General features: G+C 59.1%; 382 protein-coding genes, 11 tRNA genes, 2 rRNA genes, 1 other RNA gene, 4 pseudogenes and 2 riboswitches. Of the genes and pseudogenes, 266 read left to right on the top strand and 134 right to left on the bottom strand.

Annotated elements, in window-relative coordinates:
• Window positions 1–463 precede the first annotated feature (463 nt).
• Together ACFSYH_RS09555 and ACFSYH_RS09560 are read left to right on the top strand one after the other, a co-directional pair.
• On the top strand, window positions 464–928 hold the full coding sequence (locus tag ACFSYH_RS09555; RefSeq protein WP_377466714.1) for a hypothetical protein: 465 nt from the start codon (window positions 464–466) through the stop codon (window positions 926–928).
• Between the two features lie 40 nt (window positions 929–968).
• On the top strand, window positions 969–2285 hold the full coding sequence (locus ACFSYH_RS09560) for a cell division protein PerM (RefSeq protein WP_377466715.1): 1317 nt from the start codon (window positions 969–971) through the stop codon (window positions 2283–2285).
• Between the two features lie 119 nt (window positions 2286–2404).
• Here the strand turns inward: ACFSYH_RS09560 and ACFSYH_RS09565 are convergent, their stop codons facing one another.
• On the bottom strand, window positions 2405–2842 hold the full coding sequence (locus tag ACFSYH_RS09565) for a hypothetical protein (RefSeq protein WP_377466716.1): 438 nt from the start codon (window positions 2840–2842) through the stop codon (window positions 2405–2407).
• Window positions 2843–2980: 138 nt separating this feature from the next.
• Between ACFSYH_RS09565 and purN the strand changes: the two genes are divergently transcribed.
• Window positions 2981–3649 carry a phosphoribosylglycinamide formyltransferase gene (purN, locus tag ACFSYH_RS09570; RefSeq protein WP_377466717.1) on the top strand — a complete coding sequence of 223 codons (669 nt, stop codon included), beginning with the start codon at window positions 2981–2983 and terminating at the stop codon, window positions 3647–3649.
• Window positions 3650–3733: 84 nt separating this feature from the next.
• A riboswitch (ZMP/ZTP riboswitch) is annotated at window positions 3734–3823 on the top strand.
• Between the two features lie 37 nt (window positions 3824–3860).
• The gene (purH, locus tag ACFSYH_RS09575; RefSeq protein ID WP_377466718.1) at window positions 3861–5504 is read left to right on the top strand and encodes a bifunctional phosphoribosylaminoimidazolecarboxamide formyltransferase/IMP cyclohydrolase; all 1644 of its coding nucleotides are present in this window, start codon (window positions 3861–3863) and stop codon (window positions 5502–5504) included.
• Window positions 5505–5689: 185 nt separating this feature from the next.
• On the opposite strand, the gene ACFSYH_RS09580 is transcribed toward purH, so the two are convergent.
• A complete protein-coding gene (locus ACFSYH_RS09580) occupies window positions 5690–7318 on the bottom strand; it encodes an NAD(P)/FAD-dependent oxidoreductase (protein WP_377466719.1) in 1629 nt (542 codons plus the stop codon).
• A gap of 41 nt (window positions 7319–7359) precedes the next feature.
• On the opposite strand from ACFSYH_RS09580, the gene ACFSYH_RS09585 reads away from it, so the two are divergent.
• Together ACFSYH_RS09585 and ACFSYH_RS09590 are read left to right on the top strand one after the other, a co-directional pair.
• Window positions 7360–7725 carry a DUF3017 domain-containing protein gene (locus ACFSYH_RS09585; protein ID WP_377466720.1) on the top strand — a complete coding sequence of 122 codons (366 nt, stop codon included), beginning with the start codon at window positions 7360–7362 and terminating at the stop codon, window positions 7723–7725.
• Between the two features lie 188 nt (window positions 7726–7913).
• A complete protein-coding gene (locus ACFSYH_RS09590; protein WP_377466721.1) occupies window positions 7914–9134 on the top strand; it encodes an NADP-dependent isocitrate dehydrogenase in 1221 nt (406 codons plus the stop codon).
• A gap of 85 nt (window positions 9135–9219) precedes the next feature.
• On the opposite strand, the gene nirD is transcribed toward ACFSYH_RS09590, so the two are convergent.
• Complete coding sequence (gene nirD / locus ACFSYH_RS09595; protein WP_377466722.1) at window positions 9220–9588, bottom strand: nitrite reductase small subunit NirD; 369 nt, start codon at window positions 9586–9588, stop codon at window positions 9220–9222.
• A 343-nt stretch (window positions 9589–9931) separates the two neighbouring features.
• Between nirD and nirB the strand changes: the two genes are divergently transcribed.
• The 3 genes from nirB (at window position 9932) to ACFSYH_RS09610 (ending at window position 14581) form a co-directional block, all read left to right on the top strand.
• The gene (gene nirB, locus ACFSYH_RS09600; protein ID WP_377466724.1) at window positions 9932–12571 is read left to right on the top strand and encodes a nitrite reductase large subunit NirB; all 2640 of its coding nucleotides are present in this window, start codon (window positions 9932–9934) and stop codon (window positions 12569–12571) included.
• On the top strand, window positions 12555–13361 hold the full coding sequence (cobA, locus tag ACFSYH_RS09605) for a uroporphyrinogen-III C-methyltransferase (RefSeq protein WP_377466725.1): 807 nt from the start codon (window positions 12555–12557) through the stop codon (window positions 13359–13361). The genes nirB and cobA overlap by 17 nt, the downstream gene beginning before the upstream one ends.
• Before the next feature lie 92 nt (window positions 13362–13453).
• Window positions 13454–14581: a uroporphyrinogen-III synthase gene (locus ACFSYH_RS09610; RefSeq protein WP_377466726.1), complete on the top strand. Its 1128-nt coding sequence runs from the start codon at window positions 13454–13456 to the stop codon at window positions 14579–14581.
• 95 nt (window positions 14582–14676) lie between these two features.
• Here ACFSYH_RS09610 and ACFSYH_RS09615 read toward each other — a convergent pair whose 3' ends face one another.
• Window positions 14677–15399, bottom strand: coding sequence for a TetR/AcrR family transcriptional regulator (locus ACFSYH_RS09615; RefSeq protein ID WP_377466727.1), 723 nt, complete (start codon window positions 15397–15399; stop codon window positions 14677–14679).
• 148 nt (window positions 15400–15547) lie between these two features.
• Here ACFSYH_RS09615 and ACFSYH_RS09620 point away from each other — a divergent pair, with 148 nt between their 5' ends.
• The 3 genes from ACFSYH_RS09620 to ACFSYH_RS09630 all read left to right on the top strand — a co-directional run bounded on the left by ACFSYH_RS09620 (window position 15548) and on the right by ACFSYH_RS09630 (window position 20933).
• Complete coding sequence (locus ACFSYH_RS09620) at window positions 15548–18223, top strand: YhgE/Pip domain-containing protein (protein WP_377466728.1); 2676 nt, start codon at window positions 15548–15550, stop codon at window positions 18221–18223.
• A 308-nt stretch (window positions 18224–18531) separates the two neighbouring features.
• On the top strand, window positions 18532–19527 hold the full coding sequence (locus tag ACFSYH_RS09625) for a malate dehydrogenase (RefSeq protein WP_377466729.1): 996 nt from the start codon (window positions 18532–18534) through the stop codon (window positions 19525–19527).
• Between the two features lie 113 nt (window positions 19528–19640).
• Window positions 19641–20933, top strand: a complete 1293-nt coding sequence (locus tag ACFSYH_RS09630) for an MFS transporter (RefSeq protein ID WP_377466730.1) — start codon at window positions 19641–19643, stop codon at window positions 20931–20933.
• 73 nt (window positions 20934–21006) lie between these two features.
• Here ACFSYH_RS09630 and purU read toward each other — a convergent pair whose 3' ends face one another.
• Window positions 21007–21873, bottom strand: a complete 867-nt coding sequence (gene purU, locus ACFSYH_RS09635) for a formyltetrahydrofolate deformylase (protein ID WP_377466732.1) — start codon at window positions 21871–21873, stop codon at window positions 21007–21009.
• 63 nt (window positions 21874–21936) lie between these two features.
• Here purU and ACFSYH_RS09640 point away from each other — a divergent pair, with 63 nt between their 5' ends.
• Window positions 21937–22443: a GNAT family N-acetyltransferase gene (locus ACFSYH_RS09640; RefSeq protein ID WP_377466733.1), complete on the top strand. Its 507-nt coding sequence runs from the start codon at window positions 21937–21939 to the stop codon at window positions 22441–22443.
• 159 nt (window positions 22444–22602) lie between these two features.
• On the opposite strand, the pseudogene ACFSYH_RS09645 reads toward ACFSYH_RS09640, so the two are convergent.
• Both ACFSYH_RS09645 and ACFSYH_RS09650 read right to left on the bottom strand, forming a co-directional pair.
• Window positions 22603–23259: pseudogene (locus tag ACFSYH_RS09645) on the bottom strand (ATP-binding cassette domain-containing protein); the annotation flags it as partial.
• 125 nt (window positions 23260–23384) lie between these two features.
• Window positions 23385–24599, bottom strand: coding sequence for an ROK family transcriptional regulator (locus ACFSYH_RS09650; RefSeq protein WP_377466734.1), 1215 nt, complete (start codon window positions 24597–24599; stop codon window positions 23385–23387).
• A 320-nt stretch (window positions 24600–24919) separates the two neighbouring features.
• Window positions 24920–25092: riboswitch (ZMP/ZTP riboswitch) on the top strand.
• Window positions 25093–25189: 97 nt separating this feature from the next.
• On the opposite strand from ACFSYH_RS09650, the gene glyA reads away from it, so the two are divergent.
• From glyA to ACFSYH_RS09670, 4 genes are all read left to right on the top strand, one after another.
• A complete protein-coding gene (glyA, locus tag ACFSYH_RS09655) occupies window positions 25190–26479 on the top strand; it encodes a serine hydroxymethyltransferase (RefSeq protein WP_377466735.1) in 1290 nt (429 codons plus the stop codon).
• 119 nt (window positions 26480–26598) lie between these two features.
• A complete protein-coding gene (locus ACFSYH_RS09660) occupies window positions 26599–27480 on the top strand; it encodes a bifunctional methylenetetrahydrofolate dehydrogenase/methenyltetrahydrofolate cyclohydrolase (RefSeq protein WP_377466736.1) in 882 nt (293 codons plus the stop codon).
• 611 nt (window positions 27481–28091) lie between these two features.
• The gene (locus ACFSYH_RS09665) at window positions 28092–33083 is read left to right on the top strand and encodes an ExeM/NucH family extracellular endonuclease (RefSeq protein ID WP_377466737.1); all 4992 of its coding nucleotides are present in this window, start codon (window positions 28092–28094) and stop codon (window positions 33081–33083) included.
• A 140-nt stretch (window positions 33084–33223) separates the two neighbouring features.
• Window positions 33224–34039, top strand: coding sequence for an exodeoxyribonuclease III (locus ACFSYH_RS09670; RefSeq protein WP_377466738.1), 816 nt, complete (start codon window positions 33224–33226; stop codon window positions 34037–34039).
• Between the two features lie 148 nt (window positions 34040–34187).
• On the opposite strand, the gene ACFSYH_RS09675 is transcribed toward ACFSYH_RS09670, so the two are convergent.
• The 4 genes from ACFSYH_RS09675 to ACFSYH_RS09690 form a co-directional block, all read right to left on the bottom strand.
• On the bottom strand, window positions 34188–35390 hold the full coding sequence (locus ACFSYH_RS09675; protein WP_377466740.1) for a hypothetical protein: 1203 nt from the start codon (window positions 35388–35390) through the stop codon (window positions 34188–34190).
• 229 nt (window positions 35391–35619) lie between these two features.
• Window positions 35620–36765: an Mrp/NBP35 family ATP-binding protein gene (locus ACFSYH_RS09680; protein ID WP_377466742.1), complete on the bottom strand. Its 1146-nt coding sequence runs from the start codon at window positions 36763–36765 to the stop codon at window positions 35620–35622.
• Between the two features lie 105 nt (window positions 36766–36870).
• Window positions 36871–37386: a DUF1003 domain-containing protein gene (locus ACFSYH_RS09685; RefSeq protein WP_377466743.1), complete on the bottom strand. Its 516-nt coding sequence runs from the start codon at window positions 37384–37386 to the stop codon at window positions 36871–36873.
• A complete protein-coding gene (locus tag ACFSYH_RS09690) occupies window positions 37379–38713 on the bottom strand; it encodes a magnesium transporter MgtE N-terminal domain-containing protein (protein WP_377466744.1) in 1335 nt (444 codons plus the stop codon). Before ACFSYH_RS09690 ends, ACFSYH_RS09685 begins: the two co-directional genes overlap by 8 nt.
• Before the next feature lie 169 nt (window positions 38714–38882).
• On the opposite strand from ACFSYH_RS09690, the gene ACFSYH_RS09695 reads away from it, so the two are divergent.
• Complete coding sequence (locus tag ACFSYH_RS09695; protein ID WP_377466745.1) at window positions 38883–39818, top strand: general stress protein; 936 nt, start codon at window positions 38883–38885, stop codon at window positions 39816–39818.
• A 24-nt stretch (window positions 39819–39842) separates the two neighbouring features.
• Here ACFSYH_RS09695 and ACFSYH_RS09700 read toward each other — a convergent pair whose 3' ends face one another.
• On the bottom strand, window positions 39843–41111 hold the full coding sequence (locus ACFSYH_RS09700) for an MFS transporter (RefSeq protein ID WP_377466747.1): 1269 nt from the start codon (window positions 41109–41111) through the stop codon (window positions 39843–39845).
• Window positions 41112–41313: 202 nt separating this feature from the next.
• On the bottom strand, window positions 41314–42879 hold the full coding sequence (locus ACFSYH_RS09705) for an aminopeptidase P family protein (protein ID WP_377466748.1): 1566 nt from the start codon (window positions 42877–42879) through the stop codon (window positions 41314–41316).
• A gap of 192 nt (window positions 42880–43071) precedes the next feature.
• Between ACFSYH_RS09705 and ACFSYH_RS09710 the strand changes: the two genes are divergently transcribed.
• The 7 genes and pseudogenes from ACFSYH_RS09710 (at window position 43072) to ACFSYH_RS09740 (ending at window position 54012) form a co-directional block, all read left to right on the top strand.
• Complete coding sequence (locus tag ACFSYH_RS09710; RefSeq protein ID WP_377466749.1) at window positions 43072–43914, top strand: PHP domain-containing protein; 843 nt, start codon at window positions 43072–43074, stop codon at window positions 43912–43914.
• Window positions 43911–44540 carry a MarC family protein gene (locus tag ACFSYH_RS09715; RefSeq protein ID WP_377466750.1) on the top strand — a complete coding sequence of 210 codons (630 nt, stop codon included), beginning with the start codon at window positions 43911–43913 and terminating at the stop codon, window positions 44538–44540. The genes ACFSYH_RS09710 and ACFSYH_RS09715 overlap by 4 nt, the downstream gene beginning before the upstream one ends.
• Before the next feature lie 566 nt (window positions 44541–45106).
• Window positions 45107–45607, top strand: a complete 501-nt coding sequence (locus ACFSYH_RS09720) for a neocarzinostatin apoprotein domain-containing protein (RefSeq protein WP_377466752.1) — start codon at window positions 45107–45109, stop codon at window positions 45605–45607.
• A 170-nt stretch (window positions 45608–45777) separates the two neighbouring features.
• Window positions 45778–46329: pseudogene (locus tag ACFSYH_RS09725) on the top strand (HtaA domain-containing protein); the annotation flags it as partial.
• A gap of 1536 nt (window positions 46330–47865) precedes the next feature.
• Complete coding sequence (locus ACFSYH_RS09730; protein WP_377467181.1) at window positions 47866–51156, top strand: HtaA domain-containing protein; 3291 nt, start codon at window positions 47866–47868, stop codon at window positions 51154–51156.
• 391 nt (window positions 51157–51547) lie between these two features.
• On the top strand, window positions 51548–53194 hold the full coding sequence (locus ACFSYH_RS09735; protein ID WP_377466753.1) for a DEAD/DEAH box helicase: 1647 nt from the start codon (window positions 51548–51550) through the stop codon (window positions 53192–53194).
• A gap of 53 nt (window positions 53195–53247) precedes the next feature.
• Window positions 53248–54012, top strand: coding sequence for a ferritin-like fold-containing protein (locus tag ACFSYH_RS09740; RefSeq protein ID WP_377466754.1), 765 nt, complete (start codon window positions 53248–53250; stop codon window positions 54010–54012).
• A gap of 66 nt (window positions 54013–54078) precedes the next feature.
• Here ACFSYH_RS09740 and ACFSYH_RS09745 read toward each other — a convergent pair whose 3' ends face one another.
• Both ACFSYH_RS09745 and ACFSYH_RS09750 read right to left on the bottom strand, forming a co-directional pair.
• The gene (locus ACFSYH_RS09745; RefSeq protein ID WP_377466756.1) at window positions 54079–54303 is read right to left on the bottom strand and encodes a DUF3107 domain-containing protein; all 225 of its coding nucleotides are present in this window, start codon (window positions 54301–54303) and stop codon (window positions 54079–54081) included.
• Between the two features lie 115 nt (window positions 54304–54418).
• Entirely contained in the window at window positions 54419–55207 is a 789-nt protein-coding gene (locus ACFSYH_RS09750; RefSeq protein WP_377466758.1) for a TetR/AcrR family transcriptional regulator, read from the bottom strand.
• A 117-nt stretch (window positions 55208–55324) separates the two neighbouring features.
• Here ACFSYH_RS09750 and ACFSYH_RS09755 point away from each other — a divergent pair, with 117 nt between their 5' ends.
• Window positions 55325–58636, top strand: a complete 3312-nt coding sequence (locus ACFSYH_RS09755; protein ID WP_377466760.1) for an ATP-dependent helicase — start codon at window positions 55325–55327, stop codon at window positions 58634–58636.
• On the top strand, window positions 58633–61968 hold the full coding sequence (locus ACFSYH_RS09760) for a UvrD-helicase domain-containing protein (protein WP_377466762.1): 3336 nt from the start codon (window positions 58633–58635) through the stop codon (window positions 61966–61968). Before ACFSYH_RS09755 ends, ACFSYH_RS09760 begins: the two co-directional genes overlap by 4 nt.
• Here ACFSYH_RS09760 and ACFSYH_RS09765 read toward each other — a convergent pair.
• Window positions 61965–63317, bottom strand: a complete 1353-nt coding sequence (locus ACFSYH_RS09765) for a phosphotransferase (RefSeq protein ID WP_377466764.1) — start codon at window positions 63315–63317, stop codon at window positions 61965–61967. The genes ACFSYH_RS09760 and ACFSYH_RS09765 overlap by 4 nt on opposite strands.
• Before the next feature lie 168 nt (window positions 63318–63485).
• Here ACFSYH_RS09765 and nudC point away from each other — a divergent pair, with 168 nt between their 5' ends.
• The gene (gene nudC, locus ACFSYH_RS09770; RefSeq protein ID WP_377466766.1) at window positions 63486–64427 is read left to right on the top strand and encodes an NAD(+) diphosphatase; all 942 of its coding nucleotides are present in this window, start codon (window positions 63486–63488) and stop codon (window positions 64425–64427) included.
• A gap of 90 nt (window positions 64428–64517) precedes the next feature.
• Here nudC and ACFSYH_RS09775 read toward each other — a convergent pair whose 3' ends face one another.
• Window positions 64518–64799, bottom strand: a complete 282-nt coding sequence (locus ACFSYH_RS09775; protein ID WP_377466768.1) for a mycoredoxin — start codon at window positions 64797–64799, stop codon at window positions 64518–64520.
• A 291-nt stretch (window positions 64800–65090) separates the two neighbouring features.
• On the opposite strand from ACFSYH_RS09775, the gene ACFSYH_RS09780 reads away from it, so the two are divergent.
• The 3 genes from ACFSYH_RS09780 to ACFSYH_RS09790 all read left to right on the top strand — a co-directional run bounded on the left by ACFSYH_RS09780 (window position 65091) and on the right by ACFSYH_RS09790 (window position 68011).
• A complete protein-coding gene (locus tag ACFSYH_RS09780) occupies window positions 65091–67121 on the top strand; it encodes an ATP-dependent DNA helicase UvrD2 (protein ID WP_377466770.1) in 2031 nt (676 codons plus the stop codon).
• A 177-nt stretch (window positions 67122–67298) separates the two neighbouring features.
• On the top strand, window positions 67299–67451 hold the full coding sequence (locus ACFSYH_RS09785) for a hypothetical protein (protein ID WP_377466771.1): 153 nt from the start codon (window positions 67299–67301) through the stop codon (window positions 67449–67451).
• Window positions 67452–67690: 239 nt separating this feature from the next.
• Window positions 67691–68011, top strand: coding sequence for a WhiB family transcriptional regulator (locus tag ACFSYH_RS09790; protein ID WP_377466773.1), 321 nt, complete (start codon window positions 67691–67693; stop codon window positions 68009–68011).
• A 140-nt stretch (window positions 68012–68151) separates the two neighbouring features.
• Here the strand turns inward: ACFSYH_RS09790 and ACFSYH_RS09795 are convergent, their stop codons facing one another.
• Window positions 68152–69204: a hypothetical protein gene (locus ACFSYH_RS09795; protein ID WP_377466775.1), complete on the bottom strand. Its 1053-nt coding sequence runs from the start codon at window positions 69202–69204 to the stop codon at window positions 68152–68154.
• 80 nt (window positions 69205–69284) lie between these two features.
• Between ACFSYH_RS09795 and ACFSYH_RS09800 the strand changes: the two genes are divergently transcribed.
• Window positions 69285–69809: a M48 family metallopeptidase gene (locus ACFSYH_RS09800; RefSeq protein ID WP_377466777.1), complete on the top strand. Its 525-nt coding sequence runs from the start codon at window positions 69285–69287 to the stop codon at window positions 69807–69809.
• 143 nt (window positions 69810–69952) lie between these two features.
• On the opposite strand, the gene ACFSYH_RS09805 is transcribed toward ACFSYH_RS09800, so the two are convergent.
• The gene (locus ACFSYH_RS09805) at window positions 69953–71422 is read right to left on the bottom strand and encodes a zinc-dependent metalloprotease (RefSeq protein ID WP_377466779.1); all 1470 of its coding nucleotides are present in this window, start codon (window positions 71420–71422) and stop codon (window positions 69953–69955) included.
• A 163-nt stretch (window positions 71423–71585) separates the two neighbouring features.
• On the opposite strand from ACFSYH_RS09805, the gene ACFSYH_RS09810 reads away from it, so the two are divergent.
• Both ACFSYH_RS09810 and ACFSYH_RS09815 read left to right on the top strand, forming a co-directional pair.
• Window positions 71586–72569, top strand: coding sequence for a nucleoside-diphosphate sugar epimerase (locus tag ACFSYH_RS09810; protein WP_377466781.1), 984 nt, complete (start codon window positions 71586–71588; stop codon window positions 72567–72569).
• 265 nt (window positions 72570–72834) lie between these two features.
• Entirely contained in the window at window positions 72835–73983 is a 1149-nt protein-coding gene (locus ACFSYH_RS09815; protein WP_377466784.1) for a YlbL family protein, read from the top strand.
• A gap of 203 nt (window positions 73984–74186) precedes the next feature.
• On the opposite strand, the gene ACFSYH_RS09820 is transcribed toward ACFSYH_RS09815, so the two are convergent.
• Window positions 74187–74750: a PPA1309 family protein gene (locus tag ACFSYH_RS09820; protein WP_377466785.1), complete on the bottom strand. Its 564-nt coding sequence runs from the start codon at window positions 74748–74750 to the stop codon at window positions 74187–74189.
• Window positions 74751–74963: 213 nt separating this feature from the next.
• On the opposite strand from ACFSYH_RS09820, the gene ACFSYH_RS09825 reads away from it, so the two are divergent.
• From ACFSYH_RS09825 to ACFSYH_RS09840, 4 genes are all read left to right on the top strand, one after another.
• Entirely contained in the window at window positions 74964–78020 is a 3057-nt protein-coding gene (locus ACFSYH_RS09825; RefSeq protein ID WP_377466787.1) for a UPF0182 family membrane protein, read from the top strand.
• Between the two features lie 156 nt (window positions 78021–78176).
• Window positions 78177–78253, top strand: a tRNA-Met gene (locus tag ACFSYH_RS09830).
• 415 nt (window positions 78254–78668) lie between these two features.
• Window positions 78669–79679: an aldose 1-epimerase gene (locus ACFSYH_RS09835; protein ID WP_377466788.1), complete on the top strand. Its 1011-nt coding sequence runs from the start codon at window positions 78669–78671 to the stop codon at window positions 79677–79679.
• A 185-nt stretch (window positions 79680–79864) separates the two neighbouring features.
• A tRNA-Met gene (locus ACFSYH_RS09840) sits at window positions 79865–79941 on the top strand.
• Between the two features lie 362 nt (window positions 79942–80303).
• Here the strand turns inward: ACFSYH_RS09840 and ACFSYH_RS09845 are convergent.
• The 4 genes from ACFSYH_RS09845 to ACFSYH_RS09860 all read right to left on the bottom strand — a co-directional run bounded on the left by ACFSYH_RS09845 (window position 80304) and on the right by ACFSYH_RS09860 (window position 88801).
• A complete protein-coding gene (locus ACFSYH_RS09845) occupies window positions 80304–83042 on the bottom strand; it encodes a cellulose binding domain-containing protein (protein ID WP_377466789.1) in 2739 nt (912 codons plus the stop codon).
• Between the two features lie 534 nt (window positions 83043–83576).
• A complete protein-coding gene (locus tag ACFSYH_RS09850; RefSeq protein WP_377466790.1) occupies window positions 83577–85421 on the bottom strand; it encodes a cellulase family glycosylhydrolase in 1845 nt (614 codons plus the stop codon).
• A gap of 122 nt (window positions 85422–85543) precedes the next feature.
• A complete protein-coding gene (locus ACFSYH_RS09855) occupies window positions 85544–87385 on the bottom strand; it encodes a glycoside hydrolase family 6 protein (RefSeq protein ID WP_377466791.1) in 1842 nt (613 codons plus the stop codon).
• Between the two features lie 354 nt (window positions 87386–87739).
• Window positions 87740–88801, bottom strand: a complete 1062-nt coding sequence (locus ACFSYH_RS09860; protein ID WP_377466792.1) for a LacI family DNA-binding transcriptional regulator — start codon at window positions 88799–88801, stop codon at window positions 87740–87742.
• A gap of 86 nt (window positions 88802–88887) precedes the next feature.
• Here ACFSYH_RS09860 and ACFSYH_RS09865 point away from each other — a divergent pair, with 86 nt between their 5' ends.
• Window positions 88888–91131 (top strand): substrate-binding domain-containing protein, encoded by a 2244-nt coding sequence (locus ACFSYH_RS09865; protein ID WP_377466793.1) that lies wholly within the window; start codon window positions 88888–88890, stop codon window positions 91129–91131.
• Between the two features lie 477 nt (window positions 91132–91608).
• On the opposite strand, the gene ACFSYH_RS09870 is transcribed toward ACFSYH_RS09865, so the two are convergent.
• Entirely contained in the window at window positions 91609–91986 is a 378-nt protein-coding gene (locus ACFSYH_RS09870) for a universal stress protein (RefSeq protein WP_377466794.1), read from the bottom strand.
• 2 nt (window positions 91987–91988) lie between these two features.
• On the bottom strand, window positions 91989–93728 hold the full coding sequence (locus ACFSYH_RS09875; protein WP_377466795.1) for an alpha/beta hydrolase: 1740 nt from the start codon (window positions 93726–93728) through the stop codon (window positions 91989–91991).
• Between the two features lie 273 nt (window positions 93729–94001).
• On the opposite strand from ACFSYH_RS09875, the gene ACFSYH_RS09880 reads away from it, so the two are divergent.
• Window positions 94002–94484, top strand: coding sequence for a MarR family winged helix-turn-helix transcriptional regulator (locus ACFSYH_RS09880; RefSeq protein ID WP_377466796.1), 483 nt, complete (start codon window positions 94002–94004; stop codon window positions 94482–94484).
• Window positions 94485–94574: 90 nt separating this feature from the next.
• Here ACFSYH_RS09880 and ACFSYH_RS09885 read toward each other — a convergent pair whose 3' ends face one another.
• From ACFSYH_RS09885 to xseA, 5 genes are all read right to left on the bottom strand, one after another.
• The gene (locus ACFSYH_RS09885) at window positions 94575–95996 is read right to left on the bottom strand and encodes a class II fumarate hydratase (protein ID WP_377466797.1); all 1422 of its coding nucleotides are present in this window, start codon (window positions 95994–95996) and stop codon (window positions 94575–94577) included.
• Window positions 95997–96093: 97 nt separating this feature from the next.
• A complete protein-coding gene (locus ACFSYH_RS09890; protein ID WP_377466798.1) occupies window positions 96094–96723 on the bottom strand; it encodes a carbonic anhydrase in 630 nt (209 codons plus the stop codon).
• 65 nt (window positions 96724–96788) lie between these two features.
• On the bottom strand, window positions 96789–97712 hold the full coding sequence (locus ACFSYH_RS09895) for a carbohydrate kinase family protein (protein ID WP_377466799.1): 924 nt from the start codon (window positions 97710–97712) through the stop codon (window positions 96789–96791).
• Window positions 97709–97975, bottom strand: a complete 267-nt coding sequence (locus tag ACFSYH_RS09900; protein ID WP_377466800.1) for an exodeoxyribonuclease VII small subunit — start codon at window positions 97973–97975, stop codon at window positions 97709–97711. Before ACFSYH_RS09900 ends, ACFSYH_RS09895 begins: the two co-directional genes overlap by 4 nt.
• Before the next feature lie 55 nt (window positions 97976–98030).
• A complete protein-coding gene (gene xseA, locus ACFSYH_RS09905; RefSeq protein ID WP_377466801.1) occupies window positions 98031–99365 on the bottom strand; it encodes an exodeoxyribonuclease VII large subunit in 1335 nt (444 codons plus the stop codon).
• 297 nt (window positions 99366–99662) lie between these two features.
• Here xseA and ACFSYH_RS09910 point away from each other — a divergent pair, with 297 nt between their 5' ends.
• The gene (locus ACFSYH_RS09910) at window positions 99663–100754 is read left to right on the top strand and encodes a 4-hydroxy-3-methylbut-2-enyl diphosphate reductase (protein ID WP_377466802.1); all 1092 of its coding nucleotides are present in this window, start codon (window positions 99663–99665) and stop codon (window positions 100752–100754) included.
• A 456-nt stretch (window positions 100755–101210) separates the two neighbouring features.
• On the opposite strand, the gene rrf (ACFSYH_RS09915) is transcribed toward ACFSYH_RS09910, so the two are convergent.
• Window positions 101211–101327, bottom strand: a 5S ribosomal RNA gene (gene rrf, locus ACFSYH_RS09915).
• A 274-nt stretch (window positions 101328–101601) separates the two neighbouring features.
• Between rrf (ACFSYH_RS09915) and ychF the strand changes: the two genes are divergently transcribed.
• The 5 genes from ychF (at window position 101602) to ACFSYH_RS09940 (ending at window position 108117) form a co-directional block, all read left to right on the top strand.
• On the top strand, window positions 101602–102687 hold the full coding sequence (gene ychF, locus ACFSYH_RS09920; protein WP_377466803.1) for a redox-regulated ATPase YchF: 1086 nt from the start codon (window positions 101602–101604) through the stop codon (window positions 102685–102687).
• 870 nt (window positions 102688–103557) lie between these two features.
• Window positions 103558–105504 (top strand): hypothetical protein, encoded by a 1947-nt coding sequence (locus ACFSYH_RS09925; protein ID WP_377466804.1) that lies wholly within the window; start codon window positions 103558–103560, stop codon window positions 105502–105504.
• 378 nt (window positions 105505–105882) lie between these two features.
• On the top strand, window positions 105883–106038 hold the full coding sequence (locus tag ACFSYH_RS09930) for a hypothetical protein (protein WP_377466805.1): 156 nt from the start codon (window positions 105883–105885) through the stop codon (window positions 106036–106038).
• Window positions 106038–106661, top strand: coding sequence for a Fic family protein (locus ACFSYH_RS09935; protein WP_377466806.1), 624 nt, complete (start codon window positions 106038–106040; stop codon window positions 106659–106661). The genes ACFSYH_RS09930 and ACFSYH_RS09935 overlap by 1 nt, the downstream gene beginning before the upstream one ends.
• 595 nt (window positions 106662–107256) lie before the next feature.
• Entirely contained in the window at window positions 107257–108117 is an 861-nt protein-coding gene (locus ACFSYH_RS09940; protein WP_377466807.1) for a hypothetical protein, read from the top strand.
• Between the two features lie 221 nt (window positions 108118–108338).
• Here the strand turns inward: ACFSYH_RS09940 and ACFSYH_RS09945 are convergent, their stop codons facing one another.
• Together ACFSYH_RS09945 and ACFSYH_RS09950 are read right to left on the bottom strand one after the other, a co-directional pair.
• Complete coding sequence (locus ACFSYH_RS09945) at window positions 108339–109481, bottom strand: hypothetical protein (RefSeq protein WP_377466808.1); 1143 nt, start codon at window positions 109479–109481, stop codon at window positions 108339–108341.
• 365 nt (window positions 109482–109846) lie between these two features.
• A complete protein-coding gene (locus tag ACFSYH_RS09950) occupies window positions 109847–110323 on the bottom strand; it encodes a hypothetical protein (protein ID WP_377466809.1) in 477 nt (158 codons plus the stop codon).
• Window positions 110324–110627: 304 nt separating this feature from the next.
• Between ACFSYH_RS09950 and ACFSYH_RS09955 the strand changes: the two genes are divergently transcribed.
• The 18 genes from ACFSYH_RS09955 to ACFSYH_RS10040 all read left to right on the top strand — a co-directional run bounded on the left by ACFSYH_RS09955 (window position 110628) and on the right by ACFSYH_RS10040 (window position 126799).
• Window positions 110628–112136 (top strand): PhoH family protein, encoded by a 1509-nt coding sequence (locus ACFSYH_RS09955; RefSeq protein ID WP_377466810.1) that lies wholly within the window; start codon window positions 110628–110630, stop codon window positions 112134–112136.
• Between the two features lie 142 nt (window positions 112137–112278).
• Window positions 112279–112788, top strand: a complete 510-nt coding sequence (locus ACFSYH_RS09960) for a GNAT family N-acetyltransferase (protein ID WP_377467183.1) — start codon at window positions 112279–112281, stop codon at window positions 112786–112788.
• Between the two features lie 252 nt (window positions 112789–113040).
• Window positions 113041–113382, top strand: a complete 342-nt coding sequence (locus tag ACFSYH_RS09965) for an ArsR/SmtB family transcription factor (protein WP_377466811.1) — start codon at window positions 113041–113043, stop codon at window positions 113380–113382.
• 21 nt (window positions 113383–113403) lie between these two features.
• Window positions 113404–114396 (top strand): SRPBCC family protein, encoded by a 993-nt coding sequence (locus ACFSYH_RS09970; protein WP_377466812.1) that lies wholly within the window; start codon window positions 113404–113406, stop codon window positions 114394–114396.
• A gap of 41 nt (window positions 114397–114437) precedes the next feature.
• Window positions 114438–114866 carry an SRPBCC domain-containing protein gene (locus tag ACFSYH_RS09975; protein ID WP_377466813.1) on the top strand — a complete coding sequence of 143 codons (429 nt, stop codon included), beginning with the start codon at window positions 114438–114440 and terminating at the stop codon, window positions 114864–114866.
• Window positions 114867–115292: 426 nt separating this feature from the next.
• Window positions 115293–115520 (top strand): type II toxin-antitoxin system RelE/ParE family toxin, encoded by a 228-nt coding sequence (locus ACFSYH_RS09980; protein ID WP_377466814.1) that lies wholly within the window; start codon window positions 115293–115295, stop codon window positions 115518–115520.
• Window positions 115495–115815 (top strand): HigA family addiction module antitoxin, encoded by a 321-nt coding sequence (locus tag ACFSYH_RS09985; protein ID WP_377466815.1) that lies wholly within the window; start codon window positions 115495–115497, stop codon window positions 115813–115815. The genes ACFSYH_RS09980 and ACFSYH_RS09985 overlap by 26 nt, the downstream gene beginning before the upstream one ends.
• A gap of 44 nt (window positions 115816–115859) precedes the next feature.
• Window positions 115860–116291 carry a helix-turn-helix transcriptional regulator gene (locus tag ACFSYH_RS09990; RefSeq protein WP_377466816.1) on the top strand — a complete coding sequence of 144 codons (432 nt, stop codon included), beginning with the start codon at window positions 115860–115862 and terminating at the stop codon, window positions 116289–116291.
• Window positions 116292–116301: 10 nt separating this feature from the next.
• Window positions 116302–116715, top strand: a complete 414-nt coding sequence (locus ACFSYH_RS09995; protein WP_377466817.1) for a VOC family protein — start codon at window positions 116302–116304, stop codon at window positions 116713–116715.
• Complete coding sequence (locus tag ACFSYH_RS10000) at window positions 116712–117155, top strand: iron chaperone (protein ID WP_377466818.1); 444 nt, start codon at window positions 116712–116714, stop codon at window positions 117153–117155. The genes ACFSYH_RS09995 and ACFSYH_RS10000 overlap by 4 nt, the downstream gene beginning before the upstream one ends.
• Window positions 117156–117231: 76 nt before the next feature.
• Entirely contained in the window at window positions 117232–119058 is a 1827-nt protein-coding gene (locus tag ACFSYH_RS10005) for a lipase family protein (protein ID WP_377466819.1), read from the top strand.
• 17 nt (window positions 119059–119075) lie between these two features.
• Window positions 119076–119693, top strand: a complete 618-nt coding sequence (locus ACFSYH_RS10010) for a mismatch-specific DNA-glycosylase (protein ID WP_377466820.1) — start codon at window positions 119076–119078, stop codon at window positions 119691–119693.
• A gap of 174 nt (window positions 119694–119867) precedes the next feature.
• Window positions 119868–120677, top strand: a complete 810-nt coding sequence (locus ACFSYH_RS10015; protein ID WP_377466821.1) for an alpha/beta fold hydrolase — start codon at window positions 119868–119870, stop codon at window positions 120675–120677.
• Window positions 120670–121248, top strand: coding sequence for a TetR/AcrR family transcriptional regulator (locus ACFSYH_RS10020; protein ID WP_377466822.1), 579 nt, complete (start codon window positions 120670–120672; stop codon window positions 121246–121248). Before ACFSYH_RS10015 ends, ACFSYH_RS10020 begins: the two co-directional genes overlap by 8 nt.
• 89 nt (window positions 121249–121337) lie before the next feature.
• Complete coding sequence (locus tag ACFSYH_RS10025) at window positions 121338–121694, top strand: zinc ribbon domain-containing protein YjdM (RefSeq protein ID WP_377466823.1); 357 nt, start codon at window positions 121338–121340, stop codon at window positions 121692–121694.
• A 493-nt stretch (window positions 121695–122187) separates the two neighbouring features.
• Complete coding sequence (locus tag ACFSYH_RS10030) at window positions 122188–124026, top strand: ABC transporter family substrate-binding protein (protein WP_377466824.1); 1839 nt, start codon at window positions 122188–122190, stop codon at window positions 124024–124026.
• 176 nt (window positions 124027–124202) lie between these two features.
• Entirely contained in the window at window positions 124203–125738 is a 1536-nt protein-coding gene (locus ACFSYH_RS10035) for an ABC transporter permease (protein WP_377466825.1), read from the top strand.
• The gene (locus tag ACFSYH_RS10040; RefSeq protein WP_377466826.1) at window positions 125735–126799 is read left to right on the top strand and encodes an ABC transporter permease; all 1065 of its coding nucleotides are present in this window, start codon (window positions 125735–125737) and stop codon (window positions 126797–126799) included. Before ACFSYH_RS10035 ends, ACFSYH_RS10040 begins: the two co-directional genes overlap by 4 nt.
• Before the next feature lie 22 nt (window positions 126800–126821).
• Here the strand turns inward: ACFSYH_RS10040 and ACFSYH_RS10045 are convergent, their stop codons facing one another.
• Complete coding sequence (locus ACFSYH_RS10045; protein WP_377466827.1) at window positions 126822–127352, bottom strand: PH domain-containing protein; 531 nt, start codon at window positions 127350–127352, stop codon at window positions 126822–126824.
• An 84-nt stretch (window positions 127353–127436) separates the two neighbouring features.
• On the opposite strand from ACFSYH_RS10045, the gene ACFSYH_RS10050 reads away from it, so the two are divergent.
• From ACFSYH_RS10050 to ACFSYH_RS10085, 8 genes are all read left to right on the top strand, one after another.
• Entirely contained in the window at window positions 127437–129128 is a 1692-nt protein-coding gene (locus ACFSYH_RS10050; protein ID WP_377466828.1) for an ABC transporter ATP-binding protein, read from the top strand.
• Window positions 129129–129727: 599 nt separating this feature from the next.
• Window positions 129728–131638 carry a translational GTPase TypA gene (typA, locus tag ACFSYH_RS10055; protein ID WP_377467184.1) on the top strand — a complete coding sequence of 637 codons (1911 nt, stop codon included), beginning with the start codon at window positions 129728–129730 and terminating at the stop codon, window positions 131636–131638.
• A 221-nt stretch (window positions 131639–131859) separates the two neighbouring features.
• Entirely contained in the window at window positions 131860–132840 is a 981-nt protein-coding gene (locus tag ACFSYH_RS10060; RefSeq protein ID WP_377466829.1) for a PIG-L family deacetylase, read from the top strand.
• 78 nt (window positions 132841–132918) lie between these two features.
• Complete coding sequence (locus ACFSYH_RS10065; RefSeq protein WP_377466830.1) at window positions 132919–133278, top strand: DUF6113 family protein; 360 nt, start codon at window positions 132919–132921, stop codon at window positions 133276–133278.
• 207 nt (window positions 133279–133485) lie between these two features.
• Window positions 133486–136173: a VanW family protein gene (locus tag ACFSYH_RS10070; protein ID WP_377466831.1), complete on the top strand. Its 2688-nt coding sequence runs from the start codon at window positions 133486–133488 to the stop codon at window positions 136171–136173.
• A gap of 109 nt (window positions 136174–136282) precedes the next feature.
• Window positions 136283–137173: a hypothetical protein gene (locus ACFSYH_RS10075; protein WP_377466832.1), complete on the top strand. Its 891-nt coding sequence runs from the start codon at window positions 136283–136285 to the stop codon at window positions 137171–137173.
• 5 nt (window positions 137174–137178) lie between these two features.
• Complete coding sequence (locus ACFSYH_RS10080) at window positions 137179–138120, top strand: prephenate dehydratase (RefSeq protein ID WP_377466833.1); 942 nt, start codon at window positions 137179–137181, stop codon at window positions 138118–138120.
• 29 nt (window positions 138121–138149) lie between these two features.
• Window positions 138150–139145: a prephenate dehydrogenase gene (locus ACFSYH_RS10085; protein WP_377466834.1), complete on the top strand. Its 996-nt coding sequence runs from the start codon at window positions 138150–138152 to the stop codon at window positions 139143–139145.
• Window positions 139146–139217: 72 nt separating this feature from the next.
• Here ACFSYH_RS10085 and ACFSYH_RS10090 read toward each other — a convergent pair whose 3' ends face one another.
• On the bottom strand, window positions 139218–139487 hold the full coding sequence (locus tag ACFSYH_RS10090) for a putative acetyltransferase (protein WP_377466835.1): 270 nt from the start codon (window positions 139485–139487) through the stop codon (window positions 139218–139220).
• Between the two features lie 208 nt (window positions 139488–139695).
• On the opposite strand from ACFSYH_RS10090, the gene fdxA reads away from it, so the two are divergent.
• The 3 genes from fdxA (at window position 139696) to ACFSYH_RS10105 (ending at window position 142775) form a co-directional block, all read left to right on the top strand.
• Entirely contained in the window at window positions 139696–140013 is a 318-nt protein-coding gene (gene fdxA, locus ACFSYH_RS10095) for a ferredoxin (RefSeq protein WP_377466836.1), read from the top strand.
• Between the two features lie 2 nt (window positions 140014–140015).
• The gene (gene dapC, locus ACFSYH_RS10100) at window positions 140016–141233 is read left to right on the top strand and encodes a succinyldiaminopimelate transaminase (protein ID WP_377466837.1); all 1218 of its coding nucleotides are present in this window, start codon (window positions 140016–140018) and stop codon (window positions 141231–141233) included.
• Between the two features lie 246 nt (window positions 141234–141479).
• Window positions 141480–142775: a citrate synthase gene (locus ACFSYH_RS10105; protein ID WP_377466838.1), complete on the top strand. Its 1296-nt coding sequence runs from the start codon at window positions 141480–141482 to the stop codon at window positions 142773–142775.
• A gap of 235 nt (window positions 142776–143010) precedes the next feature.
• Here the strand turns inward: ACFSYH_RS10105 and dapD are convergent, their stop codons facing one another.
• Window positions 143011–143964, bottom strand: coding sequence for a 2,3,4,5-tetrahydropyridine-2,6-dicarboxylate N-succinyltransferase (gene dapD, locus ACFSYH_RS10110; RefSeq protein WP_377466839.1), 954 nt, complete (start codon window positions 143962–143964; stop codon window positions 143011–143013).
• Between the two features lie 193 nt (window positions 143965–144157).
• Between dapD and dapE the strand changes: the two genes are divergently transcribed.
• The 4 genes from dapE (at window position 144158) to ACFSYH_RS10130 (ending at window position 147963) form a co-directional block, all read left to right on the top strand.
• The gene (gene dapE / locus ACFSYH_RS10115) at window positions 144158–145279 is read left to right on the top strand and encodes a succinyl-diaminopimelate desuccinylase (RefSeq protein ID WP_377466840.1); all 1122 of its coding nucleotides are present in this window, start codon (window positions 144158–144160) and stop codon (window positions 145277–145279) included.
• 56 nt (window positions 145280–145335) lie between these two features.
• Window positions 145336–146127, top strand: coding sequence for an LOG family protein (locus ACFSYH_RS10120; RefSeq protein WP_377466841.1), 792 nt, complete (start codon window positions 145336–145338; stop codon window positions 146125–146127).
• A 96-nt stretch (window positions 146128–146223) separates the two neighbouring features.
• Window positions 146224–146391, top strand: coding sequence for a DUF3117 domain-containing protein (locus tag ACFSYH_RS10125; RefSeq protein WP_377466842.1), 168 nt, complete (start codon window positions 146224–146226; stop codon window positions 146389–146391).
• 3 nt (window positions 146392–146394) lie between these two features.
• On the top strand, window positions 146395–147963 hold the full coding sequence (locus ACFSYH_RS10130; RefSeq protein WP_377466843.1) for a leucyl aminopeptidase family protein: 1569 nt from the start codon (window positions 146395–146397) through the stop codon (window positions 147961–147963).
• A 56-nt stretch (window positions 147964–148019) separates the two neighbouring features.
• On the opposite strand, the gene ACFSYH_RS10135 is transcribed toward ACFSYH_RS10130, so the two are convergent.
• Complete coding sequence (locus tag ACFSYH_RS10135) at window positions 148020–148661, bottom strand: O-methyltransferase (protein WP_377466844.1); 642 nt, start codon at window positions 148659–148661, stop codon at window positions 148020–148022.
• Window positions 148662–148951: 290 nt separating this feature from the next.
• Here ACFSYH_RS10135 and sigE point away from each other — a divergent pair, with 290 nt between their 5' ends.
• The 7 genes from sigE to ACFSYH_RS10170 all read left to right on the top strand — a co-directional run bounded on the left by sigE (window position 148952) and on the right by ACFSYH_RS10170 (window position 155469).
• Window positions 148952–149626, top strand: coding sequence for an RNA polymerase sigma factor SigE (gene sigE / locus ACFSYH_RS10140; RefSeq protein WP_377466845.1), 675 nt, complete (start codon window positions 148952–148954; stop codon window positions 149624–149626).
• Window positions 149623–150573, top strand: a complete 951-nt coding sequence (locus tag ACFSYH_RS10145) for an anti-sigma factor family protein (RefSeq protein WP_377466846.1) — start codon at window positions 149623–149625, stop codon at window positions 150571–150573. The genes sigE and ACFSYH_RS10145 overlap by 4 nt, the downstream gene beginning before the upstream one ends.
• On the top strand, window positions 150566–152116 hold the full coding sequence (locus tag ACFSYH_RS10150) for a S1C family serine protease (protein ID WP_377466847.1): 1551 nt from the start codon (window positions 150566–150568) through the stop codon (window positions 152114–152116). The genes ACFSYH_RS10145 and ACFSYH_RS10150 overlap by 8 nt, the downstream gene beginning before the upstream one ends.
• 93 nt (window positions 152117–152209) lie before the next feature.
• Entirely contained in the window at window positions 152210–152626 is a 417-nt protein-coding gene (locus tag ACFSYH_RS10155; protein ID WP_377466848.1) for a Sec-independent protein translocase TatB, read from the top strand.
• A gap of 96 nt (window positions 152627–152722) precedes the next feature.
• Window positions 152723–153748, top strand: coding sequence for a tryptophan--tRNA ligase (gene trpS, locus ACFSYH_RS10160; RefSeq protein ID WP_377466849.1), 1026 nt, complete (start codon window positions 152723–152725; stop codon window positions 153746–153748).
• 3 nt (window positions 153749–153751) lie between these two features.
• On the top strand, window positions 153752–154321 hold the full coding sequence (locus ACFSYH_RS10165; protein WP_377466850.1) for a 2'-5' RNA ligase family protein: 570 nt from the start codon (window positions 153752–153754) through the stop codon (window positions 154319–154321).
• Between the two features lie 74 nt (window positions 154322–154395).
• Window positions 154396–155469: a YihY/virulence factor BrkB family protein gene (locus tag ACFSYH_RS10170; protein WP_377466851.1), complete on the top strand. Its 1074-nt coding sequence runs from the start codon at window positions 154396–154398 to the stop codon at window positions 155467–155469.
• Between the two features lie 317 nt (window positions 155470–155786).
• On the opposite strand, the gene ACFSYH_RS10175 is transcribed toward ACFSYH_RS10170, so the two are convergent.
• The 4 genes from ACFSYH_RS10175 to sdhC are packed head-to-tail and all read right to left on the bottom strand — an operon-like array spanning window position 155787 to window position 159269.
• On the bottom strand, window positions 155787–156551 hold the full coding sequence (locus ACFSYH_RS10175) for a succinate dehydrogenase iron-sulfur subunit (RefSeq protein ID WP_377466852.1): 765 nt from the start codon (window positions 156549–156551) through the stop codon (window positions 155787–155789).
• Complete coding sequence (gene sdhA / locus ACFSYH_RS10180; protein ID WP_377466853.1) at window positions 156551–158398, bottom strand: succinate dehydrogenase flavoprotein subunit; 1848 nt, start codon at window positions 158396–158398, stop codon at window positions 156551–156553. Before sdhA ends, ACFSYH_RS10175 begins: the two co-directional genes overlap by 1 nt.
• Before the next feature lie 35 nt (window positions 158399–158433).
• Window positions 158434–158886, bottom strand: coding sequence for a succinate dehydrogenase hydrophobic membrane anchor subunit (locus ACFSYH_RS10185; RefSeq protein WP_377466854.1), 453 nt, complete (start codon window positions 158884–158886; stop codon window positions 158434–158436).
• Window positions 158886–159269 carry a succinate dehydrogenase, cytochrome b556 subunit gene (sdhC, locus tag ACFSYH_RS10190; protein ID WP_377466855.1) on the bottom strand — a complete coding sequence of 128 codons (384 nt, stop codon included), beginning with the start codon at window positions 159267–159269 and terminating at the stop codon, window positions 158886–158888. Before sdhC ends, ACFSYH_RS10185 begins: the two co-directional genes overlap by 1 nt.
• Window positions 159270–159840: 571 nt before the next feature.
• On the opposite strand from sdhC, the gene ACFSYH_RS10195 reads away from it, so the two are divergent.
• From ACFSYH_RS10195 to ACFSYH_RS10260, 14 genes are all read left to right on the top strand, one after another.
• Window positions 159841–160965: a mannose-1-phosphate guanylyltransferase gene (locus tag ACFSYH_RS10195; RefSeq protein WP_377466856.1), complete on the top strand. Its 1125-nt coding sequence runs from the start codon at window positions 159841–159843 to the stop codon at window positions 160963–160965.
• Window positions 160966–161255: 290 nt separating this feature from the next.
• The gene (locus ACFSYH_RS10200; protein ID WP_377466857.1) at window positions 161256–162452 is read left to right on the top strand and encodes an amidohydrolase; all 1197 of its coding nucleotides are present in this window, start codon (window positions 161256–161258) and stop codon (window positions 162450–162452) included.
• 372 nt (window positions 162453–162824) lie between these two features.
• The gene (locus ACFSYH_RS10205; protein ID WP_377466858.1) at window positions 162825–163958 is read left to right on the top strand and encodes a BMP family lipoprotein; all 1134 of its coding nucleotides are present in this window, start codon (window positions 162825–162827) and stop codon (window positions 163956–163958) included.
• A gap of 185 nt (window positions 163959–164143) precedes the next feature.
• Window positions 164144–165727, top strand: a complete 1584-nt coding sequence (locus ACFSYH_RS10210) for an ABC transporter ATP-binding protein (protein ID WP_377466859.1) — start codon at window positions 164144–164146, stop codon at window positions 165725–165727.
• Entirely contained in the window at window positions 165724–166956 is a 1233-nt protein-coding gene (locus ACFSYH_RS10215) for an ABC transporter permease (RefSeq protein WP_377466860.1), read from the top strand. The genes ACFSYH_RS10210 and ACFSYH_RS10215 overlap by 4 nt, the downstream gene beginning before the upstream one ends.
• Entirely contained in the window at window positions 166953–168245 is a 1293-nt protein-coding gene (locus ACFSYH_RS10220) for an ABC transporter permease (protein WP_377466861.1), read from the top strand. The genes ACFSYH_RS10215 and ACFSYH_RS10220 overlap by 4 nt, the downstream gene beginning before the upstream one ends.
• A gap of 139 nt (window positions 168246–168384) precedes the next feature.
• Window positions 168385–168843 carry a cytidine deaminase gene (locus ACFSYH_RS10225; RefSeq protein ID WP_377466862.1) on the top strand — a complete coding sequence of 153 codons (459 nt, stop codon included), beginning with the start codon at window positions 168385–168387 and terminating at the stop codon, window positions 168841–168843.
• A complete protein-coding gene (locus ACFSYH_RS10230) occupies window positions 168844–170151 on the top strand; it encodes a thymidine phosphorylase (protein ID WP_377466863.1) in 1308 nt (435 codons plus the stop codon).
• Between the two features lie 78 nt (window positions 170152–170229).
• Window positions 170230–171144 carry a hypothetical protein gene (locus tag ACFSYH_RS10235; protein ID WP_377466864.1) on the top strand — a complete coding sequence of 305 codons (915 nt, stop codon included), beginning with the start codon at window positions 170230–170232 and terminating at the stop codon, window positions 171142–171144.
• 25 nt (window positions 171145–171169) lie between these two features.
• Window positions 171170–172291: an adenosine deaminase gene (locus tag ACFSYH_RS10240; protein WP_377466865.1), complete on the top strand. Its 1122-nt coding sequence runs from the start codon at window positions 171170–171172 to the stop codon at window positions 172289–172291.
• Between the two features lie 37 nt (window positions 172292–172328).
• Window positions 172329–173036: a deoxyribose-phosphate aldolase gene (gene deoC, locus ACFSYH_RS10245; RefSeq protein WP_377466866.1), complete on the top strand. Its 708-nt coding sequence runs from the start codon at window positions 172329–172331 to the stop codon at window positions 173034–173036.
• Window positions 173037–173262: 226 nt separating this feature from the next.
• On the top strand, window positions 173263–174135 hold the full coding sequence (locus ACFSYH_RS10250; protein ID WP_377466867.1) for a siderophore-interacting protein: 873 nt from the start codon (window positions 173263–173265) through the stop codon (window positions 174133–174135).
• Window positions 174136–174357: 222 nt separating this feature from the next.
• Window positions 174358–175398 (top strand): matrixin family metalloprotease, encoded by a 1041-nt coding sequence (locus tag ACFSYH_RS10255; RefSeq protein WP_377466868.1) that lies wholly within the window; start codon window positions 174358–174360, stop codon window positions 175396–175398.
• Between the two features lie 65 nt (window positions 175399–175463).
• On the top strand, window positions 175464–175784 hold the full coding sequence (locus tag ACFSYH_RS10260; protein ID WP_377466869.1) for a hypothetical protein: 321 nt from the start codon (window positions 175464–175466) through the stop codon (window positions 175782–175784).
• A 207-nt stretch (window positions 175785–175991) separates the two neighbouring features.
• On the opposite strand, the gene ACFSYH_RS10265 is transcribed toward ACFSYH_RS10260, so the two are convergent.
• Window positions 175992–177794, bottom strand: a complete 1803-nt coding sequence (locus tag ACFSYH_RS10265; protein ID WP_377466870.1) for a phospho-sugar mutase — start codon at window positions 177792–177794, stop codon at window positions 175992–175994.
• Between the two features lie 4 nt (window positions 177795–177798).
• Window positions 177799–178638, bottom strand: a complete 840-nt coding sequence (locus tag ACFSYH_RS10270; RefSeq protein WP_377466871.1) for a purine-nucleoside phosphorylase — start codon at window positions 178636–178638, stop codon at window positions 177799–177801.
• 149 nt (window positions 178639–178787) lie between these two features.
• Here ACFSYH_RS10270 and ACFSYH_RS10275 point away from each other — a divergent pair, with 149 nt between their 5' ends.
• A complete protein-coding gene (locus ACFSYH_RS10275; protein WP_377466872.1) occupies window positions 178788–180251 on the top strand; it encodes an NAD(P)H-quinone dehydrogenase in 1464 nt (487 codons plus the stop codon).
• Between the two features lie 265 nt (window positions 180252–180516).
• Here ACFSYH_RS10275 and ACFSYH_RS10280 read toward each other — a convergent pair whose 3' ends face one another.
• Window positions 180517–182958, bottom strand: a complete 2442-nt coding sequence (locus ACFSYH_RS10280; protein ID WP_377466873.1) for a fibronectin type III domain-containing protein — start codon at window positions 182956–182958, stop codon at window positions 180517–180519.
• A 230-nt stretch (window positions 182959–183188) separates the two neighbouring features.
• A complete protein-coding gene (locus ACFSYH_RS10285) occupies window positions 183189–183929 on the bottom strand; it encodes a CatB-related O-acetyltransferase (protein ID WP_377466874.1) in 741 nt (246 codons plus the stop codon).
• A 345-nt stretch (window positions 183930–184274) separates the two neighbouring features.
• Here ACFSYH_RS10285 and ACFSYH_RS10290 point away from each other — a divergent pair, with 345 nt between their 5' ends.
• Window positions 184275–186962, top strand: coding sequence for a glycosyltransferase family 4 protein (locus ACFSYH_RS10290; protein WP_377466875.1), 2688 nt, complete (start codon window positions 184275–184277; stop codon window positions 186960–186962).
• Between the two features lie 17 nt (window positions 186963–186979).
• On the opposite strand, the gene ACFSYH_RS10295 is transcribed toward ACFSYH_RS10290, so the two are convergent.
• Window positions 186980–188926: an endonuclease/exonuclease/phosphatase family protein gene (locus ACFSYH_RS10295; RefSeq protein WP_377466876.1), complete on the bottom strand. Its 1947-nt coding sequence runs from the start codon at window positions 188924–188926 to the stop codon at window positions 186980–186982.
• A gap of 67 nt (window positions 188927–188993) precedes the next feature.
• Window positions 188994–189521 carry an NUDIX domain-containing protein gene (locus tag ACFSYH_RS10300; RefSeq protein WP_377466877.1) on the bottom strand — a complete coding sequence of 176 codons (528 nt, stop codon included), beginning with the start codon at window positions 189519–189521 and terminating at the stop codon, window positions 188994–188996.
• A 142-nt stretch (window positions 189522–189663) separates the two neighbouring features.
• Between ACFSYH_RS10300 and ACFSYH_RS10305 the strand changes: the two genes are divergently transcribed.
• Window positions 189664–190707, top strand: a complete 1044-nt coding sequence (locus ACFSYH_RS10305; protein WP_377466878.1) for a glycosyltransferase family 2 protein — start codon at window positions 189664–189666, stop codon at window positions 190705–190707.
• Window positions 190708–191054: 347 nt separating this feature from the next.
• Here the strand turns inward: ACFSYH_RS10305 and ACFSYH_RS10310 are convergent, their stop codons facing one another.
• From ACFSYH_RS10310 to ACFSYH_RS10325, 4 genes are all read right to left on the bottom strand, one after another.
• Window positions 191055–192326, bottom strand: a complete 1272-nt coding sequence (locus ACFSYH_RS10310; protein ID WP_377466879.1) for a DUF6716 putative glycosyltransferase — start codon at window positions 192324–192326, stop codon at window positions 191055–191057.
• Window positions 192326–193414 (bottom strand): hypothetical protein, encoded by a 1089-nt coding sequence (locus ACFSYH_RS10315; protein ID WP_377466880.1) that lies wholly within the window; start codon window positions 193412–193414, stop codon window positions 192326–192328. The genes ACFSYH_RS10310 and ACFSYH_RS10315 overlap by 1 nt, the downstream gene beginning before the upstream one ends.
• An 81-nt stretch (window positions 193415–193495) precedes the next feature.
• A complete protein-coding gene (locus ACFSYH_RS10320) occupies window positions 193496–194374 on the bottom strand; it encodes an N-acetylneuraminate synthase family protein (protein WP_377466881.1) in 879 nt (292 codons plus the stop codon).
• 80 nt (window positions 194375–194454) lie between these two features.
• Window positions 194455–195747 (bottom strand): cytidylyltransferase domain-containing protein, encoded by a 1293-nt coding sequence (locus ACFSYH_RS10325; RefSeq protein ID WP_377466882.1) that lies wholly within the window; start codon window positions 195745–195747, stop codon window positions 194455–194457.
• Between the two features lie 359 nt (window positions 195748–196106).
• On the opposite strand from ACFSYH_RS10325, the gene ACFSYH_RS10330 reads away from it, so the two are divergent.
• Window positions 196107–196751: a MarR family winged helix-turn-helix transcriptional regulator gene (locus tag ACFSYH_RS10330; protein ID WP_377466883.1), complete on the top strand. Its 645-nt coding sequence runs from the start codon at window positions 196107–196109 to the stop codon at window positions 196749–196751.
• Between the two features lie 87 nt (window positions 196752–196838).
• Here the strand turns inward: ACFSYH_RS10330 and ACFSYH_RS10335 are convergent, their stop codons facing one another.
• Both ACFSYH_RS10335 and ACFSYH_RS10340 read right to left on the bottom strand, forming a co-directional pair.
• Window positions 196839–198623: an acetyl/propionyl/methylcrotonyl-CoA carboxylase subunit alpha gene (locus tag ACFSYH_RS10335; RefSeq protein ID WP_377466884.1), complete on the bottom strand. Its 1785-nt coding sequence runs from the start codon at window positions 198621–198623 to the stop codon at window positions 196839–196841.
• Between the two features lie 168 nt (window positions 198624–198791).
• Entirely contained in the window at window positions 198792–199439 is a 648-nt protein-coding gene (locus ACFSYH_RS10340) for a Maf family protein (RefSeq protein ID WP_377466885.1), read from the bottom strand.
• Between the two features lie 183 nt (window positions 199440–199622).
• Between ACFSYH_RS10340 and ACFSYH_RS10345 the strand changes: the two genes are divergently transcribed.
• Entirely contained in the window at window positions 199623–200120 is a 498-nt protein-coding gene (locus tag ACFSYH_RS10345) for a hypothetical protein (protein ID WP_377466886.1), read from the top strand.
• Window positions 200121–200214: 94 nt separating this feature from the next.
• Here ACFSYH_RS10345 and ACFSYH_RS10350 read toward each other — a convergent pair whose 3' ends face one another.
• Entirely contained in the window at window positions 200215–201915 is a 1701-nt protein-coding gene (locus ACFSYH_RS10350; protein WP_377466887.1) for a DUF885 domain-containing protein, read from the bottom strand.
• A gap of 310 nt (window positions 201916–202225) precedes the next feature.
• Between ACFSYH_RS10350 and ACFSYH_RS10355 the strand changes: the two genes are divergently transcribed.
• Window positions 202226–202912 (top strand): vitamin K epoxide reductase family protein, encoded by a 687-nt coding sequence (locus ACFSYH_RS10355; protein ID WP_377466888.1) that lies wholly within the window; start codon window positions 202226–202228, stop codon window positions 202910–202912.
• Window positions 202913–202943: 31 nt separating this feature from the next.
• Here ACFSYH_RS10355 and ACFSYH_RS10360 read toward each other — a convergent pair whose 3' ends face one another.
• Window positions 202944–203936, bottom strand: a complete 993-nt coding sequence (locus tag ACFSYH_RS10360) for an NAD-dependent epimerase/dehydratase family protein (RefSeq protein WP_377466889.1) — start codon at window positions 203934–203936, stop codon at window positions 202944–202946.
• Between the two features lie 346 nt (window positions 203937–204282).
• Between ACFSYH_RS10360 and ACFSYH_RS10365 the strand changes: the two genes are divergently transcribed.
• Window positions 204283–206016 carry an ABC transporter ATP-binding protein gene (locus ACFSYH_RS10365; RefSeq protein ID WP_377466890.1) on the top strand — a complete coding sequence of 578 codons (1734 nt, stop codon included), beginning with the start codon at window positions 204283–204285 and terminating at the stop codon, window positions 206014–206016.
• Window positions 206016–208046 carry an ABC transporter ATP-binding protein gene (locus ACFSYH_RS10370; protein WP_377466891.1) on the top strand — a complete coding sequence of 677 codons (2031 nt, stop codon included), beginning with the start codon at window positions 206016–206018 and terminating at the stop codon, window positions 208044–208046. The genes ACFSYH_RS10365 and ACFSYH_RS10370 overlap by 1 nt, the downstream gene beginning before the upstream one ends.
• Before the next feature lie 143 nt (window positions 208047–208189).
• Here ACFSYH_RS10370 and ACFSYH_RS10375 read toward each other — a convergent pair whose 3' ends face one another.
• The gene (locus tag ACFSYH_RS10375; RefSeq protein ID WP_377466892.1) at window positions 208190–208447 is read right to left on the bottom strand and encodes an acyl-CoA carboxylase epsilon subunit; all 258 of its coding nucleotides are present in this window, start codon (window positions 208445–208447) and stop codon (window positions 208190–208192) included.
• Window positions 208448–208495: 48 nt separating this feature from the next.
• A complete protein-coding gene (locus ACFSYH_RS10380) occupies window positions 208496–210073 on the bottom strand; it encodes an acyl-CoA carboxylase subunit beta (RefSeq protein WP_377466893.1) in 1578 nt (525 codons plus the stop codon).
• Between the two features lie 325 nt (window positions 210074–210398).
• On the opposite strand from ACFSYH_RS10380, the gene ACFSYH_RS10385 reads away from it, so the two are divergent.
• Window positions 210399–211283 carry a biotin--[acetyl-CoA-carboxylase] ligase gene (locus ACFSYH_RS10385; RefSeq protein ID WP_377466894.1) on the top strand — a complete coding sequence of 295 codons (885 nt, stop codon included), beginning with the start codon at window positions 210399–210401 and terminating at the stop codon, window positions 211281–211283.
• Window positions 211284–211287: 4 nt separating this feature from the next.
• Window positions 211288–212352 (top strand): adenylate/guanylate cyclase domain-containing protein, encoded by a 1065-nt coding sequence (locus ACFSYH_RS10390; protein ID WP_377466895.1) that lies wholly within the window; start codon window positions 211288–211290, stop codon window positions 212350–212352.
• Window positions 212353–212522: 170 nt separating this feature from the next.
• Here ACFSYH_RS10390 and ACFSYH_RS10395 read toward each other — a convergent pair whose 3' ends face one another.
• Together ACFSYH_RS10395 and def are read right to left on the bottom strand one after the other, a co-directional pair.
• The gene (locus ACFSYH_RS10395) at window positions 212523–213356 is read right to left on the bottom strand and encodes an SOS response-associated peptidase (RefSeq protein ID WP_377466896.1); all 834 of its coding nucleotides are present in this window, start codon (window positions 213354–213356) and stop codon (window positions 212523–212525) included.
• Between the two features lie 9 nt (window positions 213357–213365).
• Complete coding sequence (gene def / locus ACFSYH_RS10400) at window positions 213366–214001, bottom strand: peptide deformylase (RefSeq protein WP_377466897.1); 636 nt, start codon at window positions 213999–214001, stop codon at window positions 213366–213368.
• 334 nt (window positions 214002–214335) lie between these two features.
• Here def and ACFSYH_RS10405 point away from each other — a divergent pair, with 334 nt between their 5' ends.
• The 14 genes from ACFSYH_RS10405 (at window position 214336) to ssrA (ending at window position 225515) form a co-directional block, all read left to right on the top strand.
• Entirely contained in the window at window positions 214336–215574 is a 1239-nt protein-coding gene (locus ACFSYH_RS10405) for a CpaF family protein (RefSeq protein WP_377466898.1), read from the top strand.
• On the top strand, window positions 215562–216413 hold the full coding sequence (locus tag ACFSYH_RS10410; RefSeq protein ID WP_377466899.1) for a type II secretion system F family protein: 852 nt from the start codon (window positions 215562–215564) through the stop codon (window positions 216411–216413). The genes ACFSYH_RS10405 and ACFSYH_RS10410 overlap by 13 nt, the downstream gene beginning before the upstream one ends.
• On the top strand, window positions 216410–217345 hold the full coding sequence (locus ACFSYH_RS10415; protein ID WP_377466900.1) for a type II secretion system F family protein: 936 nt from the start codon (window positions 216410–216412) through the stop codon (window positions 217343–217345). The genes ACFSYH_RS10410 and ACFSYH_RS10415 overlap by 4 nt, the downstream gene beginning before the upstream one ends.
• Window positions 217346–217369: 24 nt before the next feature.
• Window positions 217370–217675, top strand: coding sequence for a hypothetical protein (locus ACFSYH_RS10420; RefSeq protein WP_377467200.1), 306 nt, complete (start codon window positions 217370–217372; stop codon window positions 217673–217675).
• A 54-nt stretch (window positions 217676–217729) separates the two neighbouring features.
• Window positions 217730–218101 carry a TadE/TadG family type IV pilus assembly protein gene (locus ACFSYH_RS10425; RefSeq protein ID WP_377466901.1) on the top strand — a complete coding sequence of 124 codons (372 nt, stop codon included), beginning with the start codon at window positions 217730–217732 and terminating at the stop codon, window positions 218099–218101.
• An 11-nt stretch (window positions 218102–218112) separates the two neighbouring features.
• On the top strand, window positions 218113–218562 hold the full coding sequence (locus ACFSYH_RS10430) for a hypothetical protein (RefSeq protein WP_377466902.1): 450 nt from the start codon (window positions 218113–218115) through the stop codon (window positions 218560–218562).
• Complete coding sequence (locus ACFSYH_RS10435; RefSeq protein ID WP_377466903.1) at window positions 218555–219046, top strand: pilus assembly protein TadG-related protein; 492 nt, start codon at window positions 218555–218557, stop codon at window positions 219044–219046. The genes ACFSYH_RS10430 and ACFSYH_RS10435 overlap by 8 nt, the downstream gene beginning before the upstream one ends.
• Before the next feature lie 37 nt (window positions 219047–219083).
• The gene (locus tag ACFSYH_RS10440; RefSeq protein WP_377466904.1) at window positions 219084–219356 is read left to right on the top strand and encodes a PLD nuclease N-terminal domain-containing protein; all 273 of its coding nucleotides are present in this window, start codon (window positions 219084–219086) and stop codon (window positions 219354–219356) included.
• Between the two features lie 132 nt (window positions 219357–219488).
• Window positions 219489–220598, top strand: a complete 1110-nt coding sequence (gene prfB / locus ACFSYH_RS10445) for a peptide chain release factor 2 (protein ID WP_377466905.1) — start codon at window positions 219489–219491, stop codon at window positions 220596–220598.
• Between the two features lie 508 nt (window positions 220599–221106).
• On the top strand, window positions 221107–221796 hold the full coding sequence (gene ftsE, locus ACFSYH_RS10450; protein WP_377466906.1) for a cell division ATP-binding protein FtsE: 690 nt from the start codon (window positions 221107–221109) through the stop codon (window positions 221794–221796).
• Window positions 221797–221805: 9 nt separating this feature from the next.
• Window positions 221806–222720 carry a permease-like cell division protein FtsX gene (gene ftsX, locus ACFSYH_RS10455; protein ID WP_377466907.1) on the top strand — a complete coding sequence of 305 codons (915 nt, stop codon included), beginning with the start codon at window positions 221806–221808 and terminating at the stop codon, window positions 222718–222720.
• Between the two features lie 2 nt (window positions 222721–222722).
• Window positions 222723–224210 carry a peptidoglycan DD-metalloendopeptidase family protein gene (locus tag ACFSYH_RS10460; RefSeq protein ID WP_377466908.1) on the top strand — a complete coding sequence of 496 codons (1488 nt, stop codon included), beginning with the start codon at window positions 222723–222725 and terminating at the stop codon, window positions 224208–224210.
• A gap of 157 nt (window positions 224211–224367) precedes the next feature.
• Window positions 224368–224901 (top strand): SsrA-binding protein SmpB, encoded by a 534-nt coding sequence (smpB, locus tag ACFSYH_RS10465; RefSeq protein WP_377466909.1) that lies wholly within the window; start codon window positions 224368–224370, stop codon window positions 224899–224901.
• Between the two features lie 240 nt (window positions 224902–225141).
• Window positions 225142–225515: a transfer-messenger RNA gene (ssrA, locus tag ACFSYH_RS10470) on the top strand.
• Between the two features lie 173 nt (window positions 225516–225688).
• Here ssrA and ACFSYH_RS10475 read toward each other — a convergent pair.
• Window positions 225689–226435 carry a site-specific integrase gene (locus ACFSYH_RS10475; protein ID WP_377466910.1) on the bottom strand — a complete coding sequence of 249 codons (747 nt, stop codon included), beginning with the start codon at window positions 226433–226435 and terminating at the stop codon, window positions 225689–225691.
• 138 nt (window positions 226436–226573) lie between these two features.
• On the opposite strand from ACFSYH_RS10475, the gene ACFSYH_RS10480 reads away from it, so the two are divergent.
• Together ACFSYH_RS10480 and ACFSYH_RS10485 are read left to right on the top strand one after the other, a co-directional pair.
• Window positions 226574–227881, top strand: a complete 1308-nt coding sequence (locus ACFSYH_RS10480) for an ISL3 family transposase (RefSeq protein WP_377466911.1) — start codon at window positions 226574–226576, stop codon at window positions 227879–227881.
• A gap of 597 nt (window positions 227882–228478) precedes the next feature.
• On the top strand, window positions 228479–229138 hold the full coding sequence (locus ACFSYH_RS10485) for a hypothetical protein (protein ID WP_377466912.1): 660 nt from the start codon (window positions 228479–228481) through the stop codon (window positions 229136–229138).
• 468 nt (window positions 229139–229606) lie between these two features.
• On the opposite strand, the gene ACFSYH_RS10490 is transcribed toward ACFSYH_RS10485, so the two are convergent.
• Window positions 229607–230011, bottom strand: a complete 405-nt coding sequence (locus tag ACFSYH_RS10490) for a hypothetical protein (protein WP_377466913.1) — start codon at window positions 230009–230011, stop codon at window positions 229607–229609.
• Between the two features lie 722 nt (window positions 230012–230733).
• Entirely contained in the window at window positions 230734–232104 is a 1371-nt protein-coding gene (locus tag ACFSYH_RS10495) for a hypothetical protein (protein ID WP_377466914.1), read from the bottom strand.
• A 715-nt stretch (window positions 232105–232819) separates the two neighbouring features.
• On the opposite strand from ACFSYH_RS10495, the gene ACFSYH_RS10500 reads away from it, so the two are divergent.
• From ACFSYH_RS10500 to ACFSYH_RS10510, 3 genes and pseudogenes are all read left to right on the top strand, one after another.
• Window positions 232820–233941 carry a hypothetical protein gene (locus ACFSYH_RS10500; RefSeq protein ID WP_377466915.1) on the top strand — a complete coding sequence of 374 codons (1122 nt, stop codon included), beginning with the start codon at window positions 232820–232822 and terminating at the stop codon, window positions 233939–233941.
• A gap of 88 nt (window positions 233942–234029) precedes the next feature.
• Window positions 234030–235282: pseudogene (locus tag ACFSYH_RS10505) on the top strand (ISL3 family transposase).
• Between the two features lie 249 nt (window positions 235283–235531).
• Window positions 235532–236395 carry a hypothetical protein gene (locus ACFSYH_RS10510; RefSeq protein WP_377466916.1) on the top strand — a complete coding sequence of 288 codons (864 nt, stop codon included), beginning with the start codon at window positions 235532–235534 and terminating at the stop codon, window positions 236393–236395.
• Window positions 236396–236508: 113 nt separating this feature from the next.
• Here ACFSYH_RS10510 and ACFSYH_RS10515 read toward each other — a convergent pair whose 3' ends face one another.
• From ACFSYH_RS10515 to ACFSYH_RS10530, 4 genes are all read right to left on the bottom strand, one after another.
• Window positions 236509–237057, bottom strand: coding sequence for a hypothetical protein (locus ACFSYH_RS10515; RefSeq protein WP_377466917.1), 549 nt, complete (start codon window positions 237055–237057; stop codon window positions 236509–236511).
• Between the two features lie 404 nt (window positions 237058–237461).
• On the bottom strand, window positions 237462–237674 hold the full coding sequence (locus ACFSYH_RS10520) for a hypothetical protein (RefSeq protein WP_377466918.1): 213 nt from the start codon (window positions 237672–237674) through the stop codon (window positions 237462–237464).
• Window positions 237675–238303: 629 nt separating this feature from the next.
• Window positions 238304–238957, bottom strand: a complete 654-nt coding sequence (locus ACFSYH_RS10525) for a hypothetical protein (protein ID WP_377466919.1) — start codon at window positions 238955–238957, stop codon at window positions 238304–238306.
• Window positions 238958–239010: 53 nt separating this feature from the next.
• Window positions 239011–240141: a hypothetical protein gene (locus ACFSYH_RS10530; RefSeq protein ID WP_377466920.1), complete on the bottom strand. Its 1131-nt coding sequence runs from the start codon at window positions 240139–240141 to the stop codon at window positions 239011–239013.
• A gap of 410 nt (window positions 240142–240551) precedes the next feature.
• On the opposite strand from ACFSYH_RS10530, the gene ACFSYH_RS10535 reads away from it, so the two are divergent.
• On the top strand, window positions 240552–241283 hold the full coding sequence (locus ACFSYH_RS10535) for a DUF2637 domain-containing protein (RefSeq protein WP_377466921.1): 732 nt from the start codon (window positions 240552–240554) through the stop codon (window positions 241281–241283).
• Between the two features lie 181 nt (window positions 241284–241464).
• On the opposite strand, the gene ACFSYH_RS10540 is transcribed toward ACFSYH_RS10535, so the two are convergent.
• The 4 genes from ACFSYH_RS10540 to ACFSYH_RS10555 all read right to left on the bottom strand — a co-directional run bounded on the left by ACFSYH_RS10540 (window position 241465) and on the right by ACFSYH_RS10555 (window position 245974).
• Window positions 241465–242031, bottom strand: coding sequence for a hypothetical protein (locus ACFSYH_RS10540; protein ID WP_377466922.1), 567 nt, complete (start codon window positions 242029–242031; stop codon window positions 241465–241467).
• Between the two features lie 14 nt (window positions 242032–242045).
• On the bottom strand, window positions 242046–243203 hold the full coding sequence (locus ACFSYH_RS10545) for a hypothetical protein (RefSeq protein ID WP_377466923.1): 1158 nt from the start codon (window positions 243201–243203) through the stop codon (window positions 242046–242048).
• 309 nt (window positions 243204–243512) lie between these two features.
• Complete coding sequence (locus ACFSYH_RS10550; RefSeq protein WP_377467185.1) at window positions 243513–244619, bottom strand: DNA methyltransferase; 1107 nt, start codon at window positions 244617–244619, stop codon at window positions 243513–243515.
• 575 nt (window positions 244620–245194) lie between these two features.
• Complete coding sequence (locus tag ACFSYH_RS10555) at window positions 245195–245974, bottom strand: L-threonylcarbamoyladenylate synthase (RefSeq protein ID WP_377466924.1); 780 nt, start codon at window positions 245972–245974, stop codon at window positions 245195–245197.
• 473 nt (window positions 245975–246447) lie between these two features.
• Between ACFSYH_RS10555 and mvk the strand changes: the two genes are divergently transcribed.
• The 6 genes from mvk (at window position 246448) to ACFSYH_RS10585 (ending at window position 252901) form a co-directional block, all read left to right on the top strand.
• Window positions 246448–247440, top strand: coding sequence for a mevalonate kinase (gene mvk, locus ACFSYH_RS10560; RefSeq protein WP_377466925.1), 993 nt, complete (start codon window positions 246448–246450; stop codon window positions 247438–247440).
• Window positions 247437–248423 carry a diphosphomevalonate decarboxylase gene (gene mvaD, locus ACFSYH_RS10565; protein ID WP_377466926.1) on the top strand — a complete coding sequence of 329 codons (987 nt, stop codon included), beginning with the start codon at window positions 247437–247439 and terminating at the stop codon, window positions 248421–248423. The genes mvk and mvaD overlap by 4 nt, the downstream gene beginning before the upstream one ends.
• Window positions 248420–249511 carry a phosphomevalonate kinase gene (locus ACFSYH_RS10570; RefSeq protein ID WP_377466927.1) on the top strand — a complete coding sequence of 364 codons (1092 nt, stop codon included), beginning with the start codon at window positions 248420–248422 and terminating at the stop codon, window positions 249509–249511. Before mvaD ends, ACFSYH_RS10570 begins: the two co-directional genes overlap by 4 nt.
• Entirely contained in the window at window positions 249501–250589 is a 1089-nt protein-coding gene (gene fni, locus ACFSYH_RS10575; protein ID WP_377466928.1) for a type 2 isopentenyl-diphosphate Delta-isomerase, read from the top strand. The genes ACFSYH_RS10570 and fni overlap by 11 nt, the downstream gene beginning before the upstream one ends.
• 84 nt (window positions 250590–250673) lie before the next feature.
• On the top strand, window positions 250674–251750 hold the full coding sequence (locus ACFSYH_RS10580) for a hydroxymethylglutaryl-CoA reductase (protein WP_377466929.1): 1077 nt from the start codon (window positions 250674–250676) through the stop codon (window positions 251748–251750).
• Window positions 251747–252901 (top strand): hydroxymethylglutaryl-CoA synthase, encoded by a 1155-nt coding sequence (locus ACFSYH_RS10585; RefSeq protein WP_377466930.1) that lies wholly within the window; start codon window positions 251747–251749, stop codon window positions 252899–252901. Before ACFSYH_RS10580 ends, ACFSYH_RS10585 begins: the two co-directional genes overlap by 4 nt.
• 173 nt (window positions 252902–253074) lie before the next feature.
• On the opposite strand, the gene ACFSYH_RS10590 is transcribed toward ACFSYH_RS10585, so the two are convergent.
• The 4 genes from ACFSYH_RS10590 to ACFSYH_RS10605 all read right to left on the bottom strand — a co-directional run bounded on the left by ACFSYH_RS10590 (window position 253075) and on the right by ACFSYH_RS10605 (window position 259089).
• Window positions 253075–254130: a zinc-dependent alcohol dehydrogenase family protein gene (locus tag ACFSYH_RS10590; protein ID WP_377466931.1), complete on the bottom strand. Its 1056-nt coding sequence runs from the start codon at window positions 254128–254130 to the stop codon at window positions 253075–253077.
• A gap of 211 nt (window positions 254131–254341) precedes the next feature.
• Complete coding sequence (locus tag ACFSYH_RS10595) at window positions 254342–254995, bottom strand: HAD-IA family hydrolase (RefSeq protein WP_377466932.1); 654 nt, start codon at window positions 254993–254995, stop codon at window positions 254342–254344.
• Between the two features lie 85 nt (window positions 254996–255080).
• Window positions 255081–256484 carry a copper resistance D family protein gene (locus ACFSYH_RS10600; protein WP_377466933.1) on the bottom strand — a complete coding sequence of 468 codons (1404 nt, stop codon included), beginning with the start codon at window positions 256482–256484 and terminating at the stop codon, window positions 255081–255083.
• A gap of 199 nt (window positions 256485–256683) precedes the next feature.
• A complete protein-coding gene (locus ACFSYH_RS10605) occupies window positions 256684–259089 on the bottom strand; it encodes an excinuclease ABC subunit UvrA (RefSeq protein WP_377466934.1) in 2406 nt (801 codons plus the stop codon).
• Window positions 259090–259357: 268 nt separating this feature from the next.
• Between ACFSYH_RS10605 and ACFSYH_RS10610 the strand changes: the two genes are divergently transcribed.
• Window positions 259358–259813, top strand: coding sequence for a hypothetical protein (locus ACFSYH_RS10610; protein WP_377466935.1), 456 nt, complete (start codon window positions 259358–259360; stop codon window positions 259811–259813).
• 169 nt (window positions 259814–259982) lie between these two features.
• Here the strand turns inward: ACFSYH_RS10610 and ACFSYH_RS10615 are convergent, their stop codons facing one another.
• The 3 genes from ACFSYH_RS10615 to ACFSYH_RS10625 form a co-directional block, all read right to left on the bottom strand.
• Window positions 259983–261299, bottom strand: coding sequence for an MFS transporter (locus ACFSYH_RS10615; RefSeq protein WP_377466936.1), 1317 nt, complete (start codon window positions 261297–261299; stop codon window positions 259983–259985).
• 252 nt (window positions 261300–261551) lie between these two features.
• Window positions 261552–263279 carry a threonine/serine exporter family protein gene (locus ACFSYH_RS10620; protein ID WP_377466937.1) on the bottom strand — a complete coding sequence of 576 codons (1728 nt, stop codon included), beginning with the start codon at window positions 263277–263279 and terminating at the stop codon, window positions 261552–261554.
• 46 nt (window positions 263280–263325) lie between these two features.
• Window positions 263326–263721: an RNA-binding S4 domain-containing protein gene (locus ACFSYH_RS10625; protein WP_377466938.1), complete on the bottom strand. Its 396-nt coding sequence runs from the start codon at window positions 263719–263721 to the stop codon at window positions 263326–263328.
• Window positions 263722–263879: 158 nt separating this feature from the next.
• Between ACFSYH_RS10625 and ACFSYH_RS10630 the strand changes: the two genes are divergently transcribed.
• Window positions 263880–264191: a DUF3039 domain-containing protein gene (locus ACFSYH_RS10630; RefSeq protein WP_377467186.1), complete on the top strand. Its 312-nt coding sequence runs from the start codon at window positions 263880–263882 to the stop codon at window positions 264189–264191.
• 71 nt (window positions 264192–264262) lie between these two features.
• Complete coding sequence (locus ACFSYH_RS10635; protein WP_377467187.1) at window positions 264263–266077, top strand: DEAD/DEAH box helicase; 1815 nt, start codon at window positions 264263–264265, stop codon at window positions 266075–266077.
• Between the two features lie 793 nt (window positions 266078–266870).
• Here the strand turns inward: ACFSYH_RS10635 and ACFSYH_RS10640 are convergent.
• Window positions 266871–268193, bottom strand: coding sequence for a nicotinate phosphoribosyltransferase (locus tag ACFSYH_RS10640; protein WP_377466939.1), 1323 nt, complete (start codon window positions 268191–268193; stop codon window positions 266871–266873).
• A 192-nt stretch (window positions 268194–268385) separates the two neighbouring features.
• Between ACFSYH_RS10640 and clpS the strand changes: the two genes are divergently transcribed.
• The 5 genes from clpS to rdgB all read left to right on the top strand — a co-directional run bounded on the left by clpS (window position 268386) and on the right by rdgB (window position 272001).
• Window positions 268386–268679, top strand: a complete 294-nt coding sequence (gene clpS, locus ACFSYH_RS10645) for an ATP-dependent Clp protease adapter ClpS (protein WP_377466940.1) — start codon at window positions 268386–268388, stop codon at window positions 268677–268679.
• The gene (locus ACFSYH_RS10650) at window positions 268679–269572 is read left to right on the top strand and encodes a DUF2017 family protein (RefSeq protein ID WP_377466941.1); all 894 of its coding nucleotides are present in this window, start codon (window positions 268679–268681) and stop codon (window positions 269570–269572) included. Before clpS ends, ACFSYH_RS10650 begins: the two co-directional genes overlap by 1 nt.
• Before the next feature lie 79 nt (window positions 269573–269651).
• Entirely contained in the window at window positions 269652–270458 is an 807-nt protein-coding gene (murI, locus tag ACFSYH_RS10655) for a glutamate racemase (RefSeq protein WP_377466942.1), read from the top strand.
• The gene (locus ACFSYH_RS10660) at window positions 270455–271258 is read left to right on the top strand and encodes an MBL fold metallo-hydrolase (RefSeq protein ID WP_377466943.1); all 804 of its coding nucleotides are present in this window, start codon (window positions 270455–270457) and stop codon (window positions 271256–271258) included. Before murI ends, ACFSYH_RS10660 begins: the two co-directional genes overlap by 4 nt.
• A 122-nt stretch (window positions 271259–271380) precedes the next feature.
• On the top strand, window positions 271381–272001 hold the full coding sequence (gene rdgB, locus ACFSYH_RS10665) for an RdgB/HAM1 family non-canonical purine NTP pyrophosphatase (RefSeq protein WP_377466944.1): 621 nt from the start codon (window positions 271381–271383) through the stop codon (window positions 271999–272001).
• On the opposite strand, the gene ACFSYH_RS10670 is transcribed toward rdgB, so the two are convergent.
• A complete protein-coding gene (locus tag ACFSYH_RS10670; RefSeq protein WP_377466945.1) occupies window positions 271990–272388 on the bottom strand; it encodes a DUF3054 domain-containing protein in 399 nt (132 codons plus the stop codon). The genes rdgB and ACFSYH_RS10670 overlap by 12 nt on opposite strands.
• A 56-nt stretch (window positions 272389–272444) precedes the next feature.
• On the opposite strand from ACFSYH_RS10670, the gene ACFSYH_RS10675 reads away from it, so the two are divergent.
• Window positions 272445–274079, top strand: coding sequence for an ABC-F family ATP-binding cassette domain-containing protein (locus tag ACFSYH_RS10675; protein ID WP_377466946.1), 1635 nt, complete (start codon window positions 272445–272447; stop codon window positions 274077–274079).
• A 45-nt stretch (window positions 274080–274124) separates the two neighbouring features.
• Here ACFSYH_RS10675 and ACFSYH_RS10680 read toward each other — a convergent pair whose 3' ends face one another.
• Window positions 274125–274694: an NUDIX hydrolase family protein gene (locus ACFSYH_RS10680; RefSeq protein WP_377466947.1), complete on the bottom strand. Its 570-nt coding sequence runs from the start codon at window positions 274692–274694 to the stop codon at window positions 274125–274127.
• Between the two features lie 275 nt (window positions 274695–274969).
• Here ACFSYH_RS10680 and trxA point away from each other — a divergent pair, with 275 nt between their 5' ends.
• The 3 genes from trxA (at window position 274970) to ACFSYH_RS10695 (ending at window position 278073) form a co-directional block, all read left to right on the top strand.
• Complete coding sequence (trxA, locus tag ACFSYH_RS10685; protein WP_377466948.1) at window positions 274970–275344, top strand: thioredoxin; 375 nt, start codon at window positions 274970–274972, stop codon at window positions 275342–275344.
• A 190-nt stretch (window positions 275345–275534) separates the two neighbouring features.
• Window positions 275535–277037 (top strand): MATE family efflux transporter, encoded by a 1503-nt coding sequence (locus tag ACFSYH_RS10690; RefSeq protein ID WP_377466949.1) that lies wholly within the window; start codon window positions 275535–275537, stop codon window positions 277035–277037.
• A gap of 10 nt (window positions 277038–277047) precedes the next feature.
• The gene (locus ACFSYH_RS10695) at window positions 277048–278073 is read left to right on the top strand and encodes a hypothetical protein (RefSeq protein WP_377466950.1); all 1026 of its coding nucleotides are present in this window, start codon (window positions 277048–277050) and stop codon (window positions 278071–278073) included.
• Window positions 278074–278336: 263 nt separating this feature from the next.
• On the opposite strand, the gene trmB is transcribed toward ACFSYH_RS10695, so the two are convergent.
• A complete protein-coding gene (trmB, locus tag ACFSYH_RS10700; protein ID WP_377466951.1) occupies window positions 278337–279188 on the bottom strand; it encodes a tRNA (guanosine(46)-N7)-methyltransferase TrmB in 852 nt (283 codons plus the stop codon).
• Window positions 279189–280114: 926 nt separating this feature from the next.
• Between trmB and ACFSYH_RS10705 the strand changes: the two genes are divergently transcribed.
• Entirely contained in the window at window positions 280115–281302 is a 1188-nt protein-coding gene (locus tag ACFSYH_RS10705) for an amidase domain-containing protein (protein WP_377466952.1), read from the top strand.
• A 169-nt stretch (window positions 281303–281471) separates the two neighbouring features.
• Window positions 281472–281783, top strand: coding sequence for a hypothetical protein (locus tag ACFSYH_RS10710; RefSeq protein WP_377466953.1), 312 nt, complete (start codon window positions 281472–281474; stop codon window positions 281781–281783).
• Window positions 281784–282381: 598 nt separating this feature from the next.
• On the opposite strand, the gene ACFSYH_RS10715 is transcribed toward ACFSYH_RS10710, so the two are convergent.
• The 4 genes from ACFSYH_RS10715 to bcp all read right to left on the bottom strand — a co-directional run bounded on the left by ACFSYH_RS10715 (window position 282382) and on the right by bcp (window position 284796).
• Window positions 282382–283128 carry a hypothetical protein gene (locus ACFSYH_RS10715; protein ID WP_377466954.1) on the bottom strand — a complete coding sequence of 249 codons (747 nt, stop codon included), beginning with the start codon at window positions 283126–283128 and terminating at the stop codon, window positions 282382–282384.
• A gap of 774 nt (window positions 283129–283902) precedes the next feature.
• On the bottom strand, window positions 283903–284127 hold the full coding sequence (locus tag ACFSYH_RS10720) for a hypothetical protein (RefSeq protein ID WP_377466955.1): 225 nt from the start codon (window positions 284125–284127) through the stop codon (window positions 283903–283905).
• 91 nt (window positions 284128–284218) lie between these two features.
• Window positions 284219–284303, bottom strand: a tRNA-Leu gene (locus tag ACFSYH_RS10725).
• A 25-nt stretch (window positions 284304–284328) separates the two neighbouring features.
• A complete protein-coding gene (gene bcp / locus ACFSYH_RS10730) occupies window positions 284329–284796 on the bottom strand; it encodes a thioredoxin-dependent thiol peroxidase (protein WP_377466956.1) in 468 nt (155 codons plus the stop codon).
• A gap of 678 nt (window positions 284797–285474) precedes the next feature.
• Here bcp and ACFSYH_RS10735 point away from each other — a divergent pair.
• The 5 genes from ACFSYH_RS10735 (at window position 285475) to ACFSYH_RS10755 (ending at window position 286540) form a co-directional block, all read left to right on the top strand.
• The gene (locus tag ACFSYH_RS10735; protein ID WP_377466957.1) at window positions 285475–285765 is read left to right on the top strand and encodes a hypothetical protein; all 291 of its coding nucleotides are present in this window, start codon (window positions 285475–285477) and stop codon (window positions 285763–285765) included.
• A gap of 123 nt (window positions 285766–285888) precedes the next feature.
• Window positions 285889–285960: transfer RNA gene (locus tag ACFSYH_RS10740), tRNA-Lys, on the top strand.
• A gap of 203 nt (window positions 285961–286163) precedes the next feature.
• Window positions 286164–286235, top strand: a tRNA-Lys gene (locus ACFSYH_RS10745).
• A 99-nt stretch (window positions 286236–286334) separates the two neighbouring features.
• Window positions 286335–286407: transfer RNA gene (locus tag ACFSYH_RS10750), tRNA-Lys, on the top strand.
• A gap of 61 nt (window positions 286408–286468) precedes the next feature.
• Window positions 286469–286540 (top strand) — tRNA-Lys (locus ACFSYH_RS10755).
• A 215-nt stretch (window positions 286541–286755) separates the two neighbouring features.
• Here ACFSYH_RS10755 and ACFSYH_RS10760 read toward each other — a convergent pair.
• Together ACFSYH_RS10760 and ACFSYH_RS10765 are read right to left on the bottom strand one after the other, a co-directional pair.
• The gene (locus ACFSYH_RS10760) at window positions 286756–287274 is read right to left on the bottom strand and encodes a Dps family protein (RefSeq protein ID WP_377466958.1); all 519 of its coding nucleotides are present in this window, start codon (window positions 287272–287274) and stop codon (window positions 286756–286758) included.
• A 227-nt stretch (window positions 287275–287501) separates the two neighbouring features.
• The gene (locus ACFSYH_RS10765; protein WP_377466959.1) at window positions 287502–288122 is read right to left on the bottom strand and encodes an L-threonylcarbamoyladenylate synthase; all 621 of its coding nucleotides are present in this window, start codon (window positions 288120–288122) and stop codon (window positions 287502–287504) included.
• An 85-nt stretch (window positions 288123–288207) separates the two neighbouring features.
• Between ACFSYH_RS10765 and ACFSYH_RS10770 the strand changes: the two genes are divergently transcribed.
• Entirely contained in the window at window positions 288208–289107 is a 900-nt protein-coding gene (locus tag ACFSYH_RS10770; RefSeq protein ID WP_377466960.1) for an ATP-grasp domain-containing protein, read from the top strand.
• A 244-nt stretch (window positions 289108–289351) separates the two neighbouring features.
• On the top strand, window positions 289352–289603 hold the full coding sequence (locus ACFSYH_RS10775; protein ID WP_377466961.1) for a hypothetical protein: 252 nt from the start codon (window positions 289352–289354) through the stop codon (window positions 289601–289603).
• Window positions 289604–289605: 2 nt separating this feature from the next.
• On the opposite strand, the gene ACFSYH_RS10780 is transcribed toward ACFSYH_RS10775, so the two are convergent.
• On the bottom strand, window positions 289606–290010 hold the full coding sequence (locus ACFSYH_RS10780; protein ID WP_377466962.1) for an ankyrin repeat domain-containing protein: 405 nt from the start codon (window positions 290008–290010) through the stop codon (window positions 289606–289608).
• A gap of 82 nt (window positions 290011–290092) precedes the next feature.
• Window positions 290093–290169: transfer RNA gene (locus tag ACFSYH_RS10785), tRNA-Arg, on the bottom strand.
• Between the two features lie 162 nt (window positions 290170–290331).
• Between ACFSYH_RS10785 and ACFSYH_RS10790 the strand changes: the two genes are divergently transcribed.
• Both ACFSYH_RS10790 and ACFSYH_RS10795 read left to right on the top strand, forming a co-directional pair.
• Window positions 290332–290691, top strand: a complete 360-nt coding sequence (locus ACFSYH_RS10790; RefSeq protein ID WP_377466963.1) for a hypothetical protein — start codon at window positions 290332–290334, stop codon at window positions 290689–290691.
• A gap of 191 nt (window positions 290692–290882) precedes the next feature.
• Window positions 290883–291443 (top strand): NINE protein, encoded by a 561-nt coding sequence (locus tag ACFSYH_RS10795; protein WP_377466964.1) that lies wholly within the window; start codon window positions 290883–290885, stop codon window positions 291441–291443.
• 118 nt (window positions 291444–291561) lie between these two features.
• Here the strand turns inward: ACFSYH_RS10795 and ACFSYH_RS10800 are convergent, their stop codons facing one another.
• Both ACFSYH_RS10800 and ACFSYH_RS10805 read right to left on the bottom strand, forming a co-directional pair.
• A complete protein-coding gene (locus ACFSYH_RS10800; protein ID WP_377466965.1) occupies window positions 291562–292485 on the bottom strand; it encodes a hypothetical protein in 924 nt (307 codons plus the stop codon).
• A 198-nt stretch (window positions 292486–292683) separates the two neighbouring features.
• Window positions 292684–293412 (bottom strand): GntR family transcriptional regulator, encoded by a 729-nt coding sequence (locus ACFSYH_RS10805; protein WP_377466966.1) that lies wholly within the window; start codon window positions 293410–293412, stop codon window positions 292684–292686.
• Between the two features lie 79 nt (window positions 293413–293491).
• Here ACFSYH_RS10805 and rnhA point away from each other — a divergent pair, with 79 nt between their 5' ends.
• From rnhA to ACFSYH_RS10835, 6 genes are all read left to right on the top strand, one after another.
• On the top strand, window positions 293492–293968 hold the full coding sequence (gene rnhA, locus ACFSYH_RS10810) for a ribonuclease HI (protein ID WP_377466967.1): 477 nt from the start codon (window positions 293492–293494) through the stop codon (window positions 293966–293968).
• Window positions 293969–294150: 182 nt separating this feature from the next.
• On the top strand, window positions 294151–294918 hold the full coding sequence (gene map / locus ACFSYH_RS10815; protein WP_377466968.1) for a type I methionyl aminopeptidase: 768 nt from the start codon (window positions 294151–294153) through the stop codon (window positions 294916–294918).
• Window positions 294918–295577 carry an oligoribonuclease gene (orn, locus tag ACFSYH_RS10820; protein ID WP_377466969.1) on the top strand — a complete coding sequence of 220 codons (660 nt, stop codon included), beginning with the start codon at window positions 294918–294920 and terminating at the stop codon, window positions 295575–295577. Before map ends, orn begins: the two co-directional genes overlap by 1 nt.
• A gap of 192 nt (window positions 295578–295769) precedes the next feature.
• Window positions 295770–295845 (top strand) — tRNA-His (locus ACFSYH_RS10825).
• A gap of 372 nt (window positions 295846–296217) precedes the next feature.
• The gene (locus tag ACFSYH_RS10830; protein WP_377466970.1) at window positions 296218–296727 is read left to right on the top strand and encodes a GyrI-like domain-containing protein; all 510 of its coding nucleotides are present in this window, start codon (window positions 296218–296220) and stop codon (window positions 296725–296727) included.
• A 145-nt stretch (window positions 296728–296872) separates the two neighbouring features.
• Window positions 296873–297394, top strand: a complete 522-nt coding sequence (locus tag ACFSYH_RS10835) for a hypothetical protein (protein WP_377466971.1) — start codon at window positions 296873–296875, stop codon at window positions 297392–297394.
• A 74-nt stretch (window positions 297395–297468) separates the two neighbouring features.
• On the opposite strand, the gene ACFSYH_RS14930 is transcribed toward ACFSYH_RS10835, so the two are convergent.
• Window positions 297469–297621, bottom strand: a complete 153-nt coding sequence (locus ACFSYH_RS14930; protein ID WP_449301330.1) for a CysS/YqeB C-terminal domain-containing protein — start codon at window positions 297619–297621, stop codon at window positions 297469–297471.
• Window positions 297622–297690: 69 nt separating this feature from the next.
• Window positions 297691–298158 (bottom strand): annotated as a pseudogene (locus tag ACFSYH_RS10845) (YqeB family protein); the annotation flags it as partial.
• A gap of 187 nt (window positions 298159–298345) precedes the next feature.
• Here ACFSYH_RS10845 and ACFSYH_RS10850 point away from each other — a divergent pair.
• The 9 genes from ACFSYH_RS10850 to ACFSYH_RS10890 all read left to right on the top strand — a co-directional run bounded on the left by ACFSYH_RS10850 (window position 298346) and on the right by ACFSYH_RS10890 (window position 309741).
• Complete coding sequence (locus ACFSYH_RS10850; protein WP_377466974.1) at window positions 298346–298750, top strand: DUF4282 domain-containing protein; 405 nt, start codon at window positions 298346–298348, stop codon at window positions 298748–298750.
• A gap of 356 nt (window positions 298751–299106) precedes the next feature.
• Window positions 299107–299262, top strand: coding sequence for a hypothetical protein (locus tag ACFSYH_RS10855; RefSeq protein ID WP_377466975.1), 156 nt, complete (start codon window positions 299107–299109; stop codon window positions 299260–299262).
• 38 nt (window positions 299263–299300) lie between these two features.
• Window positions 299301–300899: a GTPase gene (locus ACFSYH_RS10860; RefSeq protein ID WP_377466976.1), complete on the top strand. Its 1599-nt coding sequence runs from the start codon at window positions 299301–299303 to the stop codon at window positions 300897–300899.
• Between the two features lie 20 nt (window positions 300900–300919).
• A complete protein-coding gene (locus ACFSYH_RS10865) occupies window positions 300920–302425 on the top strand; it encodes a GTPase (RefSeq protein WP_377466977.1) in 1506 nt (501 codons plus the stop codon).
• A 172-nt stretch (window positions 302426–302597) separates the two neighbouring features.
• Window positions 302598–303164 (top strand): single-stranded DNA-binding protein, encoded by a 567-nt coding sequence (locus tag ACFSYH_RS10870; RefSeq protein WP_377466978.1) that lies wholly within the window; start codon window positions 302598–302600, stop codon window positions 303162–303164.
• 184 nt (window positions 303165–303348) lie between these two features.
• Entirely contained in the window at window positions 303349–305031 is a 1683-nt protein-coding gene (ettA, locus tag ACFSYH_RS10875; protein ID WP_377466979.1) for an energy-dependent translational throttle protein EttA, read from the top strand.
• Window positions 305032–305322: 291 nt separating this feature from the next.
• Window positions 305323–307431, top strand: a complete 2109-nt coding sequence (locus ACFSYH_RS10880) for a dynamin family protein (RefSeq protein WP_377466980.1) — start codon at window positions 305323–305325, stop codon at window positions 307429–307431.
• Entirely contained in the window at window positions 307428–309179 is a 1752-nt protein-coding gene (locus ACFSYH_RS10885; RefSeq protein WP_377466981.1) for a GTPase, read from the top strand. The genes ACFSYH_RS10880 and ACFSYH_RS10885 overlap by 4 nt, the downstream gene beginning before the upstream one ends.
• 10 nt (window positions 309180–309189) lie before the next feature.
• Window positions 309190–309741 (top strand): acyl-CoA thioesterase, encoded by a 552-nt coding sequence (locus ACFSYH_RS10890; RefSeq protein ID WP_377466982.1) that lies wholly within the window; start codon window positions 309190–309192, stop codon window positions 309739–309741.
• Window positions 309742–309889: 148 nt separating this feature from the next.
• Here the strand turns inward: ACFSYH_RS10890 and ACFSYH_RS10895 are convergent, their stop codons facing one another.
• The 3 genes from ACFSYH_RS10895 to ptsP form a co-directional block, all read right to left on the bottom strand.
• The gene (locus ACFSYH_RS10895) at window positions 309890–310798 is read right to left on the bottom strand and encodes an acyl-CoA thioesterase (RefSeq protein ID WP_377467188.1); all 909 of its coding nucleotides are present in this window, start codon (window positions 310796–310798) and stop codon (window positions 309890–309892) included.
• A gap of 130 nt (window positions 310799–310928) precedes the next feature.
• Window positions 310929–311285 (bottom strand): globin, encoded by a 357-nt coding sequence (locus tag ACFSYH_RS10900; protein WP_377467189.1) that lies wholly within the window; start codon window positions 311283–311285, stop codon window positions 310929–310931.
• Window positions 311286–311531: 246 nt separating this feature from the next.
• On the bottom strand, window positions 311532–313241 hold the full coding sequence (gene ptsP / locus ACFSYH_RS10905; RefSeq protein WP_377466983.1) for a phosphoenolpyruvate--protein phosphotransferase: 1710 nt from the start codon (window positions 313239–313241) through the stop codon (window positions 311532–311534).
• 310 nt (window positions 313242–313551) lie between these two features.
• On the opposite strand from ptsP, the gene ACFSYH_RS10910 reads away from it, so the two are divergent.
• Together ACFSYH_RS10910 and ACFSYH_RS10915 are read left to right on the top strand one after the other, a co-directional pair.
• A complete protein-coding gene (locus ACFSYH_RS10910) occupies window positions 313552–313782 on the top strand; it encodes a glucose PTS transporter subunit EIIB (protein ID WP_377466984.1) in 231 nt (76 codons plus the stop codon).
• Between the two features lie 4 nt (window positions 313783–313786).
• Window positions 313787–314263: a PTS sugar transporter subunit IIA gene (locus ACFSYH_RS10915; protein WP_377466985.1), complete on the top strand. Its 477-nt coding sequence runs from the start codon at window positions 313787–313789 to the stop codon at window positions 314261–314263.
• A 23-nt stretch (window positions 314264–314286) separates the two neighbouring features.
• Here ACFSYH_RS10915 and ACFSYH_RS10920 read toward each other — a convergent pair whose 3' ends face one another.
• Both ACFSYH_RS10920 and ACFSYH_RS10925 read right to left on the bottom strand, forming a co-directional pair.
• Window positions 314287–315225 carry a mechanosensitive ion channel family protein gene (locus ACFSYH_RS10920; RefSeq protein WP_377466986.1) on the bottom strand — a complete coding sequence of 313 codons (939 nt, stop codon included), beginning with the start codon at window positions 315223–315225 and terminating at the stop codon, window positions 314287–314289.
• A gap of 2 nt (window positions 315226–315227) precedes the next feature.
• On the bottom strand, window positions 315228–316250 hold the full coding sequence (locus ACFSYH_RS10925) for a toxin-antitoxin system YwqK family antitoxin (RefSeq protein WP_377466987.1): 1023 nt from the start codon (window positions 316248–316250) through the stop codon (window positions 315228–315230).
• A 53-nt stretch (window positions 316251–316303) separates the two neighbouring features.
• On the opposite strand from ACFSYH_RS10925, the gene ACFSYH_RS10930 reads away from it, so the two are divergent.
• A complete protein-coding gene (locus ACFSYH_RS10930) occupies window positions 316304–316762 on the top strand; it encodes a hypothetical protein (RefSeq protein WP_377466988.1) in 459 nt (152 codons plus the stop codon).
• Between the two features lie 241 nt (window positions 316763–317003).
• On the opposite strand, the gene pepN is transcribed toward ACFSYH_RS10930, so the two are convergent.
• Window positions 317004–319550 (bottom strand): aminopeptidase N, encoded by a 2547-nt coding sequence (gene pepN / locus ACFSYH_RS10935; RefSeq protein WP_377466989.1) that lies wholly within the window; start codon window positions 319548–319550, stop codon window positions 317004–317006.
• Between the two features lie 189 nt (window positions 319551–319739).
• On the opposite strand from pepN, the gene ACFSYH_RS10940 reads away from it, so the two are divergent.
• From ACFSYH_RS10940 to rrf (ACFSYH_RS10950), 3 genes are all read left to right on the top strand, one after another.
• Window positions 319740–320348 carry a mycothiol-dependent nitroreductase Rv2466c family protein gene (locus tag ACFSYH_RS10940; RefSeq protein ID WP_377466990.1) on the top strand — a complete coding sequence of 203 codons (609 nt, stop codon included), beginning with the start codon at window positions 319740–319742 and terminating at the stop codon, window positions 320346–320348.
• 89 nt (window positions 320349–320437) lie between these two features.
• The gene (locus tag ACFSYH_RS10945; RefSeq protein WP_377466991.1) at window positions 320438–321088 is read left to right on the top strand and encodes a hypothetical protein; all 651 of its coding nucleotides are present in this window, start codon (window positions 320438–320440) and stop codon (window positions 321086–321088) included.
• A gap of 280 nt (window positions 321089–321368) precedes the next feature.
• Window positions 321369–321485: ribosomal RNA gene (gene rrf / locus ACFSYH_RS10950) — 5S ribosomal RNA — on the top strand.
• A 383-nt stretch (window positions 321486–321868) separates the two neighbouring features.
• Here the strand turns inward: rrf (ACFSYH_RS10950) and ACFSYH_RS10955 are convergent.
• Window positions 321869–323866 carry a M13 family metallopeptidase gene (locus ACFSYH_RS10955; protein WP_377466992.1) on the bottom strand — a complete coding sequence of 666 codons (1998 nt, stop codon included), beginning with the start codon at window positions 323864–323866 and terminating at the stop codon, window positions 321869–321871.
• Window positions 323867–323975: 109 nt separating this feature from the next.
• Between ACFSYH_RS10955 and ACFSYH_RS10960 the strand changes: the two genes are divergently transcribed.
• Together ACFSYH_RS10960 and ACFSYH_RS10965 are read left to right on the top strand one after the other, a co-directional pair.
• Window positions 323976–324425: a ribose-5-phosphate isomerase gene (locus ACFSYH_RS10960; protein WP_377466993.1), complete on the top strand. Its 450-nt coding sequence runs from the start codon at window positions 323976–323978 to the stop codon at window positions 324423–324425.
• 38 nt (window positions 324426–324463) lie between these two features.
• Window positions 324464–325501: an Fpg/Nei family DNA glycosylase gene (locus ACFSYH_RS10965; protein WP_377466994.1), complete on the top strand. Its 1038-nt coding sequence runs from the start codon at window positions 324464–324466 to the stop codon at window positions 325499–325501.
• A 67-nt stretch (window positions 325502–325568) separates the two neighbouring features.
• Here ACFSYH_RS10965 and ACFSYH_RS10970 read toward each other — a convergent pair whose 3' ends face one another.
• The 7 genes from ACFSYH_RS10970 to ACFSYH_RS11000 form a co-directional block, all read right to left on the bottom strand.
• Window positions 325569–326870, bottom strand: a complete 1302-nt coding sequence (locus ACFSYH_RS10970; RefSeq protein ID WP_377466995.1) for a GNAT family N-acetyltransferase — start codon at window positions 326868–326870, stop codon at window positions 325569–325571.
• Window positions 326871–326935: 65 nt separating this feature from the next.
• Window positions 326936–328000, bottom strand: coding sequence for an LLM class F420-dependent oxidoreductase (locus ACFSYH_RS10975; RefSeq protein WP_377466996.1), 1065 nt, complete (start codon window positions 327998–328000; stop codon window positions 326936–326938).
• A 34-nt stretch (window positions 328001–328034) separates the two neighbouring features.
• Window positions 328035–329009 carry a hypothetical protein gene (locus tag ACFSYH_RS10980; RefSeq protein WP_377466997.1) on the bottom strand — a complete coding sequence of 325 codons (975 nt, stop codon included), beginning with the start codon at window positions 329007–329009 and terminating at the stop codon, window positions 328035–328037.
• A complete protein-coding gene (locus ACFSYH_RS10985; protein ID WP_377466998.1) occupies window positions 329006–329359 on the bottom strand; it encodes a GntR family transcriptional regulator in 354 nt (117 codons plus the stop codon). Before ACFSYH_RS10985 ends, ACFSYH_RS10980 begins: the two co-directional genes overlap by 4 nt.
• A gap of 140 nt (window positions 329360–329499) precedes the next feature.
• Window positions 329500–330057, bottom strand: coding sequence for a serine O-acetyltransferase (cysE, locus tag ACFSYH_RS10990; protein WP_377467190.1), 558 nt, complete (start codon window positions 330055–330057; stop codon window positions 329500–329502).
• A 192-nt stretch (window positions 330058–330249) separates the two neighbouring features.
• The gene (gene cysK / locus ACFSYH_RS10995; protein WP_377466999.1) at window positions 330250–331185 is read right to left on the bottom strand and encodes a cysteine synthase A; all 936 of its coding nucleotides are present in this window, start codon (window positions 331183–331185) and stop codon (window positions 330250–330252) included.
• 580 nt (window positions 331186–331765) lie between these two features.
• A tRNA-Pro gene (locus tag ACFSYH_RS11000) sits at window positions 331766–331842 on the bottom strand.
• 271 nt (window positions 331843–332113) lie between these two features.
• Here ACFSYH_RS11000 and ACFSYH_RS11005 point away from each other — a divergent pair.
• The 6 genes from ACFSYH_RS11005 to ACFSYH_RS11030 all read left to right on the top strand — a co-directional run bounded on the left by ACFSYH_RS11005 (window position 332114) and on the right by ACFSYH_RS11030 (window position 337622).
• A tRNA-Gly gene (locus ACFSYH_RS11005) sits at window positions 332114–332187 on the top strand.
• Between the two features lie 669 nt (window positions 332188–332856).
• Window positions 332857–334200, top strand: a complete 1344-nt coding sequence (gene tig, locus ACFSYH_RS11010; RefSeq protein WP_377467191.1) for a trigger factor — start codon at window positions 332857–332859, stop codon at window positions 334198–334200.
• 293 nt (window positions 334201–334493) lie between these two features.
• Window positions 334494–335117, top strand: a complete 624-nt coding sequence (locus tag ACFSYH_RS11015; protein ID WP_377467192.1) for an ATP-dependent Clp protease proteolytic subunit — start codon at window positions 334494–334496, stop codon at window positions 335115–335117.
• Between the two features lie 13 nt (window positions 335118–335130).
• A complete protein-coding gene (locus ACFSYH_RS11020) occupies window positions 335131–335829 on the top strand; it encodes an ATP-dependent Clp protease proteolytic subunit (protein WP_377467000.1) in 699 nt (232 codons plus the stop codon).
• 147 nt (window positions 335830–335976) lie between these two features.
• Window positions 335977–337260 carry an ATP-dependent Clp protease ATP-binding subunit ClpX gene (clpX, locus tag ACFSYH_RS11025; RefSeq protein ID WP_377467001.1) on the top strand — a complete coding sequence of 428 codons (1284 nt, stop codon included), beginning with the start codon at window positions 335977–335979 and terminating at the stop codon, window positions 337258–337260.
• A gap of 2 nt (window positions 337261–337262) precedes the next feature.
• A complete protein-coding gene (locus ACFSYH_RS11030; protein WP_377467002.1) occupies window positions 337263–337622 on the top strand; it encodes a chorismate mutase in 360 nt (119 codons plus the stop codon).
• 216 nt (window positions 337623–337838) lie between these two features.
• On the opposite strand, the gene ACFSYH_RS11035 is transcribed toward ACFSYH_RS11030, so the two are convergent.
• The 5 genes from ACFSYH_RS11035 to valS form a co-directional block, all read right to left on the bottom strand.
• Window positions 337839–338594: an amino acid ABC transporter ATP-binding protein gene (locus ACFSYH_RS11035; RefSeq protein ID WP_377467003.1), complete on the bottom strand. Its 756-nt coding sequence runs from the start codon at window positions 338592–338594 to the stop codon at window positions 337839–337841.
• Entirely contained in the window at window positions 338591–339433 is an 843-nt protein-coding gene (locus ACFSYH_RS11040) for an amino acid ABC transporter permease (protein WP_377467004.1), read from the bottom strand. The genes ACFSYH_RS11035 and ACFSYH_RS11040 overlap by 4 nt, the downstream gene beginning before the upstream one ends.
• The gene (locus ACFSYH_RS11045; protein ID WP_377467005.1) at window positions 339433–340239 is read right to left on the bottom strand and encodes a transporter substrate-binding domain-containing protein; all 807 of its coding nucleotides are present in this window, start codon (window positions 340237–340239) and stop codon (window positions 339433–339435) included. Before ACFSYH_RS11045 ends, ACFSYH_RS11040 begins: the two co-directional genes overlap by 1 nt.
• A gap of 455 nt (window positions 340240–340694) precedes the next feature.
• Window positions 340695–342509 carry an AMP-dependent synthetase/ligase gene (locus ACFSYH_RS11050; protein WP_377467006.1) on the bottom strand — a complete coding sequence of 605 codons (1815 nt, stop codon included), beginning with the start codon at window positions 342507–342509 and terminating at the stop codon, window positions 340695–340697.
• Window positions 342510–342593: 84 nt separating this feature from the next.
• Entirely contained in the window at window positions 342594–345299 is a 2706-nt protein-coding gene (gene valS / locus ACFSYH_RS11055; protein WP_377467007.1) for a valine--tRNA ligase, read from the bottom strand.
• A gap of 161 nt (window positions 345300–345460) precedes the next feature.
• Here valS and cofE point away from each other — a divergent pair, with 161 nt between their 5' ends.
• Both cofE and ACFSYH_RS11065 read left to right on the top strand, forming a co-directional pair.
• Window positions 345461–346219 (top strand): coenzyme F420-0:L-glutamate ligase, encoded by a 759-nt coding sequence (cofE, locus tag ACFSYH_RS11060; RefSeq protein WP_377467008.1) that lies wholly within the window; start codon window positions 345461–345463, stop codon window positions 346217–346219.
• A 130-nt stretch (window positions 346220–346349) separates the two neighbouring features.
• Window positions 346350–346922 carry a hypothetical protein gene (locus ACFSYH_RS11065; protein WP_377467009.1) on the top strand — a complete coding sequence of 191 codons (573 nt, stop codon included), beginning with the start codon at window positions 346350–346352 and terminating at the stop codon, window positions 346920–346922.
• A gap of 120 nt (window positions 346923–347042) precedes the next feature.
• Here ACFSYH_RS11065 and ACFSYH_RS11070 read toward each other — a convergent pair whose 3' ends face one another.
• The 7 genes from ACFSYH_RS11070 to ACFSYH_RS11100 all read right to left on the bottom strand — a co-directional run bounded on the left by ACFSYH_RS11070 (window position 347043) and on the right by ACFSYH_RS11100 (window position 355679).
• Window positions 347043–347894, bottom strand: a complete 852-nt coding sequence (locus tag ACFSYH_RS11070) for an ABC transporter ATP-binding protein (RefSeq protein WP_377467010.1) — start codon at window positions 347892–347894, stop codon at window positions 347043–347045.
• Complete coding sequence (locus ACFSYH_RS11075; protein WP_377467011.1) at window positions 347891–348913, bottom strand: putative F420-0 ABC transporter permease subunit; 1023 nt, start codon at window positions 348911–348913, stop codon at window positions 347891–347893. Before ACFSYH_RS11075 ends, ACFSYH_RS11070 begins: the two co-directional genes overlap by 4 nt.
• A complete protein-coding gene (locus ACFSYH_RS11080; protein WP_377467012.1) occupies window positions 348914–349987 on the bottom strand; it encodes a putative F420-0 ABC transporter substrate-binding protein in 1074 nt (357 codons plus the stop codon).
• Between the two features lie 412 nt (window positions 349988–350399).
• Entirely contained in the window at window positions 350400–351212 is an 813-nt protein-coding gene (gene proC, locus ACFSYH_RS11085; RefSeq protein WP_377467013.1) for a pyrroline-5-carboxylate reductase, read from the bottom strand.
• A 93-nt stretch (window positions 351213–351305) separates the two neighbouring features.
• Window positions 351306–354323, bottom strand: a complete 3018-nt coding sequence (locus ACFSYH_RS11090; RefSeq protein ID WP_377467014.1) for a DUF3427 domain-containing protein — start codon at window positions 354321–354323, stop codon at window positions 351306–351308.
• Window positions 354320–354712 carry a (deoxy)nucleoside triphosphate pyrophosphohydrolase gene (locus ACFSYH_RS11095; RefSeq protein WP_377467015.1) on the bottom strand — a complete coding sequence of 131 codons (393 nt, stop codon included), beginning with the start codon at window positions 354710–354712 and terminating at the stop codon, window positions 354320–354322. Before ACFSYH_RS11095 ends, ACFSYH_RS11090 begins: the two co-directional genes overlap by 4 nt.
• A 274-nt stretch (window positions 354713–354986) precedes the next feature.
• On the bottom strand, window positions 354987–355679 hold the full coding sequence (locus ACFSYH_RS11100) for a hypothetical protein (protein WP_377467016.1): 693 nt from the start codon (window positions 355677–355679) through the stop codon (window positions 354987–354989).
• Window positions 355680–356285: 606 nt separating this feature from the next.
• On the opposite strand from ACFSYH_RS11100, the gene ACFSYH_RS11105 reads away from it, so the two are divergent.
• From ACFSYH_RS11105 to dhaK, 4 genes are all read left to right on the top strand, one after another.
• Window positions 356286–356579, top strand: coding sequence for a hypothetical protein (locus ACFSYH_RS11105; RefSeq protein WP_377467017.1), 294 nt, complete (start codon window positions 356286–356288; stop codon window positions 356577–356579).
• 439 nt (window positions 356580–357018) lie between these two features.
• Complete coding sequence (gene ileS, locus ACFSYH_RS11110; protein ID WP_377467018.1) at window positions 357019–360285, top strand: isoleucine--tRNA ligase; 3267 nt, start codon at window positions 357019–357021, stop codon at window positions 360283–360285.
• Window positions 360282–361673, top strand: coding sequence for a bifunctional folylpolyglutamate synthase/dihydrofolate synthase (locus ACFSYH_RS11115; RefSeq protein ID WP_377467019.1), 1392 nt, complete (start codon window positions 360282–360284; stop codon window positions 361671–361673). Before ileS ends, ACFSYH_RS11115 begins: the two co-directional genes overlap by 4 nt.
• Before the next feature lie 209 nt (window positions 361674–361882).
• Window positions 361883–362878 (top strand): dihydroxyacetone kinase subunit DhaK, encoded by a 996-nt coding sequence (gene dhaK / locus ACFSYH_RS11120; protein WP_377467020.1) that lies wholly within the window; start codon window positions 361883–361885, stop codon window positions 362876–362878.
• 87 nt (window positions 362879–362965) lie between these two features.
• Here dhaK and ACFSYH_RS11125 read toward each other — a convergent pair whose 3' ends face one another.
• A complete protein-coding gene (locus ACFSYH_RS11125; RefSeq protein ID WP_377467021.1) occupies window positions 362966–363178 on the bottom strand; it encodes a helix-turn-helix domain-containing protein in 213 nt (70 codons plus the stop codon).
• 235 nt (window positions 363179–363413) lie between these two features.
• Here ACFSYH_RS11125 and dhaL point away from each other — a divergent pair, with 235 nt between their 5' ends.
• The 7 genes from dhaL (at window position 363414) to ftsY (ending at window position 371660) form a co-directional block, all read left to right on the top strand.
• Entirely contained in the window at window positions 363414–364046 is a 633-nt protein-coding gene (dhaL, locus tag ACFSYH_RS11130) for a dihydroxyacetone kinase subunit DhaL (protein ID WP_377467022.1), read from the top strand.
• A gap of 10 nt (window positions 364047–364056) precedes the next feature.
• A complete protein-coding gene (gene dhaM / locus ACFSYH_RS11135) occupies window positions 364057–364791 on the top strand; it encodes a dihydroxyacetone kinase phosphoryl donor subunit DhaM (protein WP_377467023.1) in 735 nt (244 codons plus the stop codon).
• An 87-nt stretch (window positions 364792–364878) separates the two neighbouring features.
• Window positions 364879–365325 carry a DUF4233 domain-containing protein gene (locus ACFSYH_RS11140; RefSeq protein WP_377467024.1) on the top strand — a complete coding sequence of 149 codons (447 nt, stop codon included), beginning with the start codon at window positions 364879–364881 and terminating at the stop codon, window positions 365323–365325.
• A 51-nt stretch (window positions 365326–365376) separates the two neighbouring features.
• Window positions 365377–365802 carry a nucleoside-diphosphate kinase gene (gene ndk, locus ACFSYH_RS11145; RefSeq protein ID WP_377467025.1) on the top strand — a complete coding sequence of 142 codons (426 nt, stop codon included), beginning with the start codon at window positions 365377–365379 and terminating at the stop codon, window positions 365800–365802.
• 247 nt (window positions 365803–366049) lie between these two features.
• A complete protein-coding gene (smc, locus tag ACFSYH_RS11150) occupies window positions 366050–369811 on the top strand; it encodes a chromosome segregation protein SMC (protein WP_377467027.1) in 3762 nt (1253 codons plus the stop codon).
• A 144-nt stretch (window positions 369812–369955) separates the two neighbouring features.
• Window positions 369956–370420: a hypothetical protein gene (locus ACFSYH_RS11155; protein ID WP_377467029.1), complete on the top strand. Its 465-nt coding sequence runs from the start codon at window positions 369956–369958 to the stop codon at window positions 370418–370420.
• A gap of 82 nt (window positions 370421–370502) precedes the next feature.
• Window positions 370503–371660, top strand: a complete 1158-nt coding sequence (gene ftsY / locus ACFSYH_RS11160) for a signal recognition particle-docking protein FtsY (RefSeq protein ID WP_377467031.1) — start codon at window positions 370503–370505, stop codon at window positions 371658–371660.
• A 63-nt stretch (window positions 371661–371723) separates the two neighbouring features.
• On the opposite strand, the gene ACFSYH_RS11165 is transcribed toward ftsY, so the two are convergent.
• On the bottom strand, window positions 371724–372215 hold the full coding sequence (locus ACFSYH_RS11165; protein WP_377467033.1) for a hypothetical protein: 492 nt from the start codon (window positions 372213–372215) through the stop codon (window positions 371724–371726).
• Window positions 372216–372800: 585 nt separating this feature from the next.
• Here ACFSYH_RS11165 and ACFSYH_RS11170 point away from each other — a divergent pair.
• From ACFSYH_RS11170 to ACFSYH_RS11255, 18 genes are all read left to right on the top strand, one after another.
• Window positions 372801–374108 (top strand): ammonium transporter, encoded by a 1308-nt coding sequence (locus tag ACFSYH_RS11170; RefSeq protein WP_377467034.1) that lies wholly within the window; start codon window positions 372801–372803, stop codon window positions 374106–374108.
• Window positions 374105–374443 (top strand): P-II family nitrogen regulator, encoded by a 339-nt coding sequence (locus tag ACFSYH_RS11175; protein WP_377467036.1) that lies wholly within the window; start codon window positions 374105–374107, stop codon window positions 374441–374443. Before ACFSYH_RS11170 ends, ACFSYH_RS11175 begins: the two co-directional genes overlap by 4 nt.
• A gap of 75 nt (window positions 374444–374518) precedes the next feature.
• Window positions 374519–376285 (top strand): [protein-PII] uridylyltransferase family protein, encoded by a 1767-nt coding sequence (locus ACFSYH_RS11180; protein WP_377467037.1) that lies wholly within the window; start codon window positions 374519–374521, stop codon window positions 376283–376285.
• Window positions 376286–376407: 122 nt separating this feature from the next.
• The gene (gene ffh / locus ACFSYH_RS11185; RefSeq protein ID WP_377467038.1) at window positions 376408–377991 is read left to right on the top strand and encodes a signal recognition particle protein; all 1584 of its coding nucleotides are present in this window, start codon (window positions 376408–376410) and stop codon (window positions 377989–377991) included.
• Window positions 377992–377996: 5 nt separating this feature from the next.
• On the top strand, window positions 377997–379085 hold the full coding sequence (locus ACFSYH_RS11190; RefSeq protein ID WP_377467039.1) for an amidohydrolase family protein: 1089 nt from the start codon (window positions 377997–377999) through the stop codon (window positions 379083–379085).
• A gap of 249 nt (window positions 379086–379334) precedes the next feature.
• A complete protein-coding gene (rpsP, locus tag ACFSYH_RS11195; RefSeq protein WP_377467040.1) occupies window positions 379335–379760 on the top strand; it encodes a 30S ribosomal protein S16 in 426 nt (141 codons plus the stop codon).
• Window positions 379760–380005, top strand: coding sequence for an RNA-binding protein (locus ACFSYH_RS11200; RefSeq protein ID WP_377467041.1), 246 nt, complete (start codon window positions 379760–379762; stop codon window positions 380003–380005). The genes rpsP and ACFSYH_RS11200 overlap by 1 nt, the downstream gene beginning before the upstream one ends.
• 213 nt (window positions 380006–380218) lie before the next feature.
• The gene (gene rimM, locus ACFSYH_RS11205) at window positions 380219–380800 is read left to right on the top strand and encodes a ribosome maturation factor RimM (protein ID WP_377467042.1); all 582 of its coding nucleotides are present in this window, start codon (window positions 380219–380221) and stop codon (window positions 380798–380800) included.
• Between the two features lie 3 nt (window positions 380801–380803).
• Window positions 380804–381733 carry a tRNA (guanosine(37)-N1)-methyltransferase TrmD gene (gene trmD, locus ACFSYH_RS11210; protein ID WP_377467043.1) on the top strand — a complete coding sequence of 310 codons (930 nt, stop codon included), beginning with the start codon at window positions 380804–380806 and terminating at the stop codon, window positions 381731–381733.
• Window positions 381734–381988: 255 nt separating this feature from the next.
• On the top strand, window positions 381989–382345 hold the full coding sequence (gene rplS / locus ACFSYH_RS11215; RefSeq protein ID WP_377467193.1) for a 50S ribosomal protein L19: 357 nt from the start codon (window positions 381989–381991) through the stop codon (window positions 382343–382345).
• Between the two features lie 319 nt (window positions 382346–382664).
• Entirely contained in the window at window positions 382665–383384 is a 720-nt protein-coding gene (gene lepB / locus ACFSYH_RS11220; protein ID WP_377467044.1) for a signal peptidase I, read from the top strand.
• Between the two features lie 88 nt (window positions 383385–383472).
• Window positions 383473–384327 carry a ribonuclease HII gene (locus ACFSYH_RS11225; RefSeq protein WP_377467045.1) on the top strand — a complete coding sequence of 285 codons (855 nt, stop codon included), beginning with the start codon at window positions 383473–383475 and terminating at the stop codon, window positions 384325–384327.
• Entirely contained in the window at window positions 384324–384623 is a 300-nt protein-coding gene (locus ACFSYH_RS11230; RefSeq protein ID WP_377467046.1) for a DUF2469 domain-containing protein, read from the top strand. Before ACFSYH_RS11225 ends, ACFSYH_RS11230 begins: the two co-directional genes overlap by 4 nt.
• Window positions 384624–384777: 154 nt before the next feature.
• On the top strand, window positions 384778–385194 hold the full coding sequence (locus tag ACFSYH_RS11235; protein WP_377467047.1) for a YraN family protein: 417 nt from the start codon (window positions 384778–384780) through the stop codon (window positions 385192–385194).
• On the top strand, window positions 385194–386735 hold the full coding sequence (locus ACFSYH_RS11240; protein ID WP_377467194.1) for a YifB family Mg chelatase-like AAA ATPase: 1542 nt from the start codon (window positions 385194–385196) through the stop codon (window positions 386733–386735). Before ACFSYH_RS11235 ends, ACFSYH_RS11240 begins: the two co-directional genes overlap by 1 nt.
• Window positions 386732–387907 carry a DNA-processing protein DprA gene (gene dprA / locus ACFSYH_RS11245; protein WP_377467048.1) on the top strand — a complete coding sequence of 392 codons (1176 nt, stop codon included), beginning with the start codon at window positions 386732–386734 and terminating at the stop codon, window positions 387905–387907. Before ACFSYH_RS11240 ends, dprA begins: the two co-directional genes overlap by 4 nt.
• Before the next feature lie 324 nt (window positions 387908–388231).
• On the top strand, window positions 388232–389113 hold the full coding sequence (locus ACFSYH_RS11250; RefSeq protein WP_377467049.1) for a tyrosine recombinase XerC: 882 nt from the start codon (window positions 388232–388234) through the stop codon (window positions 389111–389113).
• Window positions 389114–389165: 52 nt separating this feature from the next.
• Window positions 389166–390089, top strand: coding sequence for a FliA/WhiG family RNA polymerase sigma factor (locus ACFSYH_RS11255; protein ID WP_377467050.1), 924 nt, complete (start codon window positions 389166–389168; stop codon window positions 390087–390089).
• A 166-nt stretch (window positions 390090–390255) separates the two neighbouring features.
• Here ACFSYH_RS11255 and ACFSYH_RS11260 read toward each other — a convergent pair whose 3' ends face one another.
• Window positions 390256–390858 (bottom strand): M23 family metallopeptidase, encoded by a 603-nt coding sequence (locus ACFSYH_RS11260; RefSeq protein ID WP_377467051.1) that lies wholly within the window; start codon window positions 390856–390858, stop codon window positions 390256–390258.
• A gap of 379 nt (window positions 390859–391237) precedes the next feature.
• Between ACFSYH_RS11260 and rpsB the strand changes: the two genes are divergently transcribed.
• From rpsB to ACFSYH_RS11315, 11 genes are all read left to right on the top strand, one after another.
• A complete protein-coding gene (rpsB, locus tag ACFSYH_RS11265) occupies window positions 391238–392053 on the top strand; it encodes a 30S ribosomal protein S2 (protein ID WP_377467052.1) in 816 nt (271 codons plus the stop codon).
• A gap of 85 nt (window positions 392054–392138) precedes the next feature.
• On the top strand, window positions 392139–392984 hold the full coding sequence (tsf, locus tag ACFSYH_RS11270; protein WP_377467053.1) for a translation elongation factor Ts: 846 nt from the start codon (window positions 392139–392141) through the stop codon (window positions 392982–392984).
• Between the two features lie 199 nt (window positions 392985–393183).
• Window positions 393184–393948: a UMP kinase gene (gene pyrH, locus ACFSYH_RS11275; RefSeq protein WP_377467054.1), complete on the top strand. Its 765-nt coding sequence runs from the start codon at window positions 393184–393186 to the stop codon at window positions 393946–393948.
• A 63-nt stretch (window positions 393949–394011) separates the two neighbouring features.
• Window positions 394012–394566, top strand: coding sequence for a ribosome recycling factor (frr, locus tag ACFSYH_RS11280; protein WP_377467055.1), 555 nt, complete (start codon window positions 394012–394014; stop codon window positions 394564–394566).
• A complete protein-coding gene (locus ACFSYH_RS11285) occupies window positions 394566–395426 on the top strand; it encodes a phosphatidate cytidylyltransferase (protein ID WP_377467056.1) in 861 nt (286 codons plus the stop codon). Before frr ends, ACFSYH_RS11285 begins: the two co-directional genes overlap by 1 nt.
• Before the next feature lie 75 nt (window positions 395427–395501).
• On the top strand, window positions 395502–396047 hold the full coding sequence (locus tag ACFSYH_RS11290; protein ID WP_377467057.1) for a DivIVA domain-containing protein: 546 nt from the start codon (window positions 395502–395504) through the stop codon (window positions 396045–396047).
• Entirely contained in the window at window positions 396037–397212 is a 1176-nt protein-coding gene (gene dxr, locus ACFSYH_RS11295) for a 1-deoxy-D-xylulose-5-phosphate reductoisomerase (RefSeq protein ID WP_377467058.1), read from the top strand. The genes ACFSYH_RS11290 and dxr overlap by 11 nt, the downstream gene beginning before the upstream one ends.
• Before the next feature lie 81 nt (window positions 397213–397293).
• Window positions 397294–398610 (top strand): M50 family metallopeptidase, encoded by a 1317-nt coding sequence (locus ACFSYH_RS11300; protein WP_377467059.1) that lies wholly within the window; start codon window positions 397294–397296, stop codon window positions 398608–398610.
• 123 nt (window positions 398611–398733) lie between these two features.
• Window positions 398734–399861 carry a flavodoxin-dependent (E)-4-hydroxy-3-methylbut-2-enyl-diphosphate synthase gene (ispG, locus tag ACFSYH_RS11305; RefSeq protein ID WP_377467195.1) on the top strand — a complete coding sequence of 376 codons (1128 nt, stop codon included), beginning with the start codon at window positions 398734–398736 and terminating at the stop codon, window positions 399859–399861.
• A 5-nt stretch (window positions 399862–399866) separates the two neighbouring features.
• Window positions 399867–400772, top strand: coding sequence for a GNAT family N-acetyltransferase (locus ACFSYH_RS11310; protein ID WP_377467060.1), 906 nt, complete (start codon window positions 399867–399869; stop codon window positions 400770–400772).
• Between the two features lie 157 nt (window positions 400773–400929).
• Window positions 400930–402711 (top strand): proline--tRNA ligase, encoded by a 1782-nt coding sequence (locus ACFSYH_RS11315; protein WP_377467061.1) that lies wholly within the window; start codon window positions 400930–400932, stop codon window positions 402709–402711.
• A gap of 154 nt (window positions 402712–402865) precedes the next feature.
• On the opposite strand, the gene ACFSYH_RS11320 is transcribed toward ACFSYH_RS11315, so the two are convergent.
• A complete protein-coding gene (locus ACFSYH_RS11320; protein WP_377467062.1) occupies window positions 402866–403978 on the bottom strand; it encodes a DUF4439 domain-containing protein in 1113 nt (370 codons plus the stop codon).
• 173 nt (window positions 403979–404151) lie between these two features.
• On the opposite strand from ACFSYH_RS11320, the gene ACFSYH_RS11325 reads away from it, so the two are divergent.
• From ACFSYH_RS11325 to ACFSYH_RS11385, 13 genes are all read left to right on the top strand, one after another.
• On the top strand, window positions 404152–404679 hold the full coding sequence (locus ACFSYH_RS11325; RefSeq protein WP_377467063.1) for a ribosome maturation factor RimP: 528 nt from the start codon (window positions 404152–404154) through the stop codon (window positions 404677–404679).
• Window positions 404680–404682: 3 nt separating this feature from the next.
• Window positions 404683–405705 (top strand): transcription termination factor NusA, encoded by a 1023-nt coding sequence (gene nusA, locus ACFSYH_RS11330; RefSeq protein WP_377467064.1) that lies wholly within the window; start codon window positions 404683–404685, stop codon window positions 405703–405705.
• A gap of 152 nt (window positions 405706–405857) precedes the next feature.
• Window positions 405858–406217, top strand: a complete 360-nt coding sequence (locus tag ACFSYH_RS11335) for a YlxR family protein (protein WP_377467197.1) — start codon at window positions 405858–405860, stop codon at window positions 406215–406217.
• Window positions 406218–406367: 150 nt separating this feature from the next.
• Complete coding sequence (gene infB, locus ACFSYH_RS11340; RefSeq protein ID WP_377467065.1) at window positions 406368–409289, top strand: translation initiation factor IF-2; 2922 nt, start codon at window positions 406368–406370, stop codon at window positions 409287–409289.
• 159 nt (window positions 409290–409448) lie between these two features.
• A complete protein-coding gene (gene rbfA, locus ACFSYH_RS11345; RefSeq protein WP_377467066.1) occupies window positions 409449–409892 on the top strand; it encodes a 30S ribosome-binding factor RbfA in 444 nt (147 codons plus the stop codon).
• 3 nt (window positions 409893–409895) lie between these two features.
• Complete coding sequence (gene truB / locus ACFSYH_RS11350) at window positions 409896–410879, top strand: tRNA pseudouridine(55) synthase TruB (RefSeq protein ID WP_377467067.1); 984 nt, start codon at window positions 409896–409898, stop codon at window positions 410877–410879.
• Between the two features lie 42 nt (window positions 410880–410921).
• On the top strand, window positions 410922–411866 hold the full coding sequence (locus ACFSYH_RS11355) for a bifunctional riboflavin kinase/FAD synthetase (protein WP_377467068.1): 945 nt from the start codon (window positions 410922–410924) through the stop codon (window positions 411864–411866).
• 208 nt (window positions 411867–412074) lie between these two features.
• Window positions 412075–414729: an N-acetylmuramoyl-L-alanine amidase gene (locus ACFSYH_RS11360; protein WP_377467069.1), complete on the top strand. Its 2655-nt coding sequence runs from the start codon at window positions 412075–412077 to the stop codon at window positions 414727–414729.
• A gap of 125 nt (window positions 414730–414854) precedes the next feature.
• Window positions 414855–415124 (top strand): 30S ribosomal protein S15, encoded by a 270-nt coding sequence (rpsO, locus tag ACFSYH_RS11365; protein ID WP_377467070.1) that lies wholly within the window; start codon window positions 414855–414857, stop codon window positions 415122–415124.
• Window positions 415125–415341: 217 nt separating this feature from the next.
• Window positions 415342–417552, top strand: a complete 2211-nt coding sequence (locus ACFSYH_RS11370; RefSeq protein WP_377467072.1) for a polyribonucleotide nucleotidyltransferase — start codon at window positions 415342–415344, stop codon at window positions 417550–417552.
• Between the two features lie 8 nt (window positions 417553–417560).
• Entirely contained in the window at window positions 417561–418886 is a 1326-nt protein-coding gene (locus tag ACFSYH_RS11375; protein WP_377467073.1) for a M16 family metallopeptidase, read from the top strand.
• A gap of 120 nt (window positions 418887–419006) precedes the next feature.
• Entirely contained in the window at window positions 419007–419753 is a 747-nt protein-coding gene (dapB, locus tag ACFSYH_RS11380) for a 4-hydroxy-tetrahydrodipicolinate reductase (RefSeq protein ID WP_377467074.1), read from the top strand.
• A gap of 72 nt (window positions 419754–419825) precedes the next feature.
• Window positions 419826–420278, top strand: coding sequence for a hypothetical protein (locus ACFSYH_RS11385; protein WP_377467075.1), 453 nt, complete (start codon window positions 419826–419828; stop codon window positions 420276–420278).
• A 158-nt stretch (window positions 420279–420436) separates the two neighbouring features.
• On the opposite strand, the gene ACFSYH_RS11390 is transcribed toward ACFSYH_RS11385, so the two are convergent.
• Both ACFSYH_RS11390 and ACFSYH_RS11395 read right to left on the bottom strand, forming a co-directional pair.
• Window positions 420437–420955, bottom strand: a complete 519-nt coding sequence (locus ACFSYH_RS11390) for a GNAT family N-acetyltransferase (RefSeq protein ID WP_377467077.1) — start codon at window positions 420953–420955, stop codon at window positions 420437–420439.
• Window positions 420956–421053: 98 nt separating this feature from the next.
• Window positions 421054–422514 carry an NAD-dependent succinate-semialdehyde dehydrogenase gene (locus ACFSYH_RS11395; RefSeq protein WP_377467078.1) on the bottom strand — a complete coding sequence of 487 codons (1461 nt, stop codon included), beginning with the start codon at window positions 422512–422514 and terminating at the stop codon, window positions 421054–421056.
• A 103-nt stretch (window positions 422515–422617) separates the two neighbouring features.
• On the opposite strand from ACFSYH_RS11395, the gene ACFSYH_RS11400 reads away from it, so the two are divergent.
• The 8 genes from ACFSYH_RS11400 to ACFSYH_RS11435 all read left to right on the top strand — a co-directional run bounded on the left by ACFSYH_RS11400 (window position 422618) and on the right by ACFSYH_RS11435 (window position 431619).
• A complete protein-coding gene (locus tag ACFSYH_RS11400) occupies window positions 422618–423415 on the top strand; it encodes a thymidylate synthase (protein WP_377467079.1) in 798 nt (265 codons plus the stop codon).
• A complete protein-coding gene (locus tag ACFSYH_RS11405; RefSeq protein WP_377467080.1) occupies window positions 423412–423954 on the top strand; it encodes a dihydrofolate reductase in 543 nt (180 codons plus the stop codon). Before ACFSYH_RS11400 ends, ACFSYH_RS11405 begins: the two co-directional genes overlap by 4 nt.
• Before the next feature lie 53 nt (window positions 423955–424007).
• The gene (gene dapA / locus ACFSYH_RS11410; protein WP_377467081.1) at window positions 424008–424910 is read left to right on the top strand and encodes a 4-hydroxy-tetrahydrodipicolinate synthase; all 903 of its coding nucleotides are present in this window, start codon (window positions 424008–424010) and stop codon (window positions 424908–424910) included.
• Window positions 424911–424950: 40 nt separating this feature from the next.
• The gene (locus ACFSYH_RS11415; RefSeq protein WP_377467082.1) at window positions 424951–426636 is read left to right on the top strand and encodes a ribonuclease J; all 1686 of its coding nucleotides are present in this window, start codon (window positions 424951–424953) and stop codon (window positions 426634–426636) included.
• A 129-nt stretch (window positions 426637–426765) separates the two neighbouring features.
• Window positions 426766–429705 carry an FtsK/SpoIIIE family DNA translocase gene (locus ACFSYH_RS11420; RefSeq protein WP_377467083.1) on the top strand — a complete coding sequence of 980 codons (2940 nt, stop codon included), beginning with the start codon at window positions 426766–426768 and terminating at the stop codon, window positions 429703–429705.
• Between the two features lie 118 nt (window positions 429706–429823).
• Window positions 429824–430429: a CDP-diacylglycerol--glycerol-3-phosphate 3-phosphatidyltransferase gene (gene pgsA, locus ACFSYH_RS11425; protein WP_377467084.1), complete on the top strand. Its 606-nt coding sequence runs from the start codon at window positions 429824–429826 to the stop codon at window positions 430427–430429.
• 7 nt (window positions 430430–430436) lie between these two features.
• Complete coding sequence (locus ACFSYH_RS11430; protein WP_377467085.1) at window positions 430437–431039, top strand: CinA family protein; 603 nt, start codon at window positions 430437–430439, stop codon at window positions 431037–431039.
• Between the two features lie 277 nt (window positions 431040–431316).
• On the top strand, window positions 431317–431619 hold the full coding sequence (locus ACFSYH_RS11435) for a helix-turn-helix domain-containing protein (protein WP_377467086.1): 303 nt from the start codon (window positions 431317–431319) through the stop codon (window positions 431617–431619).
• A gap of 148 nt (window positions 431620–431767) precedes the next feature.
• On the opposite strand, the gene ACFSYH_RS11440 is transcribed toward ACFSYH_RS11435, so the two are convergent.
• Both ACFSYH_RS11440 and ACFSYH_RS11445 read right to left on the bottom strand, forming a co-directional pair.
• Window positions 431768–432718, bottom strand: coding sequence for a DNA-formamidopyrimidine glycosylase family protein (locus ACFSYH_RS11440; RefSeq protein ID WP_377467088.1), 951 nt, complete (start codon window positions 432716–432718; stop codon window positions 431768–431770).
• Entirely contained in the window at window positions 432711–437879 is a 5169-nt protein-coding gene (locus ACFSYH_RS11445) for a DEAD/DEAH box helicase (protein ID WP_449301329.1), read from the bottom strand. Before ACFSYH_RS11445 ends, ACFSYH_RS11440 begins: the two co-directional genes overlap by 8 nt.
• 159 nt (window positions 437880–438038) lie before the next feature.
• Here ACFSYH_RS11445 and ACFSYH_RS11450 point away from each other — a divergent pair, with 159 nt between their 5' ends.
• The 7 genes from ACFSYH_RS11450 to ACFSYH_RS11480 all read left to right on the top strand — a co-directional run bounded on the left by ACFSYH_RS11450 (window position 438039) and on the right by ACFSYH_RS11480 (window position 445959).
• Window positions 438039–438275: a DUF3046 domain-containing protein gene (locus ACFSYH_RS11450; RefSeq protein ID WP_377467090.1), complete on the top strand. Its 237-nt coding sequence runs from the start codon at window positions 438039–438041 to the stop codon at window positions 438273–438275.
• Window positions 438276–438546: 271 nt separating this feature from the next.
• Window positions 438547–439665: a recombinase RecA gene (gene recA / locus ACFSYH_RS11455; RefSeq protein ID WP_377467092.1), complete on the top strand. Its 1119-nt coding sequence runs from the start codon at window positions 438547–438549 to the stop codon at window positions 439663–439665.
• 9 nt (window positions 439666–439674) lie between these two features.
• Window positions 439675–440208: a regulatory protein RecX gene (locus ACFSYH_RS11460; protein ID WP_377467093.1), complete on the top strand. Its 534-nt coding sequence runs from the start codon at window positions 439675–439677 to the stop codon at window positions 440206–440208.
• A gap of 116 nt (window positions 440209–440324) precedes the next feature.
• On the top strand, window positions 440325–441758 hold the full coding sequence (locus ACFSYH_RS11465; RefSeq protein WP_377467094.1) for an Rnase Y domain-containing protein: 1434 nt from the start codon (window positions 440325–440327) through the stop codon (window positions 441756–441758).
• Between the two features lie 139 nt (window positions 441759–441897).
• Window positions 441898–443598: a tRNA (N6-isopentenyl adenosine(37)-C2)-methylthiotransferase MiaB gene (gene miaB, locus ACFSYH_RS11470; RefSeq protein WP_377467096.1), complete on the top strand. Its 1701-nt coding sequence runs from the start codon at window positions 441898–441900 to the stop codon at window positions 443596–443598.
• Between the two features lie 226 nt (window positions 443599–443824).
• On the top strand, window positions 443825–445303 hold the full coding sequence (locus ACFSYH_RS11475) for a hypothetical protein (RefSeq protein ID WP_377467097.1): 1479 nt from the start codon (window positions 443825–443827) through the stop codon (window positions 445301–445303).
• Entirely contained in the window at window positions 445303–445959 is a 657-nt protein-coding gene (locus tag ACFSYH_RS11480; RefSeq protein ID WP_377467098.1) for a hypothetical protein, read from the top strand. Before ACFSYH_RS11475 ends, ACFSYH_RS11480 begins: the two co-directional genes overlap by 1 nt.
• Here ACFSYH_RS11480 and ACFSYH_RS11485 read toward each other — a convergent pair whose 3' ends face one another.
• Together ACFSYH_RS11485 and ACFSYH_RS11490 are read right to left on the bottom strand one after the other, a co-directional pair.
• Window positions 445960–446643 carry a MerR family transcriptional regulator gene (locus tag ACFSYH_RS11485; RefSeq protein WP_377467099.1) on the bottom strand — a complete coding sequence of 228 codons (684 nt, stop codon included), beginning with the start codon at window positions 446641–446643 and terminating at the stop codon, window positions 445960–445962.
• A complete protein-coding gene (locus tag ACFSYH_RS11490) occupies window positions 446643–447854 on the bottom strand; it encodes an MFS transporter (RefSeq protein WP_377467100.1) in 1212 nt (403 codons plus the stop codon). The genes ACFSYH_RS11485 and ACFSYH_RS11490 overlap by 1 nt, the downstream gene beginning before the upstream one ends.
• Window positions 447855–448075: 221 nt before the next feature.
• Here ACFSYH_RS11490 and ACFSYH_RS11495 point away from each other — a divergent pair, with 221 nt between their 5' ends.
• Window positions 448076–448687 (top strand): Fic family protein, encoded by a 612-nt coding sequence (locus tag ACFSYH_RS11495; RefSeq protein ID WP_377467101.1) that lies wholly within the window; start codon window positions 448076–448078, stop codon window positions 448685–448687.
• A 166-nt stretch (window positions 448688–448853) separates the two neighbouring features.
• On the opposite strand, the gene ACFSYH_RS11500 is transcribed toward ACFSYH_RS11495, so the two are convergent.
• Together ACFSYH_RS11500 and ACFSYH_RS11505 are read right to left on the bottom strand one after the other, a co-directional pair.
• Complete coding sequence (locus tag ACFSYH_RS11500; RefSeq protein WP_377467102.1) at window positions 448854–449447, bottom strand: YbjN domain-containing protein; 594 nt, start codon at window positions 449445–449447, stop codon at window positions 448854–448856.
• The gene (locus tag ACFSYH_RS11505) at window positions 449444–449890 is read right to left on the bottom strand and encodes a type III secretion system chaperone family protein (RefSeq protein WP_377467103.1); all 447 of its coding nucleotides are present in this window, start codon (window positions 449888–449890) and stop codon (window positions 449444–449446) included. Before ACFSYH_RS11505 ends, ACFSYH_RS11500 begins: the two co-directional genes overlap by 4 nt.
• A gap of 161 nt (window positions 449891–450051) precedes the next feature.
• On the opposite strand from ACFSYH_RS11505, the gene miaA reads away from it, so the two are divergent.
• From miaA to ACFSYH_RS11520, 3 genes are read left to right on the top strand one after another with little or no spacing between them, the layout of a single operon-like run.
• Window positions 450052–451014 (top strand): tRNA (adenosine(37)-N6)-dimethylallyltransferase MiaA, encoded by a 963-nt coding sequence (gene miaA / locus ACFSYH_RS11510; protein ID WP_377467104.1) that lies wholly within the window; start codon window positions 450052–450054, stop codon window positions 451012–451014.
• Complete coding sequence (gene dapF / locus ACFSYH_RS11515) at window positions 451011–451958, top strand: diaminopimelate epimerase (protein ID WP_377467105.1); 948 nt, start codon at window positions 451011–451013, stop codon at window positions 451956–451958. Before miaA ends, dapF begins: the two co-directional genes overlap by 4 nt.
• 36 nt (window positions 451959–451994) lie before the next feature.
• Window positions 451995–452537: a hypothetical protein gene (locus tag ACFSYH_RS11520; protein ID WP_377467106.1), complete on the top strand. Its 543-nt coding sequence runs from the start codon at window positions 451995–451997 to the stop codon at window positions 452535–452537.
• Window positions 452538–452720: 183 nt separating this feature from the next.
• Here ACFSYH_RS11520 and ACFSYH_RS11525 read toward each other — a convergent pair whose 3' ends face one another.
• Window positions 452721–453341, bottom strand: coding sequence for a class I SAM-dependent methyltransferase (locus ACFSYH_RS11525; RefSeq protein WP_377467198.1), 621 nt, complete (start codon window positions 453339–453341; stop codon window positions 452721–452723).
• A 220-nt stretch (window positions 453342–453561) separates the two neighbouring features.
• Between ACFSYH_RS11525 and hflX the strand changes: the two genes are divergently transcribed.
• The 4 genes from hflX to ACFSYH_RS11545 all read left to right on the top strand — a co-directional run bounded on the left by hflX (window position 453562) and on the right by ACFSYH_RS11545 (window position 460264).
• Window positions 453562–455109, top strand: a complete 1548-nt coding sequence (hflX, locus tag ACFSYH_RS11530; protein WP_377467107.1) for a GTPase HflX — start codon at window positions 453562–453564, stop codon at window positions 455107–455109.
• A gap of 215 nt (window positions 455110–455324) precedes the next feature.
• Window positions 455325–457328, top strand: coding sequence for an ATP-dependent DNA helicase (locus ACFSYH_RS11535; protein WP_377467108.1), 2004 nt, complete (start codon window positions 455325–455327; stop codon window positions 457326–457328).
• Window positions 457329–457384: 56 nt separating this feature from the next.
• Window positions 457385–458386, top strand: a complete 1002-nt coding sequence (locus ACFSYH_RS11540) for an L-lactate dehydrogenase (RefSeq protein ID WP_377467109.1) — start codon at window positions 457385–457387, stop codon at window positions 458384–458386.
• A gap of 150 nt (window positions 458387–458536) precedes the next feature.
• On the top strand, window positions 458537–460264 hold the full coding sequence (locus tag ACFSYH_RS11545) for an acyltransferase (protein WP_377467110.1): 1728 nt from the start codon (window positions 458537–458539) through the stop codon (window positions 460262–460264).
• 209 nt (window positions 460265–460473) lie between these two features.
• Here ACFSYH_RS11545 and lexA read toward each other — a convergent pair whose 3' ends face one another.
• Window positions 460474–461175, bottom strand: a complete 702-nt coding sequence (gene lexA / locus ACFSYH_RS11550; protein ID WP_377467111.1) for a transcriptional repressor LexA — start codon at window positions 461173–461175, stop codon at window positions 460474–460476.
• Window positions 461176–461373: the final 198 nt, after the last annotated feature.

Here is a 461373-nt window from a genome sequence, read left to right on the forward strand (position 1 = left end):
TTTATATGGGGGCCTTCTTCTTTGTAGGCGGGGCTCTGCTTCCCTCTTTTTTCGTGTGAGGCTCTGAGGGCTTTTTTGTGTCCCGCATGCCAGGATGGTGGGGGCACCCGCGTGGACGTCAGGGGTGGCCTCGCGGGTTCGGGCTCGCGTGTGTGTGGTGTGGAACCACAACCCCGTGGCCTGTGCGTGGGGCACGTCTTTTTTGTGCGGTGTGGAGCGGGGTTATGGGTATCTTCGATACCACTCAGACAGCGTCCACTGGCCACGTGGGTATAAACACCTCATCAACACGTCCCCAGAAGTGGATTTGTTACAGGCATCAACGTATCGACATGCGTTTACATCGATTTCTCCTACCACGGGTTGATGTGACCCTGTATTTTTAGTCAGCGTAGTGCTACTTTATGCTGAAATATCGGGTTTTCCCTTCCTGATCCGCTTCGAGAGGAATACGGTGGAAACCATGAGCACAATACACGCAGTCGAATCGCGTCAGCAGTCGGTGGGGTCAACACGCTTCCGCACCCGTCTGACCGGACTCCTGTATCTTGCCGGAAGTTTGATATATCTTACGGTGTTTGCGGTCAAATTCGCCTCGCGCGAGCTTGAGGATCACGGCTTCTTGGAGGCTACCTCTCTTCTGCTCGTTTCGATCGCGGCTCTTGCACTGTTGCTCGTTCGTCTGTTCCAGGACCCTGCTGCGCCAAGCTCATCGCCTGGTTTCGTGGTATCTACTCGGCGTTCACGGATCCTGCTACGTACTTTGGCGGTCCTTCACGTCATTGCAGCGGCCATTTTCGCGAGTAGTGCACAGCCGCTGCTGAGCATTGCCATGCTGGTACTTGGTGTGCTGCTTGCGATTAACACCCTGCGCAGTCCACTGCCATATCTTTACAATCGTTTCTTTCGTGCAGAGGCTCGCCGGTGATATTCCAGTGTGCTGAGTGGTAGCACGAGACAATAGAGGGATGGAGTCGTCAAAGTATCAGCCTGCGGGTGCGGACAAGCGACGCGGTGAGAAGCGTGTCATCTTGGATCGTTCGTCGGTGCGTGAGGCGCTGACAACCCCAGACTCCATTGATGGTGGTAATCCACTGTTCTCGGGGCTGTTGGCTGGTTTTCAGGCAGTTGTCTTCGGCCTGCTCCTTGTCGTGGTTCCCGTTTTGACTACCGCAGTTATCTCGACAACGTTGGTGGACCAGGACTTTCATTTCGGTTCCACACTGATTGTGGGCTTGAAGTTGTGGATATTATCCTCAGGCGGCGATATCGCGCTTGACGGGCAACTGGTCTCCTTGGTTCCACTGGGTATCACAGTTCTTCTGTATCTCCTTGCCGTGGTTTCAGTGCGGCGCACCCTTCAGGCCACTCTGTCCGCTGCCGGTGTCTATGTCGCGACGTTTACTGCGTTGGTATCGCTTGTGACTGCGGTGCTGGGGGAGTCAGTACACGGGGTGTTGCGTGTCCTGGTGACAAGTATCGCGGTGGGGTTGCTGTCGGCTTACGCCGCGTTTAGGAAGCGACCGGATGCCAGTGGCGTGTTGGCGCAACTTCGGTTTGCCGTGGCGGCTCTACCTGGTTGGCTTCGTCCGGTTTTGGGCGGGGCTGCTGTGATGGTTGCGGCGGTGTTTGTGTTTGCAAGCTTTGTGGCACTCACGTGGCTGATGTTGGGGCGCGAGTCGATGGGCTCCATTCTGGCGCAGTGGTCGCTCGACGGGTTCAGCGGTGTCGCGTTGGGAATCACTCAGTTGGTGGTTCTACCGAACCTTGTTGTATGGGCCGCGTCGTGGCTGACTGGTGCGGGCTTTCAGATCGGGGTGGACACCGTGGTCTCTCCCCATGAGGTTGTTCTTGGCCCTCTCCCGAATCTGCCGCTGTTGGGTGCCCTCCCGCAGTCTGCCGCGCCGCAGTCGTTTCCGCTCTTGTTTGCGGCGTTGATCGTTGTCTGCGGTGTGTTGGGTGGTGTTTACCTGGCTCGCGTTGACGGGGAACTGCGCTGGTGGGCTTTCTTGATCACGCCGGGTGTCGCCTCGGTTGCGGCGGTTTTTGGTTTGGGGCTGCTCTTTTGGTTGGCCTCGGGACAGATCGGTGGAGGGCCTAACCTCGTCTTTGGCGTTGTTGGCGTGCGAGCAGTTCTCTTGAGTGCCGCTTGGCTGGTCACGGGGGCTTTGGTCGGATTCGTTCTGGCACGGCCAGAGCCGCGCAGGTTTGCCCGAGAGAAGCTCCGTTCCGGTGAATCGGAATATGCCGTGGCTTCTCAGAGTGACGACGAACCGGGTCCGTAGAGTTTTCGCGGACACTGCGTTCTGTGATCGTCTTGTATGCGGTTCCCAGGTCTATGGTCGATCCAGGTGAGTTCTTGTGCGATCGTAACTTTGATACCCAGTGGTCGGACCGACCTCTCTCACCGTGTGATCTGCGGGAGAAGGTCGGTCAGCGACTCACGGTAGTCATTGACGCATACGCTGCGCGCTTGGTGTGTCACTGCTTCGGACATGCATTGTTGGAGTTGCATGTCAGCGTTCCACCTTATGAACGTTGACGATAGTAGGAGCGCGATGATTAACGATGCTCCAGTGCCGATCCCAAGCGCCGCGAACTGCATGCCGTGTGCCTGCCTTGATTCCCAGTGCTTCACGATCGTGTGTCCACCGACTCCGATTGCCCACAGGGTCATGGCGAGCGCCGTCATGCGAACGGGTAGGGGCAGATAGGTGAGGACGAGTGCCGCACTGAGGAGCACCGCGAACTGGAAACATCCACGATTGATGGCGTCGGCTGGGGATTGTCGTGTGGGTGGAGTCGTTGGAGGCTGTGGAGAGGACGGTGGCGGCAGGGACATGCCTTATATTGTGCACCCTGGCTGCCTCTCGACTCGAATTGACCATTTGGTGGCTGGGATCGGTTGAGGTGATACGTCTATTGCTAGTGTTATCCGGTAAAACTTCGAGATATTGTTATTGCTTGCCAAGGAGTCCATGTGCCACGCACCCCATCAGGTCATGACGTGCCCACTACCGGAGGTAGTTTGTCGTCCGCACGGAAGGTCGTGGTGCTTGCGTCCGGCGGCGGGTCTAATCTTGCCGCACTGCTGGCTGCACACGACAAGGAATGGTTCGGTGGTCGGATCGTCGCGGTCATTACGGATAACCCTGCCGCGGGAGCGATCAATATCGCGCATGATGCGGGTATCGCCTGTGCTGTCGTGGACCCGAGAGATTCTGAGTCTCGTGCCGAGTGGGATCGTGCTCTCGCCGAAACGGTTGCTGTCTTTGGACCAGATCTTGTCGTGAGCGCAGGGTTCATGCGGATCTTGGGACCGCACTTCTTGAAGGCTTTTGGTGGGAGTACGATCAACACCCACCCCGCGCTGCTTCCCGCATTTCCGGGCGCTCACGGCGTTCGAGACGCGATGGCGCACGGAGTCAAGGTTACTGGCTGTACCGTGCATTTCGTCGATGAGGGTGTGGACACCGGACCTATCATCGCGCAGGCCGCGGTAGCGATCCAGGACGACGACACGCAGGAGACTCTGCACGAGCGCATCAAGGTTGAGGAGCGCCGGTTACTCGTGGAATGGGTGAGCAAACTGTTGCGCCGTGGTTACACGGTCGAGGGGCGCACGGTGAGGCTTGGCGAGGCAGGGTAGATAGCGCGTCAGTGGCCAAACCGAATGGGCCCGACCCAGATCACAGGCGGCGGCCTGTTGGATGTTGGATGCCACGGTTACTATAGAAGCGGTCGCAACTGGCGAGGGTGGAGCACCACCGGGGAGCGATCGACTATTGACCCCGTTGTAGCGCCGTCCGCCTGGGCGTAGGGAAGTAGCGGAGAGATGTCCGCTACCTGATTCTTTTCAGATGCTACGACAGGAGAACCACGTGTCTGCGACCACCACTCCACTTCCAGTACTGGCTGACGATTCGCGTCGCCCAATTCGCCGGGCGCTTATCTCGGTCTATGACAAGACTGGACTCGTTGAACTCGCTCAGACGCTGCACCAACATGGCGTGGAGATCGTGTCGACTGGTTCGACCGCTGCGACCATCAAAGCCTCGGGGATCCCGGTTACTCCGGTCGACTCGCTGACTGGTTTCCCTGAATGCCTTGAAGGCCGGGTCAAGACACTGCACCCTCGCGTACACGCGGGTATTCTCGCAGATACCCGCAAGGCAGATCATCTGGCGCAGTTGGCAGATCTTGAAATCGCGCCGTTCGAACTCGTGGTTGTGAACCTGTATCCGTTTACGGCAACCGTCGAATCGGGCGCGACTCCAGATGAGTGCGTCGAGCAGATCGACATCGGTGGCCCGTCCATGGTGCGTGCTGCCGCGAAGAACCACCCATCGGTTTCGATTGTCGTGGACCCTGCGCGTTACGCAGAGGTCGAGAAGGCACTCGCTTCGGGCGGTTTCACCTATGCGGAGCGTAAGGCTCTTGCCGCTCAAGCATTCATCCACACCGCTAACTATGATGTGGCGGTTGCATCGTGGATGGGTAGTGTCGTCGCTCCATCAGATGTTATTGACGGTGAGTCGACCGGCTTCCCCGCCTGGGCTGGCGCCACGTGGGAGCGCAAAAACGTGCTGCGATACGGCGAGAACCCACACCAGAGCGCCGCACTATATATGGACGGATATCAGCCGGACGGCATCGCCACCGCCGAGCAACTGCACGGCAAGGAGATGAGCTACAACAACTACGTGGATTCCGATGCGGCCTGGCGGGCGGCCTGGGATCATGAAGCACCGGCCGTCGCGATCATCAAACATGCCAACCCCTGCGGCATCGCTGTGGGCGACGACATCGCTCAGGCGCATGCTCGCGCTCACGCCTGCGATCCTGTGTCCGCGTTTGGTGGCGTCATCGCGGCAAACCGTACTCTTACCGGTGCGGCGGCACAGCAGATCAAGGACATTTTCACCGAGGTCGTCATCGCACCTGACTTTGAGCCGGAAGCCATTGAGATTCTGAGCCAGAAGAAGAACATCCGCCTACTCAAGTTGGATTCCCCGGCACGCGGGGCAGTTGAAACTCGAGCGATCACGGGTGGTCTGCTCATGCAGGCTGCTGACCGAATCGACGCCGAGGGTGACAGCCCGGAGAACTGGACCCTCGCAACCGGCGAGGCCGTAGACGCAAAGACCCTTGCAGATCTGAAGTTTGCGTGGAATGCCGTGCGCGCGGTGAAGTCGAATGCAATCCTCCTTGCCCGCGATGGTGCTTCAGTTGGTATCGGCATGGGCCAGGTCAACCGCGTTGACTCGTGCAAGCTCGCTGTTGAGCGTGCGAACGCGTTGGGCAACGGTGAACGTGCCCGCGAAGCGGTCGCGGCCTCCGATGCGTTCTTCCCGTTTGCTGATGGATTGCAGGTTCTGCTCGATGCGGGTGTGAAGGCAGTCGTTCAACCTGGCGGTTCGGTTCGCGATGAGGAAGTCATCGCGGCTGCACAGGCCGCTGGCGTCACCCTGTACCTGACGGGAACGCGTCACTTCGCCCACTGAGACACGGGGATCGCCGAGGAACAGCCTCGGTAGTTGAACACGACGGCGTGGAACAGACGAGCAGTTCGTCTGTCCCACGCCGTTTTGTGTCTCAGGAGCCGCGATTGAGGTGAACGATGATTTGGCCGGTCCCCGCAGTCAGTCCTGTATGCGGTGAGTGAACGGCGGAGAGACGGAGTTCTCCTCTAGAGATTCTTGAGCGGTAGAGACAGATCACTGGCGTTACCGGCTGCAATGCTGAACGGGCCGTTGGCGGTGAGTTTGCGTGCCTGGCTTGCGTCGCGTGGCGCATCGACGGTGAACACGGCCTCCACGAGCCACCGCTCCGCATGGCCGGCTACCGCGCCGGTGGTCTGCGCTGAGTCGGTTTCGGAAACACTCGGGGGAGCGTCGTCGGGCCGTACATACAACGCGGTCCACGACCCGTCCGGGTAATCGCGGAAAATGACCTCGTCGTGGTCAAGATCCGGTGTGCCGAACAGGTTCACATCATGCCCGAACTGAGTCGAGAAAACATGCGGCGCCGCAGGCCGGACGGATAGGTCGGAGCCCGTGAGCGCGGCGGCTATTCGCTCGGGATCGTTCAGTGCCACGGCCCAGTGACCTCCCGTGACGCGCCCGTGTACGGCATCTTCGCGGACAGCACAGTCGCCAACCGCATACAGGTGCATTGGCAGTGCATTGAGGTTCGTGGGCAGGGCGTTGGTCTCGAGATAAACCTGTCCACGAGGATCGGTGAGCACAGCGCCGTGTGCACTCGTCGCTATGTAGCCGGGGAGCCACGTGGTTGCGGGGCGCGCGCCGATGGCGCTCACCACCGCTCGCGCCCGTAGTTCGCGTTCGTCTCCGGTGCCATTGACGACGAGTACTCGACTTATCCCATTGGCGTCTGTATCAACCATGCGGACCTGGGAATCGGTGAGTAGCTCGCCGTGGTTTTCGTGGATCCACTCGGCTATGCGTTCGCCGATCTCAACGCCGAGATGACGTTCTAGAGGGGCAGAAGAGGCTTCGACCACACACACTGAGAGACCTTGGGCGCGAGCAACGGCTGCGAGTTCAACACCGATCCAACCTGCCCCAACAATCAGCAGATCATGAATGTCGCAGGATGCTGCGACAACAGGAGCATCGGGAAGGGATGCGATGCTGTGTTGGTCTAGTGGTCCGCGTGTGTTGGGATGTGAAGCAGGTGCGAGAGTGACCTGAGATGGGCTAGAAACGCGGGCTGTGAGAATCGACCGGAGCGTGCGGGCGTCGTCCCACGTGTGCAGGGTGAGGGCCTGTTCGAGGGAGGGAAGGACCACGGGAGCGGCGCCAAGGGCGAGTACTACGGCATCGACAAGATGCTCGGCAGCCTCGGGTTTCACATCGTTGGTTGACCGCGAATCGGTAGGGGTGCCAGCGTGCGTGAAACTACCGCCAGGCAGCGGCGCATCGCCGCGCTGAGAAGTTGGGGACTCGTCGGAAATTTCGATGTCGTCGCTGAAAGCGGCGGGCACGGACCCAACTCGCCACCCTGATGGCTGCGGAATCAGCTCCACCACACGACGGCCAAGTAGAACCTGGTCGGCTAGGGTGTGCAGATCCGCATCAATATCGGACGACAGGAAGACGGGGGAGTCGTTGTCGAACAGGTGCTTCGACAGTGGTGGGCGGTCATAGGGGGCATGCGATTCGGCACCGATGACGGTGATGTGTCCAGTGAATCCATGTCCTCGCAGCGCCTGTGCGGTGCGTAGACCTGCCAGACCTGCCCCGACGATGAGAACCGAACCTATCTGGGAAACCGGTAGAGTTGAAGCACTAGCCATGTACCAAACCTAACGGTTCAACCAGGTAGAAAGAGGCACCTGTGACCGAGCAGACTCCTGCGAGCACCCCAACTCATCAGGGTGAGGACACTGACATCACCCCTGCGGCGGTGTTGGCGACGAGGCGTGCCCTGCGAACCGGACTCATGTGGGTCATGGTCGGGGCAATCATCGCAGGCGTAGTCGTCACGATCATGACCGGCCCCAAGATCGGTGCGTTCTATTTTGCGCTTCTCATGATCATCGTGGGAACGCTACGTTGGGCACTACCCGGCCAGCCGTTTGGAATAGCGGCCCGGGAACAAAAGTGGAAGGACATCATCTTCTGCTATGCGGTATCCGCCGGACTCATCATCCTTGCCAGCACCTCCTACGCGCTACGGTGCACCGAAGGCTTTCTCTGCTGACTGACGCGTTCCACGAGGGAACAAAGTAGCGATGCGGAGTAGCCGTCGTGCGAAGCAGACGCCACCGGAGGACAAGCGGATGCCGTTCCACGGATATCGACACAGTGAAGAAAATATCTTGATGTCAAGAAATAAGTTAAGGTTGGTCTGAAACGTCAAAACCAATCCCTCACAAGGAGCGCACCTTCATGGGCAAGATCAAGGTTGTGAACCCGGTCGTTGAACTCGATGGCGACGAGATGACCCGTATCATCTGGCAGTTCATCAAGGACCGTCTCATTCACCCTTACCTCGACATCGATCTCAAGTACTACGACCTGTCGATCCAGAACCGCGATGCAACCGATGACCAGGTCACCGTTGACGCTGCGAACGCAATCAAGCAGTACAACGTTGGTGTCAAGTGCGCGACCATCACCCCAGACGAAGCACGTGTTGAGGAATTCGGCCTCAAGAAGATGTGGGTTTCGCCAAACGGAACCATCCGTAACATCCTCGGTGGTGTTGTCTTCCGCGAGCCAATCATCATCTCGAACATCCCACGCCTCGTCCCTGGCTGGAACAAGCCAATCATCATCGGCCGCCACGCACACGGTGACCAGTACAAGTCCACCAACTTCAAGGTTCCGGGCGCCGGTAAGATCACCATGACCTTCGAACCGGCAGATGGCTCCGAGCCACAGCAGTTCGAGGTTGTCACCATGCCGCAAGAGGGCGGCGTGGCCATGGGTATGTACAACTTCAACGAGTCCATCAAGGACTTCGCGCGTGCATCGTTCGCCTACGGTTTGCAGCGCAACTACCCGGTCTACCTGTCCACCAAGAACACGATCCTCAAGGCCTACGACGGCCAGTTCAAGGACCTGTTCCAGGAGGTGTTCGACAGCGAGTACAAGGAGCAGTTCGATGCCGCGGGTTTGACCTACGAGCACCGTCTCATCGATGACATGGTCGCCTCGGCCATGAAGTGGGAGGGCGGCTACGTCTGGGCCTGCAAGAACTACGACGGTGACGTCCAGTCCGACACCGTAGCTCAGGGCTTCGGTTCGCTTGGTCTGATGACCTCGGTGCTCATGACCCCAGATGGCAAGACCGTTGAGGCTGAAGCCGCACACGGAACCGTGACCCGTCACTACCGTCAGCACCAGCAGGGCAAGCCAACCTCCACCAACCCGATTGCCTCGATCTTCGCGTGGACCCGTGGACTCATGCACCGTGGAAAGCTCGACAACACCCCAGCGGTCGTCGAGTTCGCACAGACCCTCGAAGAGGTTGTCATCAACACCGTTGAGTCCGGCAAGATGACCAAGGACCTCGCACTGCTCATCTCGAAGGACCAGGCATTCCTGACCACCGAAGAGTTCCTCGCCGCAATCGACGAGAACCTCTCGGCACGTCTCGGAGCCTGATGACTCAGCGCTGACAACGCGACGTGTGAAGGGCCGCTCCCCAGATATCTGGGGAGCGGCCCTTCACACGTTTATTGAGGTGACCCTATACCAGTACGAGAACATGGTCGGCCACGATCGTTACTGGATAGACCTGCAGCGCTGGGGTGTCACCGGAGACACATTCCCCGGTGTCCAGCCGGAATACTTCCTTGTGCAGCGGGCACGCGATCGTGAGGACCTGAGAGCCATCGACGACCTTGCTGCCAGTGATACCGCGAGACATAACGTGGGCACCGGTGGATGGACAGGACTGGGCGGTCGCACACACTGTGTCATCGTCGAAAGCAAAGAGCGCGACCTGGGCGTCACCGATGACGGCTGCCTCGCCCCAATTTGTCTCAAGTTCTTGACGGGCGCAGACGTCAGACCAGGTGGTGAGGGACTGGACTCGGGTTTCGAGCATGGACGACATGAGGGTCCTTCCTACGGAAATACTGGCGAATAGTCCCAAGCCTAGGAGCGTGGTGTTTCGTGGGCTGCTCCCCATGGATTTCAGAAACGTAAATCAGTTCTCACGTTTGCGCACCCGTGGCATGGCTCTTGATCGAACACAACCTCTCGGGTTGATGCTGCGTGAAAACCCGTAAACACTTGATGACTAGGGGAAATATTGTTTCAACTGTGTTACGGAAAACTCACAATCGCCGGTTAAGCCGAATTGACGTGGTTTTTCGCTCGAGAAACACCAGAGAAATTGCCGGGTAAAAGCGCTCTCGTAGTCTCGTACTCAGGTCACGAGAACATCTGGAGGCAACGTGAACGAGGCAACTGACCCGGTTCAGACAACACGACACATCCTAGTTATAGGTGGTGGGCCTGCCGCGCACCGTTTCGTGGAGGCGTTGACAGCTAGATCGCAGGGGCAGTTCGCCGTGACGGTTGTGTCCGAGGAAGCGCACCTTCCATACGACAGGGTTGCGTTGTCCAAGGCGCTTCTCGATGTATCGGCGGATCTGACCCTGTCTCAGGATGTGTGGGGTGTGCCAGGGGTCACCCTCAAACTCGGCTCCGGTGCCAGCGCGATCGATACGGAATCCCAGACCGTCACGCTGGCAAACGGGGAAACACTGAACTATGACGAACTTGTCGTGGCGACGGGTTCGAATGCTGCCACACTGTCCATCCCCGGTAGCGAACACACCCACCTCTACCGCTATATGGAGGATGTGCACGCTATCAACTCAGAGATCGCGGCGCTTGCCACAGCGCTGGGACGCCAGGTGCGAGTCGTCGCAATTGGTGGTGGACTCCTTGGCCTCGAAGCAGCGGCTGGCGCACGCGATCTTGGCGCCTACCCGATCGTGGTGGATGGCGGACAATGGCTGATGGGGCGTCAACTTGATCAGGGAGCAGGTCAGGCGCTGGGACGACTGATAGCCGAGCAGGGGATCGAGGTGTGTGGCGGCTCGTTCCCCAGCGCAATCACCCTTGATGACTCGGGTACCAGGGTGACCGGGGTCGAACTCGCCAACGGCACGAGCGTGGATGCTGATCTGGTGATCGTCTCGATTGGCGTTCGCCCGCGTGATGAACTGTTCCGGCAGGCAAATGAAAGTGTGCGGGAACGTGGCTGTGCCGATCCTTTTGCTCTGGGCGAGCGTGGCGGCGTCATCATCGACGAGACGTGCGCAACCAGCGCCCCTCACGTATGGGCTATCGGCGAGGTCGCAAACTTCTCGGGTATGTGCATCGGTCTTGTGGCACCGGCAAACACGATGGCTGAAATAGCCGCTGATCGGCTTTGCGGCGGCAGCGCGACATTTCCTGGATTCGATACCGCGACGAAACTGAAACTCTCAGGTGTCGAGGTGGCGAGCTTCGGCGATGCCTTCGCGGAAGCTGAAGGCTCAATGGAAATCGTCTATGCCGACCCAGCGCGCGGGCTATATCAGAAGATAGTTGTCTCCCAAGACGCAAAAACCCTGCTCGGCGGTATATTCGTGGGTGATGCGACGCCATACACCTCGCTGCGTCCGCTCCTGGGGCGGGAACTGACTGCCGATCCAGGCGCCTATCTTTCCGCCTCGAACCAAGATGCTCCCTCGGGTGACCTGCCCGATGACGCGATACTGTGCTCCTGCAACAACGTATCGGTGGGGTCGATTAAGGACGCGGTACATGGTTGTGGAACCTGCGAGGGGAAAGACCCGGTCACAGAACTCGGTCCATTGAAAACCTGCACGAAAGCGGGAACACAGTGTGGTTCCTGCATCCCGATGCTCAAGAAACTCCTCGAAAGCGAACTCGCCAAGTCGGGTGTCACGGTCTCGCGTGCCCTGTGCGAACACTTTGAGATGTCGCGTGCAGACCTTTTTGAAGCGGTCCGCATCGCAGGTCTCACTACCTTCGACCAGGTACTGACAAGGTTCGGCACCGGTATCGGGTGCGATATTTGCAAGCCCACGATCGCCTCTATCCTGGCGACCCAGCATGACCAGTATCTGCTCGATCCGGGCCTTGGGGGACTACAGGACACCAACGACCGGGCCCTCGCAAACATGCAGAAAGACGGAACCTACTCGGTTGTGCCACGTATTCCCGGTGGGGAGATAACCCCCGCTAAGCTTGCGGTCATCGCGCACGTCGCACAGAGGTACGGGCTGTACACGAAAATCACCGGTGGTCTGCGCATCGATCTGTTCGGTGCGAGGCTTGAGCAACTACCTGACATCTGGAAGGAACTGGTTGACGCCGGTTTCGAGTCCGGCCACGCCTACGGTAAGGCACTGCGCAACGTAAAGAGCTGCGTCGGCTCAACCTGGTGCCGTTATGGCGTGCAGGATTCCGTGGCGATGGGAATCCAACTGGAACTGCGTTATCGCGGACTACGCTCGCCACACAAACTCAAAATGGGAGTGTCTGGGTGTGCCCGTGAATGTGCCGAAGCACGAGCCAAAGACGTTGGCGTGATCGCCAGCACCGACGGCTGGAATCTATACGTTGGCGGGAACGGCGGTGCAAACCCGGCGCATGGACAGCTCCTTGCTCAAGGCCTGGACGATGAAACGCTCATCACCTACATCGACCGCTTCCTGATGTACTACATCCGCACCGCGGACAGACTGCAGCGCACCGCCGCCTGGCTTGCAGATCTGGAGGGCGGAATGCAGCGGGTGAAAGAAGTCGTCATTGACGACTGCCTCACCCTCGCGCAAGAGTTTGAGGCCGATGTTGCCAAGCATGTTGAAAACTATGAAGACGAATGGGCGGCGACCCTTAAAGACCCTGAGCGATTGCGTCGCTTCCGTTCTTTCGTCAACGCGCCCCAGACACCAGACAACACACTGCAATACGAGCAAGAGCGAGGCCAACGTCGCCCAGTCATGCCGCCGGTCAACGTCGGTGCCACCATTGCCATTCGACCTGCCACAGTAGGTGATGACCGTGAAGTCTAGGACTCCCACGATAGGCTCCGTCACACTCGTCGGTGGTGGTCCTGGGCCGGTTGATCTCATGACGATGCGCGCCATCCGGGCGCTTGAAGCCGCCGACGTGGTGCTCTATGACCGGCTCGGTCCGCGCACCGCGCACACTCAATACGCTCCGACGGCCAAACACATCTATGTGGGTAAACGGCCGGGCCACCACCGAATGACCCAAAGCGACATCAACGCAAGCCTCATAGAACATGCATTGCTGGGCAGGAACGTGGTGCGACTGAAGGGCGGCGACCCCTACGTGTTTGGAAGGGGCGGCGAGGAGTTAGACGCCTGCGTGCTTGCAGGGATACCGGTGAGCGTGGTGCCGGGAATCTCAAGCGCACTGTCGGTCCCGGGAGCCGCAGGTATCCCCATCACCCACCGAGGGATCTCCACGAAGTTCACGGTCATTTCTGGTCATGACCCGCTTTCATCAGATGAATGCCGGGCACTGGCTCTGCTGGGTGGAACGGTCGTGATACTGATGGGGATGGGCACTTTGAATCAGACCGTGCAGAGTTTCATGGACGCGGGATTCGCCGATCAAACGCCAGCCGCGATCATCGAACGTGGCCTTAGCGAACAGCAACGCATCACCACTGCTCCACTGCCTCGGTTGGCGCAGGCAGCGCACGACGTGGGCTGTGTTTCCCCCGCGGTTGTGGTCATCGGCGAGGTGGCAGCTCGATGTGTCCAAACAGGTCAAGGCGGCAGTGAGCAGTTCCCCGATGATCTCATCCAGTTGATCTCACAATGTCGGGTCTGACGCCTTGGGTGCGGTGGAACCTCTAGAGTTTCTGTCAGCCCCAACACGATGTGGTGAAACCCTAATGCGTTGAAGAAGGTGAAGTGACAGACATGACTGAGACTGCGGTCAGCACATTCGAAGAATCGAACTCGCTGGAAGGATACCGGATTGGAGTCACCTCGCACCGGCGCGCGCAAGATCTCATAGACGCGCTCAAGCGTAGGGGAGCATCGGTGTTCCATGCGCCCGTACTCAAGATCGCCCCGATCGCCCAAGATGACGAACTACGGCGCGAGACCCAAGCGGTCATCGAAAGCAGCCCTGACATAGTTGTCGTCACCACGGCCTATGGGATGCGACGCTGGATCGAGGCAGCAGACGCCACGGGGCTGGATGCCGGGTTGACCGCAGCGTTGAACGATACCGACATCTACGTGCGCGGACCCAAAGCGCGTGGGGCGGTGCGCGCCGCAGGATTCGATGACGTCGGTTCCAGTCCCGATGAACGCACGGTCACACTCGTGGAACAGATTGTGTCCCAGGGAGTGACAGGGAAGACCGTTGCGGTGCAGATGCACGGTCAGACCGACGTGGCGGCGCTGAACCTCCTTGAAGATGCGGGGGCACGGGTCATCTCTGTTTCCCCATATCGGTGGGTTACCCCCGCGGAAAGCCGTGATTCGGTGGCCAGACTGATTGATCTGATGTGTGGTGGCGGCCTCGATGCGGTGACTTTCACCGCAGCCCCAGCGGTGGATGCGCTGTTGAGCTTTGCTGAACGTCAGGGTCGAATCGATGAGGTGGTGGAGGTGATGCGAAGGGACCTCGTCGCGGCTGCGGTGGGGCCGGTGACCGCTCAGCCTCTCATTGACGTGGGAGTGGAGCCCATCATGCCCAGTAGATACCGACTAGGGGCGCTCGTGAGGGAACTCGTACTACATGCAAATTCTTACGACACGCTGCGAATCAACACCCAGTTTGGACAGTGCCTCATGCGTGGGAACAAGGTCTCTTTGGGTGGACGGAACGTGGAGTTAACGGTGACCCAGGCAATGATCTTCCGTGCCTTGGCCAAAGCGAACGGAACGGTATTGAGCCGAGCCGCGCTCTCAGCGCTGCTCTCCGACTCCAATCAAGATCATGCCCTGGACATGACCGTGTCCAGGCTGCGTCAGGTGCTGCCGGAACCACGTCTCGTCAGTACCGTCGTCAAACGTGGATATCGGCTGCTTGTTTAGTATCACCGAGCACAGAGCGGTCTCTACACTGGTCCGTGCCTGTGCGGAGAGTGTTCGATGGGACCATTCACCTTGCCCCCGATCCAGTGAAGATTTTAGGCACGTGGCCTGGTCAGAGCGCGAACAAGATCTGGGAGTAGACGCTCAAGCAGCGTGCGTTCCTGGGTCGACCTGTATAGCGGATGAGTGTTGGCGAGGAGTTCGTTGCGCGTGGATCTGGCCGATAGCCCAATGATCGCGTCCACGAGGTCCTCCAGTGAGCGGGTCGGTTCCAGATCAAAGGATTCAACGATGACGCCGAGGAGATCTACGAGTGAGTTATAGAACTCACTGGAGTGCTTCGCCAACTCATTGGATGAGTCCGGGAATCGGATTTCGACGGTGGAGAACTCATTCCAGAGCAGATAGCGTTCTCGATCACGAGGAATAACCTGCATCATGACGACAACGGCGCCGTCGAATGGATCTTCCTGCCCGAATTCCCACGTATCAAGAATCTTGACGACTTCTTGAAGGGTGTTGTTCCACTCGATGCGGGCGACCTCTGCGAGGAAGTGATCCATATCCGTGAAGTTGGAGTAGAACGCCCCGCGTGTGAAGCCCGCGTGCTTGGTGATGTCACCCACTGAAGCGCCTGCTGCGCCCTTGTCGGCGATCAGTTTTCGACCCGATTCGAGAAGGGCGGTTTGGGTGTGAGCCCGTCGGTCGGTGATCTCTGCGTCGATGAGGCGTGCGATGGCTGCACGGCGCGCGGAGAGGTGTGCCGAGACCTCCTGTGCAAGCTGTCGCCCGTGTGCCTGCTGCTCTGTCTTGTCCATCACATAAGGATACACATATGTATCCATGTGTTGCCAGCTCTCGATACAGGTATGTATCGTTTAATGCGGAGAGAGAATACAGATCTGTATCCTGCGAAGTTTGACGAGACTCGATGCGGCCCGCGCACCGGTACCAGAAGGAAAGACAATGGCTGCCCCTCAACGCTCCTGGCGTTTACCACACATGTCCAACAGCAAGATCATGAACGCGATCGTCTTCGTTGTCATCATTGCGCTGCCCCTGCTCTATGCCGGACTGCTCAGTTCCGCCTACCAAGACCCGGTGGAGAACATCTCGCGGATGAAGGCCGCGGTCGTGAACCTCGACCACCCATACACTGCCGAACTGTCCACTGGGGAGAGCGAGACCTTTGCGCTCGGTGACGATCTGACCGAGAAACTCACCAATCCAGGTTCTGGTGATGAGGTTGGTTTCGACTGGCGTGTCATGGGGCGCGAAACCGCCGAGAAGGCACTGAAGAGCGAAGAGATCCGCGCCTACATGGTGATCCCGGAGGGCTTCTCACGGACCGCAGGATCCCTTGGAACCGATGAGGCGGCCAACCTTGACAAGGTCACACTCGAAATCGTGACCGATGATGGGGTGAACTACCTCGCGGGAACAATGGCGCGCACCGTTGCCGCAACCCTGGAGGGAGAACTCTCCTCCCAGGCTGCACAACAGTACATCGACACAGTCCTTGTGGCCATGACGAGCGTCCACGACGGATTCGAGGAAGCCGCTGATGGTGGAGACATACTCACCGATGGTTCAGCAGACCTGACAGATGGCCTCACAACACTCTCGGACGCGATTGCACAGGCAGGCGATGGCTCAGCGGATCTCAAAGACGGCAGTATCCAACTTGCAGAGGGTACAAAGAAACTCGGCTCTGCAATACCCGGTGTGACTCAGGGAGCCTCCGATCTCAAAAATGGTGCCACAGACCTGAACGATGGTGCACAAAAACTAGCGAGCGGCTCCCACACGTTGAACAAAGGGGTTGGGGACTTCACCGAGGGCGCTGACCAGGTGGCAGACGGCCTCGCAGAACTCAAAGCCAACACCAGGGCACTTGCCCAGGGCGCGAAAGCCCTCGCAGCAGGTGCCAAGGAGCTCACCCAGGGCACAGGCGAACTGACTACGGGTGCCGACAAACTCTCAGTCGGGGCCAAAGGCCTGGCTGCCGGCGGCAAAACCCTGGCCGAAGGAACCGCGGCCCTCAAACAGGGGAGCGCCAGTCTGCATGAGAACCTGACCAGCCTCAGTAAGGGTGGCGCGCCTCTCGTCGACGGAGCGCAAAACCTGAACGAGAGCACCTTGGCATTGCTCGCGGCATGCCAAGCCCAAGTCGGCGCAGAGAACCCGCTGTGCCAGGGGATCGCACAACTCAGCGAGGGTCAAACCTCCCTCGCACAGGGAATCAGGGAATACCAGGGCAGCACCGCAGCGCTCGCAGAGGGCGCGGCAACCCTCAACGCCAAGATCGCGGAACTCGACAAGGGGGCGGCAGAGCTCAGCAAGGGTGCGTCCGACCTAAGCGATGGCACGCGTGACCTCGCAGTAGGTGCAGCCCAACTGAACACCGGGGCGACTGAACTTGGTAAGGGAGCCTCCGCTCTCAACAGGTCCATCGGCTCCGCCAAAGACACTGCGCAGAGCAAGACGGTCATCGGCGCGATCAACACTCTCGAATCCGGTGCACGCCAGCTCTCCGGTCAATCCGGTGCGTTGCGCACGGGAGCGGCAGACCTCGACAAGGGTACGGGAACCTTGGCTGACGGTTCCTCAAAGCTCGCCGACGGTTCGACCCAGATGACCAAGAGATTGCCGGCATTGACTGACGCTGTCGCTCAACTGGACCAGGGCGCATCGGCACTCGCGGATGGTGCCAGCAGGCTCGACTCTGGCCTTGCCGAGATCGGTGACGGCGCATACAGCGCAGTCGATGGAGCTCAGAAACTCGCTGATGGTTCGAGTGAACTCACCGATGCGTTGCGCGAAGGATCGCAGAGGGTGCCCACCTACAGTGAGGCGGAGCAGGACTCGATCTCCAAGACCGCGTCCGCGATCACAGAGGTGGTTCCGGTGCGCGATAACGCGGTGGCCAACGCGGCTGGTGGATTTGGGCCAATGTTCCTCGCGCTATCCCTATGGATCGGTGGCATCGCTCTGTTCCTCGTGATGCCAGCGCTCGACCGTCGTCACTCAACGGCCGAGAAATGGTGGCACAGCGCCACACGACCAGCGGCCATTGGCCTTGCAGTGGCGATCTCTCAGGGCGTGCTTGCGGCACTCATCATCAATTGGGGTGTGCGGTTGCACGCGGCAAACCTGTGGGGACTCGTGGGCATCGCAGTCCTGGCATCAATCACCTTCGTGGCGATCAACCAGGCATGTGTCGCATTATTGAGTTACCGCGGACGCTTCGTGTCCATCGTGCTGCTCCTGCTGCAGATCACCTCAATGGGCGGCACGTTCCCCATCGAGACCGCGCCACGGTTCTTCCAGGCCGTACACGAGCTGCTTCCCATGACGTGGGTGCACTATGGGTTCCGAGCCACAATTGCCGGTGACGGTATCGAGGGTTATGCGTCGAAGGTGGTCCTCAACCTGTTGCTCTGGCTTGTTGTCTCGCTTGTCGTCGTGACTGTCAGCGCGAAGGCTCGGGCTGGTAGGCGCCCACTCGCGCACGACAACGCAAATCTCGGCGACATGCTCGACGCCGAAGCCGCGCCGTTCGGTACCGGAAGCCTCGAGTTGGAGGACCACAATGCTGTCGACGATACGGTCGATGTGGTTGTCACCGCGCGTCATCAGTAGTGAGAGCAGGCCATGACACAGACCTGGCCGGGTCGAGGGGACTGCCCGACGGGCAGCCCCCTCGACCTGTATGTGGGCGATAAGTATCCACCACTTGGACAGGGGAAATGCTCATCCGCTCAACTCTGGGGATAAGCCGACCTTCCCACCGTAAACGCCCACGTAACGCTCGAAAAAAGGTGAGAAGCAGGGCAGACTAGAGTCAATCGTCGAAAATCAAAGTGCTCTTCAGCAGTCCGCCAAAACACCGTCAGGGCTTCTGGCGCACCAATCTCGACCGACCCACCAACTTGCAAGGGAGCAGGACAGTGACTCAGGCCGTCAATGTAACCATCACCGGAGGCGCAGGTCAGATTGGATATGCGCTCGCGTTTCGTATCGCGCACGGCGACGTGTTTGGCCCAGAGGTACCCGTGAATCTGCATCTTTTGGAAATTCCTGCAGGGGTGCGAGCAGCGGAAGGCGTTGCGATGGAACTCGACGACAGCGCATTCCCACTGTTGAACTCGGTTCATGTCCACGACAATGCCCGTTCAGCCTTTGACGGCACCAACATGGTTGCGTTTGTCGGTGCACGCCCCCGCTCCAAGGGGATGGAACGGGCCGACCTGCTCGAGGCGAACGGGGGCATCTTCGGCCCACAGGGAACTGCGCTCGGCGAACACGCTGCCCCCGATGTCCGTGCCCTCGTCATCGGTAACCCCGCCAACACCAACGCCGCGATCCTGGCCGCCCATGCGCCGGACATTCCGGCAGGACGCATCACCGCAATGACCAGACTCGACCACAATCGTGCGGTCGCTATGCTGGCCAAGAAAACCGGAGCACCAGCCGCTGCCATCACTCGTATGAGTATTTGGGGAAACCACTCACCAACGCAGTACCCAGACCTGTTCCACGCACTCATCGATGGAGTACCCGCCACGGAGAAGATCGACGATCACGAGTGGGTCGCCCAGGAGTTCGTCCCCAGGGTGGCGCAGCGTGGAACCGAGATCATTCAGGCACGTGGTGCGTCGTCAGCAGCATCGGCAGCAAGCGCCACGATCGACCACCTGCACGACTGGGTGCACGGTACACCCAAGGGCGACTGGACCTCGGTCGCCATGCCATCGGATGGTTCCTACGGCGTACCGGAGGGGCTCATGTGCTCCTTCCCCATGCGTTCCATCAACGGCGAGTGGGAGATCGTGCAAGGGCTTGAGATCAGCGATTTCTCGCAAGGATACATTGACATCTCCGTCGAGGAACTCAAGCAGGAACTGAAGATCGTGGAGGAACTCGGGTTCACGCCAGGACTCTAAGCGCTATCCGCCAGTGACGGTACCCTGACCCTCGGTTGCACGCGGCTGGTATTGTCACCGAGATCACCTCAAATGCTTTGCGTTAACTGAGGTAACAGGAGCATGCTTATGTCATGCCGCGAACCCCACGAAAACAGAGTCTGGCCTACCATTTCGACTTCCGGCAACTCTGGATCGGGGACGCCCTCAGCCAGGTCGGTGCGCAACTCACGGCCCTCGCTCTACCCATCTACGCGGTGTCCACGCTCAAGGCGACTGAGATGCAGATGGGGTACCTCAACGCCTCTCAAACCGCCGCGTTTCTGCTCATAGGCCTGCCTGCGGGTGCCTGGATTGACCGGATGCGCAAGCGCAGCGTGCTGATCACCGCTGACCTCGTGCGTGGATTCGTGCTCGCCGCGGTGGTCATCCTTGCGTTGACCGGACACGGCAACATGACACTGCTCTATGCGGCTAGCCTTGTCCTCTCGATTGCGACGGTCTTCTTTGACGTGGCGCACCTCAGTTACGTGCCGGGACTGGTCGGGCTGAAACACGTCTCCGAGGGAAACACCAAGCTCCAGGCCACCTACTCGGTTGCTGCCGTGGCAGTTCCCGCAGTTGGTGGGTGGCTGCTCAAGATCCTTGCCGCACCGGTGCTCATCGCCGTGAATGTGGTGACCTACTTTGTGTCCGTGTTCTTCTTGTGGCGCATCAAGAAACGAGAAGAACTCCCGCCACGGGAGTCCCACCTGCCCATCGGCCAAGCGATAGCCGAAGGCCTACGGTTCATCGTGAAGACCCCGATGCTGAACCGGCTCGTGTTCTCGACCGGTGCGAGCGCACTCTTCGCGACGATGGGATGGACCATGCTCGTCAAGTATGTGGTCGATCACCTGGGAATCGATACTGGCTCGATCGGTCTGGTGCTGTCGGCCTCGGCGGTGGGCGGTATTCTCGGAGCGCTCGTGACCCGTAAGGCCACGCTCATTGTCGGGGAGGGACGGCTCATCGCTCTGTCCGCGCTAGCCACGCCGATACTGTTCGTGGGTATCCCGCTTGCCGACCCGCTCATGAAGGCCGGCATGAACCCGATGATCCCCCTCGTGGTCTCGGGCTTCCTCATGCAGGTCTCCAACACGTTCTTCAACGTGTCCCAGGTCAGCTTCCGTCAGCGGCTGTGCCCGCCTCACCTCCTTGGGCGCATGAATGCGTCGTTCCGGTTTATCGTGTGGGGTGGTATGCCGATTGCGAGTCTGCTGGGCGGACTCATCGCCACCCACTACGGCATGGTCGTGATGATGTGGGTCGTTGTGATCGGGGAGCTACTGTGCGCGTTGCCGCTCGTGTTCTCCAAGTTCATGAGCATGAAGGAACTTCCCGGCGGTGGGACCGTGGAAGAGATCAGCACCGAACACATCAACTAGTACAGAGGCATAGAGACAGGCTGGGTGCCTCCCCTGCGTAAGGGGAGGCACCCAGCCTGTCCTTATGTTGAAACTATCGGAACACGACCGTGCGGTCGCCGTTCATGAGCACTCGATGCTCGGCGTGCCACCGTACAGCCCGCGACAGCACTCGGCGCTCCACGTCTTGGCCAAGTGCCACGAACTGCTCGGCGGACATCTCGTGGTTCACGCGCTCGATGTCCTGCTCGATAATCGGACCCTCGTCGAGGTCCGCGGTGACGTAGTGGGATGTGGCACCGATCAACTTCACGCCACGGTGGTGGGCCTGGTGGTATGGCTTGGCACCCTTGAACGACGGCAGGAAGGAGTGGTGGATGTTGATGACCTTTCCGGACAGTGCGCGGCACAGATTGTCGGAGAGGACCTGCATGTAGCGGGCGAGCACCACGAGTTCGGCGTCGAGTTCCTCAACGAGCGCCAACAGTTCGGCTTCAGCCTGCGGCTTGGTTGCGGCGGTGACGGGGATATGGCGGAACGGCACCCCATAGAACCGGGCGAGTTCCTGGAGATCGGTGTGGTTGCCGACAACGGCCACGACCTCGATGGGTAGATCGGAGGCGCGCTGGTGGAACAGTAGGTCGTTGAGCGCGTGGGCTGCCTTGGACACCATGAGAATCGTGCGCATTGGGCGGCCGACCAGGTCGAGGTTCCAGTTCAACTGGAACTCGCGTGCAAGAGGCTCAATCGCCGTGGTCAGTCGTTCGCGCGAAACCTCCGCGAGCACTTGGACCCGCATGAAGAACAGATTGGTCTCCGCGTCACCGAACTGCTTGGACTCGGTAATGTTCCCACCCAGTTCCGCAAGCATTCCGGCGACGGCGTGCACGATGCCGGGACGGTCGGGGCAGGAGAGCGTCAGAACCCAGTGAGTGGGCGAAGAATTGATAGTCACGGACATTAGATTACTTCGAACGGCGTGGACAATGACGCGATTGTTGGCAAAATCTGCCACTATATACGCATGAGTGAGCCAGAGATCACAGTCGCACTGTTGGATGCGGACGTTGCGGGAGAGCTTTTGACGCTGCGCCGCGCCGCCTTCGTGACGGAGGCGCAAGCCTACGGCGACCCGAACATTCCCCCTTTGACCCAAACCCTTGAAGAGCTGATCGCGGATCTGAACAGTGACGACGTGGTCACGCTCGGTGCCTGGCTGGGCCATCGCTTGGTGGGTTCGGTGCGCGTGGAGCTTGAAGACGGCAAGGCGACGCTCGGTCGCCTTGCGGTTGCCCCCGATTTGCAGGGCCAGGGCATCGGCACGCAGATGATGTATGCGGTGTTGCCGCACCTTCCGGAGGAAACCACTGAGATCTGGGTGTTCACGGGCAAGGACTCCAAGCAGAACCTCGCGTTGTATCAGGACCAGGGTTATGAGCACCAGCACGACAAGTCGGTTGGCGACCTCACGTTTGCCTACCTGCGTAAGATCCTCGGTGAAGACGAGGTCGAGGGCGACACCACAGACTGATCCCACCCACGTTTCATGGAGGGCTTGGGCCGCGTAGTACGCGGCCCAAGCCCTCTGTGCATTGTGTCACCTGTAGCCACAGATTGGCGACGAAACCCACAGATTGGTTGAGACTCTCGCGCTGGGAAGATGGCTGGGGTGCGTAGCAGGATGGTTGTGCTAGACGCTGAGGTCAGTCGCTCCGGTGATGAGCGAGACCAAGCGTTCGTAGGTGATGTCGGCCGTGTGGAAGATACCGTTGTTTCGCCCGAGCCGCATGACCATGATGCGGTCAGCGATGGCCTGAACCTCGGCTAGGTTGTGGCTGATCACCACGATGCCGAGTCCTCGTTCACGCAACCCTTCGATCAGGGTGAGCACCTCTGCGCTCTGGGTGACGGACAGGGCGGAGGTGGGTTCGTCGAGAAGGATGACCTTGGGGTTTCCGAGCATGGTGCGGGCAATGGCCACGGACTGCTTCTGGCCACCGGACAGATGTGCCACCGGAGTGCGGATGGACGGCATCCTGGCCTTGAGGGTGCGGAACAACCGGACGGCCTCGTCTTCCATCGCGTTCTCGTTGAGGAAACCACCCGATGCCCATTCGCGCCCGAGGTACAGGTTGGACACGATGGAGAGATTCTCCGCAAGGGCGAGGTCTTGGAACACGGTGGCGATGCCAAGGGACTGCGCCGCGGCGGGGGATGGGATCGAGACGGGCTTACCGTCGAACAGCAGCGTGCCCGATGTCGGAGTGTAGACCCCAGCGAGGATCTTGACCAGCGTGGACTTTCCCGAGCCATTGTCTCCAACGACGGCCACAACCTCGCCCGGATACACGTCAAGCTCTATGTGGCTGAGCGCGTGAACGGCTTTGAAGTGTTTGGAGACGTCGCGCATCGACAACAGCGGTGTCGAGCGGTTGTGGCCGGACGTCAGCGGACCGGTTGTGACGTCGTCGTTCACTGGTCCTCCATTCGATTGGTGGCGGGGGCGGCAAGGTTGTTGAGCAGATTGGCGGCTTCTGCCCGGGATAGTGCGTAGTGGATCGCACCTGTCAGTTCGGCATCCGCGCCGAGTTTTCCAGGGACCACTTGGACTGCGTCGGCAACGCCGGGTAGCGAATAGCGGGCGATCGCCTCACGGATGGGGTCGAGTAGGGTTGTGCCCGCTTGGGTGAGTTCGCCGCCTACGATAATGCGCTCGGGATTGAACACGTTACCGAGGTTGGCGGCGGCAAGGCCGATCTTGCGCCCGGCGTCGGAGATGACTCGACTGCAGCCGAGGTCGCCTTCCATCGCATGGCGCAGTAGATCCTTGAGCGTGAGGACACCGTGACTGACGCGCAGAGAGTCGAGCAGGACTGAGGCGCCAGCCTCGGTCTCGAGGCAACCTCGATTACCGCAACGACAGATCGCGCCGTCGGGATTGACCGTCATGTGCCCGAATTCGCCGGCTGATCCGTTGGCGCCCCAGAACAGTTGCCCGTTGATGATCAGTCCCGCGCCGATACCCTGGCCTGCTTGGATGTAGAGGGCGTTTTGCGCGCCCAGGGCGGCTCCCGCGCGAAGTTCCCCGAGCGCCCCCATATTGGACGCGTTGGCCACCCAGACCGGTTTGTTCATGCGTTCGGCCATCACGTCAGCGACGCGGACGTTGTCCCAGCCGCGCAGAATACCGGGTGAGGAGATCTGTCCCGTCTCAAGGTTCACGGGCGCAGGCAGCGCGATGGACAGGCCGATGAGTTCTTGCGGGTCCGCATCGACGGTTTCGAGCATGTCCGCAATGAGTAGCGCAGCCCGGTCGAGGCCCGCGTCTGCGCGGTGGTCTGCGCCGAGTGGTTGAGAGTTCTGGGTGACGATCGTGCCGGAGGTGTCCGCAAGCGCCACGCGCATCGAGCGAATCCCGAATTGCAGGGCGGCGATGACGCCAGGGGTGCGCGCGAGGGTCACCTGCTGTGCGCGACGTCCGGATCGGATCGAGTAGCTCGTGTTGACAACGCCGTGGGCTGTCAGTTCTTTCACGATGTTGGACACAGTCGCCGCGGACAGTCCTGTGGCACCCGCGAGCTCGATTTGTGTGAGCCCGCCGAACTGTTTGATCGCGTCGATGATCCGCGAACGATTCTGTTCGCGGAGCGAGGACTGCGACCCGACTGTGGGAGGCTTTGCGTTCACATCTTGAACTTTAGCGGGAGTTGCGGTTTCTAGGCGAATATTCCCCGACACGGAGCTTCTAGCGCGTCCTGCAGGGAGGGCGCGGCCGTGGCAGCCGCCGTATCGTCGTCAATGTGCCGCTCTCTTTGAGAGCGCGTAAAAACGCGTATGCAGACGTCGTGAATGGAGAACCCAGCGCTCGCACACGGTAGGGAGAACGCGCGAGTGCGCTCACGCACGGATTGCCGACGAGTCGGTCACGTCCCAGCATCAACTTGCGTAAGTGTGACTTGGCTCTAGGCGACTGTGACTACCACGCGCCCGCGCAATCCGTTAGGATTGTGCACAGTCACGACTGGCGCAGTCTGCCCAAACAGGAACGCATCCAGAGCGTTCACATGGTGTCGGTTTCACTCACTTACCTGGAGTGCGGCCTAACATTGCAGGCGTGGTGGGTTACCACCGGGGAGTGACACTTTATCTCGACTTAGGGTCGTTCGCCTGGGCCCGGTCACCACACGAGTGTGTGCTGAACCGGTCTGTCTTATTTCCGTCTGAGCACACTGCAGTTTCACACGTCCGCGGAAACCTCCGCACTGACAAGGAGAATCATGACTGCCCACAACGAATCGGTGATGAATCAGGGCCTCGCTCAGGTCGACCCAGAAATCGCCGCTGTACTCGATGGTGAACTCGCACGTCAGCGCGGCACTCTCGAGATGATCGCATCCGAGAACTTCGTGCCTCGCTCCGTGCTGCAGGCGCAGGGGTCGGTTCTGACCAACAAATACGCCGAGGGCTACCCAGGCAAGCGCTACTACGGTGGCTGCGAAGAGGTGGACATCGCCGAGAACCTCGCGATCACCCGCGCAAAGGAACTATTCGGCGCGGAATACGCGAACGTCCAGCCCCACGCTGGTGCCCAGGCAAACGCCGCCGTGCTGCACGCGCTCATCAACGCCGGCGACAAGATCATGGGTTTGAACCTTGCGCATGGCGGTCACCTGACCCACGGTATGAAGATCAACTTCTCCGGAAAGCTCTACCAGGTCGCTGCGTACGGCGTTGAGGAAGAGACCTCGCGCCTGGACATGGACAAGGTCCGAGAGCAGGCTCTTGCTGAGCGTCCAAACGTGCTGATCGCCGGTTGGTCCGCATATCCGCGGCACATCGACTTCGAGGCATTCCGCTCTATCGCCGATGAGGTTGGCGCCTACCTGTGGACTGACATGGCCCACTTTGCCGGACTCGTTGCCGCTGGCCTGCACCCAAGTCCAGTCCCACACTCGGATGTTGTCTCCTCGACCGTGCACAAGACCATCGGCGGTCCACGTTCCGGTTTCATCCTTGCCAAGGAGCAATACGGCAAGAAGCTCAACTCTGCGGTCTTCCCAGGCCAGCAGGGTGGCCCTCTCATGCACGTCATCGCAGCGAAGGCCGTCGCGTTCAAGATCGCCGGAAGCGACGAGTTCAAGGAGCGTCAAGAGCGCGTACTGCGCGGCGCAAAGATCATCGCGGAGCGGCTCATCCAGCCAGACGTCACCGAAGCGGGCGTCACCGTGTTGACCGGTGGCACCGATGTTCACCTCGTGCTCGTTGACCTGCGCAAGTCCCCACTCGATGGGCAGCAGGCCGAAGACCTCCTCCACGAGGTGGGCATCACCGTGAACCGCAACGCCATCCCATTCGACCCACGCCCGCCAGCGGTCACCTCCGGTCTGCGTATCGGTACCCCGGCGCTCGCGGCCCGTGGCTTCGGCGACACCGAGTTCACCGAGGTGGCCGACATTATCGCTGAAGCACTCAAGGCCGGTCAGTCCGCCGACGTTGAGGCTCTGCGTGCACGGGTCACCAAACTGGCCGACAGCTTCGAACTGTACCCGGAGTTGGCGCAGTACTAAAGACACCACATGAGATGGGCCGCGTTCGCAGCGGCCCATCTTGTGTCTTACGGCCCCGCTCGCCCGTGAGCCAGCGTTGCGCCGCACATACTCGTGGCATCTTAAGTGAAGGTGAAGACATGACCGCACAGATTCTCGATGGCAAGGCGGCGGCGGCCGCAATCAAAGAAGAACTCAAAACCCGTGTTGCAGCGCTTGCGGACAAAGGTGTTGTACCAGGGCTCGGCACACTGCTCGTAGGCGAGGACCCTGGCTCACAGTGGTACGTCGCAGGAAAGCACCGCGACTGCGCTGAGGTTGGGATATCCTCGATCCGCGAGGACCTACCGGGCGATGCCTCGGAAGCAGACATCATCGCCGCAATTGAACGGCTGAACGACAACCCCGAATGCACCGGCTACATCGTGCAGTTGCCTCTGCCCAAGGGCGTGGACACCAACAAGATCCTCGAACTCATTGACCCGGCGAAGGATGCAGACGGCTTGCACCCGACCAACCTCGGCCGTCTTGTCCTGCGCGTCAACGAGGAGATCGACTCCCCGCTGCCATGCACCCCCGCTGGCATCATTGGCCTCATTGAACGCAACGGCGTCTCGCTCGCAGGCAAGCACGTCGTGGTTGTCGGCCGCGGCACCACCGTGGGCCGTTCGATCGGCCTGCTGTTGACCCGCAGGGCCGTCAACGCGACCGTGACCCTCACGCACACGGGGACCGTGGACCTTGAAGGCCATATCCGTCAGGCAGACGTGGTGATCGGTGCCGCAGGTGTTCCAGGCATCGTCAAGGCCGAATGGGTGAAGCCGGGGTCGGTTCTGATTGATGTTGGTGTCTCGCGTGCGACCGACCCGGAGACCGGGAAATCCAAGGTGGTGGGGGACGTCGACCCTGCCGCGGCAGAGGTTGCTGGCTGGATCTCCCCGAACCCAGGCGGAGTCGGTCCGATGACCCGTGCGTTCCTCCTTGAAAACGTCGTCGCGACGGCGGAACGCAATTCTCGCTGAACGCTTGTACGCGGGGTATCGCGCCTCTCATTCGGCCCGCTCCTCATCATGAGGGGCGGGCCGCTTTGCATCTCGGCCAACCACCTATCCGGCACATGGTCTATTCCAACTAATGGACAGGTGTCTCAAAAATGTGGTTTACGGCAATCGTGGAATTTGTGCGCGCAACATACTTGCATGTCAAGGGTCTTTTGGGCGATGCCTGTCAAAGGGTGTCTCTCGGGTGAGTGAGAGTGATGCGTGAAAACGGCCCAAATGCGCCAAAAAGTGATCCACCGCACGTTACTGGCGAGCTGATGGCGCGGCTGGCTGATGGTCAAGCGCTTTACGTGGGGTGAAGTCCATAGGGAATTATGCCCATGCAGAAATGAGACAAATTGTCTCAACGTAAAAATTAGCAGTCGTCAAACGTTTGATGAGAGTGGTTGCATTGCCCCTACAGGGCAAAAGGAACTCGCGTACACAAGGAAGTGGCGACTGAGGAGCACGTCAACGTCAAGCGTTCAACTATATGTCGCTCGGAGTTTGAACTGCTTCGATATTTTTGCCCCGTTGCGTTATCAGGCCAAGACCGGCCACCGAACCACACAGACGCAGGACAAGGACAAGACATGACACAGCGGAGAACCACGCTGCGCAGAGGTGTAGCCTCGCTGCTTGCAAGCGCATTGCTTGCGGCGCCCATGGCAACAATCGTCGCAGCCCCAGCCGCCGCGAATGGAATAACATCCATCGCGGAAATTCAGGGCACAGGACCTGCAACCACCCTCACTGGAACCGTAACCACTCGCGGTGTTGTCACTGCCGCGTACCCGACCGGTGGTTTCAGAGGTTTTGTTATCCAAACCGAGGGAACCGGCCCCAGCAACAAGACCGTTGACGCATCGGACGCGATCTTCGTCTACCTAAACACCGCCGCAGTGGACACCTATCCCGCGGTAGGAGACTTCGTCGAGGTTACCGGTACGCCCGGCGAATTCAATGGGCTAACCCAACTCAGCAACCCGACCGTCGCCCCTGTGGCAGACGAGGACTTCACGGTACCTGAACCCATTGCCCTCGAATGGCCTGAAACTGACGAGGCACGTGAGGTCTACGAATCGATGTTGGTGGCACCAGCAGGTACGTACACCGTCTCGAACACCTACTCGACCAACCAGTACGGTGAAGTCGGTCTCGCGTTCGGCACGAAGCCGCTCGAACAACCAACCGACCTTGCACGCCCAAACACTTCAGAGGCAGCGGACGTTGAGGCCGACAACGCCCGTCGTGCGGTCACGCTTGACGATGGCGCAACCACAAACTTCCTGAGTTCGGCGAACTCAGGGTTGACTCCACCCTACGTGTCGGTTGAAAACCCTGTGCGGGTTGGAGCAGCAGCGACCTTCGCGGACTCGGTCATTGTGGACTACCGCAACAACACCTGGAAACTCAACCCGACGTCTGCCACCCCAGCAGGCGAAGAGGTCGCCACATTCAGCAACACGCGAACCACCTCGCCTGACTCAGACAAGCTTGGGGCCGCAACCCACACGATCGCCGCGTTCAACGTGCTGAACTACTTCACCACAACGGGCGAGGACTGGTCCCAGACCTGCACGAACTACAAAGATCGTGCGGGTAACCCAATCACGGTCAATTCGTGCCCAGACAACGGTCCACGAGGCGCGTGGAATGCAGAGAACCTGAAACGTCAAGAAGACAAGATCGTTGCAGCGATCAACAAGGTCGATGCATCGGTCATCGGTCTCATGGAGATCGAGAACTCCGCGAAGCTCGGCGAAACCGCAGACGAGGCAACCGCAACCCTGGTTGAAAAACTCAACGCTGCGGCGCAAAGCGACAAGTGGGACTATGTTCGTTCCTCCAGCGACCTTCCAGAAATTGCTCAGCAGGACGTGATCACCAACGCGATCATCTACCAAAAGGACGAGGTTCAGCCGGTTGGAACATCCCGTGCACTCGGTAACGCGAGCGCAACGGGACAGCCATACGTCAACGCCCGCGAGCCAATAGGTCAGGCATTCGTGCCAGTTGGTGGCGGCGAGCCATTCTTCGTTGTGGTCAACCACTTCAAGTCGAAGGGCTCGGCAGGACCACTGGAAGGCGATGCGGACGCCGGCGATGGACAGGGCGCATCGAACGCCTCACGCATCGCTCAAGCCCAAGCGCTCGCGGACTGGGTGCCCCAGGCACTCGTAACCATCAAGAGCGAAACCGGCAGGACTGTCGAAGACGTAGCGCTTCTCGGCGACTTTAACTCCTACGCCCAAGAAGACCCAATGCAGGTCTTCTACAACGCGGGATACAAGAACGCGACCAAGGAACACAACGCTGGCGAGTACTCCTATTCGTACCAGGGCCTGTCTGGATCGCTCGACCATGTGTTGTACTCGGAATCATTCGCGGACCGCGTGACCGGATCGGATGTCTGGGAGATCAACTCACCAGAATCCATCGCTCTCGAATACAGCCGCCACAACTACCACGGAACCCTGTTCTACGCGCCAGACGCTTATCGATCCTCGGACCATGACCCAGTCATTCTGGGAATTCTCGGTGGCGAATCAGACGTCACCGATATTCACCTGATTGACATCAACGACTTCCACGGACGCATCGACGCCAACACCGTCAAGTTCGCTGGGACGATTGAGAAGTTGCGCGCCGAGAGCGGTGAGGACAACACCCTGTTCCTATCGGCAGGTGACAACATCGGCGCATCGCTCTTTGCATCCTCAGTGGCGCAGGACAAGCCAACCCTTGACGTTCTCAACGCACTTGACCTGGCGACCTCGGCGGTCGGAAACCACGAGTTCGATCAGGGGATGGACGACCTCATCGGTCGGGTCAGCGATGAATCCGACTTCAACTATCTTGGTGCCAACGTCTACCACAAGGGAACCGAGAACCCTGCGCTCAAGGAATATGACCTCTTTGACGTTGATGGTGTTCGTGTCGGTGTGATCGGTGCTGTCACCGAGGAGACCCCAACCCTTGTGTCCCCAGGTGGCATCGCGTCCCTTGATTTCGGTGATCCTGTCGCCGCAGTCAACCGCGTGGCTGAGCAACTCACCGACGGCAACGAGGACAACGACGAAGCAGACGTCATCGTCGCTCTCTACCACGAGGGTGCCGGAGCGGGAACACCAGATGGGTCCTCGTTGACCCAGGAGATCGCCGCGGGCGGTGCCTTTGCAAAGATCGTGACCCAAACGGATGAGAACGTCTCGGCGATCTTCACCGGCCACACCCACAAGCAGTACGCGTGGCTCGCAGACAACGGCAACAAGGCAAAGCGACCAGTCGTTCAGACCGGAAGCTACGGTGAGAACATCGGCCACATCAGTTTGACCGTGGACAAGAACACCAAGGAAGTACTCAACGCGACCGCAACCAACGTGGCCCGCGTAACCACGGACGACGCAACTCTCGTGTCAACCTATCCTCGAGTCGAGGAAGTCAAGACAATCGTTGACGCGGCGCTCGCATACGCCCAAGTGGAAGGTGGCAAGCCCGTCGGCTCGATCGCCGCGGACATCACCTCGGCGTTCACAGGTGGCGAGTACGTGGACGGTAAGTTCACCGCAGGATCGGATGGCGCACGGGACAACCGCGCCGAGGCCTCCGCGCTCGGCAACCTTGTCGCTGACTCACTGCGCGAGACTCTCGCCGCTGAAGAACGCGGCGGCGCAGACATCGGCGTGGTCAACCCAGGTGGTCTGCGTGCAGACCTGCGTATGAAGGGCGAGGACGGAACGATCACCTACGCGGAGGCTAACGCAGTCCTTCCGTTCGTGAACAACCTCTGGACCACCAACCTCACTGGCGCCCAGGTCAAGACCATGCTTGAGCAACAGTGGCAGACCAACCCAGATGGTTCCATCCCATCGCGGCCCTACCTCCAACTCGGACTCTCTGAGAACGTGACCTACACGTATGACGAGAGCCGAGCCCTGGGAGACCGCATCACGTCGATCACGATTGACGGACAGCCTATCGACCCGGCCGCAACATACACGATCGGTACCTTCTCCTTCCTGGCTCAGGGTGGCGACAACTTCCGAGTGTTCAACAGCGCAACCGGAACCCGCGACTCCGGGCTCATTGACCGGGACGCGTGGGTGAGCTACCTACAGACACATGAGGATCTGGAACCGAGCTTCGCGCGGTCCGGAGTCAGCGTCGAGGGATTTGACGGTGAGGTGGCAGCCAAGGTTGGAGAGAACGTCAGCCTCAACCTTGCTCGACTGAATGTCTTCTCGCTCGGTGCTCCTGCCAACACGGAGCTGGTGGCCACGTGGACGGGTGGAACCCTGACCGGTTCGGTCCCCGCCGGAACGGTCACGATCAGTGGCAACAGTGTGACGGCCGATCTGACTGTGCCGGAAGGTGCAGTCGGTGCTGGAAGCCTGGTGCTCGTCGCCAATCCATCGGGAACCACCATCGCCCTACCAGCCAAGGTGGAGGCTGCCGATCCACCCACCCCAGCCGAGACAATCGTTACGCTGACGGCTGGTAAGGCAGTCGCCGGGCAGAAGACGCCGCTGACGATCACCGTTACGCAGGATGGCGTCAAGCTGGACGGCAAGGTCGACATCCGCGAGGGCAACAAGACCATCGCAAGCGGAACCGCCAAGGCAGGTCAGGCGAAGATCGACGTGGTTCTCACAGAGGGCAAGCACACCCTCGTCGCAGTGTTCACGCCCACCTCTGGGTCGTCGGTGAACTCCAAAGCGGTCACCATCACGGTCGCTCCAGCCGAGCAGCCAGTGGGTAAGACCACCGTCACGCTCACAGCAGGAAAGTCCGTTGCAGGTAAGAAGACAACCCTTACCGTGACAGCAAGGGAAGGCAGCGCGGGGCTGAACGGTTCGGTCAAGATTCGTGAGGGCAACAAGACCATCGCGACTACCACCGTCAAGAACGGCCAGGCCAAGGTCGACGCCACGTTCAAGGCTGGAACACACCGTCTCGTCGCAGTGTTCACACCAGCCAAGGGCACGGAAACCAGTTCCAAGGAACTGGTTGTCAAAACCGGTAAGACCACCGCGAAAGTCACTGCAACCCTCAGCAAGAAAACAGTGACCTATCCATCAAAGGCCACCATCAAGGTGACCGTACGCGGTGACAGCGTGCGCCCAACCGGAAAGATTGAGATCCGCAACGGCAAGAAGAAGATCGCAACCGCGACCCTCAAGAAGGCAGCCGGAAACACGGCAACGGCAACAGTGAAACTGCCGAAGCTCAAGCCGGGCAAGTACACCTTGAGTGCACGCTACGTTGGAGACTCTCAGGTTAGCGCGGCAACCAGCAAGAGTGTGAAGGCCACTGTCAAAAAGCAGAAGTCCACGACCAAGGTGGCCGTGTCCAACGGCGGGCGTACCGTCAAGGTGACCGTCAGTGCCAAGGAGCGGGCTACTGGAAAGGTGACCCTCACGGTCAATGGCAGGACCTACAGCGAGAAGTTGTCGAAGGGTAGGGCAACCATCACGGTGCAACGTCCCTACTCCTGGGGTAACTACACCTACAAGGTGAGCTACGCGGGCAACACGGCGACCGCGAAGTCCACGGGATCGGCGAGGTACTACGTAGGCCGTTGACACGGTGAACGCTACTCGTTAGTGGACACAACAGGGGCGGGTATCGCATATGCGGTGCCCGCCCCTGTCTGTGGTCGGCCAATCGAAAACCTGGCCGTGCCAGTTGTCCCCGCTGCGTGAGATAGGAGATGATTAAGCCCATGTTCACTGTTGCAACCGTCAATGTAAATGGCATTCGTGCCGCCTTCCGCAAGGGCATGGGGGAGTGGCTTGAGACCACGGCACCCGATGTCGTCCTCATGCAGGAGGTGCGCGCACCGGACGAGATCGTGGATGACCTGCTAGGTGCGAACTGGAAACTCATCCACCAAGCCTGCAACGTGAAGGGACGGGCAGGCGTCGCCATCGCAACTCGCGAGGATGCGCACGTGAAGCGCATCGGTCTGGCAAGCGGGCTGGAGGACGGTGCATTGGAGCCAGACGTTGACACTGGACGCTGGGTCGAAGCGGACCTGAAACTCCCTGGCGGAGACGAGTTGACCGTCGTGTCGACCTACATTCACTCCGGTACTGCGGGCACACCGAAAATGGACCAGAAGTACAGCCACCTGGACCGGGTGTCCCTGCGCCTCGCAGAACTGATGGAGTCGGGTAGCAAGGTGATCGTTGCCGGTGACATCAACATTGCGCACACCAACAACGACATCAAGAACTGGAAGGGGAACCTCAAGACCGCAGGTTTCCTGCCCGAGGAACGCGCCTACCTGGACCGCTGGTTTGCTGCTGGTTGGGTGGATGTCGCACGCAAGTTCGCGGGGGACGTACCAGGACCGTACACGTGGTGGTCGAATCGCGGTCAGGCGTTCGACAACGACGCTGGCTGGAGGATCGACTACCAACTCGTGACCCCTGCGCTCGAATCGTTGGCTGCGAACCCGCGCGTTGACCGCGCTCCGTCCTATGACACACGCTGGTCCGACCACGCGCCACTGTTGGTGGACTACGATCTGTCGTGAGCCTCTGATCGGTGACGAAAAGGCTGGTACCGCAGGAATCCTGCGGTACCAGCCTTTTCGTTTGGGTTGTCGGCCTCCATCGAACGTGGCCTTTTAGGCGCGAACGTCTAACCAGGCAGACAGGGTGTGATTGGCAAGAGGCACCAGATCAGATCGCTGCACGGGCCTCGCGGATCGCTGTGGCCAGACGGTCCAACTCGGCCTTGTGCTCGGTGATGAACTGCTCTTCGAGTTCGGCCTGAGCGGTGCGGATCGAGTCAAAGTGTCCGGTTGAGAAACGGCACTCAACATCTGCCGCTGCGAGCTTTGTCTCGCGTTCAAGGAGCGCCACGAGCGCTGCTGGTTCGAGGCCGAGTTCCTCAGCGTACGAGGCAGCGTCAAACTCTTCGCTGCCGTCCTCATCGAACTCCTCATATTCCTCATCGAACTCGATGTCGTCGAGGAGTTCCTCGTCCTCGTCTAGGAACTCCTCGTCGTCCTCAAGGAAGTCAAGGTCGAATTCCTCATCCGCCTCTTCGTCCAGGTCATCTTCAAGATCGATCTCGTAGTCGTTTTCCTCCTGTTCGAGGAGAAACTCGTTCAGTGCATCCTCGTTGTCCTCATCGTCGAAGACTCCAGCCTCTTCAAGGAGTGCCCCGAATTCTTCGGTGATGCGCGCGATGAGCTCTGAGGGGTGAGTTGCCTCCTCGCCGGTGGCGTCGGCGATGCATACGCTCCATGGCTGGTAGGCGGCAACGATAGCGTCCGCGGAATCGACGGTCTCGTAGAAGTCAGCGAGAAGATCGTTGATATCCTTGAACTCCTCGCTGTCGAGGATTTCCGCGGCGGGATCAGTCAGATAGCCTGCCACTTGCTCTTCGCAACTTGCTGTTGTGGTGTCATCAGTCTCTGGTTCGACGGGTACGATATTGCCGTCTTCGTCCACGACAAAGTCATCCTCGGAGAAATCCCCGTAGCGCGCCGACTGATACTCGTCGTATTCCTCGTCGGTGAGGGAGTCTTGATACGCGGTGTTGGTGTTCACGGCATCTTCGTGGGTCTTTTGGTTGGTTGCCGAGGTCTCAGCGTCGATCGCATAGTACGGGAAGCGTTCTCGGGGGTCGTCCTCGGGGAACGCCACCCCATCGCTCTGGGTGATTATGCCGTAGCCACTTGCTTTCGCCTGTTCAAGATACTCGTCTTTGTCGTTGACAGGATTGACTTGGCGGGGCGGGTGCGGGGTGTGCTCGAAGCCTGCCTCTTTCAGGCACTCGGCCAGCCCCTGCTCGTAGGAGTTGATGAGCGATGCCTCGAACTCCTGATATTCCGGCCCTGCTATCCCGATTGCTTCAAAGATGGGAGCGACACGCACTGCTGACGCTGATGGGGAAGCCGTGGGGTTGTCATGTGACGAACAGGCTCCAACTGACAGAGTGAGAGTCCCCACTGCTAGGGCCGCCACGATCCTGCGAGAGTGGGCGGCGGTGGCAGGCGCTGTTCGTCCGAATTCCATGTGTCTACTCCGGTGCTGTCGGTGGTGGATTGAACGGGAACGTGCTGTGTGTGGTGAATGTCCCGTAGCGATGATCCTACGGGGAGCCCTAGACGGGTGAGATGTTGAGACGCATACCGGACAAGCCGCGCTCGCGTTGAGTGAGGGATAGGGCCACATTGCTCAGCGCACGAGCCGCGGGGGAATCTGGCGCGGAGAGGACCACGGGCACACCGTCGTCCCCGGCCTCGCGTAGGTTGATGTCGAGGGGGATCTGTCCGAGGAGGGGTACATCGGTACCTGTCAGCTTGGACAGCGAATCGGAAACGCTCTGTCCGCCGCCGGAGCCAAAGATCTCAAGGCGGGTGCCATCCTCTTGTTCGAGCCACGCCATGTTCTCGACGACTCCCACAAGCCCCTGGTTGGTCTGTAGGGCGATTGAGCCGGAGCGTTCGGCAACCTCGGCTGCCGCAGCCTGCGGGGTGGTCACGGTCAGGATCTCACTGTTCGGTAGGAGTTGGGCCACCGAGATGGCGATGTCTCCAGTGCCTGGTGGCAGGTCGAGCAGCAGTACGTCGAGATCACCCCAGTACACATCTGTCAGGAACTGTTCGAGTGCCCGGTGCAACATCGGTCCGCGCCATACGACCGGTTGTCCCGATGGCACAAACATTCCGATGGAGACGACTTTGACCTCGTGTGCGATAGGAGGAAGGAGCATGGAGTCGACACGAGTGGGTTGGGATGCGACTCCCAGCAACCGTGGGATCGAGAAGCCGTAGATGTCTGCGTCGATGACACCAACCTTGATGCCCTGTTGGGCCATCGCTGCTGCCAGGTTCGCGGTCACGGTGGACTTGCCCACGCCACCCTTACCGGAGCCGATGGCGTAGATTTTGGTGAGGTTTCCCGGCTGGGTGAAAGGGATGACCGGCGTGGCAGAACCGCGGAGCATGACGCGCAGTTCCTCACGCTGAGCGGCATCCATCGCTCCGAGTTCCACCAAAATCTCGTCAACACCAGCCACCGTGCGTGCGGCGGTCTTGACCCGATCCACGATCGTGTCACGCATTGGGCACCCGGACGTTGTCAGATCGATTCCGATAACGGCGGTGGTCTTTCCCGCTCCCTCGCGTATCTCAATTGAGCGCACCATCTTCAACTCGGTGATGGGCTTGCGGATCTCGGGATCGATAACCTTGCTCAGTGCGGTGGTCAGCGCAGCGGTCAAGGCAACGGTGTCGTGTGCAGGCATAGACCCAAGTCTATCGAGTGGAAGTGGTTGTCCCGCGAGTCGAGTGACCTATGTGACATGGATTGCATGGCATACGAGTGTGGATGGGCAAGCGCCTTGCCCGATTTACTTCGAGTTCTGTTCGCTTTCGTCCGCGTGACGTTCGCGATCGATCTCCTCGAGTAGGTTCCGTAGCTCAGAACGGATGAAGTCACGCGTGGCGACCTCCCCGAGCGCAATGCGGACGGCAGCCATCTCGCGGGCAAGGTACTCGGTGTCCGCGAGATTGCGCTCCGCACGTTGCCGGTCCTGTTCGGCGCTGACCCGGTCGCGGTCTGCCTGCCTGTTCTGTGCAAGCAGGATGAGCGGTGCGGAGTAGGACGCCTGCAACGACAGCATAAGCGTAAGCGCGGTGAAGCCGTTTGCAGCCTTATCGAACCGCACATTCTCTGGAGCGAATGTGTTCCAGGCGAGCCAGACCAGGCAGAAGATGGTCATCCACACGAGGAACTTCGGAGTGCCCATGAACCGAGCGATTCCCTCGGCACTCTGCCCGAAGGAGTCTTCGTTTCGCTTTGCACGACGACGAAACGGCAGCCAGCCGCGTTTGGCTTCTTTTGGCGTGTCGAGACGGTTAGCCACGTGGCTGCCCTCCTTCTGAGGTGTGTGGGGCGGGGGTCACCTGCCCGGTGGATTTCCTGGGTGTTTCCGGTATCTCGTGATCGTTATGTTCACGCCAGTCTTCTGGAAGCATATGGTCGAGTACGTCATCCACTGACACGGCACCCACCAACCTGCGTTCTGCATCCACAACGGGGATGGCCATCAGGTTGTAGGTTGCGAGTGCCCGAGACACCTGCAGCAGTGTCGCGTCTGTGGACACTGACTCGACCTGCGAATCGATGATCGAGCCAATGGAGGCGTGCGGTGCCTCACGCAGCATGCGTTGAAAGTGGACCACGCCAAGGAACTTACCCGTGGGGGTCTCAAGCGGAGGGCGCACCACGAAGACGGTCGAGGCTAGCGAGGGGGACAGGTCTTCCCTGCGGATGTGGGCGAGGGCCTGGGCGATCGAGGTCTCTGGGGCGAGGATGACCGGTTCCGTGGTCATCATTCCACCCGCCGTGTCCTCGTCATAGGTGAGCAGACGGCGCACGTCCTCTGCCTCTTCAGGCTCCATTGCCTCGAGGAGTTCCTCGGCTTCGCTTTCCGGGAGTTCATGGAGCAGGTCGGCGGCATCGTCCGGCTGCATGCTCTCTAGCACGTCTGCGGCGCGGCTCGTGTCGAGTGACTGCAAGATCGCGACCTGGTCGTCCTCGGGTAGCTCTTCAAGGACATCGGCGAGGCGCTCGTCATCGAGGGCGGAGGCGACCTCAAGCCTGCGTGAGTCGCTGAGCGCGTGGAGGGCCTCGGCGAGGTCGGCGGCTTTGAGATCGCCGTATGCAGCCAGGATGGATGCTGCTCCCTCGGCCTCAGCGGTGAATGCGAGCGACTTTACCGCGTCGATGTCCACAGTCATCGTGTGTCCGCGGCGACGAAGCCGCAGCGCCGATGGCTTGTGGTCCAAGCGCCGGACAAACAGGCGGGTGACGTCCCAGTCGCCGCTGCGCACCTTCTCGATCGCAAGATCCTCGATGGTGGCATCCCCCGAACCGTCCTTGAGGGTGACCGTGCGGTCGAGTAGTTCAGCGACAGCGAGGGTCTCGGTTTGACGCTGCTCGAACCTACGCATGTTGAGCAGGCCGGTTGAGATGACCTGACCACTGTCAATCGCGGTGACGCGGGTGAGCGGCAGGAACACTCGGCGTTTACCGGGGACCTCGACAACGAGTCCGACTGCGCGTGGCGCGCGTGTGAGCCGGAGCAGCACAACGACATCGCGGACGCGCCCCACCTGATCGCCCAATGGGTCGAATACGGGGGTGCCGGCGAGTTGACCTACGAAAACCTGGGTGCCGATGCTGCTCACTCAACCAAGCCTACTGACTTTTGCGCTCAAGGGTGGCTTATAGTCCTCGAACACGCGTGAGTCCTTGGGCGAACAGCGCCTCAATCTTCGCCTGCAGCAAACAAATGCGCATGTTCGGTAACTACATGGGGAATCTTGAGCCGCAAAGTGGCAAGATCAAGATATGAGCATGATGACTCCCAAGAGCACCCCGAACGTTCCGACCATGCCTGCAGGCAACGAGATCGCGGTGTATTCGACCTATCTCAACGCGCAAAAGGCAGTTGACACGCTCTCAGACGAGGGGTTCGAGGTCCAGACCGTCACGATCGTGGGTCATGACCTCCACATGGTCGAGCGGGTCACTGGAAGACTCACCTACCCGCGCGCCGCATTCGCAGGTTTTGCCTCGGGTGCCTGGTTCGGACTGTTCGTCGGTTTGCTCATGTCCCTGTTCTCGGAGCAGGGTGACATGCTCATGATCCTGCCAGCGATCGTCATCGGTGGTGCTTTTGGTCTGCTCTTCTCAGTCATCTCCTATGCGTTGCAGCGTGGACGGCGCGACTTCACCTCCCAGAGCCAGATCGTGGCGGCCCGTTACGTGCTGCTGTGCGCACCGCAGACCGCGGGAAAGGCGCGCTCGATCCTTGCTGAGAAGGGTATGGGTGGCGACGCCCCCGTGCGAACCACACCCACAGTGGTGTCGCGTCCCGCCCCGATCATGGACAGCGAGCCCAAGTACGGCGTACGCGCCGATGCGGGGCAGGCACCCCCGCCGCCCACAACAGGTCCGGTATCCCAGGTACCACCAGTCACAGGACCAACGGGGCGCCCTCTGACCTACGGCGAGGCACTCGATGCTCAGCGTAAAGCCGCACGAGAGGCGGCGCTTGTAGAACGGCATACCGCACCGCAGGGCAACCCCGTGCCGACAGCACCTGCGACCGATGCAGGGGACTCGTCGGCAATCAGCTCCACTGGGACGGATGAGACCGGTGGTCCCGAGCAGGTCAACCAAGCGGATTCCGTCAACCCGACTGATGTGAATGCTCCGGATCATCAGGCCGCGCAGCGCAGGACTCTGAAGAACCCAGACAATCCGTTCAGCCCGCCAGCCGACGATTAGAATCACTGAGTGTGTATGTGAGAGTCAGTCGGCCTGCGGACGGCGGGCCTCCTCTTCGATCTCCGCTTGCCCATCCAGGCCACCCCACAGGGCGGGAAGAATCGGGATGCAGGTGAGAAGTCCAAGGGCTGCGGCAATCCACAGCGTGGTCCATGAGCCGATCTGGGAACCGATCCATCCGCCTAGCAGAGCGCCAATCGGCCCCACACCCCAGACGATGAAGCGGACTGAGGCGTTCATACGTCCTAGTAGTTCGGTTGGGCACACCCGCTGGCGGTAGGTCACCTGGGCGATGTTGTACACGAGGATGCAGAAGTTGGTCGCAAACATCGAAAGTGCGATCAGTGCCGCGGCGGCAAACGGTGGCAGGAAGCCGCCGACAGGTAAGAGGAACTCCGCGAGTCCCCACACGATGGCTGAGATTGGCAGGATACGCATGACACCAACCCGCATGGAGAGTCTGTCTGCGATCACTGCCCCGAGAAGTCCACCAGAAGCCGCGATCGCAACCACGACGCCGTACACTGCCTCGGACATCCCTATGTGCCGCAGGATGAAGATGAGGACAACCGCGTGCGCCATCGCGTTGAACAGGTTTGACGCAGCCGTGGTGATGACGATCCGACGTAGCACCCTGTGTTTCAGCACCCACGCGAGTCCCTCTTTGATTTCTTGGGGGAGTGGGCGGCGCTCTTCCCTTGGTTTGAGTTCTTCGGCAAGGGAGATCTTCTGCACCGTGAACGCGCTGGCAAGATAGGTGACCACGGTCCCGCCCAGCACGGCGATGGGGTTCACGAACCGGATCAACAGGCCACCGAGTGCAGGCCCAACGATGTACATGACCGAGTGGGTGGCCTCAAGTTTTGAGTTTCCCTCAAGGAGGTGCCTCTTGCCGGTCACCGCTGGCACGAAGCTCTGATATGCCACGTCAAAGAAGGTGTTGCACACGCTGATGGCCAGCGCGACGGCGATGAGAACTGGGATCGAGGCATGCCCGGTGAAGGTCAGCGCAACGAGGACCGCGAGGACGAGAGCGCGTACCATGTCGGTGACGATCATGACGCGCCGCTTGCGCATCCGGTCTACCCATGCACCCACTGGAAGCCCAATGACAAGGAATGCTGCTTGTTCCGCAGCGTTGAGCACGCCCATTTCCATTTCGCTTGCGTGCAGGTACTGCACTGCAAAGACGGGGATGACGAAACCTGCAAGTTGTGCGCCGAACTGTCCGATTGCGTCACCTGCCCACAGGTAACGGAAGTTCTGGTTGTTTAACAGTGCTGAGCGTGCCATTTGCCAAATGTAGCGTAGTAGGCCCTCATGATGGTTTTGATTTCCGACGAGTCGGTTCGTTCCAGCCCCACCCCACCTCCCAGCGAGTGGGCCAGTCCCTGAACCTCCAAACGATGTTGCGGCCCGGTCGGCGTTGTTTCGCTAGTTTTGCGTGACAACGCCGGCCGGGCCGCAACATCGGAATTACTGGAAAGAGAGGGTGTCAGCCGAGGAGCGACGCCATCCACTCTTCGACTGCGTCTGGATCGCGTGGCAGGGCGGCGCTCAAATTGAGGTTTCCGTCTTCCGTCACGAGCACGTCGTCCTCGATGCGCACACCGATTCCGCGATACTCTTCGGGCACGGCTAGATCGTCCGACTTGAAGTACAGGCCAGGCTCGATCGTGAACACCATTCCGGGTTCAAGGATGCCGTCCAGGTACATGTCGCGGCGGGCCTGGGCACAGTCGTGCACGTCGAGGCCAAGGTGGTGTGAGGTACCGTGGACCATCCAGCGGCGGTGCTGCTGACCTTCGGGGGTAAGGGATTCCTCGGCGCTCACTGGCAGCAGACCCCATTCTTCGAGTCGTGCAGCGATAACCTTCATGGCTGCTGCGTGCACGTCGGAGAACTTGTTGCCCGGAACTGCAACCTCAAACGCTGCATCAGCAGCGTCAAGGACAGCCTGGTAGATTTTGCGCTGCACCTCGGAGTACTTACCGTTCACGGGTAGAGTGCGGGTGACATCGGCGGTGTAGAGGGATTCGACCTCAACACCTGCATCCACGAGCACGAGGTCGCCTTCCTTGACCTGACCGTCGTTTGTGATCCAGTGCAGCGTGGTCGCGTGTTCCCCGGACGCGGCGATGGTTTCGTAGCCGACCGTGTTGCCTTCAAGCCGGGCGTTCGCATCGAACACGGTCTCGATGACGCGTTCGCCGCGACGGTGGGCGACAGCGCGGGGGAGGTTGCGCACAACCTCGTGGAATCCGGCGATTGACTGGGCGACGGCCTCCTTGAGCTGTTCGACCTCCCACTCATCTTTGACTAGGCGGATCTCCGACAGCGCCTCCGCGAGAGCGGCATCGAGTGTGGCAAGGTCTTCAACCGCTTCATCGGAGATCACGTCTAGGCCAGCCTCCGCGCGCAGCCCGTTGACCAAGTCCTCGATAGCCTGGTCCGCCTCGGGAACAACCCGGATGGTTACGGCGCCAAGATCCTTGGCCAGCACATCCGAGAGTGTGTCAACGTGCATCGTACGAATCCCGGTCAGGCGGGTGACATCCTCAAGCGTTGGGCGGGCACCGACCCAGAACTCTCCGTAGCGTGAGTCCGCATAGAACTCCTCGGAGTTGCGGTCGGCCAGTGGACGGACAAAGAGGATCGATTCGTGGCCGGTAGGGTTGCCATCCTTGTCGAAGATCGGGTCGAGCACGAGCACCGCATCGGGTTCCTGATCGGTTCCAAATCCGGTCAGGTGCGCGAACGCCGAGTGTGGGCGGAAACGGTAGTCGGTGTCGTTGGAACGGACCTTGAGTCCACCCGCAGGGACAACGAGACGCTCACCGGGGAACCGCTGCGAAACGGCTGCACGGCGGGCCGACGTGTAGGGCGCGAAGTCTCCGGCGACGATGCCAAGATCTTTGCGCGGTTCCCAGTTCGAGGTCATGAATTCCTTGAACTTTTCGGAGGATGGGCGGTGGCTGCGGTTGTTGACGCGGTCCTTGAGTTCGTCCCGGCTGGTTGTGCCGTCAACGTTGTCTTCTGGGTTCACCTGGTTCTGGCTCATGTCCTTCATTGTCCCACGGGAGTGCAGCGGAGTTCCTGTGAGTGCCAGTGGCGTGAGCCGCTGCGCACCCAGCCGCCAGCGATGGTGCCGTTGTCCATCAAAAGAGGGAATCGTCGCCAATCACGCCAGATGTGCTGGGGAACACCCCGAATCGGCAGCCGCGGGGTGTGCACGCCCCCTATCCTAGGAGGTATGCGCATCGACCTGCACACGCACACCACCTTCTCGGACGGCACCGACACGCCAACCGAACTGTTGGTGAATGCGAAGGCCGCAGGGCTGGATGTCGTTGCAATCGTGGATCATGACTCGACGCTCGGCTGGGATGAGGCGGAGGCCGCGGCGCACGATACGGGTGTCGCGCTTGTCCGTGGCACCGAGGTGTCCGCGCTGTACCGCGGAATCTCCGTGCACCTACTGTGTTACCTCCAGAATCCTGAGCACTCAGCGCTCCTGCTCCAGCATGAGAAAGTGCGTGACGCGCGCGTGAATCGTGCCCAGCGCATGGTGGAGGCCTTGACCATCGATTTCGGTATTACATGGGAAGACATTCTGGAACAGACCGTCGAGGGAACGACGATCGGTCGCCCGCACATCGCCGATGCCATCGTTGCGGCGGGTCACGTCCCAGACCGTTCAGCAGCATTCGCGACCATGCTCTACCCAGGATCGCGCTACTACGTGCCGCACTATGCCCCAGATGCTCTCGATGCGATTCGCACGATTCGAGCCGCAGGAGGTGTTGCGGTCTTTGCACATCCTGGAGCATCCGACCGGGGGCGTGTGGTATCCGATAGTGTTATCGCTGAGTTTGCGGAGGCAGGACTTCAAGGCCTTGAGGTTTTCCACCGCGACAACCCCACAGATCAACGTGAGCGGCTTACCGGCCTGGCTCGCGAACTCAACCTGTTCATCACGGGTTCGAGTGACTATCACGGTGACGGTAAACCCAACCGTCTTGGAGAGAACACCACTGACCCGGAGGTGTTTGCAAGGATTGAGGAACTTGGTGTGACCCCAGTGGTTCGTTCGTGAGCGACATTATCAATACCCGCCTTGTGATCGAGGTCTACGTGACCTTGTTCGTCATCATGGACCCTCCCGGCACTGTGCCGATCTTCCTTGGCCTCACCAGTTCGATGACCTCGAAGCAGCGTAAACAGGCTGCCCGCACCGCCATCTTCGTTGCCGCCGGTGTGATCCTTGCTTTCGCCGCCTTCGGTCAGCAGATCCTGAACTACATGCACATTTCCCTGCCTGCCTTGCAGGCTTCGGGTGGTCTGCTCTTGCTGCTCGTGGCGATGCAACTGTTGACCGGAAAGTTGGAAGGGGGCAACGACGATCCCTCGTCCTCCAAGAACGTCAACGTTGCGCTGGTTCCGTTGGGAACTCCGCTACTCGCTGGACCTGGTGCGATTGTCGCATCCATGCTCTTTGTCCAACGTGTTGACGGCGGAGCGGCGGACTGGGTTGCTCTTGGCGTTGGGTTCTTCCTCATTTGTTTGACGCTGTGGATCACGATGCGTTTTGCTTCTGTCATCCACCGTATTCTTGGCGAGTCGGGCACGATCTTGGTGACTCGCATCGCAGGTCTGCTTCTCGCCGCGATTGCAGTCCAGTTGCTTGCTGACGCGATCATTGCGTTTGTTCAGACCGCTTAGCGGGCGCATGCAGCGAAAAGTGGGGGTGGCTTAAGAGCCGCCTCCACTTTTTTGTCTGCTGTGTCGCCCGGTGAGTTGTATTGCTTGACGACGAGTCGGCTGGCATCGGCGTTCGCCCACGTTCCAGGGGTGTTTGGCCAAGGTCTCGTATTACGAAACGTGCATATTGCGTAAAGGTGGATTATGTCTTAGGGTAAAACCAAGTTAGGTAAGGCTCATCAAAACTCAACTTCATGAGTGTGAGACCGTTGAAACGCAAAAGCCTGTTATTCCCGGTTTGTATGGCCGTGAGAGAAGGTCGCTGCGTCGACATGGAGTCCGCACGAGAATGGGTTTTGATCAGGGGGACTGGAGCCAGTCGTTGGCTTGAGTTGTCTTACTAGGCCTTGTTTGTAACTGACCGCTTGGAGTTGTCGGCCGCAGGGAAAGGTTGGGGCGCGTGTTCTTCGCAGGAATGCGCCCCAACCTGCCGCTCGACTTCGAGGCGATGACACACCGTGCCATCGCTGCAAACGGAAATGCCGAACGGCATCTTCCATTCTACTTCTCGTAAGGAGAACGAAAGAATGCAAGTAAGCAACGTTACGAAAACGCGCCGACGTGCTGGCGCGATTGCACTCACCAGCATGCTCAGCGCTGCTGCACTAGTAGCCGGAACCATCTCGGCTGCTCACGCCACCGGAACGCTAGATGTCGACCCGACCACTGGTGTGGTTGATGGTGGATCAGTCGAAGTATCCGGTACGGGGTATACCCAAAACGTAAATGGAGACGTGCAATTACGCGTCGCGCTGTGCGATTTGGACGAGTATCTCAACTCAGGTGTCGTTTTGTGTGACACTACCAACGCAGAGATTGTTGATCTCGACTCCAACGGCGACTTCAGTGACCTTGAACTGAATGTTGACCAGGTGTTCACCGGCTTCCACTACGGAACCTCTACGATCGAAACAGTGACCTGCGCAGGTAGTGTTCCGGTAACCGGTGATAGCCAGTGCGCGGTCTTTACCTCACAGTACGGAGCCGGATACCTGAACATTTCTTACGAGCCGATCACGTTCAACTAACTCGAAGTTATTCATGCGGGGCACATACATCGTGTGCCCCGCATGATCTGTGTTCGACGATTGCTAATAAGTCCACAGTTACTACAATTTTCTGAAATGAAAGAAAATCGATGCCAAAAAAACTCGCAAAACCCGGTGCAATATTCATAACTTTGGCACTGCTCGTTACGATGCTGCTGGTTACCAGCGCGCCAACTCTACCAGCCTTTGCTCAAGGGGCAGACGCTGGCGGTCTAATATGGGGATTCAAGCAATCGTTTCGCAACTATGTTACTGGGAACGGAGAAGCGTCAGATCAGATAACCGCAACCAATGGCGCAGCAATCAACCCCGACGGAACCTTCATGTTTCCAGTCAGAACGTCGAAATATGACGAAGCAAGTCTTTCAACGCGGATCGAGTTTGCTGGAACAATCAATTTCCGACAACATGAGAAGAAAGGCGACAACCCATACTTTGAATTAGATATATCGATATCTGACCCTATCGTCAATATCAACGCGGATGTGCAAGTGCTTTATGGGAAGGTATCTAGCCGGCAACTAGGTACTGGCGTCATGATTGACTACGGACTCGTAGAGATCGCAAACCTTGACGTTGCACATGCCACTCATCAGCAGGACGCTGAGAAATATTCATGGAACGGTATTCGCTCGTACCTTTCCCGTGATGCTGTTCAGGCATTTGCGAATTTCTATGGCGCAGGGGTTCTACTCGACGACATTGATTTCACCTACGTAGGTTCAGGTGGTTTTCCTGTGACCGGTGAGGCTTGGACTGATCCCGGTACTGTGTCGTACACCGAATCTGAGAAGTCGGAGCCGCACGGAACCTTTGCATATGGGCGCTCATTTCTTTCCGCTGATGAGAAAGTACTCCACGTCATTCGCTGGACCAACGATCCCGTCGTCGTTACGGCCTATGACGCTGAAGATATGAGTCAAATTGCACAAATCGAGCTACGTTCGGTTGCAAAAAACTTTGCTTTTGACGCAGAATCCAATCAAATCTTCTTTATTAAGGAAGGAACCACAAGCAAGCCAATTGCTAATGGGCCTCTTACTGAAAATGAACTGAGTAATAGGCTGGACTCACTCACACTTGACCGTTCAGGAAATCAGTATGTTGAGGGAAACATCGCGAACTTCCCTGCTAATGCGGAACGGACTTCATCTGCCTCTGCCTACCGTTCATATGCGATGTCGAGACTCCGGGACTTCGTATGGAATCCCTTCGTTCAAGAACTAACAGTAATTATCGACTTGGGCACTGCTCAGGGTACTTCGACCACTCCCAAGTACACCGAGCATTTGGTGATACTTCGACCCGATGCTTCATCTTGGAGTCGAGACGATAAGGCTCTACCGGAGCCTTCATACGCGAGATTCTATGGTGCGACAGGTGCCTCTAAGAGTAAATTGGTTCCTCTGAAGGAAGGTGGAGCAGTTCTGCTGGGCGGCCTTCGGTCAGCTTCCGGAGTAATCGACACACCCTTGGTTCATATAGGTAATGATGGCTCTGCTGACGAGGTTCCTATAGGTCAAACCAAGTATGACGGACTCATACCAACCGGAAGTGGCTCAGAACTTATTGCATTCAGATTCGGGCAGCCGCATCATCTAGATCGAGTGATTCTGGGTGGCCAGGGATTCGAAGTTCATGAAAGTTTCTTGGTCACTGAAGATCAGATGTATAGCATTTTTGAAGGCGCGTCCAGTGACGTGTTCTATCAAACTGCTGCCGATTTTCTTGCAGTGTACCGGAACGATGAACTTGAGTGGCGCGAGTCGATACGCGGGCTAAAGGCAGATCAGAGCCAATCCGTGCCATTTTCTTCAGCTTCAGACGGAACGATCTACATAGACTTCTCTGACAATAGTGTCAGAAAGTTTGTACGTGTGACGTCCCCTGATATCCTAAGCGGCCCTAGTTCTAAGACAGTGACCTACACAGAAGGAGAACCTGTCGTTGTTGAGTTCTCCGCTTCACGTACTGGATATCCGAGTCCTGATGCTCAGTGGCAGATCAAGGAACCAGGCCTTTCTTCATACAGAGATATTTCTGGTGAAACCTCAGATGTTCTTAAAATTGAAGCTGCTCCAGAGTTAAATGGTAGCTCCTATCGCGTGGTTTACACGAACCAAGCAGGATCCATTGCATCTGAGCCTGCGGTACTCACTGTAAACACAGTGCCATCTGTGCTCGTGGCGCCGTCGGATACAGTTGCTTCGGCAGGTTCGTCGGTTCTATTCAAAGTAATGGCATCTGGGGAACCACACCCAGAAATTGCTTGGGAGGTTAATCAGGGCTCGGGCTGGCGCCTAGTTTCAGGGAATGCGTATTCGACAGCTGGTGGATACCTGACTGTCCGCGAGATTGGTGAGGCACAAAGTGGCTGGAAGTTCCGCGCGAAGATCACCAACGCTGCCGGAACTGTGTATTCAGATGCTGCCACACTTACCGTGAACGCTGCCCCAGAAGTTGAACGGACGTTCACCGGTGTTGTGCTTGACTGGACGGGAAGCCAGGAATGGCAGGCGAAACCGCCAAACGGTAGCGCGGCAAACTACTTCTCGGCAGGAGCCTCCGACGGCACGAAGGAGACCTACTCCGCCAAGAAGAACGGTGCCAGCATCCTGCTTCGCTCCACCAGTGGTAAGGACACGCAAGCCACCTACGCGACCCGTGCGCAGCACATCACGGATGACAACACCGAAGCCCAAGTTATTCAGTTGACCGATGGAACGGCCGTCGTCCAACCTGACGGGTCAGCCGAGGTCACCTGGCCTGCAACGGTCTCCGTTAACTTCTACGACGGACTTGTTCCGTTCACCATGGGCGACTTCACACTCACGGTGGACAAGGCTGGAACTGGAAAACTCGTCGCAAATCTCTCCGGATACTCCGGGGACATGAGTGACCCAGACAAGCCAAAGGAAGCGGTTAAACCAGTCAAGAACCTCACGGTGGCGACCTTCAAGAACGTCGTGGTCAACACTGAGAAGGGCTTCACTGTCGCGCCGGAATTTGCTGGCGTCACGGTGGAACTTCCCGCCGGACAAACCACGCAGATCCGCACCGGGAACTGGGGCGCGTGGCCACAACAGTTCGTTGACTTCCACGTCTCGACCGGGCTGGCAGCCTACTTCTACACAACCGGTGGCACGTTCGACAAGAACAAGGCACCCACAGGATTCGCGGTCGGATTCGAAAACGCGATCCCACAGGTGCCAACCAACCCTGTAGAACCCACACAACCCGAAGAGCCATCAAAGCCAACGGTGCCAACCGACCCGAACCTGCCAGGGACACCCAAGCCCGGACAGACGGTGCAAGGCTCACTCGTATGGGGTGTCAAGGAGTCGTTCCGCAAGTACATCAACGGTCCAATCGCCAACGGCAAGGTGAGCGTATCGGACGGAGCGATCATCTCCAACGATGTGTACTGGTTCGGCCAAGACACAACCACATGGAAGAGCGGGTCAACCAGTTCGACCACCAATTACAAGGGTGCGGTGAAGTTCTACGGCCACAAGGGCGAACTCGATCTGACGTTCTCCAAGCCGGTAGTTCGCATCGACTCCGCAACCAAGGGAACCCTACTTATCACAGCCAACGGTAAGAGCGCGGAACTGGCAACCCTGGACCTGCGTAACGCGACGGTGAAGGCCGTTCAGGGTGGAATCTCCTACAGCAACGTTCCAGTGACCCTCACGGCAAGTGGAGCCAAGCTGTTCGCCTACGGTGATGCAACCTTCTACGAGGCCGGGACTGAAATGGATCCGCTTACCTTCGTCATCGGTGAAAAGGCGACCGATGCCCCGACAAAGGTCAACCCACCCAAGAAGAACCCCGTAAAGAACAGCGGAAAGAACGACAAGAACACGTCCAAGACCTCCGATGACGCTCCAATCACCACGAAGGACGGCGTAACCCAGGGGTCGCTGGTGTGGGGAGTGAAGAACTCGTTCCGCAGTTACATCACCGGCCCAATCGCCAAGGGATCGATCACTGTTCAAAATGGAGCTGCAAGCCAAGGCGGTGCATTCTGGTTCGGCCAGAACGAGACCAACTGGAAGAAGGACTCCACCACGAGCACAACCAAGTACTCGGGTGCGGTCAAGTTCTACGGGCACAAGGGCGTCTTGAACCTGACGCTCGGCAATCCAGCCGTGCGTGTGGACTCCGCCTCCAAAGGCACGCTGCTGGTCAACGTCAACGGTGGGGGACAGGTTGAATTCGCTACCCTCAACCTGGCGGCAGCGAACAAGAAGAACGTCACCGGTGGAGTCTCATACAGCGGTGTCCCCGTGACCTTGACCGCCGCTGGCTCCACCGCCTTTGCGTACGGGTCCTCGAACTTCTACCCTGCAGGAACCAACATGGACTCCCTGTCCTTTGTGATCGGTGGAACCGCAACAGCAGCGCCGAGTGGAACGAACCAGGTGGTGGCCGGACACGATGAAGATGAAAAGTGGACACCACCCGCCACGCCACCGGCTACAACTGGAATCCTGATCGACCCAGAACTCCTGGAAGGCCTTACGGCAGGATCGGAGATCACCGCGACCGCTGAGGGCTTCGAACCCAACGAGGAAGACATCAAGGTTGTGGTTTACTCCGAGCCTGTTGTCCTCGAACAGAAACTCAAGGCCGATGCGCAGGGACAGGCCACGTGGACGGGACTGCTGCCCGCAGACCTCGAACCAGGCACTCATACGCTCACCTTCCAAGGAAGTGTTGATCGAGGCATCGTGTTCGAGATCGTTGAAGCTGCCGAACCAGACGGATGCTACGTGAGCGCGGCAGAACTCGAATGGGGCTTCAAGGGAACGTTCCGCAACTACATCAGTGGCGGAATAGCCAAGGGAGAGTGGGCTCTCACGGACGGTGTCACCTTCAGCGATCCGCACTTTGCGTGGAAGGACGGAACCGGAGCCTTCGACACTGAAGAATCCGCCGGTGAGATCACGCTTCCTGGCACCATCCAGTTCACTGGACATGACGGGCTGCTGAACACTTCGATTGCGAATCCAACGATCAAAATCACTGACTCATCGACGGCATACCTGCTACTTGACGTGTCAGGTGTCTCGATGGAGGATGCACTCAGCGGAAACGAAGACAATGTCCAAACACATACGCAGATTCCGTTTGTGGAACTGGACCTCTCCGCGGCACCGCTCGAACTTGCGGAGGACGGGATAACCTACACGGCGACCGAGGTGCCTGCAACGATCACCTCCCAAGGATACGAAGCATTCCCCAACTATGAAACGGGAACGGAATTCGATCCAGTAAGTTTCACTTTCACCGTGGCTGAGGAATGTGCGACGGATGAGGAGCCAGAACCGGTCGTTGAGGAAACACCGCAGGAAGTCACCCCAATCAGTGGGCCAGCCGTGCCAGAAGAAGATGGCATCAACTGGATTCTGTGGGGTGGAAGCGGAGTTGGAGCAGCGGCAGTGCTCACAGCACTCGTATGGTTCGTGCGCAAACGTAGCCTCGACAACAACAAGGAGGCCAGCACGCTCACTGACGGTGAGTAAGTTCTTCCTCTAACAGCGAGGCCATCCAGGATTCTCTGCATGGCCTCGCTGTGTCTGCGTCTAACGGTTTTGCTTGGCGACGAATCGGTTGCGTGGCGTCGAGCACGCTGTGTTGCGTGATCTGGCGCGCTTTACCGCCTAGGGGCGGCCACGCGCAGTACAATAGGGATGTTAACTGGTTGCCCGTTCGTCTCGATTAACTCTTAGGCCCAGATACGACAGCGCCTAGCTGATCGATCTCGACCACGTATTTCCACGTTCGGCTACCACCACAGGCTGTCGACTTTCAGCCGTGTAGCCCGCAACACCGAAACGTTGCCGCCTAGCTGGAATCTCCGCGAACGTGAGCTACATGCGCCAAGGTCCAGCCACAATCCTTAACGAGGCATAAGTGACCACACCAGCCCCAAGTGTTCAAGACACCGATGTGACTTTTGCGGACTTCAACGTCCGCCCAGAAATCGTTGCCGCGCTTGCAGAAGCAGGCATCGTCAAGCCATTCCCAATCCAGGCGATGACTCTGCCCGTAGCCCTGCAGGGACACGACATCATCGGCCAGGCAAAGACCGGAACCGGCAAGACCCTCGGATTCGGTGTGCCCCTCCTTACCCGTGTCATCGGCCCGGGTGAAGATGGCTACGACCAACTTCCAGCCCCAGGCAAACCACAGGCACTCGTCATCGTGCCAACGCGTGAACTTGCCGTGCAGGTTGCCAAGGACTTCGAGGTAGCCAGCGCGAAGCGTTCCGTGCGTATCGTGCAACTCTACGGTGGACGTGCGTACGAACCACAGATCGAAGCACTGAACACTGGTGCTGAAGTTGTTGTGGGAACCCCCGGACGCATCGTTGACATGCTCAAGCAGCGCCACCTGACCCTGTCGCGTGCAGCAGTTGTCGTGCTTGACGAAGCCGACGAAATGCTCGACCTCGGCTTCCTGCCGGACGTTGAGAAGATCCTCGCGCAGACCCCAGCCGTACGCCACACGATGCTGTTCTCCGCAACCATGCCTGGCGCTGTCGTGTCGATGGCACGTCGCTACATGAACCAGCCCACTCACATCCGGGCCAACGACCCAGAAGACGCGGGCGCTACCCACAAGAACATCAAGCAGGTCATCTACCGGGCGCACGCGCTCGACAAGACCGAGATGCTCTCGCGTATCCTCCAGGCTCGCGGGCGCGGACTGACCATCGTGTTCACGCGGACCAAGCGTACTGCGGCCAAGGTCAGCGAGGAACTCGTTGAGCGTGGCTTCGCTGCCGGGGCATTGCACGGAGATCTCGGCCAGGGCGCTCGTGAGCAGGCGTTGCGTGCCTTCCGCAACGGCAAGGTTGACATCCTCGTGGCCACCGATGTGGCTGCACGTGGAATCGACGTTGAAAACGTCACCCACGTCATCAACTACCAGACCCCCGAAGACGAGAAGACCTACCTCCACCGCACGGGCCGTACCGGTCGTGCAGGGCAGTTGGGAACCGCGATCACATTCGTGGACTGGGATGACGTGCCACACTGGGCGCTCATCAACAAGGCCCTCGAACTGGGTATTCCAGAACCCATCGAAACCTATTCGAGTTCCCCACACCTGTACACCGACCTAGACATCCCAGAGGGAACCAAGGGGCGTCTCCCCAAGGAAGCCCGCACCCGTGCCGGACTGGATGCCGAGGAACTCGAAGACCTCGGTGAAACCGGGAAGCGTACTTCGCGTTCCTCTGATCGCGGTGGACGCTCGGGTCGTGACGGTTCCCGCGACACGCGTGGCCGCTCGCAGCGTGGCGGCTCTGGCGATCGTGACCGCAAGTCAGCCGCATCCGAGGATAAAGCTCCAACAGGCGAGAAGAGCGAGCGCCCAAAGCGCCAACGCAACCGCACCCGTCGTGTCAACGGCGAGGTCAGCGCAACTGCCACCGCAACGGAGGCGAGCGGTGAAAAGGCGGAAGGGTCGTCGGCAAGCAGCACCGAAAAGCGCCGCAGTCGCACGCGTACCCGTCGGCCAGCTCAGTCAACCGGTGAAACGCAGGCAAGCGAATAGCAGAGGGTAGAAGTGATGTAGGTTCCAGCCCTGCCACCCACTAAGATGGATGGGTGACCCAGGAACCAAACGCCACCCCAGCACATGACAGCCAAGACCTCCACGGCGGCAGCACCGCTGCCGTGGAGGTCTTGGCTCATATCCAAGAAGCCGACACCGTTGTCGGCTTGCTCGCCTACGCTGAACTCGCCGCACAGATGCGGCTGGCAATTGATGCGTCGCGTGCACCGAACGCTCGTTTTCGGATGGCACAAGCCGACCTCTCGGCGGCCGCCCACCGGCGTATGCGCGTACTGATTAGCCTGCTCAACGAACGCGGAACCGATGGTGAAGCCCAAGTGCGGGCTTTCAACAACGCCTTCGATGACTATGAACAACGCACAAAGGCCGAAACCTGGCACGAGCGTGTGCTCAAGGGGTATGTTGGCCATTCCGTGGCTGTGGACTTCTGTCGCATCCTGATCCAGGCGCTACCGGCAGACATCCGGGAACGAGTCGACGAGTCCCTTTCGAGTTCCGATGAGACCGTGGTCGCTTCCGATATTTTGACGCACAGCGCACAGGAAGACTCGGTCCTAGCCTCGCGACTCGCGCTGTGGGGTCGCCGACTCGTGGGGGAGGCACTCAACCAGATCCAAGGTCTTGTGCTTCAGTATCCAGCCTTGGCATCCGTGTTGGCACAGGTAGCGGCTGAACAAGGCGTTGAGGTTGAAGGAGAGGGCGCCGAGGCAACCGGGAAGCTGGTAACCAGTTGGCTATTCGCTCAACTCACCGCCGACCATGCACGCCGTATGGATCGCATTGGGCTGGCGTCCTAGATTGGGCTGGTACACGAAGGGCGCGGCACCAAGATTCCTCTTGGAGCCGCGCCCTTCGTGTACGTGTCAGAGCTGTGCGAAGCCGACTGAGCGCTTGTCGTTCTGACCGATCTCCACGAAAGCGATTGCAGCCGCTGGAACGAACGTCTTGTGGCCCTTGGTCGAGGCGATCACGAGCGGTTCACCGGAGGTGACTGCCTTGGTGATCGCTGCGCTGAGAGCCTCTTCGGTCTCGTCGGTTTCGATGCGGACTTCGCGTGCAACGTTCTGAATGCCGATGGTGACCAGCATGATGACTCCTTTGGAATGCCCGGAACAGAGGCCGGATCGTGGCTTTAGTTTGATACTAGTGGCCACTCGCGTGCGACGTGCCGGGTTTGCCTAACGGCGAAACTACACAGCGGCACTAAGCGGTGGACGTGCTGGCCTGGATGCCGTGCCAGGCGAAGCGTGCAACCTGTTCGGTTCCCAAATCGAGTGAGAAGGTGGCGGTCTGCTCTGGAAGGTTGTGCAGGAGTTCAACGGCGAGGTGGCGGCCGAGAGCGGTCACGGTATCGGCGAGTGGTTCAAGCTGAGTGCGCGACGCTCCCACCGCACGTGTAAGAGCATCGCACAATAACCCGCTGATATGCGCGCTTGGCGCATTGAGTTGAGCGCGCAGGGTGGGGTCGCGAGTCACGTCTGACTCAAAAAGCAGAGACGCCGCCAGCCCGGCTTCTTCAACGAACAGAATGTATGAGTCGAGCACGGCTTTCACCGCGAGGTAACCGTCATGCTGGGCGCTAACGGCGAGTTCAGGAGGGACTGCCGAGGCAGGTGCCCCGGCGCCTGCACGTGGAATCAAATCCCCGAGCACGGTGCTGGCGCCGGAAGTCGCCGACTCGTCGGAAATCTCGAGGGCTTGGATGAGTTCTGTGCGTGCCGTTTCAACGAGTACGGACGACAGATCATTGAGGATCGCCAGATACAACTCGAATTTGGATGGGAAGTGCTTGTAGAGCACGGGCTTTGTGACGTGCGCGGCGACTGCGATGTCGTCCATCGAGATGTGGTGGTATCCGTGTCCCGCAAACAGGTCGCGGGCGATGTCCAGAAGTTGGGCGCGCCGCTCAAGAGCACTGAGACGTTTGCGTTCCGTTCCCAGTGCGGGGGCCTGACCGAGGGGCGAGTGTGGGGCGGTCTGGAGGGAAACCACAACAATAGCCTAGGGCAGTGATTCACATGGCGGAACTTTAATTTCACTATTCGAAAGGGAGTTGGGGTGTGTGGCACGTCGAATTGGAATGTCACAGGGGTATGGTGAGATAGCAGTGTGAAACTTCTCCCCCCAAGTTCCGTTGTCGATGCGCATGACTTGTCGGTATCTCTCAACTCCGTTCAGCGTGACGTCGTGGCTGCGGTTTTGGGCGGTGCGCCAACGGTTTCGGTCGTGGGGGCTCCTGGGTCCGGTAAGACGGTTTTGGCTCTTGAACTGGTACGAGAACTTGTGGGACATGGGACGGCTCCACATCGGGTGCTTGTGCTGGCGGCGTCGCGTCGTGGGGCAGGGGAGTTGCGCAACAGGCTCACCGCTCGGCTGACGAGCGCGAGCCAGGGTGCGCTTGTACGTACGCCAGCGGCGCTCGCATTCTCGATACTGACGGCGCAGGCTGTGGCACATGGATTGCCGGTCCCGCGTCTGATCACGGGACCGGAGCAGGACCAGATTTTGGCGCAATTGCTTGCAGGCTATCGCGACGGCATTCTGCCGCCGCCCGCTTGGCCCACCTCCATCAGCGAGGAAACGCGGGAATTGCGTGGGTTCCGCGCCGAACTGCGCGACCTGCTGATGCGCACGGCTGAGAACGGTCTGACCGCGGACGACCTCCAACAACTGGGGGAAGCCTTTGAGAGGCCCGAATGGGTTGCAGGCGCGGGCATCGTGCGTGACTACCAGAAGGTCACCACATTTTCGACGATGGCCTCTGACGCTGGTGCGCGTTACGATCCAGCGCAGATCGTCGATGACGCGGCCTTCGCGCTATCTGGGTGGTCTGGCGCGGACCGTCCCGGGTGGGACGTGATCATCGTTGATGACTATCAGGAAGCGACTGCTGCGACGGCCCGTCTACTCGCCGTGCTGCGTAGGCAGGGAACCCGGCTCGTGTTGCTTGGTGATCCAGATGTCGCAGTGCAAGGTTTTCGTGGGGCGCTGCCCTCCCTGGTGGGGCAGGCAAGCGCGGGGGACCCGTCGCAACCCCAGTTCTCTCGGGAACGGCTTGGTCAGTTTGGTGCGAGGCAGTTTGTATTGGAGCAGGTGTATCGCGGGCCACGCGAGTTACGTGAGGTGGTGCGCAGGGTGACCGGCTCTATTGGTTCGGTTGGCGTGGTCTCGCATCGGCGGGCGGATAGCGTGCTCGCCCCGGATCGCATTGATCCGGGGGAATCCGCCGTATCCACCAGTGATGTGACGAATGTGCCCGCTGTCCAAGTATGCACCTTCGACACGGAGGCGCTTGAGGTCGCCTACATCGCCCGGTTGCTGCGTTCGGCGCACCTGCGCGATAAAACGCCCTGGACTGACATGGCCGTGATCGCTCGGTCGGGTTCTGCGCTCCTGGCATATCGCAGGCTCCTTGCTCAGGCCGGCGTACCGGTCGCTGTGGTGGGAACCGACATCCCTCTGCGTGATGAACCCGCAGTTCGGCCTTTACTGAACGCTGTGCGGGCATCCGCACACGACGTGGAACTGGATGAGGCGTTGGATCTGCTGGCCTCGGTCATTGGTGGCGCGGACGTGATCGGTATCCGTAAGCTCCGCCGTGCACTGCGCCGTGAGGAACTCCAAGGTGGGGGTGGACGCACCTCCGATCAACTCATCCTCGAGGCCCTCAACAACCCTGATTGGCCTGCTTCGCTGGGAGCTGTTGGTCGTCCGCTGGAGCGCGTCGCTCGGGTTCTAGCCGCTGGACGCCGCGCCCTGACACAGCCCAATGCCACTGCTCAGACCGTGCTGTGGGCGGTGTGGGATGCCGCGGGACTAGCCGAGCCGTGGCAGCGTACCGCACTCACGGGAGGTGCGGCTTCAGCGCGTGCGGACCGCGATCTTGACGCCGTTATGTCGTTGTTCCGTGCGGCAGAGACCTATGTTGACCGGCTTCCCGAATCGAGTGCGCTTGAGTTCATCGACTTCATCGAGTCGCAGGACATCCCCGCCGATTCACTGTCTCAGCAAGTTGCCTTGGGGGGAAAGGTCACGCTTGTGACCCCGGCGGGCGCAGCGGGTAGGTCATGGCCTATCGTCGTTGTGGCTGGTGTCCAAGAGGGTCAGTGGCCTGACCTACGGCTTCGAGATTCCCTGCTCGGTGCGCAAACCCTCGTTGAGGTGCTGTCGGGTCGCTCGGATTCCGCTCGCGGTCTGGGGCCGGGTGCACGCCGAGAGGTGTTTTACGACGAGTTGCGCGCGTTTGCGCTCTCCGTATCGCGTGCCACGCAACGGCTTGTGGTGACAGCCGTACGGGACGATGAACAAGAACCATCGGTATTCCTCAACCTCGTGTCTCCCGCGCCTGATGATGCCGAGGCATTAAGCGATGTCGCGCACACCCACGTGAGTGTTCAAGCCTCCGACATTCCCCTGGACCTTCGAGGGATCACCGCTCTCGCGCGTGCTGAGATGATGGGTGCCCTTGAAACGGGCGAGGAGCAGACCGCGACCGACCGTGCACGATTGCTGAAGTACCTGAACGAACACGGCGTTTTGGTTGCCCGCCCACACAACTGGTACGGAGCGCTTGGCCTAAGTTCGGCAGCACAACTGTTCAGTCACCGCGATACCGTTCCCGTGTCTCCATCACGTGTGGAATCCGTAGGCCGTTGTGCGCTGAGATGGTCTTTGGAAACCGCTGGGGGTGTGCCGGCAAGTGGCTTGAGCCAAAGCGTGGGCACGCTGGTTCACGCGATCGCCGCGCAATACCCACGCGGACGCCTGCACGAGTTGAAGGCTGAACTCGACCGGCAATGGCCCAACCTGCGGCTGGGAGAGGGACTATCAGCCAACCTGCAATACGAGCGAGCCGTCACCATGATCGAGAAACTGGCAAGCTTCTTTTCTCAACGTGAGAAAGAGGGCCTGGCCAGAGTCGAGGTTGAGGTTCCGTTTACCGTGGAAATCGAGGGGGCTCACATCACTGGCGTCGTGGATCGGCTTGAAATCGATAACACCGGTGCGGCACGCGTCATCGACCTCAAAACAGGAAAACAGGCACCCACCCAGGCAAAAACCTCCGTTAACCCGCAACTGGGAATCTACCAACTTGCGGTCCTTGGCGGCGCATTCGAGGCCTCACAGCAGCCCAACGGGGCGGAACTGGTACTCGTCGGAACCGACACCAAGGACGTAACCCTACGTAGGCAGGAGGCGATCACCGACCCGGCACACAACTGGGCGCGCGATGTGGTGCGCGACGCCGTGAGCGTCATGCGCTCAAACACCTTCACCGCCACCCGCAATGACATGTGCCAGGTGTGTCCAGTACGGCGCTCCTGCCCGCTCCAAAACGAGGGTCAACACGTTATTCCCATGGGCGTCACTGAAATCCGGACCGTGCAAGAAGACACCGCGGGCAAGGAGACCCAGGCATGAGCGCATATGCGTACAGCGCACACGACATAGCCAAACTGCTCAAACAACACCAGCCCACCGAGGAACAAACGGCGATCATTGAGGCACCGCTCGAATCGATGCTTGTCGTCGCTGGCGCTGGCTCGGGTAAAACCGAAACCATGTCCGCTCGCGTGGTGTGGCTGATCGCCAACGGCATCGTGCAACCCGCTGAAGTCCTTGGCCTGACCTTCACGCGTAAAGCAGCAGGAGAACTGTCTGAACGCGTACGACTACGCTTGATCCAACTCGCTCGAGCCCAGGGGAAGGACACAACCGAGGACGCGTTCGATGCCCTGAACCGCCCCACAATCTCTACCTATAACTCCTATGCGTCAAGCCTGGTTCAAGAGCATGGACTACGCATCGGACGAGAACCCGGCGCACGACTGCTCTCAGAGGCAAGCCAGTGGGCCATCGTCAACGGCATCGTCGAACAGTGGCAAGGAACCATCGACACGACCAATGCCGTATCCACCCTGACAAACGCGGTGATCTCCCTGTCAGGGGCACTGAACGAGCACCTGTTGAGTATTGAGGAAGCTCGCGAACGCCTCGGTGAACTCGAACATCCGCTCGAAGACCTGCCTCCTGCCCCAAAGAAGAGAGCTGTCCACGCGGATGTCCTCAAACTTGGTAACTCGTTATCCACCCGCAGGCAACTACTCGACCTCGTCCACGAATATGGTGAGTACAAGCGCACCTATGAACTCATTGACTTCTCCGACCAGGTAGCACTCGCGGCCACGCTTGCCGAGGACGTTCGTGTGGTCGGTGAACTCGAACGGGAACGCTTCAAAGTTGTCCTGCTCGATGAGTATCAGGACACCTCATACGCTCAGATTCGCTTCCTGTCGGCGCTCTATGGCAAAGGTCATCCAGTCACGGCTGTTGGAGATCCCAACCAATCGATCTACGCATGGCGTGGTGCCTCCGCCGCAGGCCCCGCACGTTTCCCGGAGCAGTTTAGAACCAGCGATGGGGGACGTGCCCAGGTGTACAAGCTGGGAACCTCTTGGCGCAATGACACAGCGATTCTGGACGTTGCGAATACCACGAGCGCTCCGCTGTACGCGGCTGACCCCGACAACTCTCTGCCATCGCTCAAACCCCGCCTGAACGCTGGGCGGGGGAAAGTACATGCCGCCTATTACGAGACAATTGAGGATGAGGCCACGGCAATAGCCGAGTATCTACGCGAGCACTGGAAACCAGGTGAACGCAGCGCAGCGGTTCTGTGCCGGAAGCGTAGCCAGTTTCCGCTGATCGAATCGACACTGCGGGCGCACGGTATTCCCGTCGAAGTCGTTGGTTTGGGCGGACTACTCTCCACGCCAGAGGTCGTGGACCTCGTAGCTTTCCTTGAGGCCGTGCACGATCCATCACGTGGCGACTCGCTGATGCGCTTACTCACGGGTCCACGGGTCAACCTTGGCGCCAGTGACCTCATCGCACTGGGGCAGTTTGCTCGAAAACTGTCCAAGGACGCGGCGGTCAGGCGCGGCTGTGGCGAGATTCCTGCACATGAGACGGATACTACCGTTGACGTTGACCCCATTGATGAACGCTCAATCCTTGACGCGATTGTGGAACTGCCTGACCTGAGCGTGGCGGTGGACAGTGGATTCTCCGAGTCCGGATGGGAACGGCTACGAGAGGTTGCGAGATTACTCGATACGGCGCGGTCCTTGACCTATCTGTCTGTCCCCGAACTCATTGAGGCGAGTGAGAAAATACTCGGCCTGGACATTGAAATGGCCCTGGCCGTCGATCGTTCCCGCCGCGCTGGACAACCAGTTGATCCCGGCAATCCGTTTGGCCGTGCACATCTTGATGCCCTGTACCGAGTGGCCGTGAACTTCTGCGACACCGCGATGACACCCACGCTCGGGGCATTTCTTGCCTGGCTTGATGACGCACTGGCGCGCGAGCGTGGACTTGAACGCCCCGTTGGTCGAACCGACATCAACGCCGTCCAACTCATCACCATTCACGCGTCAAAGGGCTTGGAATGGGACGTCGTGGTCGTGCCGGGCCTGGTTGATGGGCAGTTCCCAAATCCCGCCTCTCGTGGAGCGAGCGGCCCGAAGGAGAGCGCCTGGCTCACTGCCTTACACGCGCTTCCGTATCCACTTCGTGGAGACTACCAAGACCTGCCGCAACTCGAATACGCGTCCGCCGAACACTCAGATGATGTGCTTGAAGCGATGAATGCGTTTAAGGCCGAGGCAGGCGCATACCAGGTGCTGGATGAACGCAGACTCGCCTATGTGGCCTTCACCCGCGCACGTTCGTGCCTGTTCCTGAGCGGTGCCTGGTGGCGCGAAGGTGCTACGCCCGGGCAACCGTCGCAGTTCCTGTTGGAACTCGTGGATGAGGGCGTGGCCGAACTCATCGCTATGGCCCCTGAACCTGAGAAGGCCCCACGCGGACAGTCAAACAATCCGAGGAACGGGAGCGAAGAGGTCGCTACGTGGCCATATGAGCAGACCCGGGAGTTTGCCGAGGCCAACGCTGAGCCAAATGGTGACCTCATCAAACGAACTTTGACGCTAACCCGCAGGGCGGCGCAGATCGTGGCAGAACAGCCATACGAGCCAGACCTGCTGAGTTCACCGATGATCAGTCCCACGGGGGTGGATCTCGCTGATCTCACTGACCTGCTTCTGAGTGAACGGGACTTAAAGAACGAGGCCTCGCAGGAGGTAGAGTTCCCTGCACACATCTCGGTGTCGGGAATCGTGGAGATCGATAAAGACCGGGAAGGCTACGCTCGGGCACGGCGCCGACCCATCCCGCGCGAACCGTCGATTGCCTCACGCCGAGGAACGACCTTCCACCTGTGGGTGGAACGGCACTTCGGCAAGACGGCGCTCTTTGACCTGGACGACCTGCCTGGAGCTGACGACGATCTGTTTGAAGCGGACACCACGCTTGAAAAACTCATTGCCACTTTTGAAGCCTCACCCTGGGCGAGACTCCAACCCATCGCACTCGAACAGGACGTGGACATCGTGGTCGCGGGTACGGTCATTCGTGCGCGCATCGATGCAGTGTTCCCTGACCCCGAGAACCCAGGGGGCGTAGTGGTCGTCGACTGGAAGACCGGGCGCGTACCGAGCGACATGAAAGAGGCGTCCAGCCGAGAACTACAGTTGGCGCTATACCGGATCGCCTGGGCGCAACTGACGGGTACGCCGCTTGAACAGATTGGTGCTGCGTTCTTCTACGTTGCGGGCAATACGACTGTGCGGCCCACAACTCTTGCAACCTTGGAGGATATTGAACAGATCATGCGGGTCGGTCGAGCTTAGCCTTCTCCATCAGAATCAGACCTTTGGCTTTCGTCCGGATCCGTTTCGGGGTCGGGCAGAGCGGAAAGCACTTCGGTTTGTGCGTCCGCGTATGGCATGGGAGGCGTGGCCCGCTCGTAGTCTGGCAGGGCGAACTCACCGGATTCGAGGGCCAAGCGTAGTTCTTCGCTGTCATCGGTGGAAACAACAGGCTGGGCAGCGGTCCATACCTCTTCGTTGCTCATCGGGCCGTCAGGCGTCATCGGAACCGAGCCGGAACGAGCGGTGGACGGAGAGGCCGCCGACTCGTCGGCAGTGGTAATTCCGGCACTGGCCGGAGACCCACCGGACGTGGACGTGGGTTTCTCCAATGCCCCAGTGTCGCCGATAATCCGCTCGGACGGGGCACGGTCGACCGGGGCGGGCATCGTCGTGACGGTGAATGACCCGGTGGAGGTGTCCTGGGTAGTGGCCTCCACGAGATCGTTGAGCATCGCGGTGGCGTCATCGATGATCTCGGCGTTGTTGTCGTGCACACCGTGCAGCAGCCACTTGAGCACTGCGAGTTCGCTGCCAAGTAGCGCGCGATCAATGAGGTGCTTGTCCAACGCCTCGGCACGGCGCATCTGGTACGCCTCGAAGATGGAATCCACGCTGTCCATCGGCGCGGCAGCAACGAGCCAGGCTAGATCCTCGGCAGGATCTCCGACCTGCACCGATGACCAGTCGGCGATTGCTGAAACCTGACCGTGCGCCATGATCACACAGTCCTCGGAGAGGTTCGTATGCGTTACCACGGGCATGAACTTCCACAGTACAACGTTTTCGAGGGCCTTCTCCCAACGACGCAGCAGCGTGACCGGAACCAAACCCGAAGCCGCACCCTCGTCGAGTTCAGCCAGTTTACGTTCCCGATACTGTTCGGCGGTATATGTGGGGAAAGCGGAGTCCTCGAGGATCGAGGTGGGCAGCGAGTGGAGCGCGCCGAGCGCTCGACCGAGGCTCGCGGCGGCGCCGGGTCCGGGGCGGAGCCGTTCAAGTCGAAGTTGGTTGCCCGGAAGATGCGGGTAGACCATCGCACGGCCACCCTCGATGAGGGGCGCGAATCCTGCTGGCCGCGGGGTGACGAATGGCAGTGCACCAGAATCGACGTGGCGCTCAATCGAGCGTAGAAACGCGGCTTCTGCTTCGAGGGAGGCGCCTGCGGTTGGATTGAGTGGCGCGCGCACGATCCAGGTACGACTCTGTGAGTCAAGTACGTATGCGGCCTCGAATCCTTCCGCTGCCGGTGCTGGCCGTGCCTGGTAGATGTCGATTCTAGGCACCACGACGGTTGCGAGGGCTGCTAGGGCTAGATGAGAACGCTGCACTTTTCCAACAATAGTCGCCACCGCCCTCGCAGGTGGGGTAGGAGCGGGCGTGTGTCCCGGGTGCCTGGTAGTTGTGCTGGTCTCCCACTGAAAGCGTTGGGTGTGGTCGCACAATTTCAGCCGGTGTCGTGAGGCGGTCGATGGATGGCGCGTTGTAAGGTCTTCTCGATGCACTCAGATAGATTTCCCTTCGCCCTGCCCCACCTCGACCGCAATGCGCTCGCGCGCTCCGAACGGGGTTTCCTTGAGCGGATTCGCCGCGAACCGAGTACCCGGATTGCGGCAGTCTATGACCGCCAACTAGCGGTGGTCCCAGCCGGTGGCGGGGAGACGGGGGAGAGACTGCGCTGGTTCATTGCCGACGAGTTTCCCGGTTTTCTGCGCGAGCATCCCGAGACGTTGTGGCTGTATTTGGGCAGGCAGGACGGCGTTGACGTGGTCGCAATCGTGATCCCTGAACTGGTTGAGGGGATGTCAACGCGAGAGTGGCGGACCGGTGTCGTGTGGCGTGAGCTGAGGCAGTTCGTGGAGGGTGGTGCCTGGTCCGAGTGTGAGGTTGCCCTGCCGGCGGTCGCACTTGCAAACTGGCACGTGACAGCATTGTTTTGTGGGCGCTGCGGTGGGCGTACCCAGCTATCCCAATCTGGTTGGGTGCGCGTCTGCGAGAACTGCTCCGTCGAACATTTCCCGCGTACCGATGCTGCCGTCATCATGGCGGTCGTTGACGAGGACGACAGGCTTTTGCTCGGCAACTCAACCAAATGGCCGAGGAATAGGTTTTCCACGCTGGCTGGTTTTGTGGAACCCGGCGAGACTCTTGAGGCTGCGGTTAGGCGTGAGGTACTTGAGGAAACCAGCGTGCGGGTCAGCGACGTTGCGTACTGGGAGTCGCAGCCGTGGCCCTTTCCCGCCTCGCTTATGCTCGGGTATTTCGCGCGTGCTGTCAGCCACAGCATTGTGGTTGAGGAAGATGAGATCCGGGAAGCACGCTGGTTCACCCGTGCAGAACTACGTGACGGGGCCGAGCGTGGGAGCATTGGCCTGCCAGGAGCCACGACGATCGCACGAGGGCTGATTGAGGTGTGGCTTGCTGGGGAGCACAGGCTTTAACGCGCTGCCGCGTTTACGCATGTTAGGGTGCGGTCTTCTGGGTTTTCCCCAATGAATCACTGGGAAAACCCAGAAGACCGCACTGTGGCGCTAGCCCTGTGCTGCTGCGACTCGTTCCTTGACCTCGTTCAGCGATGGGTTCGTGGCCGAGGTGCCGTCAGAGAACACAACGGTCGGTACAACTCGGTTTCCTCCGTTGACCGACTCGACGTACTCGGCGGTTCCAGGCACTTCCTCAACGTTGACTTCCTCGTAGTTGATTCCGGCGCTGTCGAGTTGCGTCTTGAGGCGCTTGCAGTATCCACACCAGGTGGTTGAGTACATGACGATCTGGCCTGCGGAGGGAAGATGCGGTGCGTCGAGTGCGGGCATTGGATGGCTCCTCGTGAAGAATCAAAAATGCGCTGGGTCAACCAGTGCTGTTAGATCGTAGGCACAGGGAGCGCTGTAGCGAAAGCCGGGAACCCAGCTTCGGACGGCGATAGGGATGGGGCACATACATTGGCGATTGCCGGAACATAGTAAAGGTTCGCCAAAACCCTACGCACTCCGCCCGCTTTGGTTGGACCTAGGGGATAGAAGACGAACCTCGATACGGGCGCCACACCTCGCATCGCCATTTTGGTCCCCGGAAGTCAGTGGGTGCTGGGACAATTGACGGTGATGTCGAATTCAATGCTTTCCCCCGATCAGATCCTCGAGGCCCTGGACCCCGAACAGCGTGAGGTCGCTCAGGCGCTCACCGGGCCTGTGTGCGTCCTTGCTGGAGCCGGAACAGGCAAGACTCGGGCCATCACACACCGGATCGCCTACGGCGTACGTACCGGCGTCTATGTGCCCACCTCTGTTCTCGCGGTGACATTCACGGCACGGGCTGCGGGTGAGATGCGCACCCGGTTGCGGGAACTCGGTGTCGTCGGAGTTCAAGCCCGCACCTTTCACGCGGCTGCATTGAAGCAACTCAGTTACTTCTGGCCGAAGGTGATCGGGGGAGCACCGCCGCGCATCATGGAGCACAAGTCCCAAGCGGTCGCTGAGGCGGCCCGTCGTCTTGGGCTAGAGGTTGATCGGGTTGCTGTGCGTGACCTCGCGACTGAGGTGGAATGGGCAAAGGTCTCTATGATCACCCCAGAACAGTATGAGCAGGCTGCGCTCGCGATCGATCGCCCTGCTCCCGTGGGATTCGATCATCGTTCGGTTGCACGGTTGCTGACCTCGTACGAAGAGGTCAAGGAAATGCGCTCGGTCATTGACTTCGAGGATGTGCTGCTGCTTTTGGGTGGGATATTCCAAGAGCATCCACAGGTTGCCCGCGAGGTGCGCGATCAGTACCGCCGTTTTGTGGTTGACGAGTACCAGGACGTTTCTCCATTGCAGCAGTTTGTGTTGGAACAGTGGCTCGGAGAGCGTAGGGAACTGTGCGTGGTGGGCGATCCCAGCCAGACCATCTACTCGTTTACCGGTGCAACGCCCTACCATCTGCTGTCCTTTGCCAAGAAACACCGTGAGGCGCAGGTTATCCGGTTGGTGCGCGACTACCGCTCCACCCCGCAGATTGTTGCCCTCGCCAACGGGTTGCTTGTGAGCGCACCAAAGAAGGCGTCTTTCCCCGTCCTTGAACTGGTATCGCAGCGTGAATCGGGTAAGCAGGTGACCTTCGCGCAGTACTCCGACGATGCCGCGGAGGCAGCCTCGATTGCCGCCAGGATCAAGCGCAAACTCGCAGGGGGCACGAAGGCTGGAGACATTGCCATCCTGTACCGGACGAATGCCCAGTCCGAGGCGTTCGAGAATGCGCTGTCTGACGCCGGTGTCAGTTACCTCGTACGTGGGGGAGATCGGTTCTTCGCCCGCAAGGATGTGCGCGACACAATGATTTTGCTGCGTGGTGCTGCGCGTGGCGCTGACCCTGAGGTTCCGCTGTCTCAGCACGTTTCCGGGGTGTTGTCATCGCTGGGGTGGTCGAGTACCGCCCCGTCTGGGCGCGGCGCGGCGAGGGAACGATGGGATGCCTTGAACGCCCTGCTCAACATGGCGATTGAACTCGAACAGAAGTTCAACTCCACGCTGTCAGATTTCATCGCGGACCTCGATGATCGGGCGCGCAACCAGCATGCTCCTGCGGTTGACGGCGTCACACTCGCCTCGCTCCATGCCGCCAAGGGCTTGGAATGGGATGTCGTGTTCCTCGCCGGACTGAGTGAGGGGCTGATGCCGATTTCCCTCGCTGAAACAGAGGAAGCGGTCGCTGAGGAACGGCGTCTACTCTACGTGGGTATTACTCGCGCGAAACTGGAGTTGGAACTGTCGTATTCGCAGTCTCGAAACGGCAGTGCACGCTCCCCACGTTCGATGTCGCGGTTCTTGAAGGGAATCTGGCCAAACACCTCTGCACCACACACTCAGCACGGTGGAAAATCGCGGTTCCTCGGACGGGATATTCCCATGCCAGGTGATCTTGATGAGAAATTGTACGCAGAGCTTGTTCGATGGCGTGATGAGCAGGCCCGAATCGCTGAGGTCACAAAATCCTCGGTTATGCCCAACGCGATTTTGCAACGGGTGGCAACTCTACGGCCAGCCTCGATCGAGCAACTTCTGACCGTCAAGAGCGTCGGACAGGATCGTGCGAGTCGTTGGGGAGAAGAGATATTAGAACTGGTCAGAGGTCATATGGAAAAAAATTTCCAATAAAGTTGGAAAATAAGTTGCGCTGCGAACCGTGCGCCCCGTAACGTGTACATCGTACGAGAACAGACATGAACCTGCGCAGGCAGTCGTTCCGCTGAGAGCCCGGTGACAGAGGGTGATGAAGAGCGGATCGCATAACTCTGCAACGGATCCCAATTACCGAATGGAGGTGGAGTGAAGATGAAGACCAACAACTTGGCAACCAATGCAATGCCGCGTCCAGATGGCATTCGCATGCAATCGCAGTCACTCCTTGCCCCATTCGGATTCCTCGAAAATCGAGGATATGAATCTTTGGGATTCGTGCGTCGTACAGATTCACAGCACATGTAGCACCGTTAGGTGCTATTCGGCTTGAGGTATTTACCTCGCCGGTGTGAATTGGTGAACAACCGCGAATCCTTACGGGATCCGCGGTTTTTTGTTTACACGATAAACCTCAATACTTAAGCACACCTTCACAAGAGGTGTCATAGTCTCCGCGCATCCCACGCACACCAACAAAACAAAATACACGACAAGTGGGAAAACATATGCGCACTGTTGCGACACTCGAGTCCTTAAAAGCTAGTGTGACGGCTCCTCGTCACACCCTCGACAAGCCGCAAGCCCGCCCTCTTACTCCGGTTGAGGGAAGCGAATTCAAGTCACTCGTTGCAAGCATGATCCCGTGCCGCAACGCAGACCCTGAACTGTGGTTCGCAGAGCAAGCACCTCAGATGGCAGCCGCCAAAGCACTGTGTCAGCAGTGTCCGATCGCGGTTTCCTGCCTACAGGATGCTCTTGAACGCGAAGAGCCTTGGGGCGTCTGGGGCGGAGAGATCCTCGTGGACGGCAAGGTCGTTGCCCAGAAGCGAGGACGTGGACGACCTCGTAAGAGCGAGGTTGCCTAATGCGATCGACGCTCTTTCGCCCGCGAGATGAAGCGGGCTCTATGCGAGGATCAGATCCTCAGTCAGATAACTTCATAGGACGCAAGCTCACGGCGCCGGCCGTCAAAGCCGGCGCCGTGCCGCATGTATAGGCAGTTTTCCTAGGCGTCGATCAGAGCCTGAACTGGACACAGGCAATCGTTGTGTTGGTGCAGTGGAGCGTGGCGTGGTATCAGCGAATGGATATCGAATTCGATCCGTCCGTGCGCAGTCGCTGGTATATAGCCCTCCACGAATCGGATGAGTTGCCCGGCTGCTACAGAGGCGCTGAGTTGCGCGATCACGGCGGTACAGGCACCTGGCTGGGCTGGTGCCTCGCGGAGGTGGGCGCCGCAATGGTCAGGGCTCGTAAGGTCGGGGATGACAAACGGGCCGACCTGCACACTACGTCCATCGAAATGTGCGAGAAGGTGCGGCAGACCGCTACCCATGAGGTGTGCGCGGACAAGGGAGAGCGTCTGGCTCGATGTAGAGCAGTACACCGGATGGGACACGAAAGCGACGGTGGGTTTGTTGGTGTCTGGCAGGATTTCTGCATTGGCGTTGGCCGCTGTCAGGTACCGGGTTATCGCGGTGCGTAGGTATTCGGGTTCTTGAGGAGCCAACTCAGTGACGCCAGCAACGGTCAGGTCGTGATGGAGATCGGTCAGCCATTCGATGGGGAGTGGCACGGGCCCAGGTTCAATGATGAATCGGGTGATGCCGGACTGTGCCAGTCTTTTCATGACTTCGAGGGAGATGCGATTGATGCCGTGGATGAGCACGGTGGCCCTTTCACGCCGTCTTAGGGTCTGACGTACGTCGAGTCCGCGTGATTGAATGTCCAAAGCCTCGGAGTGCATCTGATGTGGCTCGATGTCGAGTGACTCCCGAGGCTTCTGGGAGTGTGCGAATCCTTTGGAGATCAATTGTTTGCGCAGGTAATTGATGCCCTCGGTGTGCGGCTGCGGGGTGTGTGAATCAGTTCTTGCGGGACCGCTCAGAGCGCGCAGCCAGTCGTGTTCCTCAGGTGTGAGCTGTTCAAACCGCAGTGAGGGTTTTCCGCTGAGATGCATGGTGAGTGTGTGGTTGTCGTGCCAATCGAATCTGATGCCGGGAGTTAGGTGCATGGCGTCCACGATTCCATCGCCTTGCCGACATGATGGGTTTTCCACAGGGTAGATCTTGTGGTTCTACCGTGTGGGGCGTGTTTTCTGCGTCACATTGGGCTACGCACAATGGGTTATGGTGGAGTATGCCTGCCTCCGTTCACAGAGATCTGTCGAACGTTGAGGTGCGCCGATCTCGGCGTCGAACTGCCACCGTCAATGCGTATCGCGACGGGGAGTCGACGGTTGTGTCGATACCTGACGGGTTCAGCGAAGAAGAAGAACGCGAATGGGTTGCGATCATGCTCGAGAAGCTTGAGCAGAAGGAGGCCCGGCGTCGCCCAACGGACGACGAGTTGATGGCGCGTGCCCTCGAACTGAACACCCGCTACCTTGGCGGACACGCTGTCCCGATGGATGTGCGTTGGTCCGACAACCAGGAGCGGCGCTGGGGGTCGTGCACAATGCCTGACCGCGCGATCCGGTTGTCGAGCAGACTCTTGGGTTTACCCGAATGGGTCACGGATTACGTGTTGTTGCACGAGTTGGCGCACATTTTGGTGCAGGGACATGGTCAGGAGTTCTGGGATCTGTTGTCCGCGTACGACAAGACCGATCGCGCTCGCGGGTTCCTCGAGGGCATCACATTTGCCGACGAGAACCCGGCATAATCCTGTCTCGCCGTGCCTCCCAGCGGACGGCAGCCGCCACGGACCTTTCAACGTGAACGCGACGTGCGCCCGCATCCGACGATGCGGGCGCACGTGTCTCTACGAAACGGGGGAGTCGTCGACAGGTGGTTAAACCGACGAGACTAGTCGTCTTTGTCGGACTCGCCCTCGGCCTCCTCAAAGATTGAGGCGAGAACCGCGTCGATGTCGGACTGGTCGCTGTCCTGCTGGGACTGACGAGTGAAGTATCCTGACGGATCGTCAAGGTCGATCTCGGTGGGGAGAAGGTCTGGATGGGACCACACCGCATCGCGTCCGGCCTGGCCGCGTTCCGCTTCGATCTTCGCCCACAGGCTCGCTGCGTCACGCGAACGACGGGGACGTAGTTCGAGTCCCACGAGGGACGCGAAGGTATCCTCCGCCGGACCGCCAGCGGCGCGACGGCGGCGCATCATCTCCCGTAGCGGGATCGCTGCGGGGAGATAGGCGAGCGCGGACTTTGCGACGGCCTCTTCAACCCAGCCTTCGATGAGTGCCAGGGCAGTTTCCAGCCTCGTGAGCGCGTGCTTTTGCTCGGGTGTGGACTCAATAGCGAAGACCCCAGAGGACAGTGCTCCCTGCAGGGCCTCGGTGTTGGAGGGGTCGATGTCACGCATTGAGCTTTCGAGTGCACTCATGTCGATCGTGATGCCGCGGGCGTAACTCTCAACGAGGCCGTAGAGGTGCGCGCGCAGCCACGGCACGTTGGCGAACAGTCGAGCATGCGCGGCCTCACGAAGCGCAAGGAACTGGCGTACGTCATCGAGGGAAACGTCGAGTCCTTCCGCGAACGCCTCGACATTCGCGGGCACGAGGGCTGTGCCCACCTCCTTTTCGAGTGGCAGGCCGATATCGGTGGAGCCAAAGACTGCACGGGAGAGCGTGCCCGCCGCAGTTCCGATCTGCATCCCGAAGACCGCAGAACCGATCTTGTGCATGAGGGAGTCGGGATTGAACTGATCGGCGCCGAACAGTCCGGAAAGCTGCGCGGGCAGGCCAGGGATACCGCTTATCTCGAAACCGATCTTGTCGTCCGCGTTATCGCCAAATCCCTCAGGAAGAGAATCCTTGAGGACTTGGGCAAGCGCCTTGGAGACAGAGTCAGCCACGGGGCTGGCCAACTCCTGCCAGGCTGGCAGAGTCAACTCAACCCACTGTGCGCGGCTCAACGCCCGCGCGGTCCCGGTGCTGGGCGCGAAGTCGGTTGCCGCATCAAGCCAGAGTTCCGCCACCGACAGTGCCTGACGAACCTGTCGTTCCTGAGCCGCGGTAACAACCGGATCACCGCCCTGCGCGGCCGCCTGGCGGGCGACATCGTGTGCAATGTTGGGGTTGACCGCTGCATCTCCGGTGTTCTCGAACATCGAACGCACCTGGTTAAGTAGCGGTTCGAGCGCAGCCGGATCAGCAGGGAAACCGCCGCCGGCGAACTGTGTCGGGTCAATGCCGCGTTCCCGCATCTGTGCGATTGCCTCGTCCGCCTGGTCACCAAACAGGGACCGCATGATTTCTTCCCACTGTGAAGGGTTTGGATCCGACGGCGTGCCAGATTCACTTGGAGGATTGTTGCTCATAGAGTCTCCTACAGGAAGCAAGTGCGGAAAAGGCTTATCCTCAACCGTAACGACAATATCCAACCTTTGGGGGCCAAACACGGTGTCACCGGCGTCAGTTCACTCAAAGCGCACGTCTGGTCCACGAGATACCCCGATCATTGCGGTGGTGGGGGATTCTCCAATGGAACGCAACGTGCGAGAACTGCTGGGCGCGCGCAGGGTTTCGGATCGATCAAAGTCACCAAACCGGTTTGCCAACGCGAAGGCAGTCATCGTTGCGGCGCACCACTGCGATTTCGCCGCGGTGGTCGGTCGCAACGAATCCTCACGCCGAACCCATTTCGCAGCGCGGGCAGAGAACATCGTTGTCGATGCGATGATCTCGCAGGTACCACACCTCGTGGTGGTCTCCACTGCCATGGTCACCGGTACAAGGCCTGGCCGATCCGTCATCCTTGACGACGATCCGCTCGAGCCCCAGCGTGAAGGGTACGTCGGGGATGTGGTTGCGTTTGAAGAGGCTTTTCACACCGCGATCACAGCACTCCCGCAGGACAAAGCACCGCATGTGACGGTCGTGCGCCCAACCGCAGTCGTGGGACCGGACATCGACACTCTCGTGACCCGCCACTTTGAAGCACCACGAGTGCTATCGATCCGTGGTGAACACAAACCCTGGCAGTTTGCGCATGTGAAGGATGTGGCCAGCGCTATAGAGGTTGTTATCCGTGAGCGAATCTATGGCAGCGTCGTGGTCGGTGCGGTCAGACAGGACGAGCACGGAACCCTCATCCCCGATCAATTGTGCATGCAAGAACTGCTCGCGGTCACAGGGATGCGGGGCATCGAAGTCACCAAAGACATGGCATTCTCGACGGCCCACCGCCTGCACCGGTTTGGTGTTCTCCCCGCGCCCGCACGCGATCTCGAGATGGCCGTCTACCCATGGTCGGTTAACCCGATCAAACTCGTAGAGCATGGGTGGCGCTCGCAGGTCTCCTCCGAACAGTGTGCGCAGGAGATCGCCGAACAGGTTCGGGGGCGTATCGGAGTTGCGGGTAGGCGAGTGGGGCACCGTGATGCCGCGGCACTCGGTGCCGCCGGTGCGGCGGTTGCGCTCCTGTCAACAGCCGCGATTTGGCGCCAGGCTCGGGGACGAAGCTAGAACTGGACAGTACCCCCAAAAAACTCAGCGGACATGCTGAGGCTTAACCGCCTTGTCCCCACTTAACTGATTCGTCGCTAAGTAAAACCGATGGGTAGAAAAACGTCCGGGTGTGCTGAAAAGAACCATGCACCCGGACCAAAAACAGCCCACTGGCATATGCTCTATCAGCCTGACCTACCGGTTGGGGTGTCGTGAAATGTCCATAGTGATTCATCGGTGATGCTTCAGGTCTTTCACAGGTTTTTAGGCCAGTATTGAATCCGTGAATGCTCCTCAAGATCACAACCCATTCGCAGGTGCACAGCCTACGCAGGTTCGTGAACGCTCAAGCAACCGATCCCGCACGCTGGGTATCTCCTCGATCGTGGTCTTCTTAGTTCTTGCGGGACTGATGATTGTTCCAGCCCCGTATGTCATCAAGAGCCCAGGGCCGACGCACGATACTCTTGGCTCCGCCAATGCACAGGACCTCATCACCGTGAATGATTCGCAGACCTATGAGGCAACGGGACAGCTGCGTCTCACCACAGTCGGTGTCTCGGGTGGTCCTGGATATCCGGTGAACTTCGGCCAGGTTCTGCGCGGCTGGTTCGCAAAAGACTCGGCTGTGCAGCCACGCGAAGCCGTCTACCCTGAGAACGTCACCCAGGAACAAATCGAGCAGATGAACCAGGCGGAGATGGCGACCTCGCAGGAGCAAGCCACGTATTCGGCCCTGAAATTGCTTGGATACGACGTCAAGACCCAACTAAACGTATCCATGACGCTGGAGGGCTCACCCTTCGAAGGGCAACTTGAGGAGGGGGATGTTCTATCCACCCTCAACGGAAGCACTATCACCTCGTATGAAGATCTGATCAGCCTGCTGGACACGATTCCCGCCGGAAGCGATGTCACGCTCGGATACATCGAGGCTGACCAGGTTGACAGCGAAAACCCAGAGATCCACGAGATCTCGGCCGCCTCGTCCGCCAACGAGGACGGAACCGGTTCACGTCTCGGCATCGCGCTCAACCTTGACTTCGACTTCCCCGTTTCGGTGGACATCACGATCGACCGGATTGGCGGTCCGAGCGCCGGAATGATGTTTGCGCTCGGTATGATCGAACGTCTCACCGAGGGAGACCAAACCAACGGCCAGATCATCGCAGGCACTGGAACAATGGACACGTCCGGTGACGTTGGGTCAATCGGTGGAATCCAGCAGAAGCTCTACGGCGCTGTTCGTGACGGAGCAACCCACTTCCTTGCTCCAATCGACAACTGCGACGAAGTAATCGGGCATGTACCAGACGGACTGCGGGTGGTTGCTGTCGCCACGCTCGACGAGGCGTGGGACGCGGTTCAAAAGATCGGCGTGGGCGATGACGAGGACCTTCCAACATGCACCGCTGGGGCAACCCGGCAGTAGCCAACCACGCTGGGAGCTGAGGAGATGTCGCACATATCGGATCGTCGTCAATGTGCATGCGCCTGACGCTGCGAGCAGCGCCCCCCTTTCACCGTGACGCAGTCACGAGCTCGACCACGTCGCAGAAAAAGAGGCGAGGCTGCCAGCGCAGGACTCGTCGTCAATCGGAGATCATCCGGCGCAAACCGGTGAATGGACCCCTGCTACGGTTCGAGCGTCGCGCGCACCGCGCGAATCAAACCGGGTACCAGATCCGCGCCATGTGCCACATCCAAATCGGCATCATTACCGCGTGTGCGCACCGCACACCACGACTCGCCGCTGCGCATCGTGCCGACCGCCATTCGCACGTCCTCACGATCCGTGTGAGACATGACGTACCGCAATGCGGCCACAGGGTCCTCGGGTAAATCAGCCTCGGCCGAAGGCGGCAAGATCACGCGCTCAGTCACCACCGCGCATCCCGTCACCGCCGATGGCCACGCAAGTTGAGCCAGAAGCGTCTCAAGTGAATCAGACTGCGGTAGATCCTCCTGCTCGACCGATGTCAGATGCTCCGGATCGGCCTGCGCCGCCGCGATGGTCGCCGCTGGCAATTGCTCCGCCAACTCTGGGTCCGCAGCGAGTGCAGCCTGAGTCGAAATCAACGCGAAAACACGGATTGGACCATCCCAGCCACCACGGGCGACATGGCGCTCAATTTCGGTGACGGCATCAGCGAGCGCACGCTGACGAGGAGCCAAATCGGAAGCGAGAGGTCGTGTCATGACAACAAGAATGTCACGTTTCACCGGCAAATACCGCATGCCAAAGGCCGACGAATGTGAAAGATATGTGGGAACCTTTAGGTATGCCAATGCGTTCAACCTGTGATCATCGAATGTAATGGCCACTGTCAGCGGCCCGCCCCGCGCGAGCCGAGAGTCGGTGCGTAACCGACTCACCCACCCACACCAGATAAAAAGCGAGGATCTTCCGCCGTGTCTTTTGCAGCGCAACCGCGCAGACAAGCGCCAAGGCCCAACGACGAACGGACCGGAATCAGCCCGGGTGTGATCACACTGATCGCAATCGCGGTTGTGATCGGTCTCGTCCTGCTTGCCGCGCAATTTTGGACCGAAGTCCTGTGGTTTACCCAGGCAGGTTTCAGAGACGTCCTCCTCACCCAGTGGGGCACGCGTGCCATCCTGTTCTTTATCGGCTTCCTCATCATGGGCGTTGTCGTATATGTGAGCCTCCAGGTTGCATACTCAAGGCGGCCAATCTATGCGCCGTCCACCCCCGAACAGGCAACGCTGGATCAGTATCGCGAGGCCATTGAGCCGCTTCGTCGCGTGTTGACCTTCGGCATCCCGGTCCTCGTTGGTTTTTTTGCCGGGCTGGCAGCCCAAGCGCAGTGGTCGAACGTCCAGTTGGCGCTCAACTCCCAAGAGTTTGGAATCACAGACCCAGAACATGGGTTGGATTACTCGTTCTACGTGTTCACCCTGCCCGTGCTGCAGTTCTTTACGAGTTTCCTGCTCGGCGTCCTGATCATCGCGTTCATCGGTGCGGCCTTCACGCACTACCTGTACGGCGGCATCACCCTCGCACAAAACGGACGCGGTGGCTCAGTGTCCAAGGTTGCTCGCGTTCAGTTGTCCACAACCGCTGCAATCGGCATGCTGTTACTCGCAGTGAACTACTGGCTCGATCGTTATGCGCTGCTCCTCAAGGACGGGGACCGCTTCGACGGTGCAACCTACGCGGACGTCAACGCCGTCATCCCCGCGAAGGCGATCCTCGCAGGAGTAGCAGTTGTCGTCGCAATCTTGATCATCGTTTCCGCGGTGATTGGAAACTGGAAGCTTCCGGCCATTGGAATATCCCTGATGATCCTGTCCGCGATCGTCGTGGGCAACGTCTACCCGTGGTTCGTGCAGCGCTTCCAAGTCACGCCAAACGCGCAGCGCCTTGAGGCCGAGTACATCCAGCGCAACATCGACGCAACTCGATATGCATTCGGTCTCGACGCTATCGATACCGTTCCGTACGCGGCCAAAACTGAGGCAGAGGCAAACGCGCTGCGCGCAGATGCCGAAGCAACCGCATCGATCCGTCTGCTCGACCCGAACGTGGTATCGCCATCGTTCCGTCAACTCCAGCAGAACCGTGGATACTACAACTTCGCCCAGAACCTGTCGGTGGACCGATACACCATCGATGGTGAAAGCCGGGACACTGTCATCGCGGTGCGTGAACTTGACCTCGACGGGCTCAGCAACGACCAGCGCAACTGGGTCAACGAGCACACCGTCTACACCCACGGATACGGAGTCGTTGCCGCCTACGGTAACCAGATCGGGGCCGATGGACGACCAGCCTTCTACGAGGGTTCCATCCCATCCGAGGGTGCGCTCACCAACCTCAGCGAGGACGGCTATGAGCCACGTATCTACTTCAGCCCACGAGCACCGCTGTACTCGATCGTTGGGGCCGAAGAAGGTGCAAGCCCAGTCGAACTCGACTACCCGATCGATGGTGGAAACGGCCAGGTCAACTACACCTTCCCAACTCAGGAGGTTGAGGTCGGCCCAAGCGTTGGAGGTTTCTGGAACAAGCTGCTCTACGCCATCAAGTTCCAAGACGAAGAGATCGTCTTCTCGAACAACCTCAACGAGAACTCCCAGATCATCTACGACCGCGACCCAGCCAAGCGCGTGGAGAAGGTAGCGCCATTCCTGACTCTCGACAACCGCGTCTACCCAGCGGTTGTCGACGGACGCGTCAAGTGGATCATCGACGGCTACACCACGTCGAACAGTCTGCCGTACTCAACCTCGGCGGCACTGGACGAGGCAACCGCAACCGTCACCACCGCCTCTGGAGAGGTCATTCAGGCGCTCCTGCCACAAGAGGTCAACTACATCCGCAACTCGGTCAAGGCGACCGTCGACGCTTACGACGGTTCAGTGACCCTGTACGCGTGGGATGAGGAAGACCCGGTACTCAAGGCCTGGCAGCAGGTGTTCCCAGACGCAGTGCAACCGTTGTCCGAGATATCCGGTGACCTGATGAGCCACATCCGCTACCCAGAGGACATGTTCAAGGTTCAGCGCACGTTGCTCACCAAGTACCACGTTGACACCGCAGAAGAGTTCTTCTCCGGTCAAGACTTCTGGAACAACCCAAGCGACCCAGCCGTTCGCACCGAGCGGGCACCAGATCAGCCACCGTACTACCAGACGCTACAGATGCCAGGTCAGGAAGAGCCAACGTTCTCTCTGTCCACATCCTTCATCGCCGGTGGTTCTGGTGACCGAAACGTGCTAACCGGTTACCTCGCCGTGAACGCCGAAGCCGGAAACGAGGCGGGGAAGCCCGATTCCGACTACGGAAAGATGCGACTCCTCGAACTTCCACGAGGATCGATCATCCCCGGTCCGGGGCAGGTGCAGAACAACTTCGACTCTGACTCGACCATCGCAACCCAGATCGGTCTGCTGCAGAACAACGCCACCGTTGTCCGCGGTAACCTCCTGACCCTCCCGGTCGGTGGCGGCCTGCTCTACGTCCAGCCGGTCTACGTTGAGGCTCAGCAAGGAACGAGGTTCCCGTTGCTGCGTAAGGTTCTGGTCGCCTTCGGTAATGAGGTTGAGCTCGCCGACACCCTCGACGAAGCACTCGACCGCGTGTTCAAGGGCAGTTCAGGAGTAGATGCGGGAGACTCCGAGGTCAAGCCAGACGAGATCGAAACGCCCGTTGATCCGATCGACCCGGTCACGCCGGTGGACCCGACTCCAGAGCCATCGACTGATCCAAGCGTTGAACCAACAGAGCAGCCGACCACGGAACCTAGCGTGGAGCCTTCCGACGAACCAACGTCAACGCCAGATCCAGACCTGTCACCGCTAGACACGGCGTTGCAGTCTGCGAAGAAGGCGATGGAAGACTCGGATGCCGCATTGAAGGACGGTGACTTCGCCCGCTACGGCGAGGCGCAAGAGCGACTTCAAAAGGCAATCGAGGATGCTATAGCTGCGCAGGGTGGCCTGTGAGTTAGCCGATGGAAGACGAGGGTGTCAGGTCGGGTGATGGGCCTGGCACCCTCTTTTCTCTGTGACTCCTGTTGTTTGCGTCACAGGTGCTCCCGGTCACAAAAGCGCATTTCAGGGCGATATTCACACGCGAAGGTATTATAGTTAAAGAGTCGACGCGGGGTGGAGCAGTTCGGTAGCTCGCTGGGCTCATAACCCAGAGGTCGCAGGTTCAAATCCTGTCCCCGCTACCACTTGAAGACGCCGGACATCATTTATGATGTCCGGCGTTTTTGTCGTATCCGCATGCTGTAGGACGCTGCTCTGACAGTGGCTGGAGGTTTCTAGGGATGGTCTTGGTTGGTGTTGGGTTAGCGGCCAAGATGTCGATGGGGTGGTTTTGATCCGGGTACTTGGTTTTTGTGTGTGTATCTGGACGAATTGTGTCCCATCGGTTTGGCTTGGCGACGAGTCGGGCGCTGCCAGCGTCCCACACCCTCTCAGGTGTTCTTTAGTGCGAAAGCGTGAACGAACCGGTGGCAAAGATCAAAAATGACGGGCTCGGCTCGCCGTGACCTTTGGTTTACTTACTTTGCGCAACTTAAAGGCACAATAGAGGAAACACTAGTTAGCGCACCTGCGCATCACGGATGACGGAACATAACCAGTATGAGCAACGCAACCGGTGCGGACACCACCGCGCCCAACACACTGACCGACGGAACGCTCGGCACCCTCCCAACCAAAATCCTCACCCATGGAGCATCTGGTTCCAGTATCGAGGTCACGGTCAAGGGCGCGACGCCGCTTACCTGGAAGGCGCCATTCAGAGGCGAGTTGGGCGACTTCCTTGCGGGCTTTGTGTCCGAGGAGGACTTCCTTGGACAGGGCGGTATGCGCGGCTCACTGCTCTTTCCGTTCGCCAACCGTCTGCACGACAACAGGTACACGTGGGACGGCGTCACCTACGATGTGCCGAAGCAGTGGGATGCCGACCCCGAGGTCATTCACGGGTTTGTCCGCTTGAACGACTGGGACCTCGAATCGGCGGAACTTGATAGCCCAGACCACGCTGCTATCACCTTTGCGTATGCGATTCGTCAGGGCGAGTACGAGTGGTACCCCTTCGACCTCGATGTGCGGGTGCGTTATGTGCTCACCGCAACCGAGTTCAACGTCGAATTCTCCTACACCAACGTTGGTGGCACCGATGCTCCAGCAGGGTTCGGTTGGCACCCATATTTCCGGGTCCCGGGCCATGAGACCTTTGACGATCTCCGCCTGCGGATCCCCGGACGCACGCGTGTCCTCATGGACGAGAAACTCGTTCCACTTCCAGGTGAGGCAGCTTACGAACGCCGCGAAGACGATCTGATTCATGAGCCACTAGCTGGCGTCGACTATGATGACGCGTGGGCAGATCTGGTTCCTGACTCCGATGGTTTGATCCGTACCACGCTCACTGAGCCGGACACCGGTGCGGGTGTCGCCATGTGGCAGGATCGAGGAACCGTTCTGATCTATACCGGTGGTTCGTACCCGGTTCCGCGCGGTTCCATTGCGATTGAACCGGTCGAATCCACGACCGACGCGTTCAATCGTCCAGACCGCGATGCCGAGGTTCGCCTTGCACCGAGTGCCACACGCACCTTTAGGTTTGGCGGCACTGTTCTAGAGTAATTGATCTGACGGATCGCGGTGAACGCTGGTTTGCGCGTCTGGATGTAAGCATTGTCGTGATGGCTCGGTGGAACGGGATTCCGCCGAGCCACACTTGTTTTAGCAGGTGAGAGGCTTTGGAGATGCTTGTCACAGGGAATTCAATTGTTTTTCCTGCTCCCGCCTGCGTATGCTAGATGAGTCGACGCGGGGTGGAGCAGTTCGGTAGCTCGCTGGGCTCATAACCCAGAGGTCGCAGGTTCAAATCCTGTCCCCGCTACCACTTGAAGACGCCGGACATCATTTATGATGTCCGGCGTTTTTGTCGTATCCGCATGCTGTAGGACGCTGCTCTGACAGTGGCTGGAGGTTTCTAGGGATGGTCTTGGTTGGTGTTGGGTTAGCGGCCAAGATGTCGATGGGGTGGTTTTGATCCGGGTACTTGGTTTTTGTGTGTGTATCTGGACGAATTGTGTCCCATCGGTTTGGCTTGGCGACGAGATGGCTGGGTGGCCTGTCAACTGAAGGACCCGTCGGTTGGGTCCCATTTTCATGAGCCGAGGCAGAATAAAAGCCCGGTGGCCTGTGCTGTGCGGACAGACCACCGGGCGGAATAGCGCCGTAGCGGCACGTGAGGTGATTCGGTTATTGGCAGGTAACAGATGCTCCGCTTGGAGCGCCACCTGTGCCAATGAAGCCGACGGTGGTGGATTGACCTGCACCGAGCCAACCGTTCCACGCCTCGTTCGTCACTGTGTACGGTCCGTTGCCGGAGACCTGCCCACCCCAGGCATTCGCGATGCCTGCACCGCCGAGATCAACGTTCAAGGTCCAACGGGTGATCGATTCGTGAGCCGTTACCGTGATTTCTCCCTGGAAACCTGAACCCCAATCGCCGGCGGTTCGGTACACGGCGGTGCATGCGGTGTCACCGGGCCCGGGTTCATCCGTTGGATCGGGATCAGGCGAGTCGGTCGGATCAGGGTCTGGTGTGTCCGTTGGCTCAGGATCCGGCTCTCCACCGCCTACGATGCCTCCGGTGAAGGACTCAATCGGAGTGAACTGAGAGACATCGCCGACAACGATTCCACGCCCGTTGGTGCCGATGTATACGCGGCCGTGGACGTCTGGGTCTCCGGTGATTGTAGCTCCGGTCCAGAACCACTGGTTCTGGTTGTCGTTGAGTCGGTGCCAGGTTGCGCCTTGGTCATCTGAGCGGAAGATTCCACGGACATTGCCGATCTTGGAGGATGTGTAGATGACCGGGTAGGCACCAGTGCTGGCCGGTTTGCCGAACCCGATGGAGTCGCCTTCTTGGACGTTCGCCATCTGCTTCCAGGTGCTGCCGCCGTCCGTGGAACGCCACATGCCGTAGGTTTTTTCCTCGATCCCTCCGGCAAGCCATACGTGGCCCTCGTATCCGGGTACGGCTCGGAATCGAACGTTTCCCTCGTCGGGGAAGCCGCCAAAGCTCGAGGCGGTGAAGGACGAACCCTTGTTGGTCGAGTAGTAGAAGGTGCCGTCTGCGAAGGCGTAAAACCTGTTGGGGTTGACCCGGTCAGCCTCGACGCTCGCCCCTGTGGGGAGGCCACTGACTGCATTCCACGTTGAGCCGAGTGTGGTCGATACGAGCGGGGTGGTTCCCTCGGGAGCCCACACAACAGCAGAAGCATCGGCGCTGATCGCGATGGAGCCGGGCCCAGTTGCGGCTGTCGGGCTGTTGCCTTCATGCCAGTTGTTTCCGCCGTCGGTGGAGATGCCCACCCAGGATGAGGTGTCTCCAGAGATGGACTGTCCAGTGCGTACGACGGTGTTTGGGTTGTCCTGCGCGAAGTCGAGTGAGATGACGGAGTCGTGGTGTGGCTGCTTCATGAAGAACTTGGAGGGGACCTCGGTGATGTCGGTGTGTACGAATCCGCCGATGTCGTACATACCCGAGAGCAGTTCAGTTGGTCCAGGTGGGGCTTCGAGATCCTGGATGGCAGTCTCCTCGATGCCCTGGGCTTTCGGTGTGATTGTGACGATGCCGTCGTTGTCCCACGCGGTGAGATTGGTTCCGCCGTAGATGCCCCCACCGGTTCCATAGTAGAACCGGTCTGGGTTATGTGGGTCGATCTCGAACGATTGGGTCATCCATCCGAGTTTGGGATTCTCGTCTGGTGGGCTGACGGTGTGGCCGAAGTCGTGCCATGGTGCTTCGGCGTAGTTCAGTTCGTAGCGCTTCTTCTTACCGGGGTAGTTCTCCCATTCCCAGATGGGACTCCAGGTTTCGCCACGGTCGGTGGAGCGGTAGATGATGATGTCTGGCCACCAGGAGATTTGGGAGACGACCATGATGGTGTCGGGGTTGTTGCGGTCGATTGTGAGCCCTGAATATCCGAAGTAGGCGTCGGGGGAGTTCGATGGGATGGGGCTGATCTGCGTCCAGTTTCCCGAGGCGGTGTCGAGTCGCCAGACATCTCCGAGGCTACCGTCATAGGGGCCACCTGTGTCTGAGGTGGCGATGTAGAGTTGCTGGCCTTCGTGGTCGAGCACGCCCTTTTGCGCGAGGAAGCCGGTGGGCTGTCCAGGCACGCGTTCCCAGGTGTCTCCACCGTTGGTGGTGCGATAGACGTTGTTGTCCTTGTCGGCTACTCCCACGTAGATGGTTTGGGTTTTTTGACTGCTGGAGCCGGTGGTTGGGTCGAAGGTGACCCAGACAACGCCCTGGTTGTCGCCGGTGTAGTCGTAGCTGGGGTCTTGAACGTAGTTGCCGATGTTGGGGAAGTTGGTCACCTGGCTCCAGGTCAGGCCGTAGTCGGTGGAGCGCCAGAGGCCGTTTCCGGATTCGGCGCCGAAGTAGAGGATGTTGTTGTGGTTTGGGTCGATTGCGAGCCGTTCGCCCATTCCGCGTCCGGGCATGTTGCCGCCAACCTTGAATGGCAGCATGGTCTTGTCCCAGGTCTCGCCGCGGTCGGTGGAACGCAGAACTGCGCCGTTCTGGGTGTCCCACGAGTTTGTGTAGGTGCCTGCGGCGAGGTATACGCGGTCTGGGTCAACCGGGTCGGTGGCGAGGGAGAGGATTCCTGAGTGGCTCCAGTCGGTCCAGCCGATGTGGTCTGTGAGCGGTTTCCACCGTCCGCTGGCCTCATCGAGGCGGTAGGCGCCTCCGATGTCGGTGCGGGCGTATACCAGGCCTGGTTCGCTCGGATTGAAGATGATGCCGGGAACGAACCCGCCGCCCACGATCTCTACGTTGCCCCACTCGTATCCTGAGGGCGAGGTTCCGGTGATATGTGTACCGGGCAGTGCACTGTTGGCTGGCTGTGCTTGTGCGGTGAGCCCGATTCCGCTGAGGAACAGGGCGCTCGCCGCGATGGGGGCGGCGATCCGGGTATATCTCATCTGAGGCACTCCTTTGTGTCGATGGATTCGAGTGTCGAGAATGCGGGTAAGCGTTTCGCCACTCAATTACCGCGTTTTTACATGGGTATTATGCGGTAGCGATCGCAATATTAGCGAAGCGCTTCGATGATTTTGAACCTCCTTAAACGATTAAGTTTGGAGTGGGGCAGTTCTCCCCGCGCATACAGGCGTGGATGCGCGGGGAGAAAAACAGGCGGGTTGGTGGTCCCGGTTTTGGTGGTTGTATTGCTCGGTGGGCCGTTTTAGATCCGGGTGCGTGATTTTTGTGTGTGCACCCGGACATTTTTCGGCCCTTCGGTGTGCTTGGCGACGAATCAGCCGGGCGGGGTGGTCAATGGCGAGCCGCGCCGCCCTGGTTTTGGTGGTTGTATTGCTCGGTGGGTTGTTTTAGGTCCGGGTGTGTGATTTTTGTGTGTGCACCCGGACATTTTTCGGCCCTTCGGTGTGCTTGGCGACGAACACGCTGGGAGGCGCCCCCAGCTCGCCTCCCAGCGTCCCCGGTCAACGGCAGATCTACCGAGCGCAGCCAACCGACACCGAAGTGGGCGGCGAACCGTTCCCGATAAACCCAACCGTTGCGCTGCCACCCGCCGACAGGTGGCCGTTCCACGACTCGTTGGCCACGGTGTACGGACCGTTGCCCAAGAGTCGTCCGCTCCACAGGTTGTTCGTGGTGGCCTCACCAAGATCCAACGTCAGCGTCCACGAGGTGATTGGTTCGTGGGCGGTAACCACGATCTCGCCCTGGAAGCCTGAACCCCAGTCACCGGTGGTGCGGTAGGTTGCCGAGCAGACTACGCCTCCAGGATCAGGCGTGTCCGTGGGGTCTGGATCGGGATCGTCAGTTGGATCGGGATCAGGGTCCGGGGTTGGCTGCGGCGTGCCACCTGCCAACTCGATCGCATCGTTGAGGGAGATCCCTGTGGTGGAATTGGCTCCACCCAACGCAACCTCGTGGTCAAGCGAGACGAACTTGCCGCCCTCCTGCCACAGGGATGGCTTGAGCAGCGCATATTTAGTTTCATCCCAGGTGGCCCAATCATCGGTCAACAGCCCTCCGGTATCGCCAGAGTTGGGGTTGAGCACCCAGAACGTGTGGTGCAGCCGGTGGTCAACTATCAGGTCGCGGATAGCAGTCATCCACTTCTGGTTTGCCCCGCCATCCATGAAACCGCCCCACTCACCGATAAGCAGGGGAGCGATGCCCTGCTTGTGGATATACAGCCAGTAGGGGTCCCACACCTGTGCTTCGAGCGATGCCCTGTCCCAGGTGCCTTCAAACCATGGTTGCGGTGACACCGCCGGACCGTAATCGTGTGGTGAGTACAGCAACTGCCCCTGGTGCTCACCGAGATTGACCGGATGATCTGCAACCCCCTTGAGGTTCCCACCCCACCAGTAGTTGTCGTAATCCTGCGGGTTCGTTGAACTCCACGAGACACCGGACTTCGGATAGATCTGGATGCCCTCAACCAGGATGAGCATGTTCGGGTTTTGCTCGAGGATGCGCTGAGCGGCCTGCTCGGCATAGTGCTTGAAGTTATCGCTGTCCGTGGAGTCATCCCACTTTGCGCGCGGTGACTCGTTGGCGGTGCCGTGTGGCTCGTTCTTCAGGTCTGCGCCAATGATCGTATCGTTGGCGCGATACCTGTGCGCGACCCATTCCCACGCGTCGAGCGCATCCTGCGTGGTGATTGATCCTTTGAACCACATATTGTGCATGTGGCCCGCGTTGTCGGCTTCAGCACTGTGCACGTCAATGATGACCTTCAACCCGTACTGCTCGCACAGTTCGAGCCAGTAGTCGAAGACCTGGAGGTTGTTCAGCCCCGCCAGTTCGGGGTTTGCATGGGTGTTGACGGCCGGCACGATGGCCTGACCGTCGCGCCATTCGAGCAGCAACTGAGTGGATACGGGCACCCGTACCACGTTGATGCCGCGGTCGGCCATGGCCTTGGTGGTCTGCGTGATGTTCGCGCTCCACAGTCCGTGGAAGACTCGTTCGGTTGTGTTGAATCCGAACCAGTTGGTTCCGGTGAGCCACACTGGATTGCCAGCCTGGTCAACGATCTGATTACCCTCCACTCGCAGCCAATCCGTGCCGACGAGGTTGCCTGCCGACGAGTCGGATGCGTTTGCTGTTCCTGTCGTCCTTGTGGTTGGTTGGGTTGTGAGTTGTGCGGCCCCACGGGCCGCACTGTCAGTGGAGGTTGTTGTCGTACCCTCGAACGCGGGCACTCCGTGGGAGGGCGCGGTTGCCTCTGCAACGGTAGATAAGAGTGCGATGCCGCCAAGCGCGAGTGTCGAGATCACCGCCACCGCGCGCATAAACGGTGAGGATTTTTGGGTGGTGTGCATCGATTCAGTGGTCCTTTCAAGAAGGGTGTGGGACTACGAGCGGCGGATGCCGGACAACCAGGGCATTTCAGCCGTTTTGGTGGTCGCCCGAGCATCCGCCGATTGGTGTGTGACTACTCGATTTAGTCGCAGCTCACGGCAACGGAACTAGGTGCCGCGCCGTTTCCAATGAAGCCGATCGTCGTTGTGCCGTCAGCCGAGAGGTAGCCGTTCCAGGACTCGTTGCTCACCGTGTAGGGGCCGCTTCCCAAGAGCTGTCCACCCCAGAGGTTGGTGGTGGTGGCTCCGCCTAGGTCGAAGTTGAGCGTCCACGAGGTGATGGGCTCGTGAGCCGTAACTACGATCTCGCCTTGGAACCCTGCACCCCAGTCTCCGGTGGTCCGGTAGGCGGCTGAGCAGACGGCGTCGCCCGGATCAGGCGTGTCTGTGGGGTCTGGATCAGGTTCGTCCGTCGGGTCCGGATCGGGCTCGTCGGTGGGGTCCGGGTCCGGTTCATCCGTCGGATCTGGGTCTGGAGTTTCGCCGGGGCCTTCACCGCCAGGGAACGGCAGTGCGTCAGCCGAGGTGATAACCGGGTAGGCATTGGCCACGAGTTCTTGGAACTGGGCCGAGAACCATTTGCCGGAGACCGGCGCTCCGGGCTTCGCTCCGGTGAGTTGGCCGTCGAGCTTTGGCGAGTGGAACGTAGGGTCGCACATGCGGTCGAAGCCCTTGCCCTCGTCGTTCGGGATCTCGCTTGCCGAGCCGTCAGATTCACCTGGAGGTTTGATCCACACGAACGCGTCGAGGTGCGATGCTGGGAACCCGGAAGGCGTTGTCTGGGGACGCTCTCCGATTCCAGCGCCCGATGCGTTGCACCAGGCTCCACGGTGTCCACGACGATCCACGCGCGATTCGTTCACGAATGTGTTGAGGTCACTCGAGGTGGACGGTGCAGTCGGTCGGTCTGGTCCGCCCCATCCGTTGCGGGAGGTATCGATGAGCATGCCCGTGCTGGCGGGGAATCCGGCGGCCACGAGCCTGCGGTGGAGGTCAGCGGTCCAGTCGGTTTCGTCGAAGGACAGGTTCCACTCGTAGAAACTGGAGGATCGTACCGAAGCGCCGCCGATCTGCTGGTTCACGTTGGGTAGGAATGGCTCAACGAGTGGGGTGGTGTTGGCCGTGTTGGTGATGAAACCGTCGATTGATGCGAAGCCCTTCTTGGTCTGTTGCGCAACCTTGACGAATGTCTCTACCGCATGTCCTGCGTTGTTCTCCCAACCGAGCCAACCCGAGTGAGCTGCATCGACGTAGGTGTACACGTTCGGGATAGCAGACAGTTCATCGAGCGCGTAGGTAACGCCCTCAAGGTAATAGGGTTCGGACGTCACGCAGGCGGGCTCGTGCATGTTGGTGGTCAGGTTGGGCAGCGAGTCGGGTTCGATTGTCGCTGAAATGCGGATTGATGAGTACTGCGGTTCGGCGAGGATGTCGGCGATGACGTCGATGTACTCATTCTTGTAGCGTTCGAGAGCCTCAGGGGTGGCGGGCAGTTCGCCGTTCGAAGCGAGAGCGTAGCAGTCTCGTCCCGGGAGATTGTAGATGACCAAGTTGAGCACGATGGGGGTGCTGTCCTGCTTTTGGAGCAGCGCCTGATCAAGGTGATGCTGCAGTCCAGGGCCGTCGAAATTACCGTCGATTGCCGAGATGCGATCCATCCATACGCCCGTGGGCTGATACTTGACGGCGCGCATTTTCTCAGCCAGCCCTGGGTCGGTTGCCTCAACCGACTGGGCCTCGTCTTCCACGTTTTGTGACCAGGTGAGGTTCACATATTGGGTTGCCCCGGCGTATGGGTTGTCTACGTGCGGTTCGGCCGCACTGGCCGCGGTTCCACTGGCTGTCAGTGCCAGGGGAGTCGCGAAGAGCGCACCCACTGCTGTGGCTGCAGCGCCTTTGCGCAGCCGCGTCAGGAGATTCGACACGTGTGTCCTCCAATGTTGTCGGTGCGGGAAGGCATGTACCCACCCGCATCACAGTGACCTGTGACACAGCGAGTACATCGCATCGAGCGACATCACGCGGAGTGCTGAAACGTTTAAGTGCTTTATCTGATGTGAACGGCCTTTGCGCGATCCGGTGTTCTCGGAGCCGGTGCGCGTGTTCACGGTTGGTGGATTGATCGTGAGGGCCTGCTAGGAAGTCGATGGGCTATTTTTGGCCCGGATGCATGGTTTTTATGGGTACATTCGGGTCTTTTTGGCCCATCGGTTGTGTGCGGTGGGTGTGATTGCCGACGACACCCGTGCTGAACTGCGCGGGTTGCGGTTGCGCTGTGGTCACCGTCCGGGAGCGGGGGCCGTGCTGCCGCGTACGGTTGGGGCACCAAGATCAATGCGTTCGACCGTGACGGGCTGCCCGGCTACCGCCTTAACGAGTGCACGCCCGGCAGACTCGCCAATCTCGCGGTGCGGATAGGAAACTGATGTGAGCGAGGGCATGGATAACTGGCTTGAGGCCGATGAACCGAACCCGATGAGTGAGACGTCCCAGGGCACCCGGAGTTGCAGCCTCCGCGCAACATCGATTGCGGTCACTGCGTGGGCATCGGAATCGTAGATGATGGCCGTGGGGCGATCAGGGGCGGACAATAGGAGCCGAGAATGGGCTGCGGATAGTTCCGCGGAGTTTGCTGACATCACCGTCAATCGGATTCCAGCGCGGGCCGCCTCGATGCGTGCGGCACGTGCTCGGCGTTTGCCGATGTCGAGGCTCTCAGTACCATTGATGATCGCGATGTGGGTGTGTCCCAACTCGATCAACGTGGTGAGGCACTGGCCATAGGCATCTTCCTCATCCACCCAGACGCACGGATTTCCGCGTGCGGTGTCCGGGTGGCACAACGCAACCGCAGGTATCCGAAACCGATTGACCGCTGCGATCCGAGGGTCATTGGTGCGCGCGTCTGTGATGAGGAATCCATCGAAGCGTCGTTCCGCCCACCAGTTGGTAAACGACTGGGCTGCCTGTTCAGCGGAGTCGACCAGATGCACCATCAGACTCAGGCCATCACCTGCCAGCGCCGACTGGATGCCTGACAGGAACTCCACGAAATGGCTTGAGTTCGTGGACGAGCTGTCTCCCTCGATGACCGCAAGCCCTACCGTCTTTGACGACGTACGCAGGGATCGTGCGGCAGCGCTGGGACGCCACCCATACTCGTCGGCAATACGCAGTACGCGGTCGCGAGTCGCAGGGGACACGCCGGGCTTGCCGTTGAGAGCGTAGGACACGATCGCAATGGACACTCCTGCCGCCCGCGCAATGTCGCTTATCGTTGGACGTTTTGCCGGTTTTGTCGTAAGTTCGGGTGGAGCCTCGGGTGAGAAATTATTCGCCACGTATCAAGCATGCTCGAAGTTGAGCGTGTATGCAGGACATTCCAAGGGGTGTTCGCTAATTGAAAGGGCCGAAATGGGGGCACGGCATGCATGAGAGTCAGGAATCGCTCACTTTTCGCAGCGAGACCTACAACTTGGGCGTGTTCTCTCCCGTGGTCGGCGGTTTTTACTTCGGCAAGCTCCTGGCCGGAGTTGCAGTCGCAGCGCGTGGACATGGACACAGGATCACAGCGGTCCAAACCTTCGAGGCCGACCTTGACCGAGGGCGCTTCCCTGAGTCCTCGCAGCGTACGGACGTGCCCGCGTTCCGCCATCTAGACGGCCACATTATTGTGACAACCGCCTTGGGCGGTGCCGCCCTCCAAGAACTCCGCGAGTCCGGGGCACCAATCGTGTGCGTTGGAAACGTCGACCCGACTCACAAGGTGCCCACCGTGAGTCCGGACAATCGAGGTGGAGCGCGAGCCGCGATCGAGCATCTGGTCGCACACGGGCACACGGCCATCAGTTTCGTGGGGAACATCGCGCAATTTGATGTCCGTGAGCGATTCGAGGAATATCGAACCGCTCTTGCGGAACACGGTATGGATTTCCAGGAGAGCCTCGTGTTTTTCACCGCAGACAACCAGGAGGAATCTGGTTATCAGGCGGGCCGTGAATGGTTGAAACGAACTGTGCGATCAAGCGCCACGTTCGCTGCAACGGATCGCAACGCGATTGGTTTTATGCGTGCGCTCCACGAGGCAGATCTCGTGCTCCCACGAGATCACGCGATCATCGCGTTTGACCATTCAGAGGCTGGCAGTCGAGTGCGCCCACGCCTGTCCAGCGTCGATCCGCACCACGACAAGGTAGGGGAGTTGGCGGTTGGGTTGGTGCTGTCCCAGCTCGACAATGAATGCGTGACCAGAGGAGCGCATACAGTACCGTTTACCCTCGTCACGCGGGAGAGTTGCGGTTGCTTCGAGGATACACCGGCGCCGCGGTACCCGGTGGCAGTGGGCGAGCGTACCACTGCGGACCCCTTTGATCGGTTGCTTGAAACGGCACACACCGTCTTTTCCGGTTTTGGTGCCACCTGGACTGCGGCACACTACCCCTCAGCGCTGCACATAGGCTCATGGCACGGCATGATCACTGAACTCGTGCGTAAGGCGGTCGGACGTGGAGCCGTGCCCAGTGCACAAGGTCTTGCGCGCATCACTGACATGACCGCCGCATTACACCCACACCCCGAAGCGATCGAACGCCTGTTGACCGTGCTGCGGGAGATTGAACAGGAACTCGATGATCGAGACTCCACGAAGTACCGCGGCGCGTTACACGCGACCATGACCAAGATCAGCGTCGCGGTGGCCAAAGGCTGCACAAAGGAACTACTGGGTCGTACTGGAGTGCTTGAACGGAATCTGGCCAATCAATATGAGATTGATCTTGCACTCATGCGTGTCGAGGCATCAAACCCGCGAACGCTCAGTTGGCTTCCCGGCAGTTTCAGAGGCGGTGCGGCACTCGCATTGTGGTCTGGAAACCACGGAGCCATTGAGCGGGAACTCGAGGTTGTGGGTACACGAGGTGTTGGTTCCGCCGGAAGCCGACTCATCGGTGCCCGATTCTCAGCACAGCACTTCCCTCCGCCGAATCTCTCCCGTGCGTTGTGCGGCCCGCGTCATGACATCGTCTTTGTGATACCGGTGACCTTTGCCGGAAGTGACTGGGGATTGCTTGCTCTGGCGGGGATGGTGGACTCCCACTCCACGAGTGCACGCGACAGATTCAACCATTGGGCAGCAATGCTCGCCGTCGCGCTCGATCATGAAAAACGTCTGGATGATCTGCGTGGACAGCAACTCAGCGTACTTGAGCTTGCCAGTACCCGTGAGGAACTCACCCAGGCTATGCGCCATTCAGAGGAGCGTTTTACGCTCGCCTCAGCGGCAACCTATGAGGGGATGTGGGACTGGGACGTGGTCACAGGTCGAGTCTATTATTCACCGCAGTGGTGTAGCACACTGAAGCTGGACCCAGCCACTATCGAACCCAACCTCGACTCCTGGATGCGCCGAGTCCACCCCGAGGACATCCGTGACATGCAGGCCGCAATCGCTCAGCAACTTGCTGGAATACCCGCACCGTTCCATCTTGACCAGCGCGTTAATGCGGGCGATGGATCCTGGGTGCGTATCGAGGTACGTGGACAAACCCTGGTCAACGATGCTGGAATTCCTGCTCGGGTCATCGGAGCGTTGACCAGGGTCAACCCGTATGACGACCCAGACATAGACCTAGGGGAACGCGAAGCCGATAATGCCGGGTCGCCAGCTAACTAGGCCCCGAAAGGGACAGGTATCTCCCCACTGCCGCGCGGAATCAGTCGCGCCGCGACAATTGTCGTCTATGTCGGGGGACGTGTCGCCGTCCAGCCTGGCGAAGACCGTCTGTACAGATAGTGAGCAAGCGCGATTCTCCTGCTTGCACACTCTTGCTCCGCTTCCACGGAACAAGAGTGTGCTCCCACGCACCCTTGTCAGAGTAGCGTGCGTAAGAGCGCAGGCGCGTGTGTGCATGCCGGGGAGGAAGAGAAAAGCGTAGATTGCCGACGAGTGGGCCGCGTTCCAGCAGGCCCTCGCGCTGGGAGGGGAGCCACGCTGGGGCGGATCGACTCGTCGGCAATCCAAGAAAACCAGGTATCGCACTCGCACGCACTGCGAGCGTCTGAGAGTTACCAAAAGTGCACTCGCACTAACTGAGGGTGCGGATTTCAGTACTCTCAAATGGAAAAAGTGGAGCGTCTGTGTCCGTGAACGCTACTCGGAAGCTTTGATGACCAAAACTGGAACAGGCGCGTCCAGCAGGACACGCTGCGTTGTGGAACCGAGCAGGAACTTACCCACCGGAGTGCGCTTCTTTGATCCGAGGACGATGATCTCGGCATTGATGCGTTCGGCATGATCCAAGATCGCATCAGCGACATCAATCTTGTCGCTCCGGAATGCAACCGTCACCTCCGTGCCCGAATACTGCGAGATGAGTGCGCCCAGACGCGATGGCACAGGGGCATCGTCGGGTTGAGGGGTCAGCACCAACACCACAAGCGGCGCCTCACGCCGCTTGGCCTCCGCAACCGCCGCAGCAAATGCGGCATCGCCCTGGGTCGTTTCGTTGTATGCAGCCAAAACAGTCATATCTAGCGTCCTTGCTCTTGCGTACTTTCCGGGTGTGGGCCAAGCGCGACCCACTCCTTGACCAAATCTATGTCCGCCGTATCCCAGCGGGACTCCTGCGTCACAGCCGCAAACGCGTCAACATACTCGCGTAGGTACATGTGTCCATGGCCCGGAGGAACATCACCGGCCACAAACATATCGAACGTCACCTGCAGGAACGTGACGATCGGATACCAGCGCATTGTCATCGGTCGGTCAACCGCTGGTTCCTCGTCAATCCAATCCGGCGCATTCCAGATCAGTTCTGGACTCCACCAGGTCACGGCATCCGAGGCGTGCTGGACGTAGACGACCTTCGGGGCCCTCCACACCGGGGCGATATCCCACAGCCCCGAGGCATCGTCCGGTGACGCACTGAACCGCACCTGCTTGCCACCATCAAAGACCGGGGCAATCTGCTGTGAGCCCGGATCGCGACGCTCCGTGAAGTAGCGCCAATGGTCCGTGAAACTCGGTGTGCCGACGAACACCGCTCCATCCGTGCGTTCGTTCAGATCCTGTAGTCCGGAGAACGCGCCCTGCATGCCATAACTCCCCAGAGAGAGCCCATACACGTAAAGTTTCGGACGAGAATCCTCTGGCTTTTCCAACCATGCCGCATACACGGCCTCAAACAAAGCTTTACCGGCCTGTGGCGGAGTACCACGGTCAGACAAGAACGACACCCAACTCGGCAAGTATGAGTACTGCATCGAGGCGATAGCGGTGTCGCCAGCGTTCAGATACTCAAACGTCGTGCTCGCGGCCGGGTCGATCCAACCCGTGCCAGTTGTGGTTGCCACCAGTAGGGCTTTGCGATCCCAGGCATTCGTACGGTCCAGTTCCGCAATGACCTGCTGTGCGGTTGCATCAAGGTCATGGTCCTCACCAAGACCCGCGTACACGCGGATGGGGTCCCTCGCCTCACGCCCAGCGAGGGCTTCCGTCTGATCCGCGACAGCTTGTAAATCGTCAACGCTCGGGCCACCAGAGACAAACTCGCGGCCCATCTTGCCCAAGGAATCCCAACTGGACAACGAAGCCTGTGAGCCCGAGCGGGTGTCGCGCGTTGGCTGCTCGACATCGCCCGCATACTCCTTGTCGGATGTTGCATACATCGAGTTCAGGGCGTTCATCGAACCACGAACAAGCGTCCCATCGACCAACATGAGAACTGCAACGGCGACGATAAGCGCTGAGGCCAAGATGGCGGCACGGCGTGGGAACCAACGACCCAACTTTGCGGCAACCCAGTTCCCAATTCGGCGCAAAAGGCGCGAAAGGGACAATACGACAATCGCAAGAGAAAAAGCGACTATCGCCTGTCCAATGAACATGTATGGCGAACTGCCCGGCATCCCAAAAAGAATGCGCAAACGTGTTTGAAAGTCCGCTCCGAAATACGCGCTCGCCACGATCGAGAAAGCGGCAATTGGTAGGAACGTCCGCCACAAAATTCGCGTGACTCGATCCGGCCACGGCGTGTCAAACCCCAGCCACCGCATGAAGCCGCCGACACTTGCGCCAAACGCGTACGCCAGAATAATGGACACACCGCTCAAAACACCCTGGAAAACCCAACTGCGCGGTACCAGCGATGGAGCCAGCGAAACGCACCACGCGAAAACCCCAAAAGCGACGCCGGTGGGTGAAAGCCGGGCAAACCATACAGCGCAGTGGGCACGCCAACGAGTCACAAGGGCAGGGACGGCGAAGTTCATGCGATGGCTCCTGGACTCAAGGTGATGCAAGATCAACTGTATCGCCGTTGCGCGGACAATGCGTATGACCTATGGGTGCAGTGTAAAAATGTTTGACAACATGCGGGACTCGGTTGCAGTCGTAGGGGTGGTGTGTCTGCCTTCATTGGCCGATGTCCACCTACGGGTCTACGTTTTTTTGCACTCGGGGTGGACAATAGTCCAGTCCAACCTGAACCAGATTGGTCCTTTGGTGGTATTCTCAGCCACGTAAAAGATTAGTACGGTTGACCTGTGGACTTTCTAATGCGCGCACATAACAGATGGAAGGAAATTCGACCGGAGCTCGATACCGAATCTTTTCTGAGCATCGGCCGTATTATTCGAATCGCGTCTTACATCACCGTAGTCACCGACGAGGTTGTCGGGCAACACGGATTGAACCGGGGCGAGTTCGAGTTACTCGCTGCAGTGCGCAGATCCGGGAAAAACTGTCGGGCAACCGAGTTATCCGTTATGACGAAATCCTCGGGCGCTGCCATTACCAAGCGCTTGGACCGTCTCACCATGCAAGGACTCATCACCCGAGAAGTGCTCCCACGTGATCGCCGCGTGGTTTTGGTCAACCTCACCAATGAAGGCCGGCATCTTATCGATGAACTGATGCCAGCGGTGCTTGACGGTGAAAAGAAACTGCTCTCAGACTTCGATGAAACTGAGATCGCCGAGTTGCAGCGCTTGTCGGCCAAACTTTTGAACGCGGTCGAACCCCGATAGCGCTGGTGAATCACCCCCGGTAGTCGCGAGCAACTGCATGGCGATGGCCCACACGCTTCAAAGTGTGTGGGCCATCGCCATGGGTAAGTGTTACTTGGAGGCAGGCCTTGTCATCGACAAGACGTCAAGTGCCGTGTCGAGTTGTTCCACAGTGAGTTGGCCATTTTCCACGTAACCGAGTTCTATGACGGCCTCACGAACAGTGATGCCGTTCTTCACCGAGTGCTTTGCCACCTTGGCTGCAGCCTCGTAACCGATAGCACGGTTCAACGGGGTCACGATTGATGGCGAGGACTCCGCCAGAGCGCGTGCGCGCTCAACGTTCGCCGTGATACCGTCAACGGTCTTGTCAGCAAGCACGATCGAGGCTGCCGACAGCAGCCGGATCGACTCGAGCACGCCTTGCGCGATGACGGGGATCTGAACGTTCAGCTCGAACGACCCGCTCGCACCTGCCCAGGCAACGGTTGCATCGTTTCCGATGACGCGAGCCGCAACCATCAGGACCGCTTCTGGGATGACCGGGTTGACCTTTCCAGGCATGATCGAGGAACCCGGCTGTAGGTCAGGGATCGCGATCTCGCCAAGCCCGGTGTTAGGACCCGAACCCATCCACCGCAGATCATTGCAGATCTTGGTGATCGACACCGCTATCGTGCGCAGTGCACCGGACAGTTCCACGAGACCATCACGCGAGGACTGCGCCTCAAAGTGGTCGCGAGCCTCGGTGAGCGGCAGACCCGTGTCCTCCACGAGCAGTGCGATCACACGCTGGGGGAAACCAGCTGGGGTGTTGATACCAGTACCAACGGCCGTGCCGCCAAGTGGAACCTCCGCCGCGCGAGGGAGAGCGGACTGCAGACGCTCAACACCGTAGCGGATCGCTGCGGCATAACCACCGAACTCCTGGCCAAGCGTCACGGGAGTGGCGTCCATGAGGTGCGTGCGTCCGGACTTCACAACTTCCGTGAACTCCTCAGCCTTACTCTCAAGGGATTCCGCAAGGTGTTCGAGCGCCGGAATCAGGGTGCGGAGCACCCCTGAGGTGGCGGCCACGTGAACCGAGGTGGGGAACACGTCGTTCGAGGACTGCGAGGCATTGACATGGTCGTTTGGGTGCACGTCCGCACCGAGCTTCTGGCTCGCAAGAGTTGCCAGAACCTCGTTCATGTTCATGTTGGAGGACGTGCCGGAACCTGTCTGGAACACGTCAACTGGGAAGTGCGCGTCGTGTTGGCCGCTTGCGACCTCGTCTGCTGCGGCGACGATGGTCTGCGCGATGTCCTGCGCAAGAACACCAAGTTCAGCGTTCGTGAGTGCTGCGGCCTTCTTGATTCGAGCGAGAGCCTCAATGTGTGAGCGCTCAAGCGGGGTTCCCGAGATTGGGAAGTTTTCGACCGCACGCTGTGTCTGCGCGCGATATAGGGCGTGCGCGGGTACGCGCACCTCACCCATGGTGTCGTGTTCGATCCGGTATTCAGTGTCGACGGCGGTGTCGTGTGAATTGCTCATGAACTAATTCTGCCTCATTGGTCGATGAGAATGCGGGTACTGGTCTGGGGTAAAACAAACGGACGGGCACCAAGAGCGTGCCCGTCCGCAATACTACCTAGTCGATCTGTCCAATCTGAGCGACCAGATGCGCCTGGCCGTCTTGGAGATCATACTCAAGGCCGATGATTGCGCAGCGGCCTTCCTCGACAGCACGTGCGATGGACACCGAGTAGGAGTGGAGCATGTCAACCGTGTGCTTCACATGCTGCGTGCGGAGCAGCGCCTCATCAAGGGCATCCATTCCGCCGTCTTCCTTGGTGAGGGAAACGATTGAGGGGATCACGCGGTCTGTGACGGCACGGATGAAACCTGTGGGCTGGTCACCCTTGGTCAGCGCCTGCGCCGCCGCGTGGACTGCACCGCAACTGTCGTGTCCGAGCACGATAACCAGTGGTGTACGCAAGATCTCCACCGCATACTCGATCGAGCCCACGATGGTGGTGTCCAGAACATGGCCCGCTGTGCGCACCACAAACAGGTCACCGAGGCCCTGATCGAAGATGATCTCAGCGGCAACACGAGAGTCTGAGCATCCAAACAAGGTTGCGAACGGTGCTTGAGCAACCTGAAGTTCTTGACGTCGGTCAAACCCCTGAGACGGGTGCTCCATCTGGTTGTGGACGAATCGATGGTTTCCGTCTTTGAGCTGCTGCCATGCCTGGGCGGGGGTCAAGGTGGTTGGCACGATTCCCTCATTCCTTACTCGGGTGAACAATCACGCCTAAGTCAGTGAGTGCCGCGTCGAACTGCTCAGATCTCTGCGAGCCACGGAGGATTGGCTCCGGGGCGGGAGACGGTAACTGCCGCCACCCGCGCGCACTGGTTCAGGACGGTTTCTAGAGTAGACCTATCGAGTGAGTGCAGGCGGTCGCGTCCATCTTTGCCGAGACAGTCGTGCTGAGCGAGTCCGTGGATGAGCGCACCCATGAACGAATCACCTGCTCCGACTGTGTCCGCCACTGTCACTCGTGGAGCCGAGATTTCGACCGCACCACATTCGGCGTAACCGATAGCCCCTGATCCGCCGCGGGTGACCACGACGAGGGCAGGTCCACGGGATTGCCATTCCCGGGCAACCTCGTAGATGTCTTGACCGGGGTAGAGCCACTCGAGGTCCTCGTCACTCACTTTGACCACGTCAGCGAGTTCGACGTAGGACTCCACGATTGAGCGTGCGTATTCTGGTGAACCCATGAGCATCGGACGTGCGTTCGGGTCATAGGTGATGGTTGCGCTTGGTTTTGCCGAGCTGAGAAGTTTGCGTACCTTGCTACCACCTGGTTCAAGAACCGCACCGATTGAACCCGTGTGCACCACGTCTGCGTTGCGCCAGGCCTCGTCCACGCCGTGCAGGTCCCACTCCAAGTCGAACACGTACCGCGCGGAACCATCTTCTTGGATGTGCGCCTCTGCGACAGGGGTCTTGCGGGCATCCTGGCTACCTGCGGTGAGTGCTACGTGGGACTGCGCGAGCCAGTCAACAATGGCCGTGCCGCGGGCATCTTGGCCAAGCCAGGTGTGTAGTGCCACGTCGTGTCCCAGTCGCCCCAGAGTGAGCGCCACGTTGGCAGGAGAACCACCGGGAAACTCTTCAGCGTCGCCCGACTGGGTTTGAACGGCGTCGATGAGTGCCTCACCGACGATATAGGCGGTCACGCGCGGGGCGGAGTTCATGGTGCTTGGTCTTCCTGCTGGTCCTGTTCAGGTGGGTTGACAACGGCATTGAGTCGCTCTCGTGCCCCGTCTAGCCACTCCTGGCACCGCGTGGCCAAGAGTTCGCCACGTTCCCACAGTGCGAGCGATTCTTCGAGGGGGAGTGATCCGGCTTCCAGGCGCTGCACGACCGCGACGAGTTCGTCGCGTGCGGCTTCGTAGCCGAGGGCTGCGATCGCCGTGCGGTCCTGCTCCGAGACGATGTGCTCATTGCTGTTTGTCATCTGAAATTATTCTCCATGATCGAATGTCAAAACACCAGGGACTTTGATAAATGATTTAAGAAAGTTCTGTGGGGTGTGGTTCCGCACCGTTGAGCAGAGGCGACGAGTGCGGTGGGTTTACGGTGGCGCTGAAGGCACCGCGTTGAACTCGGACGTGCACGATGGCTCCGCCGAGAGCCTGTTCGGGGGAGGTAATCACCGAACCGTTCTCCGATTGGACCACCGCGTATCCTCGCTCAAGCGTGGTCAATGGCGAGAGCGCGCGAACGTGAGTGGTGAGTTCGCGGATCCGTGCAGACTGATCGAGCAGACTGCGTTCGAAGACTGTGCGCGACCGCGCGATGAGTTGCCGCAACCTGTCCTCGTGGGCGTCAATCAACACGGTGGGTTGCGCGAGGGCTGGACGGCTTCGCATCATGTCGAGACCGTGCTGCTCGCGTTGGATCCGCGCGTTGACTGCGGCTCGCGCCCTCGCGAGTGTTTGAGCAATTCCTGCGCGTTCCTCGGCAACATGCGGCACGATGCGTTTTGCCGCGTCGGTGGGGGTGGACGCCCGAACATCCGCTACGAAGTCGAGTAGGGGAGTATCGCGCTCATGACCGATCGCGGAAACGATCGGGGTGTGCGCCTGGGCTGCAGCACGCACGAGAGATTCGTTGGAGAACGGCAGCAGGTCCTCAACCGCGCCACCACCACGGGCGATGACGATGACCTCGACATCCGCGATCTCATCCAACTCCCGTAGCGCAGCGGTCACTTGAGGAACTGCGTGCACTCCTTGAACCGCAACCTCACGCACCTCAAACTGAACCTCAGGCCACCGTGCTCGGGCATTCACCAGCACATCGTGCAACGCCTCGGACTCGCGACCACAGATCAGCCCCACACGCTTAGGTAGGAAGGGGAGAGGTTTCTTGCGCTCGGGATCAAACAATCCCTCAGATCCAAGTTGCGCCTTCAACTGTTCGATCCGCGCAAGCAACTCACCGATGCCAACCTGGGCGATCTCCTTCGCCTGCATCTGCAATGTTCCGCGCTTGGTCCAAAACGTCGGTTTCACGTGCGCAACCACATGGGCACCCTCAGCCAGCGGCCCGGCCTGCTCAAGCGAGCGCGTATAGATCGACACGGGAAGCGACATGTCCAGGTCTGTGTCCCGGATCGTCAAGAACGCCATACCGGCACCGGGCCGCTTATTCAACTGAACGACCTGGCCCTCAATCCACAGCGGAACCATGCGGTCGATGTACTGTGCGATCTTCTGCGACAACACGCGCACCGGCCACGGATTGTCCCGCGTGGTATCACCAGCACGCACCGCCAACTCCATGGGCTCGCTCGGAGAGTCCTCACTCACAACCTCTGTGTCCTTCCCCCGTTGATCACTCAAACCTCAACTCCCTAACGGTTTGTTGGGTTACAAACTGCATCCGTTACGCATCATCTCTATAATCCACTGCACTACTTTGTCCGTAACAGCCTGACGCATCCCTCTGACAATTGTCCGCTTCACACGCACGTTCCCTCGCATCAACGGATAGAACCTGTGCCCATCGACTGTGAAAACAGCACAAACCGCACGTCATCCGCGCAAGGAGGGAATCGTCGCCAATCAGCCGCCCAGACGTGCACAAGGTCACCGCACTTTCCGCCCCCGTCCGTCAGACGCTTCACCTAGAATGAGGGGGTGAGCCAAACCCTTCTCGCTAATGACTCCCAACCTCCAGTCGCAACCAAGCGGGTGCTGCTCGCAGCGCCCCGTGGCTACTGCGCGGGCGTTGACCGTGCAGTGATCGCGGTCGAAAAAGCACTCGAACTGCACGGCGCACCCGTCTACGTGCGTAAAGAAATCGTGCACAACAAATACGTCGTCGAAACGCTCGCCGAACGCGGCGCGATCTTCGTCAACGACACCGATGAGGTGCCCGAGGGTGCGCGTGTCGTGTTCTCCGCACACGGGGTCTCCCCGGCAGTGGTCGCCGCTGCGAAGGAACGCAACCTCGACACCATCGACGCAACCTGCCCCCTCGTGACCAAAGTGCACAAAGAGGCCGTCCGATTCGCTAAAGATGACTACGACATCCTGCTGATCGGCCACACCGGCCACGAGGAGGTCGAGGGCACCGCAGGCGAGGCCCCAGACCACATTCAGATCGTGAACTCGCCAGACGATGTGGACAATGTCGTGGTCCGCGATCCCGACAAGGTCGTGTGGATCTCCCAGACCACGCTCTCCGTGGACGAGACCATGGAGACCGTCAACCGGCTGCGCACCAAGTTCCCCACCCTGCAGAACCCACCAAGCGACGACATCTGCTATGCCACCCAAAACCGTCAGGTCGCGGTCAAGAAGCTTGCACCACACTGCGACGTCGTGCTCGTGGTCGGCTCGCGTAACTCCTCAAACTCCGTACGCCTCACCGAGGTCGCACTCGACGCAGGCGCTCGTGCGAGTTACCTAATCGACTACGCCAAGGAAATCGACAGCGCCTGGTTTGACGGAGCGACCACAGTCGGCATTTCCTCGGGGGCATCGGTTCCCGAGATCCTCGTCCAGGACGTTTTGAAGTACCTTGCCGAGCAGGGCTTTGGTGAAATCGAAGAGGTTCGCACCGCAACCGAGGACCTCATGTTCTCCCTGCCACGTGAACTACGCGCTGACTTGAAGAAGGCCGGAGTCGAATCCAAGCGTCCGCGCCGTGAAGGCCGTAGGGATCTGGGCGTCGAGCCGGTTTCCGACTCGGTCGTTCCGGCTGGTGATGGGTGCAACGCCCTGTAAGAATTGAATCACAAGGCCCGGGTCCCTCGTGTGGAGGGGCCAGGGCCTTGCTGTTGGTGAATGTTCAGGCTTGTGCCTGTCATGCTCGTGCCCCTCTTCGCATTCGTACTCGTCACACCGTCCAGTTCAACAACCCACCCTTACACCCACGGCTACATCCAACCCCACCTACCAAACCGATGGGCTATTTTTGGTCCGGGTGCACGTCCAAAGATCATGCACTCGGGCCAAAAACAGCCCATCGAGTTCCTTAAGGTAAACCACTCACCCCACACGCCTAGACAGTGCAACATGGTGATTTCTGCGGAATCACCACCTAAGAAAAACACCTAACTCCGGAGAATCACCATGTTGGGCGACTGCGACTGCGCCACTCTAGGCCACGAAAGAACTAGGGCATAACAAAAACGAGGATCCCCGTCATTAGGGATCCTCGTTCTTTACTATGAAGTTTAAGTGCGGCCACGTTCTACTCTCCCACACCCTCCCGAGTGCAGTACCATCGACGCTGGTGAGCTTAGCTACCGGGTTCGGAATGGGACCGGGCGTTTCCTCACCGCTGTGATGGCCGCAGAAACAAGTTAACTACACTCCAGTGGCGAACACCAACTCCAGTCGGGGTAACCTCCACCACACCAAGCTCAGACTAGGCGTAACGTGCAGGCAAGTACGCAACCGAATCGTCGCCAATCCAGCACCGCTGCAATCGAACTCAACCTTTTGTGTCCGAGGTCAACCGAATGGCGGTTGACCTCGGACACAAAAGGTTGAGTTCGGATGGTGAGGTGAGGGGAGTCTCCTTGAGACCACGCCCGGTGGCTGCGGTGAGCCGGTAGAATGGTGCAACGTGGCTCTTACTATTGGAATTGTTGGTCTCCCGAACGTCGGTAAGTCGACGTTGTTCAACGCATTGACTCGTGCGCAGGTTCTCGCAGCGAACTACCCGTTCGCGACGATTGAGCCGAACGTTGGTGTCGTGCCTCTGCCAGATCCTCGCCTGAACAAACTGGCTGAGATCTTTGGCTCCGAGAAGATTCTGCCTGCGACCGTGTCGTTTGTGGACATCGCCGGAATCGTGCGCGGCGCATCCGAGGGTGAGGGCCTGGGCAACAAGTTCCTGGCAAACATTCGTGAAGCTGACGCGATCTGCCAGGTGACGCGTGCATTCGCTGACCCTGACGTTGTGCATGTAGACGGTAAGGTGTCGCCAAAGGATGACATCGAGACCATCAACACCGAACTGATCCTCGCTGATCTTGAGACCGTGGGTAAGGCCCTCGTGCGTCTTGAGAAGGAAGTGAAGATCAAGAAGGGCGACCCGGTTCTCTTTGAAGCGGCCAAGGTCGCCCAGAAGATTCTTGAAGAAGGTCAGACCCTGTTCGCTGGCGCCGGTGCCGCGAAACTGGACCTTTCCGAGATTTCCTCGCTGCAACTGCTTACCGCAAAGCCATTCATCTATGTGTTCAACACCGATGACGCTGGTCTTGCCGATGAATCGTTCCAGAACGAAATTCGCGAGATCGTTGCTCCCGCTGACGCGATCTTCCTGGACGCCAAGTTCGAGTCTGAACTCGTTGAACTCGAACCAGAAGAGGCCGCAGAGATGTTGGCGGAGAATGGCCAGGACGAGGCAGGGCTAGATCAGTTGGCTCGCGTCGGCTTTGACACGCTTGGTCTCCAGACCTACCTGACCGCAGGTCCAAAGGAATCCCGTGCCTGGACCATCCGCAAGGGATGGACCGCGCCACAGGCTGCTGGAGTTATTCACACTGACTTCGAGCGTGGCTTCATCAAGGCCGAGGTCATCTCGTTCGCGGACCTTGTTGAGACTGGTTCTGTCGCCAATGCCCGCGCTGCCGGTAAGGCACGCATGGAGGGCAAGGACTACGTCATGCAGGATGGCGACGTGGTGGAGTTTAGGTTTAATGTGTAGCGGATTGCAGTCTGGTGGGAAGAAATGATCTGCCCGAACGCGGCTTGCGGGGTGACAGTCCCCCAAAGTGCGTGGTTCTGCCCGTAGTGTGGCAAGCGGCTAGGCAATAGCGATAACGGAGCCAATCAGCACGTAGATACTGGTGGCGGCAATATCTCGGGTGGTGTGTTTCAGGCTGGTGGTGACATTCATCTGGGGGGGAGCCCCAGGAAGCCCGCGCCACATATGAGCCGAAATGGTCCTGGCGAAGCCCCTTGACGCTTGCTGTTCTCACCTGGGTCAGCGTGATCTCTGGACTCCTGAGTCTTGGGTCGGTCTATAAGGTCGTCGAACCTTTAGTCAACACTATTCTGAGTACGGATGATACCGGAAATGTCAAGCCGGTCCAGCCTGTCTGGGTATTTGTCTTCCTGGGACTCGTTGTCGTCTTTGCTTTGGCCAGGTTTCTGAGTCGCGTTGCAAAGAACGAGACTCAGCACTTTTCGTCCTTGTCTTGGCTCCCTGCGCTTACCGGCTGGGGTAGGAGGATCGGGCTTGCTCGCATGCAAGGAACCTGCCCGTTCGACGGGGGTCGGCTGCGATTCTATGACAAGCCTGTTCAGTGGGTAGATGATCTGAACACGGGGAAGCGCAAAGTCATGCAACGGCGAATGGCTGCGGAATGTGTCAAGAACGATGAACATTGTTGGACTGTCGACAAGACAGACAGAGGCGACCGGTGAACGAAGACGTGGTGGAGTTCCGCTTCAACGGCTGGCAGTCAAGTCTATCGATAGGGGCTGCTGCACGATCAGGTAACAACTTCAAATTCGTGCCATCAGGCTCCCCCGACATGTATAGAGTAGGACGTCTACCGGGAGGGAGGTTCGAGTGTCGGAAAGCGGACCAGAGACGAGACTGAAGTTCTTCGGCCTAAGCGACTACGGAACCTTTTGGCAGGCCGATCGTCTCCTAGAGCTCGTCCGTGAATTTGATGCTACTCGGGGCGATCAAGGCATAAACGACATCGTTGAGTTGCATCACCTCGCGCTGTTCCTAGAACATAAAATTCTCCCGAAGGACCTGGCCGAAGCAGAGCGAGACGCACCTCTGGTGCACGTCCCCGAGATCCGGGAAATCATCGGCAGATTTTTCGGCAAGGTGACTGACTCCACCTTCTCAACGTTCGTTCAGGACGTTGACTTTCAGTACCGCACAGATGTCCTCGATCTCCTCGGAAAGAACAAGGTCTTCGAGCGCTGCACTGGCTCGATCGTGCTTGCTGCACTTCAAGAGCAGAGGTTCCACCCGTGCGATCTGCTCTCATGCCAGCCACTCGTGCGTGCCTACGACCAGGAGATTCGGGCCTTGCTACTCGCTGGGCCGCGCAATGCTGAGCTGCTTGCGCGGAAGCTCCTCCAGTCCGAGGGGCGGGACCCAATCCACCTCCCGAAGAGCTTCACTCCCGCGGATCAGCGTGACCTGTTTGACCGCTACGTAGACGAGGAAGAGCCCAACCTCAACTTCGTCAAGCTGATCGCATCCGCACGAGCTGACAAGAACACCGGCGTCGATGCACGACTGAAGCTAAAGGCTAGTCGCAAGGCCGATGCGCTCACAAAGAACATGTTCGAGTCCACGGAGGGGATCAAGACCGGCTGCGAAGTGGGCATCTCAGCCGATCAGGTCGAAGAGGTCGTCCAGTCTTGGGACGGCATGGTTGGCAAGTACTCCTACAGCCGAACCTGGCTCACGGAGAACCTCGACTACCCGACTATCCTGAATAACTTCGTTCACCTGTTCCAGTTCGCCAACAAGCACATGCTCCTGGAACTACCTTCCTACGAAGCGCAACTTGGCGTCTTCGAGCGGTTCATGGGTACGCCGGGCAAGGGCGACTACCGGACGGGGGCGGCGTTCAGGCTCCAGGACCAGGCGTCCTTGCTCCAGACCTTGATGTACGAGCGCTTCCTCAGCTCCGAAGGTATAGAGCTCGAGTCGGTCATCGCTTGGTTCTTCACGGACTACCTTGAGCAGGAGTTCGGTGCCACGGGGCTGAAGTACCGCGCCTCCAGCCCGACCGCTACCTACCTTGAGAAGAGCCGACACCTGTTCTCAGAGATGGAGAGCGTCCTCAAGCAGTTCACGCTGCATGTTGACTACGGCGAGGTTGACCCGGAGCTGCTGACAATCACATCGGAGCAGCTTTCCTACGACGGCATCCCAAGTCAGGTTGTGGATAAGTACGCTTACGTTGCCAACAACGCAGACATCCAAGGAATTCAGCACCTGCTCTTCTCGGACCAATCCGGATTGGTGCACATCAGCAGCGATCTGGAGGCAGAGAGCTTCCTCCACTTGGTCATCGCCAATGACATCGCTTACGACCAGTTCCACGAGTACCAACAGCGCAACATCGACTTCCTAGCCGAGAAGGGCATCCTGACCGGAGATCGTGACCGAATTGCGTTCGCAAGCGCGCCACAATTGTATGTGCTCAAGGAACTCTGGGAGCGCGAGGTGACGAGCTGTCTCCATCACTCGGCTGCCGGCCAGAAAGCCATTGACGAGATGGTGAGCGCCGGATGGCTGGTGCATCGATCAACGCTGCTCAGCACCGCGGAGGTCAGCTACTTCAACTACTTCCTTAACGATAGGGAGTTCAGCAACGGACCTAGCCTGCGCAACCGCTACCTCCATGGATCACAGGCAGAGGGTGACGACGACCGCGTTCACCGCCACACGTATCTAATAGCGCTCCGCATACTCGTTGCGCTGGTCATCAAGATCAACGATGACTTCTGCCTGACGGATAACGCCGTGCTCGCGAAGGAATAGTGGCCGACTGCTGGCATGGTCTAGCACTCTTCAGATCCCTAGTATGTGGCGTCTCAGCCGGGTTCCCTGCGCCCGTGATGGAGCGCTACCGCCTTCGTGGCGTCCTGCAGGCTGACCCACGTCGAGAGTGAGCCTGTGTCCCCTGCTTAGTAGCGAGCACTGACCGTGGGGGGCGCACGTGAACCCCGTGTTCAGATGTACCTATGTGCCGGAACTCGGTGGAGTTTAGGCACGCGACCTGACCGCCCGAGCAGAGTTATTCGGTTCCGAGTAAGTTCGACAGAAACAGCTACGACTGCACTTCTGCCCCTAGTTAGAGACATGGGTGGTCTTTCCTATATAGAATTGATGGAAACAACGGGTAGAGGAGGTGCCGTCATGAAGCGCAAGAATGTTACTGCTGAAGCAATTCGTCGTTCCGCTATGCGTTCGACGCGGGCCTCGGCCGCACTCGAGAATCGTTCGGTGCCCGTTGGTTCCAAACGCTCAGATCGAGTCGAGGTTTTTTTAGCGACTCGTAACAAGCAGGCGTAATGAACCTCGATCCTGGCTACGGTGAAACGCCGATAACGCCAGATGAGGCTAGCGCACTCACTCCACTGGCTCGCCGGATCTTTGGTGATCAGCCAAATAAGGCGGAACTGTTTGAGGCTGAGCAGGCTATCGCAGATGAAGTCAGCATCGCACTCCAAAGCCAAATCGCTGATGGGAAACTTGCTCTAGAGGACCTTCTTGATGATGCTTTTCTACGAGAACTGCATGCGAAACTCTATGGTGACTTATGGACGTGGGCCGGCGTATATCGACGCCGAGAGTCAAGCATTGGTATCGACCCCGCTAATATCGCAGCTGAAATGCGAGCTGGTTTTGGCAATATAAAGTACCGTTGGGAACACGCCAAGGACTGGTCGGCCCGCGAACTGGGCATCGCGATCCATGCTGAAACAGTTCGAATCCATGGTTTTGTCGATGGAAATGGTCGAGCCACACGGCTCCTTGCCGACCTAGTCTTCCTGGCTGCTCAGGACTCCGATAGCGTTTATGAGAGTTACAACTGGGAAGTCGACAAGAGAAGCTACATAGTGCTTCTGCGGCAGTATGATGTGAACCGTGATCCCAAACCCTTAGCCGCATTTATTTCCACGATTGCGATGTAACGTATCCGGGTGGCGTTACGGTGTCAGTGCGGGTGCTGAGGATTAGGGATCTCCGGCCCGTTATCCCGCATCGAGAACGTGATACCTATCGACTGCGGAACTCGGTCGAATTCAGGTTCAATGTATAAGTTTTGGTGTCTTTTTCGGGTTTCGGAAGCCTCTACCTTGCAATACTCCGCTTCGCAACTGAATCTCAGTCCAAATTGCCCCACCTTGATTATCCGACCTGGCGGGGCGTTTTGTGTGTATTGCTAGGGCATTGTGGAACCGTCCGTCCCGCGTCAGAGTTGGGAGCTCTTCGGGACCTTCTGCCCAAAAGCTTCGGCGTCGCTTGAGTCCTCAACGGCTAGTCCTTGTTGACCAAAGCTATTGGCCTACGGTCAGTTCTTGCGATGGTATGACAAACTATCCTAGTGAGTTCAGTCCCGCAACCAAGACACGCCTCGCAGGGGAGGCTGGACACGTCTGCTCGGCTCCTTGGTGTGACAAATCGACTACCGCCGCGTCAGACGCACGAAAGTCTGGACTCTCTTCTACCGCGGAGGCGGCTCATATTAGGGGACGACGCCCTAACAGCGCTCGATATGATTCGACGATGACTGACGCGCAGCGGGCGGATCAGAGCAATGGGATTCATTTGTGTCGGAGTGATGCGAAACTAATCGATGATGATGAGACTATGTATCCAGTCGTGCTCCTGGAGCAGTGGAAGGCGCGACAGATAAGAAGCGCACGAGCCGCCCAGCAACATGGGTGGCGTGAAGAGCATATATGCGATCTCATTTCGCATACCACTACTTGGCTCGAATCCGATCCAGCAGGCATCCACGACCACTTGCGTGCCGCGGGAATGACAAGCGCCTGGTCGTCCATGGTCACTGACGATATTGCTACTCTCCTTGCGGAGCTTGCGCTCAACGCGCATAGTCACGCTGAGTGTGCGGACATCACTTTGCAGACGTCGGGGCAGGAAGTGCGGTTGTCATACTCCGAGGCAGGCCAACCATTCGGGAGAGCGGAGTTGGAAACCGTCGCGAATGGCAACGGGGGACAGACATACCTGAGATACTGGCTTGAGACTTGGGACGCGCACTACCTGTTGTTCAGCGAAACAGCAGAGAATGTCCGAACATGGGTCATCCGCAATCGCGCGGTTGCCCCGGATGAGGGCGCTCGATGTGCCGTCGTGTTGCCCAGAAACGGTAGATTTATCACGACGGCCTTTGAAGGCTGCGAAATTGTGCAGATTCACTTGAAAGATCGCCTTGCATTTAGTGACATGCCTCAGCTCGTATCGCGTCTAAGAGATGCGGCTGAGATTTGTCCGGTCCTGATCTCGAGCGACATCAGGCAAAATCTTCGGCTGCTCGAGCTTTGGTTCTCGAAGCATGGCGAAGACGCTACGGAAATATCCTCCTGGGAAGATGCGATCCTTTTCAAGTCTCTTACTCGCTAAGGTACGGGGCTCCACTGCGGGAGAATGGGGAATCCTCCAATATTTAGCAAGTCACTTACCGTCTACTTACATACTTGGGAGCTTTTTCGTTGCTGACGACTGGAGCAAGTCGGCGGTCTCAGCTTAGGACCGTTCTCGGACCAGCCAGAGGCCCGTCTACGTGTTGCTCAGTGAACGCCTCGCTGCCTCGTCGCACCCTAAAATAGGTTTGTTAGGAATAATCACAGTTCCGGGTTTGACTCGGAGGCCGAGTACCCTTCCGGCAACGCGGAACAGAGGTATCTTAGTGCCTCGTCGATCAGGTCTCGAATGTCGACTGCGTCGACTCGGTCGGCCTGAATTTGGCCCGATGCTTCGAACCGTAAGACGCCGTCGCCGACGAACCCGGGCTTTACGGATCTCCTCGTTGCGTTTTTAAGGCCATGCTCGACTACGGGGAGCCAGATCTCGTCGTTTGGTGTATTCCGGCCGCCGCCTCCTCGGAAGGTTATGAACTCACCAAGATCCGGGCGAACTTGCGCGAGGTGGAGATGGAAAGCATCCAGACGGATGGTGGTGTCCATGTACTTCGCTAGAGCCCACGCTTCGGAGCGCGTTTCTCGGGTTTCGTCCAAACTTGAGAAATCAATGCCCAATCGGAAGTTGATCTGTTGTAGCCCTTCAACCCAGCGTACTTCGGCGATCAGGCAGCGGGCCTCATCGCCATTGAGCGCCGCAAATCCCTGAACGAGTGCGAGTCCGCTCGTCCCTGACGAGGTTCCGGCAAGTGACAGCCACCCTTGCCCATTTAGATCGTGCTTAAGCCGACGTGAGACGAGGATGGCCAAGAACTTTTTCTGGAGTTCGTTGAGCTTGGCTGCCCCGGTAGCTGGGCGGAAGACGGAGTCGACGACGCTGTCCCATCTCCGCATTGATTGCTCTGCGATTCGTGCAAGAAGCGCCGCATCCTCGTCACGAGATCCTGACCATGCGTGGAACACATCGGCTAGCGAGTGAAAGCTCCACCGTGGGTAACCATTGACCAGCGTGCTGTCTGCTGCCATGCCGAGTAGGAGCAGGCCACCGTTGGTTGTAGCCTCATAACGTAGCCTCTGGTCCTCCGAAAAGTAGTGAGCGACTTTGACCTCGATTGCGACCGTTTCACCCTCAGAAGTCGTGAGTAGAAGGTCAATTGAACCTCGAACATGCTTCTTCCGCCTCAGCCTTGCGAATGAACGTTCGCGGTCAGCGGCGACGGGTACCGTGCCGATCAGTTCGCCCCACGGAGTCGGATCGCGGTCGGTGAGCTCCTGGATTAGGTCGGATACATGAACTTCGGTTGTCAGAATCCTTTCGAACCCCCTCAGTTGGCTTCTTTTCAACATGAGGCCTCTCTATCTTCGTCTATGCGTTGTCCAAGGCAAGTCTATAGACGTGTGTCCAGATCGAGTCGGAATACGCAGAGGATGATGACAGCCTATTGAGCTTCAGGCCAGAGGTTGGTATGCGTGGCGACGTCGTGTAATTCCGGTTCAACGTCTAGGACTATTCCGGGTCGAGATCTCGCACAGAGTTTAACTCTTGGTTGGATGCGACTCGCAGAGCGATCTCGTATGCGGTTTGCGTGCTTGCCCCCGCGTAGGTCTCCGGGAAGTACTTCGAAGAGCATGATCGACCGCATGATTGTTGGTGCAGCCAATGAAATGCTCTCTGCCGCATGAATGTCAGACCAATCTGACTGAGCAGGGCGTTACGAGGCGCCTAGTATTGTGGCAGCGACTACAGTGCCGTCGCCGTCTAGAACGGTTGCGTTGAAGCGGATGGCATCGATGGGTGCGTTTGTGCTCGCTAAACGGAGTTCCTGCGGAGAATCTCCACAGGCTAGCTCGAAAGATTCGGCTGCTTCCCATGCTCCGTTAGAACTGATGGCGACATTGGCCAGAATTGAGTTCTCGCCGAAGCAAACGACTTTGATTTCTTTTAACGCGGCGGCACTAGACAAGAACAACTGTACGCCGTCCCCTTCATTGGGTACTGGGTCTTTGGGTGTCACGGATTGGCCTACAGCGCCAAGATAGTTCTCGCTCGTGCTTTCTTGTTTAATGAAGTTATCCGCCTGAGTTTGCCATGCTAGCCAGTCGGGAGTTTCTTCTGAAGCGCATGATGACAGGGTGAGCGCTGATACCACAAGGGGCGCCGCTATGAAGGACCGTTTGAGTGCGGGCATTGGCTTCATTTCCTAGATGTGTTGCGATACGGATAGGTCGGTATGTGAGTCCCCTGGAACGCTCTCATCGCAAGACTGCGCTGTTTCGTGCGCACCGCTCCACACCTCTATCTTAGGGCGATCACGGCCTGTGCCTGTCTTTGCTTGGAGGGTAGAGCATCGTTACAAGTGAGTGAACAATGGGACACGGGGCGTTTCGTAGTGACTCAAATCACCTCAATGTGTTTAGTCTCGGTTATGGGGAGGCTCGGGCTTATCCCGAATCCCTGTTTCTAGCCGATCGAGGGGAAGCAAGATGGCCAGCATGGCAACGCGTACTCAGCAAGCATCGCAGGTGGCAGCACAGTCTTCGGCGGAAGGCGCTTCACCAAGTAAGCGAAGTTCCACCACCGCGGATGAGACATCAGCAGCGAGTCCCAGAAGAACCGCCCGGAAAAGCGCGCAGAACCCAGCAGCGAAAACAAAGAAGTCCGCGACCACGAGTGTAGAGAACTCGGTTGGTACGCGGACTTTCGTTTTGGACACATCGGTTCTGCTGTCTGACCCGAGGGCGCTGTTGAAGTTTGCTGAACACAATGTGGTGTTGCCGATTGTGGTGATCACGGAACTGGAGGCAAAGCGTCATCACCCGGAACTTGGCTATTTTGCGCGCTCTGCCCTGCGGCTCCTTGACCAGATCAGAATCGAGCATGGCGGACTTGACCAATCCCTGCCCGTGAACGCTATCGGTGGCACGCTGCGGGTGGAACTCAACCACATCGACCCGCAGGTGCTTCCGGCGGGGTTCCGGTTGGGTGACGATGACTCTCGAATCCTTGCAGTGGCCGCGAACCTCGCAGCCGAGGACAAGGATGTCACGGTCGTGTCCAAGGATCTACCCATGCGGATCAAGGCATCAGCGGTGGGGTTGCAGGCTGAGGAATATCAGGCGGAACTTTCACGGGAGACGGGCTGGACGGGTATCACCTACGCTGAGGTTCCTGAGCACACCATCAGGGAGATGTGGGAGAACGACTCCGTTGAGCTGACCGCACTGGATGGGCAGTTCGACCAGGACTCGGGGCCGATGCTGTGCCATAAGGGTGTGATCATGCATTCACCGAGCGGTAGCGCGCTGGGGCGGGTGACTGCGGATAAGCATGTGCAACTGATTCGTGGCGATCAGGAACTCTTTGGGCTGCGGGGTAGGTCGGCTGAGCAGAGGGTCGCGATTGATCTGCTTCTCGACGAGTCGGTCGGGATTGTCTCTCTCGGTGGTCGGGCGGGTACAGGTAAGTCAGCCCTAGCGCTGTGCGCTGGGCTTGAGGCGGTCATGGAGCGTGGACGTCACAAGAAGATCATGGTTTTTCGTCCGCTCTACGCTGTTGGCGGTCAGGAACTCGGGTATTTGCCGGGTAGCGAATCGGAGAAGATGAATCCGTGGGCGCAGGCGGTGTATGACACGCTCGGTGCGGTGGTGTCCAAGAACGTAGTGGACGAGGTGATCGATCGTGACCTGCTTGAGGTACTTCCCTTGACACACATTCGTGGGCGCTCGCTGCACGATGCCTTCGTGATCGTCGATGAGGCTCAGTCGCTTGAGCGTAATGTCCTGTTGACGGTGCTCTCGCGTATCGGACAGGGTTCGCGTGTGGTGCTGACTCATGACGTGGCCCAGCGCGATAACCTCCGCGTGGGCAGGCATGACGGCGTGGTGTCGGTGATCGAGGCGCTCAAAGGGCACCCGCTCTTTGGGCATGTCACGTTGACACGGTCTGAGCGTTCGCCGGTGGCGGCTCTTGTGACGGACATGCTGGAGACACTCAGCATTTGAGTGGGGTTGTTGTCTATTCCTCGGCGGGTGGTCACCTGCATCAGGTTGCGTGGAACGGTCGATGGTCATGGGTCTCTGGTCTCACCCGTGTACGTATGTCGCGTGTTACTTTCGTCGCATGTACGCGCATACTTCGAGGTTGGTGATTCGCCGGTTCTCGCCCGAGGACGCGGTTGCGCTTCATGGGTATCTGTCTCGCCCGGAGGCCGTTCAATTTGAACCGTACGGCCTGCACACCCTCGAGGACTGTTACCGGGTCGCCGCTGAGCGAGCCAATGATGAGAGGTTCTTGGCCGTGAGCCTTGGCGATGGAACGCTCGTGGATAACCTCTACCTCGCTCCCGAGGGGCCAGAATACTGGAACACCTGGCAGATCGGCTACGTGTTCCATCCTGATCACTGGGGTCAGGGGTATGCGACAGAGTCGCTGTCTGCGTTGCTGGAGGAACTCTTCTCTCACCAGATGGCTCATCGTGTTGTCGCCCGGTGTAACCCCCTCAACACACGTTCGTGGCGGCTGCTTGAGCGCGTTGGGTTACGTCGCGAGGCGCATCACCTGGCCGCTGCCAGCTTCGCCCAGGACATCAATGGTGCTCTCGTGTGGCACGACACCTATGTCTATGCCTTGCTCGACACGGAATGGGATTGCTGAGCGGTCGTTCGGCAGGAGTGTTCTGGACAACCACCTCGTGATGGCCAAGGGCGCTGTCCGTGAACTTCTGATGTATCGAGGATGGTGTTCGTTGATCTCTGCGCGAACGTTGCGCAGATCGGCCATTCGGTCTGGAAAGCCCTTTTCGACGAGTCGGCTGGTACGCGCGGATATCGCGCGTACCAGCCAACTCGTCGTCAATAGACATCTACGTGTTGACGGGAGTCGCACGCTGAACTAATGTACAACCAAATGGTTGTACAAGGTGATGAACTCAGCGACGAGCAGGTGAACCGGATCTTCCGGGCGCTTGCCGATGCCACGCGACGCGACATCGTGCGCCGCACACTCGTGGAAGAAGCCTCAATCTCAGATCTCGCACAGAGATACGACATGAGTTTCACCGCGGTTCAAAAGCACATCGTGGTGCTGGAGGCCGCCGACCTCGTCGCCCGAATCCCACGGGGAAGGGAGCGCATCATTCGGGGTAACCCGGAAACCATCCGAAAGGCCCAGCAACTACTGGGGCACTTTGAACAGATCTGGCGTGGGCGCATCGACCGACTCGACGCACTTCTCGCGGGAGACAACTAACCCAATCGAAAGGCCAAGATCATGCCTATCACCGAAGTCATCACGGACACAGACGCGCTCACACTCACGGTGATCGCGGACTTCACCGTACCCGTGCGTCGCCTCTGGGACGCCTACCTCGACCCACGAGAAATCGAGCGATTCTGGGGTCCACCAACCTATCCCGCAACGTTCACCCGGCACGACGGTTTCGTCGGCGGCATCACCAACTACTACATGACCGGACCTGAAGGTGACCGCAGCGGCGGCTACTGGGAATGGATCGCCGTAGAGGCCCCACATTCGTTTGAGGTGCGTGATGGATTCGCGGGTGAGGACGGCGAACCGAATGAGAACATGCCCAGCATGCGTATGACCTTTGAGTTCACCGAGACAGCACTTGGGTCACGCTTGACCACAACCACGCACTTCAATAACCTCGAAGAACTCGAACAGCTCCAGAAGATGGGCATGGTCGAGGGCATGAGCGCCGCTATGGGGCAAATCGATGCGGTGCTTGAGGATCTCACCTCTTTTGCTGCGGGCAACGGCACGCGGGTGCAATTGATCGGTGAGGATCAGGTCCGAGTCTCACGCCTCATTCGCGGTACGGTTACGCAGGTATGGCGAGCGCACACCGAACCGGACCTGCTCCGCCGGTGGCAGTTGGGCCCAGACGGCTGGAGCATGCCGGTCTGTGAGTACGGCGAACAGCCAGGACAGACCTTGCGGACTGAGTGGCAGAACGACGAGTCAGGAGAGCGGTTCGGCTTCGTAGGGGTGGTCATGGATGCCGTCGCGCCACACCGCCTTGTGGCAACAGAGCGCATGATCTCGCCGCAGGACCCAGACGGAGAGTCCAGCCCTGAGAGCCTCAATGAACTCACGCTCACATCTGTCGAAGGCGGTACTCTTCTGTCCTACCTGATCACGTATCCGAACAGTGAGGTCCGGGAAGCTGTACTGGCCACCGGCATGGCTGACGGTATGGAAACGAGTTACCAGCGTCTCGAAAACGAAATCCTCGTACAATGAGTGCTACCGCATGGTAGGCGGTCCGACCCAAAGGAGTGACAGTGGTTGCCTTGCCTCCACAGACCTACGAAGCTGAGATCAACTCTCCAGTTGCCGAGGTCTGGAAGGCCCTGACAACGAGCGAGGCGACCCAGGAATGGTACTTCGGCAACACGGTCGAAAGCGACTGGGATAGCGGCTCAGAACTGTTGTATCGCGGGCCGGATGGAGAGGTGGACATTGAGTGTTTGATCACCGATATTGAGCCAGGCGTCTATTTCAGGGGTTCCTTCCACCCTGTGTGGTCCCCAGAAGTGCTCCATGCCCCGTCAAGCACAGTGGAGTGGCGCCTAGAGGGGCAAGGTGACTCGACGCTGGTCACGATCATACATTCCGATCTTCCTACAGGTTCCCAGGTGGCACGTGAAACTGCAGTAGGCTGGCCGCATCTGCTTTCCTCGCTGAAAACCTATTGCGAGTCTGAAACGTAGAAACGCATGTGGTACGGACATAAGGAGTTCATCTGGGTGTAGGGGTTTCGTGGAGCATATCCCTGCCGGAACGCAACACACGAAAGTTCGTAACTAGCAGGCACATGAGCGCATTGCGTGCAGTGAACGGCTGCACGCAATGCGCTCATGTGTTTTCACAGGTGGATAGGAGTCCAGTCTGTCCACAGAGCTGGGATGGACCCCGTTGGTTCGATGGGCCTTCCGACATCATGGAGAAATGAGCAATGATGATGCCAGATCGGGTGGCACGCTTGAGTCTCCGGTAAGACCTGTGCGACGCGCTGCCTGGACGAATCAGCCACGATTTTTAACGCCTAGCGTTAATAACGCCTCCCGTTATATGGTGGAATTGTGATTCGGTCGTTCGGTAACCGAGAGACTGAGAAGATCTGGCAAGGGAAGTATGTGACGGCGATTGCTCGTGATCTCCAACGCCAGACGCTTCGGAAGCTGGAGTTGATCCATGCAGCGGCTCAACTAGGTGATCTACTCATTCCGCCAGGTAATCAGCTTGAGCGGTTGAAAGGTGACCTGAGTGCCTATCACAGCGTACGAGTGAACAAGCAATGGCGTATTTGCTTTATGTGGACTGATGGAGGTGCAGAGGATGTCACACTCGTTGACTACCACTGATGCTGGCTGGATTGATCCTATCCACCCCGGTGAGGTACTCATGGAGGACTTCATCAAGGGTTTCGGAATTACCCAGCACAAACTAGCGGTGTCCATTGGTGTTCCACCCCGACGAATCAATGAGATTGTCCATGGTAAGCGGGGTATCTCGGCAGACACTGCTCTTCGTTTGGCTAGGTACTTCGGCACAACACCTGAATTTTGGATGAACCTTCAATCCAATTTTGCGTTGCGTGTTGAACAGCGTGCGCTGCGTGAGCAGGTTGCCGCCATTACCCCGCTGCACGTTGCCTAGGCTAGCTTGTTCTTAGGCGGGGACGGGTGTGGCATCATCAAGAAATGCCTCAGTCCCAGGATGTTGAGACGCTGACTCTATTGCGTCGTGCCCGTGATCGCATGGACCGAGAGTTCGCGCAGCCGCTCGACGTGGAGTCGTTGGCCCGTTCGGTGCACATGTCGGGTGGACATTTCAGTAGGCAGTTTCGCAAAGCCTATGGCGAATCGCCCTATCAGTACCTGATGACCCGGCGGATTGAACGGGCGATGTCGCTGCTGCGCAGCAGCGAACTCAGCGTCACGGACGTGTGTTTCAGCGTGGGATTCCAGTCCTTGGGCACGTTCAGCACACGGTTTACCGAATTGGTGGGCGTGGCTCCCAGCGTCTATCGGGAGCAGGGTGCCCCGTTTGGTCCGGGCATGCTTCCGTGTATCGCACGGCAGGTGACGCGACCGGTCAGGAATCAAGAAGCGCGCGGCCAGTCCGGCCCATAGTGTGGGTGGCATGACAATCACAGTTCACTCCAGTTTCCTGCCGCACACCGATCCTGACGCATCCCTTGCGTTCTACCGCGACGTTCTCGGCTTCGAGGTCCGACTCGACGTGGGGTACGAGAGCATGCGCTGGATCACGGTGGGTCCACCCAACCAACCCGACACCGCAATCGTCCTGCACCCCGCCGGTCTGGGGGAGGGATTGACGGACGAGGAAAGCGCAATGCTGACGGCACTCGTCGCAAAGGGCGGATATTTCGGTGTCAACCTCGCAACCGACGATTTGGACGCAACGTTCGCACGGTTGGAGGCGCGTGGCGCCGACATCGTGCAGGAGCCGATCTCTCAGGACTATGGCGTACGCGATGCGGCGTTTCGCGACCCAGCGGGAAATCTCATCCGTATTCAGGAGAACAAACGATGACCGAAAAAGACACCAAGTCCGGCTTCAGCGCGCAGGAACGCGAGGCCATGAAGCAGCGCGCCGAGGAACTGCGAAACCTCAAGGGCGTGAAGGGTTCGGCAAAGAAGGTCAAGGAGTTCGAGGCATGTGTCGCAGCCATTGAAGCGCTCGAGGGCACGGATCGCGCTGTCGCGGAACGGCTCCACGTCATCGTGCTTGAGGAAGCACCGGACCTCGACCCGAAAACCTGGTACGGGTTCCCAACCTATGCACGCGACGGCAAGAACATCGTGTTCTACCAGCCCGCCGAGAAGTTCGGCACGCGGTACGGCTGCATTAGCTTCGAGGAACACGCGGCCCTCGACGACGGCGACATGTGGCCAATAGCGTTCGCCGTCAACCAGATGACCGAGGGGGTTGAGAGCCGGGTGCGAGACCTGGTACGCCAAGCGATCAGTTGACGCTCCTCCTGAACGCCCCATGCGATAATCTTGGCTTGAGACCAGAACCCCGAGAATGAGGCCAGGGAAACCAGTAGTGCCGCAGGTCAACTCCAGTTCCGTTACAGGCCGTGAGAGATGGCAGCCAGTTGGCTGGCTGAGTCATCTCCGCACCTCTCCGATTGTCCAGGCAATCGGCGGTGTCATCTCACTGGCAGCGGGCGCTCTCCTTATTGTGAGACCGCTGAGCGCGCTCTTGACATTGATTGTGGGCATAGCCGTCTTGTGCGGTCTGTCAGGCGTGCGTATGGCCTTGTCTGTCCCACGGCACCCCCTGCGTTGGATCTACACGCTAGGCTTGGCCGCGCTGTCCTACGGGATGCTTGCCTTCCTACCCGCCGTTGCTCGTCTTGTCCCGCTGATCGGTGCTGTCTTTCTCGTGGCATGCGGTGTTCGACTTGCCTATCGTGCGACACGACGGGACCCACAGGTGAGCGGAGTGCGCGCTGCTATGGTTCGCGGCTCCAGGGTCGCATACTCCCTGACAAGCATCCTTGCAGCATGGCTGTTCTGGACCTGGCCCGATGCGGCGAGCGTTGTCGTTGCAGCCATGTTTTCGTTGACCCTGATGTACATCGGAATCGCACTGTTGGCCAAGGGTGTCAGGCACCATTTCCCGGCTGGCCGAGGCAGCCGGCGCCGCACTCAAGCGACCCTGATCGTGCAGGTTGTTGGATCGGCTCTGGCACTCGCGCTTGTCTCATCAGCCATCTTCGGCACCGTGCGGATCCAATCTGACAGCGCAGCCGTCGATGAGTTCTACACGTGGGAACAGGACATCCCCGAGACGCCAGGCAGGGTCTTACGGGTGGAAGACTACGAGGGTACTGCGCCAGAGGGTTCCCACGCGCTTCGCATCCTCTACTCAACAACCCGCTCGGACGGTTCTCCCGCGTTGGCGAGCGCCGTAATCGCCTATCCGACAGACGACGGCCGCGATCCGCGAACGGTGCTTGCATGGCAGCACGGAACCACTGGTGTTGCACAGGCCTGTGGGCCAAGCCTTCGCCCCGATGCACTCACTGAACTTGCGATTCCCGGGATATCACAGGCAATTTCTCGGGGTTGGGTTGTCGTCGCCACCGATTATCCGGGGCAGGGGACGCCCGGACGATATCCCTACCTCATTGGTGAGGGCGAAGGACGGGCGACGCTCGATGCAATTCGAGCAGTGGGACAGATTCCCGAGGCCAAAGCGTCTCGGAGCGCTTGGGTCTGGGGACATTCACAGGGAGGCCACGCGACGCTCTGGGCTGGACAGATCGCTCAACGGTACGCACCAGAACTTGAGTTGCTCGGAGTTGCCGCCCTGTCCGCTGCATCTGATCCGCTTGTCCTCGCCGAAAAAATTGCTGGTCCTGGCGCACACAGCGCAATCGGCGACGTGGTTACGTCGTTCGTGCTTGTCCCATATGTGGACGAGTACTCCGATATCACTCTGGCAGCCACAGTGCACCCCGTGGGGCAGGGCATCGTCGAGACGTTCGCCTCTCGGTGCGTCTCAGATGGCTCGCTGTTGGTCTCAGCCCTTACCGCGATGACGTTTGGCCTGGACGCCCCGCTGTATCGCCTTGACCTACACCAAGGGCCGGTCCACTCTCGTTTGAGTGAGAACATCGCCGATGGAATGGTTCCGATGCCGCTCTTCCTCGGGCAGGGAACGGACGATGAGACCATTCCGATCAAGATGCAGCGAGATCTGAGCAACCAGTTGTGTACGATTGGTCGTACGGTGGAGACCCACGAGTATCCGGGGAAGACTCACATGAGCGTTATCGAGCAGGGATCGCCGCTCATCGGCGACCTCTACACCTGGGCTGATGCGGTCTACAGTGGGGCGACCCCTACCAATTGTGATACATAGTCACTATGTATTCAGGTATGCCTCGCAGGCCCTCGCCCTTGGCTGGGCGAAAGCCAACCCGTGATGATCTGCCCCGGTTCGCAACCGATAACCCCGATGCGATAGATGACATCATCCCGTTGGATGTGCCCATGCGGCTCTTGATCGTGGGTATCAATCCAGGGCTGTGGACGGCAGCGGTGAACGCTCCCTTCGCGCGGCCGGGTAACAGGTTCTGGCCTTCCTTGCATCGGGCGGGGCTCACGGATCATCTTGTGGATGCCTCGCGAGGTCTGCGGCCTGAAGATGAGGCACAGTTCCTACGCCGTGGTATTGGTCTCACGAACCTTGTGGGCAGGGCAACTGTGCGGGCAGATGAACTCACTCGCACGGAGTTGCGTGAGGGTGGCGAGCGGCTGGTGGCCCGCCTTGAGGGACTGGAACCCGCAGTGGTCGCCATTGCGGGCATCACCGCTTTCCGTGCGGCTTTTGGTCTGCCCAAAGCGAAGATGGGGGAGCAGGACACAGCCCTTGTCGAGGGTTGGCGCGAGGAGTCTAGACTCTGGGTTGTTCCGCAACCCAGCGGCCTTAACGCACATAAGAATATCGACTCGCTCGCACAGTATTGGCGCGACGTATGGCGTTCTGCCTTTTAGCGACGGTTTTCTTGGCGACGGGTTGGTCACGCCAGATGCCGACACGAGTTGGGTTGTGGGTGGGGTTGGGACTTTCGTCGACCCTGGATATGACAGGCTCTCTCGTACGCGGGGATTGACTTTAGCCATGAGGCTAATTAGATTAGCCTCATGGCTAATCAAAATAGTTATACTGTGTCGACGCAATTCATTCACGTTGATGGTGGACGAGTCGCCTTCGAATCCGAGGGGCGCGGACTACCTGTCGTGTGCCTGCCTGGAATGGGCGACCTGCGCTCTTCCTATCGATACCTCACGCCATTGCTCAGGGCCGCTGACTACCAAGTCATCTGCTGTGACCTGCGCGGTCACGGCGATAGCGACGCTCAGTTCGCCGAATATGGTGATGAACCGACTGCATCCGACCTCATTGCGCTGCTTGAAACCCTGGAGACTCCGGCAGTGGTGATCGGTAACTCCATGAGTGCGGGAGCATCAGTCATAGCCGCTGCGCGCCGCCCGGAACTGTTTCAAGCACTCGTGCTTATAGGGCCATTTGTGCGCAACCCCAACGACATAGGGTTCATCAAGCAGACGCTCTTCCGAGTGGCACTGGCACGACCGTGGGCGAGAGTGGTCTGGAATGCCTATCTTCCCTCGCTGTACGCGGGCGAAAAGCCTAAGGATTTCGCTGAGCACAAGAAAAAGATCAGTGCCAGCATGAAGCGGCCAGGCTATACTCGCTCATTCAGCCTCACAACCCGCACGAACCACGATCTTGCGGAGCAACTACTCCCGGAGATAAAGCTCCCCACGCTCATTGTGATGGGGGAGCAGGACCCTGACTTTCCAACGCCTGAACACGAAGCGCAATGGATTGCTGACACACTCGGTGGGCGCGTGGCAATGATTGCGGATGCCGGGCACAACCCACAATCACAGCAACCCGACGCAACCGCCCACGCAATCCTCGACTTCCTGAAGGAGGAACCCGCACGTGCCTAGAACGCCTCTCAACGCATCGAGCGTGATCGATGTGGCAGCACAACTCGCAGATCGAGAGGGACTGGATTCCCTGAGTATCGCGACGCTTGCCGAACATCTCGGGGTCAAGAGTCCCTCGCTGTACAAACACATCGATGGACTAACTGGGCTGAGGCGGGAACTGATCGTGCACGCCAAAAGCGACTTGGCGGCGGCGCTGGCTCGTTCGGCTGTTGGACGTTCCCGCAGTCAGGCACTCAAGGAACTCGCGGCAACCTATCGCAGTTGGGCGCAACAGCACCCGGGAACATACCCACTCACCGTGATCCCCGCCGATCCTGAAAGCCCAAGGGATCAACAGGTTTCGACCGAGCTTGTGGAACTGCTGGCCGCGGTCCTGGCTGGATACCACTTCCAAGAGGACGCTCTCATTCACGCGATCCGACATGTCAGAGCGGTACTTCATGGATTCGTTGACCTTGAGGCCAGGGGAGCTTTTGCGCTCGCGGTTGATGTCGAGGTCAGCTTCGCGCTCGCACTGGAATCGCTGATTGTGGCACTTGAGGGTCAGGCTCCAGCCACACCCCGGTAGTGCACACAGATATGATGCTTGGGCGGCGCCCGCTCAGTGGGCCGCCCCACGAGAATCACGGTCGCGTGTGAGCCAATAAGGAGCCACCCATGTCAGATCAGTTGCCACCCTGCCCAGAATGTAGCGAGTCATACACCTATGTCAATGGCGCATTGTTTGTCTGCCCAATGTGCGGCCACGAATGGAACCCGGAGGACGGGGCCACGGAGGATGCGCAGGTTGCCGTCATCAGGGATGCGGTGGGTAACGTGCTTGTCGACGGCGATGATGTCACGGTTGTGAAGGATCTCAAGGTCAAGGGTGCCGGTGGTGGAACCGTGAAGGTGGGAACAAAGGTGCGGGGCATTCGTTTGATCGAAGACGGTGTGGGAGACCACGACATCGACGCCAACGTTCCCGGTTTCGGTCGTATCCGACTTAAGTCCAGCGTGGTGAAGAAAGCCTAGGAGGAGCGTCTGTTCAGCGAGCGGGTGGCCACAGCCACCCGCTTTTCCCTTGGCGACGAGTCTGAGTGTTGCGTCATTCCTCCCGACTCAACTGGGGATACTGTCGCAAAGACCACGGGTTTCAAAATGTGAGATGTGCGACGCTGTTACATTTCCAGTCGGCTTGCCCCGTCCATCAACCATTAATTTCCGACATATCAGACAAAAGGTAAGCGTAAACCGATTGCCTGTGGAGATCTACAACGCTCGTTAACCGCGTAATCATGCGAATTTGGTCTTTGCGTTTCGATATATGGGATGAATGTTTCTTAAGTTACCCGCCGGTATCACTTCGATAACGATGTATGTGCTAGGTCCTTTTTTTGCTCACCGGTCTGCTGAAGGTGGGTACCTTTGAACTAACGCATTGGGAGTCGTTGTGGCCGAGTGCGCTGTTAGGACGCAACCGCAGCGCCAAAAACGTGGGCCACCTCCCGTCCTTCAAGGAGGAAAATTGAAGATCAAGAAGTGGGCAGCACCGCTCGCCGTAGTGCTTGGCGCCTCGCTGGCGCTTTCGGCATGCTCGACGCCAACCCCCAACGAGACCACACCGTCCGGTGAGGAAACCACCACCTCGACCGATAACGGCTCGGGTGAACCAAAGGTTGTCACCGTTGGTTGGAACCAGGCAATGTACTCGGCAAACGATGACACGAACCACGGTAACGCTGCGGCAAACGCGGTCATCAACTATCTGATTAAGTCAGAGTTCTTCTACTACGATGGCGACCTCAATGTTGCCCGTGACGAATCGGTCGGTACTTACGAGGTCGTCTCCGAGGATCCGCTGAAGGTTCAGTACACCTTCGCTGACACGGCAAAGTGGGCTGACGGTACTCCAGTTGACGCTGCCGACCTGCTGCTCTCGTGGGCAGGCGTTTCCGGTGTGTTTAACGACGATGTCACCGAGCGTGACGAAGAGGGTAACCTCATCATCGCTGACGACCAGGTGTTCTTCGCATCCCCAACCGCTGGTGGTGCGTTGGTTCAGGAATTCCCAGAGATTTCCGATGACCGCAAGTCCATCACTTTCACCTACACCAAGGTGTTTGGCGACTGGGAAATCAACCTTGACCTTGGTGTGGCTGCACACGCAACGGCCAAGATCGCCGGTCTGGGGGACGACGCGGCAGCGAACAAGGACGCCGTTGTTAAAGCTTTCCAGGACAACGACCGTGCGACTCTCGCACAGATCGCTAACGCATGGCGTACCGGATTCGACTTTGTTGCCTCCCCATCTGAGGACCAAGCACTCGGTAATGGCCCATTCAAGATCGTTGAATATGTTGAGAGCCAGTACATCACCCTTGAGCGCAACGAGAACTACGAGGGCAACCGCACGCCAAAGATTGATCGCGTAGTCGTTCGTTACTCGGAAGACCCACAGGCTCAGGTCCAGGCGCTTCAGAACGGTGAAATCGACATGCTCGCCCCACAGGCGACTGCCGACACCCTCACCCAGCTCCAGGCGCTCCAGGGCGTAACCGTTGAGACCGGTGTCGACGGCACCTACGAGCACATCGACATGGTTCAGGACAACGGCGGTCCATTCGACCCAGCAACCTACGGTGGCGACGCAGAGAAGGCTCAGAAGGTTCGCCAGGCATTCCTGCTGAGCATCCCACGTGAGGCAATCGTTGAGCAGCTCATCAAGCCGCTCAACCCGAACGCTACTACGCGTGACTCGTTCGTCCTGCTGCCAGACGACCCGAACTACTCAACCATGGTTGAGCAGAATGGTTCGGCTGACTACGCGAAGACCGACATCGAGAAGGCCAAGGAACTCCTTGCTGAGGTCGGCGTTGACAACGTGGACGTTCGCTTCCTGTACGGCAAGTCCAACGTTCGCCGTGCAAACCAGTTTGTTCTCATTCAGGAGTCCGCAGCACAGGCTGGCTTCAACGTCATCGACGGTGGAGACGACAACTGGGGAACCATGCTGGACACCGCAACCGACCAGTATGATGCCAACCTCTTCGGATGGCAGTCGACCTCGACCGCGGTGACGGAGGCTGACTCGAACTACCGCACCGGCGCTTCGAACAACTTCTACGGCTACTCCAACAAGACCGTTGACGCTCTGTTTGACGACCTGCAGACTGAGCTTGACCCAGCCAAGCAGCTCGAGATCCAGATCGGTGTCGAGAAGGAACTCTTCAAGGACGCGTTCGGTATCACGATCTTCCAGTTCCCCGCGGTCAACGCTTGGAACTCCCAGATCACCGGCGTTCAGCCAATCTCCATCAGCCCAACCATCTTCCACGGCTTCTGGAACTGGGACATCGCTGAGTAATAAAGCGCAGGTGAAACTCCTGTTCATCCGCTCGCAAGAGTGATAGCAACAGTGGCGCCAGGGCGATTCTCGCCCTGGCGCCACGCTGTGATTCACGGGTTTGCCCAAAACGCGGGTAAAATCGAGCGGTAATTCGCTTGCGGCGTGCCACGGGCCGCCGCTGGAGAGGTCAAATCATGTTTAACTTCATTTTCAGGCGCGCGCTGTCGTCGTTTGGAGTTCTACTCGTTGCCACGTTTCTCATCTATGTGTTGGTCGATGTCGCAATCGATCCACTGGCTGAACTGCGCACGAGTACCGCGCCAAACAAAGAAGCGCTCATTCAAGAACGCATCACTTTGCTGCAGCTTGATGTGCCATCACCGATCCGATACTTCGGCTGGCTGGCAGGCGTCGCCGGATGCTTCATCGGACAGTGCGACTTCGGTTCCGCCTGGAGCACTAATCAACAGGTCTCGGATATTCTCGTTTCGTCCCTGATCGTCACCATCAAACTGGTGACCGTTGCGACCGTGCTCGCAATGATCCTCGGTATCGCTGTTGGTGTTGTCTCGGCGCTACGCCAGTACACCGGCTTCGACTACACAATGGTCTTTATCTCCTTCCTGCTCTACTCTCTTCCGAGTTTCTGGGTCGCTGTTCTGCTCAAGCAGTGGGGTGCGATCGGCTTCAACGACTTCCTCGCTGATCCACACGTCGGTGCCCCCACAATCATTGTGCTGGCGGTAATCGCGGGCATAGTTTGGCAAGCCATGTTCGCCGGAGACTTCAAACGCCGTAGCGTCGTATTCGGAGCGAGTACAGTTGTTACTGCGGGAATACTGTTCTACGTTCTTGGAACCGGTTGGCTACTCAACCCATCGCTCGGCCCTGTGGTGATCGCACTCACGGCAGCGGCTGCGGGTGTTGCGCTGACAGCCATCATGGCCGGTCTGCGTAATCGTCGCGCTTTGTACTCTGCTCTTGCAACCGGTGTGTTCGCCGGTGTCGTGTGGTATCCGATGCAGTTCCTGTTCGTGAACTTCAGCGCGGCACTCACCCTGGTGTTCATCCTCGTGTTTATCGCCGTCGGTGTTCTTGCCGGATGGTTGTTCGGTGGTTACGACCGCCGTATCTCGATGAGGGTTTCAGGTCTTACCGGACTGATCGGCTTCGGACTGCTGTTCATCGACCGGGTGATGCTCGCATGGCAGCCATACTTCAACTCCTCGGCAATCAACGGTCGCCCCATCGCAACCCTGGGTTCGCAGACCCCAGGCCTTAAAGGTTCCTACTGGACGCACCAACTCGACTCGTTCACGCACCTGATTCTGCCAACCATCGCGCTGGTGCTGATCTCATTCGCCGCCTACACGCGTTACTCGCGCGCTTCAATGCTTGAGGTCATGAACCAGGACTATGTGCGTACAGCACGGGCAAAGGGTCTTTCTGAGCGCGTTGTCATTGTGCGCCACGCATTCCGTAACTCGCTGATTCCACTTGCGACCATCATCCCAATCGACTTTGCGGGAATCCTTAGTGGTGCGGTCATCACCGAACGCATCTTCGGTTGGCGCGGTATGGGAACGATGTTCCTCAGTGGTTTGGACCGCAATGAGATTGACCCGGTTATGGCTTACGTGCTTGTCATCGGAGCGGTTGCAATCATTGCCAACTTCCTCGCTGACCTGCTCTACGCAGTTCTAGACCCACGGATTCGAGTAAACGCATGAGCGAGCAAAACGTAGAAATTGAAGAAAGCCGCGGCGAAAATGCGATCGAGAATCGCGAAGTTGCCGGTCTGTCTCAGGGGCAGATCGTGTTCCGCCGTTTTGTCCGGCACAAGGCGGCAATGACCTCGGTTATTGTCATGGTCGCTGTCGCACTGCTCGCTATCACCTCAATCGGGTGGGGACCAATTCCTGGCTGGTGGCAGTGGAATTACACTCAGACTGCACCGCAGGCCAACCCGGGTGGAACCCCAACCCTGCAGTTGTGGGGCGAGAGTGGCTTCCGAATCGGTGACTACCCGTTTGGTCAGGACGAACTCGGGCGCGATAACTTCGCACGCGTCATGCGCGGTATCCAGACCTCACTCGTGGTGATGTTCATCGTTGCTGGTGTCTCCTCCGCAATCGGTATTCTCATCGGCGCTGTCTCCGGGTTCTTCCGGGGCTGGCTCGACTCGCTGTTGATGCGTTTCACCGAACTGTTCATCGTGGTTCCCGTACTTATCACCGGTGCGGTACTCGGAAAGTTGTTTGGCTCACCGGCCCCAATCGTTCTGGCGATTGCATTGGGTGTGCTCAACTGGACTAGTCTGGCCCGTCTGGTGCGTGCGGAGTTCCTCTCCCTGCGTGAACGCGAGTTCGTTGAAGCGGCACGTGTCGCCGGAGCATCCAACTCCCGTATCATCTTCAAACACATGCTGCCAAACACGATCGCGGTGATCATCGTGAACACCACGCTGATGCTGAGTTCCGCGGTCCTACTTGAAACGGCACTGTCCTACCTCGGATTCGGTATCCAACGCCCAGAGGTTTCGCTCGGTAACCTGATTTCCGAATACCAGTCGGCGTTCACCACCCGTCCATGGCTGTTCTGGTGGCCAGGTCTGTTCATCGTATTGCTCGCGCTGTGCGTGAACTTTATCGGTGATGGTCTACGCGATGCCTTTGACCCACGTCAGCGCAAGATCCCGACCGTACGCGCAATGCGCAAGGCGGAGCGGAAGGCGCAGGCTCTGGAACTGACCTCGACGACCCTGCCTGCCAAGAACAGCAAGGACGTCTAACGTGATTTTCTCCGGGGGAGCGCTACACACTCAGCGTGATAACAAAGACCAAGGCGCACACCGTCAATGCGGTGATGCCCACGGTGTTGTGACGCGTGGTGAGCTGTGCTCCCTCCGGTCGAACATTGCTCAGAAATCCGGCTTCGGCCAACGTGTTCATACGGTGCTCTGCGAAGGTCTTGACCTCTCCGGCCAAGCCAAGGTTATTGCGCTTGTTGGCGATAGCGGCGGCGTAGGCGCTGTGGCGGTTTCCCTCACGGTCAGTGACCACGAAGGTGCCGCGGATGTCCAACTCTGCGACAGCGGGCCAAGGTATGTGTACCGAGCGCAGGGGATTGGTGATGAGGATTCCTCCATCCGATATCTCAACGCTGGGTCGCAGATAGAAGAGCCATACCGCAACCGCAAGGAAGACGGTGAGGGCAACCACACGCCACCGCAGTTCAGAGTTTCCTGCGAAGAAGCCGCTGATAGCGGCTGCGGCGAGAATTGCCCACACGATGTACGCAAGGACACGGCTGAACAACGGTCGAAAGATTTCTGTAGGACCCATAACTTTATTGTGACAGCGCGCTCGTACTTAGAGGCACGCGACGCTCTGTATCGAGCTGCTGTATGTGGAAGGAAGTGATTGGCGATGATGCAAGTTAACGCACAATCCCCTCAGAAGACCGGTGAGCCCATCCTCAAGGTGGATGATCTCACGGTTGAATTTTGGGTAGACGGCGAATGGTTCGCCGCTGCAAAGAACATTGACTACGAGGTGCACCCGGGCGAGGTACTGGCCATCGTGGGCGAGTCAGGTTCAGGCAAGACTCAGTCGTCGATGTCCCTGCTTGGTCTGTTGCCTGCGAACGGTCGTTCGAAGGGTTCGGCGAAGCTCAATGGCAAGGAACTGGTCGGCCTGAGTCACTCGCAACTGCGCCACCTGCGCGGTAACGACATGGCGGTTATCTTCCAGGAGCCGATGACCGCGATGAACCCGGTCTATACGATCGGCTTCCAGATCATCGAGACTCTGCGTACTCATACTGAGATGAGTCCGAAGGAAGCACGTGCACGTGCTCTGCAACTCTTGACTCTGGTTGAGATCCCAGATCCCGAGGTTGCCCTCGACAAGTACCCGCACCAGCTTTCTGGTGGACAGCGCCAGCGCGCAATGATCGCTCAGGCGCTCGCACTCAACCCGAAGCTCCTCATCGCGGATGAGCCGACCACGGCTCTCGACGTGACGGTTCAGGCCGAGATTCTTAAGCTCATGGGAGAACTGCGCCACAAGTTCGACTCCGGTATCGTGCTGATCACGCACGACATGGGTGTCGTCGCAGACATGGCAGACCGCATAATCGTTATGCGCAACGGCGTCATTGTGGAGCGTGGCACTGCGGATGAGATCTTTAACCGTCCGCAGCACCCATACACCAAGGAACTCCTTGAGGCTGTTCCGCACCTTGGGGAGTTCACCGCCAAGGACGTCGACCCAGCCATTCCAGTGGCATACCGTGATGACGAGTTGGTGCTGCATGCCAAGGACCTCGTGATTGAGTATCCGAAGCGTGGCCGTGTGCCAGCAGTCCGAGCGGTTCAGGGTATTGACCTTGAGATCGCAAAGGGCGAGGTCGTCGGTCTCGTGGGTGAGTCTGGTTCCGGCAAGACCACGGTTGGCCGTGCGGCGATCGGTCTGTTGCCTGTAGCCGATGGCTCGTTGCGCGTTGCAGGCCACGAACTTGCCGGTATCTCGAAGGCCAATCTGCGCGATGTGCGGAACAATGTGTCGATCGTGTTCCAGGATCCAGGTTCGTCCCTGAATCCTCGTCTCCCGATTGGCGAGTCGATTGGCGAACCGATGTTCCTGCACGGTGTTGCCAAGGGTGCGGGGCTGCAGAAGAAGATCGAGGAACTACTCGATCAGGTTGAGCTGCCTCGTGCGATGCGTAACCGTTACCCACACGAGCTCTCCGGTGGTCAACGTCAGCGCGTGGGTATTGCCCGCGCACTGTCACTGCAGCCAAAGCTCCTGATTGCGGATGAGCCGACCTCGGCACTGGACGTTTCGGTTCAGGCCAAGGTCTTGGACCTGTTCATGGATCTTCAGCGCGAGCACGGCTTTGCCTGCTTGTTCATCTCGCACGACCTTGCCGTTGTCGAGATGCTCGCCTCGCGTATCGCCGTGATGCGTCACGGAAAGATGGCTGAGTTCGGTACGCGTAAGCAGGTTCTTGAGAACCCGCAGGATGATTACACTCGCAAGTTGCTTGCGGCTGTTCCTGTTCCAGACCCTGAGGCACAGCGTCAGCGTCGCGAACTACGCAACGCGCTCATCAACTAACAGTCCACATCATATGGGGACCCCACACAACTGTGTGGGGTCCCCTTTTTGGCCTGTCTGTCACTGGCCTGTGGATTTTCTCGCCGATCTGTCTCCAAGACCCCACGGATTGACGCCGAAACCCACAGGCCGACACGGCGGCTGGGTGAGGTGGCACCGGTTTTTATGGCGGCGACGAGTCGGCTCGGCCCGGAGAGCAAGCACCTGGCCCGACGGACTCGTCGCGAAGGTTCTCTGAGTGCAACCAAATGTGAGGCAGAACATGAGTGCCCATCGACACATCGTGGGAGCCAGTATTGAGTTCTCCGGTACGATTGCATAGGCCATCGTTCGAGGTTGTCACGGCCAAGTCTGGTCAGACATCCCATTTGGCTGGACACCACAGAACCGGCTAGCACAGTTAGCAGTGTTCGCACCGACAACCACAAGGTATGCAGGTGAGCCAACTGCAATGCCTCGAACGCCAAGGATTTCCGTCCGGTGCAGCGCTCCCGCGACCGCTGCGGCAACTGGACGCCATACTGCTGCGCGCTACGTGCAGTCCCTCAAGCGTTGAGAAGTTCAGCGTGTCCCTCTCAGACCGAGAATCGAGTTCATATATGTCAGTGCGCTCTGACCTGCGCAATGTGGCAATTGTTGCCCACGTCGACCACGGTAAGACCACCCTTGTTGATGCAATGCTCCGCCAGACCGGTGCATTCGATCCGCGTGCGAACGTTGATGAACGCGCAATGGACTCCGGCGACCTGGAACGCGAAAAGGGCATCACGATCCTCGCCAAGAACACCGCTGTACGCTACTCGGGTCCAGCCGCCGAAAAGGCCGGCCACACCGATGGCATCACCATCAACGTTATTGACACCCCAGGTCACGCTGACTTCGGCGGCGAGGTCGAGCGTGGCCTGTCGATGGTCGATGGCGTTGTACTTCTCGTGGACTCCTCTGAGGGTCCGCTGCCACAGACTCGCTTCGTTCTCCGTAAGGCGCTTGCCGCCCGTCTTCCTGTCATCTTGGTGGTGAACAAGGTCGACCGTAGCGACGCACGTATCACTGAGGTTGTCGGTGAGGCCACCGATCTGCTGCTCGGCCTGGCCTCGGACCTGCAGGACGAGGTTGATGACCTTGACCTCGAGTCGATCCTCGACGTACCAGTCGTGTACGCGGCAGCCAAGGCAGGCCGCGCAACCTTGGACCAGCCAGCCGACGGTAGCCTCCCAGACAACGAGGACCTTGAGCCACTGTTCCAGACGATCCTCGAGAAGATTCCAGCGCCAACCTACGACGAGGACGCGCCACTTCAGGCACACGTCACCAACCTTGACGCTTCGCCGTTCCTTGGTCGTCTTGCCCTCCTGCGCGTGCACAACGGCACGATCCGCAAGGGCCAGCAGGTCGCGTGGTGCCGCCAGGACGGTAGCCAGCAGACCGTGAAGATCACGGAACTTCTGGAGACGAAGGCACTCGACCGTGTCCCAACCGAAGAGGCCGGACCTGGTGACATCGTCGCCGTCGCCGGTATCTCGGACATCATGATCGGTGAAACTCTCACCGACATCAACGACCCGCGCCCACTGCCGACCATCACGGTTGACGACCCGGCGATCTCGATGACCATTGGTATCAACACCTCGCCATTGGCAGGTAAGGGCGGTAAGGGCCACAAGGTCACGGCTCGCCAGGTGAAGGACCGCCTCGACTCGGAACTGATCGGTAACGTTTCACTGAAGGTTCTGCCGACCGAGCGTCCAGACGCATGGGAAGTACAGGGCCGTGGAGAACTGGCGCTGGCGATCCTCGTGGAGCAGATGCGCCGCGAGGGATTTGAGCTGACCGTTGGCAAGCCACAGGTTGTGACCAAGAAGATCGACGGCAAGGTCCACGAGCCTATGGAGCGCATGACCATTGACGTCCCAGAGGAGTACCTGGGTGCGGTTACCCAACTTATGGCGCAGCGCAAGGGCCGCATGGAGACAATGTCCAACCACGGTTCAGGCTGGATCCGCATGGAGTTCGTGGTCCCAGCGCGTGGCCTGATCGGGTTCCGCACCCGCTTCCTGACTGAGACTCGCGGAACCGGTATTGCGTCCTCGATCGCCGAGGGCTACGAGCCATGGACCGGTGCCATCGAGACCCGTGTGAACGGATCACTCGTGGCAGACCGTGCCGGTGTGGTGACGCCGTTCGCAATGATCAACCTGCAGGAGCGTGGCTCGTTCTTCGTCGACCCAACGCAGGAAGTCTATGAGGGCATGATCGTTGGCGAGAACTCGCGTAACGAGGACATGGATGTGAACATCACCAAGGAGAAGAAGCTCACCAACATGCGTGCGGCTTCCTCCGACTCGTTCGAGAACCTCATCCCACCACGCAAACTGACTCTTGAGGAGTCTCTTGAGTTCGCTCGCGAAGACGAGTGCGTCGAGGTCACCCCAGAGATCGTGCGTATTCGCAAGGTGATTCTGGACCAGACAGAGCGTGCCCGTGCGACTGCTCGCGCGAAGCGGGCGTGAGCGTAGCACCTCGCCGCTGGGCTGCCGCGCTGCTCGGTTCGCCACGAGCGGGGAAGACCCCGCTCGACGCGTTGTAGGTGGAGGGAACCGCCCACTCGCGCGGCGGTTCACCTGAGAACGTAACTCGAGAAGGTCCGTAACGTGCCACGTTACGGACCTTCTCGTCGTCAAACAGGGATTTTGAGCGCTTGACGCGCCTGGTGAGATGGGAGAATAGGGCAGTGGAGATTCGCGAGCTTGATCTTGTCGGACCAATCGTGGCGGTGCACGCGCACCCCGACGACGAGACTTTGTCCTCGGGTGGGTTGCTCGCGTTGGCCGCGGAGCGCGGCTTCGGGGTGACCCTTGTGACCTGCACGCGCGGTGAACAGGGTGAGGTGATCGGAAACGATCCGGATGGCCTGGAGGGAAATGGGCCTGCGCTGGGTGCGTATCGGGAGCGTGAGTTGGCTCGCGCCATGGCGGCGCTCGGGGTGCGCGACCATGTGTTCCTAGACCAACTTGTCCCTGTGCCTGGCGACGAGTCGGTTCCGCTTGATGCTGCGGTTACGGTTTCTGAGGTGCGGTTTTGCGACTCTGGGATGTCATGGGTCGATGGTGAGCTTGGTGCTGGCGTGTCCGGCGCCGCGCAGCCTCCCGACGAGGTGTCGCCCGATGCGTTCTACTTTGCAGACATCGAGGCATCGGCTTCGCGCCTGGCTGGCGTGTTGCTCAAGCGAGCTGCGCGGACTGTCGTTACCTATGAACCTGGCGGGGGATATGGGCACCCCGATCACATCCGTGCCGCACAGGTGGCTCGGCGTGCGGTCGAACTTGCTCAAGACGGTGGTGCCGGACCGATAAGGATGCTGAGTTCGGTGATTCCAGCCGACATCGCTAGGTCTGGGCGTGCTGCGCTGCACGACCTCGCAGCGCGTGGACTGGTAGCGGGAACGGACCATGGCGGAGTCATCCCAGAGGTTTCAGCGCCTCTTGCCGCTGTCAGTGCACACGAGGACGCGACTGCCTACACGCTCGACACGAGGGACTACCTGCCGCAGGTTCTTGCGGCGATGAGAGAGCACGCAACACAGATTCAATGGGCCTGTGAACTGCCCGCCTATGGCATTGCGGCTGGTGCTGCCGTGATTGGCAGCTATGCGCTGTCAAACGACATCATCTCGCCGTTGTTCTCGCATGAGTTCTACGCCGAACTGCTGTGACCTAATCGGTATGTAAAAGGTATGGATCGATACCGCAAGTTTCAGGTTCTCATCAGGGTTTTTCGATAGGTTAGAGGCATGAATTCAGGCAAGGTGGTACATCTGGTGCGGGTCGTCGAGTACGCAACTGCGCTACTGTTCGGAGCTTTTGTCGCGGTGCTTGGAACTGCTGCCCATCGCGCCTATGAACCCTACGCTCTGATCTTTGCCCTGCTTGCCGTTGTGGTATCAGGAGTCATGGTCCGCGCATGGATCGGGCTTGGTGGCGTGGCGGCTTTCGGGGCTGGCTGGATGATCATGGCTCAGCTTTTCGCGCTGGGGGGACCCGGTGGGGACATCATGATGCCTAACCAGGTCATCACCTACGTGTGGCTGTTTGGTGGGGTGGTCGCCGTCGGGGCAGTATGTTTCACCCCACGCAAGTGGTACGCAGAGTAGTTTCCGCTGAAATGCAGGGGAATCTCCACTTAAACTTGATGGGTGCATCTACTTGGCCAGATCCCGCATCCATCGTGTGATCTCAGCCGTGTATCTGATATCCAGATGCGCGCATATGGAACGTATATCTTTAAGCACGATGACCTGAACAACAACCGCATTAACCGTTAGACCAATAACCGTTAGTGCATAGAATTGGAGTAATTGATGGCTGGCGTGGAAGACCTGGACCCGCGCGAAGACGGCGTCGAGGCCCCATCTAACGCAGAGGTGACATCCGCTGACTCACCAGAGGAAGCGGCGCAGGGGGAGAACACTGAGAGCCCAGCACAGCCTGCTGCGGTCTCGCCGTCGCCAATTCCCATCCTTGACCGACCGCCGGTGACTACTAGTGCACCTGTGGACGACGTCAACCCAGCGGATCTGTATGAGGATGACGACCCAGAGGAAAGCGCCTCGGACGAGCACATTGATGCTGATGGCAGTGCTGAGATCGATGCTACGCCAGCCGATAGTGCTGAGCCGGGAAGCACTGTTGAAGACAGAGTGGAACCTGACGAGACCACGGCGCGTGAGGACAGCGCTGAAGACGTAGAGACAGTTACCGATCCCGTCATCGATCCTCAGCCAGAGACGGGACAAAAGTCAGAGGACACCGACGACGGGGATGTCATCGGTGTGGGTCCTGAGGCGGAGCATGACGGCGAGGAAGCCGAGAATGCGGGGCAAGAGGACACATCAGCCCTGGAGGGTAGCGACGATGATGACGCTACCCACGTTATCGAACGCGTTGTCGTGTCTCCCGCAGAGCCTGACGCTGGAGTCGACGCGAGCACAGGGGAGGAAGCTGCCGAGGTCACCGCGGAATCCGAAGTAGTCGATAACCTTACCAGTGACGGGGCTCTGCAACATGGTCCTCACGATGGCGACGACACCGTCGTGATCGCTGCAACGTCTGAGACGGCCTCCGAAAGTGCTTCAACTGGACCGGTCTCGGCCGTAGAGGAGAACGACGAACCTCGCGGTGACGTCGAGAACTCGGTGAAGGCTGCTGCAACCCCGGTGCGCGTCTCTACACGGACTGAGCCCGCCACGAAGACGCCAGCGGCCCCGGCCTCGATCAAGCCGAGCACTCCAGCGAAAGAGCCGCGAACCGTCGACGAGTCGGCAGGCCCGGCATTCGCTGATTTTGAGGAAGAGAAGTCTGGACGTGGCTGGGTGAAGGCGGTAGTGGGGACGCTCGCCACGATCCTGGTGCTCGGTGGTGCCTACGCGGCTGCCCAATACGCGTTCGCTGATGAGATCGCCAAGAACGTCAGTGTTGCGGGCGTTGAGATTGGCGGCTTGAGCGAGGCGGATGCCGCCGTAAAACTCAACGACGAACTTCTTCCAAAACTCGACGAGGAAGTAACTCTAGCGGCCGGTGATCTGAACACCACCGTGGTACCGTCCGCGGCGGGAATCACCTTCGACGCTGAGCAGACTGTCGAGGGACTCACCGGCTTTTCATGGTCCCCGAGCACTCTGTGGGAGAAACTTGCTGGTGGCGAGGCCATCGAGCCTGTGTTGGGCGTAGACAACGAACAACTTGACTCCGCGGTTGCAGAGGTGGAGTCCGCTCTCTACGTCGAACCTGTCAGTGGGACCGTCAGTTTCGTGGACGGCCACGCTGTCGCCACGAATGCCGAGAACGGTATGGGCGTCGATTCCGAGCAGGTGAAGCAACAGTTGCTTGCCCATCTGTTCTCGCAGACCCGTCCCGTGCCACTCACAATGCAAGAAGTCGAGCCTGAGGTCACCCAGGCGGCAACCGACGCGGCGCTTGCCACCGCAAACAAGATTGCCTCCGCCGCAGTCATGGTCGAGATCGACGGCCAGAAAGCTGAGATCCCCCAGGAGGCGTTCACGAAGAATGTGGACATCAAGTTCGAGAACGGCCAGGCGACCTTTGCGTTTGATGGCAAGAAACTCGCCACAGAGGTTGTGAAGCGCACGAGCGATCTGCTGCGGGAAGCAGAGGACGCCCGTTTCGTGTTTAAGGATGGCAAACCAGTCATTGAGCCAGGGCAGGCCGGCACCCGTATCGATGATGAACAGCTTGCCACGGCGTTCCATGCGGCAGCGACCACCGATAATCGTGTAGCGCAGGTGGATCTGGTTGAAACAGATCCAGAACTCTCCGCTCAGAAGCTTGAAGATCTCGGTATCAAGGAGAAGGTCGCAAGCTTCTCCACCCGCATCACGAACGACCACTGGCGCACCGAGAACCTGCGGGTCGCTGCCAGCCGCATCACCGGATACCTGGTGCGGCCAGGTGAGGAGTTTGACCTCATGAAGGTCATCGGTCCGGTGTCGCGTGAGAATGGCTACTATCCCGCAGGCGTTATCGTCAACGGAGTGCACACTGAAGGCATGGGTGGCGGACTCTCGCAGGTGGCAACGACCACGTATAACGCTGGTTTCTTCGCCGGTATGACCGATATCGCACACCGCCCACACACCGTGTGGATTCCACGCTACCCAGAGGGTCGTGAATCAACCCTGTTCTCCGGTTCGATCGATATGATCTGGCGTAATGATTCCGAGACAGGAATCTTGCTCCGTGCCTATGTGGCCGATGGAAACCTGACAGTTGAGGCATGGGGAACCAAGACCTACGAGGTCGAGACCACGACTTCGCCGCGCCGGAACGTCACTCCGGCCCGTATGACCACGTCCACCGCTGCCAACTGCTCGTACTACCCAACGGGACAGCCGGGATTCAGTGTCACGGTCACCCGTAAGGTCACCGAAATCGCCACCGGCGAGGTGGTCGCAGACGAGGCGAAGTCTTGGACATACCGCCCTGACAACGGCGTGACGTGTAAGAAGGACGAGTCCAAAGAGGACGACTAAAGGCAGGAGAAGGATTGGCCTTCCCACTCTGTAGCCCGTGGCGGCACGTTGGTCGCTGCGGGCTATAGCATGTTCGAGAGCACTTGTTTATAAAGCTTAAGGAGTCTTCATGCTGGGAAAGAGCGAGCGGGAGTCCGCCGTGCACGCGCGCGCCGCTGCGGTGAAGGGCGGTTGGGACAACGGGGACTCAGTGCTCCTTGAACTGGGGTCGCGCACCAGTATGCTTGCGACCATCGCCGCCCTCGATGCGATCAACGGTGTGGTTCATATCGGCCACCCCTCGCAGCCTGACCCGGGACTTGAGCGTCGTCTGCTCTCGGCTGATAACTCCCTTGTCCTTACGCAGTCCGTGTCGATCGATTCGCAGTGGACCCTTGTGGGACGCTCTCATGAGAGCAACGGGACCGCGATCATCGATGAGGCGGGTATGCGCGACACCCGTCAGGTGCTGCGGACCCTTGGCATCACGCCGCAGGTTGTCTCAACCACGATGTCCGTGGATGACCGCTGCACGCTGGCCGGTGAGCACGGCATGCTCGTGCTCGAGAAGGCTGCGATCCCCGCAGGTTACTTTGAGCTTGAGGGCGCATCGTTGTTCGCTTCGGTCCCGCCACTGTGGTACGGGCTGCTCGAAACCGCCGAGGAACTCTACGACTTCACCGAGCGTACTCAGATCTGGCTCGCGTTCGGTCCCACTGAAGATCACGAGGGTTCGTTGCGCATCACTCTGAATGTGTTTGCTGAGCACAGCATCGACCTGCAACACCTTCGTTCCCAACGGGCAGCCAATGGCACACACGTGTTCCTCAGCTCGTTCGCGATTGCTGACTCAACCGTGCTTCGATCCCTCTTGGCGCAACTCTCGGCGCAGGAGGTGCAGTACCGTATTCTCGCGATTCTGCCGGGTACCCAGTTCATTCCTGGACCAGATGCCCTTACCCCAGTGTGGTCGAACATGTCCCAGTCCGCCATTGCCGCGGCCTCGTCGAAAGCGAACTAACGCGGATGTCTCCCCGTGTTGCGTATCTAGGCCCAGAGGGAACATTCACGCATCAGGCGGCGATCGATGCGATTGGAGGCGATGCCCAACTGGTTCCGTTGCCGATTGTCACCCAGGTGTACGACGGTGTTGAGGACGGCGGATTCGAGTACGGGATCGTCGCGATTGAGAGCAGCGTCGAAGGGTATGTGGTGCCTTCGCTGGACGCACTCGTGGCTGCCCGCAATGTGGTCGCGATTGATGAGGTGTTCGTTGAGGTTGCATTTGATGCGATGACGGTTGCGGGAGCGACGGGTCCGTTCACCGAGGTGACAAGTCATCCGCACGGTCTTGCCCAGTGTCAGCGTTTTATCACCGAGCGTGGCTTGACCGAGGTTCCGGCGGCATCGAATGCGGCGGCTGCGCGCGATGTGCAACCACATCAGATCGCGCTTGCACCACGAATCGCAGCCAGCCTATACGACCGAGAGATCATCGATGAACGCGTGCAGGACTTCCATGGCGCGCGCACGCGCTTCCTCCTCATTACTGGTCGGGAACAGGCACTTGCTCAGCGTTCTCGAATTGAGACCTGGCAGAACGATGCTGGACACACGGTTCGTTCGATGGTGGCGATCACGCCACGCATCACCGGCCCTGGCGTGCTCGCACGAATTCTCGGTGCGTTGGGAGGTCGGGGAGTGAACCTGTCCTCACTTATCACGCGTCCCCTCAAGGCTCTCGAGGGTAAGTACGTGTTCATCATGACGGTTGATGCGGCTCCGTGGGATGAGACGTTGCGTTCGGTGATCGGCGGGCTGATTGAGGCGGGTGACTCGGTCAAGACCCTCGGTGTGTTCCCCTCACGCGGTGAGATCGATGCAACCGTGGACGAGGAGCGCATTCCACCGTTGAGTGCGGACGCCTCCAGTTCTCCTGGAGACCTTGAAAGGGCACTGCTGTGGTAACGGATGCGCCTCTTCGTGAGCCACGCACCATGACCGTGGGTGTTGTGACGCTCGGGCTGATTGGTGGGTCACTCGCGCTTGCGCTGAGGGACCGGGGAATCGCCGTGAGCGTGTGGGACCGCAATCCGACAACGCGTGCGACTGCACGAGAGGCTGGGTTGACGGCTTTCGATGAACTGGAGGATCTGGCAGCCTCGGGTGTGGATTTGCTTGTGGTCGCGTCACCGTTGTTCGCCATGTCTGACATCATGGTGCGGATTGCACGCACGGTTCCCCCGCACACCACGATCACCGATGCGGGAAGCGTCAAGGAGCGTGTGCGTGAGTCCGTCAATGCTGCAGGCCTCGGCTCGCAGTATGTGGGTGCCCATCCCATGGCGGGCACCGAGAAATCAGGGTTCGCGCATGCTGACCCCCATCTGTTCGACGGTGCAACCTGGGGCCTCACTCTGGCAGAGGAGACAAAGCTCACGCGAGCGCTGCTCGTGCTGCAGTTCATCACGCGCATCATGTCGGGTCGGGCTTTGGTGACCACGGACAGGATTCACGACGATTCGGTTGCGTTGGTCTCGCACCTTCCACATGTCCTCGCGCACTCTTTGACGGGTATCGCGGCAACCTCCCCGAATCGTGAGCTAGCGGTTCGTCTGGCAGCGGGGAGTTTCCGAGACGGTACCCGGGTGGCGCGTGGATCGGCCACGCGTAATCAGGCGATGATCGTGGACAATTCCCGTGCTGTCTTGGGCGCGGTTGATCGGGCGATCGAGCTGTTGACCGATGTACGTGACGCACTGGACGCAACCGAGCCCGGCACAGAGGAGTTGACTGAGTTCTTCACCCGTGGCGCTCCCATCGTGGAACGGGCCAGTGATGGAGAGGCAAGCGAGTCTGAGGTATCGCTCGACCATGCGAACTGGGCTGAACAACTGCTGGCCATCGGGGCCACCGGCAGCCTCGTCACCGGAATCACCGTGGGTGCCGATGTGGCGCAGGCCATAACCGTTAACGTTCGTGGAAATATGTGATCTATGCCCGGACGAGGGCGCTCCGCGGGTGACGCGAACACCCGAGATGAGGGCTCGTCGGCACGCGAGAAACTACTGTTGGCGCGGACGCCGCCGCGCAGGCGGTGGCGGAATCAGCTTGCCAATAGCGATGTCCGCAACAGGGATGACGCGCTCACCTGCGCGAGTGTCCAGTGTGATGAACTCGCTGTTCTTGGCGCTAATATAACCTAGGATATCCGTGTAAAGGTGAGAGTCGCCGTCGGGTAGATTGACCCGAACCATAACCCGCTGACCCACCTGCCACTCGGCGATCTCTGGCCGAATAGGTTCTTCGGGTGAAACAGGTTTAGGGTTGTTCATAGAGAACATTTAACACTAAGCCAGCACGTGGGATTGAGTCCTATGGGGTGGATGGCTGGGAGATAATAGGATCTCCCATGCTTGTTTGGTTACGAACTCTCGTACGTTACGCTCCGGTAGGGGCTTGCTTCGCGAAACCCCTACGTTCCGCTACACTACTTTGTCCGTAACAAGGGCGTTTTGTTTTTAGGTTGAAAGGAACTCGCAAGTGACCTACGTGATCGCCAAGCCTTGCGTCGATGTCAAAGACAAGGCATGCATTGAGGAATGCCCCGTCGACTGCATCTACGAGGGAAACCGATCGCTTTACATCCACCCAGATGAGTGTGTGGACTGCGGAGCTTGTGAACCTGTCTGCCCGGTTGAGGCCATCTACTACGAGGACGATGTCCCCGAGGAATGGTCGGAATACTACGACGCAAACGTCCAGTTCTTCGATGATCTTGGTTCTCCCGGTGGTGCTGCGAAGATGGGGCAGATCGATAAGGATCACCCACTCATCGAGTCGCTGCCACCTCAGGCCTGATCGTGGGTTTTAGGGACATCTCCGACATCGTCTTTCCATGGGACCTATTGATCCCATTCGGTGACCTTGCGCGGAACCACCCTGATGGAATCATCGACCTATCTGTGGGCACGCCGGTTGATCCAACCCCCCAGGTCATCCAGAATGCCATTGCCTCGGCCTCGGACGCTCATGGATATCCGCTGACGTACGGCACCACCCAACTACGCGAAGCTGTCGCGGGTTGGTTTGAGGTGCGCCGAGCCGTGCCAGATCTCGATCCCTCCGATGTCTTGCCAACGATCGGTTCGAAGGAACTGGTTGGCCTGCTTCCCTCGTTGCTGCACCTCGGCGAGGGCGACATCGTGGTCTATCCGAGCGTCGCCTATCCGACCTACGAGGTCGGTGCACGCTTGGCTGGGGCAACGCCTCTTGCCACTGACAATGTGGCAGACTGGCGCGGAGACACGCGCGTCAAGCTTGTCTGGGTCAATAGCCCAGGTAACCCGCACGGCAAAGTGATGGATGTTGCTGCCCTGCGGGAAGTCGTGGATGCCGCGCGCGAGATCGGTGCGCTCGTCGTATCAGATGAGTGCTATGCCGAACTGCCGTGGACTTCGCCGTATCTGGGCGACGGTGTCCCAAGCGTGCTTGATCCGCGGGTGCGGGGCACCTCCTACGAAGGCCTGCTCGTTACCTACTCGCTGTCCAAACAGTCGAACATGGCCGGATACCGTGCCGCGTTTGTGGCGGGCGATGGTCAAGTGGTGCGCCAACTGCTGGCTCTGCGCAAGCATCTTGGCATGATCGTGCCGTTTCCCGTTCAACAGGCCATGATCGCGGCGTTGACGGATGAGGCTCACGTGTGGGAGCAATACGCCGTATACGCGCGTCGCCGTGATGTGTTGTTGACGGCGCTGGGGGGAGCGTCGGAGACCTTCGAGATGGATGGCTCGGAGGCAGGCCTCTACGTGTGGATACGTGCTGGCAACATGCCGGTCTTGAAAGACCGCACGTCAGTGCTTGTGCAACAGGCCCAAAGTCGCATGCCGGGTGCATGCTGGGAGAGCGTCGGCTACTTCGCGGAACGCGGAATCCTTGTGGCCCCCGGGGCCTTTTACGGTGCAGCCGGTAATGATCACGTTCGTATGGCGCTGACCGCGACAGATGAGCGCATCAGTGTTGTGGGGAGTCGGCTCGGTTGGTCGATTCCACGTAAGGGCTTTCCCTTTACTTGGTGAATGGTTTACCCTTGCTTTTAGTGCCGTGTGATGGTTCTCACTGTGGGAATCGCGTTCGCGGACCTGATCGTTTTCCCTAAAGTCCCATGTATTGGCTAACGTTACTTAGACCACTTTGTGGCGTACGTTTGACGCATCGTCGGGCCCATGAGGTTCGAGCCGTGCCGTGGTTTGAGCATGGCGGATGCGGAGCATGCAGCGCCGCACAGCCTTAACGAAGGCGTCAAGGCGCAAGGAAGGAAATTAATGTCTGACAACCTAGACAAAGCCACGCTCTCCGTCGCAGGGGAGACCCACGAACTGCCGGTTTATCAGGCGAGCGTTGGCAATCCCGCCATTGGAGTCACCTCCCTCCTGTCGTCGTCCGGTCACATCACCTACGATCCGGGCTTCATGAACACCGCGGTCTGCGAATCCAAGATCACCTACATCGACGGTGATCAAGGGATTCTGCGCTATCGCGGGTATCCCATCGATCAACTTGCCGAGAAGTCCACGTTCCTCGAGGTGGCCTACCTCCTGATCCATGGTGAACTTCCAAGTAAGACCGACCTCGACGCATTCTCTGCGCGAGTCAACCGGCACACGCTCGTTCCAGAGGGTTTCCGCACCTTCATGGGAACCTTCCCGGTCAACGCACACCCTATGGCCGTGATGGCATCCGCGATCAACGCGCTGCCCACCTTCTATCCCGAATCGCTGAATCCATTCGATGAGGAGACCGTGGAACTGGCCACGGTGCTGATCTTGGCCAAGGCCCGCACGATCACCTCCTACCTACACCGCAGGCGTAACGGGGAGCCATTGCTCTACCCGGACTACTCGCGCGGTTACGTCGATGACTTCCTACGCATGACCTTCTCTGAGCCATACCAGGCGTATGAGACCGACCCCGTTGTGGTTGACGCACTCGACAAACTGTTGATCTTGCACGCGGACCACGAGCAGAACTGCTCGACCTCGACCGTGCGCATGGTCGGTTCGTCGCATGCGAACCTGTATGCCTCGATCGCAGCTGGTGTCAATGCCTTGTCCGGCCCACTGCACGGTGGCGCGAACGAGTCCGTGCTCGCGATGCTACGTCGTATCCAGAGCGAGGGCGGCGACCCTGCGGCGTTCATGAACAAGGTCAAGAACAAGGAGGACGGAGTCCGCCTGATGGGCTTCGGGCACCGTGTCTACAAGAATTACGACCCACGCGCCGCGATCGTGAAGAAGAGTGCGGATGCCGTCCTCGAGACCCTCGGCAAGCGTGATCAACTTCTCGACATCGCGATGGAACTCGAAGAGATCGCGTTGAACGACGAATACTTCATCTCGCGTAAGCTCTACCCGAATGTGGACTTCTACACTGGCCTGATCTACCAGGCGATGGGCTTCGACCCAGAGATGTTCACTCCGCTGTTCGCACTTGGACGTATGCCGGGCTGGATCGCGCAGTGGCGTGAGATGATCAACGACCCGAAGACCAAGATTGGTCGCCCACGCCAGGTGTACATCGGCGAGGTCGAACGCGACTACGTGGATGTAGCGGCTCGCTGACTTGTCGTTGGCGCGGCGTGCCCACAGGTGGGCAACCCTATGAGATCAAAGGTGTGGCCTAGTTCCTGACAAGAGGAACTAGGCCACACCTTTTGGGTTTGTTGGGTATCGATTCCGGCAGGCCGCGGTGATGTACACGAACCGGATAGACCGATGGGGCGTTTTCTGCCCCGATACACAGTTTTTGTTTGTGCACTTGGACGGAAAATGCCCCATCGATGTTGCGTAAGGTGGATCAGTTGGCGTGTAGCGCGCTGTTGAGTTCGATACCGACGCCGGCTCGCTCGACAACCTCGATCGCGCCGGACACGGAGTTGCGGCGGAACAGCAGGTTGTCCCTACCGGAGAGCTCGTGTGCCTTTACCGTGAGCGGTTTGCCAGCTTCATCGGTCTGACCCGCGAGAATCACCTTGGCACCGGCTGTGAGATACAGGCCCGCCTCAACAACGCAGTCATCGCCAAGTGAGATGCCGATTCCAGCGTTTGCCCCCAAGAGGGATCGCTTGCCCACGGAGATGACCTGCTTGCCACCACCTGAGAGTGTCCCCATGATCGATGCGCCGCCACCGATGTCGGAGCCATCACCGATGACGACTCCCGCGGAGATGCGGCCCTCCACCATCGAGACCCCGAGGGTTCCCGCATTGAAGTTGCAGAAGCCCTCGTGCATAACGGTGGTGCCCTCGGCAAGGTGGGCTCCCAATCGCACGCGATCAGCGTCGGCGATCCGCACGCCGCTTGGCACAACGTAGTCGACCATTCGCGGGAACTTGTCCACGCCGTACACCGTGACAGGGCCGCGAACCATGAGCGCCGCGCGAGTCGCCTCGAACGAGTCCGGTGAACATGGGCCGTGGTTTGTCCATACGACATTGCTGAGAAGCCCGAACACGCCGTCAAGGTTCAGACCGTGTGGTCGAACCAGGCGGTGGGAGAGCAGATGTAGTCTCAGGTAGGCGTCTGCCGCGTCGAGCGGCGCAGCATCCAGGTCGATCTCGCGCAGCACGACGACTCGCCGCACACCGCGGGCATCGTCTGATCCTTCAAGCGCGAGAAGCGCGGAGTCAGGGAGCGAACCGGTGGTGTTGGGTCCAAGTCGCGGACGTGGGTACCAGGCGTCGAGCGTGGTTCCGTCTTCTGTCAGGGTTGCGATGCCGTAGCCCCATGCGGAGCGAGTTGAGTCGTTCATGTTTCTACCCTAGATGCGCGATTTTGCCGTGGTTTGCGTTGAAACAGAATGGACCACGGGCGGGGGTGTTTTTTACAGACAGGTTACAGACATGGAACCTGCTGTTAACGTGAGAGCTCACGACACAAGACGCATGCAGGCTTGCCTCCCGACTTTTCGCAAGGGCACCTGCAGGGTCGCTATAGTGGCTAGCATGTCTAGCGCCAACCCCTCATCCACGCCATCAGAACCCTCAGCAGCACTCGATCTCACAGTGGGACCAGTCGATCTCACCGAGGCGTTGTGCAACATCGAATCGGTGTCAGGCGATGAGAAGCGCATCGCGGATGCGGTCGAAACCGCACTACGGGCCTACTCACATCTTGAGGTCACCCGCCTGGGCAACAATGTAGTCGCACGAACCAACCTCGGCCGCGAATCACGAGTCGTCATCGCAGGTCACCTCGACACCGTCCCCATCGCACAGAATCTCCCCGTGCAGCGGATCGTCAAGGACGGCAAGGAATGCCTATGGGGCCGTGGCACGGTGGATATGAAGGGCGGAGCAGCGGTGCAACTGGTGCTCGCCGCCGAACTGAACCGTCCAAACCAGGATGTGACCTGGTGCTTCTACGAAAACGAAGAAGTGGATTCCGAGCTCAATGGCCTCGGCATCATCGCACGCACCCAACCAGACCTGCTGGAAGGCGACTTTGCGATCCTGTGCGAGCCATCGTCGGCAGGCATCGAAGGTGGATGCAACGGAACCCTGCGGGTCATCGTCACCACCAAGGGCATCGCCGCGCACTCGGCGCGTGCCTGGATGGGAGAGAACGCGATCCATGCCGCTGCCCCGATACTCGCGCGCCTGGCCGCCTACGAACCCCACACGGTGACCGTGGACGGACTCGACTACCGAGAATCCATGAATGCCGTGTCCATCACGGGTGGTATCGCTGGAAACGTCATTCCAGATCACTGCGAGGTCAAGGTCAACTACCGATTCGCCCCATCACACACCCCGGACGAGGCGCTCGCACACGTACGAGAGTTGTTCGCCGGGTTCAATGTCGAGGTCGATGACATCGCCCCCGGGGCACGTCCAGGCCTCGACTCGCCGCGCGCCCAGGACTTCGCTCGTGTCGTGCTCGAACGCTCAGGCACGCAGCCCGCACCAAAGTACGGGTGGACCGATGTGGCCCGCTTCGCAGAACTTGGACTGCCCGCGGTGAACTTTGGACCCGGCAACGCAATCTACGCACATCGCGACGATGAACACTGCCCAACCGATCAGATCCAAACGTGTTACGAGGTCCTGAAATCTTGGCTGAAATAGCCAACTCGCAGGCAAAAACTCCCGGCGGCAGTGGATCAGGGCCATAGGGTAGAAGCATGAACAGCAAAGACTCCCGCAAAACCTACCGCAAGGGGCCCGTGGTTCTACGCGGCACCCAGATCCCAGCGCAGACTTCAGATCAAAGGCTGCTCAGCCCAGCGCAATCCTCGGACTGGGTCCACGACGACCCGTGGCGCGTCATGCGCATCCAAAGCGAGTTCGTGGAGGGATTCGGGGCGCTCGCGGAACTGGGGCCAGCGATCTCGATCTTTGGATCTGCGCGAACCAAGCCAGATCACCCGGACTACGCGATCGCGGAGCGCGCCGCACAGTTGATTGTGGAGCGTGGGTATGCGGTTATCACCGGTGGTGGACCAGGCGTCATGGAGGCTGCGAACAAGGGCGCTCACGAGGCAGGCGGTACCTCCGTTGGCCTTGGCATCGAACTGCCGTTTGAACAGGGTATGAACCAGTACGTCGACCTTGGCGTGAACTTCCGGTACTTCTTCGCCCGTAAGACCATGTTTGTGAAGTATGCATCTGGTTTCGTGGTGCTGCCGGGTGGTTTCGGCACGTTCGACGAACTGTTTGAGGCGCTTACCCTCGTACAGACCCACAAGGTCACCGAGTTTCCCATCGCACTGGTGGGCAGGGATTACTGGGGCGGGCTGGTGGACTGGCTCAAGGGTGCGGTTGCGGAGCGCGGAATGATTAACCCGTCGGATGTGGATCTGTTCCATGTTGTCGACACACCCGAGGAGGCCGTTCAGATCGTGGCTGATCGTGCGGATGCGATGCGCAGCGGTTACGTATTTGCCACCGAGGGTGAGGAACCGGTCGAAGCCTAGCCATCAAACTCTGGTTTCTTGGTCAAATTTGCGTAAAATTGGTTGGTGGCGCGTGTGCGCGTGCGTGCCCTCACGTTTCAACCAATGGAGTGTCCTATGGCAGCGATGAAGCCCAGAACTGGAGATGGACCGATCGAGGCGACTCGAGAGGGAAGAGACATCATCCTGCGTGTCCCCTTGGACGGGGGAGGGCGGCTAGTGTTGTCGTTAAAGCAAGAAGAAGTTCAGGAACTCAGTAGAGTCCTCCAAGTAGTATCGGATTAGCACGTGACATTAGCGCCCACCAAGCTCAGCTCGCTCGATGACCTTCCCGTTGTGAAGGTTGAAACGGGCACCCTTGAGACCTGCGATTTTCTGAGTGAGCAGCGCATTGATGCGATTGCAGTGGGTGTCGGCTCTCCCATCGAGGGCGACGATGAACTGCAACCTCGCGCCGGCACCGTGCATGCCTCGCTGCGCTACCGGATTGATCTGGCGGAACTGGCCGCAAGGGCACGCTTCAAGGCAGAAGCGGGCACGACTCACGTGATTGACCTGCCTATCACGCATGGCGGGTCGGGTGCTGTCCTGCCCTGGGAGGGCCTGCCACTGCGGATCGTGCTCGTGGGCGTTGGGCGTGGCACGGATGAAGAGTTGCGTTCCGCTGGAGCCGCGATCGCGCAGAGCACCCGGGGCATGGGAACCGTACTGACCACGGTCGCTGCGATCAGCGGTGACCGCGGTACCTCGCATTTTGTCGAGGGCTACTGCCTTGGCGCCTACCCGGGTTGGAAACTCCGTGAGAAGCCGACCGATCAGGAGCCAAGCACCCTGATTCTGCTCGGTGACAACTCACAGGAGGTCATCGACGAGGCTCGGCATGCGTCAGCGCTTACATGGCTTGCACGTGATCTTGGCACTGTTCCATCGAACATCAAGACCCCCGAATGGCTTGCTCAGCGGTTTGAACAACTTGGCAAGGGTGCAGGCCTGTCCGTGAAGCGGTTCCGCGGCAAGGAACTGCTCGGAGCAGGCTTTGGCGGCACCGTTGCCGTGGGACAGGGTTCAGTGAACGCGCCGGAGTTCGTTGTCGTCTCCTACGCCCCTGAGGAAGTGGGCGAGAAAACCAGGCACGTGGCGCTGGTTGGTAAGGGCATTACCTTCGACACGGGTGGCATCTCCATCAAGCGGCCTCGCGAGACAATGATCACGATGAAGACAGACATGTCGGGTGCCGCCGATGCCTTCGCTGCTGTGCTTGGGGCGGCTCAGGCCAAGGTTCCCCACCGTGTGACCGCGCTGCTTCCTCTGGCTGAGAATCATTTCGGTGCGAACTCCACTCGCCCGGCCGATGTGATCTCGGTGTACGGCGGAACGACCGTTGAGATTGCGAACACCGATGCCGAAGGGCGTGTGGTCATGGCCGATGCCATCGCGTATGCGGTGCAAGAACTGCATGTCGATTCCATCATCGACATCGCTACGCTGACCGGAGCAGCGGCCATGTCGCTTGGTTATAGCCATGGGGCGCTCTACGCGAATGATGAGACGCTTCAGAAGGCGCTTGAGACGAGTGGTGCTGAGGCCGGTGAGCCGCTGTGGCACATGCCACTCGTGCGCGAGTACGAGGGTGCCTTGGACTCACAGATTGCAGATATCCGCAATATCCCCGAGGCCCCCGTCGGGGCAGGATCGATTGTGGCGGCGCTGTTCCTCGAGAGGTTCGCCCAGGGCGTACCGTGGGCGCATCTCGACATCGCAGGCCCATCCCACCGTGAGAGGGCTCGTCACGAGTTGAACAAAGGGCCGACGGGCTACAGCGTGCGTCTGCTGCTGCGTTACCTCAAATCGCTGTAATGACGACAGTGCGGGCCACCCTGAACCTTCAGGGTGGCCCACACTCTATATTGTTGCTATCTCGCGGGGACCGTCCTGGTCGCACACAGCAGTCCGTTGCCGGTGGGCAGCAGCGCAACGTGCCAGTTCGGTGATTCGTGGAGTTCTCTGGCCACCCCGCGCAGCAGCGCCGGTGTTTCCTCGCGGTTGGCCGGGTCGGCTACCTTGCCATACCACAGGGCATTATCGAGCACGAGCGTTCCGCCCGGGCGCAATAGCCGTTCGGCTTGGGTCACGTAGTTGGCGTAGTGTGCTGTGTCGGTTCCCACGAAGATGATGTCGTAGGCGGCATCTGCGAGTCGTGGCAGAACCTCATGGGACTTGCCGGAGATCGTTCGGGTACGGGTGGGCTTGATGCCTGCCTCAATGAACGCCTCCTTGGCTGCCCGATGGAACTCGATCTCGGAGTCTATTGTGGTCAGCACCCCGTCAGGAGCCATGCCCTCAAGGAGCCAGAGTGCTGCGACGCCCGTTCCCGTACCGATCTCAACGACCGCTTTCGCTTGGGTTGCGTGCGCGAGTAGTCGTAGTGTCGCGCCGGTTCCAGGCGAGATGCTTGGGCAACCGAGGTGTGCACCGCGTTCGCGGGCACGGACGATCACCTCGCTCTCGAGCGCGAATTGCTCGGTGTATGTCCAGTTCTGCGCCTTTTCCGACACATTTCCTCCAAATATTGGTTAGTGTCTCAAGTCTAGCCTTGTCGTTGGGCATGGGTGCCGGGCTGCCATCCCCTCACGTGAGCCGGGCTGGTAGGTGGCTGGATCGTCGTCAATCGGCGCCCTTCTCCTCGCCGCTGTGGATTGGCGACGAGTCGGTGGTTCGGGTACTTACACTCTCGTATGAGAGTGGACGCGGAGCGGCTCAAGGGAAACTAAGGAAACTTTCAGTTTGACCTGACATAATTTTGTCCCACGCCGTATCCGAACTGCGGCAGAAAGTTGGTCACCGCATGAGTCTCGATGCCACCCCCACCGCTTCGGTAGTGCCTGCCGAAACGCACGCACACGCATTTGAGTCCGCGACTAACCACGAATCGGTTCCCTACACGCCCACCTGGGAGCAAATCGTCCTTGAGCACTCGGCTCGAGTGTATCGGCTCGCATACCGGCTCACGGGCAATCAACACGATGCTGAAGACCTGACTCAAGAAGTATTCGTGCGGGTGTTCCGATCGCTGCACAACTATCAGCCCGGATCGTTTGAGGGGTGGCTGCACCGTATCACCACCAACGTCTTCCTCGACCAGGTGCGCCGCAAGAAGCGGATTCGCATGGATCACATGGGCGAAGAGGCACAAACCTACGCGGATCGTAACGAGTTTGCCTCGCCGGAGCGTAGTTTCGAACACCACAACCTTGACTACGACATCCAAGAGGCTCTGCAGAAACTCGCGCCCGAGTACCGCGTTGCCGTTGTCCTGTGCGACATCGAGGGACTGTCCTACGAGGAAATCGCCACGACCCTTGGCATCAAACTTGGAACAGTGCGCTCGCGTATTCACCGTGCCCGCGCGCAACTGCGTAAATCTCTCGCACACCGGGACCCTGCTCGATTCACAGGGCCGCGAGATCAATCTCTGGATCTCACGGGGGCCGGTGACGCAACCGCACAGGAAACCAGATGAGCGCGCACCTTGGACCGCTCGTCAGCGCGCTCGTCGACGACCAGCTTGAACCGGCACTGAGGGAGAAGGCGCTTGCCCACCTTGTGTGCTGCCCGCGCTGCGCCCAGGAGGTTCAGGACACGCGTGCTGCCCGGGCGCTATTGAACAAGGCACATGAGATGCCTGCCCTACGTGATGATTTCATGTCTGGGCTGCTGAGTTTGGCCCAGGACTGCGACCCACCTCGAACAGTCCCGGTTTCGCACGATAACCCCTTCATCACCCGTGAACCGATTCCCGGCGGAGCCTATTGTGGCAAGCTCTCAGGGAAGCAGAGTCTGCGCAAGTGGGCGACCTACGGTTCCGTCTTCGCGCTTGGCGGTGCCTGCGCTGCCGCATTCATCCTTGGAGCGCGGCCGCTGATCGCCCCGCAGTCCGATTACGAGACCCTTGTAGAACGTCTGGACGTGCTGCGGGGGAGTAGTGCGTTCTCGCCGCTGTACGACGTGGCGCGAACCCAACCCGACGGAACCCGCCAGGGAGTTGACCACGGTAAGTTCATCACCTGGCTTGATCAGCACGGATGGGCCGCTCCCAAGGAACTGCCCGAGGGCGTGACGATCAAGGAGGTCGGATTCCTGGCAACCAGGCCGACCGAACTCGAGATCGTCATAGCGACCCCAATCGGTGAGGTGCTCGTTGTCGAGCACAAGGGTGTGCTTGACAGCTCCACCGTTGACTCAGCCTCCGTGATCGACCATGAACTTGGTCCAATCTACGTACTAGGTGATGCTCCGACCCACTTGGTGTGGCAAAGTGAAGAAGCGGTCATCGAACTGATCACGGACATCGAATCCGAAGACCTGATGCAGTTCGCGCACACGTTCGCAGCAGAGCAGCACGATGAAGGGCTCACCGCCAGATTCGCGCGAGGCTTTTCAGTACTAGCAGGAGTGGTCAGTGAGTAACCAACCTACGTCGGACAACACTCCCGTGCCGGACACCGAGCGGCTGCCCGATACCGAGCACGGGCAGCCGACGCAGCAGCCAACGGTCGAGAGCGTACCCGCTGCAGCCAAGCCGGAGGTGTCTTCGGGATTGAACGTGCCCCAGCCGCCAGTCCCCGCCCCATATTCTGGTGGGCCAGTCCTGCGGCAACCACAGGCAGTCAACCCGTTCGCCCCGCCTTCGGTGACCCCCGGCTACTCCCGGCATCAGCCGCCTGCACCGCAGTATCCACCACACAGCGGTGGCAACCCAGGTAACGGTGGCGTTCCATCACACGGCATCCCACAGGGCCATGCTCCGAACGGGGGTGCTCTGCACGCAGCCAACGCCTATGGCGGGTCAAACTACCAGGCAGGCCAGCGCGTCGGCAATCAGCCTCGTGCGCGTGCACGTGTGGGCATGGGAACCGTTGCAGGACTGCTCGTCGTCGCGGTGATCGCCGGGGCGATAGCCGGAAACATCGCAGGGCGCAGTGCCGCGACCAACCAAAACGCGGCTAACGGGGGTGGCGCGACGATCAATCAGGTGGCACCGGGGGCGCAACCCGAAGCGCGACAACTGGCAGACGGATCGGTGGCAGACATCGCTGCGAAAGTCCTTCCATCGGTCGTGTTCATCGAGGTCATTGAGGGTGATGGATATGCAACCGGATCTGGCTTCGTCATCTCTGAAGATGGGTACATCCTGACCAATCAGCACGTCATCCAAGGCGGCAGCGCCCAGGACTCGATTGTGGTGACCTTTTCTGACGGGCAGGAGGAAACCGCAACTGTAGTGGGTAGTACCATCGACTATGACATAGCCGTCATCAAGGTTGACCGCACAGGTCTGGAACCGCTGACGCTCGGCGATTCAGACTCGGCAGTGGTGGGAGACCCGGTTATCGCCATCGGCGCACCGCTCGGGCTTGAGGGAACCGTCACCACTGGAATCGTCTCGGCGCTGAACCGGCCCGTTTCCGCAGGGGACCTCAACAACACCTCATATATAAACGCAATCCAAACCGATGCCGCCATCAACCCCGGAAACTCCGGCGGGCCTCTGGTCAACACCGCTGGAGAGGTCATCGGCATCAACTCCGCAATCGCGCAGACTCCCACGCAGATCATGGGAAACACCACCGGGAACATCGGGCTTGGCTTCGCCATCTCCTCCAACCAGGCGGCACGTACCTCTCAGGAGATCATCAACACGGGTCAGGCAACCGTTCCTGTCATCGGGGTTCTCCTTGACTCCCGTAACCAGGGGGAGGGCGTCACCGTTGTCTCCGAATCGGTTCAGGGAGAGGAGCCGGTTACCCCCGGTGGCCCTGCGGATCAAGCGGGAATCGTTGCGGGAGACGTTATCCTTGCAATTGATGGCCGACCGGTAGCACAATCAGACGAGCTCATCGTTGCGATCCGAGCGAAGGCACCCGGCGAGGAAGTCGTACTCACCCTTCGCGATGGTCAAGACGGAGAACGCGAGGTTACAGTCGTGTTGGGCTCCCGAGTCGGTGAATGACAAGAGACTGATCGCGTGTGTGCGTGCCCGAACATCAGGACGTTCGGTAGCTAGGAAAATCACTGCCAGGGCGGTTCAAGACAAGGGGAGAACGTGATTTTTGGGCTAGGCGGAGAAGAGATATTCGTCATCATCCTCATCACGATCTTCGTGGTGGGGCCTGAGAGGCTGCCCGGATATGTCCAACAGATCACCGAGTTCATCAAGGGCGCTCGCCGGTTTATGGCCGACGCAAAGGCAAAGGTAGACGAGGAACTCGGCCCCGAGTTCTCCGATGTCGACTGGCAGAAACTCGATCCACGCCAGTACGATCCACGCAAGATCGTGCGCGAAGCCCTGCTCGAGGACACGATCCTCGATCCGCAGCGCAATGCAGCCGCCGTAGGAGTGGTCGGAGTGTCCACCGCAGGCGCCGCAACTGCAGCACCACGTCCCCGGACTCCTGGCTTCGACACCTATACTGCCCTTGCACAGGGCTCTCCGGCGCCATTCGATCCAGAGGCGACCTAGGTCCGGTCCACACCCGAGGCGGGCCTGTGCGAGGGGCGTCCCGAAATGGGGACCACAAATTCGAGATTCGAGCCCGAGCCTGTAAGAATGGGAGTCATGACTACTGAAACCCTCCGTCCGAGGATTCTCTCGGGTATGCAGCCTTCCAATGATTCCCTGACTCTCGGAAACTACATTGGCGCGTTGACACAGTGGGTGAAGCTTCAGGACTCATACGACACCTTCTACATGATGGCGGACCTTCACGCCCTCACCGTGAATCCAGACCCAGATAAACTCCGTGACCGTACGCGGCGTACACTCGCACAATATCTTGCTGGAGGCGTGGACCCAGAGCGTTCAACGCTGTTCGTGCAGTCACATGTGTCCCAACACGCGGAACTGGCATGGATTTTGTCCTGCCAGACGGGCTTTGGCGAAGCCGGTCGCATGACCCAGTTCAAGGACAAGTCCGCGAAGCAGGGCGAGTCTGGCACAACCGTTGGACTGTTCACGTACCCGGTGCTCATGGCCGCTGACATCCTGCTGTATGACGCCGCTCTTGTACCGGTTGGTGAAGACCAGCGCCAACATCTCGAACTGACGCGAAACCTCGCTGAGCGCGCCAATGCCCGGTTCGGAGACGACACCTTCGTCGTGCCAGACGCACACATTGTGAAGTCGATTGCAAAGATCTACGACCTCCAGAACCCGACCGCCAAGATGAGCAAGTCGGAGACCGGAAAAGGCACCCTGTGGCTGCTTGAAGACCCAAAGAAGGCCGCCAAGAAAATCAAGTCCGCCGTGACGGATGCGGGTACGGAGATCCGCTACGACGCTGCCGAGAAGCCTGGCGTGTCCAATCTGCTCAGCATCTACTCGGTGTTCAGCGGCAAAAGCATCGAGCAGCTTGAAGCCGAGTACGAGGGTAAGCAGTACGGACACCTTAAGGTGGACCTCGCGGAGATCATGGAGAACTTCCTGACCGATTTCCAGTCGAAGGTGAATGTCTACCTCGACGATCCGGCACAGCTTGACAAGATCCTCGCCGTTGGCGCGGCAAAGGCCCGCGACATCGCGCAGGAGACCGTTAGCCGTGTTTACTCCAAGGTTGGGCTGCTGCAGCCGAGCGCAGAGGCGTAACACGTGACCCAGTCCGAGCGGATGGGATCCGGGAAACGGATCGGCATCTCCATCGAAATTCCCGAGCCTATGGGCAGCGAACTACAAAATGCGCGCCGCAGTTTTGGGGACCCCATGGCTGACGCGATTCCCCCGCATATCACTGTGATCGGTCCAACCGATATCGACCCTGACGAGTTGGATGAGATCGGTGAGCACATCCAGTACGCATGCGCGCAGGTTGAGCCGTTCACGGTGCATTTGCGGGGGAGTGCCACGTTTCGCCCGGTCTCACCGGTGGTGTTCATTCAGGTGGTGGATGGAATCGCTCAGTGCGAGCAACTCGAATCCCTCATGAGAGCCGGACCGCTCGCACACGAAACACGTTTCAACTACCACCCGCATGTCACGATCGCACACGAGATCGACGATGAGGCGCTGGACGCGGCGTTCAATCGGATGGCCTTTTACGAGGCGAGTTTTGAGGTAAGGCACATCCATCTGTATGAGCACGGGGCTGACAACGTGTGGCGGCCGATCGTGAGTTACCCACTCGGTGGTGGGGAGTCACTCACGATGTCGGCTGCGGAGTGACAACGCGGGCGATTGTGCCTGTTTGCGCTGCATGCGCGCACGCGTGATCAGGCTTCCTCTCATAGACTGGTGAGATGCCATCACCTTGGATTTCCCAGACCAAAGACATCGCACAGGATCTATTAGCGCGATGGAAGAACTCTCGGCTGGCTCGAGCGCTGAAGCAATACACCCTCGCAAATGGCGCCCTGTTGTGTGGCGGGATCACCTACAAGGCACTCTTCTCCTTGTTTGCCGCGTTAACCATAGGCTTTACGGTGTTTGTGCGGGTCCTTGGGAACAACGTCGAGTTACGTGATTCTGTCGTTGAGGCGATCAACAATGCCGTGCCAGGGCTGATTGCAGACAGCGATCACAGGGGCATCCTGAGTATCGACGATCTGGTGGTATCCACAGGACTCAACCTCACCTCGATCATCGCGTTTGGCGTACTGCTCTGGGCAGTCATCACCTGTATGGACGCCGTCCGCGCGTCTGTGCGGGCAATGTTCTCCCTGCCGCCCAAGGGAGCCACAGCCATCGGTGCCAAGTTGCGTAGCCTAGCGGCCTTTGTGTGCGTGGCTGTCGGGATTCTGCTGTCATCGGTAGCTGGCGTTTTCGCCAACTCGGTGGGTAGGATTTTCGACGATTCCCGCCCGCTGGGTGCCGTCACCTCCGTTGCGTTGAACCTGGGTTCTCACCTGGCGACGCTACTGTTTGATGCCGCGGTGTTCGTCCTGATCGTGCGACTGCTGGCAGGAGTCAAGCTACCGAGGCGTGATCTGCTGATCGGTGCTGTGACCAGTGCCATTGGATTCGCTGTGATTCGTTATCTTGGTACGAGCGTTGTCGTGGGTTCAGCAACGAACAACCCACTGTTTGCCACGGGTGCCGTCCTGGTGACCATATTGGTGTGGTTGTACATGTGCTCACGCATCTTGTTGACGGCTTCCGCGTTGGCGGCGAACGTACCGCTGGAACAACTCGAGAAGATTGAGCGGGACCTCAGCGGGGTCACGCACGATCCCAAGGCTGACGACGCGACTGCGCAGAGTGCCGATGGGGTCCTAGAACCGGTCGCTGCTGCCCCTAAGAGCTGTAGACCGGCGCTCATAGCGGCTGTTGCGGGGTTCATCGGGGGAATCATGTTCGCCCGCTCTAGAACCTGACCAACTTCCCCATACCTGCCTCTGGCCGGAGGACATACCCACCTGCGCTCATGGACCGAGCCGCGCTGCCCCAGTTCCGGTTGAACGTGTAGAAAGTTGCTTCACTGTGAGGACCGCAGACCTACACTGTGCAGTAATTTCCTGCACATTCAACTACCGGTGCGTCCAACGTTCCGCATGTTCAATCAACCCGAGCGCCCACCGCGACTCCAGCCATATCGTGGAGAGTACTCGGCCGGAAATCTCAAAGCGAAGGGGGTGGTTTCCCCGTTCGTCATGAACTGGGAAACCGCCCCCTTTAGCGTGGTGGTGGAGGTTTAGAAGGCACGGCGAATGATCGCCTGCTTGACCTCTTGGATCGCCTTTGTGACCTCAATTCCTCGGGGGCAGGCCTCCGAGCAGTTGAAGGTGGTGCGGCAACGCCAGACACCTTCCTTGTCGTTGAGGATCTCCAGACGCTGAGCGGCACCCTCATCACGTGAGTCGAAAATGAACCGGTGCGCGTTGACGATTGCCGCAGGGCCAAAGTATTGGCCGTCCGTCCAGAACACGGGGCATGACGAGGTGCACGCAGCACACAGGATGCACTTCGTGGTGTCGTCGAACCGCTCACGCTGTTCAGCCGACTGGATGCGCTCCTTGGACGGCTGATTACCGCTCGTGATCAGGAATGGCATGATCTCGCGGTAGGACGCGAAGAATGGCTCCATGTCCACGACCAGGTCCTTGACCACTGGCAGGCCCTTGATCGGTTCAACCGTGATCGGCTTGGAAGGGTTCAAGTCCTTGAGCAGCGTCTTGCAGGCAAGACGGTTACGTCCGTTGATGCGCATCGCGTCAGAACCGCAGATTCCGTGCGCACACGAGCGACGGAACGTGAGCGATCCATCGTGGTCCCACTTGATCTTGTGCAGTGCGTCAAGGACACGGTCAGTGCCGTACATGGTGAGTGTGTACTCGTCCCAGTAGGCCTCATCACCGTGCTCGGACTCTGGCAGATAGCGACGGACCTTGAGGGTCACCTCAAACGATGGGATCTCTCCGGTACTACCCTGAGCGGATTTGTCGAGTGTCGCGGTCATCAGTACTTCCGTTCCATCGGCTCGTACCGGGTCTGCGTGACCGGCTTTGAACCGAGCACGACCTGGTAGTCGTCAAATCGATCAGAGCGCGTAAAGGCACTCTTGGGGGTGAGCGGCGCATCGTCAACGACCGTGTCTACTTCGAATTCGAGCGGGCGACGGTAGATCATCGTGTGCTGCATGAAGTTGGCGTCATCGCGATCTGGGTAGTCCTCGCGGAAGTGGCCCCCACGGGATTCCTTCCGGTTGAGTGCGGCGATGACCGTGACCTCAGCGATGTCCAGTAAGAAGCCGAGTTCGAGGGCTTCCAGCAGGTCGGTGTTGAACATCTTGCCCTTGTCCTGCACAGAGACGCGTGAATAGCGTTCCTGAAGGACCCGGATGTCCGCGAGGGCCTGCTTGAGGGATTCGTCGGTGCGGAACACCTGAGCGTTGGCGTCCATGGTCTCCTGAAGTTCCTTACGGACGTCGGAGACTCGCTCGCCGTCTGGTCGGGTGCGAATCTCTTCCAACTGCGCGACTACGCGTGCCGCCGAGTTTTCAGGCAGATCGATGAACTTGGCGGTCTTGGCGTAGGCCGCCGCAGTACGTCCGGCTCGCTTACCAAAGACGTTGATGTCGAGCAGGGAGTTGGTTCCCAGACGGTTTGAGCCATGCACGGAAACGCAGGCAACCTCACCGGCAGCGTACAGTCCCTTGACCACGTCGTCGGAGTTGCGGAGGACCTCGGCTTCGACGTTCGTGGGAATGCCCCCCATCGCATAGTGTGCGGTTGGGTAGACCGGAACCGGTTCGGTGTAGGGCTCGATGCCGAGATAGGTGCGCGCGAACTCGGTGATGTCTGGGAGCTTTGCATCAATGTGTGCTGGCTCAAGGTGGGTCAGATCGAGTAGGACGTAATCCTTGTTCGGGCCGGCACCGCGGCCTTCACGTACCTCGTTTGCCATGGAACGAGCCACGATGTCACGCGGTGCGAGGTCCTTGATGGTTGGCGCGTAGCGTTCCATGAAGCGTTCACCGTTGCCGTTACGCAGGATTCCACCTTCGCCACGGGCTGCTTCGGAGAGCAGGATTCCCAAGCCTGCAAGGCCTGTTGGGTGGAACTGGAAGAACTCCATGTCCTCGAGAGGGAGACCACGACGCAGCGCCAGCGCCATGCCGTCACCGGTGAGGGTGTGAGCGTTCGAGGTGGTCTTGAAGATCTTTCCGGCACCACCGGTTGCAAAGATGATGGACTTTGCCTGGAAGACGTGGATCTCACCCGTGGCAAGGTCGTACGCGACAACACCGGTTGCGTTGACCTCTTCACCATCTGGGACCTGTCCAGCGGAGAGGTCGTGATCCACGATGAGGTCGAGTACGTAGAACTCGTTGAAGAACTCCACGTTCTGCTTGACGCAGTTTTGGTAGAGGGTCTGCAGGATCATGTGGCCGGTGCGGTCTGCCGCATAGCAGGCGCGGCGCACGGCAGCCTCACCGTGGTTGCGGGTGTGGCCACCGAAGCGACGCTGGTCGATGCGTCCCTCGGGGGTGCGGTTAAACGGCAGCCCCATGCGTTCGAGGTCGAGGACCGCGTCGATGGCTTCCTTGGCCATAATCTCGGCTGCGTCCTGGTCAACGAGGTAGTCGCCGCCCTTGACGGTGTCAAAGGTGTGCCATTCCCAGTTGTCTTCCTCGACGTTTGCGAGTGCCGCGCACATTCCGCCCTGTGCTGCACCGGTGTGGGAGCGGGTTGGGTAGAGCTTGGAGATGACTGCGGTGCGGACCTCAGACGATGCCTCGAGTGCGGCACGCATCCCGGCGCCACCTGCGCCGACAATCACGACGTCATACTGGTGAGTTTGCATCTGGTGTGATGCCTCCTATGTGTGAAAAGTGGGCGCTAGCGGGCTTCGCAGATGGTGGGTAGAAGCTCGGCTGGGGAGTTTGCCGGGCACGGGTCGAACGTGAAGATGACGAGTGTGCCGAGAACGACCGTGATGGTGAAGCCGATTGCGAGCAGGGACTTCAGCACAACACGGGTCGCGTGCCTCTCTGCGTAGTCATTGATGACCGTGCGAACTCCGTTGGTGCCGTGGATCATCGCGAGCCAGAGCATCAGCAGGTCCCAGGTCTGCCAGAAGGGGCTGGAGAGCTTTCCACCGACGAATGCGAAATCGATGCGGTTGATTCCGCCGTCCACCATGAGGTTCACGAACAGGTGTCCGAAGATGAGCACTACGAGGATGACACCTGAGACGCGCATGAACAGCCAGCCCCACAACTCAAAGTTGCCACGGGTCAGTGTTGTACGCCTGTACTTGTCGCGAGGGGAGGCGATGGCAGAGTTACTCATCAGTGACCCCCTCCGAAGATGTTGCTCAGGTGACGTGGCAGGAAGCCAGCGGCGGTGACGGCAACGAGTCCGACGACGACCCAGAGCATGACGCGCTGGTACTTCGGGCCTTTGGACCAGAAGTCGACGAGGATCAGGCGCAGCCCGTTGAACGCGTGGAAGGCGACTGCGAGAACGAGTCCGGCCTCACCGAGTCCGAGGATTGGCGTCTTGTACGCGCCGATCACAGCGTTGTAGGCCTCGGGGGAGACCCGCACGAGGGCGGTGTCGAGGACATGGACGAGAAGGAAGAGGAACAGCAGAACTCCGGTTACGCGGTGCGCAACCCAAGACCACATGCCTTCGCGGCCGCGGTAGAGCGTTCCTGCAGGTGCGCTTGGCACTGTGGCGCCTCCTGTGTGCGAGTGATGAGGACAGGGTGGGTGGATGTGCCGGTGTCTCCATAGTGCGTGGCACGTCATGGAAAGGAGGACGGCACTGTCCATATCCACCTTTTGCATTAACTGTAGTGAATTTTGTGGGGGACAAGTGAATCGAGGGATGTAAAAACTCGACCCAACCTCTCGATTGTGAGGATTCCCACAAATTCTTGCACTCTCTCGAGGAATGTCACCGCCGGGGACTTTTGTCCCGAAAGCCTGCGATTTCGCTGTGTTTATGCGGGCTTATCGGCCCAATCGCGGGCTTTGCGGCGATGCTACAGGGACGCTTAAAAGAAATTCGTGAGACGGAATCTCATTTTTTGGACGCCATTTACGCTACAAATATGTTGCGAAATTCGGTGAATTCGATCACGCTCTGCCTATTGCGGGCAGCATGGCGCTTGGATCGGTTCAGATGGGGACGCAGGGTAAACGCAGAGTAAACTTCGTCAGAGAGTTTGCCGAAGGCAGGGACACCCAGCGTTCCGGCAACCACCGGACATCGCTAACACGGGAAAAGGCACTGAACACAATGGCACACACTGTTAAAGCAACCGATGAGTTCTATGCGGTGATCCCTGCTGGCGGCAGTGGCACGAGGCTATGGCCCCTCTCGAGAACCGGCGCCCCAAAATTCCTGCATGACCTGACCGGTAGTGGCCGTACCCTCCTGCAGGCGACCGTTGATCGCCTGGCCAAGGTCTCGGGAGACGAGAATGTACTGGTCATTACTGGTAACAGGCATGCGGCGGCTGTTGCTCGGCAACTGCCAGAGGTCTCAGAGGGCAACATCCTGACAGAACCCTCACCGCGAGATTCCATGGCGGCTATCGGCCTGGTCGCCGCTGTGCTCCGCAACCGTCATGGGGACGTCATCATGGGGTCGTTTGCGGCCGACCACGTGATTACGGACCAGCCATCGTTCGAACACGCGGTCCGTTCGGGCATTGTTGCTGCTCGCGAAGGTTATGTGGCCACTATCGGCATCGCGGCGAGCCGTCCGTCCACGGCGTTCGGCTACATTCACTGGGGTCCTTCGCTTGGCTTCGAGGACGCGCCGGAAGTGCGCCAGGTCGTGAGTTTCACGGAGAAGCCCGATTCTGTGACCGCTCAGCGTTATCTTGCCACGGGGGAGTACCGCTGGAATGCGGGCATGTTCATCTCGCGTGTGTCTGTCCTGCTTGGTCATCTCGAAGAATATCGTCCAGAGCTGCATGCGGGGATTCTTGAGATCGCCGCTGCCTGGGACACGGATGACCGCGACGTGGTCCTTGAGCGGGTCTGGCCGTCCCTTGAGAAGATCGCGATCGATCATGCGGTTGCCGAGCCCGCCGCTGCTGCGGGTGGTGTTGCCGTGGTGCCCGCAAGTTTCGGTTGGGACGATGTGGGGGACTTCAACTCGCTTGCGGCTCTGCTGCCTGCTGATGATCACAGGGGCTCGAAGGTGCTTGGCGACCCAGGCAAGGTGGTTCGGATTCAGAGTGCAGGGTCTGTTGTGGTGCCTCGTACGGAACGTGTGATTACGATCCTTGGCCTCGACGATGTGGTCATCGTGGACACCGATGATGCCCTGCTGGTCACCACTCGTGCGCGAGCGCAAAACGTGAAAGACGTGGTCACCGAGCTGCGCGATCGCGGACTGGACGAGTTGGCCTAGTTTTCCTGCCGACGATCCGGCGCCTTCCAGCCTGGGTCGCAGTTCGCTGCCCCACCTCGCGCTGTTCCTCCCACCTCACCCTCGAACGGGTGGCGGGGCTGGAAGCCGACCGACTCGTCGCCAATCCAAAACCAGATGGGCGAGAGCCGGCCGTCCGGGTGCGCGCCCTGGACGTAAAAGACCTCACGGAGTCCGATCGGCTTGCGCTGAGGGTCGGGAGTTCACGGCGGGCGATGCCCGACGTGTGGGATCATAGCGAGGTAGACGCACAAAAGCGTTAACCTCGAATGGTGAGTTTTGAACATGCACCGCTGATCGACCAACTTGCCCGCTCACTTGAGCAGGAGGTCATCGCGTTCCGTCGCGATATTCACGCGCACCCGGAGATCGCGCGAACTGAGATTCGCACGACGCAGCGGATTGCGTCGCGCCTGCGTGAGGAGGGGCTTGAGCCACGACTCCTCGACGGCACGGGATTGACCTGCGATATCGGGCCGACCGTTGAGCAGTCAGGACAAAGCCTCCTTGCCTTCCGCGCTGACATCGACGCGTTGCCGCTGCAGGAGACAACGGGGTTGCCGTTCGCGTCGATCCACGATGGGATTTCCCATTCGTGCGGTCATGACGTGCACACCGCCGTTGTGCTGGGACTGGGGCTTGTGCTTGCGCGTATGGCGAGGCGAGGGGAGTTGTCCCGCGGTGTGCGTTTGATCTTCCAGCCGGCTGAGGAGGTGCAGCCCGGCGGCGCGCTTGATTTGCTTGCCCAGGATGTTCTCGATGGGGTCGAGCGCATCTATGCGGTGCACTGTGAGCCGAAGGTTGATGTGGGCACAGTTGGAACCCGTATTGGGCCGATTACCTCGGCGTGCGACACCGTGACGGTGACCGTCACATCCGCGGGTGGACACACATCGCGTCCTCATCTGACCGGCGATGTCGTCTATGCGATAGGTCGCATGATCACGGAGGTCCCCTCGGTCTTGGGGCGTCGCCTCGACCCTCGTGCGGGTGTTAACTTCACGTGGGGCCACGTGCAGGCTGGTTCGGCCCCGAATGCGATTCCGTCATCCGGCGTGATCTCGGGGACGTTGCGGTGCCTCGATGTGACCGCGTGGGAACGTGCCGGTGAGGTGCTACACGAGACGATTGATCACATTGCCTCCGCATATGGGGTTGAGGTGTCCATGCACCATAAGCGCGGTGTGCCGCCGGTGGTGAATGATGAGGACTGCACCATGCTGCTTGAGGCGTCGGCCCGTGACGCCCTGGGGGCGAATGCCGTTGCGTTGACCGAGCAGTCGCTCGGCGGCGAGGACTTCGCCTGGTACCTGACTAAGGTGCCTGGCGCGCTCGCGCGTCTTGGCACGCGTACGCCGGGCGGTACGACATATGACATCCACCGGGGTGACTTGATCGTCGACGAGTCGGCAATCTTGGCGGGTATCCGCATGCTCGCGCGCACCGCGACGGTAGGCGGCGCGAGGTAGGCCCTGCTGACGGCGAGGTAGCGTTGCGGAGTGTGCCAACCCTCGCGGAACGGGTTGGCACCGGAGCACAAGTGGATGTGACTGACAGTCGGTTGGGTGTGCGGAGCGTGGGACTCAGGTCCCCACAATCTCACTGGTCGGATGCCCAGTATCTGCCCTTGAGACGAACCTTTCGGATTGGTAACAGAACTAGAAACGTGGCTATTGCATGCTGCACGTTAACGGCTTAACGTCTATTGTTAACAGTGATTCCCGAGTCTTAACTCGAGATAAGCGATGCACCGAGCGTCGATGCTCGATCCCCAGCTCTTGAGCTTTCATAAGTTCTTTGGGTATGGGGAGTCCTTCCCCGATCGAAACAGGAGAACTTACGTGAAGAAGTTCGCATCCGTTGCTGCACTGACTACAGCTGCAGCTCTTGTTCTTACCGCATGTGGTGACGCTCCAGAGACTGAGAACACCACCTCGCCAACGAATGACCCATCGGCTACCCAGACCACGGACGACGCACCCGCTGTCGACTTCCTCGGCTGCATGGTCTCCGACTTCGGTGGATTCGATGACAACTCGTTCAACGAGACCTCCTACTCGGGCCTTGAGCGCGCAAAGTCTGAACTGAGCATCCAGATTGCTTCCGCAGAGTCCACTGACGCAGGTCAGTACACCACGAACGTTGACTCGATGGTTCAGCAGGGCTGTGACCTGGTATTCAACGTTGGCTTCAACCTTGCTGACGCTACCCTCACTGCGGCGCAGAACAACACGGAGAGCCACTTCGCGTTGATCGACTCCGCACTGTCTGACCCAGAGACCTTCGAGCCAATTACGCTCGACAACGTTAAGCCACTTCTCTACAACACCCACGAGGCCGCGTTCCTCGCTGGCTATGTTGCAGCCGGCACCACCAAGACCGGTACGGTTGCCACCTTCGGTGGACAGCCTTACCCATCAGTCACCATCTTCATGGATGGCTTCGTTGACGGTGTCGCAAAGTACAACGAGGACAAGGGAACCGATGTAAAGGTTCTCGGTTGGGACAAGGAAGCACAGTCCGGCTCGATGACCGAGACCTTCGATGAAATTCCTAAGGGTAAGGAACTCACCGAGCAGTTCATCTCCCAGGGTGCAGACATCATCATGCCAGTCGCCGGTCCAGTTGGTGAGGGCGCGATGGCAGCTGCCATCGAGCACGAGGGCGTCTACGTTATCGGTGTTGACACCGACGCGTTCGACAAGTACACCCAGTACCAGGACATCCTCCTGACCTCGGTCCTCAAGGCAATGGACCTGTCGGTATTCGACACGGTTCGCTCGGCCAAGGACGGTATGTGGGACCCAACGCCATACGTTGGAACCCTTGAAAACGGTGGCGTGGGCATCGCTTCCTACCACAACCTCGAAGACGCTGTTTCGGCTGAGGTTCGTGAGGAAGTTGAGAACCTCCGCGCCGAGATCATCGCTGGCAACCTCAAGGTTGAATCGCCAAGCGCATCCCCGGTTAACTGATAACCGGTAGGCGCAAGCAAGTGAGCCGTGACTCTGAATCCCTTTGAGTTAGGGTCACGGCTCATTGCGCGCCACCATTAAGTCGTTCGCAGCCGTCAGGCATAAACCAGCGCAACGCATCCTTGGCGGTCCCCGTCCCCGCCGACCCCATTACGACAGCACATGAACGCGGAAGGCGCTACAGCATGAAGCTGGAACTTCGCGGCATCACAAAACGCTTTGGAAACTTCACTGCAAACGACTCGATCGATCTTGTTGTGGAACCCGGGCAGGTGCACGCTCTTCTCGGTGAAAACGGAGCTGGTAAATCCACGCTCATGAACGTTATCTATGGTCTGTATGACCCAGATGGCGGCGAAATCCTGCTCGATGACGAGCCGGTTAACTTCGCAGGCCCGGGTGATGCTATGGCCGCTGGAATCGGTATGGTGCACCAGCACTTCATGCTCGTTCCAGTATTTACCGTAGCCGAGAACGTCATTCTTGGTTATGAGCCAACCGGTAAGACCGGAATCATCAATCTCAAGGAAGCTCGCAGGCGAGTCAAGGAAATCTCAGACCGCTTCGGCTTCAACATTGACCCTGACGCATACATTGAGGACCTGCCGGTCGGTGCGCAGCAGCGAGTCGAGATCATCAAGGCGCTTTCGCGTGACGCAAGGATTCTGATTCTCGACGAGCCAACCGCTGTCCTCACTCCACAGGAAACTGACGAACTCATTGAGATCATGCGTCAGTTGAAGGCATCAGGAACCTCGATCGTCTTCATCACGCACAAACTGCGTGAGGTCAAGGCCGTTGCGGACAAGATCACGGTCATTCGTCGCGGAAAGATCGTTGGCTCCGCTGATCCAACGGCCTCCGAAACCGAACTTGCATCCGCAATGGTTGGACGGGCAGTGAATCTCGGCGTCGAGAAGGCCCTGCCCACACTCGGTGAGGTTCGCTTGGCCGTCAGCGATCTGACTCTCCTGTCCGATCAGGGCGTTCCGCTCCTTGACCGCGTGAACTTCGAAGTGCGGTCGGGGGAGATCCTCGCGGTCGCCGGTGTTCAGGGCAACGGCCAGACTGAGTTGACTGAGACGATCCTTGGAGCCCACCCGAAGGCGAATGGCTCGATTGTTCTCGACGACAAGGAACTCCTTGGCAGATCAATCCGCCAGGTTCTGGACGCAGGTCTCGGGTTTGTTCCCGAGGACCGGTCCACGGACGGCATGATCGCTGAGTTCACGATCGAAGAGAACCTGATCCTGGATCAGCACGACAAGTCGCCGTATGCAAAGCGCGGCGGCTTGGACCTCGCATACATCCAGAAGACGACCGAGCAGTACATCGAACAGTTCGACGTTCGTACGCAGTCCTCGAAGGCTCTGGGCAAGCAGCTTTCCGGTGGTAACCAGCAGAAGGTTGTTCTCGCTCGTGAGTTGTCGCGTCCGTTGCGTCTGTTCATCGCTTCGCAGCCGACCCGTGGCCTGGACGTTGGCTCGATCGAGTTCATCCACAAGCGCATCGTGCAGGAGCGTGACCACGGTACGGCCGTCATCATCGTTTCCACTGAGCTTGATGAGGTGGTCAACCTCGCAGACCGTATCGCCGTTATGTATGAAGGCGGCATTATCGGAATTGTCCCTGGCGATACGCCACGTGACGTGCTTGGACTCATGATGGCTGGTCTGAGGTACGAGGAGGCGCAGGCTCAGGCGCTTGCACATCCAACCGAGATCACGGGCGATGAATCGTCTGACAACACGTTAGGAGGCGCGCTGTGAGCGTCGAAACGCCACAGGCACAGGCACCACAGTCGCCTGAGTCACCTGTTGAACAGCCTCAACCGTCGCGGTGGGGTGGCGCATTGCGCGAGATGATGGCGAGCAATGCAACCGTCATTGTCTTCGCGATTGTCGGTGCGTTGCTCATGGCTGCGGTTCTGATCGCTGCCGCCAACTCTGAGGTGCAGCGTACGGCAGGCTACATCTTCGCTCGACCGAGCGACTTCTTCAGCGCTGTGTGGAACTCGGTGTCGAGTGCATACTCGTCACTATTCCGTGGGGCCGTCTACGACCCCCAGGCAAACACTTTTGCTCGTCAGTTCAAGCCGATTACTGAGACCCTGACGGCCGCCACACCGCTGATCTTCGCGGGTCTTGGCCTCGGTGTTGGTTTCCGCTCCGGCATCTTCAACATCGGTGCCCAGGGCCAGGTTATCTTGGGCGCCGTCGTTTCCGCGTTCTTCGGTTTTGCGTTTAGCCTTCCACTTGGCCTGCACCTTTTGGTGGCAGTGCTTGGTGGTGCTCTTGCAGGCGGGTTGTGGGCCGGAATCGCTGGTTTCCTCAAGGCGCGTTTCGGCGCCAACGAGGTGATCGTGACGATCATGCTGAACTCCATTGCCGGGTTCTTGATGTCCTACCTCCTCACCACGCAGGCGTTCATGCGGCCAGGTTCGAACAACCCCGTGTCGCAGCGAGTCTACGACACCGCTATGTTCCCTTCGCTGATGGGAGATAACTTCCGTCTGCACTGGGGCTTCATCTTGGCGTTGGTGGCGGCATATGGTGTCTGGTGGCTCATGGAGCGTTCGACCCTCGGGTTCAAGTTCCGCGCTGTCGGGTTCAACCCCGATGCGGCGCGTACTGCGGGCATCAAGGTTGAGCGTATGTACCTGTACGTGATGCTCCTTGCCGGTGGTCTCGCTGGTATGGGTGGAGTCTCCCAAACTCTTGGTACCGAGGGCGTGCTGCAGGAGGGTGTCGCCGGAAACATCGGTTTCGATGCGATCACAGTGGCGCTGCTCGGACGGTCGAAGCCGGTCGGCATCATTGGTGCAGCAATTCTATTTGGTGCACTGCGTGCGGGTTCGCCGCTCATGCAGACTGCTTCGGGTACACCCATCGACATCGTCCAGGTTGTCCAGGCACTTGTCGTGCTCCTCATCGCGGCTCCACCTCTGGTGCGCGCAATCTTTAGGCTTCCAGTTCCAGTGAAGGAGAACGCAGCATGAGCACCGCAACTGCGCTTCCTACGTCCTCCAAGGCTTATGAGGGCAATGTTCAACTTCCTATCTCCTGGAGGGGAACGATCACCTATGTGATCATCGGTCTGTTGTCGATCCTGGGCTTCGGCCTCGGTTCCCCCGCAGGTTCAGAATCGCGCTTCCTGCTGTCCACGTCGCGTGACGCGGTGCAGATTGCCCCGCTGATGATCCCGGCTCGTATGACGGCGATCATCCTTGGGCTGGCGATTCTGGCTCTCGCAGCGTATGCCGCACACAACGCGGTGAACCGTCGCAAGGCGGGCGTCTGGCTCCCGGCACTTGTAGGCATTTTGGGGATTCTCGCCTTCCTCGTGTGGTCTGGCGCAGGTAAATCCGAGTCCGTTCCCATTCCGTTGCTGCTGTCACAGGGTCTTGTGTTCGCAGTGCCACTCGCATTCGGTGCGATGGCGGGTCTGATCAATGAGCGCGTCGGTGTCATCAACATCGCGATCGAGGGTCAGTTGCTTGCCGGTGCCTTCGCCGCCGCGGTTGTGGCGACCTTGGCCGGGAACGCGTATGTGGCGTTGCTGTTCGCACCGATCGCTGGTGGTCTGGTCGCCGTCCTGTTGGCATTGTTCTCGATTAAGTACCGAGTCAATCAGATCGTTGTCGGTGTGGTCCTCAACGTGCTTGTTGTGGGTATCACCAGTTACCTGTTCTCAACGGTTCTGAAGGACAACAAGGCCACGCTCAATACGCCACCCGGTCTGCCACGCATTGAGATTCCCTTGCTTGCGGACATCCCGGTGATTGGTTCGGTTCTCTTCAACCAGAACATCCTCGTGTACCTGATGTTCATCGGCGTGTTCCTACTTCAGTTCCTGCTGTTCAGGAGCCGCTGGGGTCTGCGTCTGCGTTCAGTTGGGGAACACCCGAAGGCCGCGGACACCGTTGGCATCAAGGTAAACCGTACGCGCTGGATCAACGTGATCGTTGGTGGAGCCGTTGCAGGCCTTGGTGGTGCATCGTTCACGATCGCGGCTGCCATCGGTTTTGGTAAGGATATGACCGCTGGTAAGGGTTATATTGCTCTGGCTGCCATGATCCTTGGCCGTTGGAACCCGAACGGTGCGCTTGCCGCTGCCATTCTCTTCGGTTTCGCGGAGGCCCTGCGCGGTACGCTCTCGATTATCGGTACTCCGGTACCGACGCACTTCTTGGCAATGCTGCCATACCTTGCAACCATCTTCGCGGTTGCCGGACTTGTTGGTAAGGTCCGTGCTCCTGCCGCTGAGGGTGTCCCTTACGTCAAGTAAGGCGTGTCCGGGGCGGGCCTCATGGCTCGTCCCGGACCCACCATTTTTTTAGCCCAGATACGTTAAGCGCTTTAGCCCACCCGATGCACCTCACACTGCTCGGCGTTGCGGTTCGCTCAAGAGCGCGAAGGAGACGGCAATGACGCAGACAGAACCAGCGGCACACGACGGCCGTGCAGAGGAACTCGCTCGTGACATTGACTGGGACGCGTTACACGCGCGTGCCATCCAGATGACAACCCGTAGCTATGTTCCATATTCGAAGTATCCGGTAGGTGCCGCGGCCTGGACCACGGACGGTCGGCTTGTTTCGGGTTGCAACGTGGAGAACGCAGGCTACGGGGTCACCCTGTGTGCCGAATGCGGACTCATCTCGGAGCTCGTGGCCACGGGTGGCGGGCGTTTGAAAGGATTCCTGTGCGTTAACGGCGCGGGAGAGATCATCATGCCGTGCGGACGTTGCCGGCAACTGCTGTGGGAACACGGGGGAGCAAACCTGGTGCTGAACACAGTGCGCGGATTTAAGACCATGGATCAGGTGCTACCAGACGGGTTCGGCCCGAATGACCTGGACCACTATGAGGAGAAGATTTCTTAAGTGAGTACGAACACCAACGCCGCGCAGTTCGACGCGGTAGACATTATTCGGGCAAAGCGTGACGGCCGCGTACTGACCACAGAGGAAATCAACTGGGTTATCGCCGCCTACACCGACGGAACGGTTGCGGACTACCAGATGGCAGCCCTCAACATGGCGATCCTGCTCAACGGCATGAACCGGCAAGAGATCTCAACCTGGACCTCAGCGATGATTGCCTCGGGTGAACGGATGGACTTCTCGTCACTGCGATTCCCAACCTCCGACAAGCACTCGACGGGTGGTGTGGGCGACAAGATTACGCTCCCACTGGCACCACTCGTCTCGGTTTTCGATGTTGCGGTTCCACAACTCTCAGGCCGCGGTTTGGGCCACACTGGTGGCACGCTCGACAAGCTCGAGTCGATTGCTGGTTGGCGTGCTGCGCTCAGCAACGACGAGGTGATGAACATGCTCGACACCGTCGGTGCCGTCATCTGCCAGGCAGGCTCCGGTCTTGCTCCCGCTGACCGCAAACTTTACGCATTGCGTGACGTCACGGGAACGGTTGAGGCCATTCCATTGATCGCATCGTCGATCATGAGCAAGAAGATTGCAGAAGGCACGGGTTCTCTTGTGCTCGATGTAAAGGTTGGCTCAGGCGCCTTCATGAAGAATGAGGAGAATGCCCGGGAACTCGCCCGCACCATGGTGGATCTTGGTAAGGATGCGGGAGTCCACACCGTTGCGCTTCTGACCAATATGGAGACGCCGCTCGGACTGACCATCGGTAATGCGCTTGAGGTCCGTGAGTCCGTCGAGGTTCTTGCGGGCGGTGGCCCAGCAGACGTTGTCGATCTGACCGTGGCACTCGCCGTTGAAATGCTTCAGGGCGCGGGCAAGGACGTTGACGATGCAGAGGTTCGCGCTGCACTGAGCGATGGACGTGCGATGGACAAGTGGCGTGCGATGATCGCCGGCCAGGGCGGTGACAATGATGCTCCACTGCCGGTGGCCCAGGAGCAGCACGTCATCACGGCGCAGGCTTCAGGTACGCTCACCAAGCTCGATGCCTATGGTGTCGGCGTTGCATCATGGCGTCTTGGCGCTGGCCGCGCGCGTAAGGAAGACCCGGTGCAGGCAGGCGCAGGTATCGAGTTGCATGCGAAGCCAGGTGACACGGTCACCGCTGGTCAACCGCTCATGACGCTGCACACAGACACGCCTGAGCGTTTCGCACGTGCAATCGAGATCGCCGAGACCGCGGCGGTCATCGAGGACACTAACGCGTTCGAAGCACCAAAGCTCATCATCGACCGCATTAGCTGATCGTGAATCCTGCTGCCAGCCGCCGTGAACCGGTAGGCTGGCAGCAGGATCAGATGTCTATGTGTTGTGGGAGCGTCTTTGGCTGCAACGGGTTTTCAACTCACCACCTTCCTCTATGGCCTGTACGCGGGTAGGCGACGCCTGCCTGCAGTTCCGCCGTACCTGACTGATCGCGACGAAAGCGCGTGGCGGCTGGGGGTGAGCGAAGGTCCCGTTGAACTGGGCGATGAATGCCGTGCAGTACAGGTGGACGGAACAACCTGCGGCTCCGCATCGGTTGTGCTCGCGAAAGCGAGCGACCCGGCCTCTGCCGAGGCCGCAACTCTCGCTGGAACAGTGGGAACGGAGGCGCAAACCGTCTTCAACATGCTGCAACACGAGATCAAGGACCGCACGAATCGTCGGAAATTTGTATTTGGCTGGCCCCGAAGGTTCGGCACTCCACCCTGGGGAGCCGCCCGCGAACTACGATTTGCAGGGCACGAATACTTCCATCGCATGGTCGTGGATACGTCATTGCCGCAGTCCACACGGGTGCTGACGCATGCCGCACAGTGCGCGTTACGTGGATTCCCCGTATTGCTGTACGTCGGCGGTGACACCTCCATGGGCCTCGGAGCAGCCGTGCCGCGCCACGTAGTCGTGTTGCATAGCCCACCGCAGGCTGAAACTGCCGACGAATCGGCTGAGAGTCAGCTTGAACTCGCGCAGGTGGACGCGGACGCAGTTGGTGAAGCAACCGCCGGGCTTGACGCGGAACGCGAGATGGAGCGAAAGCTCGAAGAACTCGAAGCGAAAATCCAGTCAAAACTGGACGAAGTGAAGCGAGCAACCGAGCAGGAAGAGGCCTTCGATCCGGAGTTCCTGCTGTATGAACCCTCCACCGGCACCAACTCACAGGTCACGTTGCGTCAATTGATCGACCGTAAGGTTCCCAAAAGTCAACTTGGTGGATGGACACACATCACGTGGGCCATCATGCCCAAGCCATAGCCATTATTCATGCAAGGAGTATTCGATGGACGTCACTGAGACGATCAAAGCATTGCCCAAGGTCGTGCTGCACGATCACCTCGATGGTGGCCTGCGCCCGGAAACGATCATCGAATTGGCCGCACAGACTGGCTACGAACTGCCCGCTACTGACCCGCAGGAACTGGGTGCGTGGTTCAGTCAGGCCGCCAACTCAGGGTCGCTTGTGCGCTATCTGGAAACATTTGGGCACACGGTCGCCGTGATGCAGACTGTGGAAGGGTTGCGCAGGGTCGCGCGTGAGATGGTTGAGGACCACGCGGCAGACGGTGCCGTGTACGTGGAGAGCCGCTGGGCACCGGAACAGCACGTTGCCGGAGGTCTCAGCCTTCAGGAGGCTTTCGACGCTGTTCAACAGGGAATCGATGAGGGTGTGGCTGCCGTTGCCTCGCGCGGCGGCTCCATCCGAGTCGGGCAGCTCGTGACCGCCATGCGACACGCTGACCGTTGGGACGAGATCGCGGACCTTGCGCTTGCCAACAGGGATCGTGGCGCTGTCGGTTTTGACATTGCAGGAGCCGAGAACGGCTTTCCACCAAACCGCTTCCCACAGGTATGGCGCAAGCTCAACGATGCCGGATTCCCTGTGACCATTCACGCGGGTGAAGCTGATGGCATTGAATCGATCAGCCAGGCAGTTCACCTAGGCCAGGCTCTGCGCATCGGGCACGGGGTGCGGATCACCCAGGACATCGAGGGATTCGGCACGGACAACCCTCGCCTGGGACGAGTGGCCAACTGGGTGCGCGACAATCAAATTGCGCTCGAGGTCTGCCCCTGTTCAAACCTGCAAACCGATGCCGCGCTCGACGCAGACGGCAACCCGCTTCGTGAACTGCCGCAACACCCCGTGAGTGGGCTGCGTGACCTCGACTTCGCCGTCACAATCAACACCGACAACCGGTTGATGTCCGCAACCTCAATGAGCCACGAGATGGCCCGTCTCGTCCAAGAAGCGAACTGGACCTTCGACGACTTGCGCGACGTGACGCTAGCCGCAGCATGGAGCGCGTTCATCCACCATGATGAACGCCACGAACTGGGGGAGCGAATCATCGCACAGTATGAGCAGGTGCTCGGTTCTCAAGTCCTGAAAAGATCTTTGTGAATTTCCATCCACGCAGCCCAACCGAACGGAGAAACCCATGACCACCCCAACCGCAGCAGACGTCGCAGCAATCGTTGACCACACCCTGCTCAAGCCAGAAACCACCACCGCAGACATCAACGCCCTTGTCGCCGAGGCCGCCGAACTGGGCACCTACTCGATCTGCGTATCCCCATCACACCTCCCAGTAACCGCCATTGAGGGAACCTCCGTCTTGGTTGCAACCGTTATCGGTTTCCCCTCGGGTGCCGTGAAGTCTTCAGTGAAGGCTGCCGAAGCAGCCCAGGCGGTCGTGGACGGCGCTGATGAGATCGACATGGTCATCAACCTCGGTGCGGTCAAGGAGGCAAACTGGGACCTCGTTGAATCCGACATTCGTGCGGTACGTGAGGCTGCACCTGCGCCGACCGTACTGAAGGTCATCATCGAGTCAGCAGCCCTGACCGATGAAGAGATTGTTAAGTCATGCGAAGCCTCCGAGCGCGCTGGCGCTGACTTCGTGAAGACCTCGACTGGTTTCCACGGGGCCGGTGGCGCTTCCGTTCATGCCGTATCGCTTATGGCCAAGACCGTCGCCCCACGTCTTGGAGTGAAGGCCTCCGGCGGCGTACGCACTGGCGCCGCTGCGCTTGAGATGATTGCCGCTGGCGCAACCCGCTTGGGTCTGTCTGGCACCAAGGCGGTGCTTGACGGCGTCGCGAGCGGTTCCTCAGACGAAGTTTCCGGAGATTCCTCGGGCTACTGAGTCTTACATGGCTGCTTCTGCGCTGTAGGGCGAGTCTCTTGGCGCAGATCTTTTCGGTGGGGCATTTTTCTCGCGGTTGTACACCCTGTGGTCGTGCACTCGGATGAAGAATGCCCCACCGGGTGTATCGGGAGTTCTGTTCTTTTGACGGCAACTGTTTGCATGTCCGGCACTAAATATGAAACGATCAATTACGCAACTTAACTGTTGTCTAAATGGTTGCATCGTGCCGCGAGCCCGCATCCTGAGCCGCGGCGAGGCATTGGAGTTGAACAGTACTATGACGAGTGTCGACTACTCGATCCCACCGGTGCGTCACCGCATCGCCATCACCGCAACGGTCACGAAGGTGCGTCGGCTATCGCCGCTCATGCAGCGCCTGACGTTCAAAGCAAGCGAGTTTGTAGGTCAGGAGGCAATCTCCTGCGCTGACACGTACATGAAGATCGTGCTCCCAGACCCGACTAACTCTGATGAGCCGGTCATGCGCTCGTACACGGTCCGTAGCCACGACAGCGTTGCAGGAACCGTCGATATCGATTTCGCTCTGCACGGACAGGGCGGTGTTGCTGCACCGTGGGCAGAGCGCGCGCAGGTGGGTGACACCGCAGAGTTCAAGGGTATCGGCGGTGGATACAACCCGAGCGCGCAGGCGCCATGGCACCTGCTGATTGGCGACGATTCGGCACTTCCAGCCATTGCGGCAGCCGTGGAACAACTGGGCGAGGATTCGGGGAAGGTTGTCATCCTCATCGCGGATTCCCCCGAGGAACTCTTGGGAGACGGCGATGCGTTTTCACCGCCCGAAGGCAGCGAAGTCCAGGTTGTCTCGCACACCCCCGCGGTTATTGAGGCTGTGCGTTCCGCGTATGCCTCGCACGAAGGCGTGCCACATGTGTTCCTGCACGGTGAGGCGTCAATGGTCCGTGAGGTTCGCCGCGTCATCCGGTCCGATTTCGCGCAGGACCTTAAGGCCATGAGTGTTTCCGGCTACTGGCGTGCAGGTGCCTCAGATGAGCGGTGGCGCGAGATGAAGCGTGACTGGTCTAGGGGCGTCGAAGCGGACGAAGCAAAACTGGCGGGTGTTTCCACCAGCTAACGCCGCACACCCATGTGGCGGCATGTCATAAATGATTGCGAAGGGTCCTCCCTATAGGGAAAACTCGTTGTCGTCTCGTGACGCACATGGTCACGGTTATGCGCCATTGAGCCAGTGCTGTAGGCCGATAGTCCCGCTTCTCTAGGGAAGTATTCGATATTATCTCTTAAAGACTAGAGTCAATGAGGATGATAGATAATGCAGCTAAGAACACTTATTGCAGTGACAGTAATTGGTCCTCTTATTGGGGTGGTAGTTCCTGGAGTTACGGAAGGAGGATCGATTGCGTGCAGCGAGACAGATTCAATAGCACTTGAGGAGCTCCAAGAAGGGTTGAATTTACGGGATTGTGGCGACAGAGTGGAAACACTCGACATTAATGGAGAGTCGTACTGGATACCCGATTTTGGAACCGGCTATGCGGCAATCGCGATCAATGCTGAAGGCCACGAAGAGACAATTGCAATCGAGGCCGACTGGTCAGGGAATCTCAAGGTGCGGATTGAGTCTGGTGACGAGTCAGATCTTAGGCGCTACCTAGAAGATATAGGCTGGGAGAACGACGTCCTTACGCTAGATCTCGGGGAGTCAGACGCGCAGAGTGTGACAGGAAAAGTTACTTCAAAGAAGGTGACGAAGCCGAGTTGTAGTGAGACACACCGTGCCACAGCAAATGGCGTGTGGGGAAAGCCGTTTAACTGGTATGTGAATGACAAGCGTTCGCTGCCTGCAAAAGGCATAACGGCTACAAGCCTTGTTTCCGATGCTAAGGTTGCTGCTAATGTCTGGCTCAACGGAACTACTTTGTGTGGTGGCATGGCTGGCAAGCCACGTGATTTGAAGATGTCATACAAAGGAACGACAACGAAGCAAAGTAACATAAATGGTGCCGAAGCGAAGTGTGCTAGTGCAAAAGATGGTGTTAGTGTCGTTGACGTAGCAGTTCTTAAGGATGGAACCTTAGGCTTGGCTTGCGCGCGATGGAGCGTGCACCCCGTGGCAGTACCGCAAATGTCAGAGGTCGATATCCGTTTAACGAACAAAAAAACGTGGCACACCGGGAGCAGTACCACTTGTAGTGGAGCAAAATTTGACATGCGAACGGTCCTGATCCATGAATTTGGGCATGCAATTGGGCTCGGTCATACCCCGGAAAATACAACACAAGTAATGCGTCCCTACACGGGTCAATGCGACTTATTAAGGACCCTCGGCAAGGGAGATAAATTGGGCTTATACGGCAGATATGGACACAAGTCATGAGAACCACGGGCCTGCTACGCATGGCTGGCGGACTGGTTTTTGTTATGGCCGTATCAAGTTGCTCCATGACTACGGATTCGGGTACTTCTTGTGACATCACGTTAGAGGCTACCCCGGCTATTGTCGCTCCCGGTGGTGTCATCACACTGTATGGAACCGGTTTGCTACGTGATTGTGCGATGCCAGCTACAGAAGTCAATAACATGCAGGACATCACGGTTTCATTGGTGCAAGGTGATACCGTGACGCAAGTTGTTGTTCTTGATGCAGTCGATGGCGGACGCATCGAAACTGAAGTGACGGTTCCGAGCGATGCGGTTCAAGGGCCAGCCGTCTTGTCGGTGTATCAATTCACCTCGAATGAATTTGAGATCCGCAGCCGTTGACTGTGTGAAACGTGCCCAAACTCAGATCAAAAGCCTCAAACGGTACTGGCCGGATGCGCCGGAAGATGAGGTAACGAAGATTCTAATGGAGAACGGTATCCCCGTGAATCGTTTGGCCGAGTTCAACTAGCCGATCAGTAAGAACAGACAAAGAACTGGGAGTCCTCCAATTATTGGAGGACTCCCAGCCTGATGTTTCGGGGAACCCTAGAGGCCCAGGGCAGCCTTCATGTCGAGGCGTACCTGCTCCATGCGAGCCCGAGCTGCAGCACGAGCAACGGTGAGGTCGTCAAAGGAAGCATCGGAGGCAACGTTCTCAATGACCTCCATGTAGCACTTCACCTTTGGCTCCGTACCGGAAGGACGCACGATGACGCGTGTTCCATCCTCAGCGAGCAGGAGCAGCCCATCGGTTGGCGGCAGGCCGTCGTAACCGTCGGCAAGATCGGCTACCTGGGCCACTGTTGAGCCAGCCAAGGTTGCCGGTGGCGCAGAGCGCAGCGTGGCCATGGTCGCTGGGATGCGGGACAGGTCTGAGAATCGGGCCGAGAGTTGGTCGGTCAGGTACAGTCCGTGTTCGCGGGCCAGGTCATCGAGGTAGTCGATGATCGTGCGTCCCTGAGACTTGAGGAGCGCGGCGAGTTCGGCGAGCAGCAATGCCGCGGAGATGCCGTCTTTGTCGCGTACCAGGTTTGGGGCAACGCAGTAGCCGAGTGCTTCCTCGTATCCAAACAGGAGCTGCGGGGCGCGTGCGATCCACTTGAACCCGGTCAGGGTGTTCGAGTGGTTCAGCCCGTGTGCGGAGGCGATCTTGCCGAGCAGTCGGGAAGAGACAATCGAGTTCGCAAGCCGTAGCCTACCCTCATGGCACCCAGAGTCAACGTAGCGTGAGGCCACGAAGTTTCCGAGCAGTGAGCCAACCTCGTCACCGTGCAGCATGCGCCAGCCAGCGGCGGCAGGATTGTCGGACGGAACGTCCTGGAACGCGGCGGCAACGCGTGGGTCCTTAACGGCTGCGGCGCACCGGTCGGTGTCCGGGTCGTTGGCGATCACGATGTCTGCGTCGTTCTTGAACGCGTACTCAAGCGACAGATCGATAGCGCCGGGTTCTTCCGGGTTGGGGAAGGTGACCGTTGGGAAGTCTGGGTCTGGCACATACTGTTCGGCCACGGGAATGAGCCGCTCGAAACCCGCCTCGGACAGGACTCGTTCGACAACCTTTCCACCAACACCGTGCAGTGGCGTTAACACTGCGGTGAGGTCGCGTGGACCATCTGACTTCAACCCAACTACCGCGTCCACGTATGACGTGACCGCATCGTCGTTAAGCGTGATCCAACCCGACGGAGCCTGCAAGGTCTGCGCAACCGATGGGACAGCCGCGATTTTCGCGGCGATCTGGCCGTCGTAGGGTGGCACGATCTGTGCGCCCTGGCCGTCACCGGTGACCACGCGGCCACCGAGGTACACCTTGTAGCCATTGTCCTGCGGCGGGTTGTGCGATGCGGTGACAACGATGCCGGCGTCCGTGTTCAGACGGCGCATCGTGTAGGCGAGGACTGGGGTGGATAGCGCGCTGGGCAGGAGGTAGACCTCGCAGCCAGCGGCCGTCAGCACCGCGGCGGAATCGAGCGCGAAAGCCTGCGAGAAGTGTCGGGCGTCGTAGCCGATCGCCACAGTCGGGGTTTCGCCGGGCAGGGATTCCTTGAGGAATGCGCCCAAACCAGCCGCCGCACGGATGACAACAGAACGGTTCATCCGGTTTGGTCCAGCCTCAATGCGTCCGCGCAACCCCGCGGTGCCGAACTGGAGGATTCCGTTGAACCGGTCGCGCAAATCCGTTAGGGCAGCGCCCGCGCGACCGTGGGCTTCGGCGTCATCCGAGTCGGTTTCGATGGTGTCGAGCAGTTCGGTCAACTCAGCCCGAGTGATTGGTTCTGGGTCGTCGGCGATCCAGTCGCGGGCCTGCTGCAGGAGCAGTTGATCTGCTTCGGTAAGTTCGAGGCTCATACGATCAGAGCTTCTTCGCGATGTCGGCGAGCAGGGCGCTGATGCGTGGGCCGGCAGCCTGACCCGCCTCAATGACCTCCTGGTGCGAGAGCGCAATCGGACTGATACCTGCAGCAAGGTTGGTCACGAGCGAGATCCCCAGAATTTCCATGCCGACCTGACGTGCTGCGATAGCCTCAAGGGTGGTGGACATACCCACGAGGTCCGCGCCGAGAACGCCAGCCATCTTGACCTCTGCTGGTGTCTCGTAGTGCGGGCCGCGGAACTGTGCGTACACGCCCTCGTCGAGGCTCGAGTCGATCGTGCGCGCCACCTCACGCAGGCGTGAGGAGTACAGGTCCGTGAGGTCCACGAAGTTCGCGCCCTCGATTGGCGACGCTGCGGTGAGGTTGATGTGGTCCGCGATCAGAACCGGGGTGCCTGGTTTCCAGTTCGGGTTCAGGCCGCCACAGCCGTTGGTGAGGATGACCGTCTTGCAGCCTGCGGCTGCCGCGGTGCGCATGCCGTGCGCAACCTTGCGCACGCCCTTGCCCTCGTAGAAGTGGGTGCGAGAACCGAGCACCAGCGCAGTCTTACCGGAGTCTGAGATGCGGATCGAGCGGATCGTTGCGACGTGGCCGTGTACTGCGGGTGCCGAGAAGCCGGGAACCTCGTGGCTTGGGATCTCTGCGATGGTCTCGCCGAGAAGTTCGGCAGCACCGCCCCAGCCTGAGCCGAGAACGAGTGCGATGTCGTGGCTTTCAACGCCTGTTACTTGTGCGATGTAAGCGGCTGCTTCGGCTGCGATGTCGAAGGGGTCGACGTTTGAGAGCGTGTCGTCAGGTGTAAACGAAGATGAAGTCATGCTCCGAGATTATCTCGATTAAGCGTTTGACGCGACACTGGAACGCCTCCACTCAAGAAACTGAAACACTAACCGTCACAGTGTGAATAGAAAATGCTCAAGATTAAGGACAAACGGCCTAAAGTCCTACCTGCTGCCATAATTGAGCCGTGACTACATCCCCCAATCCACTCGTCGCTACCCACCGCCCAAAAATCGCCATTCTCGGAGGCGGACCAGGCGGTTACGAAGCAGCCCTCGTCGCTGCGCGTCTCGGAGCAGACGTCACCATCATCGAACGCCGCGGACTGGGCGGATCAACCGTCCTCACCGACGTCGTCCCCTCCAAAACCCTCATCGCCACAGCCGAATGGATGACCCTGGGCGGCAATGCAGCCGAACTCGGTATCCGCATCAATGACGAATCCGGCAACACCTCCCACACCATCACCGCGGACCTCGGCGCGATCAATCAACGTATTCGGGCGCTCGCGGCCACTCAGTCCGCTGACATCGAACACCGCATCCGGCAGGCCGGAATCCAGGTTATTCAAGGTCGCGGAAAACTCTTGACCGACCGCAGCGTTGCGGTGAGCGAGATTATCGACGAGTCGGGTGCCTCCCAGCCCGACCTCACCTTGGAAGCCGACGCGATTTTGGTGTCCGTCGGCGCCACGCCTCGTGTCCTGCCGGACGCTCAGCCAGATGGCCGCCGCATCCTGACCTGGACCCAGCTCTACAACCTCACTGAACTGCCGCAGCACCTCATCGTGGTGGGCTCGGGTGTGACCGGTGCTGAGTTCGCGGGTGCCTACCACGCACTGGGTGCCGATGTGACGCTCGTGTCTTCCCGCGACCGAGTTCTTCCAGGAGAGGACGAGGATGCAGCGAATTTGATCGAAGAGGTGTTCAAGTCTCGCGGCATGACCGTCCTGTCGAAGTCCCGTGCTCAGGCTGCGCGCGTTGTCGGTGTCGGGGACGATGAGCACGTTGAGGTGACTCTGTCCGACGGCCAGGTCGTTACCGGAAGCCACGTGCTCATGGCCGTTGGCTCGGTTCCGAATACCCAGGACATCGGTTTGGAAGAGGTTGGCGTGGCGGTGCGTGAGTCTGGGCACATAGTCACCGACAAGGTGTCACGCACCTCGGTTCGCGGAATCTACGCCGCAGGCGACTGCACCGGGGTTTTCCCACTTGCGTCCGTTGCTGGAATGCAGGGGCGTATCGCGATGTCGCATGCGCTGGGAGACACGGTCAACCCGATCAAGTTGCGCACCGTTGCCGCGAACATCTTCACAGCCCCGGAGATCGCAAACGTTGGGTACACGCAGAAGGAACTGCTCAAACTGGACATGAAATACACGGTGACCCGCATTGAACTCAAGGGCAACGCCCGCGCAAAGATGATGGGCATCCGCGAGGGATTCGTCAAATTGTTCTCCCGCACCGAATCCGGCACGGTTGTCGGCGGCGTGATCGTGGCACCGCGCGCATCGGAACTGATCTATCCAATCACCCTTGCCGTGCAGCACCGCCTCACCGTCGATGAGGTTGCCGGAGCGTTCACTGTTTACCCCTCACTGACCGGGACTATCGCCGAGGCCGCGCTACAGGGACACCGCTCCATCGACTAACCCTGCGTTCACTAACAGTCTGTCGACTAAACACCTAAACCTGCACACTCAGCCACGCTGGGTGTTGCAGGTTTTTACTTATCCGTGCGCCTCGTCGCTAATAAAGTGGGTTCGCGGCGAGTGGGATTTAGCCCACTTGCGCAGCCGCGAGTGGGCTAAATCCCACTCGCGCGGTCAGTGCAGAGAAAGGCACCGCACTCTGCCCAGCCGAGATTGGGGAGTGCGGTGCCTTTCTAGCAGACCCTTGGGTCAGTAGGGGAGCGGGTTACTTCTTCCACGGACCCCACTGCGATGCGCCAGGAGCCTCACCGCGAGTCCACCATGACGCCGTGTAGGTCTCTCCATCGAAGAGTACCTGGTCACCTGCCTGGTAGATCGTTGAAGCGTGCCATTCCTGCACCTCGGCAGGATCAACACCACAGGTGGTCAGAGCAGACCACGGGCCATAGGCCTCACCGGGAACGGTACCGTGTGCGTACCACTGGGCCTCGAAGATCTGGCCGTCAACGAACACCAGATCACCGGACTGATATACCTTGTCTGCGTCCCATGCGGTTGCGGGCGCGTTCGGGGTGGTTTCGCACACCGTGATCGGGTCAATATCAGGCCCAGGAATCTCCACGCCGTCCTCGGTCACATACTTCGTACCGTCGTCGTACTTGGTGATCGTGAACGAGTCGTACAGATCGCCGGGCTTCTTGTCGGTGTTGGCGATCGAGGTCACCTCAACGAGGTACGACTCGTAGCGGATCGTGTCTTCGTCCACGGTGATGACCTGGTACGTGGTCACACCCTGGCCCCGCAGAACCTGGGTCGCGTTGTTGTTGGTCCACACGTTGCGGGCATCGGTCTCCAGGTTGTAGTGCTTGGCACCCGAATTCGATACCGCGTAGACCGGGCCGGTGGTCATTCCGTCAACCTCGGTCTTGTCGTCGTTGTTGAACCCACGGCCATAGGTGTGGTCATGGCCCATCTGAACCAGGTCGATGTTGTGCTTCTGGAAGATGGGAACCCACTTCTCGCGCAGAACCGGCTCGTTACGTCCCGAAGAGGTCGAGTACACCGGCTGGTGGAAGGTCACAACGTTCCACTTCTGTGGGCTGGTCTCCAGAACGTGATCGAGCCACGCTGCCTGGTAGTCGATCCACAGGTTGGCCACCGAGTTCGAAGGGCATTCGGAGCCGGAGCAGGAAGGCAACACGTCAGGACGCAGGAACGTGGTGTCGCGGGTTGCATTCAAGGTGATGAAACGGATGTTGCTGTAGTCCGCGAAGTACACGGTCTCCCGGGCGAACTGCTCCCACCAGTCAAAGTATGCACGGTACTGGCGGGCCACGTCCGAGTCGCCTTCCGCACGCTTGGCCAGATCCCCAATCGTCTCGTTGGTAGGGCCATTGGCCTGATACTCGAAATGAGCCTTCCAGTTCTGCATGAGCCTGTCGCCGGAGTACTCGTGGTTACCCGGTGCCGCGAACACGTTGGTGGTTGTAGCGGAGTTCTCCATTCCCTTGAACCAGTTCTTCCACTGGGTGTCGTTCGAGGCGACATCGATCAGGTCACCTGCGTGTACGGAACCAATGTGCTTGCCAGCCCTCTCCTCGGCTGCCGCGACGACGCGTGGCCAGGTTGAGTCCAAGCCGATCTGTGCGTCACCGTAGTAGAGGTACTTGAACTTGGAAACGTTTGGGTCATCAGTGGTGAACTCGTACCACTCGCTCCAGCCGCCTTCGGTTCCGACCCGATAGGTGTAGGTGGTGCCAGGCTTGAGGCCGGTGACAGTCGCCGAGAAGTGGTGCTCAGGGAGAGTCGTGTTCTTACCCACGTTGTAGGCTTCCACAACGCGGATGTCACTCTCGGTGCCGGCCGATGGACGGATCTGAACCTCACCTGTCGTGTGCTCGGCGCTGCCCGTAAGCCAGGTGAACGACTGCTCGGTCTTCATATCACCGTGTGGAGTCAGGATTACGCGCGTTGGTGCCAGGTTTTCTACTGGAGTCTCGCCAGCGGTCTGACCGGTAAGCTTCCATTCGCCAGCATCGAAGTAGATGTCTGAGGACGACTCCCGGTCCTGGTAGAGAGCAATCGCAACGGTGTTCGCGCCGTCGTTGAGGGTGGCTCCTGGAACAGAGAATTCACGCTTGACTGGAGAGCCGGCGGAGTCGCCGGCATATTCAAGGTTGGTGGTGCCGGTGACGCGCGCGTCCTTGTAACCTGCGACTTTCTCGCCGTTGATCCACACTATGAGTGCGTCGTCGAAGACGAGTTCTCCGGTCAGTGCCTCAACCTGCTCTGCGACCCCTGCTTCAAGGTCGAAGGTGGTGCGGAAGAAGTACGTCGGAACTGCTGGGCGAGCCTGACCGTCAATGTAGTGGTTCAGGAGGTTCTTCGGCAGATATCCGCTGACACTCTGGAGTTTTCCGTCCTTGGCTCCAAAACTACCGGAGGCTGTCTTCCACGCCGAGTCATCGAACTCGGGCTTCGTCCACACGCGGATGTCCTCGTGCCCCTGTGCCGGATCACTGTTGTCGTCGAGGTATTTCCATTCGGTGTCGGCGGTAATTACGGGCGAGCTCGGCACCCGTACATCTGTCTGATCAGGCTGCTGTGGTGCAGCGGTTGCGCCGGGCAAAACGATAAGGCTACCCAGCATCGCAAGGATGACTGTGCCTACCGCAATCTGCCCGCGGCGAGCGTCACGTATTTTCATGACAGCATTCACGCTCCATTGGTATCGAGGGTTTGTCTTGGCTCATTAGTCCTGCCTGCGAGCCAGGAGCAGTTCAGCAACCCATCGTGTACTTGATGACACAAGGCGATAGACGGTGGGTGAATTTCAGGTCAATACGGGTGATCTTTGGATTTTTTCCTAAAGTTCTGCGTTTAACTGCCGCCGCATTCCAGGAATGCTGGACAAGGCGCTCGCAGTGGTGGACGCTGTCACTGTGATGAGATGTGAAGATCGGTATTCGTTCTCGTGACGGCGAAAGATGGCGGGCTAATCGGGGACAAACTGTCGTCGTGTACGAGAGCCTCTAGCCGCTGTATCGCTTGTCGGGGATTCTCGAACGGTAGGTCTTGAGAGACCTGGGTTAAATCCAGATCCCACCAACGTAAGGCAAGCAGTCGTCTTGTGAGGTCCTGATCGAACCGTGGTCTCACCAAACGGCTGGGAACACCCGCAACGATCGTGTAGGGAGGAACGTCCCGGGTGACCACCGACCTGGCGCCGATGACTGCGCCGTCGCCAATCGTGATGCCTTCCTTCACGAGAACCCCATCGCCGATCCATACATCGTTGCCGACGACGGTGCGTTTGACAGGGCCACGACCAGTGCGTCGCGTTGAAAGAGCAAGGTAGGACGGATACGCGTCGAATTGACGGGTGCCGTCGTACTGGAAGGGATGGATCGATAACCAGTCGGTGGGGTGTTCAACAGGAGCGATCATGACCTTTGGGGCTATCGCGCAGTACCGCCCAATGGACACCTCTCGTAGGCTGCTTGCGGGGCCAACGTAGGTCAACATTCCCACACTGACTTCCCCGATGATCTGCGCGTGGTTCAACGAGACGGGCGTTTCGGCTCTAAGCCGCGAGTGAGAGTCAGAGAGATCCTGGAGTCGAACTCCTCTGATTCCCAGTATCTCTAGCGCACGGGGGTCGACTGGTTGCGCGTTCATCTCGTGCCTCCAGGGTTGAGTGTGGCAGATCGCCCGTGTAGAACGTTCCGTTACGTAAATGAAGCGCGGTCTACTCGCTCATGAATGAACTGCGTCGAACGTATGAATAGTTGCGTTGCGCTGTCGCATCGTTGGTAATTCGATTTTCATCTAAACACGCCTTGAACTGGTGTTTTACAGATATCTTGTGGTGTCTCCTCCGAAGTCTGAATTCATTTGGAATCGGACAAACTATGCAAACATGTGCGTAATGACAGGAATCCTTCGGGACTACACGGAGGACACGAGGAAGTAAATGGGGCCCGCAACGCGGTGACCCACGTTCCCTTGGAAAAGGTGCAGATTTTGAAGGACGCAACTGAAGAACTCAGCCGAAGCCAGGCGCGGAGGGTCGCCTTCTTCGTGGAGAACCGAAACGGGGTGCACCTGTCGTTGCAGATTGCGGCCCGGCTACCCGAGGGCAGCACCTTTGAACTGGTCACAGCCGATCCTGAGGGCACCGTCGAGCAGTGGATCAAAGCCGGGTTGAACGATCTGGGCGAGCATGTCACATACGTCAATGTCTTTCCCCGTGAAGGGGCCGTTGCACGTGACTGGACCGATCAGCTACCGGCGAAGATGGCAGACTGGGTTCGTCGTGAGCAGGTGGACTCCGTGGTGCTGTTCAATGATCGTTCTCGGCGTGGACGTCAGGTCATGGCGGGCGTGCGTGACAAGATGGCCACGATTTTGGTTCAGGACGGACACCTGCACTTTCACTTCCGCCGAGCAAACCTCTTGAACCGAGACCAGAACTGGTCCTATGGCGCGACGCAGCCATCCGTGACGTGCGTATGGGGTGATACAACTGGCGACTTCATTCGAGGACGAGACCCACACTTCTCTGCCCACATAGCGGTGACCGGTGCGATCGGTGTGTCAGACAACCGCGAGTTCAGTACTCACGCACGAATGTCGGAACCAGTCCGCAGGACTGACCCAGATCGGGAGCCGTTCTTCATCATCGCGGATCAGGCATTGCAGGAGCAGCGTAAATGTAGCCGAGCCGATCATCAAGGCCTACTTGTCGCAACCGTCAACCAGACACGCAAGGTAGGGTCCTTCCTGATCAAACCCCACCCATCAAGCTCCAAGCAGCACATTGCCTGGCTCCGCGAACAATTCGGTGCGGAGAACGTGGGCCTGCTCTCACGGGGCCTCGCAGAAGACCTGATCGCGGATGTCGACGGGATAGTGACGTTCTACTCAAGTATCTACACCGACGCACTGAAAAACCAGGTACCGCTGATCTTCGTGGGTAGTGCTGCCGTCGATGCAGTCATGCCACGCATCGCTCACCCCCTGATCCGAAATGTCGCTTCGACGACCGAACTGGGTACGGTGCTCGATCGATACGTTCAGTCGGGTGTGTTCCCAGCGAACAAGGCGGGGTTCCCGATTGACAAGGTCATAGCGCGAAACCCTGATCCGGCAGGCGCCTGTGTGCGGGAGATCCTGCGGGCGCAGATCGCGCGACCACTCGACCCAGAACCTGCGGTACCGAGTGATCCCCTCATCGAGAACCTGGACTGGGAGTTCGAGATGTCGAACCTACCCAACCGCATCGCCGTGGTCGGCGATGATTTCGCCTACTCCACGGGAATCGCCATTCCGCTGCAGACAGCGATAGAGGCGATGGGTGAGAGGCAAAGAGGCAATATCACTCTCATCGACACTCGAGCCTATTTGAACGTGAAGAGCCTGACTGATGAACTACTGCGATACGACGTGGTACTGGTCAACAGTCTGGCCCCGTTCTGGCGCAGCAGGGTTTTCTCGAGTGCCGTCCGCAATGTAGTGCACAGGGGAACACCGATGGCTGTCTATGCCCACGAAACCGAGTGGGTTATCAAGTACGAGCGGGAACGGGTCCCTGACCGCCACCAGAACCTGCTCAATCTTTTGCCCATGATGGATGTCCTGTGTGTCTCCCAACATCAGATGAAACTGTTCACGTCATTGGGCGCGGGGCGCGTGCACTGGGTATTGAACACAGCCCCGGGTCTGGGTGGCGTTCTTGTTCCGCGGATGGAGGGTAAGCCTGCCGAGAAGATGACCGTCATGATGGCGGGAACAGTCCAGGAACGAAAAGGGGCGGGGCTCTTCTGTGAGGTCGCCGATCTCGCCCACGCCCAGGGACTGCCGTTTCGTTTTGTCTGGGCGGGGCGGAAGACTCCGCATCTCAATGAGGACACGGAACTCTCTCAGAACGTTGAATGGCTTGGCGCGATACCGCGCTCGCAGCTTTCCACGCTGATGACGCAGTCCGATGTGTTCCTACTGTCGAGTGCTGATGACCCAATGCCCCTAGCCGCCTTGGAAGCGGGACAGCACCGCATGAGGATTGTGACCTATGTGGGTGTGGGAACCAGTGAGATCTTCGACGGTGCCCGCGGTTATGCCTCTTTCAAGGAGTATTCGGCACCCGCTGTGTTGGAGGCGATCACGCGGGCTATAGCGGTTGACGTCGACGCAGAGGCATATGCCAAACGCTTGGGATTGTTTTCGCCACGTGCGTTAAGAAACCGGATCGCGTCTGTTTTGGCCATAGTCGTGGCGGGGCATGGACGTTCGCAAGCCGCTGTCGGTACGCGCGACCAGGTCTTGCTGGTGCGATCAGTCTCTGAACTTCTTGTCAGCGTCGCCCGATTCCTGGGGGAACAGCCGGGAAGTTCGGACGTCTCGTATCTGATCAAGTCGGGGCGCTCAATGATGCCTCGTGATCTCTATGTTCGTCTGGTGAATCTGTTGGGTGGCGAGACGTGGGGTTCTGCGCGTGTATGGCTTGACTTGAGCGAGGCATGCCGGATCGATAGGGGTCTGCTTGGGCTGCGCGGCTACGAGTATGCCTGCCGGGCGCTCAACTTGAACCCGCAGTCGCGTAAGGCGCCTTTGCTCATTGAGGAATTCGCTGTCTGGCTGCCGTCCAACGAGCCTGAGGCTGCGCCTGCCCGTGCCGGCGTGCTCGGGCTGCTGGCACGTACGGGTCGGTGACTGACCGAGAGAGCAACCTAGTTCAAGTTCGGAGCGGGGACGGAGACACTGGAGAGGATCGGAAGGTGGTCCGACGCTTCGGTGTCGAGTACGGTGGTTTCACCGGTTGTGACCCCTAGTGTGAAGGTCCAGTCGATGCGGTAAGTGGGGTCAGTTGCCGGATAGGTCATCGCATTCGGGTCGCCGTAAACATCGACGGCGGACTCGAAACCCTGAGATTCGAAATGGATGATCTCGGGCCAGCCAGGCTCAGCGTTGAAGTCTCCCATGACAACGGCGGACGAATCAATGTCCAGGCCCTCAAACAGGTCGGCAATCTGAAGCATGCGAGTGGGTGTGTTGGATTCGCGGTGTTGCAGATGAGCGCTCACGAACCGGATGTCGATTCCCGACGACACCCATGTCCCGGCAATCGCGGAGCGGTGCTGTGGTCCATCGCCGTATGCGAGCGCAGTGCGCTCGATATCGGTCAGCGGCGTCATCGGATTCCACAGCAGGGCGTTTCCAAACTGGAGGTCGGCGGCGCCAACGAATGCGTATTCCATGCCGAGTTCGTTGGCCAGATAGGTGAGCATGTCGCCGCCACCGCCAAGGATCCAACCGCGGGACACCTCCTGCAAAGCGACGATGTGCGCGCCGCTGTCGGAGATGACCTCGGCCATCTCGTCCCAGGTGAGATCCCCGTCGAGGGAAACGCCGTAGTGCAGGTTCCAGTTGAGGACTCGGGCCTGCGACACTGCTATCTCGGGTATCTCATCGGGAACGGTGGGACGCACGATGAACGCGCCGATCACGGTGAGCACGGCAACCCCAACCAGCGCACCCATCTGGGCCAACTGGCCAGACCGAGAATTCGCGGAAGGGTCGGGTTGGCTTGCCCGGTGCCCGAGCCGACGCTCCCAGCGTTCGACGTAGAGTGCATAAACACACAGGAGAGCGGCTGCCGTAACAATGACGAACGCATTGGGGAACCCAAGCGGGATATCGTAATCCACTTGGAAGACCAGCGTAGGCAGAATCACCAGGAGACCGGTTCCACTTGCCGCGCCAGCCAGACGGCGCCGAGAGGAAAGCCGTTGAGAGCGTTCGGTTGCCACTGCAACCAGTCCACACACTCCACCACCCAGGAGTGCAACGAACACGACCACTATGATTGACACGAGAGCGGCACCCGGCTGCGGCCAGCCTGGTACGAAGTACACGGTGGCTGTTGCCAGGACGACGACGAGAGTCAACAGCAGCGTGGGCTGACCCTGCGAGCGCAGGAGGACGGTTGCCAGCAGGAAGGCAGCCAGGAGGGATACCGTGGCTGCCCACAGTGGTATTCCCGCCTGCGATGAGGTGAAGGCGGGGTTCGCAAACACCATGATCGCAAGTGAAAGTGCTGGGCCAAGCGCCCATAGGCCCTGTGCGTACGGTTGTTCGGGAAGGGAGCGCATCCTCGCTGCAAGGGCTACTGCGAGCGCCACGATCGCTCCCGTCACCGCACCGGCAACAAATCCAGGACGCCAGATCACGTCGAGGGTGCCGAACGACAGCGAGAGCGCCGCACTCAAGAACACGCCACCAGCAAACCCGCGGGCAACCAGAACACCGCCAAAACGTGAGGTTGCAGCTGCCACGAGAGTGATCGTCGCCAATCCAATGGAAACGGCCACGAATCCGAGTATCAGGCGCAGCGAGCCAGACGAGACCTGGACCGCGACTCGTGCCACGGCAAGGGCCATGACCGCCCACACCAGGTTTGTGCCGCCGACGCCGCGGCGACCCGTGAACAAGAAGATCCATATGGCCGGAGACGCATAGGTGACCAGAGCGAGGAGCGCGGCTACGATCAGTCCGCGAGTGTTCATCAGGAAGTCGACTTGAGGGCCAGTGAACTTCACGAGTTCGATGGACACGACCACGACGAGCGACAGCAGAACGCTTAGCGCAACTCCAATGCGCCTTCCCGAAATATGCATGGGCCTAATCTACCGCTTAATGCTGGCAGTTATCAGCGGTTTTACCCTGGAGTCGGTCACAAGATGGTCATATTCGAAAATGTCTGGTGGTTGCCGTAACCAAAGTGGGGAGCGCGGCTTTGAAGGCGGGGAGCAACGGACGCGGTTCGGTCGGGTCGAGGAGATCGTCCAGGTCAACCCACTCGATACTCAGCGATTCCGAATCCGTGGCACCAACCCGGATGTTCGGGGTGATGAGTTCGGCGAGGACCGTCGTATAGGACCAATCGGGATGTTCTAGTATGTGCCAGTCGAATGGGGCAGCAGCTTCAGGAGGTACGCCCGCCTCCTCCCAGGTCTCGCGCAGTGCTGCCGCAGTCGCTGACTCGCCGTCCATGATTGCGCCACCTGGAACGGCCCAGGTTCCACCCTGGTGACTCCACGGTGCGCGATGTTGCATGAGGACTTCTAGGCCCTTGGCGGCATGCGTTCGGCGCACGAGGAACAGGCCTGCGGCACCGTTTAGCCCCCAATGCTGCGATCCACAACCGCACTCAATCCAGCCATCACCGGGTTTACGGACAAACTCGGGACGCTGTTCGCGGGCATCAGTCATGCCCCTAACGTATCGCACCTGATTGTGGTGAGGCCGCCTCTTGGGATGAAGAGGTCTGAGATACCAAACCTATGCTCGGATTTCACTTTGCGTTGCCCGATCTTCAACCAGCCGTCAATGTCGCGGTAATACTGTGCTTGCTATGTCAGCGGATACGCTCAGTAAAACGAACGCTCGGCACGAGACGACAAACATCCCTCACGTGTGTGTCATCGCCACGGTTCGTAACGAGGAACGATATCTCGAGGCCGCGTTGGACTCAGTACTCTCACAAGAGTATGCGCGTCCTTTCCATGTGATCTTGGCCATCGGCCCCTCGCGGGACAACACGTATGGGATTGCCAAGGAATATGCGACTCGTGACCCGAGGGTGGTGATCGTGGAGAACCCGACCGGTCTGATTCCCAACGGGCTGAACATCGCACTTGCGAACTGCCCGACGGATACCGAGATCGTGGTCCGTTTCGATGGGCACACCCGGTTGCCTCACGGGTACATCAAGACCATGGTTGACGCTCTCGTGCGCACCGGTGCTCAAAACATCGGTGGGCTCATGAAGCCGGTGGGCAAGTCACCGGTCGAGGTTGCCGTGGCACGCGCCATGTCGCACCCACTTGGTATCGGCCCGGCATCGTTTCATGTGGGTGGCATCGAGGGGCCAAACGAGACCGCATATCTCGGTACCTTTCAGATGGCCGCGCTGAAACAGGTCGGTGGATATGACGAGCACTACCAGCGTGCCGAGGATTGGGAACTCAATCTGCGTATCCGTCAGGCCGGTGGTCTTATCTGGTTTAAGCCAGATGTCGAGGTTGAGTATCGGCCTCGCTCAAGTTTCTCAGCACTCGCGCACCAGTTTGAGCGGACCGGCATGTGGCGTCGCGAGGTTATCCGCAACAACCGTCAGACTGCTTCGCCCCGGTATCTTGCTCCGCCCATCGCGGTCGCAGCTATGCTCGTGGGAACGGTGCTGGGTCTGTTCGGCGCGGTACTTGGCCTTGCCGGTCAGGGGTGGGGGTGGTGGTTGACCCTTGGGTTCGCGGCCCCGGTCGGTTATGGTCTCCTGGTTGTCCTTGGCGGGTTGTGGATTGGCCGAGACCTGCCCGCACGTGCGTGCATCAGGCTCCCCGCTGTTCTTGCGACTATGCATGTTAGTTGGGGTTGGGGTTTCCTCAAGGGAAACTGATCGCCAGCGGTTTTGTGTGTTCACGTTCGTACACGACTCGGTGGGTCGAAAACGTTCCGGTGACCCAACTTTAGGTTGTGCGGACCGGGCCATTTTGACCCCGTCGACTCAGCCTGTTTCACCCTGTCTGGGCAACTCCGGCGGGAGTGCCGGTGGGGTGTTTTTGTTCCGGGTGCATGGTTTGTGTGTATGCATGTGGACTAATTTGGCCCCATCGGTTGAGCTTGGCGACGAGTCGGTTACGTTTCAGCACACGTCATCTTCCAGCATTGAACAAAGGTGCGTCCTCATGCACTTGGGGTTAGCGAAAGTGCATGAATCCGCACTCTCGTGGGAGGCGATGGAGCCTACCGGCCACCTCGAAGCAGACGTCTCAGCCGCAGACGCGTCCGCCCCAGTTGCTGAAGCAGCACTGGTGGCAGCGTCGCACGCAGGTAGTTTCGCATGAGCCGGCGACGCCGGCGACGCCAGTTGAGCGGACGATTCAGGGGCAAGGTACCGTTGCGGGACTGATCGGCCAGTAGCCTGAGTGAATCCGGTAACTGAGACGGTTCCGGATGGAAGTAGTTCTGGACCATCCACTCGTGCTCGGGCAGCCGGAACCGGACCGCGGTGACATCCGCAAGGCTGCCGATACAACCGGAATTGGCGTATACGGAGTTCAAGAGCCGTTCGTTCAGTCCAAAATCATCCAGAATCAGAGTGGGCAGCCCAGCCGCCATCGACTCGAGTGCTGCGGTCGAGGAAACCGTGACGTGCGCGCTTCCAGGAACCAAATAGTTGATGAGCGGGCCGGTGGCGAAGCGCAGTGCGCCGGGATCGAGCGTCGGGTCACTCGCGCACAACTCCTGCCACAGAGCGTCATAGGGGAAACGCTCGTTGTGGGTCTGCTGCTCGCCAGCAAGCGCACGGACCTTCACGATCACGTCGATCTGGGGGTGCTTGGTTGCAGTCTCGTGCAGTGCGCGAAGGATCTCGGACCGTGAGGTTGGCGCGGATGGCACAAGCGCCTGCGGTGTGAACACGATCGAGGTGATTGGTGTGTGTGCGTGTGGCGACGTGATCGGTGGCAGAAAAGGAAGATGACTGACCACGAGTCGCTGTGAGACGCCGCGCTCTGCCAGCAGCGCACCGAACTCGTGTGCTTCTCGGTGGGAGTGAACGATCATCGCGTGCCCCTGAGCTCTGAACTCGATACCTTTGAGCCGAGCCGGGAGAGCCATACCGGGGATGCCTGAGATGAGTGCCGGGCGCCGTGCGAAGCGTTGGGTCATCGCCGCAATAATCTCGATGGTCGGTCCGGTCCCTGCAAGGAGCACCACGTCCGGTGCATCCTCCCTGAGAGATTCGATGGTCTTGGAGATTCTCTGCGGTGACAGGCCGCCAAGGTTGCGTTCAAAACGAGTTCCCGCGACCGCTGCCTCAATCTGTGCCTCAGAGGGAGCGATGGCCGTGCGGACCACCTGCAGGGTGGTCGTGAAGTCAGAGCCAAGTTGCTCAAGGGTTGCGGCAGCCCACTTCACGTAGGAGTCAGAATCCGCCACTGCGGCGACCTTAACGGTACGAGTCGGCGGCGACACAAGGATTGGGCTCGTGGCGTGAGAATTGGAAACAGTCATCAGATCGTGCTTTCGAACAGTTCGAGCGGGCGGGACAGGAATTCACGTAACGAATCAGGAGTACCGTCGGTCCACCAATCCTCGGGCACAGCATGGGGAATGATGCTGACACCGCGACCGCGAAGAATCGATGACAACGTGATGAGGGCCGTGGTCGGCAGGAGATGGATCTCCGTGCCTCGCCGTACGCCGCGAAGCAGAACCTCCACCGAAGCGTTGTCGGCTGTCACCGTCACCGTGTCAATGGCATCAATCTGATCGAGAACCGATGGGGGTGTGCGGCGATGTGGCAGATAGCGGACGGTGGTGTCTTGGGCCAAATCCTCGACCCATTCGACATATCTGTCCGGATCGATGAGTTCATCAGCAGCGAATCCGCTTCCAACGATGACCCTGTCCTCCTCGATGGCCTGTGACGTCGGCTGCGCACTGATCCACGGAAACTCGTGGAAAACCACGTTGGCGTCAAGGACATCGAGGTGCTGCAGCATGCGTTCGGTCGCGGGCATGGCCGTGAAGATTGTGAGTTGGCCCGCGAAGGCGGCATTGCGCAGCGCTCGCGTTGTCGCCAGACCCAGGACCTTGCGCGCAGGGGAGAGCGTTTGGCCGGGCCGGATAAGTGGCTTCTGTGCGGCCAATGCCTCGATCGCAGCATAGGTGTTGAGTCCATCGTCAAGGATAACGATCTCGTGTGCATTGCTGTGCCGAAGCAGCCCGGACTGCTGTTGTCCTGAGAAGGGATCCCCCATGACGTGCAGATACTTGTGACTGGGTGGAGTATAGGTTGACGAGGAACCGCGTGATCGACTGAGTGAGCGTCGCTGCTCAATGGGTCGGGTCTTCTTTTTCCGCGCAGACGATGCGTCTTGAGCCTCGGCGGGAGGAGCAGAGTCCTTCGACATGTGTACCTTCAAGCCGGCTGGAAGCCCAATGGCCTTGAGGGCCAGGAGCGTCGGCGCGATTGTAGAGTGTGGGTCTCGAATGACAAGGTCGGTCTCGGTTCCGAGCAGGCCGTATCCATAGGCCTCGATTGCGCTCAGGAGTTGCAGCGGAGACTCAACGTAGGCAACTGCCCGCCAGTACGTCACGAGTACCTCTATCTACTAGTTGGTGAGGGGTGCCAGACAGCACCCCTCACCGGGACGTTGGATGAAACGCTGGTCTGGACGTCAGCCGTCTACACGGCGCAGACGCGACAGCGGAGCCAGTTCACCCGGGAAGACCTTCTTGACGCCGTCACCCATGGCCTGCTCGAGGATGCGAATGTCACGGACGAGGTTCTTGAATCCGGTTGGCTCAAGGCTCGCTGCCTGGTCGGAACCCCACATCGCACGGTCGAGGGTGATGTGACGCTCAACGGTCACCGCACCAAGGGCGACGGCTGCGAGAGAGATCTGTAGACCGCGTTCGTGGCCTGAGTACCCGACCGGCACCTGGTAGCGCTCGCGGAGGGTCTCGATCATGCGCAGGTTCGCTTCCTCTGGTGGCAGCGGGTAGGTCGAGGTGGCGTGCATCATGATGAGGTTGTCGGTGCCAAGGGTCTCGACAGCCTTGTCGATCTGCTCAATCGTGGACATGCCGGTTGAGAGGATGATCGGCTTCCCGGTCTGTGCGAGGGCCTGGAGGAGTTCGATGTCGGTGACGGATGCGGATGCGACCTTGTGGGTTGGCACGCCCTGGTTCTCAAGGAACTCAACCGATGGCACGTCCCACGGCGAGGCGAACCAGTGCAGGCCTCGCTGCGCCGCGTAATCCCCGATTTCCTTGTACTGCACGTCATCGAATTCCACGCGGTAGCGGTATTCGAGGTAGGTCATCTCACCCCAGGGAGTCTGACGGATCTGGTCGCGCTGCGCCAGTGGGGTCGAGATCTCAGGGGTGCGCTTCTGGAACTTCACGGCGTTTGCACCGGCTTCAGCGGCCACGTCGATGAGTTTCTTGGCGTTTTCGACGCTTCCGTTGTGGTTGATGCCGATTTCACCGATGACGTAGACCGGCTGGTCCGCTCCGACCGGCTGGTCTGCGATTGCTACTGGCTTGATGGTCATTTCGATTCTCCTTGCGGGTTTTGTGGTGTGGGCTTGGGTTTTCTTGACGACGAGCAGGCTGCGTGCCCGGATCGGTCGCGTTAGGCGTGAGCCTGGGTGTAGCGCGGGTGCGCCTCGCCACGGGTAAAGTTCTTGGTTGCAGACGTTGGCCGTGAGCCGCGGGCGGTGAGGATCAGGTCGCAGATTTCGCGGACTGCTCCTTGGCCGCCATTGCGGGACAGGACGAGGCGCGCATGTGCTCTTGCTTCTTCTCTGGCATCTGCCACAGCTGTGGGCCAACCAACGAGAGCCATGGCTGGCAGGTCGTTGATGTCGTTTCCGACGTAGGCGACACGCTGTGGATCGAGCCGATTGGCGGCGAGCCACGTGGAGAGTGCCTCGGCCTTGTTGTTGATGCCCTGAAGCACGTCGATACCGAGTTTCTTGGCGCGGGCCGAGACGATCGGGTTGGTTTCGGTGGACAGGATCAGCAGGGGGATACCTTGGTTCCGCAGTTGCGCAATGCCCATTCCATCGCTGCGGGAAACCTGAACCTGTTCAGTGCCGTCTGCAGCGATAATCGCGGTGTCGTTTGTGTGGACGCCGTCGAAGTCGGTGATGAGAGCGTCGACGTCGAGTCCGCGACGGCGAACTTCATCAATATTGACTGGAGCTGATGGGGAGGCAGGGATGATGTCCTGGTGAGCGATTGCGCGGCACAGGTCTAGGTCCTCGGGCGTGTCGATTTCGTACGACTCGTGGAGTTCAACCTGTTCAAGCCCAATCCGGCCAAAGAACCGGTTGTGGTGTTCCAGGAACCCGGAGGTGCGCATCGCATAGAACGCCCCTGTTTCCCGGAAGCTTGGCGGCAGGTCCTGGCGACGAGGACGATGCGTTGCATCATGCCCCACCGCGTGAGCTTGACCAGCGCTGTCCGTGGTCCACCTGAAGGAGTGATCCTCAACCGCGGAAAACACGACGTCCGCTCGGTCCAGGGCAATGGCGTTGATCGCGTTGGTGAGTGAGCGTGGATTGATGAATGGCGAGGTGCATTGCACGAACACCACGATGTCGGGCAACGTCTGACCCGATGCCTCGTACTGCGCGAGAGCATCGAGCAGTGCGGACTCGGATGACGCCGTGTCACCTGAGATGCTCTCAGGTCGTTTCGCCACGAGTGCCCCGTGCTGGAGTGCTTCGTTGGCGATCAGGTCCGAATCGGTTGATACCAGGACCTGCGCGGTCAAGGGACATGCGAGCGATGCGTTGATCGCCCGTGCAATGAGCGTGTGTTCTCCAACGACCTGGAGATTCTTGAGGGGTATGCCCTTCGAGCCGCCTCGTGCTGGGATAACTACGAGAGCGCTGGCGAATTTGGCCTTTTCCGTTGTCACATTACGAACCGTAGGCACCCGAGGTGGACGGAAAATTGAAGACTCGTGACCGCAAAGCGAGCAGGTATTGGTCTTTTGGTGTCTAGTACGTGAACTCCGCGAGATTGAACAATCTCCCGGCTCTGGTCGCTTCATCGAATGCGGCACTCTTTGCCACGCTCAGCACTCTGACCCCGCGCGTTGGGTGGCCCGTGGTGCGGCGTTCTCTGCCAAGCCCCGCACTCTTTTCCGAACTCAGCCCGGAGTGGGCTGAGTTCGATCGCAAGCTGCAAAAGAAATGGGTAGGTGCCTGTTGACATGTGCAGGCGCCTGTGCATAATATGTAGGCACCTACTCATCTACAGTGACTTTAGGAGGTCATGATGGTTGGACCATACGACATGAGCCAAGATGCTCAAGAAAACACAGACTCGGTCTTTGGCCCGCAGGACGAATTTCGTCTCTCGGGGCGTCTCGCATATCTGCGGATGCTCATGCGCCGCTCAGATGCGGGACGCCGTCAAGGGCATCGTGGCGCTGGAGGCTCGCACGGCCGTGGCCGGGTATTGCGGCTCCTCTCGCTCCACTCGCCAATCTCGCAGAAGGAACTCGCTTACCTTCTCGGCATCCGCTCCCAATCTCTTGCCGAGCACATCGCAAAGCTTGAGGAACTGGGGCTCGTTGAGCGCAACCCTGATCCTCAGGATCGTCGCACGAGCGTCGTCGAGTTGACCGAAGCAGGGCGTAACGCAGTCGAGAACGACACAGTCGTGCCGGAGACTGATCCGTTTGCGGTACTCAGCGATCAGGAGAAGCAGCAATTGGCCAGCCTGCTCGACAAGGCCATCGCGGGCATCGAAGACACCCTGCCTGAGGGGCCGGATCCTCGAATGCAGGCGTTCAAGCGCATGGTGATCGACGGTGAAGAACCAGGCCCAGAGTTCCGAGGGTTCGGACCTGGCTTTGGGCGTCGTCATGGCGGGCCAGGAGGCCGCGGCGGACGAGGCCGTCATTTCCGGCCATGAACGCAACGGTGCTCACTGCGCCTTCGCAACGACAAAGGGCTGGTACATGGTCAGATGCCACGTACCAGCCCTTCTGGCGTATAACTGTTAGCTGATCTCGCAGATGACGGTTCCGGAACTGACCGATGACCCCACTGCGGCGGAGAGAGACTTCACAACGCCAGCCTTGTGTGCGAGAAGAGGCTGCTCCATCTTCATCGCCTCAAGAACCACGATCAGGTCGCCCTCGGCAACCGTTGCACCGTCCTCAATGGCAACCTTCACAATGGTGCCCTGCATAGGTGACGTCAAGGAGTCGCCTGAAGGGACACTCGCTACCTTGACACCTGAGCGTCGGGCCGGACGACGTGCGCCATTTGCGCTGGGGCGTCCACGTCCACCACCGATGTTGAGACCGGCAGGCAGCACAACCTCAAGGCGTTTTCCGCCAACCTCAACGACAACGCGCTCGGTTGCGGGTTCCTCCTCGGTCTCAGTTGGCACGGCAGGAGCGGGAGCCAAGGCCTTGAGATCGTCAAGGAACTCTGACTCGATCCAACTCGTGTACACCGAGAAGGGCGCGTCAGCAGACTCAGGAGCGAATGCGGGTGCGTCGAGTACCGCACGGTGGAAGGGAAGAACAGTTGGGATACCCTCGACGTTCATTTCCCTCAGCGCGCGGCGGGCGCGTGCAAGTGCCTGCTTGCGGTCATTGCCGGTCACGATGACCTTGGCGATCATCGAGTCGAAGTTGCCGGAAATGACATCGCCCTCGACAACACCGGAATCGATACGTACGCCAGGACCGCTGGGGAAGACCAACGCCGTGATCTTTCCAGGCTGCGGCAGGAAGTTCATGGCTGGGTCCTCACCGTTGATACGGAACTCAATCGAGTGCCCGCGCGGTGTGGGGTCTGAGAACGAGAGGGGCTTACCCTCTGCAATGGAGAACTGTTCGAGCACGAGGTCAACGCCAGTGATCTCCTCGGTGACAGGGTGCTCAACCTGAAGACGGGTGTTGACCTCAAGGAACGAGATGGTTCCATCGGTTCCCACGAGGAACTCGCAGGTTCCCGCACCCTGATAGCCTGCCTCGCGCAGGATGGCCTTGGATGATTCAACAAGGCGTGCATTCTGTTCATCGCTCAGGAATGGAGCTGGCGCTTCCTCGACAAGTTTTTGGTGACGACGCTGCAAAGAGCAATCGCGGGTCGAGACAACCGCGACGTTTCCGTGTGCGTCTGCAAGGCACTGCGTTTCCACGTGGCGTGGTCGGTCCAGGTAGCGCTCCACGAAGCACTCGCCGCGACCAAAGGCTGCGACAGCCTCACGGACCGCTGACTCGTAGAGTTCGGTGATTTCGTCCTCGGTGCGGGCCACTTTCAGTCCGCGGCCACCGCCACCAAAGGCAGCCTTGATTGCTACCGGGAGCCCGAATTCACGGGCGAAAGTGTGAACTTCATCAGCGGACTCAACGGGGTCCTTGGTGCCTGGCACGAGAGGTGCACCTGCACGCTGTGCGATGTGACGTGCTGAGACCTTGTCACCAAGGCTTTCGATTGCGTCGGGGGAGGGACCAATCCAGATCAGGCCAGCATCAATGACAGCCTGAGCGAATCCGGCATTCTCCGCGAGGAACCCGTATCCGGGGTGTACGGCGTTCGCGCCGGACCGACGTGCGACATCGATCAGTTTCTCAATGTCGAGGTAGGTCTCTTGAGCACGCGTTCCGCCGAGCGAGTATGCCTCGGTTGCGAGCTTGACGTGCTGGGCGTCGCGGTCCGGGTCCGCGTATACAGCGACGGAGTCAACGTTGTAGTCAGCGCATGCGCGAATGATGCGGATTGCGATTTCGCCGCGGTTGGCGATCAACACCTTTTTGATAGCAGTCACCGCATTACCGTAAACCCTTGGGAGGAAGAAAACCCGCCATGTAACAAACGGCGCGAAATGTTTGGACCGCAACGCAAGTTGGCCCGGTTCAGTTTGTAGGATTCCTCTATGGCACCCGTGAGCGGATGGGTAAATCAGTTCCGCGAATCGTGAATGTCCACAAAATGCCTAGGCCCACAACTCATTCCAGGTGATACCCAACCGTCTGGCCAGACGGCGGGCAAGCGGCAGACTCAAACCAACAACCCCGTGATGATCGCCTTCGATCCGTTCGATGAACGGTCCACCCAGCCCATCAATCGTGAAGGCACCGGCAACCTGGAGCGGTTCGCCTGTGGCCACATATGCTGCAATCTCGGCATCGCTCACATCGGCGAAGTGCACCACCGTGGAACTCGTGTCACCGGCAGCGCCGACAGCCTGACCGCTACCGTCTACCCGCACCATCCAGTGGCCAGTGTGCAGGATTGCTGACCGTCCGCGCATTACCTGCCAGCGTTCGATGGCGACCTGTGCAGTGTGTGGTTTGCCCACGATATCCCCATCGATCTCGAGCATCGAATCGCAGCCCACCACCACGGCGGGCCGATCCTGCAAAGCAGCAGGATCGTCGTCAAGCGCGGCAATCACCGCCTCGCACTTTGCGCGAGCCAACTCCAACACGGTCGGTGCTGGATCTAACGTACTGCTTGCGGCACGCGCCCGGTCGAGGATAGCGTCCTCGTCAACGTGACTGACGATGACGAGCGGTTCAACGCCTGCGCTGCGCAGAGTTGCGAGACGGGCGGGAGACTGGGAGGCGAGAACGAAAAGCACGCCACAACCCTAACCCACCGCCATTCGAGGCAGACAACATAAATAGGTGGACGCCATCTATGGCTTTCTGGAACAGTTCACTGTTGTCATCGATGGCCAACCCGATGGCGGGACTATCTAAGAGCGGGTCGCGAAGCGGCGACCTCGGACCTGAACCCCGCGGTACCAGCACAGGGAAGTGCAATGAATAAGGGGAGCGACTGGCCGAACACCGGGCGTGAGGAGTACACAATGCAGCACGATTACCCGACGTACATCGACAACGCTATCTCGTGGGCGACGCAGAGATTAGGAGCAACGGACTACACGACCCTTTGTCTCGCGTTTGTCGAGGACGCATATGAGCGAGCAAACAGCGTGGAGATATTCGCTGGAGACTTCGCCGCCGAATCTGGCGACATCTACAGCGAGCACATGCGGGATGGAGTTCCAGAGATCGGTTCCTTCGTCTTTTACGACTGCGACGGCGTGATCGAGGGCAAGGAACGAAACTGGGGCCATGTCGCACTCGCGATGAGCAACGGAGACGTGATTCACGCATGGGACAAAGTCCGGGTGGACAACTATCTCGATATCGAGAATCTGGTCGGCGGTCCCGGATGGGCTCGGCCGACCTACCGTGGCTGGGTTCCCAAGGAACGCATCTTTTTAGGAGCGCGTCCACGGGACTGGGATCTATAGAACTATTGCCGACGAGGTGGTGACATTCAGATAGAACGTCACCACCTCGTCGGCAATCGGCACAGTTTACAGGCGGCACGGCCGTCCAACAGGGCTAGTTGGCCAATGCTTCCTGGAGTACGTCGAGGCCAACCGAACCGAGCGCGAGAGCGCGAGCGTGGAAGTCCTTGAGCGAGAACTCCTCACCGCGGGCCGCAGCGGACTGAGCGGCGGTGTCGCGGATCTGCTCCCACAAACGCTGACCAACCTTGTACGACGGAGCCTGGCCTGGCCAACCGAGGTAGCGGTTGAGTTCGAACCGAACGAAAGCCTCAGGCATGTTCACGTTCGCGCGTAGGAACTTCCACGCCTTTTCTGCGTCCCAGATACCGCCGCCCCACTCTTCGGGGCATGGCTTTTCAAGGTGTACACCGATGTCGAGTACGACGCGGGCGGCGCGCAGGCGCTGGCCATCGAGCATACCCAACTTGTCTGCTGGGTCCTCAAGGTAGCCGAGATCCTCCATGAGCCGCTCCGCATACAGAGCCCAACCCTCACCGTGGCCAGAAACCCAGCAGGCCAGACGGCGCCACGAGTTCAGGGTGTCGCGCAGGTACACCGCTTGAGCGCACTGCAGGTGGTGGCCCGGAACGCCCTCGTGATAGACGGTGGTCTTCTCACGCCACGTGTTGAACGTTGTCACCGATGGTGGAACCGACCACCACATGCGACCAGCACGAGAGAAGTCATCCGATGGCGGCGTGTAGTAGATGCCGCCCGTTTCCGTGGGCGCGATCATGCACTCAAGAGTCTCCACCGGCTCCGGGATGTCGAAGTGAACCCCGTTCAACTCACGAATCGCCTGATCCGAGGTCTCCTGCATCCACGCCTTCAACTCATCCTTAGAACGCAGAATGTAGCGGTCGTCCTTGTCGAGGTTCGCGACAGCGTCATCAACGCTTGTGCCCGGACCGTACAGTTGCTCCGCAATCTGCTCCTGCTCCGCGATGATGCGGGCAAGCTCGGCCAATCCCCACTCATAGGTTTCGTCAAGATCGATCTTGGCGCCAAGGAAGTTCCGGGACGCGAGTTCGTAGCGCTCGCGGCCAGCCGCATCCTTTTCAGGGGCTTTGGCGAGCAGTTCAGACTCGAGGAAGTCAGCGAGTTCGCCATAGGCAGCGGCAATCGCCGCAGCGCCCTTCTCCAACTGAGCTTTGACCTCCTCGGCGTCCGGTGCGGACTCAAGGGCCTTGACTGCGTCCTCGCCACGCACGAACGAGTAGAAGAAGGACTCGTCACTCGCGTTCTGGCGGGCCTCCTCAATACCCAAGGTCACCTGCAGCCGGGCTGGCACCTTACCGAGCGCAGCACCATGACGCAACGACTCAATATATCCAGCCACCGACGTGGGCAGCAGGTTGAGGCGAGAAGCGATGTTCTTCCAGTCCTCAGCCGTAGCGGTCGACGCGACGTCGAAGATATCGCGCAGCCCCTGCAACGGGGAAGCGAGGTTGTTCAGATCCGCATACACCCAGCCTGAATCGATGAGCTCAAGGCGCAGACCAAGACGCTCGCGCATCGCAGCAATCGTCACCCTGTCTACGTCATCAGCCGGAGTAGCCGCATCGAGGGCTGCAAGAGTCTGCGCCGTGAGTTCACGGTCAGCCTCAATGCCGTGCGGGGAGAGGTCGGTGACCAGGTGGTCGTAGCCGGGGATACCCATCGCCGTCGCACCAAATGGGTCAAGGGCACAGGACTTGGTCAAATACTCATCCGCGATCGCGTCGACCGCAGACTTCTGGCGTGTTTCTGTCATGGGTAAAAGCCTACGCCCGAAATGCCACGTAACAGTTAACTTCTGATGGGTCGTTGTGTTGTCCCGCCGACCCCAGCCGGGCTGGGTGGCGACGAATACGCCCAACAGTCATGCTCGTCGCCAATGGAATGTAATCCAACAACCCGCGGAAGGGATGGGGTGGGCAGCGTCGTCAATCCACATAACCAGCACAAACGGCAGGGGAATGGGACCCTGCGGGACAATGGTCCCTGAAAAACGGCGGCAACTACACGCATGCTTATATCTGGGGTCACTAGCCGCCAAAACGGCCGCACAACAAGGGGAAACCGTGGAAACAAAGCCAGAGACCGTCACCGCCGAACACGACGAACTCGACGACCTGACCGACGAAGAACTCAAAGAACTTGAGCTCGCGCTCGATGCCCCACGCCACTCAAACGCCCGCATCTTCGGCGCAATGCTCGCCGGTGCGCTGGTCTCGCTTTTTGCCGCATTCGTGCTTGCTGTCGACGCGCTGGCGCTCGCAGCCGATCCGAACACCGCTCTGAGTTGCAACATCAACGCCGTCCTCAGCTGCGGTACGGTCGCCTTGTCCTGGCAGGCAGAAGCCTTTGGCTTCCCCAATGTGTTCCTCGGCCTCATGTTCGAGCCGATGGTCATCACCATGGCGCTCATCGGAATCTCCGGTGTGAAGCTCCCCCGTTGGCTTGCGCTCGTGGAACAGGTCATCTACCTGTTTGCCACAGCGTTTGCGGTGTGGCTGTTCTACCAGTCGATGTTTGTCATCGGCGCGATGTGCCCGTGGTGCCTTGTTATCACGCTCGCAACTCCGCTGATCTTCCTGACGCTGCTGCACTACAACATCCGCGAAGACAACATCTGGCGTACCGGAAAAGCCCGCGAACGCGCCCGTAAGTTCGTGCGCAACCACTACGACCTGTACGCGTTCATCGGCTGGATCGTCCTGATCATCGGCATGCTCGTGATCAAGTACGGCCCGCAGCTCATCTCCTGAGCGTGGGGCTGTGCGCAGATTACGCTGGGTGTCAGGCTTCTGAGCGGTACTGGTTCTCAGCGATGTACTGACGCAACGCGCGCTCATCGTCATCACTCAAACCCGCCAGACGCGGAGTGGGCCGATGATTCTCGTAGTCAAGTGCTGCTCGCAGGGTCTCCTCAAGCGGACGGATTCTCAATCCGTGCGCTTGCGCCGCACTCGTATCCAACGTGGCGGTGTATCGCCATTCGGGGTCATCAATCCAGAGTGGCAGAGACATAGGGCCAGCCCATGAACTTACTCCGAAGGCGGAGAGAATCTCTGGCTCGACGACTCGCGCCACCGCGGTGCTTCTCGTGATCTGACGCGACAACTCCAGTACCTCAGCAAGGCTGGTGGTCGATCCTGTGGCATTGAAGGTTCCGATGTGTTTTTGCTCTGCGCAGTCGATGAGCCATGATGAAAGGTCTGCAACGTCGATCAATGCCACGGGGAAGTTCGGATCCGGTACGAGCACATCATCACTGGTGGGGTGCGCGAACCGCCATGTGTAGTATCCCGTGCGTCCAGAAGAATCACCGTAGCCGCCGATCAATCCTGAACGCACAATGGTAAGTGAGTCCGTGTTTCCTCGATAGATATCCTCACAGGCGGCTTTCGCTGCGGGATATTGGGCTGGTTCCGCCATGAAATCGCCATCCAGTGGAGAGCGCAACTGTGCGGACTCGTTCTGTTCCAAGACATTGGTCAGTGCATACACGCTGCTTGTCGAGACGAACACCCAGTGTTTGGCATTCAGATCTAGGACTGCACGTCGGACGTGGATCGGGTGACACGTCACATCAATAATCGCGTCCCAGTTTCTGGAAGAGAAAGATTCGAGGGCAGCGTCTTGGTCTCTGTCGCAGCACACCAAGATTGCTCCGTCTGGGACGCGCCCATTTCCTCTTGCTGCGCAGGTAACACTGTGTCCGCGAGTTAGTGCTTCAGATGCGACTGCTTGACCTAGGAAAGCGGTTCCACCCAATACGAGGATCTCCATGAGACCAGTCTGACATGCTACGGAGGTCGTTATCTGTTCGCGGCGATACATGAATTCTAAACATGTGAAAGTTCTTGCAATCCCACGAATTTCTGCGGCAGAAGTCGTCTCGCATGCGCTGTGGGAGAAAATGCGTGGCGCGCACGAGCATGTGCGCATACATTAGTGCTGTTAATCATCTGTGCCGACGCTGAGGGTCCACGCCACTGCGTTTTCGCCGTGTACGGGGTGAAAGCGGCCAGTTTTTCGGTCTGTTCACTGGAATGTCAGAGGGCAGGCTTACTGTTGGTTGTTGCTTGGACTGTGTTCCGCTGCCGAGCCAGAACTTTTAAAGGATGTTTCTTCGATGCTTGTTCATCTGGTCCTGAAGCACTCCAAGCCCTACTGGGCTTGGATTCTTGCGGTGCTTTTACTACAACTTCTCACGACGATCGCAACGCTCTATCTACCCAGCCTGAATGCAAGGATCATCGATGTCGGCGTTATGAATGGCGATGTCGACTACATCTGGCGCACCGGTGGCATCATGCTTGGCGTTGCTTTTGTACAGGTTGTCACTGCAGTTGCCGCAGTCTACTTCGGTGCGAAGACCTCAATGGCGATTGGACGTGATCTACGCCGCGAGGTCTTCACCTCGGTCACCTCGTTCTCTGCGCAAGACGTCAATCGATTCGGTGCGGCAACCCTGATCACCCGTGGCACGAACGACGTCCAACAGGTGCAGATGCTCGTGCTGCTCGCCCTGAACTTCATGGTGTCAGCTCCGATCATGTGCGTTGGCGGTATCATCATGGCGCTCAAGGAAGACCCTGGCCTCTCGTGGCTCGTGTGGGCCTCGGTGCCACTGCTGCTCGTTGTAGTCGGTGTTCTCATCGTGTTCCTGATGCCGCTGTTCCGGCAGATGCAGGAACGCATTGACAGCATCAATGGAGTCCTGCGCGAACAGATCACCGGCCTCCGAGTGATCCGCGCATTTACCCGCGAACCACACGAGACTCAGCGGTTTGAAGACGCAAACTCGAAGCTCACTCTCGTGGGTCTGCGGGTAGGTAACCTCTTCGTACTGATGTTCCCGCTTATCGGAATGATCCTGCACCTGGCAACAGCGGCCGTTCTCTGGTTTGGTGGTCACCGCGTCGACTCCGGCTTGGTTGAAGTTGGAGCCCTGACCGCGTTCATGCAGTATCTGCTGCAAATCCTCATGGCAGTCATGATGGGTACCTTCATGGCGATGATGATTCCACGCGCTATGGTCTGTGCGGACCGTATCGGCGAGGTGCTCAACACTGAACCGTCCATGAAAGACGCCACGGACGCGGGTTCAGCTACCCCGGCCAACGGAACCGTTGAGTTCCGTGGGGTAAGTTTCGGCTACGAAGGAGCCGAGGAACCAATACTGCAAAACCTGAACTTCACTGCGCGTCCGGGGCAGACAACCGCGATCATCGGGGCTACAGGTGCAGGAAAAACCACTCTGCTGAACCTTGTGCCGCGTCTGTACGATACCACCGAGGGAGAGGTGCTCATCGGTGGGGTGCCGGTCACCCAACTGACCCGTGAACAACTCTCTCGATCAGTGGCGTCGGTTCCACAGCGTCCGTACCTGTTCTCGGGCACGATCGCATCGAACCTGCGCTTTGGCGCACAGGACGCAACCGAGGAAGATCTGTGGGACGCCCTGACCATCGCTCAAGCCAAGGGATTTGTGGAGGCCCGTGAGGGTGCGCTGGAGTCCTCGATCTCCCAAGGAGGAACAAACGTATCCGGTGGGCAGCGTCAGCGCCTATGTATCGCCCGTGCGATTGCCGCGAATCCAGACATCTACCTGTTCGATGACTCGTTCTCAGCCCTTGACGTTTCCACCGACGCTCGCCTGCGTGCGGCTCTCGTGGAACCCACCAAGGAGGCAACTGTCATCATCGTTGCGCAACGAGTCTCCACCATCACAGGTGCCGATCAGATTCTGGTGCTCGAACACGGAGAGATCGTCGCTCGTGGCACCCACCAAGAACTACTTGAATCCTCGCCCACTTACCAAGAAATCGTTTCGTCGCAGTTGAGTGCGGAGGAGGTAGCCTGATGGCTCGCAAGAAAGAGGCGAAGAGAACCGCCGTTGACACTGTGGACGTCGACAACATCGAGATCGACGAGTTCGCGGATGCGGGTCAGATCGATGTGTGGGGCGAAGGCGCACCGCCACGGAAGGCAAAGCACTTTTGGCCATCGGCTAAGCGTCTTGTGGGGCTGCTCTCGCCTTACAAGCTCGGTATGTCGATCGTGTTTGTAACCGTTGTCGCAGGTGTGGTCCTTTCAGTTATCGCTCCGCGCATCCTGGGCCGTGCGGTTGACGTGATTGTTCAGGGAGTCGCCTCGAAGAACATCCCTGAGGGTACCGATGTCAACCAGATGATCGAAGGACTGCGTGCAGCCGGAGAGATCAATCAGGCTGAGTTCCTTGCGAAGATAGACATCATCCCGGGGACAGGAATCAATTTCGAGCGGCTCGCAGAGCTGCTGCTGATTGTTCTGGGCATGTACCTGGTTGCATCGTTCCTGAACTGGTTCTCGGGGTGGATCTTGAACCGACTCGTTATGCGGGTTGTCTACAACCTGCGTAAAGACGTTGAAGACAAACTCAACCGCTTGCCCATCGGATACTTCGACTCTCGCCAACGTGGAGATGTTCTCTCACGCGTCACCAACGACGTGGACAACATCCAAAACGCGCTGCAACAGGCAATCTCGCAGTTGATCCAGAGCGTGCTCACGGTTCTTGGAATCGTGGTCATGATGTTCGTTGTCTCGTGGCAGCTAGCGCTCATCGCGCTCATCGCGCTTCCGCTCTCGGGCGTTGTCGCTGGTGTCATCGGTACCAAGGCACAGGGCCTGTTCACCCGCCAGTGGAAGACCACCGGCGCACTGAACGGTCAGATCGAGGAATCATTCTCCGGCCACGAACTCATGAAGGTATTTGGCCGTGAAAAGGATATGGTCGAGCGCTTCAATGAGCGCAACGGCGACCTCTACGACGCCTCGTTCGGGGCACAATACGTGTCTGGAACGATCTACCCGGTCATGAACTTCGTGTCCTATCTGTCGTATGTGGGTATCGCCGTTGTCGGTGGTCTACGCGTGGCATCGGGTTCCATGAGCCTCGGTGATGCAACCGCGTTCATCCAGTACTCGCGTGAGTTCACGCAGCCGCTTGGACAGATTGCCGGTCTGGCCAACATGCTCCAGTCCGGTGTGGCCTCGGCTGAACGCACCTTTGAACTGTTGGACGCAGAGGAGCAAGTTCCAGATACTGCTACCGCAAACCTGCCAGATCGTACTGAGGGTCGCGTTGAGTTCAAGAACGTCACGTTCTCCTACGACCCTGATACATCTCTGATCGAAGACCTCTCGTTTGAGGCTCACCCAGGTCACACGGTTGCAATTGTCGGTCCAACGGGCGCTGGTAAGACCACGCTTGTGAACCTTGTGATGCGTTTCTACGAGTTGAACGGGGGCTCCATCGAACTCGATGGCGTGGACATCACCCAACTCAGCCGCGCAGCGCTCCGCTCCAAGGTAGGCATGGTCTTGCAGGATGCATGGCTCTTCGGTGGAACCATCATGGAGAACATCCGCTACGGACGTCTTGACGCAACAGATGACGAGGTTATCGAAGCGGCTCGGGCAACCTTCGTGGATCGCTTCGTGCGTGCCCTGCCAGACGGCTACGACACCGTGATCGATGAGGAGGGAACCAACGTCTCCGCCGGTGAGAAGCAGTTGATCACGATCGCCCGTGCGTTCGTTGCCAACCCGTCCCTGTTGATTCTCGATGAGGCGACCTCGTCTGTGGACACACGCACTGAACTGCTGGTCCAAAAGGCGATGGCGGCCCTGCGCGAAGACCGCACGAGTTTTGTCATCGCGCACCGTCTCTCCACGATTCGTGATGCTGACACGATCCTTGTGATGGAGGAAGGGCGCATTGTCGAGCAGGGTAACCATGAAGAACTCCTGGCATTGGATGGCTCATATGCCCGCCTGTATAACTCGCAGTTCTCCGGTCCAATGGGCGAGGAGCACCAAGAGGAGTCAGTAGGTCGCGTAGACACCTGATCGGTACAAGAAAAGTCCTCACTCCCTTAACCGGGAGTGAGGACTTTTCCATACATACGGAGGCTGTGTGGCGTCGGGCTCCTGTGGACGAATTTGAGTGTGGCGCCTAGCTTGTCGAGCAGTGGCTAGCCGGCCTGGTCGGATTAAGCCCGCAGCGACCAACGCCACTGGTCACTGCCTTTGGGCAGTTCAGTGGGTCCGGACAGGGTGCGGTGGCGGTTCTCCCACTGAGACCGTCCCACGATGTTGTCCTCGTGTGGGTCTTCACCACCAGCGATCGCGGCGAGCCCAGCGACGAGAGCCGCGACCTCTTCCTCATCGGGCGCACCAGAAATGACCGTCACTCGTGAGGCGGCAGCAAGTGCTGCAGCGAGAATATCTGCCTGGTTGGCTTCACTCATGATGCTCCTCGAACGTTCCTCGGCGATTGCTCAGCAGGGCGGCAGCCACTAGAGCGGAATGTTTCCGTGCTTCTTCTGGGGCAGCGATGCGCGCTTGGTTTTAAGGGCACGCAACGCCTGGACGATCTGCCGACGGGTCTCGTGTGGCGCGATGACAGAGTCAACGTAGCCGCGTTCGGCTGCATCCCATGGGTTAACGATTGCCTCCTCGTATTCCTGGGTCAATCGTGCACGCTCAGCATCAACGTCGCCGCCAGCCTCGGCGACGGCCTTGAGCGCGCCGCGTTGCAGAATGTTGACGGCACCACCTGCGCCCATGACCGCGATCTGTGCGGTTGGCCAGGCAAGGTTGATGTCCGCCCCGAGTTGTTTGGAACCCATCACGATGTATGCACCGCCGTATGCCTTGCGCGTGATGAGCGTGACCAGTGGAACAGTGGCCTCCGCATACGCAAAGATCAACTTTGCGCCGCGGCGGATGATGCCGTTCCACTCCTGGTCTGTTCCGGGTAGGAAGCCAGGTACGTCCACGAGTGTGAGGACCGGGATGTTGAAGGCATCGCAGGTTCGTACGAATCGTGCAGCCTTTTCGGCTGCGTTGATATCGAGTGTTCCAGCCATGGACATTGGCTGATTGGCGACGATTCCCACGCTTTGTCCCTCGACGTGCGCGAAGCCGGTAATGACGTTTTGTGCATACAGCGGCTGGACTTCAAGGAAGATGCCCTCGTCCACGATGTGCTCGATGACCTTGTGCATGTCATAGGGCTGTGAGTCGGAGTCGGGAACCAGGGTGTCGAGTTCGCGGTCGAAATCCGTGACCTCAACGTCTGCCGGCAGTGGGAATGCCGGTGGATCGGACAGATTGTTTTGGGGGAGGTACGACAGGAGCGAACGCACGTAGTCGATTGCGTCGTCCTCGTCAGCGCCCATGAAATGTGCGACGCCGGAGCGTTCGTTGTGGGTTTGGGCGCCGCCGAGTTCTTCAAAGCCGACGTCTTCTCCGGTGACTGCACGGATAACGTCTGGGCCGGTGATGAACATGTTGGAGGTTCCATCAGCCATGACGATGAAGTCGGTCAGGGCGGGGGAGTAGACCGCGCCACCTGCGCTTGGGCCGAGAATGAGGGAGATCTGTGGGATCACACCGGATGCCGCAACGTTACGGCGGAAGATCTCGGCAAACTGGGTGAGGCCAGCAACACCCTCTTGGATGCGTGCACCACCACCGTCGGAGATACCGATGATGGGCACACCTGTGCGTAGTGCGAGGTCCATGACCTTGGTGATCTTCTGACCGTGTACTTCGCCGAGTGATCCACCGAACGTGGTGAAATCCTGGGAGTATACGCACACTTGGCGGCCATCGATGGTTCCGTAGCCTACGACCACGCCGTCGCCTGCGATGCGCTTCTTATCCAAACCGAAGTTGGTGGAACGGTGCTTGGCAAAGGCGTCGAGTTCCACGAATGAGCCCTCATCAAGCAGCGCATCGATTCGCTCGCGGGCAGTCTTCTTCTTGCGCGGATGTTGCTTCTCCTGCGCGAGGTCTTCATGCGCGGAAAGCTGTGTATTGCGCTCCGCGAGGTTTTCGATTTTTCCAGCGGTCGTCGATAGATCAGTCACAGTTTCAAAGGCTAGTTGTGGATTTGCTAAAAGTCAGTAGCGCCATGCGAGCGGATTCGCGCTACGGATTGTGGGATATCTACAACCATGAATCGAACGCGAGGGGAGAGCGCAACTGTATTTATCGTCGTTAAGCGCTCTTTACCCTGAAAACCGATGGGGTCAAAATGTTCCAACTGCACTGCTTAATTCAGTGCAGTTGGAACATTTTGACCCCATCGACTGAAAGCTGCATGACGAGATCGGTGTGTCTACGCCTCCAGGATCACGGTGTTTGCACCACTAGAGAAGATGCAGCGATACAGGTATCGGGGACAATGGGGTAATGCCAGAACCTCATGAACTGTGTCTTGATACCGCGCAACTGTTCACTGCCCTCGCGCAGGCGGGCGTACACCTGAATGGGATGAGCGTTGCGCAGGAGATTGACTCAACTAACACGACACTCGTACGTGAAGTCACGAAACTGCAGGCCAACAACTTTTTCTTCGAGTCAGACGAGCCTGATCAGTGGGCCGCGCCCGCCCTGCTCGCTACCGTTAACCAGACTGGCGGACGGGGTCGCACCGGACGTTCCTGGGACACCCCTACCGGAACGGCACTCACGTTCTCACTGCACCTCGAACCCGATGTGCCAGGTGAGAAGTTGAGTTGGCTGCCACTCATTGTCGGCAACGCCATTGCCCAGGTGGTGCGGGACGAGATCGGTATCGAGGCGCTGGTGAAATGGCCCAACGACATAGTCGTGCGTTCCGGTGAACCGGACCTTGAGGGCTGGCTGGATCTGCGCAAACTCGGGGGGATTCTCGTGGAACGCGTCGGTGCGCAGTCCGTGGTGATCGGGGTGGGACTCAACATCACCCAAAAGTCCACCGAACTTCCGGTCCCGAGCGCAGCCTCCCTTGTCACACTCGGTTGCGAGGTGCCGGAACCGAACCGACTGCTTGCGGCTCTCGTGCATCGCATCATCGAAAGAGTCACCCGCTGGGAAGAATCGAACGGCGACACGAACCGCAGTGGCGTACGCAACGAGTCCGAGAATCTCAGCGCGACGCTGGGAGCGCTCGTTCGGGTCGATCTCGCAGATGGCGCTCAGATTACGGGAACTGCTCAGGCACTCGGAGACGACGGTTCCCTCACGCTGTGGGCGGAAAACGGAAACTCGTATACCGTAATGGTCGGTGACGTGAATCACCTTCGTTTAAGATAACTAGGTGACAATTCCCAACCACCAATCGGATGCGCAGCCGCGTGCCCTGAGAGACCCTCAAAATACTGCACGCGGCCTCGAAGAATCACTACTTCAAGGCGCGCCGATCTACACCGAAGCCGAACTGTGCGAAGCCACCGGCGCCACCTCCGCACAGGTCAACGACTACTGGCAGACGTTGGGATTACCGAACACCAAGAAGGAAGCCAGGGTTTTCACCCAGGCCGATGCCGACGCGATCAAATCCCTGCTTGACCTGGCAGAGGCAGAACAGTTCGATCACCGTACCCTCACCTCGCTTATCCGCTCGGCCGGTCACACGGCGGAACGTCTCGCGTTGTGGCAGGCCGAGGCGCTCGTTGAACACTACGCCCACAACTACGGCTGGGACGACGCCCGCGCACGCCAAGAATTTCTCTCCGAGTTTGAGCGCATGCATACTGTGTTTGCCCAGCAGATGGAGCACGCATGGCGGCGCCAGATGGCGGCACTCGTGGGACGCTGGTTCGTTGAGTTCGGTCCAGAGAAGGGCGTCACCCGTGGCCCGGGCCAGTTACCGCTACCGCGCGCGGTGGGGTTCGCTGATATCGTCTCGTTCACGTCGCAGACAGCGAAAATGCGGTCCTCGGAACTCTCCGACTTCGTCTCCAACTTCGAGGCGGCGGCGCGTGACGTCATCACGCGCGCAGGCGGTCGCGTTGTGAAGACAATAGGTGACGCGGTGCTTTTCATTGCCGACGATCCCCACACGGGTGCAGAAGTCGCCTTGGGCCTCGCGAACGCTGGGCGTAGCGAGGAGATGAAGGATCTGCCGCAGGTACGCGTCTCCCTCGTGTGGGGGCGTGTGCTCTCACGGTTTGGCGACGTGTTTGGAACATCCGTGAACCTCGCAGCCCGTCTATCTGACGAGGCGAAACCCGGAACGGTCATGGTTGACCAAGATACAGCGGCGCTTCTCGCCGAAGACCCAAGTTTCGCCCTGATTGCACATGATGAGCGTGAGATCCAAGGACTTGGGTCGATTGCTCCCGTGCAACTTCAGCACGCGTACAAGCCTGGCCAGTCCTGATCGGTCAGACTCTGCCCGAACAAACCCTGTTTGACCAAGCCCAGCCTGAACTAGCCCTGTCTGTTTGAGGGCTGCGGCTTATCTGAACGTTTAGAAAATTACTGCACTGTGAAGATACGCGACCCTCACACACAAGTAATGTCTTACACATTCAACCTGGTTCAGTGTGGCTAGACGGGGAGGATCAGTGATTCGCTGTTGTTCGCAACGCGGTTTACGTCAGTGGATACCACACGTTGAACCGTAGGTAAGACCGGGATACGCAGAATGTCCAGTGCCTCATCCACGCTCGTGTGCGGAGACAACCAGGCATCATATGTGTCCGGTGTGAGGAAGATCGGGCGACGCTCATGGATCTGCGCCAGTTCATCTTGTGCAGCAGTCGTAATGATCGACGCGGTGACGAGCCACTGTGTCAACTGCCGGTCAGTGGCGGTGTGGGGTTTCCAGAACTCGTAGATTCCCGCGAAGGCGAACATCCCATCGCTGTAGGGCGTGATGTAGCTGGGGATCTTATGCTGTGGTGGACCTTCCAATGTAGTCCACTCGAAGTACCCGTCCGCGGGGATGATGCAGCGCCTAGATGCGAATGCCCTGCGAAACGATGGCTTCTCCGTAATAGTCTCGCTGCGGGCATTGATCATCTTCGCCCCAACGGATGGGTCCTTCGCCCAGCCGGGAACCAAACCCCACCGGGCGCGACGGACCTGACGTACCAGATCGTCGTCAATCAAACTCTCCTGTGGATCGCTCTTGGCGAGCTGACTGATCAACCCGGCAAGGGCGGGCGAGCGTTCGCCCGAGGCCATGACCAAGGTCTCCGCAGCCTGCGCGGTAACCGGTCGGTCCACGATGATGCGTACATCGTGTGTGGGTGCGATGTTCCAACTGGGACCCCAGTTATCCGTACCGTCACCAAAGAGCGGGTCTTGGATAAAACCGTTGCGAGCATATGCTGCGGCTAGGTCATCACCCTGCGCGAAAGACGCATACCGTCCGCACATGGGACTCCCTTAGTCCTCATCCTCGGCGTCCCAGTCTTCATCAACCTCATCGTGTCCGAACGGATCGGGGTCAACGCCAGGCATCCAGCTAAGTCCCGGGACACCCCAGCCGTTCTCGCGAGATTCCTCCCGGGCAAGAGCCGCCTCTCTACCCTTCAGACGGTCCACGTACAAGAAACCGTCAAGGTGGTCGTACTCGTGCTGAAGCAGACGGGCAAACCACCCTTCACCAGACAGTTCGATCGGTTCACCGAACTCATCAAAGCCCTTGAGCAACACCGCGTAGTGGCGCTTTAAGTCGTGATCTGGCCCCGGGAACGAAAGACACCCCTCGTTATCGAGCAGCATCTTCGGAGGTCGTGCCTTCAAACCCTCGCGTTGTGCAAACAGTGGCGGGCGCTGCACGATCTGCATCGTCGGATTCACAATCACGCCACGGCGCTGCTCATCCTCATCCGGCCCGTCGTAGACGAAGATCCGCAAGCCAACACCAATCTGCGGTGCCGCGAGACCCACGCCATTGGAGGCATCGAGGGTCTCGAACATGTCTGCGATGAGTACGCGCAACTCGTCGTTGAAGTCGGTGACCTCCGCAGCGCGGCGGCGAAGAACAGGATCGCCATCGATGACGATTGGGTGAATCATGAATACTCCGTTGATGAGCGTACAAGCGCTGGTGTATGCGGGGCCTTACGTCTCATTCCGCTGCGCGGTTGGGCGCTACGGCGTTGAGACGGAGATGGCAACTACTCAGGCCGGTGCAAACCGTCCGGAAACAGGCCACGTCAATTGTACGTGCTGGACGATGAGCGGGTGATGGTCGAACGATGCAAGGGGAGAAGTGCTGTTGTGGATGAACCACATCGGTTTTGCATGGGTAGAACGACGCGGCTAGACCTATCCATTGTTTTCATCCGGGTGAAAAACCTAGGCTCCTATCTGACCAGTACTTTCACGCGTTTTACGCATCGCAGGGGCAATGAACACTCTCGAAACACTCGAAGCACACGTGCGTGAACTCGTGCGCGAGGACGGCTTTGATCCGATGACGGACAAGTCGCGCCTTCACGAACTCGTCTCCAGCACGATCGAGCAGTACGAGAGAATGGCGATTCTCGGCAAGGTCATACCGTTGACCAACCCTGTTTCAGCCAGCAGATTCCTCATGGACGCCGTTGGTGGCCTGGGGAAATTACAGCAGTATATGGATGACCCCGACGTGGAGGAAATCTGGGTCAACTCTCCCGAACACGTGTTTGTGGCAAGGCACGGCATACCTGAACTCACGCCAACCGTCCTCACTCGGGACGAGATCGCACGACTCGTTGAGACCATGCTCGGTTCCACTGGCCGCAGGCTCGACCTTTCGACACCATTTGTTGACGCGATGCTGCCTGGCGGAGAACGACTCCACGTGGTCATCCCGGACATCACGAGACGTGACATGAGCGTCAATATCCGAAAGTTCGTGGCACGAGCGCAACGCCTGAGCGAACTCGTGTCCCGGGGCAGCCTAACGGCCCAAACCGCGCAGTTCCTTGAAGCGAGCGTACGTGCGGGACTGAACATTGTCGTCTCCGGTGCAACCGGCGCCGGAAAGACGACCTTCCTGCGTGCCCTTGCCGGAGCCATCCCACCCAAGGAACGCATCATCACCGTTGAGGAAGTATTCGAACTCAACCTCGCGAACCGAGACGTGGTGGCTATGCAGTGCCGTCAGGCCAATCTTGAGGGGTACGGCGAGATCACCATGCGCAGGCTGGTGAAAGAATCGCTACGTATGCGCCCAGACCGAATCATCGTGGGCGAGGTACGCGAGGCAGAGGCACTCGATCTCCTCATAGCACTGAACTCCGGGCTGCCGGGAATGGCCACGCTCCACGCCAACGCCGCCCGAGACGCAGTGGCAAAGCTCTCAACCCTGCCGCTGCTTGCCGGAGAAAACGTCACCGCACACTTCGTGAACCCAGCCGTGGCGTCCGCAATTGATCTCATCGTGCACCTGGATCGTGATGTTTCAGGGCAACGGCGAGTCCGCGAGATCTGTGGCCTGACCGGAAGAGTCGAAGAATCCCGCATCGAAATGAGCGCGATCTTCAAAACCGTTGACGGCCAGTTAGTTCGTGGCGAGGGCTATCCACCAAAACAGGAAGCCTACGACCGTATCGGAATATCCATTCACCGACTCCTGGAAACGAGCGTCGAATGGGCGTCGTAGTCGGATTGATACTTGGCCTGGGGGCAACCCTCGTGTGGTCCAGCTTCTGGGAGAGGCCCCAGCGTGCTCCGAGCAACCGCGAAACCACCTTCCACCACGACCTACACGCCGCAGGGTTTACAGGCGTCAGCGTCAACATGTTTGTTCTCGCATCAGTCCTGCTTGGAATAGTCGGTGCCGCCATCGCACTATTGATTTCTCGACTGCCAGTGGCCGCCCTGGTCGCGGGTGTTGCAAGCGGGTTATCGCTACTCATCGTTGTGTACACCCGTGCCACCAGCACACGCCGCAGACGTCGCGCTGAATGGCCCCAAGTGGTCGAACACCTGATCTCTGGAATCCGAGCGGGGCTCTCCCTGCCCGAGGCAGTGCTACAGGTTGCCCACAGAGGACCGATCGAACTACGGCCTGACTTCCAGGAATTCGCACGGGACTACCACGCCTCCGGTCAATTCGACACGAGTCTACTCTCCATGAAAAACCGTCTCGCTGACCCCGTCGCCGATCGAGTCATCGAAGCACTACGCCTGGCGCGAAGCGTGGGCGGCAGCGAACTCGGAGTCCTGCTCGAAGCGCTCAACCAGTTTCTCCGCCAAGACCTACGCACCCGCGGAGAACTCGAGGCCCGCCAGAGTTGGACTGTTGGCGGGGCACGAGTCGCAGTCGCTGCTCCATGGGTAATCCTGTTGATGCTGTCGACCCGACCTGAGGCAAGCCAAGCCTATGCGAGTTCGACCGGCACCCTCCTCATACTCATCGGTGCTGCGGTGACGGTCTTCGCCTACTGGTTGATGCTCAGGCTCGGTGCGCTCCCAACTGAGAAGCGGGTCCTCGCATGACCCCACTCATCGTTGCCGCAGTCATAGCCGGATTGCTGTTCGCCGCAGGAATCATGCTCGCATACACCTACTTCGACGCCCGCAAGTTCCAATTGGACACCCGATTGGCCCCGTATCTCGTGGACGCTGACGAACGTGGCCGCTTCCTTGGCTCTAGGCGAGTATCGTCCCCACTGGGAGTCTGGGGCAAAGCAATTGAACCACTCGCGGACGCACTTGATTCGCTGCTAGAAATCTTCAGTTCGCCGTCCAGTCAACTCCAAGCCAGGCTGCGGCGGGCAGGGCGCTCAACGACAATCCACGAGTACCGACTCGAACAGATTCAATGGGCCGTTCTCGGCCTACTATGCGCGGTTGTCCTCTCCTTCCTCCTCGCGGGTAGCCGCAACGTGTCAGTTGTTCCCCTTGTCATTCTCGTGATCGGCGCACCCTTTGCAGGACTCATCGCCTGCGACTACCGGCTCAAAAACCAGATCACCTCACGGGCGCAGGACATTCTCACAGAATTTCCCACCGTCGCAGAACTCCTAGCACTCTCGGTGGCAGCAGGCGAAGGACCACTCGCAGCTCTCGAACGCGTATCCAATCTTGGTCGCGGTGCACTCGCGGAAGAGATTGCAGCATCCGTCAGCGAAATACGCTCCGGTATCACGCTCACCCAAGCCCTTGAGAACCTCGGACAGCGCACCGACCTGGCCGCGATCACTAGGTTTGCCGATGGTGTCGCACTCGCCGTTGAACGAGGCACCCCACTCGCCAAGGTGCTCCGCGCCCAAGCCCAAGATGCACGGGAACTCGGACACCGAGAACTTATGGAAACAGGCGGAAAGAAAGAAATCACGATGTTGTTTCCCGTGATCTTCCTGATCTTGCCCATAACCATCGTCTTCGCAGTATTCCCCTCCCTCCAAGTCCTCAGAATCGGATTCTGATTACCCCTATAGATAAGGAACATCGTGCTACGAACAGTACGGGTCGTCTCAGAGCAAGAGAAGGTCACAGTGAAGCTCCCCGCGCCGCGGGCAAGCGCTCCCTCCGGGGTGCGTAGGCCGCTGAAGCGGTCGGACTGGCGCAACTCCAAGGCCGTGGCGCGTGCCTCAAATTCCATACGTGGCCAGCGAGAACGCGGCGATGTTCCCGGATGGGTCTTGATAACTCTGATGTCCGCGGGCCTTGTCGTGGCGCTGTGGGCTATTGCCGGTCCAGCACTCGAAGGACTCTTCAACGAAGCGATCAGTCAGATCTCGCGTCAAGCAAGCTAGACATCGGGTTCCATCCCCAAACGGTTGCCCCATATGCATTTGAACGTATACACCTTGAGTCATCGAGAAGCCGGTTCAGCACCGGTCAGTTTCCTGTTGACCTCACTCCTGCTCATCACGGTGTTTCTCGGCCTTATTCAGGGCGCACTGATCATGCACTCACGAAACGTGTTGACCGATATCGCGGGTGAGGCCGCCAGGCAGGGCGCTCGACTCGATGCCACGTCGAGCGATGCCGTTGCATACGCGAACTCCCGGGCAGGGCAGTTCAAGGACTTTTCAGTCAATACCGCGGAGAAAACGGCTGACGGGCGTGACCTGATCGTTGTGCAGGTGTCTGCATCGTTGCCTGTGCTTGGCTTGTTCACGGTTCCTGCCAAGTTGCACGCAAGCGGTCGAGCCGTGATCGAATCTGACAACTACTAGGTGACTTGACCATGAGAAGAACGCAGGGTCGTCGTTTCAGAGAGACATTGTGTAAAGACCGCGAAGTTGGGAATGCACAGGTGGAGTTCATCGGGGTCATCGCCGTTTTGCTGATCCCAATCTTGTACTTCATGATCGCGTTATCGCAGGTGCAAGCCGCAACCTATGCCGCACATTCAACGGCGCATGCCATCGCTCGTTCCCATGCTATTTCGCAGGAGGGGAGGGTATCGAGGGAAACCCAACTGCTGATTGCGGAGCTGGCGTTCGAAGACTTCGGGCTGGCTGTCACCGAGAAGAACCTCAGGGTATCCGTTGCATGTGAGACGGCGTGTGCAGCAGGAGCATCAATCGAAACGACGGTCAGTTACACCGTGAAGCCGCCTGGCGCGAGCTGGTTGCCTCGTGGGCTCACTGTCAGTGCACAGGGGTACTCGTATCGGGGAGAACTCCGTGAGTGATCGCTTCCGAGGTTTTCGCAATGCGCGAGGTGAAGACGGGAATATTCTCTTCCTGGGGCTGGGCGTCGCACTCGTTGCCCTGCTCCTCATTGCTGGGATTGCGCATGTTGGCGCACTGTATCTAGACAAGAAGCGTTTGGCATATGTCGCGGATGGTGCGGCGCTCGTATACAGCGATACCGCAACGAGGAATGCCTACATCGGCAATTTCACCGATGGTGAAGGGAACGAAGGACAAGAGCGCGAGAACCAAGACCCACTTACCGCCGCCAGGAAATACGCGGTATATGTGGCGGGGGAGTATGGGTTGACCAGAGTTTCAGTGGCCGCGACGGAGGAGGGCGCCGACTTGGCGATCTATGCGACTGCGTTGGCCAGTTCAATGGTCGGAACGGCAGACGACTCGGCACCGGGTAGGTTTGTGCGGTTGCAGGAGTTTGCCACCGCGCGCAACGTCACGGGTATTCGCCAATCAGCACAGTAGTCCTTTGATCTGCGGAGATATGGCTAGACTTGGGAACATGATCTTGACAACTCCAGAGGTGCAGGGAATCGATCTTTTCATTCCGCCCGTTTACGACTTGCTCGGCAGTGTCTTGCTGCTTGTGACCTTTGTGCTGCTCGTGTGGGCATCCATGAGTTTCTTCAAGGAATCGAAACATCTCAATGTCACGCAATCTCTCGTGTGGTTCCTTTTGATTCTGTTTGTTCCTGTTCTTGGGCCGATCGGATGGCTACTAGTGGGCCGTAAGGTTGGGAATCCTAACGCAGTGGAGGACTCAAACCCCCAGTAGTAGTGCGAACGTTTTGAGAAAGTGGTCTGCAGTTTTTCTCAGCGCGATCTTGTGACGTAACTCTTTATCCTTGCTACGGGTCACACCACTTCGCACGAAATCGGTTGGGCCTCTAACGTAGAATGATTGATTGTGGCCATTGAATTCTCTGCAGAAATCCCGCAACTACGCTCAACGCTCGCGACCATCTCGGCGGTGAGCGACCCAGATGCTCTGCGCGTAAAGATCGCTGAACTCTCGCAGGCGGCGTCTGCTCCTGACCTGTGGGATGATCCGGCCAAGGCCCAGGTGGTCACCTCCGCTTTGTCGACTGCCCAGAACGAGCTCAAGCGTATTGAGTCGATGGAGCAGCGAATCGATGACCTTGAGGTTCTTGTCGAGATGGCACAGGACGCCGATGACGCGGATACCCTGGCTGAGGCTGAGCTGGAGTTCGAGGGCATCAAGAAGGACCTCGATCAGCTTGAAGTCCGTACTCTGTTGGCTGGCGAGTATGATGCCCGCGAGGCCGTGGTGACGATTCGTGCGGGAGCTGGCGGTGTGGATGCGGCTGACTTCGCGGAGATGTTGATGCGCATGTACCTGCGGTGGGCGGAACGCAATGGCTATCCAACTGCGGTTCTGGACACGTCCTACGCTGAGGAAGCGGGCTTGAAGTCCGCAACATTCGAGGTCAAGGCACCTTATGCGTTTGGTCACCTCTCCGTCGAGGCTGGCACGCACCGTCTCGTGCGTATTTCGCCGTTTGACAACCAGGGTCGCCGCCAGACTTCGTTTGCTGCCGTTGAGGTGGTTCCGCTCATCGAGCAGACCGACCACATCGAGATCCCTGACAACGAGATCCGCGTTGACGTGTTCCGTTCGTCCGGTCCTGGTGGACAGTCCGTGAACACGACTGACTCCGCCGTGCGGTTGACCCACATCCCGACCGGAATCGTGGTGTCGATGCAGAATGAGAAGTCCCAGATCCAGAACCGCGCCGCCGCTATGCGCGTGCTTCAGTCCCGGCTGCTCCTTGAGCGTCAGGCGGAGGAGAAAGCGAAGAAGAAGGAACTGGCCGGAGACATCAAGGCATCGTGGGGCGACCAAATGCGTTCGTACGTGCTGCAGCCGTATCAGATGGTCAAGGACCTGCGCACCGAACATGAGGTCGGTAACACGGGTGCAGTGTTCGACGGTGCTATCGATGACTTCATCGAGGCGGGTATCCGCTGGCGCCGTTCGCAGGACCGCGAAGCGTAGGTTTTATCTCTTTCGTCCAGTGGGTTCAGCCGCCCCGAGTTTTCGGGGAACAGGCTGGGCCCGCTTTGCGTTGGTGTGGGGGATCCGGTGGACTATATCCCCAAGTTGTATCCAGATTGGCGACGAGTTGATTGCGTCGTGTTGTGCACTTTCGTGTGGTTTTTCGCAGGGTGAGTGCGCTGGAACGCATTCTGGTTTGGGGAAGTGGAACGCGGGTGCGTTGGACTGGTCTCGGAAGCGGAGTTTTCTCACAACCGGTCAGGTGTGGACGATGCTGGAGTTGTGAGCATCTTGGTGGCAACGGCGTGTCAGCACCGCTTAACCCTGTCCAACTACATAGTCTCGAAAAGGCTGTAAAGTTGCCCGACTCGCGTGCGTAACCATTTACGGAACGTAGGCCGGTCAACTGAACTGACCGACTCGTCGTCAGGCAGAAGCGCATATCCTGCGCGAAGCCGAACGCTGAGGCGACAGCCGCCACCACAACCGGTACCCAAGGAACTGATTCGTGATCCGTTTAGACAATGTCACCAAGGTGTACGCCCGCGGCGCACGCCCTGCACTGAACGACGTCTCGCTCGAAATTGAGCGTGGCGAGTTCGTCTTTCTTGTTGGAGCGTCAGGTTCAGGAAAATCGACCTTCCTGCGCCTTGTGACGCGAGAGGAGAAAGCAACCGCAGGACGCGTACTCGTCGCGGGGAATGACCTGACCTCGTTGTCGAACTGGCGTGTGCCACAACTGCGCCGTCAGATGGGTGCGGTGTTCCAGGACTTCCGGCTGCTGCCCAACAAGACCGTGTTCGAGAACGTCGCGTTCGCGTTGCAGGTGATCGGTAAGCCGAAACACCACATCATGACCACCGTTCCCGAGGTGTTGGACATGGTGGGACTCGCGGGCAAGGAAAAGCGCCGCCCGCACGAACTCTCCGGTGGTGAGCAACAACGTGTCGCAATCGCGCGCGCGTTCGTGAACCGCCCACCGCTCCTACTGTGCGACGAGCCGACAGGTAACCTCGACCCGACCACGTCGTTGGGCATCATGCGATTGCTGGACCGCATCAACCGCACCGGCACAACGGTCGTGATGGCCACCCACGATGACGAGATCGTGGACCAGATGCGCAAACGCGTCATCGAATTGTCCACGGGCGAGCTGGTTCGCGACCAGACTCGCGGTGTCTACGGATCGTCACGTTAAGGGGTAGCCATGCGTTTTCAGTTCATTCTCTCCGAGATCGGCATCGGGCTTCGCCGTAACCTGTCGATGACCATCTCCGTTATCCTCGTGACGTTTGTTTCGCTGACGTTCGTTGGCGCTGCCGTGCTCACTCAAACCCAGATCCAAAAGTTCAAGGGGGAGTGGTACGACAAGGTCGAGATCACCGTGTACCTGTGCCCGCAGGATTCTCGGGTTGTCACCTGCGCGGACGGTGAGGCGACCGACCAACAGATCAAGGACTTGGAATCTGTCCTTGCATCGCCAGAGGTCTCGGCAGAGATCCGCGAAGTCATCTTCGAATCGAAAGAAGATGCCTGGCAAACCTTTGAAAAGAACTTCAAAGACCGCTGGTGGTTCTCATCCATGTCCGTCGATGACATGAATGCGGCGTTCCGTATCAAACTGAACGACCCTGAGCAGTACCAGATCATCAACGAGACCCTGAGCGGGCGAGCCGGTGTTGAAGAGGTCCACGACCAGCGCCAAGTCTACGAACCGCTGTTCAACATCCTGAACACGGCAACTCTGGTTGCCTCAGGACTCGCCGGCGTCATGCTGCTGGCGGCGGTGCTGCTCATCACCACGACGATCAGGCTTTCCGCGCTGTCTCGCCGCCGCGAAACCGGAATCATGCGCCTCGTCGGCGCCTCAACACTGTTCATCCAACTACCGTTCATGCTTGAAGGCGCGATCGCCGCAACCATCGGAGCGGTTCTTGCCGTGGGCGGGCTGTGGCTTGGCGTGAGGTATCTGATCGAGGGATGGCTCGACACATCCATGAACTGGATTCCTTACATCACCACAAATGACGTCCTGTTGTTGGCACCGGTCCTGATCGGTGTGGCGTTCCTGCTTGCCGCGATCTCCTCGATTGTGACGCTGAGCCGGTATACGAAGGTGTGATCATGAAAGTGCAACTGACATCCCACGTCCGGCTCCTTGTGTCGGCACTGCTGGCCGCCGTCCTGGTGTTCTCGGTATCGCTAATCTCGCTCAATGCGGCATACGCGGATGATCTGGACGATCGTATGGAAGCCGCCAAGGAGAAGCAGGCCCAGGCACAGGCACAGCGTGACGATCTCGAAAACGAGCTTGCGCACACGGACGACGAACTGGCCAAGGCCTATATCGAACTTCAGGAGGTCCAGGCACAGTTGCCCGTGGCCGAGGCCGCGCTCAACGTCGCCACCAAGGAGTACCAGACCGCGCAGCGCGAAGCCGACAAACTGGCCAAGAAACTCGATGACGCCCAGCAGGAAAAGGGCAGCCTCGAAGATCAGATCGCCGCCAACGATGAAGCGATGGACCAGGCTCGAAGCGGTGTCGCGGAGATGGCCCGCCAAGCAGCACGCGGTGATTTCGACATGTCGAGCGTCAGCCTGATCGTTGGCGCCGACTCCACCGAGGACTTCGTGTCCCGATACTCCATGAACACCACGGCCCTGCGCTCGCAGACGAAGTCTCTCGACAAACTGCGTGAAACCCGAGCTGTGTCCCGCAACGCCCAAGTGCGTCTTGACGCCGTCAACGACATCATCACCACGCTCAAGGAACAGGCAGATGCCAAGGTCGTTGAGACTCAGCAGAAGGAGAAGGAAGCCGCTGATGCGAAAGCCCAGGTTGAAAGCCTGATCTCGCAGAAGAACTCGGCAACCCAGCGTATTGAGGGACGCAAGGCGGCGGTTGAGCAGCAACTCAAGGAAGAGGATGCCAACGTTGCCTCCTTCACCGATGAGATCCGTGAAATTGCAGGGCTGCAAGAGGATCAGCGCAAGGAAGAAGAACGCCTGGAGAAGGAACGTCGCGAGAAGGAACTCGAGGAGCAACGTAAAAAGGACGCCGAGAAGAAGAAGCAGCAAAGCAGTTCTGGTGGTAACTCAAATTCCGCCAGCAGTGGATCAAGCGGCTCTGGTAGCACAGGCGGTTCCAGTGGCGGTAATTCGGGAGGTTCCGGCGGCTCTGGCGGGGGTAACTCCGGCGGTGCAAGCGGAAACTGGTTCCAGTGGCCTACCGACTACAGGGTAGTCACCTCCAGTTACGGCTGGCGCCTTCACCCGGTCCTCGGTTACTACCGCCTGCACGCCGGCACCGACATGCGCACCTACTGCGGCACAAACGTATATGCGGGCCGTGCCGGAACGGTTCAGTGGGCGCAGTGGAAGGGTGGGTTCGGCAACCAGGTGCTCATCAACCACGGCACCATCAACGGCAAGAACGTCATGTCCTCGTATAACCACCTGACCTCGTTCAAGACGCAAGCGGGTGCCAAGGTCAAGGCCGGAGATGTTGTTGGACTCTCTGGAAACACCGGGCTGTCGGGTGCCTGCCACCTGCACTTCGAGGTGTACGTCAATGGTTCCACGATTGACCCGATGACGGTGACGAGCCGCTAGAATACATGCCCCACATGGGACCGCTCGCCAGTGCATCGCGCTGTGCAACATGTGTCACATCACCCTGCGGCATATTTGAGTGGAATTGGCGGTTGTCCCTGACGTAGGCTACTTAGGCACGACACTTAAGACCGACAACCAGGCATGAGGAGGCAAGATGGTCAAGGGCAAAATGTACAACATACCCGGTGCCACCAAGCCGAATTCCAAGGGCAAGGCCCAGGACTCAGGCCCGGTCCGCCAGATTATCGCCCAGAACAAGAAAGCACGTCACGACTACCTCATTGAGGATGTTTTCGAAGCCGGAATGGTTTTGGGTGGAACCGAGGTCAAGGCACTGCGCGCCGGACGTGCATCGCTCGTGGACGGCTGGGTGTACATCGACAACGGCGAAGCCTGGCTTGAGGGCGCGCACATCTCCGAGTACACGCACGGTACCTGGACCAACCATGCGCCGCGCCGTAAGCGCAAACTGCTGCTCCACAAGTCCGAGATCGCACGGCTGCACCAGAAGACCACCGAAAAGGGTCTGACCATCGTGCCGTTGCAGATGTATTGGCTGGACGGTCGCGCCAAGGTCGAGATCGCTCTCGCCCGCGGTAAGAAGGAATACGACAAACGGCACGCACTGCGCGAGAAGCAAGACAACCGCGAGGCACTGCGCGCCATGCGCCTGCGCGAAAAGATGTAGCTTCACGACGAGCCTGCCGCCACCCAGCGTGCCTTGCACTGGGAGGCGGGAATCGTCGGCAAGCAGCGCGGTGCAACAGCACCGCATTAAGCGGACACGCGCCGGAATAAACTGGTGTGAGCAACGCTTGAAATAAATAACGCGACGGCAAGTGTGAGCGTGAACTACACTTGAACAAGCGTTCACCTGCGCAAGCAGGTGGCACGAAGATTGAAAACACAATAGATGCTTCACACTCTTGGGGGCGATCGGTTTCGACGGTGATCGTGTTTCGAGGGGAAGCGGGCCGAGGATGTGGGCTTATCTCGTTAACGACGTCCACAAACAATAGGTGCAGATACTAAGCGCACCGACTTCGCTCTTGCTGCCTGATTGCGCAGAGCCACATGAAGTCCGTCAGCCCGGGGTTGCTATCGCCCCGGTTCCTGGCGTCATCTAGATAGCTCCGCTCTTGACCTTTGTCGCTGGGGTTAAGGGGACTTTTAGGCGACTGGGCCTGTCAGCAAACGTGTCTGTGCGAGTGCTGGGGCCGAGAAAATCCATAGCAGACTGCGCCCGGAGAAGTCCTGGATTTGCGTCATCGGACCGGGGTTCGATTCCCCGCGCCTCCACTTATCGCGTGCACCGGCTCCTTTCGGAGTTGTGTTTACGCAGATAGAAGCATCTTTCGTAGTTTTCTTTCCTCCTGGTGGGAGGGGCTTACATGGAAAATACATGGAATATTCGTAACTTCCAGTAGCAAAGAGGGACCTCGTGTGAGGTCCCTCTTTGCTGTATATCTGTCTTCTTACTCGTCAAACCTGTTCAATGTTGAACTGACGTCCGGTGCTAGTGGCACCCGCTCAACGTAGTGCTTTCGGGTCGTGACAGAGTCCACGTGGCCAAGCAGTTTGGCTGCCGATTCGATACCGCCAGCTTCGTCATCGTTGGCAACGGCGGTTGCGACAGTTTTTCTAAAGATGTGTGTCCCAGGGAACTGTTCCCAGGGGGTGCCCTTCACAAGTTTTGCAAGCCAGTCGCGTACGTTACCTGGTTGACGTAGGTTGTCCCGCCCGTAAAGGGAAGGGAACACGAGATTGTACGGTCCGCCTGGCAGGTCCATAGCTATGGCTCGTTGTAGTGCTTCCGTAGCGAAGTCCGCGAGGACTACTTCACGGTTTGACGCGTCAGTCTTAGGAACTTCAGCGAATATGAGACCGGTTTCGTCTCGTGTCAGGGTCGCGTCAACAACAATTGAGACCTTCTCCGTGCCCAGTCCGCGGATGCGGTCCTTCCTTAACGCGAGAGCTTCCCCAATACGGATTCCGCTGCCCAACATGAGGTCCACAATGTCGAGCTGCTGGATATATGTGTTAGGAGTCGGGGAGGCAGCTTTGTCACGTATGAATGCGCGAAAGTCTTGAACTTGCTCCGGGGAAATTGTCTTAACCTTTTTGCGTTGCGTGAGGATCGCTTCGGTTTGAGGAACGGGGTTCTGGTCGATGACACCCCAGCGCACTGCAAGAGCTAAGACTTGGTTGAGGTTCGAACGCATCTGCTTGGCGGGTGCGACGCCTTTATCGGGCTCTTCACAATTTAGGGTGTGGGGTCGTCTGGCGCGTCGTTGCGGGGGTGAGGGTCGAGGTCCTCCGATGTTGGAGGTTCCTACGCCTTCGATCCGAAAGACCTCGACGTGTCTAACGCTACCTTTGTTGCCCCTGATCTGACGACGTTTTGCCGACTTGACGAGTTGGGTTTGGTCGCTGTGGGTCAGCGTCTGGAACGTGTCCGGGCGGTATTGCGGTGCCGGGTTGTGGCCCCTGACCAGTGGTGCCGCCGGTGTGGGTGTGAGGGCCGGGTCCGTGGCACGGTGATCCGCCGTTTGGCGCATGAACCGCTTGGGTGGCGCCCAACCACGCTCGAGGTCGTGGTGCGCCGTTACAAATGCTCCGAATGCGGGCATGTGTGGCGTCAAGACACCAGCACTGCAGCCGCTCCCAGGGCGAAACTGACCAAGCGCGGGCTGCGGTGGGCCTTGGAAGGCATCGTGGTTCAACACTTGTCGGTGGCCCGGGTGGCCGAAGCCCTGGCGGTGGCATGGAACACCGCGAACGACGCGGTCTTGGCCGAGGGTAAACGGTTGCTGATCGATGATCCCGACCGCTTCGATGGAGTCAATGTCATCGGGGTCGACGAGCACGTGTGGCGGCATACCTCTAAAGGTGACAAGTACGTGACTGTGATCATCGATTTGACCCCCGTGCGAGACGGAACAGGCCCCTCACGACTCCTCGACATGGTCGAAGGGCGTTCACAAGCCGTGTTCAAGGACTGGCTAGCCGATAGGCCCCAGACGTGGCGCGAGGGGGTCGAGATCGTCGCGATGGACGGCTTCACAGGGTTCAAGTCAGCTGCCGCTGAAGAACTCCCTGATGCGGTCACGGTCATGGACCCCTTCCACGTCGTTCGCCTGGCAGGAGACGCACTAGAACAGACCCGACGCAAGGTCCAACAACACATCCACGCCCGGCGCGGCCGCAAGGGCGATCCGCTCTACTCGTGCAGGCGAACCCTGCTGACAGGTGCTGGGTTACTGACCGGCAAACAGCATGCTCGCATCACCGGCCTATTCGCCGATGAACGCTACGTGGAAGTCGAGGTCGCCTGGCACCTCTACCAGAACGTGATCACCGCCTACCGTGAACCCGACCGGGGCCTGGGTAAGTTCTTCCTCAACCATCAGATCCAGACACAGTACCCGACCATCCCTACCGGCTGCACCGAGGCCCGCCGCCTTGCTGCAACCCTCACAAAGCGCGCAGGGGACGTCCTGGCCTACTTCGATCGGCCCGGAACATCCAACGGACTCACCGAAGCCACCAACGGACGCCTCGAACACCTACGTGGGTCAGCCCTCGGCTTCCGCAACCTGAAGCACTACATCGCCCGCGGCCTGCTCGAGTGCGGCGGATTCAGACCCCAACTACACCCTCAATTGTGAAGAGCCACATATACTCACCTACCTCTGATAGGGCTGTGTATGTATGTGTGTTCTTAAGAGGGGCTCATGTGTACGTTACACGCGTTACACGTTATAAAAAGAGTATTTACCCAGTTCAGAAACTGTTTATTGTGTAACGCAGCGTGTAGCACGAGCGTTACACTGCGTTACGCACTGCGGAGAACTTCAAGATGAGAGCCTTCACGGACCGCTTCAGTGTCACGACTCTTGGTGGTGCCATGTTTCAACAGCCTAGGAGGCTAGAAGCAAGCCTGCTAAGTAGGTTTTTGAGTCAAGCTGCGACAAAGAGGGCAACAACATCGGTGGTGAGTCGGGCTGGGCCTCCGCCGGAACACTACACGATTTCGGAGTCTTGTGCGGTGTGTTGCTCAAAGAGCTAGGACGTCAGGGCCTCAAGGATTCCTCGCTACTTGGTTAGATACGTTTTATGGCTGCTCATTTTTTACGCATTGACGGTGATTGCCGAATCTGTCCAGCGAGTAGACCCGGATGGACATTCGACTTTCGCGATTCGTTTCAGATCACACGTGGCGTGTCACTGGCGGCTGGCAGGTCTTCTGTAGGAAGATATCGAGCATGGGGTGGAAAGAGTTTGCTGCGTCCGTAATTGGCGATGTGCTGTCGTGGCCGGTTGTCGTGTTGATCGTGGTTCTGTTGTTACTCGAGCCATTGCGCAAATTGATCGGGCGGGTAAAAGGCGCGAAAGGTTTTGGGGGCGAGGTGGAGTTCGGCGAACTTCTTGAGAAAGCCGAGGATAAAGTCAACAAAGTGTTGGACGAGGATCCGGTCGCCGACGACGATGCAGCACATGATGTCAAACCGAACCCCGTTTCATCAGAGAAAGCCAGCGAGCCAACACGTACCGAAGGAATTGGCAGCGCGAAGAGGGGGCTTCAAGTCAACCCCGCAAAGGACCCGTCCGGGGCAATTCTCATTTCTTGGGAGAAACTCGTCGCAGCACTCGCCGGACTCAGTCGCTCTACAGCAGGTAGAGGTCGTCCCGCTCGAAACCCCCGCGCAATCTTGGACCAGCTGCAGCGCAACAACCTTGTGAGCGATGCCTTTCACGAGGCCGTCGTCAGCCTCTACGAGGTGAGAAATCAGGTCGCGCATGGAGAGGCTGTACCTACCAGTGGTGCAGCATTCACCTATGTCGAACGAGCGGAACAGCTTGCAACGATCGCAACAGGGATTGCAGCAGTCGAAACGATGGATCTCGATAAGTCGGTTCTTTGACTCGAACTGACTTGCTTTGCCACCGTTCCGAGAGAGAGCCCCGGTGTCTGAGGTGACGGTTATCTTGTGGGAGCCCTTACCCGCTGCTGAACACTCGGGAGTACACCCTGACGGACTGTTCGAGTTCGGATGCTGACCGCTTTGCGGTCCCAATAACTGAGGTGTCTAGGTGAAGAGCGTCTGCCATGCGCTGGTTTCCTCAGAGCATGACCAACGCAGCACTCCGAACCGCAGAGGCACCACCTGGTGCGCGCACCGAACTGCTCGCCATCGCCGCGTCCATCGTGTCACTGCCAGAATGGCACTGGCACCCACGTCTTCGGATGCTGGGATTCGGCAAGCGAAATGCGTTCGGTCCCCGGCGGCAGCGTTGCGGAGAGCGTTGGAGGCGTACGCGGCGAACATCGCTAACAGTTGAACCGATGAGGACCATGGGATGGCCCGCGCTCCGCATCTGACTGTCACAGCTCAGAATTCTGGTTCCCAGGCATCACTTTTCTCTCCCCACTTGTCGGATTCAGGCTCGACGCGCGGAGGACGACGACGCAATTCTTCGATGGAGCGTCGGCGTCGCTTGGCGGTCTCCAACTTCGCCCGATTCCGTTCGGCAGCGAAAGCACGCTGACGAACCTCCCGCCTCTCGGCCTCAACACGTAGACGCTCGGCTTCCTGCTCAGCAGCCTGCCGGGCGTCTTTAGCCATCTTCGCCGCCATCGCGGCACGGAATCGCTTTCGTGGCCCCAACTCAAAGTTTTCGCTCGCATCCGCGCTCTCATCATGGGTCGCATCGTAGGCCCAAGCGAGGATCGTCTCCCAACGCTCCCGCAAACGGTCGGCGTTCTCTTTAGCGTTCTGCTTGATCTTCTCGGGCAAGTAGTCGTCGGCGGTGAACGCACCGAACGCTCCTGATTCCCCGGGGTCGGTCAGCGCATACCCACCGCTAGTGCGCGCAACCCCGCGGAGTGGAGGACGGCCCGGAGCGTGTCCTGAAGACGCTGCCCGTGGCTGTCGAGGCTGTCCAACGCGTCGGCGACTGGTACGACGCCACAGAGTCTGACACTGTCACAACTTACGACATTCACGGCCTCACTCGCGTGCTGACTTCCATGATGACTTGTGGGTGATGGACCATGAGAATATCCCCGTCTCGGGGGATGCCGCCGCCTGGGGCAGTCATAGCCAAGGTGGACGAGCACCTGAGACCGGTGCTGATCGCGTGGATCAAGTCCGGCGACTGCGCCCGTGGGTTTAGGAAGCATCTGTCTTGGCGGTGAATCTGAATGCGGTAAGCGTGGAGCAAAACTAGCTAGCGCAGGCACCGTTTACCCGTATCTGTGTTGACATCGAGCCACGCACCGCTTTGCCGCGAATTGATGCTCATCCATGAAGATCAGCCAACACCATCTCGGCGATGGGCTCTATCACTAGGCGCTCCTCGCTGAACTAAGAGGCGTTTCCTGCGGAGCCCTGCGCGCAGCACAGTCAAGGCAACCACGCGACATCCCTACCCTCTACCACCCTCCAGCCACGCAGGGCGCTCGCGGTGCTACCTGTAATGTCAGTCAAAACTCTACTGTCGAATGCGACGTTTTGATCTAGCCGCGCATATATCTTTCTTCTTGTTCCAACTGGTTAATTCTGCGATTGAATTCAGCGAGCGAAAGTTTAGCTGACAACTGCAGGACCGCCTTCCCAAGGCCCCAACCGCGAAACTGAATAAAGATGGCAGGCAACAATGCAATGCCAAAGATGCCGTAGTAAAGAGCGGCCCAGAGGATGCCATCATGAAGCGCAACCTCACTCCACTTAAAATCCTCCGACATAAGTGGTATCGCAAGAAATGCCCCTACAGCCGCGAACAGTACTATCGGCGCAACCACACGAACAACGAAACGCCCGCGCTTCTCCCGCTTGGTACTCGGCGACGGGAGCGCGTAGTAATGCGAAGTCGTCGCGACAAGCGCGAATGCCGTGACTGTAAAAGAAATCACCAACAAGACAAGAACAGCATTCGCAGGTTTGCTCCACTCATCCCAAGTACGTGGCGTCGGATTCACCACCAACCAGAGCACGAGTGCCACACCAATCGTAGCTACAACACTCGAGATGGCCAGCCACAGAAGAGCCACACCGGCGACTTTGTTCCAAGAACGCTTCGTGTTCTTCTCGCTAAGGACACTTTCGTACTGGGCCTTTTGTTGGTTGTACTGATCTCGCTGCTTCTGCACCTGACCTGAGATCTCGGCATACGCGACTGCATCAGACGTAGCGATCTTTCTCAGGTATCCGTAGGTTGCTATATAGAGCACAGCGAAGAAAAAGGAAACCAGCGTTAGCACAGTTGTATCCCCAGATGGAGGGTGAGGCACACCGAAGAGTAGGCCTACCACCATTGGCAAAGCCAATGCCAGTACTAGGACTGTTAAACCGAATGCAACGCTTGTGAAGTCACCTCCGAGTCGAGTGATTAACGCTCTCCTTCGATTGTTCTGACGGGTGTGTTCTTGCGCTCCCACAAGGGTTACGGCCGCTACAGCGATCCCCGCCAAACCAACAGTCAATCCCAACAATGAATGTCCGAGGTCGTCGACAATGCCTGCGGACGCCGATAGTAGTTCGTACGTATAGTTCACAGGCTCTTTCTCGCTGTTGGCTACGCGCGTCTCAATAGTTATGAGCAGTGAGACCGCGGCTCCAACTGCACCGATAGTAGCGGGCCATATCAGAGCCTCTGTGCGCAGAACTTCGTCTGTGCTTTGTGTCTGATCGGCTTGAGGCTTAGTTTCATTTTCCTCTGAGGCTTGTTCGCTTTCAGACTCATGTTCTTGGCCTTGCTGGGATCTAGTGCGTTTTGTTGCTAGCCCCACCCCGCCAGTTAGGACAGCCAGTACGAGCCCTGCCAAAAGCCCGGCTCGACGATCTCTCATTTGCCCATCGAACGTTCGCTTACCACGTTGGTTTTTCATAACTGCATGCTATGGCCTCCGCTCTGACAACAAGGTGATCCAGGCGGCAACCGGTCGAGATTCGCGACACCTTTGCCCAGCGAATCGCACCGCAGGGAGATGGCAGGTCATCAACTTCAGTTTTTGGCTATTCAACTAGTTGGTTGTTTGGGGAAGGTTTAGGTATCGATTCGTATCGGTACACATACTAGGGAACAGGTTTACTAGAAGCGGTAGAAGGAAAGGTAGTTTCTTTCTCTTTACCGCCACGCCCGGCAAGCCGACCTCCTCTTCGTCCATCTTGTCCGTGTCTACGTTCTTGCAGGCTCCTCGTTGCCGTCCCCTACGCCGTGTGTTCGCTTCGCACCTATCCTTACCTCCTTTTACTTGCTGGGGTTGCTGTGCTGCCTTCTTGCGGTGGTGTTGCCTGTTCGCTACGCATCGTGTGCGTGGGTCGTCTTGCCCTGTGCCTCGTTCTTGCGGCTGCGTTCGCGTTTGTGTCCCACGCACGTGTGCGTAGGCTTCCACCTGGTCCCTTGTGGTGATTGTCTTCTGGTTGTTGGTGTAACTGCCGTGGAACCCCGTTTTCTACGGTGTTCTTAGGCTTCTTGATAGTGATGGCCTACGGTTTCTCTGGATAATCCATTACCGTGATCAACCCATCAATTGTTCTACTCGTACTAGAACTTCTACGCTTCGCTAGAAGTTCATACAAGTATTAAAAAGGGAGGTCAGCATGTCTACCAAGACCCTCGACTTCACAACAGACCTTGACCCGGTGCTCGGTCCCGTCTTATACACCCATAAGCATTCCTCGGCCCGGTCGGCTGTCCTTGCCATTCTGGTGAAAGTACTTGCCTCTGGCTCGCCTTCTATTACGCCCAGACTTGCTCGCAGGTGGCTCGCCTCAAGGGCCGTCACACTCCCAGACGTCATGTCGATCGTTGGTCCTCACTCACCCTCGTGGACTTCACTCGTTGCTGCCGCCCGTAAACACGTCCTTGCTGTCCAGTCTCGCTCGTCCCTTACCTCATCCACTACCTCTCCTTCTCCCGCTTCTATCGCGATGGCTCGACGGCTTGTCGGCTGGTTGGGGTCGGCTGTGATCGTGGGTGGTGTCGAGGTTCGTGGTACTAGGGCGGTTGGGGCTCGGGTTGCCACGGCCATTCAAGGGGTTCGCATCTTGGAGAACCTAGCGCCCAGTGGCAATCAGATTGACTCCCCGATCCTCAGTCGCGCCGAACTTGCGGTGCGAACCGGTTGGAGTTTGCCAACCTCGGGCCAACATCTCAAGGCCGCTATTGGCTGGTCTATGAAGCAGGTGGGCCGCCGTCCGGTCGCGAGCGGACAGGCCTGCAGGCTCAAGCAGATGCGTGGGCAGGCCACCGTGGCTGCCGATGATCGGACTGAACTGATTGATGCACTGGCTCGCATGGACCGAACCACCAATCCTACTGTGGCTGTGATTCTTGCTGTGGCCCATCCAGTGTTCTCATACGGTCTACTGAGCCACTTGCATTGGGCAGCTCTGTTGAGTCAGGCGATGGACCTCGACCACGAGACGCTTGGTTTGAGCCAGCGGACCATGAAACGGTTGGCTCGCGAACTGGACCGCGCGGGCGTCCACGCTGGATCGCACTTGACGGGCCGGCTTGACGAACTAGCTCGCGAACTTGGGCTGGATGACGGGCCGTCCGCGATGGACCAGTATGCTGCGGCCCGACAAAAACGGGCCGAAGAGGCAGCGGCCCGTAAAGCGGAGATCATGGCGAACCGGGCCAAGAAGGCTGAGGCTTTCAAGGCGGGCCGGGCTGAGAGTGCGGGCAAAACGGCTCTTCGCCGATCCGGTGGGGAGTGACACGTGGGGGGTGACGTGCTGGATGTAGAGGTCGAGGTCCCCGATGATCAGAAGCGCCAACCACTGATCGACTTCGAGGACCTCGACGTTGTCCAACACTACGGGGTGTGCCGGCGCACCCACCACTACTGATTCGTGTTCTCGCTGTGACGTGCTGCTCGGCTTGCCCGAGGTTTGCGTCGAGGCAGTCGAGCGCGAGGAGACGATGATGACGGTCACGGTGTCCACACCGTGGCAGCTGATGGGCTGCCCGGACTGCGGGGTCGTGGCCCCGAGCCGGGCCGGCGTCGGCGGGTGCTGCACGACGTGCCGCATGGTGATGCCCGGGTCCGGGTGGTGTGGCGCCAACGCCTGTGGCGATGCCCCGAGGCGGGGTGTGCGCGAGGGACGTTCGCCGAGCAGCTGCGCCGCCAGCACGCCACGATCGCGGGCTTGGCCCGCAGGCTCCAGGTGGGCTGCTGGACCCTGTGGCGGGCCGTGCGCCCCGAGCTCGAACATCTCGCCGGTGACCAGTCGCGGTTCGCCGGGGTCACGAGCCTGGGCGTGGACGAGCACATCTGGCACCACGGTAACCCGAAGATCCGTGGCCCCAAGGAACTGACCGCGATGGTCAACCTGACCCCAGACGCCGACGGGCGAGTGCATGCCCGCCTGCTGGACCTGGTCCCGGGCCGATCGAAGAAGGCCTACGCCGACTGGCTGAACGAGCGCGGCGAGGCGTTCCGGGCCGGGATCGATGTCGCAGCCCTGGACCCGTTCGGCGGCTACAAGTGCGCGATCGACGAGCAACTCCAGGACGCGACCTCGGTGCTGGACGCGTTCCACGTCGTCAAGCTCGGCACGGCCGTCGTGTACGAGGTGCGTCGCCGGGTGCAGCAGGCCACGACCGGGCACCGCGGCCGCAAGAGCGACCCTGTGTTCGGGATCCAGACCATCCTGCGCGCCGGGGCCGAGAACCTCACCGACAAGCAGCGCACGCGCCTGGCCCGCGCGATCGAGGCCGACGAAGCGCACGACGAGGTGTTCGTCGCCTGGCAGTGCGCCCAGGACCTGCGCGCCGCCTACCAGGCCAAGGATCTCGCCGACGGCCGCAGGCGGGCTGAGCGACTCCTCGCCACGTTCCACACCTGCCCGATCCCCGAAGTGGCGCACCTCGGACGAACCCTGCGGCGCTGGCACAACGCGTTCCTGGCCTACTTCACCACCGACCGCGCGAACAAAGGCGGCACCGAGGCGATCAACGGCATCATCGAACTCCACCGACGTCTCGCCCGGGGCTACCGCAACCGCGATCACTACCGGCTACGGATGCTACTCGCCGCGGGTGGACTCACACCCTGATCCCCACCGGATCGGTGAAGAGCCCGTAAACGCCCCGGCTCGCATCCGGCCAGACTCTCGACCGGTCGTTTTGGCCATTGTGTGGCTGGTGGCAATTCCACTGGCGTGTCAAGAGATACCACCGCGGTCGGTGCCGTCGATCACCTGCTTCAGTCTCGGGATGAGGACTCTTTGCGGAGAATGTGTTCAGAAATAGTTCCTGTGATTCGCTCCTAGCATTTTCCCGTCCTGACATGTAGTTTTCAGAGCATGACACAGATCGGCTCCCCGGAAACTGAAGACGAGTGGCTTATTCGGCTACGGAAAATTGTTGAAGAAGTACGTGCATTGGAAACCCAACCTGAGGGGTATTGGGTACCGGAATCTGGAAGCGCAGCGTCTAGAGATGACAAAGAAACTCTAGTGGTGAAGATGAGCGACAGTGTTTCGTACTTCATCCTCACTGCTAGTCAGTGCTTGTCCCAATTGGCTGACGGGCTTGAAAAGGACGATGGTGTGCTTAGGCCAATCGCTCCATTTGTGCTCCTTCGGACTGCTCTCATTGGGGCTAGCCAGGCGCTTTGGGTTCTCCAACCAAAGTCGAGGGCGGATCGCGTGAGCAGGCTCGACAGATTGACCCTAGAGAGTTACCGGAACATGGGAAATTTGGTGACTGAAATGAGTTTGGAGTCCTGGATTTCGGACGAAGTTACATCAAGTCTGGAGAGTTCAGCCGCACATCTGAGTCTACTCCGCGAAAAATACAAGGAGCACAAGGGGAAGATCGAAAAGCCCATAAACACCGAGATAATCAAAGATGTGGCGGATATCCTCGCTCCTCAAGAAAGTAACCGGGCCATACACGTCGCGATCCGAGAACTGTGGCAGTCAAGTAGTGGTTACACGCACGCGTTCCCCTGGGTGATGCATGTGAGGCACAATGACCCGGAAGACCGCATTCAAACGCCTGAAGGGAATTCCAGACGCATACAGACAACCTATAGGGATCTCGGATCTGGTTTGGGCGTGGTACTACTCCTTGTGAAGACAGTCCTAGAACTCTGGGAGACGCGCTCGACTAACTGGCATTCAGATCGACTATTTCCCTTGACGCCAGTTAGCCGGCTCGAATGAAGCGTTCTGTGCCAGCCGCAGAACACGCCCCTTGATCTGCTGGGTGGATTGAGCGCTAGGAATAAGATTCTTTGCCTAATGTGCTAGGAGAGAGGCTGTGACTCTCTCCTTCATTAGTTGATACTTGAAGACCGCAGATCGGCCTTGCGCTTGTGTTTGGAACGGCGGAGGATTTCCCCAGATGAAACTTTCGCGTGTTTGAATGTGAAAGTCTGCTGATAGTGGCGTTCTCTGAGTGCGGGGCTCTGCGACCAGCAAATTGTGATGGTGCCATCGCCTGCGAACGAGGGCGAAGAACTGAACGATTGATCTGCCCACCAGTAGGCTACGATGATGTTTTCGTCCGGTTCCACTCGCCCTTTAACACCATGTTCAGGTTGGGCATTCTTCACATGACCTTCGTGGTGGTCCAGGAAACCAGCCTTGACTTCCCCTGTGGTGGTCATGCTCACTGCATACGCCGTGCCCTCGCCAACATTGAGCAGGTTTAGCGCATACGGGACAGCGGTTTGTGGCGCTACATCCGAGACGAGGAGGTCTTTTGTTGCATACCAAACAACCTTCTTGCGTTGCCGGGTCCACATTACCGTTGAGACCCAGAGACTGGTAATTGAAACTGCCAGTGCTAGAAACGACGTTAGGCTTTCCAACGCTTCGGGCATTTCGACTGCTCTCAGTATAAGTAGGGTTTGGAGAAACTATATCGAGTTTCGCAGGGCTAGTGATAGCCGATCTCCTGTATATGGGTTTGTCCTCGCTTGGTCCCCGATCCCCAAACTTCCCGCGGCGCCCGTCCACCCAACTGCATTTGCACGACCAGTAGACCATCCCACACTTTAGGGCAGTCTGTATCGTGAACGCGCTACCGTAGCCTTGGAGCGCCCCCGCTGGTTCTAGGTAAGTGTGGGTGCGAAACACCGGGCATCTTGGTGGTGGTCTCAATGACCCTGCCGAGTAGTTCTTCGGGTTTGGGTGTGTCGAAACCATTGTGACCAAACAAAATACGTTGATGTTTGCGGGCGTCTTCGTTGGTGGCCATGCCGGTCGCCCTGGTCCACAGGTTGGTTCACGTCTTACCGTTCGTGCCTACGTACGCATTCACACGCAGCGGCGGCTTCGGAGCGCGCTGTTGCACGCCCTGCTCCAGGTGCTCATTCAAGGTCGCCTGCGTCCAACGCAGTTCACCGGTTATAGAGAACCCGGTCGCGTTGACGCCCGCACGAACCACAATGTCGCCGTCCAAGTGGATGCGCCCGGAGAAGTCCTGGATTTGCGTCATCGGACCGGGGCTCGATTCCCTCCGTCTCCGCCATTAAGGATTATCAAAGCCCTGAACAGTAAGAATGCTAACGCTGGTGGGGCTTTCCATGTTTACTGCCTCTTGGGACATTCGGTGGGGGCCATGGGGTGAGGCCGCTAGCAGCGAGGAGCATGCGGAGTCGGTAGTTGTCGCTGTTGCAGAACCCGCGGGCCATGCCGCGATGCAGCTCGATGATCGCGTTCGCTGAAAGCATCTTTCACTGACGTGTCGGGCCTCACAACAGGATCGAACGCTCGAACAAGCGCAGATTCGGCTCAACAGTAGCGGTCTGCTGCTAGAAAGTGCGCTTGACAGGTTTGCTGTCCAGGTCTTGTCTAACTTCCGACTTGAACATGTGGACATAGTCCAAAAGTAGATGGTCCTGGCCGAGCTCACCATGCAACACAAGCGCACGCGATCTCCGCGGTTAGATTGTTTTACGACTTGAATGTGCCGTGTATCGCCCGTGGCTTGCCGTGCCGTGCGGAATCTTTCTTAGGGGTACTGTTGGATTGAGCAGAGTAGAACTTAACGCTGCTGCAATGGCAGCAGACTCTTTCGGTAAATACATGCTCAAAGGACGGCTATGAGGGTTAGCATCACCACATTCAGATTCTACTTTGTGTAGAATAGCTGTCTTGTAGTTCGCCTGCGAATGTGTGGAGTGCTTTCATTGTTTCGATTGAATAAGAGACGATCTGGCTCTTTAGCACTCCGTTACTGTCGCGTGGCACATGTGCGCGGGTAAGAACCCAAATGGCACTGTTCTGGATGCCGGTCTTATTGCCGACGATGTGCCCAGCGACAGTGTTTCGTATCAGGCGAAGCGTCTCGTTGAACTTCTTGTCTGCTTTCATTGAGGCCATGTTCTGCTTGAAGTTGCTAACTGCTTCGTTGAACTTCTCAACGTCGACTAGGTGGGCACCTGAATCATGAGCCGACTTTCGGAGCGCCTTGTTGACGGTGCTGATCATCTTTCCTGTCGATTCGTCGGACTCTTCAAGCATCAGAGCGAGGAACTTCTCGGCAGTTAACCGATTTTGTGGGTTGGAAAGCAAAGCGCGAAGCAGGACTCTCATGTCGAAGTCGACGGTGAGGACAAAGAACTGAAGTTGTGTGAAAGCTCGATATATCTCGGAGTCACGTTCAAGGCCCAACTGAACGTTTTGAGCAGCCCGCTCTAACGTGCGCTCCTGCTCAGGCAATATCACATCAAAATGGCTAACGATGTCCTGAGCGTACTGGTCAGTGTCGCCGGTCAAAGGTGGGTTCCCTCCTTGTGTAATTCGTATGCTTTGTGGTGTTTCCCGGGACCCTAGATGACAGGGTCACGTTCCCAGTTCGGACTTCTAGGGAAGGTATCGTCGGACCGCCAGCCGTCCATATGTGTCCAAGGTGGGGCTTTGGGCTGGCTGGGGAAATCCCATCGCCACACGTCTGGGTGTCGTCTCGTAACACTAGCGGTGGGCCGGGCTGCATAGCCAAGGGTTTGCCCTGAGGGTAGCGTGTAATGCCACCAGCAGCCAATATCGTCTTGGCTGACTGTGAAAGCGCCTGGATCGAGGCTGTACTTCATCGCCATATCGTTCAGTGTTCGGTGGGCGTTGAAAGGGTTTGACCCAATGAGGACAGCATTGAGATACGCGCTATCGAAGTCATACGCGGCGTTAAGTAGTTCAGGCACCTGTCGGTCGTCAACTAGTCGACCTGACTCATCAAGTGCTTGGGAACCTGCAACAGACTCTTCGTGGAGGCGACGCAACCTAGCGCCTGCATCGTCAGCGACGCGTGGGAAGTACTCAGCTAGAGCAGCGACGAGCACGATCGTCTTAGTCGAGTTCACTCGAGTCGCATAACCAAGGTCTCGACCATGCAGGACACCGTGCCGTGAGACAAGTCCGAAACTTCCAGATTCTTTAACGTTTTCAGAGAATAAACGGCGAACAACCGGCAGATTCATTTCCATTCCCGCCAGTGTCTCGTCATCAAGGAAAGGGTCAGGGTTGGCCTTGGAGAAGAAAGACTGCCCCGTAAGATCGAGGCTCAAACCGTCAATCTGCGCAAGAATAATTGGTATTGACGCTTCGTAGGCGCCTGCAAGATGATGCTGAATAGCTTTGTCGATCAACGAAACCCTATCCCATAGCGTCTGCTTGAATGGATAGTGAGAGTTTGACCAGCGACGAATCGGTGTTGCAGCGTGCTGTAAGAGAAACAGATTGTCGCTATTCCATACGTCAGCGATAGCCTGATCCAGTTCTTCAGCACTTGCGCCTTTCGCTGCTCGGTGAAGCACGCGGATGGTTCCTTCTTGATGCCAATTACCGCACATCGCCCACCCTAGCGGAGCGAAGAGACTCACCGCCTCGGCAAACTGAGTGACACTGGGATGCGAGTTAATGCCAATACGACGAGCCACCTCTGCGGCCTGTACAGCGTGAAACATGCGTATATCTTACGTGTCCACCGCCTTGTTTCCGAGGTGCTGCGCTATGTGCTCGTCTTCGGGCGACCAAGTGTTGGTGGCGTATACGTTGAAGCCCACCGTATGACGTCCTCACGTAGCCACACCGGTCCGTTGTTGAGCTCTCCGACGGGTGGGGGGAAACGCTCAGGAGTGCGTGTGCGTGCAACGCGCAGAGAAGCACGAGTTAACCCCGCCGCGGTGGCGAGATGGCTTTGATCGTAAAGCCCTCCCACGCCTTCGGGTAGTTCCGATTCCTTCACGCGTTCCTCCCGCCGCCTTGGTGCGCATATCAAACATGTTAACACCGTGCTAGCAATTAATGAATGAAACTACTAACATGGTGTTAGTAGTTTTTCCGCGCATATTCATTAAGTGGAGGTGGTCGGTGTATGGGTGAGACCAGTGCTCGACGTATCAGGGCTGGTGCAACCCTTGCGACCGTTGCCGTGGCTATTGCTGCCGCCGTGCTCTCGTGGAGCGGATTGACCCACCTCGCAGTTTCGGTCAGTGTCAGCTCGCGTATCGCCTGGTTGTTTCCAGTGGCTGTCGACGGCGCAATGCTCGCCGGGTCACTCACGGCGCTGCAGGCCGCGCTGCGAGGGCACAGGGTTGTCTTCCCGTGGCTTGTCGTGGTGTTTGGCGCGGCTCTCTCGGTGTATGGCAATATTCGCTCAGTCCCCGAAGGCGGTGTCGACTCAGCAATTGTCCACGGTGCTGCACCATTGCTGTTGCTCGCGTCGCTAGAACTCCTTTTTGGGCTTATCAGGAAAAAGAACTTCGAAACTAAGCAGGTAGGCGTCGTAGGGCAGGCAGCGGTGGCTGGTGTGCAGGTGCCTAAGGCGGAGAGCGTCCTAAAAGGTAGCGTGGATTCCACGCCCAAAGTGTCTGTACCGGATACGTCCGCGACAGTTGAGACGGCTAGGCCGGCATCAGCAGGAAAAGCTAAAAGTGCCGATATCGCGAAGCCCAAAACCACGGACACTGACCAAGAGCGGGAGGTTTTGAAGGCCCGTGTAATTGAACTGCGCAGCCAGGAGTCCCCGCTCTCATACGGAAAGATCAGTGAAGAACTCCAAATCCCGCTGAGCACTGTGAAGCGGTGGGCACGCCAAGCAGCGTGAAGTTGCGTTTCTGTAGTTCACTGCTGTCCGGTCTGGTGTCGTGATCGTTATGTTTCCGTAGACGGCAAACGGCTCCCCGGATAGTTGGTTTCTGATTTCTCAGTCCAATTTCCAGGGAGCCGCTCATGACCGGTTCGAGATGCTCTCATCGACCAGAGTGTCCTGATCGACAGTAAGTCGACTACAGGGATTCTGCTTCGTCGTAGAGGGCTAGGTTTTCTTGAATCATTGACCACCAAGTTGGTGCATCTTTGACATCCATACCAGTGACCTTGTGTCTCTTGAGTGCCGTAAGCAACTCGATAGAAACATCAACGCTGCTCGTTGCTTTCCGCAGCGGGAAAGGCCGTAAATGAGCGTTCTGGTCGGTTGTCGTTGCGATGAACAGGTTGTGGCCGGTGACCGGCGGCTGTCCTTTCGACCTGCGAATCTCAAGCGGACGGTGCTCATACCCGTAGTCCTGGAATCCGCCTAAGATCTCTAGGAACTTGTCCGAGACAATGAGGTAAGCACCTAGAGTCGTCCATAGAAGGTCATCGTAGGAACCGGACTGCTCGACTTCAAACCACAGCGGAAAGTCGAGCGTGGCAAGTCCGTTAGCGTCGATGACCTCTACAAGGTCACGGCCATCGGGCAGTTCATGAACGGCGTCGCCTTGACCCTGCCATGCGATGTTCAGCCATGCTTGCCGAGATGAGCCCTTCGCTGTCACGACCCATCGGCCGGTGTAATCCATGTCAACACTCACAGTGTTCCTCTCCGTTAGCAGAACGGCGGGTACATCCTTAGGACGGCCGTTCGTTTATTGAGAATCATAGACTTGCTTGGATTCTTGAAGGATAAGAAGAACGCGTCCCACTGGTTGTTGATTGCTTTCGACTTTGAACGGTGGTCGTGTTTCTCCCACCACACAAGGTACTTGGGGTGGTCAATCGAATCATTGCCCTTGAAACCAGCTTTTTCGTAGTTCTTCCGGTGTTTCTTCACGAGAGTGTGGTGGGCGTCGCATCGTGTGCCCGGGTCGCGCTTCGTGTAGATCTTGAGGTTGTTGCGGTAGTTGTTCTGAGTTATCGAGAGCAAGCTATTCCTAACAACGGCTGAGATGCCTTTACGGGCGAGATTTGCTACCGCTGCGCGCCCAGCTGCACTGACCGAAGCTGCGACGACACGTTGAACGATGATGCGTCCGCCGGTGAGTAGCAACGGTACTAGAAATGGCGGGTCAGCAATGATTGGATACTCAAACTGGGCTGATAGATGGTCCACATACTGGTAGAGGGTTCCGTCTTCAAACTCGTACCAAGTCGGGACTTCTTGACCATCTGCATCGATTGCCCATGGAGCACCGATGTAAGTGATGAGCTCGTCGTTCTCTGATAAGACTGCAATGCCTTCGTTATCGTCGGACTCGACGTGAGCCCCTTCGGGTAGATCAAGGGGGAAAGTAAACAGCGGGTCCGTTTCGCGTGAATCGATCGTGATGATGGTACGGAACCCTGCGGCAACTCCATCCAACTCAGTCGCGTCGAACTCTTGGACGATGAGCGAGGCTCCTTCATTCTTCGCTGGCGCAACAAGATCACCATGCTCAGTGACAACAGCGTCCGCATCTTGGTTGACGGGCAGGGATACGTGAACCTCACCGAACTCAGTGGCGAGTTCGACAGAATCCTTGCCTAACTCTTCGGGTACCAAAACCCCGCTTTCGGATGATTGACCCAGCGTGATCGCTGTCGTGTGTTCGTCTGTGGCGAGGGTTTCGGAGGTCTCAAGGGCGATCGTGAGATCGTCCTGTGTCTCGGTTGACGCTGCAGCGGGTGTACCTAAGGCGAAGGTTCCTAAAAGGACGCCTGAAAGTGTCCAAGCGATTACTCGCTGGCCCTTCGCGAATTCAAATTTGGAGTGCGTTTTGACAGTCACACTCTCTCCTTCCTCGTGTTTCCCCTGCTTAATGAGGGTGCGGAATTATGTTACGTATGGAAGTAAGTGCTTTCATCGCGACATGCGCAACTGGAAGGAAAGATTGGATTAATTCGACCCTAGGGATGACTGCAGCGCTGCTTATGGTTCAGAAAATGACGATTAGTACAGTTTCGGGTCTCGATAACTCATACCTGAGTATGATCAAGCCAATCTCTCAGAATTTGGGATTAGACCTAGGCGCAGATCGACAAAGCGCAGGCTTCAGGGTCTTGCAAGTGCGACAGACATTCACTACGGGCAAGCGTTCTAACGTTTGCGGGAGGCCGCTGATTCGATAACTTGAAAAATCCCGCCGCCGCGCCATGTATCGATACGCTCACTGCCCCTAGAGGCCTGCTTGAGCACGTCAATGACGCTGCTGGCTTCCACATCGAAGGCCCCTGAACCAGCGAGGTCACGCACCCATTGGGCGGCGAGTCGGGCGTCACGAGGCGTGAATGCGGGAGGCAGCTTTACCGTCGTGTCCGCGGGGCGTGTTGAGATACCGCCACGGTCACTGCCGTCAACGACCTGGTCCATGCGCGGGATGATGTAGTCACGCACCGTGTCCGCGTTGGACTCAACCGTCATCCAGTTTCGACCCAACTTATGCGCGGCGGCTGCCGTGGTCCCCGACCCACCGAACGGGTCAATGACCAGGTCGCCTGGCTTGGTGGCGGTCTCAATGATCCTGCCGAGCAGTTCCTCCGGCTTTGGGGTGTCGAACCCGTGATGGCCGAACAGGGTGCGCTGGTGTTCGCGGGCATCCTCGTTGGTTGCCATGCCGGTCGCTCTAGTCCACAGGTTCGTCCAAGTCTTACCGTCGGAAGGGACATATGCGTTGACACGCAGCGGTAACTTTGGTGCGCGCAGTTGTACACCGCCAGCTAGGTGCTCGTTCAAGGTCGCCTGTGTCCAGCGCAGTTCGCCAGTAAGTGAGAACCCGGTCGCGTTGACGCCCGCACAAACCACGATGTCGTCGTCCAGGTGGATGTGCACGGACGGTGTGGACTGATCACCGGCAGGGATGGTCCGGTCGGTACCTGGTAGCTGTACTGAACCAGGCGGGAATGTAAGGGTTCGCACGGGGTTCTTTCCCTGTGCCAGTGGGACTCGCGACGTGGTCGCAGAGCCTGGCATCGTGAACTTCGGTAGTTGGGTGTGATCCTTGGCGTACACGAGGATGTGGTCGACCACTGCGGCAACATGCCCGTGCAGGTAGGACGGCTTCTTCTTACGTTCCCACACGACGTTGGCGACGAACTGGTCAGCCCCGAAGACCCCATCCAACAGGGTGCGCGCTGTGTGGTGCTCGTTGTCGTCCAGGTGCACCCAAACACTGCCAGTGTTCGCCAGCGCATCATGCCCGTCCAGTCAGCGGCCTGCATTCGATCCTGATATTGGGTGAACGTGCGCCCAGTGTTGTACGGCGGGTCCAGGTAGGCCAGCTGTGCCGTGCCTGGGGCGACATGTTCGGCAATGCTGATGGCTGCGTCACCGTGGATGATGAGTCCGTGTGGTGTGGGAGTAGACACGATGCCTATCTTTTGTGTGGTGTCGTAGTAGTTCATGGCTGGGGGATTTTCATGCATGGAAAATACATGGAAAATTCCGCGACTGAAAGGCATCCGAAAGTCGCGATCTGCAACTGAAGTGGAGTATGTGCGCACGTTAGAGCACTCGTCCGGTTCGATTGGCACCAACTTGCATCAGTACTTTCGATTCCCCGCGCCTCCACTTATCGCGTGAACGTGCTCCTTGTGGAGTTGTGTTTACGCAGATAGAAGCATCTTGTGTAGTTTTCAAAGGTCCCATCCGCGTGGATGTGGGCCGGAGGAGTCAGGGGATATCCTTGGCTCTCCTCGACGAAAGGGATCCCGATACGGGGTCCCTTTCGTCGTATCTGCTTGCTCACGCTTCACAGGCGTTCCTCGCTCCGAGGAAGTTGATTAGTAGTAGAGGCCGTGGCGGTAATCCCAACTGGGAAACTGTTCGGCGAGGTTAACCATGATGCGGTCCACGGACAATCCGGCGCGGATGAGGGTCGGTGCCGGTGAGATGAGGCGTTCGCCGTGTTGCTCTGGGACCAGTTCGCCCCTGTCGTCCACGAAGGAGACCATCACCCCTTGTTCGTATCTGGTGTCTGCCGTGGAGTCAGGCTGGATCGAACGGACATAGTCGTCACCCTCGATGATGAGGTCAGCCTGAGACTCTATCGCGGTGCCGATACCGGCCACGAGGCCCCGGTTTCCCTTCCCGGATGGGTTGGCGGAACTGGCGAACACGACAGTGCGGTCTTTCTCCCAGAGCTCCTGCACGATCTGTTCACTTGGAATGCCAAAGCGCAGAACGAAGCAACTCGTTCCGCGGGCGTCCATAACGAGTTCATCCGCGCCATTTTTGGGAATGTAAGCTCGTCCGCTATCTTTCCAGGGCAGGATACAGCCCATGAGAATGTCTTGTTCGCAGTGGGTGCGGTAAAACTCCAGTGCCTCGTCGGTGAGCTCAGCCAACTCGGTGAGTTGTTCAAGGGAACCACAAAGAACGACACCCGGTTTGTTGCGGTTGCGGTTTTTCACAGCGAACTTACGTTCGAGACTTTTCTTATCGCTGGTCAGGATGATGTATCCGACCTTGGTGGGGCTGACAACGATGTTGCCTCCGGCCCGTAGGAGTTCCACCGCCTCAGTTACCAGGTGCCCGTCCCAATGGATGCGCTCGGTTGTCATGATGGACCCTTCTGTGTTGGTGTGTGCTCGGCGAGGGTAGCTATATACGTAGCCGAGCCAGGCGGATTCTTGGGCGCGAGAAGGGGGAAATGTGCACCTATACGTGAGTAAGGAGAACTGTCTCGATTACATTGCCTGACTGTCCTCATGTCAAGACAACTGTCCTAATATTGAGACGATAGGTCTTTCATCAGGGTTTATGTCTCTGTAATATGGCAGGAAAGTTAGGAAATTGACGGAGGTCTCCGAAGGTTCACGCGTTTGGCGGGTCCTGTAAAGAACGTGAATCTACCTTGACATTCAGATTATTTTACGGTTCAGCACCGGCTGAGGTATACCTAACTTTGGTGTGGAAAATGACGTTGTAGTATCGCAGTACTGATGTGCTGAAATATTAAGCAATGCCAAGACGTTATGTCTCCACGTCACCCGCCGATTGTTCCCGATGCGCCCTGTCGCAGAATCGCTAGTTCATGTCGCTCACTCTCCCTCTCTCCGATGCAAGCCGGCTTGCAGGCACGGGCAAGGCCCACGCCAAAGCGATACTTGTCGGAGAACACGCTGTGGTCTATGGCGCTCCGGCACTCGCGATCCCATTGCCGGGACTCTCGGTCACCGCAACGCTGACACAAGCGTCCACACCAACCATCGCGAGTTCGCTCTATCAGGGTCCACTCGAGAACGCACCGACAAACCTTGCCCCGCTGCTTGCTGCAATTGAGGCTGTCACCACGCGTCTCGGGCTGCCTGCCCTCAACACGTCGATTGAGAGCAGGATTCCCGACGCGCGCGGGCTTGGAAGTAGCGCGGCACTCGCGGCGGCGGTGGTATCCGCTGCGACCGACTTCGCAGGTGTCGCACTCGACGCGGACGAACAGCATGAACTTATACAGCAGGCAGAACGTGCTGCACATGGCACGCCGAGCGGGATCGATGCTCGAGCGGTAGTCGCCGACACCGCAATCCGTTTTAGCACGACCGAACCGACGAGCGCCGTTGTAGCTGCGCAGCCGATTGCATTCGTCGTCGCGGACAGCGGTGTCCGACGTTCCAGCACCGACGCGGTGAGTCGAGTTCGCGCGCTGCGCGAGACACAGCGGCGTACCGTGGATCAGATTATCGACGAGATCTCAGTTCTCGCGGAACTGGCAGTCCCAGCTCTTGCGGCTGGGCAGGCCGATAAGATGGGCGAGTCTTTGCGGCACACGCACGAGTTACTCGGGCGGCTCGAGGTCTCGACGCCGCGCTTGGATGCTCTCGTAGAGGCCGCACACCGGGGTGGCTCGCCGGGCGCCAAACTCACGGGCGGTGGCTGCGGTGGCTGTATAGTCGCGGTGGCGCCACACCCTGACGCTACCGAGAGCCTCGTGGAAAGCCTGCGGGTGGCAGGAGCCGAGCACGTATGGACCACGGTTCTTGGCTCACCTCGTTACGCAACTCCACACACTTTAGGATCCAGTTCATGACGATTGCCACCGCTCATGCGCGCCCGAATATTGCACTCATTAAGTATTGGGGCAAGCGTGATGAGGTTCTTATGCTGCCGCAAACCGGTAGCCTCTCGATGACCCTCGATATTCTGCCTACGACAACAACGGTTGAGTTGACTCCTGCTCACGAGGTGGACACATTCATCCTGGGTGGAACTACAGCGTCCCAGGTAGAAACCGAACGTGTCACACGATTCCTTGATCTTGTGCGAGAACTGGCTGGAAGCACAACCCGCGCCACTGTGCGCTCACGTAATGAGGCCCCGACAGCGGCGGGCATGGCCTCGTCGGCTGCCGGTTTTGCCGCGCTCGCAGCAGCGGCATCGGCTGCGTACGGGCTGGAACTTGATTCTCGTGCACTCAGCCGTCTCGCGCGCCGGGGTTCTGGTTCGGCGGCCCGCTCGGTAATTGACGGTTTCGCCGTATGGCATGCGGGCGTTGATGACGAGACCTCGTTTGCTGAGGCCGTTGAAGCGCCACCTATGCGGCTTGTCTCGGTGGCAGTCAATGCACCCCGCAAGAAGGTATCGAGCCGTGACGCGATGCGCCACACTGCTTTGACGTCCCCTTTCCACAGCGCGTGGGTGGACTCCACTGCGCGCGATCTTGAGGAGATGCAGGCTGCTTGCCGCGCACAGGACTTCACCCGTATCGGCGAACTCACAGAGAGCAATGCTTTGCGAATGCACGCTGTGACGCAGTCGGCGCAACCTGCGATTCGGTACTTGCTCCCTGAGAGCATCGCAGTGTTCAACGCTGTGCAGGAACTTCGTGACGGCGGCTTGGAGGCCTACGCAACAGCAGATGCAGGCCCTCACGTATTCGTGCTTTCCCAGCCGGAGGATGCCTCTGCTGTGTCGGACGCGCTCGCATCGCTCGGTGAAGTGCGTATCGCAGGACCAGGGCTTGGGGTACGGATAGAGGGACAGGGCACGAGCACACAGGAGAGCGGCCGTTGATCACAACACGCGCCCCAGGCAAGCTGTTCATCGCTGGAGAATATGCGGTTGTCGACCCAGGCCAACCGGCCGTGCTGATAGCCGTGGACCGCTACATCACCGTGCAGGTCACGGAGAGTTCCGGAGCTGGACACGTCTACTCACGTGAATATGGTGGACTCCCGCTGGTGTGGACCCGTCATCAAGACAGCGTCGGTATCATGCTCGAACACAACCCATACGATTACGTGGTCGCAGCGATCTCCATTGTGGAACGACTCCGTGCCCAGCGTGGACTTACCCCTCGGTACTTTGATCTATTGATCGAAAGCGAACTGGACGATGCGGACGGGCGCAAGTTCGGGCTTGGCTCCTCTGCCGCGGTTGTGGTGGCAACGGTTGCCGCGCTCGATGAGTTCTACGGTCTGGAACTGACTCGGGTTGAGCGGTTCAAGCTTGCCTTGCTCGCAACCGTGCAGGTCGCTCCGTCCGCATCCGGCGGCGACATCGCGGCAAGCACCTTCGGTGGATGGATTCGCTATACCGCACCGAACAGGGCGTCGCTGTTGAGGTATCTTGACCAGCACGGGGTGGCAGCCACACTGGAATCCGACGTGTGGAGTCCATGCAGTGTTACGCGCCTGCCAGCCCCATCCACCCTCCGCCTGCTGGTGGGGTGGACGGGGTCACCTGCCTCCACCGAACGCCTAGTGGATGGGGTGCGGCCTCACGATGATACCGAGGGCAGGCATTACGGCGCCTTCCTTGAGGAAAGCCGGTCCTGTGTGGACGATTTGGTGGCGGCATTTACTGAGGATGAGGAACAGCGTGCGCTTGAGGTCGTTCGTCGAGCACGCCGTATGCTCCGCAGGCTGGGCTCCTCATCAGGCACACAGATCGAAACCAAGAAACTGCGTATTTTATGCGATTCCGCGGAGGAAAACGGGGCCGCTGCGAAACCATCTGGGGCTGGCGGCGGTGACTGCGGCATCGTTCTCGCTGGGACGGAAGTCTCTTCGGACGCGCTTCTACGCACTTGGGAACACCATGACATCCGCCTGCTTCGCGTGAATGTTCATCCGGCCGAGGGAGGCATCTTTGACATCTGATCCGCACACCAACGACCGGGTCGCCCAAAGTGTGGCTCGTAAAGACGACCACATTCGACTTGCGCTGGAACAACGCCGTGGGCCAGCGTCGAGCAATGATTTCGACTACGTGGAGCCGGTGCACCACGCACTCGACGGCATCGACATCGATGAGGTGACGCTCGATGTCGACGTTGATGGCTGGGTTTGGCCCGCACCGATCTACATCAACGGAATGACGGGTGGCACCGACAATGCGGAGCGCGCCAATCGCGCACTCGCCATCGCCGCCCGAGAGAACGGGATGCCCATAGCGTCCGGTTCGCTGTCGATTGCCCTGGATGCCCCGGAAACAGCCCCGAGCTTCCGGGTCATTCGGGAGGAAAACCCGAATGGTCTGGTCTTTGCCAATCTGGGTGCCGGACGTTCGCCCGATGACGCCGCGCGTGCCATTGACCTGCTTGAAGCAAACGCCCTGCAACTTCACCTGAACGCAGTACAGGAAACCATCATGCGTGAGGGATCCCGGGGATTCTCTACTTGGCTCCGCGACGTCGAGCGCATCGTTGAAGCAGCTGAAGTACCAGTGATCATCAAAGAGGTGGGCTTTGGCCTCAGCGGTCGGGTACTGCGACAACTGCGAGATCTCGGCGTGCGCATAGCTGATGTGAGTGGTGCAGGTGGTACGAGTTTTGCGCGTATCGAGGATGAACGCAGCGGTGGGGGATACGCCTACATGCACCATTACGGACAGTCCGCAGTGAACTGTCTGCTCGACGCCCCGGCTGATTTCCCAGCGGTACTCGCCTCAGGAGGGGTGCGTTCACCGCTCGATGTGATTCGTGCGCTCGCGCTCGGCGCTCGTGCGGTTGGCGTGGCCGGACCCTTCCTCGTCGCCGCTATGGACGGCGATGAAGAAACCGCAGTCAACGAGACACAGCGCTGGCTCACTCAGACGCGACAACTGCTTGCGCTGCTTGGCGCGCACACTCCCGCCGCAGCAACCGGAATTGACGTGCTGTTGCGTGGACGTGTCCGTGAATTCAGTGAACTTCGTGGCATAGACCCTGCGGCCTTTGCCCGCCGAACCTACAACTAGGCGGGTCCGTTCGCTGATGCAGCCAGATTCGCGCCACAAGACCTTCACCACCGATGAATATCGCCGCCCAGAAGAGGAGACCTTATGAGCCAGCACCCTGCTGACGAGGTGTCTGCCACCATCATCCCAACCCGCTGGGTTGGCCCCATCCGCATCACAGGCGATCTAGACGAGAGCGTCGAAGTTCCTCTCGCCACATACGAGACCCCGCTGTGGCCGTCCGTGGGGCGTGGGGCACGCGTGTCTCGACTCGTGGAAGACGGTATCCGAGTCACCATTGTTGATGAACGTATGACCCGGTCTGTGCTTCTCACCGCAGACAACGCGGAAGCCGCACATACCGCTGCACGAATGGTCGATGCGCGTTTCGCAGAGTTGGAACAGGTCGTGCGCGGTCAGAGCAACTATGCTCGGCTTCTTGAGGCGCACAGCGAGATTGTCGGCAACCTGTTGTTCGTGCGCTTCGCGTTCTCAACCGGCGATGCCTCGGGACACAACATGGTCACTCAGGCCTCCGACGCATTGTTGGGTGCAATCCTGTCGTGGGGACTGGCGGTGGAATACGGTTCCGTTTCCGGTAACTACTGCTCCGACAAGAAGGCGACCTCAGTCAACGGCGTCCTTGGGCGGGGACGCCGCGCTGTCGCAGAGATCCTGATTCCGCACGAGGTGACGGCCCGCACGCTGCGAACCAGTGCCCAGAAGGTCACGGACCTTGTCACCCGCAAGAATCTGGTGGGTAGCACCATCGCCGGGGCAGTGCGCTCAGCGAACGCCCACTACGCGAATATGCTCTTGGGCGTCTACCTCGCCACCGGCCAAGACGCCGCGAACATAGTGGAAGGATCGCAGGGCATCACCTACGCCGAAGTACGCGAGGACGGACTGTACTTCTCATGCACCCTGCCGCACCTGATCGTCGGAACCGTCGGCAACGGCAAGCACCTGCCGCACGTGGAGGAAGCCCTCACCCGCCTCGGCTGCCGTGAGGAGCGCGAACCGGGCGAGAATGCCCGCCGACTCGCCACGATCACGGCAGCGACGGTGCTCTGTGGTGAACTCTCACTGCTGGCAGCACAAACCAACCCAGGTGAACTCATGGCGGCACACGTCGCATTTGAGCGCACGCCATCACGTCCCGCACGAGGAAACCAGGCATGACCACGATCGGTATCCACGACCTCGCCCTTGCCACCGCGCACCACGTTGTTGACCTCTCCGAACTTGCAACGGACCGAGGAGTCGACCCGGGGAAATATCTGACTGGTCTGGGCCAGACCAGCATGAGTTTTCCAGCGCCTGACGAGGACATCGTGACGATGGGCGCAACCGCTGCGCGCACGCTACTGCACAGGACGGGCACGGACCAGGTTCGGTGGCTCTTGTTTGCCACTGAATCTGGAGTGGACCAGTCCAAATCGGCGGCAGTTTACGCACACCGTTTGCTTGATCTTCCCTCACATGTGCGAGCAGTGGAGTTCAAACAGGCCTGCTACGCGGGTACCGCAGCTCTCCAGGCGGCTCTTGGTATCGTGGCCCGCAACCCACACGATCAGGTACTCGTTATCACATCTGACGTTGCCCGATACGCCCTGAACTCGTCCGGCGAGCCCACCCAGGGAGCTGGTGCGGTTGCGATGCTGGTGTCCGCGAATCCGGGACTCCTGGAGATCGAACCGATCTCCGGTGTTGCAACGCGAGATGTGGACGATTTCTGGCGTCCCAACGATGCCTCGACGGCCGTGGTCGACGGACGGCTTTCTGTCGCTGCCTACATCGATTCTCTGATGTTGGCATGGGACGACTACGCTGCTCGCGGAGGAAAGCCCGTCGATCAGATCGATCGTTTTGTGTACCACCAGCCGTTCACCAGGATGGCGGTCAAAGCGCACCTGGCCCTCGCCCGGCACACCGGTATGCCAGGGGATACCGCTGCGATGGGTGCGGGTCTGGAGTACAATCGACTACTCGGCAACTCCTACACGGCATCGCTGTATGCGGGGCTGGCTGCCTTGCTCGATTCTGACACCACTCTTGCCGGCCAGCGGATCGGTCTGTTCAGCTATGGTTCCGGCAGCGTGGGGGAGTTCTTCACCGGGGTGGTACAACCTGGCTACGACCGAACTTGGCATCACCAGGCAACGGCAGATGCACTTGCCGCACGCAGCCCTCTCAGCGTTAGCGCCTATGAGAAGTTGCACGCAGTGGCACTGCCCAGTGACACAGACGCCGATACGCCGCACGTGACGGCAGGTCCGTACCGATTCGCGGGAATTGAGAATCAGGCTCGCCGCTACGAGAGCACCGTCTAGGTCCTGTGGTTCTTCACGAACTGCCAACACCGCTGGACATGAAGACTGATTCTGGCGGTGGTGGTTTCAACCAATAGGTTCGGTTTCGAGTGTGCCGGACATCTACACAAACCCTCTGGGATGCAAAAGGCGGCTGGTGTGACTCGCTCATAGTCACACCAGCCGCCTGGTATCTAATTGCGGATGAGCACCTTGAGTGCGTTCTCCTTGGCAGCGTTGCCGAAGACTTCATATGCGTTGAGTATCTCGTCAAATGTGAACTCGTGAGTAACGAACTTCTCGACAGGCAACTTCTTCTCTGCCACGAGTTTGAGAAGCATGCCGAGCGTGCTCGTGCTGACCAAGCCCATAGTGATGGCGACATCCGATATCCACAGCTCATTGATGGCCAGTTCAACTGGCTCGCCGTGGACGCCGACGTTTGCCACCGTTCCTCCGGGGCGTACGATCCGCGTTGCTCCAGTGAACGTGGACGGAATGCCGACTGCTTCAATCGCAACGTCAACGCCAAGACCATCTGTGAGTGCCTTGACCTTGTCTTGCCAATCTGCATCGCTGGAGTTGACAGTGTCGGTGGCACCGAACTCGCGGGCACGTGCAAGGCGATTGTCATCAAGGTCAACTGCGATGACCTTTGAGGGTCCTGCGAGACGCGCGGTCATGACGGCGGCTAGACCGACTGGCCCTGCGCCGATGACCGCGACGACATCACCGGGTTTGGTGCGACCGTTGCGGACTCCGATCTCGAAACCGGTCGGAAGGATATCGGAGAGCAAGATACCTTCCGAGTCAGTTACTCCGTCTGGGACTTTGTAGAGTGAGTTCTCTGCAAATGGAACCCGAACGTACTCTGCCTGAGTGCCATCGATGAGGTGTCCAAAGATCCATCCGATACCGGGTGCTCCCTCGTCGGCGAGACAGTGTGAATAGAGTCCTTGTTTGCAGTAGCTGCAACGACCGCAGGAACTGATGCATGCAAGGATGACGCGATCGCCAACCGCTAGTTCGGAGACTCCGCTGCCGAGTTCGGTGACGACTCCGACACCTTCGTGGCCGAGAATGCGCCCGGCCTCAACGGCGGGGACATCACCTTTGAGTATGTGGAGGTCGGTGCCGCAGATGGTGGTGGCTTCCATCTTGACAATGGCATCGGTTGGATGTTGGATTTGTGGGTCTGGGGCTTCTTTCCACTCCTTTTGACCGGGTCCCTCGTAGACCAGTGCCTTCACGTTAAACACTCCCTTGTGTTTGTCGTTTCCGGCCCTCACCCCGTATGACATGTGCACCCGTGCATACGACGTTGTAGGCGAGTGTGTCTTTGGGAACTTCGTGCGGGTTGTCCGCTGAGAATTGGTGGGACCGGACCCTTGGTTGGGGTTGGTCCTATTCATTCTTGCAGAAAGTATCCTTCTGTCAATGGAGCACAACTGACCACAAGGGTCAGGACACCACCAGCCCACTGGGTGAGAGGCTCAGATTGAGTTCAGCGTAGGACGTAATACGTGGCAGGGGATCAGCGAGTGGGGAGGAGTGGTTGCCAACCACGACGGTCGTTGCGCCCGAGGCCAGCGCAGAGATGAGCCCTGCCTCGGCGTCCTCAAACGCGATACAGTCGGTGGCCGAGAGGCCAAGCAGGGAAACCCCCATCAGGTATGGAGTGGCGGCGGGCTTGCCATCAGAACATTCATCTGCGCTGACCATGATGGGCGGCACCCCAATGCCTGCTGCCTTGAGCCTGATTGATGCGACCTCGCGACTTGCGCTTGTGACAACTGCCCAGGGCACGCCAAGATCGGTCAGACGTTTGAGGAACCTGCGGGCACCGGGCACCTCGACGATTCCCTCGGTTCGGGTGTGCTCCTTGAGATCCATATCGGCCTCGATTCGGGCGACCTCGTCGGCGGATGCGTGAGGAAGGAACAACCTGATCTGGTCCACAGTCTGGAGCCCGTGTGTGCGGGCCAAGACGGTCTCCAGATCGAGTCCGTGATCGGCGGCAAACTCACCGAGTATCTGATTCACCACCGCTGTGGAGTCCACGAGGGTCCCATCCATATCGAGTAGCACGCCCGCGAACTGACGCTCGAAATCCATGATGGTCCTTCCTCGTGAATGTGAATCCGAGATCTAGGGTATCTTCACCTTGGTTGAGACCACGCAACGTGGTGTGGCGGCGGCACTAGGATTGGGGAATTCGTGCCCACATGCTTAAGCGGGTGGTGCGTTCTGTCGTGATTGGAACGAGCACGTCAACGCGCCAATCGCCCGGCTCGGTGAAGTTGAAGTCCGCGTAGGAATACTCTGTCTCCCCATCAACCCGTGGAACAACTCGTGTGACAGGGTTGGCGGTGTTATCGGGGGCAGTTCCTGGAGCGAAAATCTCGAACTCCACGTTCTCGTAGATGGAGAAGGCGCCGCCGGTAAAGATCTCGTACTTATAGGTGTTTACCCCGGTCGTACCCAGGTCGAGGTACCCGTGTACGTGTAGTCCGCCTTCTTCAACCATCATTTCGACCGGTGCTTGCGGTGTGCTGATTGGCGACGATTCGTTCAGGTCCCGTTCCGGCACCGTTGGGCTGGTGGCTGGTTCTTGGGTGGGTTCCATCGAAGCCGCAGGTGGTGGGGTAGCTGAGTGAGGATTGGTGTGGGTGAGAATCCCGGAGACAAGTCCGACGGCAAGAAGAAGTACGGCCTCCCACATGATTGTTCGCCGGAACAGAAGTTCCGTGTTGTTCGGCTTACTGAGACTGGCCCCCTGAGCACAGGCAAGGGGTGTTGTGGAATTCAGTGCCGGCACCAGTCGGAACTTGTTCCATACTGCGAACACGAGTACTGCGGTCACGAGAAGCAGTTTCGCTCCCAGCGTCGTTCCGAAGTCCGTTGCGGTCAGCGAGGCCCATGAATCGGAGATGATCACGGCCATCACAACCCCAGAAACCGTGAGCGCGAGAACACTGACGGACGCCAAACTTGAGAACCGGGACACTACACGGGCAAGCACATCGTGGGACATCGACTGAGCGTGGCGCATGAACACGCCCAAACAGATCACCCCACCGAGCCAGAACGCTCCAGCAGCAAGATGTACGAAGTCAGACACCTGCATGAGCCAGGCCGGTTTCATGGATTGCGTGTGCCCGGTCAGGATCGGGCCGATGAGCGCAGCGAGTGCAAGGAGACTCACAAGCACGCGAAGCCACAATGTGTTTCCCGAGCCTCCTGACGAGAAGTTCGCCTGCGTGAGTAGCGCACTTGCCAGACCAGCCGTGATCACGAGCAAGACAGCGACATGGGCATCTATCATGAGTGGCTGCCATAGGGCGGGCCGAAATATGGCGTTGAGCGGCTCCTGCGCGATCTGAAGTGCTGTGACCGGGATGAGCAGGATTGTGGCGAGCACCGCGAGCGCGCTGCCCGTGACGGCGATGAGCATGAACGGACGGTGGGCGATGGTGGAAGCGTCTTGAGCGGGAAGAACAGCCGCTGTGAAGATGAGCGCGCCCACCGCAACGAGCAACCCCACATACTGTAACCCTGTGAGAGTTGTGACCGTGGTTGCGGTGGGGATGACTACGTGGAACATGGCTCACATCTTTGTGCGGGGGCGAAGGCTCTGGTAAGTGTGCTGGACCGCTACGAATGCCCGCAATGGGGAGAAACAACCGAACAGCGGTACAAGCTGCGACTCCGCTTACCCTGTCCACATACATCTGGTGGCCCAACCTCTCCGTGCTGGCTGGCACGGAAGGTTGAGCCACTGTAAAACCTGTGGAACAACGAGACTAGACTCCTACGTACTGTGCCAGGTGTTGTCCCGTGGTGGTGGCCTTGGCCGCCACGAGGTCAGCAGGCGTCCCCTCGAACACGACCTGTCCACCATCGTGACCGGCGCCCGGACCAATATCGATGATCCAGTCGGCATGAGCCATGACCGCCTGGTGGTGTTCGATCACGATGACGGACTTGCCTGAGTCAACGAGGCGGTCCAGTAAGCCGAGCAGTTGCTCGACATCGGCGAGGTGCAGGCCGGTGGTCGGTTCATCGAGAACGTAGGTGCCGCCCTTATCCGACATGTGAGTTGCGAGCTTCAGGCGTTGACGCTCACCACCAGACAGCGTTGTGAGCGGTTGGCCCAGAGTGACGTAGCCGAGGCCAACATCCACCAGATGTCCAAGTAACTTCGCGGCAGCGGGAAGTTTGGCGTCGCCAGTGAGGAAGAACTCGTGTGCCTCGGAGATCGGCAAGGTCAGAACCTCGTAGATGTTCTTGCCGCCAAACTGGAACTCCAACACCTCGTCTTGGAATCGGCGACCCTCACAGGTCTCGCACACGGAGGACACGGAGTTCATGAATCCGAGCTCCATGTAGGTGACCCCGGCGCCGCTACAGGTTGGGCAGGCGCCCTCCGAGTTCGCGCTGAACAGGGCTGGCTTTACACCGTTGGCCTTGGCGAAGGCCTTGCGAATAGGCTCCAGCAAACCCGTGTAGGTCGCAGGGTTGGAACGCCGTGATCCCTTGATGGGGGACTGATCCACATGGATGACCTCGCGCCCATCTGGTCCAGGAGAAGGCACTGAGGAATGGATGAGCGAACTCTTACCGGACCCAGCGACACCCGTGACCGCAACGAGCACGCCAAGCGGCACATCGACGGACACATCTTTGAGGTTGTTGGCGGTGGCCCCACGAATCTCAAGTGCGCCAGAAGGCGTACGTACGGAATCCTTGACCGAAGCGCGGTCCTCAAGGTGGCGTCCGGTCAGCGTGTCCGACTCTTTCAAACCGTCGTACGTGCCCTCATACATGATCTGCCCACCGGCGGAACCTGCGCGTGGTCCAAGGTCGACCACGTGATCCGCAATTGCAATGACCTCGGGCTTGTGCTCCACCACAAGGACGGTGTTGCCCTTGTCGCGCAGTCTGAGAAGCAACTCGTTCATGCGCTCAATGTCGTGCGGGTGCAGGCCAGCGGTCGGCTCGTCGAACACATACGTCACGTCGGTCAGCGCCGAACCGAGGTGGCGGACCATCTTCGTGCGCTGCGCCTCACCACCAGAGAGCGTTCCCGCGGGACGGTCCAGTGAGAGATAACCCAGACCGATCGACACGAATGAGTCGAGCAGGTCGCTCAGATTGGCCAGCAGCGGCGCGACAGAGGGCTCATCAAGTTCCTTCACCCACTGTGCCAGATCGCTGATCTGCATCGTGCAGGCGTCGGCAATCGAGATTCCAGCGATCTTCGACTCACGGGCATGAGCGGCAAGGCGGGTTCCGTCGCAATCCGGGCACGTCTGGAACACGACCGCACGGTCCACAAACGCGCGAATGTGCGGCTGGAGCGCATCCTTATCCTTCGACAGTAGGGATTTCTGGATCTTGGACACCAGGCCCTCATATGTCATGTTCGCCCCACCCATCTTGACCTTGGTGGGCTCCCTGTACAGGAAGTCTTCCCGTTGTCTAGCCGTGAAATCCTTGATGGGAACATCGCCGGGCACGAACCCAGACTCAGTGAAGAGCTTCACGTACCAGCCGTCTGCCGTGTAGCCCGGGATCGTAATGGCGCCCTGCGACAAACTCAGGGACTCGTCGAAAAGCTCATTCAAGTTGATGTCTGTGACCTGTCCGATGCCCTCGCATCGAGGGCACATGCCACCCAACTGATTGAACGTGGCCTTGACCGCCTTCTTGTTACCGCGCTCGATCGTGATCGCACCAGAAGCCTTCACGGACGGAACATTGAACGAATACGCGTTCGGCGCACCCACGTGCGGGTCACCGAGACGAGAGAACAGCGTCCGCAGCATCGCATTTGCGTCCGTAGCAGTACCCACGGTTGAACGGTTGTTCGCGCCCATCCGTTCCTGATCCACGATGATCGCCGTGGTCAGATTCTCCAGATGGTCAACCTCGGGACGCGCCATCGACGGCATGAAACCCTGCACGAACGCCGAATAGGTCTCGTTGATCATGCGCTGCGATTCCGCGGCGATAGTGCCAAACACGAGTGAAGATTTACCTGATCCCGACACGCCTGTGAACACCGTCAGCCGGCGTTTGGGGATATCGAGGGAGATGTCCCTGAGATTGTTCTCGTTGGCGCCGCGAACACGAATGACATCGTGGGCATCGGCGGGCAGAACGTTGGCGGCGGAAGCATGCTCGGACAGGTGCGCCGAAACGGCCATGACACTCTCCTGGAATTGTGCGCGGGCTTGGGGGAGCGACTGACCGAGACCAGCGCCGCCAAAGCGGGGTGCGGGATGCCGGAAAGTCAGAATCTAAGTGTAAGTGCACCCACCGACACCCGCCTCAAAACCCAAAGACGACACAGAAACACCCACCCGATCCCACCCACACCGCACTTAACTGCGGATACGTCCACTAGGCGAGAAATGTACTGGCCACAGCGCTACGAAGTGGGTAGGCTCATCAGACACCTACGAGAGGACTCCCGTGAGTTTCAAGAACAAGGTGCGTGAGTTTTTCGGCGGAACCGAAGCCGGACACGACACCTACGAACTGGTATTCGAAGCATCTGATGCCATGACGGCGCGGAAAATCTCGGACGCACTGCGTGACATCTGCGATGAGCACGCGATTGAGTGGCTGTCCCTGCATATCGACCCTGAAACCGCCAAACAGGGCATACCCGAAAACGTCGACGCAGAGATGCGCGGCACCACGGCAGACGTCGCTATCGGCGCGCTGACCACCCGCGAAATCGACTGGGTCTGCGACTACGCCCCCAACAGTGCGGACGCCGAGTTCACGGATCTAGATGGCAGCAACCCCTGGAAGATTCGTATCGAGGAGGGGCGCAAGCTCATCGTCACCGGTCCGCGCGGCCAGCTCGCGCACCTGCTGGAAAAGCCAAAGTTCGCGGCCCTGGAACTGGTGAAGATCGACTAGAGTCCATCACGCACCCATTTTCCGACGAGACCACCGTTGAATGAGCGGTGGTCTCGTCGGATTCTCGGGTGGGTGGCGGCAATCCCGCTCGATTGGCGACGAGTCGGAAGGGCGAGTTCCCTTGTCTCCAGCAGTTTGTATGGCTGGGAACTGCGTCTACTTTACCGGGCTACCGTGTTCGCGGTGGGGGCTCTCCGCTGCGTTCCCTTGTCCCAAGTGCGACAACGCAGACGATCAAGAGCACCGACAACACGGCGCCGCCCGCATTCAGGCCGGGATAGCCAACTGCCGCAACAGACACGCCTGCGAGCAAGCCACCGCCAGCACCCGCAAGGCTCATGAGGGTGTCGCTTGCGCCTTGAACGGCAAGCCGGTCATCCGGCCCAACACTGCCAGACACGTGGGCAGCCCCAGCGATCGTTGCGAACGACCAACCAAGACCGAGCAAGATCAGACCGACCGTGACGAGAGCATGGTTTTCGCTGCCCAGACCGGCAAACGCGGTCGATGCCAAGAGGATCAACGCTCCCACGATCATCGTGCGAGTCGCGCCAAATCGGTCCGTCACCATACCCACAACCGGTGAAAACGCGTACATGCCCACCACGTGTAGAGAAATGGTCAGCCCAATCAGGTTGATCGACGCACCGTGATGGTCCATGTGCACGGATGTCATCGACATGATCGCCACCATGATTGCATGCCCCAGCACAATCGCCACAAGTCCCACCTGCGCGGCCCGATTGTTGTGCAACACGCCGAAGGACTCACGCAGCGACGGTTTACGCGGGACAGTCACGACCCGCGCAGGAATGTCGGCGGAGTCCTGAACCTCACCGGCGTTCCGTGCCGCCGCCTGAGCCAGCAGTAGCGCCGGGTCTGGGCGCAGCCCGAAGAACAAGATGAGTGCCGCCGCCATCATCCCGCCACCAGCGATAACGAAGATGCCCGTGTACTGCGGCAACCCAAGCGCACTACCGATGGCCTCGCCAACACCCAACAGGTTCGGCCCCGCCACGGAGCCAACGGTTGTGGTCCACACGACCAGTGAGAGATCGCGGGCCTTACGATCCGGCGGCGCAAGGTCGGTTGCGGAGAACCTCGCCTGTAGGTTGACAGCAGAACCCACACCGATCAGCGCGCCCCCAAGCAGCAGAACCCAAAACTGTGAGGTGACTCCGGCAAGAATCATCGCAACGACACCAACGAGAGCGATCACGATCCCGGAGCACAGGGCAACCCGCCTGCCGGACCGAGCCGCAAGACGAGCAAGAGGTAGCGCCGCAACCGCCGCGCCAAGAGTCATGACGGTTGTCACAGACCCGCCCCAGGACTCCGAGCCTGACAACCTGACCGCAAGCAGCGCACCAACCGAGATAACAGCGCCGCTGGCGATCCCAGAAAAGATCTGAGCAGCGGACAAAACCTTCAGGACACGTTTTTGATGCGGGACAAAATCGCGGTATTGCTGGGCAGAGATAGTCACGCGTTTACATTAGTTCACATGGGCGTGTCCTTGCGTCAGGGTCCACTACCGACCCAAAAACCGACGAAACCAGCGATAAAAGATGGGTGGTTACGTCAGTTTTTGGGTAGGTGCCGTTTCACCCGTAGGGAACGGGGACCTCTCACCGGGCAACTCCGCCAGCTAACCGCTGCGTTCCCTTGTCCCCAGCGGTGTTGTTTGGCTGGGAACTGCGTCTACTTCGCTTCGGTAGGGATCTGCTGCGCGACATCCCTACCCTCCGCTACGTTCTCTTGTCCCCAACAGCCCAGATCCCACGATGATACCCAGCGCGATTGCGAACAGTGAGATACCTGTCGTGACAAAACTCGTGATGGTTTGGGTCGAACCGGTAGCGGCCTCGGTGAACGAGATGAATCCGATCGACCCAGGCACCAAAATCCAGAAGGACACGAGTTGCGTGACGGTTGCAGAGGGGGCGGTACGGAACTTCGAGAGGAACCGCGCGAGTGGAACCACCACGAGCGCACCAAAGAAACCGGAAAACTCGGGCGGCACGATCAGCATGCCGAGCCGCTGCGCACCATATGTGAGAGCGAGTGCGACCACAAGCCACAGGTACGATCCCTCAGGCGCAGAACGGGCAAACACGTACCCGAGCGCCAAGAGCGCAATGCCGAGCAGCGGCGTCCACGGCCCAATCGAATTGAGCACCACCTCATTGGTTGTGGTGGTATCCGGCACAATGGCCATGCCGATCACCACGCCGAACGCGAGCAGCAGCAACTGCGACAGTCCGTAAATCAGACGTGATGACCCGGAGATCACCTCGTCGCGGGTAAGTTCCATCGCCGCGAGAGCAAGGGTGCCTCCGGGAAGGAAGGGCACCAGCGCAGGGGCTATCAGACGGATCGGAACCTCATGGGTCAAATCGACCAGGAATGTCGAGGCCACGATCGTCACCACAGCCGCACAGATAACGGGCATCGCAATGGACATGGTTGAGAATCTTCGCCCTATAAGCGTGAGCACGCCTACGATCAACCCGAGAATCAGGTACGCCGGAATGGCAGGCCACACCGGGTTGATGAGCAGCCCGATGGCAAGTGTCATGAGAATCTGCCCGACCAATTGAACGAACGGGTTGAACCGTGAGGTCGAGTTCATGACCCGTTCGATCTGCGCGAGCGCATCGTCGGGTTCGATGACGCCGCGCCGCGCCCGATCCACAAGTGCGTCGATCTGGGCCGACTGGTCGAGGCGGAAGGCCTGCCCCTCAAGCGCACCGATTTCTGCGCGCCTATCGGTTCCCTCGATCTGAATTGCGATGAGGGTTGGCAGGGTCACCACCCGCACGGGCGGCATGTTGTAAGCGCGTGCAATCTCAAGCATCGTGTCCCGTACGTCCGGGGTCGCGTGACTGGACTTGAGCATCGCTATGCCAAGCAGCCGCATCATGGATAGGATGCGGTCAATCTTGTCCTGTGTGTGCGAGATTGGAACCGACTGTGTCTGTTCCTTGAACAGCATTCCCTTGAGCGATTGCAGGGGATTGCGCAGTATTGACTGCGGTCCCACCACCACGACATCTGGGATGCGTGGTTTTTTCACCTCTGTCTGCGGTGGGATGGCCTGCGGGATTTCGTTGCTTGACGACGATACGGCGTTTTTGTCCGCCTGGTCGTGTTGGGTGGTTGCCTGAGTCGAGTTGTCCATGTGCGGGGCGGACTGTTGTGCAGACTCAGGGGCTGTGGCTTCTGATACCGGTTTTGTCTTACGGGTGCGCGAGGAGGCTGGTGCACTCGAAGACTCTGCCCAGTCGGGTGCGCTCGCGGGCGTGCTGATGGTCCGCAGGTAGGCGGCTTCCGGATCACTAGGACGAATGACCGCGTCTGCGGTGCCCCATTCCTCCTGCCTTGGATCGGAGTGGTTGGCGGTTGCGGGCGTGGCAGGCCCCTGTGCGGGGGCGTTTTGGCCATCTTCCGACTGTTTGTCTGCCACTGGTACCTCGCCTGATTGAGAACTTGAAACTTGGAAACTTAACTCGTTAGGAACTGGAACGGCCGCGGAGTCGATCAAGATCGCGGCGTTCACGTTTGGTGGGACGTCCGGAGCCACGTTCTCGTTGCGCCACGATGACTCGTTCTTCCTTCGGTGGCGGCGGAGGTGTGTGGTCGATATAGCACGTGACGGCGATTGGTGCGCCAACACGTTTGTTGATGAGTCTGGTCACTTCCACGATCTTTTCGCCGGCTTCGGAATACACGCGGACTGTGTCCCCGACTTTGACGTGGGTTGATGGTTTGACCTTCTCATTGTTGAGGCGGATGTGCCCGTTTTTGCATCCTGTTGCCGCGACCGCACGGGTTTTGGCGAGTCTCACAGACCATACCCACACATCGAGTCTGGTGCGCTGAGCGGGGGTTGTGGGTGGGTTCTCCATGCTTTAAGCCTACGTGGATGGTGTGAAAAAGATCGGAAGTTCGTGGGCAGACGACGCGAGTGTCTGATGAGGGACGTAAGATTTTCTGCATGACCTTTTTTGGTGCTTTTCAAAGTGACGTGAGTTCGACCGGTCGCGCGGCTTCCCCACAGGGTTCGATGCCGCCGGACCCATTCGCAGATGACCCTTCGCACGGTGGTACAAGTACGTCAACTGGGTTGTTGGAACGTACCGAAACCACTGAGCAGGTTGAGCCTGGTGATCACGAGCGTTTTGCGCACTATGTGCGTAAGGAACGGATTATGGAATCCGCGCTGAGCGGTGCGCCGGTTATTGCGTTGTGCGGCAAGGTGTGGGTTCCTGGCCGTGACCCGAACAAGTTCCCTGTGTGCCCAATCTGCAAGGAAATCTATGACGGTCTGCGTGACCCCCAGGACAATAACCCAGACTCTGGCGGCGACGGCAAGTGAATCCTGAGCTGGATCTCTTTTCAGCATCACAGCTAGACCCCGCCGAACTCGACGCACAAGACAATCGTGGTTTGCACGCTGGTGACACGCTCGCCAGCGCGTCGAGGCGACCCCGCGCAGCTTCCGTCGCTGCGGCTGAGAACCTTTCGCCCACCTTCCCCAAGCGTGCTCCGTGGGGTGCTGCGTCCAAACTGCGCAAGTGGCAGCAGGAGGCTTTGGACATCTACCGGGAGAAGAACCCGCGAGACTTCCTTGCCGTGGCTACGCCTGGCGCTGGTAAGACGACATTCGCTCTGCGTCTGGCCACTGAACTGCTGGATGCTCGCGTCATCCGGAAGATCACCGTTGTTGCGCCGACTGAGCATTTGAAGCATCAGTGGGCCGATTCTGCGGCGCGTGTTGGTATTCGGCTGGACTCGAACTATGCGAATGGTCAGGGGCGTCTCGCCGATCATTACGATGGCGTTGCCCTCACCTATGCCCAGGTTGCCGCTAATCCCCAGTTGCACGCCAACCGCACTGAGAACGCCCGCACTCTCGTGATCCTCGATGAGGTGCACCACGGTGGTGACGCTTTGTCGTGGGGTGAGGCGCTGCACGTTGCCTTCGATAGCGCTACGCGCAGGTTGTGTTTGACGGGTACTCCGTTCCGCTCGGACACTGCACCGATCCCGTTTGTGCCGTATGAGAAGGGGCCGGATGGGATTCGCCGTTCGGTTGCGGACTACACCTATGGTTACGGTCAGGCATTGCGGGATCACGTTGTCCGCCCTGTCATCTTCATGTCGTATGCGGGGCAGATGAGGTGGCGTACCAAGGCAGGCGATGAGATCGCTGCGAGCCTTGGTGAAGCGATGACCAAGGACATGACCTCCCAGGCATGGCGTACCGCGTTGGACCCGCAGGGGGAGTGGATCAAGTCTGTTCTTGCTGCGGCTGACAAGCGTCTGACGGAGGTGCGCCGGGCGATCCCTGATGCCGGTGGTCTAGTTATTGCTTCCGATCAGGCGGATGCCCGTGCCTATGCTGGACACCTGTCGCGGATCACCGGGGAATCTCCAACTGTTGTTCTCTCGGATGACACGGGTGCGGGCAAACGGATCGAGGAGTTCTCGGACGATAAGTCGCGCCGCTGGATGGTTGCGGTCCGAATGGTGTCAGAGGGAGTGGATGTTCCGCGCCTAGCTGTGGGTGTGTATGCCACGAGTACGCAAACTCCGCTGTTCTTTGCGCAGGCTGTCGGGCGTTACGTCCGTGCTCGTAAGCGTGGGGAAACAGCCTCGATCTTCCTGCCCTCGGTGGCTCCGCTACTCGCTCTCGCGAACTCGATGGAGGAGGAACGCGACCACGCGCTTGATCGGCCGAAAACCGAGGAAGAGTCGCCGCTGTACGATCCCGAAGAAGCGCTCATGGCTGCTGCCAACCGGGAGGAAAAGGCGTCGAACGACCTCGAAGGCTCGTTCGAGATGCTTGAGGCACACGCATCCTTTGACAAGGTTTTGTTTGACGGTGGCGAGTTCGGTGCCGGAGCTGATGTCGGTTCACAGGAGGAATTGGACTTCCTCGGGCTTCCGGGCCTGTTGGACGCCGACCAAGTTTCCACGCTGTTGCGGCAACACCAGCATGAGCACCTGTCGAGTCGGTCCGGCAAGGCTCGGGCTGCTGAGGCGGAGCGGTCTGAGTTCGATCACCGCCGTGCCGCGAGCCTGCGCAAGGAACTGCAGCAACTGGTTAACGCGTGGGCACGCCGGTCGGGGCAACCACACGGCGTGGTGCATACCGAACTACGCAAGCGTTCTGGCGGTCCCGAGGTGCCTCAGGCGTCTCTTGAACAGCTTGAGAAGCGCGTTGCGACGGTTCGTGGCTGGTTCGTCGGCAAGAAGTAACGGACGCGCTCCGACAACCTAGATGCCAGGGCTTAGATACTGGGGTGGTTTCCCAGAACATTCTGGGAAACCACCCTGGCTCTTTTGATGTCCGACGAAACCTCAGGCTGGCCCCACCCGCCAGGCTGGGTCGTGAGGGCGCAGGGTTCTTGCCGGATCGTCGGCAATATGGCCGTATGCCTATCAGATACAGAACAACATGGTGATTTTCCGGTACCAAGACCCAAGAAAAACCGCCCTAATCCCGGAAAATCACCATACGAACTGTCACAGCATCCTCTGTCTGCCTGGCTCAGCGTTCCTTGAAGTACACGAACAGATGCTTTTCTCTGGTCAGCGCCGTCACCGATCCCGTCATCAGGTAGGGGCAGAAGCCGCTGACTGGCACCTTTACTTAGAACACCAGCGGCCCAAATGCTGAGGTGATCATCCAGAACCTCACACGGTCTCGTGTCAATCCCATCTGTAGCCTGGACTATCTGGGCTGAGCCACCTGTTTAGCGGAACGTGTTGATTTGTTGAACGATCCTAGACACGGATTGCAGGTCTGCAACGGCAAGGACGCTCACAATCAACCTGAGTGTGAGAGCCAACAGGAACCTGCGGCTCGTACCACTGGCGAAGTGACGACACACCTCGGAGAGAACGTAGCGAGATCTGAATCAAGCAGAACTTATGTTGCCGCTGGTAGGTGCCCATATCGTCGGTAATCGGGAAAAAGATCATGTGTCGGCGCAACACGGCAACAAAAAGGGAGAGCAGTTCCGTAGAACTGCTCTCCCTTAACCAGAGGCTAGTCGAGTGAGCGGGTCACCGTTGGGATAGCCGGATCGCCAACAGACAGACGCAGAGCGTTGCGGGGTAGTTCGTCGCGCGACGTGCGATGCCGCGTAATAGCACGTGAGAGACCCTCACCACCAAGCCACTCTTCGTGGACAACGCCAGCCGTCACAAGTGGAACATGCAGAGGTCGCACAGACTGCGCCGACCCCACGAAAGTCTCGCGAGCCGCATCCGAACCCACCAAAACCATCTCGGATGCGGCGCGTCCGTGCGAATTCAGCTCACGGACCGCAGACTTTGTGCCGCCAACGCTCGCCTTTGCGGTCGATGCCTTCTGAACTGGCTCCATGACGCCCTGAGTATTTTCGCGAAGCACGAGCTTGTACACCATCGAGGACGTGGGCTCACCCGAACCCGTCACCAAACGTGTGCCCACGCCATAGGAGTCAACGGGTGCTGAGGCCAGCGCTGCAATGGCATGTTCATCAAGGTCAGAGGTGACCGTGATCTTCGTGTTGGTCGCTCCCAGGGAATCCAACTGCTTACGGACCTCGGCAGCCTGAACTCCCAGGTCACCGGAGTCGAGGCGCACCGCGCCGAGTTCGGGACCCGCAACCTTGATCGCAGTTTCAACACCCTGCGTAACGTCATAGGTGTCCACAAGCAGGGTGGTTGATACGCCGAGCGAATCCACCTGCGATCTGAAGGCCTCCTCTTCGCTGTCATGCAGGAGGGTCCAGGCGTGGGCAGCTGTACCAATCGCCTTCAGTCCGTGGCGGCGCGCCGCCTCGTAGTTGGATGTTCCCGCAAACCCGGCGATCACAGCAGCCCTAGCCGCTGACACTGCAGCCTGCTCATGTGCACGACGGGCACCCATGTCAAGGCACGGCCGCGAACCCGCCGCAGTGGTCATGCGAGATGCCGCTGAAGCAACGGCTGAGTCATAGTTCAGAATCGACAGTGCAAGAGTTTCCAACAGGACACCCTGCGCGAAAGTGGACTCAACAACCATGAGCGGTGAATGGGGGAAATAGATCTCCCCCTCTGCATAACCGCGAATATCGCCCGTGAACCGGTAGTCTGCCAGGTAGTCGAGGGTGCGCTCATCTAGGACGCCCTCAGCGCGAAGATACTCAAGGTCCTCTTCCTCGAACCGGTATGAGGTCAGTTCCTCCAAGAACCGGCCCGTGCCCGCCACAACGCCGTATCGTCTGCCCGCAGGTAGGCGGCGTGTGAACAGTTCAAACACGCACTTCCGGTCCGCGGTGCCGTCGCGAAGCGCGGCCTGGAGCATAGTGAACTCGTACTTGTCTGTCAGCAGTGCTGTTCCCATACTCACACGGTAATGCACGCAAGGAACTCGTGTGGTTCCAGACCATCGGCATACTGGGCTCGAGCGGCCAGTTGAGTGGCGGTATGCCACTCAGCGAGGGTGTCTCGTGAAAACTGATGTGCGGGCGGAGTCGTAACGCGCAGGGGTCGAAGAACCCGCGCAAAACTGCTTGGTCGAACTACCATGGGAGACATGAGCGCCCAACCAGTACATGACAACGAGATCGAGCAGGACGAGTTCCTGAGCCCTGCCGACCCCTGGGTGACCATCGTGTGGAACGACCCGGTGAACCTGATGAGCTATGTTGCCTACGTGTTCGAGAGTTACTTCGGGTTTTCGCAGGCGCGAGCGAAGGCGCTCATGCTCCAGGTCCACAACGAGGGTAGAGCGCTCGTGTCCACGGGCACCCGCGAGAAGGTGGAACTCGACGTGCAGGCGATGCATGGGTATGGGCTCTGGGCCACGATGCAGAAGAACGGTTTGTGATGGCGTTTCCTTTTCAGGCTACCGAGTACGGCGATGGCTCCTATGCCGCATATCTGACCACCGGGGAACGGCTGTTTCTCGTTCGGGCGATCGCGGACATCCTCGAACTGCTCGGGCAGGACGATGACCCAGGAGCGCCAGAGCGCTTTGAGGAGCAGGCAGCGCAGCGGCCCTTGAAGGGCCGTACACCGAAAGGACTTACGCAGCGTGGTTTGCGTGGGCCGTCCGAGACCCCACGGCGGATTGACGACGATCCGGCTGAGTTGGGTGCAGCGATTCCAGCTCCCGGTGCGCAAAACGTTCCTGGAATGCATGGCGTTCCCGGGGCACCCTGGGAGATCGAAGCGCCAGACGACCCGCGACTCGTGGAGCAGTTGGAGGCCGCGCTGAGCGGCCTCGACGACGAGGACCCGCTACCGCCAACCGATCCCGCTATCAGGCGGCTGCTTCCAGACGCCTCATTGGACCCCGAGGTGGCTGCGGAATTCCGTAGGTATACGGATTTCGAACTGCGGGAGCAGAAGGTCTCGCGGCTTCTCTTACTGTCGGATCGTTTGACGGACGTGACGCCATCGAGTGTCGATGACGAACACCTGGAATTCTTGGTGGAGGAGGACGAGGCGGAACCGGTCGCAAGCGCACTCGGCGATATCCGGCTCGTGCTCGGTGAGCGGTTGGGGCTGCACTCGGATCGAGATGCTCAAGAACTGTACGACCGCGTGGTGACGCTGAGTGAGCAGTTGCGCGCTGCGGACGGAGACACATCCTCGCTTGGGCAGAGCGATGAGCGGGTGTACGTCATGGGCATACTGTTCGAACTCGCGGGGTATCTACAGGAGTCGTTGACCGGTTGCATGCTCGAAACCTTGCGTCAACGACGCCGTAACCCCTGATGTGGCGTCTATCACTGTGGTAACTCCCACGCCCCGTGCACCTCTCGTATGTCGGTGGGAGCGACTAATCTTTTGAAGTGTGAACAACTCACCGATAGGAATCTTCGACTCGGGCGTAGGGGGCCTCACGGTCGCGCGAGCAATCCTGGATCAACTCCCACATGAGTCGATCTCGTACATCGGAGATACCGCAAACGGTCCATACGGCCCCAAACCTCTTGCAGCGGTGCGTTCCTTCGCGCTGGAGATCATGGATGAGCTTGTTGACGAAGGCGTCAAAATGCTCGTGATCGCGTGCAACTCCGCATCCGCAGCCGTTCTGCGTGATGCACGTGAACGCTACACCGTTAAGCGGGGGATCCCAGTCGTTGAGGTGATCCTTCCGGCAGCGAGGACCGCCGCGCGTGTCACCCAGAGCGGACAGGTGGGCGTTATCGCCACCCGTGCCACGGTCGACTCACGCGCGTACGACGATGCTTTCGCCATCGCCTCCGAGATCGAACTCACTTCAGTTGCCTGCCCCGACTTCGTAGAACTGGTGGAAGCCGGGATCACTACCGGACCGAGGGTTCTGGATGCTGCCCGCGACTACTTTGTGCCGTTGCAGCAGGCCGGCGTGGACACGCTCGTACTCGGCTGCACTCACTATCCCCTCCTGTCAGGTGTGATCTCCTACGTCATGGGGGAGGACGTCACCCTCGTGTCCAGTTCGGAGGAGACCGCCAAGACCGTGTACCGCACGCTCGTGGAACAGGGACTTGAGCGAGACCCCGAAGCAGACGCGCCAGCGCATCGGTTCCGCGCCACGGGAGACGCAACCAGCTTTGAGACTCTTGCGCACCGGTTCCTCGGCCCAGTGGTCAAGTCAGTGGAGAAACTCGGATGAAGCTCACCGTCGTTGGGATGTCCGGGTCATACTGCGGCCCGCAGTCACCTGCCTCCAGCTACCTCGTTCAGGCGGCAGACAGTGACGGACGGGTGTGGTCCATTGTCATGGACCTTGGCTCCGGTGCCTTCGGTGCCTTGCAAAAGTATGTTGACCCGTTCGAGGTCGACTGCCTGATGATCTCGCATCTGCACCCCGATCACTGTTCAGATCTGAGCGGCTACTACGTGTACTACAAGTACCACCCGCTCAAGGGCAGTCAGTACATTGACCGTGAGCCTATCCCGAGCTTCGCCCCGAGTGGCGCTTCCGAGCGATTCGCGCACGCATACGGGCTCGATGAGGGCGAATCGATGGAACAGCAGTTCAAACACGTCGAGATTCGCTGTGGCCAGTCCGCCACCATCGGCCCTTTCGAGATCGAGGCATTCGAGGTCAATCACCCGATTGAAGCCTATGGATTCCGCGTCACCGGGCCATCAGAGGCTGACCCGTCCAAACGCGTGACCATCGGATACTCCGGCGACACCGATGAATGCCCCGGTGTGCGGGCCATCGCACGGGACGCTGATCTTTTTCTCAGCGAGGCCGCGTTCATTGAAGGACGCGATGACGACATCCCCGCGATGCACCTGACGGGTCGTCGGGCGGGAATCATCGCTCGGGAGGAAAACGCGAAGTGGCTCGTGCTCACGCACATTCCACCGTGGAACGACGAACTCATGACCTACTTTGAGGCCAAAGAGGAATTCCCTGGACGCCTCGAAGTCGCCAAAGCCGGTACGGTCTACACCGTGTAAACACCTGTTTGTTACGAACTTCCGTTCGTTACGCTCCGGTAGGGGTCTGCTCCGCGAGGCCCCTACGTTCCACTGCACTACCTTGTCCGTAACAGTCACCCAATAATCTTTGGAGTCCGCTCATGGCCGAACCACGTCTTGTCCTCGCCACCCACAACGAACACAAGGTTGGCGAACTACGGGCTATTCTCCTTGCACCGGAGGTAGGACTGCCGCTAAACGGTGACCAGATCGTTGGGGCGGCATCGTTCGGCGTTCCCGAACCGAAAGAGGACGGCGTAACGTTCGCTGAAAACGCACTTATCAAGGCCCGCGCTCTCGCACAGGCGACGGGCCTCGTGGCTATTGCAGACGACTCAGGCCTTGCGGTGGACGTACTGGGGGGAGCACCTGGAATCTTCTCGGCACGCTGGGCTGGTACGCACGGCAATGACCGGGCAAACCTTGAACTCCTTCTTGCCCAACTCTCCGACATCGCACCACAACACCGTGCAGCTCGCTTCGTGTGTGCGGCTGCCCTGGTGACCCCCGATGGTCAGGAACATGTTGAACTTGGCTCGTTGGAGGGTCGTCTACTGTTCGAACCTCGGGGAGAGGGCGGGTTTGGGTACGACCCGATTCTCCAACCCATTGGCGAGGAACGCTCTTGCGCACAGTTGAGCGCGGAGGAAAAGAATGCGATCAGCCACCGCGGAAATGCGTTCCGGCTGCTCGCCCCTCACATCAAAGCGCTATTTGTCTGATACGTTGGCAACTCGGATACGCACGGTCGAGCCCCAGACAACCCGCCATCCCACAAACATCAGCAGGATGAAACCGAGCGATACCAGTGGGAATCCACCGGAATTGGTGTCTCCGGTGGCCGCTCGCAGGGCCAAGCCGATAGCCCACGTGACAAGCGAAAGCATGATTGCCGCAGGCCAGATCTGGAACGCAATGGGAAGACCACCGGTGGTGTTCATCCATTGACGGGTGATGAGCCAACCCACGGCCAGTCCGATTAAGAACGGCCATGCTGTATCGAGCACGCCAACGATGGTGTTGTCCGAGTCGTGTGCAGAACTACCCTGAAACGCAAACAGCAGGATCAAAACAACATCGATAAGCGCCCACAGCAACGTTTTCTTCACGGGGACCAGCCTATAACAACGTGGCTCCCGTGCCATGATCAACTAACATTGAAAAAATGCACGTCATCGCTCAAGACCTCGAATTCGGTTATCCCGCACGTCCCGTTCTCTCAGGGGTGAACGTTCGGGTCTCCCAGGGCGACAGGCTCGCACTCGTAGGCGAGAACGGCAGCGGAAAGACCACACTCCTGCGGCTCCTCGCCGGGGAACTATCACCCCAAAACGGCACGATCCGCCATCAGGGTTCCATCTCCTACGTAGCCCAAGAACTCACCTTCGACGGCGACGAGACGATTGGTGACCTCGTAGGACAGTCCCTGTCGAGTCTGCGTGCGGCAGCCACCCAGTTGAGCGAAGCAGCGGAAGGCTTTGATCACGAGCACGGAAACCTCGCCGAGCTCACCGGCATCCTAGCAAAACTTGAACTCCTACAGGCCTGGGATGCGGATCGACGAGTAGATGAAGCCCTCACCCGGCTTGGGGCGCACCGCGATCTGAGTCGTCCGTTGCGTGCGCTCTCAGTCGGTGAGAGATTTAGGGTGCGCCTCGCCTGCGTACTCGTGGAACGGCGCGACATCCTTCTACTTGATGAGCCCACCAACCACCTCGACGAAAAAGCCATCAACTATTTGACCGATGTCATGCTGGGCTGGCATGGAGCGATCATCGTGGTCACCCACGACCGCATGCTCCTTGACGATGTGGCCACTGCGATCCTCGACCTCGATCCGTCAATGGATGGAACGCCCAAACTCTACGGCCAGCCTGGATACCTGTCCTATCGATTTGCCAAGAACGAGGACTGGCGGCGATGGAACCAGCGTTACAAAGCGGAGCGCAAACGTGCGTTGCAACTCGAGCATCGGCTCGATCGCTCCTACGAGGGCCTGTCAGACGAGTGGCGTCCTCCCAAAGGATCGCAGAAACACCGCCGAGGCACCCGGGCACGCATCCATGTGAAGGCGGCTGACCGACTCGTCGAAAAGCTCAAAGCAGAGGCGGTGGAGATTCCACCGCCTCCACCCGTGCTGAACTTTCCGGACCTCCCTGCCATGAACCCCGGATGGGACCCGGCAGCTCCGGTGATTGATGCGCGCAATATCAAGGTCACGGATGGTGAGGATACGCTGCTCGACCTGCCGGGTCAGCGGTTGACCCTCGCACCCGCCTCACGGCTGCTCATCACGGGAGCCAACGGCACGGGAAAATCCACGCTCATGCGCGTGCTCGCGGGTCAAGCAGCGCCGAGTCGTGGGTATCGCACAGCCCTCGAAGACGCCCGAGTCGGAGTCGTTACCCAAGAGAGCGAGATTCTGGCGGACCTTGCGCAAGACGACAACCCCACATGCTTCGACGCCTATGGCCGCCTCGCGCTCAAACTCCTTGCCGAGCAGCGCTTGGACCCGGAGAACGTCGTTCCCGTTGCCTTCCTCGGGTTGCTGAGTGAGGAAGTGCTCGACCGCCCCGTCCGTGAAATCTCGGTTGGTCAGCGTAAACGTTTCGAACTTGCCTGCGCCCTACTCGCAGCACCGCACGTACTACTGCTCGATGAGCCAACCAACCACCTGTCCATCGACCTCGTGGATGACCTGACGGAAGCGCTCAAGAAAACCTCGGCGGCCGTGGTTGTGGCCACCCACGATCGACGTATGCGTGACGACCTGAGCGACTGGCAGCACCTGGAACTCTGAAGCTGACGGGTTTACCGCCCGCAGATTCTGGACCTCGAACATCGACTAGGGAAGACGTCCAACGTGCGCGAGAGCCTGGCGCAACAGCACATCCTGCCCACCCTCCATCTCAGCCAAGAATGCAGGACTCACCGCCTCCTCCGGGGTCACCCACGCAAGATCCAGGGCGTTGGCCTGCGGCTGGCAATCTCCGCGAACAGGCACGACGTAGGCAAGGGACACTGCGTGCTGGCGCGGATCAAAGTATGAGGTAATACCCGGCGTGGGGAGGTACTCGGCAATCGTGAACGGTTGCGGCGAAGCCGGGATGATCGGGAACGCCATCGGACCGAGATCCTTTTCGATGTGCCGAAGCAGCGCATCCCTAATTCGCTCGTGGTAAAGCACCCTGCCCGAGACCAGTGCGCGCGTGATCGTGCCCGATGCAGTTGCGCGAAGCAGCAGTCCGACGGCGACAACATCGCCGGAATCATCGACCCGTACCGGTACGGCATCCACATACACGATTGGGAGTTGGCCGCGCGCGGCCGCGATCTCCTCGGCAGACATCCACCCCGCAGGAGTGGTCAGATCGGCGGGAAAGTCGTCTTCAGGGAAATCAGCTGTGTTCGTCACCTGTCCGTTGTATCGCGAAAACCCTCGCGCACGCCTCTGGATGGCTCAAGGTTCGCGTACAGCCGAACTACGTCACAGCCCGCGACGGAATAGAACCGATCTGGATAGTGTCGTATATAAGCAGTTAATCTGTGCTCGTTAGTTACGAACTTACATCCGTTGCGCTGCGGTAGGTGTTCGCCCCGCGAAATTCTTACGCCTCGCTGTACTACTTAAGTCCGTAACTATTTCTAGAACGTGAGTGATCTCGAGCGCCAAACACAATGGAGGAAAACGTGGCAACCCACGAACTGACCGAACAAGGCTTCGCTGAGGTCATCAGCAACAACGACATCGTGCTCGTGGACTTCTGGGCAGAATGGTGCGGTCCCTGCCGCGGCTTCGCACCCGTATTCGAGAAGTCGTCCGAATCCAACGCTGACGTCTACCACGGCAAAGTGGACACCGAGGCGGAACAGGGTCTTGCCGCTGCCGCGCAGATCACCTCGATCCCCACGCTCATGGCCTTCCGCGAGGGAATTCTCGTGTTCTCTCAAGCCGGCGCGCTTCCGGCACCCCAACTCCAGCAGGTCGTTGACGCTGTGAAGGCTCTCGACATGGACGAGGTCCGTCAGCAGATCGCCGAGCACGAGGCCAACGAACAGCAGTAGCGGGGAAACTTTCATGTCGACATGGTGATTTTCCGGGTTCGTCCACCAAGAAGAACCACCCTAATCCCGGAAAATCACCATATCGATGCGAGGACTGGTCGTACGTGTGGGTTTTGTGAGACAAGAGTTTAGTGTCAACCCGCACGGGACTTACACTCTTTAGGTTAGGTAAACCTTAGAGAGTGATGATATGTCCCGCGAAACAGTAGCGTTCCAACGAAAAGGCCTGCTCCGACTGAGTTGGCCGCTCCTTGTCCTGACGGTTTTGACCCTGTTGGCCACACTCGGCAACGTCGTGCTGTTGTCGCAGGCCTCACCTGATCTCAATGCTGCGGTGGCATCCGCAAACCAGTTGCTCGGCGTCACCTATGACATCTCGGTGCTGTTCAGCCTCGGTGCACTTGTTGTCGTGAGCCAACTGCTCGGTGCAGGCAAGCATGCAAGCGCCCGTAAGGCAGCCTCGACGGCACTTAGGGCGAGCACGATTCTGGGCCTTGCGATGGCACTCATCATTCTCGTGGGCGCCTCTCCGCTACTCACCGCGATCAACACGCCACCCGAGATATACACCCAGGCTCGCGCCTACCTGTGGGTCGTTGCTTTCGGCCTTACCTTCAACGCCTATATCGTTGCCGCATCAGCCGTGCTACGAGCCTATGGTCGCACGGTTGCACTGCTTGTACTCGGTATCGTGGTCAACATCCTCGATGTTGTGCTACTTGCAGTGTTCCTGTTTGTACTCGAACTCGACGCTGTCGGTGCGGCGCTGCCAACCCTATTGGTTCGAGGCGTCGGTGTGCTGATTCTTGCCTACATGGTCCGTAAGGGCACGGGAGCCACTCTGTTCGGTCGCAACCGTGGAACAGCCACCGACCTGCCTGTCGCCGATGGCGGAGGCTTTCGAACCCAAGAGCAACTGGAGCAGGAGAGGACCCACGAGCGCTCCGAGAACAGGCGCATGTCGTGGACTATGGCAAAGCTATCGTTCCCAACCGTTCTGGAAAACGGAACCTACAACCTCGTCATCGTGTTCGGTGTCTCGCTCATCAACATCCTCGGTGTTGACTCCGTGAATGCGCGCAGTTACGCGCTCACCCTCACCGCGATCATCACGGGTGTCATCCTCGCCCTCTCGCAAGCCAACGAAACGATCGTGGGCTGGGACGTCGGAGAACGTTCGCTTGGCCGAGCACTACGCCAGACCCTGCGTACCGCAGCGGGAACAGCGGTTGCCTCGGCAGCCCTGGCCGCCGTCCTGTGGTTCTTCGCCGAGGGGGCGCTCTCGATCTTTGGCGTGAACGCGAATGTGCTCGAACAGGCGCGCGTGGCTCTCGCGATCAGTATCCTGCTATTGCCGCTATCCGCTGTGGTTGCGGTGGTGTACGGCGCATTACGCTCGGCCGGAGACGTGGTCGTGCCGATGGCCATGTCCATAGCCTCAAGCGTGATCGTGTTGCTCCCGCTGTCCTACCTGTTCGTTTCCACGCTCGAACTCGGAGTTGCGGGAATCTTCTGGGCACTCGTCATCGCCGAGGCGGTCAAGGCGGTGCTCCTGGTCGCCCGCCTTATCAGTGGTGCGTGGCGCTCAATCGAGCCCGTCTCCGCTGAGATCGGAGAGGACTCCGTACAGGTGGCTGCCGGGGCACCGGTGGACGAGAACCCAGCCGCCCTCCCAACAGACCTCACAACTTGAGGCTCCGAACGTGACTAGACGACTCGTCGCCGATGTGACCACCTCACGTGCACTGTTCTCTCATATCGAGGATGCTGTGCGCTGGGGAATGGTGCACCGGCCAGGAAGAGCCGCAACCACGCGAGACGCCGCGTTCAAGGACTATCTGCGATCCGTGCGACAGGTTATGAAACGCAGACCCCAGGACTTCGAGGTGCTGGGACGCCGGATGCTTGCTCAGGACGAACACAGTAGCATCATCGAGTTGACACTGCGCACGCACGCGCCCGTAGCGTCCGGTGACATGCTGTTCGTTGACTGGCTCAACCATCCGGACAACATCTCTGGACGCTCCGTTGCAGGTGGCGTGTACTGGACCACCCCGATCCCGCACCGTCCCTCGACTAGACGCCGGGCTGACAGTCAGGAAATCCTGTCCAGCGTCCTCGACCTCGGGGGAGTCGACGCTCGCGGCGGTACAGACATAGATCCGCTCACTGCGACGCACGGACTGCGCATCACTCCGCGTTTCTTCACGGTGGCGGGTGTGCGGAACCAGGACGTGACACTGTTTGTCACGCAACGCTCCGACTGGCCCAAGCGTGCATCGTCCTATCTCGCCCACGCAAAGCCCGGAGACCATGTCACTGCGAGAGTTCTCCCGCACCCACACCGAATTACGGGCGGTGGCTCGGGCCTTGCCGTTGCCACAGGATCTGGTGCGGCCGGAGTGTTCGCGGCATTGCGGTCAGGAATAGGTGGAATCAGCCTCATCTGGGGAGTCGGCAGCAAAGCGCTCGAACCGTGGGTTATCGAGGAGCTAGCAGACCATCAAACAGCAGGGCACCTAGATCGACTTATCGTTGTGCACAGCCCACAGAGGGTCACGGACCACGTGCCGGAACACCTTGCGTCGAGCGAACACCAACCCGACTGGATCTATGTGAGCGGAAACAGCGCGATGGGAGAGCAGGTACACAGTCAGCTAGAAGTCGCATTCGGCGTGAATCGGGTGCGGGAACTGCACGGGCAACTGCGATACATCAACTCCACCTGACCGCCCGGCGCGTTGCGGAAAGTCCGTGGTGTCGGCACTGAGTCAAAAACGGTTGTGCCTATGCATGAATGATGCATAGGCACAACCGTTTTTGGCTTAGTAGTGCCGCGGAGCGCCTTTACAGATTTCCGACGATCCGGCCAGTAACCATACCGCCTCCCAACCCAGCGCGGCTGGGTTGGGAGGCGGAAAGCGGTGTAAGGGAATCGTCGCCAATCAGCGCGCTGTGAACCCGCGAGCCACTCTCAGTGGGAGACCGCAGGCTACTCGGCGTCGAGAACATCGGGAGTCGAGCCAACCTCCTGGTGGATCAACTCAAACGATGCGATATCCTCCTGCGACAACGGCACATCGTTGCGGGTATATGTGAGGTCCGTGATGACCCGCCCCTTGGCCAGACCCTTGCGCTCGAAACTTGTGAGTGGACGGCCCTCGAAACGCTCGGAAGTTTCTACGCGGTCAAAGTAGGGAGAGGCATCGATGACCTCGACCATCTGTTTGGCATACTCAACCCAGTCCGTAGCCAACCGCCACGTGCCTCCCGGCTTGAGCACGCGAGCTGCCTTCGGCGGGAACTCCGGCTGGATCAGGCGGCGCTTGTTGTGGCGGGACTTGTGCCACGGGTCCGGGAAAAACACCCACAACTCATCAATTGACTGCTCGGGAAGATAGTGGTTCAACGCCTCTGCGGCATCACCCTGAATCATGCGGATGTTCGCCACACCCGTGCGCTTGATACGGTGCAACGTCGACGCCAACCCAGGCATGTACACCTCGATGGGCAGGAAGTTCGTGTCCGGGTGGGACACCGCAGCGTGCTCAACGCACTCGCCCTGGCCAGAACCGATCTCCACAACCGTGCGTGCGCCCTCACGGCCAAACACCTTCGCGATGTCGAGGCGTTCATGGGCAGCAATCGACGTCTTAGACATCTGTCGCTCAGGAGACAAAATGTACAGCGGCGCCAACTCGGCCCACGCCTTCTCCTGGCGTCCCTTCAACCGAGTGGACCGTGCCGCGAATGAGACGATACGGGCACGGAACTGCCGGTTCTCACCCTCGCCGTCGTGCTCCGTGCTGGGTTCATTCTCGCGTGAAAGTTCCTGAGAGGACATCGGTTTCCTTGGGAGATCAGATTATGCGTGTAAGTGAGCGCGGCGGGGCCGTATCCCAGATCGGGTAGCAGGCGTTACCACGTGCAGGCAACGAAAAACGGGCCTCACCACGTGAGGTCCGCCTTGGTGCGCCTGAGTTCCTGCAACACAGAAAGGCTAAGCCGTGTGATGGCCATCTTATCTAGTGCAGGCACGAAAGGTGAAACCTCAAAGGCGACGGTAGCCCGAGAACCCAAAACCAAGTTTCTATCCGGACGTGAGGTTGATGAGATCGTAAAGTTGTATGCCCTTGGAATTTCTGCAACCGAAGTTGCTACGAGAGTTGGTCTCCTGTCACGTACCGTGACCGATGTCCTAAGGAGGAACGGCGTTGAGGTACGAAACCACACGCGCTGTGAATGTAGATGGGGTCTGATGCACGTTAGATGACATTCGATATTACTAGTGGGGAGACGTGGGTTGTTGTTGCCAATGAGGCGCAGTATCTCGAGATATCGCTTGAGAGCGCACAACGGTTGCACCGAACTCTTAGTTGTTTTCTTGCGCCGCTAGACGTTCTGGATGGCTCAAATGGTAGTCTCGCCCGATCACGCCACTGAAAACTAAACTGCGATTAAGCCATGAAAGTCCCACAAAATTTCAGTTCCGCAACCAGGAATCACGATGAGGCGTCATCGCCAACTTCGATCAACATCTGAGAAGACTATCGAAGCTTTTGGCGACCACCTGCTAGTTTAGGGTTATCGCCAGGAATGTAGAGTTCCCGGACTAATTGAAAGGAGAGTTTTGTGCGGAAAAGACAATCCATCGCTGCGCTGACCGTGGTAAGTATCTGTGTAACGAGTTTGCTACAATTGCCTGCTGGTGCCGAGGAGGTAAGCACTTCACCGGCACGACATTCGATGGCTACATTCACCAAGGTGAACTTGAAGCAAGCCGAAAGTGATGCGATAAGCGACGTGATCACGACTGTCATCGGCGCAGCCTATGACGTTATTCCCAGTGAAGTAGAAGTGAAGCTTGAAGGATCTTCGGATCTGACACTGTCGGCTGAAGTTGTACCCGCAGACCAGGTCGTAGACTCTATCGACGAAGAGATTGATCTTTCAGTATCCGCCCAGGCGGATGTCGAAGAGATCGCTTACGCTGTTGCAACTGAACACGACCCTTCAAATCTCCCAGACGGCATCCAACCAGACTTGGTTGAAAATGTTGAAGTCTCGGACACAACGATTGACGCAACGAAGGACTCTACAGACGGGTCGCTGATCGTCGAATCACAGACGCTAGTCAAGAAGACCTACGAGACCGGAGTTGTCGGCGAGAGCCTAATTGAAACTGTTGTAATCTTCGACGACGACGGAGAAATCGTCTCATTTAAGGAACTCACCTCCGAAGACTACGCAAATCAAGCTGACATCGACTCAGGCACAGCCACAACCCCCTACGAGGATGACCCAGGCAGTTCTGAGTATGGCGAGCCACTTAATTTCTCAGGGCTCCTTGGTGAATCAACCTCTCAAGAGGGTGAAGACGTTGACATACTCTCCTCCGCCGAAGACAGTGGTTTCGTAACAGCTCAGGCTTCATTTAACGGAGGCGGGATACTTCCTGCCAAGTTACTTGCGGCTGAGAAGAAACGCGTGGCTGATTACGCGATAAGATGGTCTTTAATGCGTAACTCTGCATACAGAGATTACGGCACCGAGAACTGCACCAACTTCATTTCGCAAGCACTCAATGCTGGCGGGTGGAAACACGTTAGTGGCGCCGAGACAAGCGTGAAAGCTTGGTGGTACACGAAGGACAAGGGAACTAACAGGAAGAAGGACAAGACCAGCACTTCGTGGGTGAACGCCGAGGATTGGTACCGTTTCGCACGCAACGAATCAAAGCGAGCACGGATCATCACTAACCTTAACAGTGTAGTAGTCGGAGATATCATTCAAATTAAGTATGAGAATAAAAAGCGCATGAATCACTCGATGGTAGTCACCAAGAAAGTCGGTACAAAGGTCTACCTGAGTTACAACAGCGTGGATCGGCTAAACAAGCCTCTGTCCGAGTTGCTCGCTACATATAAGGGGGCGAGTTTCTTTGCACACGGTATCTAGGGCTCGTCAGCGACTAGGCTCCGTAGCGCTTAGTCTCTTGATTGCTTCAGCATTGGTCGGATGTACGGCGAGCGAGGAGAAACCGCCAGCTGCGTCTGATCCATCTGGCTCATCCAGTTCTTCCTGTGTAGTCGGCGATCCAGACCCGGTCGAATCCGTCCGCGGCTTTTTGGCTGCAGTGCAAAAGGACGACCAAGAGTCTGCTCGAAAATATCTAGAGCCTGGCGGTGAGATACCCGCTGAAGCATGGAGTGAACTGGCAACACGCCTTGAGGGTGTCTCGCTTGATACCTTGAAGTTCACTAGTGAGCAGATGAGTATCGCGGTGGCACTGAGGGTTATTCTCGCCGATGGCTCCGTTCTAGGTACCTTCGAAGCTCACTTCCCAGAAGACGAATCTGCACCTGAATGTGCGGCAGTTGTCTGGGGCACTTACCCCGACGACCCTGACGCCGAGGCTTCCCAGCCTGCCTCCACCTAGATTCCCTACGTAAAGACAGAATCACCAACAGGCGATACGCATAATTTATTATGCGTATCGCCTGTTTTCTTGAAGCCTAAAGTATTACGTTCTACATAGCTTTGACGCTGTTCAGCCAAGGCGCATACTATAACGCAGAGACTTGCTTTAAAACCCCACTTTAGGAAAATCTCGGCGCGAAATTAACTGAAATTCAATAACGTCGGGATGATTCGCTACATTCGCCTGCTCTTTTCAAGAGCAATCGCGAACCGGGGGAGCGAACCTCGGGCCTACGTCTGCCACTCGACCGCGTTAGGGCTAAGATTTACCTCTGATACCCATGAACAGCGGTGCCCAGGAAAATGGATGCCGAGCGGGAAAAGTCCACTACCCTAAAGGCAGTGGACTTTTCATGACTGCCTATCAGTCCACTCAAACTTGGTTGCAACGGTGACTTTAGAATCTACGATCTCTGCAGCATAGGCTTTGTCGGCATTAAAAAGAAACAGCGAAAGAGGCGGCTAAAACCAAAAACATATAACCCACTTTTGCTTTATTGGCATAAGTGGATTATATCATGTATTTAAATTCGAATTATGACTTATTATATAGAAAGCTACTGAATATCATAGGGCTGAATCTCTAATCCATTATCTTCGAGCACCTTCTCGAAGATCTGAGTATCAGTTAAGCCCTTGAGCCAGCTATGCGCAACACTAAGATCATCACCTTCTAGGGCGGCTACATGCTCCCTTAACTGATAGTAATCTTTAGCGCTTATGTACGTAGCTATCTTCTCAAACTCATCCCTGGTTATATCATTCTTGTCGCCTATTGGCATTTCCCTGTCATATGGAATTAAATTAAAGTCTTCACCAAAACCGTACTTGGCTAATACATTAGTCACCTCTAGGTCATCGTCTTCGTCGTAACTGTTGAGCGCTTCTCGAACTTTTTGAGCTTCTTCTGGCGTTGCCTGAATCATAGCATCCATGATTTCTTGCGCACCCCATTCCTGATCAACAGACAGGAGTGAATCTAAGTAGTGAACTTCGCCAATTGTGTAATCGTTTTTACTACTTATAAGAGCTTCTTCTTTGTAGTTAGGGCTGTCTAGGTTAAGGTCTGGTTCGTGCTCTATGTTGTACTCATGAAGTCGGTATTCTGCAGCTGGGTCATCGATACGCTCCGGAGGTTGCACCAAAGCTGTCTCGGTGTCGGTAGGTGTGGCTAGAGGTAACTCGTTTGAAGAGTTGCTCCCGCATGCTGTTAGACCAAGTGCAAGAACAATACTCAATGTCGAGATGGTGACCTTGCCACCGAAGGGTGTCAGTCTTGCGAGACTGTTTGGCGTGGTCCTCATAGTGGAACCCTTTCGTTGGATCACTTCATGTAGTTACGACCGGTGCTTGCCGAGCGGGCAGGTGTACCTGTGCGTGAGCACGTTAATAATTACACATGTATACATGTGCAATGCAAGCGTTGTGGGGTTCCATGATGGAAGTATGGCGAATACAAACAGCACAGAACTCTGGTCGCTGTATGTTCGTGAACTCGGCTTACGCCTCCAACGCGCTCTGGCCAAGCAAGGACTGAGCCAAGAGAAGGTCGCCCATGCGCCTGGGATTACCACGTTCACGTACCGAAAGCTAGAAAAGGGAGAGTCTACCCCGGGAACTCCTGCGAACCCGAGGCTCCGCACGCTAGTCTCCCTGGCGGAGATCCTAGATGTCTTGATTAAGTCCTTACTCCCCGAGGACTTACCAGGCGTTGCAGAGGGTAGCCCGAGCACACCCTAAGGCTTCTTATAGTGTGCGTTGGCCTAAGGGGTTACTTGCGGACAGAAGCTTCGAAGTGGTCAACTAAGAGCGAAATGGGAAGACTGGGTTGTGTCAACCATCGAGTCGATGGTGCGTGATGCGTTGAAGGTGATGAACCTTGATACTGATCAAGAGCGCAAACGTCTCGAAGGAGACAAGCGTCAAATTGAGCGTCGGCAACAAAAACTTCTGGAAGCCCACTACAACGACGCGATACCAGTAGAACTACTACGTAGTGAGCAGATACGCCTTGATGCAGAGCTTACATCGGTGACCAGGAGTCTTGATGCGCAACTACAGGATCTAGACGAGGTTGATCACCTCGTCACAATGGTGTTCGCGTGTGTGAGAACCTCGCCCACAGTTACACCCACGCGCCAGAACACATCCGCCGGATGCTCAACCAACTTATCTTTGAACGTATCGAGGTGTTCTTCGATCATGAAGAACTCCAGTCCTCGGTACACGGTGAACTGAGCGAAGCCTTCGCGTTCCTCGGTGACCAAGAGATCCGTATCGCTAGCCAGCAGTACGCTTTGCAACGCAAAGAGCCTGCCGTGACCGACAGGCTCTTCACTGATTCACAAACATCTAGTGTTCTTTTTGCTACACAAAGTTTGTGTAAGAACACCGTGGTGCGCGAGGGGGGACTTGAACCCCCACGTCCTAAGACACTGGAACCTAAATCCAGCGCGTCTGCCAATTTCGCCACTCGCGCGCACTGAATATCTTAGCCTAGATTCTCAGGCGTCCAGTCCAAGAATCTTGCGAATCCGTGAAACGTGACCAGTAGCACGTACGTTGTACAGTGCATGTTCAACGGCGTGGTCTTCATTCAGGATGAAGGTCGAGCGGATGATCCCTAAGTAGGTGCGACCGTAGTTCTTCTTCTCACCGTACGCGTCGTATGCGGTGGCAACCGCGTGGTCTTTGTCGGACAGGACGGGGAAGTTGAGCGACTCGGTGTCGGTGAAATTGGCGAGTTTTCCAGGTGCGTCGGGCGAGATCCCCAGCACCGTGTAGCCTGCCGACTTGAGCGAGTTCAGCGAATCGCGGAAGTCACACGCCTGCTTGGTGCAACCGGGGGTACTTGCTGCCGGGTAGAAATAGATGATGACCTTTTTACCTGCATAGTCGCTCAGCGCGACCTTGGTGCCTGAGGCGTCTTCGAGCGTGAACTCTGGTGCTTGCATTCCGGATTCGAGACGCATGGCGTGGGGTTCTCCTTGGCTGTGTTTGCTGGCATTGGTCCGAGCCTGGCTGATGACTCGTGGTGGGGTCGTCGGTGAAGTCAAAGTGGTCTTCGTAATGCGTCCATAGAAATGGGGAGTCCCACCCTTGAACATCGCTAGACTGGAATGGTTCCAGTTTAGCTCCTGCTGCGGAGAATGCCCAACAGCGTTAGAGTGGGATTCACGACGATTTGGGCAGGCTTGCCGCGAGACGCACTTTATCGACAGGGTTCGAGTGGGTCTTGAGCCTGCTTTATGGGGAGTGTTCCCCGTGTAAGAGGGATGGGAACTTCTTTCCCTGTCATGCCGTTAGAACTAACACGTAGGTTTGGATGTAAGCGGTGCACAATCCACATTTTCCCAGAGGTTTGGAACCGCTTCAGGCTGGATGAACGTCAGACTCTCATCCACTTGGAAGGTTCTTTTCGGCGTCCTACACGTGGGATGCTCAGGGGCGGTGTTCAGAATGCAACTGCGGTACGCCGATCGTTCATCGGGGAAGACCGCGAAGGTGATGAAGGATTACATACACGCAGTTGTAGCCAAATCGAGGCCTGATGGAGGGCGGCAGCGTTGAGGCAGACAAACACACACTTGCGTAAGCAGAAGCAGCGCCACCCGCATGGCGCCGCACGCACAAGACACGGAGGCGACCCGATGGCTTTAGGCAATGGATCATTGGTGGCTGGAGCACTCGCTCCGGTCGAGGATCTGCTAAACGGCGTCTCATACGAAGAGATTGATCGAAGGGCTGGAGATCTCCTGAACTTTGAACCTGACAGTCCAGAAGAGGCAGAAGAAGACCTCTTTGACTTTGAGGTCACCGACGAGTTGCGCGCTCTTGCGGCAGGGTATGAGGACCTTGGCGACACAATCCGCCAGGGTTATCTTCCTGCGAGCCTTGTGCTCGATCTGCTCTACGGTGAAGAGGACGAGACGGAAAAGTAACAGTGGCAGTGTGCGAACCGTGTAGGCATGCGCCCTATCGGAAATTCCTTCCGATAGAGGCCGGGTCGGCCTGGTTCTTGAATTAGGAGATTCTCTACCGCTGGGGTAGAGTTTCTCCCTGTCGCGCCATTAGCTCAATGGCAGAGCAACTGACTCTTAATCAGTGGGTTCGGGGTTCGAGTCCCTGATGGCGCACAAAGGTTCATGGCGAACAACAGGGGAGGGCCGAGACTCACGTCTCGGCCCTTTTCGTTGTGTCGACCTCGGCTGGTTTCCATGCCCGGTTGTTCCCCACGCCACATTTATGCAGGCCGGAGTCAAAACGTGACGTGATAAACAGGCCAAAAACCCTGTTTCGAATTGGAGATTGAACAATGCGTTGCTAGAGTTTTTCTGTCGCGCCATTAGCTCAATGGCAGAGCAACTGACTCTTAATCAGTGGGTTCGGGGTTCGAGTCCCTGATGGCGCACAGTTGACGATGAACGGCAACCCCGTAGGTCAGTCAACATTGGATGACGCGTGTAACCCATGCAAGGTCATCTTGGTCGGTATCGAGAGATATTGGCTAGCGCCATTAGCTCAATTGGCAGAGCAGCTGACTCTTAATCAGCGGGTTTGGGGTTCGAGTCCCTGATGGCGCACAGTTGGAAGAGGATTCCAGACTGTGCAAACGGTTATTGAAGGATCTGAAGACAACACCATGCGCCATTAGCTCAATGGCAGAGCAACTGACTCTTAATCAGTGGGTTCGGGGTTCGAGTCCCTGATGGCGCACAAAGGTTCATTGCGAACACTAGAAAAGGGCCGAGACATCACGTCTCGGCCCTTTTCACTGTGCCTGCTTCGCGGGTGACTGGACGGAACCCTCATCTGTCGATTACCGGCCAGCACGTCGGTGGGGTTCTTGTCCCGGCTGCGTAGTTTTTGTGTGTGCATCCGGGCTAATTTCGCCCCATCGGTTTATTGCCGAGGTGCGGCTTCGATAGCGCTCAGTAGGTCTGCTTGAGTTCGCCGTCGGTGTTTTCAAGGTGCGAGCGCAAGAACCACTGGAACTTCTCAAGTTCGGCGCTTTGGCCGATCAGTATGTCCTCGGTGACAGGGTCCAGATCGGAGACGGCAGAGATCGCCTCACGCTGAGTCGAGATAACTGAGTTGTACACGGAGTTTAGTGCTGCGATGTGCTCGTTCGTGGTGGCACGTCCGAGTGGGTAGTCTTCCCAGGTGCGTGCTGCCACGAGTGCACCAGGCAGACCATTGGGTGCGACACCCAGGGTTGCCATGCGCTCGGCAAGCTCATCAATGAAGGTACGCACGATGTTGATCTGTGGGTCAAGCATTTCGTGCACGCCAATGAACGAGCGTCCGACAACGTTCCAGTGTGCGTGCTTCAACGTGAGTTGGAGGTCGTTGAAGGTGTGGATGCGCATCTGGAGGGTGTCGGCAACCTTGTGTCCGTCTTCCAGAGAGAGGCCTGGAACGGTGAATGGTGCGCGGTCGGCGTGTGTCATGGTCAAACTCCTAAGAGGTTGGGTCGGCGCTGGTGGTGCCGGTGAAGTCTGGTTACTTCACGCTATCGTGTACAACCCCGATGTGCAGCGGGAAGATTCCCATTTCATGCGGATTCAGCGCTCAGCCGAAGTCGTATGGGGAGGGAATTCCGCAAAGACCCGATGAGTAATCAGATCATCGTGCGGTGACGTTTTCCGATGCCGTGTGACGGACGATCAAGGGCAGGTCACTCGAATCGTGAGGCATCCCCTGAACCGTGTCGGACCACTTCGGGAGCACCGTTTGAGTAGTCGATCACCGTGGTGGGTTCGCTTGTCACCTCACCGGCCTCCACCACGATGTCGAGGACATGGTCCAGTTCATCCTTGATAACCCACCCCTCGCTCATCGGTTCGGTTTCACCGGGCAGGATCAGAGTTGAGGAGAGGAGCGGTTCACCCAGCTCACGCAGGAGTTCCTTGACGAAGGTGTGCTGTGGGATGCGCACGCCGACGGTCTTCTTCTTGGGGTGCGCAAGACGCCGGGGCACTTCCTTCGTCGCTGGCAGGATGAAGGTGTAGGGGCCTGGCGTCGCCGCCTTGATCGCACGGAACGCAGAGTTGTCCAAGACCACCAACTGTCCGAGTTGTGCGAAGTCGGAGCAGATGAGTGTGAAGTGATGCTTGTCGTCGAGGTGTCGGATGGCGCGGATGCGCTCTGCCCCGGAGTGATTGCCCACTCGGGTGCCGAGCGCGTAGCCGGAGTCGGTGGGGTAGGCGATGACGGCGTCGTTTCGAAGTGCCTCCACGACCTGCGCTACGAGCCGTGGTTGTGGGTCTGTGGGGTGAATATCAAGGAACTTTGCCATGTTTAGAGCCTAGTGCGAATCGTCTGCGAGCGAAACAGGGCCACGCGTTATGCGCGCTGGGCGTAAGAGAACGTATCCTTGTGGGGTGTCTAATCCTCGTGTAGCCCTAGTAGTCAGTGAACAACACCAATTCCTAGACCAGAACAACGCTGTTCTGGAGGAAGCCCTTGCACAGTTGGGTGTTGACGCCTCAACACACATCTGGTCCGACAAGTCAGTTGACTGGACTCAGTTTGACCTTGTTGTCCTACGTTCCACATGGGACTATTCCACTCGCCTTGATGAGTTCATTGCGTGGGCGAAGTCGGTTCCGAACCTCCACAACTCCGCGAAGGCGATTGAGTGGAACACGGACAAGGAATATCTCAAGACCATGGCGGACAAGGGTGTGGAAACCATCCGCACCGTATGGCTCGACCCGAACCGTCACTTCTCCTCGCAGGCTATTCACACTCGCCTTCCAGCGTTTGGTGACTTCGTTATCAAGTCAACCAAGTCTGCTGGTTCGCAGGGTGTGGCCCGCTATCAGGAGGCCACCGCGAAGGCTCGCACCACGGCCATCAACCAGGTGCGTGACATGCTCGCGGCCGGTCATTACGTGATGATCCAGCCGTACCTGTCCAAGGTTGACCAGGAGGGTGAGACCTCGGTCGTGTTCCTTGACGGCGAGTACTCGCACTCGTTCCTCAAGGGTGCAATGCTTTCGCGCGGTACGGCTCCGTCTGAGATCTATGTCGAGGAAGAGCTCAAGGACGGCGTTGCCGATGAACGCTTCCTCGGTCTTGCTCGCCAAGCTCTCGACGCTGCCCGCGAGATTCTGGGGGAGGAGGGCAACTTCCTGTACGCGCGCGTTGACATGCTCCCAAACGAGAAGGGCGAGCCAGTCCTTCTCGAGGTCGAGCTTGTGGAACCGCGTCTGTTCATTCGTCGTCACCCTGGCGCGGTCGAACGTTATGCTCGTGCGATTGCTGCCCGCGTGAAGTAATCCCAGGTTCGGTAACTCGGGGTCTGTGACCGCCCGAAAAGGGCGGTCACAGACCCCGTTTGCGTATGCAGATGAGCGACGAGTCCCACCAGGCCGGCACGGCAGAAGACCCAGCCAGGCTGGGTCCACAGAGGTATGGCAAAGGTGATGAATCGTCGCCAATCAGAAAAGGCAGAGTCGTTCCTGTTGCGGGTAGCCGTGTGACACGAAACCCTTGAAGCACCGAACCTGCAAGGGAGCCACCATGACCAGACAAGAAAAGAAGCACCGCAGCCTGCCGTACGACGACGCACTCGGTGAACCACTCGACGGCCGCGATTCGCAGCCCAGCGAACTCGGCGACCAAGACTATCCTGAGACGCTCGATGCCGGTGATCCGTTGCGCCACGATTCCAGGTCGCTCGCAGACCGCGGTATGCACGTGGAGTCGGATGGTGAGCTTGGGTATATGGAAACCCGCGCCGGACTGCGCGATGAGGAACGCGATGTGCCTTGAGACTACCTGCTCAATAATTTGACCATGTCAGTGATGCCGAACTGCTGAGCGATAGCGAGAGCCGTATGCGCGCCCGCGTCAGGGTTCGCTCCGGCTTCGAGCAGCAGGTCCAAGATCGCTGGGTCATTGCGGAATACCGCGCACGAGATCGCGGTCTGACCCATTTGATTGACCGCGTCCTTGGGCGCACCCAGTGCAAGGAGCGCACTGACCGCCTCGGGTTGCTGAGCGTATGCCGCGACGATGAGTAGGGTGTCGCCGCGTGCGTTGGATACGTCGATCGGTACCCCTGACTCGATCATCTCGCGCAACTCTGCGGTACGGCCGGTGCGTGCAAGGTCGAAAACGCCCTCGATGAAGGTGGATCGTTGGTCTTCTGGCAGGGAGGCAAGGAATGATCCGGTCATGCTTCTAGGTTACGTTGCATGCTTGGTGCCCGGGCTTTTTTCATTGACGACGATTCGGTCACGTCTGCTGTTTGCGTGCGGTTGGCGCCCCCGACAGGATTCGAACCTGCGACCTAGGGATTAGAAGGCCCTCGCTCTATCCAACTGAGCTACGGAGGCACATTGATTCTAGTGGATAAGCTGGCGTGAATCCGAATTGACCCGTTGAGTGAGGGATGTGTCACTCACATATCTTGGTGCAGGCCCACCGGTCGTAGAAGTACTTAAGTATGGCGGTTAACGCGCCGAAATATTCCGTGCAAGCATATGCAAGGAGCGCCCATGTCCATCGAGCAGACGATCTCGACTCTTCAGGAGATCGACAGGCTCGCGAAGCATGCCCAGAAGAAACTGGGCGCTCCCGATCTCCCGTACTACAGCATGTGGTTTAACTCCATGGTCGCCGAGGCCTTCGTGTATGCACGCGGTATGTGTAATGGGTCCACTGCCTATTTCAGTGAGAAAGACGTGGCCATCTGCATGTACGAGGTTGCCAGATGGAATAACTCGATTCTCATTGACCTGACCGCTGGCGCTGATGTCGCTGGACAGGAGCAGTATATGAGCGAGTTCGCACACGAGATCTTTGAAGACCTCCTGATCTGGCTACGGTCACTCGATGGTGTTGATGGCTCGCTTTAGTCACTGTGGATACACCACAACGTATGTCCGTCGTGTATGGACGTATGGCACATGTGCTGTTCAAGCGGTGGAATAACCGGTGAAAATCTCACAAAATAATGAGAACCTAGGCGGTGAACCTGCAATTGTCCTAACGGGCCAGCGCCATGCTGGGATGTTGCACTCCACACTCTTTCGCATCAGGAGATCAGATGACTCAGAACGGCCAAAGCCCAGTACCGGGCTGGTACGCAGACCCACAGAACCCCGCACAGTTGCGGTGGTGGGATGGACAGCAGTGGACCGAGCAGGTCCAGGCGGCAGGTGCTGCTCAGGCCGGCCAGCCAGCTTACGGCGGTGCAGACCCCTATGGTTCGGGCCAGTACAACGCGTACGGTGCTGGCGACCCGAACGTCTCGGACAAGAAGTTCTTGGTGGCCTGGCTGCTGAGCCTTCTGCTCGGTACCCTTGGTGTCGACCGCTTCTACGTGGGCAAGGTCGGTACGGGTATTTTGAAGCTCATCACTATCGGTGGTTTCGGTATCTGGGCACTGATCGACCTCATTCTGATTCTGACTGGCTCGTTCACGGACAAGCAAGGCCGCCAGCTCGGTGACCGCCCGCAGTCGATGGGCCTGTACTGGGGAATCACGGTCGGTCTGTGGGTGCTGGGGATTATCTACAACGCTGCAGTTCTCCCGGGCATGCTCGACGAATTCAACACAACGTTTGAGCAGCAACTCGAACAGCAGCTTCAGGAACTTGAGCAGTAGTTCGCCGCAATAAAGAGGTGCTCCCCGGTTGTTCCGGGGAGCACCTTTTTCTTTGTTCTGATTACCGACGATTCGGCACTTTCTAGCCCACTATCTAGTTGAGTGGTGAGCTGGTTGGTTACTCTTCGGTGTCCTCAGTTTCCTCGGTTGATTCGTCGGTTGCACCGTCATCGGTGGTCTCGTCCGAGGTCTCTTCTGGGTCAACTGGGGTGGTAGCCGTGGAACCTGGAGCGCCGAGTGTTCCGGCTTCCCACTGCTCGATTGCGGAGGTGTAGACGGACTCATCAATGCCACATTGACGTGCTTCGGTTGCGACCTTCTTGGTCAGACGATGTTTGCCTGCATCCTGTGCCTGCTCGATCGTGCCGACAACGATCTCGTTGGACTGTGATTCGCGTTGCAGGTCAGATACTGCCTCACACAGGTGGTAGACGCCGCCGCCAGCGGTCCAGTAGACCTCGTCCTTGCCGTTGAGGTGCAAGACCAGGTTCTTGTCTTGGCTGTATTGCTCTTGTGAGGCTGCGTTTGTCTCGACACCGGTATAGAACGCTCCACCGAACATCAATACTGCGACAACACCGATGATGCCCTTTTGCTTGGTGTCCATATTCTTGTTGGTGAACACAAAATACAGCAGCGGCAGGAAGGCGAGTGCGGCGATGAACGCACCGAGTTGATTCTGGACGAAGAATCGGACCTTGTCCTTTTCCGAGGCTGGATCTATTTTGTTGGACTTGCGCCACAACAACGAACCGGTGATTGCAAGAGCGCCGATAACAACAATGAGTCCAACAACCAACCAGGTGTTGATCTCTGGCTTTTGGAACTCTTTGTAAATGACCCAGAACTCAAGTCCTAGCGCGGCGAGCCAGAGGATAAAAGCGATAATTCGGAAATTACGGGCCTTCGCTTTTTGCTCGGGTGAAGCCTGCCAGGTGATCTCAGTGTTCGCTGACTTCTTCTTGGTAGTCGTAGAAGACGCTGACTTTGGCGTTGACTGTGCCTGCACAACCTTCTTTTTGGGCTTCTGGGAATCTGACACAACGGTGTCCTTTCAACTAGGGGAGTCGCCCTTGAGTATAGCCAGAGCGAACTGCGCGAACACCATGCCCAGGTGGTGAAATTTTGTCGCTGAACTCCCCATGCCACCAATGCGCAGTCGAGGGCGAACAAGTAAGGCAAACCTGCAGGATCGTCGCCAGTAATGAAGATCGCCTCCGGCATAGCCGGAGCGATCACGCTACTGGACGATCTCGGGATTCATCTGAAGTGCGCTCTCATATGAATCCACCACGTGCTGGCATACGAGATCGTTGAGGAGTTCCTCGTCGTTGGCGCGCATTGCACTGAAAATCTCGACATGCTGACCAAACACTCGCTCGACATCAGTGTGCTGAGACAACATCCAGACAATTCGGGCTTCGATTGTCTCCATCATGCGGTTTGCGATCTCAGAGTTTGCGATCTCGACGCAGATGGTGTGGAAATGACGGTTCAAGCGCATGGCATCCTCAATGGCGCCCGCATCGATAGCGACGCGCGTCTGGTCGAACAGATCTTCAACTCGCCCGGTTGTCTCATCATTTAGACGGAACATCGCGCGCCGAAACAGCAGGACTTCCAGCGCGGTGCGAATATCAACGAGTTCGTCCAACTCCTCATGCGTGATCTGGTGGACCACCATACCGCGGCGTGGCCGAACATCTACTAGACCGTCCCGGACTAATTCGCGTAGCGCCTCGCGAACAGGAACACGAGAAACTCCCAACTCGTCTGCAACAAAACGTTCAACAAAACGGTGGCCAGCTTCATATTCGCGTTCAACAATTCGACGTCGCAATTCTGCATACACGGCCTGACTCAATGTTTGAGCCTCCGAATCGACTGAGAACTTTGGAGCTATTATTTCCTGCTCACGAGAAAGCGCCTCAGTAGATCCGGAATTAGGTGTCTCGAAATCGTGGGACATGCATAGATGCTAGCAGAGAGCGTGATAACGCCAAGATGATGAACACATGGGACCGGTCAAAGATGAGAGAATTCAACTCATGACCGCCAACGCTGAGCAGCCGACCGAACTCGCCACCGTCGAAATCTGGACCGATGGAGCATGCAAGGGCAACCCCGGTATCGGAGGATGGGGTGCCTGGCTTAAGGCTGGCGGACACGAAAAGGAACTGTGGGGTGGGGAGGCCCACACCACCAACAACAAGATGGAACTGACCGCCGTCATCGAGGCGCTCGCAGCACTCAAACGCCCCTGCAACGTGACCCTCCATGTGGACTCCACCTACGTCATGCAGGGCATCACCAAGTGGATCCATGGCTGGAAACGAAACAACTGGCGCACCGCTGATAAGAAACCAGTCAAGAACGCTGACCTCTGGCAGCGACTTGAGCAAGAAACCACTCGGCACACAATCGAATGGAAATGGGTGAAAGGCCACTCTGGAGACATTGGAAATGAGAAGGCGGACGAACTCGCCAACCGAGGCGTCGACCAGGTGCGCGCCGCACACCAATAGCCTCCACCCAGCCACGGTCGATGGGCCATTTTTGGTCCGAGTGCACGCAAAAAGTTGGTGTATCCGGACTATTTTCTGCCCATCGAGTTAAGCCCATAAACCTCACCCCAAGACTGCTGGTTGCGAGCAAACCCACAGCCAAACCCGCACCAACACGCCCCCTCGAACGATAGCCTAGATACGTGATTGAGATTAAGAACGCAGAACAGATCGAAAAGATGCGCGCCACCGGCCGCGTCGTTGCCACCGCATTGGCAGCGATGGAGGAAGCTGCGACCGTCGGAATGACGCTCAAGCAGTTAGACACGATCGGCGCGCAGGTTCTCACGGAGGCCGGTGCCACCTCTCCGTTCCTCAATTACCACCCAGACTGGGCACCAACTCCCTTCCCCGGATCCATCTGTGCATCCGTCAACGATGTGGTCGTGCACGGCATCCCTGGTGACTACGTCATCGAGGACGGGGATGTGGTCTCGATTGACTTCGGTGCCATCCTCGATGGCTGGTGCGGTGACGCGGCGCGTAGCTTCATTGTTGGCACCCCACGTGAATCAGACCAGTTGCTCCTCAAAGCCACCGAGGAAGCCCTCTACGCGGGAATCGAACAGTGTCACCCCGGAAAGACGATCGGTGATATTGGATACGCCATCAACGGAATCGCCAAGAAGAACAAACTGGGCAACCTCTGGGATCACGGTGGGCACGGAATCGGTACTGAAATGCACATGGACCCGTTCGTTCCCAACGAAGGGCGACGCGGTAAGGGCACCAAACTCGTAGAGGGAATGGTTATCTGCATCGAACCCATGTTCATCCTTGGGAAAAAGGGCGACTACTACTACCACGAAGACGGATGGACCATTCTCTCCGCGTCCGGTGGTCGTGCAGCGCACTTTGAACACACCATCGCGATCACCGCGGACGGACCAGACATCCTCACGAGGCTCTGATGCCAGCGGCAACCGACCGGATCATATGGATCGACTGCGAGATGACCGGACTCGACCTTGAACACGACGCGCTCGTCGAGATCGCGGCAGTGGTCACCGACGCTGACCTCAACGTACTCGGCGATGGCGTCGACGTTGTTATCAAGCCACCAGCCGAAGCGCTTGAGAACATGGGCGAGTTCGTGCGCAACATGCACACTGCATCAGGGCTGCTCCCTGAACTCGCTCAGGGGGTCACACTCGCCGAGGCCGAATCTCAGGTACTCGAATACCTTCGCGAACACGTTCCCGTAGCAGGCAAGGCACCCCTTGCAGGTAACTCGGTTGCCACAGACAAGATGTTCCTCGAACGCGACCTCAAAGAACTCACCGCGTTCATGCACTATCGAATCATCGACGTCTCGTCCATCAAGGAACTCGCACGCCGCTGGTATCCACGCATCTACTTTGCCGCACCCCAGAAGAATGGCGGACACAGGGCGCTTGCGGACATCCTCGAATCCATTGACGAGTTACGCTACTACCGGTCTGCAATGTTTGTGGCTCAACCCGGCCCTGACTCCGTGCAGTCCAGAACGATAGCGGCACAAACCGTAGACACCTCAATCTCCGGAACCATCGCCGTTCCAGACTCGTATCGTCAAGGATTGCAGCGCTAAGCAATTGGCTGTGACAACCGGTGACAGGGTTCATTTCCCCTGTTCAACTGGTCCGGCAATGGAAGCCTGTTGTCGTGGTGTGGATCACGCCCTGGTGGTTTCCTTTTCCGCCGCAGATCAATGTATGCTTTTAAACGTCGCGGGGAACCGTGAGTTCACGGGAACTTAGTTTTCTAGGTTTCACTGAACATGGTGGGTATAGCTCAGCTGGTAGAGCATCGCGTTGTGGTCGCGAGGGTCGCGGGTTCAAGTCCCGTTACTCACCCCAAGAAAACAGCAGGTCGCATGATGTAAGTCATGCGACCTGCTGTTTTCGTTGTGCTGTGGAAAACTGATTGAGGTCCCATCCGGACAGGTGAGGTTGTCGACGACGTGGTTACGCCTACTGGTTGACGCGGACAAACGGTTCGTTGAGAGACGCCAAACCGTTGGGTTGTTTTTGTTCCGGGCGCGTTGTCTTTGTGCGTGCACCCGGAACAGTTTTGCCCCATCGATGTTAGGCACCATGGAGGGGCGACGAGAAGCAGCAGCGACCATGATCTGGCCTTGGGATCAATGCTGTGCTCCTGGCAGGGCCGACCGTGTCGGAGTAACGTCTACATGGAGTGCAGCGACGTTGCTGCCGACAGGGGAGGCCAATATGATCACCATTCCACCCTCGCTAGTGGAGCGACCGGAGACACCCTACGTGGCAGTTGCCCGCCACGTGTCGATGAGCCAACTGGATGAAGTGATTCCACAGGCGATCGATGAAGTGGCGGCATGGCTCACAACGCAGGGGATTGAACTCATCGGTGCGCCGCTTATCCGCTATCGGGTGATCGACATGAACAACCTTCTCCATGTGGAGATTGGCTGGCCCCTTGAAACCCCACTCGAGGCGCCACCACAGTTCATCGTTGATGTGTTGCCAGCCGGTACTTATGGTTCTGCCACCTATCGTGATGTCAGCGAAGGCGTGGCAGGGAATGCTGCACTCCTTGGTTGGGGAAACGATACGGGTGTTGCGTGGGACTATCGAGCCATAGACGAGGGTGATGTATTTGCCAGCCGTGTCGAGTTCTTCCTGACTGGGCCAGAGGACGACTCGGACCCTACTACCTGGTTGACCGAGGTGGTCATTAAAGTCGCAGAACGCGAGACGACATGATTGAGGTAGGGGATACCGACACATCAGACAGTCTGTGGCCTGACGGCAAAGCGGGCAGTCCACAGTAATCATGGCAGTCGGACGTAACTGTGTGATGGAAGGCGACATAGTCCAGGCGTAGTGCGTTCACCGATGATTGCGAGGCTTGGCCGTGATACTCCTCAAGACCCTGGGACGACTGGTCTCAATAGTGGCGCTGTCCTTTGCACTGGCTGCGTGTGGTGGCATCGCACGAGAGATACCCGATGAAACTGATCCTGATCAAACGGTAGTGGATCAGCCCATCGAGTATGCGACATTACCTGGCGATGTTGGAATTTGGCAGTTGCCGGAAGACACGAATGTCACAGCGGAGACAACCTCGTTCACCATTGAGGTGACGCGACTGGCGTGCGCAAGTGGGGTGACGGGGGAGGTGCTTGAGCCTGCCATTGAAGTCACGGACACCACGGTGATTATTGTGGCGCGAGTGAGCAAGCAGGACGACAGGGAGTATGAGTGTCCGAGCAATGATTGGGTTCCAGTCGCTGTGAACTTGCCGGAACCCATCGGACAGCGACAACTCGTGGATGGGGAATGCGAATTGGGTGAGTCTGGATATGTATCCGACTGCGAGGACTCTATGCGGTGGGACCCTGAAAGCGGTGTCTCTGCTCGCTTGTTCTAGCGTGTCCGTGTCTCATTGATCGCAACGGCGATGGGTTGTGGATGCCTAGGCCGTTCTTACAAAACCCGTTAGGCCTAGACGTTGCGATACTGTTGCTCGTCCTTGCGATCTCGCGCTGAGATCCCGAGTGCACGCAGAGCGTCGAGGGCGTCGGCGGCCGCGCCGGATTTCGCATCGGCGAGTGCGCGGTGTCGTTTGAGAAGGAGTCGGTCGGCTTCGGCTGACAAGTCGCCTGAACCTTCGATCCATGTGTGGAAACTGTCCTCGTATGGGTCTGATTCGCCCCTCCACTTATAACCGAACGCGGTGAACGCCTCGCGTAACTTGGCGTGAAAGTCCTTGTCTGTTCTGGTGCGGGATACCTCGACGTCTCTTGTGCCCAAGATGACCAGTTCGCTCTTGTCAGCAAACGCGGATGTGATGCTCTCTCGGGGGAGGCGTCGGCTGGTGGGCTTGCGCTAAATGGTGACGCCTTCACCGTCCACGATGACCGCGCCGACATCCTTCTTCCATTCCTCAACTATGATTCCACCACCGATGAATCCCGCCACGATGAGCACGGGCACCAGTATGGCCAGCGGAATCCCGGACAGCAGTTCGAGTAGACGCGGTGCGTCGTTGAACAGTGAGATCAGCCAGTTCACCAGAGGGCGCGTGAGTACCGCTACGAGAGAGCCGAGGACTGCTCCGGCTAGTTCGATCCGGCGCGCCCACACGGGTGGAACCGTGACCGTTATTGGTGCGGAGGGCGTTGAGTCGCTCATGTATTTCCTTCAAAAGTGTGCTGCTGGTAGAACCGTGAGGTAATGGCGCAGCCCAAGTATATGTCTGGTCCGTGGCCGCTGCTTGACGCTGGTTAACCTCCTGTCTCACGCTTCAGCCTGCACCTTCACAGGAAATACACGCGCTGTTACGGTGGTCACACCAGTAACCAAAGGGAATGAGGGATCAATGTCCGAGAACTATCCTCCAACGCCAGACTCGAACGCCAATCAGGGTGGTGCAAACCCGTATTCAGGGGCAGGTAGCGGCTACACGCCTGGATCAAACAACGTGCCGAACCTGGCGGACCCGAATTTCTTCAAGGCGCTGTTTGATTTCTCGTTCAGCCAGTTCATCACTGTCAAGTTTGCGTCATTCATCTACGCTGCGGCCCTGATCCTGGTCGGATTGGGATATGTCGGTGTCGTGATCTCGGCGCTGTCGCAGAACATCTTGGCTGGCTTTGGCGCGCTCATCTTCGGTGCGCTTGTGGCGCTGCTCTATGTCATCTTCATCAGGATCGGCCTCGAATTCTCCGTCGCCATGATCCGTACCGCGCAGAACACCGCCAAGATCGCGGAGAAGCAAGACTGACCCGCAGCCTCACGAAGGTGTCGCATCCTGTCGGGTGCGGCACCTTTGTTTTCTGGTCCTCGACGTTGTGCTCTGCGGAGCACAAGCGGAGTTCGATTGCCGACGATCAGCCTGGGAACAGCAGCAACTCCCGTTCTGTTGAGTGCGAGTTGGCAAAATGATCAGGCTGAAAGGCGACCCGGAGGGAGAGGGCGACCGGCTCGTCGAAAAGCAGAGAAAACAAACTTGCGGGGCACAACTCCCCATCGTTTTGAAAGTGGTGTGGGTGACTGTGCCCGAACACCCCTGACGTCCCACGGGAATACGGGTCTGGACGGGCTAATATTGCAATACAGTGCAGCAACAAGGAGGTCGGCATGGCTGATGAGAAACACAAGGAGCCAACCCACGAAACTCACCTCGGCGTCGATGCCTGGGTGGAGACGGGTGAAACGGATGCGGAAACTGAGGGATTCCTGTCCGCAGCTCGCATCCTGGCTGGTGAAGAACCAGAAGATGCACCTGGTGAGTAAGAACTAGACAGACAACGATCAAGGAACGCGTGGGAGCGGTGGCACAGATTAAGAGCCAGCAGACTATAGGGAGTTCGGTCTACGGCATCGTGAGCGATCTTCGCGCGGACACAGCCTCCCTCGCGTTCCCGATCCCCATTCCCGGTGCTACCGAGGCCTCAGCAGCGCAGACGCTGCTCATGGCGCAGCTCGACGACCACCTGCTACCGCGTCTCGCAGAGTTGTCCACGCCGGCGATGGTCGTCGTTGCAGGGTCCACGGGGACGGGCAAATCCACGATCACCAACTCGCTCGTGGGCGAGGAGCTCAGCCCTGCCGGGATCAAACGGCCCACGACCGTGGAACCGATCCTCGTGGTGCATCCAAGCGACAGCGAACTGATCGACAAAACCCCTATCGGGCGTGAGGTGTCGGTTGTCACCAGTGCCCGCGTCCCACGCGGCGTTGCGCTGCTGGATGCGCCCGACCTCGACTCGATCCGGGACGAGAATCGTGCGGGAGCACGCAAACTGCTCGAAAGCGCAGACCTGTGGCTGTTTGTCACGAGCGCCCAACGATACGGTGACGCGCTTCCGTGGAAAACATTGACGAGCGCGGTGGAACGCGGCACGAACGTTGCCATGATCATGAACCGAGTCCCAGCCGCCTCCGAACAGGCGGTCGTCGCGGACCTGCACAAGCGGCTCGTGAGCTACGGATTGGGCAAGGCGCCGCTGTTCGTCATCGCGGATCAGGGACCACACGAGGGTCTGCTGGCACCGGAGACCGTCAAAGAGGTGCGCAACTGGCTTGAAAACGTGGCGGGACAGGACCAAGCCCAAAAGGTCATCGTGTCCACCCTGAAAGGGTCGCTTGCAGCCTTGCCGCCGCGCCTTATCTCGCTCGCGGATGCCACCGACCAGCAGGTCACGGCAAAGAAGAACATCGTGATTGCCGCGCGTCGGCTGCTCGTGCGCACAGTCCAGGACATTCGCACGGCAGTTGCCGATCACCAACTCTTGGATGGCGCGGCCGAGGCAACCTGGTCGCTGTTCGCGTCAAAGGCACGACTGGACAAGGTGCTTGACCGCAGCGGATACGCCAAAGGCTCGGCCCGTCGCGTGCGCGCTCGGGAGGAAGCCGCAGCAGAGGTTCTCCCGGACCTGCGCTCGGTGCTTGTGGCTGCCGGACTCGACACCGTGGAAGAGTCACGTGCCAATCTGCGTGAAGGTCTCACCGAACTCGACGGCGGATCGCTGCTCGAGGTCTCATCGTTCCCACACCGTGGCAACGAGGTTGCAGCGGTCATCCAACTATGGACTGATTCCGTGTTGGTGCTCCTGGAGAAGTTCACCGAGCAGACCACAACCAAACAGGTACAGGCGGCAACCAAGAATGTTGGCATGAGCGCACTGCACGTCATCCTCACCGCCGCAGTCCTCGGACAGGCAGATGCCAGCGAACTGGTACGGATGCTACTAGGGAACGAAAGCCAAACGGTCGTCGATGAAGCCCGTGCGGAACTCGCCGACCACTATGATCGTCTGATACTAGGGGAGTACGTGTACGTGACCGAGCAACTCGATGAACTCGGTTTGGAAGACGGCTCCTCCGCGCGAATTCGGGTGCGCGTTGCCGAACTCAAGAAAATCCGCTGACAGGACCGGAGGAACCATACGTGAACACCACGAGCACCACCGGGCAGGTTACGGAGACCAAGCGATATCTCGACAGCGTCGAACAACTTGAGCACGCCCTTGAACTAGGTAAACGGTACCTGCCGATTGAACTACTCAAACAGGGACGTCAGGTTCTCATTGCCGCCCGCCAACGGCTCGAACTGGGCGTGGAACACACCATCGTCGCGCTCGCAGGTGGCACCGGGTCGGGCAAGTCCTCAACCTTCAACGCCCTCGCGGGACTGGAATTCGCGGATGTGGGCGTTAAGCGTCCTACCACCGTGCGTACGGCCGCGTGCACGTGGGATTCCGATGCTAGTGCTCTGTTGGACTGGATCGGCGTGGACAACGACCGCCGTATCTCCCGCGACACGGTGCTTGACGGCGACGACCAAAAGGCCCTCAAGGGGCTTATTCTGCTTGACCTGCCTGATCACGACTCCATCGCAGAGCACCATCGCGACATCGTGAACAAGGTGGTCCCACTCGTCGACGTTCTCATCTGGATCGTTGATCCCCAGAAATACGCGGATCACACGCTGCACGCCGACTATCTGCGCAAGATGGCTGACGCGCGTGCCTCGATGATCGTCGCGCTCAACCAGGTCGATACCGTCAAACCTGCTCAGCGCGATGAACTGCTGTGGGATGTCGCCAAACTGCTGAGCGAGGACGGCCTGGACGACGTTGAGGTCCGTCCGATTTCGGCGAAGACGGGTGAGGGGATCGCTGCACTGCGCGACGAGATTCGCATAGCGGTTGCGGGTCGTTCGATGGCATCGCGCCGAATGGGCGATGAACTGCTGCGCCTGGCCCGGCTCGTCAATGATCAGGTGCCCGGTGGTGTGGTCACGGACCTGTCGGCATCACGGCGTTCTGAGGCGGACCGCTACCTTGTGGCCGCGGGTGTTCCCGCGCTGGCCGATGAGGTCAATGAGCGGACTGCACGTAACGCGAGTACGGGTGCGCCTCCCTCCGTTCAGGTTCCATCTGAGACCACGCTGTCGGGTCTGCGCAATAGATGGCTCGATCGACTGACAGACCCGATGCGCAGCCAGTGGGCCAAGCGTGTGCGGGAGAGGACCGGCAGCGTCGAGGAACTGAGTAACAGCCTGCGCTCTGCGTTAACGCAGGTTGAGGTGCCGTGGGGGCCGGTCCCTGGGGCTAGTGTGGTGCCAGCGGTTGTCAGTTTCGCGCTCGGGTTTGTGTGTGTCGTGGTTGGCATACTCGGGTTTGCCGGGGTGGTTGGCAATACTTCGTTCGGGCAGGTGCTGTTTGGTGCAGCGATTTTGTGTGGCCTGGGTGGTTATGCACTGCTGCGACGCCGGGTGACGCGCCTGCGTCACGCCGGGAGAGAACGGGCGGAGCAGGTGCGCGAGGACGCCGCCGAGGCGGTGGGCAAGGTCATCGACGGGGTCCTGTTTGCCCCAGTGTCCGAGATTCTGGAAACCCACGACCGCATCTCAAAGATCGCTGACCATGTGATTGGGCTGAACATCCGATAGGTTCTGCTTTTTGCGGCGAAATGGGTGCACGGTTCTGTTTCCCCAGGCTGATTGGCGACGATATACCTTGGGATCTCCACAGTTCCCTACGTTTGCGGGATGGTCGCGCTGCGAAATTCAGTACTCCTTGAGGGCGGCCGAGAGTCGGTCGCTTCACTTTCTAGGGAGCGCTATGAGTCACGATTCCTCAATCACGATAGCCGGATACGTCGGATCGGAACCCCGGTTCTTCGAAGGCAACGGGGACACAACAGACTTCGTCAGTTTTCGCCTGGCAACAACCCGCAGTTACTTCAATCGCACCAAGAACACTTGGGTGGACAGCGAAACCATCTGGTTCACGGTCAAAGCGTGGCGCGGTTTGGCCAAGAACATCAACGACTCGATCACCAAGGGCGATGCGGTTCTCGTGCACGGCGTGCTCGACACCCAAAAGTGGACGTCGCCGGACGGTACACCGCGAGAGGCACTCGTTATCGAGGCTCAATCTCTTGGCCCGAACTTGGCCCGGGGAACCGCGAAGTTCCGTCCGCAACGGGCGGTCGCAGCGGAGCCAGTTCCGGAAAACGTCAATCTGACAACGGGTGAGATCACCGGGCCAGACCCGGCAACCGACGAGAAGTTCGAAAAGGTGGTCTCCTCGTTCAAACAGACCGGGCCGGGCGAGTACACGGCCACGGACGAGGACTCGCTCACAAACAGCGAAACCAATGAGCCGGAATCTGCACTCACCGCGTAGTCTGGTGTGGTGAGTACAATGTTTCTTTGAGTGCCCGCCTATAAGTCACGATGATTTACGTGCGGGCGCTCAAAGAACATGGGCGGCAGTTCACATGCGGCGGGCCGCACCCCCGGACAGGGGAGACATCTAGACCTCCGAGCACGCAGCTCGACACATGACAACAAGGCGGACAAAGAGCGAAGTGGCAGAGTACATCTACTCCATGTATAAGGCGCGTAAGGCGCACGGCGACAAGGTCATCCTCGATGACGTGTCACTGAACTTCCTTCCCGGGGCAAAGATCGGCGTCGTCGGCCCGAACGGTGCCGGTAAATCGACGATTCTGAAGATCATGGCTGGGCTCGACACCCCATCCAACGGCGAGGCACGCCTCGCACCGGGCTACACGGTAGGCATCCTGCTCCAAGAACCCCCCTTGAACGAGGAGAAAACGGTTCTGGGCAATATCTACGAATCGGTTGCTGACACCAAGGCGAAGCTCGATCGATTCAACGAGATCTCCGAACTCATGGCAGACCCTGACGCAGACTTCGACAAGCTCCTCGCAGAGATGGGTGAGCTTCAGGAGGCGCTTGACCACGCCAACGCCTGGGATCTCGACAACCAACTCGAGCAGGCAATGGACGCACTGCGCTGCCCACCTGCTGACGCCGACGTGACGGTTCTGTCCGGTGGTGAGCGTCGCCGCGTTGCCCTGTGTAAGCTCCTGCTTGAAAAGCCAGACCTGCTGCTGCTTGACGAGCCCACCAACCACCTCGATGCCGAGTCGGTGCTGTGGCTTGAACAGCACCTCGCGTCATACCCCGGCGCAATCCTGGCCGTCACCCACGACCGTTACTTCCTCGACCACGTGGCCGAGTGGATCTGTGAGGTTGACCGCGGACGTTTGTACCCATATGAGGGCAACTACTCGACCTACCTTGAGAAGAAGGGCGAACGCCTTAAGGTCCAAGGTAAGAAGGACGCAAAGCTCGCCAAGCGTCTAGCCGAGGAACTCGACTGGGTTCGCCAGAACGCCAAGGGTCGTCAGACAAAGTCCAAGGCTCGTCTGGCCCGCTATGAGGAGATGGCAGCCGAGGCGGAGCGCACTCGCAAACTGGACTTTGAAGAGATTCAGATTCCACCGGGGCCACGCCTTGGAAGCATCGTCATTGAGGCGACCGATCTCAAGAAGGGCTTCGGCGATCGCGTTCTGATCGATGGCCTGTCGTTCTCCCTGCCACGCAACGGCATCGTCGGTGTGATTGGTCCAAACGGTGTTGGTAAGACCACGCTCTTCAAGACCATCGTTGGCCTGGAGCCTCTCGACTCCGGTGATCTCAAGGTCGGTGAGACTGTCAAGATCTCCTACGTGGACCAGTCCCGTGGCGGAATCGACCCGGACAAGACTTTGTGGGAGGTTGTCTCCGACGGCCTGGACTACATCAAGGTCGGCAACGTCGAGATGCCGTCGCGCGCATACATTGCGGCCTTCGGCTTCAAGGGCGCAGACCAGCAGAAGCCAGCCGGAGTCCTCTCCGGTGGTGAGCGTAACCGTCTTAACCTGGCGCTGACCCTCAAGCAGGGTGGAAACCTTCTGCTTCTTGACGAGCCAACCAACGACCTCGATGTGGAAACCCTCGGATCGCTCGAAAACGCGCTCCTCGAGTTCCCCGGTTGTGCCGTTGTGGTCTCGCACGACCGTTGGTTCCTCGACCGAGTTGCCACCCACATCCTCGCGTATGAGGGCACCGAGGAAAACCCATCGAACTGGTACTGGTTCGAGGGTAACTTCGAGTCCTACGAGGCAAACAAGGTTGAACGTCTTGGTGCCGAGGCTGCACGCCCACACCGCGTGACGCACCGTAAACTCACCCGCGACTGATACTCGCACTGAACGCCCCTGCACGGTTACTGGGTCTTCACGGCCCACCGTGCAGGGGCGTTTTGTCATGTCTGGAAACCAGTACGTTGGCGCAGCAGACTCGATGGGCTGAAAATGGTCCGGGTGCTGTGTTTTTGTGTGTGCCTTCGGACTCATTTCAGCCCATCGGATGGAAAAGCCGGGCACCCCACCAGGATGTTGGATGGTCCAAAGGGCGAATCTTTCCTGAAATTCATATGCTGTTAGGCGGTTCGCGCAGCAAACTTGGCAGATATTACGGACAATTCTCATATGGTCTCGCCAGCGCACCCACCAACAGGTAGCCCACACTCGCCTCACCACGATGGGGATGCCGGGCACAGGCTTGGGGGTCTCGCCTCGGTGGCGAGTGAAGCGCGTCTGACGCTTGAGGATCTGGCGTTTCCACTGGAAACCGTTGACGCGAGCGCCGCCCGCACCATGCGCACGCAGGCGTTGCAGCACCTTGAGGACTATGTTCTGCCACGGCTGGACTCGGACCAGGCTCCATTGCTTGCAGTGATCGGCGGCTCGACCGGTGCCGGTAAGTCTACGCTCATCAACTCGCTGTTGCGCGAGCGTGTCTCCCTTCCCGGTGCGCTGCGCCCCACCACCCGCAACCCGGTGCTCGTGTACCACCCCGGTGATGAGGAGTGGTTCACGGGCGGACGTATCCTGCCGTCGTTCAGCCGCGAGAACGCACACCAGCCTCTGTCGCAGGAAGGTACCCCAGCGGGGAGCAACGCATCCCAGGAGATGAAGGAACTGAGGCTTGTGCCATCAAATCGGGTACCTCAGGGGCTTGCGTTCATTGATTCGCCAGATATCGACTCGATGGTCGATTCCAACCGGGCGCTTGCGCAGCAGCTTCTTGCCGCAGCGGACTTGTGGATCTTCCTGACCACCGCGGCCAGGTACGCTGATGCAGTGCCGTGGGATGCCCTGCGCACCGCGGCGGCACGGCAGACTGAACTGGCAGTTGTGATCGATCGGGTCGACCCCGGTTCTCTTGACGTGGTACCCCACCTACGCTCGATGCTCGACCGTCACGAGTTGGCTGAGGCGCCGTTGTTTGTGATCGAGGAACAGCCTCTGCGCGACGGTCTGCTCCCTGCGCATGCGACCGCCCACCTATCGCAGTGGCTCGCGTGGCTCATGCTTTCACCAGGTAGCCGTGACAGTGTGATCGCGGGAACCCGTCACGGAGCCATTGAAAGCCTGGCACGTACTATTGAACAACTTGCAGTGCACGTGGAAACGCAGATCCGCGCCCGTGACACGCTCAGCGGTGCAGTACGTGATGCCTATGACAGGGCAGCGCGAAACATCGCGGAGGAGACCTCCAACGGTTCCCTCCTGCGCGGCGAAGTGCTCAGCCGTTGGCAGGATTACGTTGGCACCGGTGAATTCATGCGTGGCGTGGAGGAGAAGATCTCTGCGGCACGCGACAGGGTGTCGGCATACTTCAGGGGAAAGACGGCAGCGCCGAAGGTCCAACGGGCGGTGGGCGAATCCCTCTACGTGGTGATCAAGGACCAAACGGATCGTGCTGCGGAACAGGCGTTCCGTGCGTGGCACTCACATGTGGCGGGCGCGACGTACGCGAAAGATGCCAGCCTAGCCGTCTCGTCGGAAAGCCTCAAAGACAAACTCTCCTACGAAATCCGCCAGTGGCAGGCGGCTGTGCTGACCCTGGTCAGCGAGAACGGCGCGCCGAAGCGCGCACGTGCGCGGCTGCTCGCATTTGGCACCAATGGCCTGGGCGTTGCGCTCATGGTGGTCGTGTTTGCGGCGACGGGCGGATTAACCGGGGCGGAGATAGGAATTGCGGGAGGCACGGGAGTCCTCGCTCAGCGCCTCCTGGAATCGGTGTTTGGCGAGGACGCGGTACGTCGACTTGCAGCCGAGGCACAGCGTGACCTCACGGCGCGTATTGCGCGGGTACTCGACGCAGAACAGGAACGATACCTCAGTAACCTGCGGGAGTTGGACGGGCTGGATGTGTCCTCGGTGCGGCTACGCACCGCAGCGCGTTCGCTGCACGCAGCAAATGCAGACCCGAGACATGCAGGTACGAACGCTTTGGAGGAGCCCTCAGCGGCAGTGGTGTTGGGTGAGCCGATTGGCGACGAGTTGGCAGGCATTGCACAACCCGTCGCGTCGTCTGCGTGGTTCGGCGGTGACGTTGACCTCCTGCACGCAGTGGACGCGGACCGTGAGTTCTATGAGGGGGCAGTGCTCTATGGAAGCGCGGGAACCCGTGCCGGGACACCATCACCTGAAGCGGATGGCGCCACTGATCCGGCCGAGAGCGGGCGCAGGAGCGGCTGGTGGCGCAGAATACTGCCCCGGTCTCGACGCGGTGACAGGAGCGAACCGTGAGCGTACGCACCTACGAGAACCGCGAAACCAAACGCCGCAACGCCGACGTCAAGATGAGAGTCGAGGCACTCCACGAAGCCCTCGACACAGGTCGAAACTGGTTGCGCACGGAAACTGTGACACGTTGCGAAAAGCAGCTCGCAATCGCTCGTGGACGGCTGCGTCAGTCCCTCGATCACACGGTCATAGTGCTGGCAGGATCAACGGGTGCGGGTAAGACCTCGATCATCAACGCGCTTGCCGGACAGGAGCTTGGGCTTGCATCCCCAAAACGGCCGACTACGTCCCAGGCACTTGCGGCGGTCTGGGACTCAAGCGAGGAAGGGCGGGTGCAGGCCGGACAACTACTCGACTGGCTCGGGGTGGGACAGCGGCATTATCTTGCGCAGAATGTTCCAGGTAAACGGCGAAAGGGCCAACTGCGGGCTGGACTGATCGTGGTGGACTTACCGGACTTCGACTCGGTCGTTGCCGAGCACCGCGTTCGCGCCGATCATTTGACGCAGCGCGCCGACCTCATCGTGTGGGTGACCGATCCGCAGAAATATGCTGATGCCATCTTCCATCAGGAATATCTGACCAGGTTCCGCGAGCACAGCGACATGCTTGTGGTGCTTAATCAAGCGGATCGACTTGATGCTCAGGCGAAGAACCAGTGCCTGGCCGACATCAAGCGCCTGCTCGCCAAGGATGGCGTCATGGGCGCGACGGTTCTTGCACTGTCAACCAAGACCGGCGAGGGAATCTCAGAGTTGCAGGCGCTCCTCGAGATCGCTGCAACCAGACGGGCAGCTCAAGCGAACTCGCTCATCGCGGAACTGCGGGCCTGCGGACAGGTGATTGCCGATGAGTGTGGACACATGGCGACGCAGGAGAACACCGAGATATCGCAGGCTCACCTCGTCGACTCACTTGCCGACGCAGCCGGTGTTCCCGAGATCGCCGATGCCGCCTACCAATCGGCGCTGCGGCGTAGCCATATCGCGACAGGCTGGCCACTCACCGCGTGGATTGCCAGACTGCGTAGAGACCCGCTACGCCGGTTTGGGGTTGCGGGCAGGATCTGGCGTGCAGTGGGTAGTGGGAATGCTCGGCTGACCGAGAGCCACGCTGCTGGATCTTTAGGTACTACCGGACATTCCAGTGCTCCTCGTGAGATGGGCGAGAGCGAACTGCGTGTTGCGCGCACCTCCCGCGTGGTCACCGACCCGGCGCTGAGCGCTGGGGCGAGTCTCGCCGTACGCGAGTATGTTGAGGCGGCAACCTCGGGTGGGCCCCAGGACTGGGTGCTGGGGGTCAAGCAGAGGCTCGCAGATGTCGATCTTTCCGACGCACTCGACGCAGCCGTTGCGCATGCTCCCTCGGTTGCCTTCACCCGCCCGGCCTGGTGGACGATCGTGACCTGGTTGCACCGACTGCTCCTGCTCGTGTTCGTGGCGGGTGCGGCCTGGTTGACCTTCCTGGCCATCGCCGCCTACTTGCGCATCGAGGTCCCCAACGAGCCGCAGTGGATGGGATTCCCCATACCAACGCTCATGACGTTCGCCGGGTTACTGCTCGGGGTGTTGCTGGGACTCGTGTGTCGCCTGTTCTCGGTGCTCTACGCTCGCAAGACCGCGCGGCGTGTTCGTGACGGCCTCATTGAGGAGATCGATTCGGTTGCGCGCTCGCACATCGTGAAACCCGTCAAGCACGAGCGTGACCTACGTGAGGCGTGTGTGCTCGCAGCGCTCGTGGCTTCTCGGTAGTCTTGGCGTCATGAAGATTGAGGTTCCCGTACATCTGCGCTGGTCCGACATGGATGCCTATGGCCACGTCAACAACGTCGACATGATGCGTCTGCTGGAGATGGCGCGCATCGAGGCATTCTGGGCATCAGATGAATCCGAGGTTGAAGGGTCCGTGGCCGATGCGCACGGCAGCACGGTCTTGGCCGAGGGCTCGTCCGACACCACCGCATCCACGTCGCGGCCTAGCACCAAGATCATCGATGCCGGGGCCAGTGCTGCCACGTTCACGCTTGTTGCTCGTCACGAGATCGAATATCTTGCACCGCTGCGCTACCGCAGCGACCCCGTCATCGTGGAACTGTGGATCGGCCACATCGGCGGTGCCTCAATCGACATCTCCTACCGGATCCGGGATGACAGGCCGCGTGGCGGCACCACATCTCACGTGTATGCAATCGCCTCAACAACCCTGGTCATGGTGGATCGGGAGACCGGGAACCCGCGGCGTATCACCGCAGCAGAACGTGAGGCCTGGCTTGACTATGTGGATGAACCGGTCACGTTCCGCCATCGTCGCTGACTTTGCGATACGGGCGTGGCCCCTGGACGCTGACAAAGGCGGCATCACCGAGCGGTCAACGCACGAATGATACCGCCAAAGGAACGGGCCACCCGCGTGCGTAAGCCGAATGCGGGTGGCCTGAAAATCGTCGTCAATCCAGCAAAACCTATGCAGGCAGGCGAATCATGCCTTCTTGCGCGGTGGTCGCCACGAGGGTTCCGTCGTTCTGGTAGATCCGCGATACGCCGAGGCCTCGTCCACCCTGCGCGGTCGGGGAACCCTGAACGTACAGGAACCAGTCATCGACCTTGACGTCGCGGTGCCACCACATCGCATGGTCGAGACTCGCAACCGATAGCCCCGGGGACATCCAGCTCGCTCCAAGTCCGCGTAGCACAGGCTCGAGCATGATCTGGTCGCACGCGTAGGTGAGCAGTGCACGGTGCGTGAGTTGATCGGCATCGACAACGCCACGTGCCTTCATCCACACTGCCTGGTGTGCCTGTACCTGCTGAGCTGGTCCAAGGTAGATGGACGGGTCGACATGTCGGATCTCAAATGCGCTCTGGCGAGTCCAGAACGCCGCCACTGGGTGGTCGATGTGGCCGAGTGTGTCGCTTGTGGAGGCAAGATCGTCCGGCCCCGCGACATCTGGCATGGGTTGTGCGAGTTCCCGTCCCGGCTGGTCTTCCTGGAAGGAGATGATGCCGGACAGGATCGCCTGGCCCTTCTGGTAGGCGTGTGCCCGTCGGGCTGAGAACGAACCACCGTCGCGCAGTCGCTCAACGGCAAAATCGATGGGGAGGTTGATGTCCCCGGCGCGCAGGAAATATGCGTGCAGTGAGTGGGGGAGACGTTGTGGGTCCACGGTGCGACCCATCGCAAGAATCGCCTGTGCAAGCACCTGACCGCCATAGACCCGGCCGGATGGTTGGTGCATCGATTCGCCCGAGTACACGTCCTCGCCGGTGGAGTCGCCGTGGTACTCGAGGTTCAGCACCCGCAACAGGTGTGCGAGTGGGTCCTGCTCAATGAGTTTCACATCAGGTGTGTACCGTGTGTGGCTGACCCCCATTGGCGACGAGGTGGGGATACGTGGGTGGGTGGGTTGCGGCCCTGATGGTGGCTGCGTCATCGGTGTCTCCTACGGGTTTCATCACGTGAGGTGTCAATCAGTGCCCAGTTCTCGGCACCTAGGCAAGTGGCTAGTCGTCGAAGGTGTTGAGCAGCGAGTAGGCGGCACGTTCGAGATAGTCCCACAACTGCGATTCGTTCATGGGGGACAGCCCGAGCGACTCGACCGCGACACGCATATGCTTCAGCCACGCATCACGTGCCTCGGGATTGATCTTGTACGGCACGTGGCGCATACGCAGGCGCGGGTGTCCGCGTTCCTCGGAGTAGGTCTTGGGACCGCCCCAGTACTGTTCAAGGAACATCGAGAGGCGACGTTCGGCTGGTCCCAGGTCTTCCTCGGGATACATCTCCTTGAGGAGTGGGTCTTGAGCAACGCCCTCGTAGAACACGCGGGCGAGCTTCTCGAAGGTCTCTTTCCCGCCCATCGACTCATACGGTGTTGGCGCGGTTGGGGTGTTTTCACTCACTACTTAACTATGTCAAAGAAGAGATAACTTTTCCGCCTCGCCCGGCGGTGGCCTCACTCACAGCTTTGTCTTGGATCATGCATGAACCCGTATGGTGATTTTCCGGAATCAAGTCCTAAGAAAAATCACCTTGATCCCGGAAAATCACCATACGGACTGGAATTTGGGTGTATCAGGTCCTAGAGGTGCACGAATACCCCAGAATCAGAGCCCTAGCGCAGCCAACTCCGGCAGCGCAGCACGGACGGCCCGGCGAGCCTCGCGGGCATTGCGCGCCTGCAATGCCGTACGAGCAACCTCAAGGCACTTCTTGTACTCAACCGCGGCCAGCGCGGCAGCCACGTCGGGGATCGCACGTGGAGACATCGACACCGTGGATACGCCAAGTCCTACCAGCACGATGGCAAGAGCAGGGTTTGCCGCTGCCTCACCACAGACTCCCACGGGACGGTCGTTGAGCTTACCGCCCTTGCATGCGGCATCAATGAGTTGCAGCACAGCAGGCTGCCACGGGTCGTTGTACTGTGCGAGCGGCCCCATCAAACGGTCGGCCGCCATCGCATACTGGGTCAGGTCGTTCGTGCCGATCGAGGCGAACCGAGCGGAGGTAAGAATATGAGAGGACAGCAGCGCCGCACTCGGAACCTCGATCATCACCCCGGCAGTATTCAGCCCATGCCTTGAACAGGACTCAACAAAAGCCTCCGCCTCGTCAACGGTCGACACCATGGGAGCCATGACCCACACGTCGGTTGACGGATGCGCGGAGGCAGCCTGAGCGATTGCCTCCAATTGCTCATCGAGCAACTCCGGGGCGCGCCCCGCCGTCCGGTAGCCGCGGACCCCAAGCGCAGGGTTTTCCTCGTTGTCAAACGTCAGGAATGGCAACGGTTTGTCTGCACCCGAGTCGAGCGTACGGATGACGACCTTCTTTCCGGAGAACTGTGCAAACACCCCGCCGTACTGTTCTACCTGCTCGTTCACAGTCGGCGACTCGGTCCGATCAAGGAAGCAGAACTCGGTGCGGAACAACCCCACACCCTCAGCGTTGGCGGAGGCAGCCTCCCTGGCGCTCGCGGTGTCGCCGACATTGGCGAGGATCGCGATGGCATGTCCATCCTTGGTGTGCCCGTGTCCGTCAAAGGTGCGGACCACCTGCGCATGCTTGAGGGCAGACGCAACCTGCTCGTCGGAAGGCGACGCCACGACCACACCCGAGGAGCCGTTGACAAGGGCGGTTACCCCCGGTCGTAACTGCTCGGTCGCACCGAGCGCGGCAACCACTGCCGGAATGCCCTTGGCATTCGCGATGATCGCGGTGTGCGAGGTGGGGCCAGCACCGTCGGTGACGATAGCGAGAACGAGGTTCTCGTCAAGTGTCGCCGCAATGGAGGGGGCCAGATCGGGCGCCACCAGAACGTAGGGCTCATCAACCATTGGGAGGCCGGGGGCGAGGCGCCCAGACAACTCGGCGATGATGCGGTCGCGGATGTCGTTGATGTCGCTCGTGCGCTCGGCAAAGTAACCACCGAGTTGCTGGAACTGTTTCTTGACCGATTCGGCGGCTTCCCACACGGCGCGTTCGGCGACCAGGTGCTCCTCGGTGACGCGGCGCTGGGCATCCGAGACGAGCATCGGGTCTGCGGACATCGCCGCTGTGGCCTCAAGCATCTCCTTGGTGTGCTGACCGGTTGCGCGCTCTGCAGCGGCGACGAGCGCAGCCTGAACTCGGTCGGATGCGGTTTCGATACGGTCTGCCTCGGCGCGGTGATCAGCGCGCGGACCGAGTCGCAAGCCCGGCGAGGGCTCGGTGATCGGCTCGGTGAGGTGGAAAACTCTACCCGCGGCGATACCGGCGCATACGCCGATTCCGGTCACGGTGCGGGCAGCTGCTTCGTCAGCAAGAACTGGCATTGGGGGGCCTCCGGAACTGCTCTGTTTCGGTCTTGGTGACCATCGTTACACACTTAACGCCGTGAATCACGTTTCCTCAGGTGAATTTCCGTTGGAGTTCGGCGAGGTTTGGACGCTCTGACTGTTGTAGCCTAAAAGGGCAGTAGTATTGATGCATCTGGGACTTTGGTCTTAAGCCACGGTCCTCGGAAGTACGCATAGATAGCGCGAACGACGGAAGTTCTCGCCTCTTGCCACCGTTCCTGCACACGTAGACGGTGACGCCGGGGAAGCGACCGCCGCACACCCGCGCGGAAATGGAATGTAGCAGATGAGCAAGGCACAACAGATCCTCGATGCACTCGGTGGCCTTTCAAACGTGGTTGAGCTCGAGCCATGCATCACGCGTCTGCGCGTCGAGGTTCGTGACGCGGACTCGGTCAATGACGCTGACTTGAAGACTGCCGGAGCGTTCGGAGTGGTTCGTTCAGGCCGTATCATCCAGGTCATCGTTGGTCCCGACGCTGACAACCTGGCTGCGCAGCTCCAAGAGCAGCTCTAGAGTAATGCCTGACGTGTTATCCATCGCGGCCCCGTTCCACGGAACGGTGGCCGCGATGTCATTGGTGCCCGATGAGGTGTTTGCACAGAACATCGTTGGCCCGGGTGTAGCGCTTGTGCCGTTCGACGACGCAGATGTGGTCGAAGTTCTTGCCCCGCTCTCTGGCACGATCACAGCTGTGTTCCCACATGCCTTCTCGATTGACGCGGGCAACGATGTCAATGTTCTCGTGCACCTGGGCATCGATACGGTGACGTTGCAGGGCGCTGGGTTCGTGCTGCACGCATCCGTTGGACAGGACGTAGCTGTCGGCGATCTGCTGATCGAGTGGCGGCCACGGGTCGCCCGCGAGGCGGGCTTGTCTGTGATGTGCCCTCTTGTTGCGGTTCAGGCTGAGGACAGCGATGTTCGGGTGCTTGCCGACGAGTCGGCTGAGCTCCAGCCAGGTGCACCGCTGCTTGAGTGGTCACCGGGAGTCTAGGGCCTTACGTCCTCCCGGTCGCGTCAATCGGCCAGTTTCAACTCCTGGCTCTCGAACTCGGCGCGGATCTCCTCACGCAGCACGCGGGCGACCTCCCACTGACGCGCTGGCAGAGTCTTCACCTGGACGTTGAGGGCCACGGCGCTGGAGGACATCGATTCGATACCAGAGATCTTCACGTCACCGCGCAGTGAAGCTGCGATGTCTTTGCGTTTCTTGACGGTGGCGGCCACGTTCTTCAACGCAGCGCGCACCTCAGCGAGATCGCTATCGTAGGGAACCTTCACCTCGACGGTGGCCATAGCCCAGCCATGGGTCTTGTTTCCAACTTTGAGTACCTCACCGTTGCGCAGATACCACAGGGTCCCGTGCGAATCGCGGACCTTGGTGATCCGAAGGGCAATGGACTCCACAGTTCCCGATACGTCCCCGATCTCGACATTGTCGCCAACGCCGTACTGGTCCTCAAGGATGAGGAATATCCCTGAGAGGAAGTCTTTCACCAAGGATTGTGCGCCGAATCCCAGCGCAACACCAACCACACTCGCGGACGCGAGAATCGGTGCGATGTTGACGTTCAACTGGTCGAGAATAAGCAGTACCGCGATGGTTCCGATGAGCAGAGATGCCACAGAACGCAGGACGGAACCGATGGTTCGCGAGCGTTGAGCGCGCCGAGCGTTGACCAGAGGATTCATGGCTCGAAGAGCACGAGTTCGCTCTGAGCCGCCAGAAGTCTCGATGTCGTTGACTCCGTTGGCGAGCTTATCCGTGACCTTGTTGATGAGTTTGCGAAGAATCATCAGAACGATCAGCGAGACTGCGATGATGATCGCTATTGTGAGCGGCGCGCCCAGAAGAAAATTCCACCACTTGGCAGCTTCCTTTGCGAGTTCCTCCGTCGTGTCCGAAGATGTCGTTGGGGAGGGGGTCGCAGTAGCGGTCAGGTATGTCAGGTGCACGGTTACTTCCGCTTCTTGATCTTGTGATTGGTGGTCTTGATGAGCCTGCCGTCGGCACTGTGGTGTTCCCAGCGTCCGATCTTGTCTCCGCGGTGGAACTCGCCCTGATCGAGGAGCCGGCCGTTCGGGTGGTATCGAACCCAGTGTCCTTCTTGGAGGTTCTCCTCGAAACTGCCCTCTTGGAGCAGTCCACCCTGCTCTCGGAACCAGACCCAAGGTCCATGCAACTGGTCATTGCGGTACTCGCCGGCAGCCTTGATCCTGCCGGACTTGAACCAAAACAGCCAGGGCCCGATTCGAGATTTTCCGTTCACGGCACCGTATCCGGAACGATCACCTGCGGCAAATGTTTCAGTCTCGATTGTGGCTCCGGCACGGTTCACGTGCTCTTCGATATCGCGTTCAATCAGGTGAACAATCGAGTTGACGGCATACTGGGACGAAGATACCTGGTCAGTTGGCGCGTTGGACTCGATACGCAGAGACAACCCCAGGTTGGTGTCTCGCAAGGCACCGAAAACATCCCCGAGTTGCAGGCGAAGCTTTCCTCGATGCTGGAGAGTGAATGCAAGAAGTTGCTGGTGGTGCGGATCCGGCGCGTCCGAGGCATCCAGCAAATGGGTGAGGAATTGGACGCAGCCGTCAAAGATCTGTGCGGCCAGTGCGGACTTGGACTCATCCAACTCGTCGTTCCACTGCAGGGCCGTGGCGAGCCGTAGTGCCGCAGGGATCTGGTCGAGCGTTGGTGTGAACCATGCTGACTCACCGCTCTCCAGCGAATCGAGGGCAAGTGCTCCACCAGCACGGATGAACGCGGTGCGCGCCACTTCCTCTGCACGCGAGGTCTGTCCAGAGATCCGTAGCCACTGGATCAATACCGGCGTGATCTGTCCCTGTTCACGTGGATCATCGGAACACGACCGGTAATGGGCGAGCACACCGTCTGCAAACGTGCGGGCTGCTTCTGGATCGTCCGCTACCTCGCGTAGCGTGGTCGGATCATAGGTGAAGGTGGGCTCTGCCATGGGTTCAAGCATATAGTTTTAAACAGAGGGGCAGATGACAGGAGTGATGACTTATGAAAGCACGAGGGGTGCTGAGTGTTGTCCTTGGCTTGATGCTCGGGTGGGGGATCGCTGCTGGCGGAGTTCCGCCATACCACGACAGGGCCTCCGGCTACCACTTCTATCCCACGAGTTCGTGGGGCTTTGGTGGCATGGACGGACAGGTCACAGGCACTGTGGCACTGACAGACACGTGCTGGACCCTAACTAGCGATGACGGTAGCGACCCCGTATTCCTCGGGTTACCAAAGGGATCAGGAACGGTGCAGTTGGACGATGGCACCATTGCAGTACAAACCCCAAACGGTACTTTGCTCAAACCCGGCGATCTCATTGACACCAGCGGCGGATATGGCAGTTACAACCGCAATGAAGATCGGGTCCTAGCCGATCTGGTTGACGCGTGCCCTAACGTGCCTCTCGCGGGTCAGGTCGCGGACAAATGGGAAGTCGCACTCCCAAGCCTGCGCTAAGCCTGCGTTCCTTGGGGCCGCATCCTTCCACTGCCAGCCCTACCATCGCCGCCCCACATTAGGCGTATAGGTTTTGTCTGGTCTGTGAGTGTTCCAACCACTCACAGACCAGACAAAACCTATGCCCCTAACAATCACGGGCAGAGCAAGTAGGGCAGGGCACGGCAATAGGGCAAAACAAAAGCGGTGGGAATCAACACGATTCCCACCGCTTTCGCGTGCAGTCAACTACAGCGCGGAATCACTGATCCGAAGCGGATACCTTGATCGCACGTTCAACACCTGCGAGGCATTCGACCACGAGACGGCGCAGCGCTGGGGCAGCATCCGCGTTGGAGTCGAGCCAGCCCTGGGTAGCCGAGCGCAACTCCTCGTTCGCGAGTGGGCTCGGGTAGAAGCCCTCAAGGATCTGCGATGCCATGTGGAACGACCGCTCGGTCCAGATCCGGTTCAGCGAGTCGAGGTATGGAGCCACGAAACCGGACAGCACGGACGCGTCGTTGACGTGGTTGAAGCCCAGACCGGCGGCGCGGACGATAGCGTTTGGCTGTTCGTCGTTGTTGAAGATCAGGTCGAATGCGGCCTGCTTGCCCTCTACAGTTGGGATAGCAGCACGGGCGCGGGCTGCTGCTTGGCGTCCGTTAGCGGTGTCGTCCTCGGCCAACGCCGCATCAATCTCGGCGCTGCCAGCACGTCCGGCGAGTACGAGACCTTCAAGGATTTCCCAACGCAGATCGGTGTCCACGGTCAGGCCCTCAAGCCTGACAGAACCATCGTGCAGTCCAGCCAAGGCGTCCACGTGCTCACCCTGAGTTGGAGTGGCAGCAAGATACTTCACAAACTGGAACTGAGCGTCCGAACCAGGCTCAGCATCCTGAGCGAGGCTCCACAGTGCGTCACCGAGAAGTGCTACGGCGGCGTCACGGCGGTCCGGTGCAACATACGCGTGTGCGGTCAGGAGCAACTGCGCGAGAGTCGAACGAAGAGTCGTGGACTCGGTTTCTGGCGCGATGTGGCTGAGCACGAGTGCAACGTAGTCCGAGGCGGGGAATTCACCGTCGCGGGTGGCATCCCAGATCGACGCCCACACGAGCGAACGTGCGAGCGGGTCCTCGATTGCGGACAGCGAATCGCGAGCGACCTCAAGCGAGTCAGCGTCGAGGCGGATCTTCGCGTACGCTAGGTCATCGTCGTTGAGCAGGATGAGCGCTGGACGCTGCTTGCCCACAAACTCAGGTAGCGCGGTCGACTCACCGTCGACATCGAGTTCCACACGCTCGGTGCGGACCAGAGAGCCGTCCTCGTTGAAGTCGTAGAAGCCCACGGCCATGCGGTGCGGACGAATCGTTGGGTAGTCGGCTGGGGCGCTCTGCACAATGTTGAACGCGGTGATCGTGCCGTCCTCATCAACCCGGATGTCCGAGGCGAGGGTGTTCACGCCCGCAGTCTCCAGCCACAACTTGGCCCACGAGGTCAGTTCGCGGCCCGAGGTTACCTCGAGTTCCGCAAGCAGGTCAGACAGTTCGGTGTTCTTGAACTCGTGCTTCTTGAAGTACGCGGCAACACCCTGCATGAACTTGTCCAAACCAACCCAGGCAACGAGCTGCTTGAGGACCGAGCCGCCCTTCGCGTACGTAATGCCGTCAAAGTTCACGTACACATCTTCGAGGTCATTGATGTTCGCAACGATTGGGTGAGTCGATGGCAGTTGATCCTGACGGTAGGCCCAGGTCTTCTCCATCGCGTTGAAGGTGGTCCAAGCCCCCTTCCACTCGGTTGCCTCAGCGGTGGCGAGAGTCGAGGCCCACTCCGCGAAGGACTCGTTGAGCCACAGATCGTTCCACCAGTTCATGGTGACCAGGTCCCCGAACCACATGTGCGCGAGCTCGTGCAGGATCGTGACAACGCGGCGTTCCTTGATGGCGTCGGTAACCTTGGAACGGAACACGTAGGTTTCGGTGAAAGTGACACAGCCAGCGTTCTCCATCGCGCCCGCGTTGAACTCCGGTACGAACAACTGGTCGTACTTGTCGAACGGGTATGGGTAGTCGAACTGCGCCTCAAAGAACTCGAAACCTTGACGGGTCTTGTCGAACACGTAGTCGGCGTCCATGTACTGCGACAGCGACTTACGGCAGAACACACCAAGTGGAATAACCCGGCCATCAGCCGAGGTCAGTTCCGAACGCTGCACGTCATACGGTCCAGCGACGAGCGCGGTGATGTACGACGAAATTCGTGGAGTCGGCTCAAACGCCCACGTAGTGGTGCCCTCGCCGGCAGCGGTTGGCTGCGGGGTCGGCTGGTTCGACACAACTTCCCAGTGCGCTGGGGCGGTGATCGTGAACTGGAAGGTTGCCTTCAGATTCGGCTGCTCAAACACCGTGAACATACGGCGCGAGTCAGGAACCTCAAACTGCGAGTACAGGTACACCTCGCCGTCCACAGGGTCAACAAAGCGGTGCAAGCCCTCACCGGTGTTCATGTAAACGCACTGAGCGGACACCTCAAGAACGTTGTCCGCCGCCAAGTTCTCCAACGCGATACGCGAATCCGCATACACGCTTGCAGGGTCCAACGCGGTGCCGTTCAAAACAATCGAATCAACCGACTGCGCGATCAGATCGATGAAGGTGGACGACCCCTCCTTCGCCGAGAACGTCACCTTGGTGTGCGAGGCAAACGTGGTCTCGCTGGTGGTCAGGTCAAGTGCTACCTCGTAAGCGTCAACGCTTACCAAACCCGCACGTTCTTCAGCTTCAAGACGGGTGAGGTTCTCTGCCGGCATTATGCCTCTCCTTAAGGAAATCAACACGAATGAATCCATTGTCTCACCAAACTCAAACGCTTGACGCGTCGCATTTGCCTAGATCAGCCACCAGCGCAACCGATAGGCTAGAGCATGACGCAGCCGGATCGTCGGCAATAAACCGGGGCGCTATAGCGCCATACAGACGCTTAAAAAGAGGGAAGCAACATGCCCGCAACCACCAACATCGCAGACTTCTGGTTCGACCCAATGTGCCCCTGGGCGTGGATGACCTCCCGCTGGATGGACGAGGTCACCCGCGTGCGCGACATCGACGTGCGCTGGCACGTCATGTCACTGTCCGTCCTCAACGAGGGCCGCGAACTCGACGAGAAATACACCGAACTCATGCGCGAGGGATGGGGTGCCGTCCGCGTCCTCATCGCAGCGCAGCAGCGCCACGGCGCTGCGGCACTCAAGCCGCTTTACGACGAGATGGGTACCCGCCTACACCCCGGCGGCAGATCCGACCGCAAGCAAGTCACGATCGAAGCGCTCGCGGACGCCGGGCTCGACGCAGATCTCATCGACGCCTATGACTCGACCGAATACGATGAGGCGCTCCGAACATCGCACTCAGAAGGTATCCGCCAGGTGGGGGAGGACGTGGGCACCCCGGTTGTGGCATTCAACGGTGTCGCATTCTTCGGGCCAGTGGTCACCCCAGCTCCGAAGGGCGAAGACGCGGGTCGCCTGTGGGACGGCTGCGTTCTCGTGGCCTCAACCCCTGGATTCTTCGAACTCAAGCGCACCCGTACCGAGGGACCGCAATTCTGAATGGGGAACAGTCCCCTTTGACCGCATGACGTTGATTCCACGGCAACCGGTAACGTGAGGGTGCTAAGAACCACAGGAGTGACGCACGAATGACCGAATACACCCCCGGCGCACAACGACCTCCGGCCCCGCCGCATCGTCCCGCCACACCGAACCGATCAACCGGCCCATCACTCAGCACCCTCAACGCGATTGTCTGGGCACTTGTAGTCGTCGACGTTGTGCTGATCGGAATCGCCATAGCCATGGCGGCGCAGTTCTTCTCCGGACCATCATCCAATCAGGTGGCGGATGACCGCACACCAGGTTCCTCTTCACCTGCACCAGATAGTGAGCCGGACGGCTCCGAGGGCCAAGAACCCGATGCCGAAGACCTCGCGGACATCACCGGGGCGGAAACGTTCACCACTCCCACCGGAAACATCATCTGCACGATCTCGTCCACCGGGGTTGTCTGCTCCATCGCGAAGTTGAACGATACCCCGGAAGAAAATCCCAACGGGTGTGAGGGATTCATCGGTTACGTCGTGGAACTTCGGTCATCTGGAACCACGCTGCCATGCATCCCGAAGTCTGAGCTACCCGTAGCCGCAGGCGATGGTATCGAGGTGCTTGAGTATGGAGACTCCAAAACGGTCAACAACTTCGTCTGCGAATCCTCGAACACGGGGATGGCCTGCGAGGACTCGAACTCGGAGCGCGGTTTCAAGTTGGCGCGTGCAGGAATCACCACGCACTAGTGCTGCACCTCTCGCCCCGCCCGCTGAACTCAACCTTTTGTGCCCGAGATCAACCGAATGGCGGTTGATCTCGGGCACAAAACGTTGAGTTCGATTGCAGGGGTGTTGATTGGCGACGAGTGTGTTGCGTTGATGTGCCTGTCTCACGCCTGGTCCGGGGCTGGTGTGGGTGTTGCGCGTGCCTGTACCTGTAGCATTTGGCGTGCATGCTGCTGCGGTGTGGTGGAGGTTACCCCGCCTAAAGTTGGTGTTGTGGGTGGGAGTGTAGTTAACTTAATTCTGCGGCCATCACAGCGGTGAGGAAACGCCCGGTCCCATTCCGAACCCGGTAGCTAAGCTCACCAGCGTCGATGGTACTGCACTCGGGAGGGTGTGGGAGAGTAGAACGTGGCCGCACTTAAACTTCATAAAAGAACGAGGATTCCCAAAGACGGGGATCCTCGTTTTTGTTGTGTCCTAGGTTTTGGCCCGTAACCCCGGTGCTTGGCCCATAGCCCTGGTGCCCATGGACCTAATGTCTGACGGTTTGGACGTAGGTTCTGACAGTCTGTGGGTTGGCGTACTAGCGGGTCGATGGGCTGTTTTTGGTCCGGGTGCATGATCTTTGGACGTGCACCCGGACCAAGAACAGCCCATCGAGTGTGAAGGGGCACAATCCTGAATGGCCTACACAACACTAAGGTCCGTGCCTCTCACATTGAAAGGCACGGACCTTGGTGGTTTAACTAAGTCGCGTGGCTTAACTAAACGGGTCGGTCTAGCTAAATGGATCAGTGAGTGTTACCAGATGCGAACGCGATCCTCAGGAGCAAGGTAGAGGGCGTCGCCTTCCCTCACTCCGAACGTCTCAGCAAACAGATCAACGTTGGCTGCGATCTGATTGCAGCGGAACTCGGCGGGGGCGTGCGGGTCGGTCGCAAGACGCGTAACCATGAGTTCGTCGTGCATCTTTGTCTGCCAGACCTGAGCCCAGGAGAAGAACACCCGCTCTGCGCCGGTCAACCCATCGATGACAGGGGCGTCATCGAGGCTGCCGCCGAGCGCGAGAGCATACGCCTTCAGCGCGATGGACAGGCCGCCGAGGTCACCGATGTTCTCACCGATGGTCAGCGCGCCATTGACCTTGTGCTCCTCAGACAACTGGGCAGGAGTAAGAGCCTCGTATTGAGCGATCAAAGCGCCGGTGCGCTTCTCAAACTCCTCGCGGTCCTGCTCCGTCCACCACGATTCCAAGCGTCCAGCACCGTCATACTTAGAACCCTGGTCATCGAAACCGTGGCCGATCTCGTGACCGATGACCGCGCCGATGCCACCGAAGTTCGCGGCGTCCTCGGCCTCCGGGTCAAAGAACGGAGGTTGCAGAATCGCAGCTGGGAACACGATCTCGTTCATACCCGGGTTGTAGTAGGCGTTGACGGTCTGTGGGGTCATGAACCACTCGTCGCGGTCAAGCGGCTTGCCGATCTTCTCAAGTTCGCGCAGAGTCTCAAGCTCGGAGGAACGACGCGAGTTGCCCACAAGATCCTTCGGATCGATAGCGAGCTTCGAGTAGTCCTTCCACTTGACCGGGTACCCGATCTTTGGCGTGAAGGCGTCGAGTTTGGCCAGGGCCTTCACCTTGGTTTCCTCGCCCATCCAGTCAAGCGAGGTGATCGACTCGCGGTACGCCTCAATGAGGTAGCCAACGAGTCGGTCCATCTTCTCCTTGTGCGACGGTGGGAAGTAACGTGAAACGTACACCTCGCCGACAGCCTCACCGAGGGACCCCTCAACCATCGAGACGCCACGCTTCCAGCGCTCGCGTACTGCCTTTGCACCGGAGAGGGTGCGGCCGTAGAAGTCGAAGTTCTCCTCGACGAAGTCGTCGGTTAGCAACGATGCGCGGCCAGAGATGATGTGGAACGTGAACCACAGATCCCACTGCGACTGGTCCGCAGCGGCCCAGAGTTCAGCGAAGCCGGTGAAGAAGTCAGGCTCGCGCACAACGAGGGTGTCGAACGACCCTGCAGGGGCATTCACTCCAGCCAGCCAAGCGGCGAAGTCGAATCCGGGCGCGGAAGCCGCCAACTCGTCGAAAGTCATAGGGTTGTACGTCAACTCGGAGTCGCGGTCACGCACAACGTCCCAGTGCTGTGCAGCCAACCTGGTCTCCAGAGCCAAAACCTGCTCGGCGGCGGCACCAGCCTCATCCTCAGCGGCGCGGCCTGCGAGCACGAGCGTGCGTGCGACGTGCTTGACGTATGCCTCGCGAATGTCCTTGTACTTTTCCTCGCGGTAGTAAGACTCGTCTGGAAGGCCGAGGCCGCTCTGATAGGCATATACGACGTACTTTTCAGGATCCTTGGCATCGTTGTCCACGTAGAATCCGAACGCGCCGAGTGCTCCCGTGCGCTGCAACTCGCCGAGTGCGTGTGCACGTTGGGAGGAATCGGTAAGTCCATCGATGACGGCGAAGTCCTCCTCGAGCGGCGTGGTCCCCAGTTCATTGATGCGGTCGGTGTCCATGAAACTCGCGTACAGGCCACCAACCTGGCTCTCAACGCCGGAAAGTTCGCCCGCGGGCTTGGCGGCGAGTTCCAAGATGATGTCCTTGACGTTCTCCTCAGCCTGATCGTGCAGGGCTCGGAATGCACCGTCGGAGGCGCGGTCGTCGGGGATCACATACTCATCAAGCCATGTGCCATTCACGTGGCGGAACAGATCGTCCTGGGGACGAACGGACGGTGAGAAGACAGAGGTGTCGATTCCGGATTTACCGGAGTGTAAGGGTTGCGTCATATTCCCACACTATTGCACCTGACACACTCAAGGGCAGTAGTTGAGACCGCTTTCGCTCAGCGGTGAACGCGGCGCACACAAAGTGGGTGTGATAGGGCAGAATGGAGGAATGCGAGTACACATTGCTTCAGACCACGCCGGATATTCCCTCAAGGCATACCTTGTCGCATACCTCAGCGAGAAGGGCCACGATGTGGTGGACCACGGCGCACACGAATATGACGCTCTCGACGACTACCCGTCGTTCTGCTTTGACGCGGGCGAGGCCGTTGTCTCTGAGCCAGGAACACTTGGAATCGTCATTGGCGGTTCCGGCAACGGAGAGCAGATCGCCGCCAACAAGGTGAAGGGTGTGCGTGCTGCTCTCGCCTGGAACCTGGACACGGCCAGGCTGGCCCGTCAGCACAACGACGCAAACGTGATCGCAATCGGTGCGCGTCAGCACACTGTCGAGGAAGCCGCATCGTTCGTTGAGGCGTATCTTGCCGAGCCGTTCTCCGAGAATGAACGTCACCAGCGTCGTATTGACCAGCTTGCGCAGTACGAGAACGATCGCTAAACCACACCCCACCCGCACGTACCTCCAAGAAAAGAACTATGCCTGAAGGCCACACCGTCCACCGCCTTGCGCGCACTTTTGACCATCTGTTTCGCGGCGAAGCTGTGAGCGTGACCAGCCCGCAGGGACGGTTCGCCGATGGTGCGGCATTGCTGAACGGCAGCCCGCTGTTGCGCGCTGAAGCGTTCGGTAAGCAAATGTTCTTGGGCTTTGGACCAGATCCGGCTGCGACACGTGAGGTTCCGGACGAGGACCTGAATTGGTTGCGTGTCCACCTTGGACTGTATGGCTCATGGACGTTCGCGGGAGATGGCTCAGTGAGTACGGTGCATGCGATCGGCGCACCGCGCAAGAGGATCGGGGAACAAGAGCGGGTGCTCGATGCTGCAGTGCTCGCCCCGGGAACCGTAGCCGTGCACAGGTCCAACACAGCCGAATCCGTTGAATGGATCGTTCCGGACCCTCGCGGCCAAGTGAGGGCGCGAATCCTCGGCCAACACGCCGTTGCCGACCTGACCGGACCAACCGCCTGCGAGGTGCTGAACTTCCCAGAGATGCGCCGTGCCGCTGCCAAGCTCGGTCCGGACCCGTTACGATCCGATGCGGACCCACAACGGTTTATAGATCAGGTTCGTCGCAGCCGGATAGCGGTCGGTCAACAACTGATGAACCAATCCGTCATCGCTGGTGTTGGTAACATCTATCGCGCTGAGGCGCTCTTCCGAGCGCATGTCGACCCCTATCTGCCCGGAAACCTGGTACCGGAAGAGACTCTACGCGCGATGTGGGATGACCTGGTTGTCCTCATGGAGTATGGGGTCAAAACCGGCGCTATCGTTACAACCGAGCCAGAAGATCGCGATAAGGGCATGGATCCGGCCGCACTCGCCGAAGCCAGTGGACGTAGGGCCGTCACCCGTCAAAACACGGATGGCGACCCTGACGCTGTGCCTCGGGATCGGTCGTTCTACGTGTATCACCGGCACGGACAACCCTGCAGGATCTGTGGAACCACAGTCTCTATCGCTGATATGCAGGCCCGTAAGCTCTATTGGTGCCCGACCTGCCAGAACTAGATCCGTTCGAACTGGACCAGCAGACCGGGCAGCGTGCACGTGGGGACATGGCTCGTCGAACTCTGAGTTAGAACACCCACGAACTCATCGGGGCGTGCGGCCAACCAAATGCCGTCGATGCTGTGGCAAGCGCACGCGGGTTCACTGCGCGTACGAGGCCCGCCGAGGCCAGTGAGCTGAGCGATGTCCCGCCCAGATACACTGCACCAAGGTCACGAATGTCGAGGGTAATATCCGGTGTCTCATCGGTGCGCTCAACGATCGGTGTCCGCGAACCACTTGGCCCGTCGAAAGCGGACGCGATGAGTTTCCATCGTCCTGCGTTTGATTCGATCAGGGTGTCGGTCACCTCCAACACAACCTCGACATCGCACGCGTATTGACGACCTTCGAGGGCGGCCTTGAGATCGATGATTCGCGCCCACACGTTGTCGACGTGATGCATCGTGATGGATCGGTTGTTTTCGAGGCGGGTAACGATTGGATCGTCGATTGGCAGCATGAACGAATCGGTGTATCCGGTCAGGTCGAATTCGGTGATCACGGACCACAGTTTCCAGGACGCGGCTGGGTCGAGAGCAACAACCTCGCTGGTCATGACATGGCCGTTGGGGCCGGTGTTTTCCCAGTTCAATTCGCGATGGAATTTGGTGTATCCAACGGGCTCGCCGTCACGCAGGATCAGGACGATCCGGGTTGCCTCCCGAGTGTTGGGTGGCGGGGTCACGGTGTGCAGGCGGGTGCGTAGCTCGTCGGTTTCGCGGGTGGCCCAGCCGGGTCGGTTGAGCCCGGTGCCGTTCACGTTGTGTCCGGCGCGCACGTGCAGGTCTTCGATGATGGGTATGTGTTGGTCGGGGTTGAAGAGTTCGATGCGGACGGTTAGTTCGTCTTCCTCACTTGCCGATGCCTCGATGAGTGGACGCTGCGCCGCGCTGCGCGGAATGCGACATCTCACGTCGTAGGAAGCGCGGCCATAACCAAAACGTCCGTAGATGCCTGGTTCCGCTGCGAACAGGACCGAGATAGCCTCGTTCCGGTCGACACAGTCCGCGAAATGCCGCTCAATGATCGATCGGAGCAGACCTTTGCGGCGATGTTGAGGGTGCACGCCAACCCAGGACAGGCCAGATGCGGGCACGGTCGCGCCCGGAACGTTGAACTGTGCGAAGGCATATGAGGTGTGAAATGCGGCGATCTGCTCGTTTGGGTCGCGTACCACCACGGAGCGTTCGTCTGGGAACGGCTGGGTCTGTTGAAGGAACGCATCGAGTGATTGTGTGCTGGGGAATGCCCACTGATCGAATTCGTAGACGTCCCTTTTGTCCTGGGGCGTCATAGTGGTCACTGTGAAGTTTTCCGGAAATGGCATGGGTTAAGATCATCAGTTTCTTGGATGGAGTGCAATTGTATTTCGCTGCCGTGCAGCACTTTGCCTTACGACGAGATGGTTGCGTTCGCCTGCAGTAGTGCGGTCACAGCACTGTGGTCGCCCTGGACCAGAATGGATGTGACGGCAGTGTCTTCCCATCGTCTTAGCCCTTCGGCGATTCGAGAGACCGGACCGACCAACGCGACATCGTCGATCAACTCAAGGGGGATCAACTCGGCCGCCTTGGCCTTGTCGCTGGGATTACCGGTCTGATACAGGGCTGCCACATCGTCGCAAATCTCGCCATAACCGAGACGTTCCACCGCTGAACGGTGGAAGTTAGCTGACTGTGCGCCCATCCCACCGATGTAGAGCGCGAAGAACGGGCGGATCGCGGCAAGGGCGTCATCGAGATTGTCGTGTGCGACTACGGGAACCGTGGCACTGACCTCGAATTGTTGAGTGGGGGAGAGGTCCTCGGCACGGCGGGCGAATCCTTCTGCGAGCAGGTCACGGAATTCTGTGTCGAGCCGTGGAGAGTAGAAGAGCGGAAGCCAACCATCGCAGATTTCGGCGGCCAAGGCGATGTTCTTTGGGCCTTCCGCAGCAAGATGAATCGGTAGATCCGTCCGTAGTGGGTGCACCGTGGACTTGAGGGCCTTACCCAACCCCGTCACGCCCTCACCCGACTCGGGAGCGAGTGGCAACTGGTAGAAGCGTCCGCGCGCCGTCACCGGTGCTTCGCGGCGGAAGGTCTGCCGCACGATGTCCACGTACTCGCGGGTCCGAGCAAGCGGGCGTGCATATGGCTGCCCATACCAGCCCTCGACCACTTGCGGGCCGGAGACGCCGAGTCCCATGATGAACCTGCCGCCGCTGAGGTGATCGAGCGTGATCGCCGCCATGGCAGCGGCGGTTGGCGTGCGAGCACTCATCTGCATAACTGCAGTTCCCAGCCGGATGTTCTTGGTCGTGGCTCCCCACCACGCGAGGGGAGTGAGCGCATCTGAGCCATAGGCCTCGGATGTCCAGAACGAATCCACCCCGGCATCGTCTGCGGCGAGGATCGCCTGCTCTATGCCTGATGGCGGTCCAGATTGCCAATAGCCTGCGTTGATGCCAATACGCATGTGCGCCCCTCATCGTTGAAGTGTTGCACCTAGTTTACGTGCGCGACCGCTCAACCAGGGTGTTGACGAGTCCTGCGGCCTCAGCGGAACGCTTCATCGTCACAACGAATCGGCGGTTCCGTGACAGTTTGAGTTCCAAGGCCTCCCCGCTGCGCAGGATGATGCCCACCGTGCCGTCGAGTGCAGTGCGGAAACCAAAACCACCAAACTGTTTCATCGCATTCACGTGGGTCGTGTCCGCCTCAATGATCTCGTGCAGCGGAACCTCGCGTTTGATGAACTTCAGGGCAGACTTGACGCTTACACCTCTGTCATCAACCCGGATATCGAACACAGCGAAACCTGCCATAAGAGCTAGAACCGTCAGTGGAACAACAAGCATAGGCACAGCCTCAAGCAGTAGAAGGGTGCCCGCCACAATGAATGTGGTGGCTCCACCGACCCACACCATCGGCCAAGAGATCTCGCGGCTCACCCAAACGCCCGACTCTGTGTCCGAGAGTCGCTGCCGAGGCGCCGTCTCGCTGGGGGTAGCGTGAACGGGAAGCGATGCGGGTTTGGGAAGCGCCCAGGCCAACAAGGCACCCAGCGCGACCCCGATGATCGCACCTAGAGCAACGTACCCGAAGTGTTCGTCGAGTTGAGATGCATCTTCAAGCCCTCGGGCCGCATACGCGGTGGAGATCGGAATGGCAGCGAACAACGCCCCTAGGAAATTATTAGTCACTACGCCGATGCGTTGGGTGCTGATGTCTTTTCCGACCCAGGCGAAGAGAACGGTCATTCCGACAAGTAGCGGACCACCGATATACACCAGCGGCCACACTAGATCCCCAAGTGTTCCAAAAGCGTCTGGCCCGTTCGACCCCCAGTGATGTGGAATCAGTGCTGGCAACTCGTCCTGCCACCGAAACGGAACGATGGCACCCAATGACAGCATCGCCAAGGGGATCACCGCAGCGAACATCCAGAATCGGATGCTGAGGTGAGTAAAGCGAGATGTGGTCATTTGAGTGCCTCCTTCACAAGGGCGAGGACGGTTTGCGAGGGGAGTTGGGCGTCTGCTGTGGCTAAGACCAACTGGTCGATTGCGCTCAGCACAGATTCCGGGACCACTTCCGAGTGAGCGGTGACAAGGGCACCCCGTCCGCGACGAAGCTCAATATGCCCCTCATCGCGGAGGATCTGATAGGCGTGCAATACGGTGTGTAGATTCACTTCGAGGGCGGCGGCCACCTGCCGTGCTGGTGGCAGTTTGTCACCGGGAACCAAATCACCGCGCGATACCGCGACACGGACCTGATGTGCGATCTGTTCAAAGATCGGTTCACTTGACACGGTGTCAACTCGAAACAGCATACTTCAATACTACTTGTTATATTTAAACCAAAACAAGTTGAGGCGATGTTTCCAGAGTAGAGTGTACAAAAACGGCTGCCCGCAGGTACGCGCAGGCAGCCGTTGAACTTCCGGTCGTTGGGTGACCGCAAGGCAGGATGTCAGATGAAGATCGCAGGGTCCTCGCAGTGGTCCACGAGCGGTGCCTCCTTCGGACGGGTGCGGATCGTTGCGGGAACTCCAACGGCAACAGCGCCAGCAGGAATGTCCTTCACGACTACCGCGTTTGCGCCGATCTGAGCATTGTCGCCAACCCAAATCGCGCCAAGCACCTTTGCCCCCGCACCGATGACAACACCGTTGCCGATGGTGGGGTGCCTTTTCCCATGAGTCATCGACCGGCCGCCAAGCGTCACACCATGGAAAAGCGTGACGTCGTCTCCCACAACCGCAGTCTCGCCGATCACGACGCCCATACCGTGATCGATGAAGATGCGACGGCCAAGAGTCGCACCAGGATGTATCTCGACTCCGGTCAACGACCTCGTGAACTGCGAAGCGATGCGCGCAAACAACTTGAACCCCGGAACGTGCCAGAGGCGGTGGTTGAACCGATGCGCCCACAGTGCATGCAACCCTGGGTAACCCAGAGCAATCTCTAGGGTGCTGCGCGCTGCAGGATCGCGCTCGCGAGCAGCGGCGAGGTCTTCCTTTAACATGCGATACGCATTCTTGAGAGAAGCCAACTCGGCAGCCTTTCCTAGAGAGTTCAGGTCATATGAGGTGTTGAAGGCTGATGCGGTGGAACAGCCAGCGAGAGTCATAACCGATCATGACGCTCTTTGATTCCAACCGAATACGGCTCTGCCGCCACGTGAGATACGCGGCGGCAGAGCCGAACCAGATTCTACTCAGTCAAGCAGGTCTGCGTAGAGAATCGAGGAGAGGTAGCGCTCACCGAACGAAGGGATGATGACGACGATGGTCTTGCCATCGTTCTCCGGGCGCTGTGCAACCTGAAGTGCCGCGTTGATCGCTGCACCGGAAGAAATACCGACCAAGAGGCCTTCTTCCTTGGCGGCGCGGCGTGCGTAATCAACGGCTGTGTCGGCGTTGACGTCAATGACCTCGTCGTAGATCTCGGTGTTCAGAATCTCAGGGACGAAGTTCGCGCCAATTCCCTGAATCTTGTGTGGACCAGGTGCGCCACCGTTCAGGATTGGGGATTCCTCAGGCTCGACGGCGATGATCTGCACCCCAGGCTTGCGCTCCTTGAGTACCTCGCCAACACCGGTGATGGTTCCACCGGTTCCAATACCGGCAACGACAATGTCAACGCCACCATCGGTGTCGTTCCAGATTTCCTCTGCAGTGGTCTTGCGGTGGATCTCAGCGTTTGCCTCGTTGGCGAACTGCTTTGCAAGGATTGCGCCCTCGCGCTCGGCGACTACCTCGTTCGCTGCGTCGACGGCACCCTTCATGCCTCCCGATCCTGGTGTGAGGATCAGTTCCGCACCGAAAGCGCGCAGCAGGGCGCGGCGTTCCTTGGACATGGTCTCTGGCATCGTGAGCACAACGTTGTATCCGCGCGCTGCGCCGACCATGGCCAGTGCGATACCGGTGTTACCCGAGGTCGCCTCAACGATCGTGCCGCCTGGCTTAAGTGCGCCGGCTGCTTCGGCAGCGTCGACGATCGCCACGCCGATGCGGTCCTTAACGGAGTTCGCTGGGTTGTAGAACTCGAGTTTCGCCAGGACGGTGGCGCCAGCGCCTTCGGTGAGCTTGTTGAGGCGAACAAGAGGAGTGTTTCCGACGACCTTAGTGACGTCCTCGTAAATGCGAGCCATGGTGCTTCCTTTGTGTTGAGCGGTTTGTTAGTGCTGGATGTGCGTGAACACGAATCGTGCGTGGGTGATACCCGGAGCTAAACCAGAAGAATCTGCGCGTTGTGATGTGTTCAACTACTGCCGATCAAACGCGAGACTACGGGCGTAGGGTCTGGAGCATTGTCGATAGGGGCAGCCCTATGTGCGGCAACGCTCTAAAGACAACAACAAGCAGGGATCAAACAAGGAGAAGACGCGAGACCTGAGACGGGAGCTGTGGCGTTACGAGCGAGCACCGCGGGTCCTTTCTGCGTCAAGAAGATGGTAGTCGCATGTGAGCGACGCGGAGTTGGCCTCCGAGTTCAGAATCTACGGCAACTTCAGCGCGCGGTCTATCCCGAATGTTTCGTCATGTGAACAGGCGTGGAGTTTGTCATCGCGGCAAACGTCCCTAACTGGCAAAAATATGCGGTTCTCTGACCGCGCGGCGTCTCAATAAATAACTTTCGATTTGTTCGCGATGTGGGACAAATCTGATGATATGAAGGTCGATAATGGCAAGATGCCGAGCCTTGGTTACCCAAGGCTCGGCATCTTGTGTTGGTCGGGGTGACAGGATTTGAACCTGCGACCTTCCGCTCCCAAAGCGGACGCGCTACCAACCTGCGCCACACCCCGGTGTGTTCCCGTGGTCGGACCAACGAACAAAGACTCTAGTGTGTCTGTCCTGCAACGGCAAATCTTAAAACTGAGTTGTTCCGGTCAGGGGGATTTGCATTGAGGCCCGAACATGCTGCTACTATTTTCTTCGTCGCAACGGTCTGACGTCGCACAGACAGATTGCCGTATCGTGACATCTACGGGACAAGATTCGTATCGCCTCGCAAGCGAGCAGGTCGGATAAGGATTTTGAATCTGCGAAGACATTCGCTAGAGTAGATGAAGTCAAGCGGGTGTAGCTTAATGGTAAAGCCTTAGTCTTCCAAACTAATGACGCGAGTTCGATTCTCGTCACCCGCTCCATTTCAGTAGGGCCGACAGTTAATAGCTGTCGGCCCTACTTGTTTTTCCAGCCACGATTACCCTGATGTGCGCCGGTATCCCTCCCGTGTCCCTATAGCCGGTAGTTCATGGCCCTGATGTTTGATGGCTGCGCATATCTTGAACCGTTCTTTGGTTTTCCTCGCGGGTCCGTGCAGCCCCTAGGCACAGATCGACCCCAAACACCACAGAACGGTTGAGGCAGGGAAGCAATTGCTCGTGCTTGGTGCCAGGATATGGCTGTGCAGTGCACTCGCAATGCTTTTCTTCCGTTGAGAGTTACCAAAAGTGCACTCGTAGTGTGTGAGAGTACGGAAAAGTGCACTCTCAGGGGAGGGACGCATCTCACGCGGTGTGAATTATGACTTACCCCCGGCTCATGACGTAGGATTCTTAGGTTAGTCTCGTCCGCCTTCTTGGGTTATGGGCGCTTGCAACGTCAAGGGATCACACCGGCTAGGTTGATGCATTGTCTATTGCGGGTCTGTGCTGTCGCGGCGGCGGGATATGAAGAGCATCGTGGGTTGCCAGGACACTTAGGCACACTGAACTTCGTTCGCGGAGTACATGTGGCAAGAAGGTCAGCGCCCAAGCACCATAAGTCGTGCCCGCATATTGCGCGGGCAAACTACCAAGTTGGAGACCATCGAAGTGAAGAGCACCGTCGAGAACCTGGACCCGACTAAGGCCAAGCTGACCGTCGAGGTGGAGTTCGACGAGCTCCAGCCAGCGATTGAGCACGCCTACGGTCACATCGCCCAGGACATCTCCGTTCCAGGCTTCCGCAAGGGCAAGGTTCCACCACGCATCATCGACCAGCGTGTTGGCAAGGCCGCTGTCCTGGAACACGCCATCAATGAAGCACTGCCAGGCTTCTACCGTGACGCAATCGCTCAGTCGGACCTGCGTCCGCTCGGCCAGCCGTCGGTTGAGGTAACCAAGGCTCCTCTCGGTGACAACGAGGGCGGCACCCTTGAGTTCGTCGTAGAGCTCGAGGTTCGCCCAGAGTTCGAACTGCCATCGTTCGAGGGTCTTTCCCTTGAGGTGTCAAACGCTGAGGTGTCCGACGAAGACGTTGCGGGTCGTCTCGACGCACTGCGTGCGCGCTTCGGCACCCTCGTCGGCGTTGACCGCCCAGCGGCTGAGGGCGACTTCGTTGTCCTCGACCTGAGCGCAAAGATCGGTGACGAGGAAGTGGACAACGTCTCGGGCGTTTCCTACGAGGTTGGCTCGGGCAACATGCTCGAAGGCCTCGATGAGGCACTGACCGGTCTGTCCGCTGGCGAGACCACCACCTTCGTCGCCCCACTCGCCGGTGGCGAGCGCGCGGGTGAAGAGGCAAACGTTACTGTGACCGCGACCTCGGTCAAGGAGCGCGAGCTTCCTGAGGCTGACGATGACTTCGCTCAGATGGCCTCGGAATTCGACACCATCGAAGAGCTCAAGGCCGACCTTGTCGAGCAGGCCAAGTCGATCTCCGTATCGAACCAGGCCGTTGCCGCACGCGACCTCCTGCTGGAAGAGCTCAACAAGATTGAGTTCGCATTGCCACAGGGTGTTATCGAGGCTGAGGTGCACCGCCACCTTGAGGGTGAAGGTCGTCTTGAGGATGATGAGCACCGTGCCGAGGTCACCGAGGACACCAACAAGGCCCTCAAGAACCAGATCCTGCTCGACACCCTCGCTGAGAAGCTCGAGGTCAAGGTCGGCCAGCAGGAACTGCTCGACTACATGATCAACGCTTCGCGTCAGTACGGCATGGACCCACAGCAGTTCATCTCCGCACTCGACCAGCAGGGCCAGATCCCAGCGATGGTCGGTGAGGTGGCTCGATCGAAGTCGCTCGCAATCGCGCTGCGCAAGGTCGAGGTCAAGGACGCTGACGGAAACGTCGTTGACCTGACCGAGTTCATCGGCTCCGATGAGGACGACGCGGCTCAGGAAGCACTCAACGCTGCAATGGCTCAGGCTTCTGAGGCTGTGGAAGAGAACTGATTTCAGTGCGTTCTAGGGCGGCACCCCCGTACGGGGTGCCGCCCTTCGCGTACCCGGCCACACCGGGAAAATACTTGCCGACGACACCCGGGGAATCGTCGTCAAGCCTGCCGAACATGGTGGTCGGCAGTGCGCCGGCTATCGCTGAGAGCGGAACCCCAGCCGATACATTGCCCCCAGTGTGCGCCTTGAGCGAAACGCCCCCGTTCTGGGAGTTTTTGCCTCTGGGTTCGCGTTAAGGTCGAGACAGCATTTACAGCGAAATTTTGATGGGAGTAAGCGTGAACGAGCACATGCCAATCGCGGCTTCGCACGAGACTGCGGGTCTCGGACTCAACGACAGTATCTACAACCGCCTCCTGCGGGAACGCATCATCTGGTTGGGCTCCGAAGTCCGTGACGAGAACGCAAACGCGATCTGCGCGCAGATGCTCCTGCTTGCGGCCGAGGACCCGGACAAGGACATCTTCCTGTACATCAACTCCCCAGGTGGCTCCATTACGGCAGGCATGGCGATCTACGACACCATGCAGTACATCAAGCCCGATGTTGCAACCGTGGCAATGGGTATGGCTGCCTCGATGGGACAGTTCCTGCTCTCATCCGGAACCCCGGGCAAGCGTTTTGCGACCCCATACGCACGCGTCATGATGCACCAGCCATCCGGTGGCATCGGTGGAACGGCAACGGACATCCGCATCAACGCCGAGCTCATCCTGCACATGAAGCGCGTCATGGCGGAGTTGACTGCGGCACAGACCGGCAAGACGGTCGAGCAGATCAACGCTGACGCCGACCGCGACCGCTGGTTCACGGCACCTGAAGCCCTTGAATACGGCTTCATCGACCACGTCATTTCGAGCGCAGACGGCCTGTCCGGCGCGACCCCATCCGCCGAAAAGAACTCGAACGAGTAGGAGACTTATCCACATGAGCACCGAATCCCAGTTCATGGCCACCGCGGCGCGTCTCGCGGGCCCACAGGTCGCTGGCGGACACGCAGGTATCGCTCCTTCGGCACGCTACGTCCTGCCACAGTATGAAGAGCGCACCGCATACGGCTTCAAGCGCCAGGATCCCTACACCAAGTTGTTCGAGGACCGCATCATCTTCCTTGGTGTGCAGGTCGATGACGCGTCCGCAGACGACGTCATGGCACAGCTTCTGGTTCTGGAGAGCCTTGAGCCCAGCCGCGACATCACCCTGTACATCAACTCACCGGGCGGCTCGTTCACCGCGATGACCGCGATCTACGACACCATGCAGTACATCACCTCCGAGGTTCAGACCGTCTGTCTCGGTCAGGCTGCATCTGCTGCATCGGTTCTACTCGCTGCGGGACAGCCGGGTAAGCGTCTTGCTCTGCCAAACTCGCGCATTCTGATCCACCAGCCACGCGTTGAGGGTGGTGCCTACGCTCAGGCATCCGACATCGAGATCCAGGCAAACGAGATTCTGCGTATGCGCACATGGCTTGAAGACACCTTGGCCGAGCACTCGGGTCAAGAGGTCGAGCGCGTCCGCAACGACATCGAACGCGACAAGATCCTCTCCGCTCACGAAGCAGTCGAGTATGGTCTTGTTGACCAGGTACTCGAGAGCCGCAAGGCGAAGGCACTTGGCCGCTGATCACTCCCGCATTTAGCGGTTGATTCCACACCACGGTGCGTCACTTAGTGAAACTGCACCAGTGGTGTGGAATATTGGTTTATAAAGCGGATCTTTGTCCGTATAGGTAAGTAGTAACGCCGACCAGGCAAGGCAAAGGAGGCACCAATGAGTCGACTAGGCGATGGTGCAGACCTGCTCAAATGCAATTTCTGCGGTAAGTCCCAGAAGCAGGTGAAGAAACTCATTGCTGGGCCCGGCGTATATATCTGCGTCGAGTGCATCGAGTTGTGCAACGAGATCATCGAGGAAGAGTTCCACGAGGCCGTGGAAGTCGGTCTTGGCGAGCTTCCCAAGCCCAAGGATATATTTGACTTCCTTGAGCAGTACATCGTGGGTCAGCAAGACGCCAAGCGTTCCCTTGCCGTCGCCGTGTACAACCACTACAAGCGCATCACGGCTTCCACCGAGCCCCGCTCCGTGGGCGCAGGCGATGATGACATTGAGATCGCGAAATCGAATATTCTGCTCATCGGCCCGACCGGATGTGGAAAGACCTATCTCGCCCAGACACTCGCAAAGATGCTGAACGTTCCATTCGCCATCGCGGATGCAACCGCTCTGACTGAGGCTGGATATGTCGGCGAGGACGTCGAGAACATCCTGCTGAAACTCATCCAGGCCGCAGACTTCGACGTCAAAAAAGCCGAGACCGGCATCATCTACATCGACGAGATCGACAAGATCGCACGCAAGGCGGAGAACCCGTCGATCACCCGTGACGTCTCCGGTGAGGGAGTGCAGCAGGCACTTCTGAAGATCATCGAGGGTACCACTGCCTCGGTTCCTCCCCAGGGTGGACGCAAGCATCCACACCAAGAGTTCCTGACCATCGACACCTCCAACGTCTTGTTCATCGTCGCCGGCGCCTTTGCCGGCCTTGAGGAGATCATCACGCAGCGCTCCGGCCGTTCGGGTATTGGCTTCGGCGCCCCGCTTGCTCTCAAGCAGGAGAACGAGAACGTCATGGCCGATGTGCGCCCCGAGGACCTGCACAAGTTCGGTCTCATTCCTGAGTTCATCGGACGTGTTCCCGTGATTTCAACCGTTGCGCCGCTCGACAATGAAGCACTCATGAACATCCTGACCACGCCGCGCAACGCGCTGCTCAAGCAATACCAGAAGATGTTCGAACTCGACGGCGTTGAGCTTGAGTTCACCGAGGATGCGGTTCAGGCGATCGCTGACCAGGCTCTACTGCGCGGAACCGGCGCACGCGGTTTGAGATCAATCCTTGAGGAAGTCCTACAGCAGGTAATGTTTGAGGTCCCATCCCGTGATGACATCGAGAAGGTAGTGATCACGCAGGAGGTTGTCTTGAACAACGTGTACCCAACACTCGTGCCCAAGAGCGTCACCAAAAAGGGCACTCCCCGAGAGAAGAGCGCATAACATTGTCTTCACCCCAGGTGCAGCCCAGCGACCCGACCGCCAACCCGGTCATCCGCCAAGAAATCCTCAACCTTCGCGGAAGTATCGACAACATTGATGCGTCGCTGATGTATCTACTCGCAGAGCGGTTCAAGTGCACTCGCCGGGTCGGCGAACTCAAGGCTCATGCAGGTATCGCAGCATCCGACCCGGAACGTGAGGCAGCCCAAATCCGGCGCTTGACCGCTATCGCCGAGGGCGCTGGGCTGGACACCGAGTTTGCCGAGAAGTTTCGTGAGTTTGTGGTCTCCGAGACGGTACGGCGACACAAGCTGATTGCGCAGGAGATGGGCGAGGCCCCACCTCTGGATACTGTCTCTTGAAGAGCTGGCCGTGAATTCTAGGTGCAGGTAACTGTTCAGTAGTTCGCATCTTCAGCGGCCAGAAGCTGATAAAGGTGTGGGGTCCCAGAGGGACCCCACACCTTTTGTCGTGCTGTCTCACGCAATTTCGCTCATGACTTGTACGTGATAGGCGACGAGGTGGGGTGGTCCCAGCGCACGTTGCGCTGGGACCACCCCACCTCGTCGGCAAGCGATCTACTCGGCGTCGCCTGTGGGGTTGAGTACTCGTTTCAGGAATTCCTGGGTTCGCTCGTGCTGCGGGGCGGTGATGACCTGAGCGGCATTTCCCTCCTCGACAACGACTCCCTGATCCATGAAGATCACGCGGTCCGCAACGTCGCGTGCGAAAGCCATCTCGTGGGTGACCACCATCATCGTCATACCCTGCTGGGCGAGGGAACGCATGACCTTGAGCACGTCTCCAACCAACTCCGGGTCGAGCGCAGAGGTAGGCTCATCGAACAGCATGATGTCAGGGTTCATCGACAGTGCCCGTGCGATGGCAACACGCTGCTGCTGACCACCCGATAGTTGCGCGGGAGTGGCGTTTCCGCGGTCGCCAAGACCAACCAGTTCAAGGTTCTTCAGGGCGATTTTCGTTGCCTCGCCCTTGGACCGGCGAAGTACCTTGCGCTGTGCCATTGTGCAGTTCTCCAACACAGTCATGTGATTGAACAGGTTGAACTGCTGGAACACCATACCTACCCGAGCGCGCAGAGCATCGATATCCAGATCCGGGTCGGTGATGTCCTCGCCGAGGACCGTGATCCTGCCGGAGGTGGTGGTCTCCAACTGGTTCACGCAGCGTAGGAGGGTGGACTTACCGGAACCTGACGGACCGATGATGCACACCACTTCACCCTGGTTGACGGCAAGATCGATGCCCTTGAGAACTTCGCGTTCGCCGTAGGATTTGTGCAGGTTATCTATCGTGACAATTGCGTTGCTCATGATCGGCTTCCTTCCCCGAAACGCTTCTCAAGCCGGCGGGCAAGCAGACCCAGTGGGATCGTGATGCACAGGTACGCGAACCCGACAACGAAGAGTCCAGTCAGGCCGCCCGTACCGTTGTTGAGCGCATCGCGACCGATCTTGGTCAGGTCGAACTGTGAGGCCGCCACACCGATCACGAACACGAGTGAGGTGTCCTTTGTGAGCAGGATGAGCTCGTTGGTCATCGGAGGGAGCACGATACGCACTGCCTGTGGCAGTACCACGGTTATCATCGTGCGGGCGTGGCTCATACCGAGGGAGCGAGATGCTTCGATCTGTCCCTTCGGTACGGCTTGGAGGCCGGCACGCAATACCTCTGCGATGTAGGCGGAGGATACGATGCCAAGAGCCAGAGCGGCTTTCGAGGTGACGTTGGGTAGGTTCACGCCAAACGCGATGGGCAGTGCGAATGCAACCGAGAATACAACGAGCAGTGCGGGGATGCCACGAAAGAACTCGACGTATGCTGTTGCGATCCAGCGGTATAGCCCTACCGAAGACAAACGCATAAGAGCAAGAAGGATTCCGAGCGTGAGTGCTAGCACGAATGCGGAGATCGTGTAGATGATCGTGTTGAGGAACGCCTGTGGGAGCTTTGGCAGAAGGTCAAGTGCCACCTGAACATTGAACATGTTCTGGGATATACGACCCCAGTCCGCGATAGCCACCAGAACCGCAACAACAACGACGAGTATGGCGTACTGAACTATTTGTGAGATGAGGGCACGCTGGCGTGGACTCATGCGAGCCCGGTGCGGTGCCAGCCGTTCAGGTGTGCTGTCGAGCGAGGTGGACATCAGTTATCTTCTGCGCCCACGTGCTTGGTGATGATCTCGTCGTACTCACCCGAGTCCTTGGCGTTCTTGATCGTGGTGTTGAGTGCCTCAACGATTGCGGTGTTGCCTTTCTTCACACCGAAACCGTACTGTTCGTTGGTGTTCTCGGTGTAGGCGATGCTTAGTCCATCGGCCAGGTAAGCCTGCAAGACGCCAAGGTCTGCTACGGCAGCATCGTACTGCTTTGTTGCAACTGATTGGACAACGGAGCCTACCTCTGGGAACTCTGCAACGTCGAGACCTGCCTCTTCTGCGACGGTCTTTCCGGTGGTTTCTGCCTGGACGGCGATGGTCTTTCCGGCAAGTTCGTCAAGGCTTGAGATCGTTAAGCCATCGGCGACAAGGACTCCTTGGTTAGCGTCGTAGTAGGGGTCCGAGAAGTCGAACTTTGCCTGACGTTCCGCAGTGATTGTCATACCAGTTGCGAGGACGTCACAGCTGCCGGCTTCAAAGGCAGCGCCGGAGGACATGGCGTCGAAGTCGTACTGGATGGCTTGGAACTCGAGCCCTAGTTCCTCAGCCGCCAACTTGGTGAGGTCAATGTCGATTCCGGTGAGGTTGCCGTCTTCGCCTTCGTACTCGAACGGCTTGAACGGCGCGTTGGAGCATACGGTGAGTACGCCGTCCGTGACGAGTTCAAGCTGCGGACCAGTGGTGTTCTCACCTGTTGGGTTAGCAGTCTCGTTTGAGTCCTGCGAGCAGGCGGACAGTGCGAGGAGGCCAGCGATGGTAGCGGCCACAACGGTGGTTTTCTTGGAAGCGAACATGGGGTTCCTCGATTCAGGCGAGTGTAGGGTTGAGCAACAATGAACTAATAGTAATCATACGCATGCATAATTATGCATTGCTAGTAGGCCCAATGAGGAATCCCTCACGTTAACTATGCGTAACGTTTTGTAGTTGTGTTTTCGATTGGGCGCACCATGTGAGAGCACCAACCTCATCACACATCTCGGACAGATCCTTCCTCCACATACTTGCGCCAGTTCGAAGGGCCAGAAAACGTCCGAGTGCACCTATTTTGTGTGCCTACCCGGACTAAAAACAGCCCATCGGCATGCGGGAGGGACACGTTCTCGTTCAAAAACGGCACATTGACGACGAGCCGGTTACTTCCCAGCACATGTCGCGCTGGGAAGTAACCGGCTCGTCGAAAATCTGGCTGGTCGTGAGGTCCAGACCTCTGTATAAGCTAACCTTGCCGCTGGACGGAGGCGGGAGGTCAGGACTCCTGAACTGGACCCCCGTACAGTTCGTTGATGGCCCATTCGAAGTCCTTGAGAACCAGGGCACGCTTGACCTTCATCGACGGGGTCAGATAGCCGTTGGCCTCGGTGAAGTCCGTGGTGAGCACCTTGATCTTGCGGATTGACTCAGCACGCGACACGGCCTCGTTGGCGCGGTTCGCTGCCCGGTCCAATGCGGCCAGCACGCTGGGGTTCTCGGCTGCTTCTGCCACGGTCATCGACGGCAGGCCGTGCGACTTGAGCCAGCCCGGAAGCATCTCCGGGTCTAGAGTCACGAGCGCGCCAATGAACGGACGCTTGTCACCCACCACAACCACCTGGGACACGATCGGATGACCGCGGAAACGGTCCTCCAGTAGGGCCGGAGCGATGTTCTTACCGCCAGCGGTGACAATGATTTCCTTCTTACGTCCTGTGATGCGAAGGTATCCATCCTTGTCGAGCGACCCGAGGTCACCGGTGTGGAACCAGCCATCCTGGAGTACCTTGGCGGTCTCCTCGGGATTGCCACGGTAGCCGCGGAACACATGGTCGCCCTTGATCAGGATTTCGCCGTCATCGCTGATGCCCAGTGACACGCCGGGGTATGCGGCCCCAACGGTCCCGATCTTGATGAGGCCGGGACGGTTCACAGCGGAGGGGGCGCAGGTTTCGGTCAGGCCGTAACCCTCGAGGATGGTCAGACCGATGCCACGATAGAAGTGCCCCAGGCGTTCGCCCAGTGGCGCACCACCGGAGATAGCGAATTCTGCGGCACCGCCCAGGGTTTCACGAAGCTTCTTGAACAGCAGCGCCGATGCGATCTGATACTGGACCGACAGCCCAAAGGAAGGACGGCCGCCACCCTCCCAGGCACGTGAGGTCTGGATCGCAACCTTAGCGGCCCAGCGGAACACTTTGAGCTTGAAACCGGTTCCGGCCTTCTGTTCTGCGGCGTTGTAGACCTTCTCAAACACGCGCGGGACAGCCAGCAGGAAGGTGGGCTTGAACGTCGCCAGATCACCGATCAGGTTCTTGGTGTCAGGGGAGTGCCCGAGCACGGAACCACCGGTCACGGAGACAACCGAGATGAAGCGCGCGAAAACGTGTGCGAGCGGCATGAACAGGAGCGTGCGCTTGCCCGGCGCGATGACGGCCTTGAGATCTGAGAGAACGCCGTTGCGGGTCAGGTATACGAAGTTCCAGTGCGTGAGTTCGGTTCCCTTGGGGCGGCCGGTCGTGCCCGAGGTGTAGATGATCGTGGCGACATCGTCGGAGTCGACTGCTGCGCTGCGCTTTTCAACCTCGGCGAGGTCCACAGACTCTCCGCGTTTGATCAGAGTGGTGATCGCGTCGTCCTCGATGGCCAGCACGTCCTGGATGAGTGGCAGGTTCTTCCGGGCCTCGGCCACAACGGAGGCGTGTCCCGCGTTCTCAACGATCACGAGTTTCGCGTTCGAGTCCGAAGCGATCCACTCAACCTGAGCAGCCGAAGACGTCTCGTAGATGGGAACCGGAACTGCGCCAACCGCCCAGCATGCGAAGTCGAGTAGGGTCCATTCATAGCGGGTGCGACTCATGATCGCGATCGTGTCTCCCGCCTCGATACCGGAGGCGATCAGGCCGCGGGCAACCGAGTGAACCTGGTTCTGGAACTCCTCGGCGGTAACCGGAGTCCATGTGCCTCCGAGACCGGACTGAATCTCGAACAGGGCTTCCTTACCCTGCTCGGAAACGCGCTTGGACAGGATGTCGTTGATCGTGAATGTACGTGGGACATCGATCAGGTTGGGCGATGTGGTTTCTTGCATGACACCCTCCTCGGGTGTAACTAATCGTTGGTGTGGTCTAAGCAATAGTGGCGGGGACGCTGTACGTCCCCGCCACTCGCATGCTTAGTTGCGTGGTGTTTTCACTGGTGGTTCACCGAGTTCGTACGAGGTGGCGCTGATACCGCCCTGCACTTGGGTGTCCGCGTCTGCGGCGGCTTCGACCAGTTCCACCGAGCCTGTTGCTCGGCCCGCTGCGACGATGTCCGTCATCGAGTGACGCACCGCCTCAAGGGACCCTGCAGGAACCGCAAGTGTGGCCGCCAAGATGGGGGTCTTCATGGAGACCTTGTTCTCGGACTTGATCTTGCGGAGCACGGCGAGCGCGTTTCCTGCTGCTGCCAGGTCTGCGGGGTTCGCGTTTCCTGCGGCGGTGCGTAGAACCTCAGCGGTTGGCCATGGAGCGTTGTGGATTGAACCTTCGCGCCACCAAGACCAGACTTCCTCGGTCGCGAAGGGGAGAACAGGTGCGAACAGGCGCAGCAGCGTGTCCAAAGCAATCGCCAGCGTGGTGCGAGCCGAGACAGCCGCTTCGCTTGGCACCGAAGCACCATCTGCGTAGGCACGGTCCTTGACCAGTTCGAGGTAGTCGTCGCAGAACGTCCAGAAGAACGATTCGGTGAGTTCGAGTGCACGGGTGTGGTCGTAGGCTTCGAGCGAGGCCGTCGCCTTCTCAACCACATCTGCCAATCCGGCAAGCAGTGCCTTGTCGAGTTCTTCGGTGACGAGAGCCGGGTCCAACACAATCTCGGACTCTGCACCGAACGACAGCGCGAACTTCGAGGCGTTGAGGATCTTGATCGCGAGGCGGCGACCGATCTTCATCTGGCCAACCTCGAATGCAGCGTCAGTTCCCAAACGTGCCGAAGCAGCCCAGTAACGTACCGCGTCGGAGCCGTGCTCTTCGAGCAGACCCATTGGGGTAACAACGTTGCCCTTGGACTTCGACATCTTCTTGCGGTCTGGGTCTAGGATCCAACCGGAGATGGCGGCGTGCTTCCATGGCAGCGAGTCGTGCTCGAGGTGGGAGCGCACCACGGTTGAGAACAGCCAGGTGCGGATGATGTCTTGACCCTGTGGGCGCAAGTCCATGGGGAACACGCGCTCGAACAGGTCGGGGTTGGACAGCCAGCCACCGGCGATCTGCGGGGTCAGGGACGAGGTCGCCCACGTGTCCATGATGTCCGGGTCACCGATGAAGCCGCCTGCAACGCCGCGCTGGTCAGCGGTGTAACCGGCAGGAACGTCGGAGGACGGGTCAATCGGCAGGCTGTCCTCGGAAGGAACGATCGGGTTCGACCACTGTGGTTCGCCCTCTGCGTCTACTGGGTACCACACAGGGAACGGCACACCGAAGAAGCGCTGGCGGGAGATCAGCCAGTCACCGTTGAGTCCGCCAACCCAGTTGGAGTAGCGAACCTTCATGAAGTCAGGGTTGAAGTCGAGTTCCTCACCACGGCCCAGAAGTTCGGCACGCAGTGGGCGCGCGTCCCAGTCGCGGCCACCATTGCGGATGTACCACTGGCGGGAGGTCACGATCTCGAGTGGCTTGTCGCCCTTTTCGAAGAAGTTGGCCTTACGCTGCGTGGCAACCGGTTCACCGTCCAAGTCCCCGGCTTCGCGCAGGGCGTCAACGACAGCCGTGCGCGCGGAGAACGTGGTCTTGTTCGCGATGTCCTCGAACAGCGCGCGGCCAGCGGAATCAGTGATCCAGTCCGGGGTTTCGGCGATGATACGGCCGTCACGGCGGATGATCGAGCGGGTTGGCAACTGCAGCTCACGCCACCACTGAACGTCGGTGAGATCACCGAATGTACAGCACATGGCGATACCCGCACCCTTGTCCTTTTCAGCGGCAGTGTGTGCCAGAACCGGAACCTCGACGTTGAACAGCGGCGAGGTGACGGTCGTGCCGAACAGGTGCTGGTAGCGCTCGTCATCTGGGTGGGCGATCAGAGCAACACAGGCTGCGAGAAGCTCGGGACGAGTCGTCTCGATCTGCACTGGCGTGCCATCGGCCTGATGGAAGTTGACCTTGTGGAAGTGGCCCGGGTAGTCGCGTGCCTCAAGTTCAGCCTGGGCAACGGCGGTCTGGAAGGTAACGTCCCATAGGCCTGGAGCCTCGGCTTGGTAGGCCTCGCCGCGTGCAAGGTTGCGCAGGAACGCGGTCTGGGCCACGGCCTGAGCGTCTTGGCCGATGGTCTGGTAGGTGCGGGACCAGTCAACGGACAGGCCAAGGTGACGCCACAGCGCCTCAAACTGCTTCTCATCTTCACCGGTGAGGCGTTCGCACAGTTCTACGAAGTTCTTACGGGAGATCGGCTGCTGGTCGGCTGCCTTGACGGACTTGCCTTCAGCGCCCTGCAGTGGCGGCTCGTAGCCTTCGACGTAGGGCAGCGACGTGTCGCAGCGGACGCCGTAGTAGTTTTGCACGCGGCGCTCGGTGGGCAGGCCGTTGTCGTCCCAACCCATGGGGTAGAAGACTTGCTTGCCCTGCATGCGCTTGTAGCGTGCGACAACGTCGGTGTGGGTGTACGAGAACACGTGTCCTACGTGCAACGATCCCGAGACGGTCGGTGGAGGGGTATCGATCGAGTAGACCTGCTCGCGGGTCGCGTTCGTATCGAATGCGTAGGTCTTGTTCTCGTCCCACGCGGTGTTCCATGTTGCTTCGATGCCGTCCACGCTCACGCGGTCCGGTACTGCGCGCACGGTGGCGCGAACCGGGGTTGCGGAGGTTTGCGGGGAAGCCGTTTCGTCAAAGGCACTCATGGTTCACTATTCTCCCATAAATGCCGCTCTGCTTTGGGTGACTAGTCGGTATGTGGCACTGTGATTCCGGCTTATACATTGGCGACGAGCCCGCACCTTCCAGCCCCACCCCACCTTCGCGGTGGTGCGGGTCGGTTGGAGATATGCGAGACAATGTGGGCATGGAACTTCGCGTATGGGCGCCAGACACAATCGGTGAGATCACACATGGCACTGACCTCGGCGAACTGATCGTCACGCATCTGCCCGACCTCGCCGACGGGGACATTGTGTGCGTCACCTCCAAAATTGTGTCCAAGGCCGAAGGACAGATACTCACCGCAACCGACCGCGAAGACGCGATCACCAGTGAAACCGTCCGACTCGTCGCCAAGCGAACCCGGCCGGACGGGCCACCGCTGCGAATCGTCGAAAATCATCTCGGGCTCGTCATGGCCGCCGCTGGCGTGGACGCCAGCAACACCGCCGATGGAACGATCCTGTTACTTCCACGCGATCCCGATGCGTCGGCCGTGCGAATGCGCGCCGCAGTGCGCAAGCGGTGCGGGGTGAACGTCGGCGTGGTCATCTCCGACACCGCGGGCCGCCCGTGGCGGGCAGGGCTGACCGAAATCGCCATCGGCTGCGCAGGCCTCACCCCGCTTGAAGACTTCCGTGGCGCGAGCGACACGGCCGGACGCGAACTGTCCGTGTCCGTGACCGCAGTCGCGGACGAACTGGTCAACGCCGCCGAACTCGCCAAGGGCAAGCTGGGTGGACGGCCGCTCGCTGTGGTGCGTGGGCGTGGTGACCTAGTGCTTCCCATTGGCGACGATGGGGCCGGGGCGCGCTCGCTCGTGCGGCTCGGGGAATCGGACCTGTTCTCGATGGGCACAGCCGAAGCAATCGAGTACGGGCGGTCCCTTGCCTCCCCTCGCTGAGCGTCCCCTCTCGCATGACTATCGAGTGCGCGATTGTGCGAGCGCGTAAGGGGCCAGGCAGGCCTCGCTCATCAGAGCCTAAAGACCAGGTAGGATGCTGTAAAGTTCGCTTCCAGATCAGGGATCACACGTGCCGCAGCAGAGTACCCGTCAACCGCTCTACATTGCCATGACTTTGGCTGTCGGAGCGATCGCCTACTTCATCAACGGGCTCACCCAAGCAATGACAAAGATCCCTATCGTACTCGGGGTGGGAGACTACCTCGAAGGAGAGGTAGGACGACTCGCTCCCACACAAGCGGTCTACTACTCTGAAACGCTAGTCGGTATTGAACGCATCGCGAATAATCACACGACTTCGGCGCTCGCGGTCCTGTTGATCGCGGCGGCGATTGCCTGCGCCCCACAGATCCGACGTGCGATTAACCTCGAAGTGCCTCGGAGTCGAGGGCAAATGACCGCGATGTTTCTGATCCTTGCCGCTATCGTGCCTTCGAGCGTCGCCCACTCGCTCAACACCTGGATACTGGAGCGACAGGGAGTGGAACTGGGAGAGCGTTACGTTAGGCCTTCGGACTTCCTTGAACTCGTTGGGCTGCTCCTATTCGTAGGCATTGCTCTCTTGATCTATGTATCCCGGCGAGTCAAAGCAGCGCAGTATGCCGCGTATATGCAGCAGAACCATAGTGCCCCTCCGGTTTAGCAGTTATCTGATGTCATTGTGAGCCAAAAACTGTTGTAACTAACCATAAAAGATGGCTAGTTGCAACAGTTTTTGGCTCGGTAGCAGTTTCCGGTCCGCCCGGGGTCGAGGAATCTGGGGTTAGCCGAACACGATCAGTGGGCTACCCGTGCGCGGATTGGTCATGACCGTTGAATCGACGCCATAGACCTTGCGGATTAGCGCCTCGGTCAGAACCTCAGACGGTGGTCCAGAGGTGACAAACTTGGCGCGGTCCATCACGATCAGCTCGTGCGCGAACGTGGCCGCGAGGTTCAGATCATGCAAAGCGGTCAAGACCGTCTTCCCAGCAGCGGCCAATTCGCGGAGCAAAGCGAGCGTGGAAAGTTGCGCGGCAACGTCAAGGTGATTGGTCGGTTCATCGACTATCAAAATGTCTGTCTGCTGCGCCAACGCCTTTGCGATCAACACGCGCTGACGTTCACCACCCGACAAGGTCCCAAACTCTCGATCCTTAAGCGCTGTCATCCCCACGAGTTCCAGGCATTCGACCGCAACCTCGACATCTAGCGTTCGCGGGCTGGAAAGCACTGACCGATGCGGAATGCGCCCAAGCAGCACGACATCAAATACAGTCAAAGCTCGGTCGGCGGATGCGCTCTGTTCCACGTAGGCGAGGGTCTTGGCCTTTGTTCGTGGCCGCTCAGCCAGCCAGTCGGTCCCTGCAACCTCCACCGTGCCTGCATCAGGTTGCTGAACTCCTGCCAAGATACGCAGCAGTGAGGATTTGCCTGACCCGTTGGGGCCGATCAGCGCAGTGACCTTACCGTGAGCGATATTCTCGCTTAGTCGCGTCAAGATTTGTGTCGACCCGACTCCCCATGACACGTCCTCGAATGAAAACGCTGGTGCATGATCCGCACTCAACTCAGCCGAAACGGCGGGGGAGGTGGGCTGGGTGGCGGCAGGATCGTCGTCAATGGAAAAACTCACGAACTGACCCCTCTCGAACGCCACAAGACAAACGCAAACACGGGCGCGCCGACAATCGCGGTCACAATGCCGACTGGCAGCTCGCGCGGTTCGAACACGGTTCGAGCGAGCGTATCCGCCCAGATCAGGAATACCGCACCCACCAGTGCGGATGCAGGCAGCAGGAAGCGGTGGCCGGACCCGGCGATTAAACGGACCACGTGCGGGACAATCAGACCGACAAACCCAATTGAACCGGACACAGACACCATCGCGCCCGTCAGCAGCGCGACCGCCAGAAGCAAACCCCAGCGCCAGCGCGAGGCATTGATACCAAGGGACCGGGCAGAATCGTCGCCAAACGTGAACGCGTCAAGCACATTGCCGGTGGCCGCGAGCGGCACGCCCAACACCACCAGCGCTACCCCCGCGATGGCAACCGACTGCCACGTCGCGGAACCCACCGACCCCATGAGCCAGGCGAGAACCTCACGGTAGGAATCGCCCGAAGCCGACCAGAAAATGATGAAACTCGTCACCGCCGCACACAGTTGACTGACCGCAAGACCAGCCAAAACAGTGCGAGTGGGCGTGAGTTGTCCCAACGACCCCGCCAAGGTAAGCGATGCCGCCAGCGCCGCGACCGCACCTACGAATGCAGCCACCGGGAGCAGCACGCCTACTCCCAGCAACAACACGAGCACCGCGCCCAATGACGCACCCGAAGACAGCCCGAGGAGATACGGATCGGCCAGCGGATTGCGGGTAAGCGACTGCATGATCGCGCCGCTGACCGCGAGGCCAGCACCCACGCATGCCGCCGTCAATACCCGGGGGAGTCGCAACTCCCACACCATCGCATCGCGCAGTATCGACAGTGGTTCGAGACCGAGCAACTGGCCGAAGCCGAGGTGATGCGTAATAGACGCAAACACCTCGGCAGGACTCAGCGCGGCAGGTCCGATCGCGACGGCAACGGCGACCGACACGGCCAACGCCGTGACCAGCGCGATGAGAATGAGCGGGCGGGTTAGTTTCATTTACTCGAAGGACAGGTCAGCCAATTGTGCGGACAGATCAGTAGCCGCGGACACAGAACGGACGCCCGCCTCGGTCGCGGGGAACGGAACCACGAGATAGCGCTCGTTCTGCACTGCAGTCAGCTTGGCGGTCGCCGGGTTGCCCTCAAGTACGCCGATCTTCTTCTCGGTCGTGCCCCACGCGGAATCAACCAGCACGATCACATCCGGGTCGGCCTCAATGACCTTCTCCCACGATATCGAACCCCATGTGTCCTCGATGTCTGCCGCGATGTTGGTGAGTCCGATCGTGTCCATCGTCAACTGGGCAGAACCCTTGCCACCGCCCACAAACGGCGTATCCGAACCGGAGGAGTACCAGAGCGCGGTCAGGCCACGCTCATCTTTGGTGACCTGTTCGAGTTCTGCCTTCTGATTCTCGACGAGTTGGCTGGCTTCTGCTTGACGGTCGAATACCTGCCCCATCAGTTCGATTTCGTTGAACACATCCTCATAGGTGAGCGGGTCTGGCTGATAGCCCGGTTCCTTGCATGCGCTTGGGGCGACAAGAGTGTTGACTCCGAGGCTCTCAAAGGTGTCGCGTTCACCCATTCCGTCAGCGGAAAGGTTAGACTCCCAACCCACATAGATGAGATCTGGTTCAAGTTCGAGGAGAGTTTCGGTGCCAGAGAGCTTGTCCGAGAGTGGTGTTTCGATTGCTTCGTTGCCTTGCGCTGGGGCTTCGAGCCATTCCGGTAGCGGGCCGTCCTGGTAGGTCGTGCCGATGATGCGGTCACCCACGCCAAGCGCCAGCATCATTTCCATGGTCGAGGACTTGGCGGTGACAACCTTTTGAGGTGCTCCCGCGAACGTGGTTTCAGTGCCGCAGGTGTCAATGGTGAGGGGATAGGTTGTCTCGAGTGCGTCATCGGTCGGTGACGCAGAGGTATCCGGTGATGTGACCTCAGCAGAAGTGTTGTTTTCTTGTTCCGGGGTCTGTGAAGAGGGAGAACATCCGGTCAACACGAGCAGTGAGGCGGACAGGGCGGAGGTTGCCAATACGAACTTGCGGTTGGCGAAAGTCGAACGTGACATGAGGAAGTGAACCTAGCTGCGGGATGAACCGCATAACCAACCCGTGCAATTCGTGGTGCAATGTGCGGCACGACTGGCAGTGCAGTAACCAGTACAACCGGCGAAGGAAATCCACGCGCAGCAACGTTGCAGGATTGTATGTTCGGATAGATAGCGCCGACCCGTGTGCGCTGATCAACAGACTAAATCGAGCCTGTATACACGCGACCAAAGCCAGCCGCGAGATCCGATATGAGTCTACACCTGCGGTGTTTCAAGCATGTGACACGTGGGCTTGGGCTGCTCTTGTTCAATGCCTGACAACCGAAGTGTGGTTGTGCTACAGAGTATTCCGACGGGGTGGGGATTTACACTCCAAACTGTGTAGAAAGTATCCATACTTCGTGGAGTAAACCCCCACCCCGTTCAAGGTTTAGGAAGAGAGTTCTTGGTCGCGTGCGATCGTTGCCTTGACCGCGTCGGCCACGTTACTCAGGAACGCGTTCGACTCGAGCGACATCAGCCCAGCAACGGTTGTTCCGCCGGGGGAGCAGACCTGGTCGATGAGGTTCCACGGCGATTCGTCAGACTCCTTAACCAGAGCAGCCGAACCGAGCACCGCCTGAGCAGCGATCTTGGTGGCTGTTGCCTTGGGCATACCGGCCGCGACGGCTCCACGAGCCAGCGCGTCGATAAACAAGAACGCCCAAGCCGGGGACGAACCCGCGATTGCCGTAAACGCCGAGAACTGGGATTCGGGGACCTCGACAACCTCACCGATGGACTCAAACACCCGGCGCACGGCGGTGTGGTCCTCATCCGTGGCAAGCTTGTTAGCGCAAATCCCCGACATACCCTGGCCAATCCGCGAGTTCACGTTCGGCATGACACGAGCGATACGCTGCTCCGACCCAACCAACTCGGCAAGATTATCCAGCGAAAGCCCCGCAGCAATCGACACGATGAACGGCTTCTTCTCGGCAAGAGTCTCACGAATCTCCGCCGCGACAACGCCAAGCACCTGGGGTTTAACCGCGAGAATGAGAACATCAGCCGCCGCAGCCACCTCAACGTTGGTGTCGAGCGCACGCGTACCGGTTGCCTGAGCGAACGCGTCACGCTCAGCCTTCGACCGCGACGAAAACACGATGTCCGACGCCGCAACCACACCACCATCAATAAGGCCGTGCACGATCGCACCGCCCATGTTACCCACGCCGATGAACCCGTAAACTGCCACTGTCATTCCCCTTCAAGTGCGAAAAGTTTGCTCCCATCAACTTACATCGTTCGCCGCGCGAGTGCCCTGCGCGTCTGGCGTTGCGCTCGCGTGGTGTGGCTAGGAAGTAGCGGTTTGGAAGTAGTCGTCAAGGGCACGCTCGACTGGGCTCTCCAAGTCCACCGTCATCTCGACGACGGGAACTTGTAGACCGTCTTGGTTCTTCTGGGTGGTCTCGACAGGGGAGTGGATGTCCCCTTTTCCCATGTAGAAGAAGTCGGTTCCTTCGACATCATCCTTCTTCACGAATACGTGGAGATCATTTGTGTTACTGAGTAGGGCCTGAATCTCAGCGGACTGTAGAGTGCGCTTTGACTTACTGCACCAGGCGATCTGCGATTGGTTAATAAAACCTTCTTCGTAGTGCACTGCAGAAGTGATGGTGTCGCTCTTGTGATACGTGATGAAGATTGGGCAGGTCTGAGTTGCACGATCAATTTTGTAGCCATACATCGTGGACTGTTGGTTGTTTTCCCAGTTAAGCAGCCTGCACACATCCTTACGGGAGTAGCGCATGCCGAGTTTAAGAGGTGTGCTCCAGGAGTACCGGTGCCGTGCTAAATGCAGGCCCGTTTGCAGGATGTCCTTGAGGTGCTCACGGAACAGTTTGCCAGAGCGGTATTGAGCGAGTATCTGCTCATTGAGGATGTACGCGCCGTGCTCAACTCGAACAACTGGCTGCGTGCCGTACTTTTTGCGTTCGGCTTCCGTAAAGAAGGAGAGGTCAAAGATACGTCTTATGGAGGTGAGTGTCGCTTTGTCGGTGCGTAGCCTGTTCTTCTCAAGGAATCTGTGGGTTGCGTCAATGCCGGAAGTGCCGCCCTGCTTAATCAGGAGATCAAGAATGAGTAACTCATGTGGGCGTTTGCCGTTGAGGAATTCGGTGGAAGCGTAGGTCAATGTCTGGTGCTCTAAGGCGTTGGGCTTAGAGCTTTCCAGTTTCGTCCTGGTGAGGAATTGCCAGTAGTTTCCTTCTTTTGATGCGAGGACTACAGGGTCGAGGGTGTCCTGGGTGGCGAAGTCGAACAAGGTCGGAATGCGGTTGAGCCGATACTGGAGGTCAAGGACTTCCTTTTTCAAGGCTCCCAGCGAGTCCAGTTTGGTTTTAGCTAGCGACTGAAGAACTCGTTCGCGTGCTACCAGATCGAAGTTCACTGAAGATACACCGGCAATGGCGCCGGCTTCTTCTGCTTGGATCATCTTTTGGCGGATGAGGTCTTTGTTCCGAGAACTGTCGCCCAGAAGGGCGATAGGGACTAGGTAGTTATTTGTGTAGTTCCCAATAAAGTCGATTACAACTAGGTATTCCTTACCGGTGGCTTTGCGGAGTCCTCGACCAAGCTGCTGCGTAAAGATGATGCTGGATTGGGTGTTCCTCAGCATGACAACCTGATTCACCGAGGGGATATCTATGCCTTCGTTGAAGATATCGACGGTCAGGATGTAGTCGAGTTCGCCGCGTTGTAGCGCGCAGACTACGTCTTCTCGGACGCTGATTGGATCGTCACCGGTGAGTGCTTGTGTGCGTAAAGGTTGGTTGTGGACAGTGCGGGTGTTCAGAAGTGCTGACAGTTCGTGCGCTTCATCTTTGCGGCTGCAGAACATGAGGCCGCGTACCGGAACGCCAGCGTGCCCGTAGGTTTCGAGCGCCTGGACTAGGTGAGTTACTCGCTCGGAGGAGATAAGCCGACTGAGATCAGCGGCGTCGCTGATCGTTTGGCCTTGGTCGGTGGTGTATTCGGTTACCCCGTAGTAGTGAAAGGGCGAGAGCATGTCCTCTTCGAGTGCACGCTGAAGCCGGATCTCGTACGGAACATTGAAGTCGAACAGTTCGTAGATGTTGAATCCGTCGGACCTCTCGGGCGTTGCAGTGACGCCCAACAGAAACTGGGGCCGCAGGTAATCCAGTACTCTCCTGTAACTGTCAGCTCCGGCTTTGTGCACTTCATCTATCAGGATGTAGTCGAAAGATTCAGGGTCGATGGTATGAAGTACATCTGGTCGGGAGAGCGTCTGGATAGTCGCAAACACGTACTTGCGGCCCAGGTCCTTGCTGCCTCCGGTTAGCTTGCCAAAATCAGTCTGTGGTGCGGAAAGGACTCGTTGGAACTCGTAGATTGCACGGTCGAGGATTTGTTCTCGGTGCACCACGAATAGCATTCGTTCAGGCTGGAAGGCGCGTACGTCAAGTGCCGTGAGAATGGTTTTACCCGTCCCGGTAGCAGAAATAACAACCGCTCGTTTCTCCCCGGCGTCCCGCACTGTTTGGATTTGTATCAGTGCGTCGCGTTGCATCGCATTGGGAACAACGAGCGCGGTTGCCGGTGCCTCATTGGCAGAGCTGTGCGTTGGGAGGACTCCGCTGGCGATCGCCTCCAGGCCACGTTCTAGGGTGTCTGTTGGATCGGTTTCTTCAGTGAATGGGGTGTCGTAAGTGCCTATTGGGAGGTCGTCATTCCCGCCTTCATTCGTGGATTGAACGACTGGAACGTGGCGCGGCACGTAGCGTGATTCGTACTCGGTGATCCACTCGGAGGTCAACAGGACGCTGTTACGGGTCTGGTCGTTGAGCGCCGTTTGGATCTGGTGCACGATGTCGCCGTCCGGCATCGCCGCAAACTTGATGTTCCACTCGTTGTTCTTAATGAGCGCAAAATGGGTGAGGTTTGAACTTCCAACGATTGCGGTATGCGTGTCAGGCTGCTCGAATAGGTATCCCTTGGCATGAAACCCGCGCTGGTTATCGTTGAAAATCCGTACGGTGGTGTTTGGGAGGTTGAGGAGTTCGCGGAATACGGATGGTGAGTTGAAGCCGAGGTAGTCCGAAGTGATGATGGTGCCACTCGCACCTGAATCGAGGATCGCTTGTTTGAGCAAAGCGATGGCTGAACTGGTCACGAATGCCACTGAGAACGTGAACGATACAGCCGTGTGCAACTCGTGTTTAAGAGCCCGCAGCATCGTGTTGCCATCAACATTGGCGATTAATTGGGGCTGCTGCGCCCGGTTTGAAGATGTGCTTCGGTCGAGGAAGCCGAAAGTCAAGTCCGCTAGTAACGGCTCATGCGGGGCGCTCATGAGAACTTGGAAACGAGTAGTTCCACCGCGGGTACATCGGCCGGCGCCCATTCAACGGTGTGGAGGTCGTTTGGGTCCAGCCAGCGCTCTTCGGAGTGTTCGGTGAGGGTTGGGGCGCCTTGGATGATTTCGCACAGGTATGTTGTCAGTGAAACGATGCCGAAGTCATATTGATGGTCGGTGGTGGTGACGAACTCTCCCACCTGGATGGTGCAGCCAAGTTCCTCTTCGATTTCGCGTTTCAGCGCTTCCGGGGCACTTTCTCCTACTTCAACTTTTCCGCCGGGGAACTCCCATAATCCGGCCAAGCTCATATTGGGGCCACGCTTGCATGCGAATATCTGGCTGTTCTTTATGATGACGGCGCCGACGACGGTTATGTGCTTCACAGGGGTCCCCAACCTAAGTCTCTAATTTGAGCTCAGGCGATGGAAGCGCAAGAGCCATGTTGAGCTTACGAAAATCTGCTCCGACAAGCTAGGACCCTGCGACGGTGTCGTGTCTCTGGGCTGCTTTGGGTTTTACGACTGATTAGCGACGACGTCACAAGCCACAGCGCATCGTGCGTTGCGGCGTGAGTTGGGTGGCGTCTACATCTGTGGGGCTCGGACCGTTGAACGGTCCGAGCCCTCACGGGTTGGTGGTAGGTCGATCAGGGGATGGTCAGAAGTAATAGCCGCTCACGTCGAACACGTAGAACGCCGCGGGGAATACCCACACGGCGAGTTGCAAGGTCACGTACAACATCATGTTTGTGCGCCGACCACTGGAACTCGCGCCGAGCATGAGCCCACCGAAAACTGGGGGAAGTACGAGCCCGCAGGCGGAAAGGACGAGGAAGAGCCCGAAGGTCAGTGGCGTAACGAGATTTGAGGAAATGGTCAGAATCAAGAGCGGCACTGACCAGAGCGTTGTCAGATAGGTTTGGGCAACCGCAGCGCTCAAGGCATCGATGAACGATATCCGTTGCCTGGTGACGAAACCGGTGACCATTCCAAGCAGAGCCAGGATGGGCCAAACCAGTACAACAACGATTTGAGCGGCGAGCATACCGAACAACTGGGTGCCTGCTGCCTCAGCAGATCTGTACGGGTCGTCGGTCATTGGAAAGTTGAAGCTAAGAACGAGCACGAGGACGCATTGCAGCAGGGCGATTTGAGTGAGTGCGTTGTGTTGCGGTTTGCTGTGCCATTTAAGGAGTTTGATGCTGCGGCTCGGGTTGAACGCGAGGATCGCGCCCGTTGCAGCTAAGAGAACGCGAAACGGTTTGGGCTGTTGAGCATGAGGCTGCTGGGGTGGGTGCGGAGGCGGTGCGGGTAGTTCGTGGGGCAGTGGTGCGAAGCTTTGGAAACTCATTTGTTCTCCTCGGTCGGTTGTGGTCAACATCGAGGCTATGGGTGTGGTTGAGCAGGCTAGACGGTATCCACATGGGGAGTCCGTCATCCGCAATTACCCGTGGTAACTAGGCCGCAACCAATTTGTGTGTTAACGCGAGCCGAGCCGCGTCGATGGGGTCTTTTTCGTCCGAGTCCACACTTTTTAACTATGCACCCGGACGAAAAACACCCCACCGAGGGGGAGGTGCTAGAGAACGTCAACAGGTAGAGGCGACAGGGTAACGAACGTTACGTTTCTTAACGGTTGTTCGTAGGGTGAACGTGCTGGAGTTCGGGAGCGTGCTCGGGCATACTGGAATGGTGCCAAACACTGAACGCGAGAACCTGATGACCGGGCGTGGAGCCGTTGCTCCGTCCGTAGGGTCGCTGTTCGCTGGCGCATGTTGTTGCTGTTGTTGATCCGATTCCCCACCCGAACACGAATCAATCCAGCGCGAATCGCATCCCACTCCTAACACTGCTGAATCATGCAGTGAGGCGTATCTGCACGCGGGAAACCTGTCCCGCCGCCTAACGGGAACAACGGGAGAGCGAGCGCACAGCACCGAAAGAACCCATAACACTCATGTCACTCGACGTCGCCACCCCACAGGCAAAACACGTTGCATTCCCCACAACATCGGCCCACACCGCGCACGGTGTCCGCACCGCAACGTTGGACCGCGCACCCTATGCTGCCGCACCAACCACCACAACGGAACACGACAGTAAAACTGGCCGGATCGTCGCCAATCAGAAAACCGCACGCAACACCACGCCAGAAGCGGAATTTGACGAAATTTCGCGGAAACTGACCGCTGGACCGCTCACCCTCGAATATCTTGTGTCGTACGCCATTGAGGCGTACTCGAAACGCTGACAAACCGGGCGCTCAAGACTGCGACCAGTGAGGCCGACAACGAGCAAGACACCACCCGGCGAGATGCTGTCGGCGCGTCGCGGTGCACGATGTGACAGCGCGGCCCAACAGGACTAGGATGGTAAAGATTTTTGAGCGTTGATCCGGCAATCACCGGGGAGCTTCCGGAAGAACCGGCTTAGTCACGCGTCGCGGTCACCGTAAGGCCCGCGTGCGCATCGCAAGATGCGTGATGCCCGCGAAGCACAGCCTCAGTAGAACCGGACGGGGAGGCCCGTCACAGCCTAGGAGAGCGGTCGAAGACATATGCGCGAATTCCCCGAAATGGGGAACCACGTCATCTTTGGCAAGCGGGGTGGTACCGCGGCCCAACGCACACGCGTTTTGGAGTTCGTCCTCGCACATCGAATGCATAGGTCCACCCAGGAGCGCCACCAAGATGAGCCTTGGCCCGAATAACTCGTATCCGCTGCACCGCGACCAAAAAGGCGTGCAAGCGTCCCCGCACCTGCCAACGCTTGAGGAAGATGTCCTTGAGTATTGGAAAAAGGACGATACTTTCCAGGCCTCCATTGACCAGCGTGATGCTGGGGTTGATGGCTCGAACGAGTTCGTGTTCTATGACGGCCCTCCCTTTGCGAACGGCCTGCCGCACTACGGCCATCTTCTGACTGGTTACGCCAAGGATGTTGTGCCTCGTTTTGAGACGATGCGCGGTAAGCGGGTTGAGCGTCGTTTTGGGTGGGACACGCACGGTTTGCCTGCGGAGCTTGAGGCTGAGCGGATCCTCGGTATCACGGATAAGTCCCAGATCGAAGAGATGGGTATCGGTACGTTCAATGAGGCGTGCCGCACTTCGGTGCTGAAGTACACGAAGGAATGGGAAACCTATGTGACCCGCCAGGCGCGCTGGGTTGACTTCGAGAACGACTACAAGACCCTTGACGTGACGTTCATGGAGTCTGTTATCTGGGCGTTTAAGACTCTGCATGACAAGGACTTGGCTTACGAGGGTTATCGTGTGCTGCCGTACTGCTGGCATGACGAAACCCCGCTGTCCAACCACGAACTGCGCATGGATGATGACGTCTATCAATCGCGTCAGGACCCTGCGCTGACCGTTGGGTTGCGCCTTGACTCGGGCGAACTCGCACTGATCTGGACCACCACGCCGTGGACTTTGCCGTCCAACCAGGCCGTCGCTGTCGGACCGGATGTGGACTACGTGATCGTGGCTCCGGGCACGGACTCGGCATTCGCGGGGGACAAGGTACTTCTCGGTGCCGCGCGCCTGTCCGCGTATGCGAAGGAACTCGGCGAGGACGCAACCGTCCTGGAAACCGTGAAGGGTTCACAGCTTGCGGGCCGCCGCTACGCTCCAGCGTTCCCATACTTCGCAAACGACCCAGAAAACCCTGCCCAGCACCAGATCATCGTCGCGGACTACGTGACCACCGAAGACGGTACGGGTCTGGTCCACCAGGCGCCAGCGTTCGGTGAAGACGACATGATCGCCTGCGACGCCGTGGGCATCAAGCCCGTTGTGACCGTGGATGAGAAGGGCCAGTTCAACGCTCTCGTGCCGGACTACACCGGCCAGCAGGTGTTCGACGCCAACCCAGCGGTCATCAAGGACCTCAAGGAAGGCACCGGACCGCTCGCGCACGTTGCGCCAGAACTGCGCGCCAAGGTCATCCGCCACGAAACCTATCAGCACTCCTACCCACACTGCTGGCGCTGCCGTAACCCGCTGATCTACAAGGCCGTGTCCTCGTGGTTCGTTCGCGTGACCCAGTTCCGCGACCGCATGGTTGAGCTGAACGAGGACATCACCTGGACCCCGGAGCACATCAAGCACGGACAGTTCGGTAAGTGGCTTGAGGGCGCACGTGACTGGTCGATCTCGCGTAACCGCTACTTCGGTACCCCAATCCCCGTGTGGGTTTCGGACAACCCGGAGTACCCACGTACGGACGTGTATGGTTCTTTAGCTGAGCTCGAAGCCGACTTCGGCCGCCTGCCACTCAACGACAAGGGCGAGCCTGACCTGCACCGCCCATACATCGATGACTTGACCCGGCCAAACCCGGACGACCCGACCGGCCAGTCCACGATGCGTCGCATCCCTGACGTTTTGGACGTGTGGTTCGACTCCGGTTCGATGCCGTTCGCGCAGGTCCACTACCCGTTCGAGAACCGTGACTGGTTCGAGCACCACTACCCAGGCGACTTCATCGTCGAGTACATCGGTCAGACGCGCGGCTGGTTCTACCTGCTGCACGTGCTCGCGACCGCTCTGTTTGACCGCCCCGCGTTCCGCACGGCTGTCAGCCACGGAATCGTGCTCGGTTCGGATGGCCGCAAGATGTCGAAGTCGCTGCGCAACTACCCGGACGTGTCCGAGGTATTGAACCGTGACGGCTCCGACGCGATGCGCTGGTTCCTGATGTCCTCGCCGATTCTGCGCGGTGGAAACCTGATCGTGACCGAGGACGGTATCCGCGATTCGGTGCGTCAGGTGCTGCTGCCGGTGTGGTCCACGTACTACTTCTTCACGCTGTATGCGGGTGCCGCTAACGGCGGTGAGGGCTATGTCGCTCGCGCTGTGCGCGCCGACGAGGTGGCCGGGCTGCCGGATATGGACCGTTACCTGCTGGCTCGCACCCACAACCTGGTTGCGAGCGTCACCGAGCAGATGGACCGCTACGACATCGCTGGCGCGTGCGAGTCCGTGCGCGAATACCTCGACGCCCTGACCAACTGGTATGTGCGCACCCAGCGTGACCGCTTCTGGCGCGAGGACCACAACGCATTCAACACGTTGTTCACGGCCCTCGAAACCCTCACTCGCGTCATGGCGCCGTTGGCACCACTGCTCGCCGAGGAAGTATGGCGCGGCCTGACCGGCGGACGTTCCGTCCACCTCCAGGACTGGGTTGACCTGTCCGGCTCGTTCGGCGAGGTGCTGATTGCCGACGATACCCTCGTTGGCACCATGGAGCAGGTTCGCAACGCGGTATCGCTTGGGTTGTCGTTGCGCAAAGCGAACAAGCAGCGTGTGCGCCAACCGCTCGCCAAACTCACGGTGGTTGTTCCTGACCAGCAGACCCTGTCTCCGTACACGAACATTCTCGCGTCTGAGTTGAATGTCAAGAGCGTTGAGCTGACTGAACTGTCTGAGGAAGCGACGGCAGCGTACGGCATCACGCAGAACCTTGCCGTGAACGCCCGTGCGGCCGGTCCACGTTTGGGCCGCGGCGTGCAGGCGGTCATCAAGGCCGCGAAGGCTGGCGACTGGTCCGTTGTTGACGATGCCGTTGTGGTGCGCACCGCTGACGGTGACGTTGCACTTGAGGAATCCGAGTACGAACTCACCACGGTTGTTGGCGGGGGAGCGGACGGCCAGATCGCGGCTGCGGTGCTTGCTGGCGGCGGATTCGTGGTCTTGGACCTCGCGCTCACTCCAGAGCTTTTGGCAGAAGGCTACGCACGTGACGTGATCCGTGACGTTCAGGACGCACGTAAGGGTGCTGGCCTAGATGTAGCTGACCGGATCAACCTCACGCTGACCGTCCCTGAAGAGTACGCACCGGCTGTTGAAGCGAACCGAGAGTTGATCATGCGCGAAACCCTCGCGTTGACGCTGTCGGTTGTGGCCGCCTCCGTTGACGAGCGTGCCGTAGCAGTAGAAAAGGCTGAAGCGTGAGCAAACGCAAAAAGACAGACGCGCCTGTGACTCCCTCGCCGGAGGCCCAGGCGCGTCTGCGCGAAATCTACGGCGAAATCATGGCCCGAAACCCGGAGCACGATTTCGTCCCCACCCTTGATCGCGTCCGCGACGTGTGCGATCTGCTGGGCAACCCGCAAAACGCCTACCGGTCGATCCACATCACCGGAACGAATGGCAAAACCTCGACCGCGCGCATGATCGAGTCGCTCGTGTCCGAACACGGGCTACGCACCGGACGGTTCACCAGCCCACACCTGACCTCAGTGACCGAACGCATCGCAATCGATGGCGAACCCATCAGCGTTGAACGCTTCATCGAAACCTACGATGACGTGCTGCCGTACATTGAGATGGTTGATGTGCGCTCGCAGGCCGATGGCGGTCCGCGGCTGAGCTTCTTCGAGGTCTTGACCGTCATGGCCTACGCGGCGTTCGCAGACACCCCGATTGATGTGGCCATCGTTGAGGTCGGCATGGGCGGAACCTGGGACTCCACCAACGTGATCGACGCCGAGGTTGCGGTCATCACGCCGATCTCGCTCGACCACACCAAGTGGCTGGGCGACACCGTGCGAGACATCGCGATTGAGAAGTCCGGGATCATCAAGGACGGCGCAACCGTTGTGGTGTCCACCCAGACCGAGGTCGCTGACGAAGAGATCGCCGTGGTGGCGGGCGAGCGTGGAGCTCGTTTGCTTCGCGAAGGCCAGGAACTCAGTGTTTCGGCGCGCACCCCAGCGGTGGGCGGCCAAATGATGTCGCTGACTACACCAGCGGCAACCTACACGGACATCTACCTGCCCATGTTCGGTGAACACCAAGCGCACAACGCCCTACTCGCGTTGGCCGCAGTGGAAACCCTCATGGCTAATGGTGGCGCACTATCGGGTGAGATCGTTGAAGCTGGGTTTGCCAACGCGAGTTCGCCTGGACGTCTCGAACTCGTGCGATCCAGCCCCACAATCATCGTGGACGCGGCCCACAACCCGGGCGGCGCAGAGGTCCTCGTGGACGCGCTCGAAGAGTCGTTCAACTTTGACCGGCTCATCGGTGTCATCGGAATCCTCGCGGATAAGGATGCGGAATCGGTTTTGTCCGTGCTCGAACCCGTGCTCGCAGAGATCGTGGTCACGACCTCGTCATCCGTGCGCAGCATGGAGATTGAGGACCTCGCAGAGTTGGCCCGCGAAATCTTCGGTGAGGACCGCGTGCACGTTGAGGAACGCCTCGACAACGCGATCGACCTAGCGGGTGCCCGCGCCGAATACCACGACACCATTGGTGTGGGAACGGGAACCGGTGTTCTTGTGGCCGGTTCGGTGATCCTTGCGGCTGAGGCGCGCATCCTGTTGGGCAAAGAATAATCACTGTGCAGTGAAATCCCCGGAACCTCCCTGCGGCGGTTTTCTGCTTGGAGGTTCCGGGGATTTTGCGTTTCCACGGACTTAGCTGCGCTACCGAAAATTCATGTGCGATGGGTGGAGCCAAAACCGTCAACCGGTGATTGAATGGAAGAACCTTAACTTCACCGCTACCCATGCGGGCAACGATGCCCGCTGGATTGGACGTTCACATGAAGAAGTTGATCAACAGCCCTGAAAGCGTGCTTGCTCAGACCGTTGAGGGATTCACCCTCGCGCACAGCGATCTTGTCGAAGCACACACCGACCCGGTGTTCATTTCCCGGGCGACGCCCACGCCATCTGGAAAGGTCGCTCTCGTGTCAGGTGGTGGTTCTGGCCATGAGCCACTGCACGGAGGATTCGTGGGCGACGGCATGCTCGACGCCGCCGTTCCAGGTGCCATGTTCACCTCGCCCACTCCCGATCAGATTGAGGCCGCAATCAAGCACGCGGATGCTGGCGCGGGCGTGCTCAACATCGTCAAGAACTACACGGGCGATGTCATGAACTTCGAGATGGCAGTCGAGCTTGCTGAGGCTGACGACATCAATGTTCGATCGGTCATTGTCAACGACGACGTTGCGGTTGAGGACTCCACGTGGACCGCTGGCCGCCGCGGTGTCGCAGGAACTGTACTGGTGGAGAAGATCGCTGGGGCGGCAGCGGTTCGAGGCGATGATCTCGATGCCGTGACCACGCTAGCGCAGAAGGTGGTGGACAACGTTCGCTCGATGGGCGTTGCACTGACTGCCTGCACCGTTCCGCATGCTGGTGAGCCGAGTTTCACGCTCGCGGAGGATGAGATCGAGATTGGCATTGGTATCCACGGTGAGCCAGGCCGTGAGCGGATCAAGTTGCGCACCGCGGACGAGATCACCGAGTTGCTGCTCGGTCCTGTTGTCGAGGACCTCGGCATCGGGAACGGTGAGAAGGCGCTGCTGTTCGTCAACGGTATGGGCGGTACGCCAGCCTCGGAGTTGTACATCGTGTACCGGCACGCCCGGAAGCTGCTTGAGGATCAGGGCGTTGAGGTCACTCGTTCACTGGTGGGCAACTACGTGACGTCGCTTGAGATGCAGGGCGCTTCAATCACCGTGCTGCGGCTCGATGAGGAACTGACGACCCTATGGGATGCGCCGGTTAAGACTGCTGCGCTGAACTGGTAGCAGAGTGAGCCTTCGCCTTGCGGTGATCTGGGTACGGTTTTCTCTGTTTGCCCTAGTAAGTTAAAACAGAGAAAACCGGCACTGCCGCTATTCCTCGTCGGGGACCCAGCGCAGTAGATCGCCCGGCTGGCAGTCCAGAACCTCGCACATCGCCTCGAGGGTCGTGAACCGGACGGCTTTGGCTCTGCCGTTTTTCAGGACAGCGACGTTTGCGGGGGTGATTCCGATTGCCTCCGCAAACTCGCCGACCGACATCTTGCGTTGCGCGAGCATGACGTCAATGTCGACTTCGATGGCCATCAGATCACCTGCTCAAGTTCGTGTGACTGGGTGCTCGCGGCAGCCCGGTAGGCGCTCGCCTATCTGCATATACATTGCCGACGAGCCGGACAGACCCAGCGCACCTCAGGTCGTGTAGTGTGCCCGGCCCGCGAAAGAGATGTAGCGTGCCCCACCCGCCTACGAGCTTCCACCGAGTACAGTTGTCTTCACCATCAACCGTTCCACAAAAACTCATCAGACTTGGAGCCACCGTATGACCGCCGACGTTCAATGGTCTCTCTCTTGGATTCGTGATGTCGCTGCCCGTGTATCGGAACGAAAATCGGAGTTCACCACGCTCGACCGTGAAATTGGCGATGCGGATCACGGGGAGAATCTCAACCGTGGTTTCACCGCGGTCGTAGAAAGGATCGATGGCCTCGAACAGCCTCCAGGAACAATCGGCGACGTGCTCAAACTTGTGGCTACGACGCTGATGTCGACGGTTGGGGGAGCATCGGGCCCACTGTATGGAACCGCGTTCTTGCGCGCATCAAAAGCCGCAGCCGTGCCCGAGTTGGACGGGCAAGCAGCCTCAGCGCTCATCTCTGCCGCCCTTGAGGGAGTTTCCACCCGGGGAAAAGCCGTGGTCGGCGAGAAAACGATGATTGACGCATGGGCGCCTGCCGCTGCCGCAGCGGCACAGAGCGCTGAGAACGGTGAAGACGCTGCTCAGGTGTTCGCCGCGGCAGCGCAGGCGGCAGCGCAGGGTGCGGAGGAGACGATCGAACTCAAAGCCACCAAGGGACGCGCAAGCTACCTTGGGGAACGCTCTGTGGGACATAAGGACCCTGGAGCGACAACAACGGCACTTATTCTGGAAAGTGCAGCCCGAACAGTCCAATAAAGGAGGAAAGATGGGAACTAAAGTATCCCTCGTGTTGGTTTCTCACTCCGAGAAGTTGGCTGAAGGTGCAAGGGATCTGGCGCGTCAGATGGCGTCAGAGGTTGTGATTGAGGTTGCGGGAGGCCTCGAAGACGGATCAATCGGTACGTCGTTCGATCGGATCTCCGCAGCAATCGAGGAAGCTGCAGGCTTCGCGGAGTCGGACGAAGAGCAGGAAGCCCACGACGTTGTGGTGATCTGCGACCTTGGTTCCGCGATTCTCTCGACTGAGAGCGTGCTGGAATTTCTCCCAGAAGAACTCGTGGGGCATGTCTATATGGCTGATGCACCGTTCGTTGAGGGAGTGATTGCGGCTGCCGTGGAAGCAGAATCCGGTGCCGGCGTCGAGGCCGTTCGAACCGCAGCGGAAGAAGCCCGCGCGTTCCACAAGGGAAGTGGAGCAGTCGACGCGCAGGCGGAGGAAACTGCAGATTCACAGCGCGTGAACACTGCCACCGATCACACGACGACCGTTCGCAATCCGTTGGGGCTGCATGCGCGTCCCGCAGCGGTTCTGGCCAAGTTGATCAAGGGATTCGACGCACAGCTTACGCTCAACGGAGCAAACGGTGCATCGGTTATCGAGATCATGAAATTGGGTGTGACCGGCGGGCAAACCGTGCGCGTGCAGGCCGATGGACCTCAAGCCACTGAAGCCGTCAAAGCCGTTGTCGAGGCCATCGACGGTGGGTTCGGTGAACTCTAGGACCTGAACAAGCCACGTGGAGCGGGTGGGTGATGACCGGAGACGGTCATCGCCCACCCGCTTTATTTGTGCAGTATTCTGGTACGCGTGACTGAGCCAACCGTACCCGCATCAAACCCGAACGCTCCAGATCCAAGTAAGCCAATCGTCGCCAAGAAGGGTGCTCGAACCCAGTTCCTATCGATGGTGCTGGTGCTTGAGGCGTTCGTGATTCTTTTCGGCACGATTGTGGCCGCTAAGTTCGTACAGGTTGGCCACCTCAACCTCAGCCAGACGCAGGTGTGGACCATGTGCGCGGTCTTGATGGTGCTGCTTATTGTTGCCTCGCGGATGCAGAAGTCCCCACTCGGTATCTATTTTGGGGCGGTGTTGCAGATCCCGTTCCTGATGACCGGACGCTACATGGACATGATGTATCTCGTGGCCGTTGTATTCATTGCGATCTGGGTGGCGTCCCTGTGGCTCGGTACCAAGATCGATCGAGAACGCGCAGCCTACGATGCGGCACACCCTGAAACGGCCCCCAACGCCTGAGCGGTGAAATGCCGTGTCATAAAAACTGTCCGACACGGTAAAGTGACCGGCATGACACAACGAACACTAATCTTGGTCAAGCCCGACGGCGTCAAGCGCGGACTCGCTGGTGAGGTTCTACGACGTATTGAAGCCAAGGGCTACACGCTCGCGGGAGTTGAGCTGAAGCAGGCGACAGAGGCACTGCTCGAAAAGCACTACGAGGAGCACGTGGGCAAGCCATTCTATCAACCGCTGGTCGAGTTCATGCTCTCAGGTCCAGTGCTCGCAATCGTCGCTGAGGGAGAACGCGTCATTGAGGGATTCCGTTCTCTTGCAGGAACCACCGACCCGACCACGGCGGCTCCCGGAACGATCCGCGGCGACCTCGGCAGGGATTTTGGCTTGAAGGTTCAGCAGAACATCGTGCACGGCTCGGACTCGGTGGAATCGGCCGAGCGGGAGATCGCACTCTGGTTCCCGCACCTCGCGTCCTGATCCGGCTGGTCAACTATCGCCAAGAGTGTACTGACGCGCACCTACCGTGTGCCAAGGGCTGGGCTGTGAGAATCTCTCACGGCCCAGCCCTTTTTTGTGCACTCGCAACATTCCCTTCCCGTTGAGAGTGCATTGATCCGTACTCTCATGCGCTGAGAGTACGGATCAATGCACTCTCAGAGGGGCGCGAACGCGTGAAAGTGCACTCTCGTGCGTATTTGTGGGTGACAGACTGTAGGCTCTTTGTGTGTATTTGAAGACCCTGACGTTGCGCGGCTTTAAGTCGTTCGCATCTGCGACCCGGTTCGAGTTCGAGCCAGGGGTCACCTGCGTTGTCGGACCGAACGGTTCCGGCAAGTCCAACGTGGTGGACGCACTTGCATGGGTCATGGGGGAACAGGGCGCAAAGACTCTGCGTGGCGGCAAGATGGAAGATGTTATCTTCGCGGGCACCCAGGGCCGAGCCGCGCTTGGTCGAGCCGAGGTCTCCCTCACGATCGATAACAGCGACGGCGCGCTCCCGATTGAGTACTCCGAAGTCACCATCACCCGTACCTTGTTTAGAAACGGTGGGTCCGAGTACGCGATCAACGGTGCCTCGTGCAGGCTGCTCGACATCCAGGATTTGCTCTCGGATTCCGGTCTCGGGCGTGAAATGCACGTCATCGTGGGGCAGGGACAACTCGACGCTATTTTGCGGGCCACACCGATCGAGCGACGCGGTTTCATCGAGGAGGCTGCGGGTGTGCTCAAACACCGTAAACGCAAGGAAAAGGCGTTGCGTAAACTCGACTCGATGCAGGGTAACCTGCTGCGCCTGACAGACCTCATCGCTGAACTGCGTAGGCAACTTGGTCCGCTCGGACGCCAGGCTCAGGCAGCGCGCAAAGCGGCGGTCATTGCCGCGCAGGTCCGTGACTCAGGTGCTCGTCTCCTGGCTGACGATCTCAACCGCACAATCGGTAAGCGTACCGATCTGACGCGAGTTCGCGATGAACTACGTGAGCGCTACACGGAACTCGAGGAGAGTAGCGGCACACTCCGGACTCGTCTCACATCACTCGAACAGGCGGCGCAGGAGCTCAATCCACGGGCCCAAAGAGCGGCGGATATCGCCACGACGCTGCAGTCGCAGCGTGAGCAGTTACGGTCTATAGCGCAGGTCGCGGCGGAACGTCAGCGCCACCTTGGCACGCAAAGTGCTGCAGATTCCCGACGAGGCGTGCAGGATCTGTTAGACCAGTTGGCCCGCGCTCGGGTGGCGTTGGGAGAGGCAACCGTGGAGCTTGAGGCGCTCAAAACTCGCGTGGTTGATGCGGAGAAGGAACGCACGGCAACCCATGAGGAACACGCTCGTCTTGTGCGTTCCAAGGAGAAGGAGCAGCAGCGCCGCGCGGCCCACCGTGAGAAGGTGGCGCGACTCGGCGCCCAAGTGGCTGCGCAACGTTCCCGAGTGGAAGTACTCGCGAGCAATATCGAACGGCTTACGGGAGAGATCGACGAGGCCCGCAGCAGGTTGACTGAACTTGCCACTGAGGACAGCGACGTAAACGAGCGACGCCATATAGCTGAGCAGGACAGTGCAACTGAACAGCAACTGAGCCTGGAACAACTGTCATCTCAGGAACTGGACCTCAGCGAGCGGTTAGACGCACTTGGCCGCGAATCACGTGCTCTACGCGAAAGCCATCTTGAAGCCGAACGCCAACGGGCCACCCACCAAGCGCGCGCCACAGCACACGAGGCAGCGCTTGAACAAGCGCTTGGCAGTGCCCGCCAACTTGCACAGCATGATCCGGGGCTTGTTCCGCTGAGCCAGCACCTTGAGGTTCCAGCCGAACACGAGACCGCAATCACCGCAGCGCTCGCACACCTGCGCCACGCACTCGTGGCTCACACTCGCGATCAAGCCCTCGCGGGTGCCGACACAGCAGCCGACCTTGGACTGGCCGCAGCCGTTATTGCCTACCCAGCCAGCTCGTCGTCAAGCAGTACTGAGCAGTTAAACAGCGCTGAGCAGTTGAGCAGCACCGTGCAGCAGTGGCGGGACAGACTTCCAGCTGAGGCGGTCATTGCTGCTGACGTGGTGCGGACACCGCAACACAACCATGCCCTACGCGAAACCCTCGAACGCATCGTCATCGCGCCAGCGCACACAGCACCGGAGATCGTGAACCTTGCACCGGGCCTCACGGTTGTGACCCCGAACGGACGCGTCATCACGAGTGAGTGGGTTGTTGGTGAGCCGCGGGAAGACGCGTTGTTCGCACTGCAACGCAACCTCGAACACGAACGTGAACGAGCCGAAATGCTCGCCGCGGAGGTTGCGGCGCACAAACACCGCCTGACCGTCAACGAGAACGAACTCGCGGGCGTGCAGGCACAACTCAAGGCGACCCGTACCTCGCTCGCGACCGCGAGAGAAAAGCAGCGTGCCGAAGAGACCGCACGAGCCCGAGCCACCGCACTACGCGATGCGGCAAACCGGGAACTGGAACGACGCACCACACAACTCGCGGAGGCAGCGGAACGAAAGCGCGTAGAGGAAACGAAACTGGAGTCGCTCACTCAGGAATATGAGGCGCTTGCGGCAACCGACCAAAGCTCACGCGATCATCAGGAGTCCCAGCATGGCAACGGAAATCCCCCTGACGGCCAGGAGCAACAAGCGGATCTCGACACCCGCATCGCCGAGACCGCACTCGTACTGGAACGTGTCCGTGAGATCGAGACTCTGGCACGTCTCGATCTACGTAGCGCCCAGGAGAAACACAAGAACCTCGATAACCGGGTAGCAGGCCTCGAACGGGCTCTACGCACCGAGGAACAGGCGGAGAAAGCCGCTGAGGAGGCTGAACGCCGCCGCGCCGCTCAGGCTGCCACCGCACGTAAAGTCCAGGACCGCGCCAACCTGCTCCTGGAACTGATCGAAAAGTCAATCGCGCGGGCTGCCACCGCACGCGATGAGGCCCACGCAACCCGTGACCGTTACGCCCAGGAACTGAATGAACTGCGCAGTGACCTTTTCCATCGGGATGCAACGACCCGTGAGTTGACCGAGGCCATACACGCCCGTGAACTCGAACTCACTGGGCTTGACGCTCAGGTGCAGGCCCTCGAAACACGAGCCGTGCAGGAATACGGGCAAAGTGCGCAGGAGACAATTGACCAGTACGGCCCTCACCTGGAGATTCCCGCCTACGAGATACCGAAATCGCGGCTGGCTCCCGATGAAGAGTTACCGCAAGCTGACCTCAACGGTGTGCAGGCGTTCGACCGTGAATATCTGGAGAAAACCTTCGAACGTGCCACCAAAGCACTGGCCAACCTGGGCAAGGTGAACCCCCTCGCCCTTGAGGAGTACACGGCGCTTGAGGAACGGCACAAGTTCCTCGCCGATCAGCTTGCGGATCTCAAGAAATCACGTGCCGACCTGTTGGGGCTGGTCGATGACATTGATGCAAAGGTGCAGGAGGTGTTCGCTTCGGCATTTGCGGACACGGCAGCCCAGTTCCAGCGGGTTTTTCCCCGGCTGTTCCCGGGTGGGGAGGGACGCATGTTCCTGACCGACCCGGAAGACATGCTCACCACCGGCATTGAGATTGAGGCACGACCTGCCGGCAAGAAGGTCAAGCGTCTCTCGTTGCTGTCGGGCGGCGAGCGGTCGCTCACGGCGATTGCGATGCTGGTCTCGATCTTCAAGGCCCGCCCATCACCGTTCTATGTCATGGATGAGGTCGAGGCTGCACTCGACGACGTGAATCTTGGACGTCTGCTTGGGGTGTTCAAAGAACTTCAGCAGGACTCACAGTTGATTGTCATCACGCACCAGAAACGTACGATGGAGATCGCTGACGCACTGTATGGCGTCACGATGCAGGGGGATGGAATCTCTGCGGTGTTGTCCCAGCGTCTTGATCGAGATGAGGACGCGTCGAATCTGTCAGCGGAGCACGTGCCGTCAGGGGTGGTCGAAGGTGCGGTTCAAGGCCCCGAATACGATGTCTAGCTCGCACACGGGAGGCTCCCAAGGCATCGGTTTTCGGTAGTAATGCCAAGGCGTGAACACTGTGATGAAACCCATCACGTAACCTCCCCAATTCATCCCTTGAATCCTCAACACAGGGCTGGCAATCGTGACAAAATTACAATCATGGGATTAGCTGCAACATGGATTGTGCTCGCGCTGATATGCGCGGTTTTCGTACTCGTCATCGCGGGTCGGACCCTGATTGATCCCCTCGACGAGGACGCTCGCCCCGAATCGGGATGGCGAGCCTTCACCGCCGACTTCTTCTCCTGGCTCGCGCCACTTGGCATGCGCATCGAGATCATGTTCCTGAGACTTGGTCGACGCATGGGCCTGCCAGCCAAGCAACTCGAGGACCTGAGCGTTCGCCTCGATGAGATTGTCCACGAGCGCCGTCAGATTCGAGACATCGCCAAGATGGCAGACCTCGGCGATTCCGATCTGTCAAACATGTCGCTCGACGAATTCCTACAGGCTACGCAGACCTCCGAGCCTGCCTACGCGGATGTCGAGCCGATCAGCGAGAAACTCGAGGAGTTCTACGAATCGGTCCAGGAACGTCGCGCAGTTGCGCGCGCTCGCCGTTGACTCAGCACTCCACCCGGCACGTTAAACGCCCGCCACTTGGCGGGCGTTTTTCTTCGCCCCATTTCCTTGAGAGACTTAAACCGTGAATGAATTCCTTGATCTCCTCGTCTACATCGTTCCTGCGCTCGCGGTCATCGGCCTCGGTGGCTGGGCGGGCGTCGCTGCACAGAAGAAGCGCTCCGCACGTCCCACTCAAGGTGACGCAGGCAAAGAGGCAACCGACTCGTCGGATATCTCAATTGACGACGATCCGGCTGTTCCAGCAGCCGGTGACGTGCCAGCTACTCCAGCGGTCGAGGTTCCAGAGGCAGTCACCTCGCGTTTTACACGGCTGCGGTCTCGCCTTGCGGCATCAGGTTCGCCGCTTGGCGCACGGTTGCTGTCAGTCTTGTCGAAGGACCACCTGTCCGAGGGAGACTGGGACGAACTCGAAGAGACCCTGCTCATGGCGGACCTCGGCGCAGGGCCGACCAGTGAATTGATTGAGGCACTCCGCACGCAGGTACGTGTGCACGCGATCAAGGATGCGGCGCAGGTCAAGGAACTGCTTCGCACTGAACTGGTCAAACTCGTTGACCCGAGTTTGGACCGTTCCCTCAAGATCGACCGTCAGGGTGAGGGCGGTGAACTTCCAGCCGTGGTCATGGTTGTTGGGGTCAATGGAACCGGTAAGACCACAACGTTGGGTAAGCTCACGCGTGTGCTGGTTGCTGATGGTAGGTCGGTGCTGCTCGGTGCGGCGGACACATTCCGTGCTGCTGCGGCGGACCAACTGGAAACCTGGGGAGCGCGCGTCGGTGTTGCGACCGTGCGTTCGGACCGCGACGGAGCGGACCCTGCTTCTGTTGCATTCGATGCCGCAAAGAGCGCCAAAGAGCAGGACGTTGACGTGCTGCTCGTGGACACGGCAGGACGTCTTCAAAACAAGACCGGCCTCATGGACGAACTCGGCAAGATCGCGCGTGTGGTCACCAAGGAAGCACCCATCAGCGAGGTGTTGCTCGTCCTTGACGCCACGACCGGACAGAACGGCCTCAACCAGGCCCGTGTTTTCGCGCAGGTTGCGGGCGTGACTGGAATCGTGCTGACCAAGTTGGACGGAACCGCGAAGGGTGGAATCGTGGTGGCGGTTCAGCGGGAACTTGGTGTGCCGGTCAAACTGATTGGACTTGGTGAAGGCCCAGACGACCTTGCACCGTTCGACGCGGAACAGTTCGTGGCGGGCATCCTCGGCGACTAAACCCAACAGAAACCGACAAAGGCGGGGCCGCGACCATCAGGTCGCGGCCCCGCCTCATTGCGATCACCCGCAGATTATGCCGTTCGGCTTAGGTTGTCGAGTGGTGAGGACGTTCGAGATTTTGAGGCCATGACGGGTCTTGTATTGGTGGATGCGGTAGGTGTAGACCGTTTCATTGACCCAGGCACTGTAGGTTTGACCTGCCTTGAGCTTGGGTGATGTGCACGAGGTTGAGATGGTCGAGGTCTTGCTTGCAGTGATTCCCAGCTTGCCAGAAACCCAATCGGCAGAGAGGCCGAAGTCAGACTGAACAGTTCGAGTTGCGGAAGTCGAAAGAGAAACGGTGCAGGTCGAGTTTGCGGTCGTCACGCGGCAGGAGCCGAGTTGGCGCCCCTTCTGGTTCGTCTTCGTCGATATCCTCTTGACTTCGGAGACGGTGCAGGTACCACGCGGAACTGTGGGCTTGCAACTGAGTGCTGCTGCTGGGGCGGCTGCGGCAAGGCTACCGCAGAGTAGTAGAGCAGTGGAAATGAGAGCGGCGAATAGGCGCTTCATGGATCCTCCCGATTTTGGGTGATTTGGAAGATATGTAACGTATGTTCCATAGGTTTCTCACAGATTGACGATGCGTTTCGAGACAGTTTCAGTATCGCCTCCTACCTGAGGAAACCTGCTTTCTTGAGGGGGAATACGATTGAGTAGTTGGGCGAGCTGACGTATTCCATCCGATTTCGAGGACTGATCGGAATTGGCGGGGTCCAGACGATCTTGCACCATTCGATGCAGAACAGTTTGTGGCGGGTATTCTCGGCGACTAAGTCAAACGGTCCTCACTCCAGCGAACTCAGCCATTTACCTACCAACTCAGCCCTCTTGGGGATGATCTCGTGGGTAAATGGCTGAACTCGTTTTCTAGGTCGTTACGGGTAAATGGCGCTGTTTAGCCAGTTGTTGACGGTAATGAGCGCTAACTAGCGGTTAGTCACACTCCAGAAACAAACGAGTCTTCACAGAAACACAACGTTTACTCCACACCGTGCATGTGTCACGACAGCGAAACGAAAAGTGAAGGTTTTGGAAACTCCCGTGCCAGAAAGTTAATGGCAGGTCAGCCGAGGGGCTGACGACGGGAGGTAAGAAATGCTTCTAGCACAGATAGCGGAAACAGGGCCGGTAGATACCGGTGTAACGGCGTGGATGCTCGTATCTGCGTCGTTCGTATTGCTCATGACTCCAGGTCTGGCATTCTTCTACGGCGGTATGGTGCGCGGCAAGAGCGTACTGAACATGCTCATGATGTCCTTTGGCGCGATGGGACTCGTGGGAATCATCTACGTCCTCTACGGCTGGTCGATGTCCTACGGTGAGTCAGTCGGTGGAATCTTCGGTAACCCGTTCGACCAGTGGGGCCTCAAGGGCGTCTTCGAAATGGTCGATGGCGAGTGGGCGTTCCTGGTTGATGGCGGCTTGCCAGTAATCGTCGACGTAGGATTCCAGGTCACCTTCGCGATCATCACCGTGGCACTCATTTCCGGTGCTATCGCAGACCGTGTTCGCTTCGGCTCGTGGATGGTATTTGTCGGGTTCTGGGTAACTTTGGCTTACTTCCCAATGGCGCACATGGTATGGCACCCATCCGGATTCCTCGGTGAGGAAGGTCCCTTTGGTTCAATCGCGACTCCGGTTGACTTCGCGGGTGGAACCGTTGTTCACATCAACGCAGGTGTTGCCGCGCTCGTGCTCGCGCTGATCGTCGGCAAACGCAAGGGCTTCGGCAAGGAGCCAATGCGTCCACACAACCTGCCATACGTCATGCTCGGTGCAGCCCTCCTGTGGTTCGGTTGGTTCGGATTCAACGCAGGCTCCGCTTACGGCGCTGACGGCTCTGCAGGTCTTGCATGGGTCAACACCACAACCGCAACCGCAGCCGCAATGATCGGTTGGTTGCTCACTGAAAAGATCCGTGACGGACACCCAACTTCGCTGGGTGCAGCATCCGGTGTCGTGGCTGGTCTGGTAGCTATCACCCCAGCAGCAGGTTCGCTTTCACCAGTAGGTTCGATCCTTCTGGGTGTCGTGGCCGGTGTACTCTCAGCCCTCGCAGTTGGACTGAAGTACAAGTTCGGATACGACGACTCGCTCGACGTGGTGGGCGTTCACCTAGTTTCGGGTCTGTGGGGAACCGTTGCAATCGGTCTCCTCGCACTAGACGGCGGCCTCTTCTACGGTGGGAACTTCTCACTCCTTGCAGTTCAGATCATCATCGCCCTCGTAGCGATCGTGTTCTCCGGAATCGTGACACTCGTTATCGCACTGGCAATCAAGAAGACCATCGGATGGCGAGTTGAGGAAGCCGCGGAGGTCGGCGGAATCGACCTTGCAGAGCACGGTGAAAGCGCATATGAAGGTCTTGGCGCAACCCGCACCTACACGGAGGTAACCAAATGAAACTCGTGACGGCCATCATCCAGCCGCACAGGCTTGACGAAGTCAAGATCGCACTCGAATCCGCTGGTGTCCGCGGTATGACGGTCAGCGAGGCATCCGGATACGGGCGCCAGAAGGGCCACACCGAGGTCTACCGCGGTGCCGAGTACACGATCGATCTGACCCCGAAGATCCGCCTTGAAATCCTTGTCGATGACGCCGATGCAGCAAACGTCACGGAGATTATCGTCAAGGCAGCCGCCACCGGCAAGATCGGTGATGGAAAGGTCTGGACCATCCCGGTTGACGATGTGGCGCGAGTCCGCACCGGCGAGCACGGATCATCCGCGCTCTAACCACTAGATAGACACACTCTCGGGCTGGCTCGCGTACGCGAGCCAGCCCGAATCCGTTAGGGGAGAAGGCACACAATGCCGACAGCACACATACGAGAAAACCGCTCAAAGTCTCCGCGTCCCCTCATCGGTTCGCTGCCCGCACAACTGGCCCGTATCGCGGCCGCCAGCGAACCCGGAGCCCACCAGCGCAACGAGATCACGACAACCGCCGTGCAAGCGTTGCAAGAACTGTGGGAGAACGCAACCGCACGTGCAGAGATCAGCCAGGAACTCGTCGGAAAGCTGACGCTGGTTGGAGTTGGATCGCTCGGACGAGCCGACATGGGATCGCGCAGCGATCTGGACCTGCTGCTAGTGCACGAACCGCAGGCAGCGCAGGCCGCTCAGGCTCTAGCGCCACACCTGTGGTACCCGATTTGGGATGCAGGGCTCGACCTGGACCACTCGGTGCGTTCGCTGAAGCAGTGTCGCACCATCGCCTCGACCGATTTACCGGCAGCCGTTGGGATGCTCTCCGTGCGTCCCATCGCGGGCGACCCCAACCTTGCCTTTGAAACCTCAAGCCTCGTACTGGCCGACTGGCGCAGCGCAGCGCGCACCCGGCTCCCTGAACTCATCGAATCAGCCCGCGCCCGCACACAGCGTCACGGGGAACTCGCACACCAGATCGAACCTGACCTCAAAGAATGTAGGGGAGGGTTGCGCGACGCTGTGCTGCTCGACGCACTTGCGGCCACCTGGATCGCGGACCGACCACACGGCGACGTGGACCAAGCGCGAGCTGAACTACTCAATGCCCGCGACGCGGTGCAGCGTGTCACTGGACGGCACGCCAATCGGTTGTTCTTGAGTGACCTTGAGGAGGTTGCACAGGTGTGCGGCTGGGACAACACGGCCGAATACCGGGCCCACCTTGGCGAATGCGGGCGGACCATCTCCTATGCACTCGACACCACGATCCGCAGGGTGCAGACAGCCCTTGCCACACCGCAGGCACGTGCCAAGACCCTGCTGATTCGCGGTAAACGTTCGGCTCCGCGGCTCCGTTCGGTCGCGGAGGGCATCGTGGAACACAACAACGAGCTCGTGCTCCTCGCTGACTCGCGGACCCGAAACGATCCGGTCCTGCCGCTGCGCACCGCGGCGACATCGGTGCGTACCGGCATCCCCATCTCTCCGTCCGCGCTACCAAGCCTGGCGGCCTGCCCGGAACTTCCCCTGCCCTGGCCGCAGTCAGCTCGTGCCGCATTCCTGCACTTGATCGGATCAGGGCCAGCGCAGATACCGGTGTGGGAAGCGCTCGATCTAGCGGGCATAGTCAGTGCGTGGATTCCCGAATGGCGAAAGGTGCGCAACAAAGTACAGCACTCCGCGGCGCACCGGCACACAGTGGACCGACACCTCATAGAGGTCGTGTCACGGGTCCACCCGTGGCGCAAGGAACTCAAGGACCCGGCAGTACTCATGCTTGGAGCGCTCTTCCACGACATCGGCAAGCAAGAGGATGTGGCCGATCACTCCGTGTTCGGAGCCGAGCGGATTCCAGCGATCCTTGGCCCCATGGGGTTTGACTCACGCACCCAACACGACGTGGCTCTACTCGTGCGGCACCATCTGCTCTTGTCCGAACTCGCCACCACAACTGATCCTGACTCCGATGAACCCATCGAACGACTGGTCGAAGCGCTTGAAGGGAAGCGCGACCTACTCGTGGCGCTGCGGGCAATCACGGAGGCGGATGCTGCCTCGCTCGCAACCGATAAGTGGACCACATGGAGGGCAACGCTCGTGGACAACCTGTTTCAACGGGCCAAACCCCACATGAAAGTACGTTCCTAAGAAGCCGGCGTGGCCCGCATCATGCCACGGGCGAACCGGATAATTGAAACGAAGGCGCGTGCAGCAGGTAGTCTTGATCTTTGAGTCATGCCGTTTTTGCACAAAGGATTAAAGGAATAGCAGTGTTCGCTACGTTGTCAGATCGCCTGACGTCAACCTTCAAGAATCTACGCAGCAAAGGACGCCTCTCCGAGGCCGACATTGATGCCACGATCAGGGAGATTCGTCGTGCGCTGCTCGACGCCGACGTTGCAGTGCCCGTTGTGCGCGACTTCGCCGGAATCGTGCGGGAACGCGCGCTGTCTGCCGAGGTATCCGGGGCGCTCAACCCGGCGCAGCAGGTAGTCAAGATCGTCAACGAGGAACTCGTCAACATCCTTGGCGGCGAACACCGGCCACTCAACTTCGCCAAGACCGGTCCAACGGTCATCATGCTCGCTGGTTTGCAGGGTGCGGGTAAGACCACCCTCGCCGGAAAGCTTGCGCTCAACCTCAAGGAGCAGGGTCACACCCCCATGCTCGTTGCGGCCGACCTGCAGCGACCAAACGCGGTTACCCAGCTCAAGGTCGTCGGTGAGCGCGCGGGAGTTCCTGTCTATGCGCCACACCCTGGCAATCAGGGCGAAGCGGCACTGCCGGGAGTCTCCGCTGGAGACCCCGTTTCCGTTGCGCTCGCTGGTCTGGAAACCGCCAAGACCCGTCAGCACTCCGTCATCATCGTGGACACCGCGGGACGTCTCGGTGTAGACCAAGAACTCATGGAGCAGGCCGCGGACATCCGCGACGCCATCAACCCCAACGAAATCCTGTTCGTCATTGACGCCATGATCGGTCAGGACGCAGTGGCAACCGCACAGGCATTCAACGAAGGCGTGAACTTCACCGGTGTCGTGCTGTCCAAACTGGATGGTGACGCCCGCGGTGGCGCCGCACTGTCAGTAGCCCGTGTGACTGGAAAGCCAATCCTGTTCGCCTCAACCGGTGAAAAACTCACCGACTTCGAGGTGTTCCACCCAGACCGTATGGCCTCGCGCATCTTGGACATGGGTGACATCCTCACCCTGATCGAACAGGCCGAAAAGGCGTTCGACACCCAAGAAGCCGAACGCATGGCGCAAAAGATCCAGGACGGCAAGGACTTCACCCTCGCCGACTTCCTGGTCCAGATGCAGCAACTGCGCAACATGGGCTCGATGAAGAAGATGCTCGGCATGCTCCCCGGTATGGGACAGATGCGAGAAGCGCTCGACAACTTCGACGAGCGCGAAGTCAACCGCATCGAGGCGATCATCCAGTCGATGACTCCCGCAGAGCGCGACAACCCGAAGATCATCAACGGTTCACGTCGCTCCCGCATCGCCAAGGGTTCGGGAACCACCGTTACCGAGATCAACCAGTTGCTTCAACGCTTCGACGCAGCACAGAAGATGATGCGCCAGATGAACAAGGGCGGCGGAGCCGGAATGCCAGGCATGCCGGGTATGGGCAAGATGCCAGGCGTCGGAAAGCGCGCGGGTGCCCGTCAGGCCAAGAAGGACAAGAAGATGACCCCGCAGCAGCGCGCCGCAGCCGCACGTAAAGCTGCGCGTGATGCTCAGACCCCAACCCAGTCCAGCGGATCATCGTTCGGTCTCGGAAACCAAGAGCAGGTAGATCCAAGCAGCCTCGAACTGCCACCGGGACTCGACAAGTTCCTCGGCCGCTAAAAGCCATGAAAGCGCCCATCTACCACCTGAGCGGAACCGTGGTCATCGATGACGACCACGAAGTCAATGATGCTTGGGTGGTCGATGGGCACGTTACCTTTTCCCGGCCAGCATCCGGGGCCGCCCACACCTTGACCGGGTTCTTCTTTCCGGGGCTCGTGGACGTGCACTGCCACGTCGGACTCGCAGCGCAGGGGCCGGTGGACCGGGCCACAGCGAGGGCACAAGCGCTTGCAGACCGCGATTCCGGTGTCCTGCTCATCCGCGACGCGGGCTCACCCTCCGATACCTCGTGGGTCGGCGAAGCAGAAGACCTGCCGCGGCTCGTTCGCTGCGGACACCACCTTGCACGGCCAAAACGCTACCTGCGCAACTACGGCGAGGAACTGGCGGACCCGAAAACTCTCACTGACCGACTCGTCGCCAATCTGGACGACTCAGATGGCTGGAACAAGATCGTCGCGGACTGGATCGACCGGGGCGTCGGGGACCTCACGCCGCTATGGACGCCAGAGCAATTGCGTGACGGCCTTGCAGCCGTGCACGCGCGTGGCGGACGGGTTACGGCGCACACGTTCGCGCGCGAAGCCGTGGGACCTCTGCTCGACGCTGGTATCGACTGCATTGAGCACGGCACCGGGATGACTGGCGACGATATGGCGCGTGCCAGCGCCGCGCACATTCCCGTGACCCCGACCTTGCTCCAGATCGCTCAGTTCGAGAGCATCGCCGCCGCAGGCCAGGAGAAGTTTCCGCGGTTTGCGAGTCGAATGCGCGCGCTCTATGAGCGGCGCTATGAGCAGGTGCGTGCGTTCCATGAGGCAGGGATGCAGATTCTTGTGGGAACCGATGCGGGCGGGACCATTGAACATGGGCGAATCGCGGACGAGTGTGCGGAACTCGTACATGCTGGTATCCCGGCGAAAGACGTTGTGGCGTTTGCCTCGTGGCGGGCACGAGACTACCTGGGCGTGGATGGTCTGAGCGAAGGAGCCTCGGCGGACATCGTCGGATACGCGCACGATCCGCGCAGGGACATCTCGGTGCTACAGACCCCAGACGCGATAGTGCTGCGTGGGCGACGCGTCGGCTGAAACTGGTGCCAGCCATCCGACTTTTGCCGTGAGCAGACACGAATGTGACTAAAGCCGCAGTGCAGGCCCGCCACAACGCCCGTCCCAGGGTGGAGTCGCGCACACTACTCTGGCATAATTTTCTTCTGTACTCGACAAATTCTGGCCCCTCTCACCAGAACGCGTTGTGTTCCCGGAGAAGGCGGACGCATTGTTTCCCCGATGTACGTCGCATGATCCAACCCAAAACAACTAGGAGTGACCACTAAAGTGGCTACCAAAATTCGTTTGAAGCGTCTTGGCAAGATCCGCGCACCTTACTACCGTGTCGTCGTTGCGGACTCCCGCACCAAGCGTGACGGTCGTTCGATCGAGGAGATCGGCAAGTACCACCCAACTGAGAACCCTTCGTTCATCGAGATTGACTCGGAGCGCGCTCAGTACTGGCTTTCCGTTGGCGCACAGCCAACCGAGCAGGTACTCAACCTCCTCAAGATCACCGGTGACTGGCAGAAGTTCAAGGGTCTTCCAGGTCAGGAAGGTACCCTTCGCGTGAAGGCCGCCAAGGCTGACGCCGCTGAACTCGTTGCCACTGCGGCAGCAGACGCTGAAAAGGCAAAGGCGAAGGCATCCGAGGCCAAGGCAGAAGCCGCAACTGAGGAAGCACCAGCAGAAGAAGCTTCGGAAGAGGCCTGATGCTAGCCGACGCCCTCGAGCACCTTGTGCGAGGTATCGTCGATCACCCAGACGACGTGACTGTTCGTTCCAAGAACTGGCGCCGTGGTGACGGCGAACTCCTCGAAGTTCGTGTACACCCCGAGGACCTGGGTCGCGTCATTGGACGCTCTGGACGAACCGCACGCGCGCTGCGCACCGTTATCGGTGCCCTTGCAGGTGAGAAGGCCGTACGCGTTGACGTCGTAGACGTCGACCGACGCTGACACTAACGCATCACTTGGGCCCGGCCACCACACGGTGGCCGGGCCCATTGTTTTTGTTCATTATTTTGCCTCTCCGATGTTGCGGTTCTGTAGGCGATGTTGCGGGTTTTCAAGGTGACAGTGCCGACAGAGCCGAAACATCGGTTTGGTGAGTTGGTGCACGCAGCGCTGGGTACACTTGAACAGATTCACGAGAAGTTATGAAGGAACCGCATGGAACTCACGATTGCACGCATTGGTAAGGCGCACGGGCTGCGTGGCGAGGTTGCTCTCGACCTGCGCACGGACATCCCCGAGGAACGTTTTGTGAAGGGGACCAACATCAATACCAGCCCGGCAGAACGTGGCCCGCTCACTATTGCTCGCACCCGCGTTGCGAATGGCCGCTGGTACGTCCACTTTGAGCAGAGCGTGGACCGTACGTTCGCTGAATCGCTGAACGGCGTGGAACTCGTGGTTCAGGCCGAGGAATCCGATGAGGAGGATGCCTGGTACGTGCATGAACTTGCCGGTCTCGCGGTGGAACTGACCGATGGCACGGTGGTGGGGAAGGTCGTCGGCCTCGAACATCTCCCGGCTCAGGATGCATTGGTGGTCAAGGAAAAGAACGGCACCCGCACCTACATCCCATTCTTGGAACGCTTCGTACCAACCGTCGATGTTCCGGGTGGGCGCGTGGTCATCACCCCGCCGGGCGGGCTGCTGTCCACCGACACCGAAAACCTCGTGATTTCCGACGAGACCTCGGGCGTACAGGAGTCCCCAGCTTCCAGCGGCGAGGGCGAGGAACGCTGAGCCGTGCGCATCGACGTTATCTCGATTTTCCCGCAGTTCTTCGACGCTCTCGGATTGTCCCTGTTCGGTAAGGCCACCGACAGCGGGCTACTCGGATTCAGTGCACACGATCTACGTGAGTGGGCGACCGATAAGCACCGTTCTGTCGATGACACTCCGGCTGGCGGCGGTGCGGGAATGGTCATGAAGGCCGACGTGTGGGGTAAGGCTCTCGAAGAGGTGTTCGCTGAGCCCGTAACTCCTGGTGCAGCCTTGGCCGATAGCTCCGAGGGCGTAAGTGTTGCCGCTGTTGATATGGTGTCCGGCACCGATTCGTTGGACGGAACTGAAACTGCGCCTGAGGCTGCCATGGGCCGCGGTGGACGAGCACCACGCCGGGTCCTTGTGATTCCCACGCCATCCGGTGAAACGTTCACGCAACGTGTTGCAGAGGACCTCGCCTACGCAGACCACCTCGTCTTCGCGTGTGGACGCTACGAGGGCATCGACTCCCGCGTCGCCGAGCACTACCGCGAATCAGACGTCGAAGTCCGCGAACTGTCCATAGGAGACTACGTACTCAACGGTGGGGAAGTGGCCTCGATCGTCATGATCGAAGCAGTCGTGCGCCTGATTCCAGGATTCATGGGCAACCCAGAATCACTCGTCGAGGAATCACACGGAGCGGCAGGACTCCTCGAATACCCTGTGTACACGCGCCCCGCGAACTGGAACGAACGCGACATCCCGCAGATCCTCATGAGTGGCCATCACGCCAACATCGCCCGCTGGCGCCGGGAACGTGCCTTCGACAAGACGATGGCCCGCCGCCCAGACATGATCGAAGCGTTGAACCCAGAACAACTCGACAAGAAGGACCGAGCCTACCTCCAGGCGGCTGGCTGGCGCCGCCAGCCGAACGGCCACTACCTACGCCCGCTGGAGGGCGAGTAGGTGCTGGTAGGCGGCAGGCTCGTCGGGAGTCTGAGCAGCCAAGAGTGACCAACGCTACGGACTTACCGGCCCGAGGGTGATGGCGCATGACGGCGTGAATATGCCAGAATAGATCCTTGGTGTGTGTTCATGGAATCTGCCATGGGGGACTCCGCGGAACGCAAACACGCCACCCAATCGATGAAAATCGGGACCACTCCACGCTGGGTGGCCCATTATGTCGTGCCTGACCTGTGGCAGGACGAGGAGAATCACATGCAGAAGCTGGACTTCGTTACCGAGGGTGCCCTGCGCACCGACATCCCTGCGTTCCGTGCGGGTGACACCGTCAAGGTCAACGTAAAGGTCGTTGAAGGTAACCGTTCGCGTATCCAGGCATTCCAGGGCGTTGTCATCGCACGCGTTGGCGGCGGAATCGGTGAGACCTTCACCGTTCGCAAGATCAGCTTTGGTACCGGTGTTGAGCGTACTTTCCCGCTCCACGCACCAACCATCGAGTCGATCGAGGTCATCACCCGCGGTGCCGTTCGCCGCGCGAAGCTGTACTACCTCCGTGGTCTTCAGGGTAAGAAGGCGAAGATCAAGGAAAAGCGCGACAACCACGCTAAGTGATCTTAACCGCCGCTGATTCTTGAGCGGTGGAACGTGAAGGGGCAGCCGCCTGTGCGGCTGCCCCTTTTGCGTGCCCGGTGTTTGGCGTGGCACCTCAAAGGTGGATGCGTCGATGGGGCGGTTTTGATCCTGAGACATGGTTTTTGTGTGCGCCTCCGGGCCAATTTGACCCCATCGAAACTAGATAGGGAAACCCGATGTGAAGAATGCGTACACGTCGGTGGACGTTCCCACTGATGCGCCGGGTAATCGGCGTAAGATACTTTGATGGTGCCATCACGAGTGGTGCCGACAATTTTGACACCGACAGGAAGCCCGCGTGAGCGAACAGCAGATCCCCGCCGAGAGCGAAGAAGAACACACGCCGAAGAAGGGATCAATCCTTCGCGAGACCGCGATCATCCTAGTCAGCGCGCTGGTTCTGTCGTGGTTGCTCAAAACCTTCCTGGTGCAGGCCTTCTATATTCCAAGCGGTTCCATGGAGGACACGCTCCAGGAGAACGACCGCATCCTCGTGTCCAAGATGGTTCCGGATGTGTTCGATATCCATCATGGCGACATCGTGGTGTTCAAGGACCCCGGTGGGTGGCTCGGTTATAACGTATACGAGGAAGACACGGGTCCTCAGGCGGCTCTTCGCAAAGGGTTGACCTTCATCGGGATCCTGCCGCAGGATGCCGGTTCTCACCTGGTCAAGCGTGTCATCGGAATGCCGGGAGACACGGTGAAATGCTGTGACGCAGACGGTAAACTCACTGTCAACGGCGTTGCCATCGATGAGACCGCCTACCTCAAGGAGGGCGAGGCACCCTCGCACATGGACTTCGAGGTTGAGGTCCCCGAAAATGCCCTGTGGCTGATGGGCGACAATCGCTCTGGCTCGGCCGATTCACGAGCCAACCTTGGTGGACCGGGCGGTGGATTCGTGCCGATTGACAACGTTGTGGGCACAGCCTTTGTGAAAGTGTGGCCGTGGGAACGCGCCGGCTGGCTCAAGAACCCCGGGGATGTGTTCGAGGACGTTCCAAAGGACCAGTGAAAGTAGCGGGCAGTCGCCGACACCAACGCCATGAGCCGTACCCACCCGTTCATTACCACCCCACACGCGAAAGTTTCATGAAACGACTATGAACCTTGATATCGCAGAGAACTACCTCTTCCAGGTCACTCCAAGCCAGGAGGACGAGGCGCGGCAACTCATTGTAAAAAAGCATGAGGCCGCATTGGCCCGTAAAGCGAAGAACGGCTCGAAACAGCGCGTGTTCGCGGACCTGACCCATGAACGTTCACTGCTGGAACGTGGTGCTCGTTTGGTGGCGGGTATGGATGAGGTGGGGCGTGGTGCTCTGGCGGGTCCGGTCGTTGTCGGCGTATGTGTGGTCGACACGGCGACGGTCGACCCGCCTCTCGGCCTCACCGACTCCAAACTGATCGCTACAGACTTGCGTGATGCATATGTGCCGCTGATTCGCGGATGGGCGAGGGACCATGCGGTGGGTTCGGCATCGGCGGATGAGATCGATGAACTGGGCATCATCGGCGCTCTGCGTGTGGCCGGACAGCGGGCTCTGGCATCGGTCGAGGCGCGAATCGGCCCCGTGGACACGGTTTTGTTGGATGGTTCGCATGACTGGCTCACTGAACCGGAGCAGGACCTGTTCTCGCTGATGGAGGGTCCGACGCACGCACCTGTCACCGGCTATACACAGCCGCGGGTTGTGACCCGGGTCAAGGCCGACATTGCCTGTGCCGCAGTATCGGGTGCTTCGGTTCTGGCGAAGGTCGCACGAGACCGCCTCATGACTGAACTCGACCGCGAGTTTCCGCAATTCGGTTGGGCAACGAATAAGGGGTATGGTTCCTCTGGTCATAATCTTGCGTTGGCCACGGGCGGTCCGGTGAGGTATCACCGCCGCAGTTGGAATCTGCCGATTCTGGCTGCTACTACACACGAGGAAAAAGAAGGGCTCGGGACACTATGAGTGCTGCTGACCTTGAAAACTATGAGAATGACATGGAACTCGCGCTGTACCGCGAGTATCGGGATGTCGTTCAGTTGTTCTCGTACGTGGTTGAGACCGAACGCAGGTTCTACCTGGCGAATAGGGTGGACTTGCAAGTACGTTCCGCCGCCGGTGAAGTTTATTTTGAGGTGCACCTGCAGGATGCGTGGGTGTGGGATGTGTACCGGTCCAAGCGGTTCGTGAAGTCAGTGCGAGTGGTGACGTTCAAGGACGTGAACGTTGAAGAACTCTCGCGGGAGGAACTGTCCATCTAGTTTTATTGGCGACGAATCGTCCGGTATGTTGTTGGCTCACCCACTTAGGTGGCGTGTTTCCCCAAGCTTTTCCACCGTGTTGAACAGTCAAGTTATCCACTGGTCGAGCCGAGGTTTTATGTGATGGTCATGTCCTTTAGCGATGCTGGAGGACATGACCATCACTTCTGTTTCAACTGATCAGCCTTTGAACCGCCAGGAAATCGGCGCATTCGGCGAGGAGCTTGCCTGTCGTTTCCTCACGGAAAAGGGCTTCGAGGTGCTGACACGCAACTGGAGGCCTCATACAGAACATGTGCGCGGGGAACTGGATATTGTCGCGCGTGACGGAAACTCCCTGGTGTTCTGCGAGGTCAAGACGCGGACATCCCAGATCATGGGTTCACCGTTCCATGCGATTGATGGACGTAAGGTTGGTGCGCTGCGGAAACTCGCAGCAGCCTGGCTTTCCGGCCAAGACCAGAGGTTTGAAGCGGTCAGAATCGATGCCATCGGCGTTCGACTGGAACTCGACGCCACGCGGAGGCGGGTTGTCACTGCACGGGTTGAACATCTGATGGCGGTGGCGTGATGGGGTTGGGACAGTCTAGCTCTATCGCGCTGGTTGGCCTGCAGGGATATCAGGTTGCGATCGAATCCCATCTGACGAGTGCGCTGCCGAACTTCACGATCGTTGGGTTGCCCGATGCCTCTCTCAATGAGGCAAGGGATCGAGTTCGCGCTGCTATCGCAACGACCGGCTTTGATTTTCCGGCCCGGAAGGTCACCATCAATCTTGCACCTGCCTCGTTACCCAAATCTGGACCATCGTTTGATGTCGCGATTGCCCTTGCGGTCTTGGATTCAGCGGGTGTCCTACCCAACCGCGTGGACGCGGCAACGGTGTTTCTTGGAGAACTAGGGCTTGACGGTCGAGTTCATGAGGTCTTGGGAGTGTTGCCCGCGGTGGCGGCGGCGCGTGCCACAGGATTCAAGCGTGCGGTTGTGCCGGTGGGGAACCGCCGGGAGGCGGAACTCATAGGCGACATCGAGGTCATTGGGATCGAACATCTGGCACAGGCTGCTGCGCTGTGTGGGGCGGAAGTGCCCGTACCGCAGTTGATGTCGCGATCTGGGGCGCGAACAACGCCGGGTTCAACGTTGCCTGCTGCATCCGGCGACATGCGCGAGGTTCTGGGGCAACAAACCGCCAAGTTCGCACTCGAACTGGCTGCAGCGGGCGGACACAACGTGTTCATGGTGGGGCCGCCAGGAACGGGCAAGACAATGCTGGCCTCGAGACTGCCGACTATCTTGCCGGAACTCACGAGCAGCGAGGCATTGGAGGTCGCGTCGATTCACTCCGTGGGCGGCCTCTTCGATCCCGCAGGTGGATTATCTACGACACCGCCTTTCGAGAGTCCACATCACACTGCCACAGGGGCGGCAATCATTGGAGGTGGCAGCGGACGTGTAAAGCCCGGTGCCATCTCGCGCGCACATAGGGGAGTGCTCTTCCTTGATGAGGCACCGGAGTTCTCGGCTCGAGTGTTGCAGACCCTGCGCCAACCACTCGAGAGTGGTGCCGTTGCCATCAGCAGGGCGTCCGGCACGGCAACGTTTCCGGCACGGTTCCAACTGGTGGCAGCGGCCAATCCCTGTCCCTGCGGAAACGCACACGGCGATGGACGGAACTGCGTGTGCACAGCCCTTCATAAACGGCGCTATATGCAGCGGCTTTCAGGTCCACTCATGGACCGCATCGATATCCAGATTCAGGTCTTACAACTGGTCCCAGGTGCTGCAAGCACCCGGGAATCAGAATCCTCTGCGGTCATCCGGGCGCGGGTTCAGGCCGCGCGTGCCGCAGCGGCACATCGGTTGAGGGACACGGGATGGAATACCAACCGAGAAGTTCCTGGATCATGGATACGAGGCGTGCTTGGTTCACATAATCCGTGTCTGACCTTCGTCAACAAAGCGGTTGAGAAAGGAACGCTGACGATGCGTGGCGCGGATCGAGTGCTTCGCGTTGCATGGACCCTTGCCGATCTGTCTGGGCGTACAACACCTACTGTTGATGATGTGCATCAAGCGTTGACGATGCGGGTTCTCTCGGGGGTGTCTCTATGAGTGGCGATACGCTCGAGCGCGATGCAGCAATGTTCTGGGCCGCCGTCACAGAACCAAATGACCATATCGCTGGCCTTCTGGTCTCTCACCTTGGACCTGCTGAAGCTCGGAAGTGGCTATCTGCGATAGGAACTCGCTCCGATGCGATCAGCGACGCAACCGTGGATCGGCTAGGCCTGTCTGGAGAGATGGGAGCCAGGCGCCTTGCCACTGCGGTTGCGCGCTGGAACACCCGCCGCGACACCATCGACATCCAGGAACTGAGGCGACGTACCGAACTCCTTGGCGCTCGGTTCATTATCCCCTGTGATGCGGAATGGCCGCAGCAGTTGGCTGACTTGGGTCCGGGTGCACCGTCGGGGTTGTGGGTGCGTGGGGATGCGACGGTGGTGGCGAAAAGTGGCTATGGTGCAGCGATCGTCGGTGCGCGGGCTGCGACCGCCTATGGCGAGACGGTGACTGCGATGCTTGTGTCACGCATGGCCGAGCGGGGACTCACTGTTGTGTCTGGGGGAGCATTTGGCATCGATGCATGTGCCCACCAATGTGCACTACGCATGCAAACACCGACTATTGCGGTGCTTGCAGGAGGTATCGATCAACTCTATCCGGCTGCGAACTCTGATCTATTGCGCGCCATCGAGTCATCTGGCGGCGCGTTGGTGAGCGAGAGTGCCCCGGGCAGCACTCCGATGAAATCGAGGTTCTTGTCGCGTAATCGGTTGATTGCAGCTCTCAGTGGCGCCACTGTTGTGGTCGAGGCCGCGTGGCGGTCAGGCTCGCTCTCCACGGCGAACCATGCGCTGGAACTCGGACGTCCAGTGGGCGTGGTTCCAGGGCCGATTACCTCTGCGCAGAGTGCGGGTTGTCATCGGTTGTTGCGGGAGAGTCCGGCTGAGGTTCTATCGACACCGGAAGACGTGGTTGACCTTGTTCCGGGACAGCCTAAGGTCCAGGTTCAGGCGGGCAGTGGTTCCAGATCGGATGCGGAACAGTTTGATCCGATGGAACTCAGAGTGCTTGATGGCCTTAAGCGGAGCACGCCTGTCTCAGTTGACGATCTGTGTGTGGCATCGGGGTTGGCTCCAGCGGAGGTGCTGATGACACTCTCCAGGCTTGAGTTTCGCGGTGCGATCCGACAGGATCTACGTGGCTGGCACCGGAGCAGGTAAGCCCTGTTACAGAGAGATGGTCATTGTTATAGAACCGTAATCAAGTGCATCGATGTGAAGGTTTTGCGGGCAAAATGCCGTTTTTCTCGGTGATGCCATCAAGAATGTTCAATATGTGAGACATTCACCTGTGAATCCTGGCCTGGAGCGGGGGTATGGGGACTGGTGCAGGGGGTGAAATTCCCCTATAGTCGAGACTGTTGCGCATGGGCTTGCCGATTGGAAGGGTAATCCGATCGCATCGGTGCTGGTAGAAAACGCACACACGGCTTGAACGCAGGAATGTGAATATCTTGTAAGGGAGGTGTTCAAGTGGATTTGGTCATGGATGACTTCGTGAAACACTTGAGCCTTCGTCGAGGATACTCGCAGAACACGTGCCGTGCCTACGCCGCTGACGTGCGCTCGCTCCTAGAGTTCCTTGCCGAGCGAGATGTCGAGTGGCAATCAGCGACTCTTACAGATCTGAGAGCCTGGCTAGCCCATCTCTCCCAGCGCAATGGCTCCCAAGCGACCATCGCGCGAAAGGGCGCCGCCGCTCGCGGGTTCTACGGCTGGGCAGCAGATCGCAATCTGGTGGAGGTTGACCCCTCGCTACGCCTTCGTACGCCCGCACCATCGAGCAGGTTGCCAGAGGTGCTCTCTGTCGCGCAGGCGAATCTGCTGCTTGATCACGCGCAGTTAAGCGCTGCAACCGATGAGCCGCCTGCGCTGCGCGACTGGGCCGCAACTGAACTGATGTACTCGTCTGGATTGCGGGTTTCTGAAGTCTGCGCTCTTGATGTGAACGATCTCAATCTGTCGCAGCGTAGCGCACGAGTCATCGGTAAGGGCAACAAGGAACGCGTCGTGCCGCTCGGGCAGCCCGCGACTCATGCTCTCACGATGTGGTTGAGCAAGGGGCGCCCTCAACTGGCCAGCGCCTCCTCCGACAAAGCACTGTTTCTAGGTGCCCGTGGAGGTCGCTGGAACGTTCGATCACTGCGAGAAACCGTGCATCGACTCGCCGCCGCCGCAGATGTTCCGGACCTCGCACCACACGCTGTGCGCCACACCGCCGCAACCCACCTCCTTGAGGGCGGTTCGGATCTGCGTACGGTTCAAGAACTTTTGGGGCACTCCTCGTTGCAGACCACGCAGCGTTACACGCACGTCACCGTCGAACGTCTCAAACACGCATACCTAACTGCCCATCCTCGAGCCTAACCAACATAAAGCACCATCACCCCCGCCAAACCCGTCAACAAAAAGGAACATCGTGGAAACGTCCCCCGCGTTTGACCTGAAGTCCTTGCTTTCAGGCGCGAATTCCCATCGTGCACTCAGTGCACTGGCCGATTGTGGCTGCTCAGACCTCTATGGTCGACTCATCGATATGTGTTCTGACCAGGACATCGTGGGCGGCCATTTGCCGCAGGGTGCGGTTGCCCTCATGTGGGAGCGCTATGCGGTCTCGGCCTGCGTGCATCTGCGTGAGGAACTGATCCTGCTCTATGCGCCCCTTGTCTCGTTGATCGCGCACAAGGTCGGTTCAAAACTACCCAGTTCCGTCGAGGCGGCCGACCTCGTGTCCTACGGTACGTTTGGCCTCATTGACGCAATCGATAAGTTTGATCCGAGCCTCGACATCAAGTTTGAAACCTACGCATCGACCCGTATCAGGGGAGCGATCCTGGACCAACTGCGGGCCTTCGACTGGATCCCACGCTCAGTTCGCGCGAAAGCTCGCGCCTACGACCGGGCTTACCTTGAGATTGAAGCTGAGAAACATCGCGTCCCAACCAATGAGGAGCTTGCATCCAGGCTCGAGATCTCAGACAAAGAGTTGCGTCAAATCCAGTGGCAGTTGTCCTCAACCAATCTGGTAGCACTCGACGAGGTTGTGGGCACCGGTGAACGCCTTGAACTGATCTCGGCAATCGAGTCCGTACAGCGCGCAACCACCGTTGATCCCGCTCTCGCGTTCGATCAGCAGGAGGGGCGTGAGATTCTCGGGCGGATCATCGATCTGCTCAACGAGCGCGAGAAGATCGTCATCTCGCTCTACTATTTCAAGGGCAGCACGCTCGCCGAAATCGGTCGGGCGCTTGGTGTCAGTGAGTCCCGCGTTTCGCAGATGCACTCCTCCATCCTTGTCCGCCTGCGTACGAGTCTCGCAGTCGCTGAAGGCCGAGACGTCTAGCGTTGCAGAACGGCTTCCTCCCTTCTCCTCGATTCACACTGTCGATTTCGGTGCCGAGCCAAAAGTGTTGTAACTCTGCCTCCATGAGGGCTCGTTGTGGCAGTCTTGGCTCGGTAGCGTTCTAGGCCCCTTGCTTACACCGACTTGGGCAACTCAGGTAGAACAATCAATTCGGCTTAAGTACGATCTGCACCCACCCACCCATGAGCCGCCACGGGTCTAGGTAGTCCCTACCATCGACATGTCCCACATGAATGCACCGATCTTGACAGTGGGCCATGCTCTTGGCCGCGGTGTGGCCGAGCAGATCCCCGGCAAAGACCGGTGCGCCAACCGCGAGATCAGATTCAAGTGGTTCATATGTGACGCGGGTGCCATCGGCGCGGCTCACGCTGACAACCGGCTTGCCAGCCACGGTTCCGGAAAAACTCACCGTGCCCTCCGCAATCGCGTATACAGGGTCGCCGGGGTCCGCTGCGAAATCAATTCCACGATGCCCGCTCAGCCAGCGCTGGGCTGGTGGCTCAAAATCATGCATGATCACCCCGATGTCCACCAGTATCGGACGGGTTATATCGGTGGTGGACATATCCAGGGAGACTGGTAACTGCACGGCTCCATGATCCGAGGGAGCAGGGGCCTCGGCAGGAACGGCGCTCGGCGCCGTGATCGCCGCGGTGACTGACAACGCAATGTGCGTCGACAGGGCAACCAGCCTGATCGTCGTCAATCCAAAAAATCTCGGTGCAAGCCCCACATCCACTGCCATGCTCGCACTCTATGCAATGTGCCTGTAGGCGCAGGAATATGTGTACCGAATCACGCCCAATCTGTGCACAAACTGCTCGTGGTAAGACATGTGAATCCGGTAGACTTGAACCCCATCAGGGTAGAAGTGTGCCTACGGGCGTGCTCGTGTCCGCGGAATCAAACCCGCAGGTACACCCAGATGACAAAAAGCGCTCGCGTCCCACTGCAGACATAGTGGGAACTCACGTTCACTAGTGGTCCGCCTCGGCGGTTGTGACGTGTGGAGCGTGGAGATCTCCCCAAAGGGGAGATGCCAACCCAAAGAACGCGACCAAATCGGTCGCCCGAATGTGTGTAATGCAGGGGAGGATCCCCGGTTGCACCGAAAGGAAATCGCCATGGCAGTAGTAACCATGCGCCAGCTCCTCGACGCAGGTGTTCACTTCGGACACCAGACCCGTCGCTGGAACCCAAAGATGAAGCGCTTCATCCTCACCGAGCGCAACGGCATCTACATCGTTGACCTCCAGAAGTCGCTTTCGTACATCGACCGTGCATACGAGTTCGTCAAGGAAACCGTTGCACACGGTGGCTCGATCCTGTTTGTCGGTACCAAGAAGCAGGCTCAGGAACCAGTCGCAGAGCAGGCAGCACGCGTGGGAATGCCATACGTGAACCACCGCTGGCTGGGTGGTATGCTCACCAACTTCTCGACCGTGAACAAGCGCCTCCAGCGTCTCAAGGAACTCGAGCAGATCGACTTCGACGACGTTGCAGGTTCCGTTTACACCAAGAAGGAACTCCTCATCATGCGCCGCGAGAAGGACAAGCTCGCACGCACCCTCGGCGGAATCCGAGACATGGCGAAGGTTCCTTCGGCAATCTGGATCGTGGACACCAACAAGGAACACCTTGCTGTTGACGAGGCACGCAAACTTGGCGTGCCAGTCGTGGCAATCCTTGACACCAACTGTGACCCAGACGTAGTTGACTTCCCAATCCCAGGTAACGACGACGCGATCCGCGCCGTACAGCTCCTGACCCGTGTCATCGCCGACGCTGCTGCAGAGGGCCTTGTGGCTCGCAGCAAGGGTGGCAAGACCGGTGCCGCTGACGCTGAGCCACTCGCAGAATGGGAGCGCGAGCTCCTCGAGACCGGCGCAGAAGCAGCAGCTCCAGCAGAAGCAGCACCAGTTGCTGAAGAAGCTAAGTAAGACCCACTGAAGTCTTAAAAAATTGGCGGCCGGTCAAACCGGCCGCCAATAGTCTTGACAAGCCACCACAGTTTAAGGACAAACAATGGCAAACTACACTGCCGCTGACATCAAGGCGCTTCGCGAGCGCACTGGTGCTGGAATGCTTGACGTCAAGAAGGCTCTTGACGAGGCAAACGGTGACTCGGAGAAGGCTCTCGAGATCATCCGCGTTAAGGGTCTCAAGGGTGTCGCGAAGCGTGAAGACCGTGCAACCTCCGAAGGCCTCATCGCCGCAGACATCAAGGACGTTGACGGTGCCCAGGTTGGTACCCTCATCGAACTGAACTGCGAAACCGACTTTGTTGCAAAGGCCGCTAAGTTCATCGAACTCGGCGAGACCGTTCTCGCAGCAGTTATCGCTTCCGGTGCACAGTCTGCTGAAGAGGCACTCGCCGCTGAGGTGGACGGTCAGAGTCTCAAGGACCTCATCGACGCAGAAGCAGCAACCCTCGGCGAGAAGATCGTTCTTCGCCGTGTTGCAGTTGTATCCGGCCCAGCCGTGACCGCTTACCTGCACCGCACCGCAAAGGACCTGCCACCATCAATCGGTGTTTTCGTTGTCACCGACGCAAACGCTGCTTCGGTAGCCAAGGACGTTGCACAGCACGTTGCTGCGCTGTCCCCAGAGTTCCTCTCCCGCGAAGACGTTCCAGCCGAGAAGGTTGACAACGAGCGTCGCATTGCCCAGGACACTGCTCGTGCAGAAGGCGCTAACAAGCCTGAGCACATCATCGAAAAGATCGCTGAGAACCGTCTTGGCAAGTTCTTCGAGGAAGTTGTTCTTGTGGAGCAGCCTCTCGCAAAGGACCCATCCAAGAAGGTCGGTCAGGTTATCGCTGACGCCAAGGGTGAGCTCAAGAGCTTCGTCCGCTTCCGCGTAGGCGCCTGAATCCAGGCAACGTCAAATGCCCGGTCCCGCAACTCGTGGGGACCGGGCATTTGATGCACATAGCCGAATTTCCGCCCCTTGACCCTTAGGGCCACGGCGACTCACGCAACAGGTCGAATCTCGGTACTGACGTGGGAATAAGAGTAGTGTCGTACTTGGCGTACCAAGTGCTTTATTTGAGTAGAACCGGAGTAGTTCCATGTCCAGTACCGAAACCAGTTCCACAGTTGCGTCCGAGGCGACAACAACGCCGCGCACTGCGCGCCGTGTTCTGCTCAAGCTCTCGGGTGAGGCTTTTGGTGGTGGACAGATCGGACTTGCCTCCGATGTCGTGCGTCGCGTTGCCGCGGAGATCGCCGCTGCAGTGGCGCAGGGCGTTCAAGTGGCAATCGTGGTTGGTGGTGGTAATTTCTTCCGCGGTGCCGAGCTTTCGCAGCAAGGACTGGACCGTGCGCGCGCCGACTATATGGGTATGCTCGGAACCGTCATGAACTGCCTGGCCCTTCAGGACTTTCTCGAACAGGCTGGTGTCTCCACCCGCGTTCAAACTGCCATCACGATGGGTCAGGTTGCAGAGCCGTACATTCCGCTGCGTGCCATCCGCCACCTTGAAAAGGGGCGCGTGGTGATTTTTGGTGCTGGCGCCGGAATGCCCTACTTCTCCACTGACACGGTTGCCGTGCAGCGTGCACTCGAGACCGGTTGCGAAGAGGTTCTCATGGGCAAGAACGGGGTGGACGGCGTGTACACATCCGATCCGCGAACCAACCCAGACGCAGAACTCATGGACGAGGTCTCGTTCACCGACGCGCTCGTTCAGGGCCTTGGTGTCATGGACGCCGCTGCGATGAGTCTCGGCCGTGACAATAACCTGACCATGCGCGTCTTCGGCATGGACGAGGAGGGCAACGTGACCCGCGCACTCGTCGGCGAAGAAATTGGTACCGCCGTCACCGCCGACTAGGCTGGTATCTAGTTTCCCAATCTCAACGTGCCCGGTAGGGTGCACAAACTCAAGGAGTTAACAATGGACGAGATCCTTCTCGAAGCCGAAGAAAAGATGGAACGCGCGGTCGAGGTCGCCAAGGAGGAATTCGCTGGAATCCGCACGGGACGTGCGAACTCCGGCATGTTCTCCAAGATCATGGTGGACTATTACGGTGCCCCGACTCCGCTCCAGCAACTGGCATCGTTCAACATCCCGGATGCTCGCACGGTTTTGATCAACCCATTCGACAAGTCCGCTATGACCGTCATCGAAAAGGCGCTGCGCGAATCGGACTTGGGAGTGAACCCGTCGAACGACGGTGTGGCCATCCGTATCGTCATGCCGGCACTCACTGAAGAACGCCGCCGTGACTACGTGAAACTTGCCAAGACCAAGGGCGAGGACGGCCGCGTATCGATCCGCTCCGTACGCCGCAAGGCAAAGGACCAGATCGACAAGGCCGTCAAGGATGGCGAATATGGTGAGGACGAGGGTGCTCGTGCCGAGAAGGAGCTTGAGGCTCTGACCAAGCGCCACGTTGAAGCCATTGACGCGCTGCTTGCTGGTAAAGAAGCAGAACTCCTCGAAGTCTGATGAGTCAGCCGGACGCAGCGTCCGAGGTGGTTGCCTCGCGGGCAACCCGTACGGGTAGGAACCTGCCGGTAGCGATCACAGTGGCAGTCGTATTGCTTGCTGCGGTCGCCTCCTCGCTGTTCTACCGCAAGGAACTGTTTGTTGGACTCGCCGTCATCGCGGTCTGCCTGGGCCTATATGAGTTGGGTAAGGCATTCTCCGTGCGCGATATCAGGATTCCGTTGCTGCCGGTCATGGTCGGCACCGCCGGGATACTGATTTCCACCTATATCTCTGGGCCCGAGGCTTTGATGGTCTCCTTTGCGCTGACCGTCGGCGCGGTGGTGGTGTGGCGTGTGATCGACGGTGGCGGTATCGAGGCTGTCCGTGACAGTGCCGCGGGGCTTTTCGCAGCAGCCTACCTTCCACTCATGGGCGGGTTCGTGATGCTGATGCTCGCGGCCGATGACGGTCCAATTCAGGTTGCGATCTTCATTCTGCTCGCGGTCGCCAATGATACGGGCGGCTTCTTCGCGGGTGTGAAGTTCGGCAGACACCCACTTGCCCCGACGATCAGCCCCAAGAAGTCATGGGAGGGTCTCGCGGGATCGTTCGCTTTGACCATGCTTGTGGGAGTCATCGGAGCCACGTTCTTTCTGCACATGAATCCAGTCGTTGGCGTGATCCTTGGTCTGATCACCCCGATCACGGCAACGGTCGGTGACCTGGCCGAGTCACTGATCAAACGCGATCTCGGGCTCAAGGACATGGGTACGCTGCTGCCCGGACATGGCGGGGTCCTGGATCGTCTGGACTCACTGCTGCTCACTGCCCCGTTCGTGTACCTGATGTTCTCATCGGCAAGTGGTCTACCGGTATAGACACCCTCAGGTAGGGTGCGCATAGGATAAAGAGACGCTCAAGCGCGAGTTTTAAACGCCAAGGAAGGTAGTTGCATGGCTGGGATGTTTGACACCGTGTCGGGAATGAAAAAAGGTTACGACATTGACGAGGTCGATGATTTCTTCCAACACGCACGCGAAGTCTACGAGGGCGTGGCCAGTGAGCCGTTGACCCACCGTGACATCCACACGTGCGTGTTCGACGTAATCCGCAAGGGCTATGACACGGATCAGGTGGATGCAGCGCTCAACAGGCTTGAGAACGCCTTCGTGGCTCGTGAGAAGCAGTTGATTTTGACTCAGCGGGGTCCAGAGGCCTGGAGCGCAACCCTCAATGAACGGGCACAGACCCTCTATCCACGTCTTGGGCGTCCACGCGGTGAACGCTTCGCGCACCCGAAAGGCAGTGGTTACTCGATTGAGGAAGTCGATAACCTGTGTGCGAACCTGGTGAAGTTCTTTGACGGTAAGTTGCGTGTGACGGCATCGGAACTCCGCGCTATCACGTTCGGTGCGGCACGCGGTAAGAACGCGTACGAGGAAGCATCAGTCGACGCCTTCATGGCTCGCGCAATTGAGGTGCTGCTTGGTGTCGAATGACTCCCGTGACCGGGTGGTCGTTCTCGGCTCTACCGGTTCGATCGGTACGCAGGCGCTTGATGTCATGGGGCGTCATCCTGACCGGTTCGAGGTGGCAGGGTTAAGCGCTGGGGGAGGAGACCTCGACCTTCTCGTGCGTCAGGCAACCAGTTTCAACGTTCCTGTTGTTGGCGTCGCCGATGCAGGCCGCGCCGGCCTCCTCCAGGAGAAGCTGACGGCTGCCGGAAGCAAGGCCCAAGTCCTCGCTGGTCCGGAGGCCTCGACGCAGTTGGCAGGTATCCCGAGCGACACTGTCTTGAACGGTATCACCGGTTCGGTCGGGCTGAAGCCGACTCTGGCCGCGCTTGAGAGTGGTGCGACTCTGGCCCTCGCGAACAAGGAGTCCCTAGTTGTCGGCGGACAGTTGGTCAAGCAGGCGATGCAGCGTCCCGATCAGATCGTTCCAGTGGACTCGGAGCATTCGGCGATGGCCCAGTCCTTGCGCGGTGGTCGGCGTAGTGAGGTCACGAAGTTCATTCTGACCGCATCGGGAGGGCCTTTTCGGGGCTGTACTTCCGAGCAACTGACTCAGGTGACGCCGGAACAGGCGCTTGCACATCCGACGTGGAACATGGGGCCGATGGTCACGATCAACTCATCGACCCTGGTCAACAAGGCGCTAGAACTCATCGAAGCCCACCTGTTGTTCGATGTTCCGGTGCAGGACATCACGGTTGTCGTACACCCACAGTCGGTCATCCACTCGATGGTCGAGTTCATCGACGGAAGCACGATCGCCCAGGCGTCGCCTCCTGACATGCGCCTGCCGATCGCTTTGGGCCTGAGCTGGCCCGAACGTATTGAGAACGGCTCTGTCTCAGTCGACTGGACGCAGTCACACGCCTGGGAGTTTCTGCCGTTGGACAGCGCGGTGTTCCCAGCAGTCGACTTGGCGCGTGAAGCCGTACAGGCCTCCGCAACCCACCCAGCAGTGTTCAACGCGGCCAATGAGGAATGCGTCGATGCGTTTCTTGCGGGCCGGATCGGATACCTTGACATCGTCTCCACTGTGCGGCGCGTGCTTGAAGATCACGCAGCGGTGGGCGGTGAGGTCATGCTTGACGATGTGCTTGAGGTTGAGTTGTGGGCGCGACGTCGCGCCCACGAAATCATTGACGCCATATAGGCGTGAGGTTTCTTGGTATTCGTTCAGGTTCATGCGGCAGACTTGATTCGCTGATTGTGGCGATACTTTTGAGGAAGTGATATGGCGTATCTCGTCGGGGTCCTGATCATCTTTGTCGGGGTCTTACTCTCCATCGGCCTGCACGAGCTGGGCCACCTTGTGCCTGCCAAGAAGTTCGGTGTGCGGGTCCCGCAGTACATGGTCGGTTTCGGGCCGACCCTGTGGTCGTTCAAACGTGGAGAGACCGAGTACGGCATCAAGGCGATTCCGCTGGGCGGATATGTCCGGCTGGTCGGTATGTACGCGCCAGGCGATCCACGCCGGGACCAGAGGAAGGGGCGCCTGGCCGAGTTCGTGCAGTCCGCACGTGACGCGAGTGCCGAGGAGATCCTTCCGGGCGAGGAACATCGAGCCTTCTACAACCTGTCCACACCCAAGAAACTTGTGGTGATGTTCGGCGGTCCATTCGTCAACCTGGTGATCGCGTTTGTACTCTTCGTCGCTATTTTCACGACATTCGGTATTCAGCAGCCCACTTCTACGTTGGGTAGCGTCTCGCAGTGTGTCCTACCTGCCACCGCACCTGCGGATGCCACGTGTGCGGATGACTCCACCCCGGCGCCCGCCGCTGCGGCAGGGCTGCTGCCCGGCGACACAATTACGCAGTGGGACGGCCACGAGATCACCTCGTGGGAGCAGCTTACGCAGCTCATCGGACAATCTGGCGACCGTACGGTCGCCATCACGTTCGTACGCGGCAGCGAAACGCTGACCACGCAGGCCACCCCAATCGTTGAAAAGCGCCCGATTTACGACGATATGGGTATGTTGGTGACAGACGCTGCAGGTGAGATGGTGCTTGCGGACAAGGGCTTTATGGGAATGGGATCGCTCGTTGAACGCAGACCTGTTCCCCTGACTGATTCGATTGAGTACTTTGGCCAGCAACTCAAGATGACCGGGCAGATCATCGTGCGGTTGCCGCAGCGGCTCGCGGATGTTGCGCAGGCCGCGTTCGGTACGGCGGAACGAGACCCGAACTCCGTTGTCGGACTTGTGGGCATCGGACGTTTCGCTGGGGAGCTGGCTTCACAGGACACAGGCTCAGAGGTCGCGGAGACTGCGGCCTCGCTCGCATTGCTCGTGGCTTCGTTGAACCTTGCGCTGTTTGCCTTCAACATGATCCCGCTGCCTCCGCTTGACGGGGGACATATTGCGAGTGCCCTTTATGAGGGTGCCCGCCGTCAGGTTGCGCGTGTGCGCGGACGGGGCAATACCGGGCCGGCCGATACCGCACGGCTGCTCCCGGTTGCATACGTCATGTTCTTCGTCCTGACCGGGATGGGGCTGCTGCTCATCTACGCAGACATAGTCAATCCGATCAGGTTGTTCGGCTAACCAAGCATGGTGTGAAGCCCATGTGTGGAATTGGTGGCACTGCGCGTGATCTGGCCCGCGTTATTCGTTTCCACCTGTAAAAAGGTGGATAATAGTGGGGTGAGTGTTCCAATTAACCTCGGTATGCCGTCTGCCCCAGCACCAACTCTTGCACCGCGTCGAAAGACCCGCAAAATCCAGGTTGGCAAGGTCGCGGTCGGTGGCGATGCGCCGATCTCAGTTCAGTCGATGACCACGACAGCCACAACGGACATCAACGCAACCCTGCAACAGATTGCCGAGCTCACCGCGGCTGGATGTGACATCGTGCGTGTTGCCGTCCCCAGCGCGGACGACGCGGCAGCGCTTCCCGCAATCGCGAAGAAATCGCAGATCCCGGTTATCGCGGACATTCACTTTCAACCGAAGTACGTCTATGCGGCAATCGATGCCGGCTGTGCGGCCGTGCGCGTGAACCCTGGAAACATCCGCAAGTTTGATGACCAGGTGAAGCAGATCGCTCAGGCTGCTGCGGACGCCGGTGTCTCGATCCGAATCGGAGTCAACGCTGGATCCCTGGACCCGCGCCTGCTGAAGAAATACGGCAAGGCCACCCCAGAGGCGCTCGTTGAATCGGCTGTGTGGGAGGCCTCGCTGTTCGAGGAGCACGGCTTCCACGACTTCAAGATTTCGGTCAAGCACAACGACCCGGTCGTCATGGTGCGTGCCTACGAACTGCTTTCGGAACGCGGTGACTGGCCGCTGCACCTTGGCGTGACCGAGGCTGGCCCCGCTTTCCAGGGAACAATCAAATCTGCGACCGCATTCGGCGCTCTGCTGTCTCGCGGTATCGGTGACACGATTCGCGTCTCGTTGTCGGCCCCTCCGGTCGAGGAGGTCAAGGTTGGAAACCAGATTCTCCAGTCGTTGAACCTCAAGCCACGCAAACTCGAGATCGTCTCATGCCCATCGTGTGGCCGCGCACAGGTTGACGTATATACCCTTGCTGAGCGAGTCACTGCTGGTCTCGAAGGACTGCCGGTTCCGCTGCGTGTCGCCGTCATGGGCTGCGTTGTCAACGGACCAGGTGAGGCCCGTGAAGCTGACCTGGGCGTGGCCTCAGGCAACGGCAAGGGCCAGATCTTCGTGAAGGGTGAGGTCATCAAGACTGTACCGGAATCAGAGATCGTGGAAACCCTCATCATGGAAGCCATGCGCATTGCGGACTCGATGGAGAAGACCGGGGATAGCCCTGTTGTTACCGTAGGCTAGAGCCCATGAGTATTTTCGTCTCTGCCCGACGTACGCCACAGTGTGATGCGCGCGTGCTCGCAAAGGACGAATGGCCAGTTGCCCTGCGTATCGCCCAACAAGACCCTGTGTCCTATATCCTTGCGATCACGCACATCAACTCAGGGTTGGTGCACGGCGTCGATATGGGGGAGTTGTGGGGGTTCCCCGCCAAGGGGCCGGTGCAGGCCGTGTGTTGGATGGGCGCCAACCTCATCCCGATCATTCCCGATCCCGATCCCGAACTGAGGTCCGAGGCGCTTATCTCGTTTGCCGCTATGGCCGCCTCGTCGAACAAACGTTCCTCGTCCATCGTCGGGCCTTCGGACTTGGCACTGGCGCTATGGCGGAACCTGGAGGGCTCGTGGAAGAGCCCTCGAGAGATCAGGGCATCACAGCCGTCGATGGCGATTGCCTCAACCCCGCTCATTGAGCCGGACCCGGACGTCAAGGTGGCCCGCTGGAACGATTTCGATGCGCTCTTGCCTGCGAGCGTACACATGTTCATTGAGGAAGTCGGCGTTTCGCCGCTGTCGTTCGGTTCGGCGCAATACTCGATGCGGGTACGCGAGTTGATTGCAGATAACCGGTCGTTGCTGCGCTACGCCTCAACCCTTGAAACCAGGAGTGGTCGCAGTGACGAGGTGATCTTCAAGGCGGATTTCGGGGCTGTCACGCCCGATGTCGCTCAGGTTCAAGGGGTCTGGGTGAGCCCCGAATATCGAGGGCGGGGTCTTGCGGCCCCTGCGGTGGCCACGGTCGTGGAGCACGGACTGAGCACCATTGCACCAACCGTGTCGCTGTACGTCAATGACTACAACCGTCGTGCGATCTCGGTGTACCGGAAGGTTGGATTCGAGCAGGTTGGCGAATACGCGACCGTGCTCTTCTAACGCCAATGCGGATGCGTGATGCCTTGCGGGCTTGCAGTCCTGCCTGGAGCCTCCAGAACGCTGGGGCCGTAGGATCGGCGAGTCTGTGACAAACCCGCTTGGCCGCGTGAGCGATTAAGTGCGTGGACACCCACAAAACCGTATTAACCTTAGATCTATGCTTTTACGCCTGTCTAACCTGTTTGTCCGCTCCCTTCGCGAGGACCCAGCAGATGCTGAAGTGGCCAGCCACAAGCTACTTGTGCGCGCCGGCTACATTCGCCGTGCCGCACCCGGTGTCTACACCTGGCTGCCGCTTGGCTTGCGTGTCCTTGACAAGGTTGAGCGGGTGGTCCGCGAAGAGATGGACGCTGCCGGTGCGCAGCGGGTGCACTTCCCAGCACTTTTGCCACGTGAACCCTATGAGGCAACGAACCGGTGGACAGAATATGGCCCGAATCTGTTCCGGTTGCAGGACCGCAAGGAAGCTGACTATCTTCTTGCCCCCACGCATGAGGAGATGTTCACCCTCCTGGTCAAGGACCTTTACTCCTCGTACAAGGATCTGCCACTGACGCTGTATCAGATTCAGACCAAGTACCGGGATGAGGCGCGTCCTCGTGCAGGGTTGATCCGTGGCCGCGAGTTCATCATGAAGGACGCCTACTCGTTCGATCTGACCGATGAGGGCCTGAATGAGTCATACCAGAGGCAACGTGACGCATATGAGCGGATCTTCACACGTCTCGGCCTCGAATACGTCATCGTTGCGGCGACCTCGGGCGCTATGGGTGGTTCACGTTCCGAGGAGTTCTTGACCCCAACCGCGATCGGTGAGGACACGTTCGTTCGTGCGCCAAGCGGATACGCGGCAAACGTTGAGGCGGTTGTGACAGCGGTGCCTGAGTCAGTCGACTTCTCGGATGCCCCAGCAGCGCGTGTGGTGGACACTCCGAACACCGGCACGATTGAAGAACTCGTTGCACATCTCAACGCTCACTTCCCACGCGAGGATGGCCGCGAATGGAACGCGGGGGACACCCTCAAGAACGTTGTCGTCGTCGCGAGTGACCCTGAGGGCAACCGTGAACTCCTTGTCATCGGCGTGCCGGGAGATCGCGACGTTGACATGAAGCGCCTTGAAGCCTCCCTTGCACCACGCGAGGTCGAACCTGCTGGGGATGGTGACTTCGCCAAGAACAAGGTCTTGGTGAAGGGCTACATCGGTCCACAGGTTCTCGGACGGACGAACACCGGTGATGACACTGCGATCCGGTACCTCGTAGACCCACGCGTCGTGTCGGGTACCCGCTGGGTGACCGGTGCCAATGCGGACGGGCAACACGTGATCGACCTGGTTATGGGTCGTGACTTCGTTGCGGACGCCACGATCGAGGCTGCCCAGGTGCTTGCGGGTGATCCAGCACCGGATGGTTCCGGCCCGCTCGAACTCGCTCGCGGCATCGAGATCGGTCACATCTTCCAGCTCGGACGCAAGTACGCGGAGGCACTGGGACTCAAGGTGCTCGACGAGTCCGGTAAGCAGGCCGTGGTCACCATGGGATCGTATGGCATCGGTGTCTCGCGCGTGATGGCAGCGCTTGCCGAGGCCAATCACGATGACAAGGGCCTTGCATGGCCAGCACACGTTGCACCAGCGCATGTGCACATCGTTGCGACCGGTAAGGACGAGGCCGTGTTCGAGGCCGCCGAGAAACTTGGTCAGGGCCTTTCTGCGCGCGGTGTCGAGGTCATCTACGACGACCGTCCAAAGGTTTCCCCAGGCGTGAAGTTCAAGGACGCTGAACTGTACGGCGTGCCGTTCATCGCGGTTGTCGGCCGTGGCCTTGCAGATGGTGTGATCGAGTTCCGCGAGCGTGTGGGCGAATCGCAGCAGGTCGCTTTTGACGATGCCGTGGACACGATCACCGCGGCCGTTGCAGCGAAACTCGCTGAGTAATCCTCACCGATTACGTGAAAAGGGAGGGCGTCCGCCCTCCCTTTTCTGCTGCGCGCTATAGATGGACAAGCGACGAGACGGTTGTGACAGAGGAGCCCCTGCGCTGGGACCGCAGACGGGCTGAGAGTCGCCGACTCGTCGTGAAGCGGGAGCCCTACTCGCTGTCTGACTGCAGGGCGTGGATTGCGTCGCCACCTGTGATCAGTGGAAAGAGCTCATCGAAGGAAGCGCCAAGGGTCTGTGCACGGCGTGCGGAGGCGAGGGCCGCATCATAGAGCAGAGCCCGGTCGGCGGGAGCCACCGAGGCAACCAGCGTGAGGTAGTCGGCGGCAAGATCCTTTTCCACAGATTGCGTGATGGTGGCGATCTCCTTATTAGTCGCCACCGGTTCCTCGGCACTCAACTGAAAAGGAAGGGCGTAGGCGATACGCCGCGGATCGTTGGCAGTCTGGGAGACACCTGCCATCTCGGCAAGCAACTGAGCCTGATCGCGGTGCAGTTTGGCGTAAGACAACAGGCGGGTACGGGATTTCGGCTCCCTCATCGCCGCAGACACCTCGTAGACGTATCCGGCGTAGTCCTCGGCCACTACGAGCGCAACGAACTGTTCATCGCTCAACACCGGTTCGGAAGTCGTCCACTCACCAGGCAAGAGGGCTTCAGGGTCCGCTATCTCCACCTCGGCCAGTTTCATCAACTGTTGAGCCTCAAGCGCATGTGAGATGCCAAGGGCCGCCACGGCACGAGCCAGGTGTGGGTCTTCAGCAATGTCCAGCGAAGAACGAACCCGTGCCGCCGATTCGATCAGGCGCGCTGCGGTCGACGCAGGATCAGCCTCCGTGACGATTGGCAATGATGCATCAGTGTCCTGTGCGCTGGCCGTTGGATCGCCGGCATCTGGAAGCCCAGAGACATACGTTCCTCCCAGCGCATCCTGGCGAGCCATCGCGACCTGTTCGATTGAGGAGAGCAATTCGCTCAGCGCCTCGTCCGAGACGTCGGCGGCGCTGAGGGCAGCATGCTGTTGGATCAGAGCGAGGTCGTTGACAATCGCCTGCCGAGTGATTTCGTTCTCGTCAGGGATCGGCTCTGACGGAGGTGTGGTCTCAAGACGAATCCCACAGGCAGCCAGCAAGAACACGAGCATGCCCGCCGTGATAGTGGTCACGAACCGGTGTGCACTGCCGCTCACCCGTTCTGTTCCCGCCGCACCCGGCAATGGGCGATATTCCGCAGCAGCAACGTGCTCGTGGCGGTACTGTGCCATGTGTTTTACCGGCTCCCTGAATCAAATACGCTAACCGTGCGCGCAAAGTGTGTTGACGGTGACTCTCAAATTGAATGAGCAAAACTCAACCTTCTCGGTAATCTTAGTTTAAGAACAAGTTCATACCGGTTAGTTTTCTGCCCGGTTCGCGTGCGACGTCGACAGGAGAGAAAGTGACAACGCCACTCACACCAGAGGACCTAGAGGCTGTGCTGCAACCGGTAGTCGAACAAGTTGGCCTATACCTTGAAGAGGTCAAGGTTCAGGCCTCAGGGAAAACCACGATCGTTCGCGTAACCGTCGATGCCCTTGACGTCACTGCTCCCGCAGTAACGCTCGATGAGGTGGCTGTGGCATCGCGCGCCATTTCAGATGCTCTCGATGAAGTTCCGGCGCTACGTGACGCCTACACCCTCGAGGTGTCCTCGCCGGGCACCAACCGCCCACTGACAACGCAGCGCCACTTTGCTCGCGCGATTGGGCGACTGATAGCGGTCAAGCGAACTGAGGGCAAAGACTTCACACAGCGGCTGCTCGCTGTATCCGACAGCACGGTGGAGTTCGAAGAGGTCGGTACCATCTCACTTGACGATATCCGCAAGGCAAAGGTCGAGGTTGAACTCAAACGCGCCGAGCAGGTTGCGGACTCTGAACTTGAAGATTTTCATGACGGCGACGCCGACACCGGGGCAAAGGAGTAAATAATGGACATCGATATGAGCGCACTGCGCATGCTGGAGCGCGAACGAGAGATCAGCCTGGACGTTCTCATCGAAGCGATCGAGCAGGCGTTGGCCGTTGCCTACCAGCGGACCCCGGATGCCTACCCGAATGCTCGCGTCGAGGTTGACCGTAAATCGGGACACGTCGTGGTGTGGGCTCGTGAGGAAGTCATCGTTGAACCCGAAAGCGTCGACGAAGAGGGCTACCTGATCCCTGCAGTCAAGGAACTCGGCCCAGAGTTCGATCACACGCCATCAGACTTCGGGCATGTGGCGACGGCAACTGCGCGCCAGGTTATCTTCCAGCGTCTGCGCGATGTGGAAGACGATCAGGTCCTTGGGCAGTTCAAGGACAAGGAAGGCCAACTTGTCTCGGGAATCATCCAGCAGGGGGCAAATCCACGCGTCGTCAACGTTGATCTTGGCAACGGAATCGAGGCGCAACTCCCAGAGCACGAGCAGGTGCCCACGGAACGGTACCGCCACGGTGAGCGCATCCGTGCATACGTGCTCGAGGTGGCCCGTCGCATGCGTGGTCCAGCAATCACTTTGAGCCGCACCCATCCAAACCTGGTGCACCGCCTGTTCGAACTTGAGGTTCCCGAGGTTGCCGACGGCACCGTGGAGATCGTATCGATCGCCCGCGAGGCCGGTTACCGTACCAAGCTTGCTGTGCGCACCCGCGTTGCAGGACTGAACGCCAAAGGCGCGTGCATCGGACCAATGGGCGCCCGAGTTCGTGCGGTCATGGCTGAATTGGGTGGAGAGAAGATCGATATCGTCGACTACACCGATGATGCAGAACAGTTCATCGCCTCGGCGCTGTCGCCAGCCTCTGTCGACTCCGTGACGGTACTCGATGCGGCGGCGCGCTCTGCTCGGGTGATCGTTCCCGACTATCAGCTTTCGCTCGCGATCGGCAAGGAAGGCCAGAACGCCCGCCTTGCAGCAAAACTCACGGGTTGGAAGATCGACATCCACTCGGACTCCGAGTCAGACTCGTAAACTTTAAGCGAAACTCGTAAAATGTGACGAGAATCAGTGCCGCGCGTCGCTCTTTGAGACGCGCGGCACCAACATGTCCGCATGAAAAGCGGTAGAATTGATGCGACTGACGCGCTGACGTGAGTTCACGGGATATCCGTAAACGTCACGCGATGTTGAGAGAGGAACTTTTGGTTCAGCAGATTCACAGGCCGGTGCGTACCTGCATCGGATGCCGGACCACCGACTCAACTTCAGAACTTTTTCGCGTAGTGCTTAAGCACGGCCAACACCGCGGGCACGCGCAAGGAGACCAAGACGACGCAGCCACCAAGCAGGTGTGTCGCGTCGTCGTGGATTACTTCTTGCGAGAGCCCGGACGTGGTGCGTGGCTGCACTTGAACACCAGGTGCTTGGAACTAGCCCAGAAGAAGCGAGCTTTTTCGCGGGCATTTCGAACACACGGCGAGATTGACCTCTCAGACGTTAGCCAGTTCGTTGCAACTGGCGCCACACCTGAGGCCAAGATCTAGCCAATTGAGTCGCGCGCACCGGTGCGCGGCTTAAGACACGTCGATCAGGAAGCGGGTAAGAAGCCGATGGGCACCCGATGAGTACTCAGCGATGAGTCCGTGTAACTAACGACGGTCCTCCCAGTCCGGGTGGACCGAGACTGGAGAGTTGTGGCTAAAATCCGCGTCTACGAGCTTGCCAAAGAGCTCGGGGTGGAAAGCAAAACCATCATGGGGAAGTTGACTGAACTCGGTGAGTTCGTCCGTTCAGCATCCTCGACTATCGAACCACCAGTGGTTCGTAAACTGCGCGACGCGTTCCCCGCGTCGGGCGCTGGCAGCGATGCGCCAGCACAGAAGACTGCACCGAAAACGGCTGCAAAGAACCCGGCAAAGCCCGCTGCCAAGGCAGCGTCAAAGCCCGAGGCTCCAACTGAAGCACCTGCAACTGAGGCGCCGGCAAAGGCGGCAGCAGTTAAACCTGCTGCAAAACCAGCTCCGAAGCCTGCCGCCAAGGCCGCGCCAGCGGAAAAGACTGCGGATGCCAAGCCAGCGGCGAAGCCAAACGCCGGTGAGTCGAAGGCAGCGGCACGTCCAGGTGGTCCGCGTCCGGGTAACAACCCGTTCGCGACCACTCAGGGGATGCCCCGTGCTGGTGCGGGATCGTCCCGCCAGGGTGGCCCCCGTCCAGGATCGCGCCCAGGCGCTGGCGGACAGGGCGGTCCACGACCAAGTGGCCCACGCCCGGGCAACAACCCATTCACTGACAAGCAGCAGTCCCGCCCAGAACGCGGTGGCCGTCCAGAACGTTCCGAGCGCCCAACAAACAACGCCCCACGTGGCGGCGAAGGCCAGGCAGCCGAGGCACGCACTGGTGGTCCACGCCCAGGCGGTCCGCGTCCGGGAGGACCCCGTCCAGGTGGTCCACGCCCGAACCCGGGTATGATGCCTGGTCGCCCTGCAGCAGGCCCACGCCCAGGCGGGGAACGTAGTGGCGGTCGCGGTGGAGCACGCGGAGGCTTCGGCGGTCGCGGTGGCTCTGGCGCACCAGCAGGACAGGGCGCTGGTGCCGGTGCTGGCCAGAACACCGGTCCTAACCAGGGCGGCGGCGGATTCGCTGGCCGCGGTGGACGACCAGGTCCAGGTGGCCGTGGTACAACCGCCGGTGCCTTCGGTCGTGGTGGCGGAAAATCCGTTAAGGGACGCAAGTCGAAGCGGGCGAAACGCCAAGAGTTCGAGCAGATGCAGGCACCATCACTGGGTGGCGTCACGGTGCCACGCGGCGACGGTTCGACCGTTGTTCGCTTGCGTCGCGGCTCCTCACTTTCGGACTTCGCCGACAAGATCGATGCAAACCCAGCAAGCCTGGTGACGGTTCTGTTCCACCTCGGTGAGATGGCAACTGCCACCCAGTCGCTCGATGAGGACACATTCGGTACCCTCGGCGCTGAACTTGGCTACGTTATCGAGATGGTTTCAGCGGAAGACGAGGACCGCGAACTACTTGGTGGCTTCGACATCGACCTTGAAGCGGAAGAAGCTGCTGAGAAGGAAGAGGATCTGACCTCTCGCCCTCCAGTGGTAACCGTTATGGGTCACGTTGACCACGGTAAGACTCGACTGCTCGACGCGATTCGTAAGTCGGACGTTATCTCCGGTGAAGCTGGCGGTATTACCCAGCACATCGGTGCCTACCAGGTCAAGACCACGGTCGATTGCAACGAACGCGCACTGACCTTCATTGACACCCCTGGTCACGAAGCGTTCACGGCTATGCGTGCTCGTGGTGCCCAGGTGACCGACATCGCGATCCTCGTGGTCGCAGCAGATGACGGTGTGATGCCGCAAACCGTTGAGGCGCTCAACCACGCGCAGGCCGCAGGCGTGCCAATCGTGGTGGCGGTCAACAAGGTTGATAAGGACACCGCCAACCCAGCGAAGATCCGTCAGCAGTTGACCGAGTACAACCTCGTTGCTGAAGAGTACGGTGGCGACACGATGTTCGTGGATGTCTCGGCTAAGCAGAACATGGGTATCGACTCGCTGCTTGAAGCAGTCGTGCTCACGGCAGATGCTTCTCTTGACCTGCGTGCAAACGCAAACAAGGACGCGCGCGGTGTCGCTATTGAAGCCAACCTCGACAAGGGGCGCGGTGCTGTGGCAACTGTGCTCGTTGAATCGGGAACGCTGAATGTTGGAGACTCAATCGTTGCGGGAACCGCTCACGGTCGTGTGCGCGCAATGTTTGACGAGCACGGCGGTGCGGTCAAGGCTGCTGGTCCGGCGCGCCCGGTCATGGTGCTTGGTCTGACCTCCGTGCCTCGCGCAGGTGACAGTTTCCTTGTCGCACCAGATGACCGTACTGCACGCCAGATCGCTGAGAAGCGTGAGGCGGCGGAGCGTGCTGCACTTCTGGCTAAGCGTCGTAAGCGCATCAGCCTCGAAGACTTCACCCAGGCTCTTGAGCAAGGCAAGGTTGAGACCCTCAACCTGGTACTCAAGGGTGACGTCTCCGGTGCGGTTGAAGCACTTGAGGACTCGCTGCTCAAGATCAACGTCGGTGACGAGGTCGATCTGCGTATCATCCACCGCGGTGTCGGTGCGATCACGCAGAACGATGTCAACCTGGCAACGGTCGACAACGCAATCATCCTCGGCTTCAACGTGAAGCCAGCGGAGCGCGTTGCCGAACTCGCTGACCGCGAAGGCGTGGACATCCGCTACTACTCGGTCATCTACCAGGCACTGGAAGATGTTGAGGCAGCCCTGAAGGGTATGCTCAAGCCAGAGTACGAGGAAGCACAACTTGGAAGCGCAGAGATCCGCGAGATCTTCCGTTCTTCGAAGTTCGGAAACATCGCAGGTTCGATTGTTCGGTCCGGTGAGATTCGCCGTAACTCCAAGGCCCGCGTCATCCGTGATGGAGTGGTTGTCGGAGACAACCTCACGATTGAGTCGCTCAAGCGGTTCAAGGACGATGCAGTCGAGGTCCGCGAAGGCTTCGAGTGTGGTATCGGACTTGGCTCGTTCAACGACCTCCAGCTTGGTGACACCATTGAGACCTGGGAAATGCGCGAGAAGCCACGTGCTTGATAGCGTCTGACCTACTGCCGGTAGGTGGTAGGAGAGTGAGTGAGGGCACCAGTTTGAATCGAACTGGTGCCCTTTCTCACGTGGGGTTCCGCTACCCGCGTATCCGGCGGTCAGCGCTTTGACCCTGTTCTATGCTTAAAAGAAAAAGGAGTGAGTACGATGGTTGATCACCCACGCGCACGTAAACTGGCAGACCGCATTCAGGTCATTGTCGCAAAGATGCTGGATTCTCGGATCAAGGACCCGCGCCTGGGGTTTGTCACGATCACGGATGTCCGGGTTACCGGCGACCTACAGAACGCTTCAATCTTCTACACGGTACTCGGCGATGAAACCGATCGTGAGAACACCGCCAAGGCTCTCGAATCGGCCAAGGGAACGATCCGTTCCGAGGTCGGCAAGCAGACCGGTATCCGGTTGACCCCTGCGTTGTCGTTCCACCTTGATGCGGTTCCTGAGGCAGCGGCAAGTTTCGATGCGGCGCTCCTTGAGGCCCAGCGTCGTGACGCCGAACTGAAGGCTCTCCGTGAGGGTAAGACGTTCGCGGGCGAGGAAGACCCCTACCGCATTGCGGATGAGAATGCATCGGATGAGGAAGCCTAGGTTTTGACTTCTTCGCGGAACACCGTCCGGCGTCACAGTGCGCCGGACGGAATCGTTGTGGTGGATAAACCGCAGGGTTGGACCTCGCATGATGTTGTGTCGAAAATGCGTGGTCTTGCGGCGACGCGCAAGGTAGGGCATGCGGGGACCCTCGATCCCATGGCGACGGGCGTGCTGGTCATCGGTATCGGTAAGGCAACCAAACTGCTGCACTACATTGTGGGTGCGGACAAGGACTATGACACCACGATCCGGCTCGGATTCAGCACCGACACCGAGGACGCGGAGGGAACGTCACTGAGCGAGACCTCAAGCGCTCCGCAGAGACTTGAACTTGAAGACCTCCAACGGGCAGCGGATACTCTCACCGGGGACATCATGCAGGTTCCGAGTGCGGTTTCCGCCATCAAGATCGATGGGAAGCGGGCGTATGATCGGGTGCGTTCCGGTGAAGACGTTGTGATTCCCGCGCGGCCAGTTCACGTTTCTCGCTTCCACATCACTGGAATCGAGAAGGCCAGCAGTCAATACGGAGACGTGTGGGATGTACACGCCTCGGTGACTGTGTCTTCAGGAACCTATGTGCGGGCGCTTGGTCGTGATCTGGCTCGGGCGCTGGGCACCGAGGGACACCTGACGATGCTGCGCCGCACACGTGTCGGCGGTTACAGCATTGACACTGCTGCACCGCTCGAGGCTCTGCAGCAACAGGTGGAACAACACCAGGTTATTGACGTTCTCCCACTCGCCCAGGCGGCATCGGCCAGTTTCCCGGTGCGTCACCTGAGCGAGGACGAGGTGATTGCGCTCGGTTACGGCAAGCGCCTGTCCCCACAACACCAGTCCCTCGAGGACGTGGAAGAATCGACCGCAAGTGAGGTCACGCAACTGTATGCGGGGGCTTCCTCGCACGGTGAACTGATTGCACTGCTGAAAGACGATGGACGTAAAGCCCAACCCGTGGTTGTGTTTGCGCCGCGCCAGTAGGGCAGTCAGTTGTTCGTGAACCAAGTACAAGGAGCTTAAGAAGTGCTGACGTATGAACATCTGACCGATGTTCGGCTTGATGGCCCGACCGTTGTGACGATCGGTAATTTTGACGGCGTGCACAAGGGACACCAGTTCGTTCTGGAGAAGACGATTGCCGCGGCTGCGGCACGTGATGCTCAGTCTGCTGTTGTGACGTTTGATCCCCATCCGGCTCTTGTACATCGTCCTGAGTGTGCACCGCCGTTGTTGACGGGACGTCGTGATCGACTTGAACTCATCGAAACCGCGGGCATAGACGTGGCGCTCGTCATTCCCTATACCCTTGAGTTTGCGCAGTTGACGGCGCGAGATTTCGTGGAGCGGTACTTTGTCCGCGGTCTGAACGCGTGTGCGGTCGTGATCGGTCGCGATGTCCGGTTTGGCAAGGATAATGCCGGTGACCTGGACGCGCTTGAGGTTCTTGGCCGGGAGTTCGGCTTTGAGGTCATCGTGGTTGATGACTTTGGCGCGCCGGATGGGGGTGAGCGGTGGAGTTCCTCGGTGGTTCGCCAGTTGGTGTTCTCAGGTGAGATGTTGGCGGTCACGACTCTGCTCGGTCGTCCTCATCGAGTCCGCGGTGAGGTTGTGCATGGTGATGCTCGGGGCAGAGAGTTGGGTTTCCCGACCGCGAACATGTCGCAGTCCTCGGACGGCATGGTTCCTGCGGACGGAGTATATGCGGGCTGGCTGTCGGTGGTAGATGGAGACCGCTCCGAGCAGCACATGCCTGCTGCCATTTCGGTGGGAACCAATCCGACCTTTGATGGCGAGGAACGTCGAGTCGAGTCGTTTGTGATTGACCGTAAGGGCCTCGAACTGTACGGGAAAGAGGTCATCGTTGAGTTCGTACAGCGCCTACGACCAACTGTGAAGTTTGATTCGCTTGACGCGCTCATCGACCAGATGAATCTGGACGTTGACAAAGCCCGACTCATTTTAGGGTAGTTCTCCCCATTGTTTTGATTGGCGACGAGTTGGTTGATAAACGCAGGTCAGATCACCACACGCTCGGCGATGCCGGGCGCACTGGGTGCGCCACCGGGAAGTGCGGATGAAAACGCGGTAAGTTCTTGGAACAAAGTGCCGAATAGCACGGGGAAAGCATTTCATAGCGGACCGAGAATGATCCGCGATCACACGGGGGACACGCATAATGCGTAAGATCGGGGCGTCACTCACGACGGCCGCACTCACAGCCAGCCTCATCGTTGTTCCGGTAGTCGGCTCGAACGCCGAATCGGAAGCAGCCGATGTATCAACACAGACCATTGAAGTCGACGGGGTGGCATCAGCGGCACTGCGCGACGATACGGTGCTCGAAGCAGCGGTCGAGGAGGATATCCCGACAGCCGTTGAAGCGGATATCCCGCAGCCAGAGGCCAAGGAGAACCTGAGTGCGGACATACTGCACAAACTCAGCAATCCGGGGGACTCGTCGGAAATCGACGAGGACCAACTCGCTGCGCTGAGCGTGAAGAAAACCACCAAACCATTCATGCTGGCCGGAATCACCTGGGCCGCCGACAGCGATGTCGAGGTCGTGACAGCCGACGCCCGTCTGCTTGAGGACGGGGAGTGGACAGAATGGACCTCGTTGGAACTTCTGCCCGCGCAGGAAGGCGATAAGCGGGCGGGCACCGAACCTATCGTCAGTCCGAATGCGACCGGCGTGCAGGTGCGCGTGCTGACCACAGAGGGAACGACTCCCAAGGACCTCGAGGTGACTCTCGTTGATCCGGGTGAGAGCGACAACGACAACGTCATGGCATCCGATAACTCGATTCCGTCAAGCGCCGAGGCCAGCCAATCAGCTACAGCGCTGAAACCGAAGGTCGTACCTCGTGAGACGTGGATGGGTGCAGGGGATGCGAAGCTGACCACCTGGACGCAGGACTACTCCGCCAGACTCGACGCCATGTATGTCCACCACACCGCAGGATCAAACACCTACGGCAAGAGCGATGGCGCCAAGATCGTCCGCTCTGTTTACACCTATCACGCCAAAACGCTTGGGTGGGGAGACATCGGCTACCAGTTCCTCGTGGACAAGTACGGAAACATCTTCGAAGGACGCCACGACGCAATCGAATCCCTGCCCGTCGGCGCGCAAGCCGCAGCCTACAACACCGGAACCATCGGCGTGAGCGCACTCGGCAACTATGAGACCGCCCAACCCACCGCGGAACTCATAGAGGCTCTGACAAAGGTGCTGGCGTGGAAAGCCTACGAGCACGGGCTTGACCCACTCGCAACGACCCGGCTGCTCACAGGGGCTGGGAGTAGTGCCCGCGCCAAGACTGGAACCTACGTGACCGTGCCAACAATCCTTGGGCATAGGGACACCAATGCAACCGCATGCCCTGGTAAGAACCTCTACCCACGACTCGCCGCCATCCGTGCTGACGTGGCCAAGCGAGTAAATGCGACAACCGCAACCTACGGTTCCTATACGCCTGCGCTCGCGACACCAAAGGTCAACAAGGTCAACTCGGTCATACTGTCAGACAAGGTCACGATCTCGTGGGACCCCGTGCCCGGCGCAACCCGGTACCACGTCATGACCCGGCTCGCGAACAAGGGAAACGCCCTCGGCGCTGACAACTGGTGGGCACTGCACAAGAACGTGACCACCTCCAACACCACTCTCACCTTCGCGGCCGGTCAGACCCGATACGTCGCGGTCCGTGCCGTGAATGCGACCGGACACTCATTCCCCGTCAAAGTCGCGCAGATTACTCGCCCGGTGGCCGCAACCACGGCGAAGGCATCGTCTGGATGGACCAACCAGTCAGCCACGGCCCACTACAGCGGGACCGCTAAGCGTGCGACCACAACCGGACGTACCCTCGACTTCGGCAGCGTTGCAGCAACCCGTAAGGTGGCCGTCGTCGGTTCAACCGGTCCGAGCGCAGGGAACATTGAGGTCCTCGTCGATGGCAAGGTCCGTGGCACGCTGAACTTCAACGCAGGCACCGCCAAGAACAACGTCATAAAAACTCTTGATCTTGGTCAGGCGACGAAGGGCAACATCACGCTGCGCACCGCTGGAACCGGCAGCAGTTGGATGGTGGCGGGAGTGGCCTTCCAGCCCGTGGAGCAAGGTGCGCCAAAACTGCCAGACTCCAAGTCGCCGACCAGCAAGTCGCCGAGCCAGGGTCTCGCGGTTCCCTCTGTCACGAAACTTCCTGCCAAGAGCGCCCCGGTGCAACTGCACACCACGGCGACCTACCGGTGGAAGAAGGCGCAGGGAGCCGTCGCGTATGAAATCGGGATCAAACAGTCCAACTTCAACCGTGCGGTTCCAACCAAAGTCAAGATTCATGCCAAGACGACCAAACTGTCATACAAGCTGAAAATCCCTGCCGGACACACGGTTCGCGCCTACGTGCGCTCAGTCGGGTCCGATGGCAAAACCTCGAAATGGGCCGCTCTTGGAACCATCAACAGGCCTCCCACCACCAAGCATCTGATCCGAACAACGGGGGCGAAGAAGTGGACCAAGCCTCGTGACAAGCGGTACTACCGTGGATACGTGCTGCAGGCGAACAAGAAGGGCGCCACGATCAAGGTCAACAAGGTCAAGGGCGTCAAGCGAGTCGCCGTGACTGTCTCGACGGCACCCAACTCCGGGAACCTGGCCGTCTATGCCGGAAAAACGCGGGTCAAAACGCTCTCCCTGACTTCACAGAAGACGGTCTATCAAAAGCGGTTCATCGTCAACCTGCCGAAGACCTACTCGGGCACGATCTCGTTGAAGTCGATGAACAACAAACCAGTCCGCGTGAGCGCTGTCACGCTGCTCAGGTAGGAGAAAGGCTCGGTATCCACCCGCGACGCTGATAGGATGGTTAGGCCGTTAGATCGGCCGCGGATTGATAGAGCTTGGGTGGATATGCCCCAAAGCGCCGCGCAACGAAGGATTGAAGGAGAGCCGTGCCGCTCGATTCAGCAACCAAGAAGAGCATCATCGCCGAATACGGTGCCAACGAGGGCGACACCGGTTCGCCAGAGGTACAGATTGCACTGCTTAGCCAGCGCATCAAGGACCTCACCGAGCACCTCAAGACCCACAAGCACGACCACCACTCGCGTCGTGGCCTGCTGCTCCTCGTAGGTCAGCGCCGTCGCCTCCTCGGATACCTTGAGAAGGTAGACATCGAGCGTTACCGTTCGATCAAGGAACGCCTCGGCCTACGTCGCTGATGTTCTGGAATCCAGCCTAGTCCCATCTTTGGGGCTGGGCTGGATCAGTATCTGGCCCGTTTTTATCGAGCGGGCCATTGCATTACCCAATCAGGGAGAACAGTGAACGTTTTGCTCGGTCCTCGGTAGTGGCTTCCGGGAGTAAACCTGCCCGTGAGCCTCGATCGAAGACCGCCAAACGAAACTGCTCTTCCATTGCTTAGAAATGGAGGGCCTCATGGAGGGTCCAGAAATTCAGTTCGCCGAAGCGATCATTGACAATGGTCGTTTTGGTAAGCGCACCGTGCGCTTCGAAACAGGGCGTCTCGCACGCCAAGCCGCAGGTTGCGCAACCGCATACCTCGACGGCGAAACCATGCTCCTCTCGGCAACCGCCGTAGGCAAGCAGCCAAAGGACCAGTTCGACTTCTTCCCACTGACCGTGGACGTTGAAGAGCGTATGTACGCTGCTGGTCGTATTCCAGGCTCGTTCTTCCGCCGTGAAGGACGCCCATCGACCGAGGCCATCCTTGCGTGCCGCCTCATCGACCGTCCGCTGCGCCCAAGCTTTGTCAAGGGTCTGCGCAACGAGGTCCAGGTTGTCGTGACCGTTATGGCGATCCACCCAGATGACGCCTACGACGTGCTCGCGATCAACGCTGCGTCCATGTCGACTCAGCTTTCGGGTCTGCCATACTCCGGTCCAGTCGGTGGTGTGCGTGTAGCACTCATCGATGACCAGTGGGTTGCCTTCCCGAAGTACTCCGACAAGGAGCGCGCAGTCTTCGAGATGGTCGTTGCCGGCCGTGTTGTTGGCGATGACGTTGCCATCATGATGGTTGAAGCAGAAGCGACCGACAACTCGTGGAAGCTCATCAAGAACGAGGGCGCTACCGCTCCAACCGAAGAGGTTGTCGCTGAAGGTCTTGAGGCTGCAAAGCCATTCATCAAGGCTCTGTGCGACGCTCAGGCTGACCTTGCTGCTCGCGCTGCAAAGCCAGTACAGGAGTTCCCACTCTTCCTCGACTACGAAGACGACGTATTCGCAGCCGTTGAGGGTGCTATCTCCGGTGAACTTGCCGAGGCACTGACCATCGCTGACAAGCAGACCCGCGAGAACCGCCTCGACGAGGTGAAGGAACTCGCCTTCGAGCGTGTTGGCGAGCAATTCGCTGAGCGTGACAAGGAGATCTCCGCTGCGGTTCGTTCGCTCACCAAGGCACTCGTGCGTAAGCGCGTTTTGACCGAGGGCGTTCGTATCGACGGTCGTGGACTCGCCGACATCCGTACCCTCTCCGCAGAGGTAGAGGTTGTCCCACGCGTACACGGTTCGGCAATCTTCGAGCGTGGCGAAACCCAGATCCTGGGTATCACCACCCTGAACATGCTCAAGATGGAGCAGCAGATCGACTCGCTCGGTCCAGAAACCCGCAAGCGTTACATGCACAACTACAACTTCCCGCCATACTCGACCGGTGAGACCGGCCGCGTGGGAAGCCCGAAGCGCCGCGAAATCGGTCACGGCGCACTCGCAGAGCGTGCACTCGTGCCAGTTCTGCCTTCGCGTGAAGAGTTCCCATACGCGATCCGTCAGGTCTCCGAGGCTCTCGGATCCAACGGATCGACCTCGATGGGTTCAGTCTGTGCATCGACCCTTGCACTGTTCAACGCCGGTGTGCCGCTGCGCGCACCAGTTGCCGGTATCGCAATGGGTCTGATCTCGGACACCGTTGATGGCGAAACCCGCTATGCGGCATTGACCGACATCCTCGGTGCCGAGGACGCCTTCGGCGACATGGACTTCAAGGTTGCCGGTACCCGCGAGTTCGTGACCGCAATCCAGCTCGACACCAAGCTCGACGGCATCCCAGCCTCCGTTCTTGCTGGCGCGCTGACCCAGGCCCGCGACGCACGTCTGACCATCCTTGACGTCATCAACGAGGCAATCGACACTCCTGACGAGATGAGCCCACACGCACCACGTGTGATCAGCGTCCAGGTTCCAGTGGACAAGATCGGTGAGGTCATTGGCCCTAAGGGCAAGATGATCAACCAGATCCAGGAGGACACCGGCGCCGACATCTCGATCGAGGACGACGGAACTGTCTACATTGGCGCGGTTGACGGTCCATCCGCCGAGGCAGCACGCGCTGCTATCAATGCGATCGCAAACCCACACGTACCTGAGGTGGGCGAGCGTTTCGTGGGAACCGTCGTCAAGACCACCACCTTCGGTGCGTTCATCTCGCTCACCCCAGGCAAGGACGGTCTGCTGCACATCAGCCAGATCCGCAAGCTCGTCGGTGGAAAGCGCGTTGAGAACGTCGAGGACGTGGTCTCAGTGGGTCAGAAGATCCAGGTCGAGATCGCTGAGATCGACCCACGTGGCAAGCTGTCACTCGCCGCAGTTGTTGAAGAGGCCGACGCTCCAGAAGAAACTGAAGGCTGATCTGCAACGTGGTATGGAATCTACCTCTGCTCGAGTCAGGCAATCCTGACAACGAGTTGAGCGTCCAGCAGGACGGTGCGGTGGTTCGCCGCACCGTCCTGCCAGGCGGCGTCCGAGTTTTATCTGAACAACTTCCGGGTCAACGTTCCGCGTCTATCGGCGCATGGGTGAACGTTGGCTCCCGTGACGAGCGTTCTGGTCATTTCGGTTCAACGCACTTCCTTGAGCACCTGCTGTTCAAGGGGACAAAGCGACGTACTGCAATGGACATCGCTGAGGCATTCGATGCTGTTGGCGGTGAGGCGAATGCCGTCACCGGAAAGGAGAACACCTGCTATTACGCGCGTGTTCTCGACACTGATCTACCCATGGCCGTTGACGTCATCAGTGACATGGTCACCTCGGCTTTGATTGACCCTGACGAACTCGAGACCGAGCGTGGGGTCATTCTCGAAGAACTCGCCATGAACGACGATGACCCAGGTGACGTCGTGCATGAGAAGTTCTCCGAGACGGTACTGGCAGGTCATGACCTTGGCCGTCCCATAGGTGGCACGCCGGAGACCATCAACGCGGTTCCCCGCGAAGCCGTGTGGGAGCACTACCAGAACCACTACCAACCTGAAACCCTCGTGTTTACGGCTGCGGGCAACATCGATCACGATGCACTGTGCGCCCAGATTTCCGACGAGTTGGTTCGTGGCGGCTGGAACCTTACGCCGGGTGCTACACCCCGCGTGCGCCGGGACACGACCCCAATCGAGGGGATCGGTCTTGAGGGCCGCGAGTTGACGGTGACCCGTCAGGTTGAGCAAGCGAATGTGATCATCGGGTCGACCGGTATCACGGGAACCGATGAACGGCGCTTCCAACTGTCCGTGCTGAGTGCTGTGCTTGGCGGCGGAATGTCATCGCGTCTGTTCCAGGAGATTCGCGAACGTCGTGGTCTGGCGTATTCAACCTACTGCTTTGGCTCATCGCACGTGGGCATTGGCACCTTCGGTCTGTATGCGGGCTGCGCCCCGTCAAAGATCGATGAGGTATCCAAGCTCATGGTCGTTGAACTGGAGAAGATGGCGGATAGCGGGATCACCGAATCCGAGCTAAAACGTTCGATCGGGCAGTTGTCCGGCTCCCTTGTGCTCGGGCTTGAGGACTCGGGTTCTCGTATGAACCGACTTGGCCGAGCAGAACTCGTGACGGGTGAGTTGCTTTCCTTGCAGGAGTCGTTGGAACGCATTAAGTCCGTGACACGTGAAGAGGTGCAGACTCTGGCTGCGGAACTGGCCGCACGACCACGCTCTGTGGTCCGAGTTGGTCCGTTCGCCGCGTAGGGGAATCAATCAGTGAGGGACTGACCAGTCAGTGGGCTTGGCCGCGTACAACGTAGGTTCGAGCCGTACACTACTGGTCAGTCCTTTCATTTTTACTGTCGTCAGATTGCGGGGAACATCGTGATTAAGGTTGCTGTGCTGGGTGCACGCGGTCGTATGGGACAAAACGTCTGTGCTGCGGTTGAGGCCGCACCGGACCTAGAACTCGTTGCGGCGGTTGACGCCGGTGACGATTTCTCAACTGTGGCGCGTAGCGGTGCTCAGGTAGCGGTGGACTTCACCGTTCCGAGCGTTACCGAGGACAATGTGCATAAACTCATTGACGCTGGTATTCATGCCGTAGTCGGAACCACGGGATGGACCGATGAGAGTCGCGCTCGCGTGGCAGAACACCTTGAGCGTGATGGCCGCGGACTCGGTGTTTTGATTGCCCCCAACTTTGGTCTGTCCGCTGTGTTGGCAATGACATTCGCCAAGAAGGCAGCACGCTACTTTGAGTCGGTCGAGGTCATTGAATTGCACCACCCGGATAAGGTCGATGCTCCTTCGGGCACTGCTCGACACACTGCACACGCTATCGCTCAGGCTCGCGCCGAGGCTGGCGTGGCTGCAAGTCCAGACGCAACCACTGAGGGTCACGAGGCCCGTGGCATGGATGTTGAGGGCGTCAAGGTTCATGCGGTGCGCCTGCGCGGGTTGGTCGCTCACGAGGAGGTCCTGCTCGGGAACGTTGGCGAGCAGCTCACGATCCGTCAGGACTCGTTCGATCGGGTCTCGTTCATGCCAGGGGTTCTGCTGGGTGTTCGTGAGGTTGTGTCGCGTCCGGGTCTGTCGGTGGGCCTTGAGAACCTGATGGACCTAGGTTAGACCGGGTTAAAGTCAAGTATTGTTAAGGGAGTCCAGCATGCGCTGGGCTCCCTTATCTGATCTGGAGTCATTGTGCGCCCCAAGCAACTCATCGCACCGGTTTTGGTGACCCTGCTTCTTGCGATTTTCCTGTATGCGGCGGGCACCCGAATCGTGGCGATGGCTCAAACCGGCGAGCCGGTCATGATCGCCATAGCTATCGCAGTGTCGCTCGTGCTGTTTGCGATCCTGTATGGGATTGCCAAGGAATGGCGAATGGCATTTACTGTGTCGCGGATGGGTGAGGAGTTGGCGGCGCGTGGCGAGTTGCCGGTTGATGATTTGCCGCGCAGCGCGAGCGGCCGGATTGACCGCGAGGCGGCTGACGCTCAGTTTGTTGTACTGCGTGAGGCGGTTGAGGCCAACGAGGATAACTGGACGGGTTGGTACAACCTGGCGTTTGGTTACGACGCGGCGGGCGACCGCAAGCGCGCCCGCGAGGCGCTGCGCACGGCTGCGCGCTTGTACCGCCAGGAGTCGCGGTAGGCGTCGCGGGATCGCGCTAGGTTTGCTTGGCGACGATTCGGCTGGGTTCCAGCGCGCCTCAAGGCAGCCTTAGTGCTTGCAGGCAAGAACCCCGTCTCCCTGCACAGCGGGCCTGAAACGGGCTCAGACGCACGTAGAACGCGGACACTCAACAGGATTTACCCGCCGATCAGCGCGGTCCAGCGTTCCTCAACGATTTCGCGGTCTTCGCTGACCTGTAGGTGGCGGATGCGCCCGGCCTCGCCGAACCCTGCTGAGGCAAAGAACTGCTGTTTGGCCTGGGCATCGCGGGGGAGCCACACGTTTGCTGAGTTGGCCCCATCTTGACGTAGCCGATCAACAGCGGCCGAGAGCAGCCGTGATCCGTGGCCTTCGCGCTGGTGGAGTGGATCGACCTCAAAGGCCACAATCAGTTCGGGGGATACCGCACAGAACCCAACGACCTGCTGCGCGGCAAGCGCGGTGAGCACGGAGAATCCGGGACCGGGGGGCGTGGTGATGGCGGTGCGCCACTGCTCGGCCATGGCGTCGAGGTCGAGTGATTCGAGGGTGTCTGCGCCGAGCGGTTCAGCGATTGTTTGTGCCCAAGCAGCGTGTTGGATACGTGCGAGTTCTGCGGCATCTCGTTCTATTGCGGGGCGGACTGAAACATCTGCGTGCTCGGTGAAGAGCGCCATGACTACACCTTTGTTTGGCTGGGGGAGTGCGTTATCGATTCTAGTGGGTTGCGAGGGGTAACCCCTAAAGCCCTCTCATGGGGGCACTTGATCTCGCGTTAGGGCCGGGCAACGTATCGTGTGGACAGATATTCGAGGAGTCCTTCGCTGCCGCCTTCGCGCCCGAGGCCGGAGTGTTTGACGCCTCCGAACGGTGCCGTCGCATCGGAGATGACTCCGCGGTTCAGACCGAGCATCCCGGTGTCAATTTCGGCCCGGAACCGGTCAGCGGTCGCAAGCGAGGTTGTGTAGGCATACGCAGCCAGTCCATATTCGGTGCTGTTTGCAAGTTCGATTGCCTCGTCAAGGTCCTCGTAGGTAATGATCGGCGCGACCGGTCCGAAAATTTCCTGGCCAAGGATCGGGTCAGTGGCGTTGGTCTGCAGGATGGTAGGGGGATAGAAATATCCATCCTTGGGTGACTCGGTGGCCTGATAGGTGAGTGAGGCCCCGTGTCCGAGCGATTCGCTGACCAGTTGCGAGACCTTGTCCACGGCGTCGGCAGAGATGAGCGGACCAACAGTCGTGTCCTCGGCAGTGCCTGCTCCGACCACGAGCTTGGCAAATGCCTGCTTCAGTTGTTCCGCGAACTCGTCTGCGACGGTTTGCGCGACGATGAACCTGTTCGCGGCGACGCAGGTCTGTCCGGAGTTCCGCATCTTCGCTGCCATCGCCCCCTGCACGGCCGCGGGGAGATCAGCGTCCTCGGCCACAATGAACGGTGCATTGCCGCCCAGTTCCATCGAGGTCCGCAGGATATGCGGCGCGGCCTGCTGCAATAGTTGTGCCCCAACCGCCGTGGAACCGGTGAACGATAGTTTTCGCAGCCGCGAATCGCCCAGCAGCGTATCGGATAACCCTCCAGAGTGCGTGGAGGGCAGGACGCTCAGGGTTCCAGTGGGAAGGTCATGCTTTGCGACGAGTCGGTTTGTCAGGTCCGCGAAGTACAGTGCCGTCAGCGGCGTGGCTGAGGCGGGCTTGAGGATGGAGGTGCAGCCCGCTGCGATCGCTGGGGCGATCTTGCGTGTTGCCATGGCCAGCGGGAAATTCCACGGTGTGATGAGATAGGCCGGGCCTACCGGGCGGTGGAGTACTTCGATGGTGTGCCCATCGGGAGCGCTGCGGATTAGACCGGGGATACGCAATGCCTCTTCCGCATACCAGCGCAGGTAGTTTGCCCCGTAGTGCACCTCAGCCTGGGATTCAGCGAGAGGCTTTCCGTTCTCCGCCGTCATGATGGCCGCTAACTCAGATTGGTGTGCCATGACCTCGCGGTATAGATCGTGAAGGAAGTCTGAGCGTTGCCGTGGTGTCGTGCGGGCCAGTTCCTGCTGCGCGGCCACAGCCGCGTCCAGAGCGACGGCGGCATCGGCTGGTCCGGCATTTGCAACGTGCCTGAGGGTTTCGCCGGTTGCTGGATCTGTGACCTCGAACGATTCACCAGACGAGGCGGTTTGCCACCGTCCGTCAATCAGTAGTTCGGTGTGGATGGAAGCGAGAAGTTCAGCACTGTTGGGCATGATGCCAGTATGTCGCGCCTGGCACCAACATGCAGCCGGAGTCGCTAGACTATAGTCTGGCCGAAAGCAGTTTACGGCGCTTTATACGGGAACAAAGGGACATGTGGTGAATACCGAATACGAAGACTTCATCGGTCACGTTTTGGAGCATGGCACCCCCAAATCTGATCGGACGGGAACCGGAACCCGCAGTGTGTTCGGACACCAAATGCGATTCGACCTGTCACGGGGCTTCCCCCTGATCACAACGAAGCGCGTGCACTTCAAATCGGTCGTTGGTGAACTCCTGTGGTTCCTACGCGGGGATTCCAACGTGAAATGGCTCCAAGACAACGGCATCCGCATCTGGAATGAATGGGCCGATGAGGACGGCGAACTCGGTCCCGTGTACGGGGTGCAGTGGCGTTCGTGGCCGACCCCCGATGGCGGGCACATCGACCAGATATCCCAAGTCATCGAGACTCTGAAAACCAACCCGGACTCACGGCGCATCCTCGTCTCAGCGTGGAATGTCTCGGAACTCGACCAGATGGCGCTCATGCCGTGTCACGCGTTCTTCCAGTTCTACGTGGCCGATGGCAGGCTCTCCTGCCAGCTCTACCAGCGCTCCGCTGACCTGTTCCTCGGCGTCCCGTTCAACATCGCCTCATATGCGCTGCTCACCTACATGGTGGCTCAGCAGTGCGACCTTGAGGTGGGGGAGTTCATCTGGACCGGTGGGGACTGCCACATCTACAACGACCACATCGACCAAGTGGCAGAGCAACTTTCCCGGGAGCCCTATCCGTTTCCAACGCTCAGCCTGCGTAAAGCCAGCGACATCTTCTCCTACACGTTTGAGGACATCGTGGTCGAGAACTACACGCACCACCCGGCCATCGCAGCAAAGGTCTCGGTGTGAGTGAGGATTCTCCGCGTATCGCGATGATCTGGGCCCAAGCGAATGGCGGTGTCATTGGGCACGGTGGTGACATGCCCTGGTACCTGCCGGAAGACTTTGCGCACTTCAAAGCGAAGACCCTCGGAGCGCCCGTGATCATGGGGAGCGCCACCTGGCGCTCGCTGCCCAAGGCCTTCCGGCCGCTGCCTAGACGAACCAACATAGTGCTCACGCGCGATCCACACCTCGATGCAGCCGGCGCTCACCTCGCTGGCGATGTCGACCAGGCCATCGCACTGGCGGGCAAATCTGCCCAACTCACCGGCTCGTCGACAATCTGGATCATCGGCGGGGGTAAAATCTATTCGCAGTTCATGAACTACGCCGAGGTCCTTGAAGTCACCCACATCAACCTTGACGTTGTCGGCGACACGCATTCGCCACACATCGCACCACAGTTCACCCTGACGCACCGTGAGCCGGAAACCGGCTGGAACGAATCGCGAACAGGACTCCACTACGCTTTCGCAACCTACACAAGGAGAGGGGACGCCGCCTGAGTTAGCGGCCGCGCAGCGCGCCCGCCCCACCCACAGCGGTAAGTTAGAAGACTATGGCATCAACAACGAACCCGAGCCGACCATTTGGCACCCTACTCACGGCAATGGTCACCCCATTCAACGAGGACGGAAGTGTGGACCTCGACTCCGCAGTCGCCCTTGCCAAGCATCTTGTGGACCAGGGCAACGACGGCCTCGTGCTCAACGGAACCACCGGCGAATCCCCGACGACCCACTCGCCAGAGAAGGCGGAACTCGTTGCAGCCGTCGTCGAGGCTGTCGGTGACCGAGCCGCGATCGTCGCAGGGGCCGGATCGAACGACACCAAGCACGCCGTCCGCATGGCCGAACAAGCAGCCGAGGCCGGTGCTCACGGACTGCTTGCAGTCACCCCGTACTACTCGCGCCCCAGTCAGCGTGGAATCATCGCCCACATGGAGGCGATCGCGGACTCAACCGACCTTCCCGTCATGCTGTACGACATTCCTGGACGCACCGGCGTGCGCATCGCAACCGACTCCTACGTGGCACTCAACCAGCACGAGAACATCGTCGCCGTGAAGGACGCCGGAGGAGATGTCGGCATCGCGGCGGTCAACATCGCGAACACCGACCTCGCCTGGTACTCGGGAGACGACGTTCTCTACCTACCGTTCCTCTCCATCGGTGCAGTTGGCCTCGTCTCCGTCGTCGCGCACGTCGCCACCAACGACTTCCTTGCGATCGAACGCGAGTTCAGCGCAGGCAACCATGGCGCAGCCATCACAGCCGCCCAAAAACTCCACAACATCACCGATGCCATCATGGGATCTGGCGCCGGAGCAGTCATGGTCAAGGCCGCCCTCAAGGAACTCGGGCTCATCTCGACCACTCACATGCGCGCTCCACAGGCAGCGCCCAACGAAGCTGAAACCGCGGTAGTCCGCAGCGCGCTCGCCGCGCACGGACTTATCTAGTGCCACCGCGTCACACAACCCAACCAGCCCTGGAGGCTACGTGAGTCATCCCCAACCCGACCTTGAACTTCCACCAGCCCTCGAAGACGGCACACTGCGCATCGTCGCACTGGGAGGTCTCGGTGAAATCGGGCGGAACATGGCGGTCCTCGAATATCTTGGACGCCTTCTCATCATCGACTGCGGTGTGCTCTTCCCCGAAGACCACCAACCCGGTGTCGACCTGATCCTGCCCGACTTCAGCTACATTGCCGACCGCATGGACGACGTCGAAGCGATCGTGCTCACCCACGGCCATGAAGACCACATCGGCGGTGTCCCGTTCCTGCTCAAGATGCGATCCGACATCCCAGTCGTCGGATCGCGCCTGACCCTTGCATTCATCGAGGCGAAGCTCAAGGAACACCGCATCACCCCGATCACCCGCATGGTCAAGGAAGACGAGGTTGTCACCTTCGGCGACTTCACCTGCGAGTTCGTAGCAGTCAACCACTCGATCCCGGACGCGCTCGCAGTGGCCGTGACCACCGGTGCCGGAACGATCCTGCACACCGGCGACTTCAAGATGGATCAGCTTCCACTCGATGGACGCATCACCGACCTGCGTGCCTTCGCCCGCCTGGGGGAACGCGGCGTGGACCTGTTCATGGTGGACTCGACCAACGCCGAGGTTCCCGGATTCGTCACGCCGGAACGCCAGATCGGACCAACCCTGTCCTCGGTGTTCGGGCAGTCCGAAGGCCGCATCGTGGTGGCCTCGTTCGCCTCTCACGTGCACCGCATTCAACAGGTGCTCGATGCAGCCTACGAGCATGGACGCAAGGTTGTCTTTGTGGGTCGCTCGATGGTGCGCAACATGGGCATCGCCTCCGACCTGGGTTACCTCAACGTGCCGCACGGCGTGGTTGTGGACCTCAAGGACGTGCACTCGCTGCCCGACAACCAGATCGTGCTCATGTGCACCGGTTCGCAGGGCGAACCAATGGCTGCGCTCTCGCGGATCGCAAACCAGTCGCACAAGATCTCGGTGGGGCAGGGAGACACAGTCATCCTCGCGTCCTCGCTCATCCCAGGTAACGAGAACGCGGTGTTCCGTGTGATCAACGGCCTCATGCGGCTCGGCGCGCGCGTTGTGCACTCCGGTAATGCAAAGGTCCACGTCTCCGGACACGCCTCCGAGGGTGAACTCACCTACTGCTACAACATCCTGCGCCCCAAGAACGTCATGCCGGTCCACGGCGAGGTGAGGCACCTGATCGCGAATGGTGCGATCGCGGTCAAGACCGGCGTGCCCGCGCAGAACGTCATCCTCGCTGAGGATGGGGTGGTGGTTGACCTGAGTGACGGACAAGCCCGCATTGTCGGAGCCGTTCCATGCGGGTACGTGTACGTGGATGGTTCCGCTGTCGGCACCATCACCGAGGCGGAGCTCAAGGACCGTCGCATCCTCGCGGAGGAGGGCTTCGTGTCCATCTTCGCGGTGGTTGACTCGAACTCCGGCAAGGTCGTTGCCGGCCCACAGATCCTGGCCCGCGGATTCGCGGAGGGGGATGAGGTCTTCGACGACATCAAACCGCAGATCGTCGCCGCCCTGGAACAGGCAGCCTCGAATCAGAATGCCGACGCCTATCAACTGCAGCAGGTCATGCGGCGCACTGTTGGGCGCTGGGTGTCCACGCGGCTGCGTCGCAAGCCGATGATCATCCCGGTGGTCGTTCAAGCGTGACGGAAACCGCACTGGTCGGGCCTCGGCGGGTTATCCCGTCGAGGCCCTTCACGTGATTTCGGTCCTTATGTCCCCATCACAGCGGTGAAATCCAAGGATTATCCGCGTTTCAACGATAAATTTGAGGGTATGGCTTCTCGAACCAACTCCACGAAGTCCTCGGCGTCCTCCGGGTCTGGCCGCGGAACGGCGAACTCCTCGCCACGGTCGGGCCAAACTCGCAAAGCTCCAGCGAAGTCTTCTGCAAAGACTCCAACGAAGAAGCCGAGTGGCTCGTCCACCTCGCGCCCCAAGGCATCCGAGGCGCAGCAGGCTCGCAGGCGAGAGCACTGGCTCGACGCGTTTGGTTTTCTGCTGCTCGCCTTGTCGATCGTGTCCGTGGTGGCCGAATGGTTCGGGATCACCGCTCCCGCAGCACACTGGGTGCACGTGGCAGCGACCATCTTGGTGGGACGCCTCTCGATCATCGCGCCCGTGGCGCTGTTCGTGTGGTCGATTCGCGTGCTTCGCCGCCGCCACAGAGTGGATCGCAGCTACCGGATGGTGGTGGGAGTGACGTGCGAACTACTCGCACTGACGGGCATCGCACACGCCGCCCTTGACTACCCTGCGCTGAGCGATGGTTTGGATGAAATCCAAGAAGCCGGCGGTGTTTTCGGGTTCCTGCTCGGGTATCCATTGGCGCTGGGATTGACCCCCGTGCCCGCTATCCTGGTGCTGTCGCTTCTTGCCTTCTTCGGTTTCCTCGTGATCACTCGCACGCCGATCAACTCTCTCCCGGAGAAGGTATCCGCTGCTCGGGTGCGACTGTTTGGCGAACCCGTCGAGTACGAGGTCGCAGAGGAGGAGACCGGCGCAGATACCGGTGAACTTGAGTTCGCTCCCGGCGTCAACCGTCACGATGGCACCCAGTCTTCTGCTCCGGCACGCAAACCGCGCCGCAAGGGCTTCTTCGCACGCATGAAGGAAAAGCGGAATTCCCCCCAGGACACGGCCCTGCAGCACTATGAGGGAGACGAGGCATTCACGAAAGCCTTCCTCGCTGAGAAGCCAGAGGATGAGGAACAAACCGTGGTGCGGCCGCGGCTGCGTGGCGCGGGACGTTCTGCCCGCGGTGCCCAGAGCCCTGAACTGTTCGATATCGACGACGCTCCTGCCGTTCCGGCCAATGGCCGCCCAGCCCCAGCCGGGCCGGGTGCCCCAACGATGGTCGTACCCGGACCGGTCCCAGAGGCTGATGGCGACCTTGACGACGCTGGCGTAGCGCAGGTGGGTGCCGCGCGCTCGACCACTTCCGTAACCGCGCCGGTTCCGCAGCCTCCAGCGGCTGCAACCGGCTCGTCGGCACGCGATGGGCGTGGTCCAGGCGGGCAACGTGAGCTTGAGGCACCCCCCACGCGCCCTGTCCCGAAGGGCGAACAGCCCATGCTTGAGGGCGACGTGGTCTATGTGCTACCAGACGAGGAAGTACTCGTACACGGAGCACCACACAAGACCCGTTCCGCCGCCAACGACCGCGTCGTCGATGCGCTCACCGAGGTGTTCGACCAGTTCAACGTAAATGCGACCGTCACCGGCTTTACCCGCGGTCCAACTGTGACCCGCTACGAGGTCGAGGTCGGGCCGGGTATGAAGGTCGAACGTGTGACCGCGCTGTCGAAGAACATCGCGTACGCCGTGGCCTCCGCTGACGTGCGAATCCTCTCGCCGATTCCGGGTAAGTCCGCAATCGGCATCGAGATTCCAAACGCCGACCGCGAGACGGTCGTGCTCGGCGACGTGCTGCGATCAAGCGCCGCACGCAAGTCCGACCATCCGATGATCATGGGTGTGGGCAAGGACGTCGAGGGCGGCTACGTCATGGCTAACCTTGCCAAGATGCCCCATATTCTTGTCGCAGGTGCTACGGGTGCTGGTAAGTCCAGCTTTGTGAACTCGATGATCACCTCGATTCTGATGCGTTCCACGCCGGACCAGGTCCGCATGATCCTGGTTGACCCGAAGCGCGTGGAACTCACGATCTACGAGGGCATCCCACACCTGATTACTCCGATCATCACGAACCCGAAGAAGGCCGCCGAAGCGCTCGAATGGGTTGTACGCGAGATGGATGCGCGCTACGACGACCTCGCAATGTTCGGGTACAAGCACATCGACGACTTCAACGCCGCGGTGCGGGCAGGCAAGGTAAAGCCGCTCCCGGGTTCGGAACGCAAGATCGCGACCTACCCGTACCTGCTCGTAGTTGTCGACGAGCTCGCGGACCTGATGATGGTTGCGCCACGTGATGTTGAAGCCTCGATTCAACGCATCACCCAACTTGCACGCGCCGCTGGTATCCACCTGGTGCTCGCCACCCAGCGTCCATCCGTGGACGTGGTCACTGGTCTTATCAAAGCCAACGTGCCATCGCGCCTCGCGTTCGCAACCTCATCGCTCGCGGACTCTCGCGTTGTGCTTGACCAACCAGGTGCAGAAAAGCTCATCGGTCAGGGTGACGCACTGTTCCTGCCGATGGGCGCGTCGAAGCCGATGCGTGTTCAGGGTGCCTGGGTCAATGAATCCGAGATTCACGCCGTTGTCGAACACGTGAAATCCCAACTGAAACCCGTATATCGGGAAGACGTTGCGCAGTCTGTGCAGAAGAAGGTCGTTGACGAGGACATCGGAGACGACCTCGAAGTCCTGTTGCAGGCCGCAGAACTCGTGGTGAACTCGCAGTTCGGGTCCACCTCGATGTTGCAGCGAAAACTACGCGTCGGCTTCGCAAAGGCTGGACGCCTCATGGACCTGCTCGAATCGCGTGAAATCGTGGGGCCTTCCGAAGGCTCCAAGGCGCGCGAAGTGCTTGTGACCCCCGAGGAACTGCCCTCCGTTCTCGCCCTGCTCCGAGGTGAACCTGCCCCCGTAGGACCCGCAAACGATGCGGGTGACACTGGAACAGGTCACGATGGCAGTAGAGCAGACCAATATGCGGATGGGATCGACGGTCATATGCCGCAGACCGCACACGATTACCATGACAACGCTGATACTGAGGACGACGGGTGGACCGGGCCACTGCGGTGAGGATCGCGGTAATCTAGTGTGGCACCTTTTGCGAGGCGCACACGTTTCACCCTTTTGGGTGAACTCCGTCAACCCGGCGGCGGGTACCGGCAGTACAACATGAAAAGGTGAGTTCGGCGTGAGTGAGTCGTCCGTGCAGCCCCAGGTCTCGAACTGGAACATAGCGAACATCCTGACCTTCGCGCGCATCGCAATGGTGCCGCTGTTCGTGTGGGCGCTCTTCGTGGACTCCGGAGAATCTGTGATGTGGCGGCTTGTCGCCTGTGGCATCTTCCTGGTTGCCGCGATCACAGACAAAGTTGACGGACACCTTGCCCGTTCCCGTGGACTCATCACCGACCTCGGCAAGCTACTCGACCCGATTGCGGACAAAGCGCTGACCGGAGCGGCCTTCATCTCCCTGTCCATCTTGGGGGACATCTGGTGGTGGGTCACCATTACGATCCTTGGGCGCGAACTCATCATCACGTTGATGCGTCTCGTGATTGCCCGCTACGCCGTGCTGCCCGCATCCCGCGGTGGAAAGCTCAAGACCGTCCTCCAGATGCTCGCGCTCGGTGGGTTCATCCTGCCGCTGTTCGCGCTGCCGGTTTTCCTGTGGTGGATTGCCGCAGCCTTGCTCGCTGCCGCACTTGTTGTGACCGTTGTGACCGGAGTCGAATATCTGATTGTCGGATACCGCGTGTACTCGCAGGGAAAACGAGACCAAACCATCGGGCAGTGAGGTTCGTGTGACCGGGACATTCGTTGCGCTCAGCTCTGACGAAACAACGGCGTTTCTCGATGCGCATCCAGCACATGCGGCTGCGCTCGTTATTGCGCGGCTCATAGAACGCGGACAAACACTTGCCTGCGCGGAATCACTGACAGGTGGCCTGCTCGCTGACTCTCTGGTCAGCGTTCCCGGAGCCTCAGCCGCATTTCGGGGTTCAGCCGTGACCTATGCGACGGATGCCAAAAGCTCGGTGTTGCACGTCGACTCCGAACTATTGGCACGGTGCGGTGCCGTCGACCCTGAGGTTGCACGACAGATGAGCACTGGCGCGCGCGTGCTGTATGGCGCTGACCGTGCCATTGCAACAACCGGTGTTGCGGGTCCTACCGAGCAGGATGGCAAGCCAGTGGGCTTGGCCTATGTGGGCGTTGCAGGCCCAGATGACGTGAGCGCGCAGGTCTATGAACTCCGACTCGAACCAGATATCATTGTTCGGCTTATGAGCGGTGGAAAGTATGAGAGCAACCGTGAGGGGATCCGGCGCGCGGTGACACAGGTGGCACTCGGACTGCTCTTACAGGATATTGAGCGGCACCCATTGACGGATCATGCTCTGTGATCGATCCCATAGTTGAGTCAAGGGGACTCAAGGAACAAAAAGTTGATACTCCCCGTTATAAATCAGTGAATAGTCACAAACGCTGGCCGATTGTGAGAACAAGAGGGTAGTTGTGCAGGGCGAAAACCCTGGGGTTGTCTCGCACACTGGCTATTCAACGTGACTTGTGAGAGTCAACGTGAAAAAATGAATCCTATTCTTACGCAAACCAATCGGCCAAACGCGCCGGGGCGGGACACCGTGAAGGGTTTGCGGCGACACGAGAGGAGGTTGCCGGATGGTAGTTCTTCGTCGAGAAATTGGGGATGTACTTCGCACGGCACGTCAGCGTCAGGGACGCACACTCCGTGAGGTGTCATCTGCAGCTCGAGTATCGCTTGGATACCTGAGTGAGGTTGAACGCGGACAGAAGGAAGCATCATCTGAGCTCCTCGGTTCGATTTGCGAGGCGCTTGACACGCCTTTGTCCCTCATTCTGCGCGAGGTCAGCGACCGCATCGCGGTGGCAGAAGGCCTCGACATTCCAGACACTATTCCTGCTGAAATGGTGAACTACGGTCGAGTGCCCGCAGCACTATAGTTCCCGTCATTCCTAAATAGCAGTTCAACGAGGGAGCCGGAACACACCAGGTGTGTTCCGGCTCCCTCGCGCTGCTTGGGCGGTTCCGTGTGGGTGTTCCTCAGCCGCTGCGGGTGGACTGGATCCCGCTTGCCGCAGAGAACAAATGCTAGTCGGGTTGGCAGTGTGGGCAGAAGAACGCTGGCCGACGCTTCAACTCAGGGCCAACCTCCGCTACCTCGATGATGTGACCGCACCGATGGCACTGTTGGCCAGCGCGTGAGTGGACGTGGATCACTCGTCCTTTTGGGTAGTTCAGCGATGACCGCACCATGTTGGCGCGAGCAGTTGCCAGAAGTCGGGGGACATCGACCTCACCAACAGCACGCCAAGGATTTACCCCCATCGCAAAGAGTGCTTCAGCCATATGGATCGTCCCGATGCCCGAGACGACTGTTTGGTCAAGCAATGTTTCCCCGATGCCGCGCTCAGGAGGGACTTCAGCGAAGCGTGCAATCCCTATGCGCCATCCATAGTCCGTTACCTCAGCGTTGCGGCCACCGGACTGCTGCGCCGGATATCGAATCGTGCCTGCGGCCAGTTCCCGCGCTCCCTGCTCCGTGAGTGAACTCGGTGGGACGCGTAGCCTTTCGTCGGCGTAGCGTGGGGCCAAACGCAGTTGAGGTTCTGCGGCGGTCCGTTTCAGCAGGGGAGTCGGGACCGAAGAATCGGCAAGGATGTCCGGTCCCATGTGTGCGAGCGTCTCAGCCTCACGTTCGGTGGGAAACACATCAAGCAGACCAAGTCGATACCCAAGCGCCGTCCACTGCGAGGTACCAAGAACCGCGCGGACGTACCCGCTGACTTGCCTAGCCTCTCGGGCGGTTGGACGCACGATCCGCCACGTACCATCCATACGTAGGTGGGTGCGCAGAGTACGGTCATCGTCGAGTCGCATCAGCATGTGTTTCGCGTAAGCCCCCACCTCAACAATCGTGTGACCTTCAAGCCCTTCGGCGGGTGCTGAGGGCCAGTTCAGATCGCCCACGACCAAGGGTTGTCCGACTAAGAGTTGATGCAGGTTGTTTGCTGCCGCGAGTACGGTATCTCCTTCAGGCACGTGAGGCTCCCGAATAGGATCGCGGGCGTGCCTGATAGCGCACGCCGGAGGGGGTCACTGTGAAACCTGCTGCCCGTAGTGCGTCGAGCGGTGCCGTTCCGCTGGTTGCGCGAACGTAGGAGAGCGCTGGGAAAGCGTTGATCTTGGAGAAATGAATCTTGGGCATCCGGCCTCGATCAATCATCTCGGCAAGCGCACTAGCCGCCGAGGTGAGTCGTGCAAGATCATCGCTATAGGTCAACAGGGTCTTGCCGCCCCTTTCCACGTAGAACGTCAAGCCACCGTTCACAAGAATCACACTTGCCCCAGCCTTCCTTCCCGGCCTGTGCCCAAGGTCGGGATCATCGTGTTCAGGCCACGGCAGCATCGCCCCATACGGGTTTGCAGGGTCGCAGGCTGCGAGCACTTGGGCTGAGTAGTTCTTGCGCTCGTTCGCTGCTTCCATATCGGCCTCGACTCGGCGGAGTAGATCGACTGCGCCCTCGTGGGCAAACTGCGAGCCCCCGAGCTTTTCTATGAAGTAGCCTCGGCGCACCTTGCCCAGCGTCTCGGCGGTCGAGAGTACCCGATAGACCTGCGCAAAAGGCTGTTCCAGTTCCTCAACGGTCGAGACATTACGCGTGACCACCCCGTATCTGTCCATGAGCACGGTTGCACTCGCAGCCAGGCGTCTCGTTGGATCGGAATCACGCAGAGGCAAGGCCGACCAGCGCCCTGACTGCTCCGCGCTGGGCACAGGCTGAGCATTGAGGGGACGCCCAAGCGAACCAAACCGGGAGCGTGCTCCACGGGCACGCGTTGGTGTACGCGATGACGGTGCTGAGCCCACCTTGCCGAGAAGCGCGCGCAGCGGTGTGAAACTGTCGTTTGTGACGTGCCCCGCCCACACGAGATCCCAGAGAGCCGAAGCAGCAGCAGCGTGCGTGAGTCCCAGATCGGCGCAGATCTGCCCAAGGAAGTAGGCTCCACCTCGGCTCAGATACTCATGCAGACTCTCGTGGACGAGTGACCCTGAGAGTTCATCGTGATCGGCCAGTGCAGTCACGCTCGGAAGCGTCAGTTCGGCCCCGTCCAACAGGTGCAGGGAAATCATCGCGTCTTTGCCACCCTTTGGCCCCGGCAACTGCCGGTGCCCAAACCACAGCACCTCGCCGCTTGTGGTGAGTTCGTCGAGCATGGAGGGGCGATAACCCGTTACACGCGCAGGAAGGATCTGGGATTCGAGCGCGGAAAGTGGGAGTGGCGCACCTGAGAGCTGCTCAATCGCCTGATACAGCCCATCGACACCACGTAGCTGACCGGTCTTCTGCCAGGTTGGCAGAAAAATCCCGAGCGTCTGTGGCGCTACCGGTTCAACCTCGGCGCGCAGGGCAGCGAGCGAGCGTCGCCGGAGCATTCGCAGCACATCGGCATCGCAGTACTCATGACCGGTTCCGCCCAGTTCGTCGGGCAGTAGCCGTCCCTCAACCAGATGTCCCGAGGCCGTGAGCCTGCGCAACACGTCTTGGACCACTGCAACCCCGAGGCCGAACCTCGCCGCAAGGGAATCGGCGGTGAACGGCACGTGGGTGCGCGCATGCTTGCGCACGAGATCGCCCAGTGGATCGGGCAAGACCTGTGTGAACGCCTCGGGCACGCCCACGGGAAGAGCGACGCCGAGGGCATCGCGCAGCCTGCCGGCATCCTCGATGGCGGCCCAGCGCACGCGACTGTCGGTCAGTCCCGCAAAACGCACCGGAATGATGCGACGGGTCCGCTCCAAATGCTCCAGGAACGTCCGGGCTTGCCGTTCGCCGTATTCGGCGCGTGTGACATCGCCGCTTTGTGGCTCTGTCTCGTCCGCTACCTGCGTATCAATTGCCGACGAGTCCTCACCACCGGGCATATCCTCAGTTTCCAGCATGGTGACGTTGGCAGCCGAGTCCCCGGTCGATTCGGAAGCGGGCGTCGGTGTTGGGGTTTTGTCCCTGGACGGTCCAACACCGTTGGAGGCTCCGCTGCCGACAGGAAGCTCAGTGCTATTGGGCAGTGCGGCCTTTTTGTGAGGCTCAGTGTCGTTGGGAAGGTCGGCGGGCATCGTCAGCGCGATCCGGCGGGCAATATCTTCCTCGGTGTGTGGGCCAGCCCGCAGTAGGAACTCCCACACGTGCTCAGCGGTTTTAGGCGCTCGGCCAGGGGTCAGGTAGCCAATCTCGGCGGCGGTCGTACGTACTGCCTCTGGGTCAAGCAGATCGGCCAAATCCCCGGAACCTTCAGCACCCAACAACTCCGCTAACAGCGCAGGGTCAAGTGTCAATGCCGCTGCCCGGCGTTCCGCAAGCGGGGCGTCGCCGTCATACAGATACTGGGCGGTGTAACCAAACAATAGTGATTGCGCGAACGGTGACGGAGTCGGCGTGGTGACCTCTACGACCCGCACCTGATTATTGCTGACCTGCGTCATCAGTTCCTTGAGAGCAGGAACATCAAAGTCGTCTTGCAGACACTCGCGCACTGCCTCAAGCACGATGGGGAAGTCGGGGAAGTTGGCTGCGACCGAGAGCAACTGCGCTGAGCGTTGCCGCTGCTGCCATAACGGCTGACGCTTATCGGGCCGGGCCTTGGGTAAAAGCAGCGCGCGAGCGGCAGCCTCACGGAACCGTGCCCCAAACAGCGACGAGTCACTGACCTGCTCTCGAACCAGACGAGAAACGAGGTCCGGCTCCACGAACAGGTCCTGGGCCGTGACCGACTGGTTCGACGGTTCTTCAACTTCCTCGGCAAACGGGTCAGCAAAATCCAGTAGATCGCCGGTGGTCGGGATGCGCAGCACGATCCCGTCATCCTGGTGCATGACCGAGGCATCGATCCCGTAGCGTTCGCGGATGCGATCCCCGATGATCAAGGCCCATGGGCCGTGAACCCGAGCGCCGAACGGGGTGTGGATGACAACCCGCCAATCGCCCAACTCGTCCTTGAACCGCTCCACCACGATGGTCGAATCGCTAGGCAGGACCCCCGTCGATTCGACCTGCTCGTCTATATACCGAGCGAGGTTTTCCCGCGCGTATTGGTCCAAACCCTGCCATGTGGGGTCGTCCTCGCGACCATGCACGGTTGTGCGCAACCACTGGCCGATGGCTCGGCCAAGCTCGACCGGACGCCCCAAAGAGTCGCCCTTCCAGAATGGCAAACGCCCGGGCAGCCCCGGCGCGGGGGAGACAAGCACTCGATCTGGGGTGATCTCCTCGATGCGCCAGGTTGAGGAACCGAGCGTGAACACATCGCCCACGCGAGACTCGTAGACCATCTCCTCGTCGAGTTCACCAACGCGTTTACCGCCGCGTAGTCGTGTGGTTCGAGCATTGGGTCGTTTACCCGCTGAGGTCTGATCGATCTCAAGCGCATCCTGCTCAGACTCGGTGGCGAAATCGGTTGGAGTCGCATCATCCACAAGGAAAACACCGTAGAGTCCGCGGTCCGGAATCGTGCCCCCCGATGTCGTGGCAAGACGCAGTGCACCGGGCCTCGCCGAGAGCACGTTGGCGGTGCGGTCCCACACTATCCGCGCTCGCAACTCCCCAAAATCCTCGGAAGGATAACGCCCGGCGAGCATGTCGAGGACAGCGTGCAGTGAAGCCTCACCCAGCGATGCAAACGGCGCGGCATATCGGATCAATGCAGCCAAATCGTCGACAATCCACTCATCCATCGCGAGCATCGCGACGATCTGCTGCGCAAGCACATCCAACGGATTACGCACCCGATGGAACGGTTCTATGACACCCTCGCGCATCCGCTGTGCGATAACCGCCGTGGCGGGCAACTCGCCGCGATGCAGAGGGAAAATGATGCCCTTCGATATAGCACCCACCTGGTGCCCAGCGCGGCCAACGCGCTGCAAACCACTCGACACCGACGGCGGCGGACCCACCTGAACCACGAGGTCAATCGAACCCATGTCGATACCGAGTTCGAGAGATGACGTGGACACCACAGCGGGGAGTAGGCCGTTCTTGAGGTCGTTTTCAGTGCGCGTGCGTTCCGCGCGACTCATCGAACCGTGATGCGCCCGCGCAATCGCCGCCTCCACACCGGCGCTCGCGCCCGACTGCGCCTGAACCTGTGCGGCATGCAACTCGCCGGGCGGCGGAACTTCCTCACCCTGGCGGGTAGCCCACGCTTCATTGAGCCGAGCCGTGAGCCGTTCAGCCCCACGGCGGGCATTGGTGAACACGAGGGTCGAGGTGTGCTCCTCGATCAAATCCACGATCTCTTCTTCAACGTGCGGCCAAATCGAGGTGCGTGACCCCGCCGACATCGAAATAGCGTCCGCATCCGGGTTCGGCGTACCAGCGGGCAGTGGCGCTGAGGACAGATCAGACATATCCGGAAGCGGAACCGACACATCAATCTGGAAGGTCTTGTCGATTCGAGGGCGAACGACCGTGACTGGTCGGCCGCCCCTCTCAAGCGGGCGGCCACCAGCCAGATACTCGGCCACTGCGGAAACCGGCTCCACCGTTGCGGAAAGGCCGATCCTGCGTGCAGGTCGCTGCAACAAGTGATCGAGCCGTTCAAGTGACAACGCGAGATGAGCGCCACGTTTGGTGCCAGCGACATAGTGGATCTCGTCGATAATCACCGTTTCGATACCGCTCAACCCGGTGCGTGCCCCTGAGGTCAGCATCAAGAACAATGACTCGGGTGTTGTAATCAAGATATCCGGGGGAGTCTTCGCGAACTTGCGACGCTCCGACTGGGGTGTGTCACCCGTGCGCGTGCCCACCACGATCTCGCGAGGCATCTCACCCAACCGCATACTCGCCTGCTCAATGCCGCGTAACGGCGAGCGAAGGTTCCGTTCCACGTCCGCAGCCAGAGCCTTCAGCGGGGACACATAGAGGATCTTGCAGCGTTGCGTTGGGTCGTCCAGATCAAGAGGAGACTGCGCAAGCTGATCAATCGCCCACAAAAAAGCCGCCAAAGTCTTACCCGAACCAGTCGGCGCCACAATGACCGCATGTTGACCTGCGTCAATCGCCTTCCATGCACCCGCCTGAGCAGCAGTTGGGCGTTCAAAAGCGCCTGAGAACCAGTCACGGGTCGGCTGTGAGAAGAACCGTAGCGGGTTATCGTGGGACTCCGCTGAGATGGACTGCGATGGTGCGCTGTGATTCACGTCTTCCATTGTGTCCTGACCCTCTGACACATGCGAAACTTGGGCTCGTTTGTTACGAACTTTCGTGTGTCACCTTCCGGCAGGGCTCTGCTTCGCGAGACCCCTACGCTCCACTGCACTACTTTGTCCGTAACGGCGCAAATATGACACCCTTAGAACGTGCGAAATCGAGAATTCTGGCAACTGGTTGATGAGGTGTTCGGCGCGCAGTACGGCAGAACCCTCGCTGGAGACCAGTACCTGACCGAGTTGGACAATCGAACCGCCGCGCAGGCCATCGATGACGGTGTTGACCCACGCGTGGTCTGGCATGCACTGTGCGATGCGCTGGATGTGCCCGATGCCAAACGGTGGGGGATCGACAAGTATCGCCAGGCACCACCTCGGGCGCGGTAGAGATAAGCGCGCGGATCGGACTGTGAAACGTGTTGTCCAACCGCAGCGCGTGGAGCGATCCGTGGCGTGGATGACACGCGGTAGAACTCCGCCAAACAGATATTCGAACACTTGTTCGTATATGCTGTTTCCACAGACTCAAACATTGCACTCTATCCCCGTATGTGACCGACCAATCATCGTTGTGACAACGAATGTCAGTGGGTGCGCATAGTGTGTACGAGGAATTAGCAGCGAGCCACAACCGGCTCTAAAAACTTCAAGGGAAACCATGGCACTCTCGGCAGATCGTGAAAAAGCGCTCGAAGCAGCGCTCGGCCAAATTGATCGTCAGTTCGGTAAGGGCTCGATCATGCGTCTCGGTGATGACAATCGTCCAAAGGTGGAGGTCATCCCAACCGGTTCGACAGCGCTGGACGTTGCGCTTGGAATTGGTGGATTCCCGCGCGGTCGTGTTGTTGAGGTCTATGGGCCGGAATCCTCGGGTAAGACCACAATCGCTCTGCACGCGGTCGCAAACGCGCAGAAGAACGGCGGAATTGCAGCGTTCGTCGACGCGGAACACGCACTGGACCCCGAATATGCCAAGAAGCTCGGCGTGGACACCGATGCTCTGCTCGTATCGCAGCCAGACACCGGTGAGCAGGCACTCGAAATCGCGGACATGCTCGTGCGCTCCGGAGCAATCGACATCATCGTCATCGACTCCGTGGCAGCGCTGACCCCGAAGGCAGAAATCCAGGGTGAGATGGGTGACTCGCACGTTGGCCTTCAAGCGCGCCTCATGTCGCAGGCGCTGCGTAAGATCACCGGTGCACTGTCATCAACAGGTACGACCGCGATCTTCATCAACCAGTTGCGCGAGAAGATCGGCGTCATGTTTGGATCGCCTGAAACTACAACCGGTGGTAAAGCACTCAAGTTCTATGCCTCGGTACGTCTTGACATCCGTCGCATTGAAACCCTTAAAGAAGGCTCCGAACCCGTCGGTAACCGTACCCGCGTCAAGGTCGTCAAGAACAAGATGGCGCCTCCGTTCAAGCAGGCTGAGTTCGACATCCTCTACGGAATCGGTATCTCTCGCGAGGGTGGTCTCATCGATATGGGTGTCGATCACGGTCTCGTACGTAAGTCCGGCTCCTGGTACACCTATGAAGGTGATCAACTCGGTCAGGGCAAGGAGAACGCTCGTAAGTTCCTGCGCGACAACCCAGAACTCGCCAACGAGATTGAGCGCCTGTTGAAGGAGAAGCTCGGCATCATTGAAGTCGAGGGAGGCGCTGAGGTAGCGCCTGCGGCGTCAGATGCCGCATCCGCCGAGAAACCTGCGGCAAAGACCGCGAAGGCTCCAGCGGCAGAGAAGGTACCGGCCAAGACCGTTAAGAAGTAGGCATCGACCGTGGTATTCATCGAATACGACGAGTCCGTAATCCCCGAAGAAAGCAGGATGCGGCTCAATGATGACCTTGAGCGGGCGCGAGAGACCGCAATGCGTATTCTCGCGTCCGCTGGCCGGAGCAAAGTCGACCTGATAGCGCGTCTCGTGGACAAAGGCCACGAGGAGGGGATATGTCGGGAACTCGTGGAGCGGCTCGAAGGCGTTGGGCTTATCAACGAGTTCGAGACAGCAGAGATGATCGCGCGTACTCGTTTCGCGGAGCGAGGCCGCTCGCGCTATGCGATTTCGGAGGAACTGAGGCGCAAAGGATTTGAGGAGCACGCGATTATTGCTGCGCTTGATCACATCCAGCCTGAAGATGAACGCACGGTAGTCCTCGATTTAGCGCGTAAACGGCTCGCTCGAGACCACAGCGTCGATCAGGCAGCACGTATCCGCAGAGCGCTCGGACATCTGGCCCGTAAAGGATATTCTCAATCGCTCGCTATGTCGTGCATCCGGGAAGCTCTTGCTCAGGAAGAGACCCACGACTGACGTAAGGCGGCATCGCGTGTGATGGAGTCATGAGTGCGCCGTGGAACCATCCAGACTAATCATGCGTGTAGATTTGTGGAAGTAGAACCCACACGCGGCGCGGAAGGCAACAAGCCATGCAGTTAGAGGAATCGGGCTTCATAGCCGCGACACTCTTCATCGCACTCATCGCGCTGCTGCTCGTATTGGCCGCACGCCGTGACGCCCGAATCATCCGTGAGCAGGCTCAAAACGAAGCCCAACGCGTCAGCGCGGAAATCGACCTCCAACGAGAAGAAATCGCTCGCAAGAACCATGCACTCGAAACCCGTGAAGACGCACTCGACTCACGACTTGTGGTGGTTACGGAGCGTGAGGCCAACGCCGCACACGCCCTTGAGAACGTTCGGCGAAAAGCAGAACTCGTTGAGGCGGAACTCGCTCACGTTGCACAACTGACCAAGGAGAAGGCACGGCAGCTTCTCCTGGAACGTCTTGAGGCTCAGGAGGCGGAAGAGGTTCACAATGCTGTAGTGCGAACGGCAGCACGTGTGGAACGTGAGTCGGATGCAATCGCCAAGCGCATCGTGGTCGACGCGCTCGCTCGCCTGTCAGTTCCCACGAGTTCCGAATTCGCCATCGACGTGTTCGAACTTGAGTCCGAAGACCTCAAAGGCCGGATCATCGGTAAAGAGGGACGAAACATCCGCACGTTTGAGGCGGTAGCGGGTGTCGATCTGATCATTGAGGACTCATCGCGTACGGTCAAGGTTTCATCTTTTGACGGGGAGCGGCGCGATGTCGCGATCACTGCGCTGAAGGAACTACTGCGCACAGGCACCGTAACGCCGGCGCGAATCGAAGCCGAAGTCGCCCGTGCCCGCCAGTCGCTGTCCTCCCGGTCCAAGGACGCAGGTTATGCGGCGTTGGAGAGCGTTGGCGTGGGTGCCATTTCACCTGATCTGGTGCATCTGCTCGGTAGGTTGCGGTTCCGTAGTTCCTACACACAAAACGTTCTTGACCACTCAATCGAGACTGCTCACATCGCCGGAATGATCGCTGACGAGTTAGGGCTCGATTCCGTGCTGGCACGACGCGCGGGTCTATTGCATGACATAGGCAAGATCCTGACCCCAGCGCAGCGCGGGAGCCACGCCGCCCTTGGTGCAAAACTCGCTCAGGAGCACGGTGAATCCCCCGAAGTGGTGAATGCTATCGCTGCGCACCACGGTGATGGCGAACCGGCCACCATGGAGGCTGTCCTCGTGCAGATCGCGGACTCAATCTCGGCGGCACGCCCCGGTGCACGCAATGACGATGCAGCCAACTACATCTCGCGGATGGAACACATCGAGTCCGAGGTTCTTTCCCTGCCTGGTGTTGTCGCCGCGATGGTTCTCTCGGCTGGTCACCAGATTCGAGTAGTCGTTGCACCAGACCAGATTGCGGACAACGAGCTTGACGCGTTCACGGACAAACTCGCAGCGCACCTTGAGAGTGCGGTGATCATCCCCGGTGAGATGGTAATCACGGTCATCCGTGAGCGGCGCTCAAGCACCACTATCGGCTGATCGCATTGAGGGACACCGGATCCACTCCGAAGATCAGGCAGGCACTCGAACGGTATCGGAGTTCATGCCCGCTCGATGTGACCGATCTAGCCGCCTATGGATTGCGTGAAAGAACACCCAACCACGTATTCTGAAGATGATGTCTGAGAAACTTCCTTTCCCCCACCTACCGGGAGCCGTCGCGCTGGACGCCCCCGGAATCACGCCGCTCGACCTGTCCAACACTCAGATCGACACGCTGCCTGATGCATCCCACAGCGAGCGTACCTATGTGGTCAAGACACTTGGCTGCCAGATGAACGTGCACGACTCAGAGCACATGGCCGGGATGCTCGAACAATCCGGCTACCGCAAGGCGTCCTTGGACGAGGAAGCTCGCAACGAGTTTGACGTGATTGTCATCAACACCTGCGCGGTTCGTGAGAACGCGGCCAACAAACTGTATGGAAACCTCGGACAACTCGCGGCCATCAAGAATAGGCGTCCGGGCATGCAGATCGCGGTGGGTGGCTGCCTCGCCCAGAAGGACCGCAATACGATTGTGGAGCGGGCTCCATGGGTGGACGTGGTGTTTGGTACGCACAACCTAGACGTGCTGCCGGTGCTGCTTGAGCGCGCTCGCCACAACGAGGCCGCTCAGGTCGAGATTGCTGAATCGCTTCAGGTGTTTCCCTCGACCCTGCCCACGAAGCGTGAATCGGTCTTCGCTGGTTGGGTCTCGATCTCGGTGGGGTGCAACAACACCTGTACGTTCTGCATCGTGCCGCATCTGCGCGGTAAGGAACGCGACCGTCGTCCTGGCCAGGTGCTCGCGGAAATTGAGGCTCTGGTGGCTCAGGGCGCAATTGAGATCACGCTGCTTGGCCAGAACGTGAACTCGTATGGCGTGGAGTTCGGTGACCGTGGCGCATTTGCGAAGTTGCTGCGCGCCTGCGGTGAGATCGAGGGCTTGGAGCGCGTGCGCTTTACCTCGCCGCACCCTGCAGCCTTCACCGATGACGTGATCGACGCTATGGCCGAGACTGCGAACGTCATGCCGCAACTGCACATGCCATTGCAGTCCGGGTCGGACCGGATCTTGCGGGCCATGCGTCGCTCCTACCGTTCCACGAAATTCCTTGGAATCTTGGACCGTGTGCGCGACAAGATGCCGCATGCCTCAATCACCACAGATATCATCGTCGGTTTCCCGGGCGAGACCGATGAGGACTTTGAAGAGACCTTGCGCGTGGTGGAAGCCTCACGCTTCTCGTCTGCGTTCACGTTCCAGTATTCGCCGCGGCCTGGGACTCCCGCCGCCGATCTGCCGGATCAACTGCCAAAGAAGGTTGTTCAGGAACGCTATGAGCGCCTGATGGAACTTCAGGACCGTGTCAGCGCCCAGGAGAGCGAGAAGCTTGTGGGCACAACCGTGAATGTTCTGATCACCGAGGGTGCTGGCCGTAAGGGCGAGGAGACTCGACGTCTCACAGGCCGCGCCGAAGACAACCGCCTGGTACACATCGCGGTGCCGCAGCATGTTGCGAACCTCGTGGAGACCGGTGATGTTATGCCAGGCGACCCGCGGCTTGCCGACGACATTCCAGTTGATCTGCCACGTCCGGGTGATGTGGTGACGGCTCAGGTCACGAAGGGTGCGCCGTATCACCTTGTCGCCGATTCGACTCTTGCTGAGGGCGGGCCGTACTCGGTGCGACGCACGCGAGCAGGCGATGCGTGGGCGAAGCGCGAGAAAACCAAGTTGGGTATCCTCGCGGAGGAACACTCCCACGGCCCCTCCCAGCCGACCGCACCCGGTGGTGGCGTCATGCTTGGTATCCCGACCATCCGCTCCAACTGACACAAAGCACAGTTTCGAATCCTATCTCTCTGTTCAACTCAGTGGGGCAGATCCCAAGCATGTGATGCACAAGAGGTCATGCGGTCTTGTCGTGTTCTGGTGCGGCCTCAGACACGAGATTTAGTGATACGAGATTTCCGTCGATATATGGTGCAACGTGGGAGAATCTGATCATCGTGCAGCGATGAAGTGGTTCGCACGCATTCACCAATTAACGGAGTATGTCATGACTGTTGATAATGACGGGGCTGTCGAAACTCGAGAATCGTTGCCGGAAATATCACCTGCCGACAGATTCGCAGTTGCTCAAGCCGAGTTCGATGTTTTACTAGAGCGTGACTTCCCAGACTTTACAGTCGAGCAGTACGCGGCTGAGAAGGCCTCAGCCGATGGTCTCGACCGTGAGAAACTTTCAACGAAATTGTGGGCAGAAACGCGGGCTATCCCAAATCGGCTCGACCTAAGCGGCGACGGAAAACTGGGTCTAGATGACGTGAGCCTAGCTGCGAAGCAGGCAATGGGGCATGTAGGTAAGGCGTGGAAGAAAGTTACCGCAATCGGCAAAGACGATGTGGCCGATGCTGCGACTTCGGTCCGCAGTGCAGCAGCAGAAACCGGCAAAAAGATTGCCGGTTTTGACTATTTAGGGACAGCAGGTCGCGCCGCACGGAAGACTAAAGATGCCGCCAGATCGGTCGATGCTGATGCCTTCCGGTCTAGTGGTAAGACTCTCGCGAAGGTCGGGAAAACAGCTTCTGGTATTCAAGGTATCCAGAACCGCCGGGAAGCCGCAGACATCAAGCAGGTGAGCGAAGAATACCTGACTGCGGCCGAACTCCTGACCGAGCAGCACCGGGTGGAACTGTATGCTCACATCGAGGAGTTTGGTGCGCTCCGGTTGGACGCTCTGCACGAAACGCTCGGTAGATTCTTAAGAATTTTGGAAGCACTCAAGCAGAACAATCGGGTCAAAGAATACGAACTCCTTGACGGGATTGGTATTGACACCCAGACGCTCGAGTCGATGGGTACTCTCGATATGACAGTTACCGAGAGTTTAAGGAACACAGCAGCGACGGGTGCGCTTGGCTTGGCAGCGGTGTTGGGAACTCCTGCTCTGGTTACAGGCGCTGTCGGAGCATTTGCCACCGCGTCGACTGGAACTGCAATTTCCGGACTCGCTGGTGCCGCGTATTCCAATGCTGTCCTTGCTTGGCTTGGTGGAGGAAGTCTTGCGGCTGGCGGCGGGGGAATGGCAGCAGGTAGCGCGGTCCTTGTCGGAGTTACTGTGGGTGCTACTGCCGGCGTCACGCTTCTGGCCACGGGTATTTTGGTTTCGACCCACTATGCGAAGAAACTCACCGAGGCGAAAACCTATCAGAAAGAGGTCGCACTGGCAGTCGCTAGCCTAGAGAACGCGTGGCTGGTGATGGATGGGATACTCAGCCGTGTTGACGAACTGACCAGTGTCACGCAGGACCTGCGTGAACGCTTGGTCCCTCTGCTTACGCAACTTGAAGCAGTGGTTCCAACATTCGATCCTGCAGAATCACAGCACGCAGCGTTGTTCAACAAGTGCGGGCTTTTGGTTAAGACGATGGTAGAACTTGCGCAGGTTCCGTTGCTGGGGGACGACGGCGAACTCACTGATGAGAGTCTGACTATTACGACACGGGTTAAAAAAGTACTGAACACGGAGGTCTAGTGGTGAAAGTCAATTACAAGCACGTTGTCGCCACTCTATACAAAGAGTTTGGGGACCAGGGAATTGAGTGGGTGAAGGAGCAGGTTGAGACGCGGTTAAACAGTGATTCGCCGAGCCATTCGCAAACCGAACAGGGACGCCATACACCTGCTAGCGAGTCCACTGAATCGGACCTTCCGGACGCACACCTGTTCGAGGAAGACGATGGCTGGTACGAGGACGGTGACACATTTGCCGCATATGCTCAAGACAGGGTAGAGGGCTTGGCATCTGACTCGATTCTTAGCCCTCAGCAGGTGACCGAAGCCGTCCTAGGTTTGGTAAAGATGGCCGGCGAGGTCCGCAAATTTGAGGAAGCACAGGTCACAAAACGTATCGGTATCGCAGCCGAGCGAGACATTGCAATAGCGAAGGTCAGAGCTCAGCAGGAGTTGCTGCAGGAGTACCTAAACCGTTCTTTTGACGAGCGCGCAGAGAACTTCACTCGGTTGTTCGCAGTTGTTGATGGTGCGCTTGACACAAACAACATGGCAGCGTTAGCAGCAGGCTTGGAATCGGTAGTCAAATTGGCTACTTCGTCTCCATTCAAGGATTTGCGTACCGTCGAAGAAACAGCGGCTGCGCTTTCTAATCCTGATCACGAGTGGGATTTTTAGTCAGAGTTCTGGGGGGTGAAGGCGTAAGAACTCTTTTTGTCGATCATTGAGCCCGCGTTCTGCGACTTCTAACACAAGTTGGCTTTGTTCGTTTGTGAGCGGTGGAATCTCGTCACTGACCTTCGGAATGATTGAGCGCAGCGCGGTGGTCAGTTCCTCGAGTTCCTCGTCAGTTGATGATTCATCGAGGGTATCGAAGCGTTCTTGCATCTGAAGCAGGGCAGCACGCAGGTTGGGTTCCATCAGCGCTTCAGCGAATGTGTCCAGCTGCGGGGCATCGTTGTAGAGATGAGCAAGCAGCACAGCTGACGGAATATCTGCGGAGCTGACGCTGAGTGCTGCGGCAACCTTTGAAAGCCCGACATGACCGCTCGTGCGTGCTTGGGCTAGGAGTTCCCGTTGTTTTGTTAGCACCGCAATCTGTTCTTTCAACGTGCGATCTACCTCAATGAGCACGGTGTCGATGGATTCGGCTGAGCCGGCGGCTAAGGTCCCTGCTTGTGCCAGAGATAACCCGGAGTCTGTAAGTTTGGTGATTCTTAACAGGGTTACGAGGTGATCCGCAGTGTAATTGCGGTAGCCGTTGGCAAGTCTTGGAGGCTCGGGAAGAATGCCGATCTGGTGGTAGTGGCGTATGGTTCGAACTGTTACGCCGGCGATCTCGGCGATCTCTGCACTACGCATCATTCTTCTTTCCGGCCAATTTGTCGAACGCCAAGGCTGAGCATCGATGCGACTGCTGCCACAACCCAGAGTAGTGTCATGACTGCCATGGTGAATCTGAGGGAACCGAGTTCGATAAGTAGGGCAGCACCTCCGACTCCCAAGGCTGGCACTAGGGTCATCAACGCGTTCTGAGCTCCAAGGACTTTTCCGCGTTGTGAATCGGCGACATTCTCGACAAAGGTTAGGCCAGCGACAGAGTTCATGCAACCGCCGCCGAGTCCCACAATCGCTGCACCTAGGAAGATCGACCACACTGGGCCCAGGATTCCGATGGTGATGAATCCGAGGGTCAAAACGACTAGGCCGCTAGCCAGCCACACGCGTCGGGATATCTTCTCGCCGAGGGTAGCGAACAGTCCGCCACCTATCAGCAGTCCAACTGCTAGGGCGCTGAGTACAAACCCAACGAACTGCGCTTGGTCTTGGAATGCAAAGTGAACGGGAATCACCATTCCTTGGGTAGCGGCAAGTGCTACTGCTGATGCTAGGCTCAGGAAAACCATTGCGCGCAAGACCGGCGTGCGGAAGATGATGGCCAAGCCAGCCAAGAACGATCCGGATTGTTTGGTGGTGGTCGGGTCATCGGGTTCGCTCGGCATTACTGATGCGCGGCGGGGGATGCCAAAGGTGAGCAGGGCAGCAAGTCCTGCGATCCCGGAAGTAACCCATAGCACCGTCACGGGTGCCAACGTTGCGACGAGTAGGCCAGCAACTGCGGGGCCGACCAGTAGTGATACTCCGCCGACCGACTCGCGAAGACCGATGACGCGTGACGGATCCATCCTTGCAGCCTTGGCTATTGCAGGAAGCATCGATTCACGTGCGGTAATTCCTGGAACGTCACCAAATGAGTTGAGAATCGCGACAGCGATGAACCAGCCCAGATTCAGCCCGATGGTGAGGTCGATGATCGGCAGGATCAGGACCGCTACCGCTGAGATCACGTCCGATAGTATCGCCGCTGTGCGCCGGTTGATGCGGTCGATGACGCTGCCCATCAAGAGTCCGGCAATAGCAGACGGAACTGCGGCGGCAATCGCGACTGCTCCGGCTCCGAGCGGGCTGCCAGTAGTCATGAGCACTAGTAGCGGCAGGGCGATGGCGGTGATTGAGTTGCCAAGTAGGGATGAGCCAAAAGAAGCCAAGTAGAAGAAGATAATTCGTAGCATGCTTCAAGCAAAAACTATGACGTTGCGTCATAGTCAAGTTTGGCTGATTGGGGTCTGCGTCACCTTAGTGCCTGCGGACAAAACTCCGCGAAATTTGTCTGGAGTGTGAACCTTCGAGGCACGACCCAATGCTCAAACAACTCGCCGGTCGCGTACTGTGCGCAGGCAGGCACCACTCCTATATCCGATTAGGTAGGTTACCGGTAGGTATAGAGCGGACGGTGAGGCACGAAGTGGCGGAAGAGTATCCTTTAGCGGCAGGAGCGTTCGCGCGGATTTTGCGAGAACAGCGCGAGATGCAGCTCAAGGGTGGAATCTATCACCTGACGCAGATCGCGATGGCCTATAACTCCAACCGGATTGAAGGCAGCGCGCTAAGTGTCGAACAAACCTGGTACCTGTACGAGAGGCGGACGGTTCTGGGCGAAGCACCCCTCAACGATGTTGTCGAAACTAGTAATCATTTCCGTGCCTTTGACGTCATGCTTGATCGAGTTGGGGAGCCCAATACCGCCGAATCGATCAAGGAGTACCACCGCATCCTCAAATCTGGCACTCAGGATGCAGAAAAGGATTGGTTCGCGGTTGGCGATTGGAAGAAGCTAGTAAACGAGGTGGGCGGCATTGCGACTACGCCGCCGTCCGAAGTGCAGCAGGAGATTAATTCTCTTGTTACGGGTACGCCCGCCGAGATGACCTTTGGTGACGTGTGTGACTTCCATGTGCGGTTCGAACAGATACACCCATTCCAGGACGGCAACGGACAAATAGGGCGCTTGATCTTGTTCGAGCAGTGCTTGTGGCCTACGGGAACATGCCGTTTGTGGTGTTAGATGAGCGTAATGCCTTCTACTATCGGGGTCTTAGCGAGTATGACAATGAGCCTTGGTTCCTGCGGGAGACGGTTAGGTCGTTTCAGGACAACTACTTTGACCGGTTTAAAGATTTCGTTCAGTTGACGGGCAACGGTGGGCCAAACTGACGGGCTAGGCAGGCTGTCTAGTCTTCGGGTGCTTCGCCGGTCTCCGGGGCGATCAGCGTGCCCATGTGCTCGAACATCTGGAGGGTGCACTGGAGCGCGTAGTTGATTGCATAGTGCAGTTGCTTGTCCGTGACGCCATCGGTGAAGTCGAACGTGGATTCGCCGTAGATCGAGTTGGCGGTTCCATCGGGTTCCTCGCGGACGAAGCCCTTGGGCCAGATTCGGTCCCGGTTCCAGTCGTTTACCGATTGCAACGCCAGGGTACGGTTGGCGTGTCCGACGGAACGGTGCCATCGTCCACGCACCTGGAAGAATCCGCCTTCTGGCCCCATGAACAGGAACCAGAATGGGCTACCGTCCCATACCCCTACGATGTCGCCGTCATCGTCGAACGAGAACTTGTAGCCTTCGTCGGCAAGGTAGGAGACGACCCGGCTGCGGCTGAACTCGAAAATGGGTTCTTCGCCAAAGTGTGCAGGGTCAATCGTTTTGGACTTCACCGCGAACGTGTCAACGGAAACATCCTCAGGCGCGGTCTCGGAGTCTGAGGGCTGTTCGGGAGATGCCTGTTGCTTATTGGTTGCTTTGGACAGCCAGTCACGCAAACTCATGGTTTCACCATCGCAGGGTCGGGGTAGAGGGTGTCGAGTTCGTTGAAGAACTGGGCGCCAGTCTGCACCCCACAGTTGAGCAGTGAGGTGATCTGTGTGTCTGTGACACCGAACTCGCCATCGTAGGAGACTTCGGTGAACACGTGGATCTCGCCGTCGTCCCGCACGCGATAGTAGGCTTTGGGCCACAGCATCGCGGTGTTCCATTTATTACAGACTTCTAGGATCTCGTTGGCGCGCTCAATTGTGGCGGCACGGTTCCAGTGACCGCGTACGATGAGGATTTCGCGGTTTTCACCGAGCAGGAGGAACTGGTAGGTGCGGCTTGCACTGATCGTGCCGACTTCGCCGTGGGAGTCTACAAAGAATTGAAGGTCGTTGTCTCTCAGGCAGTCGATGATCCTCTGCGTTGTGAGCTGACGTGGAATATCTGTGTCTGTCATCCGTCCCCCTTCTCAAGCACACCCATCTCACTGACACGTGTCTTGGTTGAACCCTGCGTCGGGCAGAACATCGGGTGCCCAAACACGTGCATATGTGACTTCATCTAGGGTACCCGCCCAATCGGGCCTCACGTGCCACACCAGCGGGTAGCCTAGTGTGCATGGAGGATGTTCTTGCGGTCGTGGGGCCAACGGCCACGGGTAAGTCTGGTCTGGCAGTTGAACTGGCGTACCGGCTTGGGGGACCAGACCGTGTGGAGGTCATCAACGCCGACGCCTACCAGTTGTATAGGGGAATGGACATCGGCACGGCAAAGGTGACGAAAGCGGAACAACGCGGTATCACCCACCACCAGCTGGATGTCCTGGACCCAGGTGAGGACTCGTCGGTAGCGACCTATCAGGAGCAGGCCCGAGCGGATCTTGAGGACATTATGGCGCGCGGTAGGCGCGCAATCGTGGTGGGCGGCTCAGGGCTGTACGTGCGGGCGCTGCTCGACCACATGAACTTTCCGGGTGCGGACTCGGACATCCGCGCCAGCATCGAGAACCGAGCCCAGATAAAGGGGCCCCGCGCCCTCTACGACGAACTGAACGCAAAAGACCCGCAGGCGGCGGTATCAATCGGACCCCAGAACGAACGCCGCATCATTCGGGCACTCGAAGTTATCGAGTTGACCGGTCAGCCTTATTCCGCGAACCTTCCGAGGCAAGAGTACGTGTATCCGACCTTCACGATCGGCCTCGACTTTGACAGGGGACAACTCGATCACCGGGTTGCACAGCGCGTTGACCTCATGGTGGAGCAGGGGCTCGTACAGGAGGTCACAGAACTCGCGCCGCGACTTGGCCGCACGGCTGCCCGAGCGGTCGGATACGCCGAAATCCTTGACTACCTGGCCGGTAGCATCACGCTCGACACGGCAATCGAACAGATCACAGCCAACACGAGACGGCTCACCCGCAAGCAGATGGGCTGGTTTGGACGCGACCCCCGCATCGAGTGGCTGCGGGGCGAGAATGAAACCCTCATCGAGGATGCGCTTGCAGCCATTGCCGCCCACGATCAGGGACTGAGAAAAACTCAAAGCCATGAGCCGGTGCGGCGTAGTCTAGGATCATGACTGCCCTCGCGTTCTCCAAGGGTCATGGAACCCACAACGACTTCGTCCTGCTCAACGACCCAGAAGGGAATCTTGACCTGGACGAGGCTCTGGTTGCGCGCCTCGCGGACAGGCGCGGTGGCATCGGCGGTGACGGCGTCATTCGGGTCATCAAGAGCGAGCACCTGTCCGAAGGCCGTGAAGTCCTCGCCCAAGAATCCGCAGCCGTGTGGTTCATGGACTACCGCAACGCCGACGGGTCGATTGCGCAGATGTGTGGCAACGGCGTGCGCGTCTTTGCCGCGTACCTCGAACGACTGGGTCTCGTTGACTTCACAGATGGCGTGCCCGTGCCTATCGGGACGCGCGCTGGCTTACGCACCGTTCGCAAGGAAGGCGACTGGTTCACTGTCGGCATGGGGAAGTGGCGATTCACATTCCCGGAGCAAGCAGGTTCTGCAGGTCTCGATTCCGAGGTCCGCCTCGTTGGCATTTCGGGCACCGAGGTCCGCCCCGCACTCAGCATCGATATGGGAAACCCACACACCGTCGCGGCAGTCTCAAACGCAGACGAGCTCGCAAGCATCAACTTCACAGATATCCCCGAGGTCAGCCCGCTGCCACCGCATGGCACAAACGTCGAAGTGGTCGTCCCACTCCCAGCGCAATCCACTGCTGAAGGCAGCATCGGGCACATCGCCATGCGCGTGCATGAGCGCGGCGTCGGTGAAACCCAGTCGTGCGGCACGGGTGCGTGCGCCGCGGCGCTCGCGGTGCGGCACTGGCTCTCGCAGTCTGTTGCGAGTTCCCAGATTGACGACGATACGGCCAGTTCTGTCCCCGACGTCTGGTTGGTGGATGTGCCGGGCGGGCAAGTACGCGTGAGCGTGTCTGGGCAGGACGTGGAACTGTCCGGTCCAGCGGTCATCGTCGCAGACGGAACGCTGGACACCGCGCTGCTGTAGCGGGCCAAAGTTTCTTGGCGTTGAGGAGGCGGAACGATGACAACACTCGCGCAAGTGCGCAAGGCAGCGCTGGCTCTACCGGAGGTTGAGGAAACCACCCATTTCGGGATGGTCGCGTTCAAGGTACGCGGTAAGGGCTTTGCATCCGTCACGAAGGACAAGGCTTGGCTGCAGGTCAACCTAGAAGCCAGCGACGCTGAAAACGTCATCGGCGAGATCGCAGGAGCAGAGCTGATCCTGCGTTCCGATGCCGTGATCGGTGTGAAGGTGCCATTGGGAGGCATCAACGGAATGCAATCCAACGCTCTGGTCTATCGGGCCTGGCTGGCCCGCGCACCCAAGAAACTAGCGCGCGTTGAGTCATCCGCAGCAACAGCGGACGTGGGGAGCATTGGCGATCTACCCGCGAGTATCGGCAGACCAGCAACGCGAGCGCTGGCGGGCGCCGGGCTGTCCACGCTAAAACTTCTCTCAACGTGGACGAAAGCAGCAGTCCTCGACCTACACGGAGTCGGGCCCAAAGCCGTTGACCTGCTTGAACGCGCTATGGCTGAACAGGGCCTCGACTTCAAGGCGTAAATACGCAGGTGTAAACCTGCCCAAGGCGAGATGGGGCTGGAAGTTGCGGGCTCGTCGGCAATCAGGATGCTCAAAACCCGGTGTGCAGCCGACATGGTGATTTTCCGGGATCACCCACCAAGAAAAACCGCCCTCATGACGGAAAATCACCATACGAGTAACCGGAAGTGACTCGAACCAGAGCTACGGCTCCTCGCGGATAACCTCAAGCACACGGAATCCCTTCGACGACGCGACGCGCACCACGTGCGCGTTCACCCCACCGCCCCTACCCGGGGAAAACTGCTCCTCAAGCCACCGATGCAGGGAATCGGCCCCGAGGTTCTTCTGCACCACCAAGAACGCTGACGCACCCGGAATAAGACGAGGCAACCACTGCAGCATCAGATCATGCAACACCTCCTTGCCCACCCGAATGGGGGGATTGGACCACACCTCAGAGAACCCGATGTCGGATGGAACCTCGTGCGGGAGCACTGCCCGCACGTTCTTCACCCCGAGCCGTTCGGCATTCTCGCGTGTGAGCGCAAGCGACCGCTCATTGACGTCCACAGCCCACACCGTCGCATCGGGATTGAGTGAAGCCATAGTGAGAGCAATCGGACCCCAACCGCAGCCGAGATCCAACAGGTGACCACCCGGAGGCGCGGACATCTCGCGCAGGAGAACCTTCGTACCCAGATCAACGTGACCCGGCGAAAAAATACCCGGAGCCGTCACCACGTCCACAGTCCGGCCCGCAAGCTCCACAGTGATCGTGCGACGCTCGAACTCGCCCGCAGGAGTTGAAAAGTAGTGATCAATCTGAGGCGCCGAGACCTCAGCTTTTGCGCTGGCAGGAGCGTCATTGCGTGGGGCCGAGGTAGAGCGCGCTGGACGCGGCGGCGAAGAACTGTTCACAGACCAAGCCTACTGTGGCTACAGGGTCAAACTGCGCTGCAAGCGAATAATAAGTGGAACGTCACGTCGCGAGAACTAGAATAGACACAGCCGAAAAATCGGCCCAGTTACAAAGAAGGAATGCATGCCACAAGATCCGTCACCGTTCGAATCCTCGTCCCTTGATCCGGAGAACCTGGACGAGGCAGTCTGGGAGAACGACGCTCGCAGCGAACGCGACATCGCACATGATGTTGTCGCACGAGTCCTCGCTCGCGCCGGAACTGCACTTGACGAGGGCGATACGCGGCACTCAGCCCACGACGGAGACCAGTTCGACCTCGAAGAGCGATCCGCGCTACGTCGTGTTGTCGGTCTGTCCACCGAACTTGAAGACGTCACCGAGGTTGAATACCGCAAACTGCGCCTTGAGCGCGTTGTCCTTGTTGGCCTCTACACCAAGGGAACCACGCTCGATGCTGAGATCTCGCTACGCGAACTCGCGGCACTTGCGGAGACTGCCGGTTCCGAAGTGCTTGATGGCATCCTGCAACGCCGTGGAACCCCGGACCCAGGAACCTATCTCGGCTCGGGTAAGGCTCGGGAACTTGCGGAGTTGGTTGCCCGCGTCGGCGCAGATACCGTGATCGTGGACGGGGAGCTTGGCGCTTCCCAGCGTCGTGCGCTTGAGGACATCATCAAGGTCAAGGTCATCGACCGGACCGCACTGATCCTCGATATCTTCGCTCAGCACGCCAAATCCCGTGAGGGCAAGGCCCAGGTTGAGTTGGCTCAACTCGAATATCTCCTCCCGCGTCTGCGTGGTTGGGGTGAGTCCATGTCCCGTCAGGCCGGTGGCCAGGTTGGTGGCGCGGGAGCTGGTATGGGTAGCCGCGGACCCGGTGAAACCAAGATCGAACTTGATCGTCGCCGCATTCGTAACCGAATGGCGAAGCTGCGCAGGGAGATAGCGGCGATGAAGCCCGCGCGCGACACAAAGCGGGCAGCCCGCAACAAGAACGCGATTCCTGCCGTGTCAATTGCCGGCTACACGAACGCTGGCAAATCCTCACTGTTGAACGCGCTGACGGGGGCAGGTGTCCTGGTGGAGAATGCCCTGTTCGCCACCTTGGACCCAACCGTGCGCCGGACCACCACACCGGATGGCCGGGTATACACCCTCGCCGACACCGTTGGATTTGTGCGTAATCTGCCGACCCAACTCGTTGAGGCGTTCCGTTCTACACTTGAGGAGGTCGCAGACAGCGACCTGATCGTGCACGTGGTTGACGGCTCGCACCCAGACCCAGAAGGCCAGATCAGCGCGGTGCGTACTGTGTTCTCCGAGATCGGTGGGGTTGAGGACATCCCTGAACTCGTCGTGTTGAACAAGGCGGACATGGCGGACCCTGAGGTGATTGCCCGAGTCCAACGCCGAGAAATCAACGTATACGTTGTTTCCGCACACACCGGTCAGGGCATCAGGGAACTGCTCGAAGCAATCGCTGACGCTCTGCCGCGCCCAGGGGTTTTCGTGGATGTGGTCGTGCCGTACTCTCGCGGTGACCTGATCTCGCGCGTGCACGAACACGGAGAGATCGAAGCCATCGAACACGTTGCCGAAGGTACCTCCGTGCGCGGTCGGGTGGATGCTGACCTCGCAACCGAATTGCAGGCAGCGTCGGTTCGCTAAGCCTGCGAGGCCATTGTCTACGCATGACCAGTGTGGCGCATCGCAGAAGACACCCTGGACGCTGCTCTGACTGTCACAAGGGGTGCGAGACGCCATAGTTCCGGGTGTGGAAAACCGACTGTACGCCCAGCCTGATCGGCTAGAGTTGACTGTTCGACCCGTACTGATTACGGGTCGAACAGTTGTGTGCTGACGACCTATCGAAGGACCTTCCAGTGAGCGAGACCTCCACCGATGCGCTGCTAGATGTTGCGGTCAGCACACTTGGAGGAACGCCGCGCAAAGGGCAGCGTGCCATGGCTAACGCAGTGGCGTCCGCCCTGCATGACCAGGAACATCTTCTGGTCCAGGCAGGAACCGGTACGGGTAAATCGCTCGGCTATCTCGTTCCGGCCGTTGAACATGCCGTGCACAAGGATGAGCGCGTCATCGTCTCAACCGCGACCTTGGCCCTCCAACGCCAAATCATGACCAGGGATCTGCCACTCGTCGCCGAGGCCCTTAAACCACATCTGCCGCGCCGTCCCGAAATCGCTCTGCTCAAGGGCTGGAACAACTATGCGTGCCTGCATAAGGTACACGGCGGATATCCCGTTGAGGAGCAAAACACGCTCTTCGACGCCCCCACATCACGTGCTTCGGCTGGCGGCGGCGAGGGCCAGGAGGAGGGTCTTGTCGCCCAAGTGAAGCGCCTGCACGAGTGGATCAACACAACCGACACGGGCGACCGCGATGACCTGGAACCCGGCGTCTCTGAAAAGGCGTGGCGTCAGGTCTCCATCTCCAAACTCGAGTGCCTGGGATCGAAATGCCCGCTCATCGAGGAGTGCTTCCCCGAAGCGGCCAAACAACTCGCTTTTGAGTCCGACGTTGTGGTCACCAACCACACCATGATCGGGATTGCGTCGACCGGCTCACCAAACGTCCTACCCGAGTTCGGTCCGCTGATTGTCGACGAGGCCCACGAGTTGGTTGATCGGGTGACCTCCGCTGCCACGGCCGAGCTCTCGCTCGGCTCGATTGAGCAGGCGGCGCGCTTGGCGCGCCGCAATGGGGGCGTCAGTACGGGAAACCTGGAACTCGCGGTGGAGAACTTTGGACAGGTCATGCTTGAGATCCCCGAGCAGACCTTCACTGACGCTATGCCGGAAGAACTCCAACTGTGTGTCGAAGCGATCCGCGATGCGGCACGAGACCTCGTCACGCAGCTCAAGCCCAAGGACAACCAGAACGACGTGGACAGCGGCGTGAAGGTTGCAACCGCCGCTATGCTCGTGATCTTTGAAATCGCAGAGCGCATGGCTGCTGCTGACCGAGGCGTTGACGTACTGTGGGCCTCAAAACCCCGATTCGGGTCGGAGGAGGGCGTGGCCCGCCTGAACATCGCTCCACTCGGAGTGGCTGGTCTGCTTGGAGTGAACCTGTGGGGAATGCACACCGGCATCATGACATCTGCGACCCTGTCGCTTGGCGACTCGTTCGAGCCCGTTGCCCGCAGCATCGGCATGGATGCGGCGGTGAACCCTGAAACGGGTGAAAAGCGAACGTGGGATGCGCAGGATGTGGGTTCCCCGTTTGACTACCCCAAACAGGGCATCCTGTACATCGCAAAGGACCTACCCACACCGGGACAGAGCCCCACCACCGAATCGCAACTGGACACCATCGCCGAGCTCATTGAGGCCGCTGGCGGGCGAACGCTGGGTCTGTTCTCCTCACGCCGAGCTGCGGAGATGGCGGCGGAGGAAATGCGCAACCGCGTGGACTATCCCATCTTCTGCCAGGGCGAGGATCAACTTCCAACCCTGGTCAGACAGTTCAAGGAATATGAGGAATCGTGTCTGTTCGGCACGCTGTCCCTGTGGCAGGGAGTGGATGTTCCAGGGCCGGCATGTCAGCTTGTGATCATGGATCGTATTCCGTTCCCGCGCCCCGACGACCCGGTCAAGTCGGCACGTTCGAGACTCATCGCCGCCAACGGTGGGAATGGTTTCATGCAGGTTGCCGCCTCCCATGCGGCGCTGCTGCTCGCACAGGGGGCTGGACGGCTTGTGCGTACCGTGGACGACAGGGGAGTCGTTGCGGTGCTCGACCCACGCCTGGCCACAGCGCGCTATGGTTCGTTCCTGATCAAGTCCATGCCCGACTTTTGGCAGACACATGACAAGAATGTCGTGGTGAACGCGCTGAGGCGCCTGCGCGCTGCTGACGCGAAGTGACGTAAGTTCAAGTATTGTGAGTGCGAGAACTCAACCGCCGTCAGAGGGGAATCCATATGTACTTCGAGTCACTCGGGTCCGCTTCCGAAGCCTCCGCTTCGTCGAGCACCCACAAGACCTCAAAGGTATCGATCGTCGGGGCTGGGGCCGTCGGCTCAACCATGGCCTACGCGGCGCTCATGCGTGGTTCCGCCCGCACTGTCGCGCTCTATGACATCAACGCGTCCAAGGTCCAAGCAGAGGTCCTCGACCTGTCGCACGGCATTCAGTTCATGCCGATGGCAAATGTCCTGGGATCAGACGATGTTGAGGTCTGCCGTGACTCTGATGTCATCATGGTGACCGCAGGCGCGAAGCAGAAGCCCGGACAGTCGCGCATCGACCTCGCTGAAGCGACCATCAACCTGGTCAAGACGATCCTTCCGCCGCTCCTTGAAGTCGCCCCAAACGCAACCTACGTCATGGTCACCAATCCTGTAGACGTTGTCACGTATGCGGCATTGAAGATTACCGGACTGCCACGTCACCAGTTGTTCGGTTCCGGTACCGTCCTGGACTCCTCCCGATTGCGATATGTCCTTGCGCGTGAGCTCGGCGTAGCTGTTCAGAATGTTCACGCATACATGGCCGGTGAGCACGGCGACTCGGAGATCCCACTGTGGAGTTCCGCGACCATTGGTGGTGTACCGCTGCTGGACTGGCCTGGAATCAACGGACGTGGCCCACTGACTGAGGCACAACGCGAGGCTATCGCCAACGAGGTCATCACCTCCGCCTACTCGATCATCGAGGGCAAGGGCGCCACCAACTACGCTGTTGCGCTTGCTGGTTCTCGAATCATTGAGGCGCTCCTCAAGGACGAAAACCGAGTGCTTCCGGTGTCGACGCTCGTGGACAACTACTTCTCGATCACCGATGTGTGCCTGTCCATTCCAACCGTTGTCGGTGGGCGGGGCGCGGCAGAGCAACTGCGAGTCCCACTGTCCAACGCTGAATACGATGGTCTCAAGAGTTCGGCTCAGAAACTCAAGGAAGTCGCACGTCAGTTCGGTTACTGAGCCCCAGTGCACAGTTGAGGGCTTGTCTTCCACCGATCTCCGTGAAGACCTGATCAGAGAGCCGCGAGCCTCACGATCCATAGTGAGGACACGCCCTAGGCTGTATGTCATGACTGAGATCACCATCGATGTGGATGGCATACCGACCCCATGGCGTGCGCGCCACGCCGCTGGGAGCGGTTCGTGACGACGCGGCCGTTCGACGCACATCACTACGACGTGGCGCCGTGGGAGTTCTGGGACCACGCCGACAAGTCCGAGCACGCCGCCCAGTTGGAATTGCAGCGGCAGTTTCTCGCCCTGCATCCCGAGTGCACGTTGGGCGACCAGTGCTTCATCTCCAGCCAGGCGGCAGTACAGCCCGGTGTCGTCCACATCGGTGCACGTTCCACCATCGCGGCACGCGTGCACATTGACGGGGAGGTGAGCATCGGTGCGGACTGTTCGGTGAACGTCGACGCCGCCGTGAGGGGACGGGTGAGCATCGGCGATGCCACGCGCATCGGTGCCCGCACCTCTCTGGTGGGCTTCAACCACGGTTTCGACGCAGAGCCGGAGGTGTTCCGCCAGCCTCACACGAGCCAGGGCATCCGCATCGGCCGCGACGTGTGGATCGGCAGCAGCGTAACCGTGCTGGACGGTGTGAGCATTGGCGACAAGGCCGTGATCGGGGCCGGATCGGTTGTGACCAAGGATGTACCGTCTGGAGCGATCGCGGTGGGGAATCCCGCCCGGGTGGTGCGGTGGCGGGTGGCACCACAGCAGGACGATGCGCTGATATCGGCGCTGCGCGAGTTCGACGCGGCGGTGAAGCGAGATGTCAGGGGTATCGTCGCCCAGGCCTGGAACCCAGGGCTGAACGGAGGCCTCTTCAGCGATGCGCAGGGCCGTCCACCCACGCTCCGTGCGCAGTGCGATGCCATCGAACTGTATGCGGCGGTGTACGGCGAGGTGCCGCCGCAGCGCAGCATCGAACAGCATCGTGACCTGCTTGCCTCGTGGCAAGATCCCACTAGCGGCCTGTTCTTTGACTTCGACGCCAGCGATGGTGGCGACAACGGTGCATTGCAAACGCAGAGGAGATGCTTCGAGGACCCGGACGCGAGTTACACGCTTCTGGCCGCTGGCTACGCGCTGCGGCTACTTGGCGCCGAGCCACCGCACGGCGTCGCGTTTCTTCGAGAGGCCACGGCCGATGCACTGGTCGCCTACCTTGACGACCTGCCATGGACGAACAAGGCATGGACCGCCGGTCATCAGGTGGACGCGCTGGGCACGGCTGTTTTGCTGGACTGGGAACGCGTAGGTTCGCACGCGCCCACCCACCTGCGCACCCTCCTGGGCTGGCTCATCGCCGCCGTGGACGACGAGACGGGTATGTGGGGGAGCGCTGCCGACGACGGCGACCTGCTGCAGATGGTCAACGGCTACTACCGCCTCACGCGCGGTACGTTCGCGCAGTTCGGTGTGGCGCCGCCACACCCGGAGAGGGTGATCGACACGGTACTGCAACATGTGCGCCGGGGAGAGTGCTTCGCGATGTCGCGCCAGGACGCCTGCAATGTGCTCGACGTGCTGCATCCACTGCGCTTGGCAGGGGCGTACACTCGCCATCGCGCAAGCGAGGTCACGGAGGTGGCTCGCACGCTGCTGGCCGATGCGCTCGCTCGCTATATACCGGGAGAGGGCTTTGCGTTCGCCGCGGTGGAGTCGCCCGGTATTGATGCGGAGCAGCGCGCACCAGGCCTGCAGGGCACGGAGATGTGGCTCACCATTGTCTGGCTTGCCGCAGACCTGCTCGGGCTGTCCGGCAACCTGACCTACGAGCCACGGGGCGTGCATCGGTCAGTCCCCGAGACGGTTCTGTCCTCGTCCTAGACCGCTGCTGTATCGCGGGCCGTTATTCGGGGCGGAACGACAACATTCGCCACCCGCACCCGCCGAGGACGACGCGGTGCCACCATCAGCGCCATCCTCATCTGGCTACCTCATATGGGAGACGTGCTCTGGCCGCAAAGCCTAGAAACGAACGCAGAGGGGCGCGGAAGCCACATGGTTTCCGCGCCCCCTCGTGTCTACTGCCAGAGCTACAGGCTGCGCATCACTGAGACGACACGGCCAAGAATCGTTGCATCATCACCCAAGATCGGTTCATACGCAGGGTTGTGTGGCATGAGCCAGATATGTCCTTCCTTGCGCTTGAATGTCTTCACGGTTGCCTCGCCATCCAGCATCGCAGCGACTATTTCACCGTTCTCTGCCGTGTTCTGGTGTCTGACAACCACCCAGTCACCATCGCAGATGGCGGCATCCACCATTGAGTCGCCTGAGACCTTCAACATGTACAGGTCTCCGTCCCCCACGAGTTGCTTGGGGAGCGTAAAGACATCCTCCACATCCTGCTCGGCCAGAATCGGCGAACCTGCGGCGATGCGTCCGACCAGTGGAACGTCCCGTGTGACGCTTGATTCTGCGAACACAGGCAACTGAACGACGGTGGTTGCCGCCTCCGCATCTTTCCCTGTGCGCGCGAGGGTGTTCGTTGCTGATTCCTCGTCCTCGAGAGACACGACCTCGATTGCCCGAGGGCGGTTTGGGTCCCTACGGATGAAACCGCGCTCCTCAAGCACGTTCAACTGGTGCTTGACCGAAGAGGGACTCGTCAGGCCGATTGCCGCACCGATCTCGCGCAGGGTTGGCGGGTAGCCGCGCGAGTCGAGGGACTGCGCGATTGTTTCGAGAACAGCTTGCTGCCGCTTAGATAGCTGGTCTCGCTCTGGTGTCTCCATGCGCCAAACTCCTGCGTGTGGTTCGAATGTCAGATGGTTCTGGTGAACTTTGCCTGTAAGCAAGACTAGGCAATTTCACCTCGGGATTCAAACATTTGTTCGAGTGAGTCTCCGGGAGGTCTTGCATTCGAACCAGTTTTTCGTACACTTGTTCTAACGAACATATGTTCGAATCGCTGGTTTGGGTACATGGTTTCT

The organism is Populibacterium corticicola, from assembly GCF_042683685.1.
Lineage (GTDB): Bacteria > Actinomycetota > Actinomycetes > Actinomycetales > Cellulomonadaceae > Timonella > Timonella corticicola.

What these genes read in the sequence shown, in the direction of transcription:
- ACFSYH_RS11545 (WP_377467110.1), top strand. Translation starts at nt 458,537, where the DNA reads ATGGCGTGCGCGCCACGCCGCTGGGAGCGGTTCGTGACGACGCGGCCG.
- ACFSYH_RS11045 (WP_377467005.1), bottom strand. Translation starts at nt 340,239, where the DNA reads ATGTTCGCTTCCAAGAAAACCACCGTTGTGGCCGCTACCATCGCTGGC.
- ACFSYH_RS09985 (WP_377466815.1), top strand. Translation starts at nt 115,495, where the DNA reads ATGTCACACTCGTTGACTACCACTGATGCTGGCTGGATTGATCCTATC.
- ACFSYH_RS10650 (WP_377466941.1), top strand. Translation starts at nt 268,679, where the DNA reads ATGGCGTTTCCTTTTCAGGCTACCGAGTACGGCGATGGCTCCTATGCC.
- mvaD (WP_377466926.1), top strand. Translation starts at nt 247,437, where the DNA reads ATGACGATTGCCACCGCTCATGCGCGCCCGAATATTGCACTCATTAAG.
- ACFSYH_RS10415 (WP_377466900.1), top strand. Translation starts at nt 216,410, where the DNA reads ATGACCCCACTCATCGTTGCCGCAGTCATAGCCGGATTGCTGTTCGCC.
- ACFSYH_RS10500 (WP_377466915.1), top strand. Translation starts at nt 232,820, where the DNA reads ATGTCTACCAAGACCCTCGACTTCACAACAGACCTTGACCCGGTGCTC.
- def (WP_377466897.1), bottom strand. Translation starts at nt 214,001, where the DNA reads ATGATTCACCCAATCGTCATCGATGGCGATCCTGTTCTTCGCCGCCGC.
- ACFSYH_RS10890 (WP_377466982.1), top strand. Translation starts at nt 309,190, where the DNA reads ATGAAGATTGAGGTTCCCGTACATCTGCGCTGGTCCGACATGGATGCC.
- nirD (WP_377466722.1), bottom strand. Translation starts at nt 9,588, where the DNA reads ATGTCGTCCATGCTCGAAACCCGAGTCCAGTCCCTCACCACCTGGTCT.
- ACFSYH_RS09710 (WP_377466749.1), top strand. Translation starts at nt 43,072, where the DNA reads ATGCGCATCGACCTGCACACGCACACCACCTTCTCGGACGGCACCGAC.
- ACFSYH_RS09940 (WP_377466807.1), top strand. Translation starts at nt 107,257, where the DNA reads ATGACTGACGCGCAGCGGGCGGATCAGAGCAATGGGATTCATTTGTGT.
- ACFSYH_RS10265 (WP_377466870.1), bottom strand. Translation starts at nt 177,794, where the DNA reads ATGAGCCTCGAACTTACCGAAGCAGATCAACTGCTCCTGCAGCAGGCC.
- ACFSYH_RS09580 (WP_377466719.1), bottom strand. Translation starts at nt 7,318, where the DNA reads ATGGCTAGTGCTTCAACTCTACCGGTTTCCCAGATAGGTTCGGTTCTC.
- ACFSYH_RS09640 (WP_377466733.1), top strand. Translation starts at nt 21,937, where the DNA reads ATGAGTGAGCCAGAGATCACAGTCGCACTGTTGGATGCGGACGTTGCG.
- ACFSYH_RS10510 (WP_377466916.1), top strand. Translation starts at nt 235,532, where the DNA reads ATGACACAGATCGGCTCCCCGGAAACTGAAGACGAGTGGCTTATTCGG.
- nusA (WP_377467064.1), top strand. Translation starts at nt 404,683, where the DNA reads ATGGACATCGATATGAGCGCACTGCGCATGCTGGAGCGCGAACGAGAG.
- ACFSYH_RS11090 (WP_377467014.1), bottom strand. Translation starts at nt 354,323, where the DNA reads ATGAGCGCCCCGCATGAGCCGTTACTAGCGGACTTGACTTTCGGCTTC.
- ACFSYH_RS10775 (WP_377466961.1), top strand. Translation starts at nt 289,352, where the DNA reads ATGACCAGACAAGAAAAGAAGCACCGCAGCCTGCCGTACGACGACGCA.
- mvk (WP_377466925.1), top strand. Translation starts at nt 246,448, where the DNA reads ATGTCGCTCACTCTCCCTCTCTCCGATGCAAGCCGGCTTGCAGGCACG.
- ACFSYH_RS11200 (WP_377467041.1), top strand. Translation starts at nt 379,760, where the DNA reads ATGCTAGCCGACGCCCTCGAGCACCTTGTGCGAGGTATCGTCGATCAC.
- ACFSYH_RS10850 (WP_377466974.1), top strand. Translation starts at nt 298,346, where the DNA reads ATGTCCGAGAACTATCCTCCAACGCCAGACTCGAACGCCAATCAGGGT.
- ACFSYH_RS10035 (WP_377466825.1), top strand. Translation starts at nt 124,203, where the DNA reads ATGTTTAACTTCATTTTCAGGCGCGCGCTGTCGTCGTTTGGAGTTCTA.
- ACFSYH_RS10930 (WP_377466988.1), top strand. Translation starts at nt 316,304, where the DNA reads ATGAAAGCACGAGGGGTGCTGAGTGTTGTCCTTGGCTTGATGCTCGGG.
- sdhA (WP_377466853.1), bottom strand. Translation starts at nt 158,398, where the DNA reads ATGCAAACTCACCAGTATGACGTCGTGATTGTCGGCGCAGGTGGCGCC.
- ACFSYH_RS09565 (WP_377466716.1), bottom strand. Translation starts at nt 2,842, where the DNA reads ATGTCCCTGCCGCCACCGTCCTCTCCACAGCCTCCAACGACTCCACCC.
- clpX (WP_377467001.1), top strand. Translation starts at nt 335,977, where the DNA reads ATGAGTCGACTAGGCGATGGTGCAGACCTGCTCAAATGCAATTTCTGC.
- ACFSYH_RS10240 (WP_377466865.1), top strand. Translation starts at nt 171,170, where the DNA reads ATGGACGTCACTGAGACGATCAAAGCATTGCCCAAGGTCGTGCTGCAC.
- ACFSYH_RS10600 (WP_377466933.1), bottom strand. Translation starts at nt 256,484, where the DNA reads ATGTTCCACGTAGTCATCCCCACCGCAACCACGGTCACAACTCTCACA.
- ACFSYH_RS10195 (WP_377466856.1), top strand. Translation starts at nt 159,841, where the DNA reads ATGGCACACACTGTTAAAGCAACCGATGAGTTCTATGCGGTGATCCCT.
- sigE (WP_377466845.1), top strand. Translation starts at nt 148,952, where the DNA reads ATGAGTCTCGATGCCACCCCCACCGCTTCGGTAGTGCCTGCCGAAACG.
- ACFSYH_RS10175 (WP_377466852.1), bottom strand. Translation starts at nt 156,551, where the DNA reads ATGACCGCGACACTCGACAAATCCGCTCAGGGTAGTACCGGAGAGATC.
- cobA (WP_377466725.1), top strand. Translation starts at nt 12,555, where the DNA reads ATGACCGTGAAGTCTAGGACTCCCACGATAGGCTCCGTCACACTCGTC.
- ACFSYH_RS10310 (WP_377466879.1), bottom strand. Translation starts at nt 192,326, where the DNA reads ATGACTGTTTCCAATTCTCACGCCACGAGCCCAATCCTTGTGTCGCCG.
- ACFSYH_RS10805 (WP_377466966.1), bottom strand. Translation starts at nt 293,412, where the DNA reads ATGTCCCACGATTTCGAGACACCTAATTCCGGATCTACTGAGGCGCTT.
- ACFSYH_RS09990 (WP_377466816.1), top strand. Translation starts at nt 115,860, where the DNA reads ATGCCTCAGTCCCAGGATGTTGAGACGCTGACTCTATTGCGTCGTGCC.
- ACFSYH_RS10940 (WP_377466990.1), top strand. Translation starts at nt 319,740, where the DNA reads ATGCCCGCAACCACCAACATCGCAGACTTCTGGTTCGACCCAATGTGC.
- ACFSYH_RS10430 (WP_377466902.1), top strand. Translation starts at nt 218,113, where the DNA reads ATGAGAAGAACGCAGGGTCGTCGTTTCAGAGAGACATTGTGTAAAGAC.
- ACFSYH_RS11360 (WP_377467069.1), top strand. Translation starts at nt 412,075, where the DNA reads ATGCGTAAGATCGGGGCGTCACTCACGACGGCCGCACTCACAGCCAGC.
- ACFSYH_RS11170 (WP_377467034.1), top strand. Translation starts at nt 372,801, where the DNA reads ATGCTTCTAGCACAGATAGCGGAAACAGGGCCGGTAGATACCGGTGTA.
- ACFSYH_RS10790 (WP_377466963.1), top strand. Translation starts at nt 290,332, where the DNA reads ATGTCCATCGAGCAGACGATCTCGACTCTTCAGGAGATCGACAGGCTC.
- ACFSYH_RS11315 (WP_377467061.1), top strand. Translation starts at nt 400,930, where the DNA reads ATGCTTTTACGCCTGTCTAACCTGTTTGTCCGCTCCCTTCGCGAGGAC.
- ACFSYH_RS10915 (WP_377466985.1), top strand. Translation starts at nt 313,787, where the DNA reads ATGCCTGACGTGTTATCCATCGCGGCCCCGTTCCACGGAACGGTGGCC.
- ACFSYH_RS10210 (WP_377466859.1), top strand. Translation starts at nt 164,144, where the DNA reads ATGAAGCTGGAACTTCGCGGCATCACAAAACGCTTTGGAAACTTCACT.
- ACFSYH_RS11155 (WP_377467029.1), top strand. Translation starts at nt 369,956, where the DNA reads ATGGGATTAGCTGCAACATGGATTGTGCTCGCGCTGATATGCGCGGTT.
- ACFSYH_RS09935 (WP_377466806.1), top strand. Translation starts at nt 106,038, where the DNA reads ATGAACCTCGATCCTGGCTACGGTGAAACGCCGATAACGCCAGATGAG.
- ACFSYH_RS10765 (WP_377466959.1), bottom strand. Translation starts at nt 288,122, where the DNA reads ATGGCAAAGTTCCTTGATATTCACCCCACAGACCCACAACCACGGCTC.
- ACFSYH_RS09705 (WP_377466748.1), bottom strand. Translation starts at nt 42,879, where the DNA reads ATGAGCCAGAACCAGGTGAACCCAGAAGACAACGTTGACGGCACAACC.
- ACFSYH_RS11100 (WP_377467016.1), bottom strand. Translation starts at nt 355,679, where the DNA reads ATGAGTTTCCAAAGCTTCGCACCACTGCCCCACGAACTACCCGCACCG.
- cysK (WP_377466999.1), bottom strand. Translation starts at nt 331,185, where the DNA reads ATGGCTCGCATTTACGAGGACGTCACTAAGGTCGTCGGAAACACTCCT.
- ACFSYH_RS09945 (WP_377466808.1), bottom strand. Translation starts at nt 109,481, where the DNA reads ATGTTGAAAAGAAGCCAACTGAGGGGGTTCGAAAGGATTCTGACAACC.
- miaB (WP_377467096.1), top strand. Translation starts at nt 441,898, where the DNA reads ATGTCTGAGAAACTTCCTTTCCCCCACCTACCGGGAGCCGTCGCGCTG.
- ACFSYH_RS11225 (WP_377467045.1), top strand. Translation starts at nt 383,473, where the DNA reads ATGAACCTTGATATCGCAGAGAACTACCTCTTCCAGGTCACTCCAAGC.
- ACFSYH_RS09835 (WP_377466788.1), top strand. Translation starts at nt 78,669, where the DNA reads ATGAGCAACGCAACCGGTGCGGACACCACCGCGCCCAACACACTGACC.
- ispG (WP_377467195.1), top strand. Translation starts at nt 398,734, where the DNA reads ATGCCGTCTGCCCCAGCACCAACTCTTGCACCGCGTCGAAAGACCCGC.
- ptsP (WP_377466983.1), bottom strand. Translation starts at nt 313,241, where the DNA reads ATGCCAGTTCTTGCTGACGAAGCAGCTGCCCGCACCGTGACCGGAATC.
- ACFSYH_RS09670 (WP_377466738.1), top strand. Translation starts at nt 33,224, where the DNA reads ATGTTCACTGTTGCAACCGTCAATGTAAATGGCATTCGTGCCGCCTTC.
- lexA (WP_377467111.1), bottom strand. Translation starts at nt 461,175, where the DNA reads ATGGAGACACCAGAGCGAGACCAGCTATCTAAGCGGCAGCAAGCTGTT.
- ACFSYH_RS10105 (WP_377466838.1), top strand. Translation starts at nt 141,480, where the DNA reads ATGTCTGACAACCTAGACAAAGCCACGCTCTCCGTCGCAGGGGAGACC.
- ACFSYH_RS10760 (WP_377466958.1), bottom strand. Translation starts at nt 287,274, where the DNA reads ATGACACACGCCGACCGCGCACCATTCACCGTTCCAGGCCTCTCTCTG.
- ACFSYH_RS09820 (WP_377466785.1), bottom strand. Translation starts at nt 74,750, where the DNA reads ATGACACGACCTCTCGCTTCCGATTTGGCTCCTCGTCAGCGTGCGCTC.
- ACFSYH_RS09555 (WP_377466714.1), top strand. Translation starts at nt 464, where the DNA reads ATGAGCACAATACACGCAGTCGAATCGCGTCAGCAGTCGGTGGGGTCA.
- ACFSYH_RS09720 (WP_377466752.1), top strand. Translation starts at nt 45,107, where the DNA reads ATGCAAGTAAGCAACGTTACGAAAACGCGCCGACGTGCTGGCGCGATT.
- ACFSYH_RS10185 (WP_377466854.1), bottom strand. Translation starts at nt 158,886, where the DNA reads ATGAGTAACTCTGCCATCGCCTCCCCTCGCGACAAGTACAGGCGTACA.
- ACFSYH_RS10925 (WP_377466987.1), bottom strand. Translation starts at nt 316,250, where the DNA reads ATGGCAGAGCCCACCTTCACCTATGATCCGACCACGCTACGCGAGGTA.
- ACFSYH_RS09845 (WP_377466789.1), bottom strand. Translation starts at nt 83,042, where the DNA reads ATGAGATATACCCGGATCGCCGCCCCCATCGCGGCGAGCGCCCTGTTC.
- ACFSYH_RS11015 (WP_377467192.1), top strand. Translation starts at nt 334,494, where the DNA reads ATGCCAATCGCGGCTTCGCACGAGACTGCGGGTCTCGGACTCAACGAC.
- ACFSYH_RS09810 (WP_377466781.1), top strand. Translation starts at nt 71,586, where the DNA reads ATGGAACGCAACGTGCGAGAACTGCTGGGCGCGCGCAGGGTTTCGGAT.
- ACFSYH_RS10220 (WP_377466861.1), top strand. Translation starts at nt 166,953, where the DNA reads ATGAGCACCGCAACTGCGCTTCCTACGTCCTCCAAGGCTTATGAGGGC.
- ACFSYH_RS10555 (WP_377466924.1), bottom strand. Translation starts at nt 245,974, where the DNA reads ATGACAACCGAGCGCATCCATTGGGACGGGCACCTGGTAACTGAGGCG.
- ACFSYH_RS09680 (WP_377466742.1), bottom strand. Translation starts at nt 36,765, where the DNA reads ATGCCTGCACACGACACCGTTGCCTTGACCGCTGCGCTGACCACCGCA.
- ACFSYH_RS11175 (WP_377467036.1), top strand. Translation starts at nt 374,105, where the DNA reads ATGAAACTCGTGACGGCCATCATCCAGCCGCACAGGCTTGACGAAGTC.
- ACFSYH_RS10330 (WP_377466883.1), top strand. Translation starts at nt 196,107, where the DNA reads ATGATGGTTGGACCATACGACATGAGCCAAGATGCTCAAGAAAACACA.
- rbfA (WP_377467066.1), top strand. Translation starts at nt 409,449, where the DNA reads ATGGTTGATCACCCACGCGCACGTAAACTGGCAGACCGCATTCAGGTC.
- ACFSYH_RS09780 (WP_377466770.1), top strand. Translation starts at nt 65,091, where the DNA reads ATGTCGAATTCAATGCTTTCCCCCGATCAGATCCTCGAGGCCCTGGAC.
- ACFSYH_RS10065 (WP_377466830.1), top strand. Translation starts at nt 132,919, where the DNA reads ATGAATTCAGGCAAGGTGGTACATCTGGTGCGGGTCGTCGAGTACGCA.
- ACFSYH_RS09800 (WP_377466777.1), top strand. Translation starts at nt 69,285, where the DNA reads ATGCCTGCCTCCGTTCACAGAGATCTGTCGAACGTTGAGGTGCGCCGA.
- ACFSYH_RS09665 (WP_377466737.1), top strand. Translation starts at nt 28,092, where the DNA reads ATGACACAGCGGAGAACCACGCTGCGCAGAGGTGTAGCCTCGCTGCTT.
- ACFSYH_RS11230 (WP_377467046.1), top strand. Translation starts at nt 384,324, where the DNA reads ATGAGTGCTGCTGACCTTGAAAACTATGAGAATGACATGGAACTCGCG.
- ACFSYH_RS10410 (WP_377466899.1), top strand. Translation starts at nt 215,562, where the DNA reads ATGGGCGTCGTAGTCGGATTGATACTTGGCCTGGGGGCAACCCTCGTG.
- ACFSYH_RS09610 (WP_377466726.1), top strand. Translation starts at nt 13,454, where the DNA reads ATGACTGAGACTGCGGTCAGCACATTCGAAGAATCGAACTCGCTGGAA.
- ACFSYH_RS10630 (WP_377467186.1), top strand. Translation starts at nt 263,880, where the DNA reads ATGCCGCCGGACCCATTCGCAGATGACCCTTCGCACGGTGGTACAAGT.
- deoC (WP_377466866.1), top strand. Translation starts at nt 172,329, where the DNA reads ATGACCACCCCAACCGCAGCAGACGTCGCAGCAATCGTTGACCACACC.
- valS (WP_377467007.1), bottom strand. Translation starts at nt 345,299, where the DNA reads ATGAGTGCCTTTGACGAAACGGCTTCCCCGCAAACCTCCGCAACCCCG.
- cysE (WP_377467190.1), bottom strand. Translation starts at nt 330,057, where the DNA reads ATGTTAAAGGAAGACCTCGCCGCTGCTCGCGAGCGCGATCCTGCAGCG.
- ACFSYH_RS11050 (WP_377467006.1), bottom strand. Translation starts at nt 342,509, where the DNA reads ATGCAAGAAACCACATCGCCCAACCTGATCGATGTCCCACGTACATTC.
- ACFSYH_RS11540 (WP_377467109.1), top strand. Translation starts at nt 457,385, where the DNA reads ATGTACTTCGAGTCACTCGGGTCCGCTTCCGAAGCCTCCGCTTCGTCG.
- ACFSYH_RS10295 (WP_377466876.1), bottom strand. Translation starts at nt 188,926, where the DNA reads ATGCATATTTCGGGAAGGCGCATTGGAGTTGCGCTAAGCGTTCTGCTG.
- ACFSYH_RS10270 (WP_377466871.1), bottom strand. Translation starts at nt 178,638, where the DNA reads ATGACTTCATCTTCGTTTACACCTGACGACACGCTCTCAAACGTCGAC.
- dapA (WP_377467081.1), top strand. Translation starts at nt 424,008, where the DNA reads ATGGCATCAACAACGAACCCGAGCCGACCATTTGGCACCCTACTCACG.
- pepN (WP_377466989.1), bottom strand. Translation starts at nt 319,550, where the DNA reads ATGCCGGCAGAGAACCTCACCCGTCTTGAAGCTGAAGAACGTGCGGGT.
- ACFSYH_RS09865 (WP_377466793.1), top strand. Translation starts at nt 88,888, where the DNA reads ATGCATGAGAGTCAGGAATCGCTCACTTTTCGCAGCGAGACCTACAAC.
- ACFSYH_RS11475 (WP_377467097.1), top strand. Translation starts at nt 443,825, where the DNA reads ATGACTGTTGATAATGACGGGGCTGTCGAAACTCGAGAATCGTTGCCG.
- ACFSYH_RS11420 (WP_377467083.1), top strand. Translation starts at nt 426,766, where the DNA reads ATGGCTTCTCGAACCAACTCCACGAAGTCCTCGGCGTCCTCCGGGTCT.
- ACFSYH_RS09900 (WP_377466800.1), bottom strand. Translation starts at nt 97,975, where the DNA reads ATGACAAACAGCAATGAGCACATCGTCTCGGAGCAGGACCGCACGGCG.
- ACFSYH_RS10120 (WP_377466841.1), top strand. Translation starts at nt 145,336, where the DNA reads ATGAACAGCAAAGACTCCCGCAAAACCTACCGCAAGGGGCCCGTGGTT.
- glyA (WP_377466735.1), top strand. Translation starts at nt 25,190, where the DNA reads ATGACTGCCCACAACGAATCGGTGATGAATCAGGGCCTCGCTCAGGTC.
- ACFSYH_RS10690 (WP_377466949.1), top strand. Translation starts at nt 275,535, where the DNA reads ATGTCCCGCGAAACAGTAGCGTTCCAACGAAAAGGCCTGCTCCGACTG.
- ACFSYH_RS10395 (WP_377466896.1), bottom strand. Translation starts at nt 213,356, where the DNA reads ATGTGCGGACGGTATGCGTCTTTCGCGCAGGGTGATGACCTAGCCGCA.
- tsf (WP_377467053.1), top strand. Translation starts at nt 392,139, where the DNA reads ATGGCAAACTACACTGCCGCTGACATCAAGGCGCTTCGCGAGCGCACT.
- ACFSYH_RS10040 (WP_377466826.1), top strand. Translation starts at nt 125,735, where the DNA reads ATGAGCGAGCAAAACGTAGAAATTGAAGAAAGCCGCGGCGAAAATGCG.
- ACFSYH_RS11080 (WP_377467012.1), bottom strand. Translation starts at nt 349,987, where the DNA reads ATGTCACGTTCGACTTTCGCCAACCGCAAGTTCGTATTGGCAACCTCC.
- ACFSYH_RS10975 (WP_377466996.1), bottom strand. Translation starts at nt 328,000, where the DNA reads ATGCGTATTGGCATCAACGCAGGCTATTGGCAATCTGGACCGCCATCA.
- ACFSYH_RS10945 (WP_377466991.1), top strand. Translation starts at nt 320,438, where the DNA reads ATGACCGAATACACCCCCGGCGCACAACGACCTCCGGCCCCGCCGCAT.
- dapD (WP_377466839.1), bottom strand. Translation starts at nt 143,964, where the DNA reads ATGAACGACTCAACTCGCTCCGCATGGGGCTACGGCATCGCAACCCTG.
- ACFSYH_RS09775 (WP_377466768.1), bottom strand. Translation starts at nt 64,799, where the DNA reads ATGCCCGCACTCGACGCACCGCATCTTCCCTCCGCAGGCCAGATCGTC.
- ACFSYH_RS10460 (WP_377466908.1), top strand. Translation starts at nt 222,723, where the DNA reads ATGAAAGTGCAACTGACATCCCACGTCCGGCTCCTTGTGTCGGCACTG.
- ACFSYH_RS11250 (WP_377467049.1), top strand. Translation starts at nt 388,232, where the DNA reads ATGGATGACTTCGTGAAACACTTGAGCCTTCGTCGAGGATACTCGCAG.
- ACFSYH_RS10260 (WP_377466869.1), top strand. Translation starts at nt 175,464, where the DNA reads ATGACTACGGATTCGGGTACTTCTTGTGACATCACGTTAGAGGCTACC.
- ACFSYH_RS10955 (WP_377466992.1), bottom strand. Translation starts at nt 323,866, where the DNA reads ATGACGCAACCCTTACACTCCGGTAAATCCGGAATCGACACCTCTGTC.
- ACFSYH_RS11035 (WP_377467003.1), bottom strand. Translation starts at nt 338,594, where the DNA reads ATGAGCAACGCAATTGTCACGATAGATAACCTGCACAAATCCTACGGC.
- ACFSYH_RS10045 (WP_377466827.1), bottom strand. Translation starts at nt 127,352, where the DNA reads ATGGGTCCTACAGAAATCTTTCGACCGTTGTTCAGCCGTGTCCTTGCG.
- ACFSYH_RS10980 (WP_377466997.1), bottom strand. Translation starts at nt 329,009, where the DNA reads ATGACCACATCTCGCTTTACTCACCTCAGCATCCGATTCTGGATGTTC.
- ACFSYH_RS09875 (WP_377466795.1), bottom strand. Translation starts at nt 93,728, where the DNA reads ATGAACTTCGCCGTCCCTGCCCTTGTGACTCGTTGGCGTGCCCACTGC.
- ACFSYH_RS09970 (WP_377466812.1), top strand. Translation starts at nt 113,404, where the DNA reads ATGCCTATCACCGAAGTCATCACGGACACAGACGCGCTCACACTCACG.
- cofE (WP_377467008.1), top strand. Translation starts at nt 345,461, where the DNA reads ATGGAACTTCGCGTATGGGCGCCAGACACAATCGGTGAGATCACACAT.
- dapF (WP_377467105.1), top strand. Translation starts at nt 451,011, where the DNA reads ATGACTGCCCTCGCGTTCTCCAAGGGTCATGGAACCCACAACGACTTC.
- ACFSYH_RS10795 (WP_377466964.1), top strand. Translation starts at nt 290,883, where the DNA reads ATGACTCAGAACGGCCAAAGCCCAGTACCGGGCTGGTACGCAGACCCA.
- ACFSYH_RS10370 (WP_377466891.1), top strand. Translation starts at nt 206,016, where the DNA reads ATGGCTCGCAAGAAAGAGGCGAAGAGAACCGCCGTTGACACTGTGGAC.
- ACFSYH_RS10910 (WP_377466984.1), top strand. Translation starts at nt 313,552, where the DNA reads ATGAGCAAGGCACAACAGATCCTCGATGCACTCGGTGGCCTTTCAAAC.
- ACFSYH_RS11335 (WP_377467197.1), top strand. Translation starts at nt 405,858, where the DNA reads ATGTTGAGAGAGGAACTTTTGGTTCAGCAGATTCACAGGCCGGTGCGT.
- ACFSYH_RS10585 (WP_377466930.1), top strand. Translation starts at nt 251,747, where the DNA reads ATGACCACGATCGGTATCCACGACCTCGCCCTTGCCACCGCGCACCAC.
- ACFSYH_RS09695 (WP_377466745.1), top strand. Translation starts at nt 38,883, where the DNA reads ATGATGACTCCCAAGAGCACCCCGAACGTTCCGACCATGCCTGCAGGC.
- ACFSYH_RS10075 (WP_377466832.1), top strand. Translation starts at nt 136,283, where the DNA reads ATGCTGGGAAAGAGCGAGCGGGAGTCCGCCGTGCACGCGCGCGCCGCT.
- ACFSYH_RS10305 (WP_377466878.1), top strand. Translation starts at nt 189,664, where the DNA reads ATGTCAGCGGATACGCTCAGTAAAACGAACGCTCGGCACGAGACGACA.
- dapE (WP_377466840.1), top strand. Translation starts at nt 144,158, where the DNA reads ATGTCTAGCGCCAACCCCTCATCCACGCCATCAGAACCCTCAGCAGCA.
- ACFSYH_RS11300 (WP_377467059.1), top strand. Translation starts at nt 397,294, where the DNA reads ATGGCGTATCTCGTCGGGGTCCTGATCATCTTTGTCGGGGTCTTACTC.
- ACFSYH_RS10125 (WP_377466842.1), top strand. Translation starts at nt 146,224, where the DNA reads ATGGCAGCGATGAAGCCCAGAACTGGAGATGGACCGATCGAGGCGACT.
- ACFSYH_RS10880 (WP_377466980.1), top strand. Translation starts at nt 305,323, where the DNA reads ATGGTCTCGCCAGCGCACCCACCAACAGGTAGCCCACACTCGCCTCAC.
- ACFSYH_RS11370 (WP_377467072.1), top strand. Translation starts at nt 415,342, where the DNA reads ATGGAGGGTCCAGAAATTCAGTTCGCCGAAGCGATCATTGACAATGGT.
- trpS (WP_377466849.1), top strand. Translation starts at nt 152,723, where the DNA reads ATGACTACTGAAACCCTCCGTCCGAGGATTCTCTCGGGTATGCAGCCT.
- ACFSYH_RS10535 (WP_377466921.1), top strand. Translation starts at nt 240,552, where the DNA reads ATGGGTGAGACCAGTGCTCGACGTATCAGGGCTGGTGCAACCCTTGCG.
- ACFSYH_RS10010 (WP_377466820.1), top strand. Translation starts at nt 119,076, where the DNA reads ATGCCTCGCAGGCCCTCGCCCTTGGCTGGGCGAAAGCCAACCCGTGAT.
- ACFSYH_RS11190 (WP_377467039.1), top strand. Translation starts at nt 377,997, where the DNA reads ATGAAAGCGCCCATCTACCACCTGAGCGGAACCGTGGTCATCGATGAC.
- ACFSYH_RS10675 (WP_377466946.1), top strand. Translation starts at nt 272,445, where the DNA reads ATGCACGTCATCGCTCAAGACCTCGAATTCGGTTATCCCGCACGTCCC.
- ACFSYH_RS10780 (WP_377466962.1), bottom strand. Translation starts at nt 290,010, where the DNA reads ATGACCGGATCATTCCTTGCCTCCCTGCCAGAAGACCAACGATCCACC.
- ACFSYH_RS10025 (WP_377466823.1), top strand. Translation starts at nt 121,338, where the DNA reads ATGTCAGATCAGTTGCCACCCTGCCCAGAATGTAGCGAGTCATACACC.
- rimM (WP_377467042.1), top strand. Translation starts at nt 380,219, where the DNA reads ATGGAACTCACGATTGCACGCATTGGTAAGGCGCACGGGCTGCGTGGC.
- ACFSYH_RS10830 (WP_377466970.1), top strand. Translation starts at nt 296,218, where the DNA reads ATGATCACCATTCCACCCTCGCTAGTGGAGCGACCGGAGACACCCTAC.
- ACFSYH_RS11105 (WP_377467017.1), top strand. Translation starts at nt 356,286, where the DNA reads ATGTCACTCGACGTCGCCACCCCACAGGCAAAACACGTTGCATTCCCC.
- ACFSYH_RS10660 (WP_377466943.1), top strand. Translation starts at nt 270,455, where the DNA reads ATGAAGCTCACCGTCGTTGGGATGTCCGGGTCATACTGCGGCCCGCAG.
- ACFSYH_RS09785 (WP_377466771.1), top strand. Translation starts at nt 67,299, where the DNA reads ATGAAGACCAACAACTTGGCAACCAATGCAATGCCGCGTCCAGATGGC.
- ACFSYH_RS10085 (WP_377466834.1), top strand. Translation starts at nt 138,150, where the DNA reads ATGACCGTGGGTGTTGTGACGCTCGGGCTGATTGGTGGGTCACTCGCG.
- frr (WP_377467055.1), top strand. Translation starts at nt 394,012, where the DNA reads ATGGACGAGATCCTTCTCGAAGCCGAAGAAAAGATGGAACGCGCGGTC.
- ACFSYH_RS11285 (WP_377467056.1), top strand. Translation starts at nt 394,566, where the DNA reads ATGAGTCAGCCGGACGCAGCGTCCGAGGTGGTTGCCTCGCGGGCAACC.
- ACFSYH_RS11180 (WP_377467037.1), top strand. Translation starts at nt 374,519, where the DNA reads ATGCCGACAGCACACATACGAGAAAACCGCTCAAAGTCTCCGCGTCCC.
- ACFSYH_RS11235 (WP_377467047.1), top strand. Translation starts at nt 384,778, where the DNA reads ATGACCATCACTTCTGTTTCAACTGATCAGCCTTTGAACCGCCAGGAA.
- ACFSYH_RS11125 (WP_377467021.1), bottom strand. Translation starts at nt 363,178, where the DNA reads ATGGCCATCGAAGTCGACATTGACGTCATGCTCGCGCAACGCAAGATG.
- trmB (WP_377466951.1), bottom strand. Translation starts at nt 279,188, where the DNA reads ATGTCCTCTCAGGAACTTTCACGCGAGAATGAACCCAGCACGGAGCAC.
- ACFSYH_RS11500 (WP_377467102.1), bottom strand. Translation starts at nt 449,447, where the DNA reads ATGAGTTTGCGTGACTGGCTGTCCAAAGCAACCAATAAGCAACAGGCA.
- ACFSYH_RS09700 (WP_377466747.1), bottom strand. Translation starts at nt 41,111, where the DNA reads ATGGCACGCTCAGCACTGTTAAACAACCAGAACTTCCGTTACCTGTGG.
- ACFSYH_RS11290 (WP_377467057.1), top strand. Translation starts at nt 395,502, where the DNA reads ATGGCTGGGATGTTTGACACCGTGTCGGGAATGAAAAAAGGTTACGAC.
- ACFSYH_RS10280 (WP_377466873.1), bottom strand. Translation starts at nt 182,958, where the DNA reads ATGAAAATACGTGACGCTCGCCGCGGGCAGATTGCGGTAGGCACAGTC.
- ACFSYH_RS10855 (WP_377466975.1), top strand. Translation starts at nt 299,107, where the DNA reads ATGGCTGATGAGAAACACAAGGAGCCAACCCACGAAACTCACCTCGGC.
- ACFSYH_RS10495 (WP_377466914.1), bottom strand. Translation starts at nt 232,104, where the DNA reads ATGAAAAACCAACGTGGTAAGCGAACGTTCGATGGGCAAATGAGAGAT.
- ACFSYH_RS10640 (WP_377466939.1), bottom strand. Translation starts at nt 268,193, where the DNA reads ATGGGAACAGCACTGCTGACAGACAAGTACGAGTTCACTATGCTCCAG.
- ACFSYH_RS09745 (WP_377466756.1), bottom strand. Translation starts at nt 54,303, where the DNA reads ATGCTGGTCACCATCGGCATTCAGAACGTTGCACGCGAAGTCCGCATC.
- ACFSYH_RS11320 (WP_377467062.1), bottom strand. Translation starts at nt 403,978, where the DNA reads ATGGCACAGTACCGCCACGAGCACGTTGCTGCTGCGGAATATCGCCCA.
- ACFSYH_RS11390 (WP_377467077.1), bottom strand. Translation starts at nt 420,955, where the DNA reads ATGGCGCTCTTCACCGAGCACGCAGATGTTTCAGTCCGCCCCGCAATA.
- ACFSYH_RS10715 (WP_377466954.1), bottom strand. Translation starts at nt 283,128, where the DNA reads ATGAGGACCACGCCAAACAGTCTCGCAAGACTGACACCCTTCGGTGGC.
- ACFSYH_RS10405 (WP_377466898.1), top strand. Translation starts at nt 214,336, where the DNA reads ATGAACACTCTCGAAACACTCGAAGCACACGTGCGTGAACTCGTGCGC.
- ACFSYH_RS10365 (WP_377466890.1), top strand. Translation starts at nt 204,283, where the DNA reads ATGCTTGTTCATCTGGTCCTGAAGCACTCCAAGCCCTACTGGGCTTGG.
- ACFSYH_RS09870 (WP_377466794.1), bottom strand. Translation starts at nt 91,986, where the DNA reads ATGACTGTTTTGGCTGCATACAACGAAACGACCCAGGGCGATGCCGCA.
- ACFSYH_RS11520 (WP_377467106.1), top strand. Translation starts at nt 451,995, where the DNA reads ATGACAACACTCGCGCAAGTGCGCAAGGCAGCGCTGGCTCTACCGGAG.
- ACFSYH_RS09895 (WP_377466799.1), bottom strand. Translation starts at nt 97,712, where the DNA reads ATGAACTCCGCCCCGCGCGTGACCGCCTATATCGTCGGTGAGGCACTC.
- ACFSYH_RS11020 (WP_377467000.1), top strand. Translation starts at nt 335,131, where the DNA reads ATGAGCACCGAATCCCAGTTCATGGCCACCGCGGCGCGTCTCGCGGGC.
- ACFSYH_RS10965 (WP_377466994.1), top strand. Translation starts at nt 324,464, where the DNA reads ATGCCTGAAGGCCACACCGTCCACCGCCTTGCGCGCACTTTTGACCAT.
- purH (WP_377466718.1), top strand. Translation starts at nt 3,861, where the DNA reads ATGCTACGACAGGAGAACCACGTGTCTGCGACCACCACTCCACTTCCA.
- ACFSYH_RS10385 (WP_377466894.1), top strand. Translation starts at nt 210,399, where the DNA reads ATGCCAGAACCTCATGAACTGTGTCTTGATACCGCGCAACTGTTCACT.
- ACFSYH_RS11395 (WP_377467078.1), bottom strand. Translation starts at nt 422,514, where the DNA reads ATGCCCAACAGTGCTGAACTTCTCGCTTCCATCCACACCGAACTACTG.
- ndk (WP_377467025.1), top strand. Translation starts at nt 365,377, where the DNA reads ATGACACAACGAACACTAATCTTGGTCAAGCCCGACGGCGTCAAGCGC.
- dhaM (WP_377467023.1), top strand. Translation starts at nt 364,057, where the DNA reads ATGGGAACTAAAGTATCCCTCGTGTTGGTTTCTCACTCCGAGAAGTTG.
- recA (WP_377467092.1), top strand. Translation starts at nt 438,547, where the DNA reads ATGGCACTCTCGGCAGATCGTGAAAAAGCGCTCGAAGCAGCGCTCGGC.
- ACFSYH_RS09590 (WP_377466721.1), top strand. Translation starts at nt 7,914, where the DNA reads ATGGGCAAGATCAAGGTTGTGAACCCGGTCGTTGAACTCGATGGCGAC.
- ACFSYH_RS10440 (WP_377466904.1), top strand. Translation starts at nt 219,084, where the DNA reads ATGATCTTGACAACTCCAGAGGTGCAGGGAATCGATCTTTTCATTCCG.
- ACFSYH_RS10225 (WP_377466862.1), top strand. Translation starts at nt 168,385, where the DNA reads ATGACGCAGACAGAACCAGCGGCACACGACGGCCGTGCAGAGGAACTC.
- ACFSYH_RS10970 (WP_377466995.1), bottom strand. Translation starts at nt 326,870, where the DNA reads ATGCCATTTCCGGAAAACTTCACAGTGACCACTATGACGCCCCAGGAC.
- ACFSYH_RS10080 (WP_377466833.1), top strand. Translation starts at nt 137,179, where the DNA reads ATGTCTCCCCGTGTTGCGTATCTAGGCCCAGAGGGAACATTCACGCAT.
- ileS (WP_377467018.1), top strand. Translation starts at nt 357,019, where the DNA reads ATGAGCCTTGGCCCGAATAACTCGTATCCGCTGCACCGCGACCAAAAA.
- ACFSYH_RS10870 (WP_377466978.1), top strand. Translation starts at nt 302,598, where the DNA reads ATGAGTCACGATTCCTCAATCACGATAGCCGGATACGTCGGATCGGAA.
- dhaL (WP_377467022.1), top strand. Translation starts at nt 363,414, where the DNA reads ATGACCGCCGACGTTCAATGGTCTCTCTCTTGGATTCGTGATGTCGCT.
- ACFSYH_RS11435 (WP_377467086.1), top strand. Translation starts at nt 431,317, where the DNA reads ATGGTAGTTCTTCGTCGAGAAATTGGGGATGTACTTCGCACGGCACGT.
- ACFSYH_RS10595 (WP_377466932.1), bottom strand. Translation starts at nt 254,995, where the DNA reads ATGGATTTCGAGCGTCAGTTCGCGGGCGTGCTACTCGATATGGATGGG.
- ACFSYH_RS10350 (WP_377466887.1), bottom strand. Translation starts at nt 201,915, where the DNA reads ATGACAGAAACACGCCAGAAGTCTGCGGTCGACGCGATCGCGGATGAG.
- orn (WP_377466969.1), top strand. Translation starts at nt 294,918, where the DNA reads ATGCCAGCGGCAACCGACCGGATCATATGGATCGACTGCGAGATGACC.
- ftsX (WP_377466907.1), top strand. Translation starts at nt 221,806, where the DNA reads ATGCGTTTTCAGTTCATTCTCTCCGAGATCGGCATCGGGCTTCGCCGT.
- ACFSYH_RS10605 (WP_377466934.1), bottom strand. Translation starts at nt 259,089, where the DNA reads ATGGCCGTTTCGGCGCACCTGTCCGAGCATGCTTCCGCCGCCAACGTT.
- ACFSYH_RS10735 (WP_377466957.1), top strand. Translation starts at nt 285,475, where the DNA reads ATGGCTTTAGGCAATGGATCATTGGTGGCTGGAGCACTCGCTCCGGTC.
- ACFSYH_RS11505 (WP_377467103.1), bottom strand. Translation starts at nt 449,890, where the DNA reads ATGACAGACACAGATATTCCACGTCAGCTCACAACGCAGAGGATCATC.
- clpS (WP_377466940.1), top strand. Translation starts at nt 268,386, where the DNA reads ATGAGCGCCCAACCAGTACATGACAACGAGATCGAGCAGGACGAGTTC.
- rplS (WP_377467193.1), top strand. Translation starts at nt 381,989, where the DNA reads ATGCAGAAGCTGGACTTCGTTACCGAGGGTGCCCTGCGCACCGACATC.
- ACFSYH_RS09850 (WP_377466790.1), bottom strand. Translation starts at nt 85,421, where the DNA reads ATGCACACCACCCAAAAATCCTCACCGTTTATGCGCGCGGTGGCGGTG.
- ACFSYH_RS10895 (WP_377467188.1), bottom strand. Translation starts at nt 310,798, where the DNA reads ATGGGGGTCAGCCACACACGGTACACACCTGATGTGAAACTCATTGAG.
- ACFSYH_RS10520 (WP_377466918.1), bottom strand. Translation starts at nt 237,674, where the DNA reads ATGACGCAAATCCAGGACTTCTCCGGGCGCATCCACTTGGACGGCGAC.
- ACFSYH_RS10900 (WP_377467189.1), bottom strand. Translation starts at nt 311,285, where the DNA reads ATGGGCGGGAAAGAGACCTTCGAGAAGCTCGCCCGCGTGTTCTACGAG.
- ACFSYH_RS09955 (WP_377466810.1), top strand. Translation starts at nt 110,628, where the DNA reads ATGGCAACGCGTACTCAGCAAGCATCGCAGGTGGCAGCACAGTCTTCG.
- ACFSYH_RS11165 (WP_377467033.1), bottom strand. Translation starts at nt 372,215, where the DNA reads ATGAAGCGCCTATTCGCCGCTCTCATTTCCACTGCTCTACTACTCTGC.
- ACFSYH_RS11240 (WP_377467194.1), top strand. Translation starts at nt 385,194, where the DNA reads ATGGGGTTGGGACAGTCTAGCTCTATCGCGCTGGTTGGCCTGCAGGGA.
- nudC (WP_377466766.1), top strand. Translation starts at nt 63,486, where the DNA reads ATGCACTCAGATAGATTTCCCTTCGCCCTGCCCCACCTCGACCGCAAT.
- ACFSYH_RS09805 (WP_377466779.1), bottom strand. Translation starts at nt 71,422, where the DNA reads ATGAGCAACAATCCTCCAAGTGAATCTGGCACGCCGTCGGATCCAAAC.
- ACFSYH_RS09950 (WP_377466809.1), bottom strand. Translation starts at nt 110,323, where the DNA reads ATGCCCGCACTCAAACGGTCCTTCATAGCGGCGCCCCTTGTGGTATCA.
- ACFSYH_RS09760 (WP_377466762.1), top strand. Translation starts at nt 58,633, where the DNA reads ATGAGCGCATATGCGTACAGCGCACACGACATAGCCAAACTGCTCAAA.
- dprA (WP_377467048.1), top strand. Translation starts at nt 386,732, where the DNA reads ATGAGTGGCGATACGCTCGAGCGCGATGCAGCAATGTTCTGGGCCGCC.
- ACFSYH_RS09730 (WP_377467181.1), top strand. Translation starts at nt 47,866, where the DNA reads ATGGCATCTGGGGAACCACACCCAGAAATTGCTTGGGAGGTTAATCAG.
- ACFSYH_RS09885 (WP_377466797.1), bottom strand. Translation starts at nt 95,996, where the DNA reads ATGAGCAATTCACACGACACCGCCGTCGACACTGAATACCGGATCGAA.
- bcp (WP_377466956.1), bottom strand. Translation starts at nt 284,796, where the DNA reads ATGCGTCTCGAATCCGGAATGCAAGCACCAGAGTTCACGCTCGAAGAC.
- ACFSYH_RS09615 (WP_377466727.1), bottom strand. Translation starts at nt 15,399, where the DNA reads ATGGACAAGACAGAGCAGCAGGCACACGGGCGACAGCTTGCACAGGAG.
- ACFSYH_RS10145 (WP_377466846.1), top strand. Translation starts at nt 149,623, where the DNA reads ATGAGCGCGCACCTTGGACCGCTCGTCAGCGCGCTCGTCGACGACCAG.
- ACFSYH_RS10000 (WP_377466818.1), top strand. Translation starts at nt 116,712, where the DNA reads ATGACCGAAAAAGACACCAAGTCCGGCTTCAGCGCGCAGGAACGCGAG.
- ACFSYH_RS10985 (WP_377466998.1), bottom strand. Translation starts at nt 329,359, where the DNA reads ATGCTGTTTCGAGTTGACACCGTGTCAAGTGAACCGATCTTTGAACAG.
- ACFSYH_RS09560 (WP_377466715.1), top strand. Translation starts at nt 969, where the DNA reads ATGGAGTCGTCAAAGTATCAGCCTGCGGGTGCGGACAAGCGACGCGGT.
- ACFSYH_RS10625 (WP_377466938.1), bottom strand. Translation starts at nt 263,721, where the DNA reads ATGGAGAACCCACCCACAACCCCCGCTCAGCGCACCAGACTCGATGTG.
- ACFSYH_RS10515 (WP_377466917.1), bottom strand. Translation starts at nt 237,057, where the DNA reads ATGCCCGAAGCGTTGGAAAGCCTAACGTCGTTTCTAGCACTGGCAGTT.
- ACFSYH_RS10050 (WP_377466828.1), top strand. Translation starts at nt 127,437, where the DNA reads ATGATGCAAGTTAACGCACAATCCCCTCAGAAGACCGGTGAGCCCATC.
- ACFSYH_RS11075 (WP_377467011.1), bottom strand. Translation starts at nt 348,913, where the DNA reads ATGAAACTAACCCGCCCGCTCATTCTCATCGCGCTGGTCACGGCGTTG.
- ACFSYH_RS10360 (WP_377466889.1), bottom strand. Translation starts at nt 203,936, where the DNA reads ATGGAGATCCTCGTATTGGGTGGAACCGCTTTCCTAGGTCAAGCAGTC.
- ACFSYH_RS10580 (WP_377466929.1), top strand. Translation starts at nt 250,674, where the DNA reads ATGAGCCAGCACCCTGCTGACGAGGTGTCTGCCACCATCATCCCAACC.
- proC (WP_377467013.1), bottom strand. Translation starts at nt 351,212, where the DNA reads ATGACAGTGGCAGTTTACGGGTTCATCGGCGTGGGTAACATGGGCGGT.
- ACFSYH_RS11040 (WP_377467004.1), bottom strand. Translation starts at nt 339,433, where the DNA reads ATGTCCACCTCGCTCGACAGCACACCTGAACGGCTGGCACCGCACCGG.
- ACFSYH_RS09630 (WP_377466730.1), top strand. Translation starts at nt 19,641, where the DNA reads ATGCCGCGAACCCCACGAAAACAGAGTCTGGCCTACCATTTCGACTTC.
- ACFSYH_RS10285 (WP_377466874.1), bottom strand. Translation starts at nt 183,929, where the DNA reads ATGAACGCGCAACCAGTCGACCCCCGTGCGCTAGAGATACTGGGAATC.
- smpB (WP_377466909.1), top strand. Translation starts at nt 224,368, where the DNA reads ATGGTCAAGGGCAAAATGTACAACATACCCGGTGCCACCAAGCCGAAT.
- miaA (WP_377467104.1), top strand. Translation starts at nt 450,052, where the DNA reads ATGGAGGATGTTCTTGCGGTCGTGGGGCCAACGGCCACGGGTAAGTCT.
- ACFSYH_RS10375 (WP_377466892.1), bottom strand. Translation starts at nt 208,447, where the DNA reads ATGAGTGAAGCCAACCAGGCAGATATTCTCGCTGCAGCACTTGCTGCC.
- ACFSYH_RS10485 (WP_377466912.1), top strand. Translation starts at nt 228,479, where the DNA reads ATGGGGTGGAAAGAGTTTGCTGCGTCCGTAATTGGCGATGTGCTGTCG.
- ACFSYH_RS10475 (WP_377466910.1), bottom strand. Translation starts at nt 226,435, where the DNA reads ATGCGTTCGAACCTCAACCAAGTCTTAGCTCTTGCAGTGCGCTGGGGT.
- ACFSYH_RS10090 (WP_377466835.1), bottom strand. Translation starts at nt 139,487, where the DNA reads ATGAACAACCCTAAACCTGTTTCACCCGAAGAACCTATTCGGCCAGAG.
- pyrH (WP_377467054.1), top strand. Translation starts at nt 393,184, where the DNA reads ATGTCCAGTACCGAAACCAGTTCCACAGTTGCGTCCGAGGCGACAACA.
- typA (WP_377467184.1), top strand. Translation starts at nt 129,728, where the DNA reads ATGTCAGTGCGCTCTGACCTGCGCAATGTGGCAATTGTTGCCCACGTC.
- ACFSYH_RS09930 (WP_377466805.1), top strand. Translation starts at nt 105,883, where the DNA reads ATGAAGCGCAAGAATGTTACTGCTGAAGCAATTCGTCGTTCCGCTATG.
- ACFSYH_RS09995 (WP_377466817.1), top strand. Translation starts at nt 116,302, where the DNA reads ATGACAATCACAGTTCACTCCAGTTTCCTGCCGCACACCGATCCTGAC.
- ACFSYH_RS10530 (WP_377466920.1), bottom strand. Translation starts at nt 240,141, where the DNA reads ATGTTTCACGCTGTACAGGCCGCAGAGGTGGCTCGTCGTATTGGCATT.
- rpsB (WP_377467052.1), top strand. Translation starts at nt 391,238, where the DNA reads ATGGCAGTAGTAACCATGCGCCAGCTCCTCGACGCAGGTGTTCACTTC.
- ACFSYH_RS10070 (WP_377466831.1), top strand. Translation starts at nt 133,486, where the DNA reads ATGGCTGGCGTGGAAGACCTGGACCCGCGCGAAGACGGCGTCGAGGCC.
- ACFSYH_RS09965 (WP_377466811.1), top strand. Translation starts at nt 113,041, where the DNA reads ATGGTTGTACAAGGTGATGAACTCAGCGACGAGCAGGTGAACCGGATC.
- ACFSYH_RS10170 (WP_377466851.1), top strand. Translation starts at nt 154,396, where the DNA reads ATGCCATCACCTTGGATTTCCCAGACCAAAGACATCGCACAGGATCTA.
- purU (WP_377466732.1), bottom strand. Translation starts at nt 21,873, where the DNA reads ATGTCCGTGACTATCAATTCTTCGCCCACTCACTGGGTTCTGACGCTC.
- ACFSYH_RS09620 (WP_377466728.1), top strand. Translation starts at nt 15,548, where the DNA reads ATGGCTGCCCCTCAACGCTCCTGGCGTTTACCACACATGTCCAACAGC.
- dhaK (WP_377467020.1), top strand. Translation starts at nt 361,883, where the DNA reads ATGAAGAAGTTGATCAACAGCCCTGAAAGCGTGCTTGCTCAGACCGTT.
- ACFSYH_RS10320 (WP_377466881.1), bottom strand. Translation starts at nt 194,374, where the DNA reads ATGACCATCAAGCCAGTAGCAATCGCAGACCAGCCGGTCGGAGCGGAC.
- ACFSYH_RS10345 (WP_377466886.1), top strand. Translation starts at nt 199,623, where the DNA reads ATGAATAAGGGGAGCGACTGGCCGAACACCGGGCGTGAGGAGTACACA.
- rnhA (WP_377466967.1), top strand. Translation starts at nt 293,492, where the DNA reads ATGACCGCCAACGCTGAGCAGCCGACCGAACTCGCCACCGTCGAAATC.
- ACFSYH_RS10960 (WP_377466993.1), top strand. Translation starts at nt 323,976, where the DNA reads ATGCGAGTACACATTGCTTCAGACCACGCCGGATATTCCCTCAAGGCA.
- ACFSYH_RS11485 (WP_377467099.1), bottom strand. Translation starts at nt 446,643, where the DNA reads ATGCGTAGTGCAGAGATCGCCGAGATCGCCGGCGTAACAGTTCGAACC.
- hflX (WP_377467107.1), top strand. Translation starts at nt 453,562, where the DNA reads ATGCCACAAGATCCGTCACCGTTCGAATCCTCGTCCCTTGATCCGGAG.
- ACFSYH_RS11465 (WP_377467094.1), top strand. Translation starts at nt 440,325, where the DNA reads ATGCAGTTAGAGGAATCGGGCTTCATAGCCGCGACACTCTTCATCGCA.
- ACFSYH_RS11310 (WP_377467060.1), top strand. Translation starts at nt 399,867, where the DNA reads ATGAGTATTTTCGTCTCTGCCCGACGTACGCCACAGTGTGATGCGCGC.
- ACFSYH_RS11490 (WP_377467100.1), bottom strand. Translation starts at nt 447,854, where the DNA reads ATGCTACGAATTATCTTCTTCTACTTGGCTTCTTTTGGCTCATCCCTA.
- ACFSYH_RS09660 (WP_377466736.1), top strand. Translation starts at nt 26,599, where the DNA reads ATGACCGCACAGATTCTCGATGGCAAGGCGGCGGCGGCCGCAATCAAA.
- ACFSYH_RS10300 (WP_377466877.1), bottom strand. Translation starts at nt 189,521, where the DNA reads ATGACTGATGCCCGCGAACAGCGTCCCGAGTTTGTCCGTAAACCCGGT.
- rdgB (WP_377466944.1), top strand. Translation starts at nt 271,381, where the DNA reads ATGGCCGAACCACGTCTTGTCCTCGCCACCCACAACGAACACAAGGTT.
- ACFSYH_RS11260 (WP_377467051.1), bottom strand. Translation starts at nt 390,858, where the DNA reads ATGGCAGTGGATGTGGGGCTTGCACCGAGATTTTTTGGATTGACGACG.